Raw genomic sequence first — 461,373 nt, 5'->3', positions numbered from 1 at the left:
GACAGCTCCGCCAACGCTTCGCCGTAGCTTTCTCTTGTTGCCTTTTTTACCATTTCAGCCATTTATTCCGCCTCCAATCCGGACAGTACCCTGTTCAGGTCCTGCATTGCCGTTTCATACTGTTCCGCGTTCGGGGCGGTGCCGTGCCAGCCCACCTGATTTTCCATAAAGGACACGTCTTTTCCTTTGACGGTCTTCGCAATAATCGCGCTCGGCCTGCCTTTTACGGTCCTTGCGTGATGGAACGCGGCTTCTATTTCGTCAAAATCGTGTCCGTTGATGACCTGAACGTCAAAGCCAAAGGAACGGAATTTTTCATCGATCGGCTCCGGTCCGCCAACTTCGGCGACGGAACCGTCGATCTGCAGTCCGTTGTTGTCCACAATCAGGCAGAGGTTGTCCAGCTTGTGGTGGGCCGCAAACATGGCCGCTTCCCAGACCTGGCCCTCTTCGATTTCGCCGTCTCCCAGAATGGAGTACACGCGGTAGTCCTTATGATCCATTTTCCCGGCGGCGGCCATGCCGCAGGCGGCGGAAACGCCCTGCCCGAGCGATCCGGTGCTCATGTCGACACCGGGGGTCCCCTTCATATCCGGATGTCCCTGAAGCATGGCGCCGATATGGCGCAGCTTCTTCATTTCCTCCATCGGGAAATAGCCTTTCAGAGCCAGGGTCGCGTACAGTCCCGGGGCACAGTGTCCCTTGGAAAGCACAAAGCGGTCCCTGTTTTCCTCTTTCGGATTTTTAGGGTCGATTTTCATCTCCCTAAAATACAGATAGGTGAAAAGGTCGGCCGCCGAAAGGCTTCCGCCCGGATGCCCCGATTTCGCGTTGTATACGCCCTCGATCGCTCCCATTCTCACTTTGCACGCCAGTTTCTGCAATTGATTTTTTTCCGTTTTGTTCATATATATTCCTCCCTTAGGTAGTCTTGCCGAGTGTCCCGATTCAGCGGTTTGCCATTTTGTAAATCCGGAAAACGTCGTCGCGGTCCAGGGCCCTGAACCCTCCGACCTTGCGCTTGCCAAAGAACACGCAGCTGTCCGCCATCTGCCCCAGAACCTCGTCGCTCTGCACGCCGATTCCAAGCTCCGTAAAGCAGGTGGGCATCTGCAGCGAGGCAAAGAAGGCGACCGTTCTGTCAATCGCAGCGTTGGCCGTTTCTTCGGCGCTGTTCCCATGGATCCCCCATACCTTTTCTGCAAAACGCACAAAGCGCCCGGGCTTTGTCCGATAGCAGTATTTTGCCCAGGAACCCCAGACCGCGGAAAGGCTGGCGCCGTGCGCCACGTCGAATCTTCCGCTCAGCTCATGCCCAAGCTGATGCGGGGCAAAATCGATCACCGCGCCAAGGCCGGTCAATCCGTTGTGGGAAAGGCTGCCGCACCACATCAGCTCGCTCATCGCGCCGTAGTCGCGGGGATTTTCCTTCGCGGCGGTTCCGTTTCTGATCACTACGCGCAGAAGGGCTTCCGCGATCTCATCCGTGAGCTCGTTTCCCTCCGTCAGCGTAAAATAGCGGTCCATCGTATGCATCATGATATCCACGATTCCGCAGGAAAGCTGGAACGGCGGAAGCGTGTAGGTCAGCTCCGGATTCATAATGGCGAATTTGGGCCGGTTAAACGGCGTATTCAATCCGCGTTTTTCCCCCGCTTCCCAATTGGTAAGCACCGCCGAATCGCTGGTTTCGCTCCCCGCGGCGGAAATGGTCAGAATCGCGCCGACGGGGCTGCTTTTGGTAAGCACGGCCTGCTTTGTCCAGAAAAGCCAGAGATCGGTATCCGGATTTGCTACGCCGTGGGCGATCGCCTTCGCCGTATCGATCACGCTGCCGCCGCCGATACCCAAAATAAAGTCCACGCCGAACTCCTTCGCCTTCCTGACGCCGTCCCTGGCAAAAGAAAGCCGGGGATTCGGAACGACCCCTCCGACAGAAAGGAACGGCAGGCCCCCTTCTTTTAGCGTTTTCTCCACGCGCTCCAAAAGGCCGCTTTTTACCACGCTGTTTCCGCCGTAAACAACAAGGACGCGCGTGCCGCCGTGCTTTTTGATTTCATCGGAGGCCTGCAGCTCGGTATCTTTGCCGAAAATTACTTCTGTAGGAGAATAAAATGTGAAATTTTTCATTGCTACATCCTTTCTCAGCAATTTAAAAAGGAAGTAATGCCAAACGCATTTTCAGCGTTACTTACCCATTTTGATCTATCCTATATTTTACACGATTTCCCCGTTCTGTCAAATGCTTTTCCCGCCGGAGCGGCGCGGCTTCCCGGAAGCGGACGGACCCGGAGCCGCGTAAAAATAAAAAAACAGTCACCCAGTAAACTTTCGTTTAAAGGGCGGCTGTTTTACTGTTTAGTATTTCCACTTGACCTTACTTTCCGCCGCGATACGTTTCCGGCAGCACCGTGGGCGGCCGGTCACTCCGGCCACCACTGCACGGCTGAGCGCGGTCAACCGCAAAACCGACTGAAAGTTAATCCGCTACCGCAAGGACGCTGAGCACCGCGTTGCCAACCGTCGCGCCCGGCGTTACATCAATAATGGAATTGGTCGACAGTTCAACGGAATAGGTGTAGAAGCCAGGCTCCACCGCTTCATCCAGGAACTGGAAGCTGAAAGCCTCCGCCTCAAGAACATCGACAATCGTCGAGAAGGTGTACGTGGAGCCTACGCCGACAGAACCATCCCTGCCGGAACGGCGGATCTGGAAGTTCAGCGTTACGGAAATTCCGAGAGGCAAATTGATGATGCTGCTGAAATGGAGCAGATTGTTTGTAGGACCCATGCCGCTTGTGTCTATGGTGGTGGACACCACGTTAAGCGGCTCGGCAAATAATGTGGTGATAATCGGCAGTGGACCGACCCCGCCGCTTGATGCGTTTAAGGCAACTTGTCTTCTTTCTGCGGAACAGGAATTCAAGGAACCACAAGCACCACTCTGAAAGTTATACATATAATCCACCTAACATATAGTTTTGGGGAACGTTCTCCGCTTTATACTATGCTACTTTCAGGCAGTATGTACATCCCCGGGCATACATTTTTGCGGGAAACCCACGCTTTCCCGCCCCACTCAGGCGGCGCGTCCGCTTTGGCCGGAGGCGTAGCCCCGCAGGAATTTCAGCCCCGCGACCCAGTCGCACAGCTTCTGAAAGGCCGCGCTCCCTGTAAATGGCTGCAGCAAAAGCGCCCGGACCCGCTCCAGCAGCATGCCGGCGGCAAAAATCGCCAGAACAGAGGCCGGAATGATATAAAGGATCTTTGCCGAATCAAAATAGAGAGAGGTGTGCAGGATTCTGGTGTAAAGGACCCCGCGCACCCAGATGTTGTCGCTGATCAGATAGACCCCGAACGTAAGCGGCGACACAAAAGAAATCATCCGGCTCACAGTCCGGTTTTCGATCGTAACCCCCCGGAAGAAAAGGAACAGAAGAATGGAGGCAAGCGTGATTGGTACGGAAACATAGGACAGAAAAGCGTCGCTGCCCGTACATTTTTTCCATGCGACAAACACGCAGCACAGAACAGCCCCCGCAAGATACCAATACGGGCCGGTCCGACGGTTCCAGTAAAGCCGCAGATACGCCGCGAAGAAGTACAGGCACACCATCCATACCACATTGTAGCCGCCGTTGGTGCTCATAATGGTCAGCGGCGGAAAAAAGGCGTTCCACGAACAGAACATGGCGCTCAGCAGAGCCACCAGGATCTGCATCTGCTGTTTTGTCGCCGTTTTTACAACCATATTCAGAAAAGGAACCAGGCAGTAAAGCGCGATATAGCTGGTCGCAAACCAGTATTTTCCCGTGATGACGGGGAAGAAGGCGCCGAACAGATGCCCCTTCGTAAGGGGCGCCAGGCCCATGGCCACAAAAATCAGATAGATGACAGCCGATGTGGAAACGATCTGTACCAGCAAAGCGATCAGCTTTTTGATTTTAAAATCCGAACCGGCAAGATAATAGCCGCTGATCAGGACAAAGCCGTTTACCCCTATGTAAGAAAATGTTTCCAGCGTCCAGACGAAAACATATCTTCCGCCGCCCGCGGGAACCGCGTCCAGCATGCCCCCGTGTCCCAGATAATGCAGGGTCACGATCATCAGCATCAACAGAATCCGCAGCAGCTCAATGCTCATATTCCGATTTTTTCTTGTATTCCCTGAGACTTGACTCAATACGGCACCCTCTTGTTTTTTACAGTCCTGCAGATGTTAACGCAGCCAGATGATCGAAGCCACGGCGACGCAGACACCCAGAACAACGCCCGCGAAAACCTCCAGCGGAGTATGGCCGAGCGATTCGTTCAGCCGGCTGGCGGTATCCTTAAGGTATTTTCCCCCGTCCGGCAGATTGCATTTGTTTTCTTTCAGATATTCCGCAATGTCATTGATGGCCTTCGCCTGCTGTCCCGCCGCGCGCCGCACGCCCATGGCGTCATACATAACGATCACGGCAAGGGTAAAAGCAAGGGAAAAGTACGGGGAGCCAAATCCGTATTCGTGCGCCGTACCGACGGCAACGGAACATACCAGCGCGGAATGGGCGCTCGGCATTCCGCCGGAGCCGGAAAGCGTTTTAAAGTCGAGCCGTTTGTTTCTGCAAAGAAAAATCATCGATTTGATCAGCTGTGCCAGCATCCACGATACAATGCCGATCATAATTAAATAATTATAGGTCAAGAACCTTAATACCATCTGAAATCCCCGTCTTTCAAAATATTCGCATATCCAAAACGCCGCTCCCGGCGCCGGATATTTCCGCTCTTTACAGTGATTATTTAATTATACCATCTACCGCATTATAAAGCAAAAGCTTTTCACAAAAAAGAGCATCCGGCGGACGCTGCCGCGGGATGCTCCCCTTGCTGCCGTATCGATCCGATTTACTCCACAGGGTCCGCCGGGGCAATCCCCCTGTGAGGAACCGGGGTGGAAAAAACGATCTGGGTCTGCGTATGCCCGAACTGCTGAATCTGGCCGATAAAGGTATCCAGTTCAATGGTGCTTGGAAACGCGACTTTTATCAGCATGGAATAATTTCCTGTAATACAGTTGCATTCGATCACGTTGGGACATTGCCGGATAAACGGATAAAAGACGGGTTTTTCGCTCGGAGCCACCTCCAGATTGATAAACGCGAGGATGTGATAGCCGAGCTTCACATAGTCGACCGTAGCCGTATAGCCCGCGACCACGCCGAGCTTTTCCAGCCGTTCCAGCCGGGCCGACACCGCCGGGGCGGACAGAAAAACCTCCTGCGCCAGCCGCTTCACCGACATCCTTGCATTGGACTGCAAGAGCATGACGAGCTTTCTGTCAATTTTGTCCAACATTCCACGTCCCCCCACAGCAAAAGCACAGGCATACCGGTTCGGAATCCGGCCGCCCTACAGGCGCTGTAAAATATCCCTCACCTTTGCGATTTCGCCCGCATCCGTGCGGTAGATGATGAATTCGCTCATCAGCGGCAGGCCCATGCTGACGTCTTCCTTACGATAGGTCATTGCACTCTCCACGTTTCCCTTGCCGGAAAGATGGAACGATTTCGCCCTGGTTACGGCGGCCAGCTCCGGAAGCTGCGCGCTGTTCACCCCGCTGCCGACCAGAATATCGATCTGCCCGGCCGCCTTTTCCACCAGCTGCGCAAGCAGATGCCGGCCCTCATAACAGGTATTCTTCTGGCCGGAAGTCAGAATCGTACCGATGTGAAGGTCCTTCGCGTCCTGCAGCGTCCGGAAAGGGTCCCTGCTGACGTCGAACGCGCGGTGCAGCGTGACGCTCATGCCCCCCGCGGCTTCCATCAGTTCTTTCATCCTCGGAAGGTCGAGGCTGCCGTCCGCTTTCAGCACCCCGATGACGACGCCGTCCGCGCCGTGCTTCCGGAACATTTCAACATCCTTTCTGACGATGCCGAATTCGTCGTCCGTATAGCAAAAATCGCCGAAGCGGGGCCGGATCAGCACATTGATTTTAATGGAAACCTTTTCCCGCACCGCAAGAAACAGATTGATGTCCGGCGTGGTGCCGCCGATAATCAGGTTGGCGCACAGCTCCAGACGGTTCGCGCCGCCCGCCTGCGCGGCCACGGCGGATTCCACCGAATCGACGCAGCCCTCTAAAATATAGTCCTTCATCCCGGGTCCTCCATCCATTTTATGATACGAAATCTCTTTTCTCATTCTAACCCGGGGCGGATGCCGCGTCAACCTTTTCCTTTACATTCTGGGCTGCGTCATCGTGTTCGGATTGGGGATGCTGTCCAGACTCTGCTTTGTGAGGAGTCCGTCCTCGAGCGCGATCTCCTCCACCTGCCTGCCGGTGCGCAGCGCCCGCTTGGCGATTTCCGCGGATTTTTTGTAGCCGATATAGGGGCAAAGCGCCGTCGCGATCCCTACGCTCTGCCCCAGCAGCTCCCGGCAGCGGTTTTCATTGGCGGTGATCCCCGAAACGCAGTTGTCCACAAAGGTGCCGACCGCGTTTTCCAGGGTCGTGAGCGACTCGAACAGGTTGTAGAACAAAACGGGCTCGAACGCGTTGAGCTCCATCTGCCCGGCTTCGGCGGCCATGGTAATGGCCATGTCGTTCCCGATGATATTGAACGCCACCTGAGTAACCACCACCTCGGGGATGACCGGGTTGACCTTTCCCGGCATAATGGAGGAACCGTTCTGCTTGGCGGGCAGGTTGATCTCCGCGATCCCCGCCTTCGGCCCGCTGGAAAGCAGGCGCAGGTCGTTCGCCATTTTGGAAAGGTCGACCGCGCAGGTTTTCAGGGCGTTGGAAACCGAGACGAATCCGTCCAGATTCTGGGTGGCGTCGATCAGGTCGCGCGCCTGTTCCACTTTGATTCCGCTCAGTCTGCGGATATTTTCCGTAATGCTTTTCAGGTAACCGGGGCTGACATTGATGGCGGTTCCGACCGCCGTTCCGCCCATGTTGACGGTCTGCATTTCCTTTTCCGCTTTTTCCAGCCGCCTGATGTCGCGGTCCACCACCGACGCGTACGCGTGGAAAGACTGGCCGAGACGGATGGGAACCGCGTCCTGCAGCTGTGTGCGTCCCATTTTGACAATGCCGTCGAACTCGGCCCCTTTCCTGTTCAGCGCTTTTCTCAGTCTGTCCAGCTGGGCCGTGATTTTCGGCATCAGCTTCAGCACCGTCAGCTTTGCCGCCGTGGGAAACACGTCGTTTGTCGACTGGGACATGTTGACATGGTCGTTGGGATGAACCAGCGAATAGTCTCCCCTGGCCCCGTGCAGCAGCTCGATGGCACGGTTCGCGACGACCTCGTTGGCGTTCATATTGGCCGACGTGCCCGCGCCGCCCTGAATCGGGTCGACGATAAACTGATCGTGCCATTTTCCCGTGATGATTTCATCGCACGCGCGGACGATCGCTTCCGCGATTTTCCGGTCCAGATTTCCCGCGTCGCGGTTGGTGACCGCCGCCGCCTTTTTTATTTCCGCCAGGCTGTTGATGAATTCGCCGTTCATCCGGAGGCCGGTAATATGAAAATTCTGTTTCGCGCGCAGGGTCTGTACGCCGTAATAGGCGTCCGAAGGGATTTCCATGCTGCCTATGGAATCGCTTTCCACTCTTGTGTCCATCCTGATTTCCTCCTGTTTCCCTCTTGCATGATGAGATGTATTCTTTACAGCATTTCCGGTTGCTTCTGCAACAAGCTTGCGTTTCTCCCCGCCGAAGGCGGGGAGAAACGTGTTTTGTCTCGCAAACGGAAATGGAATGGCTGTAGGTCTTGTATGAGAATAGCACCGAGCGGGCATTGAGTAAACCGGGAAAGGCAAAAGAAAAATTAAATGTCAAATGAGCGGTGCGCCGGTTTATTTAACAAGTTTGTCGGTCGGGTTCCCTTAGGAATAAAAGGCAGGTCCAAAACAAACCGTTCCGGACCCGCGGTGCAGAAGCACGGACGGATTATCCCGCCGTACCCTCTGATTTATCCTGATATTCCTGCTCGCAGTAAACGCACCGGTACCGCTGGTTGCTGTCGTCGGTAAGCCGGAAAATATGGTCGATTTCTTCCTCCACGCTTGTAATGCACCTTGGATTTTTGCATTTGATCACATTCTTAAGGATTTTGGGAAGTACCAGCTGCTTCTTTTCTATGATTTTACCGTCGTCAATAATGTTGACGGTAATGTTATGGTCGATGTACCCCAAAACATCCAGATCGATATCAGCCGTACCCTCGATTTTGATAATGTCCTTTTTTCCGAACTTGCTGCTCTTTGCGTTTTTAATCACGGCGACGCAGCAGTCCAGATTGGCCAGGTGCAGCAAATCATAGATTTTCATGCTGCTGCCCGCGCGGATATGGTCCAGAACGATCCCTTTTTCCAGGCTGTCAATATTAAGCATGTTCCACCTCCAGAAGCGTCATCATCAGCGCCATCCTCACGTACACCCCGTTTTGAACCTGGTCGAAATACGCGGCCCGCGGGTCACCGTCCACTTCCAGCGCAATTTCATTCACGCGCGGCAGCGGATGCAGAACGGCCATGTCGGGCTTCGCGTTTTTCATTTTCGCCGCAGTCAGAATATAGCTGTCCTTTAACCGGATGTAATCCTCTTCGTTGAAAAAGCGTTCCTTCTGCACCCTTGTCATATAGAGAATGTCGAGCCCGGAAATCACGTCCTCTATATTTTCCACTTCCCGGTAAGGGATATTCTGCGCCTTCAGAACATTGTCGATGATGTAATCCGGCACCCGAAGCTCTTCAGGGGAAATCAGGATAAAGCGGATATCCTCGTATCTGGAAAGCGCCTTAATTAAAGAATGAACCGTACGGCCAAATTTCAAATCGCCGCACAGTCCAATTGTTAAATGATTCAATCTGTGTTTTTTCGCCCGGATGGTCATTAAATCGGTCAGCGTCTGCGTCGGATGCTGGTGCCCGCCGTCGCCCGCGTTGATGACCGGGATCCCGGAATAGCCGGAAGCCCTTAACGGGGCGCCTTCCTTTGGGTGGCGGATCGCACAGATATCGGCATAACAGGATACCGCGCGGATGGTGTCGGCCACGCTTTCGCCTTTCGAGGCGGAGCTGCTGTCCGCAGAAGAAAAGCCTAATACACTGCCCCCCATATTAAGCATTGCAGCTTCAAAGCTTAACCGGGTGCGCGTACTAGGCTCATAAAATAAAGTCGCTAATTTTTTTCCCGAACAGACCTGAGAATATTTCTTGGGATTTTCAGCGATTCTGTCCGCCAAATCCAAAAGCCGGCCGATTTCCGCGACCGACAGATCCAGAGGGTCGATCAAATGTCTCATAAATACCTCCATGCTTCCAATTTACCCGGATTTCCCAAAAGAAGCACACCTTGAAGCAAATTCAAAGTGTGCCCTGACAAAGCATACGGATAAATTTTATTTTTTAGTATACACTACCGTTTTGCCCCTGTCTATAGAGACAATCCATAAACATATTTCTTTCAAAAATCAATTTATTATAAAATGTATCCAATCGGCGGAAGAACGGAAATCGTCCCGCCGCATTTCGGCGGGATATTTCGCAAAAACAGGGCGCTTTCCGGCCGATCCTCTGGACAAACGGGTGGTGATCGAATAAAATAAAGTCACGCACGGCGTCAAAAAACACCCCGCGTGACTTTTGAAAAGCTGAAACGGCTGGAAATTACTTTTTGTTCTGCCTTGATTTCTGATTCAGCTGTTTTGCTTCTTCCGTGCCGCTTGTTCCGGAGTTGCCGGAGCCGGAGCCGGAATTTGCAGACTGCGAATTCAGCTGTCTGGCTTCCTCAAGGTTCGGGTCAATCGAATTGGAATAGCTTGACGTACTGCCCTGCTTCGCTTTCTGATTGGCCTTTTTGGCGTCCTGTAATTCTTTATTATCGTTATACATTTTTTTGCATCTCCTGTTTGATTGAACTTTTTAATGGAAAGTCAGAATCATATTGACTTCCGAAAGTATTTTGTCCATTGAACGGCTTTTTACAACAGGAAATGGGAAAATTATTAAATATTGAAATCTGAAATAAAACAGAATCCTTAGGATCCCATGAGCTTTTTCAGCCTGTGGGAAACCGGAAATTTCAAAAAAATCCATAACTTGGAAAATAAAAAACGGAGGGTATCATTATGAGAAGAAAAGACAGGGAAATCACGGATTTGCGGAAGATCGACGGGATCATCGCGGCCTGCGACTGCTGCCGGCTGGGTTTTGCCGATGAAAACGGGGTTTACATTGTTCCCCTCAATTTTGGATACGAGGTCAAAGGAGAAAAAAGGTGCTTCTATTTCCATGGGGCAAAGGAAGGCAGAAAAATCGATTTGATCAACCGGACCGGCCGCGCCGGCTTTGAACTGGACACCGGCCACGAGGTGACCGGCGCAGAAACGGCCTGTAATTATTCCTTCCGCTACCAAAGCGTGATCGGCGACGGAACAGTCGGCCTTGTCACGGACGACACGGAAAAAAGGGCCGCCCTGCAGCTGATTATGTCGCATTATTCCGAAAAAAACGACTGGGCTTTTCCGGACGCCGCCGTCAGGGCCGTCGCCGTCTTTAAGCTGGAGGTCAGGGAGCTGGCCTGCAAGGAGCATTTATAACGATACGCCGCCGAGCTTTTCTGCGGCATCCTCTTCGGTCGGTACAAAGAAAATATCTCTCCCCTGATTGCTTTCATAAATAAAGTCCCTGAGCGGTTTGCTGGTGTATTTTGAAAAATCGCCGTAGACCGCAAATTTGATATGATAATTGATGAATTTCTGCAGAATTTCTCCCGCCACACCGGAACTCAAAATAAAGAAATCGTCGGCAATCGCTTCTTTGTTGAGCGCAATGCGGCTGCATCCCGTTTCATACTGAACAGACATCATCCAGTCCAAAGCGGACTGGCCGTCGGAAATCAGCGTTTCCCCGCTGTTCACCACCGCTATTTTAACACCGTTTTTTTCTTTGATTTGGGTATTCATATACTTTCTCCTTTAAAATGCCTGTTTTGGCGATCTCTTTCCCAGGTCAGTATACATTCGTCCTTTCCGCTGTCGGGGGCAGTGTTCGCTTTGGCTTTTCCTTTACGATGACAATCGTCAGATAGCCGCTTTCCGGGTCGAGATTTTCCGCCCCGGCGCGGACGGACTCGTTTTCCATTCCGCAGTTGGAAACGGAGTAAACCTCCATCTGATCGGCTTTTGGGAATTCCACCAGCATTTTCTTCAGCTCCGCCAGCTTTTTCCCCGATTTCATGTAAATTTTCGTCCCCTGAAGGCTCAGGGTATGCCCGATACCGTAGGAAGCGGGGATAATATGGATTTCATCCCGGCTGCCGCCCAGAGCGATGCCGAGCGCGGCCGCGGCCGCGCAGAAGGAGGGCACGCCGTTGATGAGGACGGCCCTGCCTCCGCTTTCCAGAACCCTGCTGTGGACATAGCTGTAGGTGGAGTACACGCAGGGGTCGCCGATGGTGAGAAAAGCCACCGTTTTGTCCGCCCGCAGAAAGCCCTCGATTTTTTCATAAACCTCGTCGTGCGCCTTCTTCAACCCTGCTTTTTCCCTGATCATTGGAAAGGGCAGGCAGGCAATTTCCTTTTCTTCTATCTTCGGGCAAGCCTGTTTGACGATCTGATAGGCGTAGCATTCTTCCCGCGTTCGAGCCGGAAGAACGACGACGTCGCTTTCCCCAATACACCGCAGCGCCTTGATTGTCAGCAGTTCCGGGTCGCCCGGGCCTACTCCGATCCCGTATAAAATTTTACTCATTGCTCCCTTTGCCTTTCCTGCCGCTCAAAATAAAAATGCTTTTTCCCCGCTTCATCCACGAAGCTTTGCGCCGTGATCTGAAAAACCTTTTCGATCATCCCGCTCGACTGGATTTCCTCCGGAGTCCCCGTTTGGACGATTTTCCCGTCCTGCATGACAATGACGGAATCCGAAACCCGCATGGCGATATCCAGATCGTGCAAAACCGTCACCACCGCTTTTCCCTGCTCTTTCAGCTGTTCCATCAGCTGCAGCAGCTCCAGCTGATAGCGAATATCCAGATAAGTGGTCGGTTCGTCGAATAAAAACACGTCCGTTTCCCCCGAAAGCGCCATTGCCAGATAGACCTTCTGCCTCTGGCCGCCGGAAAGCTCGTCCACCTTCTTGTCCCGCAGCGGCAGGATGCCGGTTTTTTCCATCGCCTTGCGGCAGAACTCATAATCCTCTTTGCCGTAACGCCTGGGATAGGAAAGGTAGGGAAACCTGCCGTGCAGCACCATTCTGCCGACGGTGATCGCCCCGGCGGCGTGGCTTTGCGGAAGATAGGAAACCTGCTGCGCGAATTTCCTGTTTCCGATTTCCTCCCTTTTTTTCCCTTTCAGGTACACGGTCCCCTCCTGCACCTCGCAGAGGTTGACCGCCGCCTTCAGCAGGGTGCTTTTCCCGCTTCCGTTCGGCCCTACGATCGTGGTGATCCGGCCTTCTTCAAACTCCGCGTTAATTCCTCTGATCACCGGCGTCTTTCCGTAGCCCGCGGAGACGTTCTCCAGCTTAAGCATTGCGGTTCCCCCTTTTCCGGCGGAACAGCAGCCAGACAAAGAACGGCGCTCCCACAAAGGATAAGATGATCCCCACCGGCAGCTCGAACGGGGCGAAGCAGGTCCGGGCTATAAAATCGCAGATCAGCAGAAACAGCGCGCCCAGAATGGCGGAGGAGAGAATCAAGTATTTCGATTCCTCCCCTACCAAAAGCCTTGCGATGTGGGGAACAATCAGCCCCACAAATCCCAGAAGCCCGGCAAAGCTGACCGCCGCGCCGCACAGGACGGCCGCCAGCATCAGGAACAGAAAGCGGTAAAAGGAAACCGGCAGTCCCAGCGTCTTTGCCGTTTCTTCCCCCAGCGACAGCACCTCCAGCTCGTTGTGGAGCAGCAGCACCGCCAGAACGGCGGCGACGACAAGGACGGACGCGTATTTCAGAACCTGGGCGTTGACCCCGTTCAATCCCCCGATTTTAAACATGTTGGCCGAAATCAGCGATTCTTCGCTGAGCGTATTGACCGCGTCCGTCGCCCCGTTCAGAAAGCTGTTGATCGCGACGCCCGCAAGGACCAGCGTGATTTTGGAGGAACCGGTCTTTTTCCCGAGATAAAAGACAAACAGAACGGTAACGAAAGCCCCTGCGAACGCGGCCGCCGGCAGAGCGGCATATGATTTCGGCAGCAGGATGCCGCACAGGACCACCGCGAATCCTGCCCCGGAATTTACGCCGATAATATTCGGCCCGGCGAGCGGATTGTTCAAAACGGTCTGGATCACGGCCCCCGCCACAGCCAAAGCCGTTCCCGCAACGACGGCGCCCGCCACGCGGGGCAGACGGACGTAAAGGAGAATCCGCCCGGCGGCCGTCGCCTCCCGCCCGGAAAACAGCTCCCGGAAATCCGCAAGGGATATTTTTGCCGACCCGCCCAGAATGCCGATTCCCGTCATCAGCAGAAGCAGAAGCAGCATGATCGCTATTCTTTTTTGCGCCCTGACCGATTGTCTACTTTTTTCCATATAAATCGTCCGCCAATATCTGATAGCTTTCTCCCCAGCGCTTATTCGGCTTCAAATGAAACAGCTCCTTCGGAAGAACATAATAATGCTTTTCCTTTACCGCCGTCAGCCCGCTCCACGCGGGATTGGAAATCAGGAGCTGATCGACCATACCGAGCGCGGCTTCCCGGGATTCCCCCATGGTCGTCACAAAAATAAAATCCGGGTCCGCGGCGACGATCGCTTCCATGCTCAGATTATCCAGCAGGCTGCCCTTTTGGTCGGCGATATTCACACAGCCGAGGTCCTTCAGCATTTTCCCCGTCATGCTGTCGCTGCCTTTGGCCTTTACCCCGGTGGAATACGCCCGCAGGAACAGCACCGTGGGACGGCTTCCATCCGCTCTGGCGATCTGTTTCTGAATTTCCGCCTGCAGATCCGACACGTTTTTTTTGTACAGGTCCGCCCTGCCGGTGATATCGGTCAGCGTTTTCATCATTTTTGCATAATCCTCAAAGGTTTCCACTTTGAAATAAGCGGTTTTGATCCCCGCGCTTTCCAGCGTATTTCTCAGCTTTACATGCTCCGAAATCGCGCCGGACAAAATCACGAAATCGATTTTATCCGCAATCATGCTCTCCACATTCGGGGTGTTGAGTTTCCCAAGGTTGAGCATGTCCTCTTTGATTGGAATCGTACCCTTCGCGTCGTCCGTATAGGCCGCGACGGTTCCGCCGGCCAGCTGCCAGGCGTCCGCATAGCTCGCGGACAGCACCGCCGTCTTTTTCGGGCGGTCCACCGTCACCCGGACCCCCAGATCGTCGGTGAACGTAACGGCGCTCGCCGCCGAAGACGGGGACTGGGAGGAGCTTGCCGTATTGGGTTCTGTTTTTCCGCATCCGTAAAGAAGGCATAAGCCCAACACGAACGCCATGATTTTCCCTGCTGTTTTCATACTTTTTACCCGATTACCTCTCTTAAATGGTTGATATAAAGCTCGCGGATGCCTTCGTATTCGCCGATTCCCTTCCGGATACATTCCGGCTCGCAGCCTGCCGCTCTCAGATTTGACGCAAAGGAGTCCTGTTCCCCCGCCATATCGTTGACCGCATGGTCGCCCGCCACCAGCATCAGCGGCAGCACCAGCACGCGCTTTCTTTTTCGCGCGGAGGCGTTCAGCTTTTGAATCACATCCGCAACGGCAACGGAGCCATCCACCGTGGCAATGTGGATTTCTTTGCCGGAACAGGCCCGCAGCTGCTTTTCCAGCTTTGCATAGCTGCCGTCCGCCTCATGCGGGGAGCCGTGCCCCATCAGGACAACGGGGTCGTCTCCCGCCGCTTCCCCGATTTCCTGCCACAGCGCTTTGGCGGCGGCGGCGTAATCGGCTTCGCTGCCCAGGAGCACGCGGGCTGTTTTTATTTCGGAAAACAGTTCCCTGCATTCTTCTATTGTACACTTCATTTTACCGTTTTCAATACCGTCTATCAAATGAGTCGGCAAAACAGCGGCGCGGGTGATTCCGTCCCGCTTCATCTGCCGCAATGTCTCCCTGACGTCGCGGATGATAATACGGTCCCTTTTTTCCAGGATACTTCTCACAATATTGCTGGAATACGCCTGATAAACGCTCCAGTCCGGGAAAGCTTCCCGGACTGTCCGAGCGATTTTTTCAATGTTTTTCTCTCTGGTTTCCCGATAGGTGGTCCCAAAGCTGACGATCAGAATTCCCTGCTTCATTCGTTCTCCTTACCGTTCGTCCATTTTTTACGTTCGACCAGGCGCCCCATCAGGAAAGCGATGATTCCGACGCCGACGCCCGTCTGCAGGCAGAACAGAAGGCTTTCCACTTCGCCCGGCAGCTCCCCGTGAATCGCGGTCTCCAATACCGGCGTGAACCAGGGCTCATAGTTCCCCGCGATTTGCTCCACCATGCCGCTGCCCGCGTCGTCGGAGCCGCCGAATTCCGCGCCCTTTAAAGCGAACAGCGGGACAAAAGCGATGAAAACCGCTGCAAGGATCAACGCGACAACCGTTTTTTTCGTCTTACTCATCTTATTTCTCCTCCATGTTCAATTTCAGCATTTTCAGCTCCGGGGTAGCGTATGTTTTCAGCGCGATCATGATCAGGACGGTCAGAATGCCCTCCAGAACGGCAAGGGGCAGCTGCGTCGGCGCAAAAACGCCGAGGAACTTCCCGGCCGACGCCATAGCACCTCCCTCCGCGGAAGGATAGGCGACCGCGAGCTGAAAGCTTGTGACGCAGTAAGTAAAGAGGTCGCCCAGAAACGCCGCCAGAAAAATGCCGATATAACGGTTCACTTTCAGCTTTCTGCACAGCAGGAAAATTCCGTAGCTGAGCAGCGGGCCGGCAATGGCCATGGAAAAGGTGTTGGCCCCCAGCGTGGTCAGCCCGCCGTGCGCAAGCAGAATCGCCTGAAAGATCAGGACGATGATGCCTAAAATGCCGACGGCCGTGGGCCCGAACAGAATCGCGCCCAGCCCCGTACCCGTCATATGGGAACAGCTTCCCGTTACGGACGGAATTTTCAGGGAGGAAATCACGAAGATAAACGCCCCCGCCATGGCGAGCAGTGTGATGTTCTTCCTGTTTTCTTTCAGCTTTTTGTTGATGGACAGGTATCCGGTCACTAAGAAGGGAATGCACAGCACTCCCCAGGCAATACAGTACTGAGGCGCAAGGTAGCCCTCCATAATGTGCATCGCGTAGGCATTCGGAGTAATTCCCACGATACCCGACAGGACCGCCAGCGAAGCAATCCATTTTTTCTGTTTCGTTGTCATTGTTATTACCCTCTCTTTTCGTTTTATCTGGAACAAATATCAATTTGTTTACCATTCTTTACAGCAGCGCGGCAAAATCGGAAATCCTTTTGGGGCAAGCTCCCGCTTTCCCGATTTTCCCCTTTTCTTTCAGCAGATCGTAAAGCTGCATCAGGACCGGCTTTTTCAGGTTTGCTTTTCCGAGCAGGGACTCGTCGCGGAAGATTTCTTCCGCGGTTCCGTCGCCGATCAGCTCCCCGCCGCAGAAAACCAGGACCCGCTGCGCAAAGCGATAGGCAAAATCCACGTCGTGCGTGGAAAGCAGGACGGTTTTTCCCTTTTGTCCGATCTGATCCAGAACCTCTTCCAGCACCTGCGCGTTGACCGGGTCCAGGGAAGCGGTCGGCTCGTCAAAAATCATGACTTCGGAATCCATGGCCAGGATGTCCGCGATGCTGACCCTTTTCTTTTCCCCGCCGCTCAGGGAATGGGGCGGCCGCAGGAGGTGATCCTCCAGCTTCATTTCCCGGACGGCGCGAAGGGTCCTTTCCTCCACCTCTTCCCGGGGAAGCTTCATATTCAGCGGCCCGAAGGCTACCTCCGCCTTTACCGTGGAAGCGATGATCTGACTGTCCGCGTCCTGAAAGACGATTCCCACATTCCGCCGCAGCCGGTTGATGTTTTTCCTGCCGATCGTTTCCCCGCGGTAGCGGATTTCCCCGCCCGTGGGCTCCCTCACACCGTTCAGATTCAGAAAAAAAGTGGTTTTTCCGGCCCCGTTTGCCCCAAGGACGGCGATTTTTTCCCGCTGATAGATCGCAAGGCAGATGTCCTTCAGCGCATCGCAGTCCCTGTCATAGGCAAACGAAAGATGGTCCGCCTCCAGAATTTTTTCTTTCATTCAGCCCCTCCTCCCTATCAAACAAAAGGTTCCCAAAAGCAGCGCGAGATACAGGCCGGCGTATCGTAGCTGCCCCGCCGTCAGCGGCCTTTTTTCCTCCCAGAACAGGGCGTTTCCCTCATAGCCCCGCGCTTCCATCGCGTCGTAATACGTTTCCGCCTTCTTCATGGACAGGATCAAAAGATTCGCCAGCTCCCCGCTGAAGGTGCGCAGGGAGGTTTTCAGGTCGCAGTACCCCAGCCTTGACCCCGCGGCGTCCTTCTGCCGCTGATTGGTTTCCGACAAAATGAAGATATACCGGTAAATCAGGTGCATCAGTTCCAGAATCAGAACCGGCACACGGATTTTTCTGAAAACGGAAATGATTTCCCCCATCGGGGTGGAAAGCGTCATCAGGTACAGCGCGCTGACCGCCGAGAACGCTTTGAGGGTCACATGTATCCCCAGTGTCAGGCTGCTTTGGGTCACGTACAGATTCGTCAGAAAAAACCGGGTGCGAAAGAGGCTGTCCGCGCCGCTGCCGAACTGGGCCGTAATCGCCGCGCCCCCCAGCAGAATAAAGGCCAAAGGGATTTTCATCAGGCGGAAATAGTCTCCTACAGGGATTTTCCCCACCCCCACGCTGAGGAACAGCATAAAAAGGAGGGTCACGACGGAAACCCCGACGGAATCGGCGGCGACGACCGTCACCAGCGCCCCCACCGAGAAAGCGACCTTATAGGTCGTATTCCACTCCCTTAAAGCGGAAAGATATGAATAGGTATCGGCGGATATCTCATGACCCCTGTGCATAGCTTTCAGCCCTCCCTAAAAAACGGTCCGCGTAGGCCGGGTTCGCGTAATAATACAGATGCGGAAAGCCCCACCAGTGATTTTTTCCGGCGTGGACACAGCGCCACTGCCGCCCCGACACCGGTTTTCGCGCCAGACAGGCGCTTCCGTTGTCCGTGCTGTCAAAATAGTGGAACTCGTGTCCCCGGATTTCCGTCCCCTTCGGCAGGAAGGTTTCCGTTTCCGCGCGGACGCCGATATACCCGAAGCGGACCAGCTTTCCCCTATAGCGGCAGCTTCCCTTTACCGCGCCAGCCATCGGGAAGGCCTGCCCCTCCTGATTTTCCATCGTCTCATGCAGGTACAGAAAACCTCCGCATTCCGCAATGGAGGGCATCCCGCTTTCGATTGCCTCTTTCACGCTTTGCCGCATTCCTTCGTTTCGGGAAAGCCCCTCCGCGTATAGCTCCGGGTACCCGCCGCCCAGAATCAGCCCGTGCAGGCGCGCCGGGAGCTTTTCTTCGCGCAGCGGTGAAAAGGGGATTAGCTCCGCCCCGGCTTTTTGCAGCAGCCGCAGATTGTCCTCATAGTAAAAGCAGAACGCTTCATCCATGGCGACGCCGATCCGCACGCCGTCCGCTTTCGCGGGAACCGTTACCGGGGCTGCTTCGAGTTCTTCCGCCCGCGACGCGATCATCATGAGCTTTTCCAGATCAACGGCAGTCCTGAAGACCTCCGCGGATTTTTTCAGCTGCTCCCGGAGCCCCCCGATTTCCTCCGGCAGCCGCAGACCGAGGTGGCGGCTTTCCAGTCTGATTTCCGTCTGAACGGGAAAATACCCCAGCACCGGAATTCCTGTCTCCGCTTCTATTTCCGGTTTGATCACGTCATAAAACATCTTTCCGGTTCTGTTCAGAATCACGCCCTGGATCAGGCGCGCGGTGTCATACTGCAAAAAGCCGGCAATCAGCGGGATGACCGACCGGCCCATCCCGCGGGCGTCCACTACCAGAATCACCGGCGTTTTCGTGACCTTTGCCAGATGGTAGGAGGACGCTTCCTCTTTGACGCCGCCCAGGCCGTCGTAAAGCCCCATGACGCCCTCGATTACGGAAAGATCCTTCCCTTCGGCATCCTCCAGAAACAGAAATTTCGTCGTGTTTTCATCCGTAAAATAGGAATCCAGATTTTTGGAGGGCACGCCGAGCACCTTGCGGTGGAACATAGGATCGATAAAGTCCGGCCCGCATTTAAACGCGGCCGCCCTTTTCCCGCTGTCCAGCAGGGCCTGTAAAAGCGAACAGGTCAGCAAGGTCTTTCCGCTGCCGCTGCCGGCAGCCGCGATCATGATTCTGGGTGCTTTCATTCGTCTTTCTCCCCATTTTCCCGAAAAGTAAAGGAAACGATAAAAACCGGATTCTCCGCGCGCATCAGGCGGTACCTTCCTACCGGCTCGGCCCTGCTGACCTGTACCTGAACAATCTCTTCTTCCTCCACCGGCAAGGTTTTCAGCAAGCCGCTGATTTCACCAAGGGTTTCCAGCGTGACGGCGTTCACGACCACACGGAGCCGCGGGTTTTTCCGGTAAAGCGCCGCGAGGATTTCCTTCAGATTGCCGCCGCTCCCGCCAAGAAACGCATGGGTCGGGGCAGGAAGTCCCTCAAACGCCTGCGGCGCTTCGCCCTCGACCACGCTCAGGTTGGCAAGGCCGAATTTCGCCCGGTTTTTTTCCGTCAAAAGCGCGGCTTCCCGCTTCTTTTCAACGGCATACACCCGTACGCGGTCGGACAGCGCCGCGCACTCGACCGCGACGGAGCCTGTGCCGCTCCCGATATCGTAGAGGACGGCGTCCCGGCAGAGCCGGAGCTTGCAGACGGACACCGCGCGGACCTCTTCCTTGGTCATCGGCACCCGGCCCCGAAGAAAAGCGCTGTCCGGCAGCCCGTGCGTCAGCCGCTTCTTTTCGGCTTCCGGGTTTTCGATCAGGCAGACATAAAGCCCTTCCTGTTTGAGCGCGGCGCAGCCCGCCGGATCCAGATTCAGGATCCGTTCCTCCGGATAGGAGAGCTGATAGCCCGCCGTGATTCGGATATTCTCCGTTCCGTGCTCTAAAAACAGCGCGCCGAGCGCTTTCATATCCGCGAGGCCGGACACGAGCAGGAACGTTTTTTCATTCGTACGCACCGTATCGAGGACATTGGCGCTTTTCCCGTGGATGCTGACGATCGCCGCGTCGTGCCAGCTTTTCCCGAGCTTTGCCGCAAGGCAGGAAACGCTGGAAATCCCCGGCAGGATTTCCACCCGCGCTTGCAGGGTACCCGCTTCTGTTTCTTTTTGCAGGGCGGCGTACAGCTTTTGCGCCCCGCTGTAAAATCCGGTGTCCCCCGAAAAAAGGACGGCCGCGTTTTGAACCGCTTTTCCCTTCAGATACGGGAGGATGTCCTCCGCCAGATAGCAGGGGACTTTTTCGGCCGGGCCCGGGATCCCCGCCAGGAGTCGCCGGGCCCCAAAGAGAAGTTCCGCTTCCCGTATCCGGCGCTCCGCCTCCCTTGTCAGTAACGTTTTGCCGCCCATTCCCATCCCAATCAGGGAAATCCACGTCCGGCTGTCCCGCCGCAGCTTTTTCCCGGTCAGGTCTTCCAGTTTTTCGCATACTTCCTCAAAGGAATCCCCTTCCGCCCGTTCCGGGTTCCCGATCATTAGCACTTTCGTCCCGGTGTTGCGGGCGGCCTGTATTTTTTCCGGAAAGCCGCCGTTTTTACCGCTTTCCTTCGTCACCAAAATGCGGATATCGTACTGCCGGAGCATCGCCTCGTTCATTTCCACCGAAAAGGGGCCCTGCATGGCGAGGATATGTTTTCCTTCGATCCCGTTTTCATAACAGAGGGAGAGGCTTTCCAGCGCGGGCAGGACCCTTGCGTACAGGCGGGGAAGCAGCTCCTTCCGCCCGCTGTAAAGGGACAGGTCCTTACTTCCCGTCGTCAAAAGGATGTTGCCCGGCATTTCTTTCAGCGCCTCGGCACAGGCTTCATGAGTGGGATAGCGGAAGCCGTCTTTTTGCCCCGGCGGCAGAATATCCGTATCCCGCTGCATGCGCAGGCAAGGGAACCCGCTTTCCGACGTGCTGTTTCTGATATTCTCCGAAACGGCGGTCGCAAAGGGATGGGTGGCGTCCACCACCGCGAGGAAATTCCCCGAACGGAGAAAGCGCTTCATTTCCTCCGGGGTCATCCTGCCCTGATGGACGGTCAGCCCCGGCCTTTTTTCCATGACCAGCTCCCCGTATTCCGTCGCCACGCAGACCGTGCATTCCAGTCCGTTTGCGCACAACAGCTCCGCCAGCCGGCGGCCCTCCGTTGTCCCTGAAAAAATCAGTATCTGTTTCATAAACGGTATCCTCTTTCAGTGATCAGCTTCCCGTCCCGAAGCCGCGTTTGGGAATTCCCGATAAAGACGGTGGTAAACATATTGACCCGCCGCTCCCTCAGTTCCTTTAAGGTGCAGGTAAAGGTCCAGGTGCCCTCTCTGCCGATATTTTCCACATAGCCGCAGGCCCTGCTTTCCTCCAGCTGTTCCAGCAGAATGTCGCACGCCTTTTGCAGGTAATCCGCGCGCCTGTGGCTGGAAGGGTTGTAGAGCGCAATACAGAAGTCGCCCCGCGCCGCAAACCGCAGCCTTTTTTCAATCAGCTCCCACGGCGTCAGAAGGTCGCTCAGGCTGATAACGCAGTAATCGTGGTTCAGCGGGGCCCCAAGGCATGCGGCGCCGCTGTTGGCGGCGGTGACGCCCGGAACCACAGAAAGCTCGCAGTCCGGGTAATCCTTCCCGATCTCGTACATCAGCGACGCCAGCCCGTACACTCCGGCGTCCCCGCTGCAGACCAGCGCCACCGTTTTCCCCTTCAGGGCTTCTTCAAAGCACATTTCGCACCGTTTCGCTTCCTGCGTCATCGGCGTGGACAGCAGCTCTTTTTTCAGAAAGCGCTTTTCCAGCAGATTCAGATAGACCGGGTACCCGACGATCACGTCGCTTTCCTCCAGCGCCCGCACCGCCTGAAAGGTCATCATTTCTTCCGCTCCCGGTCCCATTCCCACAATATAAATCTTATGTTTCATCAAAGCTTACACTCCATTTTTTCCGCGCGATCGCCACGGTGATTCCGTTTTCGGCGTATTTTTCGGCAACGAGCCTTCCGTCTTCCCCGCAGGCCGCCATCGCCGCGCGTTCACAGACGTTGTCCACGCCCACCTGCTCCTCCACAAACGCGGAGGAGGCAAAATCGCCGCCAACCGTTTTCAGTGTGTCCGCGGAAAAAGTCAGGAAAGGAAGGCCATGCTTCTCCGCAAATTTCAGCAGCCCCGGCTCGTCCTTTTTCCGGTCGACCGACGCGGCGGCGGCCAGCGACTCCCATCGCAGCCCGGCCTTCTTCATCTGCTTTTCCGCCGCTTCCTCTATTTCCGGAAAGGATTTCCCGCGCCTGCACCCGATTCCGAGCACAAAGGCCCTTGGGCAAAGCTGTAAATCCGCCTTTTCCGCATCCGCCGCAAAGGGGGAAACGATCACCGACGCCCTGCCGTCCACAGGGTAAGGTACCGGGGTCAGCTCCTTCGGCCAGCTTCCCGTACAGGAACCCGCGACCGCCATTGTGACAGGCTTCCCGGCAAGAACCGCGGACGAAACAGCTGCAATCCCGCCCCGGTTACAGACAGCCAGCCGGTTCCCGCGGGCAAAGACGTCCGCCGCAAACAATCCGTTTACGTCGGTGGCGGTCGTGACGACCGGAACCGCGCCGGTCTTTTCCGCGATCCGTTCGGCCAGCTCGTTGGCTCCCCCGAAATGCCCGGACAGCAGCGGGATCACAAAGCGTCCCGCTTCATCCATGACCAGCACCGGGGAATCCTTTAGCTTATCCCTTACAGAAGGCGCGATCGCGCGCACGGCAATGCCGCAGGCCCCGATAAAGAGCACCGCGCCGTGCTCCCGGAACTGCTCCCCCGCCCACCGGGAAAGGCTTTCTTCCACATATACGGCTTTTAGATCGTCCGGCAGATTCCTGTGTTTGGTAAAAAGAACCGTTTCCATCTCCCGCGCAAGGCTGCTTTGGACTGTCCACGCAAGAGCCGCCCCTCTCTCAGTAAAGCTGATGATACTGATTTTCATTCCCGTTTCCCTCGAAATTCCGTCTCAAAATCCGGCGCGTACAATCTGGAGCGCTGGTAATTCCGATGCGCAACGGCGTCCCCGACCAGAATCAGCGCCGTTTTGGTGATTTGGTTCGCTTTCGCCATTTCTTCCAGAGTTCCTACGGTACAGACACAGGCTTTTTCCTCCGGCCAGGAGGCCTTGTAAACAATGGCCGCGGGCGTTTCGGGCCGGTAACCGCCCTTTTGCAGTTTTTCGCTTAATTCACGCAGCATCCCGGCGCTCAGATAAATCGCCATGGAAGCCCCATGCGCCGCTAAGCTTTCAATGCTTTCCCTTTCCGGCACCGGGGTTCTCCCCTCCATGCGGGTAATGATCAGGCTTTGGGAAACACCCGGCAGGGTGTATTCCAGATTTAACGACGCGGCGGCGCCGAAGCACGCGCTGACCCCCGGACAGCTTTCATAGGGGATGCCGAGCGAATCCAGAACATCCATCTGTTCCCGCACGGCCCCGTATACGCTGGGGTCCCCCGTGTGGAGACGCACCGTGGTTTTCCCGCTTTGTTCCGCCCGGCGCATGACCGCAGCGACCTCCTCCAGCGTCATTTCCGCGCTGTTATAGACGGCGCAGCCGTCCTTTGTATCCTGTAAAAGCTCCGGATTGACCAGCGAACCCGCGTAGATGACGACGTCCGCCGTCTGAAGCAGCCGTTTGCCCCTCACGGTGATCAAATCGACCGCCCCGGTTCCGGCCCCCACAAAATAGATCATAGTTTCCCTCCCGTTTCCATGATTGTCTGAAGCAGTTCCTGTGCCCCTTCGCTTTTCGCCAGCTCTCCGAATTCGTTTGCGTAAAGAATGCATTCTGTCCGGATTCTTCCCGCCGCGCGTTTATTCAGGTAAAAACAGATTTTTCCCAGAAGGATTTCCATCGTCCTTTCCCGTTTCCCGGCGGTTTCCAGTATCCGTAACGCCTCCTCCGTGGTGACGCAACCGAGGATTTCCCCGGCGGTCTTTGCGGAAATGCCCGCCCGGATTCCTGCCACCGCCATCAGCTCCATCCGGCAGTCCCCTTCCTTGGAGTGGGTGTTCATCATTCCGCCGGAAAGCTTCACCAGCTTCCCGATATGCCCGGTCAGGAGCATCGCGGTAAATCCCGCTTCCACCGCCATATCGATGGTATTCCCGATAAAATTACTGCACTTGACGCTTTGGTCAAGATCATACCCGTAAGCGGTTTTCATAAAAGCCTGGCCGTAATTCCCCGGCGTCACCGCCACCGCCCGGCAGCCCTCTTCCTTTTTTACATTCAGCTCCACCCGGATGGTGTCGAGCAGCGCCTGGCTGCTCATCGGCTCCACAATCCCGGTGGTGCCGAGGATGGAAATGCCCCCGGTGATCCCCAGCCTGGGGTTGAACGTCTTTTCCGCCAGCTTTTCCCCGCCGGGAACGGAGATTTCCACCCGGAGCCCGCCCCGGTAATCGGTCAGGCGGCAGATTTCCGCCACTTCCTTCGCGATCATTTCCCTCGGCACATGGTTGATGGCCGCGCTGCCGACCGGCTGGTCCAGTCCGCGTTTGGTGACCCTGCCGACCCCTTCGCCTCCGTCGATCACGATTTGGCTTTCTTCTTCCGGCGACCGTTCCCGCCCGTTTAAGACGACACGGGCGAAAACCAGCGCTCCGGTGGTAACGTCCGGGTCGTCCCCGCCGTCCTTTCTGACCGCGCAGGTGACCGCGGATTCCCCGCGGGTGATCTCCTCCACCGCCACCTTATAGGGAATCCCCTTGGGCGTGTCGATGGTGATGGTCCTTTTTTCTTTCCCGGTCAACAGCATGTAAGCCGCCGCCTTCGCCGCGGCAGCCGCGCAGCTTCCGGTCGTAAATCCGTACCGCATTCCTATCTCCCCAGCTCGTAAAGAATCGCGTTGCAGACAGCCGCCGCCACATTGCTGCCGCCCTTCCTGCCGCGGTTTACGATAAAAGGCACATCCGTCCCTAAAATCAGCTCCTTTGCCGCCTCCACATTGACGAAACCGACGGGAACCCCGATGACAAACGCCGGGCAAAAGGAACCGTCCGTAATCATCTCATAGAGCCGGATCAGCGCCGTCGGCGCGTTGCCGATGGCAAAAATCACCGGCTTTTCGATTTTGGCCGCCATTTCCATGCTGACCGCGGCCCGGGTCATCCCGCGCCGCTTCGCCAGCTCGGCGACCTCTTTTTCCGCCATAAAGCAATGGACGCTGCCGCCGTAACGGGCCAGTACGGTTTTGTTGATTCCGGCCAGCCCCATATTGGTGTCCGTTACAATATCCGCGCCGTTTTGAATCAGCTCCTTCGCTTTTTCCACCGCCCCCGGCGAAAAAGCGAGCGTGTCTGCATACTCAAAGTCCGCGCTGGTGTGGATGACGCGTTTGATCACCATTTCCTGCTCCGGCCTTAATTCGATCTTTCGCTCGCGCAGTTCCCTTGAAATGATTGCGAAGCTGCGTTTTTCAATTTCCTCCGGCAATACAAATTCGATCTCATCCATCCTGTTTCACCAGCCTTTCGATCTCCCGGATCAGCGTTTCATTTTCCCCGTGCCGTTTTACCGCAATACGATAGTAGCCCTTTTTCAGGCCCCTGTAGCTGCCGCAGTCGCGGATCAAAATTTTCTTTTCCAAAAGCAGATCATAGAGCGGCACAGGGGTATAAAACAATAGATAATCCGCCGCCGACGGATACACCCGGAACCCCAGCCGTTTGAGCTCTCCGCTGAGAGATTCCCTTTCCGTTTTTACAAACCGGACGGTCTTTTCCAGATATTCCTTTTCCCGGCACGCCGCCGCGCCCGCGGCCTGTGCGAAAACGGACAGGTTCCATTCCGGCAGCTGATTTCTGATTCTTTCCGTTAATTCCCGGTCTCCGCAAAAGAGGTAGCCCAGCCGGACGCCCGGAATGGCGAAGATTTTGGTGAACGCGCGGACCACCAGTACATTCGGGTACTCTTGCAGCCGGTTCTTGAACGAAAGCCGCTCTTCCCCGCCGGTAAATTCCAGAAAGCATTCGTCCAGCACGACGGTAATCCGCTTCTCCCGGCAGACAGCCGCGATTTTTTCCAGCAGCGCGCCGTCAAGCAGATTGCCCACCGGATTGTTGGGATTGGCGAGAAACAGCAAATCCGTATCCCCGGTCAGCTCCGTCAGAAGCCCTTCGTCCAGCGTAAACCCCGCGCTTTCCTTCATTTCGTAATAACCGATTTCCGCGTCCGACGCCAGAGCCGCTTTTTCGTACCCGAAGAAGGACGGAACCGGGATGACGATCCGTTTTGGCCTGACGGCGTGAATGATGGCAAGGAACAATTCCGACGCGCCGTTTCCGAAAAGGATGCGCTCCGTACCGACTCCCGTCATTTTGGAAACGCTTTCCGCCAGCTTTTCCGCCCGGATGTCCGGATACTGTTCGCAGTGCCCGACCGCTTCGTGCAGCGCGTTTTTTACAGAATCGGGAATTCCAAGGGGATTGCTGTTGACCGAAAAATCGATACGGACCTGATTCCGATAAATATCACCGCCGTGAATCATAAAATCCTCCTAATTAAAAAACAAAATCGGCAAGGAACAGAAGCGCCAGACAGACGCTTTCGCAAAGGCCCGCCGTAAGATAGAGCAGGCGGTTGGCCCGGACGATGTCCTCGTACTCCACCGCCCTGAGCGCGTCCCCGAGAAACGGCTTTTTGACCAGCTTGCCGAAATAGCTGGCGTCCCCCGCAAGGCGGATGCCCAGCGCCCCGGCGCAGACGGCCTCCGTATGGGCGGCGTTGGGGCTTTTGTGTTTCCTTCTGTCCCGTTTGTAAATTCTCCACGCGTCTTTTACGCGATACTCCTTTCCGGCAAGGGTACAGGCGGCTGTCATCAGCAGCGCGCTGATTCTTGCGGGCAGGAAGTTCACCGCGTCGTCCAGCTTGGCGGCGGCCCTGCCGAAAAACAAATACCGGTCGTTTTGATATCCCACCATGGAATCCATGGTATTGACCGCCTTATAAAAAAAGCCGAGGACCGGCCCGCCGAGGGCAAGAAAAAGCATCGGCGCGATCACGCCGTCGGAGGTGTTTTCCGCCACCGTTTCAATGGCGGCTTTGGCGACCCCGGTTTCGTCCAGCGCCGCCGTGTCGCGCCCCACGATCATGGACACCGCACGCCGCGCGCCCGGCAGATCGTTTTCCTTCAGCCTTTCATAAACCTTCATGCTCTCCTGCTTCAGGCATTTGGTCGCAAGCACCTGACAGGTCATGACGCTTTCCACCGCGATTCCAAAAACGGTGGAAAACCGGTAGGCAAGATACAGAATCAGAGCCGACGCCGTGACGGCCGCGGTCAGGACCAGAAACACCAGCAGGATTCCCCGGCGAAATTCCCTTTTCCCGTCTCTTTCCCGCCCGTCAGGCTTTCCCAGCAGCAAGCCGTCCAGTTTGGCGATCAGCTTTCCGATCAGCCGGACGGGGTGGGGAAGCCAGTGCGGGTCGCCCAGCAGCAGGTCCAATAAAAACCCGGCAAAAAAAGCAGTGATATGATTGATCATGGTTCCATCCTCTACAATTTCCTTATCCATTCCAATGAAAAACAACCGGTACCGGAGAAGGACAGACGGCAAAGATAGCCTTCTCCGTTTTTGCATTGATAATCAAAATAATTCCCCCCGCAAAAAGTGCTCAGCAGCGCCATGATGGTTCCGCCATGCACCATGGCGGCAGCGGAGGCTGAAATGCTTTCTGCCTTTCCAAGTTCCCTTACCGCTTGTTCCAGTCCCCGGCGGCACCTTGCAAGGAAGTCCCGCCTGCTCTCCCCGCCGGGAAAAGGCAGTTCCCCGCCGCTGTCTATCCACGCCTGATATTCCGCGTTTCCGCTCAGCTCCCGGTAATTTTTGCCTTCAAAGCGCCCGAAATCCATTTCCCGCCATTCTTCCATCACAACCGGGTTCGTACAGCCGTAAAGAAGCTCCGCGGTCTGGATACACCGTTTCATCGGGCTGGAAAAAATGACGTCGGCCTGCGGGTATTTCCCGGATTGCCTGTTTTGCAGCAGATTTTCCTTTCCCGTATCGGATAAGTCCTCTTCGGTTCGGCCAAGGTACCGGCCCAGCGCGTTGGACGGGGTCTCCCCGTGGCGGATCAGCGCCAGGGTTATTTGATTTTCTGTCCGATTCCGCATACAATCCGTTCCACCTTATCCGCTTTTTCCGCCAGCCCGCAGAGGATTCTCCCCAGACGCTCCCGGTATTCCCTTTCCCCGGCGTCCGCGGGGACGATTCCGTTCCCGACTTCGTCGCTGATCACAATCACTCTGGGGTTCCGCGCCAGGATTTCCCGAATCCGGTCCTCCGGGTCTTTGCCCTCCTCTAAAAGGGTTTTGACCAGAATATGAAAATGGTTGATGACCGCGGCCTTTGTTTCGGCGCAGTCCGTCGCAGCCGCCGCGGCGTCATATACCCTTTCGGGCGGGATGCCCGTCTTTTTCAGCACGTAAGTCAGTTTTCCCTGTGCGTATCCTCCAATATAAAGCTCCATGCCCTTCCCTCTTTTCGGTATTGATTCATAAATTCTAAACCAGCCCCGCGATACAGCAGACCGCCGCGGCCGCCGCGTTGACCCCCTCGCAGACCGTCACAAAATAGCCGCAGGTGTCCCCGGTGATGCCCCCGAGTTCCCGAAAGCAGCGGTGACGCCAGTAAAAGAAGGTCAGCAGCGCTCCCGCCGCAACGGCGATCCCCGTCCACAGGGACAGCCACAGCATTGCCGCCAAACAGAGCAGAAGCTGGAGGTACAGGGAAACTTTCACCGCTTTTTCATGAGCCTTGCTGGAAAACAGGTATAAAAGCCCTTCGTTTTTTGCGTTCGGAAAGGTCACCACTCCGATTCCGCTCAGGGTTCGGGAAAGAAAAAATCCAGCGCCCGCCACCGCCAGAGCCCTTGGCTGATCGATTTCGGAATACGCCCCGAAATAAAGCAGGGTATAAACAGCCAGCTGTATCACGGAAAACGCGCCGATGTGGGAATCCTTGAGGATTTCCAACTTTTTTTCGCGGCTTTGATAGGAATGGAACGCGTCCATCGTATCCATAAAGCCGTCCACATGAAACCCGCCGGATATCAGAATCGGGATCGCCGTCCCGACAGCCGCGTACAGCACCGTACCCAGCCCCAGAGAGTGGCAGATCGTCCCCCACAAAACCGTGAGAACACCGATCACGGCCCCGACCCAAGGAAAAAAGCAGAGGACATATTTCATATCCCGGTCCTCCCACTTTAGCTGCGGGACCGGGATCTTGGAATAAATGGAAAAGGAAATCATCAGTGATCTTAAAACAGGCATCTTTTTTCTCCCATCCTACACCAGTTTCCCTTTTATCGAAACCGGAATCCCAACCACCACTTCCGTCACCGTGTCCGCCCGGGCGGCAAGAAACGCATTGACCCTGCCGAGCGCTTCCATATAAGCCCGCGTTGTTTCTTCATAGGAAATGCCGTCCTCAAAGACGTTGTTGGTGACGATCATTAGGTGCTCCATATGCTCCGCGAGGAAACAAAGCTCCGCGCAGAGCCGGTCCGCGACCTCTTGCTCCCGCCGGACTTCTTTTGAATCAAACATTTCATTGGCCGCAAGATTGGACAGGCATTCGAGCAGCACCGTTCCTTTTCCCCGGTTCATACGGGGTACGGCCTGAAGGATGCCGGCCGGCTGCTCAATGGTCAGGAATCCTTTTCCCGCCCGCAGGCCGCGGTGCCTGTCCACCCTTTTTCTGCCCTCGCCGTCGGAAACCTTCATAGTCGCCAGATAATACAGCGGCCCTTTTCCGGCAAGCGAAACCGCCGCTTTTTCCGCGTACGCGGATTTGCCGCTGCCGCTGCCGCCCGTAATCAGTACAATCATTTTCTCCCCCTGCCGTCATGCCGTATATTTCTCAGTTTGCAGACAAATTGCACCGCAATTTTACGGTTGCGCGACTTTGCCGTCAGTCTGATGACTACTCATACCGGACATACTGCTCCGTGCTGATATCATGAAAAGTGGTCTGGTCCTCATATACGGCAAGCGCGACGTCCAAAAGGGCAAACATCATCACCGCGCCCGTTCCTTCCCCCAGAGCCAGCCCGGCGTCTATGACCGGATGGACCCCGAGCTCCTCAAAAATCCTCTTTGCCGCGGGTTCCCTGCTGATGTGGGACGGGATGATATACTCCCTTACCCCGGGAACAAGGCGTTCCGCCGTCAGCGCCGCCACCGCGCTGATGACTCCGTCGACGACGACGGGGATATGACGGAGAGCCCCCCCGATAAAAACGCCGGCGAGCCCGGCGATGTCGTATCCCCCGACGCTTGCCAGAATCCGCAGTGCTTCGTCTTTTTTTAACCGGTATTTTTCCAGCGCCCGCCTGACCACTTCCTGTTTATGCTTTAGCTTTTCCCTGCTCAGGCCCGCGCCCTTTCCCGTGACCTCTTCAGCGCGGCACTGCAGCAGCGCCGCGGCCATCGCGCTGCTGGTCGTGGTATTGCCGATTCCCATTTCGCCGGTCGCCAGAATCCGGTACCCCTGCCCGACGCATTTTGCCGCGATCTCCATTCCCGCCGCGACCGCCCGGAGGGCCTCCTCTTCCGACATGGCCGGTTCCTTCAGAAAATTTTTCGTTCCGCGGGCAACTTTGCGCTGGATCAGCCCCGGGATTTCTTTTTCGCAGTTGATTCCCACGTCCACCGGGAGCACGTCCGCCCCTACCCTTTTCGCCATCTTACAGACGGAGGTGGTTCCTAAAACCATGCTGGAAGCGACGGCGGCCGTCACCTCCTGCCCGCACTGGCTCACCTGCTCTTCTATGATGCCGTTGTCCGCGCACAGGACGACCACGGCTTTTTTGGAAAGGTCGATCTGTACGGTTCCGGTGATCGCCCCGATCTGCGCAAGGATCGCTTCAAACTGACCCAGCCCGTCCAGCGGCTTTGCAATCCCGTCCCAGATTTGCTTTACCTTCTGCCGGATTCTTTCGTCCGGCCGGTCGATTTTCAATTCAGCCAATGCTTCTTTTGTCATAAGTTCCCTCCGTTTAAAATCCGGTAAATCCCGTCCAGGTCAAGATGCCTTCTCAGGGTATCCGCAAGCTTGTCGTACTGGGATTCCTTAAAGGCCCCGTAGTCCATCGTCAGGCCGCTTTCCATGGAGAGGCCCTTCCTGCGGGCAAGCGCCCTTACGACAACGGACGCGATTTCCCCTTCGTCAAAGATTCCGTGCACATAGGTTCCGTAAATATCCTCGCCGGAGCTTCCGTCCTTCTTTTCCCCGCCGTCCAGCACATTGGTCAGGGAACACAGCGGCGGGCAGTCCGGTTCCGCGCTGCTGACGCCCATATGGATTTCGTATCCCTTTATTTCTCTGCCCGACAGCCCGGAGAAAATCCCGGGTACTTGTTCAAAGGCCCCCTCCACACGGGTACGAACCTTTCGGGTCTCCAGCTCGGTGTTCACGGGGAGCAGCTCCATCCCTCGGACCGCGCCGCCCTCTTCCACTTCGTAAGGGTCCGAAACAGTGCGGCCAAGCATCTGATAGCCGCCGCAGACGCCAAAGATCACGCTTTCGCCCGCTCTCTTTTTGACCGCCGCTTCCAGCCCGTTCTGCCGCATCCATTTCAAGTCGCCCATCGTATTCTTACTGCCCGGCAGAATAATCATATCCGGACGGTGCAGCTGCGCGGCGGAACCCACATAGCGGACGGAAACGCCCTCGATCTGCTCAAAGACGGAAAAGTCGGTAAAATTGGAGATCCGGGGAAAACGGATGATGGCAATGTCGATCTGCGCCTCTTCTTTTTGATCGAACCGGCCGGTCAGGCTGTCCTCATCCTCCACGGAAATGTCCATATAGGGAATTACCCCGACGACCGGCACGCCGCTTTTTTCCTCCAGCATACGGATTCCCGGATCGAGGATCGAAGGGTCGCCCCGGAATTTATTGATGATCAGGCCCTTTACCCTTGCCTTTTCGTGATCTTCCAGAAGCATCAGGGTGCCGAGCAGCTGGGCAAAGACGCCGCCCCGGTCGATATCCCCGGCCAGAAGCACCGGGGCGTCCAGTATTTCCGCCAGCCCCATGTTGACGATATCATTTTCTTTCAGGTTGATTTCCGCCGGACTGCCCGCGCCCTCTACAAGAATGATATCCGCCCGCTTTTCCAGCTCGTGAAACGCCCTTCTGATATCCGGAAGCAGCTCTCTTTTATAGGCGAAGTACTCTTTCGCGCTCATATTGCCGACGACTTCCCCGTTGACGATCACCTGGGAGCCGATGTCGTTGGTGGGCTTTAACAGAATGGGGTTCATCAGAACGGACGGCCTGATTCCCGCCGCTTCCGCCTGCATGACCTGCGCCCTGCCCATTTCCAGCCCTTCCTCCGTAATATAGGAGTTCAGCGCCATATTCTGGGATTTAAAGGGAGCGACGCGGTACCCGTCCTGCTTCAGGATTCTGCACAGGCCGGCCGTAAGCAGGCTTTTCCCCGCGTTCGACATGGTCCCCTGAATCATCAATACCTTCGCCACAATCAAAATACCTCCATTGCCACAAGGGCATGGAGGTATCAAAAGGCATGGTCAGACCTGCCTTATCCATTCCAAACCAGTTACTCGTGGCTGTAGTTGCTGCGTTTAAGGCAGGTCTCCTGGCTGAAAGATCATCGTTTACGGCCGCCTTCCCAATTCCTGATCAGTGGCTTTTTGCCGCAGCTCCCTTATCACAGTGACGAGTTCGTACAGGATTTGCACCTGTTTCCCTTTTCATCGGAACCAAGCTTTCGCTTTTCCGACACCTTAAACCTATTTCATTTTTTATAGACTTTATTATAATATAATTCCGATCGTTTTACCAGTGTTTTTTACGAATTCCCCGGGTCGACATCACGGAAACATCCGGGGGGTTATTCCTGCGCGCCTGTTTCAGCCCGGCCGACCGCTTCTTTCATATCCCGCACATAATCCGCGACAAAGGGGAGGGCTTCCCTGCCGTGCTGCCCGATCAGCTTCACAATGGCGGAGCCGACAATGACGCCGTCGGCTGTTTTCGCCATCCGCGCCGCCTGCTCCGGCGTTGAGATTCCGAAGCCGACCGCCGCCGGGACGCCGCCGGATTCATGGACCAGCCTTACCATGGAACCCACATCCGAGGTAATCTCGCTTCTCATGCCCGTGACCCCGAGAGAGGACACGCAGTAAACAAAGCCGGAAGCTTCTTTTGCGATCTTTTTGATGCGGTCGTTCGAGGTCGGGGCAACGAGGGAAATAAAATCAAGGCCGTGCTTTTGGCACACCGGGGCAAATTCCTCCTTTTCCTCAAAGGGCACGTCCGGAAGGATCACCCCATCCATGCCGATTTCGGCGGCGGTTTTCAAAAAGCGCTCGGTTCCGTAGGAAAACACCACATTGGCATAGGTCATGAAAATCATGGGAACGCCGACGGTTTGCCTGACCCTGCGCACCATGTCGAAGATTTTGTCCGTCGTTGCGCCCGCGGTAAGCGCGCGCAGGTTCGCCTCCTGAATAACGGGGCCTTCCGCCGTAGGGTCGGAGAAGGGAATTCCCAGTTCGATAAGGTCCGCGCCGGCATCGGCGATTCCTTTGACGAGCTGTTCGGTGGTTTCAAGATCGGGGTCTCCGCAGGTCAGAAAGGCGATGAAAGCCTTCCCCTGTTCAAACGCTTTTTTGATACGGCTCATTCAAAAATCTCCTCCCCTCTGTACCGCGCGATGGCCGCGCAGTCTTTGTCGCCCCGCCCCGAAAGGTTGATCACGACGATTTTGTCCCGGCCCATTTGGGGCGCCAGCTTTTTGGCGTAAGCCACGGCGTGGGCGCTTTCAATAGCGGGGATGATGCCCTCCGTACGGGAAAGGTACTCAAAGGCGTCCACGGCCTCGTCATCGGTGACGGCCACATACTCCGCCCGCCCGATATCGTGAAGCCAGGCGTGCTCCGGACCGACGCCCGGGTAGTCGAGCCCGGCGGAAATGGAGTAGACCGGCGCGATCTGGCCGTATTCGTCCTGACAGAAATAGGATTTCATCCCGTGAAAAATCCCCAGCTTTCCGGTCGTCATGGTCGCCGCCGTTTCCAAGGTATCGACGCCCCTTCCGGCCGCCTCGCATCCGATCAGACGCACCGACGGGTCTTCAATGAAATGATAAAAAGCGCCGATGGCGTTGGAACCGCCGCCCACGCAGGCAAGCACCGCGTCGGGAAGGCGGCCTTCCTTTTCCATGAGCTGTTCCCTGATCTCCCTGGAGATCACCGACTGAAAATCCCTCACGATGGTGGGAAACGGGTGCGGCCCCATCACCGACCCGAGGACATAATGGGTGTCGGCAATCCGGCTCGTCCATTCCCGCATGGTTTCGGATACCGCGTCCTTCAGGGTGCCCGTGCCGGAGGTGACCGGATGGACCCGCGCCCCCAAAAGCCGCATCTTGTAGACGTTCAGCGCCTGCCTTTCGGTGTCCTCCTTCCCCATGAAAATTTCGCATTCCATGTCCATCAGCGCCGCCGCCGTCGCGGTCGCCACGCCGTGCTGGCCGGCCCCGGTTTCGGCGATCACGCGGGTCTTGCCCATTTTCCTGGCCAGAAGCACCTGACCGAGCACGTTGTTGATTTTGTGCGCGCCGGTGTGATTCAGGTCCTCCCGTTTCAGGTAAATCCTGGCCCCGCCCAGTTCCCTTGTCATTTTTTCGGCGAAATAAAGGCGCGACGGCCTTCCCGCGTAATTGTTCAGAAGATCGGCAAGCTCCTCCTGAAACTGCGGGTCGCATTTGTAGTGACGATAGGCTTCTTCCAATTCCATTACGGCGTTCATCAGCGTCTCCGGTATATACTGGCCGCCATGAATGCCAAATCTGCCTTTTGACATAGGTACCTCCTTGAAAGAAGGGTGCAATCCCTTCTGTTTTCAGTATTCTTCCATCGACCTTATTGCGTCCACCGCCGCCGCGATTTTATCGCGGTCTTTCAGGCCGTCTTTTTCCACGCCCGAGCTCACATCGACCGCGTAAGGGTGAAACCGGGACACCGCTTCGGGGATGTTCCGGGGCGTCAGGCCCCCCGCCAGGATAAACGGGCGGGAAAGGCTTCTGATCAGCGACCAGTCGAAGCATTTCCCGGTCCCGTAACCGTTGTCCAGAAGCACCCTGTCGGCACAGCTCCGTTCGGCGGACAGAAGGTCCTTTGCCGAACGGATTTTGAACGCTTTCCAGATTTCGGCCCGCGGAAGTGTTTGCCTGAGCCTTTCGATAAAGAAGTCGTCCTCGCCTCCGTGCAGCTGGACAATTCCGATGGTTCTTTCACGGTAAAGCGCCGCGATCCGCTCCAAAGGAGCGTCCACAAACACCCCGACGGTCCTGATTTCCGGGCGAATCGCCTCTCTCAGCTTCCGCGCCTCTTGGGGCGTTACGTTCCGGCGGCTTTTCTCATAGAACACAAAGCCCGCGAAGTCCGGCTGGGCGCTGTTGACAAATTCGGCGTCGCAGGGCCTGAAAAGGCCGCATATCTTGATCTTTGTCCTGTTCATCCCGCCGCCCCCCGAAAGGCCGAGAGAAGGGCCTTCTTATCCTCCGCCCGCATCAGGGCCTCGCCGACCAGAACGGCGTCGGCCCCGATTTCTTTGAGGGCCGCCACATCGCCGGGCGAGCTTACGCCCGATTCCGCGATAAACAGGGCGGAGGAAGGGACCTGATTTCTCAGCTTCGCCGCGTTTGAAAAATCCACGGTAAAATCCTTCAGATTGCGGTTGTTGACCCCGATCAGGCGGGCGCCCGCCGACACCGCGGACTTTACTTCCTCTTCGTCGTGGGTCTCCACCAAAGCCGATATCCCCATCCCGTCACAGACGGCAAGATACCGCGCCAGCGTTCGGGTATCGAGCAGGGAGCAGATCAGAAGCACCGCGTCGGCGCCCATGCACCTTGCCTCATAGAGCTGATATTCGTCGACGGTAAAGTCCTTTCGGAGCATCGGAAGGGAAATGCCGTCTCGAATCTCACGGAATATCTGACCGGAGCCTAAGAACCACTTCGGCTCGGTAAGGCAGGAAACGCAGTCCGCGCCCGCCCTTTCGTATTCCTGCGCGATTTCAAGATAAGGAAAATTCCGGGAAAGAACTCCTTTGGAGGGGGACGCCTTCTTGATCTCGCAGATAAAAGACAGCTTTGGACCCTTCAAAGCGCTTTCAAACCGGAAGCCGCCCCTCGGAAGGCGGAGAGCCCGTTCCTTGATTTCTTCCGTACCGATTTTTTCTTTGGCCCCTTGCACCCGCTGTTTCGCGTAGGCCGCAAGCTCGTCTAAAATCAACTCACCTTCGCCTCCCTGTTGGATTCCCGGATGAATTCGTCCAGCTTTTTCTTCGCTTTCTTGCTGTCGATCAGCTCGGCGGCCAGCCGGGCGCCCTCCTGCAGCGTTTCCGCCTTTCCGGCAAGGTACAGCCCGGCCCCGGCGTTCAAAAGGACCGCCTCCCGCTTCGCGCCCTTTGCTCCATTTAAAATATCGAGGGTAATGCGCGCGTTTTCTTCCGGCGTTCCCCCCGTCAGGTCCGCTTTTAAGCAGGATTTGAAGCCGAAGTCTTCCGGCGTGATCGTGTATTTTCTGAACCGGCCGTCCTGAAATTCACAGATATCCGTGGGAGAGGACATGGAGATTTCATCCAGCTTATCCCGCCCGTAAACCACCATGCCCCGCCTGACCCCGAGATTCGAGAGCACCCGGGCGAGCGGCTCGACCAGCGCCCCGGAATAAACGCCCAGCAGCTGCAGGTTGGCCGAGGCCGGATTGGTCAGCGGGCCGAGAATATTGAAAATGGTGCGCACGCCCATCTCTTTCCGGACCGGGCCGACGTATTTCATGGACGCGTGATAGCTCTGTGCGAAGAAAAAGCAGATTCCGATCGTATCGAGCAGCTGTGCGCATTTTTCCGGGGTAAGGCTAATTTTCACGCCCAAAGCCTCCAGACAGTCGGCGGCTCCGCTTTGGGAGGAGGCCGCGCGGTTGCCGTGTTTGGCCACCTTCACCCCCGAGGAGGCGACGACGATGGAGGCGGTGGTCGATATATTGAAGGAGTTTGCGCCGTCCCCTCCCGTCCCGACGATTTCCAAAAGGTCGGAAGCGCAAACGACGGGCGTGGCGTGGGCGCGCATTCCGGCGGCGCAGGCGGTAATTTCCTCGATGGTCTCCCCCTTTGCGGACAGGGACGCGAGAAAAGCCGCCGTCTGTACCTGGGACGTATTTCCCCCCATGATTTCATCCATCACGGCAATGGCTTCGTCATAGGTCAGATTTTCTCTTTCAATCAGTTTTGCGGTTGCTTCCTTAATCATTGGTCAGACTCCTTTCACAAGCAAAGAAAATTTTGGATGATTTGAACGCCGTCCGGCGTCAGAATGGACTCGGGGTGAAACTGTACGCCGAATACGGGATATTCCCGGTGCATGACCCCCATCACCTCGCCGTCGTCCGTTTCAGCCGTAATCCGCAGGCACTCCGGAAGAGTGTCACGGACCGCCGCGAGGGAGTGGTACCGCGCCGCCTGAATCCGATCGGGAAGCCCCCTGAAAACAGGACAGCCGCCGTCAAGGGTCACCTCGGACGCCTTGCCGTGCATCAGCCGCTTTGCGTGGGAAACGGCCGCTCCGAACGCCTCGCAGATGGCCTGATGGCCGAGGCATACGCCCAAAAGCGGAATTTCTTTCCCGAGCTCCGCGGCGGCGGCGGTGCAGATGCCCGCGTCTTTGGGATAGCCGGGTCCCGGCGACAAAATCATATGGGAGGGACATAAATCCCTTACTTCTTCAATGGTCATTTCGTCGTTCCGGATCACCCGGATCTCCGGATTGACCGTCCCGACAAGCTGATAAAGGTTATAGGTAAAGCTGTCGTAGTTATCGATCAGCAGGATCATCCGTCATCCCTCCCTGTGCGATTTCCAGCGCCTTTACGACGGCTCCGGCTTTATTGATGCATTCCTGATACTCGTTTTCCGGCACGCTGTCGGCCACAATCCCCGCGCCCGAGCGGACAAACACCCTGCCGTTTTTCTGAAAGGCGAGCCGGATCGCGATGCAGGTGTCCAGGTTCCCGGAAAAATCGATATAGCCGATGGCTCCGCCGTAAATGCCCCGCTTGTTGTTTTCAAGCTCATGGATGATCTGACAGGCGCGGATTTTGGGAGCCCCGGAAAGGGTCCCGGCCGGGAGCACGGCCTCCACCGCGTCCACGGCGTCCCGGTCGGGCCGGATTTTTCCGGACACGGCGGACCCGATATGCATCACGTGCGAGAAGCGTTCAATACTCTTATATTTTTCCACCCGCACGCTGCCGAAGCTGCTGATTTTCCCAATGTCGTTGCGCCCCAGATCGACCAGCATATTGTGCTCGGCGCATTCCTTCTCGTCGGCCAGAAGCTCCTCTTCCAGCCGTTTGTTTTCCTCCTCCGTTGCGCCGCGCGGCCGGGTCCCGGCCAGAGGAAAGGTTTTCAGCACACCGTTTTCCAGCTTCACAAGGGTTTCGGGAGAAGCCCCGGCAATCTCGATATCGTCGCTCGAAAAATAAAACATATAGGGGGAGGGATTGATGGTCCGCAAAACGCGGTAGGTATTCAGAAGGCTTCCTTCAAAATCCGCGTCCAGCCGGTTGGACAGTACGACCTGAAACAGTTCCCCCTCACGGATATAGTCCTTCGCCTTTTCAACCATTGCGCAGTATTCCTCCCGGCTGAACAGCTCCCGGACCGGCGACGTCATCCTGCCCGGGATTTCGTTTCGGCAGGCGCCGTGAAGAATGAGCTCCCTTAAATTTTTAAGCTCCATCCCGGCCCGCTCGTATTCCCTGTCCATATCGTCACACCGGGCATTGACGATCAAAATGATCTTCTGCCGGAAATTATCGAAGGCGATCACTTTGTCGAAAAGCATAAGGTCGACGTCCCTGAAGCCTTCCTCGTCCTTTGCGTCCAGCCAGAGGGAGGGCTCCGCATATTTGATGTAATCGTAAGAAAAGTAGCCGACCAGCCCGCCGGTGAAGGGCGGAAGATTTTCAAAGCGCGGGCTTTTGTTGTCCGTAAGCACCTGCCGGATCATTTCTTTGGGGTGTTTTACATCCATCGTCACGGAGGAACCGGCCCGGATGACGAGCTTTCCGCCGGTGCAGGAAAGCTCCATGACCGGGTCAAACCCCAGGAACGTATACCTGCCCCATTTCCGGCTCTTCTCCACCGACTCGAGCAGATAGCAGTGACTGCTGACATTCTTGAGCTTTCGCAGAACCTCGATCGGGGTGATAACGTCGCTGTAAATTTCACAGCTGACGGGGAGAATTTTGTATTCTCCCGTTTTTGCGATTGTTTTTGCCTGTGTAAGGCTGGGTACCGCCATTTTCTGATCACGCCTTTCTTCTTGAAATCGGAAATTCTGATCAGAGACGACAAAAAAGCCCGTCCCTGACAATTTTTGTCAAGGACGAGCTTAAAACTCGCGGTGCCACCCTGATTCACGGTATCACAAACCGTGCGCTTAGCGGGATACCAACATATCCCCGGCAACTGACGTATGCCAACACGTCGCAGAATACTCGGCTTCCGCCTTTGACTGCGCCCTCTGCGGTCCATTTGATAATCTGTTTTCTGCCCGATTCTCAGCATCGCGGGCTCTCTGTAAGAGCATGACTACCGTTATCTCCGCATCAACGGTTTTTCATTTAATTTTATTGAGAGTACCACAAATTCTGGTTCCTGTCAACCCCTTTTTACAGGAAATCGGATGCCGGAAGCAATTTCATGATTCCGCGTGCTTTCCCGGCGCCAGGTTTTCGTTGTCGGCGTCAATGACCACCGCGTCGCCCGCGGAAAGGCCCTTCTCAATGATACAGCCGTCGCTGGTCTCCACCCCCTTGGTCACCTTCTGCACCGCCAGAACCCCGTTTTTCACAATCCAGACACAGTCGCCCTCATCTTTTTCAAACATGGCTGTTTTTGGCACGACCAAAGCGTTCTGCCGGGTGTACACGGTAAACCGGACGTCGATATCGTAGCCGATTTCCAGCGCGTTTTCCTTCGGCTGGATCAAAGCCCGGATCTTGCGCTCTTCCACGCCGAGGGAGGACGTCTTGACCTGCGCTTCCCCCTCTATTTCCAGTACCTGCCCTTTGATCGTTTTCTCTCCCATGCGTTTATCCAGCAGCAAATCCACCTGATCGCCCACCTTTACCCCGTCGATTTCCCTGACCGGAATAAAAGTCTCCACCACTTCTCCGAAGGAGATTTTGGCGACGGGCACCTGCTGCTCCGCGATGTTCTTGTTCAGGACTGGCAGGTCGGTGATGACGCCGCCTACCGGCGCGTAGATGGTCGCCCTGCCCTTTTTTTCCGTCATCTGCGCGATGCTCAGCTTTGCCGCTTCGATCTGCGACTGATAATACTGCTGCATGCCGGAGGAATATCCTTTTTCCAGCAGCGCCGACGTGGATTCGATCTGGGTTTCCAGCGCGCTCTCCTGCGCCTGATACAGTTCCTCGGAAGGCTTCCCGCCCCGGAGCTGCTCCAAAACAAGCTGGCTCTGGTACAGGACGCTCCTGGCCTGATTATATGCCTCTTTTGCCGTACGGATCGTCTCGTCATCGAGATCCCGGACGTCCCTGTAATATTCGTGAGCCAGATCGGCGTTGCGCTGATTCATGTCCACAACGTTTGCCTGTATCTGAATCTGCTTTTCAATGGAGTGAGTGGTATCCCCGCTTTTGGCCATTTCCGCCCGCAGGGCGGCCAGCTGGCCCTTCAGCGTTTCCACCGTTACGGCGGCGTTGTCATGCTCCTTCTGCTCCTGAAGCCCCAGGTTCGCGATCTGCGCATTGTAGCCGCCGATGCTGCTCCGAAGCTGTTTAATCTGATAGGGATAGTCGGGGTCGTACACCTCGGCGATCACGTCGCCTTTTTTCACCGTCTGGCCTTTTTTCACATGTACGCCGAGGATTTCCCCGGACACCAGAGGATACAGGTCGTATTGATTGTCGTAAGCATAATCTCCCTGCTCGGTAAAAGTCAGCGTCGCCGTTTCCGGGCGGAGCGCCTCCGTTTCCACCTTCAGCGGAGCCGTTTTATACAGGTAGGCGCCCGCGCCCGCAGCAAGGACGACAAGCAGCAGAAGCACCAGTTTTACAATTTTTTTCAAAAGGCTCACTCCCTTTCCTTGAGAATTTCGACCATGTCGAATTTGGATATTCTCCTTCTTGCGAGACGGTTGGACAGCGCCACCGTCGCCGCGCAGAGGACCGCCGCCGAAAGATAGCTTCCCAGCGGGGTGTTGAGGGGCATGGTAAACAGATCGCTGTCAATCGTAGCCGCCATGGCCTGCTTGATCATGCGCGTAAGCAGGATGCCCAGGGGCAGCGCGCCAAGCGACAGCACCCAGTATTCAAAGCTGACCACTTTCCCTATTTCCTTCGGATGCATCCCGAGGACCCGCATGGTGGCGTATTCCCTCTTCCGCTCGGAAAGGGAGATCGAAGCCGTGTTGGTAATAATGGCGAAAGCGATGATCATCCCGATCCCCTGCATCATTTCCATCAGTGAGGAATAAGTACGGAACATATCCATATAGCTTGCCTTGGCCTCCTCTTGATCGGTCATGGCGGCCACGTTTTTCGCGTCCGTCAGCTCCGCCTTGATCGCCTGCGGGTCCTTTGCGGACAGCAGGATGCTGTTGACCGTCGGCGGAATGTCCAGCGCGTTCCAGATGCCTTTCAGGCTGACGAACGCGGAGGAACCGGAGTTCGTGTGGACCACGCCCATTACCGGAAGCGGAATGTCCCTGTCGCCGGTATAAGGCGTGCGCACGGTAAGAATGTCCCCCCGCTTCGCCTGAAGCTTTTTGGCCAGCGTGCTGCTGAGCAGAATTCCCTCCTTCGGCGGGCTGTGATTCTGTTTGCTGTCGATGTCATAAATCCGGTAAAGCCCGGCGTCATCGGGAAGCGCTGTCAGCGAAACGGCTTCCTGCAGATGCTCCCGGTGGAGCTCAGCCGGAAGCTCCAGAATCGCTTCGGCGCTGTCGACCCCTTTCAGGGCGTCCGCCGTCTCCATGGCATCGGCCGCGCCGGCGGGAGTTTTGAGGGTGATTTTCAGGTCGTAGACCTCCACCTTCGTGAACTGGTCCAGCATCATTGTTTTGAACATGTCGCCGTAAGAGGCCATAAACGCGGTGATGGCAAACGCAAAGGCCATGCCGATCAGCACGAACGTGCTGCGGAATTTATTGCGGGTGATATTGCGCGATGCCATGAACCCGTAGGAGGTAAGAAGCTTCCGGATCAGCGGGAGCCGCGCGAAAAGATCGCTTTTCACCACCGGGGGCGACGGCGGCCGCATGGCTTCCCCGGGCTCCAGCCTGAGCACGCCCCTGACCCCCATAAACGCGCCGAAAAGCCCTGACAGGACGGCGATCAGCAGTCCCATCAGGATGTAAAACGGGTCTGGCGGGACCTGAATGGCGGGCAAACTGAAATAATCCAGATACAGCTCCGTCATTCCCCCGGTCATCACAAGCCCCAGCAGCACGCCTGCAGCGCCGCCGACGGCCCCGGTAACCACGCCGTAGGACAGGTAGTGCAGGACGATAGTCCAGTTGGAAAACCCAAAGGCTTTCAGGGTCCCGATCTGCATCCGCTCCTGCTCGATCATGCGCTTGAGCATGATGTACAGGATCAGGACGGCCATCACGATGAAAACCGTCGGGATGCTGGTGCTCATATTTCCAAGCTGGTCGATTTCCTGCTGCAGCATCGCGTGGCTGGGCTGGTCCTTCCTCGCGGCCAGAGATCGCAGGCCGTACGGCTCCAGCGCTTCGCGCAGCGGAGCCTCCACCTGCCGGAAGGTCGCCCCCTTCTCCAGAAGGAAGGACAGGCGGTTGGCGATCCCCCTGCCGCTGCCCAGCGTTTCCAGATCGGCTGCCGGGACAAAGGCGAACCCAAACGCACTGTCGTCGGGAAGGAGCTGGCCCGTGTCCGGGATGACGTAAACGTATTCCGGGCTTTGGGCGATGCCCGTAATCTGACGCTCGATTTCCTGACCGTTCACGATCAGGCGGACGGTATCCCCGACCGCGAGCTTGTTTGCGGCGGCAAAGGTCTGCCCGATCAGAAGGCCCCCGCTTTCCGGAACCGTTCCCTTTTCCAAAACAAAATTGTTCAGCCGTTCGGGAGCTTCGGGGTCAAAGGAATTCAGCCTGAGCGTGACGATTTTGGTGTCGCTCAGCCCCACCACCCTGGCGTCCAGCGTAATGGAGGAGTCCATGCGGGAAATCCCTTTGATATCGGACAGGTTCTTTACGGCACCGGCAGGGATGGCATCCACCGAGGCGAACCCGTCCGCAAACCGCTGCGACGCATAAAACTGTTTCTGTGCGGAGGAAAGATTGACATAAAGCAGCTGATAGGAAACATAAACCATAATCCCCATCGCCAGAAGCACGATACAGGCAAGATAGGATTTTCGGCCGCGCCACACGCCCCGGACGGCCTGCTTCCAAAGTGTCACCATGCCACCTCCTCGGGCGCAATCGGGTTGGAATTGCTCCGGTCGCCGGCGATCCGGCCGTCCTTTACAGTCAGGACCCGGTCGGCGACTTCGGCGATTCCGGCGTTGTGCGTAATGATGACCACCGTCTTGCGGTAGCTTTCGTTGAAATCCTTCAGCAGGTGAAGCACCTGAATTCCGGTGGATACGTCCAGCGCGCCGGTCGGCTCATCGCAAAGCAAAATATCGGGATTTTTGGCGATCGCGCGGGCAATCGCCACGCGCTGCTGCTGCCCGCCGGAAAGCTGCGACGGAAAATGCCCGCCGCGCTCCGCCATATCGATCTGGGCGAGCAGCTTGCGCGGGTCGATCGGATGCGCCGCCATTTCCGAAGCCAGGGTGATATTTTCCAGCGCGGTAAGATTCTGCATGAGATTATAGAACTGGAATACGAACCCAACGGCGTTCCGGCGGTAATTCGTAAGCTTTTTCTGGTTATAGCCGCTGATGTCCTGCCCGCGGTAAAGCACCTGCCCCGCCGTGGGGACGTCGATTCCACCCACAATGTTTAAAATCGTACTTTTCCCGGAACCGGAAGGCCCGAGAATGACGACAAACTCCCCTTCGCCCACGGTGAAATCCACACCCTGCAGCGCATGTACCGTCACTTCGCCCATATGGTATTCCTTTGTCAGGCCCTTGACCTGTAAAATTGTGTCCAAGCTCAGGATTCCCCCTCCAAATCAAAGCGTCTGCTCACATTGATTTCCCCTTACCGGTATAAATGCCGTTCTTCAGGATATATTCCATATCGTCAAGAATCTGATCGACAAGTTCCTCCTGGATCGTTTCGGCGTTCGTCGTTTTCAAGTCATAAGAGAGATACAGTCCCAGGCTGACCAGAATAAAATTGAGCAGGCGCGGATTTACCTTCCCCGAAATCTCGCCCTGCCCGATCTCATGTTCAATAAAGGGAACAAAAAACGAACTGGTCATGTCGGGATAGAGTTTCATGATTTTCTGATACACCGGTTCTCCCTCAAGTTGTACGAAATCCGCCCCGATGCGCAGCAGCTCGGGGTTCTCCATAAAGTCCCGAAACATCTGATGGGAAACCACCCTCAGAAATCCGGTGAGGGATAAATCCTCCAGCCGCCCTTTTTCCCTCTCATAGATCGCAAGCTTCTTCCCGGCGATGATGGTGACGATATAAAGATAAAGATCGTCCTTATCCTCGAAATACTGGTAGAAGCTGCCTTTCGCAATCCCGGCCTCCTGCACCATTCTGGAGATATTGGCGCCTTTATAGCCCTGCTCCGCAAACTCCTTTACGGCGACGTTCAGAATCCACTTGCGTTTCTCCGCAGGAAGATTGAAGAAAGTCTGTTTCGGCATCAAACCCCTCCCTTTTTATTTCTTAGCCGTGGTGACTGTTCAGTCACATGACTGACAAGTCACTTTTCCCCATCATTATATGACTTTCCCATTCTCTTTTCAAGAGGGAAAATAAAAAAACGAACCGGTTACGGAAAATCCGCCCTGGAAGAGGCGGGTCCGTATAAGGTCCGTTTATCGTACTGTAAGCAGAAGCAGAATCTGTCAGGCCTCATGGAATGTATGGAAATCCGGCGCTGTTTTTCGGGGATCGACCGGCAGATAAAGCACGCGGCCCGTTTGATCCGCCCAGTTTTCCGGCAGAACGCGGGGCCTGCCGACAGAGTCATAGACGATGCCCGCACCCTGAACGGCAGCCGGGCTGTAGCAGTTGCGCCCGTCGATCACAACCGGCCTTTTCATGTGCTGTGCATATCCGGCGGGGTCAAAGTTCCGGATCTGCTCCCACTCCGTCAGGATCAGGCAGAGATGAGCATCCTGAATCGCTTCCCCGATCGTGCCGCAGCAGGTGATCTGATGAGGATACAGCCTTTTGATGCGTTCATACCCAGAAGGGTCCCACACGCGGACGTCCGCCCCCTCCTGCAGCAAAACGGCAATATTCTGCAGGGACGGCGCGTCTCTCAGGTCGTCCGTATCCGGCTTGAAGGTGAGCCCCAAAACGGCGACTGACAATCCTTCCAGGTTCTGATAATACCGGCGGGCCTTTTTGATCAGCCGGATCTTCTGGTTCTCGTTCACTTCGATTGCGGCCTTGATCGTCTTGATCTCATAATCGTAGTATTTGGCCAGCCAGTGGAGCGCCTTGGTATCCTTTGGGAAACAGGACCCTCCGTAGCCGATGCCCGCGCGCAGAAAATTCTTTCCGATGCGGCTGTCCGCCCCCATCCCGCGCGCGACCGTTTCCACATCCGCCCCCACGATTTCACACAGATTGGCGATTTCGTTGATATAGGAGATTTTCAGGGCCAGAAAGTCATTGGACGCATACTTGATCATTTCGGCCGTCTGCCGGTCGGTTACGATGACCTGTCCCTGATAACCGGCGTAAATGCTCCTGAGGATTTCCCCGCAATGCGCGCTTTCCACGCCGATGACGACCCGTGGACCAAACAGAAAATCGCGGACGGCGGTGCCCTGCGATAAAAATTCCGGGTTGGAGGCGACTTCGATCGTAACGCCCTTTCCGGCCTCCGAAAAAAACAGCCGCTCCAATTTGCGGTTGGTACCGATCGGCACGGTGGATTTGACAACGCAGACGCAGTCCCCGCGCGCGGAGGCGGCGATCTGTTTGGCGACCGCAAAAACCTGCTTCAAATTTGCAAATCCGTCCTCGCGTTCGGGCGTTCCGACACAGATAAAGGCGGCCTGCGCGCCGCGGCACGCTTCGCCGCAGTCGTCCGTGTAAGCCAGCTTTTCGGCACAGCTTTGCATCAATTCCTCCACCCCTTTTTCAAAAATAGGGGAACGTCCCGCCCTCAGGATGGAAAGCTTTTCCGTATCCGTCTCGACGCAGGTCACCTCATGCCCCCAATGCGCCAGGCAAACGGCCGTGACCAGCCCCACATAGCCCGTTCCTATCACCGCTATTTTCATGCTGTCTCCTTCTCCCTGTACGGCTCGGCGTACAGGGCGTATAAAATCAATCTTTTTCCATATATCGATCAGGATTTATGGATATCGGCCTGCCGTCGGGCGGGAAGAGAAAGCGTCGCCGATCCGTAGTGCAGCATCAGGGAATCGAATATGGAATCCCAGCTTCTGCTTTTTGCCGTCTGAAGGGCCTTCTGGCGGATCCGGCTGCGCAGCTGGGGGTCCAGCAGGTCGAGGATGGCCCGCGAAAGGCTGTCGGAATCCCCATACCGGCATACGAGCGCATTTTCATCGTGAACCGTATAGTCCGTCACCCCTCCGGAGTCCGTGCAGATGGGCGCAAGCCCGCTGGCCATGGCTTCCAGCAATACGTTTCCGAAGGTTTCGGTTCCGGATGGAAACACAAACGCGTCCGCGCTGGCATAGACCTGCGCCAGCTCCGCACCCCGCTTCTCGCCGGTAAAAACGACGTTCGGCAGTTTTAAGGATGCGATCTCCCTTAAAAAGGGACCGTCTCCGGTAATCCAGAACTGCACCCGGTCACCGTGGGTTTCATTGACGGCGCGGATGCTTTGCATCAGGACGTCGAGGCCCTTTTCCACCGAAACCCGGCCGACGTACAAAAATACGGTTTTGTCCCGGGCCCCAAGCCGCTCTCTCAGCTCCGGCGAAAAATGGGAGGGACCGAAACGGTCCAGGTCGATTCCGCGCGACCAGATGCCCAGATTTTGAAACCCCCGCCGCTTCATGGATTCCAGCGTATCGCGGGAGGGGCACAGATTCACCAGCGCAAAGCTGTGGAACCATTTCATATAATGCCACAGAGCCTGACTGAAATAGGTCAGGTGGTAAAAATGAAGATATTTGTCAAAATTGGTATGGTAAGACATCACGACCGGAATCCCCAGCGCCTCTGCCGCGCGCAGCCCGACCAGACCCATACTCAGCTCGGTTACGATATGTACCACATCCGGGGCGAATTCCGCAAGAAGGCCGGTTATCTTTTCCAGCGGCGCAAACGCGATCCGGCACTCCGGATAGATGATCGGGCAAAAGCCTTTGAACCTCGTCACAGGCAGACCCGCGCACTCGTCGGAATCGAAGCCGTAATCGGGAGCAAAAAAGACGTGCTCGATATTTCTGGCCTTCAGATACCGGCTCAAATAGGACAATGTGTTGGAAACCCCGTTGACCTGCGGGTAAAAAGTATCCGTAAAAAATGCAATCCGCAACTTTTCCGCCCCTTTCCCGGCTATACCGCTTTCAGATTGTCAAAATGGCAGGGATCGGCCTGCCCTTCTTCCGCCGCCGCACATCCGTAAGTAAGGACGATCAGATCGATGCAGGCCATCATGGCGTACAGCAGATCGTTCCCAAAGGACAGATGCGACACAAGGTACCCGGAATGCAGCGTCTCAAACTGCCGGTAGATGCCGTCCGCACTCTCCGCAGGCACCGCCTGCGCCGTAAAGCGGAGGAAGGAAAGCTGTTCCAGATTTTCCGTAAAATAGCGGTGAAGCCTGTTTTCATAGGCAATATGCTCCGACAGGCCCCCCGGGAAGCAGTCGCTGTGCGCGTAACAAAAAAAATCCGCATAGAAATGACAGAGGATTCCCAAAAGGCGGGAAGAGCGTTTGTCATTACATACAGAAGAGTGGCGCGACAGAAGAAGCCGGAGGATATGCCGCACGTGCACGGCATTGTTTTTCAGGTAATGCGGCCGAATCAGGAAGGACGGACAGTAATCCGGCAGAACATTGCCCAGAATAAAGCTCTTCCGTTCCAGATGAATCCTGTAATGTGTTTCTACATATTGGGACAGAAATTTGCCCATCAGAATGTGCGAAGACGTGTTCATACCATTCACCCTCTCGATTACAGTATATTAGCGCTAAGGTATCGGTAGCGTTAGAAAAAGGTAAAATTCCTGTGAAATAGAGACCTGACATCTTGCGGACCGGAACTTTTTCCCAATTTCCAAGCCCTTGCGAGCCGCCGCCTGAACGGCGATGGAAACGGCTGGTAAAAACACAGCGCAAAAAGGCGGGCACCCGAAAATGGTGCCCGCCTTTTTGACCAGTGATCCGCGTGAGGGAATCCCTAATGGATGAGCAGATAACCCGCTTTAGTGATCGCCTGCCGGATTTCCGACAAATGGCCGCTGTCCTTTGTCTCCATTCTGATGCTCAAAGTACAGGCGTCCACGCTGATATCCTCCCGGCTCCGGTCGTGATGGATGCTGACCACGTTTGCGCCCAGGTCGGCAATAATGGCGGTCACCTCCTTGATCTGTCCGGGTCTGTCCGCCGTTTTCAGGACCAGCTCGCCCAAGCGTCCCGCTTTCTGAAGCCCGCGGTTGATGACTTTGGAAAGGATGGTAACATCGATATTTCCTCCCGAAAGCAGGCAAACCGCCTTTTTCCCTTTGATATCAATCTTGTTGAACATAGCCGCCGCAATGGAAACCGCGCCGGCTCCTTCGGCAATCAGTTTATACCGCTCAATCAGCGCAAGAATGGCCATTGCCGTTTCGTCATCCGTTACCGTCACAATTTTGTCCACATATTTGCGGCAGAACTCATAAGTCAGGTCTCCCGGACATTTGACAGCAATCCCGTCCGCGAAGGTGGAGACGCCGGCGAGCGGCTCCACCTTCCTGTTCTCAACGGATTTCAGCATTCCGGGCGCGCCGCTGGCCTGCACCCCGTATACCTTGCAGTCCGGTTTTAATGTTTTAACGGCAAAAGCGATCCCGGAGATCAGTCCGCCGCCGCCCACCGGAACAATCACCGCGTCGGTATCGGGCAGCTCATTTAATATTTCCAGCCCGATGGTTCCCTGTCCCGCGATGACATCCGGGTCGTTAAACGGATGGATCAGGACTGCCCCGCTCTCTTTTTGCAGTTCGCACGCTTTCTGAAAGGCGTCGTCGTACACGCCTTTTACAAGGCACACCTGCGCGCCGTAGCTTTTGGTCGCTTCGATCTTTGAAATCGGCGCCCCCTCCGGAATGCAGATCAGGGACGGAATTCCTCTTTTTGCCGCGGCAAAGGCCACGCCCTGCGCGTGATTCCCCGCGGAGCAGGCAATGACGCCTTTTGCCTGCTCTGCTGAGGACAGCCGTGAAATTTTATAATACGCGCCGCGGACTTTAAAGGAGCCCGTTCTCTGCAGGTTTTCCGGCTTCAGGTAAACTTCGCTTTCCGGATTGATGTGCGGCGCGTATATTAATTCCGTTCTGTGGGCGACGTCCTTCAGAACAGTCTCGGCGTGATAAATTTTATCCATTGTGAACATACATTTTCTCTTTTCGTTTGCTCATTTCCGGGCCGGCATGTGCGGCGGAGCGCTATAAAATTTATTCGGTAAAGGCAAATTTCTGCCAGGGCTTTATGCAGTCGATTAAAAACAGCTCTTCCTCGTCTATCCGCCCGACGACATTGGTACTTCCGGAGTTTTTCATATCTCTGAGGGCAATCTGCAATTCCCCGGTATAGTTTTTATAGAGCATATTATCGATGGTGATGTCGCCCCGCCGGATGTCCCTTGTGTTATGGGGCTTGAACCCGCTTCCGTCCTTTGCCCTGCTTTTGCTTGACCGGATCATATATTCCGATATGTCGCCCCTGTTAAAATGAGGCTTGTTAAAAATGATATCCCTTTCAAGGTCGGAGATCCCGTCCGCAGGCCGAATTTTCAAAGTCAGCTGATAGGGGTCGACCCGGCCAACGGCTTCCAGCTCTTCGTCGGACGCAAAGGCATTGGCTATGATGACGTCGTCGATCAAATCGGTGGAAAACAGATGCTTTGCCTGCGCCTGGATGGGAAAGCTTCTGTGTTCCTCCAGCGTGCACAGGCCCTCGTTTACAGGCCACGGGCCAAAGCTTGCGCTCTGTGAGGAAACAAACGCCGCAGTGCGGATACGGAAGCTCTTAAACTGCTCGTTGCAGTTCATAAAATGCCGGTATCCAAGCCCGGAATACCTGTGAGGATAGAAATTATGGCAGCCTAAAAGATTATCGGCGTTCGGTTGATAGCTGAAGATATTGTCGATATATTTCGTCCCCGCGCTCATATTCAGTTCAATTTTCAATCCAAAATCATTATAGGACATCACCGATTCCTCATAACCCGTAAATCCGTTGTCCAGGCGGATTCCATAAAGCCCCATGTCTTTAAAAATCCGCAGATCGTTATAATCCACTTCAAGGTACTGAAAAACGGAGGGGTTGATGTCCGCAATGACCTTCATTCCGTACTGATTTGCGCGGGCAATTGTTTTTTTGAACTCGTCAATGATTTTTTCCTTATCCCCTTCTACGGAGAGCAGGCAGGTGAATACCCTTTTAAATCCATACCGGTTCGCCTTGTCAATATAAGCTAAATTTTCTTCCAGCCTTGCGTGGGCCGGATAGACCGAAAATCCGATCGTTCTCATGATGATTCTCCTTTACAGCAGGGCTTGCGGCACCGTTCCCTTATCCGGCAGCCGAATCGTCGCCCTTGCTCTCATATAATTTTTCCTGCTCACAGTATTCCTTGTCCTGCGCTTTGATAAACGGCAGATAAATGAGGAATGAGACCGCTACTTCAACAATCTGAAGGATTGCCCCCCTGATTCCGGAAATAAGGAATCCCCCGATGATCGGCGGGGTAGTCCATGGAATGACCACGCCGTTGGGATACGGAACCAGCCCGACCGCCATGGTAAAGTAGGTCAATACCGCCAATATCAGCGGAGTGCAGATAAAAGGAATCACCATAATGGGGTTGAGGACCACGGGAAGCCCGAATATGATCGGTTCGTTGATGTTGAAAAGTCCCGGAAGAATCGCAAGCCTGCCGATTTTTTTGCATTGCTGGGATTTGCAGACCAGCAAAAGGGCAAGGCACAGTCCCAGGGTGGCCCCGCCGCCGCCCAGCCACAGATAAATGGAATTGAACTGCTGGGTAATAATGTGGGGCAAAGCCTCCCCTTTTCCAAACGCCGCGAGGTTATCCGCCGACAGGGCCAGCCAGATCGGGGTCATGATCGATTGCACGACGTCCGCGCCGGCGATGCCGAACATCCAGAACAGCCCGATAAAAAAGTTTGCAATTAATACGGCGCCGAGGCTGTCGCCCAGGGAAACCAGCGGAAGCTGTAAAATCGTATAGATAAAGTTATGGATGGTGCCGAAGGATGTATATGCGAAAATCAGCCGGATGATTCCAAAGGCATAAATGGTAATCGCGCCGGGAATCAGCGCTGAAAAGGCTCTTGAAACAGTCGGGGGAACCCCTTCCGGCATTTTAATGACCCATCCCTTGCCCGTTATGTACCGCATAAGCTCCGTGGCGAGTATCGCCGAAAGCATGCCCACGAACAGACCCTTCGAGCCAATCCACTCCATCGGAATCACGCTGCCGACCTCATAGGCGGTCTGTGACCCCTCGGGCGTAAAGCTAACTACGAACGGAGTCAGCACAAAGAAAGAGACAAGCGAGATAACCGCGCAGCTGAGGCCGTCCTGCTGATAGTGCTTTGCCAGGCTGTTGGAAATACCGACGATCACAAAGATCGTCATAATCGCCATGGACGCATGATAGGGAACCAGGAAAAAGTCCCCCCACTGCTTGCCGAAAATTCCGGCCATAAAATCCCCGTATCCCGTGATCGGAAATTCCTCGATCAGCAGGGACATCGCCCCGATGATCAGCAGGGGCATTGCCAGCATAAATCCGTCACGAATCGCGATCAGGTAGCGGTTGTTGGCAATCTTATCCGCTACCGGCATGATCTTTTCTTCCAGAACATTTTCTTTTTTACTCATTTCAATACACCTCCGTTTGAATTCTCACACATTTTAAGGGCTTTTTGCAGCACCTTTTCGCCGTCCATCATTCCGTAGTCCATGCTGTTGACCACGTCGACCGGTATCCCTTTTTCGCTGCATAATTTTTTAGCCCTGGCCAGCGCAAACCGGATTTGCGGGCCCAGCAGAACGACGTCCGCGCCGTCCAGATGCTTTGCCATTTCCGCTTCGGGGAAAGCGTCTATCACCACATCTTCCCCTTTTTCCTGTGCCGCTTTCTGCATCTTTGTGACCAGCAGGCTGGTAGACATTCCGGCGGAACAAAATAAAAGAATGCGCTTCATTCGGATCCCTCCTCCTCTGTTATTATATTTAAGTATCAAACCGCCGTAAGGACAGCAGCCTGACAGACTTATCAGTCTCTTTTAAAATATCCCTCCTCCTCAGGGGAACCGATCGGCTCGCCTTTGCTCTTTTTCACCGCAAAATCGGCAATTCTTCTCAGGGAAGCATTCAGGCCGGTGCCGCCTACCTTCGGCGTCTCAATAATATAAACCCGGTTTCTGAAAAGCTCCGTTCCCGAGCTCTCTTTTGCCATGGCGGCGAAAGCGGGGATTTTTTCCCGGTTTTCCAGAACCTCCGCAAGATATCCGCAGCATTCCCCGAACCGCTTATGATTCAGGGCGGGCCCGCAGATCACCACGTCCGCCCGGAATGTGCGGATCAGCTCCGTCAATTTTACGGCGGCCTCTTCCCTGTTTTCCAAAAAATAATGGTCGCCGCAGATGACCGTTCCGACGATATCCGCGCCTTTTCTCATGAGCATGGTCCGCAAAAGCATTCCCATGCCCACCGCGCCCTGTTCCGCCCGGGGTTCGATGTCCATCCTTTCCTCTCCGCCAAGGCCCGCCTGTATCTGGTTTAAAAACTGAACCACCCTGATCATTTCAGCCGCTCTCCTTTCTCCGCCCAATCGGTCAGCCCTGCTTTGAGTAAACAAGCTGATATAAATCGATAAATTCTTTCGCCATGTCGATCACGGTAATGGCGCTCATCAAATGATCCTGCGCATGGGCCAGGAGCACCGTCACTTTTTCAATTTCTCCCGCCGCCTCTTTCTGTATGATCTCCGTTTGAAAACGGTGCGCTTCCGTAAGGCAATGGCCCGCCTTTTCAATTGACTCCCGCGCTTTTGCGATCTCGCCCCCTTTTGCGCTTGCGATTGCTTCCATCGCCAGACTTTTGGCATCGCCGCTGTTTACCAGCAGCTGCATGGAAATTGATTCTAAGTCCATTTCAAAATCACCTTTACATCTGTATTTTTCTCTTCCTTACTATTTTAAATAAGCATAAATTGTGCCAAAACACAAATACCCATAAAAACGACGGAGAAACAGCATCGTCGTTTTCACACGGAAGGAAACCGCGGACATGTGTATTAAATAAAACAGATTATATCTGATTATAAAACACATTGTACGATATAGCAAACATCACATTTGACTTTATTGTGCATAAGCACTATACTTTTATGAATGAGAAAGATAGGGTGGTAAGTTTGAAGCGGATTGAGATCGTAAGAAAAAAATTGACCGAACTGTCCGGCGAACGGGGCGTGACTGCCGGGGACCTGGCGGAAAGCCTGGGGCTGTCCCGCGCCAACGTGAGCAGCGACCTGAACAGGCTCTGTGAAGAGGAAAAAGCGGAAAAATCCGGCTCGAAGCCCGTTTATTACAGGCCCGCCGGCGTTCTTCCCCCTCAAAGCGCCGAATCCGCACTTGACGCCTTTGTCCGCGAGAACAGGAGCCTTTACCATTGTGTGGAGCAGGCAAAGGCCGCCGTGCTGTATCCGCCGAATGGAATGCATCTTCTGATTTTCGGAGAAACCGGCGTGGGAAAATCCATGTTTGCGGAACTGATTTATCAATACGCACGCGAAAAAGAGTGTGTCGGCAGGGACGCCCCTTTTATTGTCTTCAACTGTGCGGACTATGCAAACAATCCTCAGCTTCTGGTCAGCCAGCTGATGGGAACGAAAAAAGGAGCGTATACGGGCGCGGATACGGACAGGCCCGGCCTGCTTGAAAAAGCCGACGGCGGGTTTCTGTTTTTGGATGAAGTTCACCGTCTGCCCCCGCAGGGACAGGAAATGCTGTTCACCTTCATCGACCGCGGTGTCTACCGCCGTCTGGGAGAGGCGGACCTGGAAAGGAGGGCGAAGGTTCTGCTCCTCTGCGCCACTACAGAGGACCCGGATTCCACCCTGCTGAAGACCTTTGTACGCAGAATCCCCATGATCATCAAGATCCCGAGTTTAAGTGAAAGAAGCATGGAAGAGCGGCTGAATCTGATCAGCGGCTTTTTCCGAAAGGAATCCATGAGGCTGAACAAGCCGATTTCCGTTTCCGTCAATTCCATGCGGTCGCTCCTGAGCTACCATTGCCCCAATAATGTAGGCCAGCTAAGAAACGACATTCAGATCATTTGCGCCAAAGCCTATTCCGACCTTGTATCCGGCAAAAAGGAGGACCTTCGCATTGTCAGCTTTGACCTGCCCTCCTATATCAAGGAAGGGCTGTACCTTGAAACCACGCACCGCCAGATCTGGAACCGCTTTATTGGAATCAACAAACGCTACTGCGTGTTTGACAGCGGTTCCAAAGAGCTTTTGTTCCGGAATAATGAAGACGCGGAAAACATCTATGAAATGATCGATACCCGGATGCAGGAGCTAAAGGGAATCGGCGCGGACGAAGAGGAAATCAGCCGTCAGATCGACAAGGAAATTCATCTTTACTTTGAGAAGTACACGGAGCTTTCCAGTCATCCGCAGGATTTTTCAAGCATCACCAATCTGGTGGGCGCGGAAATTGTACAGACCGTCGACAGGATTCTGGCTCATGCGGAAGAAAAGCTGGAGCGCAGTTTTGGAAACAATATCCGTTACGGAATGGCAGTACATATTTACAACTCCGTAAACCGCGTAAAAAGAGGACGCAGAATTGTGAATCCGCAGCTGAACGTGATTCGCAAGGAGCATGATGCGGAATTTACCGTCGCACTGGAAAGCCTGAAGCTGGTCGATCGGGAATTTGACATCACCATGCCGATCGATGAAGCCGGTTTTCTGGCTGTATTTCTCTGTCTGGACCATCCGATGGCCGGGGAAAGGAATGAACGGATACAGGTGATCGTGATCGCGCACGGCGTGTCAACCGCGACTTCCATGGCGGGCGCGGCGAACCGGCTGCTTGGGATGGACTGTGTGGCGGGAATAGACGCCTCCCTTGACGAAAACCCGCAGAAGGTCTATACCGGCCTGAAAGAATACCTGCTTGGAAGGCCCCGGAAGTCGGACCTTCTTTTGCTGGTGGATATGGGCTCCCTGACCGATTTTTCCACGGCGCTGGAAAACGAGCTCGGCATCCATGTAAAAACCATCCCTCTGGTCAGCACACTGCACGTGATTGAGGCCGGCCGCAAAGCCGCTTTGGGATATCCGCTGGACTATGTGTATCATGAAACGCTGTCCGTCAACGATCTGCTCAGCGAGACCGACCCGCTGGCTCCCAATAAGGGGCAATTGCCGAAACTGTTTATCCTTACCGTCTGTACGACCGGGGAGGGCAGCGCGCAGGTCATCAAAAACATCCTGGACAGCCAGCTGGACTACCACAATTCCCTTTGTGAAACGGTGGCCCTGAAGCTTGTGGAAGAAGAAAGCATTTCCTCCCGGCTGGACTCCATCAGCCGTATCGGGAAAATCCTCTGTGTTGTCAGCAGCTTTTCAATTGACCTCGCGGTGCCGCATTTCGACCTGGCGGATGTCTTCGACAGAAAGGCCGTACCGGAAATCCAGTCGCTCATCGATACGGAAAACACGTTTGAGGAAATCGGCCGCACACTTTCCAATATGCTGAAAAATCTCAACAGCAAAAACATTTTCAATGATATCCGGGAAGTGATTCAGGAAATAGAGTCCCGGACACAGCGCCGGCTGCTGACGGACTCGCTGATCGGGGTGCTGTGCCATGTCGGGTGCCTGATCGACCGTCTGATCGGGAATATCACCATCGAGGAATTTCCCGACAGGGATGCTTATATCAAAAACAACAGGGAAATTTTTGAGATCATAAAAGCCTCGTGCGGCAGGCTGGAGCAAAAATTCAAAGTCCTGATTCCCGACGACGAAATCTGTTATATCGCTTCCTTTTTCGCGGCGGAAAACTGTGTTTCACCGGCATAGGAAAAGCGGCCGCACTGTTGGCACGAAAATTGCTTAATAATCAGTGAAACACATTTTAAGGAGGATGCCATTATGACGTCACAGACAGTACAGATATCCAACAAGGTCGGATTGCATGCCCGTCCGGCCTCCATGCTGGTTACGGCCGCCGGAAGATATGATTCCGAGATCATCATCAAAAACGGGTCCCGCTCGGCAGTCGCGAAATCCATGATCAGCCTGCTCGCCCTGCAGGCAAAGATGAATGATATCGTTACGATCCAGGCGGACGGAAAAGATGAAAAAAAAGCGGTCGCGGAGCTGACTCAACTGATTCAATCAAAATTCGGAGAAGACTAATCCCTTATTAGGAGGCCATTATGAAAAAAGGCATTGGAGTTTCCAAAGGCTACGCGGTGGGAAAAGCCTATGTCATCGACACGGACGCAGCTTTGCGCTTTCAGAAAACCGCGGAGAACCCCGCCGCGGAAGCAGACAGGCTGACAAAAGCAATGGAACTGTCCAAAAAACAGATTGAGGAGATTGTAAAAAAGGCCCGCGAAAAGCTGGACGCCAAAAACGCGGAAATTATCGAAAGCCATCTGAATTTTATAGACGACCCCGCGTTGACCGGGGAAGCTTTCCATAGAATAAAACAGGAATCCGTAACCGCCGAACAAGCCCTCTCCGACGTGACCCGGACTCTGTACGACACCTTTTCCGCATTTGAGGACGGCTATATGAAAGAGCGCGCCGCGGATATTAAAGACGTAGGTTCCAGAATTCTGCGCAATCTCACCGGGCAAAGCGGAGAAATCAATTTTGCGGGTCTGCCCGCCGGAACCGTTCTTTTCGCGCACGATCTGAAGCCCTCGGACACCGCGCAGATCGACAGGGAGAAAGTATCGGCACTGGTGACCGAAACGGGCGGGGAAACCTCCCACACAGCCATTCTCGCAAAAGCGCTGGATATTCCGGCGGTAGTCGGCTGCAGGGATATCCTCGCGGACGTCCGCGGCGGCGATACGGTCATTGTGGACGGCGTGTCGGGAGAAGTCCTGGTCCGCCCTGATACCGCATTAATCAAAAAGTACCGTGCGCTTGAAAAGCGGTTCAGCCAGAAAAAAGAGGACGGGAAACGCACGGTTGGAGCAAAAATCCGTTCCGGAGACGGAAGGCAGATTCTGGTCGCCGCAAATATCGGGGGAATCAAGGATATTGAGGCCGCGCTGAAAAACGGCGCGGAAGGCGTCGGGCTTTTCCGGACGGAATTTTTATACATGAACAGGACATCCATGCCCACCGAGGAAGAGCAGTTCCGGATTTACAGGCAAGCGGCCGAGCTGCTGGACGGCAGGCCCCTTACGATCCGCACGCTTGATATCGGAGGGGACAAAAGCCTCCCGTATCTTCCGATGGACAAGGAAAGCAATCCTTTTCTCGGACTGAGGGCAATCCGGCTCTGCCTTCGAAATCCGGGGCTGTTTCAGACACAGCTCAGGGCAATTTTAAGGGCGTCCGCATTCGGCAATATTCAAATCATGTTCCCTATGATCAGCTGCATGGAAGAGCTGGGCCGCGCGAAAGGCGCCCTGAACACCTGCAAATTACAGCTGGAGCAGGAGGGCGTCCGTTTTTGTCCTTCCATTCCGACCGGAATGATGATAGAGATTCCGTCCGCCGCGCTGACTGCGGAGGAATTTGCAAAACAGGTCGACTTTTTCAGCATCGGGACCAATGATCTTACGCAGTATACGCTGGCGGCGGACAGGATGAACGAAAGTATTTCCGATTTATACAATCCGCTGCATCCGGCTGTTTTGCGCCTGATCCGGATGACGATTTCCGCCGCGCATCAATCCGGGATTCCCTGCTGCCTGTGCGGCGAGCTGGCATCCAACGAGCGGGCGGTCCCCCTGCTGCTGGAATACGGGCTGGATGAATTTTCCGTAAGTCCGGGAATGATCGCCGAAACCAGAAGCACGCTGCTTCGATGCATCGGTACATAAGGGGGAACCGTCTCTTTGGCCGGAAGGTGATTTTGTGGAGCTTTTATACGTAAAAAATCAGACGCAGAGGCAGAGCCAAAGCCAGAAGCTGAAATTGACGGCGGAAATGAGAGAATCCCTTGCTCTGCTGCAGATGCCCCTTGTGGAATTGCAGCAGCGGGTGGAAGAAGCCGTCATGGAAAATCCGGTGCTGGAGTATGACGGCGATGACTCGCAGGAAGACCCCATGTTTTCCGACTGTGCGCTGGGTGACGACGGCGAATCCTATCAGGATACGGAAACTGCCCTGGAAATTGTCAAAATGTTTTCTCTGGACAGCTGCGCCCCCGGCGCCCGTCAACCCTTTTACGGCGACCAAGAGAATTTTAATCCGTACGCTACGCTTTCAGCGGAAGATACCTTTACAGACTGTCTTCTGCGCCAGCTTGGAGAAAGGAAAGTCGATCGGACTATCGGGCGTATTTGCAGCTACATCATTCAGGACCTTACTGAAAAAGGGTATCTCGGCAGCAGCGTGGAAGAGCTTTCCCGGCACTTTGGGCTGCCCGTCGAAAAAATAAAGGAAGCTGTAAAAATCATTCAGACGATGCAGCCGCCGGGGGTCGGCGCCGCAAATATAACGGAATGCCTGCTGCTTCAACTGGGACGGTGTACGGAATGCGACGCGGCGATGGTCAAAGAAATCATTGAAAAATATCTCGGGCTTCTGAGCGAAAATAAAATACAGGTTATTGCGAACCGGCTTGGTATTTCCCTTCAGGCCGCGGAAAAAATGTGCGATTTTATCCGCGGCCTGAACCCGATCCCCTCCCGGGGTTTTCAGACGGACCGCAGCGGCGGCTACGTCATCCCCGAGGCGGCCATTTGTAAAGACGGGCAGGGAGGCTTTTTCATTCGGAACAATGAGAAGGCTTTTCCCCATCTGCGTATCAGCGAATTTTATCAAAAATTACTTCTCGAAGAAAATGACCGCGAAACCCTCCTGTATCTCAAAGACAAAACAAAACAGGCGTCGTTCCTCATAAAGCAACTGTCCAGCCGGAAAAGCACCGTGCTGCGCGTACTGGAGAAAATCGTCGAGCTTCAGAAGGATTATTTCGAGCACGGCGTATCCTGCCTGAAGCCGATGTCCATCGCAGAGGTCGCGGACCGGCTTCATCTGCACCAGTCGACCGTCAGCCGCGCAATTTCCGGAAAGTACGTTGTGTGTTCCTCGGGAACAGTCAGCATCAAATCCCTTTTTACTTCAAAAATACGGTCACGGGGAAAAGAAGATTGTTTTTCTTCTCTGCAAATCAAAGAGACCATCCGCAGCCTGATTGAACACGAAAACAAGTCCGCGCCGCTCTCGGATCAGAAGATTACCCGGAGCCTTCAGGAAAAGGGCATTGACATTTCCCGGCGTACCGTGGCAAAATATCGGTATGAGATGGAAATCCCCGCAGCGGAAAAACGTAAGATGTACCAATGAAGGCCATGGCGTTTTCTGAAACAGCCTTGGCCCTGTGCTGCCGGGCACGATGGAGACGGGGATGGTGGAGGCTGCATGAAAAGGGAAGAATTTTATAGTCTGGTTTACCGTGTGGTCGCCGCCATCCCGTATGGCAGGGTCACAACATACGGACAGATTGCTTTGATGCTGGGGATGCCGCAATACGCAAGACTGGTCGGCCACGCCCTGCACAGCGCGCCCGGATACCTGGAGCTGCCCTGCCACAGGGTGGTAAACAGCACGGGGCGGCTGGTTCCCGGCTGGAACGAACAGCGGACGCTTCTGTCAAACGAAGGCGTATATTTTAAAGACAACGGCAATGTGGATTTAAAACGAAGCATCTGGAGACGGGACGTGGCGGACATGCGGAAGAATATACCAAAGGACCTATAGAGAAAGAAGCCGGGCGTCAATGCCCGGCTTCTTTCTTATTACTCTTCTGTTTTATCGGCCCCTGCTCTGCGGCAGCCCTCAGGGGATGACCTCCAGCGTCTGCGGCGTAACCATGCCGTCCGCGATCCCGAACGCTTTCAGGACCGGCGCTTCCTTTGCCAATGAAAGAATCAGGTAGCTGGCCTTTGAATCATAGGCCAGCCGGATATCTTCCCCGGACGGCCGCGCGGGAGTGGAGGGATGGGAGTGAAAGTTTCCAAGCGGCGAAAGGCCCAGCGCGCGCATATCCCGGACGGCCGCAAGCTGCTCCCCGGGGTCAATGGAAAAATGCTCCGGGCTTTGGTCGGGGTTTGATAAAAGGTACACCTTTTCCACGGTTTTAAGGCCGCCCTCCGCCGTTCCCGCAATCAGCCCGCAGGATTCATTGGGCAATCCCGCTTTCGCGTGGGCGACAATGGCGTCGTAATCCGCTTGTTTGAGCCTGACAATCATTTTAAATCACACACCGCCTGTTCGTAATCAAACGGCTTCAAAATGGTGGGATGCTCCCCGCAGACGGCGCAGTCCTTCGCCGGCGGCAGCTTGATTTTGCGAAACTCCATTTTGAGGGCGTCATAAGTCAGCAGGTACCCGGTCAGGAGCTCCCCTTTGCCGATGATGTATTTGACCGCTTCCATAGCCTGCAGGGAGCCGATCACGCCCCCCATGGCCCCGATGACCCCGGCCTGCCTGCAGGTGGGCACCGCGTCCGGCGGGGGCGGCTCTTTGAAAACGCAGCGGTAGCACGGGCCCTGCCCCGGCACATAGGTCATAAGCTGGCCCCGGAAGCGGATGATCCCCGCGTGGGAAAAAGGCTTTCCGGCCAGCACACAGGCGTCGTTGATAAGGAATTTCGCGGGGAAATTGTCGGTGCCGTCGATGATGAAATCATAATCCGCGATCAGCTTCATGATGTTGTCCGCCGACACAAAGGTACGGTAAGTGTTGACCGTAATGTCCGGATTGATGGCCTCCATGGTCTCTCTGGCAGACTGCACCTTTGCCTTGCCCAAGTCCGGGGTGGTATGAATGACCTGCCGCTGAAGGTTGGACAAGTCCACCTCGTCGGCGTCGGCGACGCCGATGGTCCCCACTCCGGCGGCGGCCAGGTAGAGAGCGGCGGGCGCGCCCAGGCCCCCCGCCCCGATGATCAGCACCTTGGCGTTCAGCAGCTTCTTCTGCCCCTTCACGCCCACTTCGGACAGGATAATATGGCGGGAGTAGCGTTCCAGCTGTTCGTTGGTAAAAGCCATCAGGATTGCCCTCCTCCCATAAAGTACAGGAACTCCACGATATCGCCGTCCTTTAAAACGGTTTCGGAAAAAGTGTCCTTCTTAATAAATTCATCGTTGACCGACACGGTAACATACTCCGGTGTTTCCACCTGCTCCCGTTCGATCAGCTGGGCTACAGTCAAGCCCTCGGCGTATTCTTTCGGGGCTCCGGCAACGGTAAGTTTCATTTTGACTCCTCCAAAATTCAATTGATCGTTTCACGTATTGCTTTTTTGCCTGCAAACTTTTATGGAGCTGGCGTATCCGGGTTCTGCTGATTGTCTGACCGGCGCTTAACCGGCCGTCTTCCGGACAATGAGGTTATAGGTGCCGTCGCCGTTGTCGGTGAGCTTCAGAATCTGATGCCCCTCCTCTTTGACGCTGCGGGGCACGTTCTGCACCGGTTCGCCGTCATTCATTCGAATAGAGAGGATCTGTCCCTCGTCCAGTTCCTCCAGCGCGACCTTTGCCTTGACAAAGGTCACCGGGCAAACCACATCCGTGATATCCACCGTTTCATCAATGAGGTATTCACCCACGGTACGCCGCCTCCATTTCCGCTTGGAATACGTCCCAGCCGGCCCGGTCGACGGCCACCCGGAAACGTTCGCTGGGCTTTGCGTGTTGATCGAAAAACGCCAAGGCCGCGTCGGCCACCCGGAACAGCGTCTCCTTGTCATGGATAATGGGTAAAAACTGCTCTCCCTTGGCAATCAGGTTTCCGAAGGTGCCGCCGAAAGAAAGAAGATATCCCGGTTCGCCCTTCCACGCGTCAAAGGGACAGGATTTCACGCACCGGCCGCAATGGTTGCATTTGCTTTCGTCCAGCAAAATCTCGCTGTCGGTTTGGGTGATGGCCCCTTCCCGGCAGGCTTTCGAGCACACGCCGCAGAGGGTGCAGGCATCCGGAATCCACTCGACCGCGTAGCCGCCCTTGATGCCCAGATCGTTTTCCTCGGCCTTGAGGCAGTTGTTCATGCAGCCGGTGATCCCGAATTTGAACTTATGGGGCAGCGCCCGGCCAAAATAACGGTCGGAAATTTCCACCGCCAGCGAGTAGGTGTCGATGCAGCCGGAGGAGCAGATTTTGCTGCCCTGACAGGCTGTGACCGTGCGTACGCGGGGCCCGCACACGCCGGTGTCGACGCCCCCCGCTTTCAGTTCCGCCTTGACCGGCTCCACATCGTCCAGCTTGATGAAGGGAATCTCCACTCCCTGCCGGGAGGTAAGGTGCACGTATCCGTCGCCGTATTTTTTGCTGATCTCAGCGACAGTCAAAAGCTGGTCGGCAGTGAGGTTGCCGCCCACCACCTTCAGCCGGAGGGAAAAATTGTTTTTCTGCACCTGCCTCATGAATCCGCCGTTTTTTAATGCTTTGTAATCCGTCGCCATTCAAAATCACCGCTTTCTTGTATTTTGGGAATCGCTCCACCAAATCCGCCGTACGGCGGATTTGTGTCAAATCTCATAATCTTTCTCCCAAACCATCACCCTGCGGTACTTTCCAAAGTCCCGCGGCGGGTTGGTTTCCAATTCAATGCCGTTTGCGTCCAGCAGGGGGTATCGGCGTTCACGCGGACCAAACCCGGCAAAAACGCCGCCCCGGATGTTGGCAAAGCCAAAGTCGGACGCCAGGTCGAAATCGGGAGGATATGCGAAGGCTCCGCTCTGCAGGGGCAGCGCGTCCCCCTTTGCATAGGTGACCGGAGAAGGGCTGTGCCGCAGAACGGTATGGACGTCCGCATGATAGTAAAAACGGTCGAAAAGGTTGATTTTCAGCTTGTCGGAACCGTCGCGCAGGAAAACGCCGTCCCGCTTTCCGTCCCCCGCAGCCTCGATGACGCCGCAGGCGGCTGTGGCGTGGGTGATCCGGTCGATTAAAATCAGCTCGCCCAGCGTTTTGTGCAGACGGAATTCATCCAGCACCGCCGGTTCGGAAAGCACAATCTCGCACCGGACGATTTCATTTTTGGTAACCGAGCTGGCGGAAAGCAGCGCGCCGCTGTTTACGTCCACCTTATGGCGGATTCCGGTCACAATGGCGGGGAGCAGCTTTGTCCCCAGCTTGATCCAGTAATCCTTTCCGGGAACCAGCTTTTGGTCATCCATCCAAAGCAGGGTGGCCGAGAAGGATTTCGCCGTTTTCAGTTCGGCGTTCCTGGCCAGCACACAGCCGCGCGAAACATCCACCTCTCGGTCCATCTGAATGGTGACGGGCTGGCCCAGAACCGCTTCCTCCGCCTGTTTATCCGCGATATGAATCGACTTGACCAGCGCGGTTTCGCCGCTGGGCAGGGCGGTCAGCAGATCGCCGACCGCGACTTTTCCGGCTTCAATCTGCCCCTGAAAACCGCGGAAGCTGTGGTCCGGGCGGCAGACCCGCTGCACCGGCATATAGAACCCGGCTTCCGGCGCGCCGCCCGAAATGTCCACCGTTTCCAGATGCTCCAAAAGGGTCTCGCCCCGATACCACGCCATTGTATCGGAAGGTTGGGTAACATTGTCGCCCTCAGTGGCCGAAACGGGGATGATAACCGCGTTTTCCAGCCCCAGCTCCGCCTCGAGCTTTCCGATCTCCCCGGAAATTTCAGTAAAACGTTTTGCATCATATCCGATCAAATCCATTTTGTTCACTGCGAACACAAAATACCGGATGCCCATCAGGGCGCAGATCCGGGCGTGACGGCGGGTCTGTACCAGCACGCCCTGAGAGGCGTCCACCAAAATTACCGCCAGGTCGGCAAAGGACGCCCCCACCGCCATATTCCGGGTGTATTCCTCATGGCCGGGGGTGTCCGCCACAATGAAGCTGCGCCGGTCCGTGGTAAAGTAGCGGTAGGCCACGTCAATGGTGATTCCCTGCTCGCGCTCGGCCATCAGGCCGTCCAGCAGGAGGGAGTAGTCGATTTTCCCTCCCCGGCTGCCCACCTGGCTGTCCAGGATCAGCGCCTGCTCCTGGTCGGTATACAACAGCTTGGAATCGTAGAGAATATGCCCGATCAGAGTGGATTTTCCGTCGTCCACACTGCCGCAGGTAATAAATTTCAAAAGTCCGTTTTCCGCGTTGCTCATTAGAAATACCCCTCCCGTTTGCGCCGTTCCATGCTTCCCGCCTCTTCGTTGTCAATGACCCGGCTGGTACGCTCGGAGGTCACGGCGGCGAGCGTTTCGGCAATCACCGCGTCCAGCGTGTCGGCCTCGGATTCCACCCCGCCGGTGAGGGGGTAACAGCCCAAAGTGCGGAAGCGCACTTTTTTCATCTGCGGCTTTTCGCCCGGAAACAGGCGCATCCGGTCGTCGTCCACCATGATGATATTGCCGTCCCGGTACACCACCGGGCGCTCGGCGGCAAAATACAGCGGCACAATCTCAATATTTTCGCGGCGGATGTATTGCCAGATATCTTTTTCCGTCCAGTTGGAAATGGGGAATACCCGCATGCTCTCGCCTTTGTTGATCCGGGTATTGTAAAGCTTCCACATTTCGGGCCGCTGGTTTTTGGGGTCCCAGGCATGATGTTCGTTGTGGAAAGAAAAAATCCGTTCCTTGGCGCGCGACTTCTCCTCGTCGCGCCGCCCGCCGCCAAAAGCCGCCGTAAACTGATACTTGGTCAGCGCGTCTTTGAGCGCCTGTGTTTTCATAATGTCGGTATAGGCCGCGCCGTGGTCGAACGGGTTGATTCCCTGAGCGATCGCGGCCTCATTGCGGTAGACCAGCATGTTGATCCCCAGTTCCTTTGCCCGTCTGTCACGGAATTCAATCATTTCGTGAAATTTCCAGCTGGTGTCGATGTGCAGAAAGGGAAAGGGCGGTTTTTCGGGGTAGAAGGCTTTCAGGGCCAGATGGAGCATGACCGACGAGTCCTTGCCGATGGAATAGAGCATGACCGGCCGCTCGCATTCCGCGGCTACCTCCCGGAAAATATAGATGGCCTCGGCCTCCAGTTTATCTAAGTGCGTCAGTGGCATGGAGTTCACTCCTAATAATTATTTGAATCGCGGCTGTCCACCGTGAGGGTTTTGGCGCTGCCGTCCGGGTTCGTGACGGTCCAGTGCAGCAGGGTGTTTTCCCGCCGGACGGTAAGCCGTCCGCCAAGGCCGCCCATATCTTCTCCCAGAAACATGGCGATCGCCTGCACCGGGCATTCCTTGACGCAGGAGGCGCACCCCCAGCATCTTTCGGGGCGCGGGATCGCCGCTTTCCCCGTTCCGTCCAGGCGGATCAGGCTGCCGGGGCAAACTTTGCGGCACCGCCCGCAGCCGATGCATCTTTCCGCGGTAATTTCAATGCTCATACGCGTCCTCCTCCCGCACAAGCGGCCGGAAGATCATGTTCAGCCGCCCGTTTTCCAGCCGGGAATTGACATAGCAATTCCATTCGGCGCCGCTTTCCGGGTAATCGGTATTCTCGGCAAAGCTGTGCCAGCGGGTTTCCCTGCGCGCCCCCAAGTGGGTGATCACCGATTTGCAGAGCGTAAGGCGCTCGCGCAGTTCCAGTATGTAAACCAGCTCCTGCATCTCCGGAGCGGCCAGCAGTTCGGTTTTCCGTTCCAGCCCACGGATTTTGTCAGCGGCTATGCGCAGGGATTTCTCTGAATAGCGGTAATGGGAACCGATCCCGCCCGCGTATTCGTCCATCGCGGACTGCATGGCCTCTTCCAGCCCGTCTGTGCCGTACGGCGCCGCGGAGCGGTTCAGGAAGCCCTCCAGCCAGCGCTTTTTTTCTTCGGCCCCGCCCCGGTCGGGAGGGGCCGTTTGATCGCCCATATAGGCTGCCGCCGCTCTCGCCGCGATCTCCCCCTCCACAAACGCGCCCGTAACGTATTTCTGCGGGCAGCCTCCGGCCACGTCCCCCGCCGCGAACAGGCCTTTGATCGTGGTTTCGCGGCTGGTGTCCACCCAATATCCGCTGGCGGTGTGCCCGCCGACGATATACGGCTCGGTGCCCTCGATCTCCACATTCTGCACGCCCGGCGTCCGGCCGCTTTCCAGCCACCGCAGGGTTTGGCTGGGGGCCATATTGAGATAGGCCTTTTGCAGATCCTCATCCTGCTCCTTGGTGATTCCCACGGTCCGCAGATAGCAGGGGCCGCGCCCCTCCAGATTTTCCATCACCGTGCCATGCACCCGCTGGGAGGTGGTAACGCCGTATTTCTGCTCGTATCCCTCGCCCAGCGCGTTGATCTGTTTCGCGCCCACTCCCTGCGCCAGCGTCCCGGTCGGGGCAATGGTGTCCTTGCAGCGCAGAGCGATGAAGCGCATTTCAAAGGTGGTCATTTCCGCCCCGGAAAGAATGCCCATGGCGTAACCCGCGCCCGTGTTGAAAGGCGGATACCACATTTTATGGCGGGAAAACCCAGGGTGGTTGGGCCGGTACAGCCCCGCCGCGCCGCCGGTGGCGCAAAGCACGGCTTTGGCCGAAATCACATAGAGCACCGGTTCGTCGACGCCGATTGCATAAGCTCCGAGAATCCGGCCGTCCCTGACGATGTACTCAAACACATTCACCCGGTTCAGCACGGTGATCCGCGGCTGAGCGGCAACGGCTGCGGCTAAAATCGGCTTGATATTCTCGCCGTTGATTTTGATATTGCGGCTGCCGCGGGCCGCATACCGTCCCTGCTGATCCTTCAGGATCGTCAGCCCCAGGGACTCCATTTTAGCAGCCGTGCGATTCAGCCCTTCGGCCATGGTCAGCAGAAGATCTCCCCGGACGATCCCCTGTGCGTCCGCACGGGCATAATCCACATAATCCCGGGGCGTTTTCCCCGGTACGATATAGGCGTTGATGGCATTGACTCCGGCAGCCAGACAGCCGCTGCGTTCGATGTCCGCCTTCTCAGCGATCAGTACGCTGCCGCCGGACGCTTCGCAGAAGGTCAGCGCCGCGTAACAGCCCGCCGTGCCGCCGCCGATAATCAGAAAATCCGTGGCCAGCGTTCTGATTTCCAAATCCATCCTATCACCTACTTTACATACATATTTAATATGGTATTATTTATTATACGCGGGGCCCGCGGAAAAAACCAGCGCTAATTCCGCAAACGTTACACAAAAAAATTGTACAATTCAAAGCGCAAATCAGCGCAAACGTTTTCCGGTTTTCCGCTTGCAATTCTGATGGAAAACAGGTATTATATTAAACATATAATTTTAATATGTATTTATAGAAAGGAGGAATCCAGTTGACATTAAAAGAAATCGCGGCAAAAGCCGGGGTGTCTGTTTCAACCGTATCGCGGATTATCAACTCCCCGGACGACAGCTTCGCCCGCAAGGAAGTACGGGACCGGGTCTGGTCGATTATCAGGGAAACGGGCTACACGCCCAATCAGAGCGCCCGGGAGCTGAAGCAGGGAAGAACGAGGGCGCAAAAAGCGCCTGCCGGCGCGGTAGCCTGCATTTTGGGCAGAACGAAAACAATCGACGACGATCCTTTTTTTGCGCAGCTCGCAAGGGTCATCGAACAACAGGCGATGGAGTGGGGCTACCCCGTGCGGCTCTCCTATTCGGTTTTCGATATCAAAACGACCGTGCCGGAAAAAATCGAGCTGTTCAAAGCGGACGGAGCCATTGTGCTGGGACGGTTCGGCAGCGACTATATCGGCTTTCTGGAAAAGCACTATCGGAACCTTGTCTATGTGGGCCGCAACATCATCGCCGCCGGCTGCGACCAGGTCATCTGCGACGGGTACGAGGCGACGCAGATTGCGATGAAGCACCTGATTTCCTGCGGTCACCGGCGAATCGGCTATATTGGCGAGATTGCAAACGAGGTCCGGTACCGGGCGTATCTCGATACGCTCCGCGAACATGGGCTGGATTGCTCCGCAGGCCTGATCAGCAACTGTCCGCAAAACGGAGCCGGAGGATATCAGGGGGCGGAACATCTGCTCAGAACAGCCAGTCCGCTTCCCACCGCCGTTTTCTGCGCAACCGACATGGTCGCAGTCGCCGCCCTGCGCCGCTTTACCGAGGCAAAAATCAAGGTTCCGGAACAGCTTTCCGTCATCAGCATGGATAATATTGAACTGTCCGGATACGTTTCCCCCATGCTGACTACCGTGGGGATGCCCATCGTCGAAATGGGAAATGTGGCGGTGCAGATTCTCATCAACAGAATCCAGAAACGGCACAAGCTGCCCTTGAAAATCTTTTTGCCGAACAAACTGGCGATCCGGGAGAGCGTTGCAAATTTAAACACGGGAATCTGCATCTGACTCTTTCCCCGCGTACAACAGCGCCGAAATGTAACATCGATTCCGAAAGAAACCGCCTGAAAATCAGGAATGCACCTTGGAACGGCTGATGATAAGCCAAATCAAGGTGCATTTTTGTACAGTTTCGTTGCGACAGAATCTTTTGGCCAACCGGCTCAACCGTGCCGGTCTGGTCATCGGGCCGGACTTTTGCTGCTGCCGGGAGTCCTCCGGCTCGCGGGGAAAAGCGGCTTTAAATGTAAAATGTCTGTTCGTTATTTAAGGATGCGTTTTCCACCAGCTGGACCTGCCGGTCGTTATAGAGATACAGCCGGTAAATCAATACGCTGACCTCCTCGCCCACGGTGAACGGGTCGTCCTCCAGAGAACGGTAGGCAATCAGCTTTATGCCGCCGACGTTCACCCGCAGCTCCAGCACATTGCCGCGAAAGAAAATGTCCTCCACCGTCCCGTGCTCCGAGGCGTGGGGATAAAGCTCCTTATCCACCTTCGTGACCTGCACAAATTCGGGCCGGAGCACGGCCGTGGCATAGCCTTCATTGGTTTCAAACCCGTGGAGCCTGCCGTAATCTTCTACGACGATCGATTCCCCAATGAATTTTGAGGCAAAGGGGGTGGCGGGATTCTTGTAAATGTCTGCCGGCGTTCCGATCTGCTCGATCCGCCCTTTGTTGGTGATGATGATTTCATCCGCAACCTCCACCGCCTCCTCCTGGTCGTGGGTGACGAAGATGCTGGTGATGCCCACCTTGTTGATGGTCTCTCTCAGCCAGGTGCGCAGTTCCTTGCGGACCTTGGCGTCAATGGCGGCAAAAGGTTCGTCGAGCAGCAGCAGGTGGGGCATTGGCGCCAGCGCGCGGGCAAAGGCCACCCGCTGCTTCTGTCCGCCGGAAAGCTGGTGCGGGCGGCGCTTTTCCAGGCCCTCCAGCCCAATCAGCCGGATCAGTTCCCCGACCCTCTCTTTGATGTACGCTTTATCTTTCTTTTGCACCTCAAGCCCAAAGGCAATGTTGTCGAACACCGTCATGTAGCGAAAAAGCGCATAATTCTGAAACACAAAGCCGATCCCCCGTTCGCTGGCGGGCAGGTCGTTTACCCGCTGGCCATCGATGATGATGGTCCCGCTGTCCGGCGTTTCCAGCCCGGCGATGATGCGCAGAAGGGTGGTTTTTCCGCTGCCGGAAGGACCGAGCAGCCCGATCAGTTTGCCCTGTTCAATGGAAAAGCTGACATTGTCCGCCGCCTGAAACCCGCCGAATTTTTTATTGATATTCTGAAGCTCCACATACATATTGCTTACCTCTTTTCTCTCTTGATGCGGTGTTCTACGATGTTGCGCAGAATGAGGATGATTACCGCGATCAGGACCAAAATGGAGGAAACGGCAAAGGCGGCCGTCAGCTGGAATTCATTGAACAGAATCTCCACATGAAGCGGGAGGGTGTTGGTCTTGCCCCGCAGATGTCCGGATACCACCGATACTGCGCCGAATTCGCCCAGGCTCCGGGCGGTACAGAGAATCACGCCGTATAACAGCGCCCATTTGATATGGGGAAAAGTGACCCTGCGGAAAATGGAGAAGCCTTTGGCCCCCATCAGCGCGGCGGCCTCCTCCTCGTCATTGCCCTGAGCCTGCATCAAAGGGATCAGCTCGCGGGAAACAAAGGGGAAGGTAACAAAGATCGTGGCCAGCACAATGCCGGGCACGGCAAACACAATTTTAAGATTCATCGCTTCCAAAAACGGGTAGGCCCATCCGATCCGCCCGAACACGAGAATGAATACCAGCCCCGCGATGACGGGCGAGATGGAGAAGGGAATGTCGATCAGGGTGGTGAGCGTCTGCTTTCCCCGAAAGCGGAATTTGGTGATCGTCCAGGCCGCGAAGATGCCGAACACCGTGTTGACAACGACCGTAATCCCGGTCGTCAGCAGAGTCAGCTGCAGCGCCTTGACCGCGTACTCGTCGGTGATGGACCTGGAAAAGGTCTCCCAGCCCTGCCGCAGGGCATAGACCAGCACGGTGGCGAGGGGCAGGACCAGCATAACGGCCAGAAACGTCCCTCCCAGCAGGATAAGCGTTCCTTTGACAATTTTCTGTTTCAACCGTCCTACCCCCTTGCGATTTTATTGATTCTGGCCTGGAGCAGATTGATGCCGAACAGCAGAATAAAGGCGAATACAACCATGACCAGCGCGATGGAGGTGGCGGCGGCGTAGTTGAACTGCTCCAGCTTATTCATGATAATCAGCGGTGTGATCTGCGTTTTATAGGGGATGTTCCCCGCGATAAACACCACGCTGCCGTATTCCCCGATACAGCGGGCAAAGGCCAGCCCGAACCCGGTCAGTGTGGCGGGCAGAATTTCCGGGAACACCACCTTGAAAAAGATGCGGGAGCGGCTGGCACCCAGCACCAAGGCCGCTTCCTCGTACTGCGGGTTCAGCTTTTCCAGCACCGGCTGGATCGAGCGCACCACAAAGGGGATGCCGATAAAAATCATGGCAATCACAATGCCGGCGGTCGTGTAAGAAATTTTGACGCCGATCCGGTCAAACAGCCGGCCGATCCACCCTTTGTCGGAATACAGGGTGGTCAGCGAGATGCCGGCCACCGCGGTGGGCAGGGCGAAGGGCAGTTCGATCAGGCCGTCCAGCACCCGCCGGAACGGGAATTCATAACGGGTCAGAATCCACGCGAGAAGAATTCCAAAGACTGCGTTGACCACGGCGGCAATGGCCGCGCAGGACAGGCTCACCCGATAGGTGGCCACCGTCTGCTTGTCGGTGACCACCCGCCAGAAATCAGCGAAGGTCGTACCCGAAAGGGTTAAAAAACCGAGCACAGGGGGATCAGCACAATCAGGCTGAGCATGGTAACGGTGATCCCCATGGAAAGCCGAAAACCCGGTATGATATTATTTTGTCGCTTTCTGGAGCGCTTTTTCAGAGGAAACATGTGCAGGCCCCCTATGATCGGTAATAAATGAAACACTATTTTTTATAAATCTGGTCGAAGATCGCACCGTCCGCAAAGAATTTCTCGGTTGCTTTTGCCCAGCCCCCAAAATCGTCGTCGATGTTGACCATCTCAATATTCAGATTAAAAATGTCGCTGAATTCCTTCAGGATGTCGGGGTTGGAGGGGCGGTAATAATTTTTCCCCTCCAGACGCTGTGCATCGTCCGAATAAAGGTATTCCAGATACGCTTTGGAAACTTCCTCGGTACCGTGCTTTTTGGCGTTGGCGTCCACTACCGCGACCGACGGCTGGGCAAGGATGCTCAGGGACGGGGTGATAATCTCAAAATCATCCGGATGCTCTTTCTGGGAAAGGAAGGCTTCATTCTCCCAGGCCAGCAGCACATCTCCCTGCCCGTTTTCCACAAAGGTAGTGGTGGCGCCGCGGGCGCCGGAATCCAGCACGGTCACGTTGGCGTACAGCGATTTCAAAAATTCTTGGTCTTTGGCTTCATCTCCGCCGAATTTCTTATCCGCATATGCCCAGGCCGCCAAAAAATTCCAGCGCGCGCCGCCGGAGCTTTTGGGATCGGGGGTGATGACTTCCACGCCGGATTTCACAAGATCGTCCCAATCCTTCAGATTTTTGGGGTTGCCCTTGCGGACCAAAAAGACGATGGTGGAGGTGTAGGGTGCGCTGTTCTTCGGGAACTCATTCACCCAGCCGTCCTCGATCAGGCCGCCTTTGCGCAATTCGTCCACATCGCCCTCAAGCGCCAGCGTAACCACGTCGGCCTCGTTGCCTTCCAGCACCGAACGGGCCTGTTTTCCGGAACCGCCGTGGGACTGGGTGATTTCCACCTTCTGCCCTTTCTCTTTTTCCCAGTATTCCTGGAAAAGCTTATTGTACTGCTCGTAAAGCTCGCGGGTAGGGTCGTAGGAAACATTGGAGATAGCCACCGGCTTGGCGGAAGACGCGGCGGACACGGAAGAATTCACGGAAGAAGCCGCGGGAGAATTATTCCCGGCGCAGCCGGCGAGAGTTCCCGCAATCGTGGCCAGGGCGATTGCCAGAGCCAGTGTTTTTCTGAAAGAAAATGTATGTTTCATAAAAATATCCCTCATTTCATCGTTTTTAGATTGTTTGCAAACCGGGTTTGGAAGCGATTGCCGCATCACATTTGATCTATGACTTCCAAATCCGTGCAACATCGAAAGCGCACCGGGATACGCAGGTTGTTTCTGTTCAGCATGAGTACCACCTTCACCTTTTAATACATATATAATTGATATGTATAGTATTGTTTTATAATACCCTAATGCTTCCGGTTCTGCAACGGGAAATTAAGCAATCGTTTGCGCGATACTGTCACGAAGTGCCTGATTCTATCCGGTTTTTCCTTATATGAAATTGTACTCTCAGAAGTTACATTCCTGCGACTGTTGTCATCTAAGAAAACACTTAATAAAAGTCGGGCAGGAATTGCCGTATGCCGTATCAGGATATCTCAGATATTTGTTCTGAAAGCTTATGTGGATATTTGTTTTCGAGAGCGATAAATAAAAACAGACATACGGCACGCATAAGCATCAGACAGTAAATATTCCATCCCCCATGAAAGAATAACAGGTCAAATTCCATTAAAAGAGCATCGCATGTGAAATAGAGGATGAAGGAAGCGAGCTTCCAATACCATTTTTTCAATACACATAGGAACAATGCGCAAATAAAAGATACGGCGGCATTATAAAAAACTGAAAAGGCCCCAGAATCCCGGTAGATGTTTTCGAACCAGCCGACATAAGTGTACTGAAGACCGGTTAGCAACAGGATACTTACCGGCAGCTTCATTATAATCAATAATGCGAACCAGAGGGTTATAAATCGCAGGAAAGTACGCCGCCTATTTTTCAACTGCAAATACCATGACTTCATAAAAATACAATAAAAGAAAATCGCGGCGCTTGTCATCCAGGTCCTCCACCAGTTATGCTGATAAATTCCAAGCCTGACAAAAAGAACATCCAATAACGTATAGATAACCGTTATCAGAAGGATCCGCCGGTAACGCGAAGGGAAGGCGGAAACAAGCAGGGCGGTGGCGGGCCACAGGGTGGCATTGGGGATAATATGGCCAAAAATGTTCTCCGCATAGTGGTCCTTGAAAACGCCGGGATAATATGAATAGCTGTTTAAAAAAAGCAGTCCGATCATTTCGGCAATAAAAGCGGTCATCATGGCAAACAGAAAAAAAATCAGCAATTCATGATTGTCTTTTTTCTTAACCATAATGAAAACAGTCAATACTGCGCCGATTATCGCAAGTATGCCATACCAATAAATGGCTGCCATATCATCTACCTCAAAATACAAAGCTTAAACGGCTAACGCGTTCAAACTTAGTATGTCTTTAAATGGCATAGATGATACCGCCAGAATCCCTTATTCCCTTTATAGCCCCTGCATAATAGCGGGCGGTACGCCTTATTCTCCCTTTGCATGAATCCAGGCGCCCCCGTCAACAGGGAATTCCGCTCATTTCCTGCTTCCGGACCGGTTTAGGACCATGGCCGCACGGAACCTGAAAAGAAAAGGCCATGGCGAATTCGCCATGGCCAGGGAGGAAAGTATTGAAAAAGGTTCTTGTTAGTGATTTTGTCCGTAATACGCGTGTGCCCCATGCTTACGCAAAAAATGCTTGTCAAGCAGTTCCTGCTGCATCGGTCCATCCTGGACCTCAGCCATCTCCTGGGTGTGCCAGGCCATCATGGCCAATTCTTCCAGCACTACGGAATTGTGCACCGCCTCAAAGCAGTCCCTGCCCCAGGTAAAAGGTCCATGGGAGTGCACCAGGACGGCGGGGATATCAGCGGGATTCGCCTTGTTAAACGTTTCCACAATCACATTGCCGGTTTCCGCTTCATAGGCGCCCGCAATTTCTTCCGGGGTCATTTTTCTGGTACAGGGGATCGGCCCGTAAAAATAGTCGCCGTGCGTGGTGCCGTAAGCCGGAATGGACTGCCCCGCCTGCGCCCAGATGGTCGCCCATCGGGAGTGGGTATGGACAATTCCGCCGATCGCGGGGAAATTCCGATACAGGACACAGTGTGTCGGCGTGTCGGAGGACGGATTCAGGTCACCCTCCACCTTTTCCCCGTCCAGACCCACCACAACCATATTCTTCGGTTTGAGTCTGTCGTATTCCACGCCGGAGGGTTTAATGACAAACAGCCCCGATTCCCGGTCGATTCCGGAAACATTTCCCCATGTGAACACCACCAGATTGTGGGCGGGAAGCTGACGGTTCGCCTCGCAAACCTGTTCCTTCAATTCTTCCAGCATTCGTCTTCATCCCTTCCGGATTACTTTTTGAGCTTCCAGATCAGATCGTTCCAGGTAAGTTCCTTGCGAAGCTCGTTGATCTCGGTTTCCCTGCCGATGTGAACAAACTCGATCTCCATGATTTCAGCGAAATCGCGCAGCTCTTCCGCCGTAAGCGAATAGCTGATGACGGAATGGTGCGCGCCGCCCGCGTAAATCCATGCTTCCGCGGAGGTCTCGAGGCTTGGGAGCGGCTTCCAGAGGACGGCGGCCACCGGGAGGTTCGGCATTTCGTGAATCTGCTCCTGGCATTCCACATCATTGACAATCATGCGGAACCGGTCGCCCATATCGATGATCGTCGCAAGCACCGCCGGGCCTGACTTCGCTTTGAAGGTCAGGCGCGCCGGATCCTCGCGGTCGCCGATTCCAAGCGGAACCACCTTGATCTTCGGGCGTTCCGCGGCGACGCTCGGGCACACCTCAAGCATATGGGCGCCCATGTTCATGCCGCACTCCGGATCAAAGTTGTAAGTGTAATCCTCCATAAACGCCGTACCGCCCGTGCAGTCGGCCGTCATGAGCTTCATAATGCGGCAGAGCGCCGCGGTTTTCCAGTCGCCTTCCCCGGCGAACCCGTAGCCCAGGCGCATCAAGTCCTGCGCGGCAAGACCGGGCAGCTGGCGGAGCTCCTGCAAATCCTGAAAATTGGTGTGGAAGGCACCGAACTTTTCTTCTTCCATGAACTTCCGAAGCGCAACTTCTTCCCGCGCCTGATAGCGCACGGCCTCGAGATCATCCGTTGCCATATCGTAAACTTCGGCGTATTGCTCCATCTGGGCGTCGATTTCCTTCTCGGTGACGGCTTCCACCATGCGGATGATATCGCCGACGCCGTAATGGTCGACCTGCCAGCCGAATTTGATGTGCGCCTCCACCTTGTCGCCGTCCGTCACGGCCACTTCGCGCATATTGTCGCTGATGCGGAGCACGCGGAGCCTGCGGCTTTCAAACGCGCCGGCCGCCGCACGCATCCAGCGGCCCATGTGGTCACGCATCCCGGCGTCCTTCCAGTAGCCGGAAATGACCTTCTGCGGAATACGCATGCGCGCAAGAATAAAACCATGCTCCCTGTCGCCGTGGGCGGACTGGTTCAGATTCATGAAATCCATGTCGATGCTTTCCCACGGGATGTCGCGGTTGAACTGGGTATTGATGTGAAGCAGCGGTTTCTGCAGGACGGAAAAGCCGCGAATCCACATCTTTGACGGAGAAAAGGTATGCATCCAGGTAATAATGCCCGCACACCGGGGAGCGTTGTTTGCCTCTGTGATCACCTTATAGATTTCGTCGGAATTGCGCACCACGGGCTTAAAAACCAGGGTGCAGGGAATGGACGGGTCCGCGTTCCATCCGTCTACCATGATTTTGGAATGCTGATCGACAGTTTTCAGCACATCTTCCCCGTAAAGGTCCTGGCTTCCAACCACAAACCAGAATTCGTATTTTTTTAAAGCTGACATATGTATCCTCCGATTATTCCTAATTTTAAAGATTATTTTTGCTTCATTGTTTTCAGGTGCTTCATCACATCATTTTCACCGCGCCCGAAATAGTCGTGCAGGGTGCGGTATTCCCGGAACAGCGCATCGTACCGCTCCGAATTTTCGGGGATCGGATTATAGACGGTGTCTTTGATTTTTCCCATTGCGCGGGCCGCTTCAAACACGCTGTCGTAGCCGCCGGCTTTCTTCCCCGCCGCGACGGAAGCGAAAATGGCGGAACCGAGCGCGGGTCCCTGAAGAGAACCCGCAATCTTCACGGGCATTTTAATCACATCCGCGTAAATCTGCATGGTCATCGGGTCCTTTTGTGAAATCCCTCCGGAAGCGAAAAATTCTTCGACCGGAACGCCATGCTCACGGTAATTTTCAATAATCATGCGCGTACCGTAGGCGGTCGCCTCAATCAGCGCGCGGTAAATTTCCTCCGGTTTGGTCCGGAGCGTCATTCCAACCATCATGCCGCTCAGGTCGACGTCGACCAGAACCGAACGGTTTCCGTTCCACCAGTCCAGCGCAAGCAGGCCGCTTTGCCCGGGGCGCAGCTTTTCCGCCTTTTCCCGCAGGTACTGATGAATGTTTTTGTTCTGCCGTTTTGCCTCCCCGCAGTAGGAAGCCGGCAGGCAGTTGTCGATAAACCATGCGAAATGGTCCCCGACACAGGACTGGCCGGCCTCATAGCCGAAATAGCCCGGCATGACGCCGTCTTCCACCACGCCGCACATTCCCGGCACCTGGTGTTCCTCTTCGCCCATCATAATGTGGCAGGTGGAGGTGCCCATAATGGCCAGCATTTTGGACGGCCCGTCGATTCCGACCGCGGGCACGCACACATGCGCGTCCACATTGCCGACGGCGACCGCGGTGCCCTCCCTTAAGCCGGTAAGCTTTGCCGCCGCCGGGGTCAGCGTACCCGCCCTGTCCCCGAGCGGAAGAATGTCGCGGGAGAGCTTTTCCTCCACCACATGCTCCAGCTTTGGATGGAGGGCCTTGAAAAAGTCATCGGAGGGGAAGCCCGTGCGCTTGTTCCAGATTTCCTTGTAGCCCGCGGTGCAGGAATTACGGGTCTCTTTTCCGCAGAGCTGCCAGATAATCCAGTCGGCCGCTTCGATGAAACGGTCCATCGCGTCATAGATTTCGGGGTCCTCTTCAACGATCTGCCAGATTTTTGGGATCGCCCATTCCGAAGAAATTTTTCCGCCGTAGTTCTTCAGCCACGGCTCGTTTCTTGCCGCCGCAATTTCATTCAGGCGGTTTGCCTTATCCTGCGCGGCGTGGTGCTTCCAGAGCTTTACATAGGCGTGCGGGCGGCTTTTGTACGCCGGAAGAAAGCTTAACGGCGTTCCGTCCGCCTTGACCGGCAGAACGGTGCAGGCCGTAAAATCCGTTCCGATTCCGATCACATCGTCCGGGGACACGCCGGATTCCTTCAGGATGGCCGGAATCGTATCAGCCAGCACGTCAAGGTAATCCTGCGGGTCCTGCAGCGCCCAGTCATGGCCGAGCGGCGTTCCGTCCGGCAAATTTTTATCCATTACCCCATGGGGATACTCGTAAACGGAAGAAGCAAGTTCTTTCCCGGTCTGAACATCTACCAGAACCGCCCGGCCGGAAAGTGTGCCATAGTCAACTCCTACTGTATATTTTGACATAACAACATCCTCCATCGTAAAAAAATGTACGTACAACTTTGTCGAAAACAGAAAGGCTTCTCAGCCCCTTCCGTTTTCCGTCTTATTCGAGCACTCTGACGGACTTGCGTTCTACGATCGTCGGTTCAAAATCGACCGTGGCCTTAAATGCATGGTCCTGAATCAGGTGCAGCAGGTTTCGCGCCGCGGTGTCCCCCAACACATTCATGGGGTGTGCGACCGAGGTAAGCGGAACCTCACAAAGATCCGCAAGATCGGAATTATCAATACTGACCAGAGAAAGGTCCTCCGGAACCGCAATGCCGTTTTTCTTCATAATGTCCACCATCTGCATCGCGATCTCGTCGTTGTAACAGATCAGAGCGGTGCAGTCTTTTACACGCCGCAGGACAATCTCCGCAAACTGCGTAAGGTCGGGAATATCCTCCGTAGAGTACCAGAGCACGTTTTCATCATGAATTTCATATCCCGCTTTCAGCAGGGCGTCCAAATATCCGGCATAGCGCAGATGACCCTGGTGGTCATCCGACTTAAAAATTCCCGCAATCCGCTTGTGGCCCGCATTGATCAGGTACTGCGCGGCAATCAGCCCGGCCGTGCGGTCGTTCATGGACACATGCGGTATCTTAATGCCCGGATAGCTGCTGTTGATAAACAGCACCGGAATCCTTTGCCGCTGGATTTCCTCATAAATCTCAAAATTCGGGTTCGGCAGGCCGCTCTGGGTCGGCTCAATAATCATCCCGTCCACGCCTTTTTCCAGCATGGAGCGCAGGACTCTGTTTTCGTTCTGGACCTTATTGTGCGTAAACGCAAGCTGCATGGAGTACCCGGCTGTTGTCAGCACGTTTTCAATTCCGCGGATAATCTGCGGAAAAATATACGCGCCCACATAGGTGGTGACCACACCGATGGTCATAGTGGGTTCCCGTTTGGCCGATGCGTTGAAAATGATATAGGTACCGCTGCCCTGCCTGCTTTCAAGATATTTGTCCTGTACCAGAATATTGATTGCCTGACGGACCGTCTGCCGGCTGATACCGAACATTGTGCCCAGCTCGTTTTCGGAATACAGCTTTTCCCCGTATTTGAGCTCTCCCGTTTCGATTTTATTTTTGATCCAGGTGACCAGAGTCATATATTTTGGCATTTCCATCACAGTGCTGCCTTCCTTTTTTCGTTATCTTTAAAATCATGATACATGAACTTTGTATAAATTGTCAATACATCTGAACAGCACTGGCAGACAAATCAGGAAGCCTTCTTTTTTGAAATCAGGTCGATTGTGACAGCACCCAGAAGGACAAGTCCCTTCACGACTCTCTGAATATCGACGGACCAGCCGATCAGCGACATCCCGTTGTTCAGCACGCCCATGATCAGCGCGCCGACGACCGCACCGATAATGGTGCCGCTTCCGCCAAGTGCGGCTGCGCCGCCTATGTAACAGGATGCGATGGCGTCAAGCTCAAAACCGTCGCCCGCTTTCGGCGTGGCAGACGCATTTCTGGCGGAGAGGACGATGCCGGCCAAAGCGCTCATCAGGCCCATGCTCACGTAAATCCAGAACATCACGCGCTGGGTTTTGATACCGGAAAGCTTTGCCGCTTTCGCATTGCCGCCCACCGCGTAAATCTGGCGGCCGGGGACCGTGTTGTTGGTAATGAAGGTGTAGATGATGATCAGTACCAGCATCAGCGCAAGAACAACCGGAAGCCCGTTGTAATAGGCAAGCTTGACGGTAAAGAAGTTAATAATCGAAATGATGACGGCAAGCTTCACAATCTCCTGCCATACGGCGGGCACTTCAAATCCGTAGGATTTTTTCTTATTGATGGAACGGATCTCCAGGTAAACGACGATCAGCGAGGCAATAACACCAGCCAGAATGGAAAGCAGTTCAATCTTCTGTCCGCCGATATAGGTATAGATTTCGGGAAGATAGCCCGCGCCGATCTGTACGTAATCCGTAGGCAGCGGGCCCTTTGTCTGACCGCCGAGGATCACCATGGTAAGTCCGCGGAAAATCAGCATGTTTGCAAGGGTCACGACGAATGCAGGAACATTCAGATACGCGATAAAGAACCCCTGCCACGCGCCTGCCAGAAGGCCGCACAGCAGAATCACCACAAACGCAACGGCAATCGGAAGATGAAGGTCCAGGACCATAATGGCGCACGCGGCGCCGGTAAAGGCAACCACGGAGCCGACGGAAAGGTCGACGTTGCCGGTCAATACGCAGAGCAGCATGCCGACCGCAAGGATGACAACGTAGCTGTTCTGCATAATCAGATTGTTAACGTTCATCGGGCTGACATTTTTACCGCCCGAAAGCAGATTAAAGATAAAATAAATCAAAATGAGGGCAATCAGCATTCCGTATTGCTTCGCATTTGTACTGCCGGATTTTTTCTTTGCAAGACTTGAAGTACTCATATCGCCTGCTTCTCCCTTCTGGTATGTGACATAATGATTTTCATAATCATTTCCTGAGAAAAATCTCCCCTATCCAATTCCCCGGCTATTTCGCCCTGGTTCAGAACATAAATCCGGTCGCAGACGCCGAGAAGCTCCGGCATCTCGGAGGAAATAAAGACAACCGCCTTCCCCGCCTTTGCAAGGTCGTTGATAATCTCATAAATCTCATATTTCGCCCCTACATCGATTCCGCGCGTCGGTTCATCCAGAATCAGGACGTCGGGATTGGCGAGAATCCATTTGGAAAGAACGACCTTCTGCTGGTTTCCGCCGGAGAGCGAACCCGTGATCTGCCTGATGGAATTCGTTTTGATATTAAGCTTTCCGCGGTATTCTTCGGCAGCCACGATTTCTTCGTTCTGGTCAATGACCCAATGCTTGGAAAAACGGTCGCGCAGGCTCGAAAGCGTCATGTTCCAGCGAACGTCGTTGATCAGAACCAGCCCGTAGCTCTTCCGGTCCTCCGAAGCGTAGGCAATCCCGTTGCGGATCGCATCCTGGACATCGCGCAGGACAAGCTTCTTTCCGTCCTTGTAGAGATCGCCGGAAATTTTGCTTCCGTAGGATCTTCCGAAAATGCTCATCGCAAGCTCCGTGCGCCCGGCGCCCATCAGCCCCGCAAAACCGACCACTTCGCCCTTCCTGACATTGAAATTGACGTCCTTGAGCATGACGCGTCCGGGGTCGTCCGGATGGTGCACCGTCCAGTTTTTGACCTCGAACGCAACCTCGCCCGGCTTGCTTTCGCGGGGCGGATAGCGGTTCGTCAGCTCACGGCCGACCATTCCTTTAATGATCCGGTCCTCGTTCAGGTCGTCCTGTCCTTTCTTCAGCGTTTCAATTGTTTTGCCGTCGCGGATGACGGTAATGCTGTCCGCCACCTGGCTGAGCTCGTTCAGCTTATGAGAAATCATGATGCAGGTAATTCCGCGTTCTTTCAGCCCCAGGATAATGTTGAGCAGCTTTTTACTGTCCTCATCATTCAGGGAAGCGGTGGGTTCGTCCAGAATCAGCAGTTCCACCTTTTTGGCCAGCGCTTTCGCAATTTCGACCAGCTGCTGCTTGCCGACGCTCAGCTTATTGACCTGCAGGTTTACGTTTTCGTCGGAAAGGCCGACTTTTTCCAGAATTTCCTTTGCCTTCTGCCTTGTCTGGCTCCAATCAATCACATTTTTTACATTCGTAATTTCGTTGCCCAGAAATACGTTTTCCGCGATGGAAAGATAAGGGCTTAAAGCAAGCTCCTGATGGATAATCACAATCCCCTTCCGCTCGCTGTCCCGAATGTCGCGGAATTTGCATTCCTCGCCGTTATAAATAATTTCACCGGAATAATCGCCGTAGGGGTAAACCGCGGACAATATGTTCATCAGGGTGGATTTCCCGGCTCCGTTTTCCCCGCAAAGGGCATGAACCTCGCCTCGCTCCACCGTAAGGTTTACATCGTCCAAGGCCTTTACCCCGGAAAATTCCTTCGTGATATGCTTCATTTCCAGGATGATATCAGCCATGCTACGCACCTCGCTCCTGTGGTATTAATAGGTTGAGCGACAGCTGTAAAACTGCCGCCCAAATTTTCAAGCTTGAACGAATCAGGAAATATCGGATTCCTTATAATACTCGGAATCGATCAGCTCTTTCTGGATATTGTCCTTGGTAATTGCAACAGGTGTGCACAGATAGGAGGGAACGACCAGCTTGCCGTTGTTGTAGGATTTGGTGTCGTTGATTTCCGGCTGCTTGCCTTCCATCACGGCCTGAACCATGGTAACGCACTTTGACGCAAGCAGGCGGGTATCCTTAAAGACCGTCATGGTCTGTTTGCCGGACTTGATGTTCTTAATGGCCATTGTCTCAGCGTCCTGACCGGTGATGACGGGCCACTTTGTGCCGACCTTGTAGCCAGCGCCTTCCAAAGCAGCCGCAATTCCGTAGGAAATGCCGTCGAACGGGCTCAGAACAACGTCAACATTTTTGCCGGTGCTGTAATAGCCGGACAAAATATCTTCCATTCTTTTCTGAGCGGTTTCCTGCGACCAGCGGAGAGTACAGATTTTGTCAAAATCGGTCTGGCCGGAAACAACGTTCAGCTTGCCGCTGTCAATATAAGGCTGAAGGACTTCCATGGCGCCGGTGTTGAGGAAGTGCGCGTTATTGTCGTCGGGAGAACCCGCGAACAGTTCAATGTTGAAAGGACCCTTGCCTTCTTTCAGGCCCATTTTTTCTTCTATGTATTTGCCGATCAGTGTGCCTACGCCCTTGTTGTCAAAGGTTGCATAATAAGAAACCGCGTCGGTGTCCATCAGCAGACGGTCATATGCGATGACCGGAATATTATTCTTCTTTGCTTCCGCAAGGACATTTACCAGAGCGCTGGAATCGATGGAGGCGATTACCAGACACTTCGCGCCGCCCGTAATCATATTTTCGATCTGAGAAACCTGTGCCTGAACATCATCTTCCGCATACTGCAGGTCAACTGTGTAGCCCAGCTTTTCGAGCTGCTCTTTCATGTTGTTCCCGTCGCGGATCCAACGTTCGGAGGATTTGGTCGGCATTGCCACACCGACTTTCTGTCCGTTTGCCGCATCGGAAGGCTGCGCTTCCTGAGAAGCGGCCGACTGAGCATTTGCCGCCTGCGACGTGCTCGGCCCCGAGCCGCATGCTGTGGTTGCCATAAGCATACACGCCGTAAGAACAATCGCCATCAATCTTTTGATCCTTTTCATTCTTCTCTCGCTCCTTACATGTTATTAATACAACTTTTTATAAAACCGCCATTTTTAGCGGAAATATAACAAATACACAGTTTCTATTCCTAATACGGGCTGTTTACATCTACAATATATACCAAAGATTTAAACTTGTCAATATAAATTTAATTATTTTTGAACATTACTTTGTTTATTTGTATGTACAAGTTGTACTATTACAAGTTAAACTTGGTTGTTCTTTATTAAAATCGTGCCCTAATAAAAGCAAAGGCTCCGGATGGGTGGTTTTCCCTACGGCCGATTCTGAACCGCACCAGAACCAATAAAGAAAGCTTGTCCCGGGTGCCGGCAATGACAGCCCGGAACAAGCTCCACGGGACATATTCAAATGGATCAAACCGCCGTCATATCCTTATTTACATACAACGTTGCGGTATTCGTTGGGTGACATTTGCCTGATTTTTTTAAAGACCCGCGAAAAATGATTGACATCGTTGAATCCCAGTACATCTGAAATTTCGTAAATCTTCAAAGAAGGGTTCCGCAGCAGTTCTTCCGCTTTTTTAATCCGGGTTTCGTTCAGCAGGTCGCAGAAGCTCTTATTCGTATATTTGTTCAGCAGCTTGCTGAGATACCACTGGCTCACGTACGCTTTTTCCGCGAGCTCCGTAAGCGTCAGCTTCTCCGCATAATGAAGTTCTATGTAGTTTAAAGCTCCCCGTACGATAAAATTGTTTGCCGCGTTTGTTTCCTGTAATTCCGCCGGTTTCTCTTTTGATTCCGGCGTCCCTTTCCGCTGCTTTCTCAAATTTTCCGTCATAACCTGAAGCGCTTCCTCCAGCTCATTCATTTTAGAAGGCTTCAGCAAAAACCTCGTTACGCCGATATGAATCGCCCGCGTCGCATATTCAAAGTCCCGGTATCCCGTGAGCACGGCAATCTGCATGTCGGGAAACTCCCCTTTCAGCCCGGCCAGCATGGTGAGCCCGTCCATATTGGGCATTTTGATATCTGTAAACAGAATATCCGGATCGTTTTCCCGGATCGCTCTTGCACCGGACTTTGCATCCGATGCGGCGGCGACTACCCCGCAGTCATATTTCGCCCAATTGACCACCTTTTTAAGGCCTTCCACAATAATATCTTCATCATCAATAATAATTACTTTATACATATTGAATGCCTCCGAATCATCATACTGAAATTATAGCACAGAACACAGAAAAATCGGGTATATTTTCTGGTGTTTACAAAAAACATACCCGTTCTGTACAAAGCACAAGATTCTACAGCATTTTCAGTTGATTCTGCAGCAAGGCTACGTTCCTCCCCGCCTTCGGCGGGGAGGAACGTGTTTTGTCTCGCAAACGGAAATTGAATTGCCGTAATATAAAATTTTTACCCTTTGATCGCCCCGGCGGTCATCCCTTTGATGATATTTTTTTGCAGGAATACATAAACGACAAGTACGGGTACAACGACCAAAACAACCGCAGCCGCCATCAAACCGTAATTCACGCCGGCAATCGAAGTGATTTCATTGAGCAGCCGTGTGATCGTAAAGGCATCCTTGTACCGTAAAAAGAACATCTGTGTGAAAAGATCATTATATGACCAAAGAAAGGTGAAAATGGCAACGGTGGCAAAAGACGGCTTCGCAATCGGAACGATCACTTTAAAAAATATCTGATAAATATTATATCCTTCCAAATAGGCCGCTTCCTCCAGATCAATCGGCAGCCCCCGGATAAACCCCATGAGAACGACGATTGCAAAAGAAAGATTCCCCGCGATCTGCGGTAAAATGACGCTCAGCTGAGAAAGCGCCACGCTGTTGGTGTTGACGATGTGCCAGCCGAACATCATGCGAAAAACCGGGATAATGGTGGAGAAAACCGGGAACATCATACTCGCGATGATCAGGGAATGCAGGGCGTTTCTTCCCCGGAATTGATAGCGCGCCATGCCATACGCCGCAAATCCGGCCAGCAGTACGACAACGACGGTAACCGCAGCCGAAATGACAAGGCTGTTTTTATATGCTCCGGAAATATCCACACGGTCGAAGGCCGTCTTATAATTATCCAAGGTAAAGCTATCCCCCGTCGGAACAGAAAAAGAGTCGGACCGGATCAGCCCTTTTACCTTAAACGAGTTCATAATGACCCAAAGAAACGGGTAAACGGTGGTGACCGCCCAAAAGGAAAGGACAAGGTAAATGAGAACTTTCCCCGGCTGTACCCTGCGCCGGACACCGTGTGGCCGTGCGGGCTCCCGTGTATCTGCTGTTCGCATCTTTTCCCCTCCCCTAATAATCCTTCTCTTTGAAGATTCGGTTTGCAGCCTGAGAAACAACTACGCCGATCACAACAATCACAATCGCGATGGTGGAACCGTAGTCCACATCGCCCATGGTAAAGGTCTGGTTATACATATAAGTTCCGGTCAGCCACGATTGATCCATCGGCATCCCCGCGCCCATCATCACCCAGGGCAGGTCAAACACCTTCAGCGCGCCGGTGACTGCCAAGATCAGACAGGTAATCAGAACATTGTGCAAAAGCGGCAGCGAGATGTAGCGGACACGGTTGAACCCGCTTGCGCCGTCAATCTCCGCGGCTTCGTAAATGTCGGGTGAAATATTATTCAGGCCGGTTACGATGATGACGAAATAAAATCCGACATACTGCCACATAACCGGAGTCATCATCGTAAACAGGAAATGCGCCTCGTCCTTCCAATCGATCATATCGGTCACGCCGAACTTCAGCAGCAGCTGGTTTACCATGCCGCCATCATATAAAAAAATCAGGTTGAATAAAAGTCCCAGAGCCGTTGCGGAGATGACAATCGGAAAAAAGTACACTGTTCTGAAAAACTGGGTGCCCTTTTTAATGTTATCAATCAATAAAGCAAGTAATAAAGCGATCCCAACCTGAAAAATGATTGTCAAAATCATGAGCAGCATGGTATTGAACAGCGCCGTATTCATAATCGGATCCTGAAAAAGCTTTCCGTAATTCAGATACCAGGGGGAATTAAACCCCTCCGCCGCCGTGCCGAGCCCGGTGATGTTGCAAAAGCTGTTGTAAATATTCATGGCAAAAGGATAATACAGGAACAAAGCCATAAATAAAAATGCGGGAATCAGGAATACCGCCAACGGTGATTTTTTTTTGTAGATCGTAGAATTCATTGATCATCGCCCTCTTTAAAAAAACCGGAGAGCTGATACACCACTCTCCGGTTTTTGACATTGAACAGGAAAATATGTGAGAAGAAGAATTAGCTCTTAATTGCCAGGCAGGCGTCGATTGCCTTTTCGGCCGTTGTTTTTCCGGTTGCGATATTCTTAATATCCGCAAACAGTGCGGTACGTGCCGTTTGTATCAAACCGTCCTGCGTGGCGGGAGTAATTCCCGTCGCGCCCTTGGTCATCGCCATAGCCGCCTGTTCCAGGGAATCCGTATCGCTTTTCGCGATTGTGCCGTTCTTCAATGCGGTGACTGCCGTCGCGCCGAAGGTGGAAACCACTTCATCCGTCGTCATTGCTTTTACAAAGTCGACGCACGCCTTCTGCTTGGCGGGGTCGCTCCACGCTTTTTGGGTAATATAATAGCCCATGGACAGGCCGCCGATGATATCCGTGGATTTTCTTCCGTTTTCACCCGGCACGTAGGTAACGGTAAAGTCGTCAATGCTCTTTGCGTTTTCCTGGAACCAGCCGATCTTCCAGGAACCGTCGATCGCGAAAGCGGCTTTGTCGTCAGCCATCAGCTGGAAGGTTTCCGCATCGGTTGCCGTTGTGGTATTCTTTGGGAAGTAACCTTTTGTATACAGCGTTTTGATATCATTAAGACCTTCCGCCCAGGCTTTGCCGACCTCATCGGTGGAAGAAGCGGGAAGCTTCGGATGGGTCGCCGGCGTACCGTGGTTGAAGATGCAGTACTCAAACCAGTAATGAGGGACCTCCTGCAAAGAACAGGCGATCGGGGTGATTCCCTTCGATTTGATCGTCTCGCAGTCCTTCAGGAACTGGTCCCAGGTGTAATCCGCGCCGGGAACTTCAACGCCGCAGTCTTTGAGGACCTTCTTGTTGATGAACAGTCCTTCCCAGTAGCCGTTTACCGGGACGGAATAGTTTTTGCCGTCCGCGGGGGACGCCCCGAGACGGTCGTCCGTCATATTGCTTGCGTAGTCGGGATACGTCTTCCGGATCTCATCGATGCTGACTACTTTGCCGCCCTGAACAAGCTTGTTCGCATCAACGCCGTTAAAGTAAAAAAGTACGTCCGGCTCAGCGCCCGTTTCAAAGTCGGCCATGATTTTGGCTTTCCACTCTTCGTTGGAAGTGCCGGAGGCATCCTTTACCGTATTGCCGGTAGCGGTTTCATAGGCCTTGTAAGCGGCTTCATAATTCGCCCTGTTGCCGTCGTCGCCGCCGTAGGATGTCACGACTGTAATTTCCACCGGCTTTGCCGCCTCGGAAGACGGAGCCTGGGAAGCGGCCTGCGACGCCGCGGGCGTGCTTTGACATCCGGCAAGCATTGCGCTGCCAAGCGCCATTGTAAGGATGAATGCAGTTATCCTTTTCATAAAACAACCTCCATATTATTTGAAATATGCCGTATCTTTTCCAGTGAATACTATATTACACTTTCAGCATTAAAAACATAATAGATAATCTTGCCATTTGTTGCATATTATTGTTTGCTTTGTTCAATAGCAATAACGATTCTGGAAATTGTATGGCCATAACTGTTCATTTTAATTGAAAGGCCGCTGCTCTCCCCGTAAATAATCTTCAGGCGCTGGTTTACATTGCGGATTCCCAGATTGTTCGCGCTTTCCTTCGCGGTATCGTATTCATCCGACAGCAGGCGCTCCACACGCCTTTCGTCCTCCGGCGTCATCGCGCCGTCGTTCTCCACCTCAAGGATCAGGTTGTCCCCCTCGCGGAAAATACGGATGACGATCACCCCTCTCTGCTGCGGCTGGATTCCATGCTCGACAGCGTTCTCGATAATCGGCTGCATAATCAAACGCGGCGCGTACAGGTCCAAAAGAGAAGGATCGATTTCTTTTCTTACGGTCAGCCGTTTCCCGAGCCGTTCCGAAATGATGTACAGATACGCGTCCACATACATCATTTCTTCGGAAACATGGACAACCGGCCTGCCTTTGCGGTCTATCGCGGCGTCAAGCATGGTGGAGAGCGCTTCGATCATACGGGAAACCTTAACATTGTCGGAGAGCCTTGCCTCCCAATTGATAATTTCCAGCGTGTTGTTCAGGAAATGCGGATTGATCTGGGATTGAAGCGCCATGATGCGGGCGTCGCGCAGAGCCAGCTCTTCCCTGTAAATCCGGTCGAACTGATACTTCAGCTTGGACGACATGCTGTTGAACGCATCCGTCAGGTACTGAAATTCGATACTGCGGGAGCCGCCCGAAACCTGAACGCCGAAATTGCCTTCTTCAATATTTCCCGCCTCCACGATCAGCCGGTCGATCGGGCGCGACACGTTCCGGGTAAAAAACCAGATTACAAGAGCAAGCAGCGGAACGATCAGAATGCCCATCCACACGAGGACGATCTTAAATCGGTTCAGCTCCGCCGCAAGGGGAGAAATGTCCACCGCGATTACATAAGAAATCCGGTACACTCCGGTCCGGTTCATTCCATAAAGGTAGGTACGGTCTCCAATGCTCCGGAACGTCTGGCTGTTTGCCTTAAACGCAATCCCCAGCCGCCGGGGTGCGAGCTGTTCTCCGTTCAGTACGACCGGCGTGTCGTTGAGCCAGATCGTCGTGTCCTTTCCCCAGACAATATTCTTGATACCGGCAAACATGCCCGCGGTATCCAGCTGCATCGTCAGCACCGCGTAAGGTTTATAATCCCCGTCAAGGATATTTCTGACCATATAAATCCGTCCGCCGGCGTTGATAAAACCAATATCGCTTCCCAGCGTTTCCGACAATTCGCGCACCTGCTGATGCGCGTGATTTCTGTATTCCTGCACGGCGGAGGTCGCGTTGTAGGTTGCGTTAAACGTATAATAAACGTTGTCGGGCTGCCTGCAGAAATACAGCGCCGTAATTAAAAATTTATCGTCGTATTTGTACTGCTGCGACAAAAACGCCGTGACCCGGTCGTACAGCTCATTGGCGTCTCCTGTTCGGCTGAAGCCGCCGTACGCGTTTTTAATCGCCGGATTGTAGGAAGCGTACCTTGAGGAAGAAATAGCGGAATCGAGCTGATTGACCGCGATTTTCAGGGAATTATTGGCGGAAGTCGTAATGGTTTCCGTGATCTGGTCGTTGATATTGTGCGTAATATAGTACCCGGTCGCGCCGCTGATCAGAGCGATCGGTAAAATCCAGCACGCGATAATGATACAGACCAGTCCCCACTTGAGAGAGAATTGTTGGGGATTCCTTTCCGTCTTCCTTTTCATAGCCGTTCTCCGCTTCCATAAACTCAAAATACAGCATTTCCAGTTGATTCTGCAACAAGGTTGTGTCACTCCCCCGTCTTCGGCGGGGGAGTGACGTGTTTTGTCTCGCAAGCTGAAATGGAATTGCTGTAGATTTCCTTGTACGAATATCATTCTATATGTCCAATTATAACATAGTCTTTTCAAGAAGGCAGCCGGAATTTGCGGCTGCCTTCTTCAGGAGTAGTTATGAAAGAGAAAGGAATTGTTTGAAAACATCGCTAATTTCCCGCGCGGCCTGGAGGGTAGGCATCTCGCAAAAAATCCGCAGCAGCGGCTCCGTACCGGAAAAGCGTGCAATAATCCAGCCCTGATTTTTAAAATAAACCTTACAGCCGTCCATGTAAGATACCTTTTCGATCTCGTACGGAAATTCCGGCAGCAGCTTATCCTGAAGCAGGATTTCCGTTATTTTCTCTTTTTCTTCCTGTGAAAACCGAAAATCGCACTCCTCCATTTCGCAGCTCCCGTATTGATCGGTAATCTCATTGTATATTTCCGACAGCCTGCGGCCCGTGGCCGCGATCATTTCCACCAGCAGCGAAGCCGCGTAAATGCCGTCCTTGCCCTGAATATGTCCGCGAACGGTAAGCCCGCCGGAGGATTCTCCCCCGATAATCGCGTTTGTTTCCGCCATTTTTGAGGAAACATATTTAAATCCCACCGGAACCTCATAACAGGTTTCCCCAAAATCCTCGGCAATGCGGTCAAGCAGATGGGTGGTGGCAATGTTCCGCACCGCCGCCCCGTGCCATCCCTTGAACTTCATCAGGTAATAATAGAGCATGGCCAGAATTTTGTTCGGATGGAGGAACTCGGCCCTGTCGTTGATCACACCGAGCCTGTCCGCGTCGCCGTCGGTTGCAATTCCGATGTCGCAGTGATTTTCCTCGACATAATTCATCAGCCCGGCAAGTGTTTTGCTGTTCGGCGCGGGCAGTCTGCCCCCGAACAGCGCATCGTGCCGCTCATGGATGACGTCCACATTGCACCGCGCCGTGAGCAGAATGGTTTGCAGCGCCGTTTTACTGACCCCGTACATCGGGTCCAGTACGATTTTGAGGCCGCGGCTCCGGATCGCGTCCATGTTAATGGAACGGATGATGCTGTCAATGTATTGATTCATGGGATCGATCAGCTCGATTCTGCCGTTTCTTACCCCGTCTTCAAACGGAATCCGCCCGATCTGAGCCGGGTCGATGTCCCTCATGTACTGTTCCAGTTCCCCTGTCAGAATTTCATCGGCGTCGCGTCCGCCCTTCATGAAAACTTTGATCCCGTTATAAATGGCAGGATTATGGCTGGCGGTGACCGCCATGCCGTAAGGCAGCCCATAATACTGCACCGCAAACATAATCAGCGGAGTGGGCGATTCCCTGTCGATCAGCCGGCAGGGGATTTCCTCCCCCGCCATTACCTCCGCAGCCCATTTGGCCGCCTCTTCCGACAGGAACCTCCGGTCATACCCGATTACGAATCCATTTGCTGTTTTCTCCTGAGCTTTCAGCTTTTGGGCGATCGCGGCCGTTAACAGCTGGACGTTCGCTTTGGTAAATTCCTCGCCGATGACTGCGCGCCAGCCGCCTGTTCCAAATTTTATCATATCTTCACCGCACTTTTCTCCGTACACAAAACCGCTCTGCACGGCGAGCGCCGACTCCTTTTATCCCATCACGACATGTACCCGGTGCCGTGTTCCCGCTTTCTGCACCAGAATCCCGCCGGAAACGCTTTTTCCGTCCAGCTCCGTTGTTTTCACTCCCTTGCTGACGCCGCGCGGGTTCTCTACATGGATTTCATAGACAGCGCCGCGCCAGACGCGGGTAACGTCGAAGCCGCCCCAATCCTTTGGAATGCATGGGTCGACAATCAGACGGTCAAAATCCGGTCTGATGCCAAGAAGGTACCGGGTTGCGGCAAAATACGCCCAGCCGCCCGAGCCCGTCATGAACGGGTGCCTTGCCCGTCCGAAAGCGGTATGGTCTTTTCCCATTACAAACTGGCAGTAAACATAGGGTTCCGACTGCCGGACTTCTATTTCATCATTCTGGTTATAGGGCAGCAGGGCATTGTAAAATTTCATTGCCCGGTCGCCCCGCCCAAGGGTCGCCTCGGCGCACCATGCCCACGGATTCGGATGGCTGAAAATCGAACCGTTTTCCTTAACGCCGGGATACACCCGCGTGACAAACCCGATTTCGTCGTCGCTCTTTGTATAGGACGGCGCATTGAGCATCAATCCATATTGCGTATAGAGGTATTTGTCAACGGAATCCATCGCCGTGACCGCGCGGTCACGGTCGGCCACGCCGGAGAAAACCGCCCAGGTGTTGGACTCGATATGCACCTTGCCTTCCCGGTCGTTATGGGTCCCGATTTTCCTGCCGCCGGCGGTAATCCCGCGGATATACCACTCCCCGTCCCACAGGTGATCGTTACATGCCTTTTTCACCTTTGCAGCCATCTTTTCATATTTTTCCGCCTCCTCCATTTTTCCGATGAACCGGGACAAATGAAGAAAATGCCGGATTGCCCAGTAGTGCAGGAACGAGACCATCGCGCTTTCCCCGCCGCCTAAATTCAGGCAGTCGTTCCAGTCAGCGCGAAGCCCCTTGCAGATGCCGGTGGCGCCAACCTGTTGATCGGAAAAGTCAAGGATCCGCATCATGTGCTGATAGACCGTATCTTCCCCGCCGTCGGCGTAGGTAACCGTTTCCTCCAGGAGGGAAACTTCCCCTGTTTCCTTAATGTATTCGCTGATTGCGGCAACCAGCCACAGCGCGTCGTCCGAGCAGGCGTCCTTGATTCCGTGAATTATTTCCTCCCTGCCGGGGGTGGGAACCACCGTCGGGGATTGGAAGCTTTGCTGTTTTCCCCGGAGTTCGGGGTCGAACCACTTCGGCTGAAACAGGTGCAGCCCGTAGCCCTGCCGTGTGAGGCCGCGGCAAAGCTCGATGATGCGCTTCCTGCACTTTTCCGGATCGGAGGAGGCGATGGTCATCGCGTCCTGGGAAGTATCACGGAAGCCCAGGCCGGTTCTGCCGCCCACTTCAATAAACGAGGCAAACCGTGAAAACAGAATGTTGATTTCGGACTGATACAGGTTCCAGATGTTTAACGAGGTGTTCATTCCCTGATTTGGAGTGCTGACCTGCAGCCTGCCGAGCTTTTCCTGCCAGAAAGCCGCGAGGTCGGCAAACGCTTTGTCCACATTGACCGGATCGGAGTATTTTCTCCTCACAGGGACGGCTGCCTCCCGTTTTCCGTCCCCCAACAGAAAAGTGAGCCGCACCTCCTGCCCCGGCTGCAAAACAAGTTTCTTCTGCAGGACGGCACAGTGGTTGCCTGTTTTTTCAAAACTGTCGGAGCATTCCCCTTTTTCGACCGCGATCGGGTTGCTTTCGTCGCGGTAGGCGCCCAAAAAGCGGTCGCGCAGGCAGTCGAACCCGTCGGGTTCAAAGCTGGAGGTAAACCACTGATACCCCGATTCTTCATAATAGAGGTCATATTCAATGATGCCGTCGGCATAACTGGAGCCCGAGGCATACAGGCTCATCTGAAAATTCTGATTGTCCATATCGATCTGGTGGAACGAAAACTCAAGGTAAGAATAAACGCTGAGACGGCGCGGCCGTGTCCCGTCGTTTTTCAATGCCACATCCCACAATTCGACCGGCTCGTTCAGAGGAATAAACACCGTCTGGCAAGCGGAAATGTCCCGATAATCACAGCGGTATTTCGAGTAGGAAAGCCCATGCCTGCATTCATATTTCGCTTTGGTCAGGTCCTTCGCGACAGGCTGCCACGAAATGCTCCAATACTCGCCGGTGTCGTCGTCGCGGAGATACACATAATGGCCGGGGCGGCTGACCGGCGCATTCGGGCGGAAACGCGTAATGCGGTGGTACTGCGGAGATTGATAAAAAACATAACCGTCCGCGGTTTGGCTGAGAACAGCGCACATATCGTTTACACCGATATAATTCGTCCAGGGAACCGGTGTGTTTACGCGATCAATGACATATTCTTTCTTTTTATCATCAAAATAGCCGTACCTCATTCTCTCCAATTCTCCTTCAGTTTCTATTCTGAATCAATTATAGAGCAGATCCGAGGCTGAATAAATAACAGATATTGTACTTAATTGTATATTCTTGTGTAGCTTCACAGAGAGCGGAGCAAGCGCCCCTATGCATGCCCAATCATCCGACAAAGCATAGTAATATGAAAAGACGCCGGCTGGGCCGGCGTCTTTTCATGATTCAGTTATTCTCTAAGAAAAAGAGCGTAAAAGCAAAATTGCTTTTACGCTCCGGGTTTATTCACCGGCATTTTCTTTTCGGTGAGAAAATCCCTGACCATGTCGATTGTGGGCATCGCCGGTATCCCTCCGCGCTTTTGAACGCACAGCGAGGCGACCGCGTTGGCAAATCCGGTAAAATCCCGGAGCTGTGCTTCGCCAAGCTCACCGGGGCGAAGCCCGCTCAAAGCCAGCTTATAAAGGAAGCCGCCCCAGAATGCGTCCCCGGCGCCTGTGGTGTCAACCACCGGAACATCGGGAACGGGAACGAGCACAGACGCGCCTTTCACTGCGGCATAGGCGCCATTGCTGCCAAGCGTGACCACCGCGCAGGAAATTCCCTTTTGAAAAAGATACCCGGCGGCAGCCTCGGGAGAAGATTCACCTGTAATCAGCCCGACTTCCTCGTCGCTGATTTTTACAATGTCCGCAAAAGGAAGGACGCTCTGCATGATCCCGGCGGCTTCGTCCTCGCTTTTCCAGAGCGGCGCACGGTAATTCGGATCGTAAGAGAGGATGGCTCCCGCCTTTTTCGCGGCTTTAACCGCTTCTACTGTCGCGGAACGCGACGGCTCATCGGTCAGCGAGAGGGAGCCAAAGTGGAAGATCCTGCATCCCTCTGTCAGCTCACGCTTAACCTCGCACGCTGAAAGGCAAGTGTCCGCACCGGGCCTGCGTGCAAACGAGAATTTGCGCTCTCCTGTTTCCGACAGCTCAACAAATGCAAGCGTCGTAAACACATCCTCCGCACTGATCAGCCCGCCGGTGTCGACGCCCTTTTCTTCAAGCACCCTGCGCAGATAATCTCCGTGCATATCCTTGCCCACCTTGCCGATAAACGAAGTGCTTAAGCCTAAGTTCGAAGCGGCACAGAGTACGTTTGCGGGCGCACCGCCGGGGTTTTGCTCAAACAGACGCATCCCATTTTCGCTTCTGCCGTGGTATGTAAAGTCAATCAGCAGCTCACCCAACGCGACTAAATCGAACATTCAATCACTCCCGAAAAAATTTATACTCGAGCAGCTTCAAAATGACAGCAGTCCTTTGAAGTCTGCGGCGGTTCTGCCACAGAAGCCCGCAAGCAGCGGCCGTTGCTCCGATTCACAGTCAAATGCACGCTTTGCGTACCCGCGGATAAAACCCGGTAAATTTTCCGCCGATCTTCATGAAATACGAATCAGCAATGAAAACTTTTAACTTTATATTAGCACAAAAGGAGTGCCGATTTCAATTCTGTTTCTATTGTCCGGAACTTTCTCAGGCAGTTCAATCGCTGCGCCCAAAGCAATGTCATCTGGCAGTTGCAATTTCATATGAATGCTCAATTCAGCAAAAATTTTCGCGTCTGCGAATCGGACGGCAAAGGAATCTCCTTTGCCGTCCCTTTATAAGAGCCAGAACCTGTATTCATAGCTTGAAAGGACCCTCTTGTCGGCATTTCTCACTTACGCATACAGCTTCTCAGGATTCCTATTTCAACAGTGCCAAACGGCCGGCGTCATTCGCGAATACCTCTTTTGCATTTTCCTTTGTGACGACGAGCGGAGCGAGCTCATAGACACCGACGTCCTTTTTGCCGTTGTTCACGGTTGCAGTGGGTGCGGGCATCCCTGTGCCTGTCTGCAGCGACTTGATGATTTCCATCGTTTTGCCTACCAGAAGGTCGGTCGGCTTGGCTACGGTGGAATACTGTCTGCCAGACCAGATCCACTCAACAGACTCGTTCTCGGCGTCAAGACCCGAAACAACGGGGATCTTCTGTCCGGCCTGCTCGGATGCGGTGATGATCGCGCGGGCGATGCCATCATTGGGAGAGAGAACGCCGTCGATTTCCTTCTTCGAGTAGAAGCCGGAGAGAAGGGAATCCATACGGGCCTGAGCTTTGGAGTTATCCCAGTCCATAGTGGCACACTGGGTGAAATCGGTCTGGCCGGATACGACAACCAGCGTACCGTCGTCAATCTTGGGCTGGAGCACTTCCATGGCACCCTTAAAGAAGTTTGGAGCGTTGGGGTCGGCAGGTCCGCCGCCGAACAGCTCGATGTTGTAAGGACCCTTGCCCTTCTGGGCAGCCAGCCCGTCAAGCAGCGCCTGCCCCTGCAGTTCGCCGGTCTTGACGCTGCCAAACTGCACGACGCCGTCAATACCGGTGGTGTTCTCAATGAGACGGTCATAGCCGATGACGCTGATGCCGGCCGCCTTCGCTTCTTCCAGAACCGCTCCAAGCTGTGAGCCGTCGACAGGGCCGACGACGATCACTTTGGCGCCGTTCTGAATCATAGACTCGATCTGCTGCTGCTGCTGGGTAACCTTGTTGTCAGCGTGCTGGACGATTGCCTTAAAGCCCGCAGCTTCCAACTGGGTTCTGAACATCTCATCGGCTTCTTTCCAGTTCTGGGTGCCGAGCCAGGGCAGCGCAACGCCGATGGTTGCGTCTGCGGCAAATCCGGCACCGCCTGAGGCAGCGGGGGCTGAAGCAACAGATTCAGCCGGAGGGGCTGAGCTTGCGGCTTGCTGTGCGCAGCCGGTCAGTGCCATTGCCATGACGAGCGATGCTGCGAGAATCAGAGACAGACACTTTTTCTTTTTCATATTAACCTCCTGTTTTAAGTCCTTCGACTAATATGCAAGGCCCGGCCATCAGTCTTTCAGGAATTGCTGCTGGCAGGGTTAGCTTCCTGAGGTTTGCCTTCCTTTGTGGGAAATAATCTTCCTATGATGGATGGACGGCCCTGCTGCTTGTTGAAAACATCGAAAGCAACCGCGGCAAGCAGCACCAGGCCTTTAATAACCTGAGTGCGGTCAGCACCGACACCCATGAGCATCAGTCCGGAGTTGAGAACGGCCATTACCAGTCCGCCGACCATTGTGGCAAAAATGGTTCCGACACCACCAGAAACGGCCGCGCCGCCGATAAAGACCGACGCAATGGCGTCCATTTCCCATCCGATGCCATCCGACGGGCCGGCCGCGGTTGACCGGCCTACAAACATGATTCCAGCCAAAGCCGCAAGCAGGGACATATTCAGCATAGTGAAGAAATAGGTTTTCTGGACATTGACGCCGGACAGTGCAGCCGAAGTTTTGTTGCCTCCGACAGCGTAGACATGGCGGCCCAATCTGGTTCGCTGGGTGATGGTGTGGTAGACGATGACCAAAATTACGAGGATCAGGCCTGGGACGGGGAATGATGTGCCGGGACGCCCTGTGCCGAAAATCCATGTTAAGTAACCAAGGACGACACCGACCAGAATAATCCGGGCCACCACCGGCCAAAGCTCCTCTGTTGTCCCGGTCAGGTTTGCCGAACGCTTGCGACGGCGCAGTTGTGTAAAGGCGAAAGCGGCGATCGCGATGATCCCCAGCAGCAATGTCGAGTTATTCATTCCTGTAAAAGCAGGGCCCCAGTCGGGCAAATATCCCGAGCCGAACACTTTGAGTTCCGCCGGTGCCGGCACCGAGATGGACTTTGAAATCCAGATGACGCCGCCGCGGAAAATCATCATGCCGCCCAATGTTGTAATAAAGCCGGGAATACCGAGCCTGGAAAGCCAGAACCCCTGCCACGCTCCGGCAACGGCGCCGATTGCGAGGCTGAGAAGCACCGCGAGCCACCACGGCCATCCAAGATCCCGTGCCGAAAGAGCCATCACCATTCCCGAGAAACCGGCTACCGAGCCGACGGACAGATCGATCTGTCCGATCACAATCACCATCAGCATCCCGATTGCCAGCACCAGCACATACGCATTACCGGATATCAGGTTCTGAAAGTTGGAGGAGGTAATCATTCTCCCTCCCGAAGCAATATTAAAGATGAAGGTAAGTGCCACTAAGGCAATCACCATGCTGTACTGCCGCATTCCACCGCCAAGTACTTTTTTAAGATATCTCATAAAGCATTTCCGTCCTTTCCGGGTTGGAATCCAATTTGGAGGTATTTGTCATCATTCTCATGAGTTTTTCCTGGTTGGCCTCTTGACGGTCTAACACGCCCGTTATGCCGCCCTCAAAAACGGTGTAGATTCTATCCGATATACCAAGCAGCTCGGGCAGTTCGGAGGAAATGATGATAACCGCTTTCCCCTGATCCGCAAGCTTCTGAATCAGACGATAGATTTCGTACTTGGCGCCCACATCAATTCCGCGGGTCGGCTCGTCAAGAATCAGAACATCCGGTTCTGTGAACATCCACTTTCCCAGAACAACCTTTTGCTGGTTTCCTCCGGACAAGGTGGACACACCGCTGTTCACACTGTTCGTTTTGACGTTTAAAGAGGAGCGTTGCTGCTCGGCAACCTGAAATTCCTTATCCAGATCAAGCAGCCTTCCGCGCAAAATCGCCTTTAGGTTTGCCGAAACAGTGGTTATGCGGATGCTGTCCAACAGATTAAGTCCCAAATTCTTGCGGTCCTCGGGTACATAGGCGATACCCTGACGGATGGCGGAGGAAACCGAGGTAACGCGGACCTCCCTGCCCTTGATTTTGATAGACCCGCCGAGGTAGACACCATAGTTTCGCCCAAAGACAGACCGCATAAGCTCTGTTCTCCCCGCGCCCATAAGGCCGGCGAAGCCCACGATCTCTCCGGCTCTGACAAAGAAGCTGGAGTTCTTACAAACCAGCCGGCCCGGGATATCGGGGTCTTCCACACGCCAGTCGGACACTTCGAAAATCACCTCGCCGGGATTCGATTCATGGGCGGGAAAGCGGTTTTCAATAGAGCGCCCTACCATAGCGCGGATAATGCGGTCCTCGTCAATCTGTCCCTCTTTGACGTGGAAAGTTTCCACGGTACGGCCATCGCGGATGACCGTGACCGCGTCGGCTATCGCCGCGATCTCGTTGAGCTTGTGCGAAATCATGATACAGGTGATATCCCTGCTTTTCAGGCCCCGCATGAGATCGAACAAGTTGGCGGAGTCGGTCTCGTTGAGCGCGGAGGTCGGCTCATCGAGAATCAGCAGCCTGACGTTTTTGGAAAGCGCCTTCGCGATTTCTACCAATTGCTGCTGGCCTACGCCCAAGTGCTTAATCAAAGTGCCGGGATCAACGGTCAGTCCTACCTTCTCGAGCAGTTCTACCGTATATCGCCTTTCAGCGTCCCAGTCAATCAACCCGTGATTGACTGTCTCGTTTCCCAGAAATATGTTTTCGGTAATGGACAGCTCCGGAATCATGGTCAGCTCCTGGTGAATAATCGCGATACCGGCTCTCTCCGACTCTTTGATATCCTTGAAAGCAATTTCATTACCCATGTAGATAATCCTGCCTTCATAAGAACCGTGAGGATAAACACCGGAAAGGACTTTCATCAAGGTGGATTTTCCCGCACCATTCTCACCGCAAACTGCGTGAATGTCACCCTGGCGTACTTCAAGCGTCACATCGTCGAGTGCACGCACACCCGGAAAGAGCTTGGTAATACCCTGCATCTGCAGGATGAAGGGACGTTCCATAACTACACTCCCCCATACGCTTGCATTTTCGCAAGCAAAATTCATCTGCGGTTTTCTGCAAAATTTAACCGTTCAAGTCCCGCGAGCACCCCTTCGTGGTCGTTGTCCGCCGTCACATTCCGCACCTGCCTTTTTACCTCTGCAGGCGCGTTTCCCATCGCAAAGCAGGTACCTGTAACGAGCAGCATATCCATGTCGTTGAAATTGTCACCGAAGGATACGGTAGCTTCCATGGGAATATCATAGGCCTTGCAAAGATATTTGACCGCACCGGATTTTGAGACAGCTCCGTCCATAATTTCAAGATAGGTGTCTTTGGAACGGTAAACGGAAAGACCCGCGAAATTCTCCTTAAGTGCATTGTTGAGGTCCGCGATCGCCCCGGCTTCCCCCATACACAAAAGCTTATGTATATGCCCATTTTGTGGGATAAAGTCAGAAATCCTGCCTTCTTTGGGCACTGATGCCGTGATGCTTTGTTCCTGCAGAATCCATTTGTCATGAATATTGTCTGAAATCCAGTCATGGTGACAATAAGCGCTGCAGCAAACATGCTTCCAATTTCTTTTGACAAAATCATCAATAAGAATCGCTTTTTCACGGTCGATACCAACCGTTCTCACCGGGTCCGCGCGTTCATTGAGGATCAGTGCGCCGCTGTAGCAAACAATGGGCGCTTTTATTCCCAATTCGCGCTGCAGAGGTAAAATTCCCGAGGGCATACGCGCCGAAACAAGTATAAAAGGGATCCCGATACGATAGAGTTCCTGTATTTTTTGCCTGGTCCCCGGGGAAATACGGTTTGTTGAGTCTATGAGCGTCCCGTCAATATCGCAAAAGACCATTTTATATTGCATTGTTTCGGGAGCAGTCATTTATCTTACCCCCTTTTGCCGGCCGCCGAAAACTTACTGGGCAGTTGTAATACCTTGTCCGTTGCTGTGGCGGCTGCGCCATAAAGGGTGGGATCCACCTTGAGGTCAGATATTCTGATCCGCACCTTGGTGTGCAGCTCGGGAATAACGCGCTGCCTTACCACTTCCTGAATAACAGGCAGCAGCAAATCCCCTCCCTGAGATACGACGTCGCCAATGATAATAATGTCGGGGTTATAGGCGTTTATCAGGGTAACACAGCCGTAACCGATATATTCCGCTGTCTCCCGCACCACATCCAGCGCTTTTTGACTGCCGGCACGGGCCGCTTCAAAAAGGGCGGCGCAGGCGTCGCTGCTCTGCGGGTTTCCTCCGGGAAGGCATTCCGGCACACGCTCCTTCACTTTCTTCAATATGGCCGGAGCCGAACAATACATTTCCAGGCAGCCATAGTTCCCGCATTCACAGCGCGGGCCGTGGACGTCCACGCTAATATGCCCGGTTTCACATGCGGTGCCCTGCACCCCCAGAAAAAGGCGGCCACGTTCAATAATACCGGCACCCACGCCGTCACCTACCAAAAAATAGGCCAGCGTGTGCAGCGGTTGGGGATGCCCCCCAAATAACCATTCAGCCAACGCGCCCGCGTTTGCGTCGTGCTCTATAAAAACAGGCTTATTAAATTCTTCCTTGAATTCCTCAATAAAATTGACCGTGTGCCAGGCGGACATCTGGGTTACTACCGCTATGCGGCCTTCATCCCTCAGATAAGGCCCCGGAACGGCAAGGCCGATGGAAACTACATTTTCATATTTATCCAGCATTTCGTGAATCTGCTTTTTCATAGCGGAAAGCACCTTTCGGGGATCTTCCTCAAACGGATACTTCGTTTCGGTGTGGACGTATATTTTACCTGAAATATCGAACACGCCTACTGCGAACATCTGTCTTGCAAACTTTACCCCAATGATTTGATGCTTATCAGCGTTCAGCCTAAGCCCTATAGAACGGCGGTTGTCGCCGCTGCCCGTTATAATTCCCGCCTCGGATACAATGCCCATTTCCATCATCGACGCTACTATTTTTGTAATAGCCGCTTGGGTAAGACCCGTTTGTCTGGCAATGTCCGCCCGGGAACACACCTCTTGCTGCTGTAATATTCTTACAACAGCGGAACGATTCATTTCAGTCAAATCACTATTATTTTTGCCTATAGCACCTGTCATTTTCGTTAGCCGTCCTTTTCTCGCTTTAGGTTGTATACACGATGTTAATTCATTCACTCTGTTAATATATTAATTGATGAACATCAATATGTCAAGTATTTTTTATTAAAGTTAATAATTTTTGTATTTATATTCCAAATCATCCGCTTGTGAGGCCAATACGCCAACTTGCTGCTACAGGGAGAGCAAATCAAACAAATTGCTAAAGGGAGTAAAAAAGAAGCAGGTGGCTTGAAACCACCTGCTTCTTTTTCGCTCATAAGAGCTGTTCAACAGATTATGAATGTGCAAGAATTATGATTGTAATGCCTGATGAAAAACGGTACAATATGGATATGAGGAATTAAAAAAATCAAATATTATATAAAGGGGAAATCATTATGAACGACAGAACCGTGGTATTGAACGCCAGCCTGGTAAATTATGACGGGAACATCGACTACTCACAAATTGCATCTGAAGTGGTAATCTATGATGAAACGCCCGAAGATAAAATTTTGGAACGGGTTGACGGTTTTACAATCGTTGTAACGAAAGAAATGAAAGTCAGCGGTGACATCATCAGAAAATTTTCTGACAGTGTGAAAATGATCTGCGAAGCCGGAACGGGATACAACAATATCGATTTGGACGCAGTCCGAGAAAAAGGAATCGTATTATGCAACATTCCTGCGTATAGCAGTGAAAGGGTGGCGCATACGGCAATCCTTTTGATTTTAAATTTAGCAAGCTCCCTGCAGAAACAGATTCGTATGCTTTCGCAGGGAAATCATGATAATTTCCATAAACACTTAATGGTAGACCATGTAGAAGTAAACGGTAAAACACTGGGAGTGATCGGCTACGGTCATATTGCAGAAGAAATCATCAAAGTTGCGCAAGCACTCGGAATGAAAATTTTAGTATCTACCAGAACCCCCAGAGCGGATACAGAGAAAATTCACTTTACAACAAAGGAAGAAGTTTTTAAGCAAAGCGATTTTATTTCCCTTAACTGCCCCTTGAACGAATCAACAAGACATATGATCAATAAGGAAACATTGGCTATGATGAAACCGGCCGCATATTTGATCAATACCGCGCGAGGAGCGCTGATTGACGAAAAAGCATTGATCGACGTACTGCGGAAGCATGGAATTGCAGGTGCAGGACTGGATGTGCAGGAAGTCGAGCCATTAGATGATGCGAGCCCGCTGTATACAATGGATAATGTTATCATCACTCCGCACATGGGGTGGCGGGGATTAGAAACAAGACAACGTTTAATATCATTGATCAAAGGCAATATCAGTGCTTTTTCTAAAGGACAGCCAATTAACAGAGTGGACTAAACGGTCCTCTCCGCGGTCATGGAGACTATACTACTCAACTTCTCAAAACCTTTTCCATCGGTTTTCCTTTTGCCAGTTCATCCACCAGTTTATCTAACCAGCGTATTTTCTGCATAAGCGGGTCTTCGATTTTCTCTACGCGAACGCCGCAGACTACGCCCGTGATTTTAGAAGCGTTCGGATTGATTTGAGGGGCTTCGGTAAAGAATGTTTCGTAATTGATGTTTTTCACAATCTGCGCTTGCAGGCCGGAATCATCGTATCCCGTCAGCCAACAAATCACAGCGTCAACCTCGTATTTCGTGCGTCCTTTGCGCTCCGCCTTTTGGACAAGCAGCGGGTAGACGCTCGAAAACGCCATCTTGAACACGCGCCCGTTTGTCATAAAGTGTCACTCCCTTTTGCCTCCCGCTTTACTCGCCACCGCACGATGTCGGTAATGAGTTCATAATCGACCGGCTTGTCGAGCGGAAGCTGAATTGTCCCCTTACTGGTCTTATAACCCGCGAGCCGCTCCGCGAACTCAGCAGTAGCCTCGCCGCCGGGGTATAGCCCAATGTGCTGAACGCCGCAAAGTGGATCAGGTTCTCACCCTGCCAGAACGTCGGCATCTGCCACGAGATTTTCTCTGTGGCCTTTGGCGCGGCGGCGCGGATGGTTTCGCGGATGCTTTGCAGCAGGGGCCGCACATCTTCCGGCTGTGCGGCAATGTATTCGTCAATACTGTTCGGTTTCACGCAAAAGTGGTCTTGTTCCGTGTTTTTGAACTCACGGCCGCATTTCGGGCATTTCCACATTTTATCCACACTCCTTTTCATTGTGTCGCTGAGCACATCGGTGATGTCGGCCCTGCCGATTGCGAAAGTGCATAGCCGACAAGGACAGATTTCTGCGGGAACAGCCTGCCGAGCTGGATGCCTATGACGAATCCCTTGTCCGCCGGCTGATTGAGAAAGCCACCGTCTATGAGAATAAATTTACCGTGGAATTCAAGTCCGGCGGGACGGTAGATGCTACTTTATAAAAAAACGCACGATATTATAAAGCATATAGTTGATATTATAAAATAAATAGTTTATAATATGTTCAAATACGGATGAAAGGAAGTTGTTCTATGACAACATCAGAGCAAATTAAGGTACTATGTTTAAGGTTAGGCATAAGTGTGTCTGAGCTTGCTCGACAAATAGGGCAAACGCCACAGAATTTTAATACCAAATTAAAAAGGAACACCATATCTCAAAAAGAAATTGATTCAATTTGTAAAATATTTAATATTACACATAGGCAATTCTTCCAGCTATCAACTGGCGAAATAATTGAATAGGGGTTAATCATGACTACTCATAAGATAATCGATGGCAATAGCAACGATATGAAATGTATAGATAGCAAATCAATTGATCTAATTGTTACATCTCCCCCATATCCGATGATTGCGATGTGGGATAATCTATTTTCAGAACAAGACCAATCAATCGTAGAAGATCTGTCTAAAGGTAATGCATTCAATGCCTTTAACAAAATGCATTCAATGCTAAACAAGACTTGGGAAGAGTGTGATAGAGTTCTAATTGATAATGGTTTTGTTTGTATAAATATAGGTGACGCAACACGTACTATAAATGGGGAATTTCATTTATTTACCAACCATACTGCGATAATAAACTATTTCATTTCAAAGGGATATTCTCTTTTGCCAGATATTATTTGGCGGAAGCAATCAAATTCACCTAATAAATTCATGGGATCTGGAATGTATCCGGCTGGAGCGTATGTAACTTATGAACATGAGTATATTTTGATATTTAGAAAAGGGGGCAAAAGAATTTTTAAAGGTAAAGAAAAAGAACTTCGACAATCCAGCGCCTATTTCTGGGAAGAGAGAAACTCATGGTTTTCAGATTTATGGGAAATTAAAGGAACTTCTCAGATGATACCTTCTGCACAAAAAAACAGAGAACGCAGTGCAGCCTTTCCATTTGAAATTCCATATAGGTTGACTAATATGTACTCTGTTGAGGGCGATACTGTTCTTGACCCATTTGCAGGACTTGGCACAACTAATCTGGCATGTATGGCCTCAAATAGAAATAGCATAGGTGTAGAAATAGACCCTGAAATCGCTGCTCTTGCTTTGCAAAATATCACTGTTTCCGCTGATAGTTTAAATACTATTATTGATTCCCGCATTAAGCGTCATCTTGACTTTATTGAAACACTACCAGATGACAAGCGAGAACGCTGTTATAAAAACGGTCCTCATGGATTTTATGTTAAGACAAAGCAGGAAACCGCCATCAAAATTGATCGTGTGGCATGTGTCACTCAAAATGGCAGTGTCATTACATGCTCTTATGAATAAAAAAGCGGTCTGAAATCGCTTGATTGCTGTTTGAATAGCTGACTATTTCTTTGGAGGAAGTTTTAGAAGTAGATTTCGCTCTGCAACGATCTTTTTTTCTATTTCTTTTGAAACTACTCCATTAACCGGCATAACGATAAAAACTTTTCCACCAAAGTCACGAAGGAATTTTTTGTATCCCTTTTCTTCTGAAGAACGGGCCTTCCCCATGTAGATAGATATGCTGGCGGATTTATATGTGGAAGGCTTGACCTGAAGCCCGATTTTATAACCATTAATATCGGTCCACAGATCAACCCAATATGGGGAACCTTCTATCTCACTCGGCGCATCATAAAACGGTATTCCTGAAATTGTCAAAGAAGGAGTCATAGTAAGCCTCGCTCCTTCATGAAACCAGTAAAAACGCGGTTGATGACAACCATATGCATATAATCTATGCAATCTTGCTCGGTGATTGATTGAATCAGATTTGGGTGAAATCTATCTTCTGTGGGCAATTCAGAAGCAATATGTCCATATAATGCATGTCCAAGATTGTTGATGTGTTCCTCAGAACGTACATTTTGATAGTAATATTTCCTCCATTCTTCAAGCGAAGACGGATTACAGGTTCGAATAGAATCCGATGTTGGGCCAACATTTTTTTTGAAATTTAATTGCCATCTATTCATCGCGTAGTTCAGTATGAACTCTTTTTCTGCTTTTGGCATAATCGTCCCTCCTGCCATTATTCTTCTATTTCAATTTTCAACCCGGTTTTTGTTTTTACATAGTAAATTATCTTGACATCAATCATTTCAGAAAGGCGTCTCATGGTTTTATATGTATCTGGCTTAATAGAGTAAGGAGTTACCCCTACAAAGCCATCGATACCTTTTGATTCTTCCTCAGGGGCAGCCATTCTATATGTTTTGTTGGTTTTTTCAGCAAGAATAGCTTGCTGAACATATAATCCATTATAAGTTTTATAAATAACAAGATCACGAACCCATTTTTCCACCAGATTTCTGTCAATTAATTTTATAGCTTCTTTTAAATTCTCAATTTGCTCATGGATTTATTCGTTGCTTTTTCGATTGCGTCTGGATATTTTTTCAGATACCACTCCTCCCAATTTTCTACAGAAATATCTTCTGATGAACTCATCTTTATCCCTTTCCATCTCCTCTCGCAAGATGGTCTGCCGTTTACGCATCGTATGTTTTGAGGGCTTCTTTCAGCTTGACAAAACAGTCCACAAACCAGCGAAAGCACTCATTTTGCTCTTCAGCGGAGTAATAGTCAATGTCACGGCTATAAATAATGCGCTTCTGTACACTGGTACTCCGGCTTGAATACCAATCAAACTGGAATCCACACAGGGACTCCATATTGTCCTTTTGCTTTTCGAGCCGCTGAAACGCCTCAATGTTATATGTGTATATCAAAATGCGGGCGATGTGTCCGCGCGTAATCGTAAAAGAAATGTGGTAGTCAGGCGCATCGACCGGAACATCGTACCAATTCTGACCGGCGGGCTTTCTTGTTACGATATCCTCATGACCTGTAGATTTACAATATTCAGCGAAGCGAATCCAAAAGGCAAGTTGCTTCTCGGAAAGATCAGAACCATCGGTAAAGAACTCGGAATTATTTGCAGTGGAGACCCGCTCCGTTTTCTGTGCTACTACAGGTTCAGGAATCTCAGCCGGAATTTCGCGGCCGTCATCAAGGAAGCCAAGATGCAGAATATCCTTTTTCTGTTCGTCGCCCTCAAAAGACACACTCCACCGGCTCTCTATGAAAGATAACAGCTTTATGCCACGGTCGTAAATGTGCTGTGCATCCCAATCGGTTTCTTTGGACACTTCGATCTCCGAGTGAGATCCGTTTTCATAGCCACGGCGTCCGGGCTTCGAGTGTTTTTTATCGTTGAAGCAGTCGTTCTGCAACGAGGAGTTGATGCTCTGCGACAACGGCAGAAGATTACCCAGAGAACCGGCAAGGGCTTTCTTTTCAGCGTCGTTAAACTGCCTGAACTGATTTCGCCAATACCAAACGGTAGGTGTCTGTGGAAAAATATGCTCAATCGAAAACTTATCTTTCTCCACAGTGCTGAACAGCCGCCAATCGATTTTCTGTAAATTGTTTTGCTTTCCCAGCGAATATTCATATTCATAGAGCATATATTTCAAGTCGCGCCATGCGTAGAAACCGTCGCCCGAATTGAAGCGTCGGTTATTGCGACCGATAAAGTTGAGCAAAGCCGCGTGGTTATCCTCATCGGCACGGGCGTTTATTTCGTCTGTCACCGACTTGAGCGTGATTTCACCGTCATATATGCTTTTAGCTTTGCGGCTGTAAACGCTGCTCATGTAGCTGGACTGGAAAGATGCCAAGCGGAAGCACAGGAAAATAAAGCGTTCCACTGCGGCAAAGAACGCTATCCTGTCCTCGGCGGTAACTTTGGCATTTGGCATAATTGCCGCCGTAACAAGCGGCCGGAAGTAACCAATGCCTATCCGGTTCAGTCTGCCTATCCAAGTTTTCTCATCGGGAGTCAGCGTATCGCTCTCTTCAGGAAAGAATGTGTAATACCAATATTCGGCGGTTTCTTTCAGGCTGTTGACATACTTGCTGATTTCAGAAGGCTGCAGTTTCGATCTTACGACGGTCTCCTGCTCGTCATCGTTTGCCTCGTCTTCATCGTCAAAGGCGTCGTCATCCGCCGTCGGCAGATCTGGCTCATCCGTTGACTGAAGGGCTTCCTTTTCAAAAATATTCTTTGCCGAGTATTTGGATAGCAAAAATTTTATGTAGTCGTCGCCTTTTTTACGGGAGTAAGTGAAGTACATGATCCAGTGGTGCCGGAGAAACTCATCGTCCGACAATGGTGCTGCCTGATTTCGGCCAAGCTGATAATAAACCTCTTTCCACGCTTCGTTTATATCCTTACGCAGTTCTTCTTTGTCGCAGCTATCCAGCTGGGCATCATCAAAAAGCGTCGTCAGGTATATCAGACGGTTTTTCAACAGTTCAAGATTTGTGAGGCGCTTACCGCGATTGTTCATTGTTTCAAATGCAACGAACACATCGTAGTCGTCTTCTATCTCATGCAAATTAAACATGAGGTGGAGTGTCAGTTTACGATACAGGCACTCGATACCGGCAATGCCTTCGCTCTGATATAGCGAGGCGATGTTCTCGGCAAAGAAGTCCTTTGCAAATTTCAGGTTTTTCGTGTAATACGTTTCAAATACGGTTCCGCCAAACGGCTCCTCAAATATCTTATATTTCAAATAATCAGCGCTGGGATTGTCGGTCTCATAGCCAAAGAGATATGTTGTAATGAGGTTTTGAGGCGGTCGTTTCCGCATAATGTATTTGGCTTTGATGTCGCGGAGCGATTCAAAGCCGATAAAAATATCCTCATCGGATTTTCCGTCGTTTTCCGGCAGACCGCGAACAAAGGAAACAAGCTCGAACATAAGTATGGAAAAGGTCGTCAAACGCTGCTGCCCATCGACCACATGAAAAGGCTTATAGCCGCTGTCGAGCAGCCATTCGTCGCTCTGCCATGTCTTTACATCTTTTCTCGACAACGGCTTCAGCGAGAGCAGCCCCGTGTAATGATATCTGTCCTCTTGCAGATTCATAAGGTCATCCCAGAAATCAGCAAGCTGCTCACGCTTCCATGCGTAACCGCGCTGATAGTCAGGGATTCTGAAAAGCCTGTTCTGAAACAGGACAGATAATGAATGCAATTCGTTAGCCATGTTCGTGGTTTCCTTTCAGCGCATGATTGCGGCCTGTAATGCTTGTGCTGCCTCAAGTAACAAGCATATGTTTATGTGGTTATCCCTTTATGCCCGCAAACAGCTTCTCAATGTAATCGCTGTCGTCCATAAATAACACATGGTTTGTGTTCCACTCTTCGGCGGTTGCACTCTTATCCGACAGATCCGAATATTTCGTCGGAGAAAGAATAAACGAAGTTAATGACACAGACGACACCGTCAGCGAACTCTCGATGTCTGTTTTTAAGTGATTATACAATCCAACCTTGCTGGAGGATATTCCTTCTCTGGCCATACCGTGCGGGTCAATGAACGTGATAAATTGTTTGCCTCCGTCAATCAACCATAGAATGAAATCGGGATAAAATCCCGCATCATCGAAAAATCCAATACCTTTTTTGCTGCGGTTGCGAATGAGATAGATTTCTTTATTCGCAAAATCCGCAGTATGAACGTTAATGTATTGCTGAAGCGCTTTTACGAATTTCGACTCGGATTCGTTTAGTGCAACAGGAGAAATGCCAATTCCCACATTGCCGTCCGCCAAATATAAAAGCGGATTATAAAGATGCGCCGGTATGCTGATGACCTCCATGTCGCCTTGACGAGGATTTGCAAAATTGGGCATCCGTTTTTCTTTTTTCGCTTTTTCAACTTCCTCGATGACCTTGCGAATCCACAATATTGCAGTCTCATTTTCGGCCGTTTCATCTATACTGATGCTGTATTCGTCTTTTTCTTCATTCAAGAAGTTCTCGTTGTCGTCGTCCATTGGCACAAGGTCATATCCAACGACCTGCGATTCCCAACGATTTTGCTCGGCATAGTAAAACCTGTCGAAATACTTTGCAAGAAGGGTTACTGCAAGTTTATCAAATCGCTTGTAATCCTCAAAGCTTCGCACGATAAGTTCGTCTTCGGGGATGAGTAACCTGTACCACTGGTTGTTTTGAAGAAGCGTTCTCACATCTTGACGTGTGATGTTGACATTATACCGAGCTTTTTCCCTTTTATATCTTTGCAATTCAGAGTAAATCGCTTCATAGTCTAAAAAGGCAAAATGCTCCGGGTGAAGTACGGCCACATTTTTCGTAACCTCTCCGGTGCTCCGCTTTTGCGAGGATTCAAACTGAACTTTGGAATAACAGTCAAGCGTGATAACGGGCAAACCTGCTTCAAAGTGCAAGAACGGCTTTGCTGCAGACTTCTTGAAATCCGCATTGCCTTTTACGCGCAGAGAATAAAGCCCGCTTTTTTTATATGCCTTGTTCCTTATTACTGGCATTTTAAGAACAAGCGGCTGACCTTTTTCACTGGGGACACCCTCGTTTTCGAGGAATTCCTTAAACTGCTTCATGTAATCTGCGCGGACGCCGTATATGTTGAGAGTTTCCAAAATGCCGATGTGCTTCGGTACTGCGGTTTCTGGGAAATCCTTTTTATAGAAGCTGCTCCGCTTGAGCGATATTTTGCAGCCTTTCAAACGAACACCACGCCCGAACAGCTGGATGATTTCACTTCCTTCGCTGCGCCCGACATTCATAAGACCCATTGTAGACACACGCCAGCAGTTCCAGCCCTCGGTAAATTTCTTTGAACCGATGAGCAGATTGATGGTCGAATTAGGCTTTGTGATACCCTGGAACAACGAATCAGAAAAATCGATGGAGTCTGTATCGAAGCCATTATCCGCGCACAAGTTAAGAAGCGCCGAATCGTCGCCGACGTTGATAACGCCGAACGGCTCGTTTTCACCGAGGCGCAGACGGATTTCGCCGCTGATGCCACGGAGGTTTTCAATATGAAAGATACTGCCGGGAGAGCCGCAATTAAACACGGTTTTCAAAATATCCGCGTACATAGCCGCCGGTGCCATCCCGACCGCCGTCAGATACGGAAAGCTGTTTCTGAAAATGTCCCTGTTCCTGCTGTCGAGCAAACCTGTGTTGCCGGAAATAATGCGTTCAATATTCGCTGTGGAAACCGCTGTGTTCGCAACGAAGTCCCGGAAGAACAAGAGAATATCCACCACATCGGAAACCTTGCGTCCGCGCTCGGTGCGCACAGCATTGACGCTCGCGCCGACGAAGACAAACAGCGGGTTTTCTATATTGAACGGAACATATTCACTTTCTTGTGCAAGATAAAGCTTCTTCTGCTGGTAATATGACATAAGGCAAGCAGTCAGATATATATTGCGCTTCATCTCGTCGCTGTCATCCGGCAGGTTGATGATGTTGTAATCCTTGCCGTAGCCATCGCCGTAGAAATATTTGTAGGAGTAATCGAAGATAATGCACTTGGCGTACCGCTCCGACAATGATTTATCATTGGACGATGCAATCGCCTGGCCGAAGGTCGCCGAATACTCAAAGGAAAAACCGTCGGAACATTGATATGCTACCCCCAGATAGGACAGTGAAATAAAAAAGCACTGTTCTTCAGTCTGGGGGTAAAATTATGCCGAATAGGAAGAAGACAACAGCCGAAGAAAAGATCCGTATTGTAGAATTGTATTTGTCAGGCAAAATTGGATACAGCGAAGCAGGAAAACAGGCGGGAGTAGATTGCAAGACGATTGCGCGTTGGGTCAGTCGGTACAAGACGGAAGGGCCTGCGGGGTTTCTGACCCACGGACACGACCGGGCATACGGCAAGGAAACGAAACTATCGGCAGTTTTGGATTATCTTGCTGGGAAAGGTTCTCTTCAGGAAATCTGCGAAAAGTACGGAATCCGTGATACCCGGCAGCTCAGGGATTGGCTGAGGGTATATAATTGTCATGAAGACTTCAGGATACATACGGGAGGGAGTCGCATGACGAAGGGCCGGGATACAACCGCGAAAGAACGGATGGAGATCGTAAAAGCGTGTATCGTCAACGGGAATGATTACGGCGGTACAGCGCTTAAGTATCGAGTTTCTTACCAGCAGGTTTACACCTGGACGAGGAAATACCGAAATATGGGCAGGGCGGGGCTGGAGGACCGGCGGGGACACCGGGCCGGGACGCTTCCGAGCCGGACGCCGGAAGAAGAACTCAGAGACAAGGTTGCTCAGCTTGAACGGAAAAACTATGATCTGGAAATGGAGAACGCTCTGTTAAAAAAAGTGAAGGAATTGGAGAGGAGGCGACGTTGAGCTTCATCAGGCATCCGGCGGCTTACGGCGCGGTAAGCACGCTGTCTGCGGAACGGGTATTCCCTGTTTGGAAACTCTGCGGCTTTCTGCACATCACGCGCTCGGCGTATTACAGATGGCTGAAGCACCCGAAAAGCAGCCGCGAGTTGGAAAACGAACTCATCGCAGGCGAGGTCGAGAAAATCCATAGCCTGCATACGGATATGGGATACCGCAGAATACGGGATGAGTTGGACAGGCATCATGGCATTCATGTCAACGACAAGCGAGTACTCCGCATCGACCGTGCACTTCATATTCAGTCCAGCGTCAAATACCGTCGGCACGGGTGCACAAAAAGTGCGGCATCGCCGGAATACATTGCCAAAAACTATTTGAACCGCAAATTTTATGCGGACGCTCCGAACCGAAAATGGTTGACCGATGTAACGGAATTCAAGTATTTCATCGGCCCGGAAATCCGCAAGGTTTATCTGAGCGCTATTCTGGACTTGTACGACCGGCGCATCGTTGCCTATGCCGTAGGCGATCATAATGACAACAGGTTGGTATTCAATACGCTGGATGCTGCCGTGGCCGCTAATCCGGACGCACACCCGCTATTTCACAGTGACCGGGGGTACCAGTATACCAGCCGTTCTTTTCACTCGAAATTGCATGCCGCCAAGATGAAGCAAAGCATGTCCAGAGTGGCGCACTGTATTGACAATGGGCCGATGGAAGGCTTTTGGGGTATCCTCAAACGGGAAATGTACTATGGACGCAAATTCACCGACCGGAAACAGATCACGCAAGCCATTTCAGAGTATATTTACTTTTACAACTACCGGCGACTGCAGCGCCGATTGTCTGTTATGACACCCATGGAGTTCCATGCACAGTACGCAAAAGCTGCGTAAAAATTGCTGCCCGCCGGTTCCGGCGGACAGCAGTCCTAAAAATCTTTTTATTTTTTCATTGTCCTCTTGACGGGGTGCACACCACATAACTCGTCGCGGTATTTCTGCCATTTGCCATCCTTGCCGGAGGATGAGCCGCGATGCCCTTCATCTACAAATACGACATTCCGGCTGCCAAAGCGCTTAACGGATACGACTGTGTCCTGGTCTTTGTCGCCCAGTTTCGTATTCTCAAGCACACTGATTTCATTGGCACTTTGCGTCCAGCGGCTGGTAGCTTTATCATAAATTCTTGCGGTAATGCCCGAATCAGCATAATCCTCGATATGCTGAAGAGAAAGCCCTTCTTTCGGCGTCAGCAAAATGTATGTGGCGTCATCCGGCAGTTTCCCACCGGAGTAGTGCATATACTGATAATAATTGACATGCATGATGAGCGTCTTGCCGCTGCCTGTGGCATTCCATATGGCGATTTTATTGAGGTCTTTTGTCTCATATGGCTTATAGCTGTCATTGGGAAATTGCGCGTTAAAATTGGCAATATAGGCATTCAACCTGTCAATCAAACCCTGGCGGTCGTTGAAATACTCATCGAGATAGTATTCGACAAACAGCAGTGAAAGGTACTGGAAGTATTTCAGCACCATCGGCTCGGTACGCTTATCGTTGATCTTCCGCATATGGGAAACGATATTCAGGTCATAGCGCGCGAGCGCTTCCTCGCTTATCATACATTTGCCGCCGAACTGTGCTGTCAGTTGCTTATAAAACCCCGTGACGCCCTCGCCGTCGATTTCTTCCAGCGACGGCCTTTTCATATTCGCAGAAAGCTCGCGCAAATCGGAAACACCGAATTGCGCCAGCAGATAGCGGTTTAATATGAGCTTTTGATAGAATTTCAGCTGCGGCGCATTAGCCGTCGTTCTTCGTGCCATTGTGTCGCCCCCTTAGTCTGCGTCCTCAAACATACGCTTTTTCATTTCCTCATCGATGAGGATTACCTGCCAGCTTTCGCCGTTCCCGCGCAGGTTCAAAAGGTTGTTGTCGCAATTGACGTAAATTCGCTTGAAGCTTCGACCATTTGGAAACGAGAGGAAATATGCGTCGAGCGCGGCATTGTCTTTTACAATGTCGCCGGTCATCTCTCGCCATAACACGAGCGTTTTATCTCCACTTGGCACCGTCCCCTCGACTGCCTTGAATTTGTAAGTATTCCCTTCTTTGAGCGCAGCGGAAACGGCGCCGTATTCGCCTGTGGCAAAATCAGCGTCAAAGGATACTAACGCATGGCTTTTTTCAATAGTAAGCCCGATAAGATAATTGAATGTCTCCACAAGATCGATGGTGCGCTCTGCGCTTTCGAGATGGCGTGTTATGTTCATTTTATAACTGAACGGCTTATCGAGCTTTTCGACGTTCAATAAACTGTCGCTGCCCTCCGCCTCAGTATCGAGCATATATGAGAGCATATAGCCTTCCCGCGCCGTACCAAGCAAATCATAATTGCCGCTGCGAAGAACGATATTGTTCAGCGTGTCCTCATAGCTTTCCAGGCGCAGATATTTGAACGCGTGGCTGGAGCCTTTGCGTGAAACTGGCTTTCCGTCTTTCCAGTCCTCGCTGTAAATTACTTTTTCAACGCGCGGACGCGTCACCGTGTCAAAATACTCTCCCATTTCGACAAGAATGTACTTGCGGCGGCCGCCGTCTGCGCGGTTTAAATTGATTACGGCATGAGCTGTCGTGCCGGAACCGGCAAAATAATCTATAATGATTCCGGTTTTATAATTTAGACCGGAAATACTCAGAATATCTTGAACGGTGTATATGGATTTCGGATAATCAAAATTATTGCCGGGCAAAATATCTTTCAATGGTTTGGTTCCCTGTTCCACCGCTGAGTATTTTGCGTCCGCCCAAAATGTCAAGGGCGCGGATCCTTCCGATTCCGGACGAAATTTATAGTAAATTTGAATTCCGCTCTTCTGAACTTTAGCGTAAAACTGTGAATAATCTTTTTTTACATTGTCCCAGCTCCAGCGCCAATTTTTCTCGACTCCGTCGTCTGTAACGGGATATACGATCGCTTCGTTTTGCAAAGCCGGTTCTTTGATTTCCCATAATTCCGTACTTTCATTCCACGTCATATCCGGAACTCTTAATTTTAACGTTTGCTTGTCAACATAGATCGGATACCATTGCCGTTTCCCATCCGCTCTATTTGAATTTGAACCTTCCCGCCTGAAGTTTCTTTGTTCAAATGCGCCTCTTCCGTCGGCTCTATTATATCTCTCCGCCTGTTTTCCCGTCCTTTTCTGTTGTCCTATCATTGACGCTTCGCTCATTTTAAAGATCAAACAATAATCATGCGCCAAAGCCAATCCGCCGTCTCTTGGCCGTCCGGATGGATTGCTCCTGATTGCGATGATACCGGCGTTATTTTTTCTTCCGAAAATAGATTGCAGTAAAGAATATAATTCCTTTAGTTCATATTCATCGATGGCAGTGGCCTGTATGCCGTCATACTTTAACAGTGATTTCCCCGCTTTTATTCGATCATTCATCAATGCAAGCCATGATGAATGTTCATAATTATTTTTATATAGGATTTTACTCGCGTCTGTATTATATGGAGGATCGATGTAGCAGCAGTCTATTTTTTCATGATACTTAAGACGCAGTAGATTTAACGCCTGAAAATTCTCGCTGTGTATCATCAGCCCATCCAGATTTTCATCAAGACCGTCCGTGCCGTCGATCAGCTTTTCCTTGAAAGCGGCGCCGAAGAACGCCGTGTCCAGGACAAGATACGGATTCTCTTTCAGAAATTCCATGGTGAGCGGCTCGGAATAGCCGACCGTCGTCAGATTCTGTTCGATTTCATCGATGGCGAACAGGCGCACCCATTCTTTGCGCTGCGCGTCGTTTTCCGCGATTTCCGGGTAGAATTTTTCCGGAATGCGGTCGAGCGTGATGCAGTAATTCGTCTCGACGACGAATTTTTTCTTCAGATACAGCTTTTTCTCGAAGTCCTCGATCTGGGTGAGAAAATCGATGATTTTCCGCGCGATCTTCCGGATGACTTTCGCTTTGGTCAAGTATTCCTTCGCCTTGGCCTCGTCCTGCTCTTCGATGTCGTCAAGGAACATCACGTCGTTTTTGATATAGAAATCCAGTTCCCGGTCCAGAAATTTTTTCAGGTCCTTATGGATGAAATAGTCGAAAGTGTTGCGCGCCGTATAGCGCGTGAGCTGGCGTTCCAGTTCCGTTTTTCCGTCGCGGATTCCCAGAATCCGTGCAAAGTCGGGATACTGCGTACCGACGGCGCTGAAGGCTTTCACAATGTCGGCGGTATAGTCGGCCTGTTTTCTGTCTCCAGCCTTATATTCCATATAAATGAACAGTTCTCTGCCTGCCGCTTCAAAAGGATTTTCCCGATGAAGTTGAAAAAAACGTTTGTCTTTTGCCTTGTTGTTGTCTTTATCGGTTTCCGCCTCCACCAGCTTGAAATGGATGGTTTCTCCGGTGGCGGTTTTGAATTCGTAGTCTTTAAAATACTCGCTCGTCTTAACGTAATACTGGTCGGCATTCGCCCAGTACAGCTTAACCTCCTCGCCCTCATAGGGAATGGCATACACGCCATCCTTGTAACGGCGCTGTGAAATAAAATCGCCCTCATCATAATAGCGGGAGAAGAAATTTGTCAGGTGGTTATAAACATCCGCTTCAACTGCGCTTATGTCGACGCTTCCGGCAAGAGACTTTTTCTTTTCCTCAAGCTCCGCAACAGCGGCGGCTTTTATTGCGTCGGAAAGAGGCGCGGCTTTTGTGTCCGCAATTTGCTTATCAATGGCGGTGATGTCGGCGGCTGTGTCCAGCCTGGCAAGCTCGCTCAAGCCCGCTGTGATTTGCGCGGGCAGCTCTTCTTCAATAAATCTATTGACCTCGTCACGCTTCATCCGCATAATTCGGTAAATTCCAAAATCAAGGTCTGACTGGTCAAATTGAAACATCTCACGAAGGATGTTCATTAATTTTTTCTGGTTATCGGTCATTTCGCGGTACCTTCCTCTCGGTTAGCTTCGTCAGGGACGAATTCCATAATATCGGATATATCACATTCTAACGCCTTACATATCCGTAGGAGAACTTCAGTATTCACATTCTCGCCCTTGCCGAGCTTGGCAATCGAAGCGGAACTGATGCCCGTCATTTTGCGTAAATCCTGCTTGTTCATTTTCTTGTCGATTAACAACTTCCATAAGTTATTATAATTAAAACGCATGATATCACCTCATATCACTATTCTTGGGATTGCGGCATATCAAATTTACAATCATGTAAAAGCCACACTGTTCTTCGCCGACAACACCTGTGAAGATGATTCGTTTTTTAAGCCTTTATCAATTCCGTGCAGCGGCGTGTCGATGATGCATAATCCGGGATTGTAAACAGCGTTCTCCAACATGAATTTCCGATATGCCAAAACAACAATCGTGTTCAAAATAGAGCAGTAGCCTTTACCCTGTGTAACTGCCTTTGACTGCCTGTTGATTTCCAAATCAAAGGAGCTTTTTGCAAAACATCAGGCGGCGTTATCTTTTCATGCAGACTGAATACTTGACCGCCAATTAAAATTTCCCCATCCTTTACATAAACAGTTGCAATCGGCACTCCCGCCACTTTCTGCTTCTGATCTGATATAAAGGCGGTTTCTGTAGTCTGGAGTTTTATCAACAAGAGGACTTACCAGAGAGGTCTGCGTTGTCCGCGACGAAATTACAAAGCAGGTCATCAATGAATTCCGATGATTGCCTTGCCTGTCCAATATAGGGATACATCATCCTGAAATATTCATCCGGCTTCAAAGGCGACACTCCCTTCTCTGTCAAAAGTCCGAACCAGTCCGTAGCGTTTCGTGGCGAAAACGGTAAATCAGATAGAATTAAATCATCAACGGAGGAGGTCCTTCCCTTGTGTGAAGATGCGGTAAGGACGATTGCGAAATAGCGATACCGTAAATTAAAGATATTATATCACATGATTTCGCAAACATCAATATGTTGTATGCTTTCGCAAACGCATTGAACGCAAAATTGAACCCGTTTCTGTTGAAAAATTAATCTCACAGCCTGAGATGCGCATTAAGGCGGCGGGATACACGGGAAGTTTCAAGCTCTGCTTCTATTTGCTAATCCTTTGTTAAGCACGTCTACCTATCAAAAAACTATTACTCTTTTCAAAATTTGTTCGGTTAACCTGCTGCTATAATAGCTCAAACATACCTTTTTGTCGCTATAAATATTGAAAAGGTTAAATAAATGTTCTTATGATGCAATTTTTATTCTTAGCATTCAAATAAATTATGTAACTCGGATGAAATACGATGATTGGAATATGCTTATAGCGTTTTCTCTCTTAGGGAAAGACTCAAAATATAGGCGCGCAGTATAACCAAAAAACAAATAGAAGTACTATATATAGCTGAAGAAATGGCTCATGATCAAAGATATAAAGCTACGCATAATATATTTTAATTCAACCCTGATAGTAAGAGTCTTTTACGGATATTGAAATTATAGCCATTTACATAGTCTGCTATTAATTCATAATGCCCGTCTCCATTGGTGTCAATAATAATTGCACCTCTCAAATCCAAACCCGACAGAACAATTTTACCGTCTTCCTCGGCAATAAAATAGTTAACAAGATCATTTCCGTCTCCCGCTTCTCCTGTAACGTCGCTAGGGGCCTGCCTATTTTTAGGTAAAGTTGCGGCAAACTTTTTTAGCAACGAAATCTCATTTTCAGAAATTACTGCTTTTTGCTTTGCAGCAATAGCCGAATTTTCTGTAGCAGTATAGCCGTCAGACAATATTTTTTCTGCACTTGTATAATCTTGTTGGGCAATATAGCAATTCGCCAACCCAAGATAATCCGCTTCCTTGCTACCGTCCGTACTTATAGCTTCATTGTAGAAAGCAATTGCATTACTATAATCTTTACTGTTCAGGCTTTTATCGCCTTGTGCCAACTGAGTTGTATACTGCCGCTCCTTAGTCCTTTGGGCGGCTTCATCCCCCGCTTTTTTTTATTATCAATAAGCGCAGTGACCTCTTCCATTTTTGCGTTGAAGGCGGTGTTTTGGGTCTTAGCAAAGCCGGTTTGTAAACATTTCACCGCGCTGTCATAATCTTGTTTGCCGATATAAGCTTCCGCAAGGCCAAGATATGGCGTTGTATCTGTACCTTTCATTTCGATCGCACGGCTAAAAGCAGCAATCGCTGTATCGTATTTCTTATTAGATATGTCATTATTTCCTATACCAATCTGCTCCGTATATGCCTGCTCTTTTTGACAGACCACTATGTAGTTGTAACCATAAATACCTACGGCCACAGCAGATATCCCCGCAACAGTCACCAATACAATTGCAGCTATGCGCAACGTACGGTTTGAACTAAATAAATGTTTCATGCAAAAGTCCCCCTCAATTTGTTCTCTAACACTTTTAAATTCCGTTTTGCTTTCAGTACTTATTAGACGAAGCAGAAAATCATTTGGTTCAATAAAATTAAAAATAAAAGCTTTAATAAATTTTGATGAAGTACAATAAAGTTCACAATTGCTACTGAAATGTATGGCAGAGCCCGATCTCATGCTCAGCATGCTGGAATGGCCGCAAGCAACTGATGGAGGCGGAAGTATCTGGCCTCGTCGGAGCAGTGAAAAACGCACACAATCCAGCCGCAGCGAAGCGGCGTCGATTCATGTAGTGCAGGAGGCTTTCGTTCAAGGCGTATCCACCCGAAAATGGAGAAGCTGGCCCGAAGTCTGGGGATTGAAAACCTCTCCTGCAGTCAGGTCAGTGAGATGGTAAAAGGTCTGAACGAGCACGTACAGGAGTTCCACAGCCATTCTCTTGCGGATTCCCGTTATCCGGTGCTCTGGATAAGACGCCCTGCATGGAAAAAGTCCGTGTGAATGGGCGTGTAGCCAGCATGGCAATTCTAATCGTTTGAGGCATCACCGGGAGGTTCTGGCTGCGGAACCGATACTGGAAGAGTCCAAGGAAAGCTATTCCCAGTCGTTTGAGAGTTTATAACAACGGGGATTGAAGCCGCCGTCTCTGATCATTTCAGATGCCACCAGAGGGCTGATTGCCGAGCATATTTAAAAGTCCTACAATAAAGGAGTAGGCGAATGCACTGAATGAATAAAAAATAAGCAATATACCTGATAAAGTAAGAATAGTTCGTTTTAATGTGCTTTTTAATTTTCCAAACATAATTTTACACCCCATAATAAATTTGAATAGAGTTCCAAATAATTGTATATTAACGGGCTCTTACAATATTTAGACGAGTTGTAACGGTTCATTTTTTTGCATTTCAATATAAGAAAGTCTTTGAATCGGCATGAAATTACCAATTCAAAGACATAATTAACACTATTTAAAATACTGCGATCTGATGTGTCGAATCTCCGTGTGATTTCGCACCGTTTTGAACTGTTATCCTAACTGATGCATGCGAAACCTTACTTCCAACTGAATTATACACGTCAAACATAATGTATGTGGTACCAGATTTTAATCCTGTTACCTTGTAGTTGCCATTTTCCAACTTTTCTACTTTAGCGATGTCGCTGCTTGAAGAATAAACCTTAACTGATTTACTAAAGCCTGTTAACTTAGCACCAATTTCATAGGTTGCTCTCGGCGCAACTACATAACTTGTTGTATCCAGTGTAAGCGTACTTTTAGGCAATGTCGGCGCAACCCCAAGTGATATAAATGGAATATTATACTTAGCTGCATAGGTTTGTGCAGCTGTATTTTCATAGCCACTTATTGTAACGCCGTCGCAGTCTTTAAATACATCATCATCTATAGATGTTACACTGTTTGGAATCATAACACCAGATAGACCCGTACAACCAGAAAACGCCATATAGCCGATGGATGTCACTGTGTTTGGAATCGTAACGGTAGTTAAGCCTGTGCAGCCATAAAACGCTACATTATCAATTTGCTCAACACCACTTGAAATTATGATATTGGTTAAGCCGGAACACCCTTCAAATGCTGCAACGCCAATAGACGTGGTGTTGCCCGGAATTGTAATATTGTTCAAACCTATACATTCAGAAAATGCATTATATCCAAGAGTTGTAACGCTGCTGGGTATATTGATATTGGCTAAATTTGTACACCCTTCAAATGCCCTGCTACCTATGTATGTAACACCGTTGCCAATAGTAGCGCTTTTTAGGCCTTTACAGTCCTCAAAAGCCCAGTCCCCTATTACCTTAACACTATTCGGAATAGTAAGTCCGACTAAACCGTTACTACCGGCAGCAGCCTGACCATCGATTATTGTAACAGTACTAGGTATGTTGAATATCCCCCCCTTTTTGCAAGGATAGCATAACAACATGTTTCTATTTTTAGTATATAAAACGCCATCAACGCTACAATATTCTGTGTTCTTAGAATCCACGCTGATGCTTATTAGGTTGTCACAAGCAGCAAACGAACTATTGTCAATATATTTGACACTACTTGGAATTGAAACGCTGATCAAGCTCCTATTTCCCCCAAAAGCGTTCTGACTGATGAAAAGTACTCCTTGAGGAATCGCAATGTTTCCACCTTTGCCTTTGTATCCTATTACATCATGGTCATTATTAATAGTGAAATCGTTGATTCCTGTCGCAAAAGCACTTGTGCTAAATATAACCCCCATAAGAACAGCTAATATCAGAAAAAGCGAAAGGACTTTATACGTCCTTTTCATAAACCTATCCTCCTAATTATTTATTAATTTGATATACTGTAGTAATATTTTTATCATCGGTTACCGCTATTAAGCCATTCCCAAAGCATTTTACCATTTTATACTCGAACGGGATTAATACTTCATTTTTCATATTGATAATTCCGTAACTATTATGTTCATTTTTTTTAATTACAGCGGTAACTAAATCATAATTACTGTCGAAAGACATAATTCCTGTATAGCCGGCTGGGAATACCGTTTCAAATTTTGTGTTAATCAAGTTTGCAGTTTTATCTGTAGGTGCCCAAGCGATTGCATAACCATCTTTAAAGTCACTAATCATAAGATATTTGCAAGGGACAACTATTTTTCCATTAGAATCCATAATTCCTGTTTTCATTGAGGAATCGTCTCTATATGTGAAATAAGCCTTTGTGCCATCATAGTATATGCAGTTTTCTAAATTCCCCTTCCCTTTTACACTAGGCACCGTACAAACTGTTTTTCCTGAAGAATCCAAAAGAACTTTTCCAGAAATATGATATCCTACAGGGTTGGTTTTGTCCTCCAAATCGGTTAACTTTGTGTACTTACATTGATTTACGTATGTACCGGTACCATTAACACTGCCATATAGTTTTGTTTGTGTGTTGTACACATAAATCTGATCATTCGTATCATTAGTCCCCTGAATGACTATATTCTGCGGCAGAGTGAAGACTTCCTTTCCGGTTTGGTCAAAAACCTTTCCTCCAGAGGTGTAGTCCGGCATTTTTTCATATGCCTCTATATCTGCATCTGTTCCATTATCACCGTATGCTACATCCGAAGCCTTTTCTTTGTCATCATTAAAAACTCCAAGTTGTACAAAAACATTACTACTGTAAAAGTTCAATTGGCCCGAAAGTTCAAACAGTTTAGTTCCCTTCAATTTCCAACTGCTGTCAAGGCCATCATTATTCACTGTGCTATCAGAATGAGTATTGCTTGTAGATGAGGCGTTGGCCGTTGGTGTTGAGAAACTTGCGGCGCTATTAACCTTACCGGAGGTTTCAGTTGGTTTAGAACATGCTGATAAGGTTAACACCATGGCCAAAATAATAATAGCCGATGCAAATTTTTTCATTTTTATACTTCCTCTTATAATTTTAATTCAGAACTTTTGCTCTGATATTACTTAGACGACTCATAAAGTTCACTGGTTCATTTTTATATTAATAAATTTGTTTCCATTAAGGTACATCCCAAACCTTGTTGATAGAAATATTGGTAGAATAAAGTTAGCGTTTCAAAACCGTGTTTCCATTATGATCGTAACACATCGTTCCTCCTGCAGCATCACCCTTTTCTACTGGAACAGTGTATGTTCTTGTTAATGAAGAATTATCTGATAGGGTAATTTTTGCAGTTATAACTATAGTTAAATCTTTTTCAAGCCTTTCTTTTGGCTCATAGCAGACGATATACCCGGATATGAGCTTATCATGCTCCTGATCCATCATGACATGCTCTGCTACATCTTTTTTTAAATTAATCCAATTTTCTTCGCTTAGCTTTTCAAATTTTCCGGCTTTTCCGTTTATTGTTACATTTATAATTTCTGCGCTTATAACCTTTTGTTTTGCATCACTTGTTTGCGCAAAATAATATCCCGAATAACTTGCATATGTAGATCCCCACAGTAGTTGGAGATTAAGAGTATCTTCTTCATCCTTTGAAGAATTCACACTATCTATGATTTCATCACCATCATCGTCAAAAATCTGACTATCACTTTGAATATCGGATATAGAATCCGATGTTCTTGTATCTGCAATTGCATTTACATTGCTCTGCAAACGGTCTGTTAAAATAGTTACAGCTATACAACCAGTAAAAAGAATAGCTACAAGAATTCCAGCAATAATTTTTATTTTCATGCTGACTTGTGAAAGCAGGGAAATATTTGCACTCGTTACGTTAGTCGGTGAATTTGAAAAACTGATAGAGGACTTATTACTGTTTTCAAAAGAATGGTCTTTGCTAATTTTCTTAGTTGAACCTTCAGATATCGTTTCACTATTCGATGAAACTTTTGCATCCGGATTAGTTTTATTATTGGAAATAGCATTTGTATTCGAATCCGTTGCACCCTTTGATGAAACTTTTGTCGATGATGCGCTGCTATCGGAACCGCCGTTTGATGTGTTGCCAATAGAGCCCGGATTTATCTGCTGCATAATATTCTGAATAACCATTCCAGAGGCAGCAGGAGACATGTCGGTTTCGGACGCAATACCTCTGAGAAGTAAGGTAAGCAGTGGAATAGCCGCAGCACTGTACAGTTTAACGCCCTTCTTTTCGTGCTCGTCCACGCCTATTTTAATGAGCTTCCGGGCGGAGAAAAGTCTGGATTTTACCGTACCTTCTGAACACTCCAAAACTTCTGCAATTTTGCTTACCGACATTTCTTCATAATAGAAAAGCATAATAGCAGTGCGCTGGGAATCCGAAAGTGAATTATCAATAATGTCCATTATTAAATGACGAGTTTCCGCTTTATCTAATGAGTTCTGGGGGATAAAGTCATCATCTTTATCTTCAATATTCCCCACAAAAACTTCTTCCTGCTCATCATCCGCAAAAAGAACAGGTTTATTTTTCTTGAGATAGTCCTTACATTTATTGGTGGCTATTTGATGCAGCCATGTTGAAAAAAACTCTGAATTTTCTATTTTGGCAAGATTGTTAAACGCTGAAATATATGTATCTTGCACTACATCAAGGGCATCTTCTTCATTTTTTAACATTTTCAAAGCTAAGAAATAAATACTGTTGTGTGTTTCCTCATAGAGTACGGTAAATGCATTCTGAGTACCTTGCTGCGCCTTGTTTACTAATTCCGCTATTTGCCGCTTTTCCATATCCAGGCCTCTTTTTACAAAATTCCGGTTTCTCCTCCGGTACTTATTAGACGAATTGAAAAAACATTGGGTTCAATATTATTTTAATTTATAATTATTTATCGGTAACTTTGAATGTTAATTAATATTTAGATAATATTTTTAAATTTCCGAACCATACCGGTTGTAGAACCGTCTAACTATCAGGGTCGGAAAGATGGAGGAGGATGCTATGAATGAGAGTGAAACCCATCCTTTAACAAAACTTTTAAAAGAGGTTGAAAAAAAATATCAAATCCCCTCGGAAAAGGCAAAAAAAATTCTAATCGCTATTCTAAGCAAACTAAAAATAAAGGTTTAAGGAGATTTATTATGCTGGCTTTCATTATTTATCCACTATCTATAATATGCTTGATAGAGCAATTACTTTGAAGATGCGTAAATTACACATGTGGTTTGTCGATTCCGACATAATTTCGTTTGACGGCAGGGCGTATCAAGGAAAATAGTTTGGTCAGACCTGACCTTAGGCCGCATTATCATGTTTTTGATTTATGGCCACGACCAATTCTCATTGTAATTAAGGTGGATAACGTATTGCCATTGATTAAAATCTAAAATTTAAATCGAGACGTCTTATATAACAAAGCAGATGCTGTTATGTTATACGAAGACGTTTTTTGCTTATCAAAGGCTATCTGTGAGGAAAACTTTCTCACAGCCTCGCCAGTGTGATAAGGCAACAAAAAAGAGCGCTGTTACGGAATTTCATCCCATAACACAGCGCCCCGACAGACAAGTGCAAGAAAGCACTACCCCTGTACAAAATCTGTTTCAGGAAGTATAATATAGTTGCATTGCACGGATATTCCGTTGCGTATGGAGGGCCAATCTGCTTATTGCAGCATTTGCAGCCATCCTCTGAAAACAGCATATGCTGAAAAAAGCTAGTAAAATTCAGGATTTCTACGAATCCACCCTCGACATCAATACCACGCACTCCACATGCAACGAGGTCATGAGCTTAATGTCCTATATGTATTTTACCAAATTTTAGGACAAGAAAATAAGTCGCCGCTGTATTTTACGTTTTGTGTATACACGGGAATAAGTCCATGGTCAGAAGTTGAGTGAACGAGATTGATGTTTTTCCGTGTATAAAATGCAACGAGGTCATGAGTTTAATGTCTTATATATATTTTACCAAATTTTAGGAAAAGAAAATAAGTCATCGCTGTATTTTTTCTTTTGTATATACACGGGAATAAGTCCATGGTCAGAGGTCGAGTAAACGAGATTGATGTCATTTCCGGCATAAAATGCAACGAGGTCATGGGGTTAATGTCGGGGGTGTGCTTAACAATTTTTCCGTGCAAGGGAATAGAACAATGATATTTTTAAAGCGTTGTCTGTTCGTTGAAATATGTCCACAGAAATCATGTTTGCCTTTTCTCGGAAAGCAGTTTTCTGATCAGCATATACATTAGTAATCACCAAAATAGCGTTTATAGCCTTGAAATTCAGCAGCATTCAATATGTCAAGTTTACCATCTGTTTCTTTGGAAATTAATGACCTACATTTACCGATTCGCGCCAACATAGGTGAAACGACGGTATCTGTTTGAGCTATGTAAGTACGTATATCTTCTGTGCAGGTTGGTATTTTATATCCATGTGAACTACTTGCAATAAGGACGTCTTCATCGCGCAACTTTGCCACTATCCTCCGATATAGAAAGTCTCTCGTTACTTTTGTTTCCGAAAGATCAGATAATTCTTGTACTATTTTCCCTGCATAAATGTATTGAGATTCACCGAAGTTTTCTGCACTGAAGAGCAATAACCGCAAAAATAATGAGCGAAGACGCACTTCCTCAGAAAGATCATTCCTATTTTGTTCAATATAATTTATAGCGCGTTTATGTGCGAGATTGTATATCTGTGCGTCATAATATGAATCATCCCCCATTTTCTCGGATTTCGGGGTAAAAACTTTTGGAAAGCGGATAACGTCTCTTATACGGCTCTGAAAAAGCTTGAGCGCATCAGGTGCGTTAGTATCAATAATATGTTGCATTACTGATCCTGCTATTATATCAGCGATCTGAACTATATTGCTATTCTTGCTATCTACATAATCAAAATCATAGTCATCAAAAAGATTAAGAGCCGGTCGATTGGTACGAATGTATTGTCTATACCCTTTCTGAAATTCAGATGTTCCATACTCGTCTTCTACAATTTTTAGCTTTGGATAAGCACAGTACATGGAATCATATAGCAGCCGATGCAAATATTTCACAAAGGTCCCTTTGTATTTGGTAAGCGGAGAGTTTTCATGAAATGCTTGTTTGTCTGCAATAAGTATAATTAATGAAAAATCCAACATTAAAAGCTCTGTTAATATATTGATTCGTCGGTGATGATTATTACTTATAGAGCTGGATTTCATTTCGCTGCCGCCAAATTTATTTCTTTGTATTTCTTCAATCTTTTGTTCTATCCCACCGATATCTTTATTATTTACAATTACAGCACAAACAACATAGTGCGTTGATACACCCTCTTTGCAAAAATCGAATCCAAAGCTGCCACACTCATCAATGAACGCTGACCGTCCAGGGAGTTTAGAAATATTCTCCAAATACGATAGGTCATCGAAACTTATTTGATAAGAATCCAAACCACATCACCCCCGTATCATAAATAGACAGCCATGAATTGTAGCCGGTAATCGATAATGTTATGTCAGATCATTGTTTGGATTCTCGGCTGCTTCTATCTCTTTGAATGTTCTACCGTCCTTGGTTTTCCATTCAACGTTTCCATTGGTTGGTGCACCAAGGACAAAAGCCGAAGCGCCCGATGGCGTTCTAAAGAGAATATCCTTTTGTAAAACGCCGTTCTCGTCTATATACCCCTTATTGTCCTCGCGGGCGGATTTAACATAGTCCGGGCAACTCGGCACGGTATCTTTGCGGATAGAGCTTCCAATAAGCACCACTAACCCCTCGCTCGTGAGTTTTGCCTGCGCATTTGCGCCGCTACGCTTGATATAGAATACTTGATCTGCTGGTGTATCCATTAAAGTCGATGAGGCGGATTGGGAGAGAGGCTCAAAGACCTTATGGCCAAGAGTCCCCATGACAATTTTGGCATAGTCTATAAATTCCTCCAACTCACTTTCTTTTTCCTCAGTGATATTTCCCGGCGTCGGGTCGTTTCCGTTTTTTTACCTGATATCGCCTTGCAGCAATCGCCATATTAGTAAAGCGGTTTTCAAGGTAGCTGATCTCCGTGGGACCAAAAGAGTTATTAGAGGTGGTAAAAACAACCGCCTCCGTCCAGTAATCTTTATCAGGGTTACGCTTATGCTCTTGAAGACGATATAGAAGACCTTCACCATTTTTCCGAACTCCAGCTTGACCTATATAGACCACGGCTTCGCCAGTTTGGTCAGACATTCCAAAAAGGAAGTACACGCCACTTTGAGAAAGGTCATCACGCCCTTTGCATTTATCTAAATCCGTGCGTGGAATTCTATATGATATACCGGTCCAGTTGGCAAGAGTACATTTGATGCGGCCCGTTGCTTCGCCATCCATTAAAAACAGATTAATGCTTTTCCCTCTTTTTCCCATGCTTTTATCCCCTCACTGATTTGCTTAACATCAACTGCTATTTTATCCTTGTACAAGTTCCCATAGCTTATCGTAGCTGTCGACCACGTCATAAACCACTTTATCTCCACTGATAGCACGGAAATGTTCTCGGGCGCAGTGGGCCTTAGCTTTTTCAATGTCGCGCAGTTCCAAAGAGGACATATCGCCTTTCGTTTCGGCAACAAAATAGATGTGTTTTACCTTGCCCTCGTAGAACGCAATCGCCCAGTCGGGGTTGTACTTGCCAACGGGAGTGCTGATATAAAAGCCCCGTGGCAGTTTCACATAGACCTCAACCTCTTGGCTGTGGGCTTCAAGTTCAGTAGCAAAATTTCGCTCGTTGGCAGAGTCATAAATGACGTAGTCATACAGATTCCGCTTGGTTTCAATAGCGTTTATTCCTAAAGCACCCTTATTCAGATCCGGCTCTGTAAAAATATCTGTGCTGAAAGCTTCGGTCAGCTTATTATAGGTAATGTGTTCAATAATGGCCGTAGCTTTCTGCTCGTTTATAAGGTTTGCAGCGCGTATAATAAATTCTTCGGGGTTGTTGCCAAACTGGTCAAAAACCATTTTGTCAATGCCGGTTAGGATTGCGACTACGGCTTGCCGTGTCAGACCTGTTTCACCCACGATTTTACCAACGAGGTCGTAGCGAACCGAACGACTCGCTTTCATTGTTGTGTAGGGTGACGCCTCTTCACGAACTGTATCGGCGCGGACAAAGCCTTCTCCTGAAAGAAGCTGATCTTTGGATTCAATGGTCTTCACCTGTTCGCCTTGCTCGACCTTAAAATAAATTTTCGGTATACGCAGCCGCTTGTTTAGCTCAACAATCGATTTCTTTACCAGTTCCGCTTCATCGAAACTGACAATGTAGTAGCTTCTACCGTTGATACGCGACCATAATTTTTGAAAAGCCTTGCTGTTTAGCTTTTCCTTATCGAGGGTAATTTCTACATTATTTTTGCGGGCGTTTTCCGGCTTGTTGGCATTCGGATCATAAACGGAATCCAACACTGCGATAATATCAGCTGCTTTGCCCTCCGCTTCTTCCGGCACTTTAAGAGTGCCGCTTTTCTTTGCTTCATAATACTTTTCAGTGAGTTCGCCACGCTTCACATAGCCGTTTTCAATCAAGCTCTCGTGAATTACCGTAGCGATGTCCTCACCAAATTTCTCGACGAACAGCTTCGCTTCGACCTTGTGCGGGCGGTCGGCGACCGCCTCGGCAATTTCGCTTTGCAGTCCTCGAGCGAAGCTCTCGTAACTTTCGTTTGCGATCACCGTCAACACATTAATTTTCTGGACTTCATCGGGTGCGAGGACGTTTTCGTCCATACGCTCACCATTCTGGTTGACGGCCAATCGCAGGCCACGCCCAACTTCCTGACGTTTGCGTACATCGCTGCTGCTTTGTTTCAATGTGCAAATCTGAAAAACATTTGGGTTGTCCCAGCCCTCGCGAAGTGCGGAATGGCTGAAGATAAAGCGTACCGGTTCATGAAAATCCAGAAGGCGCTCTTTATCTTTCATGATCAAATCATAGGCATCCGCATCGTCAGAGGTGCGCTCTTTTCTGTCTCCCAGTTTGCTGTCAATTATGCGGCCGCTCTTTCTATCAATAGAAAAATAGCCCGCGTGTGTGTTTTCGGCGGGAATGTTGTCAAGATATTTGAGATACTCCGGTGAATCCCCAAGCTGGAGCTGCATGCTGCCAACAATATTCCGATATTCTTCCTCGAACACTTGCGCGTAAACACCGCCCACGGCGTTGCCGTGCGCGTCATACTGCTTGTACTTCGCCACTTCGTCGATGAAGAACAGCGAAAGGACTTTTATGCCTTTGGAGAACAACTGCCTCTCCCGCTCAATGTGGGAGAGGATGGTTTCCCTTATCTGAATGCGGCGCAGCTGCTCCTCGCTGACAGAACCAATGACATCGCCGGCAAACAGTTTGATACCGTTCGTAAATTCAACGGAGGAATCCCGCCCGTCAATCCGCAAAACTGTGTATCCATTTTTATATTCGGCCAGTTCACCGGAGTTGTCATATAAATTATAGCCTTCTCCAACCGTGCGCGTCGCCTTGCGGACGCCGGATTTCCCCGCAATATCAAACTCAAGCGTCGCTGTAGGGTTGCCTTTGGAGAGGTTAATGCTCTGAATATAGACATACCCTTCCGTAGCGGTGCTGCCTGAAACAGAGATGCCCTTGACGGCAATCTTTTTTACCAGCCGCTTGTTGTAAGCCTCCAGCGCATCCAGTCGGTAAATCATATTGTAAATACTGTCCGCACGATGGGTCGCAGAATAGCGGAGCGTCATCAGCGGAGTGAATTCTTTCAATCGCTCTTTTGTAACTTTTCCCTCTACCGACTGCGGTTCGTCGATAATCATGATCGGGTTTGTCTTTGCCAAAATATCAATTGGGCGGCGGGAACGGAATTCGTCCAGCTTCATATAAATGCGCCGCGCGTCCTTACCCCGGGCATTGAATGCCTGGCTGTTGATAATCATCACATTAAGTGCGCTGTCGGAGGCGAAGCGGTCAATCTCGGTCAGCTGCGCCGAATTGTAGACGAAGTAACGGATTTTCTTTCCGTAGTCCTCGGCGAAATGCTCCTCGGTCACTTGAAAGGATTTATACACGCCTTCACGGATGGCGACGCTTGGTACCACCACGATAAACTTGCTCCAACCATAACGCTTGTTGAGTTCGTACATGGTTTTGATGTAGGTATAGGTTTTGCCCACGCCGGTTTCCATTTCAATGGTCAGATTATATCGCCCCTCCAGCTTGTCGGACGGCTTGATCTGCCCGGTGCGTTGAATGGCTCGGATGTTCTCCAAAATTTTATCATCGCTGACTGTTACCGGTGCGTTGTTGAAGCCGGTAAATTTTTGCGTATCCTCAAAGCTTTGTTGCCCTAACCCTGGATCTATCATATAGGTCGGCGCGTGGAACAGCTGCCCTGCAAACACATCGCAAACCGCTTTTGCCGCGTCCGCCTGAAATTTCTGGTGTCGGAACTGGAGTTTCATGATTGATTACTCCTCCCATTCCACTTGAACGATAAATTGGATACCCCTATTTCATCATCGAGTATGCTCAGGATACGGCTGGAGAAATTATGATCCGGTTCTCCACCGTTCGGATCATACATATCCGTCTTGCCTTGTTCCCACTTTTGGCATACATATTGAGTTGCTTGTCGATACCATATATTTCCGTTCTCGTTAAGCTTTAAAGCACCGCTTTTTATGTCCGCATTCACAGTTTTTTCGTCAATTCCGCTTGCGTTAACAAGCACTCGTTTGGGAATGTATAAGCTATTACTTTCAGACATTTTTTCACCCCCTATATCACTTTGACGGTGGTATTCGGCGCGAGAAGCTTGAAAATCTCGAACACGTTGATTTTTTCGGGCGAACTCGTGAAGCCGCTATCGCGGAAGACGGCGCGCAGGGGCTTGCGGCTCGCAATTTCGCGCACGGCTTTTTCACTGATATGCTCGTCAAAGCAGGCGATCAGATCGCCGCCGTTGTAGGTATGAACGGTGAAACCGTCAATCTTCTCGTGGGTGTGCGGCATGGAAAGCGGCAGACCCCAGTCGAGCAGGCAGCCGAACAGCAGATCCATATCGGTGCGTTCGGGTTTGATATTGCTTTCCATCATAGAAAGCATATCCTGCGTATAGTCGCCGGCGGCATAGTACACGTCGTTCATGTTCGTGTCGTCGAGTTTCAGCACGCGAAAGCCGATGTCGGGCACTTGCTTTGGTTCTTCGCCAATTTTTTGCTGTGCATTCGCATTTTCAATCTCCGCCTTAATTTTGTCCCCGGCGCGGCGGATGCGCTCCTTGCCGATTTCGCAGATATTTTTGTAACCCGCTTTGGCGGCTTCCGAACCCTCGGCGCAAACTTCCGGCAGCTGCACCATAATAAACTTGCGCTTTCCGCCATCCTCAGCGTTCAACTTCATAACGGCATCGGCTGTTGATGAAGAGCCTGAAAAATAGTCAATAACTATAGCGTCAGGATTGTTGGCCATCACAAGCATACGTTTAATGAGTTTTGTTGGTTTCGGAGTATCGAAAGGCGCAGTCCCAAATAACTTTTTAAGTTCGCCTATCGCATCGCGTGTACTTCCAACATCTTTTGCGAACCATATGCTTTCGGGAGTTCTTCCCTCTAAGTTTTTTAGGTAGATTTTTCTGATGATTCTCGTTTCATCTGCACTAAAAATAATTTCTCCGGTTGCTATTTTCTCATCAACAGTTTTCTTGCTCCATCTCCATCCGTTTTCGCAGGGCTTAATCACTTTGCCCGAAGGGGAGATGATATCATATATCAAGTTCGGACGATAGAGTGCATTGCGAACATCACCACTGCGCCATACGCCATTTGGGTCATTGTCAGGGTTACTATACGCTTTATTATCTTCATCGGTGCGTTCAAATGAGCCAAGCTCATAATTCGCAGATTTTTGATAACATAATATATGGTTATGGTGAATTGACATAGTACCTGTATAACCTTTCGGCTGAATGCTATGTTGCCAAACGATCCACCCAACGAAGTTAGAAGCGCCGAAAACTTCATCACACATATGGCGAAGATTAGCTATCTCTGTGTCATCAAGAGATATGAAAATAATCCCATCGTCTTTGAGCAAATTTCTAGAAAGAACTAAACGCGGGTACAACATAGAACACCAGTCACTATGGAAGCGCCCATTAGTTTCTGTGTTGCGGAACAGACGGTCGCCGTCCTCGTCATAAACGCCCGCCTCCTCATCATATTCCTCGCGGTTCTGCGCGAAGTCATCACGGTAAATAAAGTCGCTGCCCGTGTTATACGGCGGGTCTATGAAAATCATTCCGGCCTTGCCCAAATAGCTCTCCTGCAAAAGTTTCAGCACATCAAGGTTATCGCCCTCTATGTAAAGGTTTTCGGTTGTATCCCAATCACGACTGCCGCTGCTGCAGTAGGGTTTTCCCGTACTGTCCGCACCCGTGGGGGTGGTTTCATCCTTCACAACCGGACGCAGCGTCTTGCGGATAGGCCGTCCCGCCTCGGCAATGGCGGCGCGCTTGCCTACCCAGGTGAATTCATAGGCTTCATCTTTGAATATTTCCTCGCCCACATACGAGCGCAGGAGGTCTACATTTACCTTGCCCTCTGCCACTACGCCGGGGAACAGCTCGGAGAGCTTTTTAAGATTTTCGGCGGTGAGGTTTGGAGTTTGAAATTTCATTTTGTCGGGCATAAATTTTTTCCTCCTTATAGTGGAAGTTTGTCAATTATCGGCTGCGCTAACTGCCATACAGTCGTGGCGTAACCGGCTAACTTCGCAAGGGTTTCTGCGTCCTTGATTGTTTGCGTTATCCTGCTCATTACCCTGGTATAGACAGACTTAGCCTCGCCCTTACTCTTGGCTTTGGCTATAGTTAAAACTTCAGCGATAATTGAGATAATCTCATCTTGCTGTTCATTGCTCTTACTGATAAGGTCAACAAGCGTATAAAGATTCGCCGTATTTTGTTCGATGGCGCGAAGGCTCCGGATAGTTTCTTGCCGATAAGCCTCCTCGTTAGCTTCCTTGCGTTCACGTTCCGCTTGGACAGCATCCATTGCACTCTGAATAGCTTGCGTTTGTTGCTGCGCAAAACTTAAATCAAGCTGTGGTTTTGCCAATTTAGAAAAATCAATGTTTGGCACATTTATAGGTTTAAAATTATCGCTCATGCCAGTACCTCCAATTCTGCCTACAACTGTTTCATCTCGCCGTACAGTTCGATTTGGAGATTAAATTGCTTCTTGTTCACAACTTGTCCTCCAAAACGGCAATATTCGTTGTTTTCCCCGCGATAAAACCAGAAGTTTCAAATTTTATTTTATCAGGATTATTCATTGAATTTGCCCTCCTTGTTGGCTCTTTCGAAATGTTCCGATTTGACTTATGGCTGCTTTTAATACTTGAAAACAAATTAGCGCCGTTTGTTTGTCTGGGAAAAACCGTGAACTCATCTGCTCATACGGATGAATGTAATTTCTGAAATCACGGACAACGTGGCTAAACTTCTTAACGTCCTGTTTCAGAAGGCCCACCTCAGAAGCGACATCTATGAAGTTATTAAGCGTCCAGTCCGGGAACTTTCTTACTTTGCCCGTATCCTTATCTTTTGGAGCGGAAGGTGCCTGATTGAATTGTTGAGGATACATTAAAGCAGTGCCCAGCAACATCCCCTCCATAATGCTTCCAATCAATAAGATCGAAGCCAACGATGCTTCATTTCCAATACACGCTTCGACCTCCTTAAGCCTCAGCTTTATGATTTCACTTACATTCGGATCTAAGCCAATCAAATCGACATTGACGTTGAATGTCATCTTTAAGAACTCGTCTTCTTTTATCTCGGCAGAGTCACTTTTACCGCTGTCGACGACTACCTTGTCGAGTCTCTTAAAAGTAATTGTGTCATTGTCACGAACTACTTGCCATTTATCAAAAGCCATATACTGGTTGAAATCTGTGATGAGCGCATCAAGTTCGGATACCCGGCCGATGTAATTGACAACAGCAAAAGTATTGCGAATACACTTATCCAATTCTGGAGTTCCATTAATCTTTTGTAATTTCTCGTCTGTATATACCCATCTTGACGGAAACCCTTGCGCATATACATCGTTGAAGCCTAAATCGTTAAAAAATTTGACAAGTTGATGGCCTTTACGATAATCTGCCGTTCCATCACCATTTATGATATCTCTGAGTTTTTCAAGAGTCTTTCTGTTTAGTATCATTACTCCGCTTCCTCCAATTCCGCCCTTAACCGCTTCAATTCGCCGTTCAGTTCGACTTGGCGGTTAAACTGTTTCTCGCGAAGGACTTTCTTTTCCAGTGCGGCAATCTCGCGTTCAAGCTTTTGGCGCTGCCTGTCACGCTCGACCGCCTCGGCGATAGCACCAGCCGCTCCGAGCCGGCCGCCCGCTATCTGCCGCACCAAACTCTCGTACACGGCGTCCAGATTCAGCCCCTCGAACTTCAGCGTGAACCCATCAGGCGAAAACCAGTCCGTGTTGTAAAACGTGCCGGCGGCTTCCATCCACGCCTGCGCCTCGCCGCCATATGTAAGAACAAACAGGATTTTGTACGGGATCGCCCTGGCGACGGCGGGCAGGACGCCTTTGTCAAGTCCGCGCTGCCTTAGAGCAATCTCGAACACCTGAATTTCTTTTACGGTTTCTCCGGCGGCGACGCCCACCGTGCCGTCGGCCAGCTTGTTGCGCCAGACGACCGATTCTATCTGGTCTTTTATCGCATCCCGCGCCGAAGGGGCGAGAGGGGCGTTGGCATATAGTTTCTCTTTCGCCACACGGCGGTTCACCTCGGTGGAACGGGGCAATCCTAACATTATCTCACCACCAAAAAGCAAATTAACTCGAAGTCTTCCAGCCCATCTATGCGGGTATCGAGAGCGGTTGTACCGCCCGGACTGAACAGGCTGTCAATGTCGCTTTCCGCTTTCACTTCAACAATAGAGTGAATCGCGTCCGTCAAAAGGGCGGATACCGACCGCATGTCCTTGCCGTCCTTTGTTTCGATGTTAAACTCCCGGCACACATCCATAACCGGCGCGTCCCTGCCCTTGCACAGGGAGCGGGTTTTGTCGAGCAGCTCCTTGGGCGAGAGATGATCGCATACCACCGAGCCGTCCGAACCGATATATACCATATAAAACGGGTGGAGACGGTTCTGCCTGTCGATGTTTACGCTGTTATTACGGTTCTTGAGGATAAACACCACGCCCGGCGTGCAACCCTCAGAAGCGGGAACGACGGCGTGAAGCCCGAACGGGACGGTGTCCATATCTCCGTGGCTCTTTACATATTCAAGCAGGTCGAGACGGAACTCGTTCAGCCCCAAATCCATAATGGAAATGCCCGACTGCATATCCTCAATGTCCACGACTTCCTCCTGAAGCCGTTTCAGCTGTGCCTTCCGGTATTCGAGGTCGCCCTTTTCCTCGGCGTTGATCAGGTCGTCGTCGCCTGTGGCGGTCATGACAGAGATCCGCATCCTCGTTTCGACCCGCCCTTTGAGGGAGAGGTACTCGTCCAAATCCACGTCCGGCCAGAAGTTCACAAGCTGAATGACGGCGTTCCTGCTGCCGATACGGTCGATACGCCCGAACCGCTGAATGATGCGGACGGGATTCCAGTGGATGTCGTAGTTGACGCAGTAGTCGCAGTCCTGCAGGTTCTGCCCCTCCGAAATGCAGTCCGTGGCAATTAGGACGGAGATGTCGTTCCGATTGCCCGGCATTAACAAGTTCTTATCCTTTGAAATCGGCGAGAACAAGGTCAGCACTTCGTTCATCGAAGTCCGCTGGCCCTTGATCGTCGTCTTGCCGTCCACGCTGCCTGTGACCATCGCGGAATCGAGTCCGAAACGCGATTTCACGAATGCGCTCACGTGGTCGTAGAGGTACTCCGCCGTATCTGAAAACGCGGAGAAGATGAGAATTTTGCGGTTGCCCGGATTGATCGGGTTTTTCAGCTTTTCCCCAATCAAACCAAGAAGGGTTTGAAGTTTGGTGTCGTGTTCCGGCGTGATGTCGTCTATGAGCATTTTCAGCAGTCCGAGCGTCTCGGCGTCTTCCGAGAGCCTGTCCCGCCAAGTTTTATAGTCCATATCCGCAAGGTCAATCTTGATGCTGTGTTCAGCGACGAAATAGTCCGTGTTGCGGTCGTCGTCGTCAAAATCCGCGTCGTCTCCCGCCAGCTCGCGTCCATCGATCACCGAGCCGCCGCCGACAGCATATGCATCGATGTCAGCAATGGTATCGTCAATCAGCTTCTTGACCCGGCCGACCGTGAGCCGGAAGGACTCCACGGAGCTTTCGAGCCGTTTCAAAAGGTTGATGCTCATCAAGCGACGTATGCCCATCTCACGCCCGGCGCGGTTGATGTTCCGCGACGTATCCACATACTTGGCCAGCTGGCTTGGGAAGATGAAATCGGTCGGTATGTAAACCGCGAGATTCAGATTCATCAGTTGGTCGTAGATGTCCGCATAGTTTATGGCGCTCTCCAAATCGGTCATGCGCGGGCGCAGAGAGATGGGTTTCAGCCGTTCCGGAAATGAGCCAATTTCACTCATATTATAGTATTTTTCAATATGCTTGCGGGAGCGGGCTATCGTCACGCTGTCGAGCACCTCAAAGAAGTCAAAGTCAAGGGACTTCAGCAGCGAGTCCGTCGTCCGCTCGCCGTCCTCCTGCTTATTCCACTGGTTGAACGATTTCTGGGCGTTCCGAAAAATCTCGTCTATCGGCCGCTTTGTACCCAATCTTTCATTGATAAGAGTCGGGTTGCCCTCGTAGGCGAGTTCAAGCTGATTCCGCAGATCAATAAAGCGATTGTTGACCGGGGTCGCCGAAAGCATCAATACCTTCGTCTTCACGCCCGCGCGAATCACGCGGTTCATCAAACGAAGGTAACGGTTCTCGCGGCGGTCTTCTCCGTAGACCTCTCCGCCGTTTCTGAAGTTGTGGCTTTCGTCGATGACCACAAGGTCGTAGTTGCCCCAGTTGAGCCTGTCCAAATCAAGCCCGTTGGACTTCCCGTGTTCTCTCGAAAGGTCGGTGTGAAACAGCACGTCATAGCGTAAGCGGTCGGAGGCTATGGGGTTATTCACATAGTTGTCTTTAAAGGTATTCCAGTTATCCGCCAGCTTCTTGGGGCAGAGGACAAGCACGGAGCGATTGCGGTTCTCGTAATACTTCATGACCGCAAGGGCGGTGAAAGTCTTACCGAGGCCGACGCTGTCCGCAAGGATACATCCGTTGAACGTTTCGAGCTTGTTGATGATGGCGAGGGCGGCGTCTTTCTGAAAGGTGTACAGCATGTTCCATATTTTGCTTTCCTTGAAGCCTGTGGCTTCATTGGGAAGCACGTCTTCCGAAACGTCCTCTAAGAACTCGTTAAATATGTTATAAATCGCCACGAAGTAGATAAACTCCGGGGCGTTTTCGTTGTAGGCCGCCGTGATGCCGTCGATAACCTGCCCGGTCACGTCCTGCATCAGGTTCCTGTCATTCCATATCTGGTCGAACATCCGTATGTAGTCCGCGGAGAGCGGAGCGAACAGCTTGTTGACCGGGTTGATGATATTGTTGCCCCGCTCACAGCCGATGTCGGAAGTCGTGAAGCCGTGAAGCGGCATATAAGTTGCGGCGCCTTCCGCGCCGACAACATTCATAAACCCGCTGATATTACCGCCCGTCAGGTTGGAACGGAACCGCACCTTTTTGCGAATCCAGTCGGCGCACTCGCGGGCGATTGCTTTCTGGGTCAGCTCATTACGAAGTTTTACCTCAAATTCCGTGCCGTAGAGCGCGCGTTCGCGGCCGAGGCGGGGAATGTAGAACTCGCGTTTTTCTTTCGGGGCTTTCTCCTGAAGGAAGGTCGGCGAGGTGAAAATAAAGCGCAACTCAGCAATGCCGTCAAGCTGCTTCTTGAGAGCTTGGTATGCGTATATGGAAAAACACGCCGCCGCGACGGACAGCCTGTCACCTTTTTGTATGGTGACCGCCAAATCGTCCTTGACGGTTTTGCTCACATTGTCGAGCATTTCTGGCATTTGCATATTGTTTAGCCCCCCCGTATTCGCATGCGCGCGGTAAATCATAATTGCATGGTTTACTTATCATCCGGAACCATCTCCATAATATCGCTAATATCGCATTCCAGCGCCAAACAAATTTTCTCTAATATCTCCGTGTTAACATTTTCGTTCTTGCCAAGTTTTGTTATAGAAGCGGAACTAATGCCAGAGGCTCTTTGCAGATCTTTTTTCTTCATATCTTTGTCAATTAGAAGTTTCCATAGTTTCTTATAGCTAATGGCCACTCTCATCACTCCTGAAAGCATAAAGTCGTTTCGCATAACAGTATACCATGATTATATGCCAAAATTCAACCTTTTTCTTCACGTACACATGATTTTTTGACGAGAAATCTTGAACTTGTCACACAGTCTATGATATAATTTCATTGGGTATATTTTCCGAGCGTGCAAAGTCATTTCAGAAGGGAACATCATATGCATCAATCATAAAAGAATACGGAGGGATCGGGCATGGCGCAGGATCGTTCGTTTAAAGAGTACGTTGCGGACCGTTTCTATAACGAGCTGTACGGTTCTGTGTCCAATTGGTTGGAACAGAACTGTCAGAGCCTCGATGTCTCCTCCAGACTGGTGCATACGATCGACCGTGCGGAGCTGTCAGATATCAACGTCAAATGCGTTTATGTGGAAAATCTGCCTGACATGAAGATTGCCTTCGACGTTATTCTGGAAGCGGAGTTCGAAATATCCGAAACGGACAGGCACACCGACCGATACGACGACAAAACGCAGTGGTTCAAAATTTCCTGCTTCGGCGATCTGGCGGACAGCCTCGATGATTTTTCAATCTCTTCCATCGAGCCATACGACAGCCGCAGAAAATACTGCAATCCGATGTCCGATTCTCTGGTTCCCCTTATCAGAAGCGACCAGCTCGAAAATGTCGCCCGGGATTTCCTGGAAAGGAATTATAAAGAAGCCCTGTCCCGGCCTATGTTTGTGGATCCCGGCATATTGGCGGAGCGCATGGGCCTTTCCATCCAGATGAAAAGCGCTTCCGCGGACTGCTCCACCTTCGGTCAGATCTTTTTTGCGGACTGCGACGCCGAGTATTACGATAAATCCGACTCGTCGTTTAAAAGGATTCATGTGAACAAAGGTACGATCTTCGTCGATCCCGAGTCCTTCTTCCTGCGGAATGTCGGCTCGGTCAACAATACCATCGTGCACGAGTGCGTCCATTGGGATAAACACCGGAAAGCCTTCGAACTGGAGCGGCTTTACAACGAGAATGCGGCTCAGATAAAATGCCAGGTGGTCGGCGGAATCAAGGACGGCAAAACCGGGACGGCCACCGACTGGATGGAGTGGCAGGCAAACGCCCTCGCCCCGCGGATCCAGATGCCGTACAGGCAGGCCAAAATCAAAGCGGCTGAGCTGATCCGCAAATATAAGAATATTCTCAGGACGGACGAGCTCGTCGATATTATTCAGCCGGTTATCGACGAGATGGCGACGTTTTTCTGCGTTTCGCGTCTGGCCGCCAAAATCAGGATGGCAGACCTCGGTTATGAAGAGGCTCTTGGAGCTTTCACTTACATTGACGGGCACTATGTGAAACCACACGCTTTCAAGCGGGGCGCTTTGAAACGCAACCAGACCTTTTCCATCGGCGAGCGTGATGCCATTGTCGAAAGCACGATGAATCCAGCCCTGCGCGAAAAGTTACAAAGCGGCCGCTATATTTTTGCCGATTCCCACTTCTGCATCAACCATCCCAAATACATAGAATACGATGAGGACGGCACGGCAGACCTTACCGACTACGCCAGACACCACGCCGACGAGTGCTGCCTTGTCTTTGACCTAACCATCCAGAAATCCTCCAACAGCTACGGAAAGCAGTATTTTACCGAGTGTGTCCTGTACCGGGACTCCACGTCTGATATCGTCTTCGAAGCCCATTATAACACTTCGCCGGAAAATGACACGGTAGACGGCCGCGCAAAAATGCTTCAGGCTTACGCAAAAGAACTTTCGGATGTTTTGAAAAATCTGCCGGGCAGTTTTTCAGGTGCGCTGACAGCTCTTATGAAATGGCGCGGCAAAACAGTCGAAGCGCTTGCCGAAGCTTGTTCTCTGGATCCAAAGACCATAAGCCGAATGCGGAACAACGAGGAATATGAAACCACTATAGAAACCATCGTGGCAATCTGCATCGCCCTGCAGCTTCCTCCTGTCATCAGCCAAGAGTTGATCAGCCGCTCGGCCTATTCGTTGGGCAGTGGTCCCAAATTTATGACCTATCACTTTTTGCTGGAAGCCTGCTATACAAAAACGATATTCGAATGCAATGACATCCTACGAGGGGTAAATCTTGCTCCGCTGACAAAAGAAAAATAAAAATTATCAACCAGCCCGGACATTTTGTGTCCGGGTATTTTTATGTCTGTTTTCAATAACCGGCGTGCCTGTCCGTGCGAACATCTTGTTTCGCACGGGCTTTTTTTGTACCTGCAGGGTATCTGAACGGACATTCCATGTCCGTGTTCAATGCTGCGTGCCCCGGTAAAATGGAATCATGCCAAACGGGATCACTCCCGCGGCAAAACGGACGAGCCGTCTTAGGCTCCCGGTCAAATAAATTCAAAGCCTGATTTGCAATAAGGGCCGAGGATACAAATATTGTCCTGTTCACCGCTTACGGCGGTGAATGGCAATGTCGGTACCCTTTCCTTGTTGCACCTTTTTCAGGCAAAGGGTCTGTGTGCCGACAGTGCACAGGCTCTGTTTTGTCCTCCGCCCACCGCTCATCAGGCGGAAAGGACAAACAATGATAAACCAAGCAAACCAAAGTCAACTCCGCGTCTTCAAAATCTACCTGCCCCGTGAAAAGCAGTGGACCGAAGTCACCAAAGCGCAGTACTATGCCTACTACCGTGGCATCTGGGCCACCAGAAAACGCGCACAAGTACATCATCAGTGCATGTGCCCCAAAAGCAAGCACTGGATGTGCGACGGCGACTGCCTCGACTGCGAGTTCCACGCCCCGGGCGACACCCTTTCCATTGACCGTACCTATCAAAACAGCGACGGCGATGAGCTCTCCATGCTGGACAAGCTTGCCGATTCAGCCGCCGGCATCGAAGACGTCGTGACTGACCAAATCATGCTGGACATGCTCTTTCAGCGTCTCGCTGAAATTATGCCGGAGGCCCGCCGCATCGGCAACCTGCGCATGGCGGGGCTGTCCGACACAGAGATTGCCAATAAAATCGGCATCCCGCGCACCACATTTCTCTCCCGCCTCAAAAAGGCAAAGGAGCTTCTGCAGTGCGAATACCCTGACCTGTTTTAGCCCTGTATCTCCGGCCGCCCTCAAAAGCGGTCGGAGATTTTTTAAATTGTTTTTCCCTGCTTCGTCAAAACGCCCTTCCCACCTCCAGTGGGTAGTGGAAAGAGCAAAAATGACAACCGCTCCTTCCGGGGAGGTGAACAAAGGTGTACGAAACCGACATCCGAGCCCGCGCTGCGGACAGAGAACTCATTGAAGTCCTGACCGCAATCAGCGCCGTGTCCAAACGCATGGCAAGGAAACTCACGATACTTGCCGATCAGAGTCAATCCGCGGAAGGAGGAAAAGCAGATGAGCAAAATGGGCGAACTGGCTGCAACTATCGAAGAGCTACACAATGCCGCTGCCGCTATTAACGACGCAGCGAACTGGCTGGCCGAGGCGTTCGGCGCAAAAGAGCCGGCCGAAAAAGCGCCCCCGGCAGAACCGGCACTGACGCTGGAGGAAGTAAGAGCCGTGCTCGCGGACAAATCCCGTGCGGGCCACACCGCCGAGATTCGCTCACTGCTTTTGAAGCACGGCGCCGCAAAGTTGTCGGAGGTAAGTCCTGCGGAATATCCCGGGCTTCTCAAGGAAGCGGAGGCCCTGACATGAGGGCGCACGCACTTCTCTCCGCATCCAGCGCCGACCGCTGGCTCCACTGCCCGCCGTCTGCCCGGCTTTGTGAAAGTTATGCGGACAAAGGCAGCGACTACGCCGCCGAAGGCACCGACGCCCACGCGCTGTGCGAATACAAGCTCCGCAGGGCGCTGGGGCTTCCCGCCGAGAACCCGACCGACAACCTGACCTGGTACAACGAGGAAATGAACGACTGCGCCGCCGGCTACGCCGCTTATGTGCTCGAACAGGCGGAAGCCGCCAAACAGAACTGCGCCGATCCGGTGGTGCTCATTGAACAGCGTGTCGATTTCTCCCGCTGGGTGGAAGGCGGCTTCGGAACGGCCGACTGCATTATTATCGCGGATGGCACCCTGCGGGTCATCGACTATAAGCACGGCCTCGGCGTTCTGGTCAGCGCTGAGGAAAATCCGCAGATGCAGTGCTACGCGCTCGGCGCGCTGGAGCTTTTCGACGGCATCTACGACATCGAAACGGTCGGCATGACCATTTACCAGCCGCGCCGGGACAACGTCAGCACCTGGGAAATCTCCAAAGACGCCCTGTACCAATGGGCCGACGAAGTCCTGAAGCCCACCGCCGAGCTTGCCTTTGCCGGCGACGGCAATTTTCTCTGCGGAGAATGGTGCGGCTTTTGTAAAGCAAAGGCCGACTGCCGCGCCCGGGCCGAGGCCAATCTTGCGCTGGCGCGGTACGAGTTCAAGCTGCCGCCTCTCCTCACGGACGAGGACATCGAGGACATTCTTTCCAAAGCGGACGAGCTCGTTTCGTGGGCGTCGGACATCAGGGAATACGCCCTGCGGCAGGCCGTCAGCGGCAGGAAGTGGGCCGGCTGGAAACTGGTCGAAGGCCGCTCCAATCGGAGGTATATCAACGATGCAGTGGTCGCCGATGTGGTCGAGCGCGCGGGCTTCGACCCCTATGAGCGCAGGGTGCTCGGCGTCACCGCCATGCAGAAGCTGCTCGGAAAATCCCGCTTTGGCGAACTTTTGAGCCCTTACATCGAAAAGCCCCAGGGCAAACCCACGCTCGTGCCGGAGAGCGACAAACGCCCGGCCATGTCAACGGCGGAAGCCGATTTTAACGAAAATGAAGGAGGACAATCCTATGTCTAACAAAGTCAGCAATCCCATGAAAGTGATCACCGGCCCCGATACCCGCTGGAGCTACGCCAACGTCTGGGAGCCCAAGTCCATTAACGGCGGCACGCCGAAATACAGCGTCAGCCTGATCATCCCCAAGTCCGACACCAGAACCGTCGCCAAGCTTAAGGCGGCCATCGAAGCGGCCTACCGCGAGGGCGAGTCCAAGCTCAGAGGAAACGGCAAGACCGTACCGCCGCTGGCCGCCATCAAGAACCCGCTTCGCGACGGCGACGCGGAACGCCCCGACGACCCCGCCTATGCCAACGCCTACTTCATCAACGCCAACTCCACGACGGCTCCCGGCATCGTGGACGCCGACCTGAATCCGGTGCTCACCCGCTCCGAGGTGTACTCCGGTGTGTACGGCCGCGCCAGCATCAACCTGTATGCTTTCTCTGCAAATGGTAATAAGGGTATAGCCTGTGGTTTGAACAATCTACAGAAAATACGTAACGGCGAACCTCTCGGCGGCAAGACCAGCGCCGAAAACGACTTCGCGTCCGACGACGATGAAGATTTTCTGAATTAAGGAGGAGGCGGACATGTCTGATATTCAAAGCATGATGCTTTCCGTGTGCTTCGGCGCCACCGTCGGCTACTTAATCGGAAATCTTGTGGGGATTATCATCTGCGCCGTGAGAGAATTCAAGGAAAAGCGCCGCAAACGCAAGAAAGCCGAGGGAACTTCCACAAAAACGGAGTAAGCACAGGGCGGCGGGGACTCGTTCTCTGCCGCCCTTTCTCCATGAAAGGACAATTCCATGAAAACTCTTTCGATTGATATTGAAACCTACAGCAGCGCGCCGCTTTCCAAATGCGGCGTTTACAAATACGCGGAATCCCCCGACTTTGAGATTCTCCTGTTCGGCTGCAGTGCGGACGGCGGCCCGGTTCGGGTTGTCGACCTCGCCTGCGGGGAGAAACTCCCGCCTGAAATTGCCGCGGCTCTTACCGACGAGGCCGTTGTCAAATGGGCATTCAACGCAAATTTCGAGCGCGTCTGCCTCTCCCGGTTCCTCGGGCTGCCCGCCGGCGCCTATCTCGACCCCGCCCAGTGGCGCTGTTCCATGGTTTGGGCGGCGGCCATGGGCCTGCCGCTGTCGCTGGAGGGTGTTGGCACGGTGCTGGGGCTGGGAAAGCAGAAACTTACCGAGGGTAAGGAACTCATCAAATATTTCTGCCGCCCCTGCGCACCGACAAAAACCAATGCCGGCCGCACCCGCAACCGTCCCGTGCATGCGCCGGACAAGTGGGCCGCCTTCAAGCGGTACAACGCCCGCGATGTGGAAACGGAGATGTCCGTTCAGGAGCGGCTTTCCAAGTTCCCGGTGCCCGAAAGCGTCTGGGAGGAGTATCATCTGGATCAGGAAATCAACGACCGGGGCGCCGCGCTGGATCTGGCGCTGGTCAGACAGGCCATCGCGATGGACGCACGCTCCCGCCGGCAGCTTACCGCGGCCATGAAGGAGCTGACGGAGCTGGACAATCCGAATTCGGTTCAGCAGATGAAGCGGTGGCTTGCGGAAAACGGTCTGGAAACGGACACCCTCGGCAAAAAGGTCGTCGCGGCGCTGATAAAAACCGCACCGGAACCCCTCGGCGACGCGCTCTCCCTCCGGCAGCAGCTTGCCAAATCCTCGGTGCGGAAATATCAGGCGATGGAGACCGCCGTCTGCGCCGACGGACGCGCCCGCGGCATGTTCCAGTTTTACGGCGCCAGCCGAACCGGGCGCTGGGCCGGCCGGCTCATTCAAATGCAAAACCTGCCGCAGAATCATCTTCCCGATCTGGAGCAGGCACGCGCGCTGGTGCGCCGCGGAGATTATGACGGCGTCGAAATGCTCTATGAAGATGTCCCGGATACGCTCTCCCAGCTGATCCGCACGGCATTCGTGCCGCGTGCGGGTGCAAAATTCATCGTCGCGGACTTCAGCGCCATCGAAGCCCGCGTGATCGCGTGGCTTGCCGGCGAGCAGTGGCGGCAGGCGGTTTTTGCAAAGGGCGGCGACATCTACTGCGCCTCCGCCTCTCAGATGTTTAAGGTGCCGGTCGAAAAGCACGGCGTCAACGGGCATCTGCGGCAAAAAGGAAAAATCGCAGAGCTGGCGCTCGGGTACGGCGGCTCGGTCGGCGCGCTCAAAGCCATGGGCGCTCTCGAAATGGGCCTTGCCGAAGACGAGCTTCCTTTGCTGGTCGACGCGTGGCGGCAGTCCAATCCGAATATCGTAAAGCTCTGGTGGGATGTGGATCGTGCGGCGATTGAGGCCGTCCGCAATAAACATGCCAACAGCACCCACGGCATTGTGTTCTCCTGCCGGAGCGGAATGCTTTTTGTCACGCTGCCTTCCGGCCGGCGGCTTGCCTATGTAAAGCCGCGCATCGGTCAAAACCGGTTCGGCGGACAGTGCGTCACCTACGAAGGCGTCGGCGGCACGAAGAAATGGGAGCGCCTCGATTCCTACGGCCCTAAATTTGTGGAAAACATTGTGCAGGCCACCGCGCGCGACATTCTCTGCTATGCCATGCGGACGCTCCGAAACTACGCCATCGTCATGCACATTCACGATGAAGTGGTCATCGAAGCCGAACCGGGCATGTCTCTGCAGGCCGTCTGCGAGCAGATGGGCAGAACGCCGCCCTGGGCAAAGGGTCTGCTGCTCCGCGCCGACGGATATGAATGTGATTTTTATAAAAAAGACTGAAGCGTGTTCGTCAAAAGCGGGCCGCCGCCTCCAGTGGGTAATAGAGACGGGCGGCAGCATCCCGTCCGGGAAGGAGGTCTGCCATGAGCATCGGCAAACGCAACAGCGAAGGCTACCCGGATCCCACCGCCTGCGAAGCTCTGTCACTGATTGAGCAGGAGGAGCGCGCGCTCCGGGCTTTTCGGCCCATCGTCTATATCTGCTCCCCCTATGCGGGAGACATTGAAAGAAACGTCCGGGCCGCGCGGAATTACTGCCGTTTCGCTGTGGACAAGGGGTTTATCCCCATCGCGCCTCACCTGCTGTTCCCGCAGTTTTTGAACGACGCCGACCCGCGGGAGCGGGAGCTTGGATTGTTCTTCGGAAACGCCCTGATGAGCAAATGCTCCGAGGTGTGGGTGTTCGGCGGCAATATCACAGCCGGCATGCAGGCGGAAATCAAACGCGCCAGGCGGAAGAATTACCGCCTGCGCTGCTTCACGGAAGATTTGGAGGAGGTACAGGATGTTTGCAGTCACTGAAGGCACGCGCCGCATCGGCGGCACAGAGATTTCTACTTATACGCGCGAAATTGTCAGCGCCAACGTTCTCGAGGCTGAGGCCGGCACCAACGGCTATCAGGGCGGAGACACCGGGCACGGCAGCCGCACCTATTTCCGCATTTCGGACGAGGGCGGCACGGATATTCGGGTGCGCCCGCTGGGCCGCTGCGGAGACGAGGGCTTCGAAGTCACGCTCGGCGGCGACTGTGAGCTGGAAACCATCATCACGGCACTGAAGTTCATCACCAGGGTATTGGAGGACGGCGCGAAGGAGGTGCGCGACTGATGTTTACACTGTACAGCGCCGACATTGTCGGCAACCCCGGCAACTGCTCCTATCCCCACAAAACCGAAGTAGCGGACGAGGAAAGCCTGCGGGCGGCGGTCTGCCGCGACTACGTCTGCGCCGAGTACAAAAACAGCTACCGAAGCGGCGACAATTTCCTCGGCGCGGACTGCCTGCCCGTGGACTGCGACAACGACCACTCCGAAAACCCGGCCGATTGGGTTCGCCCGGCCGATGTCGCCGCCGCGTTTCCGCACGTCGGCTTTGCGGTCCATTACAGCCGCTGCCACATGCGCGAGAAAAACGGGAAGCCCGCCCGGCCGAAGTTTCATATTCTTTTCCCGATTGCGCGCATCACCGACGCGGCCGCTTACAGCGACATGAAGAAGCTGGTAAGCGCCGTCTTTCCGTATTTTGACACCAGGGCGCTGGACGCGGCGCGCTTCTTCTTCGGCACATCCCGCGCCGAGGTGGAACTCTTCCCCGGCAGGATGAATCTGACCGAATTTCTGGAGGACGACGACTTTGACGCGGATCTGCCCGGCGGCAGCGGAACCGGCCCGGTTATTCCGGAGGGCAGCCGCAACGCCACCCTGTCCAGATTTGCCGGCAGGGTTATCAAGAAATACGGCGACGGCGATGAGGCGTATCAATGCTTTCTGGAGGAAGCCGCAAAATGTGCGCCGCCGCTTCCGGACGCCGAGCTTTCGACCATCTGGCACAGCGCCCAGCGGTTTTACGCCAAAATTCAGCGTCAGGACAGTTATGTGCCGCCCGAGGTGTATAACAGCGATGTCTCCTACAAGCCCGGTGATTTTTCCGACGTCGGGCAGGCCGAGGTGCTGGCAAAGCACTTTTCCGGTGAGCTGCGCTACTCGCCGGCGACACACTTTATCCGGTACACGGAGCACTACTGGAAGGAAACCGAGCCGGGCGCGCAGGCGGTGGCCCATGAGCTGACCCGCCGCCAGCTGGAGGAGGCGACACGGAATCTGCTGGCCGCCGCCAAAAAGCTGACCGGATGCGGGGCGCAGGGCATTCTCGACACGACCTCCAAAGCCAAGGCGGAAGCGCTGTTCAACGACGCGCAGTCCGAGGCCTACGACGAATATCTCGCGGCGAAAGCCTACCAGTCCTATGCGATCCGCCGCCGCGATTCCAAGAATATTACCGCGGCGCTCAAAGAGGCGCGCCCGATGCTGGAGATTTCCCCGCGGGATCTGGACGCGGACTGCTTTCTTCTCTGCACGCCCGAAGCCACCTACGATCTGCGCAAAGGTCTCGACGGCGCGCGGGAGCACGCGCCTTCGGACTTTATCACCAAAATCACCGCCGTTTCGCCCGGCGGGAAGGGCGGGCAGCTCTGGCAGGACAGCCTCGACCTTATCTTCTGCAAAGACCGCGAACTCATCGACTATGTGCAGATGATCTGCGGCCTTGCCGCCGTCGGCAAGGTCTATGTGGAGGCGCTCATCATCGCCTACGGCTGCGGGCGCAACGGCAAGTCCACCTTCTGGAACGCGGTTTCCCGCGTGCTGGGCCTGTACAGCGGCAACATCTCCGCCGACACGCTGACGGTGGGCTGCCGCCGCAACATCAAGCCGGAGCTGGCCGAGGTCAAGGGCAAGCGCCTGCTCATCGCCGCCGAAATGCAGGAGGGCGCCCGGCTCAACGATTCCACCGTCAAGCAGCTCTGCTCCACCGACGATGTGTTCGCCGAGAAAAAGTACAAGGACCCGTTCAGCTTCACGCCCTGCCATACGCTGGTTCTCTACACCAACCACCTGCCGAAGGTCAGCGCCTCCGACGACGGAATCTGGCGCAGGCTGATTGTGATTCCGTTTGGCGCAAAGATAGAAGGAAAAAACGACATCAAGAACTACGGCGAATATCTCTACAACAATGCCGGCGAGAGCATTCTGGCGTGGATCATCGAGGGTGCCCGAAAGGTGATCGCGCTGGATTACAAGCTCCCCGTGCCGGCATGCGTGCAAAAAGCCATTGACGAGTACCGGGCGCAGAACGACTGGTTCGGTCATTTTCTGGAGGACCGGTGCGAGCTTGCCGACGGTTTCCGCGAAAGCTCCGGCGCTTTGTATCAGGCGTACCGCAATTACAGCATCGACACAAACGAATATGTCCGCAGCACCGCGGATTTTTATTTCGCACTGGAAAAGGCCGGCTTTGAGCGGATTGTCCGGGACGGCCGGCGCTTTTTTACCGGGCTCCGTCTCAAAACGGACGACGGAGATTTCGAGCGCTTTTTGCAGTAAACAAGATAATTAAGTGACCTCGACGAAGGTCTATTCCAAAACTTTTCTTAGGCACATAAAAAATCTCATAAGAAAAAGTTCGGTAAATGACATGCGCCGAGGTCACTTGAAAGGGGGAAACGGCCGTGAGAGAAAAGGAAATCGAGCAAAAATTCACCCTGACGGCAAGGCAGGCGGGCGGTCTGGCCTTGAAGTTCGTATCCCCCGGCATGAGCGGCATGCCCGACCGCCTTGTGCTGCTGCCGGGCGGACGCATGGCCTTTGTGGAGGTCAAGGCTCCGGGCAGGGCGCCGCGCCCCCTGCAGGAAGCCAGGCACCGGACGCTGCGGCGGCTGGGCTTTCGGGTTTTCGTGCTGGACCGGCCAGAGCAGATTGGAGGAATTCTGGATGAAATACGAACCCCATAGCTACCAGACCTATGCCGTCCGTTACATCGAGGATCACCCCGTCGCGGCGGTCCTGCTGGATATGGGCCTCGGCAAAACGAGCATCACGCTGACCGCCCTGAATAACCTGCTGTTTGACAGCTTCGAGGCTCACCGTATTCTGGTAGTCGCGCCTCTCCGCGTGGCACGCGACACATGGCCCGCCGAGATTCAGAAATGGGATCACCTGTCGCTTTTGACCTGCTCCGTGGCGGTGGGCACCGAGGCCGAGCGCAGGGCGGCGCTTTTGCGGCGGGCGGACATCTGCATCATCAACCGGGAAAATGTGCAGTGGCTCATTGAGGAGAGCGGCGTCCCCCTTGACTTCGACACCGTGGTGGTCGACGAGCTGTCGTCCTTCAAAAGCCACCGGACAAAACGCTTCCGCGCGCTGATGAAGATCCGCCCGCGCGTCCGCCGCATCATCGGCCTGACCGGCACTCCGTCGGCGAACGGACTGATGGATTTGTGGGCCGAATACCGGCTGTTGGATATGGGACAGCGCCTCGGCCGCTTCATCGGGCAGTACCGAACGGACTATTTTCTTCCTGACAAGCGCAGCGGGCAGGTGGTGTTCACCTACAAGCCGCTGCCCGGCGCGGAGGAAGCAATCTACCGCAGAATCGCGGACATCACCATCAGCATGAAGTCCGCCGACCATCTGCGGATGCCGAAGCTTATCAGCAGCGAATACGAGGTGCGGCTTTCCGAGGAAGAATGGGCGCGGTACAACGATCTGAAAAAAGATCTGGTGCTGCGGCTCCCGGACGGTGAGATCACCGCCGCCACCGCCGCGGCGCTGTCAAACAAGCTCTCGCAGATGGCGAACGGCGCGGTCTATGACGACGCCGGCGGCACGATTCACATCCACGGCCGCAAGCTGGACGCGCTGGAGGATTTAATCGAGGCGGCGAACGGCAAACCGGTGCTGGTGGCCTACTGGTTTAAACACGACTTTGCCGGGATCTCCGAGCGCCTGCGAAAGCTTCACATCCCGTTTTCGCCTCTCGACACCCCGGAGAGCATCCGCAGATGGAACGCCGGCGAGCTTCCCGTGGCGCTGGTGCACCCCGCGTCCGCCGGGCATGGGCTGAACCTGCAGTCAGGCGGCTCCACCATCATCTGGTTTGGGCTGACGTGGAGTCTGGAGCTTTACCAGCAGACCAACGCCCGGCTCTGGCGGCAGGGGCAGACGGCGGACACCGTTGTGGTGCAGCACATCGTCACCAAGGGCACCATCGACGGCCGCATACGCAGGGCGCTTTCCGCCAAGGACCGCACGCAGTCCGCCCTGATTGAGGCGGTCAAAGCCGATCTGAAAATCTGATGACAATATGGGACTTCGTCCCTGAGACAATTTGTGCCAATCCGAGGGATTCAGAAACCGGAGGTACAGATTATGAACACGCAGGAAATGACGGCGAAGGAGTACCTTTCCCAAGCCTATCGAATCGACCAGCGCATCAACTCAAAACTGGAGCAGGTCCAGTCGCTCCGGAATTTGGCGGAGAAAGCCTCCGCCGCTCTGGGCGAGACGCCGAACAGCGGCACAAGGAATTTCCACCGCATGGAGGACGTGATCTGCAAAATGATCGACCTGGAGGACGAAATCAACGCCGACCTGAACGCCCTGATCGACCTGAAGCATGAAATTGTCACGATCATCCGGTGTGTGGAAGCGCCCGACCTCCAGACGATTCTGGAGCTCCGCTACCTGTGCTTCAACACATGGGCGGAAATCTCCGTGACGCTGCATCTCGACATCCGCTGGGTGCACCGCCTTCACAACAAGGCGTTAAACGAGGTGGATGCGATTCGCCACCCGAGGCCATAGAAAGCCACGCGGCTCTTATGATATTGTTAGAGTGGCGAAAAAATCAGAAAGCCTTCACGGGAGCAAAACCCGCGGAGGCTTTTTCCATGCGCCGGAACGGAGGAAATCACGGTGCCGTACAAAGCGAAAAAGCCCTGCGCCTACCCGGGCTGTCCCAAGCTGACCGCCGGGCGCTACTGCGAGGAGCACGCGAAGCTGGAAGCCAAGCGCTACAACCGGTACGGCCGCGACCCGGAGAGCAACAAACGCTACGGCAGGTCGTGGGCGAAGATCCGGGCGGCATACCTTTCGGCGCATCCGCTGTGCGAGGTTTGCAAGGCAGAAGGCAGGCTGACCCCCGCCGAGCTGGTTCACCACAGGCGCAGGCTGACCGACGGCGGCACCAACGACTGGAGCAATCTGCAGGCGCTGTGTCAGGAGTGCCACTCAAGGCTTCATGCCGAACGCGGCGATTATTTCTGATTCTATGAAATAAATCAAAGGCTGTGAATTCAACGGGAGGGGCGGTCCGAATCTCTGCGGCTTTCGGGCAGGACAGCGCGCCCGGCCCTTCGTATGAATTTTCGCAGAATCAAAAACTTTTTCAAAAAGCGCGGCAAAGGAGGCGATGCCCGTGCCGAGAGGAGGAGCAAGGCCGGGCGCGGGCCGCCCAAAGAAACCGCTCGCGGACAAGATCATCGAAGGCAACCCCGGAAAACGGGAACTGACCAAGCTGAAATTTCCCGCGGGTGAAAAATCAAACACAGGTTTTGAAAAAAAATCAAACTCGCAGAAATCAAAAACCAAAAACAGCCGCCGTATGCCGTCCTTCCTTGACATGGCTGCCAAGGAGGGCGGCGACGTCCTGCCGCCGGCAAGCGGGATTTATAAAATGCTCGCAGAGTGGGTCGATGGTTCCGGGTGCGGAGAACTGGTCGCGCCGAACCTGATCGAGGACTTCGCGTTCCTGCGCAGGGCCTATCTGGAATGCGAATACATGAACCGCCGGCTGGGGCGCATCGCGTCCGGCAAGCGGTCGCCTTACGTCAACATGGCGCTGGATTATCAGAAAGCCATGATGGCGGTCTACAACCAAATCTGGCTGATCGTTTCGCAGAACTGCGAAACCAAATACGAGGGCAAGAACGAATTCCTCGAGATGCTCAGGAACAGGGGGTTTTAGCCAATGCAGCCGACGGAAAGGTTTCCTGCCGGGACTTCCCGGTTCGAAAAAGTGAATATCGACAAACTGGTGCCATACGCCCGCAACGCACGGACGCACTCCAAGGAACAGATTCTGCAGCTTCGCGCCTCCCTGCGGGAATTCGGGTTTGTCAATCCCGTCATTGTGGATAAGGACTGCAACATCATCGCGGGGCACGGGCGCGTGCTGGCGGCGAAAGCCGAGGGCATGACCGAAATCCCCTGCGTGTTTGCGGAACATTTGACCGAAGCGCAGAAGCGCGCCTATATTCTTGCGGACAACCGCCTTGCGCTGAATGCCGGATGGGACGAGGAACTGCTGGCGCTGGAATTCGGCGAGCTGAAGGACCTCGGCTTTGATGTGGAGCTGACCGGCTTCGGGGCAGATGAGATTGAAAAGCTCTTTGCCGCCGACACCGGCGAGGTGCAGGATGATGACTTTGACCTCACGGCCGCTTTGGAAGAGGCGGCTTTTGTTCTGCCCGGCGATGTGTGGACGCTGGGACGGCACCGGCTGATCTGCGGCGACGCCACCGACGCGGAAACGGTGAAAAAGCTGATGGGCGCCGGGAGCCCCGGTGGAAACCGCAAGGCAAACCTTGTTCTGACCGACCCGCCGTACAACGTGAATTTCGAGGGTTCCAGCGGACTGAAAATCAGGAATGACAGCCAGAAATCAGACCAGTTCTATGCTTTTCTGCTTTCGGCATTCCGGAATCTGGCGGACAATCTGGAAAGCGGCGGCTCCGCCTACATCTTCCACGCGGACACCGAGGGCGAAAACTTCCGCCGGGCGTTCCGGGAAGCCGGCTTTCACCTCTCCGGAACCTGCATCTGGGTAAAAGACAGCTTTGTCATGGGACGTTCGCCCTACCAGTGGCAGCACGAGCCGATTCTCTACGGCTGGCTCAAAACCGGTACGCACAAGTGGTACGCCGGCCGCTCGGAAGCCACGGTCTGGAATTTTGACAAGCCGAAAAAGAACAGCGACCACCCGACGTCAAAACCCCTCGACCTGCTGGCCTATCCCATCCGCAACTCCAGCCAGGCAAATGCCATTGTGCTGGACACTTTCGGCGGTTCCGGTTCCACACTCATTGCCTGCGAGCAGACCGACCGCATCTGCTTCATGATGGAGCTGGATGAAAAGTACGCAAGCGTGATTTTGCGCCGCTATGCCAAGTTCAAACAGAACGGCGGCGCGGACGTCACCTGCGAGAGGGACGGCAGGACCTATGCCTACGCCGACCTTGTCAAAGACATTTCAAGGGAAGCTTAATTACACAAATCCCTGCGCACATCTTTGTCGGCATTACGGCGCCGAAAGGACTTGCTATTCTCACGCTTTGGAGTGATATATGTAGTCACCGGAGGACGGAAGCCCGCCGGAATCAAAGCAAAACGGAGGATTCCATCATGAAGCTCAACTACAACCTTGTCGGAGAGAAACGCAAGTCGCTGGCCGGCGCCGCCGGTGAAATTCTGAATCAGCCGGTTCATTACCTCGGCGCGCCCTCGTTCGAATACGAGGTCGGCGCCTACCGCGTCGGCAAAACCGGGCTGGTCGCCGGCCCGGACAGCCGGGAGCTTGAGGAGGCCCTGAAAGAACGCGGCTTTTCCGCCGAGGTTCGCGCTTACGATGAACCGGAAGCGGAAAAAGCGAGCGCCGCCCCGGACATTCTGACCATCGAGATGCCGATGGACGGCTTTTCCCCCAGAAAGGTCGACAACCTCTGCAAAATGGTGAACGCCAAGGCCGCGCTTCTGAAAGCGGCGCTGGGAACGGAGGATCTGCCCATCCGGCAGACGAACGAGGACGGCGGCAGGCTGTGCTTCCCCTGGTTCCGGTTTACGGACGATGCCGACACCGTCGCCGCCTACACTGCCCTGATTGCCAAGCTCTGCGAAGCGGCCAAAAAGAAAAAGCGCGTCACCGCCCGGGAGCACGAGGCGGATAACCCCAAATACGCCATGCGGTGCTGGCTTCTTTCGCTGGGCTTCATCGGGGAGGAATACAAGCAGGCGCGGAAAATCCTGCTGGCGAGCCTCAAGGGCAACGGCTCCTACAAATCCAGAGTACGGTAAGGCGGTGAACACAATGAATTTTCCAAGCAGAGAAACGGTGGAGCGGCTCCGCCGGCAGTATCCCACGGGTTCCCGCGTGGAGCTGGTGCGGATGAACGACCCGCAGGCCCCGCCCATAGGAACCCGCGGCACGGTGCGTGGCGTGGACGACGCCGGCAGCATCATGGTCGCGTGGGACAACGGGAGCGGCCTTTCGGTCGCCTACGGCGCGGATATTTGCAGGGTGGTGAGCGGGCATGACTGAAAAAGTGAAGAAGCAGATTCTGGCCGTGCGGGACACCGGGCAGACCAACATGTTTGATACGAACGCCGTTCAGCGCATCGCGCTGGAACTGGGCTTTTATGAACTGGCGGACTTCCTCGAAACCGAGCGCAAAGCCTATTCCCGGTTCATCCTCACGGGCGAGGGCTGAAGCACACAATCGCCCGCCCTTTCCTAAAAAATTCTTTGTGCACAATATATCGGCGAAATGACTTGCTGTTCCGGGCGTTCAGAGTGATATATGTACATGCCGAAAGGCACACAACACTTTTTCAGGGAGGAACCCACGATGGATTACAGGCAGATAATCAAGGAACAGCTCGGCGAAGGCTGGCGCTTTATCAAGGCATACAACGCCTTTGAAAACGGCGAACTGCGCATTATCGCGGCGGACAAAACCGGGCGGGAGCACCGCTGCATTCTGGTCGGCGGGAAGCTGACCGAGAAACCGTAAGGAGGAAACCGCCATGTGGAGCGAAGGCATTCTCACCGGCCCGGAAACGGGCGTTCCGTACAAATACTGGGTCAAGCACTACGAGGAAGGCTCCGAATTCGGCATTGACGGCGGCCGCATTTCCAAGCTGACCATCCGCAGGCTGAACGACCACCGAGACCTTTGCAACTACGACCGCGGCTGGGACGTAAAGCCCGCCGGCGAGGTCAGAGCGGTTTACGCCATGATTCTCGAAAAGTACAATTAACCGCGACAGCAATCGGGAGCGCCCCGCGAGGGGCTGGCTCTCGTTCCATATATTTTCAAAAAGGTGTTGACATTGACGTTGCGTCATGGTTTACACTGATACTCACAGGAGGAAACGTCAATGGAATACACCATCAACCAGCTTGCAAAACTGGCGGGCGTCAGCACCCGGACGCTTCGCTATTATGACCAGTGCGGCCTGCTCCCGCCCAAAACCGTGCGCTCCAACGGGTACCGGATTTACGGAGAAACGGAAGTAAACCGGCTCCAGCAGATTTTATTCTACCGGGAACTGGGCGTGGAACTGTCGGAAATCGGGCGCATTTTGGCGGAGAAGGACTTTGACGGACTGTCCGCTCTGCAGAATCATCTCACCGCTCTGCGGGAGAAGCGTGCCCGGCTGGACCGCCTGATCGGCAATGTACAGAAAAGCATTTCGGCAATGAAGGGGGAAGCGGAAATGACAGATGAGGAAAAATTCGAGGGCTTCAAGGAAAAGCTGATTTTGGACAACGAGCAAAAATACGGAGGGGAAATCCGGGAAAAATACGGGGACGAAGCCGTCGGCCGTTCGAACACCAAGCTCAAAAACATGACCAAAGAGCAGTACGGCGAGCTGGAAGCCCTGACGCAAGAACTGAACAACACCCTGAAGGCAGCCTTCGAGCAGGGCGACCCCGGCGGCGAACTGGCGCAAAAAGCCTGCGCGCTCCACAAGAGGTGGCTTTGCTTTTACTGGGATCATTACAGCAAAGAAGCGCACAGGGGCGTTGCGCAGATGTATGTGGACGACCCGCGATTTACCGCGTATTATGACGCCATCGTGCCCGGATGCGCCGTGTTCTTAAAGGACGCGGTACAGATTTTCTGCGCGTAGCATCAACGAAATCATTCAGGCAAAAGGTGACGGACAAAAACAGTCCGCCGCCTTTTTTGCGCGCATTTTTATAAAAAGGAGGTTCCGCCGATGGGCGCTTTTCAATATACACCGACCCCGCTGATGCTGCCGACCAGCCATTATGACACCCGGCGGGCCGACTTCGCGGTGAATTTTATTCAGATGCTCAGGCACACCACCGGCGAATGGTACGGCAGGCCGTTTTGCCTGATGCCGTGGCAGGAGCAGATTGTCCGGGATCTTTTTGGGATTGTGGACGCGGACGGGTACCGGCAGTTCCGCACCGCTTATGTGGAGGTGGGCAAGAAAAACGGCAAGTCGGAGCTGGCCGCCGCCGTAGCCCTTTATCTGCTGTTCGCCGACGGCGAAGCGGGCGCGGAGGTCTACTCCTGCGCCGCCGACATCAATCAGGCGTCCATCGTGTTCAACACCGCCCGCGCCATGGTGGAGCAGTGCCCCGACCTGCGGGCGCTTTCCAAGCTGGTTCCTTCCACCAAGCGGATCATCTTTCCCTACACCAACAGCTTCTACCGGGTGCTCTCCTCCGAAACCAAATCCAAGCAGGGCTTCAACGTGTCGGGGCTGATTTTCGACGAACTGTTCGCCCAGCAGACCCGGGAACTGTTCGACACCATGACCAAGTACACCGGCGACGCCCGTCGCCAGCCGCTGTATTTTCTTATCACCACCGCCGGTCGGGATAAGACTTCCATCTGCTATGAAATCCACTGCAAAGCAAAAGCTGTGATGGACGGCACTAAAATCGACCCGTCGTTTTATCCCGCCGTGTTCGGCATTGAGGAGGGCGACGACTGGAAGGACGAGGCTGTTTGGCGGCGGGTGAACCCCTCCATCGGCGTGACGATTCCTTTTGAAACCGTCAGGGCCGCGTATGAGCAGGCAAAACAGAACCCCGCCGAGGAGATGCACTTTCGGCAGTTCCGCCTGAACGAATGGTGCAACGCCGACATCCGCTGGATGCCGATGGACAAATGGGATGCTTTGGGTGAGGACATCGACTGGGAGGAATACGAAGGCCGGGACTGCTGCTGCGGATTGGATTTGTCCTCCACCGGCGACCTGACCGCTCTGGTTCTTGTTTTTCCTCCGGGCGGCGGGGATATGAAATATACCGTCCTGCCGTTTTTCTGGCTGCCGGAGGACGTGATCGATCTGCGGACGCGCCGCGACCACGTTCCCTACGCCGTGTGGAAAAAGCAGGGTGTGTTCAACACCACCGAGGGAAACGTGGTGGACTACGACTACATCGTGGCGTTCATCGGGAAACTGGCGGAGAAATACCGAATCCGCGAAATCGCCTACGACAGGTGGGGCGCGGAGAAAGTACGCCGCGACCTTGAGGAATTGGGCGAGGAAAAGGGCTTCACGGTTTTCCCTTTCGGGCAGGGCTTCGGCTCCATGTCACCGGCCAGCAAGGACTTCTATCAGTTCGTGATGGAGGGCAGAATCCGCCACGGCCGGCACCCCGTCCTCGACTGGAACATGGCAAACGTCATCATCGATCAGGACGCGGCGGGCAACATCAAGCCCAACAAGAAAAAGTCCACCGAGAAAATCGACGGCGTGGTGGCGATGATCATGGGGTTTGCCCGGGCGGCGCTGGGAGCCGGCGGAACAGCGGAGAGCGTGTATGACGAAAGGGGGATTCTGATTCTGTAACATTTTTGCGAAGAGATTGCATATCGCAATACAATCGGGTATAATAGCGGTATGGGAGGTGTTCGCAATGGCAAGAACATCAAATATTTTCGCGCGTGTCGAACCCGAAATTAAGGAACAGGCCGAACAGGTGCTGGAACAGCTCGGCATCCCCATGTCCAACGCGATCGGTCTTTTTCTGAGGCAGGTCGTGCTGCAGCGCGGGATTCCTTTCGATATGAAACTGCCGCGGAGCAAACCGCTGCCCGTCGGCACGCTCAGCGAGGAGCAGTTCAACGCCGAAATTGAAAAGGGGCTGGCGGATCTGGCCTCGGGTAAGGTTGTTTCAGCGGACGGCGTTGCCGACAGGATGCGCCGGGATTACGGAGTATGAGCGTCTGGAACGTGGCCTACACCGAGCAGGCGGAGCGCGACCTGCGCGATATTTACGAATATATCGCTTTCTCGCTGCTGGAGCCGGAAATCGCAAAGAAGCAGGCCCGGCGTATTCTGGACGCGGCGGCAAGATTGAACGAGATGCCGCTTCGCTTCCTGCTCTATGAAAAAGAGCCGTGGCATGGCAAAGGGCTGCGGGTTTTGCCGGTTGATCACTATCTGGTGTTTTATCTGCCGATAGAAACCCAGAAAACGGCCGTCGTCATCCGCATCATGTACGGCGGGCGCGATCTTGACGCGCAGCTGCGGCAGACGGAAGAGAACACCTGAGAAACGGGGGAAAACGCGTGGATAATTTTGACGCGATCAAACGCATGAGCCGCGAGCAGATGGAGTCCTTCCTGGATAACGTGTATGTGACCGGCCTCAACAACGGTACTTACGCCGCGTCCCTTGAAAACGACACGGAGGAACAGCGGGCCATGCTGGACGACAATCCATACGACGGAAAATGGCTGGCGGAGGAATCCGAAGACGCCACGCGCCTTGTTTTCGCGGAAGACGGGGACAATTATCTTACGAACGCTCTCTGTGAAGCAATTTTCAGAGCCACGGGGATTGACCCGGAAAAGCAGCGGGATTAAAAAAGCCGTTTACATTATACAGCGCTCGAAAGGACGACCGATCGGCCGTCCTTTTCTTATGCCCATTTTTAGGAGGTGACGCCATTTGAGCATATTTTCAGGCCTGTTCCGTTCCCGTGACAAGCCGCAGAACAGTCTTCCCGGCCGCCTGAGCTTCCTGTTCGGCGGCACGGCCAGCGGCAAAGCGGTCAACGAGCGGACGGCCATGCAGACCACGGCGGTGTACGCCTGCGTGCGCATCCTGTCCGAGGCCGTCGCCGGGCTTCCCGTGCATATTTACCGTTACAGGGCGGACGGCGGAAAGGAACGCGTTCCCCTGCACCCGCTTTACCGCCTGCTTCATGACGAGCCGAACCCGGAAATGACCTCGTTCGTGTTCCGGGAAACGCTGATGAGCCACCTTCTCATTTGGGGAAACGCCTACGCGCAGGTCATCCGCAACGGGCGCGGGCAGGCAGTAGCGCTGTATCCGCTCCTGCCGAACAAAATGGACGTCGGCCGCGGCCGGTCTGGAGAGCTTCTCTATACCTATTACCGCGATGCGGACGAAAGCGGTTTCAGCCCAAAGGGCGGATATGTCACGCTTCGCCGGGACGAAATCCTGCACATTCCCGGGCTTGGGTTCGACGGCCTGATCGGCTACAGCCCCATCGCCATGGCGAAAAACGCCATCGGGATGTCGCTTGCCACCGAAGAGTACGGCGCCAGCTTTTTTGCCAACGGGGCGAACCCCGGCGGCGTGCTGGAGCATCCCGGTGTCATTAAAGACATCCAGAGGGTCAAGGACAGCTGGAACTCCGCCTATCAGGGCAGCGGCAATGCCCATCGTGTGGCCGTGCTGGAAGAGGGCATGAAGTTTCAAGCCATCGGCATTCCGCCGGAGGAAGCGCAGTTTCTGGAAACGCGCAAGTTTCAGGTCAACGAAATCGCCCGCATCTTCCGCGTGCCGCCCCACATGGTGGGAGACCTTGAGAAATCCAGCTTCTCCAACATCGAACAGCAGAGCCTGGAATTCGTGAAGTACACCCTCGACCCGTGGGTGATCCGCTGGGAACAGAGCCTTCAGCAGTCCCTGCTCCTTCCCTCCGAAAAAGCATCGCTGTTCATCCGGTTTAATCTGGACGGCCTTCTGCGCGGCGACTACCAGAGCCGCATGAACGGGTACGCCGTCGGGCGGCAGAACGGCTGGCTCTCCGCCAACGACATCCGCGAGCTGGAGGACATGAACCGCATTCCCGCCGAGGAAGGCGGCGATCTCTATCTGGTCAACGGAAACATGCTCCCGCTTTCTCAGGCGGGAAATTTTTATGAAGAGGAGGCTTCTGAGAATGCAGGTACAAACGCGGGCAGGTAGCCCTCAAAAAGATCAAAGCCGGGGGCGCGAATCGCCGCCGGCGGCTCGCCGCTTCTGGAACTGGGTGCGGGATGAGGATTCCCATGAGCGCACGCTCTATCTCAACGGCGTCATCTCGGACGAAACCTGGTGGGGCGACGAAGTCACCCCCAAGATGTTCAAGGACGAACTTTTTGCCGGCGACGGCAGCGTCACCGTGTGGATCAATTCCCCCGGCGGCGACGTGTTCGCGGCGGCGCAGATTTACAACATGCTGATGGACTACGCCGGGCGCGTCACCGTAAAGATTGACGGGCTGGCGGCGTCCGCGGCCTCGGTCATCGCCATGGCGGGAGGCGATGTATATATGTCCCCCGTGTCCATGCTGATGATCCATAACCCCTCGACCATCGCCGTCGGCGACAGCGAGGAGATGCTCCGGGCCAAGGCCCTTCTGGACGAGGTAAAGGAAAGCATCATCAACGCCTACGAGCTGAAATCCGGGCTGTCCCGGACAAAGCTCTCTCACCTGATGGACGCCGAAACCTGGATGAACGCCAACAAGGCGGTTGAACTGGGGTTCGCGGACAAAATCCTGTTTGCCGAAAGCGAACCGGCGCCCGCCGACGCCATGATCTTTTCCCGCACGGCGGTTACGGCGTCGCTGATCAGCAGACTTCCCAAAACGCCGAAACCCAAGACAGGAACCCCGATTGCGGCGTTGGAACAGCGTCTTTTTTTGATTACTCACTGATTTTAAGGAGGAAAACAGCATGAACAAGATTCTCGAACTGCGCGAAAAGCGCGCCAAAGCGTGGGACGCGGCCAAGGCGTTTCTGGATTCCAAGCGGAGCGGCGACGGCCTGCTTTCCGCCGAGGACACGGCGGTCTACGACAAGATGGAAGCCGACGTCATGGCGCTGGGAAAGGAAATCGAGCGTTTGGAACGCCAGTCGGCTATCGACGCGGAGCTTTCAAAGGCGACCAGCGCTCCCATTACCAACATCCCGGAAAAGACCGGCGGAGCGCCGAAAAACATCCGCGCCGCCGCCGAATACCGCGCCGACTTTCTGAACATCCTGCGCGGCAGAGCGCCCGTCAACAACGTTCTGAGCACGTCCCCCGACACGGACGGCGGCTATCTGGTTCCCGCGGAGTTTGAAAACCGGATTGTCGCGGGGCTGGAGGAAACCAACGTCGTCCGCTCGATCGCCAAGGTGATCACGACCTCGGCGGAGCGCAAGATTCCCGTTGCCGCCACCCATTCCACCGCCCAGTGGACGGCGGAAAACGCCGCCTACACTGAGAGCAATCCGACCTTTGCCCAGAAAACCATCGACGCCTTCAAGCTGACCGACCTTGTGAAGGTTTCCGTGGAGCTTCTGCAGGACAGCATGTTCGATCTGGAAAGCTACATTGCCCTCGAATTTGCACGCGCCTTCGGCGTTGCGGAAGAAGAAGCCTTCTGCGTCGGCACCGGAACCGGCCAGCCCACGGGCATCTTTGCCGAAAACGGCGGCACGGTGGGCGTAACCGCGGGTTCCGCCACGGCGATCACCGTCGATAACCTGGTCGACCTGATCTATGCGCTGAAATCCCCTTACCGCAGGAACGCAGTGTTCCTGATGAAGGATGTGACGGTCTCCGCCCTGCGCAAACTGAAGGATGTCAACGGCGCGTACCTCTGGCAGCCTTCCATTCAGGCGGGACAGCCGGACAGACTGCTGGGATACCCGATTTACACCAGCCCCTATGCCCCCGCCGCGGAAGCCGGCTCTCTCCCCATTGCCTTCGGGGACTTCTCCAACTACTGGATCGCCGACCGCATGGGCCGCACGGTGCAGAGGCTGAACGAGCTTTACGCCGGAAACGGGCAGGTGGGCTTCATCGCCGCCGAGCGCGTGGACGGCAAGGTCATCCTTGCGGAAGGCATCCAGCTGCTCAAAATGGCGGCGGGTTCGTAATATGATTTTCACGCTCGCGTGGAAGCGAAAGCTGTGAAGCTCGTAACGACGAAAGGAGGCGCGGCGGCATGACGCCCGCGGATTTACTGGCTCAAGTTAAGGAAAACCTGATCCTCACACACGATCAGGACGATGATTTGCTTCTGCGGTTGATTGCCGCCGCCATCTCCTACGCCGAAAGCTACCAGCACGTTTCGGCGGGATATTATGGCGAAAACGCCATGTCTCCCACCACCGAGCAGGCCGTGATTATGCTCGTTTCCAACTGGTACGAGTCCCGCGACGGCTCCACGGGCGGCTTTTTCGCCGATTCCGTGCAGGCGGGCCGGCAGGTGTGGGATACGGTCAATCTGCTGCTGCGGCTGGATCGGGATTGGAAGGTATAGCTATGAGTTTTGGAAAAATGAACAGCTTCATTGACATCATCTCCAACGCGCCGGTCAAGGATGCGGACGGCTTTGTTACGCAGGGCGACACGGTTCTCGCCTCGGTTCGCGCCTACAAAGAGGAGCGCAACGGCTCGGAGCGCTGGGCAAACAGGGCGGTCTTTTCCGAAGCGTCCGTGCTGTTCCGCTTCCGTAAAATCCCCGGCGTCGAGGTCAGTCCGTCTCTCTTCATCATCTGCGAGGAGAAGCGCTACCGCATCACCAGCGCGGAGGACGTGCGCGGGCGCGGAATGTATGTGGAATGCCTGTGCGAGCTGGTGGAAGGGAGCGTGAATTGATGGCAAAAGCAGAAATGAAAATGCCGGAGGACTTTCTCCTGAAGGTTTCCCGGCTGAATGAAAAGACAGATGAAATTCTGCCGAAGGTTCTCGAAGCCGGCGGGCAGGTCGTACTGGAGCGGGTAAAATCCAACCTCTCCGCCGTCGTCGGGAAAGGCACAAAAATTCCGAGCCGCTCCACCGGCGAACTGGAAAGCGCGCTGGGGCTTTCGCCCGCCAAACCCAAGCGGGACGGCTCGGGCTGGGATATCAAGGTCGGCTTTGCCGAGCCGCGCTCGGGCGGCGGCAGTAACGCGAAAATCGCCAATATTCTCGAATACGGCAAACACGGACAGCCGCCCAAGCCCTTTCTCAAGCCGGCGAAAACCCAGAGCCGCAAAACCTGCGTCGAAACGATGAAATCAAAGCTGGATGAGGAGGTACGGAAAATATGAGCGTGCTTTCAGAACTCAATACGCTTCTCACGCCCATTCTCCCGGTGGAGACGGGCGTTTTTTCCAGCGTGCCGCCCGACGAATATCTGGTGCTGACGCCGCTGACGGACGATTTCGCCCTGTTTGGCGACAACGCACCGCTGACGGATGTGTCCGAAGTGCGCATTTCGCTCTTTTCCAAGGGCAATTACCTGCAGCGCAAACGGCAGATTACGCAGGCGCTTTTGAACGCCGGCTTCACCGTCACCGGACGCACCTATATCGGGCATGAGGACGACACCGGCTATCACCACTACGCCATTGATGTGGCGCAGTCTTATGAAACGGAGGAATAATTTATGGCGACCATCGGGCTGGATAAGCTCTATTACGCAAAAATCACCGAAGCCGAGGATGGAGAGGAAACCTATGATACGCCCGTCATCCTCGCGAAGGCCATCTCGGCGGAATTGTCCGTAGAGCTTGCCGAAGCGACGCTTTACGCGGACGACGGCGCATCGGAGGTCGTGAAGGACTTCAAGTCCGGCAAGCTGACGCTGGGCGTGGACGATATTGGCATCACTGCCGCGCAGGATCTCACAGGCGCGGCGGCGGACGACAACGGCGTGCTCATTTCCGCCGGCGAAAACATCGCCCCGCCGGCGGCGATCGGCTTCCGCGCTCTGCGGGCAAATGGCAAGTACCGGTACTTCTGGCTCTACCGCGTTATTTTCGGCATCCCTGCGACTAACCTGCAGACAAAGGGCGACTCCATCACCTTTTCCACGCCGAGCATTGAGGGCACGGTCATGCGCCGCAGCAAGCCGGACACCAAGGGAACGCATCCGTGGAAGGCGGAGGTTTCCGAGGGTGCCGCGGGCGTTACGTCCGAAACCATCACCGGCTGGTTCGGGCAGGTGTACGAGCCGACCTACACCGAAGCACCGGCCGGTGAATAAGGAGGGCTGACGCATGGAAAACGAACGAACCGCCGTGATTACAATCGGCGGTAAGCAATATGAATTGATTCTCACCACCCGCGCCACCAAGGAAATCGCCCGGCGCTACGGCGGGCTGGAGAACCTCGGCGAAAAGCTGATGAAGTCCGAGAACTTCGAGATGGCGCTGGATGAGATTGTCTGGCTGCTTACCCTGCTGGCAAATCAGTCCATCCTGATCCACAACCTGAAAAACAAGGACGCACCGCAGGAACTGCTCACCGAGGAGGACGTGGAGCTGCTGACCTCGCCGCTGGATCTGGCGGCGTACAAGAACGCCATCACTGAGGCGATGTTCAAGGGTACGGCGCGGAATGTGGAAAGTGAGGAGGAAACCTCCTCAAAAAACGTGGAAGTCGGGTAAACACGGAAGAGCTGTTTACCCGGCTTTTGTATTACGGAACGGTGCAGATGGGCATGGGTGCAGAGGACTTCTGGCTGATGCCCATCGGACTGTTTCTGGATTTATGGACCTGTCACAAGCAGTTCCTCGGCATGGAAAAGCCAAAGCAAACCTTTTCCATTGACGATATCATCCCGCCGGGGATTTAAACGTCAGAAAATTGCCGGTATCGGCAAATATCCGGATTATGTCGTGCACACTTTATTGATTTTTTGCCGATAATATGCTATCATAGAGACAGAAATACAAAGGGGGCGCGGTATGAATTATCTGTCGGTGGCACAAACGGCGAAGAAATGGAAGATGTCCGAGCGGACGGTCCGCAATTACTGCGCCCAGAACAAAATTCCCGGTGCGTTTCTGACGGGCAAGACATGGAACATCCCCGAAAACGCAGAAAAACCGGGGCGTGTCAACAAGCATTCCGACGCGCCGAAAACGCTTTTGGATATTCTGCGGGCGGAGCAGGCGGCGAAAACCTCCGGCGGGATTTATCACAAGGTGCAGATCGAGCTGACCTACAACTCCAACCATATCGAGGGCAGCCGCCTGACCCATGACCAGACGCGCTACATTTTTGAGACCAACACCATCGGCCCGGCCGGCGAAGCGATGAACGTGGACGATATCGTCGAGACGGCAAATCATTTCAAGTGCATAGACCTGATCATCACACAGGCAAAATACGCGCTGACGGAAAAATTCATCAAGGAACTGCACCTCACGCTGAAAAACGGCACCAGCGATTCGCGGCTGGACTGGTTCGCCGTGGGCGATTACAAGCGGATGCCCAACGAGGTCGGCGGCAGGGAGACCACGCCGCCCGAACAGGTCAACTCGGCCATGAAGAAGCTGCTGACCGACTACAACGCGGGAAAGGAAAAGACCTTTGAGGAGCTTCTCGATTTTCATGTGCGATTTGAGAGCATTCATCCGTTTCAGGACGGCAACGGCCGTGTGGGGCGGCTGATTCTGTTCAAGGAGTGCCTGCGGAACAACATCGTGCCCTTTATCGTCGGCGACGACATGAAGATGTTTTACTATCGCGGGCTGCATGAGTGGGACCGGGAAAAGGGCTATCTGACCGACACCTGCCTTGCGGCGCAGGATCAGTTTAAGAAGTATCTGGATTATTTCAGAATCAAATATTAGGAGGAAAAGATGGCGCAGTTATCCCGTAATGAACCGAAAAGCTGCGAAAAAATGAGGCAGGCAGAGAGTGCTTCACGCGAGGAATATCTGAAAAAAGTGACAATCGGTGATTTAAAGCCGCTTCATTCCACCATCACGCTTGTGGAGTTTGACCCTCTCTGGCCAAAACTGTTTGATCGGGAAGCGGACAGAATCCGCTCTCTGATCGGCAGCCGCGTCCTGCGGCTGGAGCACGTCGGTTCAACCTCGGTGCCGGGGCTGTGCGCCAAGCCGATTATCGACATTCTTTTGACGGTGGCAGATTCGTCTGATGAGGCATCCTATGCCCCTGCACTGGAAGCGGCTGGGTATGTGCTCCGTATACGGGAACCCGACTGGTTTGAACACCGTGTGTTCAAAGGCCCCGATACGGATATCAATCTTCATGTATTCAGTGAGGGAACATCCGAAGCGGAGCGCATGCTTCGTTTTCGGGACTGGCTTCGCACGAATGAAGCCGACCGCGAGAAATATGCGCAAGTCAAGCGTGAACTGGCCCGGCAGGTGTGGGATAACGTGCAAAACTATGCCGATGCGAAAACCGCCGTGGTCAGCGAAATTATGGAACGGGCCGCGGCTGAGAAATAATCAGCACGTTAAAATATCTTTTCAGGAGCAACCTTCGGGCTGCTCCTTTTTCATGTCCTTTGTGAGGAGGTGAGCGGCAGATGGCGGATAATTTCGGCCTGAAAATCGGTGTGGAGGGCGAAAAGGAATTCAAAAAGGCGCTCTCGGACATCAATCAGTCCTTCAAAGTGCTCGGCTCTGAAATGACGCTGGTCACCAGCCAGTTTAACAAGCAGGACAAATCCGTGCAGGCGGCCGCCGCCCGGAACGAAGTCCTCAATAAGCAGATCGACGCCCAGAAGGCGAAAATCGAAACCCTGCGCGCCGCCTTGAAAAATGCCTCCGATTCCTTCGGCGAAAACGACCGCCGCACCCAGAACTGGCAGATTCAGCTCAACAAAGCACAGGCGGAGCTTAACGGCATGGAGCGCGAGCTTTCGCAGTCCACCGAGGGCGCGGACAATTTGGGAAATGAACTGAAGGAAAGCGGCGACGAAGCGGAAAAGTCCGGTTCCAAGTTTGAAAAGCTGGACGGCGTTTTAAAGGGTGTCGGTGTGGCGATGGGCGCGGTCGTAGTCGCCGCCGGTGCCGCTGCCGTCAAGCTCGGCAAGGAAGTGGTCGCCGCTTATGCCGATTACGAGCAGCTGGTGGGCGGCGTGGACACGCTGTTCAAGGATTCCAGCGCGGCCGTCCAGAGCTATGCCGCCAACGCCTTCCAAACTGCGGGCATGTCCGCCAACGAGTACATGGAGACGGTCACGAGCTTTTCGGCCAGTCTTATCCAGTCCCTCGGCGGCGACACCGCCAAAGCAGCCAAGGCCGCGGATACGGCGATTACCGATATGTCCGACAACGCCAACAAAATGGGCACGGACATTTCCGCCATCCAGGACGCCTATCAGGGCTTTGCCAAACAGAACTACACCATGCTCGACAACCTGAAGCTCGGCTACGGCGGCACGAAAACCGAGATGGAGCGGCTTCTTTCCGACGCCGAAAAGCTGTCCGGGCAGAAATACGACATCAGCAATCTGAATGATGTGTACGCGGCCATCCACGTCATTCAGACGGAAATGGGCATCACGGGCACCACCGCCAAGGAAGCGACGGAGACCATCAGCGGCTCCATCGCCGGGATGCAGTCTGCCGTCGGCAACCTGACGGCGGGGCTGGGCGACGCGGACGCGGATATTCAGCTGCTGATCGGCAACGTGGTGGAAGCGTTTCAGAATGTGGTCAAAAACATCACGCCGGTGATTGAGAACATCGTCGCCGCCCTGCCCGCCGCTCTGGACGGAATTCTGCAGGCGGTGGGAGAACTGCTCCCCACGCTGCTGTCCACGGTGGTCAGCCTGTTCACGCAGGTGCTCGACACGCTTCTGACGCTTCTGCCACAGTTAATTCCGGCGGCGGTGGACGCGGTCATGACCATTGTTTCCGCTCTCATCGACAGCCTGCCGCTCCTCATCGACGCGGCGGTGCAGCTGGTGACGGCGCTGGTGGAGGGCATCGGAAATGCGCTCCCACAACTGATTCCCGTGGCGGTAAACGCCGTGACCACCATTGTGCAGGGACTGATTGACAACCTGCCGATGCTGCTCGAAGCGGCGCTGCAGCTCATTCTCGGTCTGACGCAGGGACTGCTCGACGCCATCCCGCAGCTGGTGGCGGCATTGCCCGCCATTATTACCGCGCTGGTGAATTTCCTCATTGGCTCGATTCCGCAGATCGTCGAAGCCGGCATTCAGCTTCTGACCTCGCTGGTGGCCGCTTTGCCGCAGATCATCGAAGCGGTGACGGCGGCAATTCCCCAGATTGTGGACGGCCTTGTAAACGCGCTGATCATTTCCATTCCCCTCATTGTGGAAGCGGGCGTGAAACTGCTCATCGCGCTGATCCAGAATCTGCCGCTCATCATCACGACCGTTGTGTCCGCTATCCCGCAGATTGTCGCCGCGCTGTCAAACGCCTTCGCCGGCAACACCGGGAAAATCATCACGGCCGGCGTCAGGCTGCTGGTGTCGCTGATTGCCAATCTGCCCTCCATTATTGTGGAAGTCGTCAAGGCGGTGCCGCAGATTGTGGCGGGCCTTGTCCGGGCGTTCACCGGGTACATCGGGCAGATGGCGCAGGTGGGCGGAAATCTCATCAAGGGCTTGTGGCAGGGCATTTCGGACGCCGGCGCGTGGCTGTGGAACAAAATCAGCGGCTTTTTCGGCGGCATCGTGGACCGCATCAAGGACTTCTTCGGCATTCATTCGCCCTCGGCGTTGTTCGCCGGTCTTGGCCGAAACATGGGCGAAGGCATCGGCGTGGGGTTCGAGGACGCGATGGCTTCCGTCTCTCGTGAAATGCGGAACGCCATCCCCACCAGCTTTTCCGTAAACGCCGGCGCGTCCGGACGGAGCATCTCCGCGGGCACAAGCATCACGCAGAACATCTCGGTGGTCAGCCCTAAGGCATTGTCCGAAAAGGAGCTTGCCCGGGAATTCAAGAACCTCTCGCGCAAGCTGGCACTGGAGTACTAAAGGAGGGACGGCATGGAACTGACCTATACCAACGAATCGGGAGAGAAACTGACGCTGCGGCAGGCAAAGCCGTTCTTCCTGACGAAGCTCGACGGCGCGGGGAGCGTCCGCCAGACCGTCAATACCTTTCAAGCGCCCCAGCAGGACGGCGCTTTTTTCATTTCCTCCGCTCTGGATATGCGCAACATCACGCTGGAAGGAACGATTGTGGCGTCCTCGCCCGATGCGGCGTATGAACGAAGAAAGCAGTTTCTGCGGATTTTCACGCCCAAACAGCAGGGCACGCTGACCTACCGGAACCGGCAGATTGCCTGCGTGGTGGAGGAAGCCGGGTTCACTGCCTCGTGCAGGGAGCGCGCGCCGGGCTTTTTTGTCAGCCTGCTGTGCCCCTCGCCCTTCTTTGAGGCGCTTTCGGAAGTCCGCGCGGAGCTGGCCCGCTGGACGCCGCTCTTTCATTTTGTGCTGGAAATTCCCGACGGCGGCATCGAATTCGGCTCCCGCCAGCCCAGCCAGATTATCACGGTGGAAAATCCCGGGGATGTGTCCTGTGGCTGCCGGATCGTGTTCCGCGCGCTGGGTGAAGTAACAAATCCCGAATTGATGGACGTCGCCACCGGCGAATATGTCCGCCTGAACACCGTCATGACCGCCGGCGAGGAAATCCGCGTTTACACCCATTTCGCGGGAAAGCGGGTGGTGCATGTACAAAGCGGCGAAGAAGTCAGCGTGTTCAGCCTGCTGGACACCGGCTCGACCTTCCTGCAGCTTCCGCCGGGGAAAACCACCCTCCGCTATGATGCGGCGGCGGGCAAAGAACTGCTGGAGGTCAGCCTGTACTACCGCCCGCAGTATTTAGGGGTGTGATTTTATGGAACTGTATGTTTTTGACGCAGACCGCCGCCCTGCCGGCGTGGTGGAGTCTTTTGAATATCTGCGCTGGACAAGACGGTATTCCCAATGCGGGAGCTTTGCGCTCAAGGCAGTCGCCACGGCGGAAAACCTCGCTCTGCTGACACTGGGGAACATCCTTTGGAAAAGCGGCGGCGAGGAAGTCGGCGTGATTGAGTATGCGGAAATCTCGCAGGACGAAAAAGAGATTATCACCGTCAGCGGGCGGTTCGCCGTTTCCTACCTTGCCCGGCGCATCGTATGGGACACGGAAATTCTAAACGGCACGCTTGCCGACTGCGTGAGGCAGCTGGTGAACAACCACCTCATCAGCCCGGGCAATACCGACCGGCGGATGGACTTCATCGCCTACGACGGCGGCGGGCTTTCGGACCCGGTCAGCACGCAGATTTCCTACAAAAATCTCATGGACGCGGCGACGGGCCTGTGCGAAGCGGCGGATGCGGGCATCAAGGCGGTGTTCAGTCCAGAATCCCGCATGTTTACGATTCAGCTGTACAAGGGTGCAGCATCGCAGGCGGTGTTCTCGTGGGAGTATGAGAACCTCACTTCCCAGACGTTCACCAAAAGCGCCTCGGACTATGCCAACGTGGCGCTGATCGGCGGCGAGGGCGAAGGTGTGGAGCGCATCTTTGCCGTGTACGGGGAGAGCGAAGGCGCCGAACGCCGGGAGGTGTTTGTGGACGCCAAAGCTCTGCGCTCCGAGGATTTCGGGGACGAATACACCGCCGCCCTGCTCTTTCAGGGGCAGAGCAGGCTGAGCGAGCTTGCGATGGCGCAGTCCTTCGACGCTTCGGTCAACCCTCACGGCAATCTGACCTACGGCACGGATTTCGACCTCGGGCAGACCGTGAAGGTGATTTCAAAGAAATGGGGCGTGACGCTTACCACCCGCATTACGGAGATTGAGGAAAGCTATGACGCCGCCGGGCAGAGTCTGGACATCACGTTTGGCAAGGGCGTGCTCACGCTGGCACAGAAACTGAAATTGGAAGGGTGATACGATGGAAAAAAGCGGATTTTTCAACAGCACAAGCGGCGACCGGATGTACGACGCCGCCGACTTCGCGGGATATTTTGCAAAGCTGGTGTCAAACGGCATCTTCTACACAAACGCCGACAATCTGCGCGTGACGCCGGGTGACGGGCTGTCGGTGAACGTCCTCGCCGGCAGTGCGTGGATTAATGGTTATGCCTATGAAAATACAGGGGAACTGAACCTGACGCTTGCGGCGGCGGACGGTGTAAATCCCCGCGTCGACCGAATCGTTGTCCGCTGGGACGCGGTGGAGCGCAAGATTTCCGCGGCGGTGCTGACGGGAACGGCAGTGGCTTCTCCCACCGCACCGGACATCACCCGAAGCGACAACATCTACGAGTTGGTGCTGGCGGATATTGCCGTTGCGGCGGGCGCGGTCAGCCTTGCCGACGGGGACATTACCGACCGGCGGCTGGACACATCCTTGTGCGGCACGGTCAATTCGCTGATTACGGCGGTGTATGAATGAAGGCGGGTGATTTACAGTGGCGGATATCAACGGCGTAACCCTGAACGCAGGCAGCGGCCCCACGGTTCACTACACCATCACCTATACGAAAAGCCGGCCGAACAACAGCCAGATGATCTACCATTTTACGATTGCGGCGGCGCTGGACTCCTCCGGTTCCTACATTCACAGCGGCTATGCCCTGCTCTGCACGATTACCGTCAACGGCTCGTCCGGGCAGGTGCGCATCAAGGCCCCTGACAACGACAACTGGGACGGCACCGCGCCCCGCTACCGTTCTGTGACGGTGACCTGCACCTCGACAAGCGGAAACGCGGTGCAGGGCGTGCGCTTCCGTGTGGTGTCGGACGGGCGGCTTACCTTGAATTCCGGCGTGATCGACAATTCCGGCTATACCGTAACCAGTTCCGCACTGTTAACCACCGCCTGCGGCGCACCGTCCGCCTGTTCCGTTTTCCCGACGGTGGCGGAAGGCAGTGCCGCGCTCTCGTGGAGCGGCGCATCGGGAGGAACGAACAACGCCGTCACGGGCTTCGAAATCCAGTACAGCGATTCTTCCAACAACGCTGACTGGGGAAACTGGACGGCGCTGAGCACGGTTTCTTCCTCTTCCGGATCTGGAACTTTATCCGTTGCTCCGCCCGCCGCGCGGGGCAGTTACCGCCGGTTCCGGGTGCGCACGCAGGGCTCCGCCGGCTCCGGCTATTATTCGGGCTGGAAGGTGTCCTCGAATTCCGTAAGGAAGAATACCCCGCCCCAGCCCGCGGCGAGCTTGGCCGCTTCGCCTTCCGTTTACAGCACAGGTTCCGTGATGATTTCATGGAGCGGCGCGTCGGGCGGCACCAGCCCCATCAAGGGCTACATGCTGGCAAGCAAAACCTCGACCGACGGTTCGACCTGGACTTCATGGAACGTGCTGGAAAACTTTGATCTCTCCGCGTCCTCCGGGACCCGCACGGCAGCGGCTTCCACGACGCCCGGCACCTACACGAAATACGGCCTGTGGACCATCGACACGCTGGATGTCTATTCCGCCGAGCAGGTGTCAAACGCCATCCTGTGTGTGGCGGCCGCCTGCGACGAACCGGCGATTGCGGCACCGAAAAACGGCGCTTCCACCTACAACCCGAATCCCCGCGTACTGCTGACTACCGGCGCACAGCCGGACGAACAGGTGGCGCAGGTGAAAATCGGCACGGGCAGCTGGCAGGACGGTGTGAACAATCCGTCTCTGTTCTCTCCCAGCGGCGCGGTCGGCGGCAGTGCGGCGGTGATGTTCAAGGCTGAAACGCAGACGGCGGGAGCAAAAACGCTTACGGTGCGATGTGTCAATCCCGACTTTGAAGCGCCCAGCGCCGAGATTTCCCGTTCGTTTACGGTGCTGGCGTCTCCGTTTGAGGAAATCACGGCCAATGAGACCAAGTTGAAAGCAAGCCATATCACGGCGCTCCGCACCGCCGCCAACACCGTCCGCGTGTATTACGGCCTTGCGCCGGTTTCATGGAGCGAGGAGATCACGGCGGGCAGAACGGAAGTGAAAAACTGGCCGCTTCACATTCTGGAAATCCGCACCGCCGTGGAGCCGGTGATTGCGGTCATCAATCAATACAGCACCGGCTCCGGCTTTGCCGTACCGGAACCGGACTGGGATGAGCTCGGCACCGGCAGGCCCCGTGCGGCGGTGATGAAACAGCTTTCCGAACTGATTCTGTCGCTGTAACAAATTCAAGCGTTTCCGCTTTGTGCGGGAGCGCTTTTTTCATACATACCAAACAATGAAACGGAGGTTTTATGATGAAGGAAATCTGGGTCTGGATTCAGGCCGCGTTGGCCGCAGTCGGCGGCGCGCTCGGCTGGTTCCTCGGCGGGTGGGACGGCTTTCTCTACGCGCTGGTGGCGTTTGTCGTCCTCGACTATCTGACGGGCGTGCTTTGCGCGGTTGCCGACAAACAGCTCTCCAGCGAAATCGGCTTCAGGGGCATCTCCCGTAAGGTGCTGATCTTTGCGCTGGTGGGCGTGGGAAATATCATCGACAGCCAGGTGCTGGGCGACGGCGGCGCGGTGCGCACGGCGGTCATCTTTTTCTATCTGTCCAACGAGGGTGTGTCCATTCTGGAAAACGCGGGGCATCTGGGACTTCCCATCCCCGAAAAACTGAAGGCGGTTCTGGAACAGCTCCACGACCGCGGCAACGAGGAGGACAAATAATATGAACCTGCACAAACTGCTTCTGACCAACAACGCCTGCTACAAGGCGGGCAGAACCATCACGCCCCGGGGCATTATGGTGCATTCCACCGGGGCGGACAACCCCAATCTCAAGCGCTATGTAGGCCCGGACGACGGCCTGCTCGGCAAGAACCAGTACAACAACCACTGGAACACCGACAAACCGGGCGGACGGCAGGTCTGCGTTCATGCTTTTATTGGTAAGCTGGCGAACGGGATGATTGCAACGTACCAGACGCTGCCGTGGAACATGCGCGGCTGGCACTGCGGGAGCGGCTCCCAAGGCTCCGGCAACGACACGCACATCAGTTTCGAGATTTGCGAGGACAATCTCTCCGATGCCGCGTATTTCAATGCGGTTTACAAGGAGGCAGCCGAGCTGTGCGCTTACCTTTGCAAACAGTACGGCATCCGCCCGGAGCGGCCGTACCTCATCTGCCACAGCGAGGGGCATGAGTTGGGCATCGCCAGCAACCACGGCGATGTGATGCACTGGTTCCCCAAGCACGGGAAGTCTATGGACACTTTCCGCGCAGAGGTCAAGCGTCTGCTGGAAAACGGCGGCTCGGGAACATCTTCTTCATCCACAGCCAAATCGGTGGACGAGCCAGCGCGGGAGGTCATCCGCGGGGACTGGGGCAACGGCGCGGATCGAAAAAATCGCCTGACCGCCGCCGGGTATGACTATGCCGCCGTGCAGGCAAGAGTCAACGAGATTCTTGCTGGCAAGAGCGCTTCAACCACGGCAACCTATGAGATCTACACCGTGGTCAAGGGAGATACCCTCTGGGGCATCGCCGCCAAGAAGCTCGGCAGCGGCACGAGGTACAAGGAAATTAAGACGCTGAACGGGCTGAGCTCGGATACCATCTGTGCCGGGCAGAAGCTGAAATTGCCGAAATAAGTGTAAAACCCACTGAGGATTCGTTCCTCGGTGGGTTTATTTTTTTGCCTGTTTTCGTCAAAGCGGCGCCTTCACCTCCAGTGGGTAGTGAAGAAAGCTGCTTTGGAGGTAATGTCATGGACAGACTGCAGACAGACGGAACAGTTCCAACTACGCCGCGCATGACGCAGGAGGCGCTTCAGCGGGAAGCGGACTACGCGCGGGCGCAGAAAATACTCGAATCCATGCGCGGCCGAGAGCTGATTTCATTGTCCGAATTCGACCAAATCACCGCCTTAAACCGCGAATCTTTCTCTCCCGCGCTGGCGGAGATTATGCCCTGAATCCGTTGCTATCACAGTCCGTCGGAGGTAACATGACACACTGACCGAGGGGGTGAAAATGTGAAGAAGGTCACGAAAATAGATTCCCGTGCTGTCATCCCGATTGGGGAAAATGAAAAGCCGAAACTGCGTGTCGCGGCCTACTGCCGGGTTTCCACCGACAGCGACGAGCAGAAGGAAAGCCTGGAAACGCAGATTCGGCATTATGAATCCTACATCAAGGCCAATCCCGCGTGGGAATTTGCCGGCGTGTATTCCGACGAAGGCATCACGGGTACGAAAAAAGAAAAGCGTCCGGAACTGCTCCGGATGATTGCCGACTGCGAGGACGGGCGGATTGATTATATCGTCACCAAGTCCATCAGCCGGTTTACGAGAAACACTGCCGACTGTCTGGAACTGGTGCGCAAGCTGCAGAAGCGCGGCATTTTTATCTGTTTTGAGAAGGAAAATTTGGATACCGGCACCATGGAAAGCGAATTCATGCTGTCCATCCTGAGCGGACTTGCCGCGGAGGAATCGGCTTCCATCTCTCAGAACAACAAATGGTCGATTCAGAGCCGGTTCCAAAACGGCACGTATAAAATCACCTGCCCGCCCTATGGATACGATTCCGTTGACGGAATGCTCGTCATTAACGAACGGCAGGCAAAAGTCGTTCGCTTTATCTTTTCGGAAATGCTGACCGGAAAGGGAACGCCCCAAATAGCCAAAGAATTAAACCGCCGCGGACGAAAGGGAAAGACGGGCGGTCAGTGGACAGCGACGACCATTCGCGGAATGGTGATCAACGAAAAGTATACCGGCGACGCTGTTTTTCAGAAAACCTATACCGACTCGAATTTCAACCACCGCCGCAACGACGGAGAAAAAGAGAAATATCTGCTTCGGGGCCATCACGAACCGATTGTCAGCCGCGAGGACTTTGAAGCCGTACAGGCCGTTATCGCCCAGCACCGCAGGGAAAAAGGCATAAAACCGAAGCAGACAAAGTATCTGAACCGATACCCGTTTTCGGGGAAAATTGTGTGCGGACACTGCGGCGGCACGTTCAAGCGCCGTACCCACGCGTACGGGCGGCATAAAATCGCGTGGTGCTGCGGTACGCACATTGCGGATATCGCCAAATGCCCGGTGAAATACATCCCCCAGTCCGCTCTTGAATGTGCCTTTGTCACGATGATGAACAAGCTCATCTTTGCCAATCAGGCCGTTCTCAAGCCCCTGCTGTTCAGTCTGCGCGGGGTAAACGCCGGCGACGGCATGGCGCGCATCGGACAGCTCGAAAAAAGTCTGGAGGAAAACCGGCGTCAGCAGGAAATGCTGGTCAGTCTGCTGAGCAAGGGGTATCTGGAACCTGCCGTCTACAAGAAAAGCAACAACGAACTGCTTCGGGAAGCCGAGCGGATTCAGCATCAAAAAGATTCCATTTCCCGTCTTTTGAACTGTGACAGTCAATATCTGACGGATGTCAGCGAGCTTCTGCAGTACTGCACCAAGGCAAAAATGCTGCGGGAGTTTGACGGAAAACTGTTCTCCCGTTTTGTGGAGCGGATTCACGTGTATGAGCGCGAAAGAATCGGCTTCGAAATGAAATGCGGCGTAACGCTGAAAGAAAGGCTGGTGATTTGAATGAGCCACATCCCCTACGGCTACCGGGTTGAAAACGGGCGTGCCGTGATTGACGAAGACGCCGCCGGGCGGGTGCGAACGCTGTTTGACGCCTATCTGTCCGGTGATTCCATGAATATCGCCGCCGGCAAAGCGGGGATTAAAAGTTTCCACGCCGGAATCGGCAGGATGCTTACAAACACCTGCTACCTGGGCGACGGATTTTATCCCGCCATTATCGACGAGGAGACTTTTGAGGCCGCAGAAGCGGAGCGCGCGAGTCGGGCGGAAAAGCTGGGCCGTATTCAGAAACCAAAAGAACCGAAAAAGGCGGTCTTTCCAACGTCTTTTCGTATGCGCGAAGGGACGGAGAAGTTTGACGACCCGTTCGAGCAGGCGGAATACGCCTACAGTCTGATAAAAACGGAGGTGAGAACAGATGGAGGTCAGTAAAAACATCACGGTCATCCCGGCGAGGAAACACAGGCGTACCGAACCGGGCGAGGAAAAGCCGAAGCTGCGGGTCGCCGCCTACTGCCGGGTTTCCACTGACACGGAGGAGCAGGCCACCAGCTATGAAACGCAGATTGACCATTACACCGCCTACATTAACGGTCATCCGGACTGGACGCTGGCGGGTGTTTTCGCGGACGACGGAATCAGCGGAACCAATACCAAGAAGCGCGACGAGTTCAACCGCATGATCGACGAGTGCATGGCGGGCAAAATCGACATGATTGTCACCAAATCCATCAGCCGGTTTGCCCGCAACACGCTGGACTGCCTGAAATACATCCGTCAGCTGAAAGAGAAAAATATTCCCGTTTATTTTGAAAAAGAAAACATTAACACCATGGATTCCAAGGGTGAAGTGCTCTTAACGATTATGGCGTCACTTGCCCAGCAGGAAAGTCAAAGCCTTTCTCAGAACGTGAAACTGGGCCTGCAGTACCGCTACCAGCAGGGACAAATCCAAGTCAACTGCACCCGCTTCCTCGGCTATACCAAGGACGAAAACAAGCATCTGGTGGTCGTTCCGGAGGAGGCAAAAATCGTTCGGCGCATCTACCGGGAATACCTTGAGGGCGCCAGTATGCTCAAAATTGCCCGCGGTCTGGAAGCGGACGGCATTTTAAACGGCGCGGGCAATGCGCACTGGCACACCAGCAACATCAGCCAGATTCTGCGAAACGAAAAATACATCGGGGACGCCCTTCTGCAGAAAACCTACACCACCGATTTCCTCACAAAAACGCGCGTCAAAAACCAAGGAATCGTCCCGCAATATTACGTGGAAAACAGCCACGAAGCCATTATCCCGCATGAGATTTTCATGCAGGTGCAGGAGGAGCTGGTGCGCCGTCGGCTGGTTCATAAAAGCCCGAACGGGAAAAACCGGGTGTTCAGCAGCTGTCACTGCCTGTCTAACATCGTTTACTGCGGCGGCTGCGGGGAGTTTTACCGCCGGATTCACTGGTACAACCGAGGCAAAAAGTCCATCGTTTGGCGGTGCATCAGCCGGCTGGAGAACACCGGCCTGTACTGCGACGCCCGCACCGTGCCGGAGAGCCGGCTTGAGCAGGTGCTGGTCAAAGCCATCAACCGAACGCTCTGCGACAAGGACGATTTTCTCAACGTTTTGCAGAAAAACATTGAAACCGTTCTCAGCCACGGGAACGACCGGGCGCTCGCCGACATTGAAAAACGCTTGAAGGAACTGCAGGCGGAGCTTTTGAAACTGGCCGTGTCCAATTCGGATTACGAGAAAGTCGGCAATGAGATTTACCGTCTGCGGGACGAGAAGCAGAAGGCCCTGATGGAAAGTGCCAACCGCGATGAGGCTAAGAAGCGTATTGCCGACATGAGTGCTTTCCTGCGGGAACAACCCGCCGCCCTGACCCAATACGACGAACCGCTTGTCCGGAGGCTGATTGAAAAGGTCACCGTCTACGAGGACAAATTCACTGTGGAATTCAAGTCTGGCGTGATGGTGGATGTGGAGGAATAGGATGGGAAAATGGGCGAACGTTTCCTCTTGCGGTTCGCTGAAAAACCTGCTTTTCGCTTGTTGCCTTTGAGTTCAGAGACTTTCCGCAAACTGTTTGCCATACTCTCTGCAGGTAGCGAGCTCCGCTTCATCCGGAATCCACAAAGCCCGGTGCCCCTCGTTCACAATTTGAAAACCGGCTTTATTCAGTTCCTCCGTAAGCTGTTTTACGACTTCTCCGCTCCAGCCGTAGCTTCCGAATGCTGCGGCACGCTTATTTTTAAATTTGAGCCCTTTGATCATCTCCATCATGCCGCCAATTGAAAACAGGTACCCGTTGTTGATGGTCGGAGAACCGACCAGAATGGCCCTGGACCGGAACACCTCGGAGATGATATCGTTCTTGTCTTCTTTCGCGGAATTCATCAATTTAACGGCGATGGAAGGATCGGCGTCGCGAATGCCTGCCGCGATGGCCTCTGCCATTTTGCGGGTGGAATTCCACATGGTATCGTAAACCAGCGTAACCTGATTCTCCTGATAATCATCCGCCCATTTCAGGTACTGCTCGATGATCTGGGCGTAGTGGGACCGCCAGATCACACCATGGCTGGGGCAGACAAGATTCAGCGGCAACTTCAGGTCGAGAACCTCGTGGATTTTCCTGGTCACGAATTTGCTGAACGGGGTCAGAATGTTGGCGTAATACTTCAGGGCCTCGGTAAAAAGCTCCGCCTGATCGACTGTATCGTCATACAGGGACTCGGTTGCATAGTGCTGGCCGAAGGCATCGTTGCTGAACAGAATGTTCTCGCCTGTCAGATAGGTGAACATGGTGTCCGGCCAGTGGAGCATCGGCGCCTCCACGAAAATCAGCTTGCTGTCACCAAGATCCAGCGTATCCCCGGTCTTGACGGTGACAAAGTTCCATTCCGGGCGATGATAATGCCCCTGAATGATCTTTTGGCCGTTCGCTGTGCAGTAGATGGGGGTGTCCGGAATCTCCCGCATCAGCTCCGGAAGGGATCCGCTGTGGTCGATTTCATTATGGTTCATAACGATATAGTCGATGCTTTTCAAGTCGACGTCCTGCTTCAGGCGGGCAACAAACTCCTTATCAAAAGGCTGCCACACCGTATCGATCAGGGCGGTCTTTTTGTCGCGCACCAGATAGGAATTATATGAGGAGCCCTTGTGCGTGGAATATTCGTCCCCGTGGAACCGGGTGAGCTCCCAGTCGACCTTGCCAACCCAGCTTACCTTATCCGTCAATTTTTTTGCCATCTTTTTTACCTCCGTCATTTTTATACGATAGGACTTATACCTGCAATCGCCTATGCGAATGCACAGACACGCGCGATTATTCGATGTCATTTAACGTGTCGGGCTGCAAAATGCGAATTCGTTTACCATTGCGCTCCAAAAGGCCTTCTTCCTCGAATTTCCCTATTTTTCGGGACAATGTCTCAGGGGCCGTCCCTAAAAATGCGGCCAGCTCCTTCATGGGCAGTGGAAGTGTCACTTCGTTTGATTCGGCTACCTTCATCAAATCCAGCAGATATCCGGCCAGACGGGACGCCACGGATTCGGTTGCCGTACTGGTAATAAGGCGGTCCGCCGCAACCAGGCGCCGGTTGTATTCCTCCAGCAGCTTGATACTGATCGACGGATACTGCGCCAGCAGATTCATGAAATCTTCCCGACCGATCGTACAGACTTCCAGCGCCGACAGCGCTTCGCCGAAGCCGGCCGGATTTTCGGATCCGAACAGGCTTTCCGCCCCAAAGAAATCACCAGACTCCAACACGCGCAGAAGCTGCTCTTTCCCCGATCCGGAAAGCTGATAGACCTTGACACGGCCGCGGGAAATAATGATAAGTCCGCTCTGCCGGTCGGGAGAAAACACCGTTTCCCCCCGGCGGAAGTTCCGGTGCCGCGTTATACCGCTGATTTTTACCAGGCTCTCATGATCCAGATGGTTAAAAATAGGCACCAGTTCCGCACACACATGGTTTGGCACGATCCTCCCCCCTCCTAACAATATAGAATCAAGCAGCCGACCAGCAGAACGGCGTCCGTTGGCTGCTTATTTCATTACTTTACTTCCGTTCGGATACCGGCGTCAATCTGTGAAAGCAGCTGGTATTCCTTTTGGAACCCCTCACAGGCGTCGGAAGGGGCGGTATATCCGCCAGTTACCTCACGTAGCTGATCCAGAATCCTGTTCAGTTCGCTGCGATCGGTTCCTTCGGACAGCCTCGCATGGAGATTGCCGACAAGCCAACCGACCTTTTCAAGCTCGGGATGAGCGCCGCCATGTACACGCCGTACCACCGGCAAGACTGCGTCCAGCTCTTTGAAAGCAGCAAGGACAGATTTCGGGCAGTTTTCCAAAGCACCTCTTTTGACAGACATGATTTTCCCTCCTTTTTTCTTTATGACAGTTTCAGCACATCATAACCAAGATCGCGTACCACCGCGGCAAGCGCTTCCGGTTCCGTCTTTTCTTCATCGTACTGAACCTTTGCCTTACTGGAGTTGAACAGAACCGTGACCGATTCCACACCGGATGCATTTTTCAATGCGGTTTCAATCTTCTGGGCACAGGTGGGGCAAACAAGCTGTTCTAATTGCATCGTCACTTTTTTCATTATGATTCCCTTCTTTCTGTTAGATTGTGATTTTATTTTATCACCATTCCAAGTAATTTCCTTGACCTATGTCAAGTTTTCCAGTTCTATTTTATTTTTTCGTGCGGGACGCAGCAGGCGCATTGCGTTGAGGATCACCACAAGAACGCTGGCTTCATGGACGAACATGCCGCTGGCCATATGGATATAGCCTGCAAAAAGTCCCGCGAGCAGCAGAAACACCGTACTGACCGCGATAACAATATTCTGGCGTGTCAATCCAACGGTGCGTTTTGCAAGTCGTAAAGCAATCGGAATACTTTCCAGATTTGACCGGATCAGAACCACGTCAGAGGTTTCCACGGCCACATCGGTGCCACCGCCCATGGCGATGCCAGTATCCGCGGCGGCCAACGCGGGACTGTCGTTCACGCCGTCGCCCACAAAAGCCACAACATGCCCTTCCCGCTGCATAGCCTTTACCGCGGCCAGCTTATCCTGGGGCAAAAGCTCTGCCCGCGCTTCACTGAGCCCGATTTTCGTCGCTACCGCCTCGGCGGTTTTACGATTGTCTCCAGTGAGCATCACCGTACGCTTGACGCCGAGTTTGTACAAATCAGAGATCATTTGCGCAGCGCCCGGTTTTACCGCGTCGGAAATCGCGAACAGCAGAAGAATTTTCCCGCCTACAGCCAGCAAAACAGTGGTAGCGCCGCGGTTCTGCGCTTCCGCCAGATCGTGACGCTGACTTTCCGTCAAGGGAATCCCGTTTGCCTCCATCATACGGGCGCTGCCTGCCAGAACCGATCTGCCATTGATCTCGGCGCGCAGTCCAAGGCCCTTTTCCGCTTCGCTGTGTATCGTCTCCGAAGATTCCGCTCCCCGATCCTTCGCGTAGTTTACAATGGCAGCAGCCAGCGGATGATCGCTGGCACTTTCCACGGCCGCCGCAAGCTCCAGCGCCTTCGGGATATTGTCCGTATATGGATACAGCGCTGTCACACTGGGATGTCCCACCGTCAGTGTCCCGGTCTTATCGAAGACCATCGTGTCCGTTTTGGCGAACGTGTGAACGCTGTCGCCGCCTTTAAGCAGCGTCCCGTTCCGGGCGCCGCGCCCAATCCCCGCCACGTTGGCCACCGGGGCGCCAATCACCAGCGCGCCTGGGCAAGCCAGCACCAGAACCGTAATCGCGGTGTCAAGGTTCCGGGTAATCAGCCACGCGGTGACAGCCAGAACGACTACCACAGGCGTGTACCATTTTGCAAATCGGTCGATAAACCGTTCCGCAGGAGATTTCGCATCCTGTGCTTCCTCCACCAGCGCGATAATCTTGGCGAACGTGGTGTCCTCTCCGACCTTGGTTGCCCGCATCTCCAGCGTCCCGCTATCCAAAATAGTGCCTGCAAAAATCTGATCGCCGGGGCCTTTGTGTGCAGGGGTTGATTCCCCGTTAATGCTGGCCTCATCAAGATAGCCTTCTCCCGATTCAACCATACCGTCTACCGCGACCTTGCCTCCCGTCTTTACCAGCAGCCGATTGCCTTCTTCCACTTCATCTGCGGAAATCTCCACAGCGCCGGAAGAATCAAGCCGCCAAGCTGTGGCCGGAGCCATTTCGGTAAGCGTTCGGATGGCGCTTTTCGTCTTGTTCAGGGTTCGCTGCTCAAGATAGGTACCGAACTGGAACAGGAACGTCACGATTGCCGCCTCGCTGTATTCCCCAATGTACAATGCGCCGATTACCGCTATGCTCAGTAGAAGCTCAATGCCTACCGTTTTCATCCGGAACCCCGTCAGCGCTTTGAACAAGATTGGCAGCCCCGCCAGAACCGTAGCGACAAGATACGCTGCAATGATGAGAGCTTTCCAACCGGTAAGCCTTTCAGCAGTATATCCTATTACGGTCAGCGCCCCAGCGGCAAAGGTAAGCGGCGCGGCGTACCGTTTCGTCAGGCCGAGAAGCTTTCTCTCAAATTTTTTCATCTTAATCACCTCAATCCTTTCTTTGACCCTATTATGGTCTAAGGGGGCCGAAAGGAAATTGATGTAGGTCAAGAATCTGAAATTCTCTTAATTTTTTCAAACCATGATAAACCAATATACAAGTATGCCGCGAACTCGAATATGTTTTCGCGGCGTTTCCCAACTACCAACTGAGAAAGCAAACGCTCCGTCTGCCGGGCTTTCGGGTTCATTCGGACAAAGCTTTCGATCCCAGATATTCCTTCAGGACAATCGCATGATTGATTTTCGGGTCTTTTGCCCCATACAACAGGGTAACCGTATTTTCCCTGCTTTGAAGAATGATCTGCCGGGCGGCCGCCTGCGCTCCGGCATCCGCATCCAGTTCCTTTCGATAAAGCATGCCGAATTCCTCCAAACGATCCGCTTTATGCCCAAACCACATCCGAAGTTCGCGGCTGGGGGCGAGTTCTTTTACCCAGCCATCCAGATGCGCTTTTTCTTTGGATATGCCTCGCGGCCACAGACGATCCACCAGCAAGCGTATCCCGTCACTTGTTTGAAAAGGATCATAAACCCGTTTTATTTGCAGCGCCATATCAAAGGTCTCCTCTCTCTGTTTTCTGCTGAAAATCCGCTATACTAATGGCAAGATGCCACCGAAATGTTTTATCAAATTTAGAGTCTGTTAACATATTATTAAATCGGCTTATTATCATATCAAAATCCAGACCTGTTCCCGCGCACATGCTAAAACTCAAAAAACATCAATCCTGTTCTCTCACCAAGCCCCAAAAACGAAAAACATCTATCCTGTCCTGTCGTGAAATCTCGTTATCAATCCTGTTCTCTCGCGAACGGAATCCGACCCGATAGACTGGTTCCCATGCACGGGTAAAAACCCGTTCTGAGTGTACAGTTTGAAAATTCAAAAACCACAGAAATGGCTTATTTACTGGGGTTTCCGTACACTCAGTCTTTTACCCTTGACATCAATACGACCGTCTCGACGTGCGCCGTCCTCGGGAACATGTCCACGGGGGTAACGACCTTGGGCTCGTAGCCTTTCTGTACGAAGAGCTTCAGGTCGCGCGCAAGGGTAGCCGGGTCGCAGGAAACATAGACGACGCGCTGCGGCGCCATGGCGGCGACGGTATCGATCAGGGAAGCGTCACAGCCCTTGCGCGGGGGATCGAGGACCACCACGTCGGGGCGGGTCCCGCGGTTTTTCAGCATGGACGCGGCTTTCGCGGCGTCCGCGCAAAGGAACTCCGCGTTGGTGATTCCGTTCAGCTCCGCGTTTTTTTTCGCGTCCTCCACCGCCTGCTCAATGATCTCCACACCGATGACATGCGCGGCGTTTTTCGCCATGGAAAGGCCAATGGTGCCAGTCCCGCAGTAAAGGTCCAGCAGGGTCTCTTTTCCGGTCAGGCCGGCATATTCGCCCGCAAGCGTATAAAGCCGCTCCGCCTGGTCGCGGTTGACCTGATAAAACGACATGGGAGAAATATGGAAATTCAGGCCGCAGAGCGTATCCGTAATAAAATCGCTGCCCCAAACGGTACGGCATTTCTGTCCAAGAACCACATTCGTGCGTTCCCGGTTCACATTGATGATGACGCTTTTCAAGCCCGGCACCTTTTTCTTCAGCATTTCCACCAGTTCCGGTTCAAAATGCACCCCGTTGCCGTTGACGACCACACAGACCATCACTTCGCCGGTCGCGCCCGCGCGGCGCAGGTACAGGTGCCTCAGCCTTCCCTTGCCGGTTTCCTCGTCGTAGATATCCTCTCCGCTCTGGCGCGCCCACTCCTGGAAAGCCTCCATGGCGGCGGTAAACTCATCCGGCTGCAAAAGGCACTCCGAACAATGGATGATGCGGTGGCTGTGGCTGGCGAAAAAGCCCATCCGCACCTCGTTCCCCGGGCCGCGCCCGATAGGAAGCTGCGTTTTGTTGCGGTAACGGTCGGGATTTTCCGCGCCGACAATCGGCCGGATTTTTAGCTCATGAAAGCCGCCGATGCGCTCGAGGGCGTCCCGCACGCGCTGCTGCTTCGCCTTTAGCTCCGCCTGATAGCTGATATGGCGGTACACGCAGCCCCCGCACTGCGCAAACTGGGCACAGTCGAGCGGAACGCGGTCCTTTGAGGCGGTCACGATTTTATCGATACGGCCAAACGCATAGGTTTTGGCCGTTTTCAGTATCTTTACGCGAAGCCTGTCCCCCGCCGCCGCGAGCGGCACAAACACCGCGATGTCCCGATAGCGGCCGACGCCGTTTCCCTCCGCGGTATAGCCGGTTATTTCCATATCCACAAGTTCGTTCTTTTTAATTTCCATGTTCTCCCCCGTAAAATCGAATGGATTCCGCCACCCTTATTGTCTTATTATTTTAGCATTATACCCCCACAAATACAATACCGGCGAAAATCCGCGGAATTTTGAAACAATGCTTGACAAGGCGCGGATACCCGAATATAATAGTGCAAAAGACAGCAAACCGATGAGTAAGAGTAGTAAACAGGCAAAGCGCCGGAAAAGAGAGCCGCAGGCGGTGTGATGCGGTACGGCGGGGCCTGCCGAATGGACTTACGAGGGCAGCGCGAAAGGAAACAAGTAGCCGCTGACGGGAACTCCGCCCGTTACCAAGGGAGCGCGCATGCTGGTGCGCGGAAAAAGAGGCGCTTTCGCGCAATCCGGGTGGTACCGCAGGAGCAATCGCTCTTGTCCCTGAGTTTTAGGGGCAAGGGCGTTTTTTATACTCTTTTTGTCCATACTATTTTTGATCTGAAAGGAGAATCATCATGAAAAACATCCCGCACAGAATGATCTTATCCGAGGAGCAGATGCCCACGCAATGGTACAATCTCCGCGCGGACATGAAATCCCTGCCGGACCCGATGCTGAACCCCGGCACTTTAAAGCCTATCCGCACCGAGGAGCTTTATCCCATTTTCTGCGAGGAGCTGGCAAAGCAGGAGATGGACAGCACCACCCCTTATATCGATATTCCGGAAGAGATTCTGGATGTTTACAAGGCATACCGTCCCTCCCCGCTCAACAGGGCCTATGCGCTTGAAAAATATCTGGATACGCCGGCGAAGATCTATTACAAATTTGAGGGCGGCAACACCTCCGGCAGCCACAAGCTCAATTCCGCCGTCGCCCAGGTTTACTACGCGAAGAAACAGGGCCTGACCGGCCTGACGACCGAAACGGGCGCCGGCCAGTGGGGCACCGCGCTGGCGGAAGCGTGCGCCTATTTTGGAATCGGTCTGGACGTCTTCATGGTCAAGGCCTCCTTTCAGCAGAAGCCCTACCGCAAGGCGATCATCCAGACCTTCGGCGCCAATGTGGTCGCCAGCCCCAGCTCCACCACGCAGGTCGGCCGCGCCATCCTTGAAATGGACCCCGATACGACCGGCAGTCTCGGCTGCGCGATCTCGGAGGCGATCGAAAAGGCTACGACGACCCCCAACTGCCGCTATGTCCTGGGCTCGGTGCTGAACCAGGTGCTGCTGCACCAGTCGATCATCGGCCTGGAATCCAAAAAGGCAATGGAGCTGCTCGGCGAATACCCGGATATCGTCATCGGCTGCGCGGGCGGCGGTTCCAACCTCGGCGGGCTGATCGCGCCTTTCATGCAGGATAAGCTGCTCGGCAGAAAGAACCCGTATTTTATCGCCGTGGAGCCCGCCTCCTGCCCCTCCCTGACCCGGGGCCGCTATGCCTACGATTTCTGTGACACCGGCAAGGTCACCCCGCTGGCGAAAATGTATACGCTGGGCAGCGGCTTCATCCCCTCGCCGAACCATGCGGGCGGCCTGCGCTACCACGGCATGTCCCCGATTATCTCCAAGCTGTACCATGACGGATACCTTGACGAGGCGCGCTCCGCGGAACAGACCAAGGTATTTGACGCCGCCGTACAGTTCGCCAAGCTGGAAACCATTCTGCCCGCCCCGGAAAGCGCGCACGCCATCCGCTGCGCGATGGACGAGGCCGTCAAATGCAAAGAAACCGGCGAGGAAAAAACCATCCTGTTCGGACTGACCGGAACCGGCTATTTCGACATGGCCGCGTACACCGCTTATCTGGAGCACACCATGACGGACTACATTCCAACGGACGCGGATCTGCAGCCCGGATTTGATTCTCTGCCGAAGATTCCCGGCGCCCAGGATTAGTCAAATAACGGTCTTAAAAATTCCGTATGATACCTTTTCGATAATTAACGAAAATTTATCGTCAATAATAACTAAATTGCACCAACAAAAAACTACGTTTTATACAATAAAGAGATTCTTGACAAATCGATTGTGAAGTGATTGACACTGGGAAACACGGGTACTATAATAAAATCACGGAACCAAGAAATGGGACCGTATCCGATCTGATTACAAGACTGTGGCAAGGACTTGTCACGACCTTTTCAATACAACTCCTCCCCAAAAACAGGAACCGGTGCATACCGGTTCCTGTTTTATTATATGTCGATTTTTTTGAAATAATTTCACATTATTCCTCCCCTCCGTCCACATTTTGTATAATGCTGTTAAGAAATTAAATGTCGAGGGATGTGGAAATATGAGAGACCGCCGAAAAAAACGTCTGATGCTCTGCATCATATGTGTGTGCGCCGCGGCCCTGATGCCGATGATCGCGGCCCTGTCCTGCTACGCGGAGGATTATCCCGATATCAGTAAAATAGACTCCAACCTGTATTATCCGGACAACCAGCAGTTTTTCCGCAGGCCGGGAACAGGTTTCGTACTGATCAGCTCCAACGCCTCCTCCACCCGTACCGCGCTCCTTGACAGCGACGGGAACCTTGATTACGGTTCCGTCCGGGGACCGACCGTCATTAAATTCGTATATGAAGCCGCCTGCCTGTCCGGAAATTACCTGTATCTTGCCGGAATGTCCCCCAGCGCCGCGAACTGCGCGGTAATCGGGCGTCTTGATTTAAGCGACGGCAAGTGTATCGTCAACAATATTCTGAGTGTCAGCTGTGACTTTTCACGGAATTTCAGCGCGGACGCACAGGGAAGGGTGACGCTTGTCACCGTCCCCTACGGCGAGCAGCTGGACGCAGGCACGCCGGCGTCCAGCTTTCTGTTTGACGGCGCAAATAACAACGGGAACATCTCCCCGGAACCCCCCGGCCCGGACTCCAGCTCTCCTTCTTCCGAAGCGCCGGACTCTTCGGCGCCGGAATCCGGTGTCCCGGACCCCGGCAGCTCTTCGTCATCCCCCTCCGATCAAATTCCCGCCGACCTTCCGTCCGTGATGGAAAATTATGATTTTCCCGGCCCGGTAACGCTGGAGGCCCTTCAGGGCGAAATGGCCGAAGTCAATCCGGACCAGAGTCTTCGCGTTTTTACGGCGGACAAAAAGGAAATAAAAGGCGGAAATATCGGTACGGGCCAGACCATTGTCACCATGCAGGGCGGCAAAACGGCCGGCGCCTACATTGCGGTCATCCCCGGCGATCTGGACGGTTCCGGGACCGTGACGGATTACGACTGCCGCCTGCTGTACGAGTACTTTATCCAAACGGGCGCGGGGGATACGCCGTCCCTCTCCGGGCCGTATCTGGAAGCGGCAAAAATCAGCGACGAAAGCGGCGCGGACAGAAGCGGGCGCAGCCTGCAGACCGGCGACCTGCTGAAAATAAAAAAGCTCATAAAATGACCTTGTATGATTGACCTGGCGGTGAAATGAAAATATAATGGATTTATTAAACAGAAACGAAGGAGCATTTTAGAATGACTGATAAAGTATCCATTCATTGTCTGTATGATCTGACCCACACCGCCGCGGCCCCTCTTCTTGACAAACTGATTTACCCCTGGGAAGCGCTTCCGAAAATCAGCGAGTTCATCTTAAAGCTGGGACCGACGCTTCTGGCCGAGGAATACGACCGGCGCGGCGAGAACGTATGGATTGCGAAAACCGCAAGGGTATTTGATTCCGCCTATATCAACGGACCCGCGATTATCGGGCCGAACACCGAGGTCCGGCAGTGTGCGTTTATCCGCGGCAGCGCCCTTGTGGGCGCCGGATGCGTCGTGGGCAATTCCACGGAGCTGAAAAACGTCATCCTGTTCGACAGCGTTCAGGTTCCCCACTACAACTATGTGGGCGACTCCATTCTCGGCTACAAATCCCACATGGGCGCGGGCTCCATTACCTCCAACGTCAAATCGGATAAAACGCTCGTGGTCATCAGCGCGGACGGCGACCGCATTGAAACGGGCCTGAAAAAAATCGGAGCGATGCTGGGCGACCGCGTGGAGGTCGGCTGCAACTCCGTCCTGAACCCCGGCACCGTCGTGGGCAAGGACAGCACCGTCTACCCGCTTTCCATGGTGCGCGGCTTTATTCCCGCAAGGAGTATTTACAAGCATGCGGGCGAGGTTGCCAACAAAATTTAATGCTGTGATTTTTTGCGGCTTTACATTTTTCACCCCGGAATCCCATATGATTAATGTAATACTTGTGAGGTGATTGAATGAACAAACAAAAAAGGATCGCAGCGATTCACGATATCTCCGGATTCGGGAAATGTTCCCTTACGGTTGCGCTTCCTATTCTTTCCGCCGCGGGAATCGAAGTCTGCCCCGTCCCGACCGCCGTGCTTTCCTCCCATACGGGGGATTTAGATGGCTTTACCTACCGCGACCTGACGGACGATATGCCCGGGTTCCAAAAGCAGTGGAAACAGCTTGGCCTGAGTTTTGAGGCGCTTTACAGCGGTTTTTTGGGATCGTATGAACAGATTTCGATCGTATCGGACTTTTTTGATACCTTCAAAACGGAGAACACCCTTGTTATGGTTGACCCCGTGATGGCGGACAGCGGCGAGCTGTACCGGACCATTACCCCTCAAATGGCCGAGGGAATGGTGAACCTGTGCGGAAAAGCCGACCTGATCGTACCGAATTTCACGGAAGCGGCGTTTCTGCTGGGCGAAAAGTACCGCGAAGGCCCCTACACCCGCGATTACGTCGAAAATCTGCTGCGGCGTCTGAGCGGGCTGGGCCCGCGTCAGGTTGTCATCACCGGGGTCTGGTTCAGCCCGGACCTTCTGGGCGCGGCGGGATACAACCGGAACACGGACGCGGTCAGCTACGCGTTCTCGCAGAAGATCAGGGGACGTTACTACGGTACGGGGGATATCTTTGCCAGCGCGCTTCTGTCGGGGCTTTTGAACGGAATGGAGCTGGACATCGCCATGCAGACCGCGGTCGACTTTACCGCCGGATGTATCCGGCGCACAAGGGAGGCCGGGACCGACCCGCGGTACGGCGTCCACTTTGAAGCGGGGCTTCTGAAATTCATGCACGAGCTGGGGATAACGGAATAATACTGCGGAGGGAACGGTGCGTTCCCTCCGTTTACTTTGCCGGTAAATAATTGTATAATAGAAAAGGAAATACTATCCACAGGCGGGTATTTTCCCGCCAGCCGGAAGGAGGCGTTTTCTTGACGCTGAACAATCCTGTTATTCAAAACATCATCAATTTGGTGCTATATATTTTCAGAATCATGGTACCGCTGATTTCCATACTCGTCATCAGCAAATGCTTTACGTCCATGAAACGCGGGCGCAGGAAGGAAGACCCCGTTGTGATTCTGGAGGACATGGTATCCCACGAAGTCATCCCCGTGCTGTACTGGGAAAATTCGCTCGGGCGCAGCAGAAGCTGCGACATTGTTCTGCACGACCCCACCGTCAGCCGCGACCATGCGGTGCTGATGCGCCGGGAAAGCGGCTGGATCGTCACCGACACCGGCTCGAAATCCGGCACCTTTGTCAACGGCACAAAGGTGAAAGACCGGATGCAGATCCTGCCGGGCGATTCCATCGCCATGGGTTCCACCGCGCTGATGCTGAAGCGGACAAGCGATATCAAAAACGGCAAGCAGCCGAAGCGTAAGGTACGGCACGCCGCGTCACCCGCAGGGCTGCTGGCCGCCACGACCCTGATCCAGCTGCTCCTGTGCGTGCAGGCATGCTTCGGAGGCGGGAAATTCAGCTACCTGCCCGCTGTGCCGTTCGGAGCGATCTTCGCAATGGAATGGCTGCTGTACCTGTTTTCCATGAAGGGGCTGGGGCACGTCAGCTTCGAGCTGGAAACCATCGCGTTCCTGCTGAGCGGAGTCGGCATCCTTCTGATTTCCGGCACCGGCGTGAAAAACACCTATGTGCAGCTCGGCGCGCTCTTCGGGGGCGTCCTTCTGTTCTGCATCATGATCTGGTTCCTCAGCGACCTTGACCGGGTGATGCGCTGGCGCCTGGCAATCGGAATCTTTGCCGTCCTGCTCTTTGCCGCCAACCTTGTGCTGGCCCGCGAACACAACGGCGCCCGCAACTGGATCAGCCTGGGCCCCGTCAGCGTACAGCCGTCGGAGTTTATTAAAATCGCCTTTATCTTTGTCGGCACCTCCACACTGGACAGGCTGCAGACGGCAAAGAACCTGACGGGATTTATCGGGTTTTCCGCCGTATGCATGGGCGCGCTGTTCCTGATGCGCGATTTCGGTACCGCCTGTGTCTTTTTCGTGACCTTTCTCATTATCGCCTTCATGCGTTCCGGAAGCGTGCGCACCATCGCGCTGATCTGCGCGGTCGCGGTGTTCGGCGCTTTCCTGATCTTAAAATTCAAGCCCTATGTCGCGCAGCGGTTCGAGGCATGGCGGCACGTCTGGGAGCATGTGAACGAATCCGGTTACCAGCAGACGCGCGTGCTGAGCTACTCCGCGAGCGGCGGCCTGTTCGGGCTGGGGATCGGGAACGGCTCGCTGAAGGGCGTGTTCGCTTCCACCAGCGACCTGGTGTTCGGCATGGTCTGTGAGGAGCTGGGCCTGCTGCTGGCGGTCGTCATTGTGCTGACGCTTGCGTTTCTGATGTTCTACGCCCGTTCGGACGTTACGCGCAGCCGCTCCACCTTCTATTCCATATCGTCGTGCGCCGCGGGCGGCATGCTTCTGTTCCAGACCTGCCTGAACGTCTTCGGCGCGACGGACGTACTTCCCATGACCGGCGTCACCCTGCCCTTTATCAGCCTGGGCGGCTCCAGCATGGTGGCGGTCTGGGGACTGCTCGCCTTCATCAAGGCGAGCGACGAGCGCACCTACGCGGCAAGGAGGAAAAGCTGATGAAAACGACAGGCTCCCGTTCCTTAATCCTGTATATTCTGGGCATGGCGTTCCTTTTCGGCCTCGGCGTATTCCTGTACGGGTTCGCCATGGAAGGCGGCAGCTGGGCCATGCAGCCGTTCAACAAGCATCTGACGACCGGTGGCCAGCTCGCCAACAGCGGAAAAATCCTTGACCGGAACAATGTCGTGCTTGCCAAAAGCGAAAACGGCAAGCGGGTGTACAACAGCGACGAAGCCGTCCGCCGCGCGATGCTCCACACCGTAGGCGACAGCAACGGCTATATTTCCACCGGAATCCAGTACAACTACCGTTCCGAGCTTTCGGGGTACAATCCCGTCACCGGCCTGGCCGCCCCCACCGGGAAAAGCGGGGGCAGCGACATTAAGCTGACGCTTGACAGCGCGCTGTGCAAGCTCGCGCTTCAGAAGCTGGGCGGCAGCAGCGGCGCGGCCGTCCTTTACAACTACAAGACCGGCGAGATGCTCTGCTCGGTCAGCACGCCGAATTTCGATCCCTCCAATCCCCCGAAGGACCTGAACACGGACAAAACGGGGAAATACAACGGGGTCTATCTTGACCGCGTGCTCTCCTCCACCTATACCCCCGGCTCGATCTTCAAGGTGGTGACTTCCGCGGCGGCGATCGAAAACATTCCCGATCTGGACAGCCGCACCTGGGAATGCAACGGCAGCATTACCATTAACGGCAATAAAATCACCGACGTCGCTTCCTACGGCACCCTCAGCTTTAAAAACGCGCTGGCGAGGTCCTCCAACGTAGCGTTCGCACAGATCGCCATTGAGCTCGGCGCGGACAAAATGACCGAGACGGCAAATTCCATGGGCTTTAACCGCAGCTTCGACCTGGACGGCATCTCCACCAGCAAAAGCATCTATCAGGTGGACGGCGCCGCCGCCAACGAGCTGGGCTGGTCGGGCGTGGGGCAATACACCGACCTGACCAATCCTTTCCACATGATGGTGATGATGGGCGCGATCGCCAACGACGGCGTACCGGTCAAACCCTATCTGATCAGCGGTATCACGGCTCCGTTCGGTCTGACCGTCCGCAGCGGGCATACCCAGACGGGAGACCGGCTTCTGAAAGCCGCCACCGCGGAAAAGCTGAAGGAATATATGCGCTACAACGTTTCGAGCTATTACGGCGACGGCCTGTTCCCCGGCCTTGCCGTCTGCGCCAAAACCGGCACGGCGGAGGTGGGCGGCGGGAAAAAACCGAACGGCTGGATGGTCGGCTTTTCCTCCAATGAGAAAACGCCGCTTGCGTTCGCGGTTGTAGTGGAAAATTCCAGAAGCGGCATCAGTTCCGCCGGGCAGATCGCTTCCGCCCTGATGACCGCCGCGGCCAAAACAATCAAATAGGCAAATAAAAAATGACCTTCACAGGTCATTTTTTATTTGCCTTCTTTTGTTTCGGAAAGCGCGTGCTCGTAAAGCTTGTGCATCCTGTCCATATGGTAGCGGTAAACAATCTCCGTTTCGCCGCCGGGTTTTACGGAATCTTCCGTCAGCTCCATCACTTCCAGCGCCTTCAGCTCGTCCAGTATCATCTCATAAGTGGAGATTTTACAGGAAATGCCGAAAACCTCGTCATCGTTCCAGCGCAGGAATTTTGCCTGAGCAATATACATTTTGACATTGTAGCTCAGCTTCTGGATCGCGCTGTCCACCGCGAAGGTATCGATCTGCCAGAACGAGGCGGCGCTCTCCATCGCCTGGTCCACCTGGCTGCGCAGATGGACAAAGGATTTCTTGATTTCTTCGGCGTAGTTGGGCGGCATAATCACCAGATTGACAAGAATGGCGATCACAATGCCGATCGCGCTGCCCGCAATACAGGAAAGGGCGGTGCCGACGCGGAACATCATGGCCGCGAACACAAAGCAGGACAGGGTGGCCGCGCCATAAAGCTTAAACAGATGGCAGAGATACAGCGTAAGGATAATCCCCACTCCGCAGAGCCCGGCGTTCCCGGGCGAGACCATGACAAGGCCATAGCCGACCGCAGCGCCGATCAGCACGCCGATCAGCTTGTTCTTCCCCATTTTGATGGAGGCGTCTATGGATTTCCCCATCGTCATGACGGCGGCAATGACCGCGAAAAACGGCTCGTCCAGCTTTAAAAGGGCGGAAATCACCACACAAAGGGTAACGGCGATCCCCGTTTTTACCACCCGGAAGCCAAGCCGGTTCTCGGTCTTAAGAAGGTTTAACAGCCACTTCATCAATCACCTCATGAGGCCAGCAACAATCTCATAAATTTGTTCCGGTCTCTCGACGATATATTTCGCATTGTTTTCTCTCAGTTCCTTCTCGGTCCGGAATCCCCAAAGGACACCCGCCGTATCCATTCCCGCGGCAGCGCCGGTTTTCATATCCGTGTTTGTGTCCCCGATATAGAGGATGTTTTCCGGGCTGACGGCAAACTCGTCCGCGATCAGCAGCGCGCCCTCCGGGGAAGGCTTTCGGGCCACCTCCTGCCGCTGCCCGTAGCACAGGTCAAAGGTTCCTCTCGGGAACAGCGCGTCGATAATCGCAGTGGTGCAGTTGTGCGGCTTATTGGAAAGCACCGCCATACGGATTCCCTTTGCTTTCAGTTTTTTCAGCGTATCCTGCACCCCGCTGTAATTCGTGACAAGACAAGTGGGATCGCTTTCATACAGTTCGTCGTAAATCCGCCTCATTTTGCGGACGTCGTCCTCCGTGTACCCCTGCGCGCCCAGCGCGGTGTCAAGCATGGCGTGCATCAGCCTGTCCGTCCCGTTCCCGACGAGATACCTGTATTTTTCCACCTCAATCGGCTCGTATCCGCACCGCTTCATTGCGGTGTTGGCAAAATTGGCGATGGAAGCGAGCGTGTTGGCCAGCGTTCCGTCCAAATCAAAAATACATGCCTTATACAAACAATCACCCTGCAATTCAAAATAACAAATGTATTTATAATAATAAACATTTTTGTAACGATTTGCAAGTCCCTTATGTCCCACACGGCCGTTCAGAACCGAAACAAGGGCAAAAAACATAGAAAAAAGGGGCGCCGGAGTGTGATCCCCGGCGCCCGGCTATGTACTAATTTTGGACTGCCAGTTTAACAGTCTGCTGTTTTTTTCCTGATGGACAAATATTATAAATCGTTCCGTCTTTTGCCACCATTGAGATCGGAATTTTGGGCAAAAGCTTGTGGATCATTTCTACAAATCCGTTCACCGGCGCCTCCGCCATTCCCGTTACAATATGGACCGCACCGATTTGTTTTACAAACCCTACAGCGATCAATGCCGCTTCGTCGTTAAAGTAAACGGTCATTTCCGCCTGCGCGTCACGTGCCGTCTGACGCAGATATTCGAGCTCTTCACAGCTGGTTTCAAATCCCGCAGAGGTTGGCTGCACGCAGAGTACCTGTAAAGAAGTGGAACTCTCTTCGGCAATTTTTTTGCCGGCCCGAATCAGTCTGTCACAGTCACGCTGACCCGTAACGCATACGAGGGTTGTGTTCCTGTCTTTCAATACTGTGCCTCCCTTCCGAATACCGTATTTTCCAACCATACTCAGTATAGTTTGATTTCCTTGCCGTTGTGGTAACAGAAAGTGTATAAATCATTAACAAAGTGTTAAATAAAAATTCGACATTTTTTGTAGGATCCATCACTTTCGGTTTCATTATAGCACAGAAAGCCGGATTTCACAAATGAAAAAATGGAGATCATAAAAAAGCTGCAGAACCATTCATTCTGCAGCTGTGATTTTGCCCCTAATCGTTTACAGTGTCGGGGGCGAGTTATTTAATAATGGAAAGCGGGTCGATATATTTTCCGCCCTTTTTCATTGATAAATGCAGATGGGATGCGTCGGCGCTTTCACACGGGACCGTTCCGACCGTTCCGACCTGCTGACCCTGTTTGACGGCCGCTCCCTTTTTGACGCTCGCCGCTGCCAAACCGCAGTAATAGGTTTCGTAATCTCCGTGCTGAATCACAGCCGTCAGGCCGTAAAGGTCGTCCGTATAGACATTTTTCACCGTGCCGTTCGCGACCGCTTTGACGGCGGTTCCTTCCTTAGCGGCAAAGTCGGTGCCGTTGTGCACACGCCAGTCCTTCATCGTATTTGAGAAAACGGGATTTTCCCCGCTGAATTTCAGCGTGACGTTTTTCTCGACCGGGCTGGCAAAGGTCAGAACGCTGGCCACGGTCTGCTTGGCCGGCACGGCAGACGACGGCGGAGCAGACGGCGCCTGGGACGGGGCCTCAGACGGCTCTTCCTTTGCCGGCTCCGACTCTGCGGGCTCCGCTGCGGAAGAAGTTCCGTCTCCCGTATAGACCTTGATTCCGCTCACCGTTTCATTCGTATGCTGTACCTGTGCGCTGCTTGTCGTCCCTTCCTCGGGAGAAGCATAGTTGACCACGCTGTCATAAGTGGTCCAGGCCGCAACACCAACCGCAATCAGACACACGCCAAGCGCAATATAAAATCCCCTGGAGTTCTTTTGTGATTTGTTATTTAACAGATGTAAATTACTCATTCGTGCCACCTCCGAATATATTTTGGCCATAAATGAAACGTTATATTCGGCGGATAACATTTTTATCATAAAAATAAAAAAAGAAAAAAGACCTAATCCATTTCGACCAGGTCCTTTTTCATTAGCTTGAGGGGTATATTGAGGAGGGTAGAACATGTATCAAGTAATGGTGCGGCTCCATATCCTTGATTACGTCTTTATTATATCGCATAGCGGGATTCAGTTGTTACATAGCTATGAATATCTTATGAATTTTTAATATTCCAAACATTTGTTTGATTTTTTTCAAAAATATGCTATAATATCTGCAGAAGCCAAATACACGGGAGGGCTGCGGAATGTTAACCAAAAGCCAGCAAAAAGTATACGACTATTTAAAAAGCCGGGCCGAAAACGGGCTTCCGCCCACTGTGCGCGAAATCTGCAGCGCAACCGGGCTGAAGTCAACCTCCAGCGTACACGCTCACCTGAAAACGTTGGAACGCGCCGGGTATATCAGCCGTGACGCGGGCCTGAACCGCGCGATCCACCTTGCGGGGGAACAGAGCACCATACAGGTCCCCATCGTGGGAAAGGTCGCCGCCGGCCAGCCGATTCTTGCCGTCGAGGAGGTGGAGGGCTACGTCCCCTTCTCACCCGCCCGTTACAGCGGTGAAGAATATTTTGCGCTGAATGTCCGAGGGGAAAGCATGAAGGACGCCGGGATTCTGAACGGCGATATCGTCGTCGCTCTGAAAACGCCGACCGCGCTCGACGGGGAAATCGTGGTTGCCCTGATCGAAGACGAGGCGACGGTAAAGCGTCTGTTCCGCGAAAAGGACAGGATCCGCCTTCAGCCGGAAAATCCGGATTATCAGCCGATCTACACCAAGGATGTTTTGATCCTCGGGAAAGTCGTCGCGGTGTTCCGGTATTATTAAACAGAAAAATAACGGGAGGGAATCGAAATCGGTTCCCTCCCTGTTTCATGGTGCCTCGATGTCCTGCCCATCCTCTCTGATCAGGACGGCCCTTACCGGGGAAGCCTCCGCTCCGCCCAGGCGGAGCGGCAGGGCGATCAGCCGGTAGCCGCCGGGTTCCGCCATGGAGAGGTCCAGCCCCTCCAGAATCAGTACGCCTGCTCCCAGCAGCTCTTTGTGTGCGGGAAAGGAGCCGTCGTCTTCCGTTTCAATACTGAGCGCATCCGTTCCCACCAGGGTAACGCCCGCGGCCGTCAGCGCGAAGGCGCCGCTTTGGGACAGGGATGCCTGCCCCTTGAACAAAATCATTTTCTGAGCATACGGCACGATGTTGTCAATATCGGAGCCGGTAATAATACCGTTTGCCTCCACGACGGTGCAGGGACCTGTCAGCCGCGCCAAATCGAGCTGGTCGACCGTCTCGCCGTCTTCAATGAAATGGCGCGGTGCGTCAACGTGGGTGGCGCTGTGGCATCCCGTGTAAAAACCTGAAAGATTGCAGACGTCCCCCAGCTCCATCCGGCGCACGGGGTCCCGGTAAGGCTCCGGGTCCCCCGGATAAACCGGTGCGGAAAAAAGCTCACGTGACACGTCGATGATCTTCATGTCTTACACCTCTTTTTCAGATGGAGGGTAATATTTTTGTGATAAGCTCCGCGGTCTTATGCGCGGAGGAAATAGCAAAAGCGGCGAAATCGATATTGGCCGCCTCATTGGCATTATCCGAGATGGCGCGGATGACCACGAAATCCACATGGTTTATGTAGCATACCTGCGCGATGCTCCCGCCTTCCATTTCGCACGCCGAAGCCTGAAAATCCCGGGCGATTTCCTTCAGCTTTTCCCCGCTGCTGATGAACTGGTCACCCGTGGCGATCACCCCGACATGCACGCCCTGGCCATAAATCTGCTTCGCGGTGGAAACCACCAGATCAACCAACCTTGTGCTGGCGGGAATGGTGACGATATTCAGTCCACTGATCAGGCCCTTTTCATCCCCAATAGCGGTGGTATCCATGTCGTGCTGCACCAGCCCGCTTGATACGACGATATCGCCGATATGAATATTTTCGCCGATACCGCCCGCAACGCCGACATTGATGACCGCACTGGGATGATAATTCAAAATCATAGTCTGCGTGCAGACCGCCGCCGCGACTTTTCCAACGCCGCATTTCGCGACAACACAGTCGATGTTCTCTATTCTCCCAGTATAGTAAACCACCGAACTGACTGTCTGCGTACTTTTATCCGTCATGACCGCGATTAAATTTTCCACTTCTACCGACATTGCCCCGATAATTCCAATCATACCCGTACCTCAACGCTTTCCTTAAACTTTAAGCCATACTGCATAGGGAATCTGTTCCCCTCATTTTTTCTTATAAAGATAATACATCTTCCGGCTTCTCCAGGGCATATTCCGGAGAAATGCCCTCCGGAGCGCGGCAGCCCCACAAAGCCAAAGCGAAGTCCACACCCGCCCCGTGCGCGCATCTGCAGTCGTAAGCGGAGTCCCCGATATACAGCACGTTTTCCTTACCCGCACCGGACAGCTCCATATATCTAAGCATCGGCGCCGGATCGGGCTTGTGTCCGGGTGAATCCTCCGCGCAGAGAATATGTTCAAAATAATGATCCAGCCCGAAAGGGGGGACCACCGCCGCATACTCTTCCCTCGTCCGGGAGGTAATAACGCCCATTTGGATTCCATTCCTTTTCAGCTGTGAAAGCGTAGAGGGGATTTCCTTAAATGGTTTTATGGAATAGGAAAATTCCTTTTCATATTCTCCCCAGATGCGGAAAGCGTCTTCGAGCGGCTCAACCTTCATCCTGGCCAACGCGTCATGCCCGGGGATTCCAAGGGAAAACCGAAGTTCTTCCAGCGGATACATTTTTTCCTGTATGGTAAAAAGCATCTTCTGAAAGGATAAAAGAACCGCATCCTCACTGTCAAGCAGCGTTCCGTCAACATCAAAAACGATATGAGTGTATTTCATCAACTGTAATACCTTTCTAAGAATCATTTGATAGGTTCTAATCGCTTCCATGATTGTCATCACAGCAGAAATGTTCTCTCTGTTCTTTTTATCCTCATTATAGGGAAGCAGACCAGGTCTGTCAAGTTTTGCGAAGGCAACTTCCCTCTTGTTTGCATTGTTATCAGTTATATAACAAAAAATCACCCATCTCAGGTGATTCCTTCGTCTCTTCAGGTTAGCCCCGTCTCTTGATCCAAGGCCCAAACAAATCTAAGGGGGGGGGTGTTTCCTTAACGCCCTGAATCTCCTTCAGGATATGCGGATAAAACACAAAGACCACCAATCATTCGACTGGTGATCTTCTCTGGCTCCCCAAGTTGGACTCGAACCAACGACCCTGCGGTTAACAGCCGCATGCTCTACCGGCTGAGCTATTGAGGATTATTTGTGTTGGCACCTTCCTATTGTCCCGGGCCGTTGCCAGCCAAGTATCTTCGGCACCAGTGAGCTTAACTTCCGTGTTCGGGATGGGAACGGGTGGACCCTCACCGTCATCAGCACCAACTAACTTAAATTAAATTGTAATTCTCCGACTCGACGGAAACAAAAATCTTACCATAGCAAATGAAATTTGGTGACCCGTGGGAGGACTTTGCAGTCGGCATGCGCCTACGGCGATGACCTCAGACAGCCACTTGGAATCTCTGTCTTTGCTTTCCTGTGGAAGACCGGAGTTCGATTCTCCGGCTCGGCCGAAACAAAAATCTTACCATAGCAAATGAAATTTGGTGACCCGTGGGAGGACTTTGCAGTCGGCATGCGCCTACGGCGATGACCTCAGACAGCCACTTGGAATCTCTGTCTTTGCTTTCCTGTGGAAGACCGGAGTTCGATTCTCCGGCTCGGCCGAAACAAAAATCTTACCATAGCAAATGAAATTTGGTGACCCGTGGGAGAATCGAACTCCCGTTATCGGCGTGAGAGGCCGGTGTCTTAACCGCTTGACCAACGGGCCATATCTTTCATACAGTCAGATGCAGAGGCCAGAGGCTCCAGCCCCCGTTCCGACTTCTTAATGGTGCACCATCAGGGACTCGAACCCGGGACACCCTGATTAAGAGTCAGGTGCTCTACCAACTGAGCTAATGGTGCATATGGCAGGTTGAGCCTGCACGCTCCGGATTTTCATCCGCTGCTCTTTGCTTTTCAGACATATTTGTACACTGAAAACTGAATAAAGGGAGGGAAGCAGAGAGAGAAATAGAGGGTTGCCAAGAAAAATATGGTCAAGCCCTCGGCCTATTAGTACTGCCAAGCTGAATACGTTACCGTACTTACACACGCAGCCTATCAACCTTGTAGTCTTCAAGGGGCCTTACTAGCTTACGCTATGGGATATCTCATCTTGGAGCCGGCTTCACGCTTAGATGCTTTCAGCGTTTATCCGATCCGCACATAGTTGCCCAGCTGTGCCATTGGCATGACAACTGGTGCGCCAGCGGTGCGTCCATCCCGGTCCTCTCGTACTAAGGACAGCTCTCCTCAAATATCCTGCGCCCACGACAGATAGGGACCGAACTGTCTCACGACGTTCTGAACCCAGCTCGCGTACCACTTTAATCGGCGAACAGCCGAACCCTTGGGACCGAATACAGCCCCAGGATGTGATGAGCCGACATCGAGGTGCCAAACCTCCCCGTCGATGTGGACTCTTGGGGGAGATCAGCCTGTTATCCCCAGGGTAGCTTTTATCCGTTGAGCGACGGCAATTCCACTCTCATACCGCCGGATCACTAACTCCAACTTTCGTTACTGCTCGGGCCGTCACCCTCGCAGTTAGGCCAGCTTACGCGTTTACACTCAAAAGCACGGTTTCCGTCCGTGCTGAGCTGACCTTTGAGCGCCTCCGTTACTCTTTTGGAGGCGACCGCCCCAGTCAAACTGCCCGTCTAACAATGTCCCCCGGCCGGATTCACGGCCGCAGGTTAGAATTTCAGCAACTTAAGAGTGGTATCCCAACAGCGACTCCGCAAAGGCTGGCGCCCTTGCTTCTCAGTCTCCCACCTATCCTGTACATAAATTACCGAAACCCAATATTAAACTGCAGTAAAGCTCCATGGGGTCTTTCCGTCTTGTCGCGGGTAACCGGCATCTTCACCGGTACTACAATTTCGCCGGGCGGGTAATTGAGACAGTGCCCAGATCGTTACACCATTCGTGCGGGTCGGAACTTACCCGACAAGGAATTTCGCTACCTTAGGACCGTTATAGTTACGGCCGCCGTTTACTGGGGCTTCAATTCAATGCTTGCACATCTCCTCTTAACCTTCCAGCACCGGGCAGGTGTCAGCCCCTATACTTCATCTTGCGATTTGGCAGAGACCTGTGTTTTTGCTAAACAGTCGCCTGGGCCTATTCTCTGCGGCCACATTGCTGCGGCACCCCTTTTCCCTAAGTTACGGGGTCAATTTGCCGAGTTCCTTAACTACCCTTCTCCCGTTGGCCTTGGAATTCTCTTCCTATCTACCTGTGTCGGTTTGCGGTACGGGCGCCTCAGATATCCATAAGACTTTTCTCGCCCTGCTCTAAGCATACTTCCCTACTCTGATTTCGGTCCCTTACGCCCGGGTCAACCATCGCCCGGGTTATGCCCTTTGCAGGTGTCCTCTTACTTAAATCTTTTGGCGGCTACGGAATTTCCACCGTATGTGCATCGGCTACGCCTCTCGGCCTCACCTTAGCTCCCGGCTTACTTGGAGCGGACGAACCTTCCTCCAAAAACCTTAGACTTTCGGCCAATATGATTCTCACACATTTCTCGCTACTCATTCCGGCATTCTCACTTGAATAAAGTCCACCAGCGCTTCCGCTCTGACTTCACCCCTTATTCAACGCTCTCCTACCATTCCTTGCGGAATCCCAAGCTTCGGTATATGATTTAGCCCCGTTAAATTTTCGGCGCAGGGTCACTCGACCAGTGAGCTATTACGCACTCTTTTAATGAGTGGCTGCTTCTAAGCCAACATCCTGGTTGTCTGTGCAACCCCACATCCTTTTCCACTTAACCATATTTTGGGACCTTAGCTGTGGGTCTGGGCTGTTTCCCTTTTGACAACGAAACTTATCTCACGCTGTCTGACTCCCGTACATCAATTATCCGGCATTCTGAGTTTGATAGGTTTCAGTAGCCTTTCGGCCCCTAGACCATTCAGTGCTTTACCTCCGGTAATCTAATACGAGGCTAGCCCTAAAGCTATTTCGGAGAGAACCAGCTATCTCCGGGTTCGATTGGAATTTCTCCGCTACCCACACCTCATCCGCTACTATTTCAACAGGAGTCGGTTCGGTCCTCCATGGGGTTTTACCCCCACTTCAACCTGGACATGGGTAGGTCACCCGGTTTCGGGTCGAATACAACTGACTTCTTACGCCCTGTTCAGACTCGGTTTCCCTGCGGCTCCATCCCTTAAGGACTTAACCTTGCCAGTTACATTCACTCGCCGGACCATTCTACAAAAGGTACCCGATCACCCTTTGACGGGCTCTCGGTGCTTGTAAGCACAAGGTTTCAGGTTCTTTTTCACTCCCCTTCCGGGGTCCTTTTCACCTTTCCTTCACAGTACTCTTCACTATCGGTCACTGGGTAGTATTTAGGCTTGGAGGGTGGTCCCCCCATATTCCCACCGGGTTTCTCGTGTCCGGCGGTACTCTGGATACAGCTAAGCGCTTTCCTTTTTCGCATACGTGACTCTCACACTGTTTCGTTGGCCTTCCCATGCCATTCTGCTAAATTCCGGCGTCCATGTTGCTGTCCGAACCCCGGGAGTATTGCTACTCCCGGTTTGGCCTCTTCCGCGTTCGCTCGCCACTACTGGCGGAATCTCATTTGATGTCTTTTCCTCGCCCTACTTAGATGTTTCAGTTCAGGCGGTTCCCCTCATACACCTATGAATTCAGTGTATGATAACTGGACATGACTCCAGTTGGATTGCTCCATTCGGATATCTATGGATCAATGCCCACTTACGGCTCCCCATAGCTTTTCGCAGTTAGTCGCGTCCTTCTTCGGCTCCCAGTGCCAAGGCATTCCCCTTGCGCTCTTTGTAGCTTGACCATGTGTTTTTTCTTGGTTCTTCTTTAAAATTTGAAATTGTAGATTTTAAATCTAAAAATAACAAGTTATTTCTCGCTTAATATCTGCTTCTTCTTTATTCAGTTTTCAATGTACACGGCACACACGGTGTGTTTCTGTCACGCTTTACCCTTCAGCGATCTCTCGCTTACAGCACGCGTTCCTTCACACGCTCCCGTATGTATTTCCAGGTTCTTCGGAAGTATCTTCCGACCGTCCCGGGCACACAGTGCCTTTCGCCGCGGGCAAACCTGTTTTTTCAAACAGCTTTTCTCTCGCGGATTTGACTCTGTATGAATTGTGAATCCTTTGGGAGTATCTTTCGACTGTCCCGCCCGATTCCGCTTTTTTCCCGCTCTTTTCTTCACGGCGGGCCGTGCGTGCAGACTCAGTCTGCTGGTGGGCTTAAGTGGACTCGAACCACCGACCTCACGCTTATCAGGCGTGCGCTCTAACCGGCTGAGCTATAAGCCCATATTTCTGGCCAGAGGCTATCCGGTTATTCTTGTGCCCATATAGCCGCACACGCAGTGTGTTTCGTCACGCTTCAGCTTTCGGCAATCCCTTGCTTTCCGCACGCGTTCCTTGACACGCTTCCGTGATTTTTTGGCAAATCCTGATCCGCAGTTCTTTCCGCGTGCACCTATCTGACGTTTCCATCAAATCTTACCCGCGAATTGTCCGCGGCGACTCGCCGCTGGTGGAGATTAACGGGATCGAACCGTTGACCTCCTGCTTGCAAAGCAGGCGCTCTCCCAGCTGAGCTAAACCCCCATATACAGGTAGCTTCACTCAGGTGTTCTACCCTTGTTTCCACTTTTTTCTGAAAGCTCTCTTGCAGTTCCGCGCCGGGAGCCGGTTGTTACCGTCCCGCCACACCGGGGGCAATTTCCTGCTGCATTCCTGCGGCGGGCCATTGTCACCGGGCACTGCCCGGGGCCTTCAAAATTAAACAACGATTCGAATTATCTCTTCCGTAACTGACCTTGGATGTCTGACCAGCTTGTTTCAGCTGCCCATGTCTCCATAGAAAGGAGGTGATCCAGCCGCACCTTCCGATACGGCTACCTTGTTACGACTTCACCCCAGTCGCCAATCCTACCTTCGGCAGCGCCCCCCTTGCGGTTGGGCTACTGACTTCGGGTATTACCGGCTCCCATGGTGTGACGGGCGGTGTGTACAAGGCCCGGGAACGTATTCACCGCGGCATGATGATCCGCGATTACTAGCAATTCCAACTTCACGCAGGCGGGTTGCAGCCTGCGATCCGAACTGAGACTGTTTTTCAGGTTTTGCTCCACCTCGCGGTCTTGCTTCCCTTTGTTAACAGCCATTGTAGTACGTGTGTAGCCCAGGTCATAAAGGGCATGATGATTTGACGTCGTCCCCACCTTCCTCCGTTTTGTCAACGGCAGTCTGATTAGAGTGCTCTTGCGTAGCAACTAATCACAGGGGTTGCGCTCGTTGCGGGACTTAACCCAACATCTCACGACACGAGCTGACGACAACCATGCACCACCTGTCTCAACTTTCCCCGAAGGGCACCTGACGCATCTCTGCCTCGTTAGTTGGATGTCAAGACCTGGTAAGGTTCTTCGCGTTGCTTCGAATTAAACCACATACTCCACTGCTTGTGCGGGCCCCCGTCAATTCCTTTGAGTTTCAACCTTGCGGCCGTACTCCCCAGGTGGATTACTTATTGTGTTAACTCCGGCACGGAAGGGGTCAGACCCCCCACACCTAGTAATCATCGTTTACGGCATGGACTACCAGGGTATCTAATCCTGTTTGCTACCCATGCTTTCGTGCCTCAGCGTCAGTTAAAGCCCAGTAAGCCGCCTTCGCCACTGGTGTTCCTCCCGATCTCTACGCATTTCACCGCTACACCGGGAATTCCGCCTACCTCTACTTCACTCAAGCCCCACAGTTTCAAACGCAGTCTATGGGTTAAGCCCATATATTTCACGCCTGACTTGCAGAGCCGCCTACGCACCCTTTACACCCAGTAAATCCGGACAACGCTTGCTCCCTACGTATTACCGCGGCTGCTGGCACGTAGTTAGCCGGAGCTTCCTCCTTGGCTACCGTCATTTCTTTCGTCACCAAGGACAGAGGTTTACAATCCGAAAACCGTCTTCCCTCACGCGGCGTTGCTGCATCAGAGTTTCCTCCATTGTGCAATATCCCCCACTGCTGCCTCCCGTAGGAGTCTGGGCCGTGTCTCAGTCCCAATGTGGCCGTTCAACCTCTCAGTCCGGCTACCGATCGTCGCCTTGGTGGGCCTTTACCCCGCCAACAAGCTAATCGGACGCGAGTCCATCTTCCAGCGGATTGCTCCTTTGATATCCGGACCATGCGGCCCAAATATGTCATGCGGTATTAGCGTCCGTTTCCAGACGTTATCCCCCTCTGAAAGGCAGGTTACTCACGCGTTACTCACCCGTCCGCCACTAAATTAAGCTCAACACCCACCGTTCGGTAAGGCGTCTCCACCAAACAAAACGTTCGGTGTTAAACTTAATTCCGTTCGACTTGCATGTGTTAGGCACGCCGCCAGCGTTCGTCCTGAGCCAGGATCAAACTCTCTAAAATATTGTATATAATCGCCATTTTGGCGTTTATATCTTCTATCCAGAGTTTTTGATGAGCTCTAAATACGATACACTAAGCGTGTATTCTTGTTGTCTTTTTAAGTGTCAACCAACTTCGTCCGAAAGTACTTCCATACTCTCAATTTCATTACGGGTTCCTTAATTCTCTTCGTTGTTTAATTTTCAAGGTCCTGGTCGAAAACTCCGCTTCCGCTCTGTGTTTCTGCCGCTTCGGCTTTGCTTTCGCGCTTTGCGTCTTTCGTAAGGCGCTTGACTATAATACCAAATACATCCCCGTAAGTCAACCCTTTTTCTGAAGTTTTTTTAACTTTTTTTAAAAAGGCTTGTCCCCGGCCCATTTTGCCTTATAATCCGACGCCTTTCAGCCGCGGGCCCGCCGAATCGCGAACGCGATTTTCGCGGCCTGCACCGCCTGCGCGACATCGTGGGCGCGAACCATATCCGCGCCGTCCGCCACGGCGATGCTGTGGGCGGCCAGCGTTCCGGCAAGGCGCTGCTCGTAGGGCGGGCTGCCGCACTCGGCGCCGATCACCCGCTTGCGCGAAGCCGCAATCAGCAGGGCGCAGCCGTCCACATGGAGCCGGCCCGCGTTTCCCAGCAGCCGCAGATCCTGCTCCTGGGTTTTTCCGAAGCCGATACCGGGGTCAAAACAGACGCGCTCTTTGCAAATGCCGGCATTTGTTAGGATATCCAGTTTCTCCATAAAATATTGATTGACATCCTGAATAATCTCTTCTTTTGTTTCGCGGTGATGCATGACAATACAGCCGCAGTCGGAGCGCGCCGCCGCCGCGACCATTTCCGCGTTGTCGAAGCCGTTCAGGTCCCTGAGAACGGACACCCCGTATTTCAGCACCTCCGCCGCCACCTGCGGATAGAACGTATCCACGGAAAGGGGCACGGCAAGACGGCCGTTCAGCTGCATCAGCACCGGCAGAAGCCTTTCCAGCTCTTCCTCCAGAGAAAGCACCGTGCTGCCCGCGCGCGCGGACTGCGCCCCGATATCAATGATATCGGCGCCCTGCTCCTGCATTTCCAGCGCCCGGCCCGCCGCTTTTTCGGGTGTGAGGAAGCGGCTCCGGTCGGACAGGGAATCCGGCGTAACATTCAATATTCCGATTACATAAGCTTTTTCGCCCAGAGAAAAACGATATTTTCCCGCACAAAACAGATTCATCCGCATATTCCTCCTTTTCCCGCATACCGTAATTCACAGCTCCATTTTTCCTACGTTTTTCTTTTCCTTATTAATGATATTCCAGAATGACCGTCAGCCCGCGGCATTTGTCCGCCTGGACATACTGGATTTTATCCTCGTTGATCCGGCTCCCTGCTTTCAGGGAACGGTTCGCCGTCTGAATATAATGAAAAAGCTGATACTTCGGCGCGCCGATCATCTGCGCCACCGTATCCTCATAATTTAATTTCTCATCAATGTAAAATTCGACCGTTCGGCTTTTGGATTTGGCCGCCGCGGCGACCGCAGCCGCGGCCTTTTTATTGTTTTCGGAAGTAAACCCGCTGACAGGGATTCCCCTGGCCCGGAAATAGTTCGCCTTCATGGAGGTGCAGGCGGGCAGGGGCAGGTTATAATCTGCGGAAGAATCGTCCTCGTCCTTTACTTTTTCCCCTTTTAACAGAAGAATATTCTCGCTGATGCTGTGGTCCGCGCGGATGATACTGTCCGATACATTAAAGTAATGATAATTCAGAAGGTCGCTGTCGCCCCAGGTGGGATCGAGATGGTACCAGTTTCCGTCAATGCTGATGATGTTCCACATGTGCGGCTCGCCGTTGCCTTCGCCGCTGACGGTACGGCAGTCAAGCCCGCAGTAAGAGGCCAGCAGCTGCATGGCCCGCGCATAACCCTCGCAGACCGCCGTGCCGTCGACCAGCGCGCCGGTCACCTCGTGGGCGGCCAGGCGGGTCTGATCGGTCACCGCGGCGTTGTCGTAAGTACACCTTTTTGCAATCGCCCGAAAAAGACAGAGCTCCCGGTCCAGCTCGCTCAGCCCCTTTGGTATCCCGGCGATGACCGAAGCAACCTCCGCGTTCAGCTTTTTGACCAGCTCGCTGCACTTTGAGGGCGGCAGATACCCATACAGCTGCACCGAGGTGTTCCCCGCCTGGCAGGTATAAGAATACTGGTTGGAAAGCCAGAAGATCTGCGGATTGTCGCACCGCAGGGCAAGCACCGCCGCGCGGATCTGCTTTTCGGAAAGCTCCGCATGTTTCACCGTCGCCTCGTCTGCGGGATAATAACCGTCCTTGTTTGCCTTCTGCGCGATGGCATACGCCGATTTCAGAAGTCCCTGATAAAGCACGCGGCTGCCGCTGTCCGTCAGGCTGTCCAGCCCCGCCGTCCGGTGGAAAACCGGATAATTCGCGGATGCGGACGCAGCGTCCTGTAAAACGGAAGAAGCGTTTTTATCCGAATTTTCCGTATCCGGGGTGCCCCCGGCGCTCCCGTCCGGCTCTCTGGAAACGGAAGCCTCCAGCGCGTTCTGTAAAAAGCCCGTAAACGGATCGTCCCATGCAAGCCCCAGCCTGTCGTGATACAGGACCAAAAACCCGAACATACCGATCAAGCCGGTCAAAAGCAGCGTCATGACTGCGGTCAGAAATTTTTTCATGGGCTCCTCCGGACGTTGGTAGAATTAGTATGATTATTATAGCACGCCCAAAAATAAAATCAATTGACAAATAAAGGGCCCGCAAGACAATTTTGCGGACCCTCGACCTTTGCGCTTTCTTATTTATATTTCAGGAAAAGGGTGATGCCCCGGTTCACCTTATCGCCGAGATACTGCAGATTATCCGTGTCAATCCGGCTTCCGGCCGCCTGTTTGCTGTTCACCGCGTTGACGCACTTCAGAAGCTGGTACGGCGGACTCGTCGTCATCCCGGCCATTATGGTTTCAAAGTCCACGCTTTCATCAATATAGAAGGAAACGGACGAATTTTTCGACTGTACGGCAGTGATCAGCGCAGCTGTCACGGTGCTGTCCTCCAAGCTGCTGCTCACCTTTGCGGCCTTCGCCCTGAAATAGTTGGCGGCGGTGGCGGTACAGACCGGAACCGTCAGGTTGCATTTTGCGGCTTCACCGCCCACCGTACCGTCGATCTGATCGTCCGTCAGGGTGGAAGCGCTTGGGAAAATGGTACGGCTCTGGGCGATCGCCGCATCGTTCAGATTGAAATAGTTATATACCTCCGTATTGCTGTCGCCCCACGTCGTGTCCAGATGATACCAGCTGCCGTCTATCTTGATGACGTTCCACATGTGGTTGACCCCGCTGCTCTGTCCGCTCAGCAGCATGCACTGCAGTCCGGCATAGCTGGAGAGGAGCTGCATGGCTCTGGAGTATCCTTCACAGACCGCGGTTCCGTCAATCAGCACGCCGTAGGAGGAAAACGCCTGCCAGATGCTGGCGTCGGAGACTGCGGCATTATTATAGGTACAGTTCTGCGCTATATAATGAAAAAGGTACAATTCACGGTCAAGCTCGCTTAACCCCGCCGGCATCGCGCTGATGACCGCGCTCACCTTCTGGTTCATCTTCTGGATCATCGCGGTGCAGTTGGGCTGTGACACGACGGAATAAAGCTGGATATAGGTGCTGTCATTGGAGTACGCATAGGAATACGCGTTCGCAAGCCAAAAGACCTGGGGATTGTCGTTGAGGAACGCAAGCAGGATCACGCGGAGCTGCGCCTCGGAAAGACGGCTGCCGGATACGACGATCTTCTGGGTAGGATAGTGGCCCTCGGAAGTGGTTGCGGCCGATATCTTGTAGGCGCTTTCAAAAATCTGTTTATATACGGCGCGGCTGGCGAGGTCGGGCAGGAAATTGTAGCCCTCCCGCTGATCCACGTAGGTATAGCCCGATTGAGCGGCAAAGCTTTTGGGCACGCTGAACTGTACGCCGTTGTCCGCCAGCGCGTCGCCGGAAGTCTTTTTGAGCGTCTGCCCGTCCGGCGCTGTCTGCGTTTTCGGCGCCGTTGTTGTTTTCCCGCTTTGCTTTGTTTCAGCGGAAGCCTTCGCCCCCGAGGCGGCGGAATCCGTTGTTTTCGCGCTCTTCCCGGAAGTCTCCGCTGAACCCGGCGGATTGATCTTCGGAGCGGGATTGTTCGTTACCGCTGAAGATTCCGTCCGTAAGGACGAATCGGGAACGGCAGCTGTTTGTGCACACCCGGCGAGAGGCAGCGCCAAAATGACCGCGGCCAGAAACCCTGCGAGGACTGTATGTAAGCGGCTGTGTTTCATAAAATTCATATTTCCAATCCCTTCCAAATAAATCTTTGTACTTATTATAGCATGTCTTTGTGATATTTTTGTGAAAATATTTAGAAAAAACTGGAAGAATTTTTTATTTATGAAAATACGGAGGTGATCGCCGACCAAAGTTTTGTAAATACGTTGCGGATTCTGTCAAGAATACTCGAACCGTTTTCCTGCTGCTCCAGGTCCTTTTCCCCCTGATTTCCCTCGTCCTTGCTGATTTCCTGTGTCCGCAGAACAATCTGGATGCTGGACGGGGACGCGTTTTTCAAAGACGTAAATGAAATCGGCTTCGCCTTCGCGTCAAGATTCAGAAAATTGTTTTCATCCTCAAACTTGTCGAGCTCCTTGTCGACGGCGCTCTGAATCGTATGATTCGCGTTTTTGACAGTGGAGGTATCGTCGATCTGGCTCAAAGCCTTCTGCAATACTGAAATCAGTCCGTTCAGGGTCTGGCGGGTACCGTCGTCCAGCTTGTCGCCGCTGGTTTTCGCGACGGTTTCCAGAGAGGTCAGGAAGGCCTGGGCGCTGGTGAGCGAGCGGGCCAGGCTGCTGACCAGATTTTCCATATCCTTCAGCGCGCCGACCGTATCGTCCTTGTACTGGTTCATGGTCCCGTTCAGCGCCGCAATATTGTCGGTGACGCTCTGCGAAATATTGAGGAGATCTTTCAGATTGCCGCCGGCCTGATTCGCGTGGCGCAGCAGATCGTCCGCCGAATCCGTTCCCTCATCCAGCACGTCCAGATAGGAGTCCAGCACGCTGACGGTCTCCGTTCCGGTATCAAAAAAGGAATCCGACTGTCCGAGCACCGCTTTCAGCGCCGTTTCCAGCGTGGCGGAGGATTTCTGAACGGTCTGCAGGCTGGTCAGCACCGTGCTGATGCTCTGCAACAGCTGTTGGGTAGATGTATCGGGATTCTGTATCTGATGCATAGTCGCCATCAGCGACTGTACATCCGCAGCCAGCTGTGCGGAACCGTCATCCATCTGGGAAAGCAGCGCGGCAAGCTGCTTCGCAGTCGTCTTGGCCGTGCCGAGCTGCGTATTCAGGTCCTTGGCCAGTGCGGCGCGCTTTCCGGACGCGTCGTCCGCGTCGTCAAGGACGTCCCGCAGGTCGTTCACGTCGCTGCGCACCTTGCTGATGGTAGCGGACAGCGAAGCCATTGTGGAACCGACGACGGTCACGTTCTGCGACATAGTGTTCAGCGTGGTGCTCACGTCCTCCACCAGCTGCTGGCTTTTCTGCAGATGGGGAACCAGCGCCGAGGTCTGGGATGCCGTTTGGGACAGATCCGCAAGCGCTTTGTCCGCGCTGCTATACACGCCGCCCTTGGAGGAGCTGACGGTCCGGCGGGCGCCGTCCAGCGCGGCAAGGCCGGACTGGGTCTGCTTGAGTCCGCCGGACATACTTTCCAGCGTGCCCAGAATTTCATTGACACTGTCATTGACGGCGTCAAGAGAGCCCTTGATGGTATCCTTATCCTCTTTCAGGTCCTTGATATCCTGCATCTGCTCCAGCGTACCGGGCACCATCATCATGACAATCCCGATCGATTCAAAGCTGTTGGTACCGATACGGATGACGTCCGTCGTCTCTTCTCCCGGCAGCCCGGCGAACAAAATTGCCTTATAATCGCCCAGGGACTGGACCTGCGCCCCGGGGGCCTCCACGCTCAGCGTGTCCTTCATTTTTACGACCGTCCCGACCTGCAGCAGAAGATTGTTGCGGTAATACTCCGGCGCGCTTTTGTCGGGCGTCGTTTTAATATCGATCTCCACCAGCCCGGAAGCCCCGGCCAGTTTGTCCGCCGCTGTGGGAACGCCGTTCAGCTTGTAGGAAACGTCGAAATTCCACGGAAGCGCGACTGTTCCGTTCTTCGGCGTACATTCATAATAGAAACGGCCCGTGCTCTGGGGGAGCTTCCAGCTGACCGAATCCCCGGAGACGGCAGGCTGCACCTCATTGGTCATATTGGTGACCTTTTCGTAAGAACCGTAGTCCGTAAACCGGTCGGCGCCGTTCAGGTCGCAGCCCTTGACAATGTTGACCTTTTGCGGCTTGCCGTAATAATCCAGATTGACGTAGACCGCCTCGTCCGTAGAAACGGACGGCGCCGCGGCCCGCGCGGTGGCCGACAGCGACGGGACCAGCACCGCCGCCGCGAGGATTCCGGCTAAAGCCCTGTGTATTTTTTTCATGGAAAGATTCCTCCTTGATCGCTTGTTTTTGTCCGTCAGGCCGCGGGGTGCGCGCGGCCCCTGCGAAACGCGGGCATCCTTTCCCGTGCCTTTTCGCGCAGGTCCCGCATCCGCTGGGTATGGCGTGTAATGGGTTTGTCAAAGAAGTACAGCAGCGCCGGCAGCGCGAAAATCACCATCGAAAGGCTGAGCAGAGCGCCCCTGCCGATCAGATGACCCATATCCGCTATGGCGCTGATGGAGGAGGTGAAGTACAGGATGTAACCGACGCCCGCCAGAATGGTGGCGGAAGTAAGGAGCGGCGGAGTCGTCACGGCGACCGCCTCGACCGCCGCGGCCCTGCTGTCCAGATGTTCCCGGCTTTCCAGATAGTTGTTCGTCATCAGGATAGCGTAATCCACCGTGGCGCCCAGCTGGATACAGCTTACAATAATATAGCCCATGAAAATCAGCTGGTTGCCCACAAGATATGGGAAAAGCATATTGATAAAAATGGCGACTTCAATCGGTATCAGGATCAGAACCGGAATCAGCAGGGATTGGAAAGTAATCATAACCACCAGGGCCACACTGAGCAGCGACAGCATATCGACAAAGTCGTAATCGCTGGTGATCGTCGTCTTGATATCCTGCGTGAACGGGGTAGTCCCGACCACATAGGAGCTCTGCGGATAATATTTTTTCACAATGGACTGAATTTCGTCCGAGCACTGGAAGGCGAGCTTGCTTTCATCCTTCGTTTTTATGTAGATCAGAATGCGCGAATATTTGTCCGTGTGAAGCTTTCCCGTCACGCTCTCGGGAAGGATGCTTTCCGGGATGCCCTCGGGCAGGGTGTTCGCAAGGGAAGTCACGCTCTTGGTGTAGCTGAGGTCCTCCAGCTCCTGCGAAAGCTCCCGTTCCTTTGCCACGCTGGTGTTGGGAACAATGGCGAGCAGCATATTGCTACGGCCGAACTTCGCGTCGATCGCCTGTTCATCCTCGTACACCTTCGTCCCCTCGCCGGCGCCGACGGCCTGACTGCCGTACACAAAATCCGTCATTCCTTTTCCTATATAAGCGGGGGCGGCGATAATCAGCACCGCGGCCAGCACCGCGTACCGGCTTTTAAACACGCCGCGGGCGAATTTATCAAAGGAAGGCAAAAACGGCCGGTGGGCGGTTTTTTCGATCAGGCCGGCCCAGCGGATAATCAGGGACGGCATTAAAAACAGCACGGTCAGCACGCTGATGAGAATTCCCTTTGCCAGAACGATCCCCATGTCAAACCCGATGGAGAACTTCATTAAAGCCAGCGCGATAAAGCCGAAGAAGGTCGCGACGCCGCAGGCCAGAATGGATTTGGCGGAGTGCCGGATCGCGTTGGCAATAGCGGTCGTCAGGTCCAGCCCCTTTTCCCGTTCCGCCGTAAACGAATGGATCAGGAAGATGGAATAGTCCATGGCCACCGCCAGCTGCAGGACGGAGGAAACGCTGGAGGTCAGGAACGAGACCTCGCCTAAGAAGATATTCGTCCCCTGATTGATGATGATCGCGATTCCCATAATCAGAAGGAACAGCACGGGCTCAAACCACGACGTGGTGGTAAGGCAGAGAAACAGGATGATCATGGCGACGCAGATGACCGTCGCCCTCGCCATTTCCTTTTTCAGGTTCTCGCTCAAAGACTTGTTCTGAACGGCCGCCCCGATGAAATGCCCCTTGTCGCCCGTGATTTCCTGAATGCGGTCGATGGCCTGCGAGGTGCGCACGCTGGTATCGCTTTCGTCAAAGGTAATGTCCATCACGGAATAGCCGTCTTTATAATAGTCCTCAATATCTTTGTATCTGATAAACTGGTCGGCCTGATAAACGTCGGTCGCCGTGTCCGTCCACATCACCATGTCGACGCCGTCCACGGCTTCGATTTTATCCTTGTATGCCTTGGCCTGATACAGCGAAACATCGTCGATCATCACCCGCGCCGTGCCGGGGTAACCGAATTCCTTTTTCATGACGCTGATCCCCTGCTTGGAGGGAGTGGTCTCCGGCAGATATTTCGTCAGGTCGTAATTGATGCTGACAAGCGAGTTTAAAAAAATGCTGGCCACAACCAGGACGATAAAGGCGATTTCGATTTGTTTTCTGCGGTTGATAATCAGGTCCACTACAGAGTGTGAGCCCTCCCGGGTTCCTGGCAATTTCATTCCCGATGCTCCCTTATTTGTTGTATTTTTATAAAAAGCGCTTTCAATAGGTTTATTTCGTCCGCGGGGGGTCAGGCCAGTATTTCCCTGATCGACCGGTACAGTTCGCCTTTCACACTGTCGATCGGATAGGGCATTTCCAGAACAATGGAGTTGTAGCAGACGGCCCCGACCATGGAAACAACAATATACAGCCGCTGTCTGGCGATCTCGCTGTCGCCCCCCGCGGTGATAAAGTGCTGAATAAAGATCCGCTTCGCCCCTTCCATTTCGTCATAGGTCAAAGCCTTTTCATACAAATCCCAGGACAGATTTTTATAGATCAGGGACAGCAGCTTTTTGTTTTTCTTGAAAAACTCAATTAAATAATCCACGAAAAAGATCACGCTCTGAAGAAAATCCATTTCTTTGATCTTCTGACGCTCCGCAACCGCTTTCATCGCCTCGTCAAACACAGCCGCGCTTTTCTTTAAAATGATTTTATCGACCAGATCATATTTATCCTTGCAGTACAGATAAAACGTTCCTTTCGCAACGCCCGCTTTTTTCACAATATCGTCGATAATCGTGTTGTGTACGCCGTTTGAAGTAAACAGCTCGTAGGCGGCGTCATAGAGCTTTGTCATTTTCAGCTTTTTGTTTTCCAGAATCTTTGTCGTCTTCAATTTTCGTCATCCCCTCGCCCTTTTTCTGCCAAATTACGGAAAATGACTATTAGTCAATATCCGTATTATAAGCTCGCCCCTTTCGTCTGTCAAGAAAGGAAGTATACAAATACGGTATAGATTCCCGCGCTGAAATTGTGTAAATTGAGCCTGCCGGAGGGCAAAAAAATACCCAGGCAATCCGCCTGAGCATTTTAGCCGCAATAGCATTTATAAGACTGTAAAACCGAACTGTTCGCTGAAAACCTTTCTCAACTGCCGGACGAAGTCCCCTTTGCCCATCACGCCAGTCGCCTGATAGCCCTGATCCCGGAATTTCCGGGTCAACTGCTCCGGGTGCTCCGTATACAGGGGCTGGCGCAGCATACTCTTTGACGCCGCGCAATCGACGCCGCTGTAGAAAAACCGTTCCACGCTGCAGAAAACCCGTCCTTCCCGCATTTTACAGGCGATCAGCGTTACCGGGACCAAGTCGCCGCTTTCCGGGCCGCCGCATCCCTGCAGCCGATCAAAAATCAGATCGACCGGCACGCTGTAGGAGGAGCTTCCGTTCGCGGCGGACAGGAAATTCTTCATCATGCCGTTCAAATGCTGCGCGTCACACGGAAAATTCCCCCGCATGCGCTCTCTGGCCTTGAGGATTCGGTACTCCGGATTGAAAACGCGCAGTGCCGCAAGCTCCGGAACAAGATCGGCGGAAGCACTCCCGTCGTAGGTGCAGTCCGTAAACAGCCTGCACAGCGAACGCCCCCTCGCCGCGCGTCTGCTGTAGTCTCCGCAACAGGAATCACAGACGGATTCTGTCGTGCTCATCGTTTCCCTCCCCTTTCCTTCCACAGCTGTCAGAAAATTCTTGATCCTTCTTCTGATAACCAGTATAATGATAGTATCATTGATTATCTATCGGAATTTTGCCTATTTTTATAACAATATTACAATCATGGAGGACAGCGCCATGAAAAAACTAATCCTTCGGAAAAACCTTTCCGAGGAGTCGCCGCACGGAGATTACGGGTTCCCGTTTTTCCTCAGCCACGAGATTCTCTCCGAATATGAGCACGCGAGCTTTGAGGTCCACTGGCACCCCGATCTGGAATTTACCGTTGTTCTGGAAGGGGCGATGGAATATCAAGCAAACGATACCGTCTACATCCTTACGGAAGGCTGCGGGATGTTTGTCAACGCGAACGTCCTGCACACCGCAAAATCGTACGAAGGGCAGGATTGCTCATATCTGGTCATTACATTTAACCCCGTACTGGTCTTCGGACATGAAAACAGCACGATTGAAAACGTCTATGTGCTGCCGGTCATCCAGTCGCAGAACTGCCCCTCCCTTTACCTGAGTCCGAAAATCCCCCCGCAGAGGCGGATGATGCAGCTCATCAGGGAAATCAACCGGGCGTACACGGAAAACGGCCTCTGCCGGGAGCTGCAGATCAAGGGCAGGCTGTGCGATCTGTGGACTCTGCTTTTCCGGGAGCTGCAGGGCGTGCTTGCCGAAAAAGACAGCGCCGGCTCCAAAGACATCCTTTATTTAAAGCAGGCGTTAAACTATATTCACAGCCATTACTCCGAAAGGCTTACGCTGGAAGGGCTGGCCGCCTCCTGCAATATCAGCAAGAGCGGATACTGCCGCTTTTTCAAAAAGACCATGCGCCAGACCCCTTTTGAATACCTGTTGAAATACCGGATTGAAAAAAGCATCCCGCTTCTTTTGAGCGGGGAGTATAATGTCACCGAAATCTCCGAAAAGGTCGGCTTCTCCGGCGCAAGCTACTATTCGGAAAATTTCAGGAAATACATGAACTGTTCCCCGACGGAATACCGGAAAATGCACGTATCTCCATAAAAGCCACGCATTGGCAGCCCATTCACAGCTATATCAGCGGACGCGAATATCCAAAATGAGAAGGAAGGAAAATACAATGAGTATGGGCATGGTTAAAAAACCGCAGGGCCTCAGCGGCCTCATCACGGTGTTTATCATCATCGGCATCGCGGGGGTATTTCTCACCTACAGGGCGGGAGGCCAAAACACGCAGCAGACCATTGACAACATTGCCCTTTTGCAGACGAACGGCTCCTATACGCTGAAAGACGGAAAATTCGTCATCCGGGACGGCAAGGGGGCGGCCTGCACCGTACCGCTTGATCCCGGCACGGGCGATCCGGCTTCCTACTTCAGCGATAAGGCGGTCTACATATCCGACGAAGTGACCGCCGTTGCGTATGGCGGAACCGAAGCGGACAGCAGCATAACGGTCCTCGTCAGCGGCGACAAGGGAAAAAACTGGAGCAGTACCCGGGTGGCGGAAGCCGGGGCGGATCACGCCGAAACCAAATTTCTCGGATTCCTTTCGAAAAAGGACGGGTGGCTGGTCACCGCGGGCGATGTCGCGTCGGGATCCCAGAAAAACCGCGTTTTTCTGACGGCGGACGGCGGAAAAAGCTGGTCTGAAATCGGCAATACAAGCGAAGCTTACCCTCATGTTGTGACCGGAGCGGGCTTCGCAAGTCCGACGACGGGTTTTCTGTCCTTCCGTTATGACAGCGATCGGAACCCGGTCGTGTACCGAACGCAGGACAAGGGGAAAACCTGGGTGAAATGCGCCATCGAGCTGCCGCCGGAGCTGAAAAATGTCAATTCCTATCCCACGGCTCTGTCCCCCGCTTTCCACGGCGCGTCCGGCGTTTTGCCCGTTGCCATGACGGACAATGGCACCGGAGTGCAGACGCAGATTCGTTATATCACGGATGATTACGGCAAAACATGGACGTTTGACAAAAAGAGTCTCCCGCAATAAATGCGAGTGCAGAAAATCATGGCCTGAAACGTGCCGACGGCACGTTTCCTGACGGCCTTCCAAATCCTGGCAGTAAAAAGCAGGCAAGACTTAAAGGCTTGTCTGCTTGTCTGTTTTTTGGGGTGGGAGAGGACGGATATGGCTGAGAAGTTTGCTGAAGTGAGCAAATATCGATAAACGAAAAGGCGGGGCAGCGATAAGCTGCCCCGCCTTCTTTATGAAATGGAATTGATTTAATGTCAATCAGCAAAAGCGGTGAGATATATTATACCCAAGAAAAAATATATAAAGCCCGGCATTTTTACGTTACTGCCAACTCGTTAAATCAGGAAATGAATATTGTCTAAAAGAATATGACATTATTTATTTTTTTTCTTTTTTAAGATATCAATATATACTGCCGCTAAAATAACGATACCCTTAATGACAAGCTGCCAGTAAAACGATACCTTAAGCAGATTTAAACCGTTATTTAAAACGCCAATAATAAGCGCACCAATCAGTGTCCCGCCGATGGTACCGATACCGCCGTTAAAGCTGGTTCCGCCAAGAACGGCCGCGGCAATCGCATCTCCCTCATATGCATTTCCTGCGGTCGGCTGGCCGGAATACATTCTGGATGCCAGTACAATACCGCCTATGGATGCCAAAATGCCGCAGATGGTATAAACCCATATCTGAACTGTTTTCACTTTAATTCCAGAATAGACGGCAGCTTCCACATTTCCGCCGGTAGCATACATCCTTCTTCCAAACCGTGTTTTATTCAGAATAATGGAGGAAAGAACGATGAGGATCGCAACCATCAAAACCGGAATCGGCACAGGGCCTATATATCCGTTCCCTATCGCATTAAACTGGGGATCCGTGCTGGCGACCGATCTTCCCGAAGTGATTATGTAGGATATGCCCCTGATTCCCATCTGTGTTGCAAGGGTAACAATAAACGGCGGCATGTTTGTGTAAGCAATAATCAATCCATTAATCAGTCCGAACACGGCGCCCATTAAAACGCCGATTAAAATTGCGGGGATACACGGCATCCCCCGTTCAAGAAGAATTACAACGGTAACGCCGCTCGCCGCTAAAACAGAACCGACGGATAAATCGATTCCTCCGATAATTAATACGAATGTCATGCCAAAAGCAAGCGTAGCATTCGTACATACCTGCCGCAAAATATTGAATAGATTATCCGGGGCCAGAAACATTGTGGTTGTAACAGAAAGCACCAGCGTTAACCCTGCCAATCCGATTAACGTTCCCGCGTTATCTTTCAGGTAGTTGATAACTGGATTCGAGGACTTATCAGACAGGGCCAATTTATTTGCTATTTTCATTATTCCATCCTCCTGCGGCGTAATACATAATTTTTTCCTGAGAAATTTCTTCAGTTTCCACATCAATGATTTTGACTAATTCACCCTCATGCATGACGGCGACACGGCTGCTCAAATTGATAATTTCCGGCAGTTCCGAAGATATTAAAATAATGGATACCCCGTACTGTGCAATCTGATACATCATCTGATAAATTTCCGCTTTGGCCCCTACATCGATTCCTCTGGTAGGTTCATCAAGAATTAAGATTTTAGGCTCCGTGGCAAGCCACTTGGAGATAACAATTTTTTGCTGGTTTCCGCCGCTTAATTCCAGAGCCAGCTGATTCCTGCTTGACATCTTTATCGAAAAAGTATTGATATAATTATCAAGAATTTCATTTTCCTTTTTATGATCCGTATGGATAAACCGGATAAACTTCTCTAAAATTGATATTGTCGTGTTAAATGATATCGTCTGATTTAAAAACAGGCCGTCTTCTTTTCTGCTTTCAGGAACAAGCGCAATCCCGTGCTGAATCGCATCCTGCGGACATCTAATTTTTACTTCTTTGCCGTCGATGAAGATTTTTCCTGAATCCAGCGGGTCAATCCCAAAAATGGCACGGGCGAGCTCTGTTCTTCCCGCTCCGACCAATCCCGAAATTCCGAGGATTTCACCTTTTCTCAAGTTCAAATGAACATTTTTTAAATACTGATTGTTGAACCCTTCAACCCTCAACAGATCCTCACCAATATTAAGCTTGACTTTTTGGAACACCTCTTTCAGTCCTCTGCCAACCATCATTTTAATCAGCGTATCGGGACTCAGCTCTTGCGTAGTCATACTGCCTACACGCTCACCGTCCCTTAAAACGGTAATGGTGTCTGCAATCTTAAATATTTCATCCATTCGGTGAGAAATATATATAATTGCAACATTTGCTGCTTTTAATTTCTGAATTTGTAGAAATAGATTTTCAATCTCCGTATTACTCAGAGATGCGGTAGGCTCATCCATAACAATGATTCTTGCATTTGTGGAAAGCGCTCTGCAAATCTCGACCATTTGCTGCTGAGCAATGCTCAGTCTTCCGACATGTGTTCTTGCATCAATTTTCATATTCAGAGAATCCAAAATTTTCTGCGCTTCTAAAACCATCGTTTTAAAGTCCAAGAAGCCTTTTACTTTTCCCGTAATTTCTCTGCCCATAAAAATATTTTCCGCGATAGAGAGGTTGTTAGCTAAGCAAATCTCCTGATGTATTAAACTGACGCCGTATTTTTGTGCATCCGCCACGCAGCTGATCAGGGCATCTTCCCCGTTCACTTTGATTTTTCCGGAATCCATGCTGTAAATTCCGCCCAGTATTTTCATCAGCGTTGATTTTCCCGCGCCGTTCTCTCCCATAAGGGCATGCACTTCTCCCTGTTTTACGGAAAAACTCACATCATGCAAAACTCTTACTCCAGGAAAAGCTTTATTGATATTTTCCATTTGAAGAATATACTCATCCATCATTTACGCCCCTTTGTGAGTCAGAAATTGAAATTTTAAAAGTAAAACGGGCAGATAATCATCTTGCGTTATTTACCTGCCCGTTTTGAATCGTTTTTAATTAGCTTGCGGCATTCGATTTATCAACCAGCTCAACCGGGATTTTTATATCGGCTTCCACCTTTTCACCGGCCAAAATCTTATATGCGGTTTCGATGCTGACAGAACCGATCTGCTTGGGGAACTGCGCTGCGGAAGCAAGCATTTTACCATTAGTGATCATACTTCTGCCGTCCTTGGAACCGTCAACACCAACGACTTTAATCTGATTAATTTTTCCGGCGCTTTCAATGGCGGCAATGCAGCCAATTGCGGCAGGATCGTTTAATGCGAACACTCCGACGATGTCGGGGTTGGCCTGCAGAATATTTTCCATAACGGGGAGAGATGCATCTGTTGCCGGTTTGCCTTCCTGCTTGTTTACAATCTTTATGTTCGGATATTTGGCAATTCCGGCTTCAAATCCGTCTCCTCTGTCTTTGCAAACCTTAACCACACTGTAGTTATACATGGCAATATTGCCTTTTTCATTGATGGCTTTTGCAAGTGCCTCCGCTATCAGCTCGCCCGCCATGTAGTTATCGGAAGCAACCGTAGATTTCACTAAGTCAACATCGTCTACTGGAGAATTGAAAGCGATAACCGGAATATTCGCTTTTGCGCAGGAATCCAAAGCGGATTTAATTCCCTTTGAATCAACAGGGTCGACTAAGATGATGTCCATCTTTTGCTGTACCATGTCTTCAATGTCATTAATCTGCTTCGCGCTGTCCAAATTTGCATCGGTGATACTCAGCTGATCGCCTTTATTAAGCGAACTTTCAAGGCCTTCTTTAATTTCCAGATAGAAGGAATTAGCCAAATTTGCAACAGAAACACCGATCTTAACTGTTTTAGCCGCTTCACTTCCTGCTTCAGCCTGTGATGTCGCTTCTGAACCTGCTGCAGCTGACGGGGAATCGGTCGCTGAGCAGCCAGCAAAAAGAGCTGCTGTCATTGCTAATGCCAAAACAATCGATAGAAACTTTCTCATTTTAAAACTCCTCCAAATAATAAATAATTATATAGTCAATATATAATTCTCAGTTTACGCTTTGTCCCCGGAACCAACCAGGTCAATTTTTTGCCTGACCAAGTCCTCCGCGCTTTTCATTGCAACAGCAAACACGCTTCTCGGATCAAATTCATCCGGGCTTTCTTTGATAGACTTTAAAATACCGAGGTAATACGCATACTTTAGTTCTGTAGCAATATTCAGTTTACTGATGCCGTGTTTCACACAATCACGGATAATTTTGTCCGGAATGCCGGAGCCTCCGTGCAAAACCAGCGGGATGGAAACCCTGCTGCGGATCTGGGAAAGCCTTCCAACATCGATCTGCGGAACTCCTTTATAAAATCCATGTGCCGAACCAATTGCTACCGCAAGAGAATCGACATTGGTTTTCAAAACAAAATCCGCTGCCTGTTCCGGGTTCGTCAGGTTATCCCTGCTGAGTCCCCCCGCTTTGTTGAAAGCATCTCCTTCATTTCCCCCGATCAGTCCCAGCTCCGCTTCCACGCTGATATTCTGTGCATGCGCCGTTTTCACAACCTGCTGCGTCCGCTTTATATTTTCCTCATATGGAAGCCCAGAGCCGTCAAACATAACAGAGGTGTACCCATGTTCAATGCAGTCTACCGTTCTTTCGTACGTATCTCCATGGTCCAGATGGAGTACAACCGGGATATGTGCTTTTTTGGCAAAAGACTGAACCAAGGAGCTAATTCTTTCTATGCCCGCATACTCAATCTCTACGGGATGTGTTGCTACAATAACAGGAGAATTCATTTTTTCAGCTGTTTCAATAACGGTTTTTATAAATTCAAGATTACAAACATTGAAGGCAGGAACGGCATAATTCCCTTTTTTTGCTTTTTCCAGTACTGCATTCATTATAACTAAGCCCAATGATTTTATCCTCCTTTCTTTAATATCTTATCTAATTCTGACGTAATTTGTATATTTGTAGCATAGAGTTGCTTATACACTTTTTGATAGATCTTTTCATAAACCGCGTGAGCTTCTGGATCGGGGTAAAAAGTCTTCTCCGTTTTCACTTGAATGTTTTGATTTTCAGAGTAAATACCGGCAGCATGTCCTGCTAAAAGTGCGGCACCGAAAGTAACCGCTTCTTTTACCTCCACTGTTCTTATCGGAATATTTAGAACATCGGCTTTGCACTGCAGCCAAAAATGGTTTGCTGTTCCTCCGCCGATTGCCAGAATATCATCAATCCCGCTTTTTTTGCCCTGCTCCAAAACTACTCTGAATTCATAGCAAAGTCCCTCGATCACAGCTCTGAGCAAATCCGCCGTTGAGGTATTCAGTGTAATTCCTGTAAACATTGCTTTGGCATCGCTGTTCATTTCAGGCGTATAACAGCCGTTAAGGTGAGGCAGAAAGACAACTCCTCCGCTGCCGGTAGAGCTCTCCCTGCACTTTTTTGAATATAAACGATAAGTATCCTCACAGACATCCGCGTTTAATATATTCTCAATCGCCCAGTCAATCGTACGGCCGCCGCATGGAATTCCGCCTATTTTATAGAACTTGTCTTTAATTACATTATCACCCCACAGGTACCCATTAAAAGACTGACCAAGCTCTACAGATCCCTCTATCATGCAGACAGATTCCGTCGTTCCCATTGAAGCCACCACTGTGCCCGGACATCTTGCTCCCACCCCAAAACAGCCTACCATATGGTCAAAACCCGCAAGAGTAACAACCGCTTCCGAATTAATATTCAGCTCCCGAGCTACTGACGAAGTGATTTTTCCCAATACGGAACCTGATTCAATTAAATCCGGCATAAGTGATTTTTTGATGCCCGTAAGCTCAAATATTCTGTCGGACCACCGACGCCCTGCAATGTCTAACGCCATGGTACGTGACGCCGACGAATATTCCATCCGATCCTGTCCTGTGAGCATGAGCCCTATGTAGTCATTCAGGCAATGCCACTGAAATGCATTTTTATATTCAGAAAAATGGTGTTCCTTCAGCCATCTGATTTTTTGTAGACTGAAAATATAATAGGGATCCAGTCCTGTAATTTGGTAAATTTCAGTACTGTCGAGTTTTTCCTTGTCTTTTTCTACAATTTCCTGTGCACCCGTGTGATACCAAGGGATTACATGGGTTAAAGGAACATGATTTTTGTCTATCAGTAATCCGGACTCGCCCTGGCTGCTGATACCGATCCCAGCAATTTGCTGTCCCAGGTTCCTATTTGTCGCAAGTTTTTTAATGCAATCCTTCAGATTATTCCATACAAAATCCGAATCATAATCTTCTGCATTGCTAACCATACTGAATTTTGCCCCGTCAACATAATCTCCATTTTGGTCATAAATGTGTAATTTGCAATTCGTGGTTCCAATGTCTATGCCCATCAGCAACATTACTATGGTCCTCCCTGCAACGAAAGTTGAAAATAAATTACCAGGCTGTATAACCGCCATCCACCAGATAGGTGGAACCCGTAGCATAACTGGAGGCGTCTGAAGCAAGGTATACCGCAATACCGCGCAGCTCAGACGGCACACCGGATCTGCCCATCGGCGTCATGCTGAACCATCTGTCAATCATAGGATCTTTGCTCCGATAATGTTCCTCACTCATTTCTGTACGCATATAACCCGGGCAAAGCGCATTGACCCGAACGCCCCTTTGCGCCCATTCTGTTGCCATGCTCTTGGTCAGCATAATAATACCGCCCTTAGAGGCATTGTAAGAACATTGATTTTGCGGTGTGTTGACAATCATGCCGGACATAGAGGCAACATTGATAATGTTTCCTTTACCCTGCTTCAGCATGACTTTTCCTACCGCCTGAGAAACAATAAAACAGCCATTCAAATTCGTATTGATAACCGTATTCCAATCATCCAACGGCATGCTTTCCGCATCACCCAGAATACAGACACCTGAATTATTGAAAAGCACATCAATTTTTCCAAATTCCTTCAAAACTGCATCGACCATGGCGTTAACCTCGTCCGGTTTTGTAACGTCCATTTTAATCGTTAGGCATTTTACTCCCAGCGCCTCAATTTCAGCTTTGGCCTGCTCCGCCGTTTTCATGTTCCTTTGTGCAATAACAATATTGGACCCTGCGTCTGCAAGCGCCAGAGCCATCTCTTTGCCAAGGCCCTGCCCTCCGCCTGTAATGATTGTTACTCTATCTTTTAAACTAAAAAGTTCCTGAATACTCATTTTTACTCTCCTATACAATGATATTAAAATGATTGACTAGACCTCAATTTCAATCCAATCCGCCTCGTCGTACTGTACTTCATGGCAGTCGTTCGCATATGTTCTTTCCGGCAAAACGATCAGATGATTTACAAATTCCTTATGTACAGGAACAGGTGCATAGTGCCAAACACCGGTATTCATTTTCACCAGTGTTCCCTGAGGGACATAAAAAGCAACTGTTTCCTCCGGAACCGGTTTGAGGTTACTTGCGGGAGCAACATAAAGAATTGCATCGTCGTTTACCGGCATCCAGGCCTCTGCGGTAAAATTGTGATATTCACTTGCCTTAACAATAATTTTTTCTGGCTTTTGTACTTTAAGAATGGAAAAAGTCAGTTCCATGCTCGGAGAAACATGCATGGAAACCGGGTCACGGTAAAATGTACACGGTCCTTCCCCTAAATTGTTTGTCTTTGGATCCGTAACACTCACATAGGATCCAAATGGAGCAAAGGCTGCCACACTTAACTCCTGTGCCTTGATTTTTCTCATCTTCTCTTCCTTTCTTGCATTAAAAACATATTAAAATTGCTGGGACCGGATCAATTTGGAAATATTGTGATGATATTCCAATGCATAGTCCCAGTTTTTAACCGCTACTCCGGTACAGAGAGCATCTAAAATTGCGAGCTGCGCGATTCTGGACGCAGTTGCCAAATCGTGTGTCTGATAATTTTTGCTGTATGTCAATAGAACACAATCGCTGAAAAGTGTAATTTCAGATTTTGAGTTCTGGGTTAAACTGATAACCGGTACGCCGTTGGAATGTGCAATCTTCACATTTAAATTGGTAATCTTTGACTCTCCCGATAGGGAAATGGCAACCGCCAAATCGTTTTTTCCCAGCGACTGTGCCAATAACATCTGAGCACCCTGATCCTGCTCCACCTGAGCCTTTTTTCCGATATTGGAAAAGTGCCAAAAAGCATCATAAGCGACCACATACGAACTTCCTATCCCGAAAAAGGCGATCTTTTCCGCTTTATTGATCATGTCCACCGCTTTAATGAAGTCATCCTTATTCAGCATTTCAGTAGTGTACTTCAAATCCTCCTGTTCAGAAGCCATAATTTTTTGAAACACATCCATAGAACTGTCCGTCCTCAAAATGCTTTCAGGAACCGGCTGTTCATTATCCGCGCCAAGATCTTTTGCCAGATGGATCTTAAACTCATAGTATCCTTTAAAGCCAATTTCTTTTGAAAAACGAACAACACTTGCTTCGCTGACCGAGATTTCCTCTGCCAGCTGCGCCGCCGTCAAATCCAGCGTTTTTGCAGGATTTGCAATTACATACATCGCCACTTTTTTCTGCTGAGATGTTAGTTTATGCTGCATGTTTTTTACCAATACCAAAGTTCCGGTATTTTCGACGCTAATATTATCTATGCCGATCGCCCCCTTATCAAACTTATTCGGAGTCTGATTGCAAATCTTTCTCTGAAATTCGTCGTGAATGAATATTTCATTCGTATGCAGTTATAATATCTTTATTTGCTAAGAATGTCAATAGTTTTTAAAAAATTAATATTTTTCTATTCTTTTTAGTTGATTTTTTGAGATTATCGTGAATATTTAATTCATAATTTGCTTGACAAGCTCCTTTCTGTAGATTATATTTAATGTGAAAAGTGAGTTTTTAGCCAGACATCATATTGGTTGAATTATTATTTCAAATATTCAACCGTATAATATAAGGAGGACTTTTTCATGGAGACCAAATTGGTGATTGGTGCAGATTTTGGAAGTGACTCTGTTCGCGCAATAGTCGTAAACGCTATAACGGGTGAAACTAAAGGGGAAGCTGTATGCGCATATCCAAGGTGGGCGGAAGGGAAATATTGCGAACCGGAAAATTATCAATTCAGGCAACACCCGCTGGATTATCTGGAATCTTTTGAAAAATGCGTTAAACAGGCCGTTCTTGAATGTGGACCAAACGCAGGCGAACACGTCTACGCCATCTCCGTTGATACAACGGGGTCAACTCCCTGTCCGGTAAACAGAGAGGGGATTCCCTTAGCCCTTTTGGATGAATTCCATGAAAACCCCAACGCAATGTTTCATTTATGGAAGGACCATACCGCTATAAAAGAAGCTCAGGAAATTAATGATAGATTGTCCAATTTCAACGGAATCGATTATCTCAAATTTCAAGGCACCTACAGTTCCGAATGGTGGTGGGCCAAAATACTTCACACTTCGCGTGTTGATTCGCGTGTGAAAGAAGCAGCTTGGTCCTGGGTGGAGCACAGCGACTGGATTCCGGCCGTTCTTACCCATCACACAGACCCTCTGACGATGTACCGCTGTTCCTGCGCTGCCGGTCACAAAGCACTTTGGAACAGCGAATTTAACGGGCTGCCCTCGACAGATTGCCTGAGCAGCATCGATCCTTATCTGGGAGTTGTTGCAAGGCGTTACGGCAGCGGCCCGCAAAATGCGGGAACCTGTCTCGGGCCAATATCAAAAGAATGGGCCGACAAGTTGGGAATCAGTGAAAAAGCTGTTGTCGGCGGAAGTTCCTTTGACGCGCATGCCGGTGCGGTTGGCGCAGGGATCAAACCAACTACCCTTGTAAAAGTTGTGGGTACCTCCACAGTCGATATGCTGATTGAAAAATACGATAATTTAAAAGGCAAAAATTTAAAGCAGCTTTGCGGACAGGCAGAAGACTCCATCATACCGGGCTATGTAGGGATTGAGGCCAGTCAAGCGGCATTCGGCGACATTTTTGCGTGGCTTCGCAAAACGTTGATGTGGCCAACACATAATATTTTAAACCATACTTCCCTTATCACGGACGAACAAAAAGAAAAATTAACAGAAGAACTTCAGGAAAAAATGATTTCCACGCTTGAGAAAAATATACATTCCGTCCCTAAAGTATCCAATATCGTAGCTTTGGACTGGTTCAACGGAAGAAGATATCCAAATATTAATGAAACACTGCAAAGTGGTATATACGGGTTGAAGCTTGGTACGGAAGCTCCCGATATTTTTGAAGCTTTATCAATGGCGGCATGTTTTGGTTCCAAAACTATTTTCGACAGCTTGGTATCGGCAGGAATAGAAATTAAAGAAATCATTGCGGTCGGCGGCATTGCCCGCAAATCTTCTTATTCCATGCAGTTGATGGCAGATGTTCTTAACCGTCCGATTCACATTTCCGCAGCAACTCAGGCCTGCGCACGTGGCGCAGCCATCTATGCATCGGTTGCCGCCGGAATTTATTCCTCAATTCCGGAAGCACAGGTCCATATTTGCGAAGACTACATAACGGACTATTACCCCCGTGAAGAATATGTTGCCGCCTATGCAAAAACTTATGAAAAGTTTTTGAAATTTGGAAATTTTGTAGAATTCAGCGGTCAACAGTGATAGGAGTGCCAAGTATGAACAAAACGGAAAAAAATCAATTGCAGAAACTGGCGTGCAAAGTGAGAATGGGAGCGATCGAGGGCGTATACAACGCGAAATCGGGGCATCCGGGCGGAAGCCTTTCGGCGGCCGACCTTTTCACCTATCTGTATTTTAGGGAGATGAAAATCGACCCTAAAAATCCGAAAGAGGAAAACAGGGACCGCTTTGTGCTTTCCAAGGGACACTGTGCCCCGGGACTGTACGCGACCCTGGCTCTGAAAGGCTATTTCCCGATGGAGGAAATGAAGAAGCTGCGCCATATCGGCGCCATGCTTCAGGGACATCCGGATATGAAGGGGACCCCCGGTGTCGACATGAGCACCGGATCGCTCGGGCAGGGCGTTTCCGCCGCCTGCGGCATGGCCGCCGCCGGGAAAATGGATCATAAGGACTACCGCGTGTACTCCATTCTGGGAGACGGCGAAATCGAAGAGGGCCAGGTCTGGGAAGCGGCCATGTTTGCGGCCCACCACAAGCTGGACAACCTCTGCCTGATTGTGGACAACAACGGACTGCAGATCGACGGTTCCGTCGCCGAAGTTGGCGGACCGGAGCCGATCGATGAAAAATTCCGTTCCTTTGGCTTTGACGTTCAGGTCATCAACGGACACGATTTTGACGAAATAGAAGCCGCGTTCCATCACGCAAGGACCGTAAAAGGCAGGCCGAGCGCGATTATTGCGAAGACCGTCAAAGGAAAAGACGTGTCCTTTATGGAAAATCAGGTGGGCTGGCACGGCACCGCCCCGAACGCGGAACAGTATGAAACGGCAATGCAGGACCTGAACAGGGTACTGTCCGGATTGGAGGCGGAATAAATGGCTGAAATGGTAAAAAAGGCAACAAGAGAAAGCTACGGCGAAGCGTTGGCGGAGCTGTCTGAAAAATATCCGCAGGTGGTTGTGCTGGACGCCGACCTTGCCGCGGCAACGAAGACGGGTGTATTCAAGAAAGCCTGTCCGGACCGCTTTATCGACTGCGGCATCTCGGAGTGCAACATGGTGGGCGTGGCCGCGGGCCTCGCGACCTGCGGAAAGATCCCGTTCGCCACTTCCTTTGCCATGTTTTCGGCGGGCCGCGCCTTTGAGCAGGTGCGCAATTCCGTCGGCTATCCGAAGCTGAATGTCAAAATCGTCGGTTCGCACGCGGGCATTTCCGTCGGCGAGGACGGCGCGACCCATCAGTGCAACGAGGATATCGCGCTGATGCGGACGATCCCCGGTATGGTCGTGCTCAATCCGGCCGATCACTATGAAATGAAGGCCGCCGTCAAAGCGGCGATCGAGCATCACGGCCCGGTCTATCTCCGCCTCGGCAGGCTGGCGGTGGAGAGCTTCAACAACGCCGACGACTATCGGTTTGAGCTGGGCAAGGGCGTCACCCTGCGCGACGGCAGGAATATCACCATCGTGGCCACCGGCCTCATGGTTTCCCGTGCGCTGAAAGCGGTCAAAACACTGGAGGAGCAGGGCATCGACGCACGGCTCATCAATATCCATACGATCAAGCCGCTTGACCGCGAGCTGATCATCAAGGCCGCGAAGGAAACCGGAAAAATCATCACCGTCGAGGAGCACAACGTCATTGGCGGACTGGGCGACGCGGTGTGCGGCGCTGTCTGCGAAGCGTTCCCCGTTCCGGTGATCAAGGTCGGCGTGAACGACGTCTACGGCCATTCCGGCCCGGCGGTCGACCTGCTGGACGAGTTCGGCCTGAACGCCGGCCATATTGTCGAGGTGACAAAGAAAGCCATTACAAAGCAATCATTATAATTAAGGTGAAAAAGACTTCATTTTGACAAAGCACTGCTTGGGATTTAAGCCCAAGCAGTGCTTTTAAATACCGGAGTAAGAAATTTATATCGTTAAAATAATCTATTATTCTTCAGAACATCTATTGATATAGATGTATAGCTTTGCTATACTTATTTTAAATCGCTGATAACATCACATATAAAATTGGAAAAAGTCAAAGGGTGCACCTTGCTTTCGCCGGTTATCGCTCTTGGTTTGTACGATGTCGTGATTGTATGTATGATGGATTTCGATTAGGAGCACAATGTGTCTCCCTTCCTTTTAAGTTGCCCTAATGTTTATGAAATACAATGCGAGTGTAACCCTTTTATTTAGTGGAGGATAATTATGCTAAAAAAAGTGAATCTCAAATCAGCGGTAGATGCTGTTGATAAATTGTATGTATACGAAAAAATAGGGCGGTTAAACGGTCACAATCTAAGCGTTGTAAATGTAGAAAACCGCACTTTGGATTTTCATATTCATGAAAATTCTGATGAATTATTTTATGTTATCAAAGGGAGTTTTCACCTGGAAGTTGATGAAGGTGAATTGATCATTGTTCCAAAAGGGACGAGACATAGGCCTGTTGTTAAATCTTTGACGAAATTTTTGATGATTGAACTCGACGGTACACTAAATAAGGAAAACAGTGGAGATTTGTACGAGAGCTGACCCCGTACACACGGTATAAGCATACTCTGCAGTGCATAAAGTGCCATGAACTTTGTATAAAACCCAGTTGCAAAAATTATAATGACATTTTACATCCGTCTAGCGCCTCTTCGGAGGTGCTTTTCTTATATCATTTTTAAGAAGAAAAAACTTGCTAAGTATAATTTGCAAGCACAAAAAAGACAAAAGCATATACTTTTGTCTTTTTTGGTTTTGGTGGGAGAGGATGGATTCGGACCATCGAAGCTATAAAGCAACAGATTTACAGTCTGCCCCCTTTGGCCACTCGGGAACTCTCCCATATTCTATTGATAAGTTTGCACTTATTTGCAAATGGAGCTGGCAAACGGACAAAACCGCCACGCTTCGCTCGCGCTTTTACGGCTTGCACCATAGGTGCTACACCACATTTTGCTAAAAACCTGCCACCGGCAGCTTTTCTTAACGCAAAATGCCCTCTTAGGCTTCAAGCCCGGTTAAGACCTGAGTAAAAATTGGAGCTGGCAGACGGACTTGAACCCCCGACCTGCTGATTACAAATCAGCTGCTCTACCAACTGAGCTACGCCAGCATTTTCAGCACTCGACTAATATATCATCTTACGGTTTATTTGTCAAGCAATTTGATGAAATTTCTGTCTCTCCCGGCTGTACCGGCAGATTCCGCCAATCAACCACTTACGACGAAAAAATGGCGCCCAACACCATGAGCTGGGTCCCATTTCTGGCCGAGGTGACAGGGTTCGGGTATTGGCACGCTCAACCCGCGTACCGCGAATCCCTCCGGCTTTCCCGGGGCGCAGGCTGCCGTCCTTTTTCTCCTAACCTGCACCGGCTGTTTCTGCTTACCAATCGCTTTACCATAGAAAAAGGCCCGCACCTGCGGACCTTTTTCTATGGTCGAGGTGACTGGACTCGAACCAGCGGCATCTTGGTCCCAAACCAAGCACTCTACCAAGCTGAGTTACACCTCGCCGCTGACGATATGCACGGTGAAATCCCCCGCACCATGCGGCTAAAAGCTTTCACTGTCAATGGCAGTCAATCTGCGCCCGCATCATCGGGCAGCCCTATCATTATATGTAATATGCGGGTCATTGTCAAGCGGATTTATAAAATTAGCAGTTTTTTGGCAGACTATAACCGGACGATTTTCCCTTTCAATTTTCGCCTTCCACCGGCTTCGCGCACAGCAAAGCCAGCCGTACCCGCCGAAAAGACGAAAGTTACTTCCGGTTATTCAGCTCAATTTTAAAAACGTATTTGTCCCCCCGCACCACGGAGGAAGTATATTCCACCAGGCAATCCCCTTCATAGCTGAAGCGCTCCAGCAGAATGCAGGGGATTCTGGGGGAAATCTTCAGCAGCTCGCACTGTTCGGAGTCCGGGAGGATGGGAATAAAGGTTTCGGTCGCGCGGTCCACCTTCAGCCCATACTTGGTGCTGAGGTAATCATAAAGCGACCGGCTTTCCACCGCGTCCACATCGATATGCACGAACCGGTTTTTCGGCAGATAGGTGGTTTCAATGACCAGAGGATAGTCGCGGGCCGAGCAAAGCCGCACCAGCTTGTGGTAAGCTTCCCTTCTCTCCGCCCTGAGCTTCAGGGCAAGGCTTCGGCCGAGGGTAATCGTTTCATAGCTTAAGACATGGCTGTGAAAGGAGATATTCTTATTTTTCAGGTCATCGGTAAAGGTATAAAACTGGGAGAGGCTTTGTTCAAACACCTTTGGCTTTACAAAAGTACCGATGCCGTGGATGGTATAGACCATGTGCTCCTCTTCCAGTAAAGCCAGCGCCTGCCTTACGGTCGACCGGCTGACTTTATACATCTGGCACATGTCGCGCTCCGACGGAAGCAGGCCGTTTTCGGGGTATTCGTGGCTGTTGATGTACTGCAGGATATGGTCGTGCAGTTCCTGATACAACGGCAGATTCGGCATTGCATATACTCCTTTCCCGTCTTTTTCGACAGCAAATAAACCATCGTCAATTTAAATAAAAACCATGGTTCTATTCTATCATAAAAAGACCTATTGTACCAGTGGTATCGATTGAAATTTGAGACCTGTTTTTGAACTGGTTGAAAAAAAGTCATAATTGTTGTATTTCTGTTCATGATATGTTAAAACTTATCTAACAAATCTGAAACAACTGAACGAGGGGTGATTTTAAGTGGGAAATCCAAACATACTGTTGACGAGAATCGACAACCGCCTGGTCCACGGCCAAGTGGGGGTCACCTGGACGGCGACGCTGGGTGCAAATCTGCTTTTAGTCGCAGATGACGACGTGGCTCACGATGAAATACAGCAGCAGCTTATGGCAATGACTGCTGAATCTTCCAGTGCGGGGATCCGTTTCTTCACTTTGCAAAAGACCATCGACATCATCGGCAAAGCGGCTCCCAGCCAGAAAATCTTCATTATTTGCAGAACGCCGGCGGCTGTGCGTACTCTGCTGGAAGGCGGCGTGCCCATTAAGGAAGTCAATGTGGGAAACATGCATTTTACCAGCGGCAAGCGTCAGCTGAGCAAAAAAGTCTATGTCAATGACAAAGACATGGAGGATTTGCAGGCGATTCAGGCGATGAATGTAGATCTCTATATTCAGGATGTCCCGGGCGACATCAAAGAGCACATACCCAAGAAATAAATCCATTGGAGAGGAAAGGGGGAACATCACCGGCATTATCGGCAGCTTTTACCGTATGGCGAAACTTCTGGAACAAAAATAAAGGGGGAAAAACTAATGGCAATTACTTTAGCTCAAGGCATTGCGCTCGCTATTATGGCAATTATAGTCGGCGTTGACTTCTGGCTTGAGGCTTTGTTTATTTTCCGGCCAATCATCGTCTGTACTCTGACGGGTATCATTTTAGGCAACATTCCGCTGGGCCTTATGGCGGGCGGACTGACGGAGCTGGCCTTCGCGGGTCTTACGCCCGCCGGCGGCACACAGCCGCCGAACCCTGTTCTGGCCGGCGTTATGACCACGGTCATCGCCTACACCACCGGGAAGGATCCCGCAACGGCAATCGGGCTTGCCCTTCCGTTCAGCTTCCTGATGCAGTATATCATTCTGTTCTACTACTCCAGCTTCTCACTGTTCATGAAGAGAGCCGACAAATACGCGGAAGAAGCGGACGGCAGGAGCCTTACCCGCCTGAACATGCTCACAACGGGAATCGTGGCCGTTACCTACGGCGTTGTCGTCTTCCTCTGCGCCTATGTCGCACAGGACGCGATGCAGGCCCTCGTAAAGGCAATGCCCGAATGGCTGACCCACGGCTTTGAGATCGCGGGCGGCATCCTTCCGGCGGTCGGCTTCGGTATGCTGCTGAAGGTCATGCTGAAGGGCGAATTCGTTCCATACCTTATTTTAGGCTTTGTCATCGCAAGCTTTATTCCTTTTTCCAATCTGCTGCCGGTCGCCGTCGTCGGCGTGGCCATGGCGCTGATTGTGTTTAACAATGAAAGAAACAACAGAAAAACCGCGATTGCAACCGGTGTTGCATCTGAAGGAGAGGGAGATGACGGCAATGAAGGAATCTGAGAAAAACACGGCTCCTGAGAAAGTACTGACCAGAAAAGACATTACCAAGCTCGGCTGGCGCTCTTCCCTGCTGCAGGCCAGCTTCAACTATGAAAGAATGCAGAGCGGCGGCTTTTTGCTGGCGCAGATGGAATGTCTGAAGAAAATCTACAAGAACGACAAGCAGGGCCTGTCCGAAGCAATGACGGATAACCTTGAGTTCATCAACACGCACCCGAACCTTGTCGGTTTCCTGATGGGCCTGTTGATTTCCCTGGAAGAAGCCAAAGAAAACAGAAACACCATCAAAGGTCTGAAGGTCGCCCTGTTCGCACCGCTTGCCGGTATCGGCGACGCGATCTTCTGGTTTACCCTTCTGCCCATCATCGCGGGCATTACCGCTTCCATGGCAATGAGCGGAAGCATCGTCGGCCCGCTGCTGTTTTTCGCGGTTTACCTGACCATCTTTATTCTCCGTCTTGCGTGGACACACGCCGGCTACAACCTGGGTCTGAAGGCTGTCGACACGCTGAGGGAATATTCGGGAATCATCTCCAAGGTCGCCACCATTCTGGGCGTCACCGTGATCGGCGGACTGATTGCATCCTATGTGCATATTTCCCTTCTGCCGGAGATTGTGGTCAACGCCTCAAAAACAGTATCCGTTCAAAAGGATTTTCTTGACAAGATCTTCCCGAACATACTGCCCTTTGCCTATACCCTGCTGATGTATTTCTTCCTGAAGAAGAAGAAAATGAGCCCGGTTGTGCTGATTGCGGCTACCTTCGGTCTTGCGATTCTTCTTTCCTTCCTGGGTATCCTTTAATTTCTAAGAAGTGTTGGGGGTACAGTTCTCTGTACCCCATTTCACTATCATGGTTTGTCGAAGCTGTTACCGGAGCCGCCTGACCCCTGCTCACGGGCAGAGCCAATGACTTTCTATCGGAGGATTCAGCAATGAATTTACAGGAAAACAGGGAAGGGACTTCTTCCCTTCATAACGAAAATACGGGCAACCCTCCAAAAACAATCATTTGTGATGACTTTGAGGCGATGTCGCAGCGCTGCGCGGACTTTCTTTGTGAGGCCGTGAAAGCGAAGCCGGATTTGCTGCTGTGCCTGGCTGCGGGAAACACCGCGGTCCGGACCTATCAGATTCTGAAGGAGCGCTCGGATTCCGGCGAAGCGGACTTCAGCAGGGCGGAATTTGTGGAGTTGGACGAGTGGCTGGATTTGGAAGACGAATCGGAAAACTGCACCTCGTTTCTGTTCCGGAATTTTTACGGGCCGCTTCATATTGAAAAGTCGAAGATTCGTTTATTTGATATTCACGCAAAAGACATGGAAGAAGAATGTAAAAAAATCGATCGGTTTATTTTTGAACGCAGCGGAATTGATTTTATGCTTTTGGGATTGGGAATGAACGGCCATCTGGCCCTGAACGAACCGGGTTCTTCCTTTGAGAGCTACGCCAAAGTCGTCGTCCTCGACCCCGTCACCCAAAAGGTAGGGCAAAAATATTTTTCAAAGCCTGTCCCGCTGTCCAGAGGGGTTACTCTGGGAATCCGCCACATTCTGGACGCAAAGCAGGTCGTTTTGCAGGCGGGCGGAAAAGCCAAGGCGGAAATCGTAAAAAAGGTTTGCCTCTCCAAACCGACGCCCATGCTGCCGGGCACGGTCCTGCAGCTTACGAAAAACGGGGTCGTGGTTCTGGACCGGGACGCCGCTTCGGAAATCCTGTAGGCGGGCTTTCCTTACACATAGAAGAAACCAGGCAGTTTTTGGGAAATTCCATTGCGGCCCCGTTCCAGCCGGGAACGCCGCGCCGTACGAAACTGCCTGCAGTATAGATTGCTTATAAAAGGAGTAATATAGAACGATGATCGGAGTATTGATAACCGGACACGGCAGCTTTGCCACCGGAATGATGAGCGCGTCCAGGCTGATTGTTGGACCGAGGGATAAATATCTGGGCGTGGATTTTGTGGAATCGGACAATGTCGACACGCTCTCCGATAAGCTCAGGCAGGCGATGAAAGCGCTCGGCGACCAGATTCTGGTTCTGGTGGACCTGGCCGGCGGATCTCCCTTCAAAACCGCCGTTACCCTCAAAAGCGAATTCCCGGACAAAGAAATCGAAGTCATTTCCGGTCTGAATATGCCCATGCTGACTTCCGTCCTGCTGGAAGAGAAAGAAACGATGGAAGAAACCGTTCAGGGCGCAATGGAAATGGGTGCGGTCGGCATCAGGCAGTTCAAAAGAAAACCAAAGCTGCAGCAAACCCCTGCGGGAGACGGGATATAGCCGAACCTTTCCGGCATGTTTTTAAGGAGGCACAAACCATATGATTTATCACGGCAATCCCGTTTCAAGAGGAATTGCGGCAGGTCCCGTTTTTCTTTACCAGCCCTTTACCACCGCCGTCAGCGAAGCGCCGCTCGAAGAAGGCGCGGCCGCGGAGGCGTTAAACAAATATGAGGCCGCGCGGAAAAACGCGGAAACGGAGCTCAAAGCCATCCGTACCCGCCTGCGGACCGCCGACCCCGAAAAAGCGAAAATTTTCACCGCGCATATCGATATTCTGTTCGACGAGGCCATGGACGGCGATATCCGCGAGCTGATCGAAAACGGCCGTTACTCGCCGGACAGGGCGATTGCCGAAGTCTTTGAAAAATACGCGCAGATTCTCGGGAAATCCCCCGATCCGCTCATCAAGGAGCGCGCGTCGGACATCCGGGACGTAAAAACGCGCCTGATCCGCGTCTGGAACGGCGTACCGGAGAAGAACCTGTCCTCTCTCCCCGCTCCCGCGGTCATCGTCGTTCACGACCTGCTCCCGTCCGACACGGCTACCCTGGACCGGAAAAACGTGCTGGCCATTGTCACGGAAATCGGCGGAAGCACGTCCCATTCGGCCATTATTGCCAGAAGCTACGGAATCCCCGCCATTCTGGGCGTGGAGAACGCGACGGAGCGCTTTTCCCAGGGGGAACCCGTGATTGCCGACGCGCTGGCCGGTCAGGTCATCAGCGAACCGACGGCGGAGCAGCTTGCCGACTGCGCTGAAAAACGCCGCCGCTTTCTCGCGCAGCAGGCCCGGATCAACGCGTATATGGAGAAAGAAGCCGTCACTCCGGACGGGGTGCGGGTGGATATTGAACTGAATCTGGCCTCCGTCAGCGAACAGTCGCTGGAAGGAGCCAAATGCACCGACGGCGTCGGCCTGTTCCGCACGGAATTCCTGTACCTGGGCAGGGACAGCCTGCCCACCGAAGAAGAGCAGTTTTCCATTTACCGCGAGGTTCTCACTAAATTCGGCGACCGCCCCGTAACGCTGCGCACGCTGGATGTCGGCGGCGACAAAAAGCTCGACTGCCTGAACCTTCCGCACGAGGAAAACCCGTTTCTGGGCAACCGCGCCCTGCGGCTCTGCTTTGACAGGCCCGATATTTTCCGCACGCAGCTGCGCGCCGCCTTCCGCGCTTCCGTTTACGGCAACCTGTGGATCATGTTCCCCATGGTCGCCAGCATGGACGACATCCGCCGCGCGAAGCAGGCCGTTTCCGAAGTAAAAGAGGAACTGACCGGCGAAGGAACCGCGTTTTCCCCCGAAGTAAAGCTGGGGATTATGATTGAAATTCCCTCCATTGCGCTTCTGGCGGATTTTGCGGCGAAGGAAGTCGACTTCGCCAGCGTCGGAACCAACGACCTGTGCCAGTACACCATGGCCGTCGACCGGCTGAACCCCGCCGTCAGCCAGTATTATCAGAGCTACAACCCGGCTCTTTTCCGCCTGATCCACACCGCCGCGAAAAGCTTCCTTGAAAACGGCAAGCCCGTCTGCGTCTGCGGCGAGCTGGGAGGCGACCGCTTAGGCGCCGCGGTGCTGATGGGGCTGGGCGTGCGCAAGCTGAGCATGAGCATTTCCTCCGTCGCGCAGACCAGAAAGCTGGTCAACGAGCTGCCGATGAAAAAAGCGGAAGAAATCGCGGCAAAAGTGCTCTCCCTTTCCACCGCAAAGGAAGTGGAACAGTACCTGAACGGCGCTTTGAAGGACATCCTTTCCTAAGCCTTGTTTGTAAAATCAAGAGCCTGGTCTTATTGATGAAAATCCGTCGGTTTTTCAAGGCCTGAGCACTGTTCCATCTATCACTGAAACAAACCATAATTTTCGTAAGTAACAAGGAGGCATCCGCCATGTATTCCAAAAAAACAACCATTCACAATCGGACCGGCCTGCACGCCCGCCCCGCTTCCGACTTTGTGAAGTGCGCTTCCCAATTCAAATCGAAGATCACGATCAAAAGTCTGGAAGACGGTGAATCTGCAAGCGCGAAATCCATTATCCTGATTCTGGCGCTCAGCCTGAGCCAGGGCTCGAAGGTCGAAATTACCGCGGAAGGCGAAGACGAAGGCAAAGCCGTCGATACCCTGGTCGCGCTGATCGATTCCAAATTCGGCGAATAATTTCCGCCTTAAAGCCGGTTTACCACCGTGCCGGACAAAAGCCGTTTCAGGTCGTCCTCACGGAAGCAGCCGGTTTTTTCATGCAGCGCATTGGCCGAGGCGACGGACAGCGCAAAGCGGATGGTCTCCTCGAGAGGAGCATTCCGCACCATCCCGACGGCAAAGCCCGCGACCATGCTGTCGCCGCAGCCCACGGTGTTGACCACCTCGATTTTGGGGCATACGCCCTGAAAAACGCCCTCGTCCGACACGACCAGCACCCCGTCCCCGCCCAGGGAGATCACAATTAGCTCGATTCCGCCGTCATGGAGCTTTTTCGCCGCTTCGATCAGTTCTCCGCGCGCGGCAGCGGCGATTCCCGTCAACTGGCGGATTTCGTCCGCGTTGGGCTTGATCATCGTCGGTTTTGCCGCGATGCTTTCCCGGAGCGCGGCCCCGCTGGTGTCCAGAATCACGCGCTTCCCCGCGCTCTTCGCGGCCGCGATCAGCTTGCCGTAGTAACCGGCGGGGGTCCCGGCCGGAACGCTGCCGGAAATCGTGATCACATCGCTTGTTTCCACGCACTGCAAATAGGCCCGGTAAAAATCTTCCAGCGCGCTTTCCGTAAGCCGCGCGCCGGGCTCCAGAAATTCCGTATGCTCGCCCGTGGATTCGTCCCTGACATTGATGCAGCAGCGGGTTTCGGCCCCGGAATCGGTAAAACAGCCCTCTATTCCGTCCTGTGCAAGCAGGGACCTGAAATAAGCGCCGTGAAAGCCGCCGACAATGCCCGCGGCCAACACCTTTTCCCCCGCGAGGGAAGCGACCCTCGCCACATTGACGCCCTTGCCCCCGGCTGTTTTGATGCAGCTTTTTACCCGGTTGACGTTTCCGGTACGGCAGGAGTCCATTTTGTATAACTGGTCGATTGCTGTGTTGAGTGTAACGGTAGTAATCATGCTGTTCTCTCCTGTTACTTTATCGCAGAACGATATTGTATTTCAGCCGGTCGCCGCGGACGATGCTGTCGCAGTATTCCACAAGGACGCCGCCGGCGCTGGTAACGCGTTCCAGATGAAGCGCGGGCTGGTTTGCGGTTGTTTTCAGCGCTTCCGCCTGGCTTTTGTTCACCAGCACCGCTTCAAAGGATTCCTTTGCGGTATTCGGCGTAATCCCCGCCAGAAGATGCAGCGAATTGTACAGACCCTTTTCAATGACAATGCCGCCGGTAAGATCCGGGCAGATTTTGCAGGGGATGTACGATTTCTCCAGTGCAAACGGCGTATTGTCCGCACAGCGCAGCCGCTGTACGCAGAAAAGCGCTTCCTTTTCCGGCAGGCGGAGCGCTTCCGCCGCGACGGCATAGGAAAGCCTTTCAAAAGAAATCAGCTGATTGGTAATGGTATGGCCGTGATCGGGCATATTATTTCCGAAGCTGTAGAAGGACGACAGCTCCTGCTCCACCTTTGGCTGAAGGATATAGGAGCCCTTTCCCTGCTTGCGGTAAATCAGCCCCTGCGTTTTCAGCCCCTCCAGCGCCAGCCTGACCGTCATGCGGCTGACCCCGTACTGCCGGCAAAGCTCGGATTCGGTGGGAAGCTTTTCCTCCGCCGGCCACACGCCGCTTTCAATATTGTTCTGAAAAATATTCTGAAGCTGGCGGTAAAGAGGAATCGCGCTGCTTTCATCCAACATGTTCTCACATTCCTTTATTTATCTATTTTGTATCTTGACAATCCCCTTCGATAATCTTATTATAATGTTATAACAAGTTTTTGTAAAGAGGGTGCATTCATGAAATATTATATTGGCGTCGACGGCGGCGGAACCAAAACCGCGTTTTCCCTCCGCAGCGGGGACGGGGAACCGATCGCGGAGCATCTTACCGCCGGCTCCTCCTACCTGATGTATGGAATCGACCTTGTTGTGGAAAGGATAAAGACAGGCGTGGAACAATGCCTTCAGAAGGGAAACGTTTCGCTCGGCGACGTGGCGGCCATCAGCATGGGGCTGCCGTGCGTGGGGGAAAACGCCGTGATGGACCCGCAGCTGAAGGAACGGATTAGCGCGTGCTTCCCCGGCGTGCAGATCTACGTGACAAATGACGTGGAGGTCGGCTGGGCCGGTTCGCTCGCGTGTGAAGAGGGGATCAACGTCGTGGCGGGAACGGGCTCCATCGCGTTCGGCGAGGACGGCAGCGGAAAAACCGCGCGTTCCGGCGGATGGGCGGAGTTTTTTTCCGACGAGGGCTCCTGCTACTGGACCGGAAGAAAGACGCTGGAGCTTTTCTCCAAGGAAGCCGACCACCGGCTGCCCAGAGGGCCGCTGTACGACATTATCCGCGAAGAGTTCCGCCTTTCCGACGATTTCGAGCTGATCGAACTGATGGTAAAAGAGTATTTTCCGTACCGGGAAAAGGTGGCCGGCCTGCAGATCCTTTTGGAAAAGGCGGCCGCCAGGGGCGACCCGCAGGCAATCGAAGCCTACCGCGCCGCCGCCGCGGAGCTGGGCCTGATTGTCAAAGGCGTGCTGAACCAGCTGCATTTTGAGCCCGGGTTCCCCGTTTCCTACTCCGGCGGGCTGTTCAAGGCCGGGGACCTGATTTTAAAACCCTTCGGGGAGCAGATTCACGCGCTCGGCGGCCGGCTGGTCAAACCGCAGCTTTCCCCGGTCACGGGAGCGGTGCTCCTGTGCTTCTTCAAGTTCAACCCGGCGGATTTTCCGTCGGTTGCCCAAAAAATAAAAAACAGACAGTGAGGTAAAAAAGATGTATTTAACAGAACAGGAAATCATGGCGACCAAGGACGCCCTTGATAAAACCTATGCGCAGGTACTCAGGCAGGAAGACGAAATCCGGAATTTTTTCCGTAAAAACGCGCGGCGCAAATTCGTATTTCTCGGCTGCGGCTCCAGCTACATGCTGTCCAAGAGCAACGAGCGCCTGTTTGTGACCCGTCCGGACACCTCCGCCGTCGCGCTTGCGGGCGGCGATTACCTGGTCAATCCCGACACCTACCTTCACACCATCGAAAACAGCATCGTGCTGGTCCTGTCCCGCTCCGGCACGACCACGGAGATCGTCCGTGCGGTCGAGCACATGAAAAAGGCCGCCAATGTCAAAATCGTATCGATTACCATGAAGGAAAAGAGCGCCCTGGAGGAGCTTTCCGACTTGACCGTCGTGCTTCCGTGGGCTTACGACAACAGCGTCTGCCAGACCCGTTCCGTCACCAACCTGTACGCCGCCAGCCTGCTGATCAACGCGATCTGCTACGGCGACGGGGAACTGCAAGCCGCCGTCAAAACCGCGATCGACCAGAACAAAGACCATATGGAAAAATACCGCGCCGACCTGGAAGCCATTGGAAAGAAGGATTTCACCGACGTGATCGTCCTTGCCGACGGCGTACTCTGCGGCCTTGCGGAGGAAGGCGCGCTCGCCTTTACCGAAATCGCGCTCATCAGCGGAAAATACTTCAATATGCTCGATTACCGCCACGGCCCCAAGGTGCTCAACGGTCCCAAAACCCTCACCATTTTCGCCGTACAGCCCAACGAAAGCGCCTATCAGCGCGACATGATCGACGACGTGAAAAAGCACAACGGCACCGTGGTCACCTTCGGTTCCGAGCAGACCAACGTTTACGGCTCCGACCTTCATATCTCCGTCAGCGGCATCAGCCGCTTTGAAGCATACGGCATTCCGTTCATCTACACCATGCAGATGATCGCCCTGACCAAAGCCCTTGCCGCCGGAGGAAACCCCGACGCACCGACCGGGCTGAACGCCTATATCACACTGAAATAACAGGAGGCAAGCGAACTATGCTGGTAACTACCAAAAAAATGCTCAACGACGCCAGAGACGGCGGATACGCGGTGGGCGCTTTCAACGCGGAAAACGCCGAAATGGTCTGGGCCATTGTCAACGCCGCGGAAGAACTGAAAGCCCCCGTCATCATTCAGACCACATCCTCGACCTTAAAATATTTTCCGCCCGCCTATTTCGCACAGCTGGCGAAGGCGGCCGCCGAGTCCGTCGGCGTGCCGGTGGCCATCCATCTCGACCATGGCGCGAGCTTCGAGCTGGCGAAGGAATGCATCGACAGCGGCTACACCTCCGTCATGATCGACGGCTCCGCCCTTCCCTACGGGGAAAATGTCCGCGTTACGCAGAAGGTGCGCGATTACGCGGATAATTTCGGCATTCCGGTCGAATCCGAGCTGGGAAAAATCGGCGGCAAGGAAGACGACACCGAGAGCGACGAGGACCAGTACACCGACCCCGGCCAGGCCGCGGATTTCGTGAACCGCACCGGGATTTCCTCTCTGGCCGTCGCCATCGGAACCGCTCACGGCATCTACGCCAAAAAGCCGGTGCTCGACTTCAACCGCGCCGCCCTGATCCGGAAAGTGGTCTCCATCCCGCTGGTCATGCACGGCGCTTCCGGCCTTTCCGACGACGCGCTGCGCGAGGGCGTGGAAAAGGGCATGTCCAAGATCAACTTCGCCACCGAGCTGCGCATCGCGTTTACCGACGCGGTCAAAGCGCACATGGCGGAGCACCCGAACGACTTTGACCCGAAAAAATACATGGGCCCCGCCCGTATTGCCGTAAAGGAACTGGTAAAAGCGAAAATCCGGGTTTGCGGCAGCGCGGGAAAAGCATAATCCCCTGCCTCCCTCACGGAGGGAGGCAGCGTGCCCGGCGCGTCGGAGGGAGTGAAAACTCCTTCAGTCAGGCTTCGCCTGCCAGCTCCCTCAAAGAGGGAGCCAAGTCCTTGCAAAATTGCGGGGCAAGTGATACTCCCGAATCATCATTTCCCGTCGCAGTAAAAAGCTGTGACGGGAAATTTTTTTGTTGCAAACGAAGAAGAACCGTGATATTATAATCATATGCTTATAATATAAACAATTGATTATATGATTTTACAGTATCCTTAACAGCAATTCCATTTCAGTTTGCGAAACAAAACACGTGCAAAATCAACGGGAAACGCTATAGCCTGTGATAAGGCGGCTGTAAAAAGGAGGGGGCCTTTTGACAAACAGGGAACAGGAAATTATTGATCTGATCCGGAAAAATCCGATGATTACGCAGAACGAGCTGTCGGAAAAGCTTTCCATTACGCGTTCTTCCGTCGCGGTGCACATCACCAACCTGATGAAAAAGGGCGTGATCAAAGGGAAATGCTATCTTTTGGACGACGAACCGTATGTCTGCGTGGTCGGCGGGGCAAATATCGACATTCAGGGCTTCCCCGGCGAACAGCTGATCATGAACGACTCCAATCCCGGCAAGGTGAAGATTTCGCACGGGGGCGTCGGCCGGAATATCGCCGAGAACATCAGCAGGCTGGGCGTCGCCGCCCGGCTGATCACCGCGGTCGGCAACGACGACTACGGCCGGGGGCTGCTGGAAGCCGCCGGGAGCTGCGGAATGGATATGAAGCATTCGCTGATATCGGACGAATCCCCCACTTCCATTTACCTTTCCATTCTCGACGAGGAGGGCGACATGAAGGTCGCGATCGCCCAGATGCACGTGCTGGAAAAGATCACCCCCGAATTTATTGAAAACCGCAGGCAGCTGATCAAGCGTGCGCGGCTTTGCGTCATTGACACGAACCTGCCGGAAAAGACCCTCGTTTTCCTGACACAGGAGTTCCCGGAAATGGATTTTTACCTGGACACGGTTTCCACCGCGAAGGCGGTCAAGGTGAAAAACATTCTGGGCCGCCTGCACACGATTAAGCCGAACCGGCTGGAATCGGAAAAGCTGACGGGAATCAAAATCACGGACGAGGGCAGCCTGCGCCGGTCGGGAGAGTTCTTTCTGAAACAGGGCGTCCGGCGCGCAGTGATTTCGCTCGGCGGCAGGGGGACCTATTACCGCGACGAAAAAAACGAATTCATTCTGGAAACGGAAAAGGCGAAGGTGGTAAACGCCACCGGCGCGGGGGACGCATTTATGGCCGGGCTGGTCTACGGAAGCCTGAACAAAATGAGCCCGGAGGAAACCATCCGCTTTTCGGCGGCGGCTTCCAAGCTCGCGCTTCGCCACGAAAACACGATCAACCCGGATATGTCCGTCAAAAATATTCAAAAGCTTATGGAGGAAACGTACCATGTTAAAAGACTATCTTGAAATCAATCCCGGCGTACAGAAGGCTCTGGATGCCGGAAAGCCCGTCGTCGCTCTGGAATCCACCATCATTTCCCACGGCATGCCCTACCCGCAGAATGTGGAAACAGCGCGCAACGTGGAAAAAATCGTCCGTGAGCACGGCGCGGAGCCCGCCACCATCGCGATCATCGGCGGAAAGATCAAAATCGGCCTGACCGACGGCGAACTGGAACACCTGGGCACGGCGAAAAACGTCATCAAGACCAGCAGAAGGGATATCCCCTTCGTCATCGCCAAAAAAGCGGACGGCGCCGCCACGGTGGCGACCACCATGATTCTGGCGGCGCTGGCGGGCATCAGGGTCTTTGTCACCGGCGGCATCGGCGGCGTACACCGCGGCGCACCGGAAAGCTTCGACATTTCCGCCGACCTTGAGGAGCTTGCAAGAACCAACGTCGCGGTCGTCTGCGCGGGCGCAAAGTCCATTCTCGACCTGAAGCTGACGCTGGAATATCTGGAAACCCGCGGCGTGCCGGTCGTCGGCTTCGGCACGGACGAGCTGCCCGCTTTCTACACCAGAAAGAGCGGATTTCAGGTAGACTACCGCGTCGACTCCGCAAAAGAGCTGGCACAGGCGGTCAAGGTCAAATGGGAAATGGGCATCAACGGCGGTCTGGTGATCGCGAACCCGATTCCCGAGCAGTACCAGATGGACAAAGCGGTCATCGACAGGGCCATCGACGAAGCTTTGGCGGACGCCGCGCGCGAAGGCGTCAAGGGCAAGGAAACCACTCCTTACCTGCTGGCCAAGATCAAGGAAATCACCGGCGGCGACAGTCTGGATTCCAACATCCAGCTAATTTACAACAACGCCGTCGTCGGCGCGAACCTCGCGGTGGAGCTCGCGAAGCTGCAGTAATTCCTTCATTTGTCAGGCGCGGCTTTATCGACAGCCTGCAGACCCCCTGCGGAAGCCTGTGTTCCGCAGGGGGTCTTTTTGCCTGTTTTTTCCATGGATAATCTTTCTGCCCCGGCGGGGATTTGTTTACGCAAATTGCCTTGACAGCCCGCTTTCCGCCCGTTATAGTGGATATCACAGAGATTACTGAAACGTCCGGTACCACCGTCCCGAAAGCCGCAAAAGGAGATTTCTTATGAAAATCACAGTCATACACGGCAGCCCCAGAAAAGGCAACAGCTACACGGCGACGCAGAAATTTTTACAGGCAATGAGGGAGCATGGAGAAATCGACGTGCGGGAATTTTTTCTGCCGAAGGATCTGCCCGATTTCTGCAGGGGCTGCTACAACTGCTTTCTGAGGGATGAACTGACCTGTCCGCACGCCGGATACGTGCAGCCGATCCTTCAGGCGATGCTGGAAGCCGACGGCCTGGTTTTCAATTCGCCTGTCTACGTGCTCTCCCTGAGCGGCGCCATGAAGTCCTTTCTCGACCATTTCGGCTTTCTCTTCCTGCCGCACCGTCCCCGTCCGGAGATGTTCCATAAGAAGGCGTTTATTCTGTCCACGACCGCGGGCGCCGGAACGCGTTCCGCGATGGGCGTGATCGCGAAAAGCCTGAAATACTGGGGCGTTAACCGGGTATATCAAAGGGGCTTCGCCATGTACAGCCTGAGCTGGGACGAAATGCCGGCGAAAAGACGGCAAAAATTTGAAAACCGGCTTCAAGCGGACGCGGACGGCTTCTACAGGGCCGTCGCCGGAAAAAAGGACAGACCGCCCTATCTGCAGACCCGGTTGATGTATTTTATCAGCAAACAGCTGCAGAAGGGCCGCGAGGGTAACCAGCTGGACAAACGCTACTGGAAGGAACACGGATGGCTGGACGGCGCTTCCCCGTTCCATTTCGATAAAACGGCCGATTAGTACTTGAAAGCCGGGCCGTTCAATGGTAAACTATAGTAATACTCAGTAATGGCGGTGATAACTTTGGATAAGCTGAAAAAGCTGCGGCGCTTTCTGACGACGCCCGAAATGATCTCCTACCTTATTTTCGGCGTTCTTACCACGGCCGTCAACGTAGTGAGCTACGGCCTTCTGCGCCCGGTCATTCACTGGAACGCGCAGTGGGACGTGCTGACGGCAAACACGATCGCCTGGATTCTTTCCGTGGCTTTTGCGTTTGTCACCAACAAGCTCTTTGTATTCCGCAGCAAAAGCTTCGCGGCAAAGCTGTTCTGGAGGGAGCTTTCCACCTTCGTAGGCGCCCGCCTTCTGTCGCTCGGCGTGGATTCGCTGGGGATGCTGCTCATGGTGAACGTGCTGGCCTGGAACGACTGGCTGGCAAAGATCATTATGAACGTCATCGTGGTGATCATGAATTATGTGCTGAGCAAGACGATTATCTTTAAAAAATAATGGAGCGCAGCCAGCGCCCCTGATTATGGAGGAAGTTAAACATGTTGGCAACTGAAAAAACAATGGACAAAATTGTCGCTCTGTGCAAAAACCGGGGGTTTGTTTACTCCGGCAGCGAAATCTACGGCGGCCTGTCGAACACTTGGGACTACGGCCCGCTGGGCGTTGAATTCAAGAACAACGTCAAACGCGCGTGGCTGAAAAAATTCGTGCAGGAAAGCCGGTACAACGTAGGGCTGGACACCGCGATCCTGATGAATCCGCAGGTCTGGGTGGCCTCCGGCCACGTGGGCGGCTTTTCCGACCCGCTGATGGACTGCCGCGACTGCAAAACCCGCCACCGCGCGGACAAACTGATTGAGGACGCGGGCGGCGACCCCAACGGCATGACCTTTGACCAGATGAGCGACTATATCAAAAACAACAATATCAAATGCCCGGAATGCGGCTCTTCCAACTTCACCGACATCCGCAAGTTCAACCTGATGTTCAAAACCTTTCAGGGGGTAACGGAGGACGCCAAAAACGAAATCTTCCTCCGGCCGGAAACCGCGCAGGGCATTTTTGTCAACTTTGCCAACATTCAGCGCACCACCCGCCGCAAGGTCCCCTTCGGCGTCGCACAGATCGGCAAAAGCTTCCGCAACGAAATCACGCCGGGCAACTTTACGTTCCGCACGCGTGAATTTGAGCAGATGGAGCTTGAATTCTTCTGCAAGCCGGACACCGACCTCGACTGGTTCTACTACTGGAAGGATTACTGCAAAAAGTGGCTGCTCAATCTGGGCATGACGGAAAGAAACATGCGCCTGCGCGACCACGAGCAGGAGGAGCTGTCCTTCTACTCCAAGGCGACCACCGACATTGAATACCTGTTCCCGTTCGGCTGGGGCGAGCTCTGGGGCATTGCCGACCGCACCAATTACGACCTGACGCAGCATCAGAACCATTCCGGCAAGAGCCTTGAGTACTTTGACCCGGAGACAAACGAGCGGTATGTCCCGTACGTTGTCGAGCCTTCCCTCGGCGCCGACCGCGTTGCGCTCGCCTTCCTGTGCGACGCCTACGACGAGGAAAAGCTGGATGAAAAGGACACCAGAGTCGTCATGCGGCTGCATCCCGCGCTGGCTCCCTATAAGGCCGCCATTCTTCCGCTTTCCAAAAAGCTGAACGAGAAGGCGCAGGAAATCAGCGCAGACCTTTCCAAGCACTTCATGGTGGACTACGACGACGCCGGTTCCATCGGCAAGCGTTACCGCCGTCAGGACGAAATCGGCACCCCGTTCTGCATTACCTACGACTTCGACAGCGAAACGGACGGCTGCGTGACCGTGCGCGACCGCGACACCATGCAGCAGGAGCGCATCGCCATTTCCGAGCTGGTAAACTATATCAGCAGAAAAATTGAATTCTGATCTCCAATAGAAAAGCGATCATTATTTTTTTCCGCTCTCTGATGGAAGATGGGTATTACGCATACAAAAGCGGGCCGTTTCCCCAAGCTGGGAAACGGCCCGCTTTCGGCTATACGAACTATTTATCTCCGGAACTCTCTTCTTTCTGTTCCTGTGTAAACGTTGCTTCGGCCTTTTTCGCCGCCTTCCCAGACCTTCTTCTCCTTTTGCGCAGGACAAGCACCACCGCCGCAGCGATCACCGCCAGAAGCAGGATCACGGGCGCGCCGCCGAGCACAAAGACCAGCAGCCCTTCGCCGAACCCGCCGAGCGCGCGCAGGGAATCCCTGAACTGCCTTGAAATTTTTTCGCCGAGGGTCACCGGCGTCTTTTCAAGCTCCGTGGGCTTCACGACCTCATTGAGCTGAATGGAAACGGTACTGTAGTTAATCAGGGAATCGTACTGACGCAAAGTGCCGGTATACTGCTCGATCTGGTAATTGACGTCCGCAAGCGCCTTTTCCAGCGCGATGATATCGGTCAGGGAACCGGATTTCTGCAGCAGGGCCATCAGCCTTTCCTGCTGGGTACGCAGGCTTTTCAGCCGTGCTTCGGTATCATAATAGCTTTCGCTGATATTTTCGCTCGAGCTGGTCAGATTCAGGATGCTCCCGATGGAGCCCGCGCCGCTTTTGAACTGGCTGAGCTTTTCCTGTGGAATCCGCAGGACAAAGCTCGCGGAGCGCAGGTCCTGCTTCTCTATCCCGCTGCCCGTGACGCTGGAATCCTGCACATAGCCGTTCAGCTCCGTACAGAGGCTCTGGACCTTCCGGACGGAATCGTCGAATTTCAGTGTTTCTATCTGATACGACAGGCGCTCTATGATCTTCTGGCTGGAAGAAGCGGCCGCGATTTCACCCGCGGTCGGATTACTGCCCGCCGTACTCGCGGTACCGTTCGCGGCCACTGATTTCTGCTGTCCGCCGTCGATTCCCGCCGCTTCGTTCGCTGCCCGCGCGTCCTGCATGGCGACGGACCGCTGTTCCGTCGCGGGCGCTGCGGCGGAGCCCCTCCCCTGTGAAGCGCAGCCGCCAAGGATGTACGCCGTCATCAGCAATGCGGCGGAAAGCGCCAAAAATCCCCTGTTTCTCATCGTTTTCCCTCCCTGTATCCAATCCTATAGCATTTCCGGTTGATTCTGCAACAAGTTTGCGTTTCTCCCCCGCCTCCGGCGGGGGAGAAACGTGTTTTGTCTCACAAGTTGAAATGGAATTGCTGTTAATCAAATTACGGTACGTACTGCTCCCGCAGCGCGATAATTTTTCCGTCGCTTACGGTGTATTCATAGGGAAAGCTCAGAGCGCCGTCCTCAGCAAGGCGCTTCCCCAGTCCCGCGGCGTCTGTCTGTACGTCGGATTCCGCCACGTTTTGCGCATTCCACTGAATGAGACTGATTTTCGCGTTTTCAGAAAGTTTTATTTTCTCCGTTTCCACGGTAGGATTGTAAATGTAATAACCGTCCGGAAAATCACCGTCGAGTTTCAGCTCCCGAATCCGGCTCTTATCTTCACTGGTGATCCATTCGATCGGGTCCAGTGTAACGGTTCCGGTTTTTTCATCGTAGCTTTTGATATAGCACATCCTTTTCTTCCACGAAACCTCGGAGGAGGTGCCGCCCGGAGCGCTGTTCAGATAAATCTCGCTTCCGCCGCTGTCCATGCTGCTGCTCATCAGCTTTTTTTCTTCCTCACTTTGCGCGGTCTGGGTGAAAATCCAGAGCGTTTTTCGGTCATAGAAGACGAAGCCGGGAATCGGACCGTTTTCCCCCAGCGTATTGAAAGTTTCGACCGGCATATACGCCGCGCCGTCGATCATAGTCGGTTTCACGCTTTTCCCGTCCACCTTGTAACCCGCGTCCGTTTTTTCCACAGTATGATTCAGCGTGTCGGCGGTTTCTTCCAGCGGCAAAAGCACGCCGCCGTCGTTCACAACGACCGGATTCTGAAACTCCATATCCATCCCGTTGTGCCGTACGTTCAGCCGGTCCGGGTTATTGCCCATGCGGAATTTCAGGTCGAGGTCATCCAGCGAAAAGCGGAACTCCGGCATTCCTCCCGCGTAAGGCATCAGCTCATACAGGTCGAAATAGACGACAAGATCCTGCCCGTCCAGATAATAAGAATACGCGCCGTGCTTTTCCTCCACCGTTTTTGCCGCTTCGGGAAAATAAAAATCGGGACGTTTTTTGATATCCGTCAGAATGGCATCCGTGATTTTCTTTGTTCCCGCCTGTGCGTCCTTAAACAAAGCGCCCGGCATTTCATAGAATTCACCCGTCTGAATATTTACATTGAAAGATTTTACCCACCGGTAGCCGTGTGCGCCGCCCGTGTAATTTTCATTCATAATCCACACGGAAAGGATATCACTATCCCAAAAGAGATCGTAACAGCTTTGGAAAAAAAGATTCCCCTTCGCCGCCGAATTGCCAAGCTCCTTTTCCGCCCGCTTTACCTCGGCAAGTCCGTTATCGGAAATCTCCCTGATTTTTTCGTTCAGCTCCTGCGCCGCGGAAAAGCCGACGAATGTCGGAACCGCGGTCTGAATCCGCACCCCGTCTTCTTTGGCGTTGACCACATTGCTGCCTTGTGAAAAACCGTTTACCCTGCTGGAATTTGTCTCCGCTTCCGCTTTCCCGGCGCAACCCGCCTGCAAAAAGACGCAAACCGCCAGCAGCAGAAGCGCCGCGCGCTTTGCCCGGTAGATCATCCCGATTCCCCTTTTCATACTTCTCTATTGTCAACGATTTGAAATTCTTTATCACTATAGTATCATGGAAAATCATGGAATGTCTATATTTCTGACAGCTTTGTAACGGTTATGAAAAAATTGTATTGGTGCAGCCGGCGGCCCGTATTTCTTTCAGATAATCATTCCGCCGTTGACACCCAGTACCTGACCGGTGATAAAGCGCGAATTTTCCCCCGCAAGGAAGCTGACGGCGGCGGCAATATCCTCCGCCGCGCCAAGCATGCCGAGCGGGGTCTCTTCTTTCAGCCCGCAAAGGGTGCTTTCGTCAAGCTGCGCGTTCATTTCGGTCGCTATGACGCCCGGCGCCACGCAGTTGACCTGGATTCCCGACGGGCCGACTTCCTTCGCCAACGCTTTGGTCAGCCCGATCACCGCCGCCTTTGCCGCGGAATAATGCACCTCACAGGAAGCGCCGACCTGTCCCCACATGGAGGAGATATTGACGATTTTTCCCTGCTTGCGGTGAATCATATACGGAAGCGCGCACTGGCAGCAGTGGAAAATCCCCTTGACGTCCACGTCGAACATTCTGTCCCAGTCCTGTTCCGTAAGGTCCGTAAAGAGCTTCTGCTGCGCGATGCCCGCATTGTTGACCAGCACATCCACGCCGCCGGCCAGAGCAAACATCTTTTCCACCTGCGCCCTGTCGGAAACATCGGCCTGTACCGCGGCGCAGCCGGGAAAATCCCGCGCGCTCAGCTCGTTCAGAAGGGATTCCGCTTCCCCTTTGGAAGTATGATAATTGATGACGACACGGAAGCCGTCCTCGGCAAGGCGGAGGGCGGCCGCCCTTCCGATTCCGCGGGAAGCCCCGGTAATCAAAGCCGTTTTCATTTTCCCCGATTCCCTTCTTCCAGTTCCCGGCGCACTTTTCCGCTCAGAGAGGCGAATACAACCGCGTACGCGTTGTCCAGCATTTCCCTGACCGTCTCGTCCGGAACCGTTCCCTCCAGATAGAGGGAGTTCCAGTGCTCTTTATTCATATAATAGCCCGGCACAATGTCGGAATACCGGGAACGCAGCAAAGCGCCCAGCGCGGGTTCCAGCTTGATGGTAATAATGGGGCGGCCTTCCTTGTCCCCTCCCTGCATGGCGAACATTTTCTCCCCCACGCGGTAACGCACGGCGTCCCATTCCGGTTTATAGTCCTTCCCTACGCCTTTCTTAGCAAGGCAGTACCCGTCGATCCAGTCGTATTGGCCCAAAATGCATTCTCCTCTCTCACATTGTCCGGCTACATATTCCCCGTTGCGAGCATAATCGCCGAAAGCGCCGCAATAGGGGCGGTCTCCGCGCGGAGGATCCGCGCGCCGAGCGTGCCGACGGCCGCGCCGTTTTCCGCCGCGAAATCGACCTCCGACTGTTCAAAGCCGCCCTCCGGCCCGATAAAAATCGCCAGTTCCCGGGTTTCGCCGTCCACCAGCTTAGCAATGCTCCGCCCGCCGCCCTCAAAGAAGAGAATGATCTCCCCGGCTCGGGCCGCCTGTTTCACCGCCTGACGGAAATCCGTGAGCGGGGCGACCCTCGGGATGATTCCCCTGCCGCTCTGCTTGGCCGCTTCCTGTGCGATCTTCTGCCAGCGGATGATTTTTTTGGCCGCCGTTTTTTCGTCCGGCCTTGAGACACAGCGCGCGGTCATGACGGGCACAATCCCCACCGCGCCCGTTTCCACCGATTTCTGCACAATGCAGTCCATCTTATCCGCCTTGGGCAGGCCCTGGTACACCGTGACACGGACGCCCGGCTCCGCCACGCTTTTGCAGAAATTCAGGACGCGCACAACGACCCGGTCGTCCGCCACGCTCTCGATTCTGCCGTTGTAGTCCGTCCCGATGCTGTCGCAGAGAATCAGGCTTTCGCCGGACTGCATACGCAGGGACCGCGAAATGTGGCGGGCGTCCTCCCCGGCGATCACCACCTGCTCCTCCGGAACATAGTTGATAAAAAATCTGGGCATAATCCACCTCAGGTTTCAATAATAAAATACAAACTTCCTGCGGCTATTATACCACAGGAAACCGCAGGAATAAAGAAAAAAGGCCCCGCACGGTACCGTGCGGGGCCCCTATGAAAAATAGGATGAACAAATCAGGAAATAACCGCCAGAATCGCGAAGTTCAGAACGAACAGGCCGGTGGCAACCCAGAGAATCGGGTGAATCTCTTTGGCCTTGCCGCGGAAAATTTTGATGAGGCAGTAGAAAATGAAGCCTGCCGCGATCCCGTAGGAAATGCTGTAGCAGAACGCCATGAAGATACCGGCGAAGAAAGCGGGAATCGCCTCTTCCAGGCTGGTCCACTCAATCTCCTTGAAGGCGCTGAGCATCATAATACCGACGACGATCAGGGCGGGCGCCGTAGCGGCGGAAGGAACCGCGCTGATCAGCGGGGCGAAAAACGCGCTGATGATAAACATGGCCGCGGTCACGACGCTGGTCAGACCGGTACGGCCGCCCGCGCCGATGCCCGCCGCGCTTTCCACATAGGTTGTGGTGTTGGAGGTACCGAAGATCGCGCCGATGGAGGTCGCCGTCGCGTCCGCAAACAGGGCCTTGTCCATCTTGGACTTAAAGCCGTTGCCGGTTTCCAGCGCCAGCTGATCCTCTGCGGTGAAGATGCCGGTCTTGCGGCCGGTGCCGATAAAGGTACCGATGGTGTCGAAGGTATCGGAAAGGCTGAAAGCGAAAATGGTCATCAATACGAGCGGGATTTTCGCCGGGTCTGCAAAGAGCGAAACCAGGCCGGGGTCACCGAAAGCGGCGCCGAAGGTTTCCGGCAGCTGGGAGCAGGCTTCCCCAAAGCCCATGCTCTGGCCGACGGTGGTGATCCCCATCGGGATACCGATAATCGTGGTTGCCGCGATGCTGATCAAAATAGCTCCCTTGACGTTTTTGACCAGAAGAACGACGGTCAGCGCAAGTCCGAACAGTGCGAGCAGCACGACGGGTGCGTTCAGCTTTACAATAGCCGGGACCGCGGCGCTGGAGGCGATGACCGTTTTGCTGTCCAGAAGGACATAAGTACCCGGGTCGGAGGTAAACTGGATCAGGCCCGCGTTTTTAATGCCGATGTAGGCGATGAAAATGCCGATACCACCGCCGATGGCATTCTGAAGGCTTTCCGGAATGGATTTGATGATGAGCTTGCGGATTTTGGTTACCGTAATGAAAATGTTGACAAGGCCGCAGATGAAAACCATTGCGAGCGCTTCCTGCCATTTGAACTGTAAGCCGAAGCATACGGTAAACACAAAGAAGGCGTTAAGCCCCATGCCCGGAGCCTGCGCGTACGGAACATTTGCGAACAGGCCCATAATAAGAGTGCCGATTACGGAAGCAATGATGGTCGCAAGGAATACGGCGCCCCACTTCATGCCTGTCTGGGACAGCATGGTCGGGTTCACGACGATGATGTACGCCATTGCGAAGAAAGTGGTCAGACCTGCTCCGACTTCTGTACGGACATTCGTATGATTGCCCTTTAAATTAAAGAAGTCTCCCTTCGGATGGTATGCTGTTTCTGAACTGCCTGCCATAATTTTTCCTCCTGATAAATAAAAGTGCCCGACAAAGCGTTGCCGGGTAATCAACATGATTTATTTATAGTATAGAGCTTCCGGCAGGATATGACAATGTGATATTTACACAAACTTTTTGAATTAGAAACAATTTATTCATACTTTTTGAGACAATTTCGTCTGCAAAATGCAAAAAAATGGGCTTCTGTGCCAAATTTATAGTGCTCTATCCCAAAAGATGCATGAAACCGCTTTCGAGTTGCAAAAGGCATAAAACAAGCGGCGGCTTCCCAACAAAGCCGCCGCCGAAAATCAATAGAATTATTTCAGGTTGTTCTTCAGGATATCGAGCTGACTCCTCAGCTCCTTCGGAAGCTTATCGCCGAACTTCTTGTAGAATTCCTCAATGCCCTCGGCCTCTTTGACCCACTGATCGTTCCTGACCTCAAGAATGCTCTTCAGGGTGTCTACGCTGAAGTCAAGTCCTTCCAGGTTGATATCCTCCGCCTTCGGAACAAAGCCGATCGGGGTCTTAACGGCGTCGGCCTTTCCGTCGCAGCGGTTGATGATCCACTCCAGCACGCGCAGGTTGTCGCCGAAGCCCGGCCAAATGAAGTGGCCTTCCTCGTCGAGGCGGAACCAGTTGACGTTGAAAATCTTCGGAGCCTTATCGCCGAGCTTTTCGCCCATTTCGATCCAGTGCTTGAAGTAGTCGCCCATATGGTAACCGCAGAAGGGCAGCATCGCCATCGGGTCGCGGCGGACTACGCCGACTGCGCCGGTCGCGGCGGCGGTTGTTTCAGAGGCCATGATGGAGCCGACGAACACGCCGTTGTTCCAGTCGCGGGACTGATAGACCAGCGGAGTGGTCTGTGCGCGGCGGCCGCCGAAGATGATGGCGGAAATCGGAACGCCCGCGCCCTTGTCAAACTCGGGGCTGACGCAGGGGCAGTTCTTTGCGGGAGCGGTGAAGCGGCTGTTCGGATGAGCGCCCTTCTGGTCGGAAGTGGTGCCGTCCCAGGGCTCGCCTTTCCAGTTGACCGCGTTCTTCGGGGGATTCTTGTCAAGGCCTTCCCACCAGACGGTGTTGTCGTCAAGATTCTGGACGACATTGGTGAAGATGGTGCCGGACTGTGTGGAAGCAAGCGCGTTCGGGTTTGACTTTGCGTTTGTGCCGGGAGCGACGCCGAAGAATCCGTTTTCAGGATTGATCGCGTACAGCCTGCCGTCCGGGCCCTGACGCATCCAGGCGATATCGTCGCCGACCGTCCAAACCTTGTAGCCCTTCCTGCGGTAGCCTTCCGGCGGAATCAGCATCGCCAGGTTGGTCTTGCCGCAGGCGGACGGGAACGCGGCGGCGACGTATTTGATTTCGCCCTTCGGGTTTTCAATGCCGAGAATCAGCATATGCTCCGCCATCCAGCCCTCTGTCTTTCCAAGGTAGGAAGCGATGCGCAGCGCAAAGCACTTTTTGCCCAGCAGAACGTTTCCGCCGTAGCCGGAGTTGACGGAGATAATGGTATTGTCCTCCGGAAAGTGGCAGATGTATCTCTTCTCCGCGTCGATGTCGCACTTGCAGTGCAGGCCCTTTACCCAGTCGGCGCTGTCGCCCAGCGTATCCCAGACCTTCTGGCCCACACGGGTCATAATCGCCATATTTAATACAACATAAATGGAATCTGTGAGCTCTACGCCAATTTTTGCGAGCGGCGAGCCGATCGGACCCATGGAATAGGGGATCACATACATGGTGCGGCCCCTGTAGCTGCCCCTGGCAATGTCGTAAAGCATTTTATAGGCTTCCTGAGGGTCTTTCCAGTGGTTGGTCGGGCCCGCGTCCTCTTCTTTGCGGGAGCAGATAAAGGTCCTGTCCTCAACGCGGGCAACGTCGTTTACCGCGGTGCGGTGCAGGTAGCAGCCAGGGAGTTTTTCCTGATTCAGCTTGATGAGTTCCCCCGAAGCACAGGCTTGGGCGCGCAATGCCTCAAGCTGAGCCTCTGACCCGTCAATCCAGACTAATTTATCCGGACCGACAAGCGCTTTCATTTCCTCAATCCAGTTCAAAACAGACTTGTTGCTTGTCATAACTCATTTCTCCTTCCGGTCCAATGACCTTCCAAAATTGATGATATTGGTTCTCATTATAATACATTAAGGCGTTTTAATCAATCTTGAAATATTGAATTCGTTAAAAATTTACCATAGTAAAATGCACAAAGCTTTTGCTCCACTTTTGGAGGATTTTCATCAGCTTCCTTCAATCGGCATCGCCGCGTGGGCATTCAGGTCCATTTTTGCGATGTTTCCTGCAAGAAACTCATAGTATCCCTGCGCGCCGACCATGGCGGCGTTGTCCCCGCAAAGCTTCAGCTCCGGCATATAGAATTTCCAGCCGCGGTCCCCGCATTCCTTCCGCAGGCGGCTGCGCAGAAGGGAATTGGCGGAAACGCCGCCCGCGATCACCAGTTTGGTGCTGCCGGTATCCTGCGCGGCCTTTACAAAATTTTTGACCAGACAGTCGACCACCGCCTTGCGGAACGAGGCCGCCAGGTCCTCCACCGGCAAAGCCTGTCCCTTCTGCCGCGCGTTGTGGATCAGGTTGATCACCGCCGTTTTCAGCCCGGAAAAGCTGTAATCGTACGGAGAGCCGTCCACCGTCGGGTGCGGCAGCGGAAAGGCTTTGGGGTTCCCGCCCTCGGCGCGCCTGTCCATCTCCACCCCGCCGGGGTAAGGCATCCCCATGGCCCGTGCGGCCTTATCAAAGGCTTCGCCGGCCGCGTCGTCGCGCGTGCGGCCCAGAACATGAAGGTCCGTGTAATCCTTCACCTCCACAATATGGCTGTGGCCGCCGGAGACGATCAGGCACAGAAACGGCGGCTTCAGCTCCGGTGAGGTGATGTAGTTCGCGGCGATGTGCGAGCGGAGGTGGTGCACCGGCACGATCGGCTTTCCGGAGGACAGGGCCAGCCCCTTCGCAAAATTCACGCCCACCAGCAGCGCGCCGATCAGTCCGGGCGCGTAGGTGACGGCGACGGCGTCGGCCTCGCCCAGCGTCATTCCCGCGTCGTCAAGGGCCTGCTGCGTAACGCCCACAATCGCCTCGCAGTGACGGCGCGACGCGATTTCCGGCACGACGCCGCCGTACAGCTTATGTTCCTCCACCTGTGAGGCAACCACCGAAGACAGAACTTTTCTTCCGTCCTCCACCACCGCGGCGGCGGTCTCGTCGCAGGAGCTTTCCAGTGCTAAAATCCGCATTCTCTATTTTCCCCTTATTCTTTAAAATAAAACCGTCCGGCCCGCTGTCCGACGGAAAACCGGAGCGTTCATCCTTTATTCTGAAAAAATCTCGTCATCAGCAGCGCGTCCTCTTTCGGTGACGTGTAAAAATCCTTCCTGACCCCGACCGGCTCAAAGCCGAGCCCGGCGTAAAGCGCGACGGCGGCATCGTTGCTCCGCCGCACCTCCAGCGTGATGAATTCCGCATGGTTCCTGACCGCGTCCTCTATTAAATACCGCACCAGCGCCCGCGCGATCCCCCTCCGGCGAAAGCCGGGGTGGACGCAGACCTTGTCGATATAGCATTCCCCGCAGACGCAGTGCATGCCCGCGCAGCCCACGGTTTCCCCCCCGCACTCCGCCGCGGCAAACCGGGCCGTATCGCTGGAGAGCTCCGCGCGGAGCCCTTCGCGCGTCCAGGGGTCCGAAAAGCAGAGGGCGTCGATCTTCTCCAGCGCGCCAAGGTGCTTCTCGCCCATCGGCACGATCCGCGCCCCGCTCACCCCGGCACCTGCCCCGGCTGCTCCGACTGCAGGTCAATCTGACGCACCGCGTGCCTTGCGACCTGTATCAGAATAAATAGCATCATGACCGCCAGCAGCTGCACGCTGAAAAAGTCCGTGTTGAACAGGTTGTGGCAGACGGCGTAGGTGGAGCTCAGCACCGTGACCACCGGCACATAGAGCATCTTCGGAAAATAAAACGCGAAGACGACCGACAGGATATCCGCCAGATAGAAATACCGCTCGTGCATATGCGGGAGGATGAACGGTAAAAACAGCGCGAAAAAGAGCGCCAGCGAAACAAACAATTCGTCCGTAAAAACAAACTTCCTCTTATACAGATAGAAAAGCGCGGCAATGGTCAGCGCGCCGGCCAGGATCACCGCGGCGGCGCTGATGTACTCCGGCGTGTCCTCCGGCAGCCAGGTGTACAGGTTCGGCAGGAACATGGCAATCATCTTATACTGCCCCGCCTGGGAAAAATACACCGTCAGAAGTTCCCGCATGCTGCGCCCCAGAAACATGGCGGGAAGGATGGCCAGCAGGTACACGAACGGAATCATCAGAAAAGTGCTGAGGCGCACCCTGCGCTTGATGAGCAGGAGCAGCAAAAACGGCGCCAGAAACACCGCCTGCAATTTAAAGATAAACGCGACGGCAAAGGCGGCGACCGCCTGATATTCCTTATCCAGCATGAAATAGTATACACAGGCGACGAGTGCGGCGGTAAAAATTGCGTCGCACTGTCCCCAGACGGCCGAATTCAGCACCACGCTCGGCAGGAACAGGACAGCCGCGTAAGCCATTCCTCCGTACAGGGGGTCTTCATACTTCAGCCGGACCGTTTTCATCACGTAAACGGCCAGAACAATGTCCGCCAGGCTGGAAACCAGCTTAATGGCGGTCAGCCCGGAAACGGGAAGATAGGTAAACCCGGCAAGCAGATAAAGATAGGTCGGCATATAGTCGCCGATATCCATCCCCACCGCCGCAAAGCCGCCGTTTCCCTTCAGCGAGGTATACCATCCCTGCAAAAACTGGTGGTAATCCCCCGATTCAAACGGGAAAAGCAGAAAACGGCACAGCAGGGCCAGCACCGTGATCAGAACAAGGAAGCCCATGTTTTCAAACTGTTCGTTTGTCAGCTCTTTGCGCCTGCGCAATTTTCTCCCACCTTTTCATAGATTAGAAAATCAAATTCGAGATGCGTTTTTAGCGTCTGCACCTGTTTCAGCCGCCGTACGCCCTCCGCCCCGGTTTTATAGAAATAGGGCGTCATGGCGAACAGGTCCTGAATCAACGCTCCGGAAATCGCGGCGTCGGTCTGTGCCGGCACGCGGCCGATAAAGGCAAATCCGCCGTAATCCGCCTCAAAGGACTCGTTCTCATAGGGCTCGTCGTACAGGATTTCCTTTAACCCGTACAGATGGCGGGGACCCGGCACGGCTAAAATCAGAGTTCCGCCCGGTTTGAGCACACGGTTCAGCTCGCTTTCCACCACCGGCGCGAACACGTCCAGAGCAAAATCCGCCGCGCCGTCCGAAACCGGGATGGCGAAGCTGCTGGCGACGGCGAAGGAAATCGATTTATATTTTTTCGCCGCGGCCTTTACCGCAAACTTGGAAATATCAAACCCGAAGACCCGCGGGGCAAACCCGTGGGAAAGCAGGTCGTCGCACAGCCGCCCGGTATAGTAGCCCTCCCCGCAGCCCGCGTCAAGGAGGATTGGACTTTTTGTCCGGGAATATGCGCGCACCAGCTCGTTGAGCTTATCGCTGAAAAGCCGGTAGGCGCCGGATTCCAGAAAGCGGCGGCGCGACGCGGTCATTTCCTGATTGTCGCCGGGTACTTTGGCGTGCATTTTGTTCGGCGGCAGGAGGTGGACATAGCCCTCCCCCGCAATATCGTAGCTGTGCCCGTTTTTGCAGACGTAGGCTTTCGCAAGCCTGTCCAGCTTTTCCCGGCAGACGGGGCAGGTGAAAATAGTCATGCCTTCGCCTCGTACCACGTTTTTCCGATTTTCGCCTCGGCCACCATCGGCACGGAGAGCGAAACGGCGTTCTCCATTTCCTCCGTCAGAATCCGCGCGGCCTTTTCCGCCTCATCCTTCGGGGACTCCACAATCAGTTCGTCGTGTACCTGCAAAATCAGCTGCGACCGCATGCCCTCTTTCTCCAGCCGCTTTTCCACCTTCACCATCGCGATTTTGATGATATCGGCGGCGGCGCCCTGGATCGGCATATTGCGCGCCACCCGCTCGCCGAACGAGCGCATGTTGAAATTGCTGGAGGTCAGCTCCGGCAGGTAGCGCCGGCGGCCGAACATGGTCTCGGCGTAGCCGGTTTCCTTCGCCAGCGCCACGACCTCTTTCATATACCGGTCGATCCCGGAATAGTGGGCAAGGTAATCCTTGATATAGGTGTCGGCCTCCTTGCGCGTAACATGGATGTTCTTCGCAAGGGAAAACGCGCCGATCCCGTACACAATGCCGAAATTGACCGCCTTGGCGCGGCTGCGCATCACCGGGGTAACCATCTGCTCCGGCATATGGAACACCTGTGCCGCCGTGCTGCGGTGGATATCGTCGTTATTCAAAAACGCCTGTATCATATTTTTGTCATTGGCAACGTGCGCCAGAACGCGCAGCTCAATCTGGGAGTAATCCGCGTCCACCAGCACCCAGTCCTCGCGCGCGACAAAGAAACGGCGCATTTCCCGGCCGAGGTCGGTGCGCACGGGGATGTTCTGCAGATTCGGCTCCGTGGAACTGATGCGGCCCGTGCGCGTTTCCGTCTGGTTGAAATTGGAATGGATTCTCCCGTCGGGCGCGATCACCTTTAAAAGGCCCTCGCAGTAGGTGGATTTCAGCTTTGCCAAGCTGCGGTAATTCAGCACCAGCTCCACCGCCGGGTGCTCATAGCGCAGGTTTTCCAGAATTTCCACCGCTGTGGAATAGCCGGTTTTCGTCTTTTTCCCGTGGTTCAGCCCCAGCTTTTCAAACAGCGCCTCGCCCAGCTGTTTGGGGGAATTGATATTGAATTCATAGCCGACCGTTTCATAAATCTGCGTCTGGATCGTGTCGATCTGTGCCTGTAAAACCTCTCCGTACGAGCGGATGCCGTCCTTGTCCACGGCAAAGCCGACGGTTTCCATGCGGGCCAGCACTTCCGCCAGGGGCATTTCGATGTTATTTAACAGCTCCGTCTGGTTTTTCTTCCCGATTTCACCGGCCAGCACGTCCGCAAGCGCGGGCATCACACAAGCGTCCGTCAGCAGGGCGTCCTCCTGCCGGGTCAGGGCAACGCCGTACTCCTGCGCCAGCCGGGACGGCTCGTAGCCGGACGCCGACGGATTGAGCAGGTAAGCCGCCAGCATCGTGTCGATCCCGGGGTTTTTCAGCACGATGTCCCGCGCCAGCAGCGCGGCGTAAAGCGGTTTGATGTCATGCGTATTCTTGCGGATGGTTTCGTCCTCACAGAGCCGTTTGATCCATCCGGCGTCGTCGATCACATGAATCCGGCTGCCGCTGTTGAGATACAGTTTCAGGTTCCCACCGTCATCCTCCGCGATAAAGTCGGCGCGGCCCGCCTTTTGCAGTCCCTTCAAAAGCGCGGCCGGGTCGGTGTTTTCCGCAACGCCCGGCGCGGCTTCCTCCGCTTTCTCCGCCTCCGGAGAAGCAGCGGGTTCGCGCAGGCCCATTTTGTCGATCAGCGAGAAAAATTCGAGCTTTGCCATCAGGCGCGCGGCGGCGTCATTGTCGCAGGGCTGCGGAATATAGTGGGAAATTTCCGTATCGACCGGCGCGTCCGTGCGGATGGTCCCGAGGTAGCGGCTCAGATAGGCGGTCTCCTTGTCCCTGATCAGCTTCTGGCGCATTCCCTCCTTGATATCGAGCGTATCGATCTCCTGATAAATGGAATCCAGATCGTGATATCTCTGAATCAGGTCGCCCGCGCCCTTCGGGCCGATGCCCGCGACGCCCGGAATATTGTCCGACGAATCCCCCTGAATCGCCTTGATGTCGATCAGCTGCTTCGGGGTCACGCCGTAGTCCTCCATAATTTTGGCCTCGTCGTAAACCGTGACCTGCGGCTGGCCGAATTTGGTCGCGGCAAGCCGGACGCTGACACGCGGCCCGACCAGCTGAAGGCTGTCGCGGTCGCCGGTGGCGAGAATGCACTCGTCCCCGGTTTCGCTGCAACGGTGCGCCAGCGTGCCCAGAATATCGTCGGCCTCAAAGCCCTCGCACTCCACCAGACGGTAGCCTAAAAGCCGCAGCAATTCCTTGAGATTGGGAAGCTGCTGGGCCAGCTCTTCGGGCATCCCCTTGCGCTGCGCCTTGTAACCCGCGTATTCCTTGTGGCGGAAGGTCGGCGCGCGCATATCGAACGCGATGGCCACCGCGTCGGGGTCGGTTTCGTTTTTCAGTTTCTGCAGCATGGTCAGAAAGCCGTAAATTCCGTTGGTAAAAATGCCTTCCTTCGTGGTCAGAAGGCGGATGCCGTAGAACGCGCGGTTCAATATGCTGTTTCCGTCAAGTACAAGCAGCTTCATGTTGTTCTCCTTTTTCAGCGGTATCGTCTGCGGGCGGACCGGAAAGCAGCATCGCCGGCCGGAAAGCCCCGCCTCTTTTCAAACATATACATTGGTATTATAGCACTTTCCAAAGAAAAAAATAAGTGTTATAATGAACGCGGATTTTAAAACGGAAAGGAATTTTGCATGAAAATCGGCAATTTACAGATAGATGGCTTCGCCGTGCTCGCGCCGATGGCCGGCGTGGCCGACCGGGCTTTCCGCGAGACCTGCGTGCGGTTCGGGGCCTCCTATGCGGTCAGCGAAATGGTCAGCTCGAAGGGGCTTCAGTTCAACGACAAAAAGACCGGCGAACTGATGGAGCTGAGCGGCGCAGAGCGCCCGGCGGGCATCCAGCTTTTCGGGAGCGAGCCCGCCGTGATGGCACAGGCGGCAAAAAAGGCGATGGAGTACCGCCCGGATGTGATCGACATCAACATGGGATGCCCCGCGCCGAAGGTGAGCTGCAGCGGCTCCGGCAGCGCGCTGATGAAAAACCCCGGACTCTGCGGGGAAATCGTCGCGGCGGTCAAAAGCGCCGTCCCCGTACCGGTCACGGTGAAAATACGCAAGGGCTGGGACAGCGGCAGCGTCAACGCGGTGGAAGTCGCTAAAATCTGCGAGGCCGCGGGTGCGGACGCCGTCACCGTCCACGGCCGCACGCGCGAGCAGATGTACGCCCCCGGCGCGGACTGGGAAATCATCCGCCGGGTCAAGCAGGCGGTCGGCATCCCCGTGATCGGAAACGGCGACGTTGTTTCCGCGAAGGCCGCCGCGCAGATGCTGGAGCAGACCGGCTGCGACGCGGTGATGGTCGGGCGCGGGGCGCTGGGCAACCCGTGGATTTTTTCACAGATCAACGCCTACCTGACCGATTCGTGCCGGATCGTCCCTCCGCCGGATATCCATGAGCGCATCCTGGTCATGCTGCGGCATATCCGGCTGATGTGCGGATACAAGGGCGAGCGCCGCGCCATGAACGAGGCGCGCAAGCATGTGGGCTGGTACCTGAAAGGGATGAAAAACGCCGCGTCGTTCCGCCGCCGGGCGGGAGTTCTGGAAAGCTGGGAGCAGCTGGAGGAGCTGGCCCGGGATATCCTTCTGGCGAACAGCGAACCCACACAGCCTCTATAACGGAAAAACCGCCGGAGGTTTTGATATGCTACCCCCAGATAGGACAGTGAAATAAAAAAGCACTGTTCTTCAGTCTGGGGGTAAAATTATGCCGAATAGGAAGAAGACAACAGCCGAAGAAAAGATCCGTATTGTAGAATTGTATTTGTCAGGCAAAATTGGATACAGCGAAGCAGGAAAACAGGCGGGAGTAGATTGCAAGACGATTGCGCGTTGGGTCAGTCGGTACAAGACGGAAGGGCCTGCGGGGTTTCTGACCCACGGACACGACCGGGCATACGGCAAGGAAACGAAACTATCGGCAGTTTTGGATTATCTTGCTGGGAAAGGTTCTCTTCAGGAAATCTGCGAAAAGTACGGAATCCGTGATACCCGGCAGCTCAGGGATTGGCTGAGGGTATATAATTGTCATGAAGACTTCAGGATACATACGGGAGGGAGTCGCATGACGAAGGGCCGGGATACAACCGCGAAAGAACGGATGGAGATCGTAAAAGCGTGTATCGTCAACGGGAATGATTACGGCGGTACAGCGCTTAAGTATCGAGTTTCTTACCAGCAGGTTTACACCTGGACGAGGAAATACCGAAATATGGGCAGGGCGGGGCTGGAGGACCGGCGGGGACACCGGGCCGGGACGCTTCCGAGCCGGACGCCGGAAGAAGAACTCAGAGACAAGGTTGCTCAGCTTGAACGGAAAAACTATGATCTGGAAATGGAGAACGCTCTGTTAAAAAAAGTGAAGGAATTGGAGAGGAGGCGACGTTGAGCTTCATCAGGCATCCGGCGGCTTACGGCGCGGTAAGCACGCTGTCTGCGGAACGGGTATTCCCTGTTTGGAAACTCTGCGGCTTTCTGCACATCACGCGCTCGGCGTATTACAGATGGCTGAAGCACCCGAAAAGCAGCCGCGAGTTGGAAAACGAACTCATCGCAGGCGAGGTCGAGAAAATCCATAGCCTGCATACGGATATGGGATACCGCAGAATACGGGATGAGTTGGACAGGCATCATGGCATTCATGTCAACGACAAGCGAGTACTCCGCATCGACCGTGCACTTCATATTCAGTCCAGCGTCAAATACCGTCGGCACGGGTGCACAAAAAGTGCGGCATCGCCGGAATACATTGCCAAAAACTATTTGAACCGCAAATTTTATGCGGACGCTCCGAACCGAAAATGGTTGACCGATGTAACGGAATTCAAGTATTTCATCGGCCCGGAAATCCGCAAGGTTTATCTGAGCGCTATTCTGGACTTGTACGACCGGCGCATCGTTGCCTATGCCGTAGGCGATCATAATGACAACAGGTTGGTATTCAATACGCTGGATGCTGCCGTGGCCGCTAATCCGGACGCACACCCGCTATTTCACAGTGACCGGGGGTACCAGTATACCAGCCGTTCTTTTCACTCGAAATTGCATGCCGCCAAGATGAAGCAAAGCATGTCCAGAGTGGCGCACTGTATTGACAATGGGCCGATGGAAGGCTTTTGGGGTATCCTCAAACGGGAAATGTACTATGGACGCAAATTCACCGACCGGAAACAGATCACGCAAGCCATTTCAGAGTATATTTACTTTTACAACTACCGGCGACTGCAGCGCCGATTGTCTGTTATGACACCCATGGAGTTCCATGCACAGTACGCAAAAGCTGCGTAAAAATTGCTGCCCGCCGGTTCCGGCGGACAGCAGTCCTAAAAATCTTTTTATTTTTTCATTGTCCTCTTGACGGGGTGCACACCATTTCTCCGGCGGTCATTTTTTCACTTACTTTTCCATATAAACAATGGCGAAGGTCCCCGGCCCGCAGTGAACCGAAACGGAACAGCCGCAGTCCCCGACCACGATTTCCTCAAAATTCTGGTATTCCATGATCTTCTGTCTGACCGCTTCAATGGTTTCATTGTCCACGTCGTAGTGGGCGATGATCAGACGGGAAAGATCGATGTTTTCCGCGCCCTTCAGCCTGTCCTCCGCCAGCTTGCAGACTGCCGATTTCAGGCTTCCGCGGTACTTTTTGGCGACGCCCATCTTGCCGTCCTTCACGTCGATGCAGGGCTTCAGGTTCAGCAGGTTCGCGCCCAGCGCCTGCACCCCGGTGCAGCGCCCGCCCTTATACATATAAAGCAGCGTGCTGATCACGCAGGTGGTGCGGACCTTCCCGGTCATCGCCCCGATCCGCTGTGCGATCTCCGCCGCGGAATATCCCTGATCGCGCAGTTCGGCCGCCTTCACGGCAAGGATGCCCATGCCGCTGGACACGTTGCGGGAGTCCACGGGATAAACGCCGTCAAACTTTTCGGCGGCCATCTTCGCGATATTCGGCGTCACGGTCAGCTCCGCGCTGATACTGAAATGCACGACCTCCCAGCCTTCATCCGTCCACCTGCGGTAGAACTCCTCGTAATACGCGGGAGTCGGCGCGGAGGTGGTGGGAAGCTGTCCGGTCTTTTTATAATATTCGAACAGGTCCGGCGTATGGATGGTTACCCCGTCCAGATAGGACTTGTCGCCCAGATTCACGTTGAGCGGAATGACTTCAATCCGGTAGCGCTCCAGCATCTGTGCGTTCAGGTCGCAGGTGCTGTCGGCTACAATTTTTACCTTTCGCTGCATAGCTCCTCCTATTTTTCCTTGTAAAACAAAACAAGCGTGTTGGGGCCCGTGTGGACCGTCATGCTGCATCCCGCGCGCGAGGTGAGGACCTGCCGGAACTTCCCGCTTTCCTTCACCATCCTGACAACGCTGTCAAAAAGCGACCGGTCCATCCCCGTGGTGGAAACAAACGCGCGCTCGTCGTCCATATTCGGCTGCTCCAGTACAAAACGGATATATTCCTTGCAGACCTGCGCGAAATTTCCGCGGAATTTCCGCCGCACGGAAAGCACGCCGTGGGTGTCCAGCAGAAGGCATGGGCGCAGCTTCAGCAGGTTTGCCCCGAACATCTGCAGCATGGTGGCCCGTCCGCCCCGGTAGGCAAATTCCAGCGTATCCAGAAGCACGTTGGTTCGCATTTTGGTTTTGTCTGTTTCGATCCTGTCAAAAATCTCTTTCGCCGACATCCCCGCGTCGCGCATGTCGGCGGCCCGGAGCACCAAAAGGCCCTGAGCGGAGCTCAGCGTAAAGGTGTCCACCACATAAACGTTGTCGAATTCCTGCGCGGCGATCACGGCGTTCTGATAGGACGAGGAAAATTTGGAATTCATCGCGATATGGACCACATCGTTTCCGTTCTCCACCTGCTTTTTGAACAGTTCAAAAAAATCGGCGGGCGGAGGAGCCGACGTTTTCGGCAGCCGGTGCGTTTTCTCGTAATCCACAAAAAGGTCGTCCGGCCCGATTTCAAAAACATCCCGGCGGGTGCGGCCTTCCACCGTAATATAAAGCGGGACAATCTCTACCCGATACTGCTTATATAAATCGGGAAACAAGTCGCAGGCACTGTCGGTGCTGATAATTACGCCCATAATCGCACTCCCAAAATCATTTTGCATACTAATTTTTTAATTATATCATCCTGAAACCGTTTTTTCAATCTTCCTCTGCCGCAAATGTATTTCTATGGAAATTTTACAGAAAATTCACAGTTGTATGGGAACCATATTATATGATATGATATGTTTATGTCAGCTTATCAGCATTGAGAGGATTTGTGATAATGAATATAAAATCGAAGAAATTTCTGACAGTGTTTCTGACACTGATTTTTGCGGTCACGGTGTTTACGCTGACTGCTTTTGCAGAGAGCAATGCTACCGTTCCGGTCGACCCGCCCGGGCAGGAGACCACAAGCTCCGTTTCCACGGGCGGCGGTTCTTCCCATCCCGGAGGTGCTTCGCAGGGGGACGTTTCTTCCCAGCCGGGAGAGACGTCCCAGCCCGACGGTAATTCACAGGGGGAATCTTCTCAGCCCGATCAAAACAGCCAGGCCGAGTCCGTCGTGAGTAATCCGGAAAGTTCCGAGCCGGCCGCGGTTTCCAGCAAGGAGCCGGTGGTAAACCACTATGTCGATACCCACGCCAACGAGGTGGAAAAAAGAGCTTCTCAGGCGGCGCAGACCATCAGCGACCCGGACGTGCTTTCTTCCCAGGATTGGGGCGAGCTTCTTTCCAGCGGAGATTCTTCTTCCAGCGAGACGGTGGCGGCCGCCGGTACCGTCAGCAGTGAAGCCGAACCCCCGTCGGGGATCGGCGGCGTATCCTGGCTTCTGATTTTGGGTGTTGTGCTGATTGTTCTTGCATTGTGCGGGATCGGCCTGTTCATCTACCTTCAGTTTTTTTTTCAGGGACGCCGTCAAAACCTGAAATTCGCCCCCGCGGGCGGCGTTCAGGAAGCCGATGAGCCCGTAGCTTTTGAGGACATCAGCTCCTACAGCGACGAGGCGCAGCATCAAACCGATACCGTTTCCGACGATACGCAGTCCTTTACCGACATTCAGTCCAGCTCGGCCGAAGCCGCAGCCCCCGCCGCCGCAGAGCCGGCGCCCGCTGCGAAATCCTGGGCCATCGCAAAACACCGGCCCGCCGCGAAGCCGCAGCCGGATAAAAGGCCGGTGAAGCCCGATCGGGAAGAAACCGCGCCCATTCCGCAGGATCTTTTAAACCGGAGCAATCCGTCCGTTTCTTCCCCCGACCGCGATTCTCTCCCGAAATCACAGGCGCAGCCGGTACAGGACAGCAACTTTGACTGGGAGAAGTTTTTCAACGAAGAAAAGTAAGCGAATGCTCTTTTAAAAACAGAAAAAATAAAAGCGCTTTGAACCGGGTTTTTTCCGTTCAAGGCGCTTTTTTATGATCCTTTGAAATGATTGATTCCGCTTTATTCGGCGGCGACCGATTTCAGCCCCGTGGTAAACCGGATCGTCTTCCCGTCACATTGCGCCAGAATGGTTTTCTGCCGGTCGGTGCGGTAAATAGTTACTCCGGCTTTCTTCAGCCGGTCCACCACTTCCTTATGCGGGTGGCCGTAATCGTTGTTCAGGCCGCAGGAGATCACCGCCGCGCTCGGGTCCGCCGCCTTTAAGAAGGCGGCGCTGGTGGAGGTGGAACTTCCGTGATGCCCGCATTTCAGAACGTCGCACCGCAGGTCGTACCCCTTTTCCACCATCTCCTTTTCGCTGTCCGATTCCGCGTCCCCGGTAAACAGAAAGCGCTTTTCGCCGCTTGTAAGCATCGTCACGATGGAATAGCTGTTCAGATCGCCGTATTTTTCGGAATTCGGAGCCAGTATTTCCAGTTTTTCCTCCCCGGTGTCAAAAATCACCGTGCCCGCTTTCGCGGCGGTGATTTTCAGCCCCTTCCGGTCGATGGCGGTCAGCAGCTTTTCATAGGTTGCCGTGGTGGGAATCTGGCTGTCGGGGATTCTGGGCATATAGACCTTCCCGATGGAAAAGCGGTCGACGATCTGCTCCATCCCGCCGATGTGGTCGGCGTGGGGGTGCGTCGCAATCAGGCAGTCGATTTTTGAAACCCCCAGATCTGTCAGGTAATCGGCAAGCTCCTGCGCCGTTTCCGGGGTGCCCGTGTCGATCAGGATATTTTCGCCTGTTTTCAGGCGGATCAGCTCGCTGTCCCCCTGCCCTACGTCAAGAAAGTAGACGCTTGTGGCGTCCTGCTCCGCCCCGGACGGCTGTGCACCACCCGAGGAGCTCTGCGGCGCCGGACCGGCGACCATCCCCGTCCCGCCGCGGGACCCGAACGCCATAGCCGCCGAAATTGCGGCAAAAATCAACAGAGAGACCCAGAAAGGTGTTCTCTGATTTTTTCTGTGTGCCAATAATGTTCCTCCTTATGTTCCCGTGTACTAAAAAAACCGCCCTCACGGGCGGCGAGAGTGTCGAAAAACTTGCCAGGTGGAATCGTGCCAAGGCGGTAGATTCGTTCCTGCCGATTACGCTTTTTCCGTTCCGAAAAGATTGAAGCGGAAAAGCTTGGATTCGTCCTCCGGCTTTTCACAGACAATACTAATTGGCTGAGCTTGCTCTTTAAATTGAGATGGTCGCCCTCGCGCGTTACCAGAAAGACGTTTCCCTCGCACTGGTCAAGCACCTTTAAAAACGCGGGAACATCCACATCATGCAGTTGAAGCGTAGATGACGTCATAATAAACCTCCTTCGGCGGTGAATTTCACCGGTCAGTGATACGAATATCTTCCAAGGCCATTATAACATTTTCTTCCTGATTGTCAATGAGCGGGCATGCCTTCCGTCTGCCGGGACGGCTTGCAGTTTTCCGGCCAGATGTGCTATAATGCCTATTGATTACTTTAGCAGAGTCCGCATCCGGAACTTTGCTATCAAGACAGGAGATTGTTAAAATGGCTTTCGCACCCGGGTCCGCCATCGTATTGGGTGACAAAACGGACCTGCCCATGATTTACGAGGACATGAAGCAGCAGTTCCCGCCCTGCGAGCTGTATCCGTATCCAAGGTTTTTGCAGCTTCTGAACGGCGACCGGTATAAAATCCTGCTGTTCCGGCGGCTTTCCGACAACGAGCTGATCGGCTACGCTTTGGTGTATGCGATGGAGGACAGCAATATTCTCTGGCTGGATTACCTGGCCGTCCTGAAAAAATACCATGCCTGCGGATACGGCAGCGCGCTGTTTCGCGCACTCTGGCAGAAATACTGCGGCCCGTTCGACGGCATCCTGTTTTCCGTGGAGTATGTCTCCGAAACCGACACGGAGCTTGCCGAGCGGCAGAAGCGGCGCATCCGGTTCTACGAAAAGCTGGGCGCGCGCCGCCTCCACGCGAAATTTCTTCAGCCCTGCGAGGACGGGGGCTTTCCGATGCACCTGTATTTCAAACCGCGCTGCGGATATATTACCATCAGCCGCTCCGTGCAGATGCAGGCGGTCAGCCAGATGTACGACTACTGCTTCTTTTACCTGAAGCATATCCGGGAGCTGCTTCCCAAATTCAGGGACACCATTGTCGATGAAAAATTTACTGACTGACGATCCGGCCGTCCTGTATTTGTACCACGCGGCCCGCAGAAGCGGCAATTTTTTCGTCGTGCGTAATCAAAACAACCGTTTTCCCTTCTTCATTTAAAGAATTCAATATCCGCATGACCGCCGCGCCGGACTTTGAGTCCAGGTTTCCGGTCGGTTCATCGGCCAGAATAATGGGTGGCTTTGCCGCGATCGCGCGCGCAATGGCCACCCTTTGCTGCTGCCCGCCGCTCATCTGGTCGGGCCTGTGGTGCTCGCGGTTCGTCAGCCCGACCTTCGAAAGGGCCTCCTGCGCAAGGGCGCGGCGCCCGGATTTTGGAATCCCGCGGTAAAGCAGGGGGAGCTCCACGTTTTCAAGCGCGTCCAGCCCGCCGATCAGATTGAACCCCTGAAAGACAAACCCGAGCTCGCAGTTGCGGATCTGCGTCAGCCGCTTTTCGCTCAGACCCGCCACGTTTTCCCCGTCCAGATAATACTCGCCCATGGTCGGCGTGTCCAGACAGCCCAGAATATTCATCAGGGTCGACTTTCCCGAGCCGGACTGGCCGACGATGGCGACGAATTCACCCTCGTCGATGGACAGGGAAACGCCGTTCAGCGCGCGCACTTCGTTCTCCCCTTTGTTGTATATCTTATAAATATTACTGATTGTAATCAAATTTCCGATCGTGAACACCTCGTTTACAAATATCCCTGAATCGCTTATAATAAGACCAAATAACAGCATAAAGGGGACAGATTGATGCTTACAAAGTATTGGAAACAATTTAAGAGCGGCACCGATATCCGCGGAGTGGCCAGCGAAGGAGTACCGGGGCAGGAAATCAGCCTTACCGATGAAAATATTGAAAAAATGGCGGCGGGCTTCGTCCTGTGGCTTGAAGCCTTTACCCAAAAGGACGCTTCCGCGCTGACCGTCGCCGTGGGGCACGATTCCCGCATTTCCGCCGATCGGATTCAGGCGGCGGTGACCCGCTCGCTTACCGGCGCGGGCGTGCGGGTGCTGGACTGCGGGCTGGCCTCCACCCCCTCCATGTTTATGACCACAGTCGACCTCGGCTGCGACGGCTCCATACAGATCACGGCGAGCCATCATCCCTTCAACCGCAACGGGCTGAAATTTTTCACCAGAAGCGGCGGCCTGGACGCACCGGATATCGAGCAGATTCTGCTGCACGCGCAGGAGGGAGGAAGGCCCCTGCCCGGCTCCGGAACAGTGGAAAAAGTCGATTATATGGCGCGGTACTGCGCGAACCTGAGAGAAAAAATCAAATCCGGCGTGAACGCCGCGGACTACGAGCATCCGCTCGCGGGATTTAAAATCGTGGTGGACGCGGGCAACGGCGCGGGCGGCTTCTACGCATGGGACGTGCTGGCCCCGCTCGGCGCGGATACTGACGGCAGCCAGTTTCTGGAGCCGGACGGCACCTTCCCGAACCATATCCCAAACCCGGAAAACGAGGCCGCCATGCAGTCCGTGTGCGCGGCGACCGTTGCCGCGAAAGCGGACATGGGTGTCATTTTCGACACCGACGTGGACCGCGGCGGCGCGGTGGACGCAAAGGGGGATGAAATCAACCGCAACCGGCTGGTGGCCATCGCCTCCGCGATTGCGCTCGAGGGCAACCCGGGCGGCACCATCGTAACGGATTCCATCACTTCCAGCGGACTGAAAACCTATATTGAAAAAACGCTGGGCGGGAAGCACCACCGTTTCAAAAGAGGATATAAAAACGTCATCAACGAGGCGATCCGTCTGAACGAAACGGGCGTCAACTGCCCGCTGGCCATTGAGACCTCCGGCCACGCCGCCCTGCGCGAAAATTATTTTCTGGACGACGGCGCGTATCTTGTGACAAAGATCATTATCAAAATGGCCCGGCTGCGCGCACAGGGAAAGACGCTGGAAAGCCTGCTCCTGCCGCTGGCGGAACCGGCGGAGGCCGCCGAGCTGCGCTTCCCGATTCTGGAGGAAAATTTCCGGGAATGCGGCAACCGGATCATTTCCGATCTGGAGGCTTACGCCAAACAGCAAACGGGCTGGCAGATCGCGCCCGACAACCGCGAGGGCATCCGCATTTCCTTCGGCAAAGAGAACGGAAACGGCTGGTTCCTGCTTCGCCTGAGCGTGCACGACCCCCTGATGCCGCTGAACGTGGAAAGCGACACCCCGGGCGGGAACAGGCTGATCGCGGAACAGCTCTACGGCTTCCTGCGCACCTGTTCCGGTCTGGATATCTCCCCTCTGAAAAAATTCATCGGTTAAATAACACAGGGGCGGCCATGAGCCGCCCTTGTTTTTGCGTCACGCTTTCAAAAGGACCAGATGCGCCACGCCCGGGATGCTTTCCCCCTGCTGCGACGAGGTGGGCGACATCAGCGCGCCCGTCCCCAGAAACAGCACCTTGTGCAGCTTTCCGGCCAGCATCTGCTGCATGATATAGGAGCACAGCACCGCGCCGGAGCATCCGCAGCCGGAACCGCCCGCGTGGACGTCCTGCTTTTCAATGTCGTAGATCATCAGCCCGCAGTCATTGTGTACGGCGCTGATATCGATTCCGTCCTTCATCAGCAGCTTTTCCATCAGGTCGCTGCCGATGCTTCCGAGGTCCCCCGTCAGGATCAGGTCAAAATCCTTCGGCGAAGCGCCGGTGTCCGATAAATAATCGATCAGCGTCTGCGCCGCGGCCGGGGCCATGGCGGCCCCCATGTTTGCCGCGTCCTTGATGCCGAAGTCGGTGATCCGTCCAAAGGTGACGGAGTCCACGACAACCTGGCCCTCCTGTTTCTGCTGCGGGGAACCCATCACAATCGCCCCGGCCGCCGTAGCCGTCCACTGGGCCGTGGGCGTCCGCTGCCCGCCATATTCCAGCGGGAACCGGAACTGGCGCTCCGCGGAACAGAAATGGGACGAGGTCACCGCGACCGCCCGCCGCGCCGCGCCGGATTCCGTGAATAAAGAAGCGATCGCCAGCGTCTGCGCCATGGTGGAACAGGCGCCGAACTGCCCGAGAAACGGGATGTTCAGGCTGCGCAGGCCGAAGGTGGAGGAAATGCACTGATTCAGCAGGTCCCCCGCCAGAATGCAGTCGATATCCGAATTTTTCAGGTTTGCCTTTTCCACCGCAAGAACGACCGCCTCATTCTGCAGGCGGCTTTCCGCTTTTTCCCAGCTTGACTCCCCCAGCGTCGTGTCGTTGTGGCACTGGTCGTAATACTGTCCGAGCGGCCCTTCGCCCTCTTTTTTGCCGACAACCGAGGCGGAACCGAGAATCACGGGCTTACTGGTCAGTTCAACCGTATATTTGCCGATTCGGGTAGGCATAGCCATTCCTCCTCATCCTTAGTATAAATGGAAAAACCATACAATCAGGCCGTATAAGATCGAGGCCGCGATTCCGTAAACCAGCACCGGACCCGCGATGACGAACATTTTTCCGCCCATTCCAATGACATAGCCCTCGCTTTTAAACTCCATGGCGGGGGCGACGATCGAGTTGGCGAACCCCGTAATCGGCACCAGCGTACCGGCCCCGGCGTGCTTTGCGATATTGTCGTAGATTTTCAGCGCGGTCAGCAGTGCGCTGAGCGCGATTAAGCTGATGGAAACCCACGCGCGCGCGTCCTTGAGCTCCAGCCCGTAGTTCCTATACAGGTTAACCAGCGCCTGTCCGAGTGTGCAGATACCGCCGCCGACCACAAACGCGAGAATGGTATTTTTCACGTATGTCGTACCGGGCGAAGCTTTATCCGCCATCTTTTTGTATTCCCCTTTTGATATTGTCATTTCGGCACCTCCTTCAAAAATATTCTGCCAATCCAGCCCGCAAAATATACGAATCCGGCCCGATTTTTCGGCGTCTGTTTTGCGCCCGGAAAGGGTTTTTTTCCCGCACGGGAACCGCTTTATCAGAAAAAAATTATTTTTTTGTTAAAAAGGTTGGATTTTTCGACAAAATACGTTATGATAAATAAAGATTCCAATATCAGGAAAATAAACTGTGGAGCATGATCATGGACAATCGTATTCTTTCCGGTTACTATCATCAAATATCCGCTCTGAACCGCACAAACACAGCGGTTAACAAAAGTGCGCCGGCCTCCGTATTTTCCAATCTGCTGCAAAACGCGATCGGCGCAGAGGACAGCCAACAGAAAAAGGGCAGCATGGAGGATATCTTCCAGACCGCCGCCCAAAAATATAATCTCCCGGTGAACCTGCTCAAAGCGGTCGCCAAGGTGGAATCCGGATTTGACGCGGACGCCGTTTCAAGCTGCGGCGCGCAGGGCGTAATGCAGCTGATGCCGGGAACCGCCGCCTCGCTGGGGGTGGAAAATCCCCTTGACGCGGAGCAGAACATCATGGGCGGGGCAAAATACCTGAGCCAGATGCTCGGCCGGTACGACGGCGACACCAAGCTGGCGCTCGCGGCCTACAATGCGGGCAGCGGCAACGTCGCCAAGTACGGCGGAATTCCTCCGTTCAAAGAGACGCAGGCTTATATTTCCAAAGTGCTGAACGAAGCGGGCGGGGATGTTTCCGCGCCGGCCGACGCGCTTTCCGAACTGAGCTCGCTTCTGAACGCTTCCGTTAACGGGACGGGATTGACGGGCCTTTCGGCGCTGACCGGCTCCCCGTCGTCCGGTTCCCCGTCGGCGGTTTCCCCCGGAATCGATGCTTCCGGCGCCGCTTTCACCTATGACGATTACCTCGCGTTTCTGCAGCTTTTTATCGCCCAGATGCAGATGAACACCACCCAGATGATGTCCTCCGACCTTTCGGGCTTCCCATCCTCCGATACGGACAGCTCGATGTCCCTAATATAAATTACAGCCGCCATACGGTATGGCGGCTGTTTTGATTTAAGATTTTAGTTTCTAAAAAGAAAGCCCTGTTTTACATCTGAGTTATTCCGGTACCCCTGTCATCGTAATTCTTTTATTTTTGGCAAAGGTAAGAGGAAATGCTACATTGTACGTACCAAGCACATCATAATTCGCTGTAAAAGTAATGCTGTATTTGCTTGAAGGAATCTTTGCACTCGTAGAAACATTATCAGGAGATACATTCAGAGAACTTGTATCATCGAAATTCAGAGGTTCGTAGTCAAAAGAAAGAGTCGGCCCTGAATATCCTGTGATTATTCCTGTATTTGCATTATAAATGAACGATCCACTTAGCGTTGCTGTACAATTAATCCCAATTGTCCCATAAGCAGAAGAATTAGCATATGCTACATAATTATCTTCTTTTGATATATATTGTCTCTCAAACGCATAAGGAGTCATCTCTCCGTTTAAACCAGAACCGGACATATTTAAAGGTTCTTTTGTCACTGTAAATTTAGATAAGCAGGAAATTTTCTTATTTGAAATATATTTTTCGATTGCAGCAAAATCGGAGGAATTATAGTTTTCAATATTATCTTTATAGAACGCATTACTTATTTCATTCCCCGTTTCATCTAAGACAGTATAGGCAGTCTGATTTTTAAAATAGTCCTCAATTACGCTTGTGAATTTTTTAGATATGCGATAAGAGTTTTCGCTGTTGTTTGCTGCATCAACAGTTTTCTTTGTTGTTGCATAAACAGGCGTTACTGACATTGTTGTAAATAACATAACTCCACATATGAATATAGATAATATTTTTTTCATGTTAATGTCTCCTTATTTTTTTAATTGCATTTTTTGTGCTGCCACATGATAGATTTTCATAATTCCAATCCATGCAGCAGAAAAAATCAGATTTTGGGCAAGATCACGCCATATCGCCCAGGCATCCGGTCGAAAAAGATAACTGAGTAGCGCTGAAAAAACAAATACACCTATTGTCCAGATGATGACATATCGGAGGTCAAGAAATCCATATGCAACTTTCCAGCCAACGTATAAAAGAAAAAAAACAGTTAAAATACGGAACGTGACTCCTGCTATATTTCCATATTTGAGAAAAACATGTATTTGTTGAGATATATTCTCCGGAATGCTGTGATTTCCGAAAGGTTTTGCCAGAACGGAAACTTTCATTTGAAAATAATGCTCAACGAGTTGTGAAAAGGTAAATAGAAATCCAAAAACTGAAAATGCCATTATTTCTTTTCTTTGCATATAAATTCCCTCCAAAAGTCTACACTGAAAATTAGGATTGCTAATTAATCGCCAGATCCTTCCAACTCATCATAAATATGACCGAAATCCTTTATTTTTCAATTTTTAATTTATCTAAAAAATAACAAAAATTTTACCCTACTGATATGTCCAATGGAATTATCTTCTTTCTATAATTACTATTATGAATTTTTGCTTCTATAAATACAACGATAAAGAGGGCCCTTTTGTTACACTTTTATGAGAAAAAATTGAAATATTTTTAATTAAGTAAGCAAGAATCCCCTTTCCAACCGGCTAACGGCATTGGAAAGGGGATTTGTTTTGTGTTGAGGAACTCCCTCAGTCAGGACCTCGCCGGTCCGGGCTCCGCCTGCCAGCTCCCTCAAAGAGGGAGGCAGGGGTCTGATCACAGCGATTCGATTTCTTTGAGCCAGAGAGCCGAAGAGGCGTCGCTGGGCATCCGCCAGTCCCCGCGGGGGGACAGCGTGACACTGCCGACCTTCGGGCCGTCCGGCAGGCAGGAACGCTTGAACTGGTGCGTGAAAAATCGCTGGTAAAAGGTCGTCAGCCATTTTTTGATCGTCGCGCCGTCGTAGATTCCGGCAAACGCGCTCTGCGCCATATGGTAAATCTTCGCGGGCGTGAACCCGAAGCGGAGCATGTAGTACAGGAAGAAATCATGCAGCTCGTAAGGGCCGACGATATTTTCCGTCTTCTGGGCGATGACCCCGTTTTCCGGCGGCAGAAGCTCCGGGCTGACCGGAGTGTCCAGCACGTCCTTCAGCAGCGCGCACAGCTCTTCGCCGCTGTTGACGGCGGCGTGATGCACAAGATGCCGCACCAGCGTTTTGGGGATGGAGCAGTTCACGCTGTACATGGACATAATGTCGCCGTTATAGGTGGCCCAGCCGAGCGCGACCTCCGAAAGGTCGCCCGTGCCGATGACCAGCCCGCCACACTGGTTCGCCAGGTCCATCAGGACCTGCGTGCGTTCGCGCGCCTGCGCGTTCTCATAGGTGACGTCGCGCACATTCGGGTCGTGGCCGATATCCTCGAAATGCCGGGACACCGACTCCCCAATGGGAATCTCCCTCAGGGTGACCCCCAGCATTTCGGAAAGGCGCTGGGCGTTGCTTTTGGTACGCTTCGTCGTGCCGAAGCCCGGCATCGTGACCGCCAGAATCCCCTTGCGGTCCAGCTTCAGAAGGTCGAACGCGCGCACAATGACGAGCAGGGCAAGCGTGGAATCCAGCCCGCCCGAAACGCCGATCACCGCGCATTTGGAGCCGGTGTGCTTCAGCCTTGTTTTGAGGCCCGCGGCCTGCATGTTCAGGATCATTTCACAGCGCTCGCTCAAATCTCTGGTATCGTCCGGCACAAAGGGAAGCGCCGGGAATTTCCGCTCCAGTATGGGATCGGGCATGTCCATGTCAAAGCCGACCTCACAGGCCTCTCCCATGTTTGACCATGTGGTGGTGCGCAGGCGTTCCTGCATCATGCGCTGCAGGTCGACATCCGCCACGGTCAGCCCCGTCGTAAACAGCTTCGATTCGGCAAGGACCGTCCCGTTTTCGGCAATCACGTTGTGCCCCGAGTACACCAGGTCGGTGGAGGACTCCCCTTCCCCGGCGTCGGCGTAAGCGTAGGCCGCGAGCAGCCGCGCGGACTGCCCGTTGACCAGATTGCGGCGGTAGGGCGCCTTGCCGATGATCTCGTCGCTCGCGGACGGGTTGAGCAGCAGGGTGGCCCCGCACTGCGCCAGCCGCGCGGACGGCGGGCAGCAGGTCCACAGGTCCTCGCAGATTTCCACGCCGACCACCAGCTCCGGCGCGCTTTCGCACCGGAAGATCAGGCTGTTTCCCAGCGGAACGGTCTCGCCGCAGAAGCGGGTTTCCGCGTACGCGGGCGCGGGCGTGAAATGCCTCGCTTCATAAAATTCGCTGTAATTCGGAATGCTGCTCTTGGCTGGCAGCCCCAGCAGCTTTCCGCGGCAGATGACCGCCGCGCAGTTGTAAAGGTCCGCCCCGACCGGAACGGGAAGCCCGATCACCGCGAGCAGGTTCATCCCGCGGGTCTGCTCCAGAAGATCGCCGAGCGCCTTCTGCGCGGCGGAAATCAGCGTGCGGTCGCGGAACAGGTCGCCGCAGGTGTACCCGGTCAGGCAAAGCTCCGGGAAAACCACCGCGGTCACCCCGCGCTCTTCGCATTCGCGCATCTGATCGAGAATCTGGTTTTTATTATATTCACAGTCGGCAACCTTAATCGACGGCGTTGCCGCCGCCACCCTGAAAAAGCCGTCCTTCATTCAACACGGCACCGGACCTGTCCCGTTTCCTGCGCCGCAGCGTACGGGAAACTCCGATGCCTGCCCCCTCCCACGATAAAATTGATATTATGAAGATTTTCCATGCGGGCTTTGCCGACCGCTTTTCCGGTCCATCCCGGCAAAAAACGCCCCGACGATGATACAGGAATAATAAGCGGTAAACCGCCAAAGCAGCATGGCCTGATGAAGAATGTCCTGCCCGAAAAAGATCTGAAAAATAACCAGAAAACTGCCTTCCGCCGCCCCCGCGGCACCCGGCAGCGGCGTATAGGTGGAAATCATGGTGACAAAGCTCTGCGCCGCCACCATATCCACAAACGGTGCGCCGGGGCTGTGAAAAGCCTTATAGATAAAAAAAGGCACCGCGAAAACGGCAGTAAGCTGAACCGCGGTGTACGCGTACACTTTTCCTTTCATCCGCCGGTTCCCCAGCATGGCCCTGTTGTTTTTCATGTAAAATTCCAGCTGGCTTTTTACCTTCTCGTCGGCCTGCTTCGGATTTTTCACAATATGGAGCTTTGTCAGAACCCACACGCAGCTATGGATCAGCCTTGTGGTAAAAGCCGGGCTGTGGGTAAATAAAAGAAGCAGGATCACCACCGCGGACTGACAGAGAAAGCCGACGACCGCCAGCGCCATAAAGCTCTGAAATTTACTGCGGAAAAACGAATATTTGATCAGGATGACCGCCATGGAATAAACGGTGATGGAAATCTGATAAACCAAAAATTTGCGCACCAAAGCGGACAGAGCGATCCCGGAGGCAACGCCCTGCCTTGTCAGAGCAAGCACCTGCATCGGCTGGCCGGCCGCCGCGAACGGCGACACGGAGTTGAAATACTGTCCGACCATCGTCACCTTAAAAGCGTGCCGGAAGCCGTACTCCCCGTGACAGGAAGCGGCGACCAGGTTTTGGGTGACAAGGCCTTCCATCATCCAGCTGAGCACCACACAGCCAAAAGCACCTAAAAGCCAGTACGGGTCAAGCGTGTGAAAGCTGTACAGCAGAGTAAGCAGATGATTGTCCGTAAGACAGAAATAGGCCAGCATTCCCAAAGTCAGCGCAAAAAGCGCAATCCGAAATATTTTAGACGGCCTGTTCCTGCTCTCGCTCATATTCTCCGTTTACTCCCACTTTTTTCAGCGGGTGGAGTAGTCCTTTTCCAGCTTTTCGGGAGCATCCACCACATCCGGCAGCTCGCTGAACATGGTCGTAGGACTGAACTCATCCGCGGAATAATGCCTGATGGCACGCGATATCCGGCGCATGTTGGCCATGCACCCACGCATACATTTTTTCTCATTATGCAGCTTTAATACATACAAATAACAGCAGGCGCACGTTTTTCTGGTGAGCGCCAGATAGCTCTTCTTATATTTTTCGTAAAGCCCGTTTTTTTCCAGCGAAATACGGACCATGGCGATCGCGCGGATGAAGTCGTTGATCTTGTCCGCATTCATGGTCGCCAGGGTGCTGGCCGGATGCTGATTGTAGTAGTAGAGCGGGCGGTCGATGACGACCACCTGGTTTGCATGCACAAAAATTTTGTTCGCGACGGCCATATCCTCAAAGCACATGGTCGGGAACTTGATATCATAATCTGTAAAAAGAGCGCGTTTATACATCTTGTTCCAGACAAGGCTCTGAATTTCCACATCGCGCAGAAGCTTTTTCATCGCCTCGGCGGGTTTCAGAATCCCGCGGCAGCGGAACGGATATTCAAACAGGAAATCATTTTCTACAAAATGGAAATAGTAATAGCAGCAGGCGATATCGCTGCCCGTGTCCACACAGGCGTTGTACAGTTCTTCCAGATAGGTGGGGGAAACATAGTCGTCGCTGTCCACAAAACAGACGTATTCGCCGCGCGCGGCCGCAAGGCCGTTGTTGCGCGCATTGGCGATGCCGCCGTTTTTCTGGTCGATCACCTTCACAAAATCGTATCTCTCCTCAAAGCGGCGGAGGATATCGAGGGAATCGTCTTTGGAACCGTCATTGACGGTGATAATTTCAAAATCGCTAAATGTCTGGCTGACCAAAGAAGACAGGCATTTGCCGATATATTTTTCAACGTTGTAGACCGGTATGATAATGCTAATCTTCGGTGCAGCTACCTTTTCAGACAACATCAGCTCATCCTTTCTTGGCCTGCGGCAGAACAGCCGCCCTTTTGGAATTGTATCGTTTTAAACAGTATGTTGTTTATTTTGTTTGCGTAATGAAAAAATATCCTGTTCGTCTTTCTCATTTTTGCAGAAATGAGACAAAAAGTCAAGTCCAATTTAAAACCAGGGTGCAGCCTGAGCCACACCCTGAAAAGCCGGTTATTCGGGAATGATGATGTTCGCCGGAACCGTGTCGGACTCGGTATCACCGGACTGCCCGCCGTTGTTCTGATCCGCCTGTGAGGACGCGGGGGATGAACTGCCCGCACCCGGCGAAGAGGAAGAAACTGCCGGTTTAGAGGAACTGGCGGGCGGTTTGGAAGAACTCGCCGGTTTGGAGGAAGCGGTGGATGCGGGATTGCCGCTCACCGTTGTTCCGGGACCCATGGAATAATACGCGGGCTGCGCACGATAATAGGAGGAGGACAGGTTTTCCGTTTTTACCACGACACCGTTTTTATAAAAAACACGCTGCGCGGTCGCCCTTGCCCCCGTTCGCGCTTTGGAGTCCAGCTTGACGACCCCTTTCGCCAGCGTTTTGTCAACAATGTATTTCGGGGTGGTCGGCGCGGGGATCATCTCCGTCTTCTGCGAGGTGACGGTAATGCTGTCATAATCCGGCGACTGGTACCCGTAAAAAGTTACGGTAAGCACCTTTCCCTTGATGCCGGAGACAATGTAGAGGGGATATTCCGTGGGATTCTGGAATTTGAAGTCCAGATCCGGGTAACTGACCGCGGCGTCCTGGCCGATCGGGCAGTAGGTGGACTGAAGCGTATGGTTGGAGCGCTGTGTGATCTTCATGCTGGAACGGAGCGCCGCGCCGTAAACGGTGGTGGACGCCTGGCAGATTCCGCCGCCGTAGGACTGGATCAGCCTGCCGTTCAGAATCGCTCCCGCCTCGCGGAAGCCGCTCGCCTTGCTGGTGGAGTCGCCGACGATCCCGTTGAAGGAAAACGTGCCGCCCGCCGGGATACAGGTCCCGTTGATTTTGGAGAGGGCCAGCGCCATGTTATGAGTGCCGTTCGCGTTGTTGGTGGACGTGGTGCTGTAGGTCCCCAGCTTCTGCAGGTGGCTTTTTACCTCAGCAATGGTTTTGCTGAACGGGACCACCGTCGTCGGTACTTCCACCGTTCCGGTGCGGGGTCCGTTGATCAGCGCTTCCACCTGTGCGTAAAGCCTGTTCCCATCGACCGCGAGGCCGTTCTTCCCGTCGGCATAGCGAAAAGTCGCGGTTTTCGTGTCAAAGGAGGCCACCGTCGCGTCGACCGGGTCATAGGCAATTTCCTTGACCGTCTCTTTCAGCTTGGCATCCAGATCATCGTAATTCATCGTATTGGTGACATTGTATGTTTTAGGAGCAGTCTGCAGCGCCAGCACCTGCTGATAGCGCTCCTCCCTGTCCCCCGTGCGCGCATAGGCATACGCCTCTTTCAGCACGTCGTCCGTATTGAACTGGAAGTTGAGGTCATCCTCGGTCAGCTGCCATGTTTTATCCTGATAAACGATCCTGATATCGTATTTGTCGCGCAGGCCCGGTTCGACCGCGGCAACGGCAGCTTTGGCCTGCTCCATGGTCTTTCCGCCCAGATCGACGCCGGCAACGACGATTCCCTTATAAAAAGTATCCACGTCAATTACCGAAGCAACCTCCTGGCGGTGCCGATAAGCCTCATACAGCTGTTTGCCAAACAGGCCGCCGACCGCAGCAAGCAAAACCACCCCGGCAATGACAGCCGCAATCCTTGCACGCTTTTTTCCGCCGGAGCTCGGCGCCCCGGAAGAAATGTCAATCATGTTTGCATCGATCATATCGGGCCTCCCAAATAACAGTAGATTCTCAAGTTTCTGATATCTCCTCAAAAGCTGGTATCATTATATAACGCAGCCCGGTAAAAGTAAAGTTACAGCTTTATAACCGGCCGCGGGCCGCGGGCGGGACTTTGAGGGAATTTCATTGGCAACTTTTATAAATATATGATATAATTACCAAAGATATGGCAATCCGGAAAAAACGGTTACAGGTTTCCCGTTTCTTTTCAGATCAGCCGCAGTATGATGGGATATACGGTCCCTGACTAAAGGAGGATTGGTGTGAAGATCTTAATTCTTTCGGCTGCAACGGGCGGAGGACATCTGAGGGCCTCCCATGCCATTGAAAAATATATTGCAGAAAATTCCACGGGCAACGAGGTGACCGTGGTCGACGCGCTGAAGAGCATCAACGCCATATTGGACAAGACGGTCTGCGAGGGGTACCATTTTCTGGCAACCAAAACGCCGAAGGTGTTTGGGCAGCTTTACCGGAAAACCAATCAGGAAAGCCTGCTCGCCAATCTGGTGACCCGTTTTTCCAGCGCGTTCAGCCAGAAGCTGATTCCGCTGATGGAGGAGCAGAAGCCCGACGTGATTATCTCCACTCATCCGTTTGCAACGGAAATGGTTTCCCACTTAAAGGGCAGGGGGGTCGTAAAGGCCCCGCTGATCTGCCTGATGACGGACTACGGCCCGCACCGGGCGTGGATTGCGGAGCATGTGGACGCGTATATCGTTTCCACAAAGGATATGATTCCGGAAATGAACGCGATGGGCGTCCCCACCGAAAAGATTTATCCGTTCGGCATTCCCGTGGGGGATGTTTTCTACAGCAAGGGCGACAGGCCCGCCCTGCTGAAAAAATTCGGTCTGGACGAGGACCTGCCGACCATCCTGATTATGGCGGGCAGCTTCGGCGTCACCAACATCATGAAAATCTATAAGCACCTGACGCAGCTTCCCATCGAGTTTCAGGCGATCGTCATCACAGGCCGCAACCAGAAGCTGTACGAGGCTTTCGCCCCGGTGATCGCGCAGAGCCCCAAAAAGACCAAGCTGGTCTTTTTCACCGACGAAGTGGAAAACTATATGCACGCGTCCGACCTGATTATCACAAAGCCCGGCGGGCTGACCGTTTCGGAAGCGCTTGCGTGCAACATCCCTCTGGCAGTGTTTGACGCGATTCCCGGCCAGGAGGAGGACAACGCAAACTTCCTGCTTTCCCACAACATGGCGGTCAAGCTGGAAAAGGGCGTCGATCCGGGCGAAACCATCCTTTCTCTGCTGGCTGACAACAGGCGGCTGGAGGAGATGCGGGCGTCTCTGAAGACTTTCGACACGTCCCAGTCAGGGAAAAATATTTTTTCCCTGATCAACGAGCTGTCGGAGCGCAATTCATAAAAGGCGAAAAATCGCAGGGTTTTCTTAACAGTAAAAAAGGAAGCGGACAAATTGTCCGCTTCCTTTTTTACCTGTCCTGCGCATCCCGTGCTTTTTCGCGCCGGACGCATTTGGGGCATTTCCCGTAAATGGTCAGCGTGTGCCCCTCTATTTCATAGCCCGTGTCGCGGGCCAGCCCCTGCTCGATTCCGGTCAGGGGACAGTCCTCTATCCTGATTTTGGCGCTGCATTCGGTGCAGATCAGATAATGCCCGTGATGCTCCTGCGCAACGGAGTACCGCACGATCCCGTCTCTCCACACGTCTTTTTTAATCAGCCCGTCCCCGGCGAAGCGCTCCAGATTGCGGTAAACGGTGGAGAGGGCCAGGCTTGGATATTCGGCCTTCAGCGCCGCAAAAATATCCTCTGCGCTCACAGGGTCGCTGCTCTGCTTTAAAATCTGCATAATGGCGCACCGCTGTTTTGTGTTTTTCAACGTTTTTCCCTTTCCTCTCTGTACCAGATACGGGTTCCGTGCCGGCATTCCGTTTTCGTTTATTATAATACAAATTCATAAAAATGCAAATCGCTACCGGGGTGTTTTCATTGCTCAAAATACACGTAAGGTGTATAATATAGTAGTATCAATTAATGACTTGGAGGTATCCCCATTGGGTGAAATATATCTTGACAATTCCTCCACCACCATGGTTTGCAGAGAGGCCGCCGACAAAGTGATGGAGATGATGACGGACAATTACGGAAACCCCTCCAGCCTTCACACGAAAGGCTTTTACGCCGAACAGGAGCTTTCCGCGGCAAGACAGGAAATCGCCGATCTTCTCGGTGTTTTACAGGAAGAAATCTACTTTACCTCCGGCGGGACGGAGAGCAACAACCTTGCGGTTTTCGGCGCGGCACACGCGATGCGCCGCCGCGGAAACCACATTGTAACCACGATGATAGAGCATCCGTCGGTGCTCAACACGATGAAGCAGCTTGAAAAAGAGGGGTTTGCCGTCACCTATCTGAAACCGGACGGCAGCGGAAAAATCAGGCCGGAGCAGGTGTTCCGCGCGGTGACGCCGCATACCGTCCTGGTCAGCATGATGTGCGTGAACAACGAGGTCGGCACCTTTCTTCCGCTGGAAGCGGTCCCCGCTGCGATTGCCGCCGCGAAGGCCCCGGCGCTTTTTCACGTCGACGCGGTACAGGCATTTGGCAAAATCCCTTTAAAACCGGGCAGACTAAAAATCGACCTGATGAGCGTGAGCGCGCATAAAATCCACGGGCCGAAGGGCGTGGGCGCGCTGTACCTGCGAAAGGGCGTGCACATCGTTCCGCGCGCCTACGGCGGCGGGCAGGAAAAAAATATCCGCCCCGGAACGGAAAGCGCCCCGCTGATCGCTGGTTTCGGCGCGGCGGTCCGGGCGCTGCCGGAACCCGGCGCCCAGCTGGAAGCCATGGCGAGGCTCAGCTCGTACTGCCGGCGAAGGCTGCTGGAAATCGACGGCGTCACGCTGAATTCCCCCGAAGACGCCCTGCCCTATATTGTGAACCTCTCCGCCGGCGGCGTGCGCGCGGAAACCATGCTGCACTATCTCTCCGCCAAAGAAATTTACGTTTCCTCCGGCTCCGCCTGCTCCAAGGGAAAGGCGAGCCATGTGCTGACCGCCATGGGGCTGCCCCGCGACCGGATCGCCTCCTCCCTGCGGCTCAGCTTTTCCCGCTACAACACCCGCGAGGACGTTGACGAACTGGCGGACGCTTTGAGAGAGGGACTTTCCTCACTGACGAAAAAACCGTAACAGGAGAATATAAATGGAAGAAATCATCTTAATCAAACTGGGAGAAATGGTTCTCAAGGGGCTGAACCGGAATGTGTTCGAGGCCGCCCTGATCCGGAATATCAAGCGCCGGTTGAATCCTCTGGGCGGTTTTGACGTAAAAGCCGCCCAGTCGGCCGTTTACGTCACCCCCCGCGAGGGGGCCGATTTAGACGCGGCTGTGGCGCGGGTTTCCAAAATATTCGGGATTGCCGCGTTTTCACGCGCCTGTGTGGTAAAAAAAGAGATGAGCGCCATTCTGGAAGCGTCCGCCCAATACCTGAAGCCGGAGCTGCTGGCCGCGAAAAGCTTCAAGGTGGAGACGAAGCGCGCCGATAAGATTTTCCCGCTGAAATCGCCGGAGATTTCCGCGCAGGTGGGCGAATACCTGCTGGAGCGGTACCCGCACCTGTGCGTCGACGTACACGATCCCGACATCACCGTGCGGGTGGAGGTACGCGATTTCGGGGCCTACGTTCACGGACAGGCGCTGAAGGGCGCGGGCGGAATCCCGGTGGGCACCGGCGGAAACGCCGCCGTCCTGATCAGCGGCGGAATCGACAGCCCCGTCGCCGCGTGGACGATGGCAAAGCGCGGCCTGGAGCTGACCGCCGTCCACTTTGCCAGCCCGCCGTACACCAGCGAGCGCGCGGAGCAGAAGGTGCACCGGCTGCTGGCCCGCGTCGGCGAATACTCCGGCAGGATGAACCTGTTTACCGTTCCGTTCGCAAAGGTGCAGGAGGAAATCATGGCCAAATGCCCGGAGGACCTGTTCACCCTGATCATGCGGCGGTTTATGATGCGGGTCGGCGAAAAAATCGCCCGCAGGGAAAGCTGTTCCGCGCTGATTACCGGCGAAAGCCTGGGCCAGGTGGCGAGCCAGACCCTGCAGGCCATTGTCTGTACCGATCAGGCCGCCGAAATGCCGGTCCTGCGTCCGCTGATCGGAATGGACAAGTTGGAAATCATTGAAATTTCGCGCAGGATCAACACCTTTGACATCTCCATAGAACCGTTTGAGGACTGCTGCACCGTGTTCACGCCGAAGCATCCGCGCACACAGCCCAGGCTTCCGGAGCTTTTAGAGGCGGAACGGGCGCTGGACTGCGAAAACCTGACCGGGGAATGCGTCCGGAACGCCGTACTTACAAAAATCTATCCAAATCAATAGCGGGGGAAAAAGAATGAACGCTGAAATTATTTCCGTAGGAACCGAGCTTCTGCTCGGCCATACGATCAACACCGACGCCTCCTTTGTCGCGAGGGAGCTTTCCACCATCGGCGTCAACCTTCTGTTCGCGGGAACCGTGGGCGACAATGTCCCAAGGCTGAAGGAAGCGCTGAAAAGCGCGCTTCGCCGCAGCGACCTTGTCATCACCACCGGGGGCCTGGGGCCCACCGGCGACGACCTGACCAAAGAAACCATCGCGGAAACCGCGGGCAAAAAGCTGGTGCTGCATCAGGAAAGCCTGGACAGGATCGTCCGCTATTTCAAAGGAAGGGTGCTGGGCGAGACACAGAAGAAGCAGGCGCTGCTTCCCGAGGGCTGCACCGTGTTCCCCAACGACCACGGCACCGCGCCGGGCTGCGGGTTTGAAACCGACGCGGGCAAAATCATCATCATGCTGCCCGGGCCGCCGTCCGAGCTGATCCCCATGCTGAAAAACTACGCGATCCCCTACCTGGCAAAGAACGGACGGGCGGTGATCGTTTCCAGAATCGTCCGCGTGTTCGGACTGGGGGAAGGGTTTGTCGCGGAAAAAATCCCCGACCTGACGGACTGCGCCAATCCGACGGCGGCAACCTACGCCAAGGACGGCGAAATGTTCGTGCGCGTCACCGCCCGTGCGGAAAATCAGGAAACAGCACAGGCCATGTGCGCCCCCGTTGTGGAAGAACTGAAAAGGCGTTTTCACGAGTTTATTTACGGAATCGACGTGGAAAGCCTGGAAGAAGTCGTCGTCACGGAGCTCGGCAAGCGCGGCCTTCACCTTACCACCGCGGAGTCCTGCACCGGCGGCCTGCTCTCCAAGCGGATCACCGATATCGCGGGCGCGAGCAAAGTCTTTCAGATGGGCGCCGTCACTTACGCGAACGAAATCAAGACGCTCCTGCTCGGCGTACCGGAGTCCACCCTGAAGCAGTACGGCGCCGTCAGCGAGCAGACCGCGCGCGCGATGGCCGAGGGGGTCCGGGCGAAATCCGGCAGCGAGCTGGGCATTGGCATCACCGGGATCGCGGGGCCGGACGGCGGAACGCCGGAAAAGCCCGTCGGCCTGATTTACATTGCTTTCTGCGACGGGGAACATACCTGGGTGCGCAAAATGCAGCACGGCGCTTCCAAAGGGCGCGAATACCTTCGCTGGCTCGCCGCTTCCAACGCGCTGGACATGGTGCGCCGCTATCTGACGGGCTGCGGAGGGCTGGAAGAAGCCGCCTACGCGAAAAAGGTATAACGATATCGACAAGGGGGTGCGCCATGAAACCGCAAAACGGAAAACGCGCGAAAAAAAGGTTTTCTTTTTACCGCGTTCTGCTGCCCCAAAAGGGTGACGGCAAAAAGCTGATTCTTTACAAGACCGTCAGCCTGATCGCCGTCTGCGTTTTCTTCGGCTGCGCCCTCTATCTGGTCTGGGACCTTGTCGTTCTGCCCGCCGCCGCGGACACGGAGCAGCAGGATATCAAAAGCGTCTATTACGCCGAAAGCTCCGAAACGCCGGACGCGGGGGACGATTCGCCCGCATCCGGCACCCCGGAACGCGACGAACAGGGGCGGCTGGTCCGGTTCCTTGAGCTGCAGAAAATCAACCCGTCCATTGTGGGCTGGATCAAGGTCCCCGACACCGTCATCGACCTGCCGGTTTTGCAGGCCGACGCAAAGGACCCGGAGTTTTACCTGACCCACGACTACCGCGGCCGGTACTCCGGATACGGAAGCGTCTTTGTGGACGCGCGCTGCTCCGTAGAAAAGGGGAAATCCCGCAGCATCGTCCTTTACGGGCACTCGCTCAATTCGGGACGGATGTTCACGCAGCTGGACCGGTACAAATCGCTGGATTTTTACAAAAAGAACCCGGTATTTACCTTTGATACGGTCGACAGCCAGTCGCAGTGGAAGGTCATTTCCGTCTTCCTGACCAACACCCTGCCGGAACAGGGAAAGCCGTTCAATTACATGAAAACGGATTTTCAGGACGACAGCGATTTTCTGAATTTCGTTTATCAGATGCGGATACGGTCCCTTTACAACACCGGCGTCGGCTTCAACAAGGACGACAGCATCGTTCTGCTTTCCACCTGCTCCTATGAGTTCAAGGATTTCAGGGAAGTCGTGGTCGCCCGCAAAGTCCGCGGCGGCGAAAGCGGCGAGGTGGACGTTTCCGGGGCGGCGTACAACGGCAGGGCCGTGTACCCGGACTGCTGGTACGCAAAGCACGGCGGGAAAAAGCCGGTTTGGCCGGAAACCTATGAAGAGGCCGTCAAAAAGAATCTTTTATCGTGGGGGGAAGGAATATGAACGCGGGACTGATCTTTTATTTCGCGCACAGGACCCTGCGCTGTCAGAATAAAATAGGGGAAGCGCTCCGTTTTTACGGTTCGGGTATCGCTGAGGTGAAGATCTGCGCCAAGAAGACGGACCTCAGCTCCACTATGGCGCGCCTTCTGCGGACGCTTCCCGCTGTCTTTGTGGTCGGCGACTCGCCCGAAAGCATGCCGGACTGCGCGCCGCCGCTTTTCAAAATCCTGCATATTCCCGTCGGCAGGTCCGGGGAGCCGAAAGGCGTTCTGCGCCTGAACGGTACGGATAAAACCGGCTACCTGATCGAAAGCCTCAATCAGGCGATCGTCGTACTGCCGGACGTGCCGGAGGAGCTTTCGCAAATGCTTCCGGCCGCCTGTGAACGGCTTGCGCTGAAATTCGGGCTGACGGGGGAGTTTCCTTCCGATGAACGGGAGCCGTTTGAAGAAATGATCGAGAATTCCATGAAGACTTTTAAGCCGGGGGTTTAAATCCATGTTGGATCTGCTGTCCCAGATGAAAACCGTTGATCTGGTCATCAAATTTGTCCGCGGCGATATGCGGCGCATCACGCCGTATCCGTTTCAGCCGCAGAAGAAAAAGAATATCCCGAAAACCGATCTCGGCGGGATTCCCGCCTCCACACCGGAGGACGAGGGGATTCCCAGCGAATATATCGAGCGGTTTTTTGAGGAGCTTGCCGCTTCCCCCGCCGTCCGTCCGCACAGCGTGATGCTTCTGCGGCACGGAAAGCTGATTGCGCAGGGCAGCTTCAAGCCCTATTCCCCCGCGTATCCGCACATGATGTTTTCCCTTTCCAAAAGCGTTACCGGCATGGCGGTGGGGATCGCCATGGAGGAGGGCCTGCTCTCCTTTGACGAAAAGGTCATCGACATCTTCCCCGAAAAGGGCGTCATGTTCCGCAGCCCCAGAATCAACAGCATCACCGTTCGGCACCTGCTGAACATGACCAGCGGCATCAAATTCAACGAGGCCGGTTCCTTTATGGAAAGGGACTGGGTGAGGGCTTTCCTGACATCGGACTGCATTTTCGAGCCCGGAAGCGAATTCAGCTACAACAGCATGAATTCCTACCTGCTCAGCGCCATCGTGCGCAAAAAAACCGGCATGGGGCTGGTGGAGTACCTGACCCCGCGGCTTTTCGCTCCGCTGGGGATTGAGGATGCGGACTGGGAAACCTGCCCGCTGGGAATCGAAAAGGGCGGCTGGGGGCTTTCCCTGCATATCGCGGATATGGCAAAGCTCGGCCAGCTTTATCTGCAGGGCGGCCGCTGGGACGTCGGCGGCGAAACACGGCAGCTGATCCCGGAGGAATGGATTCGGGAATCGACCAAAGTGCAGGCCCCGCCCCGCGAAAACGGCCATCCGGTCGGCTACGGGTATCAGGTATGGGATTTCCGCGCGGCGGACGCGTACCAGTACAACGGCGTATTCGGCCAGTACGTCATCGTCCTTCCGAAACGCGACATGGTGGTGGCTATCACAAGCGGAAGCCAGAACCTGTTTTCCGACGTTTCCATCGAGCTGGTGGAAACCTATTTCGGCGACGGCGCGGAAAAGATCTTCGACCATCCTTTGCCCCGGAACATCCGCGCGCTCCGCTCGCTGAAAAGCAGACTGGACAGCCTGTACGCAGTCCCCGAAACAGCGCCCCGGCCCCGGAAATCCAATCCGCTCCACACGTTTCTGCAGCGATTTTTCCCCCCGAAAGCCGAAGAACCGCCCTTGCTCGCCGCGGGAATCGACAAGCAGGAGTACCGGCTGGGCAGCAGCTACGGAACGCTGCTCCCGCTCATTCTGCAGTGCGTGACCAACAATTTTTCCGGGGGGATCACCCGCGTTTCCTTTTCCTTTGAGCCCGGCCTGTGCAGGATCACGATGTACGACGGGACCGACGAAAACGTAATTACGGCCGGGCTGGACGGCGTTCCCCGCCGCAGCGACGTAACGCTGAACGGCGACGTTTACACGGTGGGGGCGACGGCAAAACTGACGACGGACGAAGAGGACCGCACCGTCATGATCCTTTACCTCTCCTATATTGAAACGCCTTGTCTGCGCGTGATGAAATTCATTTTCTACGGAGAAAAGCTGCTCATCCGCTTTTACGAGCACCCCACCGTGGAGGCCGCGACAAAAATGCTGTTCGGTCTGGTCGGGGGAAGCGGAAATTCCATCGATAAGATGCTGATCGACGCCATTTCGCAGGAACGCATGGCCGCCCGGGTGGACAATATCATGATGCCCCGCGCGAAGGGCACTCTATTCGATAAAACATAAAAGCGGCGGGACCGGTTCGGTTCCGCCGCTTTTATGAAAGAAGGGAGTATTATGAAAAAGTTTTGCAGGAAACTTATTTTCCTGTTGACTGGGCCAGCTTCACTTTGGCGGTGAAGCTTTCCCCCGTCAGGGAACTGGTAACGCTCAGCGTGACCGTGTCCCCCGGTTTCTTCCCCGTAATCACCCCGGTAATCACATTCTGGCCGGTCACATCCTTGCCGTCGATTTTGGTGATCACGTCGCCCTTTTTAATCCCGGCGGAGGTAACCTCCGGATTCGTGACGGAGCCGACGTACATGCCGACGGGCAGGTTGTAGAAACGGGAAGTCATGGTATCGATAAATTGGCCGGAGATGCCGAGCACCGCCCTGTCCTTGACGTAGCCGTACTGCTTCAGGTCGCTGATGATCGGCTGCGCCACATTGATGGGGATGGAGAAGCCGAGGCCTTCATAGCCGGTGGCTACGATTTTGGAGGAGTTGATGCCCACGACCTGGCCGTACATGTTGACCAGCGCGCCGCCGGAGTTGCCCGGATTGATCGCGGCGTCGGTCTGGATGCATTTCATGGTATAGCCGGTATCGGAATTGGTGATTTCGCGGTTCAGCGCGGAAACATAACCGATGGTGACGCTGGAGTTGAACTCCATGCCGCCCGGGTTGCCGATCGCCATGACGGTATCCGCGACTTTAAGGTCGTCGGAGGAGCCGAATTCCGCCGCGGTCAGGCCCTTTGCGTCGATTTTAATAACGGCCAGATCGGTGACGCTGTCGCTGCCGATCAGCTTCGCTTCATATTTTGTTCCGTTGGACAAGATGACTTTGAGCGAAGACGCGCCCTCGACCACGTGCGCGTTGGTAATGATGTACCCGTCGCTGGTCGCGATAATGCCGGAGCCCTCGCTGGTCGGGGTGACGGAACTGTCCTCGTCGCTGTTTCCCGCGTTGCCCGCGCCGTTCCCGCCCATGGTATAGCGGGCGCTCTGGCCGATCTGGTAGTTTTGGATACAGACGACCGACGGGACCACCTTTTCGGCGATCTGCTGCTTGGTCAGCTCCCCGGTCACCGCGGCGGTATTGGTGGTGCCGCTGTTGACCAGCTTCGTCACGGTAAACGCCGGATCGCTGGTGCTTGCGTTTCCCAGCTTGACATACCCGTTGTTGACCAGCGCCGCGAACCCTGCGATGGAACCGGCCGAAATCATCAGGCAGCACAGGACCCCCGCCAGCGCCTTGACGAAAGTTCTTTTGCCGCCGCGCTTCTTTTTAAGCGGCTCCTGAAAATCGAAAACAGGCTGCCGGGGAACGGAAGGCCGCTCCCAGCTGTAAACCGGGGGTTCGGCCGGCTTGCTGTAATGGTAAAAATCCCCCTGCCACTCCGTCTGTCCCGTGCTTCTGTGTTCCGTATCGTTACTGTTTAAACCACGATTTGCCAGGTTCCTTTTTTTGTCATCGTCTGCAAATGGATTAAACATCGAAATCATTCCTTTCTGCGGTGATTTGCTTTCTGTGATTATGATTATGCCTGTGTTATGTGAAAAGGATGTGATGATTGGTTTATATTTTTATGATATTTTTTAGAAAAATATGTAACCTGAATTTAACGAAATTATGAACACAAAAAGGGAAGATTCCTCTGTTCTTTCCATTCCGCCGCAAAACCCTCCTGAAAGTCTTTCTTTTCCCGGCGGATTTGCGCCAAAATGTGCTATGATAGGATTGGAAATAAATTTTATACGGATGGAGAATGTGCGATGAACGGACTGACTCATGTTTACTGCGGGGACGGAAAAGGCAAAACCACCGCCGCCGTCGGGCTGGGGGTGCGCGCCTGCGGAAGCGGGAAGCGGGTGCTGATGGCGCAGTTCCTCAAGGGAAACGGCTCCGGCGAGCTGGCCGCCCTGAAACGGCTGGAAAATTTCCGCGTGCTCCCCACGGTACCGACCGTAAAGTTCACCTTTCAGATGACCAAAAAGGAGCTGGAGGAAACCGCCGTCCTGTGCGCCAACCTGTTCTGCAAGGCGGTTGCCGCCGCCAAAGCGGACGAGTGCGACCTGCTGATTCTGGACGAGGTATTTGCCGCGGTCAACCGCGGCCTGCTCGAGGGCGGAATGCTGACCAACTTTATAAAAAACAAGCCCCGGAAGCTGGAGCTTGTTCTGACGGGGCGCGGCCCAAAACCGGAGGTTCTGGAGCTCGCCGATTATGTTTCCGAAATCAGGAAGGGAAAGCACCCCTACGACAGGAACATCCCCGCCCGGAAGGGAATTGAATTCTAAACCGCATTAGCCGCAGCGGGAGTACCCGCACTGGCGGCACGTCACGCATCCGCCCTCATGCTCCAGCTTTGCCCCGCACTCCGGGCAGAAACGCATCTTGCCCGGGGCGGAATCCGCGGCTTCCCTCTCCGGTTTGGAGGTTTGCGGTGCGGGAGCGGGCCACTTTCCCCGCTGGACCTGCTCTTTGTAAACGCGTTCAATCGTCTTTGCAATCGCGTCCGGGCAGGAGGTGCATTTCAGCCCCGGCTGACGGATGGTCGACGGGCAACGGATTCCCCTGAGCTGGTCGACAATGCTTTCGACCTCCATCCCGCTGCGCAGGGCGATGGACGCAAGGCGCGCGGTCGCCTCCGACTGGGACGGGCATCCCCCGGCCTTGCCGGTATTGGTAAACACCTCGCAGATTCCCTGGTCGTCGTAGTTGACGGTAATATACAGGTTGCCGCAGCCGATTTTCACCCGCTCCGTCACTCCGGTTACCGTGTCGGGACGCGGGCGCGGCACAATCCGGCCATGCTCCGGCGTCCCAGCCGCGGGCAGGCCTTCTTTTTTTACCTGCCCGATGTTGAGCACCTGTTCCGCGCGGCTGCCGTCGCGGTAAATGGTCACGCCCTTGCAGCCGAGACGGAACGCGAGCGTATACACGCTGGCCACATCCTCCCTTGCGGCGCCGTTGGAGAAGTTCACCGTCTTGGAAACCGCGTTGTCCGTTCCCTTCTGGAACGCCGCCTGCATCCGGATATGGTACTCCGGGCTGATGTCGTGCGCGGAAACGAACACCCGGCGCAAATCCTCCGGCAGCTCCTCAATGTGGGCGACCGTCCCCTCTTTGGCAATGCGCTTCATCAGCTCGTCCGAGTAAAGCCCGCGCTTTTCCAGCTCCGCCTTCAGAATCGGGTTGACCTCGATCATTTCCGTGCCGTCCATGATGTTGCGGATGTAAACATAGCCGAAAACCGGTTCTACGCCGCTGGAGCAGTTCGCGATGATGGACAGGGTCCCGGTCGGCGCAATGGTCGTGATGGTCCCGTTGCGCATCGGTCTGTCCTGCGGCAGGATGCTTTCGCCGAAGAGCGGAAACGCGCCGCGTTTTTCGGCAAGGACCGCGCTTTCCTCACGCCCGCGTCCGGTAATGAATTTCATGACCTTTTCTCCGAGCGCGATCGCTTCGTCGGAATTGTACGGAATTCCCATCCGCAGCAGGCTGTCGGCCCAGCCCATGACGCCCAGGCCGATTTTCCGCGTCTGTTTGGTCACCCGGTCGATATTTTCCAGCGGATACCGGTTGGCGTCAATGACGTTGTCCAGAAAATGCACGGCGTTTTTTACCGTCAGCCCAAGCTTGTCCCAGTCGAACTCCGTTTTTCCGTCCGCCGTCTTCAGCATCTTTACCAGATTGACGGAACCGAGGTTGCAGGACTCATACGGGAGCAAAGGCTGCTCTCCGCACGGATTGGTGGACTCGATTTCGCCCTGCGAGGGCACGATGTTGTCCCGGTTCAGGCGGTCGAGGAAAATAATGCCCGGCTCGCCGTTGCGCCACGCGGCGTCCACGATCCGGTCAAACACCGTGCGGGCGCGCAGAGCGGAAACGGCTTTCTTCGTGTGGGGGTCGATCAGCTCATAATCGGTATCCTTCTCCACCGCTTCCATGAATTTTTCCGTCAGGCCCACAGAGATATTGAAATTGTTGATTTCGTTGTTGTTGGCCTTGCAGTCGATAAAATCGAGGATGTCCGGGTGATCAATGCGCAGGATGCCCATGTTTGCGCCGCGGCGGGTTCCGCCCTGCTTGACGGCCTCCGTCGCCATATTGAACACCTTCATGAAACTGATCGGGCCGGAGGCGACCCCGCCGGTCGAGTTGACGGTGCTGCCCTGCGGGCGCAGGCGCGAAAAAGAAAAGCCCGTTCCGCCGCCCGATTTGTGGATCAGCGCCGCCTGCTTGATCGCTTCAAAAATATCCTCCATGCTGTCCGCGACCGGCAGCACAAAGCACGCCGAAAGCTGCCCGAGCGGGCGCCCGGCGTTCATCAGCGTGGGAGAATTCGGCAGGAACTCCAGCTCCCGCATCATATGGAAAAAGGTTTCCTCCGTTTCTTTAACGTCCGCTTTCCCGTCGTGCAGCCTGTCCGGCGCAGCAATGGCGGCGGCTACGCGGCGGAACAGGCCCTCCACGGTTTCCGTGGTTTCTCCCTTTTCGTTTTTGATCAGGTACCGCTTTTGCAATACCGTCAGCGCGTTCTGTGATATGGTCATGGCCACAATTCCTTCCCTATTCATTTAAGATACCATATATTGTATCACTTCATATATATAAGTCAATATATTGTGAATATTTTATCCAATGTTATTCATAGAACTTTTATTTTTGTTCCGGAACCCATTTTCCTCTACCAGCAGACTGCCTTTTTATTTATACGTATAATAAAACATTCAGAACCATACAATATATAGGTTTTCGGAAACATACTAAGCATTGTTATTGTATATTATATCTATAATTTATCTTTATATTTATTTAAATATTACACAATATAAATAAATATTCGGTTATAATACCAATATTAATTATACGTATAATAATATATAATTTACTTACAGCTGAAAGCTTTCAGGGCAAAAAGGAGGCAAACGTAAAAAATGATTATTTGATCAGGATACGGAGGAAAGAGGAGTTAAAAACAGGAGGTCATTATTATGAACAAACAAGTTGCAATTATAGGCAGCAGTGGAGGGAATCTGTACAATCAGGGCGGAAACAATCCCAGGCTCATGATAAAGGAAATCTTCACGCAGGCCCAGTCAGCGGGAATTGACATTTCCTACATTCAGTTTATTGGCGCAACCAGTTCCATGGACAATATCAATAAGGGTACAAACGCCAAACTGTACACCTTGGAAAACGGTGAAATAACAGAAAGCAGCGAAGCCCCTCTTGATAAAATAAACGAAACAGCAAAAGCGTCTGATAAACAGCTCGCAGATAAAATAATGGACGGCGAGATCGATGCAATGATGCTTCTCAGTTGTGACCCGAAAGGCGTAAACAATCTGGCGATTACGGCAGCAGCCGAGAAAAAAATCCCACTGGTGGGAACAGGGGGCACATCCATTGCCAACACCCAGTCTCTCGGAGGAAAAGTCATCTCCGCCTCCGGCACAACCGGAACGACAAACCGTACAAGAGCGGTAGCCTTTGTCTCCGCTCTGGCCAAAGAGTGGAAGCTGAAATATATGCCGGTTCTTGCGTCCTCTTCGAGCGGTTCCGTGCAGGACGGAAGCGTCTGGAAGCGCATCAACTTCAGAGGAATCATGATGGCGGCAATGCCGGGCTTTATTTCCATGGCGCTTGTGCTGGCGCTGAGCAAAATTCCTGCTTTTGCCGGACTGAGCACCGTATTTGACACCCTGATTGGAATCTTACCCGTCGTTCTGGCGGCTATCGCCGCAAAGCAGGTTTCCGGGATGGACGAAGTTGGCCTGGTTGCCGGTATCATTGCGGGAATCCTCGCAAAAGACGGAGGGATCATCGGCGGAATGATCGCCGGTATTCTCGCTGGCATTCTCACGTATTACATAAGCAGCTTCTGCTTTAAGCATAAGGTTCCGGGGACAACGGCCAATATCGCCTCCGGGGGCATATCCGGTTTAACAGCCGGGCTGACGGGTATGTACCTTATTGCACCGGCTGCTCTCTGGTTTGGCAACACGGTTCGCTGGCTGATCGACCTTGCGCTGAACTACAGTCCCATTCTCGCGGGAGCGGTCGCCGGTCTGCTTATCTGGCCGGCTATTATCGGAGGCGTCTACCATGCCGCAATTCTTCCGATTATTCTACTGGAAATGGAGAAGGATGGCTTCAGCTTCCTGGGCGCGATCGACATGACCTGTCTGGTAATGGTTTCTGCCGGTATTACGTTGGCAAATGTCCTTTTCCCGAAACAAAAAAGCGAAAGTGCGGTCGCGCTCCCCGGGTTCATTATCAATATAGCCTTCGGCACTTTTGTGGAAGCGTCCTATCCGTTTATGTTCTCAAGCAAAAAAGTCTTTGGGGGTGCTTTGGCCGCCTCGACCATTGCCGGAGCCGTGGTCGGCTGGCTGGGGGTAAAAGGAACCGCATATGTTCCAGCCGTCATCGCCCCTATGCTCGCAAATCCAAACAAAGGCATTTTCTTTCTTGTCTGCATGCTGTCGGCAGCCGGACTTGCATTCCTTCTGACTACGATTGCCAATCAGCAGGACAAGCACAAGTTAACAAAGTAATGAATCCCGATAATGAAACAGAGGTATGAATATGTTTAAAAATGATATGGACAAAAGAATGAAGCAGGGAATGGAAAAGGTCTACAATGCGATTAAATTGGGCGGAGGCCACACGATCCTCAGCACCGGCATCACCGGCGATGACGCCCGTATTGCCAAAGCAGTGGCCGACGTAGGAATCAAAATGCTGGAGCCGAACCATCCCGCGGTAGCGCTTGCGCGTGGTCATAACGGCGTTGTTACCATGCACGCCGCGGAACAGATTCGTCATGAGATCACGGTGGCGCAGATGGCCGAGGTCACAAAGGGCGTGCGAAGCGTCGTACCAAAGGATGTTTACATCACCGTTGGAATTCCCGGCGGATTTACGGAAATCGTTCCAAAAATTCTGACTGACGACGATTTCATCATGATGGCGCTTAGCGGTGCGGACGGGCTGCATACCCACAAGTCTTCTTTAAAAGATCTTGAAGAGCTGATTCAAAAAGCACACAAATACGGGCTGCTGGTAGATGCTTATATTGGCAAAGAAAGTGACCTGCACACCTTCGGCCTTCCGGCGGAAACCCCGGAAGAGGTCTACAAGGTAGCAAAACAAATGGAAAGCGTTGGGACCGATATGATCGGAATGATGTCGGGCATGAGCTATGAAGGGGTCGCAGCCGATCAGATCCATCCGGAAATGCAGGAGCGTTTAACGGCAATGGTTGAGGCTGTTAAAGTACCAACGCTTGCTGAAGGCGGGATTAACCTGCACAACTTCGAAGCATTTAAGAAGACAAAAGTAAACATTCTGGTGATCGGAACTTCTTTCGACAACATGGTGGAAAAAGCGGCTCAAGACGCTGTCAAAGCATTTCTTAAATAAGCTGTTCACTGTTTACGCAAAAAGGCAAAGTATGGCATACTTTGCCTTTTTGTATTTTTTAAAATATGCTATAATAACAATAAATCAAGGAAGGGCGGCGGACCAATGGTAGAGAAAAAGAATTTTATATACATGAAACTGTATCTCGATATTAAACACAAGATCGACAGCGGTGAATTGAAGGCCGGAGAGCACCTTCCTACCGAACAGGAGTACCAGAAGCAATATCAGGTCAGCAGGGATACGCTCCGCAAGGCGCTTGCGAAGCTGGAGCAGGAGGGCTATATCACTCGCAAAGCGGCAACAGGAACCTATGTCAAATTTAAAAAAGCGGATTACGCCCTTTCCAGAATGGAAAGTTTTTCAGAGCTGATGCATAAAAGAGGATTGGCCCCTTCTTCAGAGATTCTCTCCATCGAAATGCTTGAGGACGCCGACAAGGATGTTCTGGCCCGGCTTTCCCTTTCCCAAGGGGAAAAAGTATATAAAATTTGCCGAATCCGTAAGGCGAATGGGGAACCGATGGCATACGAAATCGCTTATATCCCGCAAACGGTATGTCCGAACCTGCACACTCATCTGCTGGAAACCACTTCCCTTTACGATGTGTATGAGCACGTTTACGGGCTCCACCTGAATCACGGAGAGATTCAGCTGGAAGCTGAACTTCCCTCCCCTTATGTTCAGAAGGTCCTGAAACTAAGAAGCAATTCACCCCTTCTGAAAATGAGCTGTACGGTAATGCTGGAAAGCGGAACTCCGCTATATTATGTCCTGAGTTATTATATCGGGGAAAAATATGTCTTTTCCGCCAATCTGCCCCGATAAACAGCTATTTCCCAGTACGGAAAACACACAAAGAAGGCCCCGCGCGGAAACCCGCGCGGGGCCAACTGATTCAAGAAAGATTATTCCATTTTGGAGAGTTTCACAAGGTGCTCGTAGTTTTCAGCAGCAACCTTTTCGGCCTTCTGGAACAGAACCTCTGCGCGCTCCGGGAACGCACGGGTCAGGGAGTTGTAACGAACCTCGCCCATAATAAAGTCACGATAGCTGGTTGTAGGAGCCTTGCTGTCGAGGTGGAACGGATTCTTGCCCTGCTCCGCAAGACGCGGGTCGTACCGGAAGTTGGTCCAGTAGCCGGCTTCAACCGCCTTCTTCTCTTCCAGCTGGGAGATGCTCATGCCGCCCTTGATACCATGGTTGATACAGGGAGCGTAAGCAATGACGATGGAAGGTCCGTTGTAGCTTTCGGCTTCCGAAATCGCCTTGATGGTCTGGTTGTAGTCTGCGCCCATTGCGACGCGGGCCACGTAAACATAACCATAGGTCATTGCGATCGCGGCAAGGTCCTTCTTCTTTGTCGATTTACCGGTTGCCGCGAACTGAGCGACGGAACCGATCGGGGTGGACTTGGAAGCCTGGCCGCCCGTATTGGAGTAAACCTCGGTGTCGAATACGAGAATGTTGACATTCTCACCGGAGGCGAGAACATGGTCAACGCCGCCGAAGCCGATATCATAAGCCCAGCCGTCGCCGCCGAAGATCCACATGGATTTCTTGGCGAGGTAGTCTTTGTCAACAAGCGTTTTCTTCGCAAGCTTTGCAACATCGTCGCTGCCGTTTGCAGCTTTCCCGAGCTCCGCAATCAGAGCGTCTGCTGCTGCGCGGTTCAGGTTGCTGTCTTCCTTGGTCGCAAGGTAGTTCTTGCAGGCTTCCTTCAGGGAAGCGGAAGCCGCTTCGGAAGCTTCGATATTTTCAACATACTCGGCGAGTCTGCCGCGGATCGCGTTCTGGGCAAGAGTCATGCCGAAGCCGAACTCCGCGTTGTCCTCGAACAGGGAGTTGTTCCACGCGGGGCCGTATCCCTTCTTGTTGACGGTGTACGGTGTGGCCGGTGCGGAACCGCCCCAGATGGAGGAGCAGCCTGTCGCGTTGGCAATATACATTCTGTCGCCGAAGAGCTGTGTGACGAGCTTTGCATACGGTGTTTCACCGCAGCCCGCGCACGCGCCGGAGAACTCAAGCAGCGGCTGCTTGAACTGGCTGCCCTTGATGGAGGTAGGCTTGAATTTCTCGATGACTTCCGGCTTCTCGCCAAGGGTAAGGCCGTAATCAAAGCCCTTCTGGCTTTCAAGCTGTGTTTCCATCGGCTTCATGACCAGCGCCTTTTCACCCTTCATACCCGGGCAGACGGATGCGCAGGAACCGCAGCCGGTGCAGTCGTAGGAAGAAATGGTGATCGCGTATTTCATGCCGGGCATACCGGTCATATCCTTGGTCTTCTGGCTTGCAGGCGCCGCGGCGGCCTCCTGCGCGGTCATAGCGACCGGGCGGATAACGCCGTGCGGGCAGACATAGGAGCAGAAGGTACACTGGATACAGTTTTCCGGATGCCACTCGGGAATATCAATCGCGATGCCGCGCTTCTCGTAAGCGGCGGAGCCTGCCGGCACAGTGCCGTCGGCCATTTTGACAAAGGCGGATACGGGAAGCTGATTGCCCTTGTATTTGTTTGCGGGAACCATGACGTTGTTGACATACTCCAGCGTTTCCGGTCTGCCGTCTGTAAAGACATGCACCTGGGTATCGTCCTTGCAGTTCTTCCAGGATTCCGGAACTTCGACCTTGACAAAATCGGTCGCGCCGCGCTCAATAGCGGCATAGTTCATATCGACGATCTTCTGGCCCTTCTTCGCGTAGGAATGCAGGGCGGCGTCCTTCATATACTGAATCGCCTTTTCGGAAGGAATGATATTTGCGATCTTGAAGAATGCGGACTGGAGGATGGTGTTGATGCGGCCGCCGAGGCCGATCTCTTTACCGAGCCTGATACCGTCGATAGTGTAGAAGTTGATGTTGTTGTCGGCGATATATTTCTTCATTTTGCCCGGCAGTCTCTTGTCAAGCTCTTCCAGATCCCACTGGCAGTTCAGAAGGAAGCTTCCGCCCGGCTTCAGGTCCTGCACCATGTCGTACTCGTCGACATAGGAGGGCTTATGGCAGGCGACGAAGTCGGCCTGGCTGATATAGTAGGTGGACTTGATCGGCTTGCTGCCGAAACGCAGGTGGGAAACGGTCAGGCCGCCGGACTTCTTGGAGTCGTAGGCGAAGTAGCCCTGAGCGTACATGTCGGTGTGGTCACCGATAATCTTAATGGAGTTCTTGTTCGCGCCGACGGTGCCGTCCGCGCCAAGGCCCCAGAATTTGCAGGAATGCGTGCCCTTCGGGGTTGTGTCCGGATTTTCCTTAATATCGAGGGAAAGATGGGTGACATCATCGATAATGCCGATGGTGAAACGCTTCTTCGGGGTGTCGGTTTCCATGTTGCGGTATACGGCGACGATCTGGCCCGGGGTGGTGTCCTTGGAGCCGAGGCCGTAGCGGCCGGTGTAAACCGGAACAGCGCCGAATTCCGTGCCGTTGATCGCGGCGAGAACATCCAGGAACAGCGGCTCGCCGATGGAGCCCGGCTCTCTTGTTCTGTCGAGTACGGAAATCTTCCTGACCGTCTTCGGCAGGACGTCGAGCAGATATTTCGCAACAAACGGCCTGTACAGTCTGACCTTGACCAGACCGACCTTGTCGCCGGCTGCGTTCAGGTAATCCACAACTTCCTCCGCCGCTTCGCAGACGGAACCCATTGCAATGATGACCCTTTCGGCATCCGGTGCGCCGTAGTAGTTGAACGGCTTGTAATCGGTGCCGATTTTCGCGTTGACTTTATTCATATAGTCGACAACAACATCCGGAAGATCATCATAGAATTTGTTGCCGGCTTCACTTGCCTGGAAGAAGAAGTCGTCGTTCTGAGCCGTGCCGCGCGTGACCGGATGCTCCGGATTCATCGCGTTGCGGCGGAAGGACTCCACAGAGTCCCAGTCGAGCATCTCGCCCAGATCGGCGTAATCCCACATGTGGATCTTCTGTACTTCATGGGAAGTACGGAAGCCGTCGAAGAAATGCAGAAACGGTACGCGGCCCTTAATGGCGGAAAGATGGGCGACTGCGCCCAGATCCATAACCTCCTGCGGGCTGTTGGAGCAGAGCATTGCGTAACCGGTCTGACGGCATGCATAAATGTCGGAATGATCGCCAAAAATGCAGAGTGCGTGGGTCGACAGGGAACGCGCCGAACAATGGATGACGCTCGGAAGGAATTCGCCGGCCATCTTGTACATGTTCGGGATCATCAGGAGAAGGCCCTGAGAAGCAGTGTAGGTAGTGGTCAGCGCGCCTGCCGCCAGCGAACCGTGCACTGCGCCCGCGGCGCCCGCTTCGGACTGCATCTCGGTAACCCTGACTTCCCTGCCGAAAAGATTTTTTCTGCCGGCCGCGGCATATTTGTCTGTTTCATCTGCCATAACGGACGACGGGGTGATGGGGTAGATGGCGGCAACGTCTGTAAACGCATAAGACACATGTGCGGCAGCGTTATTGCCATCCATAGTTTTCATCTTTCTTGAATCCATTATTATTATTTTCCTCCTTTTAAGGATAATCTATTTGCTATAGGCGCCAACATACTGCACCTTGTCTAAATTTTATCATCTTTTATAAGATATGTAAAGAAATTTTGCAGGATTGGCCATAGAATTTACATCTCTAATAAAAATCGAAAAAATTTATCCTGAATTCGTTCATTTTGGCGGCGATTCCACCCTGTTAAGCGGCTTTGCCAAGCCACACCGCCGCCTCTCTGCTTTGCTCGCGCGCATAGATGCGCAGATACTCCATAAACTGTTTGACATTAGTATGAATAATAATATACAATAATATTATTATATTTTATTTCCGAAAGGGGAAAAACAATTCATGTCACCCGAACCTGACGGCTCATTTTTTCATTTGCTGAGCGTGCTGCCCGCCGCCGCTGAACAGGAGCCAAATGAATTTTTATCCATTCTGCTTCTGTTTGCCCTGATTTTGGTAAATGCTTTCTTTGCCGCGAGTGAAATCGCAGTGATTACCCTCAACGACAACAAGCTGAAAAAAATGGCGGAGGACGGCAATAAAAAAGCCGCCAAGGTACTGAAGCTGACGGAGAATTCCAGCCGCTTTCTCGCGACCATCCAGGTCGGCGTAACGCTGAGCGGATTTCTGACCTCCGCCTCGGCTTCCCAAAGCTTTGCCGGCAAGCTTGCAAAACAGCTTGCCTTTTTGCCCGTGCCCACCAGCGTCGTCCACGGCGTATCCACGGTATTGATTACCGTGCTGCTGTCCTATTTTTCGCTTGTGCTGGGCGAGCTGGTTCCGAAAAAAATCGCCATGCAGCGCGCGGAAGAGCTGTCTTTCAAATTCATCGGCATTCTGAATGGCACTTCCGCCGTTTTCCGGCCGTTTATTTCCTTCCTGTCCTTTTCCACCAACGTCGTCCTGAAGATGCTGGGCTTTGATCCCAACGCCTCGGAGGAAACCGTCACGGAGGAGGAAATTCTGATGATGGTCGACGCCGGCGAGGAAAAGGGCGTCATCGGCGAAACCGCCAAGGATATGATTTCCAATATTTTCGACTTCAGCGATATCACCGCAAGCGAGGTCATGACCCACCGCACCGAGGTGGACGCCGTGGAGGACACCGCCGCCATACAGGACGTCGTGAACCTTTCCATTTCGGACGGGCACTCCCGCATCCCCGTTTACCACGAGGACCTGGACAATGTGCTCGGCGTGATCTATGTCAAGGACCTGCTCCAGTATGTCGGCAGCGAGCTGGATAAAAATATCAAAATTACCGATCTGATGCGCCCCGCGTACTTTGTACCGGAGAGCAAACGCTGCAGCGAGCTGTTTACGGAGATGGCCGAGCGCAGGACCCAGATCGCGATTATTGTCGACGAATACGGCGGGACCGAGGGGATTATCACCATGGAGGACCTGCTGGAATCCATTGTCGGCGACATTCAGGACGAATACGACCACGAGGAAGAGGAAATACATAGGGTGGACGATCACAAGTTTACCGTGGACGGCGGGACCGACATCGATGAAATTTCCGATCTGGTGGGGATTGAGCTTCCAGAGGGGGACTACGACACCATTGCCGGCCTGGTGGTGGAGATGCTGGGAAGGATTCCGAAGCCGGGCGAACACCCTGTCGTACAGGTCCAAAACCTGACGCTGACCGTTCAGGAGGTTGAGGACCGCCGCATTTCCAAAATCCTGATCGAGGTGCTGCCGGAGCCGGACGACGGCGACAGTCCGGCGAAAGACGAATAACAGAAAAAACAGAGGGTCTGCTGCTTCGGCATCAGGCTCTCTTCCATTGCGTCGTTTTATGCCGGATATTTATGGAAATGAGTTGCTTTTACCGCAATTTTGTAGTATGGTATTGTAATTACCGGACACAGCCTGTCCGGTATGGTCAGTCGCAAAATCCTGACCTTAAATAAAACTACGGAGGAATCTAAGAAATGAAAAATCAGTCTCAGCGCGCGCAGTATCTTGCGCAGGGCGCCATGATCGGCGCCATCTACATGGTTCTGACCCTTCTTGCGGCCCTGGCGAACTTAGCTTACGGCCCGGTGCAGTTCCGCTTTTCGGAAGCGCTCACCATTCTGCCGGCCTTTACCCCGGCGGCCGTTCCGGGACTTGCGGTCGGCTGCCTGCTTGCCAATATATGGAGCGGTTACGGCGCGGCGGATATGGTGTTTGGAACCCTGGCGACTCTTTTGGCGGCGGTCTGCACCAGGATGGTCCGAAACATCCGGATTAAAAACCTTCCGGTTCTGGCCCCGCTTCCGCCGGTTTTGTTCAACGCGGTGATTATCGGGCTTGAAATAGCCGTTCTGTCCACGGAAGGCTTTTCGTGGGTCGGATTCTGGGCCGCGGCCCTTTCGGTAGGCGCCGGGGAACTGGTGATCTGCTACGGTCTGGGACTGCCCTTGGCTGCAGCCTTGCAGAAGGTAGGGAAAAGGAGAAAAATATTCTGATTTTGGGGTGTAATTGTAATGGGGGAAGAACAGTTCTGTGTGAAAAAGCGGTTGAGGAGCGTGCCGCCGGTCAGGCTGATTGTGGTAAGCTTCGCGGTTGTCATTCTTGTGGGCGCGGTTCTGCTCACGCTGCCGATCGTTTCACGCAGCGGGCTGCCGACCGGATTTATCGACTCGCTGTTTACCGCGACCTCGGCGACCTGTGTCACCGGTCTGGTCGTATTTGACACATGGACACACTGGAATCTGCTTGGCCAGATCATCATCATCCTGCTAATTCAGATCGGCGGGCTGGGCGTTATCACCTTCACCACCGGCTTTTCCATGCTGGTCCGCCGAAAAATCGGGCTGCGGGACCTGCAGCTGGCAACAGAAAATACGAGCGGCGACACGATTAACATAAAATATCTGATCAAGATCATTCTTTTCTTTACATTTTTCTGCGAGATGACCGGAACGGTGCTGCTGACGTTCCGTTTCGTTCCCCAGTTCGGGGCAAAAGGGATCTGGATTGCGGCGTTTACGGCGATTTCCGCCTACTGCAACGCCGGATTCGATATTCTGGGCTTTTTGATGAAGGACGGCAACCTGATTCCCTATGTCGGGGACCCTCTGGTCTGCCTGACAGTCGGCGGGCTGATCGTGATCGGCGGGCTGGGCTTTGTGGTGATCAGCGATATCTACAACGCGCAGCTTCTTCCGCGGATTCATAAGGAAAAACCGGTCCATCTGCATTTCCATTCCATTCTGGTACTGATCATGACGGCGATTCTGATCGTATCCGGTACCGTGCTCTTTCTGGTCTGCGAATACAACAACACGCTTGCAGGCATGGATTTCGGAACAAAGCTGAACGCTTCCCTCTTTCAGTCCATCAGCGCGCGCACCGCGGGCTTCTGTACGGTTGACATTGCAAAGGAACACGATTTTACAAAAATCATTACGGTTATCCTGATGTTTATCGGCGCCTCGCCGGCAGGGACCGGCGGCGGTATCAAGACAACCACCTTTATCGTGCTGCTGGCTACGGTGGTCAGTGTCATGCGCGGAAATGAAGAAACCACCCTGCTCAAACGCCGGATAGACCAGTTTACGGTTTACCGCGCGCTGTCGATTCTTTCCGGCGCAGCTGTAGTCCTGTTTGTAGCCACGGGCGTTATTTTGACCGCGGACCCGGATGTCAACGGCGTCGACGCTCTTTTTGAGGCAACCTCCGGTTTTGGCACCGTGGGGCTTACCGCGGGTGTCACACAGACTTTAAGCTGGATTTCCAAGCTGACGGTCAGTCTGACCATGTATATCGGCCGTGTCGGCCCCGTTTCCCTTGGGCTTGCGCTGACTCTTCACAGAGGACACCGCAGCGCAGGCGCGATTTTGCCGGAAGGGAAAGTCATTGTGGGCTGATGCTTTAGCGACAGCAGCGGCCCCGGCAGAGCCGGGGCCGGGAATAATAAAATCCCACCGCGTTTCCCGCGGTGGGATTTTTGTGTTTATTCTCTTTGGGCGCCCAGAATTTCCATCAGTTCCTTCTGGCTTTTATTTTCACAGACGGCAACGATCTCATCGTTGGCACGAATGACCGTAAACCCGTTTGGAATCATCATGGTGTCGCCGCGCACTACGGAGATAATCAGCGAACCCTGCGGGAGGGTGATGTCCTTCAGCTGCACGCCGTCCAGCGCGGTGTCGCGCGGAAGGGTAATGGCACAGATTCCGGCCTTTCCCTTATTCAGCGTTGCAAGCAGATGCATCTTTGAGACGTCCACTTCCTGCTCAATCAGGTTGGTGATAATTTCCGTGCTGCTGACGGCAATATCCGCGCCCAGTTTGCGCAGGGCCGCCAGATTGCGGGGGTCGTTCGCCCGTGCAATGACTTTTGCCGCCTTAAACTCTTTTCTTGCCAGCTGGGAGGCAACGAGATTGTCCTGATCGCTGCCTGTAACCGCGATCACGCAGTCAGCGTTTTTTGTGCCGGCTTCGTCCAGCACCTCAATTTCCGTGCCGTCGCCGCAAATCACTTCCACATCCAGCTCATTGGCGAGGCGCATACATTTGAGCTTATCTTTTTCAATCAGCTTCACGCTGTATTTTCTTTCGAGCATATTTCTGGCAATCTGATGCCCCAGCTTGCCGCCGCCCACAATTACAATCCTCATATCTTCCCAATATCCTCCAAATTCGGCACGACCGAAATCAATCAGTCGATCACCTTTGCAAAAATGACCTTGTCCCCTTCGGTAAGAATGATTCTGCGGTCAGAAGAATACAGCTCCAGCGTACCGTTACGATGAAGAACCCCGAAAACGGTCTCTCCAATATCCTTTGGAGCCGCGGCAACGGAAATGCCTTCATGCGCCTTATCCACGGCGCGGCAGTGAAAAGTCGCCGTCGCACTCTCGAAGGACATATTTTTGGAAGCGAGCGGCTGCGTCAGCGCGGTGAAAATAGAATCGCCCGCCAGATTGGTCGGGCAGACGGTTTTCAGACCGAACCGTTCAAATACATTTTCACGGGCCGGGTCGGAAATACGCGCAACCACGTTCTGTACGCCGAAAAATTCACGCACAATCTGTGACACCGTAATGTTCAGATTATCGTCGGGAGTGACTACGGCAACTGCGTCGCAGCTTTCCACTCCGGCGTTTTGCAGCACCGTCATATCCATCGGCATGCCGGTGACCGTGATCCCGCTGAAGTTCTCGCTCAAATTCCGGAACGTATCCGGATTGGAATCAATCACGGCGACGTCATGGCCGTGCTCATCGAGCAGTCCCGCCAGACGGGTTCCCAGCCTGCCGCAACCCACTACAAGAACATTCACAATAACCTCTCCTCTGCATAACACCGTATACAACATGATAAAATTTCACTGATGAAAGGAACCGGTGCTGCTCCCCTGCCTGCGCCGGGGGGGGCCTCACCCTCCGGGCCGGGAACACCACCAGATTTACTCTGCCCTGTTTGATTTTGGCCCGCCCGGAGGGATTCGAAGGTGGTACATGTTCAGCCCGCGTTCCGCGAGTCCCTTCGTTTTCCTTCGGGATAAAGATTTCCGGTGCTGCTCCCCTGCCTGCGCCGGGGGGTTCTCACCCTCCGGGCCGGGAACACCACCAGATTTACTCTGCCCTGTTTGATTTTGGCCCGCCCGGAGGGATTCGAACCCCCGGCCTTCAGAATCGGAATCTGCTGCGATATCCAGCTTCGCTACGGGCGGATGTTTAGCCAAAGGTTATTATAACATAATTCGTGCCAAAGTCAATGGAAACAGTCAGAAATTGCACGGGTCATGCCTCGCAGATTTTTCGGATCGAGGCCACCGCGAGCTCGATATATTTGGACATGGGCTTTTCTTCCACCCCCGCCACGTACACATGGCAGGCGGACACGGGTATCAGCACCTTTTCCGCTCTGCTGCCGGAAACAGCCTGTGCGATTGCGGGCGAAATTTCCCCCAGCATCGCGTTCGCGAGAATAATCCCCATCGGCCCGGCGATAATATCCGCGTGCGCGCAGTTGTATACGGCCGCATTCTCTCCGGTAGCGCCGGCGTCGGCTCCCGCTTTCAGCATCGCCGAGGTTGCAAGGGCGTTGGTCCCCACCGCGACGAGTTCGGCGCCCGGAAGCTCCGCTTTCAGCCTTTCCACGATGCTGCGGCCGATCCCGCCGCCCTGGCCGTCAATCACGATAATCTTCATCGAAATCCTCCATCCCCAGGTCTTATTTAAATGTTATAAAATCAACAATACCTTTCCATAACGAAGATGATAACACAAGTATCTTTTCCCGTCAATCAGTCCCGGAAACAGGTATCCTCCCTCATTAAAAATTTTTCTGGGAAAGAAGGAATCGTAAAGGCTTCAGAGAGGGATCGGGCATTGACAAAAGCCTGTTCCTATTGTAAAATATTTATTAATACCGATATGCAGAAGCATGTCGTACGGATGAACGAAAACAGGATCAGGATCATGAAATACCAGCGCGCGGCAGCAGCTGTGCGCTTTGCCAGAAGGCTCACAGTACTGTGAGCCTTTATTCTTTATGATCGGGAGTTATGATCGATGGACTTAAAAACATTCTTTACACAGAATCCGCGCGCCGCGCTCGCTTTTTCCGGAGGGGTGGATTCCTCTTATCTGCTGTACGCGGCAAAACAGTATGGCTGCGACGTCCACGCCTATTTTATCAAATCGGCCTTTCAGCCCCAGTTTGAGCTGGATGACGCGCGCCGTCTGGCGGAGCAGTTAAACGTCCCTTTTACCGTGGCGGAATTCGACGCTCTTGAAAATCCGCAGGTGGCCGCCAACGACGCCCTGCGCTGCTATTACTGCAAGACCACCCTGTTCACGCAGCTCAGGAAGCTGGCGGCGCGGGACGGCTGCACCCTTCTGATGGACGGCACCAATGCCTCCGACAGCTTTGAAGGGCGGCCGGGCATGCGCGCCCTGCAGGAGCTGGGCGTACGCTCGCCCCTGCGCGAATGCGGTCTGACCAAGGACGATATCCGCCGCCTTTCCCGGGAAGCGGGGCTGTTCACTTCCGAAAAACCCTCTTACGCCTGCCTTGCCACCAGAATCCCCACCGGCACGGCCATTACGGAGGACATGCTGAAAAAAGTGGAGCAGGGAGAAAACGCCATGTTCGCCATGGGCTTTACCGATTTCAGAATCCGGCTTTTCCACGGCGCGGCAAAAATCCAGCTTCCGGAAAACCAGTTTTCATTGGCAATTGAAAAGAAAAACGAACTGAATCAGGCTCTTTCCCCGTATTTTGACGGGGTATTGCTCGACCTGACGCCCAGAGTATAAAGGAGAGTCACATATGGAACAGCAAAAAACGCTGGAACTGCTGCAAAAAGTAAAGGATGGGGAGCTTTCCCCACAGGAGGCCGTTCTAAAGCTGAAAATGAGTCCCTACGAGGATTTGGGATACGCCAAAATCGACCTGCACCGGGGGCTGCGCCAGGGCATCCCGGAAGTGATCTACGGCAGCGGGAAAACGCCGGAGCAGATTCTCGGCATCGCCTCGGCCATGCGGAAGCGCGGCGGGGAAAACATTCTGATTACCCGTCTTTCCCCCGAATCCGCGGAAAAGGTGGGTAAAAAAATCACCCTCACCTACGACCCCATGTCTAAAATCGGAATTGTGGGACGAAAAAGCGAAATCACCGCTTCCGGCACGATCGCGGTGGCGACCGGCGGCACCAGCGACATGCCCGTCGCCGAAGAAGCGGCCCTGACCGCGGAGGTGCTGGGCAACAAGGTCGCCCGTCTGTACGACGTGGGCGTGGCGGGCCTGCACCGCCTGCTTTCCAAGCTGGATATCCTGATGGACGCGAACGTCGTTGTTGCCATCGCCGGAATGGAAGGGGCGCTCGCAAGCGTAATCGGCGGGCTTGTGGACTGCCCGGTCATCGCCGTACCGACCAGCATCGGTTACGGGGCAAACTTCAACGGCCTTTCCGCCCTGCTTTCCATGCTGAACTCCTGTGCCAGCGGCGTAAGCGTGGTAAATATCGACAACGGCTTCGGCGCGGGGTACCTCGCCAGCATGATCAACCATATGGGAGGGACTGCCCAATGAAAAAGCTGTATCTCGAATGCAATATGGGCGCCGCCGGAGATATGCTGACGGCGGCCCTGCTGGAGCTTTATCCGGATAAGGAAGGCTTCCTCAGGCAGATGAACTCACTCGGGCTGGACGGCGTTTCGGTCCGGTGCGTCCCTTCGCAGAAATGCGGCATCCATGGAAGCCACATCGACGTAATCATCCGCGGTGAAGAAGAAACCGCACAGGACGTAAGTCCCGATGAGCTGCGTTCCCACAGCGGCGGGGACGGCCACCATAACCATGACGGCCATGAGCATGATCACGGACACAGCCACACGCACGATCATGATGAGCACAGCCATGAGGACGCGCAGGCGCACACCCACGGCCATATCAGCTATGAAACGCTGAAAAGCATGATTTCTAAGATGCCGGTTCCGGAACCGGTCAAAAAGGATGCCCTCGCCGTTTATTCCCTGCTCGGAGAGGCGGAGTCCAGCGTACACGGCGTTCCGGTTGAGCAGATCCATTTCCACGAGGTCGGCTCTCTGGACGCTGTTGTGGATGTCGTCGGCTGCTGTCTGCTGTTCCATCTGCTGGGGCCGGATTCGGTTACGGCGTCGCCGGTTCACGTCGGCAGCGGCTTTGTGCGCTGCGCGCACGGGATTCTGCCCGTTCCCGCGCCGGCCACCGCGGCGATTTTACGCGGGGTTCCCATTTACAGCGGAGAAATCCGCGGGGAGCTCTGCACCCCGACCGGCGCCGCGCTGCTGAAGCATTTTGTTTCCCGGTTCGGCCCGATGCCGCCGATGGCGGCGGACAGAATCGGCTGCGGGATGGGCGTTAAGGACTTTGCGGCGGCAAACTGCGTGCGCGCCTTCTGGGCCGAAAGCGAAGCTAACCGCGACGAAATCGCACAGCTGAGCTGCAATCTGGACGATATGACGCCGGAGGCAGTCGGGTTCGCGACGGAGCTGCTGCTTTCCGCGGGCGCTCTGGACGTTTTTACCGCGCCGGTCTTCATGAAGAAAAACCGCCCGTCCACCCTGCTGACCTGCCTGTGCAGGCCGGACGACAGGGAAAGAATGACGCGCCTGATGCTTTTGCACACCACCACGCTGGGGGTCCGCGAAACCGGCTGCGCGCGCACCGTCCTGACCTCCTCCTTCCGTACGGCGGAGACCGCCTGCGGCCCCGTACGAATCAAGGTGAGCGTCGGCGGAGACATCGTCAAATACAAGCCCGAATACGCCGACGTACGCGCCGCCGCGGAAAAGCACGGCGTTCCCTATGACACGGTTTACAAACAGGCGGTCGCACAAGCGGAAAAAAGGAAATAAAATTTTAAAATAATTTTGCGGTTGCGCGACTTTACAGACTGTCTGAAAAAATATCTTTGCTTTTATGAATCAATGCGATATACTGTAGTCATAAAATATTGATTTCGCCTGTATTGGAGGCTGCCATGAAAGAGGACATTTTGAATCTGCTCAGCGACAACCCGATCATCGCGGCGATCAACAGCGACGAGGGGCTGGAAAACGTTCTTCATTCCCGGTGTAAAGTTGTGTTTATTCTGTACGGAAGCCTGTGCAGCATTGCGAATATTGTCCACCGGGTCAAGCAGGAGGGCAAATACGCCTTTGTCCACGTCGATCTGATCGAAGGCACGTCGACCAAAGACGTCGTGATCGATTTTATCAAGGAAACGACGGGCGCCGACGGCATTATCAGCACCCGGGCGTCTATGATAAAGGCGGGGAACTCAAGGGGCCTGTACACCATCCATCGCTTTTTCCTGATCGATTCCATGTCCTTTCACAATGTTTCCAAGCAGGTGAGCCTGTGCAGCCCGGACTGCATTGAAATTATGCCGGGGTGCATTCCGAAGGTGCTTCGCTCCATTCAGAAAATCGTAAACGTCCCGATCATTGCCGGAGGTCTGGTGGTGGACAAGGAGGACGTGGTTGCCGCCCTCGGGGCCGGCGCGGACGCGATCTCTTCCACCAGCACAAGGGTCTGGGACCAGATATAAAAATGCATAAAAATACGCCCTGAAACGGCCTGTTGGTCCGTTTCAGGGCGTATTTTCTGTTTTCTTTTACATATCTCTTGTGGCGACAAAATCGATTCCCGTTCCTAAAATATCCTTATAAACCACATCGCCGCGCTTGACGGGAGCGGTCACCTCTACGGTGTCCAGCAGCTTCACCGCGTCGAAGATCATCGCCTTGGGAATCGGCTCGCTGGTCTTTACAGGCAGGCGGCGGTGGGAACCGCCGCTGATCTTCACCGTGGAAGGAACCACCCTTGTCGGATTGGTCAGTTCTTTTTTGCCGTAGACCTCGCCCCTTTTGCAGCCGTTGCCGGTCACCGCGTAGCCGTTCTGCTCATCCACCTTCAAATGGCAGCCCTTGGGGCATACGATACAAATCAGTTCAGTCATGCTGTTTCCTCCTTCCCGACCGCTACGGTCAGCACACCCGCGGCATTTTCCAGGAGCGCCTTCGGAACCGTGATTTTTTCCATTTCGCCCGGCGCCATGTGCTCCCTTTTAAACCGCGCGATTTCCTTTTCGCCGTCGGTCACCTGAATCACTACGTCCTTATAAACATTGTTGACGCGGAAGAAAATTTCCGCCGCCTTGTCCAGATTTTCCGTGCGGATTTTCTGCGGGACCGTGTAGTTGACACAGCTGCCGTTCTGCACCTCGAGGAAGCTTTCGGACTTCGGCTCCCCGTTTGCGATATATTTTCCCGCGGCGCGGCCAGCCCGCTGGCTTTCCGCCGTTACGAAGTCCACCAGGTCATGCACGTGCACGACGTTGCCGCAGGCGAAAATCCCCTGCATGGAGGTTTCCATGTTTTCAAACACCACCGGGCCGCTGGTGCGCCGGTCCATGGCCAGCCCCGCCGACTTGGACAGTTCGTTTTCCGGGATCAGTCCGACGGAAAGCAGGACCGTGTCGCAGTCGAAGGTCATTTCCGTTCCCGGAATCGGCTTTCTGTTTTCGTCCACCTTGGACACGACGACCTTTTCCACTCTTCCGTCCCCCTGAATATCCGTAATGGTATGGGAGAGGTAAAGCGGAATGTCGTAATCCTTCAGGCACTGCACAATGTTGCGGTTCAGCCCGTTGGAGTAGGGCATCAGTTCCACACACGCAAGCACCTTCGCGCCCTCCAGCGTCATGCGGCGCGCCATAATCAGGCCGATGTCGCCGGAGCCGAGGATGATCACCCTTTTGCCGACCATATAGCCTTCCATATTGACGTAGCGCTGCGCGGTCCCGGCGGTGAAAATACCCGCCGGGCGGTCGCCCGGAATCGCAATGGCTCCGCGAGTCCTTTCCCTGCAGCCCATCGCCAGCACGATCGCCTTCGCCTGAATAATCATGTAGCCGTCTTTGCTGTTCACACAGTGAATCTGCTTGCCGCGCGTAATTTCCAGCACCATCGTGTCCAGCTTGACCTGTACGTTGGTGTCCCGCAGCATTTCAACAAACCGCTGGGCGTATTCGGGACCCGTCAGCTCCTCTTTAAAGTAATGGAGCCCGAACCCGTTGTGGATACACTGGTTGAGAATCCCACCCAGCTCCTTGTCGCGCTCCAGGATCAGGACGCTTTCCGCGCCGTTGTGGTAGCCCTCCAGAGCAGCCGCGAGCCCCGCGGGGCCTCCGCCGACGACAACCAAATCATAAGCTTCCGTTATCATTGCTGTACTCCTCCCTTTTTGGTCTCTCCGGTCAGAATATAAGTACCCTTTTTATTCAGAAGCACCTCTTCCAGCGGAAGGCCCAGCTCCCTTGCGAGAATCTCCTGCACGCGCGGGCCACAGAAGCCGCCCTGACAGCGCCCCATGCCGGCGTTGCATCTCTTTTTGACCGCGTCGACGGTGCGCGGGGTGATCGGGCTGTGGATGGCGTCCACAATCTCGCCCTCCGTGATCGTCTCGCAGCGGCAGATCACCCGGCCGTAAAGCGGATTTTTCTCAATCAGCGCCGCTTTCTCCTCCGGGGACAGGGACTTGAAGCTCACCTTCCGCCTTTCGTCTATAAAGTCTTCCTTTTCCTTCAGAAAAACGCCCGTTCTTTCCAAAAGCTTGATACAGTCGAGCGCAATGGCGGGGGCGCTGGTCAGACCCGGCGATTTGATTCCGGCCAGGTTGATGAAGCCTCTGGCGGATTTGGATTCCTCAATGATAAAGTCCGAACGTTCGCTCTGTGCGCGGACGCCCGCAAAATTGCGGATGGACTCCCTGAAATTGATGCCCGGCACGGACCTGACCGCCGTTTCACGGACAAAATCAAGCCCGCTCTGGGTGGTGGAAACATCGTCGTCGTTCTCAACGCCGACCGCGTCCGGCCCGACAATCAGATTGCCGTGCACCGTCGGGGAAACCAGAACGCCTTTTCCCACCTTGCTGGGGCACTGGAAAATCACCTTACTGACCAGATTTCCCTGACTTTTATCCAGCAGATAATACTGGCCCTTGCTCGGGATAATTCTGAATTCCGGCTTCTCCGCCACCAGATTGTGGACGTCGTCGGAATGGAGGCCCGCCGCGTTGACCACGCGGGCCGCTTCAACCACCTGGTCGCCGCAGAACAGGCGGTACGCCGTCCCCGTGCGTTCGATCCGGTCGACCTTGCTGTTGAGGAAGAAATCCGCGCCGTTGCGCTTCGCGGTGTCCGCCATGGCGATGCACAGCTCCCACGGGCTGACGATCGCGCCGGACGGCGCGTACAGGGCGCCTTTGATCTCCTTGCTTAAATTCGGTTCCATTTCAAGGGTCTCCCTTGCGTTCAGGACCCGGATGCCCGGCACGCCGTTTACCATGCCCTGCCTGTACAGCCGGTAAATCACATGCAGGTCGTCCTCGTTGAATCCCAGCACCAGCGACCCGCATTTCTGATAGGGAACCTTCAGTTTTTTCGCAATCTCTTCAATCATGGCGTTGCCCAGAACATTGAGCCGGGCCATCGCCGTGCCGGGCTCCGGATCATACCCCGCGTGGACAATGGCGCTGTTCGCCTTGGTTGTGCCGTCGGCAACGTCGTTTTCCTTTTCCAGAACAGCGATTTTCAGGTCGTAGCGCGAAAGCTCGTACGCTGTTGCCGCTCCGATGACACCGCAGCCGATAATTGCTACATCATACATAAGAGACACCCTTTCCATACCTTCATTTTTCCATAAAAGCAATAAAAAAGAGCAATGTGAATCAACGGTATCGTTAATTCAGCATTACTCAAAAATCTCCATGCTTTTGTATTCAATTTTCTGTGTATATTTTACACCGTTCGACCGGCTTTGTCAATGGATAAAGCCTGAAACGGAATGCCACTTTTTGTAAAGCGGATTTCAGCAATCTGCATAAAATGCGCTTTGAATCAGGCTGATTAGCCCAACTCAAAGCGCCGTTTCCTGTGCAATATGACCGAACCGCCGGAAAAACTGCTCCGAAGCCCGGATTTTTGTCAGATAAACAGATTGGTGTCCGACTGCTCGGCGGAGCCGAGGAAGGTGGCGACGCCCGCGATTTCCACCCCGTCGATCAGCTCTTCCGGCTTGATCCCCATAATGTCCATGGACATCTGGCAGGCCACGATCCTCACCCCGCCGTCCATGGCGGAGCGAAGAAGCTCCTCCGGCGAAGAAACGTTTTTGCTCTTCATGACCCCGCGGATCATTTTGGAGCCCATGCCCATCATGTTCATTTTGGAAAGGCCCAGCTTTTTGCTTCCGCGCGGCATCATCCTGCCGAACATGCTCTCTATGAAATTCTTCTTCACAGGTACCTTTTCGCTTCTACGCAGGATATTCAATCCCCAGAAGGTGAAGAACATCGTGACCTTCCGGCCCATGGAGGCCGCGCCGTTGGCGATGATCAGCGCCGCCAGGGCCTTGTCGAGGTCGCCGCTGAACACCACCATGCTCTTGTCGTTCCCGCTCCGGGCCGGGACGGCGGGGGCCTGCGCGCCCTTCTGGATTCTGACGGTGTAGGCCGCACCCTCGCGCTGCACGCCGAGCAGCAGGTTCCCCGTCCTTTCGCACCAGACGCTGATGTCCGAGGCAAACGCCGGGTCGGTCGCGCGGATGGTCAGGCAATCCCCGTCCTGAATCCTTTTGATTCCTTCCGAGGCTTTCATGATCGGGCCGGGGCACTGCAGGCCGCTGGCGTCCACCTCCAGCATTTCCGCGTCCCGGCAGCACGCCGATTTTATCTCTTCCCCGCCGTTACTGTTTTTTTTTTACGCCGACACAGTCGGTTCCCGTCGGACTTTCCCTGTCCCCTTTGGCGGTGACGTAGGTCTTGTATCCGCCGCTGAGGTTGTAGACGTCGTAGCCGTTCTGCGCCAGAATCCTTGCGGCAAGGTATCCGCGCAGGCCCACCTGACAGAACGCGTACACCGGTTTGTCTTTCGGCAGCTCGCCCATCCGCCCGCGCAGGCTGTCCAGAGGAATTCCGATTGCGCCGTCGAGCGTACCCATTTTCATTTCGTCGGGCGTCCTGACGTCCAGCAAAGTGATCTTTTCACGGTCCAGCGAATCCACCTCGTCATAGTGGAACACTTTTACGTCGCCGCGCAGGATATTGGCCGCCGTAAAGCCCAGCATGTTCACCGGGTCCTTCGCGGAGGAATAAGGCGGCGCGTAGCAGAGCTCCAGCTTTTCAAGGTCGTAGACCGTTCCGCCCAGCCGAAGCGCGGTGGCAATCACGTCGATGCGTTTATCCACTCCCTCATAGCCGACCGCCTGCGCGCCGAGGATTTTGCCGTCCGGCGCGAACAGCAGCTTCATGCTGATCTGTGAGGATCCGGGGTAGTAGCCCGCGTGGCTCGACGGATGGATATAAGTCTTCTGATACGGAATCCCCTGTGCTTTCAGCTGTTTCTCGTTCAGCCCGGTGGAAGCGGCGGTCATGTCGAACACCTTCAGCACCGCGCTGCCCTGTACGCCGCTGTCCCTCGTGATCCTCCGCCCCAGAACATTGTCCCCGGCGAGCCGCCCCTGCTTGTTGGCGGGCCCGGCAAGGGGAACCAGCGTCCTGTCCCCGGTCACGATCTGGCGGACGGAAACGGCGTCGCCGACCGCGAAAATATCCGGGTCGGAGGTGGCGAAGGTATCGTCGGTCAGGATGCTTCCGCCGACGCCCAGCTCCAGTCCGGCCTTTTTGGCAAGGCGGCTGTCCGGCGCGACGCCGACGCTCAGGATGACCAGATCGGCCTCCATTTCCCTGTCTCCGGTCAGCTTCACTTTCAGGCCGTCGGATTTTTCAAAGCCCTGCACCCCTGTGCCGAATAGTAATTTGACTCCGTTTTCTCTCATATGGCGGTGCAGGATTGCCGCCATTTCCGGGTCAAGGGAGGCAACGGCCTGATCCAGAAATTCGACAATCGTGACGTCAAGGCCGCGTTCCTTCAGATTTTCCGCCATTTCCACCCCGATAAAGCCCGCGCCGACCACAACGGCCGACTTCGCGTGCTTTTCCTTAATATAGGCGTCGATCTGAAGCGTATCCGGCACCGTGCGCAGCGTAAAGATCCCCTCGCTGTCGATTCCGGGCAGATTGGGGCGCTTCGGCACCGCGCCGGGCGAAAGGATCAGTTTATCATAGCTTTCCTCGTAAGTGCTGCCGTCCGCGTGATTTTGTACGGTCACCGTCTTTTTTTCACGGTCAATTTTCACGACCTCGCTCTTCGTACGCACATCGATGCCAAAGCGCCTGCGAAGCAGCTCCGGCTGCGTGACGATCAGCTTTTCCCTGTCCCGGATCGTTCCCCCGATATAGTAGGGAAGACCGCAGTTTGCGTAGGAAATGTACTCTCCCTTTTCAAACAGGATGATTTTGGCTTCCTCGCTCTGCCTGCGCAGCCTGGTAGCCGCGCCCGCGCCGCCCGCAACACCGCCGACAATCAGTACCTTCATTGTATTTCCACCTTTCCAATCATATAAAGCTTATGGATGCAAGTTTTCAAAAATGAATTTTTTTCGTGCGCCGCCCCTGTCCGGCTTCCATAAAACCCTTCAGTCGGGCTTTGCCTTCCGGCTCCCTCAAAGAGGAAACTTACAGCATTTCCAGTTAATTCTGCAACAAGGTTGCGTTCCTCTCCCGCCTTCGGCGGGGGAGGAACGTGTTTTGTCTCGCAAGCTGAAATGGAATTGCTATAAAATCGGAATTCAATTTGAAAAATTGCAAATATTGTAGTGTAATCTTTTACGGTTTTATGATATCATGAGGGAAGATAGGATTCCGTGACTAAATCACACAGCGGAAGAAGGCCCGGATGTGACCATGTCACAGAATAAATCTCCTTTACGGCATATAATAAAACAATCAACCAGAGAGGGTGAAACGATGGCCGATATAATCATCTTGGGAAACGGTCCCGCCGGAATCTCTTCAGCAGCCTATACGGCACGCGCCGGGCTGGACACCATGGTAATCGGGCGCGACAGCGGAGCTTTATCAAAAGCGGGGGAAATCGAAAATTATTACGGCTTTCCCACCCCTATTTCCGGAGAACAGCTGGTCCGCAACGGAATCGACCAGGCCGAAAGGCTCGGCGTTTCCATCGTCAGCGACGAGGTTCTGGGCATCAGCTACGACGGCGAGTTTACCGTCCAGTCAAAACAGGGCGCCTACAAAGCCCCTGTGGTCATCCTCGCGACCGGCGCTTCCAGAAAATCGCCCGGGATCGAGGGCCTGAGCAGATTTGAGGGAAAAGGCGTCAGCTACTGCGCCGTCTGCGACGCGTTTTTCTACCGCGGAAAAGCCGTTGCCGTTCTGGGGGACGGCGACTACGCCCTGCACGAGGCGGCCGAGCTTCTGCCGGTCGTCGGTTCGGTCACGGTACTGACCAACGGACGTGAACCCTCCGCGGAATTTCCCGAACAGATTGCCGTGAATAAAAAGGAAATAGAGGCTCTCAGAGGCGACAGCGTTTTGGAATCCATCGCTTTCCGCGACGGCTCCACCCAGCCGCTCAGCGGGCTGTTCATCGCTCTGGGCGTGGCGTCCAGCGCGGATTTCGCCCGCACCATGGGCGCCGAAACCGAAAACGGCCGCATCGTGGTAAACGACCGCATGCAGACGAGTATTCCCGGCCTTTACGCGGCGGGCGACTGCACCGGCGGGATGTACCAGATTTCCAAAGCGGTCTACGACGGCGCCAGAGCCGCGACCAGCGCCATTCAATATCTGCGCAGCCGCAAAAAATAACTTTTTTCGTCAAAACGTGATGTAGTCACGGAAAAATTTCGATTTCCGGTATATAATAGGGGTACAAACGGAGAAAACTATTCTTAAACATGGACAAAGGAGAATGAATAATGGCAGTGGTAACTTTGACAAAAGACAATTTTACGCAGGAGGCGGTCAACGCCGACAAGACCGTACTTATTGATTTCTGGGCCCCGTGGTGCGGCCCCTGCCGCATGGTGTCGCCCATCGTGGATGAGATTGCCGAAGAGGCTTCCGCCACCTTAAAGGTAGGCAAGGTAAATGTGGACGAGGAGCCTGAGCTTGCCTCTCAGTTCGGCGTCATGAGCATCCCCACTCTGGTGGTGATGAAGGACGGAAAAGTCGTGACTTCCTCCGTCGGCACCAAAAGCAAGGAATCCATCCTGAGCATGGTCCAATAAAACACATTTTAAAAACTTGTCAGGCGTCGAAAAATCGTGCAAGCCAAGGCGGCAAGCGCCGCAAATGAAGGAGCATACTTGTTGTATGTAACCGGAATTTGCAAGTGCAGCCAACGCAGTAAGCAAAATTGTAAAACAATTTTGCGGTTGCGCGACTTTATCGACAGCCTGAGCCCCGCATCACGGATGCGGGGCTTTTTTCTTTTGTTTTTCTGTAGTATAATAAACCCAAAAAGAAATATCGGCCGCCCGGTGCGGCTGATTCGGGGAGGCAGCCGGGATGGCCGTTACACAGAAAGAGCTTGTATTTATGAGGGAGGCGCTTCCCTTTTGGCATCAGCTGACGCAAAGGCAGCAAACCCTTCTGGAGCAGTCGGTTTCCGGTTCTTCCTACGGGAAGGGCCGGCGGCTGCACGACGGCGCACAGGACTGCATGGGGCTGATTCTGGTGCTCAGCGGGCATCTGCGCGCTTTTATCCTTTCCGACGCGGGAAAGGAAATCACCATTTACCGTCTTTTTGAACGGGACATCTGTATTTTTTCGGCCTCCTGCATGCTGAAAAACATCAGCTTCGACATCTATATTGAGGCGGCGGAGGACTCCCGGATCCTGCTGATTCCCACGGCGGTATACAACGAACTGAATCAGACCTGTCTGGCGGTTTCGAACTTTACGAGCCAGCTGATTTCCTCCCGCTTTTCCGACGTGATGTGGGTGATGGAGCAGGTGCTTTTCATGAGCTTTGACCGCCGCCTGGCCAACTTCCTGCTGGAGCAGTCCGCGATTGCCGGCAGCAGCACGTTCAGCATCACGCACGAGGCCATTGCGAAAAACATGGGCTCCGCGCGCGAGGTCGTGACCCGCATGCTGAAATATTTCCAGAGCGAGGGAATGGTTTCCCTCTCCCGCGGCGGCATCACCATTACCGACCCGAAAAAACTGGAAAGGCTTCTCCAGTTTGACAAATGACCCTCCCGATTGCAATTGCCGGCGATCTGTAGTAAAATCAAATGGAAAACAATGTCATAAACAGACGAATTTCTGCGAAGCGGAGGCCATACCTATGCAAACTAAAAAACAGCCCGATTCTCTGAAAAAGCCCGCGGACGACGCGGCGGCGGAAGATTATGTGTTCGCGCTCGACATCGGGACAAGGAGCGTGATCGGCATTGTAGGGACCTTGGAGAAGGAAAAGCTGCGCATCTCCGCCGTGGAGCAGGTCGAACATCCGAAACGCGCCATGATCGACGGCCAGATCGAAGATATCGAACAGGTAAGCCGGGTGGCAAAGCAGGTCAAGGACCGGCTGGAAAAGCGGATCGGCTATCCGCTGCGGCACGTCTGTGTCGCGGCGGCCGGACGCGCGCTGAAAACGCAGAAAGCCTCCTATGAGCTGGCGCTCAAGCAGTCGCAGGTGATCGACGAGGAGCTGATCTGCCGTCTGGAGGCGGGGGCGATCGAAGCGGCCGAGCGGCAGTTCAACCCCGAAACCGCCGACGAAAACCAGCCCGTCTTTTACCTTGTCGGCTATTCCGTGATTCAGTACACGCTGGACCGCTACCCTATTTCCAACCTTCTGGAGCACCGCGGGCAGAGCATCGGCGTGGAAGTCATCGCCACCTTCCTGCCCCGCGAGGTAGTGGACAGCCTGTATACCACCATGCACAAAACCGGGCTGGAGGTTTCGAGCCTGACGCTGGAGCCGATCGCGGCCATGAACGCGGCCATCCCGCAGAAGCTGCGCCTGCTGAACCTTGCGCTGGTGGACATCGGCGCGGGCACCTCGGACATCGCCGTGTCCCGCGACGGCGGCGTCGTGGGCTACACCATGGCGACCGTGGCGGGCGACGAGGTCACCGAGGCGATCATGAAGATGTATCTGGTGGACTTTAACGCCGCGGAAGAAATCAAGCTGAAAATGAACGGGGAACGGAATATCGTCTTTACGGATATTCTTGGATTTGAGCATACGGTCACGCCGGAGGAAATCCGCAAGAAAACCGAACCGGTCAAGCGCGCGCTCTGCGAGGAAATCTCCCAGCGGATCGTACAGGCCAACGGCGGCCCCCCGTCGGCGGTCTTTCTGGTGGGCGGCGGCAGCAAGCTGCCCGGCATGTGCGAATGCGTGGCGGAATACCTCGACCTGCCCCTGACCCGCGTGGCCATCGGCGGAAGCAACTTTATGGTGCATGTGGCCGCTTCGGAAGAGGACGTAACCGGGCCGGAATACGCGACCCCGCTGGGCATCGCCGTTTCCGCGGCGCTCAACCTCATCAACGACAGCTTTTCCATCACCCTGAACGGCAGCCGCGCAAAGCTCTTCCGCAGCGGCAGGCTTTCCGTCCTGGACGTGCTTCTGATGAACGGGTTCAGCTACAATCAGCTCATCAGCCGTTCCGGGCAGAGCATGATCGTGGAGCTGAACGGGGAAAAGAAAGTCGTCTACGGCGGGCATCCGACCGCGGCGCGCATCCTTCTGAACGGCGCGGAAAGCAACATCGCCGCCATGATCAAAGCCGGGGACAGCATCGGCTTCGAGCCCGCCGTGGCGGGTGAAGACGCGCACCCGCTGCTCGGCGAGGTGGCCGGTCCGCAGGAAACGCGCAGGGTATTTTTCAATGGCTCGGAAATGACCGTGGGGACCCGCGCCATGGTCAACGGGCAGCCCGCCGGTCCGGACTATCCGCTCAGCATGCGGGACCGGATCCAGACCTTCCCGATCAACACGCTGCGGGAGCTTCTCGTCTTTGCGGGGGAGGACGAAACCCGCCCGTACCTGATCAACGGACAGCCCGCCGATCCCGACAGCCCGCTTTCCGCGGAGGACCGGATCGAATACGCTCCCGTCGCCGCGCGCGCCGGCACGCCACCGCCCGACGCCGAACCGCCGCAAAGCGGTGAACCGCGGGAAGACGAAGAGCAGCCGGTCCAAACGGTCACTCATATTACCCTGAACGGCGCGCCCCTTGCCCTGAAAACAAAGCAGGACAAAACGCCCTACCGCCTGATTGACATGCTCAATCTGGTGGATTTCGATCTGTCCAAGCCGCAGGGGAACATTATTCTGCACGTCAACGGGCAGGACGCGGCCTATTTGCAGGTGCTCGCGGACGGGGACTGTGTGGATATCTACTGGGATCAAAGCCAAAGGCCGTAATATGATACAGAAAAAGCATCGGAACGGAAATTCCCGCCCCGATGCTTTCTTTATGGGTTCCTATTGATTGTTTTTCGGCAGGCTGTCTTCCAGCAGCTTTAAAATCCGCTGCGGCTGCAGGTTTGCCTGCGCCAGCATCGCCATGCCCGCCTGCACCAGAATATTGTGCCGCGCCAGCTCCATCATTTCCCGCGCCATATCCACGTCGCGGATACGGCTTTCCGCCGCCGTCAGATTGTCCTCCATGGTGGAAAGGCAGCTCAGATGACGCTCCAGCCCGTTCTGGGCGGCGCCCAGACTGCCGCGCGCTCCGGCGACCGTGTCGGCCGCCTTTTTGATCAGGCCGATGGCTTTCCGCGCGTCCTCCTGCGTGGCAATGGAGGCCCCGTCCAGCCCCAGCCCTTTTGCCCCCATATTGGGGATATGGACGGTGTAATGGCTGTCCTCTGAACTGTCCGCCCCGATCTGCAGCGTGACGCCGTCCTTCCCGAACCCGGGGTCGGAGGGGTCCGTTATTTCGGCCAGGTCGCCGTTAAGCAGCTTGGTCCCGTTAAAATCGGTGGTATTTGCGATCCGGTCAATTTCTTTTTTCAGCGCCTCAAATTCCTTACTGGAATTTTTTCTGTCCATGTCGTTCTGATAGGTCCCGTTGGAGGACTGCACCGCAAGCTCCATCATCCTGTTCAGGATGGACTGGGTCTCGTTCAGGTTTCCTTCCGCGGTCTGAATCATGCTGACACCGTCCTGCGTGTTCTGCTGCGCGGCCTGCAGACCGCGGATCTGCGCCCGCATTTTTTCAGACACAGCAAGGCCCGCCGGGTCATCCGCAGCGGAATTGATGCGGTATCCGGACGAAAGTCTCATGATACTTTTATCGCACAGCGCCTGATTGATGGAAAGCTGGCGCAGCACGAAAAGCGCGCTGAGATTATGCTGAATCACCATTTTGATTACTCCCTGAAATCCGAAAGCGGCGAGTCCTTTCGCCGCCGTTTTTAAGTTCTATTTTATATATCGTTTCCTCCGGCGGAAAATTTACATAATTCCTCGATTCGTTCCGCTACCGCTTCCCCAACGGTCATAATAATCCTCTCAGCGTTCATTTCATCTCCTGCTCTAAATTACGAAACTCGGGCGTGTCGAAAAATTGGACGATACTGATGTTAAGGCCGTCACAAATTTTTTTAATGGTGGAGATCGTCGGATTCTTGCTCACCCCGCTGACGATATTGTTTAAAGTCGATTGGGTGACTCCGGAAATCGTTCCCAATTTGTTAAGGGTAATTTCTTTTTCCCTGCATAATTGCTCGATTCGTTCCGCTACCGCTTCCCCGATTCTCATATCATCATCCTAACTATAAATAGTTAGTTTTAGTTTACTCAATCTTTCTCTAAAAGATTACCCATTTATAGTTGACTTTTTGAAGTGCTGTGCTATATTAACTATATATAGTTAATATAGGGGAGGTTACAATGCCGGACTATCGAAAAATGTATTTTGAACTCGCGGCGAAGGTGGAGGATGCTGTCGAACTGCTTGTAAAGGCGCAGCAAAAAGGGGAGGAGGATTATATGGAAGGGAAACCAACGATAACGGAATTTAAAATCCGTGAAGCTTCGGAAAAAACCGATCTGCATCAATAAAAGAGGGACGGCGGCTTTGAACAGCCGTCGCCCCTTCTGGTTTTGCCAGTATCCAGTATATTATTCTTTCGGATTGCTGACCGTGCCGATAAAGACGGGCAGCTTTGCCTGCGTATCCACAATCGCATAGAGGAACGGGCGGTCGAACACGACCTCCTTCCTGTCCTGCGCAGGGGCCGCGCTTCCCGCAGCCATGGAAATCGAAGTGGCGGCGCCGGCCTTCGCTCCCAGCTCATCCACCTCTATAAAGGTCTTGTGCAGCACCTCGCTGATAAACAGCGGCCCTTCCGGGGAACTGCCCATGGAGCGGAAATCGGCCCGGTCGGCGTCAAAGGCGTCCGTCAGCCCCAGCGCTTTCAGCGGGTCGTTCAGGCCGATGGAAAATTCATATTTGAATTTCGGCAGGAAGGAGTCCGCCCATTCTTCTCCGGCGGAATCGAGCAGGGCAGCGAACGATTCCCCCGTCATCTGCGCGATATATTCGTCCAGCCCGACGCCTTCCTTCGGCAGAACCGCCATGAGGGCAAAGCGGTCGTCCTGAAAGGGTTTCAGAATCCCGTCGGATTTGCCGTCGTGCAGATAAACTTCCTGGGAATTCATGAACGGTACGGTTACTTTCCCGCCCGGGGCCTGGAATTCCCTGTCTTTGACCTGATAGTCTTTGTAGGCTATCCGCCAGTCCGACTCGAAATAAAGCGCGTTGATCAGATACATCATGGTCGTATCGTCGATTTGGCTCACCATTTTATCGATTTTTCCGCCGGTGTTTTCCTTCACCCAGCCGTTGATTTTATTGACGGTCGACTGCTTTCCAAAATCAAGCTGAAACGCGCCCGCACCGAAATAATCGGCGTTTTTCTGAAGGAAGCCCTTTTCCACTTTTAGGTTTTTGTCGCGGTACCAGATGGAATTGGCAATCTGCAGCTTGCCGTCCGTAATGGATTTCAGCTGGTTTGCGAGAAGGTATTCGTTCCGGTTGAGCTCCGTGACGTCCATCCCCCCGCCCAGCAGCTTTTCGAACTGGGTCAGCGTTTCGCCGCCCGCGCCGTTGGCCGTCATGCCGAGCGCAAGGGAGACCGAAACCGGCGACACGAGGGAATTCTGATCCTTTCTCAGAGATTTCTGGAACAGGCGCACGGAAAAATCCTGCTGGCCGCGGATAAAGTCTTCGCTCATATTGCCCTGCACATCGATCTTATTCGCCGAAACACCGTTCATCAGGTTTTCGGAAGCGCTGACCATGCTGAGCGGAAACAGCACGCCGCTCAGCAGCAGCCCGCAGACCAGCACCACCGCAAGCGCGGGAACCAGCACCAGCCGCAGCGGCTTTCTTTTCTTTTCCGGCTCTCTGTCTGTCGGAAGATTTTTCAACAGCTCCGTCGTTTTTTGTTGAAAATCTTTTGACGCCTTGATTTCATTCAGTTCGGAAATATATTTGTCTCTATTCATTGTCAAAACCTCCCGTCAGCGATTTTTTCAGTTGCTTTCTTGCCCGGTGCAGCCAAGAGGAAACCGTATTTTCCTTCTGCTGCAAAGCGGACGCGATTTCAGTCACGCTCATGTCCTCGTAATAATGCAGATAAATCACATTCCTGAACTTCGGCTCCAGCCGCATGACCGCATCCAGGACCTCCCCGTTCCCGTCGCGGGACGGGAGGTTATCCTCCAGAACGGCCCTTTTCCGGAACCACGAGGATTTCAGATAATCCTTGCACAGGTTGATTGTCACCCGGATGATCCACGCCTTTTCATGCTCGTCGCTTGTAAAGTCCGGGCCGAGCGTAAAGAGCCGCAGAAAGACCTCCTGCGCGATATCCTCCGCTTCCGCCCTGCTTTTGACATTCTGGAACGCGATGCGCACGACCATGTCGGAATAGCGGGCAAGGCACGACTGAATCCTGCTGTCCGCGTCGATTACTGTTTTCACCTTTTCGCCTCCTTCAAATATAATACGATTCAAAAAACTCCCGGCTTGCACATTGCCGGGACATCAAAAAAATATTTTTCAGCGCCGGCTCAGGCGCTTGGAAGCAAGCCCCGTCCATGCAACATAAATCTATAAAATTGAGTATATTGTCCTTGCAAACAGGCGATGATTGGAATAGAATATAGTCGGATATTGCATAATAATCATTTTCGTCCTCATCAAAAAGATACAGGGGGTAACAAAATGCTGTCTGCAAAAGTAAAAGAATGGATTACTCAGGGAAAACTGGATGAAAACCTGTCCTATTTATATGTCTGCGGTTACGAAAAAGTGGCGGATTATCGGAAAAGGCTGCTGCTTGCGGTCGAAAATTTTGAAAAGCTGTTCGGCGAGGGGCGGGATATCCATATTTTCAGCGCGCCCGGCAGAACGGAGGTGGGCGGCAACCACACCGACCATCAAGGGGGCCGCGTGCTTGCCGCAAGCGTAAACCTCGACGTGATCGCGGTGGCTGCCGCCGGCAGCAGCGGCCGGGTGCGGGTAAAATCCGAAGGTTATCCCATGGATGATTTAAGCGCAAAAGAACCGGAGATCAAAGAAAGCGAGCGCAACCAGTCCGTTTCCCTCATCCGCGGAATTTTGAGCCGCTTCTCCCAGCTCGGCCACACCGTCGGCGGATTCGACGCCTACACCACCTCCAACGTGCTCGCCGGTTCCGGGCTTTCTTCCTCGGCGGCTTTTGAGGTGCTGATCGGCACCGTCGTCAACGACCTTTTCTGCGGCGGCAGGGAAAGCGCGCTGAAAATCGCGCAGATCGGCCAGTACGCGGAAAACAGATATTTCGGAAAGCCCTGCGGGCTGATGGACCAGGCGGCCAGCTCGGTCGGCGGGTTCGTCACCATCGATTTCAGGGACGCTGAGGCGCCCAGGGTCGAACAGGTCCATTTTGACTTTGCAAAATGCGGCTACACCCTGTGCATCATCGACACCAAAGGCAGCCACTCCGACCTGACGCCGGACTACGCGGCCGTTCCCGCCGAAATGCGGAAGGTGGCGGCGTTTTTCGGCAAAGAAGTGCTGTCCGAGGTGGACGAAGAAATGTTTTATCAGAACATTCCCGCGCTGCGGGAAAAGACAGGCGACCGGGCCGTGCTGCGCGCCATCCATTTCTTTGCGGACAACGCGAGGGTTTTGAAAGAGGTCGCGGCTTTGAAGGACAACGACTTTGAAACGTTCAAGCGGCAGATCATTGAAAGCGGCTATTCTTCCTATATGTACCTGCAGAACGTCTTTTCCCCGGCGCACGTGCAGGAACAGGGCATGTCCCTGACGCTGGCGCTCTGCCAGAAGTTTTTAGCCGGAAAAGGCGGCGCGTACCGCGTGCACGGCGGCGGCTTCGCGGGAACGGTGCAGACGTTTGTCCCGCAGGATTTCCTCGGTGAATTCGTGGAGAAAATGGAAGCGGTGCTCGGGAAAGGCAGCTGCCACACCCTGTCCATCCGCCCGGTCGGCGGCACGAAGATGATATAAAAATTTCAGGAGGACTTTTTCATGGCTGAGTTAAGATGGCATCCTTTGATCAAGGACTGGATTATGATCGCTTCCAACAGGCAGGGCCGCCCGCAGATGCCCAGGGATTACTGCCCGTTCTGCCCGAGCTTCGGCAATGTGCCGGACTACGAAGTAATGAAATACGACAACGATTTCCCCGCTCTTTCGCAGAACCCGCCGGAGCCGGACGACGTTGCGACCGGTTTCTTTAAAGTCCGGCCAAGCTACGGCAAATGCGAAGTGATCTTATACTCTCCCAACCATACGGCAACCCTGCCGGAGCTTTCCGACAGCCATATGAAGAAGCTGGTGGATTTGTGGTGCGAGCGCTTCAACGCGCTGCGCGCCGACGAAAAAATCAAATATGTGTTCCCGTTTGAAAACCGCGGGGAAGTGGTGGGCGTAACCATGCCGCATCCCCACGGCCAGATTTACGGCTACCCGTTCCTGCCAAAAAAGCTGGAACTTGAAACCAACGCGGCAAAAGAGTATTATGAAGAAAGGCACGAGTGTCTGTTCTGCGACATGCTCAAAAACGAGCGGAAAGAGGACCGGCGGATCATTTTCCACAACGAGCATTTTACGGTTTTCCTTCCGTTCTACAGCGAGTATCCCTACGGCGTATACATTATATCGAACCGTCATACGGAATATATGACGAATTTTACCGAAGAAGAAAAAGCGTCCCTCGGCCTGACCATCCGCGACACCGTCGGGATGCTGGACGCCCTGTTCCATTACCGGTTCCCGTATATGATGTGTATGCACAACGCTCCCGTCAACATGGGCGATTATTCAAAGGACTTCCATTTCCACATTGAGTTCTTCCCGCCGATGAGGAGCGCGGAAAAGCAGAAATTCAACGCCTCCAGCGAAACAGGCGCCTGGGCCTGCTGCAACCCGACCTGCCCCGAGGAGACCGCACAGGAGCTCCGCGAGGCATACAAACGTTATAAGGAGAATCAAAAATGAGAGTATTGGTTACCGGCGGCGCAGGGTACATCGGTTCCCACACCTGCATTGAGCTTTTAAACAGCGGATATGAAATCGTGGTAATGGATAATTACTGCAACTCCTCCCCCGACGTTTTAAAGATCGTGGAAAAGCTTACCAGCAAGACCTTTCCCATCTACGAATGCGACATGCTCGACTATGACGGGTTTGAAAAAATCTTTCAGGAAAACAAAATAGACGCGGTCATCCATTTTGCCGGACTCAAGGCGGTCGGCGAATCGGTCGGCAAGCCGCTGGAATATTACCACAACAATCTGGTGGGCACCATCAACCTGCTCCGCCTGATGAAGCGGTACGGGGTTTATCATCTGGTGTTCAGCTCTTCCGCCACGGTATACGGTATGAACAACACCGCGCCGTTCAAGGAGGATATGCCGCTTTCCACCACCAACCCCTACGGCACGACCAAGCTGATGATCGAAACCATGCTGAGGGATCTCTGCGCGGCGGAGCAGAACTGGAAGGTCGCGCTTCTGCGCTACTTCAACCCGATCGGCGCGCACCAAAGCGGCCTGATCGGCGAAAACCCGAACGGAATCCCGAACAACCTGATGCCATACATCATGAAGGTGGCGGTCGGCCAGCTTCCCTGCCTGAGCGTTTACGGCGACGACTACCCGACGCCGGACGGCACCGGCGTGCGCGACTACATCCACGTCTGCGACCTTGCCGTCGGACATCTGAAGGCGCTGGAGAAGCTGCCGCAGATCGACGGGGCGCAGGCTTACAACCTCGGCACCGGCAAGGGCAGCAGCGTACTCGACGTGGTCCACGCGTTTGAAAAGGCAAGCGGCAAAAAGGTCGCTTATAAAATTGCCCCGCGCAGAGCGGGAGATATCGCCGAGTGCTACGCAGACGTGTCCAAAGCGAAAAACGAGCTTGGCTGGGAAGCCCAATACGGCCTTGACGAGATGTGCCGCGACAGCTGGAACTTCATCAAAAACAAATAGGTACCGAATTCAACAGCGCCGGGGGAAGAAACCTCTCCGGCGCTGTTTTTTTATAAAACTCCCTCAGTCAGGCTGCGCCTGCCAGCTCCCTCACAGAGGGAGCCTTAAACCGATCCCCAGCCTCCCTCTTTGAGGGAGGTGGCGCGCCCGGCGCGACGGAGGGAGTCAATCACGCGTAACTGCTGAGAACATCGCCGTAGGCGCATGCCGACCGCATGGTCCGCTTCCCGACCGGCAGGGCCTACTCCTTCAGAATGCTCAGAATTTCGTCGGCGTTGCTCATTGTGACCGCGCGGTAGGGGATGCGGATATAATGCTCGTTCTGGATATTCAGCTTCGTGGACGGGCTTTCTCCGGTGGCCAGGGCGTAGGACAGATCGAAGATCGCTTTGGCCTGCCCCTGTGCGTCGTTGAAGACCGTGCCGAACATGCTGCCGTCCTTAATGGCGTTCAGGCCGCTTTCCGTCGCGTCGACCCCCACGATCACAGGATGCACCTTCGATTTGCTGTCCCTGATCGTGTCGATCGCGCCGAGCGCCATATCGTCGTTGTTGCAGAAAACGACTTCGATCCGGTCGCCGAATTTCGCGAGCCACTGGGTCATTTTCGCCGACCCCTGCGCACGCTGCCAGTTGGCGGTGTCGTTCGCCAGCTTCTCCACCTGAATTCCCGCGCTGGTAACGGCCTTAATGGAATATTCCGTTCTCAAAAGCGCGTCCTGATGCCCCTGCTCGCCCTCCAGCATGACATACTGAATCTTCCCGTCGCCGTTTTTGTCGATCCCGGCGCGGTTTTTCTGAAAGGCTTCCGCAATGATTTCTCCCTGCAGCCGCCCGGACTGGGCCGCGTCCGCTCCCACGTAATACGCCCGCTCCCACAGGCGGATATCCTCTTCCACCGGCTCCCTGTTGAAAAAGATCACCGGGATGTTGGCGGCCTTTGCCTTGTCCACGATCACCGCAGCCGCGGTACGGTCGACCATATTGACACAGATCACGTCGTAATTCTGGGAAATAAAGCTGTCCACCTGATCGTTCTGCAGCGCCTGGCTGGACTGTCCGTCCACCATATTGACCACGATTTTCTTGCCCGACTCGGTCTCCTTCTGCTTCGCCACCCTTTCCAGGCAGGTGCAAAGGCTCGCGACAAAAGTGTCGTCCTTGCGGTAAAGGGAAATCCCGATTTTCACCGTTTCCACCTTTCCCCCGCCCCTGCCCGAATCACAGGCGGCCAGAGGAAGCAGCATCGCGGCCGCCAGCGTAAAAGCCATGATTCTGATAAAGCTTTTCATATTTCTCCCCCATCATCTTACAAACGGAAAAAGCAGCCTTTGGTTGTCGGAATTATACATATTCTCGTGATTCACGATCGCGAAATTAATGCCGGCCTGACCGGCCGCCTGCTTGTTGCCGATTTTTTCCACCGCCGTACGGATGCTGATGTACCCTAAATTGTACTCGTTTTCCACCCCGAGGGAATTGATAATCTTTTCCTCCAGAAGGGAAACCACCGTATTCGTCCGGCCTATCCCATAAATCTGCACCTGGGCGCTCCCCGTCTTCAGAAGGTCCTTTTCCGCTTTCGCGGCTGCTTCCAGCGCGGACGCGTCCAGCGCGACCAGCGTATCGGCGCTGCTGGTCTGCAGCATTCCTTTGACCGTATCGTACGCTTCCTGGGAATCGTTGGGGATTTCCCAGTATTCCATATTGTCTTTGGAGGATTTGAGCGTCTGCAGCACGCCGAGGTAGCGCTGCTGGATATTGCTGGAATCCATGCTGTTGCGCAGAATGGCGATACGGCCGTGTCCACCCCCGTTTTTCAGGATCGCCTCCGCCAGAGCGCTGCCCAGCTTCTGATTGTCGCACGAAATGGTGGGCAGATCCTTGATGGTCGTCACCGTGGACTGCATGGCGACCACCGGAATGCCTTTCTGGGCCTTTTCAATCGGCTCCTTCAGATCCGTGGAATTGACGGGAGCGATCACAATGGCGTCCGCACCGTTCTTGATTTCGCGCTGGAGCAGGGAAATCTGTTCCCCCGCGTTGTTTTCCCCCGACAGGGTGATAAAGCTGACCTCCGCGTTAAAATCCCTTGCCGCCTGATCGATCCCCTGCTTGATGGTGGTGCTGCTCTCCGTGCTTTTGCTGCGCCAGATGACGGATATCTCGTAAGGGTCGCTGCTTTTCTTTTCAAAAAACCGATCCCGGTTCAAAATCAGAAAGGAACCCGCAAACGCGAGCAGAATCAGGATAAACACCTTTATTTTGTTTCTGGTCATTTGCTCCCGCCCCCTTCGTTTTCTTCGGCTTCCTCCATCGTTTTCAGCGGCAGATGGATTCTGGCGGTGGTTCCCTCGTCCGGTTCGCTGTAAATGGCAAGCCCGTATTCGCTGCCGAAATAGAGCTGAATGCGTTCCTTCACGTTTTTCAGCCCGATGCCCGAACCCTTCCCGCGCACCTTTGTGGTTTCCTGCGTCAGCAGCGCGTCCGCCTGTTCCTGCGGCATGCCGAGGCCGTTGTCGATAATATCGATATAGAGATCATTTCCCTCCCGGTAAGCTTTAATGCGGATTTCGCCGTCACCGCTCATAAATTCCATGCCGTGATAGATGGCGTTTTCCACCAGAGGCTGGACGATCAGCTTGATGGTGGCGCATTTCAGCGTTTCCGGCTCGGCTGAAATCTCGTAGCTGAATTTGTTTTTATACCGCATTTTCTGAATGGTCAGGTAGTTGCGCACGTGTTCCAGCTCGTCCGAAACGGTGATGATATTCTTCCCCTTGGAAAGGCTGATACGGAAAAGCCTTGCCAGCGCGGTTACCATGGTGACCGCGCCGTCGTACCGCTCGTTTTCAATCATCCAGATGATGGAATCCAGCGTATTGTAGAGGAAGTGGGGGTTGATCTGGGACTGCAGCGCGTCCAGCTCGCTCCTTCGCTTGGATTCCTGCTCCGCCACAATGTCGTCCATCAGCCGGCGCATCTGATCGACCATGGAGCGGATCGTCTTGCCCAGATGCTGCACCTCGTAGGAGCCGGAGACGGAGATATCCACCCCGCTCAGATTTCCCCGGTCAAGCTCCTTGACGGAAAGCTCCAGCTCCTTGAGCGGGTTGGCGATGCGGGACGACAGGAACATGTTGACGAAGATCATCAGAAAGATCGCAAAGAAGATAAAGAAGAGCGTAAAGAGCCGGAACTGCTGATAATCGGAGGTAATGTCCTGGGTGGGGGTGACGGCAATGATTTTCCAGCCGGTATACCCCGCGGTTTTGACCGTGACCAGCCGCTGCTGCCCCTCAAAGGTCTCGTTATGGTTTCCGTCGTCGTACCTGGCGGCGGCGTAGTTGTTTTCATGAATCAGATTGGAATAGATCAGCTGCTGGCGGGGGTGGTAGATGATCTCCCCGTTCCCGTCAATCAGATAGATATAGCCCGATTCGCCCAGATCGACATTTTTGCAGATCTGTTCGATCCCGCTGAAGTTCATGTCGACCAGCAGAACGCCGTGGGTGATCGAACCGGCGCTGGTCAGCTCCACCGAACGGCTGAGCGAAACGACCCACCGGTACTTGTTGTCCGGGTCCACAAACAGGTTCTGCACATGCGGCGTGGAAAAATGGCAGTTTTCAATCTTGCGCGCGGCGTTTTTAAACCAGTTTTCCCCGCTCACGTTGGCGGAGGGCTTCAGCTGCGTCAGCGGCTCGGCGGCAATGACCTCGCCGGAATTGGAGAACACGCCGATGCTGATGAGCAGGTCCCGGTTTGTCTCATAGAGCAGGCTCATATCGTTGCTGATATTGTCCGTAGCCAGATCGGCATTTTTGATCACGCGGTAATACATGGAGTCGGAAATGCGCATCATGTTGCGCAGATAGTTGTCCAGATTCAGGTTGACCTGGTCGACCATACGCGTGCTGTCGTCCGAGACCATTTCTTCGCTGGAGCTGATAAAACGCATGGAGAGGGAACCGCCGACAATCAGCATCCCCACCACCGAAACAGCGGTAAAAGTGATGGAAATAGTAAACTGCAGACTTTTTTTCTGCAGAAGCTGGGTTATTTTATCGATAAAGTCCCTTGCTTTTTTCCGCATCGTATCAACTCCAGGCCCGCCGCCGTAAAACGGCGCGGCATTTCGCCTACGCTTCAGTTGCTTCTGTATTTTGATGGCGACACACCAAATTTCTTTTTAAAGACATAGCTGAAATAGTTCGGCTCGGTATAACCCACCTTGCCCGCAATGACATAAGTTTTGTCTCCGGTGGTATTCAGAAGGTTGACCGCCTCCTGCAGGCGCACCTCCGTCAGATAAGCGACAAAGCTCATGCCGGTCTCCCGCTTAAAGACCGTCGAAAAGTAGGCGGGGCTGACGTGCAGAAACGAGCAGAGGCTTTCCACGGAAAGATCGCTGTTCTGATAATGCCCCGCAATATACTGCTTTGCGTTCTGCGCAAGCAGCTTGGTGGAATCCACGCGCTCGCGCTTGATCAGCGTGCTGATTTTGGTACAGGAATCCGTGCACCACTGCTTCATCTCAGCCGGCGAATGCAGGGACGCGATGGTGTTGACGTAATTGAAATCCACGCCGAAAATTTCTTCCGTGCTCAGTTCGTACGCGTGCATGACCTTCAGCAGGGAGGTCATCATCTCCATGACATAGATCTGATACTGGCTGAGCGGAAGCAGCAGCGTTTCAAAGCGCGTGAAAAGCGCGTTGATCCGGTCGGCGATTTCCTGCTCGGAGCCCATCTTGATCGCGTTGGTGATTTCCCGCTCGTCGTGCTCGTCGAACTGGAGCCGGACGGAGGTTTCCGGCTCGACATCCGCAATATAAATGGCCTTTCCGGAGCCCATGGCCGCGCTGTAGTCCAGCGCGTTCTGCGCTTCCCGGTAGGAATGGCGGATTTCCGTCAAAGTGGAACACACCGTGCCCACCCCGGCCATGACCTTCACGCCGAGAACCCGCTCAGCGGACTTGCACACCTGGTTCATTCCGTTAATCAGGGAATCGATGCCGCTTTCCGGCTTCAGCTCCGCAATGACCGCAACGCAGTCGGAGTAAAGAAAGCCCGTAAATCCACAGTAATTCCCCAGAATTTCATCCACGGTGCATTTCAGGGAGATCGGGATCAGCTCCTCTTCCCCGTGAAGGGCCGCGTCGGCCTTCGGCGCGGAATCCGCCCGGACAAGCGCAACCGCCCACTGGTCGGCCACCGTCAGGTCGATCTGCAGAAGCGGTACCTGCGCGCGCAGCCGCTCCTCGGAAATCCGGCCCTCGATCAGGCCGACCAAAAACTGCTCCCGCATGACGGGGAGGCTGTCCATATAATTTCTGCGCAGCGTTTCCACGTCGCGCTTTTCCGCGAACTCCCGGTCAAGCTGCTGCTTCAGCTTTTTCAGCGTTTCCGTCAGCTCATTGGAATTGATCGGTTTGAGGACGTATTCCGCCACATTGATCTTGATCGCCTTCTGGGCGTATTCGAAATCGTCGAACCCGGAAAAGATGATCAGCTTTGCCGACGGCAGGACCACCCGCAGGCGTTCCCCCAGCTCAAGCCCGTCCATAAACGGCATTTTAATGTCCGTCATGACGACGTCCGGGTGAAGATGCTCCGCCTTCTCCAGGGCTTCCAGGCCGTTTTCCGCGTCGCCGACAATGGTGTACCCCAAGCGGGCCCAATCTATCTTGCGAATAATGCCTTCTCGTATTTCTTCTTCGTCATCCACAAGAAGAACACGGTAAAGTGCCATAAAATTTTCACTCCAATCGGTACTGTAACTGTGACTATTGTACCATTTTTTTGCCGGATGTGCAATCGATAACTGAGCGCGAACGGCCCGCGCAGTTTTTCTGCACGGGCCGTTCGCGGGAATAGTATGAGACGTAAAAACGGAGAAATCATTTCTTTCTGTACTTGGAAAGATCGATTGCGACAGCGACGGCAATAATGATGCCCTTGATGATCTGCTGCCACATCGGGCTTACGTTGATGAACTGAAGGCCATACTGAATAACGGTAAAGATCAAAACGCCGGTTACAATCCCGCGGATCTTGCCGACACCGCCGTTGAGCGAAACGCCGCCGACCACACAGGCCGCGATGGCGTCCAGCTCATAGCCGTTGCCGTAGTTATTCGTAGCTCCCGCGGTTCTCGCCGCTTCCAGTACGCCGCCAACGCCGTAAAGGCCGCTGGCAAGAATAAAGATACACATGATGGTGGCAAATACGTTGACGCCCGAAACGATGGCCGCCTCGCGGTTGCCGCCGATGGCATAGACATTTTTGCCGAACACCGTTTTATTGAGTACGAACCAGATAATACAGGTGGTCAAAAGCGCAATCGGAATCAGCACGGAGAACCCGCCGAAAAAGGATTTGAACAGCTTTGTCTGGCCAAGCGCCGCAAAATCCGGGCGGATGCCGCCGATCGGCTGGGAATTGTTCGGGGGCAAATCGAAGTACAGGGAACACGCGCCGTAAATGATAACCTGTACGGCCAGGGTCGCGATAAACGGATGCATGTCGAACCGGGCGACCAGATAGCCGTTTAAAACGCCGAACAGCAGACACGCCACCACTGCCGCGACAATGGAAACGATCACCGGGATCTGCGGAAGATTGGGATAAAACCGGTTCGCGTAGGTTTCCGTCTGCATCAGCGATGTGGAAATGACCGCCGCAAGCCCGACCATACGGCCTGCGGAAAGGTCGGTGCCCGCAATCAGCAGGGTAAAGCAGATGCCCAGGGCGATAATCAGCCTTGTGGACGACTGCGTCATGATATCGAGCAGAACCTTGATCTGCATGAAACGGGGCTCAATAAAGATGATGACGACCACCAGCGCCAGCAGCGCGAGGATAATCGCGTTGTTTGTCAGGAAGGTCTTTGCCGCTTTTCCCGAAAGCACGACCTCTCCCAGACGCTCTGAGCTGAGCATCTGCATTCCCGCGTAAATACACAGGATGACGCCGATGCCGATCAGGATCAGAGGCATATCATACATTTTCTTGTTATAGACCGCAAGCTTCAGGACGGCGCCGATAGCCGCAACCACAAGGCCGACAACTATGTAAATGATGGCAAATTTTTGCCGGGGGATGACTTTCTCTCCTTGCATCATACGCAACCTCACTTTCAATTTTAACACTACTGGACGAATTTTGTCGCCAGGCGCATAACCTCGATCTGATTGGCTTCGTCACGGTTCAGCATTCCTGAAACCCTGCCTTCGCACATGACCATAACCCTGTCAGACATGCCCAACAGCTCGGGCATTTCGGAAGAAATCATGATGATTGATTTTCCCTGCCGGATCAAATCCAGCATAATCGTATAGATTTCATATTTTGCGCCGACGTCGATCCCGCGGGTCGGTTCGTCCAGAATCAGGATATCCGGATGCGTGAGCAGCCAGCGCGCGATCAGAACCTTTTGCTGATTGCCGCCCGACAGGTTCTGCATCAGGGTTTCCAGCGTGGGGGTCTTGACGTTCAGCTGCTGGTTGGCTTCCTTCGCCGCTTTCTGCCGCCGGCCCTGCTGGAGCACGCCGCTTTTCGCGTAATCCTTCTGGCTGGCGATGACCGTATTGTCCAGAACGGAAAGGATTCCAAACACGCCCGTTGCGCGGCGTTCCTCCGTTAAAAGTGCGATTCCGTGTTTTTTCGCGTCCGCCACGGATTTTACTTTGAATCCCTGGCCGTCCTTTTCCACCGTACCGGATTCAATGGCTCTCAGCCCGAACAGCGCCTCCACCAGCTCGGTGCGCTGCGCGCCGACCAGACCGCCGATTCCGAGGATTTCGCCCCTGTGCAGCTCAAAGCTGACATGCTGGAACGATTTGGGAAGAGGGGAGCACAGATCGCTGACCTTGAATACGACCTCGGATCCCGGGGTATGGGTCCTGGGGGGGAAGCGGTTTGTCATATCCCGGCCGACCATTCTGCTGATGATCAGGTCGGTGGTCAGCTCGCTGGAGGGCCATGTGCCGACACCCTGTCCGTCACGCATGATGGTGACCTCGTCCGCAATTTTCAGGATTTCCTCCATCTTATGCGATATGTAGATGATGGCGCAGCCCTTGGCCTTCAGCTGACGTATAATTTTAAAAAGATGTTCCGTTTCATTATCCGTCAAGGATGATGTCGGTTCATCCATGATAATTATCTTCGAATTGTAGCTGACAGCTTTCGCAATCTCAACCAGCTGCAGGTTGGAAGCGGAAAGGCTGCCGGCGAGTACCTCCGGATTGACGTCCAGGTCAATCTCCTTAAAAAGATCCCTGGTTTTGCGGATCATGGCCCTGCGGTCGACCGCAATTCCTCTCATCGGGAAACGCCCCAGCCAGATGTTTTCCATAACCGGCCTGAAACGAATGGGGTGCAGCTCCTGGTGAATCATGGATACGCCCAGATCGAGCGCCTGCTTTGAGCTTGTAATATTTTCCCTTTTCCCGTCCAAAACGATCTCTCCGTCGTCTTCCTGGTAGATTCCGAAAAGGCATTTCATCAGGGTGGACTTCCCGGCACCGTTTTCGCCCATCAGCGCGTGCACGCTGCCCGGCCGCACGTTCAGACTGACGTTGTCCAGCGCCTTTACGCCGGGAAACACTTTGGTAATGTTCTTCATCTCCAACACATATTCGCCCATACACCATTCCTCCTTTTTGCTAAAATCAACGGGGAACGCAAAGCGTCCGCTTCGTCATTCCCCGTTGAACAGTAACCCCTGAAACTACTAATTCAGCCGAGAATTAGTTGAAATTATTTCTGGAAATCTTTGTAGTTCTCAGCCGTTACCTTAACATAAGGAATCCATACATATTTGCCGTCCGTTACTTCGTAGCCGGCTGTTTCTTTGTTGATCTCTTTGCCCTGAGCGGCTGCAACTGCGATGTTCACGGTCGCTTTGCCCTGGTTCTCGCCGTCGTTCAGCACGGTGCCGAGCAGAGAGCCGTCCGCCATTGCTTCCAGTGCGGGAGCGGTAGCGTCAACACCGACGACCGGAATATACTTGGATTTGTCGCCCTTGTTGTAGCCCTGTGCTTTCAGAGCTTCGATTGCGCCGAGAGCCATGTCGTCGTTGTTGGCGAGAACGGCTTCGATCTTGTCAAGGCCCTGGGAGGAAATGAAGGTGTTCATCAGATCGGTCGCTTTTACTTTATCCCACATTGCGGTATCGGCAGCCAGTTTTACCGGCTCGAAGCCCGCGTCTTTAATCGCCTGTACGGAATACTGTGTGCGCAGCGTGGCGTCCTGATGGCCCGGCTCGCCCTGCAGCATCACATACTGGACTTTGCCGTCGCCGTTCTTGTCGGCGTCTTTATTCGCCTTGAAGTAATCGGCGATCAGTTCGCCGGACATTGTGCCGGACTGCTCCGCCTTTGCGCCTACGTACCAAACCTTGTCGTAGCTCTTCATGACGTCCGCTTCCGGCTCACGATTCAGGAACACGATCGGAAGGCTTGCCGCTTTTGCTTTTTCTACCAGCGGGGCGGCCGCGGTGCGGTCAACCGGGTTGACGGCGAGCGCCGTAACGCCCTTGGTGATAAAGGTATCGACCTGCTCGTTCTGGGTCGGCTGTTTGTTCTGGGAATCCACGATGTCGAGCTTCGCACCTAACGAATCTGACTGAGCAGTCATGTTATTGCGGACGCCCGTCATGAAAGTATCGTCGAATTTGTAGATGCAGACGCCGACGTTCACATCGGACGCATCCGCTTTGCTTTCCGCCGCGCTCTCCGCTGCTTTGCTCTCCGCCGCTTTGCTTTCCGCCGGTGCATTTGCGCAGCCTGCTGCTGCTGAGGCCATCATCAATGTGGCCAGAATCAATGCAACAATTTTCTTCATTGAAAAATCCCCTACTTTCTTTTTGATTGTTCTGTTCGCAAAGTCTTTATTTCTTGTGCTATTGCACAAATTTCAAGACGTTTGCATCGTTCTATTGGATAGTATAACTGCCGTAACCGAAAAAATCCATATGATTTTCTTTTCTCTTCTATTAAATTTCTTCACAGATTTCTCCAAACCGCAGGCGATTCCCTAAAATATATTGGTTATTTTTTATAAAAACTGGAAGAAAATTCAAAGAAAGCGACGGTTTTTGTGACCTGAACAGGAACGCGTCTCCTTTCCGCGGCCCAAGCATACCTCCCGACGAAATTTTTGTTGTGCCGGGCGGAGAAAACAGCTATAATAGGGAGGAAAAAATACGGGTTGGGAAGCGGAAAACATGAACGGACAGATCCTTGAAATTCTGAACGGGATCCCGGGCAAAACCGGATTCTATTATAAAAATCTGACGACCGGCGTGGAATGGGAGGTTCGCTCCGAAGAGCCGATGATCGCCGCGAGCGTCATCAAAATCCCCGTGCTGGCGGAGGTCTTCGCGCGGCTGGAAGCCGGCGCGGCCGACAAAAACGAGCTTTACCGGATTCGGGAGGAAGACAAGCTGCCCTCCTGCGGCGCGCTGAACTACATGCACACCGGCCTGGAAGTGACGCTGGAGGACCTATATACCTTAATGATCATTCTGAGCGACAACACCGCCACCAACCTGCTGATCAAAAAATTCGGCATGAAAAACATCAACCGGCGCATGCGGGGCCTCGGCCTGAACGTCACCACCGTCAACCGCCTGCTTTTTGACGCCGAAGCATCCGCGGCGGGCAGGGAAAACAGGATCTGCGCAAAGGAAATCGGCCTTTTGCTCGAGAAGATGTTCCGCGGGGAGCTGATTTCGCCGAAGGCCTCTCAGGAAATGATTTCCATATTGACGAACCAGCGCTTAAATGGAAAAATGCCGTTTCATTTCAAGGGAAAAGTCAAAATTGCGCACAAGACCGGCGAGGACGGCGGCATTACCCACGACGTCGGAATCGTGTTCGCGCCCCAGCCCTTTGTGGCGTGCTTCTGTTCGAACGAAACGGACGTTCCGCTCTTTGAAAGGGCAATCCAGGACATCACCAAGCTGCTGTACGACCTGCAGCCGGAATGCTGATCTTCAGGCCGGAAACGGGTTTTCGGGCGGATTTGATAACAAAGCTGTAATGAATTTCCTCCCGTTACAGGCGTCATTTTTTCCCTTTCTCACCTTTACAAAAATGCCTTACAGTGATATAATTACCGATGTATGAATTTTCATAATTGAAAAATTGCATTATTCAGAATAAATGATGGAATGCCGGAGGAGGCCCTTTCTTGAAAATAAAGGAAATAGAGATCGGCGAGATTTTTATCCCGCTGGCAACTCCCTTCAAAACCGCTCTTCGCACAGTGGAAAACGTGGAGGACATCGTGGTCAGAATTACCGCCGACACCGGGGAAGTCGGATACGGCGAAGCGCCGCCGACCGCGGTGATTACCGGCGACACGAAGGGCTCCGTCGTCTGCGCCGTCCGCGATTTTATCCGCCCGGCCATTCTGGGCATGGAAATCGAAAATATGGACGGAATCATGGAGAAGCTGCACTCCTGCATCCAGAAGAACACCAGCGCCAAGGCCTGTGTGGACATGGCGCTTTACGACCTGTACGGAAAACGCTACAAAGCGCCGCTCTACCGGCTTCTGGGCGGGTACCGCAAAGAGCTGGAGACCGATCTGACCATCAGCGTCAACCCGGTCGGCGAGATGGTGCGCGACAGCGTGGACGCGGTGAAGCGCGGCTACCGCATTTTAAAGACGAAGGTCGGCAAGGAAGGCGTAAAGGATATTGAACGCATCGCTGCCATCCGCGAAGCGGTGGGCAAGGACGTGAAAATCCGCGTGGACGCAAACCAGGGCTGGACCGCCAAGGAAGCCGTCCGCATCCTGACCGCGATGGAGGACCGCGGGCTGGACATCGAGCTGTGCGAGCAGCCGGTGAAGGCGCACGACCTCAACGGAATGCGCGCCGTGACGCAGGCTGTTTCCACCCCCATTCTGGCGGACGAAAGCGTGTTTTCCGCCGAGGACGCGGTGGAGATCATCCGCACGGGCGCGGCGGACCTGATCAATATCAAGCTGATGAAAACCGGGGGCATTTACGGCGCTCTGAAAATCTGCGCGATCGCGGAGACCTACGGCGTGGAGTGCATGATCGGCTGCATGCTGGAAAGCAAGCTGGCTGTCAGCGCGGCGGCGCACCTTGCCGCGGCGAAGGGCATTATCACCCGCGCCGACCTGGACGGACCGTCCCTGTGCAGAACCGACCCGTTTGAGGGCGGCCCGGATTTTCTGGAAAACCGGATCGTCATGAATGACCTTCCCGGTATTGGGATTCAGACCGTTCCCGCATTTAAAGAGGACGGTAAATAAGGCACCGGCCGTCCTTTTATCATAACAGGCAGCCTACAGCAATTCCATTTCAATCTGTGAAACGCAAGCTTGTTGCAGAATCAACCGGAAGTACTGTAGGGTCTATCATTAAGAGAGAAAAGAGGATAAACGATGAAAAAGCTGTTATCAATGCTGCTGTGCGCGGCCATGCTGCTCGGCACGCTGGCGGGATGCGGCCAGAAAGCCGGGGACTCGTCCGAAAACTACCGCAAGCTTTATTCCGAGGAATTCACGACCATGAATTATCTGATTTCCGGCAGCCAGACCGAACAGGCGGTCGCGGCCAACTGTGTGGACGGCCTGATCGAGTACGACAAGTACGGCGTCGTACAGCCCGGCCTTGCGGAAACATGGGAAACCAGCGATGACCAGCTCACCTGGACCTTCCACCTGCGCAAGGGCGTAAAATGGGTGGACAGCACCGGCAAGGAGGTCGCCGACGTGAAGGCGCAGGACTTCGTGGACGCCGCCCAGTATCTTCTGACGGACACCTATCAATCGGAAACCGCGAATATTTTTTACAGCGTGGTCAAAAACGCGGAGGACTACTATAATAAGAAGATCACGGACTTTTCACAGGTCGGCGTCAAGGCTGCCGACGACAGCACGCTGGTTTACACGCTGAAAAAGCCGACCCCGTATTTCCTTTCCATGCTTGTTTACGTCTGCTTTTTGCCGGCGAACGGCGATTTTCTGAAGGAAAAAGGCGCCAGTTTCGGAGTCGACAATACCAGCCTTCTGTACAACGGCGCGTATCTTCTGACCACCTATGAGCCCCAGGTCTCCCACGTCTATACCAAGAACGACAAATACTGGGATAAAGACAAGGTCTACATCGGCACCATTACCGAAACCTATAACAAGGAAAAGAACACCCTCGCGCCGGAGATGTATAAGCGCGGGGAAATCGATCAGGCCTATATTTCCTCCGATATTCTCGACCAGTGGATGAAAGACGATTCCACCAAGAATCTGGTCAGCCCGAGCCGCAGCCAGTGCTACTCCTACTTCTACGCCTTCAACTTCAATCCGAAGTTCGACGCGCAGTACGAGCCGGACAACTGGACCAAGGCCGTCAACAACGAGGATTTCCGCAAATCCATCTTCTACGGCCTTGACCGCATCAAGGCGCTTGCCGTCGCGGAACCGTACAATCCGGATAAACAGCTTCTGAACACGGTCACCCCGCCCGCTCTGGTCGATCTGGACGGTACGGACTACACCAATATCGGCGACCTGAAAGCGATCACCGCCCGCGATTCCTTCCAGGCGGACGAAGCCAAAAAATACGCCGAAAAGGCAAAAACGGAGCTGAAGGCCGCGGGCGCGACCCTGCCGGTCAAGATTCTGATGCCGTACAATCCGACCACCGCCAACTGGGATAAAGAGTGCCAGGTGGTCGAGCAGCAGCTCGAGGGCCTGCTCGGCAAGGATTACATCGATATTATCCCCGAGGCCGGCCCGTCGACCGGGTTCCTTTCCGCTACGCGCCGCGCCGGAAAATACGCGCTGATGAAGGTCAACTTCGGCCCCGACTACGCCGACCCGCAGACCTTTACCGACCCGTTCCAGCCGAACGACGCGAACGGCGAGGGCGGCGGCAACTACAACTGGCCCGAAAAGGCGCAGGGTTACACCGACGCCGACGGCAATAAGACCTACACCAACCTGTATAACGCCGCGATTGCGGAATCCACCGACCTCGACAAGCGCTACAACGCGTTTGCCAAGGCGGAAGCCTTCCTTATCAACAACGCGTTCGTCATTCCCTACGGCCTGAACACCGACGGATACCAGGTCACCAAGAGGAATGAATTCGATTACCAGTACGCTCCGTTCGGTGTTTCCATCCTTCGCTACAAGGGACAGCATCTGCTTGAAAAGCCCATGAGCATGGATGAATTCTACGCCGCGGAAAAGAAATGGGACGAAGAGCGCGCGGCCGCGCTTGCCAAAGCAAAGAAATAATGCATTCCTAAAAGGATAAACGAAAGAATAATGGCTCCGTTGAAGCGCGGCGGAGCCATTATTCCTATTTTTGATCGATAGGATATGAGAATGGGCATTCCGGGGAACGGCCATTCTCATATCCTGCCGCAAAGGAGCATTGCCATGTTAAAATACACAGCCAAACGGCTGGCACAGTCCCTGATCACCCTGTTTATCATCATCACCATTGTGTTTTCCCTGATGAGGCTGATGCCGATCGAGGGCTACTTCCAGAATTTCGACAAGCTGGATAAAAACCAGATTCACACCGCCCTGCAGAGCATGGGGCTTCTCGACCCGCTGCCGATCCAGCTCAAGAACTTCTACATCCGGCTTTTCCACGGCAGCCTGGGCAATTCGCTGATCTACCGCCCCAACGTGCCGGTCATGGAGATCATTGCGTCGAAAGCGCCGGTATCCGTCTATATGGGTCTCGCCTCCATGGCGATCGCCCTTTTGCTGGGCCTTCCGCTCGGCACCGCCATGGCGCGCAGCAAAAGCGGCTTCTGGGATAAATTCGGCACCGCGTTCATCGTATTCATCACCGCCGTACCCGCCGCCGTTTACTACCTTCTGGTACAGCTCTACTTTACCGACTGGCTCGGCCTGCCGATCCTGTTCAGCGCCGCGAACCCGGTCAGCTGGATCCTTCCGACCGTGTCGCTGTCGCTCGGCAACATCGCCTATTACGCTATGTGGCTCAGGCGGTACATGGTCGACGAGCTGAACAAGGATTACATACGGCTTGCGCGCGCGAAGGGCGTGGACAGCAAATCCATCATGAAGAATCACGTGTTCCGCAATGCGTTCGTGCCGATGGTGCAGTATCTTCCCACCTCCCTGCTGTACACCATCGCCGGTTCCATCTATATTGAATCGCTGTATTCGGTCCCCGGCATGGGCGGCCTTCTGGTCAACGTCATCCAGCGCCAGGACAACAACATGGTGCAGGCGCTGGTGCTGATCTACTCCGCGGTGGGCATTGTGGGCCTGCTGCTCGGCGATATCCTGATGAACCTGATGGACCCGCGCATCAGCTTTGTGAAAAAGGGAGGTGCACGGTAATGGCCCTGAGACACAGAAAATCCGCCGCTGTGGAAGACAGCATCAACCGGTCCCTCAAAGAGCTGAGCGACGACGAGCTGTTCACCTTTGCGGGCTTTGACGAGGCCGCCGCGGAGCGCTCCGGTTACTCGGACTACTCCTACTGGCGCTCCACCTTTCAGGTCTTTCTGAAAAACAGGGTCGCTCTGTCCCTGCTGATTTTAATAGGAGCCATCCTCCTGTTCACCTTTATCCAGCCGATGATCCCCGGCCAGCGCTCCGCGACGGAAATTTTCAACGGCGCAGACGGTTTGCAGCTGAGGAACCTGCAGCCCGGCGGGGAATTCTGGTTCGGCACCAACTCCATCGGGCAGGATCTGTGGAGCCGCGTCTGGAGCGGCACGCGCACTTCGCTGCTGATCGGTTTCGCCGTCGCGCTCAGCGAGGCGGTGCTCGGCATCCTGATGGGCGTTCTCTGGGGCTACGTCCGTAAGCTTGACCGGTTATTCACCGAAATTTACAATGTGCTGGACAATATTCCCCAGACCGTCGTCCTGATCTTGTTCTCCTACATTATGCGGCCCAGCATCCCGACGCTGGTGTTCGCCATGTGCCTGACCGGGTGGCTCGACATGGCGCGGTTTATCCGCAACCAGATCCTGATCATCCGCGACCGGGACTACAATCTGGCCTCCCGCTGCCTCGGCACGCCGACGCGCCGCATTATCCTGAAAAACCTGCTGCCGTATCTCGTATCCGTCATTATGCTGCGCATGGCGCTGGCGATTCCCGCCGCCATCGGCAACGAGGTGTTCCTCACCTATATCGGGCTGGGGCTTCCGGTCAGCATCCCGTCGCTCGGCAACCTCATCAACGAGGGCCGCGTGCTGATGACCTCCCCCGCGCTGCGGTACCAGCTGTTTTTCCCGGCAATCGCGCTTTCCGTCGTCACGATTTCGTTTTATATCATCGGCAATGCGTTCGCGGACGCGTCCGACCCGAAAAACCATGTTTAAGGAGGCTGAAGAATGGAACAGGAAGTCATTCTTTCCGTAAAAGACCTGGAAGTAAAATTCAATCTTCGCGGGCGCATTCTTCACGCAATCCGCGGAATATCGCTCGATCTTTATAAAAGGGAAAGCCTTGCGATCGTCGGGGAATCCGGCTCCGGCAAGTCCGTCCTGGTCAAAACCTTTATGGGCCTTCTGGATGCGAACGGCACGATTACAAACGGAGAAATCCTTTATGACGGCAAGGACCTGAGCAAGCTGAAAACCGAAAAGGAGTGGCTCGCGGTGCGCGGCAAAGAGATCGCCATGGTGCTGCAGGACCCGATGACCAGCCTGAACCCGCTCAAGACCATCGGCTACCAGGTCTGCGAGGCGGTCGAGCTGCATCAGGGGCTGAAAGGGGCCGAAGCGAAAGCGGCGGCGGTTTCCATTCTGGAGGACGTCGGCATTTCCGACGCCCAAAACCGGATGCACCAGTATCCCCATGAATTTTCCGGCGGCATGCGCCAGCGCGTGGTCATCGCCAGCGCCGTCGCGTGCAAGCCGAAAATCCTGATCTGCGACGAGCCGACCACCGCGCTGGACGTGACCATTCAGGCGCAGATTCTGAAGCTGCTCAAGGATTTAAAGGATAAATACGATCTGACGACGATTTATATTACCCATGACCTGGGCGTGGTCGCCAACGTGGCCGACCGCATCGCGGTCATGTACGCGGGCGACATCGTGGAAATCGGGAAATGCGAGGAAGTGTTCTACAATCCCCGCCACCCGTACACCTGGGCGCTGCTCTCCTCCCTGCCGCAGCTCGGCGTCAAGGGTGAAAACCTGTACTCCATCAAGGGCGCCCCGCCGAACCTGTTCACGCACATCGAGGGCGACGCGTTCGCGCCGCGCAACCCGCGCGCGCTGAAAATCGACTTTGTCAAGCGTCCGCCGTATTTTGACGTAAGCCCCACCCACAAGGCGCGCACCTGGCTGCTGGACCCGCGGGCGCCCAAGGTAGACCCGCCGGAAATCGTCCGGAATCTGCACCGGGAGGTGAGCGGCCATGCCTGAGAAAAAAACGCCGCTGCTGGAAGTAAAGGACCTTACCGTCACTTTTGGCACCAGAAAACAGAAATTTGTCGCCGTGGACGGCGTGAGCTTTTCGATTCAGGAAGGAGAAACCTTCGGGCTGGTCGGGGAATCCGGTTCCGGAAAAACGACCATCGGCCGCTCGATCATCCGGATCAACCCCACCTCCGGCGGGGAAATCCTGTATAAAGGCCAAAAAATAAACGGCCCGATTTCACGTGAGCTCGACCGCGAGCTGACGCGCCGCATCCAGATGATTTTTCAGGACCCGATGGCGAGCCTGAACGAGCGCGCCAAGGTGGACTATATCGTCTCGGAGGGCCTTTACAACTGCGGAAGGCACCTGAGCGAAAAGGAGCGGCGGGAGGAGGTCGACCGTGCGCTGACCGACGTGGGCCTGCTGCCCGAATTCGCCAGCCGGTTCCCGCACGAATTTTCCGGCGGGCAGCGGCAGCGCATCGGCATTGCGCGCGCGCTGATCATGCAGCCGGATTTTATCATTGCCGACGAACCCATCAGCGCGCTCGACGTTTCCATCCGCGCGCAGGTGCTGAACCTGCTTGCCGAGCTGCGGAAAAAGCGCGGGCTGACCTATCTGTTTATCGCGCACGACCTTTCCGTCGTCCGCTTTATTTCCGACCGCGTCGCGGTCATCCGCAAGGGCGTGCTGGTGGAGCTGGCCGAAACGGAGCAGCTGTTCGCCCGCCCGCTGCACCCCTACACCCGCGCGCTGCTTTCCGCGATTCCGCTGCCCGACCCGGCCGCGGAAAAGAACAAGCAGCTTCTGGTGTACGACCCCGAAATGCACGATTACTCGGTCGACAAACCGGTTTGGTGCGAAATTGAGCCCGGCCATTTTGTACTGGCAAACGAGCCCGAGCTGCAAGAGTACCGGAAACTATTGGAGGGATAACATGTTTACGCCGAAACCACTGTTCCCGGGCGCGCGCGTCGCGCTGATCGCCCCGGCCGGCCCGGTTCCCCCGGAGCGCTTCGGCCCGGCGGTCCGGGCGGTGGAAGAGCTCTCCTTAAAGCCCGTCATCTTTGAAAGCTGCCGCAGGGCGCACGGCTACCTGGCCGGGGACGACCTGCTTCGCGCCAACGACGTCAACGCGGCGTTCGCGGACGGGGAAATCGACGGCATCCTCTGCATCCGCGGCGGCTACGGCGCACAGCGCCTGATGAACCGGATCGACTGGAACAGCATCCGCAGGCATCCCAAATTCTTCTGCGGCTACAGCGACGTCACTTCGCTTCATATCGTTTTGAACCAGCAGTGCCGCATGGTCACCTACCACACCCCCATGCCCGCCACGGAATGGTACCGGGGCATGGACGAGTACACGGCGGACAGCCTGAAAAAGGTGCTGTTCGGCGGAAAAACCGGCGAGCTGCGCAATCCGGACAATATGCCGGTTCAAACGCTGGTCGGCGGATGCGCAAGGGGAATCCTGACCGGCGGCAACCTGTCGCTTGTGTCGTCGTCGCTCGGGACCTGCTATGAAATCGACACCAAAGATAAAATCCTGTTCCTTGAGGACGTGGACGAAGAGCCGTACCGGATAGACGGGATGCTGAACCACCTGAAAATGGCCGGTAAATTCCGCGACTGTGCCGGGATCCTTCTCGGCTCCTTCACCGGCTGCGCGGCGGAGGACCCGCAGAAATCGCTGACGCTGCAGCAGGTTTTTGAAGAACTGCTCGTGCCGGAGCACAAGCCCGCTCTGATGGATCTGGCCTGCGGGCACAGCCTTCCCAGCATGAGCCTGCCGCTGGGAAAGGAAATCGAAATGAATTCCATCTCCGGAAAAATCACGGTATTGGAGGGATGATATGAAACGGGATGCACTGCGTGATTACGCGGAAAACGAAATTCAGGACATCAACGCGAAGGTTTCGCTTCTGGTATACGACTTCGATCAGGACGAAACGCTGCTCTCCTTTCATGAGAAAGACCGGGTGGTCTCGGCCAGCACCATCAAAACGCCCATCCTCCTGACGGCGCTGGACATGGTACAAAGCGGAAAACTGTCCGTCGGGCAGATGCTCCGCCTGCCCGGGGAAGAAATTCTGGACGACACCGAAGTGTTCGACCGCGGCGTGCGGGAATACCCGCTGGAAGAGCTTCTCACCTGGATGATCATCAACAGCGACAATACCGCCACCAACGTGCTGATCGAATTTCTGGGTATGGACGCCGTAAACGCCTACTGCCGGAAGCTGGGGCTGGAAGCCACCGTTCTCGAGCGGAAAATGCTCGACTGGGAGGCGATCAGACAGGGCCACAACAATTACACCAGCGCGCAGGACCAGCTGACCGTGTTTCAGAGCCTGCGCCGCGCTTCGATCCTGACGCCGGAGCTTTGCCGCCGCGCGCTGGGGATTCTGGAACGCCAGCGCGATTTCAGCATGGCGCTGCGGTACATCGCCGACCGGGACTTCTCCGCCGCGCACAAAACCGGCGGGCTGAATTATCTGAATCACGACACAGGCATCTTTTCCTTGCCCGGCCACGAATATTATTTCGGATGCTTTGTCACCGACTCCACGGACGATACGGAAGAAAACCCGCTGTCCAAAAAGCTGATCGGCAGGCTTTCCCGCAAAGTCTACGACTATTATAAAGAGGGATGACATGGAATACGCACTGATAAAAGAGGCGATTGCGCCGCTCATGGCGCTGCCGGACCGCAGCAGCGAGCTGACCGACGAGGCGCTCTGCGGCATGACGGTGGAAATTTTAGAACGGCGGGACGGATGGGCGCGCGTGCGCACGCACTACCGCTACGAGGGCTGGGTGATTGACGCGTCGCTTTGCTTTGGGGAAGGCCTTGTCCGGGACTGGAACGCCGCCCCGAAAAAAACGGTCCTGCAGGCTTACGCCGACGTGCTCGACGAGCCGAAGGTGCAGGGGCGTTTGGTGGGCTCAGTGACCCGCGGCGGCCTGCTGAGCCCCGTGGGACAGCCGGAGGACGGCTGGCAGCGCGTCCGCTTCTGCGACGGGCGGGAGGGCTTTACCTGGGGCGCGTTCCTTGGGGAACATCTCACGTCATGGGACAAGAAAGATGAGCCCGCTCTGCGGAAGGCGCTGGTAAACACCGCGCTCGGCTATTTCGGCACACAGTACCGCTGGGGCGGGAAAACGCCGCTCGGCATCGACTGCAGCGGCCTGTGCTCCATGGCGTATCTGATGAACGGGGTGCTGATCTGCCGCGACGCGCACATTCTGCCGGAATTTCCAATGCATGAAATCCCCTTCCAGGAGATCAAAGAAGGCGACCTGCTGTTTTTCCCCGGGCACGTTGCCATGTACCTCGGCGACAGCCGGTACATCCACGCGACCGCGGGCAACAACTGCCACGGGGTCGTCGTCAACAGCCTTGACCCCAAGGCCCCGGATTACCGGGCCGACCTGCCCGGAAGGCTGCTCTGCGCGGGCAGCATCTTCTGAAAAAATATCCGCCCCGCTGTGTTGTGCAGCGGGGCGGTTTTCCGTATCTCGGAAGAAACGGTCCTATTCGTGAATAAAGGCCCTGTACCATTCATTGATATGCTCCCTTTATGAGAGACAGTGAAAAAGAAAAACACTGTTGATCATGAAGGGAGCATTTTGATGTCAAGTAAGTCAAAAATAGCAATTGCGAAAAAGGTAAGAATCACCCGGGAATATATAACTGGAAATATCTCAAGGGAAGAAGCCGCGAAACGGGCGGAAGTCGCACCTGATGTCATAACAGATTGGGCACGGATTTATCGCCAAGAGGGAGTTCTGGGCTTTGCGTCAGGAAAAAAGAATCACGTCTACAGCCAAGAGCTCAAAAAGCAAGCGGTGCTGGAATATTTATCAGGCGGATGTAGTCAGCACGCCATATGCGAGAAATACAAAATCCGGTCAAGAAAACAACTTCGATGTTGGATAAAGAAGTATAATAATCATGGAGAATTCAACTCCGTCAAGCATTCCGGAGGAGGAAGCTACATGAGAAAAGCACGCAGCACAACGCCAGATGAACGTATTCGAATCGTGAAAGATTGTATTGCATCCGGTAAAAATTACGGCGAGATGGCGCTTAAATATAATGTAAGCTACCAGCAGGCACGCACCTGGACGCTGAACTTTGAGAAAATGGGTGAAGCTGGTCTGCAGGATAGGCGTGGGCAGCGAAAAAAAGATCAGGCACCACGCACAGAGTTGGAGCAGGCACAAATTGAGATCGAACAACTTAAACACAAGCTGTATCTGGCGGAAATGGAGAATGCCCTGCTAAAAAAATTGGACGAGGTGGAGAGGAGGGATGCCTCTCGCAAGTAAGGCAAGGCCATATTTACACATCCATAAAAGAATGCCGTGCGGAAGCGGGATATCCCATCGAGACTGCCTGTAAGCTACTTCATGTCGCCCGTTCCGCCTACAATAAATGGGCGTCGGGGAACCAAAGCCGCAGGATTGCCGAAAACGAGTGGCTTGCGGAAAAGATCGAGAAAATCCATATGGAAAGCCCAGACAAAGGCTACCGCCGTATCAACGATGATTTGCGACACGACCACGATATCCACATCAATGACAAGAGGGTACTTCGCATCTGTCGGGCAAAGAACATAAAATCCACCATCAAGTACAACAACCACGGTTGCACAAGGCAGGCAAAGAATCCGCAGTATCTTGCCGAAAACCTTCTTGACCGCCAGTTTTTCGCCTCTCAGCCGAATGAGAAGTGGCTCACCGACGTTACTGAATTTAAGTGGTACGAAGGTCTTGAAGTACACAAGGTTTACCTCAGTGCTGTTTTAGATCTCTATGACAGGCGCATCGTAGCTTTCGTAATTAGTGAGCGTAATGACAATCCTCTCGTATTCAAGACCTTTGACAAAGCTGTCGGGAAAAATCCGGACGCACATCCCCTGTTTCACAGTGACCGGGGATACCAGTACACGAACCGTACTTTTCATCACAAAATTGACAAAGCCGGTATGACACAAAGCATGTCCCGCGTGGCACACTGCATTGACAACGGTCCAATGGAAGGCTTCTGGGGCATTCTGAAGCGTGAACGCTATTACGGCAAACGGTTCACCAGCAAACAGGCTCTTATCCAGATGATTGAGGATTATATCCGCTATTACAATACCCGGCGTGTTCAACGTAATCTGGGTGTCCTCACACCGATGGAGAAATACGAACGTTATCTTGCTGCATAAAAAGTGGACAGCAGCTTACGCCACTGTCCAGAAAATTTTTATAGTTTTTCATTGTCCTCTTGACGGGATGCGGTTCACATATAGAATGTACAAGGCCTTTTATGTTTTTCCTCAATCCTTACGCGGAACCGGGTTTGCCGAATACAGCAGCTTCAGCATCTCCGGGTCGGCAACGCCGGTGACCACAAGTCCGTTCAGCAGCTGGAAATCCTTCACGCTCTGCTCGGTGCCCTCGGCGAATTCGCCGGTCGGGGTCACAAACATATAGCCGAGCTCTTTCAGCCGGTTCTGCATCTTCAGGACCTCGTCGTTCTTATCGCCTTTTTTCAGCGTAAGATTGGTATTTCCCGCCGCCGTGGAAGAAGCGGAGGAAGAGGAACTGCTCTGATTGCCTGTAGAGGCAGAAGGCTGGGATTCCGTACCGGAGGAAGACGGGCTGGACGAAACGGACGGCGCGCTGGAAGCCTCCGTGCCTTCGAGAAGCTCCGGATAAACGGTTCCGGCCATGAAGCTGACCGCCTCGATCATCCCCCTGCCCTGCAGGAGCATCCGGTTCGGGTCCATTTCGTAAACCCGGCCCTCCCTGACCGCGCCGAGCTTTTTGTACTCCTCGGACGCCGCCAGCTTTGCCTTTAAGCCGGTCGGGCAGAATATGTATTTCGGATCCGCCAGCAGCAGGGCGCCGGCGGAAAGCTGATTTCCCGTACCGTCGGAAGCGGCGTTGACCAGCCCCGCGGATTCAATCAGCTTGCCCTCCAGAGTGTCGCCGGTAACGGCCCCGCCCTGTGTATCGTAAAGATACGCGACGGTGGTCGGCGTGTCGCTGGAGGGGATAATGCGGCTGATATCGTCAATGGTAAGGAAAATCCCCTGAGAAACTTTCCTGCCCTTTTCATAACCGGTTTTCGCGCCCTTCATGGCCGCGCCGACCTGGGAATAAAGCCTGTCCAGGTCCTCCCTGCCGGTCGCTTTCGCGACGGTGAGCACCGCGATCCCTTCTTTGTTCAGCGCGGACAGCTGTTCGTCGGTGGGCTTGGCGTCGGTAAATACCAGCTGCGCCCCGAGGGCCTTGATTTTCTGCGCGTCGTCCAAAGTCACGTCCGGCAAAACGGAAAGGTCGCTCTGGGTGCACTGCGCGCTCTTCGCCTTCAGCTGGGCTTCGTACCCGATCGCGAGAATCACGTCGGCAATGTTCGGAGAAAGCACCGCGACCCCCGCCGGTTCCTCACTGATGGTGACGTTCCCGATGGTTACCGGGAAATCCTTGGTCCCGGCGCCGGAAGAGATATCGTTTTTCGGCCCGCAGGCCGCAAGGGCCCCCGCGGCAATGGCGATACACAGAAATACCGCCGTTATTTTTTTCAGCATGGTATGCTCCTTTCCGTCTCTTATGAAATCTTCTGTCCGCGCCTGATACGCGCTTCCGCGTCGTCGATATACTGCCTGGCGCAGCGCGGGGAACGCCCGCCGCGCGCGGTGGCCCAGCGCTCCGCCCCTTTTTCCAGCTCGCTCATGTGCGCTTCCAGCCGCCGCTGTCTTGCCAGCAGCCGGATAATCTCCAGATAGCGCTCCCTGTCCGGCAGGGTAAAGCTGATGGAAAGTCCGAAGCGGTCCGCCAGCGAAAGGCTTTCCTGCATGGTGTCGCCGCGGTGGACTTCGTCGCCCTCCCGGTCGGAAAAGGTCTCCCGCACCAGATGGCGGCGGTTGGAGGTGGCGTAAATGAGCGTGTTTTCCGGCCTTGCCGCCAGACCGCCCTCCAGCACCGCCTTCAGCGCGGCATAAGTATCGTTCTGCTTCGAAAAAGAGAGATCGTCGATAAAAATAATGAATTTCATCGGGATTGCGGCGATCTGATCGACCAGAAGCGGAAAATCCATCAGGGATTCCTTCGGCATTTCAATCATCCGCAGGCCCCTTGTGTAATAGGCATTCAGCAGCGCCTTGACCGTGGAGGATTTTCCCGTCCCGCGGTCGCCGTACAGCAGGCAGTTGTTGGCGGGGAGCCCCTGTAAAAAGGAAAGGGTGTTGTCCGTCGCCAGCCCGCGCTGCAGCTCGTACCCTTTCAGGTCGGCAAGCGACGTTTTGTCGGGATACGCGACCGGCTGGATTTTTTTATCCCGCCAGATAAACGCGCGGTAGCGGGCATACATCCCGCAGCCGTTTTCGCGGTAATATTCCGTCATCTTCCGGATGCTGTCCTTCAGGTCGCCCTGAAGCGCGCTCACCGGTTCGCCGGTTTTCCACCCGGGCAGACGCAGCGGGGAAATGTCCTGTTCAAACCCGCAGCCGTTCAGAAGCTGCTCCGGGGTGATCGAAGAAATATCCAGAATAATCCGCAGGTCGCGTTCCACCGCGTTCATCAGCGGCTGCGGAAAGCCGGTGGTTCCGGCCGCCGCGGCAAGGGAATACGCGTTTTCGTCATACAGCGCCGTGCCGGTCATGCACCCGGCAAAGTTTTCGCTGTACCCGCGCTCGCAAAGCACGGCGAAAAAATCCCCCCAGGCGTTCAGAAATTCCTCCTCGGACCGGTCCGCCGACCAGAGAAGCCGATAAAATGCTTTGGGGACCGTGCGGTTCAGAATGCCCTTATAAACGGAAAGGGACGCCATTTTCGCTGCGGCCAGCTTCCTTTCATTCATGCAAAACTCCCTTTCAATCTTTATAAACTTAATATCTGTTATTTTACCCTTGTTGCGGGTATTATGTCAAGTTATGGGATGCAATTGGGTTGCGATTCCAGTAAAAATTTGATATGATATTCATAATATATTAGTTTTATTTCAGTTTACGAGACAAAATGTGTTCCTCCCCCGCCGAAGGCGGGGGAGGAACACAATCTTGTCGTAAAATCGACTGAAAATGCTGTAGGGAAAGAGAAATAAAGAGGTAAAGGATGAAGATTTCAAAATTTGTAAGCTTCCTTCTGGCAGCGGCGCTTTTGCCGGGGCTGTCCGCCTGCGGCACAAAAGCGGACGCCGGCGTGCTGATGCGCGAAGCGAAAACCAACGCCAACGCCATTCAGAACTGTACCGCTGCCATTGACAATACGCTGGAATTCACCGCGGACAGCAAACCGTACACCTATCAAACCGGCAGCACCAGCGTTTACTGGGCGAAGCCGTTCGCACTGAAATCCACCCAGACCTCGCTTCTGGGCGGCGTAACGGGCAGCAGCGTGTCTTACACCGTCACCGAAAGCGACGGCGTATGGTTCTATTCAAACGCGGGCAGCGGCTGGCAGAAGACCTCCGCAGAGGGCGTCGCCTCCACCCCGCTGGAACAAATCGACATTCTGCGGCTTCTCGGCAATGTTTCCGGTCAGAAATATGTACGGGAAACGGTATTGGATTCGCAGAAGGTACATAAAATAGAACTAACCTTCCAGAAGGAAGTGCTGCGCAGTACGATTGAAAATATCGTCACCGCCACGGGCATGTCCCAGGGCTCCCAGACGGTGGTGCAGACCCTGCTGGACAGCGCGCCCCCCATTTACGGCTACTGCTACGTTGACGAGGCTTCCAGCCAGATTGTGAGGGTGGAGCTTGACGCGACCGAAGCGGTCAACAAGATTTTTCAGAATATAGACGGAAGCGGTACCGCGGTGACCGTCTCCAAATGTGAGATCAGCGGAAATATCGAAGGAATCGGCAAGGCGCCCGCTGTGGAGCTGCCCGCCGACGCCTCGGCCGCCCGAACGGTGCAAGCCGCCGGTTAGAGCAATCGCCGGTTTCACTCCCTTTTACGGGCCCTGCGGCTTGCACGGGCCCGTGAAGGGAGACAAAACACTTCCGAATTAATAGTAGAACCTGATAAATTTGATATTGTAGAAATCGCACGCAAGAATGTCGTCGGTCCGGGTCTCCCGGATCAGAATATAGTTGATACCGACACCCAGCAGGGTACCGGTCCGGTCTGTCAGCGTATTGGTTCCCACCAAAAAAGTAACGAGTACCGGCCGGCCGATCTGCGTTCTTAAAAAACCGTTCAGATATTGCAGGCTGTCCGGCGTAACCACGCTCGGCGGCATTCCGGTCTGAACCTGTGTCGCCGACGTTGTCGCCTGCTGACCGCCTACCGTTTGCGGTACCCCGTCTCCGGACTGCCGCATGATCCCTATGCCCGATTGCGGCGACGGCATCTGCGGCATAGCGGCGCCGGTTTGCTGCCCGGTCCCTGTGCCTGTCACGGATTGCAGCATTCCCGTCTGCGGAAGGGAAGCCACGGGAAATTGCTGGGCTGATTGCGCAGGCTGCTTCTGCTGTTGGATAGGATTCATATAATTGTAGCTCGCAACGGCTTCCATGACAGACGGCGTATTTTTCATGGTTTCCGCCGTGGGATAAAGAGCGGCCTGGCATGGGGGCATTTTGTATTCGCCGACCGCATTATTATTGTCCATCATTTTGATTCCTCCTTAGAATCATGTAGTCGCGTATACTGAGGTAGGAGAATAGTAACAGTGCTGATTAATTCTGTTGAAAATCACGCCGGCCCCTCCCGGCGGGAAGTAAGGCGGGCATTGGGGATTAAACGGGTTGAAGTAGAAGAGGGAGTTTCCGACACCGGAAAAAATGTTCCCCGCGATCGCCCAGTCCGCTATTGCATAGTGGACTTCCTCAGGGTCCATATTCCATACGTTCTGAGCATTGTAAGCGCCGGCGACTACCTCTTTCATGCAGGTAAACTGGCCCTGCTGTTCAATAATGGCGCGGATATCGCCGCCGTTGCTTACGCGGGCAAATTCCCCGTTAGGGACCTGTGCGCGGTTGACAATCACGGAGGCGACTGCGCGCATCCCGTTGTCTCCTTCTCCGCCCGCTTCGCATTTGATTAGTTTCGCTAAAAGTTCTCTTGTTGTTAATGGCATATTATCACCTGATTTTAGAAGTTGTCTAATGGCATAATATGTTCTTTACTGCTCTTCCGGCACAACATCCTATGCTGTGCCGGAATTTTTTACAGTCTTATGAAACTTGAAAAACACTTGACTTTTACGTCCCGAATCGATAAAATGTATAAGTGGCTCTACAGTAGCCACCGGAATTCTTATCATCAGCGTTCATATGGAAGCGTATCGAAGTGGTCGTAACGAGCCGCACTCGAAATCAAAACCGTTTTTCGTAAGCCTCTGCTCGGAAAGCCTTGATATGACTGGGTTTTTCGGGGTTTTATAATTTCATATTTTACTCGTTCTCCCCATCTGTTCTCCCCAATTTCTGAGGTGAGCTGATGTGAGAAATATACGGAGCGGTATCGAAGTGGTCATAACGGGACTGACTCGAAATGAAGGAGGTCGAGTGGAAGTATCACAGCCCGAAAGCCGCATGAAATCAGCGTTTTTCCCGCTTTCGGAGTTCGAATAACCTCAAGTTTTGGGGCTGTTCTATCTGAGTTCTATCCGAGAGCGTTTGAAAATTTTATACATGGAGAGGTATCGAAGTGGTCATAACGGGGCTGACTCGAAATCAGTTTGACGGCAACGTCACATGGGTTCGAATCCCATCCTCTCCGCCATTTGAAAGCCTGCAATCTCAAGGGATTGTGGGCTTTCTCCCTTTTTGTGCAGTGTTATTTTTCTTCTTGCTCCGTTCATGGTTCTATCCACCACTTTCAAAAAACCGTCTGTTTACGGGCTTTTTGAGCTGTCAGTTCTATCCGTTTGTCAATGCGGTTTCTCTTGCCAAAAGTTTTCCCGTCAATGAGTTGCCAATAATCTCGGCGGTCTGTTTCTTGGAGTGATACTCCAAGTGGCCATAGGTGTTGACGGTGGTGCGGATGTCGCTATGACCTACCCAATCCCTGATCCGCTCCATCGGGACTTCATTCGCCATCATCAGCCCGACACAGGAGTGGCGGAGGTCGTGAAACCTCACATGTGGCAATCCGGCATTCTTCAGCAAGATGTTGTGTCTGCTTGTGATATAGTCCGGGTCGATGATTTCCCCTAACTGGTGAACGCAGAGATAGCCAAGCCATTCCCGGTTATAGGAGTTCCCGCAAAGTTCTCTCAGTTCTTTGTTCTCCGCGATTTTCGCCTTCACTCGTTCTTCAACATACGGGATAAGGGGATAGGTACGGTTACTCAAATCGGTTTTTAACTTGTCAGACTGGATATACAGCTTCTTGCCGTCGATGACTGCTTTCGTAACCGTATGGTTTGCCCGAAAAAATCCGTGCTGAAAATCAAACTGTGATTCCCGCGTTCCCAAACACTCGCTGCGACGCATACCGTAAAACCCGCCGAGCAGAATTGCTATTTCAATGATGTCGCCCTGAATAAACTCAAGGTAATGCTGCATTTGCTCAGCGTTCAGCGTGGCTGCGTTATACTTCTCAATCTTGTGCAGGGTAATTGCGCTGTTAGGGTTTACATCAATCATCTTCCGGCTGATAGCGTAGTTTAGCGCCTGATTAATGAGCGTGTAGTCCTTTGCGACAGAGGCTTTCTTCAAGCCGTTTTTAAGACGGTTGGAGTAAAACCCTTTCAGCAAATCTACCGTGACTTCCTGCACTGTGCAGCCGTAGGCCATAAAGGTCGGGTACAGGTTGTGCTTGATATTGTCCGCATAGCCAGCCCATGTGTTGAGCTTGATTTGCTTATCAAAGTTAAAATCCTCGCCAATCACAATATTGCTTGGATGGCGAAAGGCAAGCCATTCATTTAGCAAATCCGCAAACAACGGACTTCGGGGCTGTTCCACAGGGGTGTTGTCCTCCGCTTTTTTTGCGGTGGCTTTTTGGGAGTTGGCGGTGGGCATTTCAGCCACGCCATTCTTTAAGTCCACCGAATATCGGATTCTTTCCGACAGGCATTTGCTTTCCGCTTCCTCCTTATTTTCCTCGGTGGCTTCAAGCTCGGTAGAAATCCAAAGCGGTCTGCGCTTGCCGTCCTCATCCTTGCGGTTAAGGACAATGTAATAGAGGTTCTTTTTGACGGTCACAAAGCCGCCGATCAATTCATCCTCGGTCAATCTGACCATTTTAAGCATTTTGGTGAGTTCCATTATGCTCCTCCTTTCAAGGATACTCACCGCTTGCCGTTGACAACATAATTTTAGCACAGCGATGAGCATCCTCAAAATGTACGATTTTTCTTTTTGGCTTTAATCTGCGCCAATCCGCAAATAGCTCAATAAAAAAGGCTTGGGGATTCGATACGCCCTCCCAACCTTCAAACTTTCGATTTTATTCTCTTGTATCAAAGCGTAGCCTGTTTTTGTGCTGATACCGAGTATTTCGCACATCTGCTTGATGTCCAAAACATCGGGATAGCGTCTAAGCATAATGCGATAGGCTTTCTCCTGGGATAATCGTTCACCCATCGTCACACCCTCCCCGCAAGCCCAACGCTGACCGCTAAGGCCCGGTCAATCTTGAGCATATCCTCCTGCCTGAGTGCGCCGATGTAATCTTTGATCCGCCTCTTGTCAATCGTGCGGATTTGTTCAAGCAGGATGAGGGAATCACGGTCAAGCCCGTTTCCTGTTGGAAGCGGGCAATGGGTGGGCAACATAGCCTTGCCGGGTTTGCTGGTGATTGCCGCCACAATCGTAGTGGGACTGTGCTTGTTTCCGACATCGTTCTGAATAATAAGAACAGGGCGGATACCGCCCTGTTCGCTACCGACAACGGGGTTTAAGTCGGCATAGTATAAATCACCCCGCAATATGAATTTGTTCATGTAGAGTAACCTCCCTTGAAAATTCACACCGAAATCGGTATGTAGGGAGGCCGGACAGCGCAGCTTTTAAGAGATGGGAAGCATAGAATAAGCTTTAATCCCTGCCGATCTGCTTGCTGTCCGGCTCCTGTATTTTCAAAGCGTGATATTTGTCCTCGACACCCCTCACGCCTGTGGGAAGTCATCAAACGGCGGCTTGCTATACCGCTCCACGGGAGTTCCACCCTTGCATGGGTTTCATGCAACCGCTCTCATTGCCTGCGACGGCTCACGGCCTCACGGCCGCTTCAACGCTCGGGCTGTGACTGAACGGGAGTACCTTTAATTCCATTGCCTGTCGTCGCCGTACCGGGGGCAACCCGGTATTGATAGCCGGAAGTTCTCGCTCACCGTTACGGAAGAAAGGACAAGCAGGCAAAAAATAAATGTATGGCCCTGTTTCCTGCCTTTCCATAACGGCATCATGGCGCAACCGCTAATGTGGCTTATGCTTTTGGCGAAAGCAATGGGGATGTGCTTGATGAATGGGTATTCAGTTTTCAAGCTGCAACCCGTTCACCGTCCATTGAACGGGAAACAGGTGAGAAGGAAATTACCCTCTCACCTGTTTCCACACTCAGAAGCGATTTTTCAACCCTGATTATTTGAAAAGTATCTTGATTACGCTTTCCGCGGCTTTCACCGATTTCGCAACTGCTTGGAATGTGCAATCTTCCATTTTGGCGATCTGCTCGTGTGTCAGCCCAAATTCATGGTACAGAACAAACCGCCGCCGTTGGACCTCGGACAACTCTGCGATGGCCTTTCGCAAACGCTCGTTTTGCAGGCTGTCAAAAGCCGTTTCTTCAACGCTCTTTGGCGGGTGCGTCGCCCGGTTATAGAGCGTTTCGTCTGTCAACTCGGACTGCTCAATGTGACGCTCATCAGAGCGGCGAAAATTGCGTTCCACCTTGACAAAGCGCAGAAACTCCAGGTAAACTGGACGGGGCACCTCCGTTTCTCTTAGAACAGCTTGTCCGTCCATGAAGGCCACATAGTAACGTGTAATACCCCCGACAACCTCCGTGCGCAGGGTATAGGGATTTGTATTATCAAACATTGTCCTTTCTCCAATCTGAATTTTTTTGGAAATTCAGATTGGAGGGGTGGACTGCGGCAACCCACGGCAAAAGCGGGCTTATTCCACAAAAGAGAAAAAATCGACAATAAAAAACCCGATTGGAAGAAATCCAATAGGGCTTGTGTTTTTATAACTCTTATCGATAGATATGTGTGTATACCATGATGGCTGAAATATCCCATTGGTGGATAAAGACTTTATTTAACAAGCTACCGATTAAGATGATATGTAGATAGATGTCCGCTTCATCACGCTTGACCGCTTTCTAACAGCGGTCGCCAAATCGGAACTTGCATATTGAACAGACATAAAAACGCCCTCCAAACCTCGCAAGTCTGGAGGGATAAATGCAATATTTGAACATAGGGAAAGGCCCGCCAAACTTACGTTTTTTTGTTGGGCAGGTGATCCAAAATGTTTAAACAGAAATCGAAATTCCGCTATTTCCATTTGTACTCGTAACCATACGGAATTTCCAGCCTGCTGCAAAGTGTCACTTTTCGACAAAGGAAACGGCGGCTTTGAGCTGTGAACCGCCGTTTAGTTATCTTAATTTATACCTATAATTATTACCTAAATAACGGTTTAATTTTAGTTTTCAAATAGTAAATCAATGTGTTGCCAGTATAAGAATGAGAAACCTCCATACTATATTCCTGTATTTGGTGCAATAGGTGCAATATATGTTTTCATATAGCAGCCTTCCGTACATTTTCGGTTAGTGAAACGGCATAAGAGCAGAGCGATTGGAGCTTTCCAAAATAGGGTGCCACATAAGTCACTCTATAACGCAACCGATGGAATAAGAAAAAATATCCGACACGGCAAGGGCATCATTGTCTTTATAAGAACACCGATGTTAACCCATCTTTTCCTGCCGAGTTCATTTTAATTGAGCAGTTAATGGAGACAGAGTTAATCACATAAAAGACGAGGAAAAAGGCAGAAAGCGCAGCGCCATAAGGGCAGTGGGAGATTTTTGCAAAACCCCTTCCTAAAATAAATTTTGTCTCCGGTTATTGCCTTGGGTCAACTATAGCCTTTTCCTCCTTTTTATATAAAAAACAAGGTATAAAACAACCACAATTAAAGCGGCCGTTTTATACCTTACTCTAAAATGGACCCGCGTTAAAGCTACATAATTTTATCTGATTATAAAGAATTTTTGTTATTATTCCCTACTTGTTGTGCCTTGCCAATACGGTTTAATCCGGAGAAGAATTGAATAAAAATAATTTTGTGCTGCTAGTAAGTATCTTTAAGTTTTCACAATCTCCCAAATCGACTAGCACCCTGAAGCGGTGAAGTGCATATGAACATATTACCTTTTTATTATGTTGAAACGCGTAAATTCCCGGATGACATTGCGGATGCACTCGGTCTTTCACTTGTCGTCTTTTGTGGCGGCTCAATGTGAATTTTTTCAGGGGGAACATCGTCGTATTTCTCGCAGAAAACATGGAATTTGCCCCTTTGGGGAGAAGAAGTCGTGCAATTATTCGCCAAATTTGGAATTGATCAAAGCCACCAAGGCCTCCACGGCTTCTGTCTCATCTTCACCCTCGGCATGAATTTCCACTTTCTCCCCTTGGGCAAGGCTGAGGGAAAGAAGCATAACGATGGATTTGGCGTTAGCCTCTTTTTTATCTGAAAGCTTTTTTATAACAATCTCGGATTTAAATTTACTAGCACAGTTAATAAATTGGGAAGCGGGGCGTGCATGGAGACCAGTTTTGTTTTGGATAGTGATTTTTTTATAATACATTTTATTTACCTCCTGCTCGGGTCTGCAATAAAAAAATAGTCAATGCTGAAAACTTATAGGATATCTTTCAATTGTTCTTGCAAATAAAATTTCACCGCTTCAGAGTTGGGTAACATACGTCCGGCTTCCGCCAGAATATGAGCCTTTTCCAATGTCAAATGACAGATCAGCTTTTTGGTTTGAGCAATAGAGGCAGATCCCATAGAGAGACGACGTATTCCCAAGCCGATAAGTACAGATGCTCCTAGCTTATCGCCTGCCAATTCGCCGCAGACACCCACGGGTTTGTTATACTTTTCAAACTGCTCCGCCACATACCCGATCAAGCGGAAAAGTGCCGGGTGGTAAGGCTGATAATATTCATGGACAGCTGGATTCATCCGATCCACGGCGGTGGCATACTGAGTTAAATCGTTGGTGCCAATACTGGCGAAATCGACCTCCTTAGCTGCCATATCTGCTATCAAAGCAATAGAAGGGATTTCCACCATAATTCCGATTTTAATATCTGGGCTGTAGGCAAATCCCTGCTTATCCAGCCGGGCCTTAGCGCTTTCCAACATATCCTTAGCTCTGTGGATGTCATCCATGCTGCTTATCATAGGAAACATCAGCCATAGGTTACCATAGACGCTGGCCCGTAAGCAAGCCCGCAGTTGGGTCAAAAAAATTTCAGGCTTTTGCAGACATAGACGCAAAGCGCGATTGCCTAAAGATGGGTTCTCTTCCTGCGGCAAATTTAAACATTCAAGCTTTTTATCGCCACCGATATCCAAAGTGCGGATGACCACGGGACGCCTGCCAAATTCGGTAAGCACCTTCTTATAGACAGCCAATTGCTCTTCTTCGGTTGGCAGTCGATCCTTCCCCATATAAAGAAACTCGGTTCGGAACAGACCGACACCATCAGTATAGCGGCCACCCTCCAATTCCTGAGCATCGGCGGATTCGATGTTCAGCTCAACTTTCACGGCAATCCCATCGGCAGTAACAGGCTGTGCGGTCAAATAAGTCCTTACCTTCTCAATTTTAACTGCAAATTCTGTCTTTTCCCTTTCGTAGAAGGCAATCTCTTCTGCTGATGGCGAGGTTATAACCTGTCCTTCCACGGCGTCAACAATAATGGTTTTCCCCGAAGGCAGCAGAGCCATGGCGTTTTCCATTCCCAACAACGCAGGGATTTTGTAGCTGCGAGCTATAATGGCACTATGGGAGGTGGAGCCCCCTACTTCGGTTACAATGGCGAGTACCCTTTCGCGGTCTAGCGTCGCAGTGTCGGAAGGTAGCAGATCGTGTGTTACCAAAATAATCGGGCGCTCCAAGGTTGAAAGATTTTGTTCCGGCAATCCCTGCATACAGCGCAGGAGGCGGTTTTTTACGTCCCGCAGATCCGCCGTCCGTTCTCGAATCAGCTGATCCCCAGATTGACCAATACAGCAGATGTATTTTTCGTAGGTTTTTTCAATCGCCCAATCGGGGGCGCTGTGCTGAGTGCAAATTTCGTCCCGGATTTCTCCGCCCATCACGGCGTCAAACAATATATCCAGATGGGCCTGAAAAATCTTGGCTTTCTGCGAGTCGTTTCTGGAAAGATTGCCTACAACCGTTTCCAGTTCAGCTTTGGCTGCCGCCCGGGCGGTTTCGTATTTTTGCAGAGCGGTATCCGTCTTACCATGAACGAGTTTTCCTGGAACGATTGTAGGAACGAAAGGAATATAGTGGAAAGTTTCTCCCACAGCAATGCCTTCCGAAACGGGATTTCCTTTATACATCATTTTTTTACAAATTCTCCTTATCTTTAGAATTTCGCCATAGCAGCGATTTTTCAAAAAACACGGTCCTATCCACATTCGTGGGCCTTTTCATTTTGAAACGACATTATAGAACAAAATAGAAAAGCCAAAAACACAAGATAATAGAACCGAAGAACAGGATGGTGTGTTATGCGGAAATATGATAAGGGACTTAATAAGGTAAGCCGGTGCGATAAGAATATGCCGGCCGATATCCCGGCGACAGTTTGGATGAAGGCTCCAAGAAATGACGCCTTTGACGGTGCTATTTTATATCCAAAATGAATTTATCCAATTTTCAGATCATTCAAAGCTTTTGTAATGAGTTCAATGTCTCCGTTTTCAAGCTGCCAATCAAAAGCAGCGCAATTTTCCTGTGCTTCTTTTGGATTCCTTACACCAACAAGTGCCGTCCCAACAAAAGGCTGTTGTGTAGTCCAGTTGATGACAATCTGGGAAAGAGGTCGCTTATATTTGTAAGAAATTTTATCCAGCAATTTTAATAGTTCCATAACTTTAGAGAATTTTGGCTCTCGATAAAAATCGTAAAAGCGTACACGAGTATCATTGGGATCAAAGTGGGGAAGAGAACGAATCGTGCCTGTCAAAATACCGGCGCCCAGCGATCCATAGGTCATGGTGGAGATACCACGCTCATAGGCCCAATTGATAACTTCACGCGCTGATTGATTGACCATTGAAAAGGGCGGCTGTATTACATCAAGATCAATATATTTCTGGACTTCCTCCATCTGCTCAATGGTGTGGTTCGAAACTCCGATAAAACGGATCTTTCCTTGTTCCTTCAGCTTCTTCATCGCGGCCATAGTCTCTTCTACCGATGTTTGGGGATCTGGCCAATGGAGAAAATAGAAATCGATGTAGTCGAGGCCAAGACGCTCGAGAGATTTCTCACAAAATGCCAGTACACTATCATAGTGAGCATCTCGAATAACTTCTCCGGTGTAACCGCTGTGGTATGTACCAAACTTTGCGGTGACATAAACCTTATCACGTATCCCTTTAAGGGCTTCACCGACCAACCGTTCAGACGCTCCGTCGCCGTAAATAGGGGCGGTATCAATATGATTGACCCCGGCATCAATCATTGCATGAATAGCGGCGATAGAGTCATTGCGATCCACCGGGCCATAATTTTTACCGCCGATTGCCCAAGTACCTACAGAAATGACTGAAATGTCTACATTTGCTTTTTGAAATTTCTTATAGCGCATTTTTGAAACCTCCACTTATTTGCTCAATTTAGCATGTATAAGGGCAAGATAATGTCCCTTTATCAATCCGGCCAAAACATAATCATCTTCTGTTAGTTCACAATACTTTTCAATCGCCGCATCGATTCCGTTTTTCGAAAGAAAAGCATTCATTTCCGCACTGTCGGCCTTCTCTTCATGGGCACATAGGAATATATATGCAATTCCACGGGCTATCTCGAACGGCAAGATATGATGTTTGAGACATAGCAGCGCCGGGCCCACGAAACGATTTTGGTGAGAAACTTTCTCCACTGCATTCGCAGCCACACGGGAAATCGGATCATGCGTCAATACCTGGGCTCGTTTAAGTGCATTCAATCGCCAAGTGTCCTCTTCCTCCGAATTGAATCCATACTCTAGTGACACAGCGCGTTCTGCTTCAGAGAAAGCTGCTTCAGATGCCCAGGAGATTTCAGATATCTTTGAACATTCGTCCAGATAGTCACATCCGCAGGCTGCTCCCATATAGGCGGTCATGCAGTGTTTCATATTAGCGACAAATAGCTTCCGCACAAGATATGTCTCTGCTTTAGGCAGGAGAGATACCTTCGGTACATCAATATTCCCAATGAATGTGTCCTGATTGATTTCTAGGCGCCCTCCTATAAAATTTGCAGCTACGGCAAACGGATCCCTTTCTAAAATTTCCGATGAAGAAGGCATCCCGCCTATGGATACGAGCACCTGGGAAAGTCCGGTCTGTTTCCGAAGATAGTCAAGCGCCGACCCGTTTCCGTCAAGAGATCGTTCCAGATACTGATGGAATATTTTTGGAGTGTGGAGGGTATTTGTGCATAGAAGAACATTAAATGCCGAAGTGCTTTTGCTGGCTGCTTTCATACAGATTGCCGACGCAATATGCCGACATACAGATTCAAATGCGCCGGGATAAACACAGCATGCAATCAAATCAGTCTCGGCTATCGATTTTTCAAGTGTTTGATGGTCTTCTGTATCAATCACACTGAAATGATTGATCTCCATCTGTTCTTGACCGTTATCGGTATATTTTACAACAAGGTAGTGTCCGCGTTTTGAAAGGTTCCGCATCCGTTCCGCTGCAGCGTCATAAAATGTGATACTATACCCGGCTTCATAGAAAAGGCTCGCAACAACACCTCGGCCAATATTTCCCGCACCTATAATTAAAATTTTTTTCATAATAAGCCTCGTTTATCTAAATTTTTTGTTAAGAGTCGCCTATATTATATAGGCGACTCTTTATGCCTTCAGATAATGCCAAACGCACCAAGCGCCGTACCACAGATTAAAATTCCAATGATAACTGCAAGAACACTAACTTTTTTCTGTAAAAGCCAGTAGACAAAACCCGTAAGTCCCAACGGAAGAAGTTTAGGCATAACGCTGTCAATGAAACTCTGGATGGTTGTCTGTGTTTTGCCTATTGTAATCGACATCGCCAAGTTCAAATTAACATTGGAAGCAATCATTCCTCCGACTACCATCAAGCCCACAATAGTGCATGCATATGTAATTTTCTCCATGATTTTCGAACTTTCTACATCGTTCAAGACCTTTGTGCCCATCCTATAGCTTCCGTAGAAGCCATAATACCGCACCAGAAAGTTAGGAATATTAAGAATGAGAAATATTAATATTGGACCAAGAATGCTACCGGACATGCAAAGTCCAGCTGCCATACCGGTGCCAATGATCCTCAGGGTGCCCATAAACATAGAGTCGCCAATACCAGCAAGAGGCCCCATCAGTGCAAGCTTTAGGGCTCCGATGGAGGAGACATCAAAGTTGGGATTGTTAACATTTTCCTCTTCCATAGCTACTGTACTTCCAAAAATGAATCCGCTCATATAGGGGGCAGTGAGAAAGTATTCTAAATGCCGCTTCATTGCGGAAACTCGATCTTCTTTTTTGCTATAAAGCTTTTTGATTGCCGGCAATATGGCATAGCAAAAGCCCACGTTTTGCTGCTTAGGATAGTTATAAAAAGCGCTGAAGGAAATACTGCGTAGAAAGATCTTTCTCAGATCTTTTTTATCCAGCTTCTTCTCCCCATTGCTATTAGAAATCATCATCTTTCCCTCCTGCCTGTGTCGATACAACTGTGTTATTAGTAGTTGAATAGCCACGCAATGTGAGCATAATAAGCGCGAGCATGACGCCAATTAGAGCAATGCCCATTGTCGGAATCTTAAGATAGGCCACCAATAAGAATCCCAGGAAGAAAAACGGCATAACCGCCTTATTTCGAAGCATACGAATCAGAAGTGCAAATCCAAGGGCAGGCAACATTCCCGTAGCCTTAGGAAGAGCCTCGGTAATAATTGCCGGAATGGCACCGACAATTGCCTTAACTGCACCCTGGCCTGCAAAGAACACCAGAGCCGTAATGATCGCAAACCCGCCGGCATAGAGGCCAACTGCCCAGAGATTAAAAATAATTTCGATTCCTCGCATATCATCATGCTCGGCACGTTTCACACACAGGTTTTCCAACAGAGGAGTGATCACACCCCAAGACACCGTTTTCATAGCGCCACCAAGCAGTGCTAGCGGCACTGCCAGCGCAATCGCGGCTTCTGTACTTAGTCCTGTTGTGATAGCGAAACCGGTACAAAGCACCGCGGCAGTGGACATATCAGGCGAAGTCGCAGACCCCACAGAGAAAGAGCCAATAAATATTAATTCCAATGCAAAGCCTAGTATAACACCTGTCTGGATATCACCTAAAAAAACGCCCACCAACGCTCCGGCAAAAATAGGCCGTCCCAAGTTCACCTGACCAAAATAAAACTCCAATTTGGTAATAAACGCCGCTAGTGCAACACCTATAATCTGAGCAATCATCTTTTTTCCCCTTTCTCAGCTAAAATTTTGGCGGTCAATACAACGGTGGGGTCCGTCGGTACCTGTCTACACTCAAGCGTAACTCCCCTGGACAGCATTACCTTGAGACATTCCATGTCTTCCGGTCCGCAAAAAATGACACGCTCCATGGTTACCGCATTTTCTTTGGGTTTTGTTCCCCCCAGGTTAACGGATTGAATTTGCGGGCATCCTCTTGTAAGACGTTCCGCATCTGGTATGCTTTCCAGCAGAATGAATAAATTGTATTTATCAGTAACGCCACTGTTGATCGCTTCGATTGAATCGTCAATGCTCTTGAATACCAACTTGGTCCCGGCGGGATTAGTTAGCTTGAGCATTGTCTTTCGCATATCGTTGTTTACTACATCATCATTCGCAATCAGAATACAGTCTGCATTGACAGAGCGCATCCAAGTAAACACTACCTGCCCATGAAGCAGCCTATGATCTACGCGAACACACCGTATCATTTGACAACCCTCCCTAAAAAAGAATCAGAAATTATTTAAGAACCCTCTTCATGAACGTTTTGGCTGACAGCAGCTCAGAACTATTTATGCCGGCAACCATTGCGATATTTATCGCAGAAATGACATCCGCATCGAATGAGGATACCGATTTTACACCATGGCCCAATGCAACAAGTCCTCCCTACAACAGGACGCTGACGCGATAAGCGCCCTGGGTTGCCGCCGCTTCATAAGCCTGCTGCAGATCGTCGAGGGGAAAACGGGCTTCAATCAAATGAGATACATCCACTTCACGCTCATTGAGCAGACGCGCCGCCTCAACAAAGCTTACTCGATCTGCGCTATATGTACCAATCAATTCCAGCTTTCGATAGTGAATAAGATTAGAGTCAACATGCAGTTCTGGTGCAGGATAACCCGCAGCGAAAAACAGGGCCCTGCCTCTCAATTTTTTCAGCATACGGATGGCCTGTTCATTGGCCGATGTGGCACCTACAGCGACTATTACTGCGTCAACACCTTCACCGTCAGTCTGTGCGAGAATTTGTTCCACCGGATCAGCCGCCCGAACATCAATTACGTCAAACCCCATGTCAGCAGCGGTATTCAGTTTCTTATCCATCATCTCTGTAATGAAAACCCTGCAGCCATAGGTTCGGGCGACCTGCGCATTAAGTAATCCCATAGTACCGGCGCCAATCACGGCGATTCGTTCTTTCGGCTGAATTCGAAGCCTGTTACAGCCTTCCGCAACGGTAGCTAGAGGTTCAAGAAAAGCAGCCTCAGAGGGGTCGATGGACGGCTCCATCTTATACAGTGCACGCGCCCGCTTTACGAGGTAATCCGAACATCCAAAAATTCCATAATAGCCATCTTCGCTTGGAACCGCTCCGGAAAAGTTTCCCCCAGTGCATTCGCTGGTACGTCCTGTTTTGCAGGCGCGGCATTCGCCACAACTCTCGTTACCGATGGCCACGTGGTCACCTACTTGGAATTCCTCACCTACGTCAGGTCCCTTAGCGATAATGACGCCACTGGTCTCATGGCCAACGGCTTTTGGAAAGGGTTGATGCTGGCGGAGGCCAAGCCACTGGCCATAGTCCGTCGTGCAAATGTTGCAAGCGCTGTTTTTTAAAAGGACTTCTCCCGCGCCTGGTTTGGGTAGTCGTCGGGTATGTACAGTTGCCTTCTTCACCCCCTCCAATACAGCAAATCGCATCGTTTCAGTCTGATCCATAGTTATCCACTCCTTTTTTATTTTCTTGAAATTCTCTGAGGTATTGTGTACGGCTTCGGTTACCAGCGGCCTTCTGCGCCGAAAAGCTTCATATAATGCATTAGCTTTTCGCGATACCCAATCATCCCGGCATTGATGGCGTCACTCAGATTTTTGCATGCAAATTCCCCGTCACCAACATTGCTGGTGGCACCGTGAAGCCCCTGGTCCATGGCCCGCATTCCGGCCATACTCAGATCTGTGAAGAGATTTACTTTTTGAATACCACTGTGGATACTTTTCGCAAGATTCTCGTCACCCGTCCCAGAGCCGCCATGGAGAACTAGCGGCAACGAAACCCGTTTGGCAATTTGACTGAGTCTGTCAAAATCAATATGGGGAGTCCCCTTGTATTGGCCATGGGAGGTGCCGACCGCTACCGCTAAGCAATCGATCTCGGTTTCCTCCACAAACCCCGCCGCTTCGTCGGGGTGCGTCAGTCCGGCGTCCCTGGTCTGTTCATATTCGTAACCTTGCCCGACATGTCCGAGTTCAGCCTCAACTGATACGCCAAGTGTATGTGCAATTTTTACAATTTCCTTGACTTCAGACACGTTTTCAGCATATGGCTTTTCAGAGCGATCTACCATAACTGAACTAAAGCCGGAACGAATTGCAAGAATCGCACTTTTGAAATCACGTCCATGGTCGAGGTTGAGTGCGACGGGGATTTCAGGATACTTATGCTCATAAAAACGGGCGATGGCACCGCATTCCTCTAGGCCGTGGACATAAGCCACGTCTAAAATAACCGGCGCATGCAGTTCCTTCGCTGCCAAAAAACATGCTTCAATAGACTCGCGGTTGAAACAATTTGGGGCCGGGACACCATACCCTTCTTTTTTTGCCTTAGCCAGCAGATCTCCCATGGGAATAATCATATTAGCTGCCTCCTAATTTATTTTGGATATCCCGATGCTTGTTCGGGATTAGATCCTGCGTGTATCATTTTACGGATATTCTTTTCATAAAGCTGACTTTTTCCGTTACAGGGAACGCTTTTTCTTTTTAAAACTTATCGTTTTCGACCGTAGCGGAAATAAGAGGATTGCAATAGCGCATATTTGTTGTGGAAAGCGTGATTGCCTGTCCGATTGCCTGCTCGACGCCTTCCTTACTGCAGAAAAGTTCGAGCAACATACATAGATTCATGCCAGCCACAAGATATATGTGGCCTCCCGAAAGGTGCCGCATCCATTCATTGTTTACACTTCCCCCGAAAAAATCGGTGATAACGATCAGTTCGTCCCCATCATCCAAACTGGAAATCACGGATTCTATTTCCTTTGTCAGATCGTAACCCTGCTGGGAATAAGCGCACATGACGCCTACATTTGGAAGCTTGCCAAGGATCAGTGTTACCGCGTCCAGCATACCCTGCGCAAGTGTGCCATGGCTTGCTAGTAAAAATTTTCTCATTTTTTTCCACCTTTACATATTATTGCAGGAATGGTTCCAGAGCCTTCATGGAACTCAAATCAGCGTCTATCGGTTGCTGAAGATACTGCGGACCCTCAATCTCAAGGGACAAATATCCGGTGTAATGGTATTTGTCCAAAAGAGCAATCAGCTTACTGGCGTCTCTTGTGCCATCACCCCAGGCGAGATGTCCGTCGGGATTGCCATCCACAAAATGGATATGATCCAGTCGCTCTCCTAAGGCTTCATAGTATTTCTGCAAGGAATCGCCTCCCATTTCCAAGTTCGTCGTGTCCGCTACAACGTGCAAGCAGGGGTTGTTCACTTCCTTTAATATTCTCTGTACCGCCGTCAATCTCTTTATGAGCTGTGGGCCGGCCGTACTGACTGGCTCAAGATCCAGAACGACACCGTTTCGCTGCGCAAATTCCACCACTTGGCGCAACAGTTCCACAGAACGCTTCCAGCCGTCCTCAAAGGACTCAGAATAGAAATGCCATCCGCCGTTTATCACCAGACGTTTGCATTCCAATTCACAGGAAACCTTTATTGCATTTTTATAGTAATTCAGGGTTTTTTCTCGAAGCTCCGGTTCCCTAGAAGCCAGATTGTAAGGGCGCGGATTACTCTGTTCCGGCGTAAAGCATATAATCTTAATCCCATAGCTGCTGGCTTTCCGCAGCAATGGCTTAGGATCCTGAAATTCTCTGTAATCGAAAAAATAATGAGCAGCACAGCTCCACAATTCCACATTATGTATTCCAATTTTTTGGAGAGATAAAAAGAAATCCTCTATTGTATAAAATCGATAATGTTTATTCATACCTGCGATTTGACACCTTTTCAAAGCAGATACCTCCTTCATGAAGTACAACCATACTCTTCATGCCATTCGCATTTTGTATTCCTTTGATTGCGTTTTGGGCCAGTAATCTTCGCTTGGGGGAATCGAGGAGCAAGCTTCATATACTTAACGTTTTGAAATGGTATTTTGTTCTTCCAGTACTGGCGTATTTGAAAAGGTTTATGAACTCAAAAAAATGATTCTCATTATGAAATCGGGTTTCCTTGTTTAGCTCTCTTTAAATCTTCGGCTACATAATTGTAGATATACTTTATTTCGCTTGTTGGTATTGAAATATTGTAGTTATCTAAAATGTCCGAAAAACTGATATTTACAACAGCAATAAAATCACTCTTTTCTTTAATGAACTCATCGATATCCTCAGATGCTCCGATAGCTTCTTTTCTTACCAGCCTTTCAATCATGCAACAGAGGTGAACGGTAAGCCCCAGTATAGAGGCGCCATTGAATGGAACTGCCAAATGTTCTTGCATCTGTCCCAATGCATCCAAAACAGAATCCAAAACTTTTTTCGGATCTAAGATGGTTAAATAATTAATAACATTGTTTAAAGTAAAATTCTTCAATAGATTCTGCTTTAATTCGTCCAACTGATTCGGTTCTAAATATCCCCCCAGCAAACGACTGATCTTTCCGATATTACCGACTTCGACCATATCGTCCAGGGTCAAAAATTTTTCTTCTGGAAGATTTGGATTAGAAGTTCCTGCCACGAATAGAACATGATATTGTTCAAATATTTTATCTTTTGTGCTGCTTTTCATAAAAGAGGAGAAATCGTGAACAGTAAATATTACGTCTATCTCTCTTGGAAGACTTTCACGAAACAGCTTCATCATTCGCTCTGCCATAACTGTTCCATTTTCTGATGTGAATACAACGGCATCTTGGACGCTCTGCTTTTTGAACAATTTAAACTCGGGAGTCAAATCCTTTGCGTCTTTTTCAATAATTTCCGGAATATCTTTTCCATTCAGAATGGATGTTCCTATGTCAATAGCCAGTTTTGCCGAAAGATTATTTATAACAACCAAGTTCCGATTAAGACGATTTGACAATTCTTCTCCGATTTTCTCCAGTGATCCCATATCAACAATCAGCAATACATCGCTTTTCATTGAAAATCTTTGAATATACCCTTCAATTTGATTGATGGTTTCATCTACAGGAGTTCCGTATTCCACATCAACAGCTTCGAAAAAATATTCCCCTAATAAGCTGTTTGCCAATTTAGCAATACTGCTTGCCGTTGCATATCCATGTGCCACAATAATGCTCAAATACTTTCTTTCTTCACTGCTTTTTTCATATTTCATTAATACGATATTTAATATAATCTTTGATCCATTATCTAATTTGATCTCTAAATTATTCCTCAGATATCTGTCAATTTTATCTATAATAAAGGTTGAGTTAACATAATTCGATTCAAAATAAGTAAGAATTTCCTCTAATATTCCGCGTTTTTCTTGCTCCCATTTTGTATAATCATGATCACTTTTATATCTGGAGAAGATAATATTCGAAACCAATAAAGATATATTGGCTGGTAAACTCACATGATATATTTGAAGTACGCGGTTGATGACGATAACAATGCGTTGATCATTAAAATATTTGTCAACCCCGAGATAGGAGCAATTCGAATATGGAATACAGTTTTCAAAATCTTTGATGATTGGAATCAATTTATGAATAAAATCCTTATCTGAATAAACGCCTATTTTTAATTTTTCAAACACTTCAAAAACTAATCCAAAGGCCCAAAATAAACGCTTCGTATCCTTGCCATTCTGATAATTGTCAACGGCAATTAGGGAATCATTTACTTTGCCGCTGTTTTCAGTTATATTCGACTGCAATTGTAATTCCTCGGGAATATTATAAGTATATATTTCAATATGATCCTGGCCTTTAATCACATTAGCCATCATACATATTTTTCTGATCGTACTTTGGATACTAATAATATTTTGAGGATATTCCAATAGGTTTAGTACTTGCAATGCTTTACTGCTAATAAAGATCTTTCTTTCGGAAAGAATCTCCTGTTCAAGTAAAGCATGAATAATTAGCTCCTCTTTTTCATCTGGATATCTCCCTTTTAGATTTGGTATTTTACAAATTGATGGAATGTATTGCAATAATTCCTCTATCTTTCTGGCATCAGTTTCTTTTTCTGTGAAAAAAACAAGTCTTGCATGTGATTTAAATGAAGTATTTCGTTCTCCATACGGATAAAATACATTATCAGTCAAGAGCAGTTTAAATTTGGATATCAATTCGGGTGGAAGAAATTTAATATCACCTATACATAAGACGCCGTCCTTAATACGCGATAAAGCCCCCGGTAAATATTTCTTCTTACCTTCTGTTTCAGAAATAGATCCGAATATATTTTTTTCTGTATCTTTCCAATTCCCATTTTCAAAAAAGATATATTCCTCAAATAACGCTTCTTCACTTGTGAGATGCTTATTTTTTAGATACTCGTAAAAACATCTGCCAAGAAACTTTTTTCCTACTCCGGGTTCACCGTATAAGATAACAGGTAATCCTTTGCTGGAATATTCAGCACATGCTTTACATTGGTTGATTACAGAAAATAAAGATCCTTGAGAACCAATGGCATTTTCAAAATCCTTTTTACTTCGGCTGTTTTCTTGAAGATATCGATTAAAATTATCGAGACTTAAAAACTCATTTTCATTAAAAGATATTTTAAAATTTTCTTCCAACATCTTCTTGAATAAAAACAGTACAGGCCTGGAACTGATTTTAATTAATATCCCTTCTTTAAAAAAATCATTCAGATATTTGCTAACCAAGCTCCTACTGATCAACAGTATTTTACTGATTGCATCAGCCGAATAATTCGACATGCAAAAATTATTTTCATTATATTTCATGGTTATTTTCGCCACATAATCCAGTATGTTTTTTTGCGTCTCATTCATATCTTTCACCCTTTACATTTATTATAGAGATTTATTAAGCTGATACTTTAGTTTATCAAAATTTTAACACTATTCAACAATAATTAAACAATATTCTCAATTATTTTACTTACTTTAACCTATTTATTCCTTGATCCTGAGATTTTGTTATAGTAATGTTACAATAATATTTTTAGTGTTAACTAAACACAGTGGATTCATATCAGCTGACAGATGGCAACTTCAGTAAAAGAATACATGAGATATCAGCTTTTCAGGAAGGGCCAAGACAAGGGCATGAGACGGCATCTTGCTGACGATGGTGGACAGCCGAACCACTCATGCCAAAGAAATCAGCGCCCTGCTACGGGGAACCTACGACTCATCGACTAGGTGAACGCCATTAAGGCGGTGAATCGGAAAATCATGGACCTGAATTCCATGAAGATTTGGAAACAGAAAAAGGCCATTCGCTCTAGTTACGACATGCCGTCATCCTATGTAACTCATTCCGGTGAGGGCGAAGCTGTTCTAAGCCGATGAAACGGCTCTGGATTTTCTTCATGGAGGATGAAGCCATCCGGCAAGGCTTTGCCGATCTGAAATCGGGATACGACTCGACAGGTTGCATCAGTCCGCACTTTGCCGCTCCAAGGCCGACTGGCTGGTGGGGATCAACGCGACGCGCCTATTTTCCCTCATTTACCACCGTACTCTAAACAGATGTACCAACCGGTATCCGTTAAAATGCGGTTACGTTCCCTGTTAAAAGTATAAGCCATAAATAAACAGTGGTTTTCCTGTCTACTTACAGGTTATTACTTCACAGAGCGGGTGGTTTTTTGTTTCAACCGGCAAGGCGCTTGAAACATGCTAAAGCACAGTAACGGCAGCGGAAGAAGTTTTTCATTATTTCTTCCGCTGTTTTCTTGCATCTATCTTAATACATAGGAGTTCCGTAGCCGCAAATATCACTGTTATCGAGTCTGTAACTGCGGCGGGCAACAGAGTTATTCGTATTGCCCTCAACGGTGTGGACGATCTCGCCATCAACATACTCGACGATCCCCACATGGTCGGAGATGCCGTCCTGTTCCCAATCAAAGAATATGATGTCACCGGGAGCAGGTATATAACCCGGCTCCTGCCACAGTCCCCGTTCTTGGAACCACGGGATACCCTGCGACTGGCAGCCTGCAAACCTTGGAATAAGCCCCGCGTCGATATAGCCGCACTCATTGACGCACCACGAAACAAAAGCTGCGCACCATTCCACACGGTCATCGAATCCATACCAACTCCAATAGGGTTCTCCGTTCACATTCCCTATCTGCGACACGGCAACCGCCACAATATCATCGCTGCCGTTGTGGATTCCATAGAGAACGGCGCTCCACAGGTCGGCGTATTCATCGGAGAGCAATTCGGCAAGCTGCGCTTTTTGCTGTACCGAAAATCCGTATTGCTCCGCCATTTCCGCTGCGTTCTTGGAGGAAACGGTAATATATAAAATGGTTTTGGTGACGGTATGCTCGGTGGAAATCAAGTCCTCGCCGTCGCCCTCAACTATTACTTCCGTAACTTCTTCTGTTTCGGTGCAGTAGTCAAGGATATTCATATCCCAAAAGACAGAACGCAAAAGCTCCTTTTTCTCATCATCCATCGTAGCGACATCCTGGGCGCTTTCGAGGTCGGTGTTCACCTTGACGGCGTAAACCGACAAGATTCCTTTCCACTCGGCACGGGAATCGGATAATTTCACATCGTCATGGGGATTGCTGTTTCGGATTTCCTCCATCCTGTCGGCATACTCTTGATTGATTTCCTGTATCGCCATCGGCATGGTAAAGCCGTTGCCGGAGTCTTCGCCGGAGAAGAAAACCCCAAAAACGGAGCCGAAAAGCAAGCCGATCATGCAAATTACCAGGATAATCACCACGGCAATCCAACCGCCCGCCGCAATCGCGGAGATGAGCGCCTTTGTAGCGGCAATAATCGCCTTGACGGTGGAAATTGTGACCTTAACGGCGACTTTGGCTGTTTGAACTGCGGCTTTTGCCGCCGCTCTGGAGGCTTGTGACGCCGCCTTTGCCGCTTTTGCTGCGGTTTGAGATGCTCTCTGCGTAACTTTTGCGGTCTGCTGTGCGGTTTTTACGGTAACTTTTGCGGTGCGCTCGGTGGTCTTGATGCCTTTCTGTACCGAGTTCGTTGCTTTTTTGATGGTTTTGGAAGCTGTTTTTATAGTCTTCTCCGTATCGTGGGCCGCCTGCTTGATAGTCTTACCCGATGACCCTACCGCCTTGATGGAAGTATCAGCCGCCTGCCGGGTACGGAAAATGGTACGCTGCGTGGTGGCCTGCGTCCGCTTCACCATTTCTTTCTTCGGCAAATCCGCAGGAGATTTCTTAACGGCATTTTTGATATTCTGAACCTGCCGCTTGGCCCCCCCAAAGTTTTCCTGTGTTTTATGCATATTCTCGGAAGCCCTTTTAACGGGGTTTTTCCATAATCCCCGCACCGTCCGCTCCGCAACATTTCTCGCCCCGGAGGTCATATTGTCAGAAGCGTACTCAGAGGGGGTGTGCTGTTCTGTGTCCTGTGTCTGCTCGGATTGCCTGTCTGCGGATTCCACCGCATTTTTGGATCCGACAAAAGCATTTTTCATGTGCTTGCCCATATTGGCGGAGCGGTCAAACACCTTGATATCTTTCATCGTATCGCGGGTTTTGATTTTAGCCACTTGATTCACCTCCAAACTTTTTCTTCATTTGAATCCCAGATAAAAAAGATGCAGGCAGACCGTTTGCGGCGGTCTGCCTACTTTGAAAATCAGCCGATTTGAGTTTCCCTCGGTTTTGTCGTCATCAGCTTGTAGAGTTCCGTATCTTTGGGAAATCTGTTGACGAACGGGACAATCGCATTGCCGATACGGATTAAGCCCTCGCCCTCCCGGGCGTTGGTGATATAGCTCATCTGCTCGCTTGAAATATTGAGAAGCTGCGCCAGCTTGTCGCGGTCGCTGGCAGCCTGATTGTGCATGACGATAAACTCGCTGTTGGACAGCATGGTGCTTGCCAAAACGGAATCAAGCAGGTACTCGACGTTCTGTGTGATGCCCGTAGGATAAGCGTTGCGCTTTCTGAATCTGCGCCAAGCGGAATTGAAAAAAGTTCCGCTGTACTCATTTTCAAAAACGACATGAAACTCATCCAGAAAGATATGCGTCCGCTTGCTGTGCCGCCAGTTGTCGGTCACCCGGTTAATCATGGCGTCGGTGATAACCAGTAAACCCATCGTTTTGAGCTGGCTCCCCAAGTCCATGATGTTGTAGTCAATCAGGCGGTTACGCACATCCACGTTGGTTTTGTGGGCAAAGGCATTGAGCGATCCACTTGTGAAAAGCTCCATTTTTAGAGCAAGGCGTTTTGCCTCCGCTTCCGGCTGTTCCAGTAAATCCTCCCGCAAAACCGCAAGGGTCGGCAGCTTGCCGCCTGATTGATAATTCTCGTACACATTGCGGACGCAGCGGTCAATGATGGATTTTTCCTCCGGCAGCAGGCCGTTCTTATCAAGCTGTTCAAAGAGGGAGCAGACAAATTCGCTCTTGTCGATTACCGGGTCGCTGCCCTCGCCGTAGCCTTCCACCATATCCATTGCATTGATATGGTCGTCGCTTCCCGCCGCAATTCGGATGACCTCGCCGCCGAGGGCTTTTATGAGCGCCGCATACTCATTCTCAGGATCGCACACCAAAATATCATCGTCGGGGAACAGCAGCGCAATCATTACAAGCTCCATCTTTGCTCCAAAGGATTTGCCGCTTCCGGGAACACCCAAACGAAAAGCGTTTGGGTTCAACAGATATTCCTTTAAGCACATAATAAGGTTGTGGGAAATGGCGTTTTGCCCGTAGTAAATCCCGCCCCTGTCCATAACCTCCTGCACCTTGAATGGCATAAGCACGGCGAGGCTTTCTGTGGTGAGCGTGCGGACGGCTTGGATTTTCGTGTGTCCGAAGGGCAGGACGGTGTTCAATCCGTCAAGCTGCTGGAAGGTAAGCGGCGCAATCTGGCACAGGTTTTTTCGGGCCGTGGACAGCAGGGATTCGGTGTCCGCGTCAAGCTGTTCCTTTGTGACGGCGGTATGCACGATTGTCACCGTGGCAAACATCATGCGCTGATCCCGGCTCGTGATATCGTCGAGAAATTCCCGGCTTTCTTTCCGCTGCTGTTCCATGTCATAGGGAATGATGGCGGAAAAGTTGTTGTTGCTGTTTTGCCTGCGCTGCCAGTTGGTAATATTGGTTTCCACGCCGAGGACGCGCCGCTCCACCTCACGGACGGCTTCTTCCATCGTAACCGGGCGAATGTCGATGGAAAGGGTCATGTTCTGGTTGAGTTCGGTCAGCTCCGCTATCATAGTGTCTTTGATATAGGAAGCGTACTCCTTGAGGAACAGGGTGCGCCCGTAGCGTTCGCCCACCTTGAAAAACCCTTTGTCAAACTCCATGCTGTCGGGGCAGATATAGTCCTTAAAACTATGGCCGCGCCGCATAGCCGCGCTCATATCAAAATGAAAGGACGATTCCTCACCGGGGCGGTAGAAGTCGTGGAAGATTTTTAGCCGCTCGTTCACATCCAGTTCTGCACATTTTGAGCCGAGATGGGAGAAGTGAGAAGCCAAATCCGCACCGATGCGGATAAAGTACGCCCGCGCTTCCTCAATGTTTTTCTTGCACACCGAAATGGTAATCATTTTATCGAGGACAATGGCGTTGCTTTCCGTGACCTTTTCCAGCAGCATGGCATTGAGTTCCTTGCGGTATTTATCCAGATTATCGTCCGCCATAGGGATAAGGATATTGGCCTCATAATCCGCTTTGGAAAGCCTGCGGGCGCGGATGGTCAGCTTTGCCGTTGCGCCGGAATCAAGGGAGTTCAGCAGTTCGGAGTAGTCGAGAAACATCTTCTCTTTATCCGACCGGGAAGCCACGGCATAGTTAATATCCGTAAACTGGAATGTCTTGCTGTACTTGTTTTCACCGAACAGACCGCCCCTGCGGACAAGAAAAATCCCGTCCTCGTAAATCGAATGGACGGGAATAGCCTCCTGTACGCCTTTCGGCACTTTGAACCGTTCACGGTTTTCATTAAACCATATCTTGAGTGTTTTAAGCACGTTTCATCGCCTCCTTTTTGGGGTTTTCAAAAAGCGGGCGCACCGCTTCGTGATAGATGTTTGTGGGCCTAAATGTCAAATGCTTCGGCATAAGGATTTCAGACTTAATCCATGCCCACACAAACTGTTCCGCCGTCATGCCGTGGTAGGTGACGAAGCCCATCATCGCAAAAGGAGCCGCACCGAGGACACATACCCACGACACGGTTTCCGTTCCGAGGTGGCTGCGCAGCCCGAAAAAAATACCCACGGCAACACCGAGGGCAAGAACGGAAAAGATACATTGCCGCAAACTCAAACCGAAAAACATACTCTCGGTGTAGTTGCGGATTTCTTTATTGATTTTTACTTCCATATACCGCTCCTTTCTACCTCGCCCCGTCATCACGGGCAGGGGCTTTGGGCTGATGGTCACGAACGCTCCGGCCATCGGACGGCTCGATGAAGTCAATACGTCCAGCCGAATAGATTGCGTTGTCGGTGAGCTGCCGCTGCCACGCATCCTGTGACGGTGCCCATTTGAAACCGTTCGCTTTCAGAACAGCACGCTGCTTTTCGCCAGGGCGTTCGTCGAAAAATAGCTGAAGCCTGTTGATCTCAGTGTTCGCTTCGGCGCGGCCGCCGTGAAACTCCCATCCCTCAAAGCCCTTACCGGCTTCCTTAACCTTGCTCTCCAGACTCTTGATTTTGCTGTTGTTGTTTGTGAGGTCATAGGTGGAAAAGGGTTGTTTTTCCCATGAATATCTGGTCGTGGCGATTTTTTCGTCCAGCCTCTTTGCCTGCGCTTCCGTAATTCCCGGCGCTCCCACACAGGTTCCTGCTTTGCGCCAATAGGCATTGACGGCTTTCATGGTTTCCTGCAATTCCACGCATTTATTCAGTTCCCCGGCCAGTGCTTCCGCAGACTGCGGCGCTCCGGACGGCTTTGAGTTGTAATATGACATTGTAATTTCCTCCAATCGTTCTATCGTTACAGTCCAAGCATTTCACGGACTAATCTGTCCGCCATTTTTACCGCGCCCACCAACACAAGCATATTGAAGATGAGTTCGCCCGTGTAGCTCCAAACCTGTGTTACCGCCGCCGCATTAGGGTCAACTACTGGGGGCGACGAAGCAAACTGGCTGAAAATAACGCAGGCCAGCACAATAATCGCACCTTCTAAGCAGACGGCGGCATAAGATTTGATAAAAGCCTTGCCCATGCTTTGCGTGGGTTCGCCCGCGAAAGCCGCAAGAGGAATGGGAGCGAGGGCAGTATACATATAGAGTTTCAGAAAACGCCCGTACACGCTCATTATCATAATGAATGACAGTACCGTGATGAACAAGCCACCCAGGAGCGTTACTGCCCATAACGGAATGCTGTCGAAAAAGCCTGTATTTTCAATGGCCGTTTTAATGCTGTCAGGCAGAATGGTGTCCTCTGCGCCGGAGAAACCCGACGCCGCCATGATCCGGGCAATCAAGCCCTGCACAATGCGGAACAACGCCATCATCAGTTCTAAGCCGTAAGTGACTGCCGCTTTTGCCAAAGCAAAGCGCACGAACATTTTGACTGCCACTTCGGGGCGTTTTAGCTCGGCAAAACTGCCGCAGGTTTTCATAACGCCAATCACGAAAAACAGCACAAGCAAGCCTAAACCGATAGCCTGTACCGCGCTGTGAATGTTCAGGATAACCGACCATATCCCGCCGCCCTTGAAAGTTTCGGGGCTTTGGGTGAGAAGCTGAAAGATTTCAGCCATTTTCTGATTCCAAGTGTTTAAGGCGTTTTCCAAGTTTTCAATAATCCAGTTCAAGTGACCACCACCTTTCCAAAAAAATTGCGGGGCAAGCCTTTTTTGACTTGCCCCGCTTTGCTCTGTGGTTATCGGGCTTGTTCCCGCGCTGCCGGTTCCCGGATGACACCATATTTGTCGTCCACATAGTAGCGCCCGACAAAGGGATTGAATATGGCGTGGCACTTCACGCCGTTGTAGTCGGAAAGATAGTCGTTGTCGCCCAGGCGTTTGATGATGGTGGCTTCGGCCAGCACATTTTTCTCACCCTGTTTGAGCGAATGAATGAAGCACTCGCATTTTTCGATATACTCCTGCATGGCGCTCACGCTCCCGTAATGAGATTCAAAATCTCTTTGGCAAAAGTTATAATTACGCCCCCTGCCAACGTCATAAAGCCGTTCGCCCTCTGGCTCGGGTCGTGGCTTTTGAGCGACAGGCCCACCTGCACGATACCAAAGCCGAGCAGGATTAAGCCGATCGCCCTTATCAAGCCGAAAATGAAATCGGATAGGTTGTTGACCACTTGAATCGGGTCGTCGCTTGCCGCAAATGCGGGAACGGCAAAACTCATCATGACCGCAAGGGCAAGCACAGCGCAGGCATAGGCACGAAAGCCTTTCTTAACACCGCCCGTCATGGGCAGCTTATAGGTGGATTTATTGTATTTGTTGTTTTTCTTCATGGAATACATCCTCCTTATTAGTTAAACAGATTTTCTACATCTTCTTCGGACAGAAGCTCATATGCTTCGTTGTCCGTAATTTGGATTTCCGACAGCCTCACCGGGTCAATGTCCTCGTCAAAAACAAGGGTAGCAACCGATTCCGTAACTTCGCCGTGACGGAATGCCTCGGCCTTGCCGTCCGTCGTACCGCCTACGTTCGGATGACGCAGGATGTCAAACTTGTCATCCAAAATCGGGCGTTCGCCGCGTATGAATAGCAGGGCGTAGCGGTTATCGAGCATCCGCACCTCGTCAGGGGTCAGGAGTTCCCGTCCGCTGATTTGGTAGTTTGTGCTGTAATTTCCGTTACGCCCTGTGGATTTTCCATAAGTGTTTGTGTCCAAAGTTTCTTTTCCAAGAAGCTCGGAAACATATTTGTGCGTCGATTGTTCATTTCCGCCCAGGTAGAGAAATTCGTCGCAGTTACCCACGATGGACTCCCATTGTTTCTCGAACAAAGCCTTTAGCTGAGCCATATTTTGCAGGACAATGGATACCGAAACCGAACGTGACCTCATGACGGACAAAATTTTGTCGAAATCGTCTGGTAAGCTCACGTTGGCAAATTCGTCCATCAGAAAATGGACGTGAACGGGCAATGAGCCGCCGTGCTTGTGGTCGGCGGAATAAAAGAGCTGCTGAAAGAGTTGCGTGTAGAGAATGGAAACGAGAAAGTTAAAGCTGCTGTCGTTATCGGGAATGATGATGAACAACGCCGTCTTTTTCTCGCCAATGCTCCCTAAATCCAGTTCGTCGGTTGCGGTGAGGGCGGCAAGGCTTTCAAGATTAAACTTTTCAAGACGCGCCGCCAGAGTGATTTGAATGGATTTAAGGGTTTTGGCACTGCCGGAACGATAGTCGCGGTAATACTTGACTGCGATGTGGTCTGGGCTTCGCATTTCCAGGCGGTCAAAGAGTTCGTCAAGAGGCGATTGATAGCTGTCGTCATCTTCCCGCACCTCACCCGCCCGGAGCATTTCCATCACCATCGGAAAATTCTGCTCATCGGGCGGGGCCTCGTATTTCAGATAGAAGACGAGGGCAAGCAGAAGCATGGATGCCGCCGTATCCCAAAACGGGTCTTGGGTCTGCGCCCCTTTGGGCGTGGTGCTTTTGAACAGGTTGGTGACAAGCCTTTGCGCATCGTTGTCCTCTTTGAGATAGACAAAGGGGTTGTAGCAATGGGAACGCCACATATTGATAAGGTCAAGCACCTTGACCTCCATGCCTTTCGCCTTGAGCAAATGCCCCGTATCGCGGGTGATTTCCCCCTTGGGGTCTAAAATCACCATGCTGCTGTTGCAGTTCATGGCGTTGGGCTTGCAGTAGAAACGGGTCTTGCCTGCGCCGGAACCGCCGCACACAAGGACATTGAGATTGCGGCGGTGCTTCCGTGTATCAAAGCCGATTCGGACATTTTGGGTTAAAATCTTATTTTCGCAAAATCGCTTGTCGGCATATTTGCGGTTTATGACGGCAGCCTCGCCCCATTTGGCGCTGCCGTGTTCCTCCCGTGGGCGGGTATTGCGCCGGGTGGAAAGGTAAATGCCGATTGCCATACCATAGGCGGCAATAAAAAAGAGGACAGCTTTTATGCTGTCCCCGCACCACTGTATTTTGAATGGATTGTTTAACGCCGCCGTCAGGTTTTGCAAAATTTCGGGCAGACCTCCCGCCACGGAGGGGGCGGTAAGGAGAGCCGCCCATACCACTGGGACTAAGCCGAACGCCGCCAGGATAAGGGTTTGTTTTGGACTATCTCGCCTCATCACGCCCCCTCGCTTTCTTCAGAGGAGCGTGCAGGATTTTGAGCATGAGCTCATCCACGAAATCGGTAGGATTTTCTTCCGCAATTTCCTTGTTACGCATATCGTTCAAAGCAGTAATGACCGCACCCTCCTCGTAATCGTCGAGAGCAACAATACGCTTTTCCTCTTTCATAGGTCATTACCTCACATTCTGATTTTTCGCCGTCCTTTGCTGCGCTTCAAGTTGCCGTTCCATGCGCCCGGAGATATTCTCGGCGGCGTCGCGGATTTGTGCAAGCTCGCCTTTGATTTCCTGTGCGTCCATGCCGTCGAATACGCCGCCCACCTTGTCAAAATTGAACTCTCGTGTTTCTACGCCGTATTTCCTGCAAAGCAGATAGGTTGCGGAATAGGCGCAAAATTCTTGTTCCGGCGACAATTGGGGATCGGTAGCCAACTCAGCGCCAGCCATCTCATATGCCACGGCGCGGAAAGTATCGGAAAACTCCATGCCTTTGCGAACGAGAATATCACCATCGGGGCTGGTCATTGCTCCAAGGTTGTCGGGCAAGTCGTCCACTCCGATAATTTTCATCGGATACTTGGAAATGAGCGCCCCCAAAATCTGACGTTCGGTATAGTGGTGAGGCGGGGCGTTTCTCAGTTTGCGGGTGTCCACCTGTGAGATGTCGAACACCTTGCGCACAGCGTATCCCATTCCCGGCGTTCCGTCATCTTTGGTGTACTCTTGCGGCTCTAAAATGGCGATGGCCGTCTGTCCCGGCTTGACGGAGCAATTCTGCCGTTTCCAGTAGTCGAAGCTCCCAAGCCGTGAAGCGCCCGGATCTTTTGCAAAGGTCAGCAGGGCGTTGACTGCGCTGTAACGGTCAAGGCGGGCCTGAAGGTCAAGAAACTGCGCAAATTTACCGCCGTCGCCCGCCACCTCAAGGGCGGTCTGGTCGGACTGCGCAAACACTTCCTCCCGTTCGGCCTTTTTCTTCGCCGCATATTCCTCTTTAGAAAGCTGCGGCGCAGGTTCCTCGGTGGGGATGCTGGTCAATAAATCATCAAAATTTGCCATAATTAAGCCCTCTCTTTCGGTTTTTTCGATTTGGATTTACCGCCGGGCTGCGGCTGCTTGTGGGTGGTCGTCTGCGATTTCGGCCTGTCCGCAGCCGCCTTTTCATCCCGCTTCGGTGCATCCGCCTCCTGCTTCGCCCTCGCCGCCCTGATTTCCCGGATTTCCTCTTTCACAGACGGCTTACTCAAAGTACCCTTTGCGGAGTTTCTTCTGCTCTCGGAGGTAGGCTCGGACGGAAGGGGTTTCTCCGCCTTTGCCGCATCGGGGTTTTGCTTTGCCGGAGCCTCCTGTGCGGCGGTTTTATCCGGCTCCGCTTTGACGGTTTCCGGTGTGTCGGGCGCAGGCTTGCCCTCCGGGGTTCCGAGTAAATCGTCCAGCAATTTCTCGGTGTCGTTTTTGTCCAGCGTGGGCTGTCCTGCGGCCTGCGCTTTTTCAGCTTGAGATTTGACAAGTGTGCTTTCGATTTTCGCCTTGTCTACCGTGGCAAATTTGAAGCGTTCCACCAAACGGCTGATTCTCGGCGCATCATCGGCTTTCACCATGATGTCGCACAAGCCGTCCGGCGAGTTTTTCCTGTTCCGCAAAACACAGTAGACAATGCCGTACTGCTTTGCGCCCTGGGCAAATTTCTGTAAATCGCTGTCCTTGACCGAAAAAATCTCCAAAGCCTTGCCGGATTTCAGCATGGAGGTCATACGCGCCTTGCCCTTTAGCTTCAGCTTGCTGTCTTTGCTTTTCAATGCCGCCACAAGGAAAGTGGCGATTTCCTTTGCCGCCGAGCCTGTAATTTTGGCGGCAACCTCAACGCCCTCCAAACTCATGCGCACAATCTGTTCAGCGGCGTCCCCTGACTGATTCATGTTGTTTGCTCTCCTTTCCGTTGGATTTTTCTTCTTCTGCGGCAATGCGGATTTTTTCTTTCATATCCACAGACCGCCTATCTATATCCTCACATAGCCTCACCTCCTTTCGTAACCCTGCAATCTGCTGTGACAGGCTGGCAATCTCGGTTTTGACCTCCGCCAGTTTACCCTCATCTCCGATGCTACGAGTCTGATAGCGCAGATGCTTTCGGGCAGAGGATAGAGAAATGACCTGCTGCGTCAGACTGTCCTTATGGGCGGCCAGTTGCTCGGCGGTGTCAATGCCGTGCTTCACCAACAGCCGTGTTTCCCGTGAGATGTTTTGGATGAAGCGGATGTCCTCCCGGAAGAGGAAATATACCCGCTTGGGGTTCGGTTCTCTGTGCTTAGGCAGAACGCCCATTTTATACAGGTAAGAAAAATACAGGGCGCGAAGCCCTGTAATCCGTCTTGCCTTGTTCAATTTTCCGACAAAACGAAGCTGTTTCGGCGGCGGATCTGCCGGAACAATTCGCCGCTGCGGGCGGGTGTTTGCCAATATCCGCTTGCGGATTCCGCCGATGGAGTAATCCTCGCCAAAGTTCCGCAGCAGCTTCAAGCCCCGATCCTTCCCCTCCGGGCGCAGGGTGATGTCCTGCCCGTATTTCACATGGTAGCCCATCTTTTTGATGGCGTCCCAAAACTGCCGTTCGGTCATGGACTGCGCAATCGCCAGGTCAACATCCGCTTTAAGCAAAGAGCGGTAGGTCGGCTTATTGTTCTTTTCGGCCTGCCATTCGCCGTAATGCTTGGATTTGCCGCGCTTTGGTTCTTCAATCACCGAAAGGCCGTATTCCCGGCAGAGCTTGTCGGATTCGATTTGCATATTGTAGTAATCCCGTTCGGTGCGGTGATAGCGGATGCCGTCCACCCACGAAACGGTGTTGACTACAAAATGGGAGTGGAGGTGGCTGGCCTTATCCAAATGGGTGGTAACGAGAACCTGATATTTGTCGCCCCAAAGCTGCCGTGCCAGCTTTACGCCGATTTCATGGGCGGTATCCGGGTCAATCTCGCCGGGAGCGAAGGACTGTATGCCGTGATAGGCGACAACGCCGTCCTCCTTGCCGAATTTCTTTTTTGCCGCCATCATCTCATCGCGGGCGGTTTCGGGGGAACAGTTAATCCCTGTGACATAGTGCCGGAGGATTTCGGCGCTCTCGTCGGTCAGCTCCGTTTTTCGGCTCTGCGCGGCATAGTCGATCACATCCGAAAGCCCCTGTGCCTGCTCCGCCGTCATGCCCTGTTTTTCAAAGTAGGCGGGGTTTTCGGTCTTATCGGGATTTTCAGCGTAAATCACCACCTTGCCAAGCCAGCCTTTAACGCTCCAGATAGAGGTGTAGGCCATTATTCCATTCGCCGGGGAAGCATGACGGCGTTTGTGATTTCAACCACGGTTTTGTGCAGCAGGTCGGCGTTCTCGTCATACCGCCTTGTGTCAATCGCACCTAACGCATGGGCTTTCTGCGCTATCTGATTGAGGTTTGTACCGATGGCGTGCAGCTCTCTCATCATGGAGTAATAATCGGGGGGAGGCGCGTCGGTGGGGACGAGGCCGTTAATCAAATGACGGACATACGCCTCCTGCGACAAGCCTGATTTTTTAACCCGCTTTTGGAATTGCTGGTGTTCGTCTTTATTAAGGCGCGTGATAATCTGAATGTTTCGTTTTCTCATAAACTCATCCTTTCACAGAGGGGTATTAGGGGCGGCCGCCCCTAACAAGTGCGTTTGGCAGCCGAATGGCTATCCAAAGGCGATGCTTGCTGGTATAGTGCATTTCCGAAAGCTCGATCTTCCAAAGGCTCACCAGCCGGAAAAGGGAGCGGTCAACGTTCACGGCTGCGCCTTGCTGGAACAGTAAAAGCCACGCCTTGAAAATGATCGGCGTCTAAAACATATTCGCCGTTTTTCCATTGGCGCTCTACAAGCTCCCGCGCCTGTAATGCACTTTCGGCTTCAACCGTCACGGTCATGGAAAGGGATTCTCTAATCTGAACTTCATACTCTTTCATCGTGCATAGTTCCTTTCTTTGACATGTGTTCGGGGCAAATTCAAGCAGTCACACAGGTAGTCGTTATAGTCCTTGCCGGAGGGGGGCGGCTCGTCCGTCACAGCGTACCGATTTGGCAGAACGGCCACAATCGCTTTGGTGGCAAGCCGTCCCGCAAGGTCGTTATCCAGATGCAAATGAATGTGGGATATTTCCGGGTGGCCTTTGAGGTACTGCGTGAGTGCAGGCGGCAGGGCGCTGTCCTCAATATTCTGCTTCGGCTTATATACGCCGGAAAGGGAAAGCAAATCGCCGTCATAACCATGCTGAGGCTGAATTGCTTTAAGTGTTGCAAATGAAAGCAAATCAATGGCCGATTCAAACAGGTGCAGGTTCTTACCACCGTTTGGCAGGGCGAAAGAATACCGTTTGTCGCTTCCGGTTACATCACCCTTGAAGTCGCCGCTAATTCCACGAATACTGGCATAGCGCGGGATTCTGTCTTTATCGCAGCCCACAAAGACGGCATTACAATATTCGCCCTTACGGGTTTGGTACAAAATCTGCGAGTCGACGCAATAGCGGATAAGCTCCCGGCTGATCCCGCGCTGCATTAGATACCGTTCGACCTCCGTAATGCTTTTGTCCATCGGGGGGAGGGCAAAGGGGGTTGATAGCTTTTGTGCCTTGGGCATGAAAACAGGCGGCTTGATTGCCGCCTGCCCCATGATCTGCTCCACTGCTTCTGTGAAGCTCATACCGTTTACCTTGATGAGATAGTCGAGCGCGGAGCGCCCGCCGATTCCCCGGCTGTGCCAGCACCACTTGCCGTTGGATATTTTCAAGCTGTCGTGTGTGCGGGTGCAATAGACGTTGCCGGAAAAGTGAACAAGCTCCTTCGGCTCGTAGTTTTGGAGATAAGTCAGCAAGTCCATTTGCTTGGCTTCCAAAATCACCTCAGGATCGATATATGGCATGAAAACACCTCCCGATATGAAATTAGCCGATTGGCTTTTACACCAATCGGCTATGTAGAAGGATTTTCAAAATTTGATGCGATAATGGGGAGGAAACTCCAAATTGTACCGCATAAACATAATGCAGAACTCAATGTTATGTCCTGCAATCATCGCTACAAATCGGAATTGTGATATTGCCATAAGATAGCATGTAATGCAGATAGCAACTTACTTTTTAAATCTTCGAGAGATATTCTCCCCGCCTTCAGAAATCAACTCCATAGTATGTTCAGATACATAATCGGTTGCTCTATGCCACTCATTTTTAAACTTAAAGAATAAATTACCATTTATTTCTTTGGTGGGGCAAGTGTAACTTCTTCCACCAGTGGTAATCTGAAGCCAATTCAAGATTCGATTAATTCCAAGTATCAACATAAAATATTTCCTCCAAAATTCCGCTATGTTGCCGGTAATAATAGTTTTAACACAAACACAATGAGATTTATTATAAATCTCCGATTTTGAAAATATGAATCGTTGTTGTCATTCAATATACCATTTTTCGGATATTTTCGCATTATCACTATCCGGTTTTGGAGATGCCTGCTCGAACTTAGTAAGCGTGGGAAGATTTATTGCGGTTCCAAATACAAGCGCGTGTCCAGTTTGCAAGTAGGTAAGTCTATCAATCATCCCTTGATTAACATAGGGAACCATTTTTGCAATATATTGAAGATCGTCGGGATTTTGGACACGGTGGATTATGAAATTGCTGCACTGAGAAACAACAGTTTTTGACAACTCGCTTGGACGTTGAGATGAGATGCCCATAAGCAGACCAAATTTCCGTCCTTCCTTTGCAATACGTTCAAAAATGTTGTACCCTAGAACCCCATAATTACTTTCATTTCTAACAAACCTATGAGCTTCTTCTATTATGAAGTTTATTGGCATATCAGCTTTGCTATCCATTCGCTTGAGATGATCAAGCAGAAGCTTCGCAAGAACCTTAGTAACCACTTCTGCAGACGAATCATCAAGCAAGCTGATGTCAATGTTCACTATCTGATGTTCGCCAAGAAGATCATTTACATACGCTTCAATCGACTCAAATTCTGTTTTCGTCAATATCTTCCCTTGTATGCCGTCATTCAATGCTTGAAGCCTTGTGATAAGCGTTGATGTATACTCTTGAATCCGTTGAGAACTTATGCTTCCCTCATAGAAAGTAGCAAATTGAACAGCTTCAAGGAATTGCTGCATTGTATATGTAACTTGTTTTGCCACGACAAGAGAATCGGCAAGATCATTTTTTATGAAGGCCTGCACAAAATTAATAGCAGCCTCTTCATTTATGAAAGCTCCATAATGCATTGTAATTGCATTTCTGAGGGTTGTTGCTTCATCAATCATGACATCCAAGTTTATTGCCTCAGTTTTGAATGTGGTCAATACCCCTTTCACTTTATCAGACTTAGATGCAGAAGTGTCCGAACTATTGATAATCCCAAGTACAGTGCTTGCCAAAATATGATTCTTTACATCGTCATCGTGATTATCCGGGTCGAAGAAACTCCTTGCAAGATCAATAGCACGTTTCAAAATGGGAACTTGTGTTTTTTCTGTTGCATGTAGCAGAATTGCCCAGTCGTCAGCAGTCAATGCCCATACAGGAATCTCCAAGCGATTTTCTTGCTCAGTGCTTTCCGAAGCGACAAGACATTTTACTTTTATTTGCGGATTAACAGCAGTGATTGAAGAAAATGCCTGAGCGTATTCGCCGTTTGAGTCTATGATAACTAACTTCGCCCCACGTGCAGAGTAGTTCGTTTTCAAGAAAATATTTTGTATAATTGTAGCTATGGTATTTGATTTTCCGGCACCTGTGTTGCCAAAGACAGCAAAATGGAAGCCAAAGAATTTATCTATGTTTAGCTTGACTGAATAATCTGGAAAAATCACAGACGAACCAATGGGTAGCAGTTTAGCTCTTGTCGAACCTTCTGTCTCCTTTATAGTTTCTTCCTCGTCTGAGACTTCAAGCATCGTAATCAGGTCATTTTCGGAGATGATATTAACCTCTGAGAAAATAAGCGGCATTTTTGAAACGCCAAAGAAGAACTTATTCGATATAATTTCTCCGATCAGGTTAATGTTAAGTTGACGGCTACTATTGGGTTTGCTCATTGGCTTACTGGTTAGCACGGGTTTTTCTTCAACACCAGTGATTTCTCCAATAATTGTTCGTCCAATGTCATAGATAGAAACATATGATCCCACTTCACCAACAAAGCGGATTCCATCCATTGTATTTACATAGTTTCCGAGAGACTCATACATCTCAGCAACGATACCGCGTTGACTTATGGAGACTAATTTTCCAATGCTGCGACTATTCATTTTTTGCCTCCGCTTCGAATTCCTTGATCAATTCGTTTGCCGGTTGCATTTGAAATTCTTCAACCACATCAGGGTGTATTGTTGGAAGCACGGATTCTACAACATTCTTAAAATAATGCACTTTATCCTCTGAATTGATTACTGTAATACGCGAATCGTTTAGTGCAATCAACTTGTCTATATTTGCGCCCTGCCCGAATACTACCAGCCGGAAAGAAGGGACTGCCAGAGCGTTCAAAATGATTCGATTAATATGATCGTCGCCAAAACTATATCCCATGACAATGAGAACTCCGTTCTTTTGAACCAGCCGATTTTCCATTGCTCTAAACAAGTCAGAGTACGGTGTCATTAGCGTAGTACGGTCTTTGAGCGGTGTTGGATAGATCATTACGGTATCATCATCTGATATAGATTCATAGTCCTGTTCCCATACTTGCTCATCTTTTCGCACCCAAGAAATCGAACCGTGTATTTTCATAAGATTGAAAAAAGATGATACTCGTTCCCATACATCGCGGCTGAGATTCATGTTATCTACATACATGTAGTTATAACTTGCAGGTGAAAATTTGCGCTTGTATGTTCCTGCAAAACCGTTATTGTATGGGAAACCAAGTTCATCGAGAGCCATTTCGTTGAAAAGGTCGTAGTTTGTGGTAAATATGCTGATAGGATTTTTCCTTGTACGCTGGGTAATCTTAGCGTAGAAATCCTTATATATAGCTTTCACTTCTACGCTGGTCAACCCCGAAATAATACTCTTTCGAAGATAATTACGCACATCTTTAGTTTTCTCCGTGGCTTGTGCATCCATTTCAACGATCTGATTTGCTATTTGGACTGCGCCTAACGCCTCAATCAGTTTTTCGAGATTCTTATCAAAGCGTCCGTTCATTTTTTCTCCTGCAATATCAAAGGCTGGCTTTTCAGAAAAGAAGCCATCATATATTGCAGCCATGCCTGGTATTCCGGTTTCCCGTCCGTCAATTACATTGCTCGAACATCCTGCACCAATTAAGAAGCTTAGATTATCAATTTGAAGGAACTGAGCTACCTCGTTACGCAGTGCTTCAATAGATATGTCTTGCTTCTCTTTTCCCCGGTAATAGCAAATGCTTTTGTCAGCCACATTAATCCCTCCATTTAACGAAATAATGATTGATAGTGTCAAGTTTGTATATTGAAATGCTCATTGCTATAATTAGCAACTGGTATCCTAGCCTCAACTTCAACTAGCTATCAGGAAGGTTACTATTATCTTTATAATATCATCAGCCCCTTAGAAAGTCCATAAAAATGCAAAAGCGGCGTTGGTTTTAAGCCAACGCCGCTTTTACGATACTGATATATTCGGTTAAAGTGCGCCTATCTTCTTGAGGTAGGCAAAATTGTCCGTGTGTCCCCGGAAGTAGATTTGCCGCCGTTCCATATCCTCAAGCTGCCTTGTCAGACTGAGATACCGCAGCAGGATTTCATGCTCAGCGGCAGAAAGCGTAATCGCACCCGCGCCCTCCAAAATCTGCTCGATGAAAGGGTGCGCCTGTTGCAGTTGGTCAACCTGTTTCCGAAAATCAGCATACTCGCCGTCGATCTGAGAAAGGTCGGTGGCGATGTCGCTGTCGATTTCGGGAAAAGCGTTTGCGATTCGCTCGGCCAGGTTATAGAAAGAATCTTTTGGGTTCAAAACATCATCCCCTTGGTTTTTATTTTACTATACTCACCTCCGAAAGTAGCCGCAAATGTGTGATTTATCTTTCCCGGCCTGCGAGTTGCAGGACAGGCGCCATGTCCGCCTCATCAGGGGAAGCATCCAGAACGGTGTGGTCTTTCTCATCCATGTTCAGCAAAGAATTAACCTCTTTCAGCCGCAGGGATTTGGTTTGATATTCCTGCTCCTGCGGGAACGGACGGCTGACCTCTCCCTGCGCCGCTTCCACTTGCTTTCTGGTGTCGGCAAGGCTTTCCTCGCAGTTATGAAGCGAAGCGGCAAAGCCCTCAAAGGCGTTGTCCAGACGGGTGATGTTGCCGTGGATGTCCGTCCCCAATTTGACCGTATGGGAGAGTGCGCCGGAAAGGGTAACGCGGTATTCCTTTGCGTAGCTGTCAAAGGACAGTATCATTTGGAAGCCCCGATATTCGCCCAACGCCACGGGGTCGGGGGAAGTCATGACTTTACAGGCTTCGATGATGGCCTTGCCCGCCTCGGCTTTTTCGGCATAAATTTTCCCGCCTACGGTCATAGGCGGGAAGCGGTCTTTGTCGGCAGGGTATTTCGCCACATTTGCGATGTCGGCCTTATAGCCCTTAATCCGTTCGGTGAGCCTTTTTATCGCCTGCGGATACTCCTTCAAAATCTTATCCTCCAGAGCGTATCGCTGGCTCAAATGGCTTGCTTGCAGGATTTTGAGCTTGTTTACATCCATTTCAAGCTGACATTTTTCAATGATAAGCGGATTGCCCGTCGCCAACGCCTTAATCTCAGCATAGGAAAGGGCGGTTTCGTCCACATCCTCGGCAATGCGGACGGGGGTTTTAGAGGTCATAATCTGAGCGATAAACTTCTGCTTGTTTTCCACAAGCTGATAGAGATAGCTGTCGAAGGTTCCCTCGGTGACATAGCGGAAAATCTCAACTTCGGGATTTTTGTTGCCCTGCCGGACGATTCGCCCAAGGCGCTGAGCAAGGTCGCTGGGCCTCCACGATAGCGATAGGTAAGGCCTGAGCGGCGCGACAGCGCCGCTTTCCACCTTTTCCCCCGCTTCACACCGTGCATGCGAGTTTTCCCGCACACGGCGTTCCATCATTATGAAAACATCGTTAGATTGATACGAAATTCAAAGCTAAGAAACTGTTTGTGGTTCAGATGCCCGCGTTGCCTGCCAACAAACGCAAGCTGTTGATTTTTTCGAGTGCTTTTTTGTCCGGTTGAATCAGATTCAGATATGCAGTTATCGTTTCGGGGTTAGTAGCGTGTATCAACAAATGAACATTACGGTGGAGTATCACCAGATTCTCGTATTTGTCCATGCCACCCTTACAGAGCGGCACCTTGTGGTGGCAGTGGATTTCATCAACCCACAGCTCCTTGCCCGTGACTGCACACTTGCCGTACTGCGCCGCATAGAGGGAGATTCGGTTATCCATATATTCAACACTTCGGCGCGGCTCCTTGATTCGCATCAGCATAAGCATGACCGTCGTATTGATTTTCAGGTTTTTATGGATTTCCTCTCTGCCTTCCGGCGTGTAATTGCATATCTTCTTCTTTTTGAACATGGGAGTCTGCGTTTTGATATATCCGACAGGAACAACGGTTTTGCTGCTTACAAAGCGGATTTGTCTGCTGTCCCCATAATGCTTGCGGATATACACTTCGTTGATTTGCCCCTTTTTGGAGAACCTGCCATAGAGCCGATTTTTCATCACCGTGGACACATTCCTGTGGATTTGTGCACAATCGGACGCTATCATTGTTGCAAAGCGATAGTAGTTATGGATGCCGATTGCCATTGAGTTGTACAAGGCGATTTCTTTTGCTTCATCATCCCTGTCCTGTGCGTGGGCAATCCATTTCACATGAGCAATGAGCTTGTCTGTTTCTTTGAAGATTGCTTTGGGCGTCATATGCGACTTAACAACATAGCCATTTCGTTTTCTGACCGCTTTTAGCTCAAACCCAAGAAATTCGGAATAGTGCCTTTTGAGATTGATGATTTTCGACTTTTCTTCACTGATGTCAAGCCGTAGCCGTTCTTTCAGCCAATGCTTTGTGGCGATAAACACCTTTTCGGCATCACTTCTTTTCCGGCAAAACAACTTGAAATCGTCAGCATAGCGGACGATATACACTTCCTTGAGCTTTGTAGTATTGCGAAAAGCACCGTAAATAGAGGATTTGTTCTTTGTGCCATTTGGTCTGATTTCGCACTTATACTCGTGCCGGGTCGGCATATTCTCCCACTGGGAAGCAATCCACCAGTCCAGTTCATTGAGCACAATATTGGAAAGCAGCGGCGAGAGGATACCACCCTGCGGCGTTCCCTCTATTGGATATACCGTATCACCATTTGGCATGACGATTGGCGCTTTCAGCATCTCGCGGATAATGCACACCAGCTTTTTATCCCTGATACCCATATGCCAGATTTGCTGTATCAGCTTCGTATGGTTTACATGGTCGAAGAAGCCCTTGATATCCACATCTACAACAAAGTGCAGATTTTGAAGCTGTATCATTTTATAGCACTGGGCGATTGCGTTCTCAGCGGAGCGATTTGGACGGAAGCCGTTGCTGCGTTCAAAGAATTTCGCTTCACATATCGGCTCCATGACCTGCATGATACATTGCTGTACCAACCGGTCAACCATCGTTGGAATTCCAAGAGGACGCATTTTCCCGTTGGGTTTCGGGATTTCGACCCGCCTGACAGGCTTTGGCTTGTAGTAGGACAATTTTCTACGCACAAGACAGACATAGTCATCCACAGACATCTTTTCAATGTCCACGATGGTTTTTCCGTCTGTGCCGGCAGTATTGCTGCCTCCGTTTTTCTTGATGTTTCGGTATGCGAGCCGGATATTTTCTTCACTGCTGATAATATCCATCAGCCTTGTAAAGATTTTTCCCTGCCCACTGTCCGCATACAGCTTGTCAAACGTTAGCTGCAAATCATAATATTCGCTGTGTCTCAGTTTCTTTTGCTTTGTCATAGGCAACACCCCTTTCGGGCTGTTTTTCTTTGTCTTACTCGAAGCTATGAAGTTTCGTTACCTATAACTATTTTTCATAATGACTTGTGGCTGTTGCTCTGCCCACATTACAAGGGCTTCATAGCTCATGCCACTACTTTCGCAGCAATTAAAGGTGCTTATTGTTCTTCGCACCACCGCATAAAATGCGTTATGCTGTTTCCCACGTTCCAATAATTCTATCTGTACATATATACTTAGGTGCTTGCTCTGAGCCTGTCAGCTTGACAGCGCCTGTAACGCTGTAAGGTGGTTCGTAACTGCCATTTCTACTAAACCTCACTGACTGCCATTTTTCAGACCGGCGCACATTTTTATGCGCTCCGCGGTTTAGACCCGTACATTCGCAAGTTCGTCAGGCGTTTCCACCATTCTCACCATATATATTTTGTAGACCCCCGGCGTATAGGCTGCGGCGTCCACCTCTGGACACCTTTCGTTTGCGTTGTATCACAGCCGCACTTACGGCAGCTTTCCGCCGACTTTACCGAGCTTCAGACCGCATTTCTGCCGCCTGTCGGAGTATCAGGGAAGGCATTTCAGGGCGTTACCCCTTCATTCTACCTATTGAATTATCAGTTCTATGAAGCATTTTTCTGCGGCTCCTTTCAATCCGTTATATAGTTTCAGCTTCACGCCTAACCTTTTCAGTTAGGAACGTGTCGCACGACAATCAAGGTCATGCAAAGCGATCAGCCTGTCCTGCACGTTCGTACCCGCACCCATTTTCTGCGTACTGCCCATCAGGACACGAATTTGCCCCTTGCGTACCTTTGCGAAAAGCTCCTTTTTCTTGACTTCGGTATTGGCGTCATGGATAAAAGCGATTTCTTCCTCGGGTATGCCTTTGGCGATGAGTTTCTGTTTCAAATCGTCATAGACATTAAATTTGCCGTCGCCGTGGGGCGTGGAAAGGTCGCAGAAAACAAGCTGTGCTGACCGCTTTTCCCGTGTGTCCTCCCAAATGCGGAACACATTGTCCGCACAAACGGCAACCTTACCGTCCGGGTCGTCGGGCAGCATTTCATTGATGAGCCTTTGGTCGAGTGCCAGCTTGCGCCCGTCGTTCGTCACCTTGAGCATATTGTCAACAGTGGGGTCAACATCGCCTTTGCGGATGGCTTCGGCGCGCTCGGCCAGTTCCGCCACCATGTCCTGCTGCCATGTGCTCGGCTTGATGACCTCGGTGTGGAAATTCGCCTTTGGCACAGGCAGCCTGAGCATATCGGCGGTCTGAATGTCGGCAGTCACCTTGAACATGGACATGAGTTCCGGGAGATTGAAAAATTTGGCGAACCGGGTCTTGGCACGGTATCCGGTTCCCTCCGGCGCAAGCTCGATGGCTGTCACCGTTTCGCCAAAGGTGGAGGCCCATGCGTCAAAATGTTGTAAGCCGTTCTGCACAAGGGCTTTGTACTGGAGATACCGCTGCATGGTGTAGAGTTCAACCATCGAATTGCTGATAGGTGTACCTGTGGCAAACACCGTGCCGCGCCCGCCGGTGAGTTCATCCAGATATTGCGTTTTCATAAACAGGTCGGAGGATTTCTGAGCTTCCACCTGTGCGATGCCGCCCACATTCCGCATTTTTGTAATCAGGAAAAGATTTTTGAAATAGTGGGCTTCGTCGATGAACAGGCGGTCAACGCCGAGTTCCTCGAAGGTAACGACATCATCCTTGCGGCTTTGGTCGGTGAGCTTCTGCAAGCGGACTTCAAGATTTTTCTTCATCTTTTCCATCTGTTTGATGGTGAATTTTTCGCCCCGGTTCCGCTTGACCTCATCAATACCCTCAACCAGTTCATCAATCTGCCGCTCCAGCATGGCTTCCTGCCGTTCCACCGACATGGGGATTTTCTCAAACTGACTATGGCTGATAATTACTGCGTCGTAGTCGCCGGTGGCAATTCGGGCGCAAAACTTCTTGCGGTTCTTGGTTTCAAAGTCCTTCTTCGTGGCGACAAGGATATTCGCAGAAGGATAAAGCTGTAAAAACTCAGCCGCCCACTGCTCGGTGATGTGATTGGGGACGACGATAAGGCTTTTGTGAGCCAGTCCAAGCCGCTTGCTTTCCATAGCGGCCGCAACCATCTCAAAGGTCTTGCCCGCACCGACCTCATGCGCCAATAAGGTGTTCCCGCCGTAGAGGATATGGGCAATGGCGTCAATCTGGTGTTTCCTCAAAATGATTTCGGGGTTCATACCGGGGAATGTGAGGTGCGAACCGTCATATTCCCGTGGACGAATGGCGTTGAAGCGGTCATTGTAAATCCAGCAGAGCCGTTCACGTCGGGCGGGGTCTTTCCATATCCATTCCTCAAACTTGGAGCGGATAAGCTCCTGTTTGGCCTGCGCTATGGCCGTTTCTTTTTTATTGAGAACACGCTTCTCGGTTCCGTCCGGCTCATATACCTTGTCAAAAACCCGCACATCCCGCAGGTTCAAGCTGTCCTCGATGATTTTATAGGCGTTGATCCGCTGTGTGCCGTAGGTGTTGAAGGAATGGATATTGGAGCGGTCATAGCTTTTTTCGGTGATATTCCACTCGCCCGTGTGCTGGGTATAGAGTACCCGCACCCGTTCCTGCGCATAGCGGGGCGTTTGCAGAAGCTCCACCATAAACTGCTGAACCACATCGGGCGGTATCCACGTTGCGCCTAAACGGACGGAGATTTCGGCGGCAGTGAGGTCTTTCGGCATGGCCGCCTCAAGGGAGCGGACATTTACATCCAAAGAGCCGTCGCCCACAACCGTCTGCGCCGCCTTTGCCTGCGTCAGCTTTTCACGGATATTGCCGGAAAGATACTCGTCGGCGGTCACATAGGTTTTATCCTGCGATTCGGCCTGCCCGATATTAAGGAAGATAACCCCCTCAAGCTCCTTAACGACAGCTTCCTCGCTCATGCCCGTAAGCTGCGCCATGAAAGGAATGTCTACCCTTGCTTTTTCGGCAAGTGAAACAGCCAGCACCTCGTTTGCCGTGTCCACATGGGTAATCGGGATATGGGGCCTGATGGTGCGCTTTTGGAACATATCGGCTTTGCGCTCAAGCTCGCCGTTCTCGTCAAGGACTTCCAGAGAACAAAGCAGGCAGTAGGCGCTGTCCTGTGCGAACGCCATACTGTTGCCCCTTGAATTGATGAGGCCGTATTTTCGGGTAAAGCTGTCGTACAGGCGGTTCAGCTTCGCCTGCTCCGCTTCGATGGCGCGGTCGGGATAATCGCTGGTCTGATAGAAAATGAGGGTGCGAACACATTCCCGCAGTTCAATCAAGCCCTTAATGCGGTTTTGCGCCGTGACGGGCATTTCCACGGGAACCATGATACTGTCTTGGCGGTAGTAGATTTGGCCATCCACTACGGTGTAGGAATAATTGCGCACATTCGGGTCGGCGGGGATGGTGTTTTCTTCCTCTGGCTCGTCCTCATCACGCTCATACTCGGTGATTTCCGCATGGATATTGGCGATGGCTTCGGCAAGCTGCTCCCCAAGGTCACAGTCAGGAAAGGGGATGCAGGATGTGCTGTTTTCGCTTCCATACATCCGTGTGCCGCTGTCGTTGCTCATGGTCCCCAGTATCATATCGGGGTGTTCCACGAAATACGAGTTGACGGGGATTCCGTCCTCGGTCTGCCCCAAATGCACCCAATCCGGCTCAATGTCGATGATTCGGTCACGCTTTTGCAGGAAGATGATGTCCGTCGTAACTTCCGTGCCAGCATTGGCTTTAAACGCCGTCATGGGGAGCCTGATCGCCCCTAAAAGGTCGGCCCTCTGCGCAATATATTTCCTCACAGAGGGATTTTGCTTATCGAGGGTTCCCTTGGAGGTTACAAAGGCGATGATTCCGCCGGGGCGCACCTTATCGAGTGTGCGGGCAAAGAAATAGTCGTGAATGTGGAATTTGTGCTTGTCATACCGCTTATCCGTAACACCGTAACTGCCGAACGGCACGTTGCCGATTGCCAAATCAAAAAAGCTGTCGGGCAGCTCGGTTTTCTCAAAGCCCTGCACGGCGATGTTGTTCCGTTGGTAGAGCTGCCGGGCAATGCGCCCGGTCAGGCTGTCGATTTCCACGCCGAACATTTTACTGCCCGCCATGCTCTCCGGCACAAGGCCGAAGAAATTGCCGATACCGCAGGACGGCTCCAACACATTGCCCGTCTTGAAGCCCATATTCTCCACGGCCTTGTAAATCACTTTGATAACGATGGGAGAGGTATAGTGGGCGTTGAGGGTGGTTGAGCGGGCCGAGTCGTATTCTTCGGGTGAAAGCAGGTCTTTCAGTTCGCGGTATTCATTTTCCCATTGCTTGTTGTCGGGGTCAAACGCCTGCTGTAAGCCGCCCCATCCCACATACTGCGCCAAAATCTCCTGTTCCTCGGGCGTGGCAAAGCGGTTTTCAAGCTCAATATTTTGCAGGGTTTTAATGGCTTCCACATTATTCTTGAATTTGGCCTTTGCTCCGCCTACGCCGAGGTTATCATCCGTAATGCGGTAATTGTGCCGCTCTGCCTGCGGGATTTCGGGATGGGGATCGAATACCTGTGTGCGGCTTCGAGGTGCTGGTTTTTCCCACGCGGGGGTAAAGCGTTCTTCTTCGGGCTGGGAAATACGGTTTTGCACTAACTCACGGTCACGCGGCGCAAGCTCAATCACAATTTCCCTTAGACCGCTGATGGGCTCTTTGCTCTTCTTGGGCGTAATCGGTTCAGGCTCCGGCTGGAGAGGGTCGTACATACGGATAAAGTCAAGGGGTTCGCTGCGGAATATGGGAAAGCCCGCGCTGTTTTGAAAAGTAACATCCCGTAGCTCAATTTTTTCGGCATCCTCGTCCACGCTTTCAACGACAAACTGCCTGCCGTCGATTTCATACCGCTTGCCCACAAGGGATTCGGGCGTTTCTTCTTCTGTAAGGTAGGCGCGTTCGATAAAGTCTGCAACCTCTTTGTAGTCGCCTGTGCCGCCCCGATTTCCGTATTCCTCCAGACCGGCTTCAATCAGTTCGTCGGATACGATATACCCGCGCCAGTCCAGAGCGTCGCGGATTTGGTCTTTCAGTTCCGCATTCGCGTCAATATCCGGCTCCTGCTGCGGTTCCTGTACACCCGCAGCGGTCTTGATAAGGCCGTCGCTTAAGCGGTTTTCCCGCAGTTTGCGGTCAAATTCCTCCCTCGGCATATCCCTTGTGAACAGCGGAAACTTCATGTCCCGCAGCACCACGGCGGCATCGTCAAAGGAGAAAATCTCGTACTCGTCAAGCCCAAGCCAGACAGCTGCTCCAAGCTGAAGGTCATACTCGGCGGCTTCATCGGCAGGGACGGCGGGAGGCTCTTTCGGGATAGACGCAGGGGTGGGCTTTGCCGTTTCTTTTGCGGCTGGTTTATCCTTTGGGAACAGCGTAAATGTGCCGTTTTGGTAGGCGGTCAAATCCCCAAAGGCTTTTTGCATGGACGGATAGCGGCGGTCAAAATCTGCGGTGTTGTCCAGTATCACCGCCATCTGGGAGAGGATTTCCGCAACACGCTCCGGCTCGTCAAGCTGAGGGCGGACGATTTTTACGGCTTCCGCAAAATCCGTGCCGTGAGGAAACGGGCGGGGCAGATCCTCCGGCTGATAGGGATAGAAGCCGACAATACCCCTGGCCAATTCCTGTTTCTCGTATTCGGGCAGATAAGCAAGCTCACGCTCGGTCATATACCGCCCGTCTGCGATAAGCTCATCAATGCGCCTTGCCACCTTCGGCCACGGCAAAATCACCTTGTCGTAGGGCATATGGTTGTTTTCACGGCTGTACGCAATGCCCTTGCTGTCGTACCACTCGTTAAAGCCTGTGCGACCAAAACCACCCGTGCCAAATTCATTTTTTAGAAAATCAGCTTTTTCTTTGGCGGTATGGCTGTACAGGAAATAGGAATAAATTCGGAATTTACCGTGCTGTACGTTCCCGCCGCCGCAAAGCACCCGGTCAATCTCGTCCTGAGTGATAAAGCCCGGACGTGCCGTGGAAACGGATTCATCGGCAGTAAAGACGAGGGGTTCCCGCTGCAAATCCTCAAGATAGCCTAAAATCCTTTGCGGATGATGAGCGGAAAGATGAAAGCGGAGCAGGGAGCGGTCTTGTTCATAGGCGGCGGCAAACTCGGCCAGTCCGTCGATAATATCCTGCCGTTCTGTCGGCTGCGCCAAAATCTCCGCAATGCGCACCGTGCTGTCTGGAAAACCGCATTTGAAGATTTCCTTGTCCATAAAGGAAAATTCAAGCCCGTCGGCAAGGTCTTGGTGCAGATACCACAGGTGGTCGGCTATCGCCTTGATTTCGATACCGTCCGCTTTATCAAGTTCGCTTTGGGACATATACCGCCCCATGTCCAAAAGCTCGCGGATTCGGGCTACGGCCTGCTCCCATGTGATAAGGGAAGTGTCTGCGGTGTTCAGCGCTGTATCGCCCACGGCAATGCGGATGCCGTTTTCACGCCACCAAACGGACACATGATTCCCGCCGAAAATGAAGCCCTTGCCGCCCTTGCCGTATTCGCTCCGCAAAAAAGCGGCGTTTTCGGCTGTGCTGTGGTCTTTCTTGAAATAGGACACAATACGGAGAGGGCTATTTTCCTCGTTGCCGCCGCTGGTCAGCACCTCGTCGATCATCTGCTGGGAAATAGAAAAAGCGGAGGGGGCTTTCGCCGTTTCCTCCGCTTCTCCAAACATAAGGGTAAGCTGCTGATATTCATCTGGCAGGGGCTTTATGCGTATATCAGGTCGTTCAGTATCGTTTCCTCCGCTGCCTGCCGGATGTTGTTCATCAAGCCGACCCATTTCATCTGGTCGCTGGCTTTCAGTTCCTCCGTCACGCCCTCGGTCTGCGCCATCTGCCGGGTCAGAAGCTCCATGCGCTCGTTGGCCGTCTGCTCGATCTCCATCAAATGCTGATTGAGCGTTCCCGCCGTCAGCAGGTTCGTGAACAGGATTCTGCGGTTCTGTTTGAGAAATTTCTTTCTTGCCAATGCGTACTTGCCAAGGACTATCGGAGTGTCTTCCTCCGGGGGCAGAAGATTGGGTACTTGATAATCTCCTTCCATCCGATATGTCAGTTCTTCCATCTTCAAAACTCCTTTCCGTGGTTGATTTTTCAATTCTATTTTCGCCGGATTGCCTTTCGTTTGCAACTGTGCGATTTTGGCGGGCAGCGCCCGCTGGCAATTCGCGCTCCACATCCTGCAAATTTTCAGACTGTAAAGCCCGTGTCCGGGTGTTATTCTGACGTTCAATCCGTTGCAGACTGATTACGGTAGCCGAAATCTCCCGCAGGCAGGTTTCCGAAATATCGCTCGCCGCCGTGCCGAGGGCATTGACGGCACTACGGGTATTGAAGTCGGAGATATATCGGAAATCCTCAAAATCAAGGTATTCTTCCGCGTCGATTCCGCAGCGGGTAAGAAGCATATATGCCACGCTGTTTTGCAGGGCGGTTCGGTATTCCACCTCGACATTCAGCTCGTCCAGTTCTTCCAGAAAGCTGTCCTCCCGGCAATCCATGAGTTCATTCAGATAGTCGGAAAGGTTGTCGTCCACGGCGTTGTGCGCCGCCGAAATGAGGGCGTTGGCAAGGGTGGATTTGTCCGCCAACTCGCCGAAGGAGTTTTCCAAGCCCTCAATGACCTCTGCTTCATACCGTGATTCCATACGCCAAATGGGAACGGGGCGGGCAAAGCGGCTTTCGTGGGTATCGGCAATATCAAAGTAGTGCTTGAGTCTGTAACTGCCGTTGTGTTCGTCATCGAAAACCGCAATGCCTTTTGCCCCTTTGTTCACCCATCTGCCAAACTGCTTGTTCCACTTTTCAATTTCAAGGACGGCGGTGGCGTCGGGGCGCTGGGCGTAAATCAGGATTTGCTCGTCAAAGCGGCATTTGTAGTTCCGGCAGGACGAATGCAGGAACGCCGTCCACGCGGCGGGGGTATTCGTTACGGCTTGTACGGTAGATTCATATAGGCCGGTGATTAACTGATATTTAGACGCCATCGGTCACGCCTCCTTTCGATTGTTTTACCGCTCGTAGCTTTTGGACGGCCTTGCCTTCGGCGGGGCGGTTCTGCCCTGTGCTATATCCGCAGCAACAGCGTGTTCCATCTGCTCAAACTGCTGATAGACACGTCTGCTCTCCTGATAATGGCGGTCATCCAGCGTGATTTCCGCCTTTCCTGGCTCAACCACCACCCGATATTCCCCGGCTGCAATATAGCAGGCATTGCAGACCAGCTCCATATAGGGATAGCCAAGCCGCGAGATATGAAAGGGTGTGACCTTGCACGGACTTTGCCACGAAAAGAGGTTGTGGGCAATGTCCACAACCTGACGGGTGCGATCATCAAAATCACGAATCGCCCGCTTCATCCCGATGAAGTTGATACCGTCCACCGAGATATACCGGCAGGCTGTCGCATACAGCTCCGGGTCATGGGAGAGCAAATAAAAGGCCGCATGATAAGACGCGGGATCATTGTTGTGCGATCCCTTGGTCAATGCGGCCAGCTTCGTAAATCTGTCTGCCTGTGTCATTGAATTTCCCTCACTTTCTAAGGTTGAATAAAATAGCCGGTATTCCGGCAAATCGTTTTTTCTCATCGCTCCGGCTCATTTTTCTTTGGCGGCAGAGGCCGGGGGTTGCCGTCCTTGTCGTATTTCCACGGCTTTGCGGCGGGAACGTCCCAACCGAACATACTCCCGGCAAGCATGGCTGCCTCCTGCGCCCGCGTAACGCCAAAGATTTTATTGGATGTGTCCGCGAACAGGCGGTTTTCCTCCGGGTTGGGCTTTGATCCGTCGCAGCGGGCATATCCCTTTTTATATCGGGATATGGAAATCAGTTCCCCGGTGGAGGGCAGGACGCTGTAACAGGCATCGGGTAAATCATGCTTGCCCGCCAGCTCGGGCAGGAGGTAGCGATTGTCGAAGACAAAAGCGTATATATCATAATCGCCGGGGCGGGGCAGGCAGCGGACATAATAGGAAAAGTCTAGCGTTCGTACCATGTAGCCGCTGCCGCGCGTGGTCAATTCCTTGCCGGGGGTGGCGGCACAGAACGCCGTCAAATTGTCCCGGCTGGCAAAGGGCGGTTTTTGCCCATCATCGCGCAGAGAATTGATAATCTCATCAAACTCGTTCTTGAACGCAGGCGTTTTCAAATGGGGCTGCTGGTCAAACCATGTCGTCCAAAACTCACGCCCATTCCTGCCGAAATCTGCCCGGAGATAGCCGACAGAGCCGTAACGCTCGGCGGCCTCGCCCTCCAGATGGAAAAACAGCAGATTATCCTCTTGTGAGGGTAATAACTCGTATGGCATTTCATTCTCCCCCTTATCTCGCGTCATCCCGATTTTTCGGATTTCGGGCTTTGACAGGCGATGTGGCCTCTCGCTCGCTGTCAGCGCGGGTGTGCAAATCGGCCAGCGCCCTGTCGCGGTCAGAAAAATAATGCCCTAAGTCGTACCCGGAGCGCCCCTCAAGCTGCTGCCAGGTGACAAAGGGCGAAACAGCTTTAGGATTATGGCCCAGCACAAAAGTCTTTTTGCCGACATTTACGCGCTCGGTAATCGTATATCCGGCGACCGTTTCCTGCGGCGCGGATTTGGGAATAGGGTGCCTCGCTGCCTCACGCTCAGCGTTGATGGCATCCAGACGCGCCGCCGCCCATGCGGGCAGCTCCTTCATTTCGCCCTGCACATCATAGCGTTCAAAGCGAGTGCGGCTGCCATCGTTCAGATGGGTGCAGAAAACGGCGTTTCCGCGCGCATTTGCGTTCGCGCCGTTGCCGCCGTCCACCAAAATAAGCTGCCTATCCCCGCGTCTGTATTCCGGGCGCAGAGCCTCGGCTTTGATTGCCACCACCTTGCCGACAATGCTCTGGCTGTAATCGTTGGGGTGGCACTCTTTGGCGGTAATCGGCTCGGACTGATACGCCGCTTTGCCGATTTCGGAAGCGACCTTTTCGATCTGCCCGTGCAGGCTCTTGGTAAACTCCCGCATAATTTCAAGGTAGTCGGAGTCAACGGCGACCTGAGAATACTCGCCAATCAAGCCATTTTCGGTGTATTCGGCTTTCATATAGAAATTGCCGTCCTCCGCTTTGAGGTTCTCAGCCATCAGAATCTCCTGATTCCCGATTTGGATTGACTGCTTGACCTCATAGCCGGTATCGGCCACCATGCGCTTGCTTTGTTCAGCCTCCAGCTTCTCCTGCACCGTTCGCAGCCCTTTCAGAAGCGGCTTGACCTCGGTAACGTAAACATCATGATCGTCAAAGGAGTCTGCGATTTCCTCAATATCCTTGATGGTTTCTTTAACCATATCAAGGTCGGACAGGTATTCCTCCAACTCCGAAATACCGTCCTCCGCCGGGATGTCCCCAAAATGGCCGAGAGAATCATTGTCCTTTAGGAATTTGTACAGATCCTTCGCAAATGTTCTGTTATCCATAAAAATACACTCCTTTATTTGATTCGATATTTGTTACCAGCCGAAAAAGAAAAAGGGGCGTGGCCTGCTCACCAACACCCATTCCCTCATTTTTCTGTAAACAGCCAGTCGGCAAACAGCCATGTCGTGATTCGCAAAAGCACTTGCTTTTTTCATGCTCCATCCCTGTACTTTTCAGCTCCTGTGGACAGTATCTTTCTTTTTCGGCTGGTACAGCAGGTTTTAAGGGGGAGAGTGTGAGAGGGGGAACAGCGCAAAACCCGCAGATGGCATGGGAAAAGGGCAGACTGCCCCCTTGACAACAGCAGCCTATCGTGTGTCGCGGTTGCGTTCACGCTGTTTCCAAAGCTCCAGAGCCTTGATGATGGTATCCTCAATTTTCTGCGTGGGCGTCCCCGGTGCAAAGAATCGGCTGATTTTTTCTCGTGGTATCTTGAATTGTTCCTTTTGGTTGGGTTTTTCCTCCTGCATGATGGAAAGAACAACATTTTCATCGAGCCGCCCCTCCTGCGAAAACTGCCGCAGCTTTATTGATTGAGCGTGGGAAGGGGTGCAGTCCTCAGCTTCCATAGTGTCAAGCAGGGATTTTTGTTGTTCGGCGGGTAAATAGGATAGCTCCACGGCAGGGCGCATAGCGATTTTGCCAGTATCCACCATCTTGAGAATTTCAGGAATTAGCTCCGTTAGGCGAATATAACGGCGTACTTGTTCACGGCTATCGCCACTTTTTTCACCAACAATCTCAACAGAATACTTCCTATCCAACTTCTGCTCCAGTGGTGTAGAAGTTAAATCTGTGCGCTGTCCCTGCCGTTTCATGGCTTCCAGCTTCATTTTATACGCCTTTGCTTTTGAGCTTGGCGGTATTTTTTCACGCTGCAAATTGCTGTCTACCATGATGATGGTAGCTTCATCATGGCTCATCTGACGCACAATACAGGGCATAGTGTCAAGTCCTGCAAGCGTACTTGCCATTTTACGGCGGTGTCCGCTGACCATCTCATACCGCCCGTCCTCTTTTGGCCGGACAAGCGCCGGGGTGTGAACGCCATAGGCTTTCACGCTCTCAACGGTATTCTGCATTTCCTCGTCCATTTCAACGGGATATGGGTGGTCGGGGAAATCGTCGATTTCAGAAATGGGCAGGTCTACCACTTTTTCTCTCTGTGCGTCCTCCCGTTCCTCTTGGGAAGAAAAGAGGTCGTCAGCGGACGGCAGATTTAGACTTAGTTTTTGCGCCATCTGCAAGCACCTCCTTTGTGAAATCGGCATACGCCTGTGCCACCTTGCTCCCTTTGTCATAGGCGAAAATGCTCTTTCCCGTGGTGCTTGTTTCGGCGGCCTTTACAGCGATGGGAATCTGCGTTTTATAGATTTTCAGAACGCCTCCATACTGTCGCTGTATGGTTTCAGCCGTCAGCCGTGCAAGGTTGGTGCGCATATCGGCAAGGGTGAGCAAAATCCCGTCTACTTTTAGTGCGGGATTTAACTTTTTCACCTTGCCGATGGTTTTCATAAGCTGCGTCATGCCCTTGGCGGGGAGATACTGCGCCTGCACTGGAACAATTACACTGTTAGCGGCGGCTAAGGCATTGATCGTAATCATACCCAGGCTCGGCATACAGTCGATAATCACATAGTCGTACTGGTGCCTGACACGGTTCAGATACTCTCGCAAAGTGATTTCGCGGCTCATGGCGGTTACAAGGGTCATTTCCATGCCGGAAAGTTCGATATTGGACGGCAGCAGGTCAACGCCCTCATCATGGTGCAGAATCCCCTCAAAAGGGTCAAAATCCCTTTCATGGATAATGTTATCCATGACTGTGGTGAGCGTAACAGGCAGGCTGTCGTTGTCGGGCCAGCCGAGGGCGGTAGTTAAATCGCCCTGTGGGTCTGCGTCCACAAGAAGCACCTTTTTCCCTTGCATGGCAAGCCCAATGCCGAGGTTTGCCGTGGTCGTGGTCTTGGTGACGCCGCCTTTCTGGTTGCATATCGCTATGACTTTGCCGTTTGACATTGCGGTTTTCCTCCTTTCATGGGATTTAGCCGCCTCGCCCTGAAGCGGGCGAAAACGGCTATGTACGCATTTCCGGGAGGAAATACAAAAAGCCGATTGCTTTGAACAGCGTCAAAAGCAATCGGCTCCCTGCGGATATGTACTATTCAGCTTTATCTGCGGCTTCCGTATCGGTGTCCGTATGAAAGTCTTCCCATGCGGCAGCAATGTCCGCGTCCTTTGCGTTGATGACGAGGGTAATGAGCGTTTCAAGCTCATCGTGATACGCTCCCGCCTCTTTGTCACCGTTTTGAATGGCATTCAAAGCCGTCAACAGTTTCTCTTTGTCCATGCTATGCACCTCCTTCGGTTTAAGATATTACAATTTTACTTTGGGAGGCAGAAAGCCGCAAAGGTGCGAATGATAGGTGAAGAAAAAAGCCGCCTGCCTTTTATGTGGCAAACGGCTATATCCTCAATTCTGCAATTCACGCTCATACAAATAATCAATGGCACTTTTTTTCTGTATGAGATATGTACTGCGGTGATAGATGTGCTTTACCTTTTCATCCTTACACCATGAAAGGATTACGGCAATAGAATGTCCTGTAATCTGCCGTAGCTGTTGCGCAGTCATCATATCGGGATACTCAGCGAATTGTTGTCCAAGATAGCGTTGATAATCCTTAACCTCAGCAAGTCTCTTTAGTTTATAGCAATCTTGATAGCGCCCATTGCGCGGCATTTTCTTATGTTGCCGTTGCTCCCCCGGCAAAAACGGATTGTCAAAATGCTTTGGCAAATAATATTTTGAGGGGTTAGCATCCCTGTTTTCCAAAAACGAAACGATGTCTTGGGTTCTGATTTTATAGCGGCGTGTCTTTTTCTTTGAAGAGATGCATGGGATAAATCCGTTATCAAGATAATACTTTGCCGTCTTTTTGCTGATGTGGCATATCCGATAAAATTGGTCTTTGGTTACAGTTTCGGGGTAGTTGTTCAACAGAAAACTATAATCAGCCATTGGGAACACCCCGCTTTTCCAAGAAGGACATAAAGAGCTTTTGGTAGTCCTGTGCTTGCCCTTTATGTAAGGTGGATTTTCGGGAAATGTTCCGATAATATGGGCTTGTGAGAAAATCAATAAACGCCTCTTTGGTGATTAAAGTTCCTTTGCCAAGCTGCGGCGACTTAATTCGCTGATTTTGGTAGCAAAGGGCTTTGAGCAAATTACGTTCTATCCAGTTGTTGACCGTGGTTTTTACATAACCCGTAAACCGCTGAATATCGGCTGTTATTAACAGTTTCGGGTATTCTTTTAATCGCTTTTCAAAGTAGCTGCGTAACATATCGGTAAAGTCACTGTCGATTTCATTGAAGCATATCAGCTCATATTGATAGCGCAGAATGTCGGTGGTTTTGATTTGCTGTTGCCGCCCCTTGGCTGTGATGTCATATTCAAAAGGGATTTGCCCACATCTTTGAAGGTCATAGACTTTAGATTTGCAGATAGTCAGCATTGCCGCCATCTCTTTTTGGGTCATATACTCCGGGTAGCGTTCACTTTCGGAACGGATAAATTCGTTGTAGTTCATTTGCCTCACTCGCTTTCTTAGATTTGTCAACAGGCAAGCGGCGAAACAAATTTTGTGTTCGTGGAGGATAGAATTTCAGTAGTTCTATCCGAGTTCTATCCAAAATGGGTCAAAAACCCGTTTTTTGAGCCTTATTCGAATTATGCCCGCGTGGTGCGGAAAGTCCGTGTTTTTGTCTAAAAATTCTTGATTCCATGTGGGTTTTATGGTACAATAACTTCTAATAACTGTGGGCAATTTCGGAGGTGGCAGGTTCACTCGAAATCAGTTGAACCGCAAGGTTCCGTGGGTTCGAATCCCACCCGCTCCGCCATCGAAAAGCCAGTAACCATGCGGGGTTGCTGGCTTTTTCTTTATGCCGGAATGGTGTTCTGAGCGGACTTTTTCGCTGTTCTCTCCATTTTTCTGGAGAGAACGGCTACTGCACTGCAAGTCCCAAGCCATTAAGCATTGCGTCAGCCGAAGAAATCTTTGAATTGTAATCGAGATGCGCATAGATGTTTGCCGTGGTCGAGAAATCGCTGTGTCCGAGCCAGTCCTGAATCTGCTTCATGGGAACGCCGTTTGCAAGCATGAGCGAGGCGCAGCTATGTCTCAAATCGTGAAATCTGATCTCTCGAAGCTCATTTGCCCGAAGCAGCTTGCGGAAGCTCTCTGTAACATAATGGGGCTTGATCAGATCGCCAATCTCGTTGATACAGACATATTCCTGATATTCCCTGATGTAGGACCGCCCACAAAGTCTGCGGTTTTCCGCCTGCTCTTCCTTGAGTGCCAGCAACCGCGTTTTCACAAACGGAACAAGCGGCAGCGTTCTCATGCTGGACTTTGTCTTCGTCGTATCGGAGGCAACCAGCGTAAGCTTTCCGTCAATATCGCATGAAGTAACGGTAGCGGAACCATATCGCAGAGGCGAGAACGATCTGCCTGAAATCGACCCGGAGGAAGCGGAAATCGTCCGCAGGATTTTTTCACGGTATCTGATTGGGCACAGCGTAGCCAAAATCATCGCAGACCTTGAGGCGGACGGCATCAAAACGGCGCGGGGGCATAAAAAGTGGAATGACGGCGTGATACGGGGGATGCTTCGAAACGAAAAATATATGGGGGACGCTCTGCTCCAGAAAACCTACATCGCAGACCTTTTCACCCGACAGACCAAGAAAAACACCGGCGAACTCCCCCAATATTATGTGGAGAACAGCCATCCTGCCATCATCGACCGGCTGACCTTTCAGCGGGTGCAGGAAGAAATGGCACGGCGCTCCAGCCTGAAAAAGGTCAGCGCCGCCGCCAAAACCGAGCTTGCCAAATACAGCGGCAAATATGTGCTGACGGAGCTGTTATCCTGCGGGAACTGCGGCAGCCCCTACCGCAGGGTGACATGGACCAGACCGGAAGGCAGGAAAATCGTCTGGCGGTGCATCAACCGTCTGGAGAACGGCAAAAAGTTCTGCAAGGATGCCCCTACGCTGGAGGAAAGCCGGATTCACACTGCGGTGATCAGTGCCATGAACGAAATGTTCAGCCAAAAGAGCTTGAAAGCGATTCTGCAGGACAGCATCCGAACAGCCCTTTTGCCGGAAAACGGCGAAACCAGCCTCGCAGCCATCGACAGCAGGCTGTCCCAACTGCGGGAACAGCAGTACCGGATTCTCCAGCTTGCTGCCGCCGTGGGAGCGGATTCCACCCAATACGATGAAGAACTGAAAAAGGTCAGTATGGAATTCTCCGCACTGGTGGCCAAACGGAGCGAGCTGGAGAAAAACCGGCAGGATACCGAACAGGCGGATGAACGGGCGGAGCAGCTGGCCGCCGAGCTGGAAGCAGTGGACACCGGCATCACCACATTCGATGAGGTCACGGTGCGGCAGCTGATCAGTGCCATCACGGTACTCGGCGAAGAAAAACTGCTTATCCGTTTCAAGGATGGAACAGAGCTTGAGCAGATCATATAAGGGCCACGGCAATCAGGTGCGGGGAAATATCCTGCGCCTGATTTTCTATATTGCATGGAACTGGCAGAAAATTTGAATCAGGAGGAATGAAAATGTTTTTTGATTACCAAAAAGCACAGCGGATGAAGGAGCGGTATCCCAGCGGAACCCGTATCCGCCTGAACAGCATGGAGGACCCATACGCCCCCATTGCGCCGGGTACGGAAGGGACGGTAAATTTTGTGGATGACATCGGCACGCTTCACTGCACCTTTGACAACGGACGCACCCTCGGTGTCGTTCCCGGCGAGGACGGCTTCTCAGTGCTTTCACGTCCGGCACCGTCTGAGCCGGAGGAAAGTCCTACTCAGCAGTTCGGCATGAAAATGGAATGAAGGGAGGCCATACCGTGAAACGAATTACGACAGATGAGCTTCGCGCCATGACAGACCGTGAAGGATTGATTCTTCAAGGCTGCGGCGGGGAGCTTTCAGAATGGGTAAACGGCATCAACGAGCTGCTGACACAGGAAGGTATCCTGCTAAACGGCGATACCTTCAAGGAGGTTTTCGCTTTTGAGCATGACGGCTGCACCAATCTGCTGTTTTCCGTGGAAAATGTGGATTTGCATATGGGAAAGCTCGCCATATGGCGTTTGCAGTCACACAGTGCCTTCGGCGGCACTTGGCTGAGTGATTATCTTCCCAACCGGCTGGGCGTTCATATGGATGAAGCAACTGCACAACAGGACGGCGGCCTTGAAATGAAACAAAGCTACTAACAATTCCAAGCATTTCACCGGCGGAGCTTGCTCTGCCGGGTACATAAAAAAACAGGCTCCCACGGAGCCGGAAAGGAGAAGTCTATGAAAGCATTGAAAAAGAACAGTGCCCTGTATCTGGAACAGGTTGCCTCTGCGGTAGCTGAATGCTATAAAAAAGACGAGAAGCCCTGCAATCGGGCACTGCTGGAGCTTTATACACGGATCGGTCAATGTATCTGCCGTCAGGGAGAAAAAGCATTTATCCCACATTTGGCTGAAATGCTTGCTGACCAATTTCCATCGCTGAAAGGCTTCTCTCTTCGTAATCTCCGCAGGATGCGTGATTTTTACCGCACTTATGAAAACAACCCGGTTCTTATGGAAAGGGCACAGTCCCTTGGCTGGACACAGAACGCCGTGATACTGGAATGCTGTGAAACCGATGAGCAGCGTTCGTTTTATATTGACCTTGCGGCAGAACGGAACCTTTCCAAGCTGGCGCTCATGAAAGCCATTCAGGAGGATGCCCTTGCTGAAGCTATGCATACAGAAAATTACGCCACGAATATGGAACCCAGCTTTGCCCCTGTAAGCGATAGCCGCATCGATGAAGCAGTAGACACTACTGCGTCCGTTGGAACGGTGTGTGAGCCGTTTGTGACAGCGTGTGAGCCTCCCCGCCAAGGGAATGCTCTGCACCGAAACAATGATAGCGGCTATAGCAAAATCCTCGCAATGCTTCCAACCGGCAGAAGAATGAAAAATATGCGAAAACAGTCCATTTCATGCTGGCAGGATTATTCGTTTCCGAAACGTCCCATTTCATCAAAAACATCAGCGCAGGAACAAATCATTTATTTGAAGCCGCCGCCCGATATGGTTCAACCGAAGAAGCTCCCGCCGCCTTTCATCAGAAAGCAGGGCAGGAATTATCAATGGAAAGTATACCAAACCAAAACAGCCGCATAATTATTTGAACACGGCCATGAAAAGGTTGAGGATTTGTGGCATCATAAAATTGGTCATTGCCTGCGGAGAATCCGATTTATTTTGAGAATTTGGCGCTCTCTTTGGAGAAAGATAAGAAATCTTTTTTCCACGGTGTCCACACCAGACTGAGTCTGGACGCAAATCGCGTTCGGACTCTTTTCCTTTATACGACTTATAGCTCGCGTTTAACCCTGCATTTAAATTGATCAACACACTATTATGAATGACCCTCGGGTGGTCATAACGATAAAAAACAGACTGGCATAGCCAGTCTGTTTTTTATTTGCAATATGGCGCTCAAATTTTTCGTATCGGGTGACGGATGACGGTTTTCAGTTTGGACGCTTCCGTCCTGCGGGGATCACTCAAATAAATCTCGTGGTGATACCGTTTATCGGTAATGTCGACAGCATACCCGTTTTGTTTCACGTACTGCTCCATTGCAAGGACAGTTGCGGGTTCGTCATTATAAGGGCCCAGATGTATGCACTGCACGCACAGCCCCTCGTCATAGGAAAAGAATTCCACCGCAGAAAAGTCCGTCTTCTTTTTCCTCGCTGCCTCTTCCTGTGCCCATTTAAAATCAGGCTCCTTCACGAAATCCGGCAGACGAATCAGGGAAATCCACTGAAAACGGTCCTTGCGGGAGTAATCAACGCCACGGATGCCCTCCTGCCACCAGAGCCCTTCCAGCGGCGGCACGACATATTCAAAGAAGCCTTCGATTTGACGGGTGCCCTTGTAGCTCATCTTGATGGTGTAGGCCATACCATAGAGCAGTTCCATGGCCTTTTTGTATTCCCCGTCCTCTTCATTGGGGTCGCCTTTTCCCCGTACGGCGAGGAAATTCATTGCCGGAATTTCCACAATACCGGGATGCTCCGGCGGCAAATAAAATTCCCTGTACTCTTTACTTATAATCGAACGCCATGATTTTCCCTCCTTAATATGGATATTAACAGGCCAATTCCATGGCACATCCTCCTTTACGGGCGCACTCACCTCATTAAGAATATCTTTCTTTCACTCAAATGAAACGGCAAAATAATTCTATAGAAAGACATTTCAGTATTATTGTACTGAATCAATATGCAATTGTAAAGTTATTCCTCATCCGTGCACTTTTTGTCTTCCCGCGATAACGAAATCGTTCGCACTTCCGATTCCGGCAATGATATGTATAGCGCCTGAAAAGATTGACAAAGCAGCCGGGCGGGTGTATTATATGATTATCGTTATCAAGAGGATGGCCTTTGTGGAGCGGGATGTTTCTTATCTCCTGTACAAGGTGCCGGAGGAATATGAAAAAAGGCACTATTACAGCGGTGAAGTGCGTGTCCGGGAGCTGTTCTGAAAAGTTGTCCCGCAAGGACGGCTTTTTTAACCGGCTTGAGTTAGCGGTAGCTAACCATTGGTGGGCGACCAGGAGGCCGCCCGTCTCCCTCACCGCCATGGCGGAGGGGCACACGAAAACGCCAGCGGAAAGAAAATCAGAAGGAGTGACGACAGGCATGGCACATGAAGAAATCCGGCAGGCTTATCAGATGCTGGGACAGGAGGCTACCGCCTACGACGGTATGATCACCTGCTCCACTCTTTTTGGCAGAACCATCTGTAAACTGGTGTGGGATATGGACAAGGCGGATAATGACCGGTATCTGCAGCTGGCGCTTGCCGGAATCCGGGAGGACTTTGCCGGAAAGCTTCTGGAAGTTCCCGTGGGTACGGGCGTACTTACCATGCCGGTATACCAAAAGCTGAAAAATTCGGACGTGACCTGTCTGGACTACTCGACGGAAATGATGGCCACCGCGCAAAAAAGGGCGGAAAAGTTCGGATTGCGGCAGGTCCGCTTTGTACAGGGCGACGTGGGGGGCCTGCCCTTTGAAAACGGCAGCTTCGACGTCGTATTGTCCCTGAACGGCTTTCACGCCTTTCCGGACAAGGGCGCGGCCTATCGCGAGACCTTCCGGGTGCTGAAACCCGGCGGCATTTTCTGCGGCTGCTTTTATATCCGGGGCGAAACCCGGCGCACCGATTGGTTTATCCGGCATTTTTACGAACCCAAGGGCTTTTTTACCCCACCGTTTGAAACGGCGGCAAGCCTGAAAAAGCGGCTGGAAAATTTCTATGCAAACGTGACCCTGGATACGGTAAAATCCATGGCCTGCTTTTGCTGCCGCAAGGGGGAATCAAGAAAATGATAAAACGCTTTTTCCAAAACACGCGAAAGCCGGAAGGCTTTCTGGGGCGCATGATGCTCCGCGGCATGAACGGAGGGCATACGCCGCTGTCCACCTGGGGGCTTTCCCTGATTTATCCCGCGCCAGATGCCCGCGTGCTGGACATCGGCTGCGGCGGGGGCGCAAACATCGCAAGGCTGATGAATCTCTGCCCCCTGGGGTCTGTGGACGGTATCGACTATTCTGCGGAAAGCGTCGCCTTCAGCCGGAAGAAAAACGCCGCGGACCTTGGCAAACGGTGTGAGATCCGGCAGGGGGACGTAGGGGCACTGCCCTATGCCGACGCATCGTTCGATCTGGTGACCGCTTTTGAAACGGTCTATTTCTGGCATGATCTCGAAAAAGCTTTTGCCGAGGTCCTGCGCGTGCTCAAACCCGGAGGGCAGTTTCTCCTCGTATGCGAAATGGATGATCCGGCAAACACCACCTGGACCGGGCTCATTGACGGGATGACGGTCTATGCCGGCGAGGACCTGAAGGGTCAGCTGGAACAGACGGGTTTTGCACCCGTCCGCCTGTTACGGAACAAAAAGGGCTGGATCGGTCTGCTGGCCGAAAAAGCGGAAAAGGGACTTTTATGAAAAAGCAGACAAAAATCGACTATGCAAATTGGATACCGGCAAAGCTGCCGACCACCTTAGGCGTGACCGGCCTCCTGCTGGCCCTGCTGTTTGCCGCCAGTTTTCTGCCGGCAGCAAGCGTTCCCGTTATCATCCTTCGGATTTTTTTCGCTGCCGCCGCGCTTCTGACGCTGGCCTTTTTCGGATACATGGCCCGCGCCCGCCGTCTGCTCTCTTATGAGGGCGGCGGCGTGCAGGGCAAAATTCTGGACAATGTACTGCGCTATCTCGATTGGGATGGGCACGGTACGCTTCTGGACATCGGCTGCGGCAGCGGCGCGCTGACCATCAAGGCCGCAAAAAAACATCCGGATGCACGCTGCGTCGGCATGGACTACTGGGGCGCAATGTGGGACTACGCGAAGAATCAGTGCGAAACCAACGCGGAGCTGGAAGGGGTTGCAAAACGCACGTCCTTTCAAAAGGGCGATGCAGCGCATCTGGATTTTCCCGACGGGCACTTCGATGCCGCGGTAAGTAATTTTGTCTTTCACGAGGTACGCACCCAGCCGGATAAGCTGGCGCTGATCCGGGAGGCCCTGCGGGTGCTGAAGCCCGGCGCGCCCTTCGCGTTTGAGGATGTCTTTTTCTCTCAGAAGAATTATCCGGATTTGAATCTGCTGTTAGAAACGCTGTCCAAGGAGGTAACGGAAATCCGCTTCGTGGACACCCGGAAGAACAGCTTTGTTCCGAAGTTGTTGAAGACACCTTTGGTCGCCGGGGAAATGGGATTGATCTGTGGGAGGAAATGAGGCGGCAGGCTTGCATTCTTATTGGACGGATACCGCCTATATTAAAAAGAGAGGTTGCTGACGAAAAAATACCGTCTGCTTTTTTTGCAGACGGTATTTTGTGCTGACGACGCTTATTTCTTTCTTACGGGATAACAGACCTCGGTTACCCACTCTTCGGGATTTTGCGTTTCATGGGGACTGACATGATAGATATTGAAGGAAAGGCCGTTAAAGTCATAGCCGTTATCCTGAACCCAGTTTGCCACGGCCTCGTTGACCTCATCCACCTTTTCATAGCTGCCCTGGTAGGTGGCGGAAGCAATTAAAACAGGGGGCTCGGTTTTGAACACGACATGCCCGGTGTCCGGGTAGCTGCCCCGCACGGATTTCTGTACCTCCACATCCACATTGGATTCCTTGTACTCGCCGTCGTGGAAAATCGCCAGCGTATAGCAGGGATCGCCGTCCTGAATGTTCAGGGGTGCGGTTTCCTTCATCAGAATGTGCCAGAGCATGCCCTCCTGATCGTAAGCGGGAATGATCTGCCGAACGCTGGCAACGTAGCGTTCGGGCAGCGTTTTTAAGATTACATTGTAACTCATCGCGGTTCCATCCTTTCTCAGCCTTTTGATGGCTGTTTCAAGGAGCAGTAAACGGCGGCCGGTTTCCTCGGCTTCCGCTTTCACCTCGGCCCGCTTTACCGTCAGAAACTCTGCCAGCTTTTGCGGATCATCGTAGATTTTCAGGATTTCCCCGACAGCGGACAGGCCGAAGCCCATATCCTTGAGGGCGGCAATCTGGCCTGCCACCGGAAGCTGATCCTCACCGTAATAGCGGTAGCCTGTAAAAGGATCGGTGCTTTTGGGCACCAGCAGACCGATTTCGTCGTAATGCCGCAGCATCCGGATACTGATCCTTGACAGTTTTGAAAAATCACCTATTTTCAGCATGGCTGACACCTCACGCGCGTGTGCTTTTTTGAGCTCAGTTACAGTATAAAGTATCCCATAATGGGAGAGTCAAGAGGTATTTTACAATTTATCCCGCCGCGGCTTAAAATTTATCTTTCCGTTCTTTTATGGCGTTTTTTCGCCTCATACATTTTTTTATCGGCCAGCTTGATGATCTCCTCCGCCGTTAAGCCGGAGTCCGGCATTGTTACTACTCCCTGAGATACCGTAATGCCAATATCGCTGCCCTGTATGGGGAACGCCGCTTTATCAAAATCCTGATAAATCCGCTGTGAAACGCGGTGCGCCTCTTCGCTGCCGGTATTGTTCAGGCAGATCACGAACTCGTCGCCGCCGTAGCGGGCCGCCCAGTCCGTCTCGTTTCTGATGCATTTCCGGATCGTCCCCGCCGCGAATTTCAGAACCTGGTCCCCGGCCGCATGACCGAAGGTGTCGTTGACCGTCTTCATATTGTCAATATCGATGAAAATAACCGACAGCGGCTTCTGGCCCACCATCGCACCGACAATATCGGTGGGCAGACGGTCATCCAGAAACCGGCGGTTATACAAAGACGTCAGCTCGTCCCGGATGACCATATCGTTGATATCCCTGACCGCGTTAAACAGCACCTGACCCTTATTGTATTCGCCCGTGCCGATCATCATGGTATCCGTCGCGTTTTTCAGAATCTCCAATACCACGGGGCGCTCCTCGGAGTCGATCGGCAGGGCCGTGACCAGCATAATCGCATCGGGGCTGTGCTCCAGCTTCATAAAGCTCTTCTGCTCCCGGTGTGCCCGGATCGACACGCAGTTTTCGCAGATGCGCCCGCTGCTCCAATAGGCGTAACACGCCTCGCACGTTTCGGCCGTACCGTTATTGCGGTATTCCATAACCCTTTTCCGCACGGGGTCCACAAGACGGACCGCATCATACATTTTGTGAAAAAAGTCTAAGTTCGCCTGCAATTTGTCCAGCGTAATTTTTTCGGTCATACATACTCTCCTTAAGATGATAAAACGGAAACAACGGGATGCGCTCAAGAGCAGAAAAACAAAGTAAATTCTGCACAGTCGGGTAATAATGTTTTTTATTATACAATGAGAATGCAAATATGGCAAACTACAGACAGGAGATCATAAAGCATCCCAAATTTCCAGCTCAGATCGGATGGGCAGGCTCTATCGCCGCTGCCGGGGTCGCGCTCTCTTTTCTGGTGATCGACGACGGGCGTGTGGCCCAGCGCGGAACACACGACGAGCTGATGGCTCAGGACGGGATTTACCGGAACTTTGTCTCCATCCGTCAGTCGGCGGAAGGGTGGAAAATCACCTGAACCGGGCAGAAACACAGCCGGTTGTAAGAACGTCTTATCTTGCATTCTTCCGGATTTTTTGATATCATTATTTTCAAATATGAAAACCACCGTGCCCCACTCCAAAGACAAGGTTGGAATCCTATGCGAATCATCATCTCTCCCGCAAAGAAAATGAATGTGGACACCGACAGCCTGCCCTGTGAAAGCCTGCCGCAGTTTTTACCGGAGGCGGAAGCACTGCTTTCCGCCCTGCGGGGCATGGACCGCGCCGAGTTAAGGCGTCTGTGGCGCTGCAACGATTCGATCGCCGCGCTCAACTACAGTCATGTGCGGACGATGGACCTGTATGAAAACCTGACTCCCGCTATTCTGTCTTACGAGGGCATCCAGTACCAGTACATGGCCCCCGGCGTGTTTGAGGACAAACAGTTTGCATACATCGATGAGCATCTGCGCATCCTGTCGGGATTCTATGGTCTCCTGCGCCCTTTCGACGGGGTAACGCCCTACCGTCTGGAAATGCAGGCGAAGCTGTCGGTAGACGGAAAGAAAGACCTCTATGCCTTCTGGGGAGAAAAACCGGCGCGCCGGCTTTGTTCGGAGACCGGCTTTATCCTGAATCTGGCCTCCCGGGAATACAGCAAGGCGGTTTCGAGCCATCTGCCGAAATCGGTCCGCTTTCTCACCTGTACCTTTGGGGAATTCATTGATGGCAAGGTCGTCGAAAAGGGTACCCTGTGCAAGATGGCCCGCGGGGAGATGGTCCGCTGGCTTGCGGAAAATGCGGTAACGGACCCCGGCGGGGTCAAGGATTTTGACCGTCTGGGATATACTTATCATAACAATCTTTCCACGGACGATCATTTCGTATTTATCAAAAAGAAAACCCAACGGAGTTCAATATGATAAAACCAATTTGTAAAGATCCTGTTTTTCTGAGCCGGAAGTCGGTTCCGGCGACGAAAGCCGACCTGCCGGTCGTCAACGATCTGCTGGACACCCTGAGGGCCAACGCGGCGGAGTGCGTCGGCATGGCGGCAAATATGATCGGCGTCAACAAACGCATCCTCGCGTTCAGCCTTGGCCCCGTGAACATTCCGATGATCAATCCGGTCATTGCAAAGCGCGCCGGACCGTATGAAACGGAAGAGGGCTGCCTGTCGCTGACCGGCGTGCGGAAAACCACCCGGTACCGGTCCATTGAAGTGGAGTTCCTTGACCGGAGCTTCCGGCCCCAAAAGCAGACCTTCACCGGATGGACGGCACAGATCATTCAGCATGAAATCGACCACTGCGAAGGAATCCTGATCTAAAATACTACAGGGATATGGAGTGACTCCATATCCCTGTTCTCATGAATAACGCCCAAAGAATCCGTGACTCCGTCAGGCCAGCTTCCAGCCGATCGCCTCTCTGCGGGCATTGAGGAATTCGGAATAGATGCCGGGCTGCCCCGCCAGTTCCTGATGGGTACCCCTCTGCACGATTTTCCCGCCGTCCAGAACCAGAATCTGTTCGGCCTTTTCCACCGTTTTCAGGCGGTGCGCAATCATGATAATCGTTTTGTTGTGCGTCAGCGCGTCGATCGCTTTCTGCAGCTCGGCCTCGTTTTCCGGGTCCACATTCGCGGTCGCCTCGTCCAGAATGACGATCGGCGCGTTCTTCAGCATGGCCCTGGCGATGGAAATCCGCTGCTTCTCCCCGCCCGAAAGGGAGCAGCCGCCCTCGCCGACCATGGAACCGTAGCCCTGCGGGAGAGCGGAAATGAACTCGTCGCAGCAGGCCGCTTTCGCCGCGGCGGCCACCTGTTCATGCGTCGCGTCCGGCTTTCCGAATTTGATATTATTTTCAATCGTATCGTTAAAAAGGTAGACGTCCTGAAAAACCATGGCGATATTTTTCATCAGGCTGTCCAGCTTATATTCCCGCACATCGTGTCCGCCGACGGTGATGGAGCCGCTGTCCACATCCCAGAAACGGGCGATCAGGCTGCACAGCGTGGTTTTTCCGCCGCCGGACGGGCCGACGACCGCCGTCGTGGTTTTTTCCGGAATGGTCAGGCTGACGCCGTCCAGAACCTTCCGGTCCCCATAGGAAAAGCCAACGTCCCGGAATACAATGCCGGAGGCTTTGGGGGCCAGCTCCCTGCCCTCGGTATCCATCGTCGGCGTATCGTCGACGGAATTGGCCTTTTCCATGGAGGCGTCCATCATCTGCAGCACGGAAGCCATATTCCCGGCGGATTCCAGCTCGCCGTAAACCATAAAGGAGGCGATGAGCAGCAGCAGGCAGTTTACCAGCGGCAGCTCCCCGTTCAGATAGAAAGCCAGCGTAGCGGTCAGGATGGCGACGCTCGCGACGCGGATCACAGCCCCTTTCAGGATATCCCATGGAATGACGTTCCGGGTAACCGCCAGATTCCGGGCGCAGCTTTCATCAATGGATTTTCGGATTTCCTGATCGCCATCGTTTTCCAGCCCAAAGGCTTTGACCACGCTCATGCCCTGCAGGTATTCCATCACGGCGGAAACCAGGCTTTCCTGCGCCCTCTGGCGTTTCGGAAAGCTTTTTGAAACGCCGCGCTGCGCCGCCTCGGTCGCCAGCAGATAGACGGCCATACCCGCTAAAACAATCAGCCCGATGCGCCAGTCGATCACGCATACGCCGAGGCCCAGCGCGGCGGAAGTGAGAAGCCCGCCCAGAACGCTCACCATGCACCGGGCGGCGGAGTTTTCCACATCCCCCAGCGTTGTGGTGACCACCCCGGTAATATTGCCAAGGCTGTTTTGATTGAAATACCCCATGGGGATATAGCGCAGGCGGTCCCCGATATGGATGCGTTTATCCGATACCATAAAATACCCGATCTGCGTCTGCTGCATATTGGAGAAGAAGGAAGCGGCGGCTTTTCCGGCGATCGAGACCAGCATGACGATCAGCGCGGTCCAAGCGGTTTTGGCGTCGCGATTTCCCGTTGTCAGCGCCTGCAGCACCAAAAGCAGCGCATAAAACTGCAGCGCGGAGAATGCCGAGCCGACAAAGGAAACCGCGATGGATCTCCACATCTGCCCCCGGCGTTCGCCGGAAAAAGCGGCTATTTTTTGAAATACATGAAACATTTTTTATCTCCTCCCTCAGCCCTGATCCCGGGCGCCTATATGCGCCGCCCACATTCCGGCGTATAGGGGACAGTCCCGGAGCAGCTCTTCCTGTGTGCCCTGCGCCGCGATCCGTCCCTTCTGAACCACGACGATGTTGTCGGCGTCGGTGATGGTAGACAGCCGGTGCGCAATGACGATCAGCGTTTTTCCCTTTGTCAGGGCGGAAATCGCCTTCTGGATAGCGGCTTCGTTCTCGGGGTCGATCGAGGAAGTGGCTTCGTCCAGAATCACGACCGGAGCGTCCTTGAGCATTGCGCGGGCAATCGCGACGCGCTGGCGTTCCCCGCCCGAAAGGCGGCTGCCGCCGCTGCCGACGACCGTGTCAAAGCCGTTTTCCAGCCGGCGGATAAATTCCCCGCAGCCGGCCGCCGCTGCCACGGCTTCCACCTCCGCGTCCGTCGCGCCTTTGTGCCCCGTGCGGATATTCTCGCGCACCGACCGGTCGAAAAGATAGTTATCCTGTGAAACATAGGCGATCTGCTCCGTCCACTGCCGCAGGGGAATTTTTCGCAAATCCACCCCGTTGGCGCTGATCCCGCCGCCCGTCACGTCCCAGAAGCCCGCGATCAGCTTGGCAATGGTGGACTTTCCCGAACCGGAGGGCCCGACCAGCGCCGTCACCGTGCCGGGACGGATTTTGAGATTGACTTCGTGAAGCACCTCTTCGTTGTCCTTGCCGTAGGAGAACGAAACGTCCCGCAGGGCAATCTCAGGATTTTTCAGCCTGACCGGCGTCTGCGGCCGCTCCAGCTCGGGGGACTCCAGGATCGCGGAGATTTCCGCCACATTGGAGGAGACGACCGCTAAATCGTCTATAAAGGTCATCGCAGCCATGATCGGCCCGGTCAGGCCCAAAGACAGCACGATGATGGTCAGAAAGCTTTCGGCGGAAAGGCTGCCGCCCGCCCAGAAGGCAAAGCCCGCCGGCAGCACGGACGTTAGCACGGCCGGAATCACGGCTCCCCACGCGCACATGTACTTCAGGTTGTCGCCGAACCAGTCGACATAATACTGCCCGTTCGCCCTGACTGCGTCGGCATATTTCCGGTAGGAACCGGCGGACTGGCTGAACGCCTTGACCACCTGAATCCCGCCGACATATTCCACAATGGCGTTGTTCATCCGCCGCCCGGTTTCCACCGCCCCGGCCCAGCGCTTGGCATAGGTTTTTCCGCTCTGCGACACAAGGAAAAGGCCGATCACCAGCGTGATCAGGGAAATCAGCGCCATGCGCCAGTCAAGGACCAGCAGGTAAACAAAGATGGCGGCGGGCACCAGCGCGTTGGAGGTCAGCTCCGGAATCAGATGGGCAAGGGTGGGCTCCATCCCTTCCACACGGTCCACAATGGTGGTTTTGTACTGGCCGGAGGGGGTGTCCAGCACCGTTCCCATCGGAACCCTTGCCAGCTTCGCGGTCAGCGCCTTGCGCAGGTCGCGCAGGGTGTGATAGGTCGCGGTATGGGAAATCAGGGTGGACAGGCTGCCGAAAACCACCTTGCCGAGATACCCGGCGAGGGCGACCCCGCACCACGTCAGGCAGGAATTCCAATCCGCGCGCCCCGACAGCAGCAGCCGGATCACGGCAGCCGCGCAAAAATAGGGGACCATCCCGCCGGCTACCCCCAGAACCGCCAGAACCACGGAGCCGACGAAGCTTCCGCGATAGGGCGCGGCCCAGCCCCACAGTCTGGCGGCGGCACCGGGTCCTTTTTTCTCTTTTTCTTCTTTCATAACAAACATCTCCTTTAGTTAGCTATAGCTAACTAAATAGCAAAAAATCAGGGGCTTACGATTTCGGCAGCCCCAGAATTTTGAACCAGCCGGCGGAATAGAATTCCCGCAGACTGTTCATGTAGACGACGGCCTTTTCAAAAGGCATGTCGTGGCGCACCGTTTCAAACATCCCCGAAAACAGGGCGCTGGCAAGAATGTGGATCAGCCCGTCGTCAAGGGGATAGACCGGAAGCCCCGCCGCTGTCATCCGGTCGATCAGGGTACGGCTCGCGTTGACTTCGATTTCGATCAGCGTGTCGATATAATGCTCGTATTTTGTCCCCGCGGCACAGGAACCGATCAGCTTGAACGCGTCGAAATGGCTGTAGATATGCCGGATCATCCACATCTGCCCGTCGTCCGAAACCTCCGGCAGACCGGCAAGCTGACGTTCGAGCGGCAGCTCTGAAAAGGACTGCTGAATCTCGCGGTAGCGGGCCACCAGCTGACGGGCCGGTTCCTCCACCAGGGCTTCAAACAGGGCTTCCTTGTCCAAATAGTAGCGGTAGATCGCCCCGGTGGTAACGCCCAGGGAAGCGGAAATATCGCGCAGCGAAGCGCCCTGAAAGCCTTTGGAAAGAAATTCCTTCTTCCCGGCCTCAAGCAGATCGTCCGCGAGCTTTTGATTCATCCGTTTCATGACAGGCTCCCATAAGATAACTTCGTTATTCAATAACGCTGTTATCATAAAGCTAAAAAAATTTTTTGTCAAGGCCCCGCATGGCCAGCTTACGAAAAAAACGGCCGCTCCGCTGTTCAGCAGAGCAGCCGCCCAAGCTATAAAATTATTTCAGGCCGTCCAGACCAACGGTATTTTTGTCGCCCCCAACCAGAGGAGCGCCCTTTTTGCCGCCGACCGTCATGTCGCTGGTGCAGCTGTCCTCTACCTTGGAATTGCTGTAACCGTACCCGGCGACGGTACCGGTCAGAGAACCCGCGCTGATACTTCCCGTGCTTGTGCAGTCGCTGACCACAAACGCGTTCGGCTCGGGGCGCTGTTCCTTGTACGCCTGCATGAAGAACCCGCTTTCGACGATGCCGCCGATTCTTTCTGTGCTGGCCGGCGCGGTGATGTCCTCTTTTACCGTACATCCGCTGATCGCCGTCGGCGTCTTGGCATCATTTCCCGCGTGACCGAACCTGTCGCGGAGCAGGAGACGATGGAGCTCTCCTCCATCCCGCCGGCAAGCACGCCGATTCCCTGCGCGTTGTCCCCGTTCAGCGTGACATCGGCGTTTGCCTTACAGTTTTTGATATCGCAGAAGCCGCCCCCCACGATCCCGCCGACCAGAAAGTTGCCGGCCACGCTGTTTGTGCCCTGAAGCGTAATGTTTTCCACCGGTTTCTTGGAAACTCCGTAGCCGATGACGCCGCCGACCAGCATATTGCCGGAGACTTTGACGTTTTCGGCCACCAGATCGGTCACGGACCCGTTTTCACCGGCCACGCATCCGAACAAGCCGACGCGGCGCTGCTTCCCTCCGGGCTGCCGCAGCCGGAAAAGCAAAGGGCAAACAGCATAACCATGCTTAAAACTAACTACAGCAATTCCATTTCAGTTCGCGAGACAAAACACGTTCCTCCCCCGCCTTGGGCGGGGGAGGAACGTAACCTTGCTGCAGAATCAACTGGGAATGCTAAGAAAGAAGGAACCCGATGCGTATCGAAACCTATGGAAAGGCAGGGCGGCCCTGCATCTCTGGCCGGGCGGACAGACGTGTCGCTGGCGGTAGAAGCAGGCTTCGGACACTGCGGTTTCCTGATGCGGGAACCGCAGAAATTTGCAAAACTGTTAATGGAGGAATGAACGATGACACCCGTACTGTCTGCGCTTTTGGAAGGACTGGTCTGGTCCGCCCTGTGGGTTGCCATGCTGATGCCCATGTTTTTCCGCTTTCCTTGGCTGCTGGTCCACGACTTCCCGAACCCACCCCCGTGCAGCGCCGGAACGGAATTCTTTTTACCGTGTTCTGGTATGTGATTCTGCTTGGCACGCTGACGGCGGCGGGGCTTGTTCCCTACGGTTCCGGTCCGGTCCCGTTCGGCGCCGTCTTTCTGCATCTGTGGATTATCTGCATGACCTGGAATGTGGTGGACCTGCTGGTTCTGGACTGGCTGGTATTCTGCACGATCACGCCCAAAAGCTTTATCCTGCCCGGCACCGAAAGCTGCAAAGGCTATAAGGACTACCGCTTCCACTTCATCGGTTTTCTAAAGGGCTGTGTTTACATGACGCTGTTCGCCCTGATTTTTTCCGGGATCGATTTTGCTGTTCTGAAATTATTGATCTGGTAAATTCAAATACTGTTAAAGATTCCCCACACCGCTCGATTTGCGCAATCCCTTTTGAAGCCTCTTGCCATTCCGGTTTATTTCGTGTTACACTGTAATCAGAAATAAGGTGCTGCATTCACGCAGCAGTACATCGGCCGGAAAAACGGGACGTATCAACAAGTCCGGACAGGTAGGGGCATTATGACCACAAACAAAGAAGATTATCTGAAAGCAATTTATCACAGCGGCGGGCTGAACGAACGCGCTACAACAAAGGCAATCGCGGAACAGCTGGGAATCGCCTCCGCTTCCGTAACGGAAATGCTGGCGCGGCTGGCGCGGGAAGGGCTGATCCTTTATGAACCGTATAAGGGTTCTCAGCTGACGGAAAAGGGGCTGAGGGCCTGTATCGGCATTGTCCGCAGTCATGAGCTGTGGGAGGTGTTTCTCGTCCGCTATCTGGATTACAGCTGGAGCGAAGCGCACGAGGACGCGGAATTTCTTGAGCACGCGACAACGGAACGGCTGGCGGAGCGGCTGGACCACTTTCTGCAGCACCCCGAGGTCTGTCCCCACGGCGCGGTCATTCCGCGCCCGGAAAGTATCCCGGAGGAGCGGAAATTGAGCCCGCTTGCCTTCCAGCCGGTCGGAAAGGCCGCCGTAATCCGTCAGGTTGAGGAAGAAAAGGAGCTGCTGGATTATCTGGAGGGGCTGGGCATGAAAATCGGCTCATACGCAACCGTCCTTTCGTTCGGAGCGTACGACGGCCCGCTGGAAATCCTTCTGGACGGGCATCCGGTGCAAATCAGCCGAAAGGCCGCCGAAAAAATCCGGGTCGAACCGGAAGCATGACCCGCTGAAAACGGCCTGAACGGTCCCGCAGTTAGGGGATATCTGCGGACAGACTTTCGATTATAACATAACAGCCCTCCTTCCAACAAAAAGGAGGGCCGTTTTTATGCGCATATTCCATGCTTTTGCGAAGTTTTTCATTTTCTTCCGCTGAAGTACGGAGGAATCCCCGCGCAGGCGCCGGGCCGATTCATACAGGGATGTGAATTGACTTGGGAGCGATGCTCCGTTTTTTATTCAGCCGAGGAGCCATCCGTACAGCAGAATCAGCGCTGTGACCGCCAGCGCCGGGAGCTTGCGGAGGAGAATTTGTTTTGCGTATTCATCCATATCGGTTGCGCCTTCTTTCTGTGTCAGATAAACAAACGGACAATGGTGCTGAATAAAAAGCAGACGGCGATGCCGCATGCGGTGGGAACCAGAAAAGACACGGCGGTCCACCGGAGGCTTTGGGTTTCCTTGCGGATGGTGAGGCATGTAGTGGCACAGGGCCAGTGCATCAGGGAAAACAGGATGGTGCTGACGGCGGTCACCCACGTCCAGCCGTTTTGAACGAAGAGCTGCATCAGCGCGGGCCCTTCCAGTTCCAGCAGGCTTCCCTGCGCCATGTATGTCATGATAATGATGGGTACCACGATTTCATTGGCAGGCAGCCCCAGCAGAAAGCCGGTCAGAATCACGCCGTCCATGCCCAGCGCGCGGCCGAGGGGATCCAGAAACCCCGTCAGGCGCGCCAGCAGGGTCGCGCCGCCGACCGTAACATTGGCGAGCGCCCAGATCAGCACCCCGGCCGGGGCGGCGGCTGTGACCGCTCGGCCCAGTACCTTGAGGGTGCGGTCCACAATGCTGCGGACGATGACCTTGCCGATCTGCGGCCACCGGTAGGGCGGAAGCTCCAGCGTAAAGGAGGACGGGACTCCCTTCAAAATCGTCCTGGAAAGCAGCCTGGAAACCAGCAGGGTCATTCCCATCCCGAACAAGATAACCCCGACCAGAATCAGCGCCCCCAAGAACGAACCAAGCAGCCCGGTCGCCCCGCCGATCAGGAACATGGTAATAATGGAAATAATCGTGGGGAAACGCCCGTTGCAGGGAACAAAATTGTTGGTAATGATGGCGATGAGCCGCTCCCGGGGGGAATCGATGATGCGGCAGCCGGTAACGCCCGCCGCGTTGCACCCGAACCCCATGCACATGGTGAGCGCCTGTTTGCCGCAGGCGGCGCAGCCTTTGAAGCAGCGGTCCAGATTAAACGCTACGCGGGGCAGATATCCGAAGTCCTCCAGCAGAGTAAACAACGGAAAGAAAATAGCCATCGGCGGAAGCATGACGCTGATGACCCAAGCCATGACCTTGTAAACCCCGTGAATCAGCAGATCGGTCAATAATGCCGGCACACCGGCGGAAAATGCCGCGGCCGCCAGCCGCTCCTCCACCCGGAACAGTCCGTCGGCCAGCAGAGCCGAGGGAACGTTCGCGCCGGATATGGTGATCCAGAACACCGCCAGCAGGAGAAGCAGCATGATGGGAAAACCGGTAAGCCTGCTGGTAAACAGCTTATCCAGACGGCGGTCCCGCCGGCTGCTTCCGTTTGCGGTCACTGAAACAACCCCCCGGCTGATTTCCGCCGCGCACCGCACGAAGGCACCCGCCATATCGTCCCGAAGCCGCGTCCGGGAAACGCCCGCTTCCTCCATGCCGGCCCGCACATCCGCCAGTGTTTCCGAAAGCTCAGGAGCCTGCTCCGGGTCAAAGCCGAGACAATCCGCCAGTGAGGAACGAAGGCTTTCGTCCCCGTCCAGCAGCCGGGCGGCAAACCACCGGGCATCGGCTTTGCCGTGAGCGGCCTTTTCCGCCTGAGGCAGCAGCGCCTGAATGCCCTGCTCCACATAGCCGGGATAGGGAACAAGCGCCTGCTTTTCCTCCGGAGGCTCGCCGAGCAATTGCTCCACAGCGTTCATGACGTCCTCCAGCCCTTCTCCGGAACGGGCGGCCGTACCGATTACGGGGACTCCCAGCCGCCGGGAAAGCAGGGGAAGGTCGATATCGATCTGTTTCTTCTTCGCCTCATCCAGAAGGTTGACGCAGACCACGGTCCGCGGACAAGCCTCCATCACCTGCATCACCAGATTGAGGTTGCGCTCCAGACAGGTGGCGTCACAGACCACCACGACGGCGTCCGGCGAACCGAAACAGATAAAATCGCGGGCCACTTCCTCCTCGGTCGAGCGGGCCATCAGCGAATAGCTGCCCGGAATATCGACAAGAACGTACCCGTGTCCGTTCCGGGAACAGTACCCCTGGGCATTTGCCACGGTCTTTCCGGGCCAGTTGCCCGTGTGCTGGCGCATACCGGTCAGCGCGTTGAACACGGTGGATTTCCCCACATTGGGATTCCCGGCCAGCGCAACGACCCGGTCGCCGGCCTCTTTTTTATGAATTACAAGCCCCGCGCAGGAGGAGTTGAGCTCAGCGGCGGCTTTAAGCGCTGGCATCGGCGGCCTCCTCCAAAACAAGGACCGTATCGGAATCCTCACGGCGCAGGGCAATGACCGCCCCGCAGATTTCATAGGCGGTCGGGTCCCCCAGAGGGCTCAATTCCACACAGGTCACTTCCCGGCCTTCCACCAGACCCAGATCCTGCAGCCGCCTGCGCAGCCCCCCTTCGGCCGAAAGGCCCGAGACGATCGCCCGCCGGCCCGGGCGTATCTGTGTTAACGGTATCGTTTGCTTCACTTCCTATCCCTCCAATCCTTTCACTTTATCGTCAGTTAAAACCTTGAATGTGATATTTAGGTTATCCTATATTTTATATTATAATATACCTAATAATATGTCAACCCCCTGTATCAGGTTTTTTATTGTTTTCCGACACCAGCATATGTATTGCGCAAGGGCTTTGGAACACAGAAACGCGTTCTTCTGTTTTTATTCCGCCCAACGTCTTGACAAATAAAAACGGTTATGATAATTTAAAGAAAATAGGAAAAGGGGTGTCTGTTTGGAGACTGTTCTGTAAGGAACACGAATTGCGCAAAGGCTGAAAAGGCGATATCATCAATCGCTTTGTTTGCTGTGCAATCAGGTTTTATGCAGAACTGTGACAAACGGGCTTTTTTATTTGATAAAGCACTGCTTGGGCATAGTTTTGAAACTATGCCCTTTTGTTTTGCCGCAATTCGTGTTCCATCTTGTCTAAAAAAAGAAAAAATTTGAATGACGAGGTGCAATCCATTGAATCAGCTGATCCGTTACGGCGCGAAGGAGCGCCGGTTTGCAGAGGCGGCTCTCTATCCCGGCCTGCATCTGGCGAGAGTCGTATCCCAATATAAAGACCGATATAAAATCATCACGGAGGACGGCGAATGCTTTGCCGGGGTTTCCGGCAGGTTCCGTTATGAGGCGGCCGAACCGTCCCGGTATCCGGCGGTAGGCGACTTTGTCATGGCGGACCGCACCGGCGGCGGCTCCGGCGACGCGGTCGTCCATCGGGTGCTGCCGCGCAGCAGCGTTTTTGAACGGAAGGCCGCGGGCGGCGGGCAGCAAGCGCAGGTGGTGGCCGCCAACATCGACACCGTATTGATCTGCATGTCTCTGAACCACGACTGCAACCCGAGCCGCCTGGAACGCTATTTGTCCGTGGCATGGAGCGGCGGGGCGGTTCCCGTCGTCGTGCTGACGAAAGCCGACCTTTGCGCGGATTTACAAAGCGCAGTGGCTGAAATCACGTCGGCCGCTCCGGGTACCGACGTGGTCGTCACCTCCCGCTGCGATCAGAGCTCCTGCGACAGGCTGCTGCCCTATCTGCAGCCGGGCATGACGGCGTCCTTCATCGGGTCGTCCGGCGTCGGCAAATCCACCCTGATCAACCGGCTCGCCGGGGAAGATCTGCTCCGTACCTCCGGTATCCGTCAGGACGACAAGGGGCGGCACACCACCACCCGAAGGGACCTTCTGGTTCTGCCGCAGGGCGGTATTGTCATCGACACCCCCGGCATGCGCGAGCTTGGGGTGGAAACCGTCGACCTGTCCCGGTCCTTTTCCGACATCGACGACTTATCTTCCCAATGCCGTTTCCGGGACTGCACCCACACCGCGGAACCCGGCTGCGCGGTTTTGAAGGCGCTGGAGGCGGGAACGCTGGACGCCAGGCGGCTGGAAAGCTACCGGAAGCTGAAGCGGGAAGCCCGTTACGACGGACTTTCCTCAAGGCAGATTGAAAATGAAAAGTTAAACGGCATGTTTGAGGACGTGGGCGGGATGAAAAAAGCAAGAAAGTTCATCCGTCAGAATGACAAACGAAGAGGAGGATACTAAGTGATATCCATCAAAAGTAAAAAATATGATTTTCTGTCACCGCCGGTTGAATTTTTTAACCGCCGGTTAAAAATCAGAGAAAAAATTCAACTGCGATTCCATTGCGGCTTTCCCGACAGGCGGTTATACTGATAACAGGAAGAACCCGTTCCGGAAAGCGAGGAAAACGATATGGAATTATCCATCGGAAAGAACATTCAGGACAAACGAAAGTCCCTGGGTCTGACCCAGGAACAGCTGGCGTCCGCCCTTGGGGTCTCCATCGCGGCGGTTTCCAAATGGGAAACCGGCGGCGCCTATCCGGATATCACGCTGCTCGCTCCCCTTGCCCGCCTGCTGGACGTCACGGTGGACGGCCTGCTCGGGTTTGAGCCGCAGCTGTCGGAGGAGCAGGTCATGGACCTCTGCGGGCAGTGCTCCCGGGAATTTGAACGGGGTTCCTTTGAGCACGCGGTGGCATTGGCTGAAAAATACCGAAAGGAATATCCCAACAGTGCGCTTTTGAAGCTGCGCCTGGGCAGCGTCTGCATGATGCACACCCCCTGCGCCCGGACGGAAGAAGAAGCCGAAGGTCTGCTGAAACAGGCGGAGGCACTGATGCGGGACGCGGCAAAAAGCGAGGACGTTTCCACCCGGGAGGCAGCCTGGCAAAGTCTGTGCGCCCTGCTGATGCAGAAGGAACGCTACGGGGATGCGCTGAAGGCGCTGGAGCAGATCCACCAGCCGGTCACGGACCCCGCGGCGATGAAGGTTTCCGTGTATTACGCGATGGGCGATCTAAAAAAATCCAAACAGACGGCGCAATATTTACTGGCAAACCACCTGACCGCCTGCGACATTGCGCTGGGGACCCTTTCAAACCTTGCGAAAAAAGAGAAGGACTATCCTCTTGCCCTGAAAATGGAGGACCTGAGCCTTCGGCTTTTCCGGATGTTTGACCGGGATAAGCTTTACGGACAGAACCTGAACCATTATCTGATGATCGCACAGTGCTGTGCGGAGGAGGGGAAAGTACGGGAAACACTGGACGCGCTGCATGACTTTGTGACGTGCGCACGCACGCCGCTCGATTTGGAAGCGGTGAAAGCAAGTCCCTTTTTCGACAGCATCGAGATGCGTGAAACGCCCTATTCCGAAAGCTATCTGAACCGCTGTGCCTGCCGGATGGTGAAGGAAAACCCCGCGTTTGATTTTCTGAAGGGGAAACCGGAATTTATGGGGATTCTGGAGGAGCTTGCACGGCTTTCCGAAAAATGATTTCAATTGTACAAAGCCCTTCAAACATGCTAAACTAAGGAATACCTGATTGATTTGCCGGAGGACTGATTATGAGATACAATTGTGCGCTCATTGCCGTGCGCGATATGGCGCGTTCCAAACAATTTTACTGCGGACTGCTGGAAATGGAAGTAACCGCCGACTTCGGCGCGAACGTTACGCTGTCCGACTGCGTCGCTTTACAGACGCTGGATACCTGGAAGACGTTCCTGCACAGGGAGGAAACGGAAATCACCCTGGGGCACAACGCCGCCGAGCTGTACTTTGAGGAATCCGACATGGACCGTTTTCTGGAGAAGCTCGCGTCCCACCCGGGAATCGAATACGTTCACCCGCCGAAAGAACACGCCTGGGGGCAGCGGGTGGTACGCTTTTATGACCCCGACCGCAACATTATCGAAGTGGGAGAGGAAATGACGACGGTGGCGCGCCGCTTTGCCGCGAGCGGTATGACTCCGGAACAGGTGGCCGCACGGATGGATGTCCCCGTCGGAGCCGTCCGGCACTGGCTGGCCGAATAGGGACTGCGAGTACGGATTTAAGAATGTGGAAGGAAAGCGCAGCGCGTGATCGGATTCAGGGGCCGTCCTCCGGAGGACGGCCCCTGTTATAAAAGAGGCCGCCAAAGCATGGCGGCCTCAAACTGTTTTCAGGATCTTATTCCTGTTCTTCAATTTCTTCAATATTGACATACTCCAGAATTTTTTCCGTAAAGACAATCCCGTTCAGATGGTCGATTTCGTGACAGAGGCATTTTGCCATCTCTCCCGTGACATCCAAAACGATTGGCTTTCCGTTTTCATCCAAAGCCTTTACCACGACATGGGACGGTCTTTTCAACCGGCCCCAGATACCGGGGAAGCTCAGGCATCCCTCGATCACCGTCTGCTCGCCGCTTTCTTCCACGATTTCAGGATTCACCAGCTTAAAGAGCCCTTCCCCCATATCGGCGACGACTAAACGCCTTAGGATCCCGACCTGATTTGCGGCCAGACCGCCGCCGTTCGGGGCATGGTACATTGTCTCCGCCATATCGTCGAGAAGCTGGCGGATATGGCCGTCCACCTCGGCAACGGGTTTGCAGACCTTACGAAGAATTTCATCATCAAACGTTCTGATTTGCCGCAACGCCATCTGTCACCCTCCTGCTCGATTCCGCCCTCGATTTCCTCTCACTGTCTTCAAACAAAAACACGCTCTCAATCGGCTCACCGAATACCCTTGCGATATCGTACGCAAGCCAGACGGAAGGCTCATTCTTTCCGGTTTCAACCGCATTGATCGCCTGTCTGGACGCGCCCACCAGCTCGCCCAGCTGCTCCTGGGTCAGCCCAAACAGCTCCCGAAGCTCTTTGACTCTGTTTCTCACATTCAGCCCTCCAAAGTAAAGTTTACCTTACATATATAGTAGCATAGGAATGCATTTATGTCAACTTGACCTTACATTCTTTTGAAAGGATTCCCTTCACCGGAATTTATGGTATAATTTGCAAAGAAAGTGGAGGCGCGCAGACAAATGGAAAAATCGAGAATGTATCAAATACTGTCCGATCTGAACAGACTGAAATGGAGCGTTACCTATAAGGGAATCATTGCCGGAATGATCGCGGGGCTTCTGGTGACGCTTTACCGCCTGGGGATTGAATTCGGCACCGAAAAATCGCTGGAGGCGTATCAGTTTTTACGGCTGCATCCGATCTATATCGTTCCGTGGATGCTCTTTATCGCGATTGCAGGATACCTTACCTACCGGCTGGTAAAGCTGGAGCCGTACGCGAAGGGGAGCGGAATTCCGCAGGTTGCGGGAATCGTCCTGTTCGGAATGAAAATCAAATGGCACACCGTACTGCTTGTGCGTTATCTGGCGGGAATCCTGACGTCTTTTTTCGGCGTTTCTCTGGGCAGGGAAGGTCCGTCCATCCAGATCGGGGCCGCCGGCAGCCAGGCGTTCGCAAAGAAGGCCGGAAAAAACAAGCTGGAGGAAAACTGTCTGATTACCGCGGGCGCTTCGGCCGGTCTTTCGGCAGCGTTTAACGCGCCGCTGTCCGGGATTATGTTTGCGCTGGAGGAAATTCACCGGACTTTTTCCCCCAATATCCTGATTGGCGCAACCACGGCCGCGCTGACGGCCGATCTGGTATCAAAATATTTTTTCGGGCTGAAGCCGGTGCTGAATTATACAGACATCCCACAGTTGCCCATCCGATATTACGGCCTGCTGCTGCCTCTTGGGATTCTCTCCGGAATTGTGGGGGCCGCTGCCAACAAGGGCCTGCTGGACATTAGCCTGCTCTACGCGAAGCTGCCCGCTTTTCTGCGTCCCGGCGCCGCGCTGCTTCTTGCCCTGCCCTGCGGGCTGCTGATTCCCCAGGTGCTGGGCGGCGGCCAGAATCTGATCAAGCTGTCCGAAAGCGCCCAGATCAGCATTTCCCTGCTGGGGATCTATCTGGTTATGAAGCTCGCCTTTACCTGTGTCTGTTTCGGAAGCGGGATTCCCGGCGGTATTTTTATGCCCATCCTCTCCCTGGGGGCCATGACCGGGTGTATTTTCGGGAAAATGATTACCGTATGGGGCCTGTCGGCGGACTATATTCCCGCGTTCTGCGTCTGCGCAATGGCGGGAGCCATGTCCGGCTCCGTAAAAGCGCCCGTCACCAGCATCCTGCTGATGGCGGAAATGACGGGTTCGCTGGTACACCTGCTGCCGGTCGCGGCAGTCGCTTTTATTGCGCTGCTTACCTCCGATGTGCTGAAAATCTCCCCGGTTTACGAGGTGCTGCTGGAACGGCTGACCGATGAGGAAAAGGATAGCGCCGGCGGGAAAAAGGCGGGCGCCATCATTGAAATTCCGGTGGAGCTTGGCTCTAAGGTTGCCAGAAAAAAGGTGAAAGACGTCGGCTGGCCGGAGGGCGCGCTGATCGTATCCCTGCACAGGGGAAAAAAGGAGCTGGTCCCCAACGGGGAAACACAGATTCTGCCCGGCGACTATCTGGTGGTCCTTTCCTCCGAGCAGGGATTTGATGAAATGAACCGGTCGCTCATGGAGCTTTGCCGTTCCGATTTATAAATGACCCGCGACGGCGCGCTGCGCCTGTGGTATAATACTGTTATTCTATCGAATGCGGGTGAAACGAATGGACGATAAAATCGAACAGACCCTCCGTCAGCTGCAAAGAAACCGAATGACGGGTTATTTCGCGGAAAGCCGCGAGGAGGTAACCGGACTGCTTTCAAAGCTCCTCCGTCCCGGAGAAACGGTCGGATGCGGGGATTCCGTCACGCTGGAGCAGCTCGGCGTGTATGATTTTCTGCGGAACGGGGATTTTGTTTTCCTCGACAAATACCGCGAAGGGCTCTCCCCGGAAGAAAAGCGGGAGCTCTACATTAAAAACTTTTCCGCGGACACGTTCCTTACCGGCACAAACGCGGTGACCCGGGACGGCAGGCTGTTCAACATCGACGGAAACGGCAGCCGGGTGGCCCCTATGGTGTACGGCCCGAAACAGGTGATCGTTGTCATCGGGGTAAATAAAATCGTCGGCTCCGTGCAGGAAGCGGTGGAGCGCGCCCGACAGGTCGCGGCGCCCCTGGACGCGAAAAGGCTTGGCAAAAACACCCCCTGCGCAAAGCTCGGCCGGTGTGTCGACTGCCGCCACGAGCAGCGGATCTGCAACGATTTTGTCCTTATTACCGGCAACTTTGACAAAAACCGATTCAAAATCATCCTTGTAAATGAAACCCTCGGCTATTGAAACGACAATTGTTTCTGTTTCGGCAATTTCACGGCGGACACAGCATAAACGTTGAATAAGCGGGTCCTATCCTGCAATGATCGGATTTTGCGGTACGCCGTTAAAAAATACATTATGTACGTTCGTGGCCCTGGTTGCACAGCCTGTCGAAGATCACCTCTTTGGACAGCGCAAAAAGGCCGTATATTCCCGAATTCTTTTCCAGCAGGGCGGGAACCACCTGTACCGGGGCAAACGCGTTTTCCCGCACGATCCGGTTGATGATCGGAAGCATCTGCGCGTGAAAAACGGTATATTCCCCGCCGAATATCACCAGATCGCAGTTCAGCAGACAGACAATGTTGGAAATGCTTCCGCCGATAATGACCGCAATGTCGTCCACACATGCTTTCAGGAACGGGTCGCCGTCCCGCCACACCCGGATAATATCCTTGAATCCGATCTTTTCGGGGCTTTTCCCGAGGGCGGCAAAAGCGTCCCGCGTGCTCTGCGGCGCTTCCCTGCGGATTTTGTCCGTCAGTCCGTGGATGTTGGCCGAGCCGCCCAGATTGTTGAAGGACATCCCGCGCGCGCGGGCCGTCTCGTTTTGAATGGTGATCTCGTTCGCGATCTCACCGGCGCAGTTGGCGCTCCCCCCGTAAAGCTCTCCGTTCAGGATAATGCCCGCGCCCAGCCCGAGGCCGCCGCTGACGTATACGAGGTCCCTGGAATTTTTTCCCGCGCCGCTGGTGAACTCTCCCACCGCCGCCGCGTTCACGTCGTTGACCACCAGCACCGAGGTGCCGAAGCACTCCTCCATCTGCCGCGAAAAATCGCCCATGTTCCAGTTGGCAAAATTGGAGTTGGCAAAAAAGGTCCTGTTGACCGGGTCATAGATGCCGGGGCACGAAATGGCGATGATGGCCAGGTCCCCGCTGGTCAGGTTGTTGGAGGAAAGCAGAAGCCTGACCGCATTCAGCACCAGCTCCAGTCTGGTGGCGTAAGGGGAATCATTGGAAATGTTTACCGTAAATTTATTGATGATCTCCCCACCCAGATTGGCAAGCACGAAAATCGGGTCCTCGAAATTCAGCTCAATCGCAATCATATACTGGTATGTTTTGTTAAATTTCAACAAAATCGGTTTTCTGCCTCCGGAGGACATGGAAACCCCCTCGCCGAACTCCTGTATGATGCCCATGTTCAGCAAAGCTGCAATATTTTCCGTCATAGCGGACTTGCTGATGAACAGCTCACGCGCCAGTTCGGCCCTGGAAATCGGCTCGTCGCTATAGATTTTGTCCAGAATCACCCTTTGGTTGATTGACCTGATATGTGTTTGGTCCACAGTCTGTTTGATGTTCATCACGATCCGTTCAAAAAGGTTATAGTTCGTACTCTATACGAACTTTTTCATTAATCATATCACGGGAGAATATTAATTACAATACCTGGATTTTAAATAAAAAACAGTTATTTCGATTGACATTTTACTGAGTTGGTGGTAATATCAAATCTGTTAATAGTTCGGAAACAAAACAAACTAATGATTTTGCATCTTTCACACGGCGATCATTCACCTGCCGTGTTCCCCATCAGCGGTATTCTGTAGAAAGAAACTGTTTACTTTGTACAGAATTCAACAATATCAACTACATAAAGAAAGAAGTGATTCCTTTTATGAAAAAGAGCAAACTGCTTGCGCTGATTCTTGCGGCTTCCATGGTACTGGCAACCAGCGGCTGCGGCTTTACCGGCACAGCGAGCAGCGCCGCGGCATCCGGCCCGGCCCAGTCCGAAGGTACCGCAAAAACCTCGGACGGCACCATCACCGTCTACGACACCAATGAAATCAGGACCATGGTGCAGTGGGCCGCGTCCGACAACAACTCGTTTACCATCCTGAACAACGTATCCGAGGGTCTTTACCGCCTGAACGAAAAGCATGAGCCGGAACCGGCGCTGGCGGAAAGCTACAAGGTATCCGACGACAAGCTGACCTACACCTTTACCCTGAGGGACGGCCTGAAATGGAGCAACGGCACCGCGCTCACCGCAAAGGACTTTGTGTTCTCCTGGCTCAAGCAGATGAGCACGGACGCCACCAACGGCTATTCCTTCATTATGACGGATTACATAGTAAACGGCGCCGAGTACCTTGACAACAAGGCCAAGGCGGAGGACGTCGGAGTAAAGGCGCTCGACGACAAGACTTTAGAAGTAAAGCTCAAGCAGCCCACCCCTTATTTTGTCAGACTGACCGTTCTGCCCATGTTCTTCCCGCTCAACGAGGAATATGTCAAGTCACAGGGCGCAAACTATGGCTTGAAAGCGGAAAATATGATTTACTGCGGCCCGTACACCCTTGCCACCTATGACCCGGCAAGCGGCAGCACCCTCAAGAAGAACGACAGCTACTGGGATGCGGCAAACGTCAAGGTTTCCAACGTCAATGTCCGCATTATCAAGGAGCAGGCCACCGCGCTCAACGCTTACAAGTCCGGCGAGCTCTCCCGGGTAACGCTTTCCTCTTCCGATGTGCCGGCAATGAAGTCCAGCGCCGAATTCAGCTCCACCAGCGAATTCAGGACCAACTACCTCCAGTTCAACCTTGCCAATAAAGCGGTTTCCAACAAGAACATCCGCCTTGCCCTCGGCTACGCCGTGGACCGCGCGACCCTGGCGGACGTTGTTCTGGCGGACGGCTCCGCTCCGGCTACCGGCCTGATCGCCAACGGCATGTACGGCGACGGCACCAAATCCTTCCGTGGGCTGAACGGCGACATCACCACCTTTGACGCCGCAAAAGCCAAGGAATACTGGGAGAAGGGCGTAAAGGAGCTGGGCAGCGCGCCTTCCCTGACCCTTCTGACGGAAGACGATTCCGTGACAAAGACAGTCGCCACCTATATTCAGGGCGAATTCAAGAAGAATCTGGGAATCGACGTCAAGATCGACTCCAAAACAAAGAAAGCAAAGAATCAGCTGATGGACGACAACAACTACCAGATGGCCGTCACCGCGTGGGGCGCCGACTATGACGACGCCATGACCTATATGGACCTGTGGACCAACGGCACGCCGTACCGCGGAAACTACAAGAGCGACACCTACAACTCCCTGATTGCCGACGCGAAGAAACAGACCGACGACGCGAAACGCCTGCAGGATATGCTCTCCGCCGAAAAGACGCTGGTTTCCGAAGACGCGGTTGTTTCCCCGCTGTTCTACAGAGGCTTTGCCTACCTGACAAAACCGAGCGTAGAGAATCTGGTCACCCATCCGTTTGGGCCGCCGATCGAATTCAAATATGCTTCCTTAAAATAAATTTACCTTATATTCTATAAAGACAAAGAGGAGGATCGTCAATGACCTCCTCTTTGTCATCACTGCAGTAATTCCATTTCAGTCTGCGGGACAAAACACCTTTCTCCCCGCCAAAGGCGGGGAGAAACGCAAACTTGTTGCAGAATCAACTGGAAATGCTGATAAGATAAAGGAGGGCATACGGAATGTTCAAATATATCTGTAAACGGATTGTGTATCTGCTGATTACGCTGCTGATCATCGTCACCACGACCTTCTTTCTGATGAAGAAGCTGCCGGGCACCCCGTTCGACGCGGAGCGATTCTCTTTGCTGTCGGCGGCGCAGCAGGCACAGTTCCTTGAAAAATACGGCCTGAACGATCCGGTAATCGTGCAGTACGGGAAATATATCGGCAATGTGTTCAGGGGGGATTTCGGGACCTCCTTTTTCTACACGGGCCAGCCGGTTTCCGGGGTCATTCTGGGGCGTATCGGCCCGTCCGCGCTGATCGGCGTCCAGGCGATCCTGATCGGCCTTTCCATCGGGCTGATCCTGGGGATCATCGCCGCGTGGCGGCACAACAGCGGCATCGACTACTTTACCATGGTGGTGGCCGTGCTGGGCGTTTCCGTGCCGAACTTCGTCGCCGCGGCGCTTCTGCAATACTATGTGGGCTTAAAATGGGGCGTGCTGCCCGTCGCCTTCTGGCAAAGCTGGAAAAGCTCCGTTCTGCCGTCCATCGCACTGTCGTTCGGCGTGACGGCGATGATCGCGCGGTTTATGCGGACCGAAATGCTGGACGTACTGGAGCAGGACTATATTATCACCGCGAAAGCGAAGGGGCTGAACCAGTTCAAGGTGCTGATGCGCCACGCGGTGCGCAACTCCATCATCCCCGTCGTCACCATCCTGGGGCCGATCGTGGTCAATCTGCTGACCGGCTCGCTGGCGGTGGAAAACATCTACAGCATTCCGGGCATCGGCAGCCTGTTTGTCGATTCCATCAAGACGAACGACTATTCCACCATTATGGGCATCACCATTTTCTACAGCGCGTTCTACATCTTTGTGGTGATGGTGGTCGATATCCTTTATTCGGTAATCGACCCGAGAATCCGCCTGGCCTCCGGCGGGAAAGGGGAGTGACGGTATGGCGCAGAAAATGGAGATTCCGCAGGAGCTTTTCGCAAAAGCCGTGGTGGACAAGGACGAAAGAGAACATATTGCCCGCCCCAACCTGACCGCGTTTCAGGACGGCTGGCTGCGGCTGAGGAAGAACAAGGCGGCTGTCGTCAGTCTGGCGATTCTGGTTGTGATTATTCTTCTGGCCGTATTCGGGCCGGTTTTCTCAAAATACACCTTTTATGACACCGATTATCTGCACACCTACAACGGGCCCGGCGCGGCGCACCTGTTCGGCACCGACCAGTTCGGGCGCGACCAGTGGGCGCGCATCTGGCAGGGCACGCGCATTTCCCTGCTGATCGCGGTCGCCGCGGCGTTTATCGACCTGTTCATCGGCGTTACCTTCGGCGCGGTTTCCGCGCTGTTCGGCGGCAGGGTGGACGCGGTGATGCAGAGAATCATTGAAATTCTGGTCGGAATCCCGCAGCTGATTATCGTCATCCTGTTGATGATGGTCATGCCCGCCGGCATCTGGACCATTGTCGTAGCCCTTTCCATCACCGGATGGGTCAACATGGCGCGATTGGTGCGCGCGCAGATTTTAAAGCTGAAAAATCAGGAATTTGTTCTGGCCGCCCGCGTTCTGGGCACCGGCAACAGAGAAATTATTACCAAGCATTTGATTCCGAATACCGTGGGCGTCATCGTCATCAACGCCATGTTCACCATTCCATCGGCGATTTTCACCGAAGCGTTTCTGAGCTTTATCGGAATCGGGCTGGCGGAACCGCAGGCCTCGCTCGGTGTTCTGATCAACAACGGGTACCAGGTGCTTCAGAATTTCCCGTTCCTGCTGATTTTCCCGGCCGTGGTCATCGTTTTAATCATGGTCTGCTTCAGCATTTTGGGCGACGGGCTGCGCGACGCGCTTGACCCGAGAATGAGACAGTGAGGAGGGCGCGCTATGAGTAAGCTTCTGGAAGTTGAAAATCTGAACGTTCATATTCATACACAGCACGGGACTGTGCAGGCGGTGCGCGGCGTGAGCTTTTCGCTGGAAAAAGGAGAGACCCTCGCCATCGTGGGGGAGTCCGGCTCCGGAAAATCCATCACGGTCAAGGGCGTGATGGGCCTGCTGCCCACAAACGGCAGAATCGCGGAGGGCTCCGTCCATCTGGAGGGCAGGGACCTTGCCGCGCTGAGCGAGCATGAGATGCAGAAAATCAGGGGCTGCGACATCTCGATGATCTTTCAGGACCCGATGACCTCCCTGAACCCGACCATGACGGTGGGCAAACAGATCATGGAGGTCCTGCACGAGCACCGCCGCGACCTGACAAAGGAACAGCTGAGGGAAAAGGCGCTCGAGCAGATCCGGCTGGTCGGCCTGTCCAACCCGGAAACGCGCTTTTCCCAGTACCCCCACCAGCTCTCCGGCGGCATGCGCCAGCGCGTGGTCATTGCGATTGCGCTCGCGTGCAGCCCGAAGGTGCTGATCGCGGATGAACCCACCACCGCGCTGGACGTTACCATTCAGGCGCAGATTCTGGACCTGATGAAGGATCTGCAGGGAAAAATCGATACCTCGATTATCCTTATCACCCACAACCTGGGCGTGGTCGCCAACATCGCGAACCGCGTAGCCGTCATGTACGGCGGCAAGCTGGTCGAAACCGGCAGCGTGCGCGACCTGTTCTACCGCACCGCCCATCCCTATACGAAGGGGCTTCTGGCCTCCATCCCCAAGCTGCACGAGGACGACCAGCAGCTTTTCTCCATCCCCGGCACGCCGCCCGACCTGATGGACCCGCCGAAGGGCTGTCCGTTCGCCGCGCGCTGCCCGCACACCATGAAGGTGTGCCAGGAATTCATGCCGGAATACACCCGACTTTCCGACACGCACCGCGCCGCCTGCTGGCTGCTGGACAGCCGGGCGCAGCAGGATGACGCAAAGGACGGTGAAGATCATGACTGATAACAAAGTGATTTTGCAGGTGAAAAACCTGAAAAGATATTTTAACGTAGGAAAAAACCAGACCCTGAAAGCGGTGGACAACGTCAGCTTTACGGTCTACAAAGGGGAAACCTTCGGCCTGGTCGGCGAGTCCGGCTGCGGAAAATCCACGCTGGGCCGCACCATCATCCGGCTTTACGGCGCGACCGGGGGCGAAGTCCTGTTCGACGGGGTCAACGTCCACGGAAAGCTGAGCGGCGCGCAGAGCCATGAGCTTTCGCGCCGGATGCAGATGATTTTTCAGGACCCGTACGCCTCCCTGAACCCGCGCATGAAGGTCATGGACATCGTCGCGGAAGGAATCGACGCGCACGGGCTGGCGAAGTCCGCGCAGGAGCGCGCCCAGATGGTCGTCGACCTTCTGGAGGTCGTCGGCCTGCAGGAGGAGCACGCCAACCGCTTCCCGCACGAATTTTCCGGCGGCCAGCGCCAGCGCATCGGCATTGCCCGCGCGCTGGCGGTCAACCCGGACTTCATCATCGCGGACGAACCGATTTCCGCGCTGGACGTCTCCATCCAGGCGCAGGTCATCAACCTGCTGAAAAAACTGCAGGAGCAGCGCCGGCTGACTTATCTGTTCATTGCGCACGACCTTTCCATGGTCAAGCACATCAGCGACCGCGTGGGCGTGATGTACCTTGGCAGCATGGCGGAGCTGGCTTCCAGCCGGGAGCTGTTTGAAAATCCCCTGCATCCCTACACGCAGGCGCTTCTGTCCGCCATCCCCCTGCCCGACCCGGACCTGGAGCAGTCCCGCAGCCGCGTCGTGCTGCAGGGGAGCATCCCCAGTCCGATCAATCTGCCGGAGTGCTGTCACTTCTGTTCCCGCTGTCCGAAAGCCACGGAGCTCTGCAAAAAGCGGGCTCCGGAAATGGTGGAGGCGGAACCGGGCCACTGGGTGGCCTGCCATCTGATTCAGGCCCCCGGCGAATGAGCGGTCCGGGCGTATGTTAGGAGGATCATGTAAATGATATTTTCACAGGAGTTACAGGACTCCGTTCACCGGCAGTTCCTCAAAACGCAGTCCACTTTAGGGCTGCGCGGCGGGGAAATCCTTTCGCGGCTGGACGGCTGCGAGGGCGGCCGGCGGACCGCCATGGAGTTTTTTTACAGCACCATGCCGTCCGCCGACCTGGGGGACTACGATTTTTCCCTTTACCTGAGCTATGTGGATTTCGGCCTGTTCCTGAGGGAGCACTCCCCGTGGGGCGGCCGGATTCCTGAGAATATTTTTCTGAATTACGTTTTATACTACCGGATCAACAATGAGAAGATAGAAGACTGCCGCAATTTCTTTTATGACGCCCTGAACAAAAGAATCCGGGGCATGGGTATGAAGGAGGCCGCGCTGGAGATAAACGTCTGGTGCGCCGAGCACGTCACCTATCAGGCCACCGACGAAAGGACCGTGTCCCCCCTTACCGCGCTGAGGTCCTCTTACGGCCGCTGCGGCGAGGAATCCACCTTTGCCGTCACCGCCCTGCGCAGCGTGGGCATCCCCGCACGGCAGGTCTATACGCCCCGCTGGGCGCACTGCGACGACAATCACGCGTGGGTGGAGGTCTGGTGCGACGGGGAATGGTATTTCCTCGGCGCGTGCGAACCGGAGCCGGTGCTCAACCGCGGCTGGTTCACGGAGGCCGCCGCGCGCTCCATGCTGATGGACAGCAAATCCTTCCTGCCGATCGAGGGGGAGGAAGCCATCTGCACGGACGGACAGACCATCGTTCTGAACGAAATCCGGAGATACGCGGACGCGCGCCGCTTCACCGTCACGGTTACGGACGCTTCGGGGCCGGTTTCCGGCGTGACCGTGGGGTTCGAGCTGCTCAACGGCGCCGAGTTTTTCCCGGTGGCCGCCGTCGTCACCGACGAAGCGGGACGGGCCGGGGTTACGCTTGGCTTCGGCAGCGTTCACATTCACGCGGAAAAGGGCGGAAGATTTACGGAAGCCTTTGCCGATACGGAGGAAACCGACGGCATCACCGTCGACTTTTCCGGCGCGGTGCGGGCCGAACCGGACGCGCGGGAGGATTTCTGCTTCCGCGCACCGAAGGACAGCACCCGGAATCTTTCGCTGCTTTCCCCGGAACAGAAGGAACGGCGAAAGCAGATTGTCGACGGCGCCGAACGGAAACGCCAGCAGTACGCCAAAAGCTTCTATCAGAAGGAAAAAGCCGAGAAGCTCGCCGCGAATTTTGCCCGCCCGCGGGAGGTTCTGGCCGTCCTGAAAGCCGCCGAAGGCAATTTTGAGGAGCTGTACCGCTTCCTTTCCATGGATTTCGGCGGAGAAAACCGGGAGCTTCAGCTGAAAATGCTCCAGTCCCTTCCGAAAAAGGACTGGCGGGATGTCGGAGCCGCCCTTTTGGCGGAGCACTTCACGCATTCGCTCCAGTATCAGGCGGATTATCCCGAGGAAATCTTTGTTCCCTACATCCTTTGCCCCCGGGCGCATTTTGAGCAGCTGACGCCTTACAGCAGGCTGCTTTCCAACCTGCTGGACGAACAGGATGCGGCGGCGTTCCGCAAACAGCCCGGGCGGGTGTGGGAATCCATTTCCCGCTTTGAGGGCCCGGCGGAGCGCGACAGCGAACGGCTGCCCGGCACCCCGGCGGGGATCCTTTCCAGCGGACAGGCAAACGAAATGGGTCGCGGCGTGCTGTTTACCGCTGTCTGCCGCGCGCTGGGAATTCCAGCGCGTATCAATTCTGTTAATTTATACCCGCAGTATTACCAAAACGGCGGGTTCAAAAACGTGGAAGAGGCTTCCGGGGAGTCCCGCGGCAAGGCCGTGCTGACCCTTTTGGGCGGCGAGGAAAACTGGTCGTATCTGCACAACTGGACCATCGCCATGCTGAAGGACGGCGCGTACCGGACTCTGGAGCTGACGGACTCCGTCTGGACGGACGGAATGCTGACGCTTTCCCTGCTTCCGGGCCACTACCGGCTGATTACCTCCAGCCGCACGCCCAACGGCAACCAGTTTGCCAAAAAGTACTGCTTCCGCCTTGCAGACGGGGAGTCGAAGGAGCTTGCCGTTTCCCTGTTCCAAACGCAGATTTCCGACCTGTTCGTGGATATCCCGCTGCCGCCCTTCCAGCTTACCGGCGACGCGGGCGAGCCCGTTTTGTCCGCCGCCGTCACGGACGGAAAAACCGCCGTGATGATCTGGCTGGAAGAGGGCCGCGAGCCTACGGAGCATATCCTCAATGAATTGATCGGGGCGCGGGAAAAGCTGAACGCCCTCGGCTGTGAACTGATTTTCATCCTCCGCGGCCGCTCCGCGTGGGAAAACGAAACCTTTGCGAAAGCGTGCAAAGCCATTCCCGGCGCACGCGCCTATTATTCGGACTTTGCGGAGACCGCCGCCCCGCTGGCGCGCAGAACCTTTGTGGACCCGGAAAAGCTGCCGCTCACCATTGTCGCGCGGGACGGACGGGGCATTTACGCCTGCAGCGGCTACAACGTGGGCGTTGCCGACCTGCTGATCAAAATCATTACGGCCGCCGGCGAAAAGCATTGATTGGGGACAAATCAGAAGACATCAGAACACCGCATGCTCACGGGTTCGCCGTGAGCATGCGGTGTTTATATTTCACATAAATAATACTATATGTATATTATTCCTTTCTGAACCACTGCGACATCCCGGCGCCCACTTCGTCATTGGGGCGCTCCGCGAAGCCGAGCTGTTTATAAAACGACTCCCTGCCCTTGGCGGCCATCAGATTAAAGAGGATCGCCTGGCCGCTCTTCAGCCGGGAGGTAAAATAGTCCATCAATTCCTGTACCATCGTCTTTGCAATGCCGTTTTTCTGATAGTCCGGACGGACGATCACATCTGAAATCAGCACGACGTACCCGCCGTCGCTGACGGCGCGGGCATGTCCGACGATTTTATCCCCGTCCGCCGCGCAGATGATGTACGCGGAATTGCGCAGTCCTTCCTTTGCCTGAGCGGGTTCGATCGGGTCCCACCCCACCGCCCTGCGCAGCGCGTTGTAATCCTCCACCGTAATTTCATGCCGGTACTCTATTGACACATAGCCTCATTCCCTTCGTTTTTTTAACATTATAACATGGGAATGTTAATTTTTCTGCTGTTTTCCATAGCGGCAGCGATCCTCTTCGCGGAGAAAATTGACGGGTGTTTCATCCGTATGTACATAAAGCTCTTCGGTTTTTTGCTGAGCTGCCTGCAGCTGTCTGATTACCTGTGTAACATCATTAAATAGAGAACAGTACATTTTCTTATAATCCGGCATATTCTTTTCACCTCAATGTACATTATAGTCAATATTTTGAGTATAGTCAATACTTTAAGTATGTTACTCTACTGTTGAGGTGATAGTAATGATCAGTTATCAACCATTTTACAGAACCCTGTTTCAAAAAAACATGACGGAATATCAACTGATTTTCAAATATGGCTTTTCCTCCAACATCCTGCACAGAATGAAGCATGGAAAAGCCATTACCATGAAAACACTTGACACGCTGTGTTTTGTTTTAGACTGTGAAGTCTCCGATATCATCGAACACGTAAAGGAATAGAGCGCAAAGCGGGGACCGTCCCGGCCGATTGCCGAAACGGTCCCCTTCTGAGAAACAGGGATTTTATTGAAAGAAAAAGATTGGAAACTTAATTCTGAATTTGTTTTAGCGCTTTCTCTATGACCTCCGCATTGCCCAGAGAATCCCCGAAAGAGATCAGCCCGGGTTCCTGCCCCAGCACCGCCCTGCCGAACTGCTCGATTTCGAGCCGGTAGTTGTCCGGGCAGTCTATGGTGAGCTCTTCGGTTTTCCCTTCCGAAGCCAGAAGGATTTTGCCCTCGCCCTCGGTATTGAACTCGGTCGGCACGGTCAGCGACCCTTTATCGCCGATGACCAGATACCGGTGAGAACGGAAAATCGTCAGGCTGCAGTAAGAAACGGCGCGGATGCCGTTGGGGAATTCCATCATGATGCAGCTTTCCGTATCCACCGCGTGTTTTTCGGAAATTTTTCCAAACGCGCTGACCCGGAGGGGCTCGGCGCCGGCAAGGTAACGGATCAGGTTCAGGTTGTAGCAGCCGACGTCGTAGGTCGCCCCTCCGTGCAGCGCCGCGGACAGGCGGACGTCCGCCTCGTTTTCCAGATTGTAGCCGTAACAGGACTCGATATATTTTACCGTACCCAAAGCGCCCGACTCCACAATGCTTTTCGCCTTTATGGTCAGGGGGCTTTGCCGGTAAGCGAACGCCTCCATCAGGAGCACGCCGTTTTCGTCGCACGCCGCCTTCATCCGCCTGACCTCTTCGACGGACACGCCGAGAGGCTTTTCACAGAGCACATGCTTTTTCTTCTCCGCGGCGCGCAGCACCCATTCGCAGTGCAGCCCGTTCGGAAGGGGAATATAAACCGCGTCCACGTCGGGGTCGTCCAGCAGCGCTTCGTAGCTTTCATAGGTCTTTTGCGGGTGGAACTTTTCCGCGAACCGCTTCAGCTTCTCGCTGCTTCCCCTGCTGGAAAGCGCCTGCAGGACCGCGTTTTCCGCCTGCAGCATTCCCGGGAGCACTTTCCGCTGTGCGATTCCCGCACAGCCGAGGACTCCCCATCGAACTGTTTTTTCCGCCATTGCAGCAACATCCTTTCCTGACCGGTTTCCGTATGAATCTCAGCGGAGCGCAGGGGCCCCGCCTGTTTTACAGGTCTTTTTTATTCTGATCGAAAATAACCGCGATCAGGATAATCGCGCCCATGGCAATGGTCTGCCAGTAGGAGGAAACGCCCAGAAGGCTGAGCGCGTTGTTGATGATCCCGATGACGCACAGGCCGAGGACGGTCTGGCTGATGCCGCCGCGCCCGCCGCTCATGCTGGTGCCGCCCATGGCGACCGCCGCGATCGCGTTCAGCTCGTAGCCGTTGGCCGCCGCGGGCTGGCCCGCCTGCAGCCGGGAGGAAAGCACCGCGCCGGCAAGGGCCGCCAGAACGGCGCAGATGATGTATACGTAAAATTTGACCCGTTTTACATTGATGCCGCTCAGCTGGGAAACGTCCTCGCTGCTGCCTACGGCAAAGACATAGCGGCCGAAGCAGGTCCTGCGCAGGACCAGGAAAGCGACCGCGAGGATGATGATCATAATGATGACCATGACCGGGATCGGCCCGATATAGCCGAGGCCGAGCCACGCGTAAGCGTCCGGAAGCCCGAAAACCGGCTTCGCGTTGGTATAGACATAGGCAAGGCCCCTCGCGATGCTCATCATGGCCAGCGTGGCCACAAAGGGCGGCACGCGCAGCTTCGCGATGTTAAACGCCGTGATCGTGCCGCAGACGCCCCCGACCACAAGGGAGGTTCCGAAGATCACCAGCAGGCTCATCGGGATTCCGGCGTTTGGCACAAGCTGGATCAGGGAAGTGGACACAATGCCGGAAAGCGCCGCGACCGAGCCGACGGAAAGGTCGATGCCGCCGGTCAGGATGACAAAGGTCATGCCCGTCGCGATCAGCGCGTTGATGGTGATCTGCATCAGTACGTTAATCAGGTTGCCCACTTCGGAGAAACGCGGTACAAAGATCAGGGAAACAAGAAACAGCGCCGCCAAAAAGAGCACCATGGTGTAATCCTGGGTAATATGCCTGAGCTTTTTCATAGCAATTTCATTTTTCATTTTTATGCCTCCCGGCTCAGCCAGCGTTCAGGCTGGCAAGCTTCATGATATCTTTTTCAGCGACATCGGTATTGTCGAGCGTGCCCGAGACGCGCCCCTCGCGCATGATCATGATGCGGGTGGAAACGCCGATGACCTCCGGCATTTCGGACGATACCATGATGATGCTTCCGCCGTTTTCCACAAATTCCTTCATCAAAGCGTAGATTTCGGCTTTCGCGTTGACGTCGATGCCTCTGGTCGGCTCATCCATAATCAGGATTTTCGATTTCGCGACCAGCCATTTGGCGATAACCACCTTTTGCTGGTTTCCGCCGGAAAGGTTCTTGGTCCGAGCGTTTTCGTCCGGGGTTTTGGTGTGGAGCCGCTGAATGTAGTCGCGGGCGACGTCCGTTTCCCATTTCCGGTCGATCACGCCGCGGGTGGAGTTTGCGTAAAGGCTGGCGAGCGAGGTGTTTTCCTTCACGGATTTCTGCAGCAGCAGGCCCTGGCCCCTTCTGTCCTCGGGAATCAGCCCGATTCCCGCCTTGATCGCCTGGCGCGGGGACTCAAACCGGACCTCTTTTCCGAAAACATAGCATTTTCCGCCGTCCAGCTTATCCGCCCCGAAAATCGCGCGCATCACTTCGGTTCTGCCCGCGCCGATCAGCCCGGCGACGCCCAGGATCTCGCCCTTTCTGAGCTCGAAGGACACGTCCTCAAATACGCCGCTGCGCGTCAGGTGCTCCGCCTTCAGCACGACTTCGCCCTTGACCGCGTCTTTTTCCGGCCGGTAGTAAAACTGGGTCATCTGCCGTCCGACCATCAGGGTGATCATGTCGTCCTCCGAAATTTCGGATAACAGGGCCGTCTTAATCAGCTGCCCGTCGCGCAGGATGCTGATGCGGTCGCCGATGGCCGTAATTTCTTTCAGTCTGTGCGATATATAAATAACTGCGACATTGTTTGTTTTCAATTTATTGATGACGGTGAACAGCGCGTCCACCTCTTTGTTGGAAAGAGAGGAGGTCGGTTCGTCCATAATGACCAGCGAACTGTCCTGTGAGACCGCCCTGGCGATTTCCACCATCTGCCTGTCGGCGTTGTTCAGGCGGCGTATCATGGCCTTTGCGTTGATTTTAACTCCGATGGAATCCAGAATTTCCTGTGTTTTCTGATTCATGGTCTTTTTGTCGATCAGATTGGTCCCCCTGATCTTCGGCTCGCGCCCGAGAAATATGTTTTCCGCTACGGTTAAATCGGGAATTACGCTCAATTCCTGATGGATTACGCTGATCCCGTGCGCCAGCCCCTCGCGGGTGTTCATAAAGCGCACCTCTTCACCATTGACTTTCAGGCTTCCGCTGTCGGTCTGGTATACTCCGGAGATGATCTTGATCAGCGTGGATTTCCCGGCTCCGTTCTCGCCCAAAAGGACATGGACTTCGCCCGGATAAAAATCCACCGAAATATCGGACAGCGCTTTAACCCCGGGAAAGGACTTATTGATATTGGACAACTCTACAATCGGTTTCTGCCCCATTTGTATGCTTCCTTTCCATACAAAATGAAATGGCGGGGACAGGCAATGGCTCACCCATCCCCGCGGAAAAATCAGGTAGGCTTATTTGGCGTTGGATTTATCAATGATATACGGAGAAATCGCGATCAGTTTTTCGACAGTTTTTCCGTTGATGGTGTCAACAGCGGACTGAAGAGCGGTTTCGCCGATCTTCGCGGGGTCCTGCGCAACGTCTGCTACCCAGAGGCTGCCGTCCTTTTTGATTTCGGCAATGCCTTCCGGATTTCCGTCAAAGCCGATGATTTTGACCTGCTTGTTGGCCGATTTGATGGAGGAAAGAGCGCCCATCGCGGCCGGGTCGCCCACACAGAAGACCGCGTCGAGGTCGGCGTGCTTCTGGAGCATGTTCTGCATCACGTCGGCGGCCTTCGCCTGGTCGCCGGAGTAGTTCTGGACGTCTACGACCTTCACGTCCGGAGCATTCTTTGCGATCCACTCGGTAAAGCCCTTTTCACGGTTTACGCAGCCTTCGATTTCAGAGTAGGTAATGACCGCTGCGTTGCCCTTTTTGTCGGCAAGCACGTTGTTTACCAGATATTCGGCAGCCAGCTCGCCGCCCTTGTAGTTATCGGTGGAAACGTGGCACACGGTGTTGCCGTCGGACGGAACGTCCATCGTCAGAACCGGGATGTTTGCTTTTTCCGCAAGCTCAACCATGGATTTGCTGCCGGCGGAGTTGGTTGGGCAGAGGATGATCGCGTCGACCTTCTGCGTGATGAAGTCCTGAACCTGGCTGAGCTGTTTGCTGGCGTCCTGATTGGCGTCCTGAACAACGAGCTTTACGCCGAGTTCCTTTGCCTTGCTGTTTAACGCTGTCTCAATGTTGTTGTAGAAAACGTGCTCTCTGGTCAGAAGGCTGACACCGACGGTGATCTCCTTCTTGGCGCCGTCCGCCGTGGAAGCGGGCGCGCTCGCGGCCGCGCTGCTGGCGGCGGTACCCGGGCCGGAACAGGCCGCAAGAGTGGAAATAAGGGCTGTCGCTGCTAAAACGATACTTAATAATTTGCCAAACCTTTTCATTCTTAATCCTCCTAAAAATTTATGAAAATGGATTTACTCCAAATTCGTCTTTTTTAAATATTTTTCAGGCTCTGTTGTCGCACCCGCACACCTGGATTTTGTGCCTTACGATTTCCTCGACCTGTTTTTTGCCCAGCTTCATAAACACCTTCGGGTCATAGACGGCTTCGTCCCTGAGGGCCTCGCGCACGCCTTTGGTCAGTGCGGCGCGCAGCTCCGTCGCGAAATTCACCTTGCAGATGCCCAGCCCGACCGCACGGCGGACCGCTTCGTCCGGCACGCCGGAAGCGCCGTGGAGCACGATCGGAATATTGACGAGCCCGATGATTTTTTCCAGGCGGCCGAAGTCGAGCTTCGGCTCCCCTTTATAGAAGCCGTGCGCGGTGCCGATGGCGACCGCCAGCGAACGGACGCCCGTCCTTTCGGCGAAGTCCTTCGCCTGCTGCGGATCGGTGTAGATATCCTCTCCGGCTTTTACCTCGTGGGTATCCTCCTTGCCGCCGACCCTGCCGAGCTCGCCTTCCACATCGATGTTCTTTTTCGCCGCGAGGTCGACGACCGCTTTGGTGACGGCGATATTTTCCTCATAGGGAAGCTTGGAACCGTCGATCATGACGGAGGTGTAGCCGGAATCGATCGCCGCGGCGCACCGCTCGTAGCTGTCGCCGTGGTCAAGATGAATAGCCACCGGCATATCCGTCTTTGCCGCTTCGACGGCGACCATTGCGCGCAGCATGTCAAAGCCCGCGTAGTTCACCGTTCCCGGCGTGGTCTGTATGATCACGGGGCTCCTCATTTCGTCGGCCGTCCGGATGACGGACTGAGCCATTTCCATGTTTTCGATATTGAACGCGGCAACCGCGTAGCCGCCGCGCCTTGCGTCCAGCAAAAGGTCCCGGGTTGTTACTAATGGCATAATCAAGACTCCTATCTTATCCTATTTCCTCGGTATGAATCAGCGGAAGCATCTTTTGGAAGCTTTCCAGCGTACACATCTGGGTGCCCTCCAGCGTCAGGGAGCCGTGCGCCACGGCTACGCCGTAACGGAGCATCTCCGCGCAGGAAAGCCCATGCACAATCGCGCAGCACATGCCGGCCACCAGAGAATCCCCGGCGCCCTGCACGCCCTTTACCTCGATATCCGTCCCCGCGCAGAAGTAAGCTTTCTCTTCGGTAATCAGCATCGCGCCGCCCTTGCCCATGGATACGCAGACCATGGCGACGCCCTGGCCGATGATTTTCCGGGCAACACGGATGGCGTCTTCCTTTGACGAAAGCTTTTCGCCGAACGCTTCCTCAAGCTCATCCTTGTTGGGCTTGATCAGGTACGGGCCGGCTTTGATCCCTTCCAGAAGCAGCTCACCGTAGGCGTCGATCACGGTTCTCACGCCGTATTCCCTCGCCTTGTCCGTCAGGGTTTTATAGATATCCTTGGAAACGCCCGGCGGGACGCTGCCGTCCAGCACGAGCAGCGAGGTTTTGGGAAGGTATCCTTCCACTTTCTTCACAAGGTCCGCGACGCAGTCCCCGTTTACGAAACTGCCGCTTTCGTTCAGCTCGCTCATCACACTGGCTTTTCTGTCAAAAATCTTAATATTGGTGCGGAGCTGTCCTTTTACATTTAAAAAATCGCTGCTGATTTTTTCGCTGTTTAAAAAATCTGTCAGAAGCGATCCGCCGTCCATATAATTGAAGCCCAGGCAGCGGGTTTCTTCCCCTATATTGTTCAGCGCGATGCTGACATTGATTCCCTTGCCGG

General features: G+C 53.1%; 429 protein-coding genes, 10 tRNA genes, 3 rRNA genes, 9 pseudogenes and 1 riboswitch (2 of these 452 only partly in view). Of the genes and pseudogenes, 168 read left to right on the top strand and 283 right to left on the bottom strand.

From position 1 onward, the window contains the following. The 12 genes from VXK30_RS02795 to VXK30_RS02740 form a co-directional block, all read right to left on the bottom strand. On the bottom strand, positions 1 to 62 hold the beginning of the coding sequence (locus tag VXK30_RS02795; protein WP_329494053.1) for a transketolase family protein. 883 nt of this gene lie to the left of the window's left edge; 62 of the gene's 945 nt are visible here — the first part of the coding sequence; it begins with the start codon at positions 60 to 62; its stop codon lies off the left edge, out of view. Continuing rightward, on the bottom strand, positions 63 to 908 hold the full coding sequence (locus VXK30_RS02790; protein ID WP_275718014.1) for a transketolase: 846 nt from the start codon (positions 906 to 908) through the stop codon (positions 63 to 65). A 40-nt stretch (positions 909 to 948) separates the two neighbouring features. After that, positions 949 to 2,130, bottom strand: coding sequence for an iron-containing alcohol dehydrogenase (locus VXK30_RS02785; protein WP_275716889.1), 1,182 nt, complete (start codon positions 2,128 to 2,130; stop codon positions 949 to 951). Positions 2,131 to 2,479: 349 nt separating this feature from the next. Then, the gene (locus tag VXK30_RS02780; protein WP_275716891.1) at positions 2,480 to 2,926 is read right to left on the bottom strand and encodes a DUF4489 domain-containing protein; all 447 of its coding nucleotides are present in this window, start codon (positions 2,924 to 2,926) and stop codon (positions 2,480 to 2,482) included. Between the two features lie 153 nt (positions 2,927 to 3,079). Continuing rightward, positions 3,080 to 4,144: an acyltransferase family protein gene (locus VXK30_RS02775; protein ID WP_275716893.1), complete on the bottom strand. Its 1,065-nt coding sequence runs from the start codon at positions 4,142 to 4,144 to the stop codon at positions 3,080 to 3,082. Positions 4,145 to 4,219: 75 nt separating this feature from the next. Continuing rightward, the gene (locus VXK30_RS02770; RefSeq protein WP_275716895.1) at positions 4,220 to 4,702 is read right to left on the bottom strand and encodes a divergent PAP2 family protein; all 483 of its coding nucleotides are present in this window, start codon (positions 4,700 to 4,702) and stop codon (positions 4,220 to 4,222) included. Between the two features lie 188 nt (positions 4,703 to 4,890). Next, entirely contained in the window at positions 4,891 to 5,337 is a 447-nt protein-coding gene (locus VXK30_RS02765; protein WP_275717085.1) for an Lrp/AsnC family transcriptional regulator, read from the bottom strand. A gap of 57 nt (positions 5,338 to 5,394) precedes the next feature. After that, positions 5,395 to 6,141: a copper homeostasis protein CutC gene (locus VXK30_RS02760; protein WP_275716897.1), complete on the bottom strand. Its 747-nt coding sequence runs from the start codon at positions 6,139 to 6,141 to the stop codon at positions 5,395 to 5,397. 81 nt (positions 6,142 to 6,222) lie between these two features. After that, positions 6,223 to 7,614 carry an aspartate ammonia-lyase gene (locus tag VXK30_RS02755; RefSeq protein ID WP_275716899.1) on the bottom strand — a complete coding sequence of 464 codons (1,392 nt, stop codon included), beginning with the start codon at positions 7,612 to 7,614 and terminating at the stop codon, positions 6,223 to 6,225. A gap of 328 nt (positions 7,615 to 7,942) precedes the next feature. Continuing rightward, positions 7,943 to 8,386, bottom strand: coding sequence for an aspartate carbamoyltransferase regulatory subunit (locus tag VXK30_RS02750; protein WP_275716900.1), 444 nt, complete (start codon positions 8,384 to 8,386; stop codon positions 7,943 to 7,945). Next, positions 8,379 to 9,299, bottom strand: coding sequence for an aspartate carbamoyltransferase (gene pyrB / locus VXK30_RS02745; RefSeq protein ID WP_275716902.1), 921 nt, complete (start codon positions 9,297 to 9,299; stop codon positions 8,379 to 8,381). The genes VXK30_RS02750 and pyrB overlap by 8 nt, the downstream gene beginning before the upstream one ends. 364 nt (positions 9,300 to 9,663) lie before the next feature. Beyond that, positions 9,664 to 9,888 (bottom strand): hypothetical protein, encoded by a 225-nt coding sequence (locus VXK30_RS02740; RefSeq protein WP_275716904.1) that lies wholly within the window; start codon positions 9,886 to 9,888, stop codon positions 9,664 to 9,666. A gap of 236 nt (positions 9,889 to 10,124) precedes the next feature. Between VXK30_RS02740 and VXK30_RS02735 the strand changes: the two genes are divergently transcribed. Beyond that, a complete protein-coding gene (locus VXK30_RS02735) occupies positions 10,125 to 10,595 on the top strand; it encodes a pyridoxamine 5'-phosphate oxidase family protein (protein WP_275716906.1) in 471 nt (156 codons plus the stop codon). Here VXK30_RS02735 and VXK30_RS02730 read toward each other — a convergent pair. From VXK30_RS02730 to VXK30_RS02510, 45 genes are all read right to left on the bottom strand, one after another. Continuing rightward, positions 10,590 to 10,961, bottom strand: coding sequence for a DUF4180 domain-containing protein (locus VXK30_RS02730; RefSeq protein WP_275716908.1), 372 nt, complete (start codon positions 10,959 to 10,961; stop codon positions 10,590 to 10,592). The genes VXK30_RS02735 and VXK30_RS02730 overlap by 6 nt on opposite strands. 46 nt (positions 10,962 to 11,007) lie before the next feature. Next, complete coding sequence (gene cobI / locus VXK30_RS02725) at positions 11,008 to 11,748, bottom strand: precorrin-2 C(20)-methyltransferase (RefSeq protein ID WP_275716910.1); 741 nt, start codon at positions 11,746 to 11,748, stop codon at positions 11,008 to 11,010. After that, positions 11,745 to 12,527, bottom strand: a complete 783-nt coding sequence (locus VXK30_RS02720) for an ABC transporter ATP-binding protein (protein WP_275716912.1) — start codon at positions 12,525 to 12,527, stop codon at positions 11,745 to 11,747. Before VXK30_RS02720 ends, cobI begins: the two co-directional genes overlap by 4 nt. Continuing rightward, positions 12,520 to 13,527, bottom strand: coding sequence for a FecCD family ABC transporter permease (locus VXK30_RS02715; protein ID WP_275716914.1), 1,008 nt, complete (start codon positions 13,525 to 13,527; stop codon positions 12,520 to 12,522). Before VXK30_RS02715 ends, VXK30_RS02720 begins: the two co-directional genes overlap by 8 nt. Beyond that, positions 13,514 to 14,440 carry an ABC transporter substrate-binding protein gene (locus VXK30_RS02710; protein WP_275716916.1) on the bottom strand — a complete coding sequence of 309 codons (927 nt, stop codon included), beginning with the start codon at positions 14,438 to 14,440 and terminating at the stop codon, positions 13,514 to 13,516. Before VXK30_RS02710 ends, VXK30_RS02715 begins: the two co-directional genes overlap by 14 nt. Before the next feature lie 26 nt (positions 14,441 to 14,466). After that, positions 14,467 to 15,246 carry a sirohydrochlorin cobaltochelatase gene (locus VXK30_RS02705; RefSeq protein WP_275716918.1) on the bottom strand — a complete coding sequence of 260 codons (780 nt, stop codon included), beginning with the start codon at positions 15,244 to 15,246 and terminating at the stop codon, positions 14,467 to 14,469. After that, positions 15,243 to 15,560: an energy-coupling factor ABC transporter substrate-binding protein gene (locus VXK30_RS02700; protein ID WP_275716920.1), complete on the bottom strand. Its 318-nt coding sequence runs from the start codon at positions 15,558 to 15,560 to the stop codon at positions 15,243 to 15,245. The genes VXK30_RS02705 and VXK30_RS02700 overlap by 4 nt, the downstream gene beginning before the upstream one ends. 1 nt (position 15,561) lies before the next feature. After that, entirely contained in the window at positions 15,562 to 16,311 is a 750-nt protein-coding gene (locus tag VXK30_RS02695; RefSeq protein ID WP_275716922.1) for an energy-coupling factor ABC transporter permease, read from the bottom strand. Between the two features lie 58 nt (positions 16,312 to 16,369). Continuing rightward, complete coding sequence (locus VXK30_RS02690) at positions 16,370 to 17,191, bottom strand: energy-coupling factor ABC transporter ATP-binding protein (RefSeq protein ID WP_275716924.1); 822 nt, start codon at positions 17,189 to 17,191, stop codon at positions 16,370 to 16,372. Next, the gene (gene cbiQ, locus VXK30_RS02685; RefSeq protein WP_275716926.1) at positions 17,192 to 17,983 is read right to left on the bottom strand and encodes a cobalt ECF transporter T component CbiQ; all 792 of its coding nucleotides are present in this window, start codon (positions 17,981 to 17,983) and stop codon (positions 17,192 to 17,194) included. It abuts the gene before it with no gap. After that, positions 17,967 to 19,328, bottom strand: a complete 1,362-nt coding sequence (locus tag VXK30_RS02680; RefSeq protein ID WP_275716928.1) for a cobyrinate a,c-diamide synthase — start codon at positions 19,326 to 19,328, stop codon at positions 17,967 to 17,969. The genes cbiQ and VXK30_RS02680 overlap by 17 nt, the downstream gene beginning before the upstream one ends. Further along, complete coding sequence (gene cobK, locus VXK30_RS02675; RefSeq protein WP_275716930.1) at positions 19,325 to 21,349, bottom strand: precorrin-6A reductase; 2,025 nt, start codon at positions 21,347 to 21,349, stop codon at positions 19,325 to 19,327. The genes VXK30_RS02680 and cobK overlap by 4 nt, the downstream gene beginning before the upstream one ends. After that, entirely contained in the window at positions 21,346 to 22,077 is a 732-nt protein-coding gene (cobJ, locus tag VXK30_RS02670; protein WP_275716932.1) for a precorrin-3B C(17)-methyltransferase, read from the bottom strand. The genes cobK and cobJ overlap by 4 nt, the downstream gene beginning before the upstream one ends. Next, the gene (locus VXK30_RS02665; protein WP_275716934.1) at positions 22,067 to 23,122 is read right to left on the bottom strand and encodes a cobalt-precorrin 5A hydrolase; all 1,056 of its coding nucleotides are present in this window, start codon (positions 23,120 to 23,122) and stop codon (positions 22,067 to 22,069) included. The genes cobJ and VXK30_RS02665 overlap by 11 nt, the downstream gene beginning before the upstream one ends. After that, positions 23,119 to 23,877 carry a precorrin-4 C(11)-methyltransferase gene (gene cobM / locus VXK30_RS02660; protein ID WP_275716936.1) on the bottom strand — a complete coding sequence of 253 codons (759 nt, stop codon included), beginning with the start codon at positions 23,875 to 23,877 and terminating at the stop codon, positions 23,119 to 23,121. The genes VXK30_RS02665 and cobM overlap by 4 nt, the downstream gene beginning before the upstream one ends. Next, positions 23,874 to 25,004, bottom strand: a complete 1,131-nt coding sequence (gene cbiD / locus VXK30_RS02655; protein ID WP_275716938.1) for a cobalt-precorrin-5B (C(1))-methyltransferase CbiD — start codon at positions 25,002 to 25,004, stop codon at positions 23,874 to 23,876. The genes cobM and cbiD overlap by 4 nt, the downstream gene beginning before the upstream one ends. A 2-nt stretch (positions 25,005 to 25,006) precedes the next feature. Continuing rightward, positions 25,007 to 25,642 carry a precorrin-8X methylmutase gene (locus VXK30_RS02650; protein ID WP_275716940.1) on the bottom strand — a complete coding sequence of 212 codons (636 nt, stop codon included), beginning with the start codon at positions 25,640 to 25,642 and terminating at the stop codon, positions 25,007 to 25,009. Continuing rightward, complete coding sequence (locus VXK30_RS02645) at positions 25,635 to 26,675, bottom strand: pyridoxal phosphate-dependent aminotransferase (RefSeq protein WP_275716942.1); 1,041 nt, start codon at positions 26,673 to 26,675, stop codon at positions 25,635 to 25,637. Before VXK30_RS02645 ends, VXK30_RS02650 begins: the two co-directional genes overlap by 8 nt. 13 nt (positions 26,676 to 26,688) lie before the next feature. Continuing rightward, positions 26,689 to 27,672, bottom strand: a complete 984-nt coding sequence (gene cbiB / locus VXK30_RS02640) for an adenosylcobinamide-phosphate synthase CbiB (RefSeq protein WP_275717087.1) — start codon at positions 27,670 to 27,672, stop codon at positions 26,689 to 26,691. 11 nt (positions 27,673 to 27,683) lie between these two features. Beyond that, positions 27,684 to 28,301, bottom strand: coding sequence for a histidine phosphatase family protein (locus VXK30_RS02635; RefSeq protein WP_275716944.1), 618 nt, complete (start codon positions 28,299 to 28,301; stop codon positions 27,684 to 27,686). After that, positions 28,274 to 28,657, bottom strand: a complete 384-nt coding sequence (locus VXK30_RS02630; protein ID WP_275716946.1) for a bifunctional adenosylcobinamide kinase/adenosylcobinamide-phosphate guanylyltransferase — start codon at positions 28,655 to 28,657, stop codon at positions 28,274 to 28,276. Before VXK30_RS02630 ends, VXK30_RS02635 begins: the two co-directional genes overlap by 28 nt. A 34-nt stretch (positions 28,658 to 28,691) precedes the next feature. Beyond that, positions 28,692 to 29,462, bottom strand: a complete 771-nt coding sequence (locus VXK30_RS02625; protein ID WP_275716948.1) for an adenosylcobinamide-GDP ribazoletransferase — start codon at positions 29,460 to 29,462, stop codon at positions 28,692 to 28,694. A 15-nt stretch (positions 29,463 to 29,477) separates the two neighbouring features. Continuing rightward, positions 29,478 to 30,020: a bifunctional adenosylcobinamide kinase/adenosylcobinamide-phosphate guanylyltransferase gene (locus tag VXK30_RS02620; RefSeq protein WP_275716950.1), complete on the bottom strand. Its 543-nt coding sequence runs from the start codon at positions 30,018 to 30,020 to the stop codon at positions 29,478 to 29,480. A 94-nt stretch (positions 30,021 to 30,114) separates the two neighbouring features. After that, positions 30,115 to 31,176 (bottom strand): nicotinate-nucleotide--dimethylbenzimidazole phosphoribosyltransferase, encoded by a 1,062-nt coding sequence (cobT, locus tag VXK30_RS02615; RefSeq protein ID WP_275716952.1) that lies wholly within the window; start codon positions 31,174 to 31,176, stop codon positions 30,115 to 30,117. Further along, positions 31,173 to 32,678: a cobyric acid synthase gene (locus tag VXK30_RS02610; protein WP_275716954.1), complete on the bottom strand. Its 1,506-nt coding sequence runs from the start codon at positions 32,676 to 32,678 to the stop codon at positions 31,173 to 31,175. Before VXK30_RS02610 ends, cobT begins: the two co-directional genes overlap by 4 nt. Positions 32,679 to 32,770: 92 nt before the next feature. After that, positions 32,771 to 32,963, bottom strand: a riboswitch (cobalamin riboswitch). An 89-nt stretch (positions 32,964 to 33,052) separates the two neighbouring features. Further along, on the bottom strand, positions 33,053 to 33,847 hold the full coding sequence (gene trpA, locus VXK30_RS02605; protein WP_275716956.1) for a tryptophan synthase subunit alpha: 795 nt from the start codon (positions 33,845 to 33,847) through the stop codon (positions 33,053 to 33,055). Next, positions 33,844 to 35,028, bottom strand: coding sequence for a tryptophan synthase subunit beta (trpB, locus tag VXK30_RS02600; protein WP_275716958.1), 1,185 nt, complete (start codon positions 35,026 to 35,028; stop codon positions 33,844 to 33,846). The genes trpA and trpB overlap by 4 nt, the downstream gene beginning before the upstream one ends. 39 nt (positions 35,029 to 35,067) lie before the next feature. Beyond that, complete coding sequence (locus tag VXK30_RS02595; RefSeq protein ID WP_275716959.1) at positions 35,068 to 35,685, bottom strand: phosphoribosylanthranilate isomerase; 618 nt, start codon at positions 35,683 to 35,685, stop codon at positions 35,068 to 35,070. After that, the gene (gene trpC / locus VXK30_RS02590; protein WP_275716961.1) at positions 35,682 to 36,464 is read right to left on the bottom strand and encodes an indole-3-glycerol phosphate synthase TrpC; all 783 of its coding nucleotides are present in this window, start codon (positions 36,462 to 36,464) and stop codon (positions 35,682 to 35,684) included. The genes VXK30_RS02595 and trpC overlap by 4 nt, the downstream gene beginning before the upstream one ends. Further along, on the bottom strand, positions 36,461 to 37,483 hold the full coding sequence (trpD, locus tag VXK30_RS02585; RefSeq protein WP_275716963.1) for an anthranilate phosphoribosyltransferase: 1,023 nt from the start codon (positions 37,481 to 37,483) through the stop codon (positions 36,461 to 36,463). Before trpD ends, trpC begins: the two co-directional genes overlap by 4 nt. Before the next feature lie 14 nt (positions 37,484 to 37,497). Continuing rightward, entirely contained in the window at positions 37,498 to 38,064 is a 567-nt protein-coding gene (locus tag VXK30_RS02580; RefSeq protein WP_275716965.1) for an anthranilate synthase component II, read from the bottom strand. After that, a complete protein-coding gene (gene trpE / locus VXK30_RS02575; RefSeq protein WP_275716967.1) occupies positions 38,045 to 39,535 on the bottom strand; it encodes an anthranilate synthase component I in 1,491 nt (496 codons plus the stop codon). Before trpE ends, VXK30_RS02580 begins: the two co-directional genes overlap by 20 nt. A 399-nt stretch (positions 39,536 to 39,934) precedes the next feature. Beyond that, the gene (locus tag VXK30_RS02570; protein ID WP_275716969.1) at positions 39,935 to 41,326 is read right to left on the bottom strand and encodes an efflux RND transporter periplasmic adaptor subunit; all 1,392 of its coding nucleotides are present in this window, start codon (positions 41,324 to 41,326) and stop codon (positions 39,935 to 39,937) included. A gap of 5 nt (positions 41,327 to 41,331) precedes the next feature. Then, on the bottom strand, positions 41,332 to 43,689 hold the full coding sequence (locus VXK30_RS02565; protein ID WP_275716971.1) for an ABC transporter permease: 2,358 nt from the start codon (positions 43,687 to 43,689) through the stop codon (positions 41,332 to 41,334). Then, positions 43,683 to 44,387 (bottom strand): ABC transporter ATP-binding protein, encoded by a 705-nt coding sequence (locus VXK30_RS02560; protein WP_275716973.1) that lies wholly within the window; start codon positions 44,385 to 44,387, stop codon positions 43,683 to 43,685. The genes VXK30_RS02565 and VXK30_RS02560 overlap by 7 nt, the downstream gene beginning before the upstream one ends. 34 nt (positions 44,388 to 44,421) lie before the next feature. Next, positions 44,422 to 45,060, bottom strand: coding sequence for a TetR/AcrR family transcriptional regulator (locus tag VXK30_RS02555; RefSeq protein ID WP_275716975.1), 639 nt, complete (start codon positions 45,058 to 45,060; stop codon positions 44,422 to 44,424). 204 nt (positions 45,061 to 45,264) lie between these two features. Further along, positions 45,265 to 46,656, bottom strand: a complete 1,392-nt coding sequence (locus tag VXK30_RS02550) for a UDP-glucose dehydrogenase family protein (RefSeq protein WP_275716977.1) — start codon at positions 46,654 to 46,656, stop codon at positions 45,265 to 45,267. 68 nt (positions 46,657 to 46,724) lie between these two features. Next, entirely contained in the window at positions 46,725 to 47,885 is a 1,161-nt protein-coding gene (locus VXK30_RS02545; protein WP_275716979.1) for a glycosyltransferase family 4 protein, read from the bottom strand. A 20-nt stretch (positions 47,886 to 47,905) separates the two neighbouring features. Beyond that, positions 47,906 to 48,511, bottom strand: a complete 606-nt coding sequence (locus VXK30_RS02540) for a zinc dependent phospholipase C family protein (RefSeq protein ID WP_275716981.1) — start codon at positions 48,509 to 48,511, stop codon at positions 47,906 to 47,908. 242 nt (positions 48,512 to 48,753) lie between these two features. Next, entirely contained in the window at positions 48,754 to 49,950 is a 1,197-nt protein-coding gene (ilvA, locus tag VXK30_RS02535) for a threonine ammonia-lyase (protein ID WP_275716983.1), read from the bottom strand. A 61-nt stretch (positions 49,951 to 50,011) separates the two neighbouring features. Beyond that, positions 50,012 to 51,091, bottom strand: coding sequence for a DUF871 domain-containing protein (locus VXK30_RS02530; protein WP_275716985.1), 1,080 nt, complete (start codon positions 51,089 to 51,091; stop codon positions 50,012 to 50,014). Positions 51,092 to 51,131: 40 nt separating this feature from the next. Then, positions 51,132 to 52,466: a PTS cellobiose transporter subunit IIC gene (gene celB / locus VXK30_RS02525; RefSeq protein ID WP_275716987.1), complete on the bottom strand. Its 1,335-nt coding sequence runs from the start codon at positions 52,464 to 52,466 to the stop codon at positions 51,132 to 51,134. After that, a complete protein-coding gene (locus VXK30_RS02520; RefSeq protein ID WP_275716989.1) occupies positions 52,463 to 52,792 on the bottom strand; it encodes a PTS sugar transporter subunit IIB in 330 nt (109 codons plus the stop codon). Before VXK30_RS02520 ends, celB begins: the two co-directional genes overlap by 4 nt. A gap of 71 nt (positions 52,793 to 52,863) precedes the next feature. Next, a complete protein-coding gene (locus VXK30_RS02515; RefSeq protein ID WP_275716991.1) occupies positions 52,864 to 53,394 on the bottom strand; it encodes a glycine/betaine/sarcosine/D-proline family reductase selenoprotein B in 531 nt (176 codons plus the stop codon). Positions 53,395 to 53,425: 31 nt separating this feature from the next. Continuing rightward, positions 53,426 to 53,743, bottom strand: a complete 318-nt coding sequence (locus VXK30_RS02510; protein WP_275716993.1) for a PTS lactose/cellobiose transporter subunit IIA — start codon at positions 53,741 to 53,743, stop codon at positions 53,426 to 53,428. A 263-nt stretch (positions 53,744 to 54,006) separates the two neighbouring features. Here VXK30_RS02510 and VXK30_RS02505 point away from each other — a divergent pair, with 263 nt between their 5' ends. From VXK30_RS02505 to VXK30_RS02485, 5 genes are all read left to right on the top strand, one after another. Then, positions 54,007 to 56,694 (top strand): sigma 54-interacting transcriptional regulator, encoded by a 2,688-nt coding sequence (locus VXK30_RS02505; protein WP_275716995.1) that lies wholly within the window; start codon positions 54,007 to 54,009, stop codon positions 56,692 to 56,694. Positions 56,695 to 56,766: 72 nt separating this feature from the next. Further along, positions 56,767 to 57,033: an HPr family phosphocarrier protein gene (locus tag VXK30_RS02500; protein WP_141827115.1), complete on the top strand. Its 267-nt coding sequence runs from the start codon at positions 56,767 to 56,769 to the stop codon at positions 57,031 to 57,033. 20 nt (positions 57,034 to 57,053) lie between these two features. Next, positions 57,054 to 58,682, top strand: a complete 1,629-nt coding sequence (gene ptsP / locus VXK30_RS02495) for a phosphoenolpyruvate--protein phosphotransferase (protein ID WP_275716998.1) — start codon at positions 57,054 to 57,056, stop codon at positions 58,680 to 58,682. 34 nt (positions 58,683 to 58,716) lie between these two features. Further along, positions 58,717 to 60,153: an RNA polymerase factor sigma-54 gene (gene rpoN / locus VXK30_RS02490; RefSeq protein WP_275717000.1), complete on the top strand. Its 1,437-nt coding sequence runs from the start codon at positions 58,717 to 58,719 to the stop codon at positions 60,151 to 60,153. 75 nt (positions 60,154 to 60,228) lie between these two features. After that, positions 60,229 to 60,567: an MGMT family protein gene (locus VXK30_RS02485; protein ID WP_275717002.1), complete on the top strand. Its 339-nt coding sequence runs from the start codon at positions 60,229 to 60,231 to the stop codon at positions 60,565 to 60,567. Positions 60,568 to 60,645: 78 nt separating this feature from the next. Here the strand turns inward: VXK30_RS02485 and VXK30_RS02480 are convergent, their stop codons facing one another. From VXK30_RS02480 to VXK30_RS02440, 9 genes are all read right to left on the bottom strand, one after another. Then, positions 60,646 to 61,059, bottom strand: a complete 414-nt coding sequence (locus VXK30_RS02480; RefSeq protein WP_275717004.1) for a M67 family metallopeptidase — start codon at positions 61,057 to 61,059, stop codon at positions 60,646 to 60,648. After that, positions 61,056 to 61,859, bottom strand: coding sequence for a HesA/MoeB/ThiF family protein (locus VXK30_RS02475; RefSeq protein WP_275717006.1), 804 nt, complete (start codon positions 61,857 to 61,859; stop codon positions 61,056 to 61,058). Before VXK30_RS02475 ends, VXK30_RS02480 begins: the two co-directional genes overlap by 4 nt. Continuing rightward, positions 61,859 to 62,068 (bottom strand): sulfur carrier protein ThiS, encoded by a 210-nt coding sequence (gene thiS, locus VXK30_RS02470; protein ID WP_275717008.1) that lies wholly within the window; start codon positions 62,066 to 62,068, stop codon positions 61,859 to 61,861. The genes VXK30_RS02475 and thiS overlap by 1 nt, the downstream gene beginning before the upstream one ends. 105 nt (positions 62,069 to 62,173) lie before the next feature. Further along, positions 62,174 to 62,419 (bottom strand): sulfurtransferase TusA family protein, encoded by a 246-nt coding sequence (locus VXK30_RS02465; RefSeq protein ID WP_275717010.1) that lies wholly within the window; start codon positions 62,417 to 62,419, stop codon positions 62,174 to 62,176. Then, complete coding sequence (locus VXK30_RS02460; protein WP_275717012.1) at positions 62,412 to 63,272, bottom strand: 4Fe-4S binding protein; 861 nt, start codon at positions 63,270 to 63,272, stop codon at positions 62,412 to 62,414. The genes VXK30_RS02465 and VXK30_RS02460 overlap by 8 nt, the downstream gene beginning before the upstream one ends. A 66-nt stretch (positions 63,273 to 63,338) precedes the next feature. After that, positions 63,339 to 64,952, bottom strand: a complete 1,614-nt coding sequence (locus VXK30_RS02455) for a sulfate adenylyltransferase subunit 1 (protein ID WP_275717014.1) — start codon at positions 64,950 to 64,952, stop codon at positions 63,339 to 63,341. After that, positions 64,952 to 65,848, bottom strand: a complete 897-nt coding sequence (cysD, locus tag VXK30_RS02450; protein WP_275717016.1) for a sulfate adenylyltransferase subunit CysD — start codon at positions 65,846 to 65,848, stop codon at positions 64,952 to 64,954. Before cysD ends, VXK30_RS02455 begins: the two co-directional genes overlap by 1 nt. An 11-nt stretch (positions 65,849 to 65,859) precedes the next feature. Further along, positions 65,860 to 66,174, bottom strand: a complete 315-nt coding sequence (locus VXK30_RS02445; RefSeq protein WP_275717018.1) for a 4Fe-4S dicluster domain-containing protein — start codon at positions 66,172 to 66,174, stop codon at positions 65,860 to 65,862. Further along, a complete protein-coding gene (locus VXK30_RS02440; RefSeq protein WP_275717020.1) occupies positions 66,164 to 67,837 on the bottom strand; it encodes an adenylyl-sulfate reductase subunit alpha in 1,674 nt (557 codons plus the stop codon). The genes VXK30_RS02445 and VXK30_RS02440 overlap by 11 nt, the downstream gene beginning before the upstream one ends. A gap of 227 nt (positions 67,838 to 68,064) precedes the next feature. Here VXK30_RS02440 and VXK30_RS02435 point away from each other — a divergent pair, with 227 nt between their 5' ends. Continuing rightward, entirely contained in the window at positions 68,065 to 69,099 is a 1,035-nt protein-coding gene (locus tag VXK30_RS02435; RefSeq protein WP_275717022.1) for a LacI family DNA-binding transcriptional regulator, read from the top strand. A 232-nt stretch (positions 69,100 to 69,331) separates the two neighbouring features. Here the strand turns inward: VXK30_RS02435 and VXK30_RS02430 are convergent, their stop codons facing one another. The 25 genes and pseudogenes from VXK30_RS02430 to VXK30_RS02310 all read right to left on the bottom strand — a co-directional run bounded on the left by VXK30_RS02430 (position 69,332) and on the right by VXK30_RS02310 (position 102,203). Continuing rightward, positions 69,332 to 70,390, bottom strand: a complete 1,059-nt coding sequence (locus tag VXK30_RS02430; RefSeq protein ID WP_275717024.1) for a sulfate/molybdate ABC transporter ATP-binding protein — start codon at positions 70,388 to 70,390, stop codon at positions 69,332 to 69,334. A gap of 5 nt (positions 70,391 to 70,395) precedes the next feature. After that, the gene (gene cysW, locus VXK30_RS02425) at positions 70,396 to 71,205 is read right to left on the bottom strand and encodes a sulfate ABC transporter permease subunit CysW (protein ID WP_275717026.1); all 810 of its coding nucleotides are present in this window, start codon (positions 71,203 to 71,205) and stop codon (positions 70,396 to 70,398) included. A gap of 5 nt (positions 71,206 to 71,210) precedes the next feature. Then, positions 71,211 to 72,058 (bottom strand): annotated as a pseudogene (cysT, locus tag VXK30_RS02420) (sulfate ABC transporter permease subunit CysT). Between the two features lie 35 nt (positions 72,059 to 72,093). Continuing rightward, on the bottom strand, positions 72,094 to 73,170 hold the full coding sequence (locus VXK30_RS02415; protein ID WP_275717028.1) for a sulfate ABC transporter substrate-binding protein: 1,077 nt from the start codon (positions 73,168 to 73,170) through the stop codon (positions 72,094 to 72,096). Between the two features lie 388 nt (positions 73,171 to 73,558). Then, entirely contained in the window at positions 73,559 to 74,413 is an 855-nt protein-coding gene (locus tag VXK30_RS02410; RefSeq protein ID WP_275717031.1) for a hypothetical protein, read from the bottom strand. Between the two features lie 294 nt (positions 74,414 to 74,707). After that, positions 74,708 to 75,403 carry an L-ribulose-5-phosphate 4-epimerase gene (gene araD / locus VXK30_RS02405; RefSeq protein WP_275717033.1) on the bottom strand — a complete coding sequence of 232 codons (696 nt, stop codon included), beginning with the start codon at positions 75,401 to 75,403 and terminating at the stop codon, positions 74,708 to 74,710. A gap of 20 nt (positions 75,404 to 75,423) precedes the next feature. Next, the gene (araA, locus tag VXK30_RS02400; RefSeq protein WP_275717035.1) at positions 75,424 to 76,905 is read right to left on the bottom strand and encodes an L-arabinose isomerase; all 1,482 of its coding nucleotides are present in this window, start codon (positions 76,903 to 76,905) and stop codon (positions 75,424 to 75,426) included. Between the two features lie 32 nt (positions 76,906 to 76,937). Continuing rightward, positions 76,938 to 78,596, bottom strand: a complete 1,659-nt coding sequence (gene araB / locus VXK30_RS02395) for a ribulokinase (protein ID WP_275717037.1) — start codon at positions 78,594 to 78,596, stop codon at positions 76,938 to 76,940. An 82-nt stretch (positions 78,597 to 78,678) separates the two neighbouring features. Next, positions 78,679 to 79,752 (bottom strand): GntR family transcriptional regulator, encoded by a 1,074-nt coding sequence (locus VXK30_RS02390; protein ID WP_275717089.1) that lies wholly within the window; start codon positions 79,750 to 79,752, stop codon positions 78,679 to 78,681. 95 nt (positions 79,753 to 79,847) lie between these two features. After that, the gene (gene mmsB, locus VXK30_RS02385; RefSeq protein WP_275717039.1) at positions 79,848 to 81,032 is read right to left on the bottom strand and encodes a multiple monosaccharide ABC transporter permease; all 1,185 of its coding nucleotides are present in this window, start codon (positions 81,030 to 81,032) and stop codon (positions 79,848 to 79,850) included. Then, complete coding sequence (gene mmsA / locus VXK30_RS02380; RefSeq protein ID WP_275717041.1) at positions 81,029 to 82,585, bottom strand: multiple monosaccharide ABC transporter ATP-binding protein; 1,557 nt, start codon at positions 82,583 to 82,585, stop codon at positions 81,029 to 81,031. Before mmsA ends, mmsB begins: the two co-directional genes overlap by 4 nt. An 81-nt stretch (positions 82,586 to 82,666) precedes the next feature. Further along, a complete protein-coding gene (gene chvE, locus VXK30_RS02375; RefSeq protein ID WP_275717043.1) occupies positions 82,667 to 83,803 on the bottom strand; it encodes a multiple monosaccharide ABC transporter substrate-binding protein in 1,137 nt (378 codons plus the stop codon). Positions 83,804 to 84,200: 397 nt separating this feature from the next. Then, positions 84,201 to 84,962: a response regulator transcription factor gene (locus VXK30_RS02370; RefSeq protein WP_275717045.1), complete on the bottom strand. Its 762-nt coding sequence runs from the start codon at positions 84,960 to 84,962 to the stop codon at positions 84,201 to 84,203. A 224-nt stretch (positions 84,963 to 85,186) separates the two neighbouring features. Beyond that, complete coding sequence (locus VXK30_RS02365) at positions 85,187 to 86,083, bottom strand: carbohydrate ABC transporter permease (protein WP_275717047.1); 897 nt, start codon at positions 86,081 to 86,083, stop codon at positions 85,187 to 85,189. A gap of 13 nt (positions 86,084 to 86,096) precedes the next feature. Further along, complete coding sequence (locus VXK30_RS02360) at positions 86,097 to 86,984, bottom strand: carbohydrate ABC transporter permease (protein WP_275717049.1); 888 nt, start codon at positions 86,982 to 86,984, stop codon at positions 86,097 to 86,099. A gap of 89 nt (positions 86,985 to 87,073) precedes the next feature. Then, a complete protein-coding gene (locus VXK30_RS02355; RefSeq protein ID WP_275717051.1) occupies positions 87,074 to 88,384 on the bottom strand; it encodes an ABC transporter substrate-binding protein in 1,311 nt (436 codons plus the stop codon). 107 nt (positions 88,385 to 88,491) lie between these two features. Beyond that, positions 88,492 to 90,246: a sensor histidine kinase gene (locus tag VXK30_RS02350; RefSeq protein WP_275717052.1), complete on the bottom strand. Its 1,755-nt coding sequence runs from the start codon at positions 90,244 to 90,246 to the stop codon at positions 88,492 to 88,494. A 226-nt stretch (positions 90,247 to 90,472) separates the two neighbouring features. Next, on the bottom strand, positions 90,473 to 91,888 hold the full coding sequence (locus tag VXK30_RS02345) for a phosphoglucomutase/phosphomannomutase family protein (RefSeq protein WP_275717054.1): 1,416 nt from the start codon (positions 91,886 to 91,888) through the stop codon (positions 90,473 to 90,475). Positions 91,889 to 91,948: 60 nt separating this feature from the next. Continuing rightward, complete coding sequence (locus VXK30_RS02340; RefSeq protein ID WP_275717055.1) at positions 91,949 to 94,345, bottom strand: GH36-type glycosyl hydrolase domain-containing protein; 2,397 nt, start codon at positions 94,343 to 94,345, stop codon at positions 91,949 to 91,951. Positions 94,346 to 94,590: 245 nt separating this feature from the next. Then, positions 94,591 to 95,574, bottom strand: coding sequence for a carbohydrate kinase family protein (locus VXK30_RS02335; protein WP_275717057.1), 984 nt, complete (start codon positions 95,572 to 95,574; stop codon positions 94,591 to 94,593). 481 nt (positions 95,575 to 96,055) lie between these two features. Then, on the bottom strand, positions 96,056 to 97,123 hold the full coding sequence (locus VXK30_RS02330) for a substrate-binding domain-containing protein (RefSeq protein ID WP_329494535.1): 1,068 nt from the start codon (positions 97,121 to 97,123) through the stop codon (positions 96,056 to 96,058). Between the two features lie 110 nt (positions 97,124 to 97,233). Beyond that, positions 97,234 to 98,481: a sugar ABC transporter permease gene (locus VXK30_RS02325; protein WP_275717060.1), complete on the bottom strand. Its 1,248-nt coding sequence runs from the start codon at positions 98,479 to 98,481 to the stop codon at positions 97,234 to 97,236. Beyond that, positions 98,468 to 100,045 carry a sugar ABC transporter ATP-binding protein gene (locus tag VXK30_RS02320; protein ID WP_275717062.1) on the bottom strand — a complete coding sequence of 526 codons (1,578 nt, stop codon included), beginning with the start codon at positions 100,043 to 100,045 and terminating at the stop codon, positions 98,468 to 98,470. The genes VXK30_RS02325 and VXK30_RS02320 overlap by 14 nt, the downstream gene beginning before the upstream one ends. 41 nt (positions 100,046 to 100,086) lie before the next feature. Beyond that, positions 100,087 to 100,890: a Cof-type HAD-IIB family hydrolase gene (locus tag VXK30_RS02315; RefSeq protein ID WP_275717091.1), complete on the bottom strand. Its 804-nt coding sequence runs from the start codon at positions 100,888 to 100,890 to the stop codon at positions 100,087 to 100,089. A 35-nt stretch (positions 100,891 to 100,925) separates the two neighbouring features. After that, positions 100,926 to 102,203 (bottom strand): ROK family transcriptional regulator, encoded by a 1,278-nt coding sequence (locus tag VXK30_RS02310; protein WP_275717064.1) that lies wholly within the window; start codon positions 102,201 to 102,203, stop codon positions 100,926 to 100,928. Positions 102,204 to 102,526: 323 nt separating this feature from the next. Here VXK30_RS02310 and VXK30_RS02305 point away from each other — a divergent pair, with 323 nt between their 5' ends. Continuing rightward, positions 102,527 to 103,477, top strand: a complete 951-nt coding sequence (locus VXK30_RS02305) for a 2-hydroxyacid dehydrogenase (protein WP_275717066.1) — start codon at positions 102,527 to 102,529, stop codon at positions 103,475 to 103,477. A 34-nt stretch (positions 103,478 to 103,511) separates the two neighbouring features. Here VXK30_RS02305 and VXK30_RS02300 read toward each other — a convergent pair whose 3' ends face one another. Both VXK30_RS02300 and VXK30_RS02295 read right to left on the bottom strand, forming a co-directional pair. Continuing rightward, positions 103,512 to 103,862 (bottom strand): DUF2200 domain-containing protein, encoded by a 351-nt coding sequence (locus VXK30_RS02300; protein WP_275717068.1) that lies wholly within the window; start codon positions 103,860 to 103,862, stop codon positions 103,512 to 103,514. Beyond that, positions 103,859 to 104,274, bottom strand: a pseudogene (locus tag VXK30_RS02295) (iron chaperone). The gene VXK30_RS02300 and the pseudogene VXK30_RS02295 overlap by 4 nt, the downstream one beginning before the upstream one ends. Before the next feature lie 59 nt (positions 104,275 to 104,333). On the opposite strand from VXK30_RS02295, the gene VXK30_RS02290 reads away from it, so the two are divergent. The 3 genes from VXK30_RS02290 to VXK30_RS02280 all read left to right on the top strand — a co-directional run bounded on the left by VXK30_RS02290 (position 104,334) and on the right by VXK30_RS02280 (position 105,842). Continuing rightward, on the top strand, positions 104,334 to 104,501 hold the full coding sequence (locus VXK30_RS02290; protein ID WP_275717070.1) for a hypothetical protein: 168 nt from the start codon (positions 104,334 to 104,336) through the stop codon (positions 104,499 to 104,501). 72 nt (positions 104,502 to 104,573) lie between these two features. Then, positions 104,574 to 104,804, top strand: coding sequence for a helix-turn-helix domain-containing protein (locus VXK30_RS02285; protein WP_329494022.1), 231 nt, complete (start codon positions 104,574 to 104,576; stop codon positions 104,802 to 104,804). Positions 104,805 to 104,813: 9 nt separating this feature from the next. Then, a complete protein-coding gene (locus VXK30_RS02280; protein WP_275717074.1) occupies positions 104,814 to 105,842 on the top strand; it encodes a DNA-methyltransferase in 1,029 nt (342 codons plus the stop codon). 42 nt (positions 105,843 to 105,884) lie between these two features. Here VXK30_RS02280 and VXK30_RS02275 read toward each other — a convergent pair whose 3' ends face one another. From VXK30_RS02275 to VXK30_RS02255, 5 genes and pseudogenes are all read right to left on the bottom strand, one after another. Further along, a complete protein-coding gene (locus VXK30_RS02275) occupies positions 105,885 to 106,214 on the bottom strand; it encodes a hypothetical protein (protein WP_275717076.1) in 330 nt (109 codons plus the stop codon). After that, positions 106,211 to 106,555, bottom strand: a complete 345-nt coding sequence (locus VXK30_RS02270; RefSeq protein WP_275717078.1) for an MjaI family restriction endonuclease — start codon at positions 106,553 to 106,555, stop codon at positions 106,211 to 106,213. The genes VXK30_RS02275 and VXK30_RS02270 overlap by 4 nt, the downstream gene beginning before the upstream one ends. Before the next feature lie 17 nt (positions 106,556 to 106,572). After that, a pseudogene (locus VXK30_RS02265) lies at positions 106,573 to 106,991 on the bottom strand (MjaI family restriction endonuclease). Positions 106,992 to 107,032: 41 nt separating this feature from the next. Next, on the bottom strand, positions 107,033 to 109,600 hold the full coding sequence (locus VXK30_RS02260) for a DUF4268 domain-containing protein (protein ID WP_275717080.1): 2,568 nt from the start codon (positions 109,598 to 109,600) through the stop codon (positions 107,033 to 107,035). 79 nt (positions 109,601 to 109,679) lie between these two features. Next, on the bottom strand, positions 109,680 to 111,941 hold the full coding sequence (locus VXK30_RS02255; protein ID WP_329494019.1) for a hypothetical protein: 2,262 nt from the start codon (positions 111,939 to 111,941) through the stop codon (positions 109,680 to 109,682). Positions 111,942 to 112,081: 140 nt separating this feature from the next. On the opposite strand from VXK30_RS02255, the gene VXK30_RS02250 reads away from it, so the two are divergent. Together VXK30_RS02250 and VXK30_RS02245 are read left to right on the top strand one after the other, a co-directional pair. After that, positions 112,082 to 112,762 (top strand): helix-turn-helix domain-containing protein, encoded by a 681-nt coding sequence (locus VXK30_RS02250; protein ID WP_329493119.1) that lies wholly within the window; start codon positions 112,082 to 112,084, stop codon positions 112,760 to 112,762. After that, positions 112,759 to 113,661 carry an IS3 family transposase gene (locus tag VXK30_RS02245; RefSeq protein WP_329493117.1) on the top strand — a complete coding sequence of 301 codons (903 nt, stop codon included), beginning with the start codon at positions 112,759 to 112,761 and terminating at the stop codon, positions 113,659 to 113,661. The genes VXK30_RS02250 and VXK30_RS02245 overlap by 4 nt, the downstream gene beginning before the upstream one ends. A gap of 47 nt (positions 113,662 to 113,708) precedes the next feature. Here VXK30_RS02245 and VXK30_RS02240 read toward each other — a convergent pair whose 3' ends face one another. From VXK30_RS02240 to VXK30_RS02215, 6 genes are all read right to left on the bottom strand, one after another. Further along, entirely contained in the window at positions 113,709 to 114,596 is an 888-nt protein-coding gene (locus tag VXK30_RS02240) for a DEAD/DEAH box helicase family protein (RefSeq protein ID WP_329494018.1), read from the bottom strand. Positions 114,597 to 114,608: 12 nt separating this feature from the next. Continuing rightward, a complete protein-coding gene (locus tag VXK30_RS02235; protein WP_275717294.1) occupies positions 114,609 to 117,716 on the bottom strand; it encodes a site-specific DNA-methyltransferase in 3,108 nt (1,035 codons plus the stop codon). Beyond that, positions 117,713 to 117,946, bottom strand: coding sequence for a helix-turn-helix domain-containing protein (locus tag VXK30_RS02230; RefSeq protein ID WP_275717296.1), 234 nt, complete (start codon positions 117,944 to 117,946; stop codon positions 117,713 to 117,715). Before VXK30_RS02230 ends, VXK30_RS02235 begins: the two co-directional genes overlap by 4 nt. A 215-nt stretch (positions 117,947 to 118,161) precedes the next feature. Beyond that, positions 118,162 to 118,401, bottom strand: coding sequence for a hypothetical protein (locus VXK30_RS02225; RefSeq protein WP_275717298.1), 240 nt, complete (start codon positions 118,399 to 118,401; stop codon positions 118,162 to 118,164). A gap of 793 nt (positions 118,402 to 119,194) precedes the next feature. Further along, the gene (locus tag VXK30_RS02220; protein WP_275717300.1) at positions 119,195 to 119,695 is read right to left on the bottom strand and encodes a tetratricopeptide repeat protein; all 501 of its coding nucleotides are present in this window, start codon (positions 119,693 to 119,695) and stop codon (positions 119,195 to 119,197) included. After that, a complete protein-coding gene (locus VXK30_RS02215; RefSeq protein WP_275717302.1) occupies positions 119,671 to 120,138 on the bottom strand; it encodes a tetratricopeptide repeat protein in 468 nt (155 codons plus the stop codon). Before VXK30_RS02215 ends, VXK30_RS02220 begins: the two co-directional genes overlap by 25 nt. A gap of 336 nt (positions 120,139 to 120,474) precedes the next feature. Between VXK30_RS02215 and VXK30_RS02210 the strand changes: the two genes are divergently transcribed. After that, the gene (locus VXK30_RS02210; protein ID WP_442868013.1) at positions 120,475 to 120,645 is read left to right on the top strand and encodes a transposase; all 171 of its coding nucleotides are present in this window, start codon (positions 120,475 to 120,477) and stop codon (positions 120,643 to 120,645) included. Positions 120,646 to 121,115: 470 nt separating this feature from the next. Here the strand turns inward: VXK30_RS02210 and VXK30_RS02205 are convergent, their stop codons facing one another. The 3 genes from VXK30_RS02205 to VXK30_RS02195 all read right to left on the bottom strand — a co-directional run bounded on the left by VXK30_RS02205 (position 121,116) and on the right by VXK30_RS02195 (position 125,344). Further along, positions 121,116 to 122,459 (bottom strand): leucine-rich repeat domain-containing protein, encoded by a 1,344-nt coding sequence (locus tag VXK30_RS02205; RefSeq protein WP_275717304.1) that lies wholly within the window; start codon positions 122,457 to 122,459, stop codon positions 121,116 to 121,118. Positions 122,460 to 122,475: 16 nt separating this feature from the next. Then, positions 122,476 to 123,567 (bottom strand): WG repeat-containing protein, encoded by a 1,092-nt coding sequence (locus VXK30_RS02200; protein WP_275717306.1) that lies wholly within the window; start codon positions 123,565 to 123,567, stop codon positions 122,476 to 122,478. A gap of 154 nt (positions 123,568 to 123,721) precedes the next feature. Further along, positions 123,722 to 125,344 (bottom strand): RNA polymerase sigma factor, encoded by a 1,623-nt coding sequence (locus VXK30_RS02195; RefSeq protein WP_275717308.1) that lies wholly within the window; start codon positions 125,342 to 125,344, stop codon positions 123,722 to 123,724. A 211-nt stretch (positions 125,345 to 125,555) separates the two neighbouring features. On the opposite strand from VXK30_RS02195, the gene VXK30_RS02190 reads away from it, so the two are divergent. After that, the gene (locus tag VXK30_RS02190; RefSeq protein ID WP_275717310.1) at positions 125,556 to 125,684 is read left to right on the top strand and encodes a hypothetical protein; all 129 of its coding nucleotides are present in this window, start codon (positions 125,556 to 125,558) and stop codon (positions 125,682 to 125,684) included. 1,122 nt (positions 125,685 to 126,806) lie between these two features. Here the strand turns inward: VXK30_RS02190 and VXK30_RS02185 are convergent. The 11 genes from VXK30_RS02185 to VXK30_RS02140 form a co-directional block, all read right to left on the bottom strand. Further along, positions 126,807 to 128,006, bottom strand: a complete 1,200-nt coding sequence (locus VXK30_RS02185; RefSeq protein ID WP_275717313.1) for a DUF3800 domain-containing protein — start codon at positions 128,004 to 128,006, stop codon at positions 126,807 to 126,809. Positions 128,007 to 128,066: 60 nt separating this feature from the next. Next, a complete protein-coding gene (locus VXK30_RS17160; RefSeq protein ID WP_442868014.1) occupies positions 128,067 to 128,501 on the bottom strand; it encodes a DUF4357 domain-containing protein in 435 nt (144 codons plus the stop codon). Positions 128,502 to 128,517: 16 nt separating this feature from the next. Continuing rightward, positions 128,518 to 128,964 (bottom strand): GIY-YIG nuclease family protein, encoded by a 447-nt coding sequence (locus VXK30_RS17155; RefSeq protein ID WP_442868015.1) that lies wholly within the window; start codon positions 128,962 to 128,964, stop codon positions 128,518 to 128,520. Positions 128,965 to 129,006: 42 nt separating this feature from the next. After that, complete coding sequence (locus VXK30_RS02175; protein WP_275717315.1) at positions 129,007 to 132,030, bottom strand: type III restriction-modification system endonuclease; 3,024 nt, start codon at positions 132,028 to 132,030, stop codon at positions 129,007 to 129,009. Next, positions 132,027 to 132,335, bottom strand: a complete 309-nt coding sequence (locus tag VXK30_RS02170) for a hypothetical protein (RefSeq protein WP_275717317.1) — start codon at positions 132,333 to 132,335, stop codon at positions 132,027 to 132,029. The genes VXK30_RS02175 and VXK30_RS02170 overlap by 4 nt, the downstream gene beginning before the upstream one ends. Positions 132,336 to 132,346: 11 nt before the next feature. Then, positions 132,347 to 134,257 carry a site-specific DNA-methyltransferase gene (locus VXK30_RS02165; RefSeq protein WP_275717319.1) on the bottom strand — a complete coding sequence of 637 codons (1,911 nt, stop codon included), beginning with the start codon at positions 134,255 to 134,257 and terminating at the stop codon, positions 132,347 to 132,349. Positions 134,258 to 134,271: 14 nt separating this feature from the next. Further along, on the bottom strand, positions 134,272 to 134,736 hold the full coding sequence (locus VXK30_RS02160) for a hypothetical protein (protein ID WP_275717321.1): 465 nt from the start codon (positions 134,734 to 134,736) through the stop codon (positions 134,272 to 134,274). 162 nt (positions 134,737 to 134,898) lie between these two features. Beyond that, entirely contained in the window at positions 134,899 to 135,795 is an 897-nt protein-coding gene (locus VXK30_RS02155) for a hypothetical protein (protein WP_275717323.1), read from the bottom strand. After that, positions 135,795 to 136,406, bottom strand: coding sequence for a DUF4391 domain-containing protein (locus VXK30_RS02150; protein ID WP_275717325.1), 612 nt, complete (start codon positions 136,404 to 136,406; stop codon positions 135,795 to 135,797). Before VXK30_RS02150 ends, VXK30_RS02155 begins: the two co-directional genes overlap by 1 nt. Then, entirely contained in the window at positions 136,406 to 139,642 is a 3,237-nt protein-coding gene (locus VXK30_RS02145) for a helicase-related protein (RefSeq protein ID WP_275717327.1), read from the bottom strand. Before VXK30_RS02145 ends, VXK30_RS02150 begins: the two co-directional genes overlap by 1 nt. 53 nt (positions 139,643 to 139,695) lie before the next feature. Further along, entirely contained in the window at positions 139,696 to 139,905 is a 210-nt protein-coding gene (locus VXK30_RS02140) for a helix-turn-helix domain-containing protein (RefSeq protein WP_275717329.1), read from the bottom strand. A gap of 228 nt (positions 139,906 to 140,133) precedes the next feature. Between VXK30_RS02140 and VXK30_RS02135 the strand changes: the two genes are divergently transcribed. The 49 genes from VXK30_RS02135 (at position 140,134) to VXK30_RS01895 (ending at position 180,242) form a co-directional block, all read left to right on the top strand. Next, positions 140,134 to 142,026 (top strand): helix-turn-helix domain-containing protein, encoded by a 1,893-nt coding sequence (locus tag VXK30_RS02135; RefSeq protein ID WP_275717331.1) that lies wholly within the window; start codon positions 140,134 to 140,136, stop codon positions 142,024 to 142,026. Positions 142,027 to 142,456: 430 nt separating this feature from the next. Then, a complete protein-coding gene (locus tag VXK30_RS02130) occupies positions 142,457 to 142,981 on the top strand; it encodes an RNA polymerase sigma factor (protein WP_275717333.1) in 525 nt (174 codons plus the stop codon). Positions 142,982 to 143,269: 288 nt separating this feature from the next. Continuing rightward, positions 143,270 to 143,572, top strand: a complete 303-nt coding sequence (locus VXK30_RS02125; RefSeq protein ID WP_275717465.1) for a DNA ligase — start codon at positions 143,270 to 143,272, stop codon at positions 143,570 to 143,572. Further along, positions 143,569 to 144,711: a DUF2800 domain-containing protein gene (locus VXK30_RS02120; protein WP_275717335.1), complete on the top strand. Its 1,143-nt coding sequence runs from the start codon at positions 143,569 to 143,571 to the stop codon at positions 144,709 to 144,711. Before VXK30_RS02125 ends, VXK30_RS02120 begins: the two co-directional genes overlap by 4 nt. Then, positions 144,704 to 145,270 carry a DUF2815 family protein gene (locus VXK30_RS02115; protein WP_275717337.1) on the top strand — a complete coding sequence of 189 codons (567 nt, stop codon included), beginning with the start codon at positions 144,704 to 144,706 and terminating at the stop codon, positions 145,268 to 145,270. Before VXK30_RS02120 ends, VXK30_RS02115 begins: the two co-directional genes overlap by 8 nt. A 13-nt stretch (positions 145,271 to 145,283) precedes the next feature. Next, positions 145,284 to 145,445, top strand: coding sequence for a hypothetical protein (locus tag VXK30_RS02110; protein WP_164919108.1), 162 nt, complete (start codon positions 145,284 to 145,286; stop codon positions 145,443 to 145,445). 57 nt (positions 145,446 to 145,502) lie between these two features. Continuing rightward, the gene (locus VXK30_RS02105; protein WP_275717340.1) at positions 145,503 to 147,443 is read left to right on the top strand and encodes a DNA polymerase; all 1,941 of its coding nucleotides are present in this window, start codon (positions 145,503 to 145,505) and stop codon (positions 147,441 to 147,443) included. Positions 147,444 to 147,526: 83 nt separating this feature from the next. Beyond that, complete coding sequence (locus VXK30_RS02100) at positions 147,527 to 147,964, top strand: DUF7768 domain-containing protein (RefSeq protein ID WP_275717342.1); 438 nt, start codon at positions 147,527 to 147,529, stop codon at positions 147,962 to 147,964. Further along, a complete protein-coding gene (locus VXK30_RS02095; protein WP_275717344.1) occupies positions 147,948 to 148,271 on the top strand; it encodes a hypothetical protein in 324 nt (107 codons plus the stop codon). The genes VXK30_RS02100 and VXK30_RS02095 overlap by 17 nt, the downstream gene beginning before the upstream one ends. After that, positions 148,271 to 150,544, top strand: coding sequence for a phage/plasmid primase, P4 family (locus VXK30_RS02090; RefSeq protein WP_275717346.1), 2,274 nt, complete (start codon positions 148,271 to 148,273; stop codon positions 150,542 to 150,544). Before VXK30_RS02095 ends, VXK30_RS02090 begins: the two co-directional genes overlap by 1 nt. 125 nt (positions 150,545 to 150,669) lie before the next feature. Further along, positions 150,670 to 150,951, top strand: a complete 282-nt coding sequence (locus tag VXK30_RS02085; protein ID WP_275717348.1) for a VRR-NUC domain-containing protein — start codon at positions 150,670 to 150,672, stop codon at positions 150,949 to 150,951. After that, the gene (locus tag VXK30_RS02080; protein ID WP_275717350.1) at positions 150,932 to 152,296 is read left to right on the top strand and encodes a DEAD/DEAH box helicase; all 1,365 of its coding nucleotides are present in this window, start codon (positions 150,932 to 150,934) and stop codon (positions 152,294 to 152,296) included. Before VXK30_RS02085 ends, VXK30_RS02080 begins: the two co-directional genes overlap by 20 nt. Before the next feature lie 72 nt (positions 152,297 to 152,368). Further along, positions 152,369 to 152,803, top strand: a complete 435-nt coding sequence (locus VXK30_RS02075; RefSeq protein WP_275717352.1) for a DUF1492 domain-containing protein — start codon at positions 152,369 to 152,371, stop codon at positions 152,801 to 152,803. 111 nt (positions 152,804 to 152,914) lie between these two features. Then, positions 152,915 to 153,265, top strand: a complete 351-nt coding sequence (locus VXK30_RS02070; RefSeq protein ID WP_128743946.1) for an HNH endonuclease — start codon at positions 152,915 to 152,917, stop codon at positions 153,263 to 153,265. A gap of 151 nt (positions 153,266 to 153,416) precedes the next feature. Further along, positions 153,417 to 153,965 (top strand): hypothetical protein, encoded by a 549-nt coding sequence (locus VXK30_RS02065; RefSeq protein WP_128743945.1) that lies wholly within the window; start codon positions 153,417 to 153,419, stop codon positions 153,963 to 153,965. Positions 153,966 to 153,968: 3 nt separating this feature from the next. Beyond that, positions 153,969 to 155,264 (top strand): site-specific DNA-methyltransferase, encoded by a 1,296-nt coding sequence (locus VXK30_RS02060; RefSeq protein WP_275717357.1) that lies wholly within the window; start codon positions 153,969 to 153,971, stop codon positions 155,262 to 155,264. A gap of 137 nt (positions 155,265 to 155,401) precedes the next feature. Next, complete coding sequence (locus tag VXK30_RS02055; RefSeq protein ID WP_275717359.1) at positions 155,402 to 156,070, top strand: virulence protein; 669 nt, start codon at positions 155,402 to 155,404, stop codon at positions 156,068 to 156,070. A gap of 13 nt (positions 156,071 to 156,083) precedes the next feature. Next, positions 156,084 to 156,314: a DUF4314 domain-containing protein gene (locus tag VXK30_RS02050; protein ID WP_275717361.1), complete on the top strand. Its 231-nt coding sequence runs from the start codon at positions 156,084 to 156,086 to the stop codon at positions 156,312 to 156,314. Then, positions 156,307 to 156,483, top strand: a complete 177-nt coding sequence (locus VXK30_RS02045) for a DUF5049 domain-containing protein (protein ID WP_275717363.1) — start codon at positions 156,307 to 156,309, stop codon at positions 156,481 to 156,483. Before VXK30_RS02050 ends, VXK30_RS02045 begins: the two co-directional genes overlap by 8 nt. 138 nt (positions 156,484 to 156,621) lie before the next feature. Further along, entirely contained in the window at positions 156,622 to 156,786 is a 165-nt protein-coding gene (locus tag VXK30_RS02040; RefSeq protein ID WP_275717365.1) for a hypothetical protein, read from the top strand. Between the two features lie 13 nt (positions 156,787 to 156,799). Further along, positions 156,800 to 157,033, top strand: a complete 234-nt coding sequence (locus VXK30_RS02035; protein WP_275717367.1) for a DUF7678 domain-containing protein — start codon at positions 156,800 to 156,802, stop codon at positions 157,031 to 157,033. Between the two features lie 120 nt (positions 157,034 to 157,153). Beyond that, positions 157,154 to 157,909 (top strand): MerR family transcriptional regulator, encoded by a 756-nt coding sequence (locus tag VXK30_RS02030; protein ID WP_275717369.1) that lies wholly within the window; start codon positions 157,154 to 157,156, stop codon positions 157,907 to 157,909. A gap of 90 nt (positions 157,910 to 157,999) precedes the next feature. Beyond that, positions 158,000 to 159,610, top strand: a complete 1,611-nt coding sequence (locus VXK30_RS02025) for a terminase large subunit (protein WP_275717371.1) — start codon at positions 158,000 to 158,002, stop codon at positions 159,608 to 159,610. A 67-nt stretch (positions 159,611 to 159,677) separates the two neighbouring features. Then, positions 159,678 to 159,983: a type II toxin-antitoxin system RelB/DinJ family antitoxin gene (locus VXK30_RS02020; protein WP_275717373.1), complete on the top strand. Its 306-nt coding sequence runs from the start codon at positions 159,678 to 159,680 to the stop codon at positions 159,981 to 159,983. After that, positions 159,980 to 160,315: a type II toxin-antitoxin system RelE/ParE family toxin gene (locus VXK30_RS02015; protein ID WP_275717375.1), complete on the top strand. Its 336-nt coding sequence runs from the start codon at positions 159,980 to 159,982 to the stop codon at positions 160,313 to 160,315. The genes VXK30_RS02020 and VXK30_RS02015 overlap by 4 nt, the downstream gene beginning before the upstream one ends. A gap of 17 nt (positions 160,316 to 160,332) precedes the next feature. Beyond that, positions 160,333 to 160,629 carry a hypothetical protein gene (locus VXK30_RS02010; protein WP_275717377.1) on the top strand — a complete coding sequence of 99 codons (297 nt, stop codon included), beginning with the start codon at positions 160,333 to 160,335 and terminating at the stop codon, positions 160,627 to 160,629. A gap of 85 nt (positions 160,630 to 160,714) precedes the next feature. Further along, a complete protein-coding gene (locus VXK30_RS02005; protein ID WP_275717379.1) occupies positions 160,715 to 161,983 on the top strand; it encodes a phage portal protein in 1,269 nt (422 codons plus the stop codon). Continuing rightward, a complete protein-coding gene (locus VXK30_RS02000) occupies positions 161,958 to 162,716 on the top strand; it encodes a head maturation protease, ClpP-related (protein ID WP_275717381.1) in 759 nt (252 codons plus the stop codon). Before VXK30_RS02005 ends, VXK30_RS02000 begins: the two co-directional genes overlap by 26 nt. 19 nt (positions 162,717 to 162,735) lie before the next feature. Further along, positions 162,736 to 163,926 carry a phage major capsid protein gene (locus VXK30_RS01995; RefSeq protein ID WP_275717383.1) on the top strand — a complete coding sequence of 397 codons (1,191 nt, stop codon included), beginning with the start codon at positions 162,736 to 162,738 and terminating at the stop codon, positions 163,924 to 163,926. Between the two features lie 68 nt (positions 163,927 to 163,994). After that, entirely contained in the window at positions 163,995 to 164,312 is a 318-nt protein-coding gene (locus tag VXK30_RS01990; protein ID WP_275717385.1) for a head-tail connector protein, read from the top strand. A 2-nt stretch (positions 164,313 to 164,314) separates the two neighbouring features. Continuing rightward, complete coding sequence (locus VXK30_RS01985) at positions 164,315 to 164,650, top strand: head-tail adaptor protein (RefSeq protein ID WP_275717387.1); 336 nt, start codon at positions 164,315 to 164,317, stop codon at positions 164,648 to 164,650. Further along, positions 164,650 to 165,084, top strand: coding sequence for an HK97-gp10 family putative phage morphogenesis protein (locus VXK30_RS01980; RefSeq protein WP_275717389.1), 435 nt, complete (start codon positions 164,650 to 164,652; stop codon positions 165,082 to 165,084). Before VXK30_RS01985 ends, VXK30_RS01980 begins: the two co-directional genes overlap by 1 nt. Continuing rightward, positions 165,081 to 165,419: a hypothetical protein gene (locus VXK30_RS01975; protein WP_275717391.1), complete on the top strand. Its 339-nt coding sequence runs from the start codon at positions 165,081 to 165,083 to the stop codon at positions 165,417 to 165,419. The genes VXK30_RS01980 and VXK30_RS01975 overlap by 4 nt, the downstream gene beginning before the upstream one ends. 3 nt (positions 165,420 to 165,422) lie before the next feature. Beyond that, positions 165,423 to 166,022, top strand: a complete 600-nt coding sequence (locus VXK30_RS01970; RefSeq protein ID WP_275717393.1) for a major tail protein — start codon at positions 165,423 to 165,425, stop codon at positions 166,020 to 166,022. A 13-nt stretch (positions 166,023 to 166,035) separates the two neighbouring features. After that, positions 166,036 to 166,425, top strand: coding sequence for a hypothetical protein (locus tag VXK30_RS01965; protein ID WP_275717395.1), 390 nt, complete (start codon positions 166,036 to 166,038; stop codon positions 166,423 to 166,425). A 26-nt stretch (positions 166,426 to 166,451) separates the two neighbouring features. Then, positions 166,452 to 166,613: a hypothetical protein gene (locus VXK30_RS01960; protein WP_275717397.1), complete on the top strand. Its 162-nt coding sequence runs from the start codon at positions 166,452 to 166,454 to the stop codon at positions 166,611 to 166,613. A 112-nt stretch (positions 166,614 to 166,725) separates the two neighbouring features. Next, on the top strand, positions 166,726 to 167,616 hold the full coding sequence (locus VXK30_RS01955) for a Fic family protein (protein WP_275717399.1): 891 nt from the start codon (positions 166,726 to 166,728) through the stop codon (positions 167,614 to 167,616). Between the two features lie 9 nt (positions 167,617 to 167,625). Beyond that, the gene (locus tag VXK30_RS01950; RefSeq protein WP_275717401.1) at positions 167,626 to 168,243 is read left to right on the top strand and encodes a GrpB family protein; all 618 of its coding nucleotides are present in this window, start codon (positions 167,626 to 167,628) and stop codon (positions 168,241 to 168,243) included. An 80-nt stretch (positions 168,244 to 168,323) separates the two neighbouring features. After that, positions 168,324 to 170,750 (top strand): phage tail protein, encoded by a 2,427-nt coding sequence (locus VXK30_RS01945; protein ID WP_275717403.1) that lies wholly within the window; start codon positions 168,324 to 168,326, stop codon positions 170,748 to 170,750. Positions 170,751 to 170,762: 12 nt separating this feature from the next. After that, entirely contained in the window at positions 170,763 to 171,614 is an 852-nt protein-coding gene (locus VXK30_RS01940; protein WP_275717405.1) for a phage tail family protein, read from the top strand. A 4-nt stretch (positions 171,615 to 171,618) separates the two neighbouring features. Beyond that, positions 171,619 to 172,659 (top strand): siphovirus ReqiPepy6 Gp37-like family protein, encoded by a 1,041-nt coding sequence (locus VXK30_RS01935; RefSeq protein ID WP_275717407.1) that lies wholly within the window; start codon positions 171,619 to 171,621, stop codon positions 172,657 to 172,659. Between the two features lie 4 nt (positions 172,660 to 172,663). Beyond that, entirely contained in the window at positions 172,664 to 173,167 is a 504-nt protein-coding gene (locus tag VXK30_RS01930; protein ID WP_275717409.1) for a hypothetical protein, read from the top strand. Positions 173,168 to 173,183: 16 nt separating this feature from the next. Continuing rightward, complete coding sequence (locus VXK30_RS01925; RefSeq protein ID WP_275717411.1) at positions 173,184 to 174,887, top strand: hypothetical protein; 1,704 nt, start codon at positions 173,184 to 173,186, stop codon at positions 174,885 to 174,887. A 74-nt stretch (positions 174,888 to 174,961) separates the two neighbouring features. After that, the gene (locus VXK30_RS01920) at positions 174,962 to 175,375 is read left to right on the top strand and encodes a phage holin family protein (protein WP_275717413.1); all 414 of its coding nucleotides are present in this window, start codon (positions 174,962 to 174,964) and stop codon (positions 175,373 to 175,375) included. A 1-nt stretch (position 175,376) separates the two neighbouring features. Beyond that, positions 175,377 to 176,300 carry an N-acetylmuramoyl-L-alanine amidase gene (locus VXK30_RS01915; RefSeq protein ID WP_275717415.1) on the top strand — a complete coding sequence of 308 codons (924 nt, stop codon included), beginning with the start codon at positions 175,377 to 175,379 and terminating at the stop codon, positions 176,298 to 176,300. A gap of 116 nt (positions 176,301 to 176,416) precedes the next feature. Further along, entirely contained in the window at positions 176,417 to 176,623 is a 207-nt protein-coding gene (locus VXK30_RS01910; RefSeq protein WP_275717417.1) for an SHOCT domain-containing protein, read from the top strand. Positions 176,624 to 176,683: 60 nt separating this feature from the next. Continuing rightward, a complete protein-coding gene (locus tag VXK30_RS01905; RefSeq protein WP_275717419.1) occupies positions 176,684 to 178,255 on the top strand; it encodes a recombinase family protein in 1,572 nt (523 codons plus the stop codon). Continuing rightward, positions 178,256 to 178,687 carry a recombinase gene (locus VXK30_RS01900; protein ID WP_275717421.1) on the top strand — a complete coding sequence of 144 codons (432 nt, stop codon included), beginning with the start codon at positions 178,256 to 178,258 and terminating at the stop codon, positions 178,685 to 178,687. Next, positions 178,674 to 180,242 carry a recombinase family protein gene (locus VXK30_RS01895; RefSeq protein ID WP_275717423.1) on the top strand — a complete coding sequence of 523 codons (1,569 nt, stop codon included), beginning with the start codon at positions 178,674 to 178,676 and terminating at the stop codon, positions 180,240 to 180,242. The genes VXK30_RS01900 and VXK30_RS01895 overlap by 14 nt, the downstream gene beginning before the upstream one ends. A 72-nt stretch (positions 180,243 to 180,314) precedes the next feature. Here the strand turns inward: VXK30_RS01895 and VXK30_RS01890 are convergent, their stop codons facing one another. From VXK30_RS01890 to rlmD, 7 genes are all read right to left on the bottom strand, one after another. Next, positions 180,315 to 181,505, bottom strand: coding sequence for an anaerobic nitric oxide reductase flavorubredoxin (locus VXK30_RS01890; RefSeq protein ID WP_275717425.1), 1,191 nt, complete (start codon positions 181,503 to 181,505; stop codon positions 180,315 to 180,317). 76 nt (positions 181,506 to 181,581) lie between these two features. Then, positions 181,582 to 182,241, bottom strand: a complete 660-nt coding sequence (locus VXK30_RS01885; protein WP_205703177.1) for a Crp/Fnr family transcriptional regulator — start codon at positions 182,239 to 182,241, stop codon at positions 181,582 to 181,584. A 74-nt stretch (positions 182,242 to 182,315) separates the two neighbouring features. Next, on the bottom strand, positions 182,316 to 182,636 hold the full coding sequence (locus tag VXK30_RS01880) for an iron-sulfur cluster repair di-iron protein, ric (protein WP_128743915.1): 321 nt from the start codon (positions 182,634 to 182,636) through the stop codon (positions 182,316 to 182,318). 20 nt (positions 182,637 to 182,656) lie between these two features. Beyond that, positions 182,657 to 182,872: a heavy-metal-associated domain-containing protein gene (locus tag VXK30_RS01875; RefSeq protein ID WP_128743914.1), complete on the bottom strand. Its 216-nt coding sequence runs from the start codon at positions 182,870 to 182,872 to the stop codon at positions 182,657 to 182,659. A 66-nt stretch (positions 182,873 to 182,938) separates the two neighbouring features. Further along, positions 182,939 to 184,837, bottom strand: a complete 1,899-nt coding sequence (locus tag VXK30_RS01870) for a heavy metal translocating P-type ATPase (protein WP_275717430.1) — start codon at positions 184,835 to 184,837, stop codon at positions 182,939 to 182,941. Positions 184,838 to 185,045: 208 nt separating this feature from the next. Beyond that, positions 185,046 to 185,414 carry a DUF488 domain-containing protein gene (locus VXK30_RS01865; RefSeq protein ID WP_128743912.1) on the bottom strand — a complete coding sequence of 123 codons (369 nt, stop codon included), beginning with the start codon at positions 185,412 to 185,414 and terminating at the stop codon, positions 185,046 to 185,048. 374 nt (positions 185,415 to 185,788) lie between these two features. Beyond that, positions 185,789 to 187,156, bottom strand: a complete 1,368-nt coding sequence (rlmD, locus tag VXK30_RS01860; RefSeq protein ID WP_275717433.1) for a 23S rRNA (uracil(1939)-C(5))-methyltransferase RlmD — start codon at positions 187,154 to 187,156, stop codon at positions 185,789 to 185,791. Between the two features lie 464 nt (positions 187,157 to 187,620). Between rlmD and VXK30_RS01855 the strand changes: the two genes are divergently transcribed. The 6 genes from VXK30_RS01855 (at position 187,621) to VXK30_RS01830 (ending at position 195,366) form a co-directional block, all read left to right on the top strand. After that, complete coding sequence (locus VXK30_RS01855; RefSeq protein ID WP_275717435.1) at positions 187,621 to 189,003, top strand: TrpB-like pyridoxal phosphate-dependent enzyme; 1,383 nt, start codon at positions 187,621 to 187,623, stop codon at positions 189,001 to 189,003. Positions 189,004 to 189,403: 400 nt separating this feature from the next. Beyond that, positions 189,404 to 190,510, top strand: coding sequence for a hypothetical protein (locus VXK30_RS01850; protein WP_275717437.1), 1,107 nt, complete (start codon positions 189,404 to 189,406; stop codon positions 190,508 to 190,510). Positions 190,511 to 190,584: 74 nt separating this feature from the next. After that, positions 190,585 to 191,253, top strand: coding sequence for an acyltransferase (locus VXK30_RS01845; RefSeq protein WP_275717439.1), 669 nt, complete (start codon positions 190,585 to 190,587; stop codon positions 191,251 to 191,253). 77 nt (positions 191,254 to 191,330) lie between these two features. Then, positions 191,331 to 192,185 carry a pyridoxamine kinase gene (locus tag VXK30_RS01840; protein WP_275717441.1) on the top strand — a complete coding sequence of 285 codons (855 nt, stop codon included), beginning with the start codon at positions 191,331 to 191,333 and terminating at the stop codon, positions 192,183 to 192,185. Between the two features lie 119 nt (positions 192,186 to 192,304). Then, positions 192,305 to 193,981, top strand: a complete 1,677-nt coding sequence (locus VXK30_RS01835; protein WP_275717443.1) for an FtsW/RodA/SpoVE family cell cycle protein — start codon at positions 192,305 to 192,307, stop codon at positions 193,979 to 193,981. Then, complete coding sequence (locus tag VXK30_RS01830) at positions 193,981 to 195,366, top strand: penicillin-binding transpeptidase domain-containing protein (RefSeq protein ID WP_275717445.1); 1,386 nt, start codon at positions 193,981 to 193,983, stop codon at positions 195,364 to 195,366. Before VXK30_RS01835 ends, VXK30_RS01830 begins: the two co-directional genes overlap by 1 nt. A 32-nt stretch (positions 195,367 to 195,398) precedes the next feature. Here VXK30_RS01830 and VXK30_RS01825 read toward each other — a convergent pair whose 3' ends face one another. The 4 genes from VXK30_RS01825 to VXK30_RS01810 form a co-directional block, all read right to left on the bottom strand. Further along, on the bottom strand, positions 195,399 to 196,229 hold the full coding sequence (locus VXK30_RS01825) for an FUSC family protein (RefSeq protein ID WP_275717447.1): 831 nt from the start codon (positions 196,227 to 196,229) through the stop codon (positions 195,399 to 195,401). Positions 196,230 to 196,232: 3 nt separating this feature from the next. Next, complete coding sequence (locus VXK30_RS01820; RefSeq protein WP_275717449.1) at positions 196,233 to 196,907, bottom strand: HAD family hydrolase; 675 nt, start codon at positions 196,905 to 196,907, stop codon at positions 196,233 to 196,235. A 166-nt stretch (positions 196,908 to 197,073) separates the two neighbouring features. Then, the gene (locus VXK30_RS01815; protein ID WP_275717451.1) at positions 197,074 to 197,511 is read right to left on the bottom strand and encodes a hypothetical protein; all 438 of its coding nucleotides are present in this window, start codon (positions 197,509 to 197,511) and stop codon (positions 197,074 to 197,076) included. 271 nt (positions 197,512 to 197,782) lie between these two features. Then, on the bottom strand, positions 197,783 to 198,523 hold the full coding sequence (locus VXK30_RS01810) for a M23 family metallopeptidase (RefSeq protein ID WP_275717453.1): 741 nt from the start codon (positions 198,521 to 198,523) through the stop codon (positions 197,783 to 197,785). A gap of 338 nt (positions 198,524 to 198,861) precedes the next feature. Here VXK30_RS01810 and lexA point away from each other — a divergent pair, with 338 nt between their 5' ends. Beyond that, entirely contained in the window at positions 198,862 to 199,443 is a 582-nt protein-coding gene (lexA, locus tag VXK30_RS01805; protein ID WP_275717455.1) for a transcriptional repressor LexA, read from the top strand. 45 nt (positions 199,444 to 199,488) lie between these two features. On the opposite strand, the gene VXK30_RS01800 is transcribed toward lexA, so the two are convergent. The 19 genes from VXK30_RS01800 to VXK30_RS01710 all read right to left on the bottom strand — a co-directional run bounded on the left by VXK30_RS01800 (position 199,489) and on the right by VXK30_RS01710 (position 218,355). Further along, positions 199,489 to 200,088, bottom strand: coding sequence for a cyclase family protein (locus tag VXK30_RS01800; protein WP_275717457.1), 600 nt, complete (start codon positions 200,086 to 200,088; stop codon positions 199,489 to 199,491). A 16-nt stretch (positions 200,089 to 200,104) separates the two neighbouring features. After that, positions 200,105 to 200,794, bottom strand: coding sequence for a 5'-methylthioadenosine/adenosylhomocysteine nucleosidase (locus VXK30_RS01795; RefSeq protein WP_275717459.1), 690 nt, complete (start codon positions 200,792 to 200,794; stop codon positions 200,105 to 200,107). 70 nt (positions 200,795 to 200,864) lie between these two features. Further along, on the bottom strand, positions 200,865 to 201,482 hold the full coding sequence (locus tag VXK30_RS01790; RefSeq protein WP_329494531.1) for an HAD family hydrolase: 618 nt from the start codon (positions 201,480 to 201,482) through the stop codon (positions 200,865 to 200,867). Positions 201,483 to 201,829: 347 nt separating this feature from the next. Next, positions 201,830 to 201,905: transfer RNA gene (locus tag VXK30_RS01785), tRNA-Asn, on the bottom strand. 7 nt (positions 201,906 to 201,912) lie between these two features. Next, positions 201,913 to 202,029 (bottom strand): 5S ribosomal RNA (gene rrf / locus VXK30_RS01780). Between the two features lie 375 nt (positions 202,030 to 202,404). Next, positions 202,405 to 202,479 (bottom strand) — tRNA-Glu (locus VXK30_RS01775). Positions 202,480 to 202,540: 61 nt separating this feature from the next. Next, positions 202,541 to 202,616: transfer RNA gene (locus tag VXK30_RS01770), tRNA-Lys, on the bottom strand. A 130-nt stretch (positions 202,617 to 202,746) separates the two neighbouring features. After that, a 23S ribosomal RNA gene (locus tag VXK30_RS01765) occupies positions 202,747 to 205,578 on the bottom strand. A gap of 415 nt (positions 205,579 to 205,993) precedes the next feature. Then, a tRNA-Ile gene (locus tag VXK30_RS01760) sits at positions 205,994 to 206,070 on the bottom strand. Positions 206,071 to 206,294: 224 nt separating this feature from the next. Beyond that, positions 206,295 to 206,370 (bottom strand) — tRNA-Ala (locus VXK30_RS01755). Positions 206,371 to 206,626: 256 nt separating this feature from the next. Continuing rightward, a 16S ribosomal RNA gene (locus VXK30_RS01750) occupies positions 206,627 to 208,188 on the bottom strand. Together the 16S, 23S and 5S rRNA genes with 5 tRNA genes alongside form the textbook arrangement of a ribosomal RNA operon. A gap of 175 nt (positions 208,189 to 208,363) precedes the next feature. Beyond that, positions 208,364 to 208,546: a hypothetical protein gene (locus VXK30_RS01745; RefSeq protein WP_329493981.1), complete on the bottom strand. Its 183-nt coding sequence runs from the start codon at positions 208,544 to 208,546 to the stop codon at positions 208,364 to 208,366. Between the two features lie 23 nt (positions 208,547 to 208,569). Next, positions 208,570 to 209,385 carry a dihydropteroate synthase gene (gene folP, locus VXK30_RS01740; RefSeq protein WP_275717989.1) on the bottom strand — a complete coding sequence of 272 codons (816 nt, stop codon included), beginning with the start codon at positions 209,383 to 209,385 and terminating at the stop codon, positions 208,570 to 208,572. Positions 209,386 to 209,455: 70 nt separating this feature from the next. Next, the gene (locus tag VXK30_RS01735) at positions 209,456 to 210,841 is read right to left on the bottom strand and encodes a transglutaminase domain-containing protein (RefSeq protein WP_275717990.1); all 1,386 of its coding nucleotides are present in this window, start codon (positions 210,839 to 210,841) and stop codon (positions 209,456 to 209,458) included. 119 nt (positions 210,842 to 210,960) lie between these two features. Then, positions 210,961 to 212,484 carry a transglutaminase domain-containing protein gene (locus VXK30_RS01730; protein ID WP_275717991.1) on the bottom strand — a complete coding sequence of 508 codons (1,524 nt, stop codon included), beginning with the start codon at positions 212,482 to 212,484 and terminating at the stop codon, positions 210,961 to 210,963. Positions 212,485 to 212,582: 98 nt separating this feature from the next. Next, the gene (locus VXK30_RS01725; RefSeq protein ID WP_275717992.1) at positions 212,583 to 214,691 is read right to left on the bottom strand and encodes a hypothetical protein; all 2,109 of its coding nucleotides are present in this window, start codon (positions 214,689 to 214,691) and stop codon (positions 212,583 to 212,585) included. 35 nt (positions 214,692 to 214,726) lie between these two features. Further along, the gene (locus tag VXK30_RS01720) at positions 214,727 to 216,877 is read right to left on the bottom strand and encodes an efflux RND transporter permease subunit (protein WP_275717993.1); all 2,151 of its coding nucleotides are present in this window, start codon (positions 216,875 to 216,877) and stop codon (positions 214,727 to 214,729) included. Between the two features lie 71 nt (positions 216,878 to 216,948). Beyond that, positions 216,949 to 217,542, bottom strand: a complete 594-nt coding sequence (locus VXK30_RS01715; RefSeq protein WP_275717994.1) for a TetR/AcrR family transcriptional regulator — start codon at positions 217,540 to 217,542, stop codon at positions 216,949 to 216,951. Between the two features lie 210 nt (positions 217,543 to 217,752). Beyond that, positions 217,753 to 218,355, bottom strand: coding sequence for a hypothetical protein (locus tag VXK30_RS01710; protein ID WP_275717995.1), 603 nt, complete (start codon positions 218,353 to 218,355; stop codon positions 217,753 to 217,755). Positions 218,356 to 218,497: 142 nt separating this feature from the next. Between VXK30_RS01710 and VXK30_RS01705 the strand changes: the two genes are divergently transcribed. Together VXK30_RS01705 and VXK30_RS01700 are read left to right on the top strand one after the other, a co-directional pair. Further along, the gene (locus VXK30_RS01705) at positions 218,498 to 219,394 is read left to right on the top strand and encodes an AraC family transcriptional regulator (RefSeq protein WP_275717996.1); all 897 of its coding nucleotides are present in this window, start codon (positions 218,498 to 218,500) and stop codon (positions 219,392 to 219,394) included. Positions 219,395 to 219,470: 76 nt separating this feature from the next. Further along, on the top strand, positions 219,471 to 220,349 hold the full coding sequence (locus tag VXK30_RS01700; RefSeq protein WP_275717997.1) for a WD40/YVTN/BNR-like repeat-containing protein: 879 nt from the start codon (positions 219,471 to 219,473) through the stop codon (positions 220,347 to 220,349). Between the two features lie 359 nt (positions 220,350 to 220,708). Here VXK30_RS01700 and VXK30_RS01695 read toward each other — a convergent pair whose 3' ends face one another. The 8 genes from VXK30_RS01695 to VXK30_RS01660 all read right to left on the bottom strand — a co-directional run bounded on the left by VXK30_RS01695 (position 220,709) and on the right by VXK30_RS01660 (position 228,879). Beyond that, positions 220,709 to 221,689, bottom strand: a complete 981-nt coding sequence (locus VXK30_RS01695; RefSeq protein WP_275717998.1) for an ABC transporter permease — start codon at positions 221,687 to 221,689, stop codon at positions 220,709 to 220,711. Continuing rightward, positions 221,673 to 223,190, bottom strand: a complete 1,518-nt coding sequence (locus tag VXK30_RS01690) for a sugar ABC transporter ATP-binding protein (RefSeq protein WP_275717999.1) — start codon at positions 223,188 to 223,190, stop codon at positions 221,673 to 221,675. The genes VXK30_RS01695 and VXK30_RS01690 overlap by 17 nt, the downstream gene beginning before the upstream one ends. A 97-nt stretch (positions 223,191 to 223,287) precedes the next feature. Continuing rightward, a complete protein-coding gene (locus VXK30_RS01685) occupies positions 223,288 to 224,259 on the bottom strand; it encodes a sugar ABC transporter substrate-binding protein (protein ID WP_275718000.1) in 972 nt (323 codons plus the stop codon). Between the two features lie 54 nt (positions 224,260 to 224,313). After that, complete coding sequence (locus VXK30_RS01680) at positions 224,314 to 225,177, bottom strand: class II fructose-bisphosphate aldolase (protein ID WP_275718001.1); 864 nt, start codon at positions 225,175 to 225,177, stop codon at positions 224,314 to 224,316. A gap of 5 nt (positions 225,178 to 225,182) precedes the next feature. Continuing rightward, positions 225,183 to 226,673: an FGGY-family carbohydrate kinase gene (locus tag VXK30_RS01675; protein WP_275718002.1), complete on the bottom strand. Its 1,491-nt coding sequence runs from the start codon at positions 226,671 to 226,673 to the stop codon at positions 225,183 to 225,185. A gap of 37 nt (positions 226,674 to 226,710) precedes the next feature. After that, positions 226,711 to 227,487, bottom strand: coding sequence for an SDR family NAD(P)-dependent oxidoreductase (locus VXK30_RS01670; RefSeq protein ID WP_275718003.1), 777 nt, complete (start codon positions 227,485 to 227,487; stop codon positions 226,711 to 226,713). A gap of 36 nt (positions 227,488 to 227,523) precedes the next feature. Next, entirely contained in the window at positions 227,524 to 228,021 is a 498-nt protein-coding gene (locus tag VXK30_RS01665; protein ID WP_275718004.1) for an ureidoglycolate lyase, read from the bottom strand. Positions 228,022 to 228,051: 30 nt separating this feature from the next. Beyond that, positions 228,052 to 228,879, bottom strand: a complete 828-nt coding sequence (locus VXK30_RS01660; protein WP_275718005.1) for a MurR/RpiR family transcriptional regulator — start codon at positions 228,877 to 228,879, stop codon at positions 228,052 to 228,054. A gap of 360 nt (positions 228,880 to 229,239) precedes the next feature. Between VXK30_RS01660 and VXK30_RS01655 the strand changes: the two genes are divergently transcribed. From VXK30_RS01655 to VXK30_RS01640, 4 genes are all read left to right on the top strand, one after another. Continuing rightward, positions 229,240 to 230,910 carry a ribulokinase gene (locus VXK30_RS01655; protein ID WP_275718006.1) on the top strand — a complete coding sequence of 557 codons (1,671 nt, stop codon included), beginning with the start codon at positions 229,240 to 229,242 and terminating at the stop codon, positions 230,908 to 230,910. Between the two features lie 14 nt (positions 230,911 to 230,924). Continuing rightward, complete coding sequence (locus tag VXK30_RS01650; RefSeq protein WP_275718014.1) at positions 230,925 to 231,770, top strand: transketolase; 846 nt, start codon at positions 230,925 to 230,927, stop codon at positions 231,768 to 231,770. Further along, a complete protein-coding gene (locus VXK30_RS01645) occupies positions 231,771 to 232,724 on the top strand; it encodes a transketolase family protein (protein ID WP_329493975.1) in 954 nt (317 codons plus the stop codon). It abuts the gene before it with no gap. A 369-nt stretch (positions 232,725 to 233,093) separates the two neighbouring features. Beyond that, the gene (locus VXK30_RS01640; protein ID WP_275717901.1) at positions 233,094 to 233,420 is read left to right on the top strand and encodes a cupin domain-containing protein; all 327 of its coding nucleotides are present in this window, start codon (positions 233,094 to 233,096) and stop codon (positions 233,418 to 233,420) included. A 214-nt stretch (positions 233,421 to 233,634) separates the two neighbouring features. Here VXK30_RS01640 and VXK30_RS01635 read toward each other — a convergent pair. From VXK30_RS01635 to VXK30_RS01620, 4 genes are all read right to left on the bottom strand, one after another. Beyond that, positions 233,635 to 233,720: transfer RNA gene (locus VXK30_RS01635), tRNA-Tyr, on the bottom strand. Between the two features lie 195 nt (positions 233,721 to 233,915). Further along, positions 233,916 to 233,991: transfer RNA gene (locus tag VXK30_RS01630), tRNA-Thr, on the bottom strand. Positions 233,992 to 234,316: 325 nt separating this feature from the next. After that, positions 234,317 to 234,393: transfer RNA gene (locus VXK30_RS01625), tRNA-Pro, on the bottom strand. A gap of 252 nt (positions 234,394 to 234,645) precedes the next feature. Then, positions 234,646 to 235,362 (bottom strand): GntR family transcriptional regulator, encoded by a 717-nt coding sequence (locus VXK30_RS01620; RefSeq protein ID WP_275717900.1) that lies wholly within the window; start codon positions 235,360 to 235,362, stop codon positions 234,646 to 234,648. Between the two features lie 232 nt (positions 235,363 to 235,594). Here VXK30_RS01620 and agaB point away from each other — a divergent pair, with 232 nt between their 5' ends. The 7 genes from agaB to VXK30_RS01585 all read left to right on the top strand — a co-directional run bounded on the left by agaB (position 235,595) and on the right by VXK30_RS01585 (position 241,421). Then, entirely contained in the window at positions 235,595 to 236,074 is a 480-nt protein-coding gene (agaB, locus tag VXK30_RS01615; RefSeq protein ID WP_038321955.1) for a PTS galactosamine transporter subunit IIB, read from the top strand. A gap of 96 nt (positions 236,075 to 236,170) precedes the next feature. Further along, a complete protein-coding gene (agaC, locus tag VXK30_RS01610; RefSeq protein WP_275717899.1) occupies positions 236,171 to 236,974 on the top strand; it encodes a PTS galactosamine transporter subunit IIC in 804 nt (267 codons plus the stop codon). Continuing rightward, on the top strand, positions 236,961 to 237,779 hold the full coding sequence (gene agaD, locus VXK30_RS01605; RefSeq protein ID WP_275717898.1) for a PTS galactosamine transporter subunit IID: 819 nt from the start codon (positions 236,961 to 236,963) through the stop codon (positions 237,777 to 237,779). The genes agaC and agaD overlap by 14 nt, the downstream gene beginning before the upstream one ends. 131 nt (positions 237,780 to 237,910) lie before the next feature. Continuing rightward, positions 237,911 to 238,696 carry a glucosamine-6-phosphate deaminase gene (locus VXK30_RS01600; protein WP_275717897.1) on the top strand — a complete coding sequence of 262 codons (786 nt, stop codon included), beginning with the start codon at positions 237,911 to 237,913 and terminating at the stop codon, positions 238,694 to 238,696. A 136-nt stretch (positions 238,697 to 238,832) separates the two neighbouring features. Further along, positions 238,833 to 239,258 carry a PTS sugar transporter subunit IIA gene (locus VXK30_RS01595; RefSeq protein WP_275717896.1) on the top strand — a complete coding sequence of 142 codons (426 nt, stop codon included), beginning with the start codon at positions 238,833 to 238,835 and terminating at the stop codon, positions 239,256 to 239,258. 40 nt (positions 239,259 to 239,298) lie between these two features. After that, the gene (ptsP, locus tag VXK30_RS01590) at positions 239,299 to 241,023 is read left to right on the top strand and encodes a phosphoenolpyruvate--protein phosphotransferase (RefSeq protein ID WP_275717895.1); all 1,725 of its coding nucleotides are present in this window, start codon (positions 239,299 to 239,301) and stop codon (positions 241,021 to 241,023) included. Positions 241,024 to 241,151: 128 nt separating this feature from the next. Further along, positions 241,152 to 241,421, top strand: a complete 270-nt coding sequence (locus VXK30_RS01585; protein ID WP_275717894.1) for an HPr family phosphocarrier protein — start codon at positions 241,152 to 241,154, stop codon at positions 241,419 to 241,421. A gap of 8 nt (positions 241,422 to 241,429) precedes the next feature. Here VXK30_RS01585 and pfkB (VXK30_RS01580) read toward each other — a convergent pair whose 3' ends face one another. Both pfkB (VXK30_RS01580) and VXK30_RS01575 read right to left on the bottom strand, forming a co-directional pair. Continuing rightward, positions 241,430 to 242,359, bottom strand: coding sequence for a 1-phosphofructokinase (pfkB, locus tag VXK30_RS01580; RefSeq protein ID WP_275717893.1), 930 nt, complete (start codon positions 242,357 to 242,359; stop codon positions 241,430 to 241,432). Positions 242,360 to 242,378: 19 nt separating this feature from the next. Next, on the bottom strand, positions 242,379 to 243,095 hold the full coding sequence (locus VXK30_RS01575) for a GntR family transcriptional regulator (protein WP_275717892.1): 717 nt from the start codon (positions 243,093 to 243,095) through the stop codon (positions 242,379 to 242,381). Positions 243,096 to 243,194: 99 nt separating this feature from the next. Here VXK30_RS01575 and VXK30_RS01570 point away from each other — a divergent pair, with 99 nt between their 5' ends. The 8 genes from VXK30_RS01570 (at position 243,195) to VXK30_RS01535 (ending at position 251,320) form a co-directional block, all read left to right on the top strand. Then, a complete protein-coding gene (locus VXK30_RS01570) occupies positions 243,195 to 244,157 on the top strand; it encodes an N-acetylglucosamine kinase (protein ID WP_275717891.1) in 963 nt (320 codons plus the stop codon). 10 nt (positions 244,158 to 244,167) lie between these two features. Then, entirely contained in the window at positions 244,168 to 245,208 is a 1,041-nt protein-coding gene (locus tag VXK30_RS01565) for an SIS domain-containing protein (RefSeq protein WP_275717890.1), read from the top strand. A gap of 17 nt (positions 245,209 to 245,225) precedes the next feature. After that, on the top strand, positions 245,226 to 246,071 hold the full coding sequence (locus VXK30_RS01560; protein ID WP_275717889.1) for a class II fructose-bisphosphate aldolase: 846 nt from the start codon (positions 245,226 to 245,228) through the stop codon (positions 246,069 to 246,071). Between the two features lie 370 nt (positions 246,072 to 246,441). Continuing rightward, the gene (locus VXK30_RS01555; protein WP_275717888.1) at positions 246,442 to 247,548 is read left to right on the top strand and encodes a PfkB family carbohydrate kinase; all 1,107 of its coding nucleotides are present in this window, start codon (positions 246,442 to 246,444) and stop codon (positions 247,546 to 247,548) included. Beyond that, entirely contained in the window at positions 247,529 to 248,446 is a 918-nt protein-coding gene (locus VXK30_RS01550) for a pseudouridine-5'-phosphate glycosidase (protein WP_275717887.1), read from the top strand. The genes VXK30_RS01555 and VXK30_RS01550 overlap by 20 nt, the downstream gene beginning before the upstream one ends. A gap of 235 nt (positions 248,447 to 248,681) precedes the next feature. Then, positions 248,682 to 249,413, top strand: coding sequence for a flavodoxin family protein (locus tag VXK30_RS01545; protein WP_275717886.1), 732 nt, complete (start codon positions 248,682 to 248,684; stop codon positions 249,411 to 249,413). Between the two features lie 54 nt (positions 249,414 to 249,467). Next, a complete protein-coding gene (locus VXK30_RS01540; protein ID WP_275717903.1) occupies positions 249,468 to 249,905 on the top strand; it encodes a GtrA family protein in 438 nt (145 codons plus the stop codon). Between the two features lie 44 nt (positions 249,906 to 249,949). Beyond that, positions 249,950 to 251,320, top strand: coding sequence for a glycine--tRNA ligase (locus VXK30_RS01535; RefSeq protein WP_275717902.1), 1,371 nt, complete (start codon positions 249,950 to 249,952; stop codon positions 251,318 to 251,320). A gap of 118 nt (positions 251,321 to 251,438) precedes the next feature. Here the strand turns inward: VXK30_RS01535 and VXK30_RS01530 are convergent, their stop codons facing one another. The 12 genes from VXK30_RS01530 to polA all read right to left on the bottom strand — a co-directional run bounded on the left by VXK30_RS01530 (position 251,439) and on the right by polA (position 265,962). Continuing rightward, positions 251,439 to 252,452, bottom strand: a complete 1,014-nt coding sequence (locus tag VXK30_RS01530; protein WP_275717885.1) for a DUF4349 domain-containing protein — start codon at positions 252,450 to 252,452, stop codon at positions 251,439 to 251,441. A 134-nt stretch (positions 252,453 to 252,586) separates the two neighbouring features. Further along, positions 252,587 to 254,068 (bottom strand): DUF3298 and DUF4163 domain-containing protein, encoded by a 1,482-nt coding sequence (locus VXK30_RS01525; protein ID WP_275717884.1) that lies wholly within the window; start codon positions 254,066 to 254,068, stop codon positions 252,587 to 252,589. Positions 254,069 to 254,221: 153 nt separating this feature from the next. After that, entirely contained in the window at positions 254,222 to 254,944 is a 723-nt protein-coding gene (gene ymfI / locus VXK30_RS01520; RefSeq protein ID WP_275717883.1) for an elongation factor P 5-aminopentanone reductase, read from the bottom strand. Then, positions 254,941 to 255,315, bottom strand: coding sequence for an MmcQ/YjbR family DNA-binding protein (locus VXK30_RS01515; protein ID WP_275717882.1), 375 nt, complete (start codon positions 255,313 to 255,315; stop codon positions 254,941 to 254,943). The genes ymfI and VXK30_RS01515 overlap by 4 nt, the downstream gene beginning before the upstream one ends. A gap of 29 nt (positions 255,316 to 255,344) precedes the next feature. After that, a complete protein-coding gene (locus tag VXK30_RS01510; protein WP_275717881.1) occupies positions 255,345 to 256,067 on the bottom strand; it encodes a 16S rRNA (uracil(1498)-N(3))-methyltransferase in 723 nt (240 codons plus the stop codon). A gap of 131 nt (positions 256,068 to 256,198) precedes the next feature. Continuing rightward, positions 256,199 to 257,644 (bottom strand): NCS2 family permease, encoded by a 1,446-nt coding sequence (locus tag VXK30_RS01505; RefSeq protein ID WP_275717880.1) that lies wholly within the window; start codon positions 257,642 to 257,644, stop codon positions 256,199 to 256,201. 303 nt (positions 257,645 to 257,947) lie between these two features. Further along, positions 257,948 to 259,711, bottom strand: a complete 1,764-nt coding sequence (locus VXK30_RS01500; protein ID WP_275717879.1) for a phosphoenolpyruvate carboxykinase (GTP) — start codon at positions 259,709 to 259,711, stop codon at positions 257,948 to 257,950. Between the two features lie 162 nt (positions 259,712 to 259,873). Next, a complete protein-coding gene (tsaD, locus tag VXK30_RS01495; protein ID WP_275717878.1) occupies positions 259,874 to 260,884 on the bottom strand; it encodes a tRNA (adenosine(37)-N6)-threonylcarbamoyltransferase complex transferase subunit TsaD in 1,011 nt (336 codons plus the stop codon). 68 nt (positions 260,885 to 260,952) lie between these two features. Further along, positions 260,953 to 261,408, bottom strand: a complete 456-nt coding sequence (gene rimI, locus VXK30_RS01490) for a ribosomal protein S18-alanine N-acetyltransferase (RefSeq protein WP_275717877.1) — start codon at positions 261,406 to 261,408, stop codon at positions 260,953 to 260,955. Continuing rightward, positions 261,405 to 262,571 (bottom strand): hypothetical protein, encoded by a 1,167-nt coding sequence (locus tag VXK30_RS01485; RefSeq protein ID WP_275717876.1) that lies wholly within the window; start codon positions 262,569 to 262,571, stop codon positions 261,405 to 261,407. Before VXK30_RS01485 ends, rimI begins: the two co-directional genes overlap by 4 nt. Next, positions 262,550 to 263,398 (bottom strand): putative RNA methyltransferase, encoded by an 849-nt coding sequence (locus VXK30_RS01480; protein ID WP_275717875.1) that lies wholly within the window; start codon positions 263,396 to 263,398, stop codon positions 262,550 to 262,552. The genes VXK30_RS01485 and VXK30_RS01480 overlap by 22 nt, the downstream gene beginning before the upstream one ends. Continuing rightward, positions 263,395 to 265,962 (bottom strand): DNA polymerase I, encoded by a 2,568-nt coding sequence (gene polA, locus VXK30_RS01475; RefSeq protein WP_275717874.1) that lies wholly within the window; start codon positions 265,960 to 265,962, stop codon positions 263,395 to 263,397. The genes VXK30_RS01480 and polA overlap by 4 nt, the downstream gene beginning before the upstream one ends. Positions 265,963 to 266,130: 168 nt before the next feature. On the opposite strand from polA, the gene dusB reads away from it, so the two are divergent. From dusB to VXK30_RS01460, 3 genes are all read left to right on the top strand, one after another. Next, a complete protein-coding gene (gene dusB, locus VXK30_RS01470) occupies positions 266,131 to 267,117 on the top strand; it encodes a tRNA dihydrouridine synthase DusB (protein WP_275717873.1) in 987 nt (328 codons plus the stop codon). A gap of 88 nt (positions 267,118 to 267,205) precedes the next feature. After that, on the top strand, positions 267,206 to 267,886 hold the full coding sequence (locus tag VXK30_RS01465; protein WP_329493119.1) for a helix-turn-helix domain-containing protein: 681 nt from the start codon (positions 267,206 to 267,208) through the stop codon (positions 267,884 to 267,886). Next, positions 267,883 to 268,785 (top strand): IS3 family transposase, encoded by a 903-nt coding sequence (locus tag VXK30_RS01460; RefSeq protein WP_329493117.1) that lies wholly within the window; start codon positions 267,883 to 267,885, stop codon positions 268,783 to 268,785. The genes VXK30_RS01465 and VXK30_RS01460 overlap by 4 nt, the downstream gene beginning before the upstream one ends. A 108-nt stretch (positions 268,786 to 268,893) precedes the next feature. Here the strand turns inward: VXK30_RS01460 and VXK30_RS01455 are convergent, their stop codons facing one another. After that, the gene (locus VXK30_RS01455) at positions 268,894 to 269,742 is read right to left on the bottom strand and encodes a DegV family protein (protein WP_275717686.1); all 849 of its coding nucleotides are present in this window, start codon (positions 269,740 to 269,742) and stop codon (positions 268,894 to 268,896) included. A gap of 8 nt (positions 269,743 to 269,750) precedes the next feature. Beyond that, positions 269,751 to 270,593: a DegV family protein gene (locus VXK30_RS01450; RefSeq protein ID WP_275717687.1), complete on the bottom strand. Its 843-nt coding sequence runs from the start codon at positions 270,591 to 270,593 to the stop codon at positions 269,751 to 269,753. A 191-nt stretch (positions 270,594 to 270,784) separates the two neighbouring features. Between VXK30_RS01450 and VXK30_RS01445 the strand changes: the two genes are divergently transcribed. Further along, the gene (locus VXK30_RS01445) at positions 270,785 to 271,843 is read left to right on the top strand and encodes a hypothetical protein (RefSeq protein WP_275717688.1); all 1,059 of its coding nucleotides are present in this window, start codon (positions 270,785 to 270,787) and stop codon (positions 271,841 to 271,843) included. Between the two features lie 101 nt (positions 271,844 to 271,944). Here the strand turns inward: VXK30_RS01445 and VXK30_RS01440 are convergent, their stop codons facing one another. Further along, positions 271,945 to 272,901: a ComEC/Rec2 family competence protein gene (locus VXK30_RS01440; RefSeq protein WP_275717689.1), complete on the bottom strand. Its 957-nt coding sequence runs from the start codon at positions 272,899 to 272,901 to the stop codon at positions 271,945 to 271,947. After that, on the bottom strand, positions 272,853 to 273,227 hold the full coding sequence (locus VXK30_RS01435; protein WP_275717690.1) for a hypothetical protein: 375 nt from the start codon (positions 273,225 to 273,227) through the stop codon (positions 272,853 to 272,855). Before VXK30_RS01435 ends, VXK30_RS01440 begins: the two co-directional genes overlap by 49 nt. A gap of 215 nt (positions 273,228 to 273,442) precedes the next feature. Here VXK30_RS01435 and VXK30_RS01430 point away from each other — a divergent pair, with 215 nt between their 5' ends. After that, complete coding sequence (locus VXK30_RS01430) at positions 273,443 to 274,084, top strand: GNAT family N-acetyltransferase (RefSeq protein WP_275717691.1); 642 nt, start codon at positions 273,443 to 273,445, stop codon at positions 274,082 to 274,084. Here VXK30_RS01430 and VXK30_RS01425 read toward each other — a convergent pair. Further along, positions 274,074 to 274,739 carry an ABC transporter ATP-binding protein gene (locus tag VXK30_RS01425; protein ID WP_442868022.1) on the bottom strand — a complete coding sequence of 222 codons (666 nt, stop codon included), beginning with the start codon at positions 274,737 to 274,739 and terminating at the stop codon, positions 274,074 to 274,076. The two genes, VXK30_RS01430 and VXK30_RS01425, sit on opposite strands and share 11 nt — an antisense overlap. A gap of 84 nt (positions 274,740 to 274,823) precedes the next feature. Between VXK30_RS01425 and VXK30_RS01420 the strand changes: the two genes are divergently transcribed. Beyond that, positions 274,824 to 276,347, top strand: coding sequence for a phosphomannomutase/phosphoglucomutase (locus VXK30_RS01420; RefSeq protein WP_275717692.1), 1,524 nt, complete (start codon positions 274,824 to 274,826; stop codon positions 276,345 to 276,347). A 39-nt stretch (positions 276,348 to 276,386) separates the two neighbouring features. Here VXK30_RS01420 and spoVAD read toward each other — a convergent pair whose 3' ends face one another. Both spoVAD and spoVAC read right to left on the bottom strand, forming a co-directional pair. Further along, complete coding sequence (gene spoVAD, locus VXK30_RS01415; protein ID WP_275717693.1) at positions 276,387 to 277,406, bottom strand: stage V sporulation protein AD; 1,020 nt, start codon at positions 277,404 to 277,406, stop codon at positions 276,387 to 276,389. A gap of 18 nt (positions 277,407 to 277,424) precedes the next feature. After that, positions 277,425 to 277,868 (bottom strand): stage V sporulation protein AC, encoded by a 444-nt coding sequence (gene spoVAC / locus VXK30_RS01410; protein WP_275717694.1) that lies wholly within the window; start codon positions 277,866 to 277,868, stop codon positions 277,425 to 277,427. 227 nt (positions 277,869 to 278,095) lie between these two features. Between spoVAC and VXK30_RS01405 the strand changes: the two genes are divergently transcribed. Next, positions 278,096 to 278,908, top strand: a complete 813-nt coding sequence (locus VXK30_RS01405) for a lytic transglycosylase domain-containing protein (protein WP_275717695.1) — start codon at positions 278,096 to 278,098, stop codon at positions 278,906 to 278,908. Positions 278,909 to 278,989: 81 nt separating this feature from the next. Here the strand turns inward: VXK30_RS01405 and VXK30_RS01400 are convergent, their stop codons facing one another. The 6 genes from VXK30_RS01400 to VXK30_RS01375 form a co-directional block, all read right to left on the bottom strand. Then, entirely contained in the window at positions 278,990 to 279,739 is a 750-nt protein-coding gene (locus tag VXK30_RS01400; protein WP_275717696.1) for a hypothetical protein, read from the bottom strand. A 12-nt stretch (positions 279,740 to 279,751) separates the two neighbouring features. Further along, complete coding sequence (locus VXK30_RS01395; RefSeq protein WP_275717697.1) at positions 279,752 to 280,192, bottom strand: hypothetical protein; 441 nt, start codon at positions 280,190 to 280,192, stop codon at positions 279,752 to 279,754. 409 nt (positions 280,193 to 280,601) lie between these two features. Then, positions 280,602 to 282,500: an NAD(+) synthase gene (locus tag VXK30_RS01390; protein WP_275717698.1), complete on the bottom strand. Its 1,899-nt coding sequence runs from the start codon at positions 282,498 to 282,500 to the stop codon at positions 280,602 to 280,604. A gap of 87 nt (positions 282,501 to 282,587) precedes the next feature. Beyond that, positions 282,588 to 283,637, bottom strand: a complete 1,050-nt coding sequence (locus VXK30_RS01385) for a lysylphosphatidylglycerol synthase transmembrane domain-containing protein (protein WP_275717699.1) — start codon at positions 283,635 to 283,637, stop codon at positions 282,588 to 282,590. A gap of 24 nt (positions 283,638 to 283,661) precedes the next feature. After that, entirely contained in the window at positions 283,662 to 284,651 is a 990-nt protein-coding gene (locus VXK30_RS01380) for a glycosyltransferase family 2 protein (protein WP_275717700.1), read from the bottom strand. Positions 284,652 to 284,846: 195 nt separating this feature from the next. Further along, positions 284,847 to 286,499 (bottom strand): VanW family protein, encoded by a 1,653-nt coding sequence (locus VXK30_RS01375; protein ID WP_275717701.1) that lies wholly within the window; start codon positions 286,497 to 286,499, stop codon positions 284,847 to 284,849. A 282-nt stretch (positions 286,500 to 286,781) separates the two neighbouring features. On the opposite strand from VXK30_RS01375, the gene VXK30_RS01370 reads away from it, so the two are divergent. Next, entirely contained in the window at positions 286,782 to 287,903 is a 1,122-nt protein-coding gene (locus VXK30_RS01370) for an MGDG synthase family glycosyltransferase (protein WP_275717702.1), read from the top strand. Between the two features lie 67 nt (positions 287,904 to 287,970). On the opposite strand, the gene VXK30_RS01365 is transcribed toward VXK30_RS01370, so the two are convergent. Beyond that, on the bottom strand, positions 287,971 to 288,378 hold the full coding sequence (locus VXK30_RS01365) for a Fur family transcriptional regulator (protein WP_275717703.1): 408 nt from the start codon (positions 288,376 to 288,378) through the stop codon (positions 287,971 to 287,973). 175 nt (positions 288,379 to 288,553) lie between these two features. On the opposite strand from VXK30_RS01365, the gene VXK30_RS01360 reads away from it, so the two are divergent. From VXK30_RS01360 to VXK30_RS01335, 6 genes are read left to right on the top strand one after another with little or no spacing between them, the layout of a single operon-like run. Next, positions 288,554 to 289,690 (top strand): cysteine desulfurase family protein, encoded by a 1,137-nt coding sequence (locus tag VXK30_RS01360; RefSeq protein WP_275717704.1) that lies wholly within the window; start codon positions 288,554 to 288,556, stop codon positions 289,688 to 289,690. A 13-nt stretch (positions 289,691 to 289,703) separates the two neighbouring features. After that, on the top strand, positions 289,704 to 290,879 hold the full coding sequence (gene thiI / locus VXK30_RS01355; RefSeq protein ID WP_275717705.1) for a tRNA uracil 4-sulfurtransferase ThiI: 1,176 nt from the start codon (positions 289,704 to 289,706) through the stop codon (positions 290,877 to 290,879). A gap of 13 nt (positions 290,880 to 290,892) precedes the next feature. Then, positions 290,893 to 292,164 carry a competence/damage-inducible protein A gene (locus VXK30_RS01350; protein WP_275717706.1) on the top strand — a complete coding sequence of 424 codons (1,272 nt, stop codon included), beginning with the start codon at positions 290,893 to 290,895 and terminating at the stop codon, positions 292,162 to 292,164. Between the two features lie 23 nt (positions 292,165 to 292,187). Beyond that, a complete protein-coding gene (gene srtB / locus VXK30_RS01345; RefSeq protein WP_275717707.1) occupies positions 292,188 to 293,225 on the top strand; it encodes a class B sortase in 1,038 nt (345 codons plus the stop codon). Continuing rightward, positions 293,222 to 293,719, top strand: coding sequence for a hypothetical protein (locus VXK30_RS01340; protein ID WP_275717708.1), 498 nt, complete (start codon positions 293,222 to 293,224; stop codon positions 293,717 to 293,719). Before srtB ends, VXK30_RS01340 begins: the two co-directional genes overlap by 4 nt. A 4-nt stretch (positions 293,720 to 293,723) precedes the next feature. Beyond that, positions 293,724 to 295,529 carry a serine hydrolase domain-containing protein gene (locus VXK30_RS01335; protein WP_275717709.1) on the top strand — a complete coding sequence of 602 codons (1,806 nt, stop codon included), beginning with the start codon at positions 293,724 to 293,726 and terminating at the stop codon, positions 295,527 to 295,529. Positions 295,530 to 295,602: 73 nt separating this feature from the next. On the opposite strand, the gene VXK30_RS01330 is transcribed toward VXK30_RS01335, so the two are convergent. Continuing rightward, entirely contained in the window at positions 295,603 to 297,003 is a 1,401-nt protein-coding gene (locus tag VXK30_RS01330) for a S1C family serine protease (RefSeq protein WP_275717710.1), read from the bottom strand. 279 nt (positions 297,004 to 297,282) lie between these two features. Between VXK30_RS01330 and VXK30_RS01325 the strand changes: the two genes are divergently transcribed. Beyond that, entirely contained in the window at positions 297,283 to 297,807 is a 525-nt protein-coding gene (locus VXK30_RS01325) for a cob(I)yrinic acid a,c-diamide adenosyltransferase (protein ID WP_275717711.1), read from the top strand. A 6-nt stretch (positions 297,808 to 297,813) separates the two neighbouring features. Here the strand turns inward: VXK30_RS01325 and VXK30_RS01320 are convergent, their stop codons facing one another. Then, entirely contained in the window at positions 297,814 to 300,066 is a 2,253-nt protein-coding gene (locus VXK30_RS01320) for a vitamin B12-dependent ribonucleotide reductase (RefSeq protein ID WP_275717712.1), read from the bottom strand. A gap of 441 nt (positions 300,067 to 300,507) precedes the next feature. Between VXK30_RS01320 and VXK30_RS01315 the strand changes: the two genes are divergently transcribed. The 3 genes from VXK30_RS01315 (at position 300,508) to VXK30_RS01305 (ending at position 303,769) form a co-directional block, all read left to right on the top strand. Beyond that, positions 300,508 to 302,073, top strand: a complete 1,566-nt coding sequence (locus tag VXK30_RS01315) for a PTS sugar transporter (RefSeq protein ID WP_275717713.1) — start codon at positions 300,508 to 300,510, stop codon at positions 302,071 to 302,073. 31 nt (positions 302,074 to 302,104) lie between these two features. Further along, entirely contained in the window at positions 302,105 to 302,941 is an 837-nt protein-coding gene (locus VXK30_RS01310; RefSeq protein WP_275717714.1) for a histidine biosynthesis protein, read from the top strand. A 105-nt stretch (positions 302,942 to 303,046) separates the two neighbouring features. Next, positions 303,047 to 303,769 (top strand): GntR family transcriptional regulator, encoded by a 723-nt coding sequence (locus tag VXK30_RS01305; RefSeq protein WP_275717715.1) that lies wholly within the window; start codon positions 303,047 to 303,049, stop codon positions 303,767 to 303,769. Between the two features lie 80 nt (positions 303,770 to 303,849). Here VXK30_RS01305 and nifJ read toward each other — a convergent pair whose 3' ends face one another. Next, on the bottom strand, positions 303,850 to 307,413 hold the full coding sequence (gene nifJ / locus VXK30_RS01300) for a pyruvate:ferredoxin (flavodoxin) oxidoreductase (RefSeq protein ID WP_275717716.1): 3,564 nt from the start codon (positions 307,411 to 307,413) through the stop codon (positions 303,850 to 303,852). 343 nt (positions 307,414 to 307,756) lie between these two features. On the opposite strand from nifJ, the gene VXK30_RS01295 reads away from it, so the two are divergent. The 3 genes from VXK30_RS01295 (at position 307,757) to VXK30_RS01285 (ending at position 311,277) form a co-directional block, all read left to right on the top strand. Then, positions 307,757 to 309,160 carry a hemolysin family protein gene (locus VXK30_RS01295; protein WP_275717717.1) on the top strand — a complete coding sequence of 468 codons (1,404 nt, stop codon included), beginning with the start codon at positions 307,757 to 307,759 and terminating at the stop codon, positions 309,158 to 309,160. 194 nt (positions 309,161 to 309,354) lie between these two features. Then, complete coding sequence (locus VXK30_RS01290) at positions 309,355 to 309,873, top strand: QueT transporter family protein (protein WP_275717718.1); 519 nt, start codon at positions 309,355 to 309,357, stop codon at positions 309,871 to 309,873. A gap of 18 nt (positions 309,874 to 309,891) precedes the next feature. Then, positions 309,892 to 311,277 carry a TrkH family potassium uptake protein gene (locus tag VXK30_RS01285; protein ID WP_275717719.1) on the top strand — a complete coding sequence of 462 codons (1,386 nt, stop codon included), beginning with the start codon at positions 309,892 to 309,894 and terminating at the stop codon, positions 311,275 to 311,277. A gap of 86 nt (positions 311,278 to 311,363) precedes the next feature. Here VXK30_RS01285 and VXK30_RS01280 read toward each other — a convergent pair whose 3' ends face one another. The 4 genes from VXK30_RS01280 to VXK30_RS01265 form a co-directional block, all read right to left on the bottom strand. Beyond that, the gene (locus VXK30_RS01280; protein ID WP_275717720.1) at positions 311,364 to 312,029 is read right to left on the bottom strand and encodes a potassium channel family protein; all 666 of its coding nucleotides are present in this window, start codon (positions 312,027 to 312,029) and stop codon (positions 311,364 to 311,366) included. A 41-nt stretch (positions 312,030 to 312,070) separates the two neighbouring features. Beyond that, positions 312,071 to 312,694 (bottom strand): potassium channel family protein, encoded by a 624-nt coding sequence (locus VXK30_RS01275; protein ID WP_275717721.1) that lies wholly within the window; start codon positions 312,692 to 312,694, stop codon positions 312,071 to 312,073. Between the two features lie 316 nt (positions 312,695 to 313,010). Next, positions 313,011 to 313,087, bottom strand: a tRNA-Arg gene (locus VXK30_RS01270). A gap of 70 nt (positions 313,088 to 313,157) precedes the next feature. Further along, positions 313,158 to 313,568 (bottom strand): DUF3842 family protein, encoded by a 411-nt coding sequence (locus tag VXK30_RS01265; RefSeq protein ID WP_275717723.1) that lies wholly within the window; start codon positions 313,566 to 313,568, stop codon positions 313,158 to 313,160. A 363-nt stretch (positions 313,569 to 313,931) separates the two neighbouring features. Between VXK30_RS01265 and larE the strand changes: the two genes are divergently transcribed. The 4 genes from larE (at position 313,932) to VXK30_RS01245 (ending at position 317,455) form a co-directional block, all read left to right on the top strand. Further along, complete coding sequence (larE, locus tag VXK30_RS01260) at positions 313,932 to 314,678, top strand: ATP-dependent sacrificial sulfur transferase LarE (RefSeq protein ID WP_275717724.1); 747 nt, start codon at positions 313,932 to 313,934, stop codon at positions 314,676 to 314,678. A 13-nt stretch (positions 314,679 to 314,691) separates the two neighbouring features. Next, positions 314,692 to 315,453 (top strand): nickel pincer cofactor biosynthesis protein LarB, encoded by a 762-nt coding sequence (gene larB / locus VXK30_RS01255; protein WP_275717725.1) that lies wholly within the window; start codon positions 314,692 to 314,694, stop codon positions 315,451 to 315,453. Then, complete coding sequence (gene larC / locus VXK30_RS01250) at positions 315,450 to 316,760, top strand: nickel pincer cofactor biosynthesis protein LarC (RefSeq protein ID WP_275717726.1); 1,311 nt, start codon at positions 315,450 to 315,452, stop codon at positions 316,758 to 316,760. The genes larB and larC overlap by 4 nt, the downstream gene beginning before the upstream one ends. Before the next feature lie 125 nt (positions 316,761 to 316,885). Further along, complete coding sequence (locus VXK30_RS01245; protein WP_275717727.1) at positions 316,886 to 317,455, top strand: glycerol-3-phosphate responsive antiterminator; 570 nt, start codon at positions 316,886 to 316,888, stop codon at positions 317,453 to 317,455. A 66-nt stretch (positions 317,456 to 317,521) separates the two neighbouring features. On the opposite strand, the gene VXK30_RS01240 is transcribed toward VXK30_RS01245, so the two are convergent. The 4 genes and pseudogenes from VXK30_RS01240 to VXK30_RS01225 all read right to left on the bottom strand — a co-directional run bounded on the left by VXK30_RS01240 (position 317,522) and on the right by VXK30_RS01225 (position 323,348). Further along, positions 317,522 to 317,866: a DUF1667 domain-containing protein gene (locus VXK30_RS01240; protein WP_275717728.1), complete on the bottom strand. Its 345-nt coding sequence runs from the start codon at positions 317,864 to 317,866 to the stop codon at positions 317,522 to 317,524. Further along, complete coding sequence (locus VXK30_RS01235; RefSeq protein WP_275717729.1) at positions 317,863 to 319,134, bottom strand: NAD(P)/FAD-dependent oxidoreductase; 1,272 nt, start codon at positions 319,132 to 319,134, stop codon at positions 317,863 to 317,865. Before VXK30_RS01235 ends, VXK30_RS01240 begins: the two co-directional genes overlap by 4 nt. Next, positions 319,131 to 320,579, bottom strand: a complete 1,449-nt coding sequence (locus VXK30_RS01230; protein WP_275717730.1) for an NAD(P)/FAD-dependent oxidoreductase — start codon at positions 320,577 to 320,579, stop codon at positions 319,131 to 319,133. The genes VXK30_RS01235 and VXK30_RS01230 overlap by 4 nt, the downstream gene beginning before the upstream one ends. Positions 320,580 to 320,896: 317 nt before the next feature. After that, positions 320,897 to 323,348 (bottom strand): annotated as a pseudogene (locus VXK30_RS01225) (FAD-dependent oxidoreductase). A gap of 430 nt (positions 323,349 to 323,778) precedes the next feature. Here VXK30_RS01225 and VXK30_RS01220 point away from each other — a divergent pair. From VXK30_RS01220 to VXK30_RS01205, 4 genes are all read left to right on the top strand, one after another. After that, a complete protein-coding gene (locus VXK30_RS01220) occupies positions 323,779 to 324,642 on the top strand; it encodes an NAD(P)/FAD-dependent oxidoreductase (protein ID WP_275717731.1) in 864 nt (287 codons plus the stop codon). Between the two features lie 110 nt (positions 324,643 to 324,752). Continuing rightward, positions 324,753 to 325,064 (top strand): thioredoxin, encoded by a 312-nt coding sequence (trxA, locus tag VXK30_RS01215; protein ID WP_275717732.1) that lies wholly within the window; start codon positions 324,753 to 324,755, stop codon positions 325,062 to 325,064. 280 nt (positions 325,065 to 325,344) lie between these two features. Beyond that, positions 325,345 to 326,034 carry a Crp/Fnr family transcriptional regulator gene (locus VXK30_RS01210; RefSeq protein ID WP_275717733.1) on the top strand — a complete coding sequence of 230 codons (690 nt, stop codon included), beginning with the start codon at positions 325,345 to 325,347 and terminating at the stop codon, positions 326,032 to 326,034. Between the two features lie 94 nt (positions 326,035 to 326,128). Continuing rightward, positions 326,129 to 328,222 carry a cell division protein FtsA gene (locus VXK30_RS01205; RefSeq protein WP_275717734.1) on the top strand — a complete coding sequence of 698 codons (2,094 nt, stop codon included), beginning with the start codon at positions 326,129 to 326,131 and terminating at the stop codon, positions 328,220 to 328,222. 60 nt (positions 328,223 to 328,282) lie between these two features. Here the strand turns inward: VXK30_RS01205 and VXK30_RS01200 are convergent, their stop codons facing one another. Both VXK30_RS01200 and VXK30_RS01195 read right to left on the bottom strand, forming a co-directional pair. Next, a complete protein-coding gene (locus VXK30_RS01200; RefSeq protein ID WP_275717735.1) occupies positions 328,283 to 329,167 on the bottom strand; it encodes a flagellin N-terminal helical domain-containing protein in 885 nt (294 codons plus the stop codon). 154 nt (positions 329,168 to 329,321) lie between these two features. Continuing rightward, positions 329,322 to 329,564 carry a helix-turn-helix domain-containing protein gene (locus VXK30_RS01195; protein WP_275717736.1) on the bottom strand — a complete coding sequence of 81 codons (243 nt, stop codon included), beginning with the start codon at positions 329,562 to 329,564 and terminating at the stop codon, positions 329,322 to 329,324. 131 nt (positions 329,565 to 329,695) lie between these two features. Between VXK30_RS01195 and VXK30_RS01190 the strand changes: the two genes are divergently transcribed. Next, positions 329,696 to 329,866 (top strand): hypothetical protein, encoded by a 171-nt coding sequence (locus VXK30_RS01190; protein ID WP_275717737.1) that lies wholly within the window; start codon positions 329,696 to 329,698, stop codon positions 329,864 to 329,866. Between the two features lie 60 nt (positions 329,867 to 329,926). Here the strand turns inward: VXK30_RS01190 and VXK30_RS01185 are convergent, their stop codons facing one another. Both VXK30_RS01185 and VXK30_RS01180 read right to left on the bottom strand, forming a co-directional pair. Continuing rightward, a complete protein-coding gene (locus tag VXK30_RS01185; RefSeq protein WP_275717738.1) occupies positions 329,927 to 331,315 on the bottom strand; it encodes a serpin family protein in 1,389 nt (462 codons plus the stop codon). Further along, positions 331,308 to 331,793 carry a sigma-70 family RNA polymerase sigma factor gene (locus VXK30_RS01180; RefSeq protein ID WP_275717739.1) on the bottom strand — a complete coding sequence of 162 codons (486 nt, stop codon included), beginning with the start codon at positions 331,791 to 331,793 and terminating at the stop codon, positions 331,308 to 331,310. The genes VXK30_RS01185 and VXK30_RS01180 overlap by 8 nt, the downstream gene beginning before the upstream one ends. Before the next feature lie 243 nt (positions 331,794 to 332,036). On the opposite strand from VXK30_RS01180, the gene VXK30_RS01175 reads away from it, so the two are divergent. Genes VXK30_RS01175 through galE form a run of 3 tightly spaced genes read left to right on the top strand, consistent with a single transcriptional unit; the run spans position 332,037 to position 335,308 of the window. Further along, the gene (locus tag VXK30_RS01175) at positions 332,037 to 333,323 is read left to right on the top strand and encodes a galactokinase (protein WP_275717740.1); all 1,287 of its coding nucleotides are present in this window, start codon (positions 332,037 to 332,039) and stop codon (positions 333,321 to 333,323) included. Positions 333,324 to 333,344: 21 nt separating this feature from the next. After that, positions 333,345 to 334,316, top strand: coding sequence for a galactose-1-phosphate uridylyltransferase (galT, locus tag VXK30_RS01170; RefSeq protein WP_275717741.1), 972 nt, complete (start codon positions 333,345 to 333,347; stop codon positions 334,314 to 334,316). After that, positions 334,313 to 335,308, top strand: a complete 996-nt coding sequence (gene galE, locus VXK30_RS01165; protein ID WP_275717742.1) for a UDP-glucose 4-epimerase GalE — start codon at positions 334,313 to 334,315, stop codon at positions 335,306 to 335,308. Before galT ends, galE begins: the two co-directional genes overlap by 4 nt. Positions 335,309 to 335,549: 241 nt before the next feature. Here galE and VXK30_RS01160 read toward each other — a convergent pair whose 3' ends face one another. The 7 genes from VXK30_RS01160 to VXK30_RS01130 form a co-directional block, all read right to left on the bottom strand. Beyond that, positions 335,550 to 336,599: a galactose ABC transporter substrate-binding protein gene (locus VXK30_RS01160; protein ID WP_275717743.1), complete on the bottom strand. Its 1,050-nt coding sequence runs from the start codon at positions 336,597 to 336,599 to the stop codon at positions 335,550 to 335,552. A gap of 12 nt (positions 336,600 to 336,611) precedes the next feature. Beyond that, complete coding sequence (locus VXK30_RS01155) at positions 336,612 to 337,586, bottom strand: substrate-binding domain-containing protein (protein ID WP_275717744.1); 975 nt, start codon at positions 337,584 to 337,586, stop codon at positions 336,612 to 336,614. Then, positions 337,583 to 339,403, bottom strand: coding sequence for a sensor histidine kinase (locus tag VXK30_RS01150; RefSeq protein WP_275717745.1), 1,821 nt, complete (start codon positions 339,401 to 339,403; stop codon positions 337,583 to 337,585). Before VXK30_RS01150 ends, VXK30_RS01155 begins: the two co-directional genes overlap by 4 nt. A gap of 53 nt (positions 339,404 to 339,456) precedes the next feature. After that, positions 339,457 to 341,061: a response regulator gene (locus VXK30_RS01145; RefSeq protein WP_275717746.1), complete on the bottom strand. Its 1,605-nt coding sequence runs from the start codon at positions 341,059 to 341,061 to the stop codon at positions 339,457 to 339,459. Positions 341,062 to 341,209: 148 nt separating this feature from the next. Beyond that, positions 341,210 to 342,250 (bottom strand): galactose/methyl galactoside ABC transporter permease MglC, encoded by a 1,041-nt coding sequence (gene mglC, locus VXK30_RS01140; protein ID WP_442877874.1) that lies wholly within the window; start codon positions 342,248 to 342,250, stop codon positions 341,210 to 341,212. Positions 342,251 to 342,459: 209 nt separating this feature from the next. Continuing rightward, entirely contained in the window at positions 342,460 to 343,959 is a 1,500-nt protein-coding gene (locus VXK30_RS01135) for a sugar ABC transporter ATP-binding protein (protein WP_275717747.1), read from the bottom strand. A 113-nt stretch (positions 343,960 to 344,072) separates the two neighbouring features. Beyond that, positions 344,073 to 345,158: a galactose ABC transporter substrate-binding protein gene (locus tag VXK30_RS01130; protein ID WP_275717748.1), complete on the bottom strand. Its 1,086-nt coding sequence runs from the start codon at positions 345,156 to 345,158 to the stop codon at positions 344,073 to 344,075. Between the two features lie 382 nt (positions 345,159 to 345,540). Between VXK30_RS01130 and VXK30_RS01125 the strand changes: the two genes are divergently transcribed. The 12 genes from VXK30_RS01125 to VXK30_RS01070 all read left to right on the top strand — a co-directional run bounded on the left by VXK30_RS01125 (position 345,541) and on the right by VXK30_RS01070 (position 357,943). Next, positions 345,541 to 346,308, top strand: a complete 768-nt coding sequence (locus VXK30_RS01125) for a serine hydrolase (protein ID WP_275717749.1) — start codon at positions 345,541 to 345,543, stop codon at positions 346,306 to 346,308. Positions 346,309 to 346,508: 200 nt separating this feature from the next. Then, positions 346,509 to 347,603 (top strand): dipeptide epimerase, encoded by a 1,095-nt coding sequence (locus tag VXK30_RS01120; RefSeq protein WP_275717750.1) that lies wholly within the window; start codon positions 346,509 to 346,511, stop codon positions 347,601 to 347,603. 132 nt (positions 347,604 to 347,735) lie between these two features. Next, complete coding sequence (locus VXK30_RS01115; RefSeq protein WP_275717751.1) at positions 347,736 to 349,592, top strand: peptide ABC transporter substrate-binding protein; 1,857 nt, start codon at positions 347,736 to 347,738, stop codon at positions 349,590 to 349,592. 144 nt (positions 349,593 to 349,736) lie between these two features. Then, positions 349,737 to 350,678, top strand: a complete 942-nt coding sequence (locus VXK30_RS01110; protein WP_275717752.1) for an ABC transporter permease — start codon at positions 349,737 to 349,739, stop codon at positions 350,676 to 350,678. Beyond that, the gene (locus VXK30_RS01105; RefSeq protein ID WP_275717753.1) at positions 350,678 to 351,673 is read left to right on the top strand and encodes an ABC transporter permease; all 996 of its coding nucleotides are present in this window, start codon (positions 350,678 to 350,680) and stop codon (positions 351,671 to 351,673) included. The genes VXK30_RS01110 and VXK30_RS01105 overlap by 1 nt, the downstream gene beginning before the upstream one ends. Positions 351,674 to 351,685: 12 nt before the next feature. After that, complete coding sequence (locus tag VXK30_RS01100) at positions 351,686 to 352,726, top strand: ABC transporter ATP-binding protein (RefSeq protein ID WP_329493938.1); 1,041 nt, start codon at positions 351,686 to 351,688, stop codon at positions 352,724 to 352,726. Beyond that, positions 352,719 to 353,657 carry an ATP-binding cassette domain-containing protein gene (locus VXK30_RS01095; RefSeq protein WP_275717754.1) on the top strand — a complete coding sequence of 313 codons (939 nt, stop codon included), beginning with the start codon at positions 352,719 to 352,721 and terminating at the stop codon, positions 353,655 to 353,657. Before VXK30_RS01100 ends, VXK30_RS01095 begins: the two co-directional genes overlap by 8 nt. A 1-nt stretch (position 353,658) precedes the next feature. After that, on the top strand, positions 353,659 to 354,576 hold the full coding sequence (locus VXK30_RS01090; RefSeq protein ID WP_275717755.1) for a S66 peptidase family protein: 918 nt from the start codon (positions 353,659 to 353,661) through the stop codon (positions 354,574 to 354,576). Position 354,577: 1 nt separating this feature from the next. Then, positions 354,578 to 355,378, top strand: a complete 801-nt coding sequence (locus tag VXK30_RS01085) for a serine hydrolase (RefSeq protein ID WP_275717756.1) — start codon at positions 354,578 to 354,580, stop codon at positions 355,376 to 355,378. A gap of 1 nt (position 355,379) precedes the next feature. Further along, positions 355,380 to 356,195, top strand: coding sequence for a C40 family peptidase (locus VXK30_RS01080; RefSeq protein WP_275717757.1), 816 nt, complete (start codon positions 355,380 to 355,382; stop codon positions 356,193 to 356,195). Between the two features lie 120 nt (positions 356,196 to 356,315). Next, entirely contained in the window at positions 356,316 to 357,056 is a 741-nt protein-coding gene (locus VXK30_RS01075) for a transposase (RefSeq protein ID WP_275718016.1), read from the top strand. Further along, a complete protein-coding gene (locus tag VXK30_RS01070) occupies positions 357,017 to 357,943 on the top strand; it encodes an IS3 family transposase (protein ID WP_329494549.1) in 927 nt (308 codons plus the stop codon). Before VXK30_RS01075 ends, VXK30_RS01070 begins: the two co-directional genes overlap by 40 nt. Before the next feature lie 111 nt (positions 357,944 to 358,054). Here VXK30_RS01070 and VXK30_RS01065 read toward each other — a convergent pair whose 3' ends face one another. Both VXK30_RS01065 and VXK30_RS01060 read right to left on the bottom strand, forming a co-directional pair. After that, positions 358,055 to 359,311, bottom strand: coding sequence for a peptidoglycan-binding protein (locus VXK30_RS01065; protein ID WP_275714737.1), 1,257 nt, complete (start codon positions 359,309 to 359,311; stop codon positions 358,055 to 358,057). Between the two features lie 20 nt (positions 359,312 to 359,331). Beyond that, positions 359,332 to 360,582 (bottom strand): ATP-binding protein, encoded by a 1,251-nt coding sequence (locus VXK30_RS01060; RefSeq protein WP_275714739.1) that lies wholly within the window; start codon positions 360,580 to 360,582, stop codon positions 359,332 to 359,334. A gap of 254 nt (positions 360,583 to 360,836) precedes the next feature. On the opposite strand from VXK30_RS01060, the gene VXK30_RS01055 reads away from it, so the two are divergent. Next, positions 360,837 to 361,658, top strand: coding sequence for a hypothetical protein (locus tag VXK30_RS01055; RefSeq protein WP_275714741.1), 822 nt, complete (start codon positions 360,837 to 360,839; stop codon positions 361,656 to 361,658). A gap of 78 nt (positions 361,659 to 361,736) precedes the next feature. On the opposite strand, the gene VXK30_RS01050 is transcribed toward VXK30_RS01055, so the two are convergent. Further along, positions 361,737 to 362,345, bottom strand: coding sequence for a hypothetical protein (locus tag VXK30_RS01050; protein WP_275714743.1), 609 nt, complete (start codon positions 362,343 to 362,345; stop codon positions 361,737 to 361,739). A gap of 18 nt (positions 362,346 to 362,363) precedes the next feature. Beyond that, entirely contained in the window at positions 362,364 to 362,810 is a 447-nt protein-coding gene (locus VXK30_RS01045; protein ID WP_275714745.1) for a cell wall hydrolase, read from the bottom strand. A gap of 558 nt (positions 362,811 to 363,368) precedes the next feature. On the opposite strand from VXK30_RS01045, the gene VXK30_RS01040 reads away from it, so the two are divergent. Continuing rightward, positions 363,369 to 363,457, top strand: a tRNA-Ser gene (locus VXK30_RS01040). A gap of 137 nt (positions 363,458 to 363,594) precedes the next feature. Here the strand turns inward: VXK30_RS01040 and VXK30_RS01035 are convergent. From VXK30_RS01035 to VXK30_RS00960, 16 genes are all read right to left on the bottom strand, one after another. Beyond that, positions 363,595 to 364,947, bottom strand: coding sequence for a tyrosine-type recombinase/integrase (locus tag VXK30_RS01035; RefSeq protein ID WP_275714747.1), 1,353 nt, complete (start codon positions 364,945 to 364,947; stop codon positions 363,595 to 363,597). Positions 364,948 to 365,046: 99 nt separating this feature from the next. After that, positions 365,047 to 365,265, bottom strand: coding sequence for a helix-turn-helix domain-containing protein (locus tag VXK30_RS01030; protein ID WP_275714749.1), 219 nt, complete (start codon positions 365,263 to 365,265; stop codon positions 365,047 to 365,049). A gap of 2 nt (positions 365,266 to 365,267) precedes the next feature. Beyond that, positions 365,268 to 365,624, bottom strand: a complete 357-nt coding sequence (locus VXK30_RS01025; protein ID WP_275714751.1) for a type II toxin-antitoxin system PemK/MazF family toxin — start codon at positions 365,622 to 365,624, stop codon at positions 365,268 to 365,270. Between the two features lie 640 nt (positions 365,625 to 366,264). Continuing rightward, positions 366,265 to 366,723 (bottom strand): RNA polymerase sigma factor, encoded by a 459-nt coding sequence (locus tag VXK30_RS01020; protein ID WP_275714753.1) that lies wholly within the window; start codon positions 366,721 to 366,723, stop codon positions 366,265 to 366,267. 1,516 nt (positions 366,724 to 368,239) lie between these two features. Continuing rightward, entirely contained in the window at positions 368,240 to 368,509 is a 270-nt protein-coding gene (locus tag VXK30_RS01015; RefSeq protein ID WP_275714755.1) for an HPr family phosphocarrier protein, read from the bottom strand. Positions 368,510 to 368,562: 53 nt separating this feature from the next. Then, complete coding sequence (ptsP, locus tag VXK30_RS01010; protein WP_275714757.1) at positions 368,563 to 370,284, bottom strand: phosphoenolpyruvate--protein phosphotransferase; 1,722 nt, start codon at positions 370,282 to 370,284, stop codon at positions 368,563 to 368,565. A gap of 305 nt (positions 370,285 to 370,589) precedes the next feature. Beyond that, a complete protein-coding gene (locus tag VXK30_RS01005) occupies positions 370,590 to 371,537 on the bottom strand; it encodes an aldo/keto reductase (protein WP_275714759.1) in 948 nt (315 codons plus the stop codon). Positions 371,538 to 371,552: 15 nt separating this feature from the next. Further along, positions 371,553 to 372,740 carry a 2-dehydropantoate 2-reductase N-terminal domain-containing protein gene (locus tag VXK30_RS01000; protein ID WP_275714761.1) on the bottom strand — a complete coding sequence of 396 codons (1,188 nt, stop codon included), beginning with the start codon at positions 372,738 to 372,740 and terminating at the stop codon, positions 371,553 to 371,555. A 68-nt stretch (positions 372,741 to 372,808) separates the two neighbouring features. Then, a complete protein-coding gene (locus VXK30_RS00995; RefSeq protein WP_275714763.1) occupies positions 372,809 to 373,633 on the bottom strand; it encodes a PTS system mannose/fructose/sorbose family transporter subunit IID in 825 nt (274 codons plus the stop codon). Continuing rightward, positions 373,620 to 374,405, bottom strand: coding sequence for a PTS mannose/fructose/sorbose/N-acetylgalactosamine transporter subunit IIC (locus tag VXK30_RS00990; RefSeq protein WP_275714765.1), 786 nt, complete (start codon positions 374,403 to 374,405; stop codon positions 373,620 to 373,622). Before VXK30_RS00990 ends, VXK30_RS00995 begins: the two co-directional genes overlap by 14 nt. Further along, positions 374,402 to 374,896: a PTS sugar transporter subunit IIB gene (locus VXK30_RS00985; protein WP_275714767.1), complete on the bottom strand. Its 495-nt coding sequence runs from the start codon at positions 374,894 to 374,896 to the stop codon at positions 374,402 to 374,404. The genes VXK30_RS00990 and VXK30_RS00985 overlap by 4 nt, the downstream gene beginning before the upstream one ends. A 181-nt stretch (positions 374,897 to 375,077) precedes the next feature. Beyond that, complete coding sequence (locus tag VXK30_RS00980; protein ID WP_275714769.1) at positions 375,078 to 376,133, bottom strand: zinc-dependent alcohol dehydrogenase; 1,056 nt, start codon at positions 376,131 to 376,133, stop codon at positions 375,078 to 375,080. Positions 376,134 to 376,192: 59 nt separating this feature from the next. Continuing rightward, the gene (locus tag VXK30_RS00975; protein ID WP_275714771.1) at positions 376,193 to 377,053 is read right to left on the bottom strand and encodes a class II fructose-bisphosphate aldolase; all 861 of its coding nucleotides are present in this window, start codon (positions 377,051 to 377,053) and stop codon (positions 376,193 to 376,195) included. A 127-nt stretch (positions 377,054 to 377,180) separates the two neighbouring features. Further along, positions 377,181 to 377,591, bottom strand: coding sequence for a PTS sugar transporter subunit IIA (locus tag VXK30_RS00970; protein ID WP_275714773.1), 411 nt, complete (start codon positions 377,589 to 377,591; stop codon positions 377,181 to 377,183). A 19-nt stretch (positions 377,592 to 377,610) separates the two neighbouring features. Further along, positions 377,611 to 378,438: a sugar phosphate isomerase/epimerase family protein gene (locus VXK30_RS00965; protein WP_275714775.1), complete on the bottom strand. Its 828-nt coding sequence runs from the start codon at positions 378,436 to 378,438 to the stop codon at positions 377,611 to 377,613. 203 nt (positions 378,439 to 378,641) lie between these two features. Continuing rightward, entirely contained in the window at positions 378,642 to 381,413 is a 2,772-nt protein-coding gene (locus VXK30_RS00960; protein ID WP_275714777.1) for a PRD domain-containing protein, read from the bottom strand. Between the two features lie 280 nt (positions 381,414 to 381,693). On the opposite strand from VXK30_RS00960, the pseudogene VXK30_RS00955 reads away from it, so the two are divergent. Together VXK30_RS00955 and VXK30_RS00950 are read left to right on the top strand one after the other, a co-directional pair. Further along, positions 381,694 to 381,786 (top strand): annotated as a pseudogene (locus VXK30_RS00955) (ParA family protein); the annotation flags it as partial. A 133-nt stretch (positions 381,787 to 381,919) separates the two neighbouring features. Then, a pseudogene (locus VXK30_RS00950) lies at positions 381,920 to 382,113 on the top strand (hypothetical protein); the annotation flags it as partial. 219 nt (positions 382,114 to 382,332) lie between these two features. Here VXK30_RS00950 and VXK30_RS00945 read toward each other — a convergent pair. From VXK30_RS00945 to VXK30_RS00835, 23 genes and pseudogenes are all read right to left on the bottom strand, one after another. Then, positions 382,333 to 384,132 (bottom strand): CHAP domain-containing protein, encoded by a 1,800-nt coding sequence (locus VXK30_RS00945; RefSeq protein ID WP_275714779.1) that lies wholly within the window; start codon positions 384,130 to 384,132, stop codon positions 382,333 to 382,335. An 89-nt stretch (positions 384,133 to 384,221) separates the two neighbouring features. Next, positions 384,222 to 386,570, bottom strand: a complete 2,349-nt coding sequence (locus VXK30_RS00940) for a VirB4-like conjugal transfer ATPase, CD1110 family (protein ID WP_275714781.1) — start codon at positions 386,568 to 386,570, stop codon at positions 384,222 to 384,224. Then, positions 386,563 to 386,925, bottom strand: a complete 363-nt coding sequence (locus tag VXK30_RS00935; RefSeq protein ID WP_275714783.1) for a PrgI family protein — start codon at positions 386,923 to 386,925, stop codon at positions 386,563 to 386,565. The genes VXK30_RS00940 and VXK30_RS00935 overlap by 8 nt, the downstream gene beginning before the upstream one ends. 13 nt (positions 386,926 to 386,938) lie before the next feature. Further along, positions 386,939 to 387,514, bottom strand: coding sequence for a hypothetical protein (locus VXK30_RS00930; protein ID WP_275714785.1), 576 nt, complete (start codon positions 387,512 to 387,514; stop codon positions 386,939 to 386,941). Positions 387,515 to 387,540: 26 nt separating this feature from the next. After that, the gene (locus VXK30_RS00925) at positions 387,541 to 388,317 is read right to left on the bottom strand and encodes a hypothetical protein (protein WP_275715170.1); all 777 of its coding nucleotides are present in this window, start codon (positions 388,315 to 388,317) and stop codon (positions 387,541 to 387,543) included. Positions 388,318 to 388,439: 122 nt separating this feature from the next. Next, positions 388,440 to 388,670, bottom strand: coding sequence for a hypothetical protein (locus VXK30_RS00920; RefSeq protein WP_275714787.1), 231 nt, complete (start codon positions 388,668 to 388,670; stop codon positions 388,440 to 388,442). A 5-nt stretch (positions 388,671 to 388,675) separates the two neighbouring features. Next, on the bottom strand, positions 388,676 to 389,044 hold the full coding sequence (locus VXK30_RS00915; protein ID WP_275714789.1) for a TrbC/VirB2 family protein: 369 nt from the start codon (positions 389,042 to 389,044) through the stop codon (positions 388,676 to 388,678). A gap of 8 nt (positions 389,045 to 389,052) precedes the next feature. Further along, positions 389,053 to 390,846: a VirD4-like conjugal transfer protein, CD1115 family gene (locus VXK30_RS00910; protein WP_275714791.1), complete on the bottom strand. Its 1,794-nt coding sequence runs from the start codon at positions 390,844 to 390,846 to the stop codon at positions 389,053 to 389,055. Continuing rightward, positions 390,833 to 391,018, bottom strand: coding sequence for a hypothetical protein (locus VXK30_RS00905; RefSeq protein WP_275714793.1), 186 nt, complete (start codon positions 391,016 to 391,018; stop codon positions 390,833 to 390,835). The genes VXK30_RS00910 and VXK30_RS00905 overlap by 14 nt, the downstream gene beginning before the upstream one ends. Before the next feature lie 6 nt (positions 391,019 to 391,024). Further along, a complete protein-coding gene (locus VXK30_RS00900; protein WP_275714795.1) occupies positions 391,025 to 391,906 on the bottom strand; it encodes a hypothetical protein in 882 nt (293 codons plus the stop codon). A gap of 2 nt (positions 391,907 to 391,908) precedes the next feature. Continuing rightward, complete coding sequence (locus VXK30_RS00895; RefSeq protein ID WP_275714797.1) at positions 391,909 to 392,766, bottom strand: PcfB family protein; 858 nt, start codon at positions 392,764 to 392,766, stop codon at positions 391,909 to 391,911. Further along, a complete protein-coding gene (locus VXK30_RS00890; RefSeq protein WP_275714799.1) occupies positions 392,741 to 394,156 on the bottom strand; it encodes a relaxase/mobilization nuclease domain-containing protein in 1,416 nt (471 codons plus the stop codon). Before VXK30_RS00890 ends, VXK30_RS00895 begins: the two co-directional genes overlap by 26 nt. Beyond that, positions 394,156 to 394,485 (bottom strand): plasmid mobilization protein, encoded by a 330-nt coding sequence (locus VXK30_RS00885; protein WP_275714801.1) that lies wholly within the window; start codon positions 394,483 to 394,485, stop codon positions 394,156 to 394,158. Before VXK30_RS00885 ends, VXK30_RS00890 begins: the two co-directional genes overlap by 1 nt. 152 nt (positions 394,486 to 394,637) lie before the next feature. After that, positions 394,638 to 394,823: a DpnD/PcfM family protein gene (locus VXK30_RS00880; protein WP_275714803.1), complete on the bottom strand. Its 186-nt coding sequence runs from the start codon at positions 394,821 to 394,823 to the stop codon at positions 394,638 to 394,640. Then, positions 394,820 to 395,779 (bottom strand): DUF3991 and TOPRIM domain-containing protein, encoded by a 960-nt coding sequence (locus tag VXK30_RS00875; RefSeq protein WP_275714805.1) that lies wholly within the window; start codon positions 395,777 to 395,779, stop codon positions 394,820 to 394,822. Before VXK30_RS00875 ends, VXK30_RS00880 begins: the two co-directional genes overlap by 4 nt. A 210-nt stretch (positions 395,780 to 395,989) precedes the next feature. Next, positions 395,990 to 396,199: a hypothetical protein gene (locus VXK30_RS00870; protein WP_275714807.1), complete on the bottom strand. Its 210-nt coding sequence runs from the start codon at positions 396,197 to 396,199 to the stop codon at positions 395,990 to 395,992. A 108-nt stretch (positions 396,200 to 396,307) separates the two neighbouring features. Continuing rightward, the gene (locus VXK30_RS00865; protein WP_275714809.1) at positions 396,308 to 398,164 is read right to left on the bottom strand and encodes an ATP-binding protein; all 1,857 of its coding nucleotides are present in this window, start codon (positions 398,162 to 398,164) and stop codon (positions 396,308 to 396,310) included. Continuing rightward, positions 398,157 to 399,296, bottom strand: coding sequence for an SIR2 family protein (locus VXK30_RS00860; RefSeq protein ID WP_275714811.1), 1,140 nt, complete (start codon positions 399,294 to 399,296; stop codon positions 398,157 to 398,159). The genes VXK30_RS00865 and VXK30_RS00860 overlap by 8 nt, the downstream gene beginning before the upstream one ends. A gap of 225 nt (positions 399,297 to 399,521) precedes the next feature. After that, positions 399,522 to 399,851 (bottom strand): DUF6664 family protein, encoded by a 330-nt coding sequence (locus VXK30_RS00855; protein ID WP_275714812.1) that lies wholly within the window; start codon positions 399,849 to 399,851, stop codon positions 399,522 to 399,524. A 64-nt stretch (positions 399,852 to 399,915) separates the two neighbouring features. Further along, complete coding sequence (locus tag VXK30_RS00850; protein ID WP_275714814.1) at positions 399,916 to 400,971, bottom strand: hypothetical protein; 1,056 nt, start codon at positions 400,969 to 400,971, stop codon at positions 399,916 to 399,918. 55 nt (positions 400,972 to 401,026) lie between these two features. Then, entirely contained in the window at positions 401,027 to 402,877 is a 1,851-nt protein-coding gene (gene ltrA / locus VXK30_RS00845) for a group II intron reverse transcriptase/maturase (protein WP_275714816.1), read from the bottom strand. A gap of 708 nt (positions 402,878 to 403,585) precedes the next feature. Further along, positions 403,586 to 407,443 (bottom strand): annotated as a pseudogene (locus tag VXK30_RS17150) (SNF2-related protein); the annotation flags it as partial. A gap of 2,219 nt (positions 407,444 to 409,662) precedes the next feature. Further along, the gene (locus VXK30_RS00835) at positions 409,663 to 410,019 is read right to left on the bottom strand and encodes a TnpV protein (protein WP_275714820.1); all 357 of its coding nucleotides are present in this window, start codon (positions 410,017 to 410,019) and stop codon (positions 409,663 to 409,665) included. A 172-nt stretch (positions 410,020 to 410,191) separates the two neighbouring features. On the opposite strand from VXK30_RS00835, the gene VXK30_RS00830 reads away from it, so the two are divergent. Together VXK30_RS00830 and VXK30_RS00825 are read left to right on the top strand one after the other, a co-directional pair. Continuing rightward, positions 410,192 to 410,596: a hypothetical protein gene (locus VXK30_RS00830; protein WP_275714822.1), complete on the top strand. Its 405-nt coding sequence runs from the start codon at positions 410,192 to 410,194 to the stop codon at positions 410,594 to 410,596. A 42-nt stretch (positions 410,597 to 410,638) separates the two neighbouring features. Beyond that, entirely contained in the window at positions 410,639 to 410,911 is a 273-nt protein-coding gene (locus VXK30_RS00825; RefSeq protein WP_275714824.1) for a hypothetical protein, read from the top strand. Positions 410,912 to 410,965: 54 nt separating this feature from the next. On the opposite strand, the gene VXK30_RS00820 is transcribed toward VXK30_RS00825, so the two are convergent. The 9 genes from VXK30_RS00820 to VXK30_RS00780 all read right to left on the bottom strand — a co-directional run bounded on the left by VXK30_RS00820 (position 410,966) and on the right by VXK30_RS00780 (position 417,845). Next, positions 410,966 to 411,478: a hypothetical protein gene (locus VXK30_RS00820; RefSeq protein WP_275714826.1), complete on the bottom strand. Its 513-nt coding sequence runs from the start codon at positions 411,476 to 411,478 to the stop codon at positions 410,966 to 410,968. 62 nt (positions 411,479 to 411,540) lie between these two features. After that, on the bottom strand, positions 411,541 to 412,263 hold the full coding sequence (locus VXK30_RS00815) for a hypothetical protein (RefSeq protein WP_275714828.1): 723 nt from the start codon (positions 412,261 to 412,263) through the stop codon (positions 411,541 to 411,543). A 13-nt stretch (positions 412,264 to 412,276) separates the two neighbouring features. Then, the gene (locus tag VXK30_RS00810; protein ID WP_275714829.1) at positions 412,277 to 413,395 is read right to left on the bottom strand and encodes a hypothetical protein; all 1,119 of its coding nucleotides are present in this window, start codon (positions 413,393 to 413,395) and stop codon (positions 412,277 to 412,279) included. Positions 413,396 to 413,704: 309 nt separating this feature from the next. Next, a complete protein-coding gene (locus tag VXK30_RS00805; RefSeq protein ID WP_275714831.1) occupies positions 413,705 to 414,637 on the bottom strand; it encodes a ParB/RepB/Spo0J family partition protein in 933 nt (310 codons plus the stop codon). Beyond that, entirely contained in the window at positions 414,600 to 415,415 is an 816-nt protein-coding gene (locus VXK30_RS00800; RefSeq protein WP_275714833.1) for a ParA family protein, read from the bottom strand. Before VXK30_RS00800 ends, VXK30_RS00805 begins: the two co-directional genes overlap by 38 nt. Positions 415,416 to 415,557: 142 nt before the next feature. Next, positions 415,558 to 415,746, bottom strand: coding sequence for a hypothetical protein (locus VXK30_RS00795; protein WP_275714835.1), 189 nt, complete (start codon positions 415,744 to 415,746; stop codon positions 415,558 to 415,560). Between the two features lie 123 nt (positions 415,747 to 415,869). Next, positions 415,870 to 416,418 (bottom strand): hypothetical protein, encoded by a 549-nt coding sequence (locus VXK30_RS00790; protein ID WP_275714837.1) that lies wholly within the window; start codon positions 416,416 to 416,418, stop codon positions 415,870 to 415,872. Then, on the bottom strand, positions 416,411 to 416,989 hold the full coding sequence (locus tag VXK30_RS00785; RefSeq protein WP_275714839.1) for a hypothetical protein: 579 nt from the start codon (positions 416,987 to 416,989) through the stop codon (positions 416,411 to 416,413). The genes VXK30_RS00790 and VXK30_RS00785 overlap by 8 nt, the downstream gene beginning before the upstream one ends. Before the next feature lie 418 nt (positions 416,990 to 417,407). Further along, positions 417,408 to 417,845, bottom strand: coding sequence for a site-specific integrase (locus tag VXK30_RS00780; RefSeq protein ID WP_329494581.1), 438 nt, complete (start codon positions 417,843 to 417,845; stop codon positions 417,408 to 417,410). Between VXK30_RS00780 and VXK30_RS00775 the strand changes: the two genes are divergently transcribed. From VXK30_RS00775 to VXK30_RS00760, 4 genes and pseudogenes are all read left to right on the top strand, one after another. Continuing rightward, positions 417,808 to 418,947 (top strand): recombinase family protein, encoded by a 1,140-nt coding sequence (locus tag VXK30_RS00775; RefSeq protein WP_275714841.1) that lies wholly within the window; start codon positions 417,808 to 417,810, stop codon positions 418,945 to 418,947. The two genes, VXK30_RS00780 and VXK30_RS00775, sit on opposite strands and share 38 nt — an antisense overlap. A 92-nt stretch (positions 418,948 to 419,039) precedes the next feature. Continuing rightward, positions 419,040 to 419,321 carry a DUF4314 domain-containing protein gene (locus tag VXK30_RS00770; protein ID WP_195198690.1) on the top strand — a complete coding sequence of 94 codons (282 nt, stop codon included), beginning with the start codon at positions 419,040 to 419,042 and terminating at the stop codon, positions 419,319 to 419,321. After that, positions 419,318 to 419,674, top strand: a pseudogene (locus VXK30_RS00765) (hypothetical protein); the annotation flags it as partial. The gene VXK30_RS00770 and the pseudogene VXK30_RS00765, both read left to right, overlap by 4 nt. A gap of 117 nt (positions 419,675 to 419,791) precedes the next feature. Further along, on the top strand, positions 419,792 to 420,658 hold the full coding sequence (locus VXK30_RS00760) for a DUF1016 N-terminal domain-containing protein (RefSeq protein WP_195198692.1): 867 nt from the start codon (positions 419,792 to 419,794) through the stop codon (positions 420,656 to 420,658). Positions 420,659 to 420,976: 318 nt separating this feature from the next. Here VXK30_RS00760 and VXK30_RS00755 read toward each other — a convergent pair. After that, positions 420,977 to 421,610: pseudogene (locus VXK30_RS00755) on the bottom strand (GyrI-like domain-containing protein). Positions 421,611 to 421,904: 294 nt separating this feature from the next. Between VXK30_RS00755 and VXK30_RS00750 the strand changes: the two are divergent. The 4 genes from VXK30_RS00750 (at position 421,905) to VXK30_RS00735 (ending at position 424,294) form a co-directional block, all read left to right on the top strand. After that, on the top strand, positions 421,905 to 422,033 hold the full coding sequence (locus VXK30_RS00750) for a hypothetical protein (RefSeq protein ID WP_275714848.1): 129 nt from the start codon (positions 421,905 to 421,907) through the stop codon (positions 422,031 to 422,033). 157 nt (positions 422,034 to 422,190) lie between these two features. After that, complete coding sequence (locus tag VXK30_RS00745) at positions 422,191 to 422,883, top strand: class I SAM-dependent methyltransferase (protein ID WP_275714850.1); 693 nt, start codon at positions 422,191 to 422,193, stop codon at positions 422,881 to 422,883. Then, the gene (locus VXK30_RS00740; RefSeq protein ID WP_275714852.1) at positions 422,880 to 423,503 is read left to right on the top strand and encodes a class I SAM-dependent methyltransferase; all 624 of its coding nucleotides are present in this window, start codon (positions 422,880 to 422,882) and stop codon (positions 423,501 to 423,503) included. Before VXK30_RS00745 ends, VXK30_RS00740 begins: the two co-directional genes overlap by 4 nt. Continuing rightward, a complete protein-coding gene (locus tag VXK30_RS00735) occupies positions 423,500 to 424,294 on the top strand; it encodes a class I SAM-dependent methyltransferase (RefSeq protein WP_275714854.1) in 795 nt (264 codons plus the stop codon). The genes VXK30_RS00740 and VXK30_RS00735 overlap by 4 nt, the downstream gene beginning before the upstream one ends. A 113-nt stretch (positions 424,295 to 424,407) precedes the next feature. Here the strand turns inward: VXK30_RS00735 and VXK30_RS00730 are convergent, their stop codons facing one another. Both VXK30_RS00730 and VXK30_RS00725 read right to left on the bottom strand, forming a co-directional pair. Continuing rightward, a complete protein-coding gene (locus VXK30_RS00730; protein WP_275714856.1) occupies positions 424,408 to 425,226 on the bottom strand; it encodes a MerR family transcriptional regulator in 819 nt (272 codons plus the stop codon). A gap of 110 nt (positions 425,227 to 425,336) precedes the next feature. Then, positions 425,337 to 426,224: a GGDEF domain-containing protein gene (locus tag VXK30_RS00725; protein WP_275714858.1), complete on the bottom strand. Its 888-nt coding sequence runs from the start codon at positions 426,222 to 426,224 to the stop codon at positions 425,337 to 425,339. 119 nt (positions 426,225 to 426,343) lie between these two features. Between VXK30_RS00725 and VXK30_RS00720 the strand changes: the two genes are divergently transcribed. The 3 genes from VXK30_RS00720 to VXK30_RS00710 all read left to right on the top strand — a co-directional run bounded on the left by VXK30_RS00720 (position 426,344) and on the right by VXK30_RS00710 (position 427,860). Further along, positions 426,344 to 426,565 (top strand): hypothetical protein, encoded by a 222-nt coding sequence (locus VXK30_RS00720; RefSeq protein ID WP_275715181.1) that lies wholly within the window; start codon positions 426,344 to 426,346, stop codon positions 426,563 to 426,565. Between the two features lie 123 nt (positions 426,566 to 426,688). Beyond that, positions 426,689 to 427,453, top strand: coding sequence for a peroxide stress protein YaaA (gene yaaA, locus VXK30_RS00715; RefSeq protein ID WP_275714860.1), 765 nt, complete (start codon positions 426,689 to 426,691; stop codon positions 427,451 to 427,453). Continuing rightward, positions 427,450 to 427,860 (top strand): peptide deformylase, encoded by a 411-nt coding sequence (locus VXK30_RS00710; RefSeq protein ID WP_275714862.1) that lies wholly within the window; start codon positions 427,450 to 427,452, stop codon positions 427,858 to 427,860. The genes yaaA and VXK30_RS00710 overlap by 4 nt, the downstream gene beginning before the upstream one ends. Positions 427,861 to 427,932: 72 nt before the next feature. Here the strand turns inward: VXK30_RS00710 and VXK30_RS00705 are convergent, their stop codons facing one another. The 5 genes from VXK30_RS00705 to VXK30_RS00685 all read right to left on the bottom strand — a co-directional run bounded on the left by VXK30_RS00705 (position 427,933) and on the right by VXK30_RS00685 (position 432,988). Next, positions 427,933 to 429,666 carry an ABC transporter ATP-binding protein gene (locus VXK30_RS00705; protein ID WP_275714864.1) on the bottom strand — a complete coding sequence of 578 codons (1,734 nt, stop codon included), beginning with the start codon at positions 429,664 to 429,666 and terminating at the stop codon, positions 427,933 to 427,935. 15 nt (positions 429,667 to 429,681) lie between these two features. After that, positions 429,682 to 431,439, bottom strand: coding sequence for an ABC transporter ATP-binding protein (locus VXK30_RS00700; protein ID WP_275714866.1), 1,758 nt, complete (start codon positions 431,437 to 431,439; stop codon positions 429,682 to 429,684). A gap of 55 nt (positions 431,440 to 431,494) precedes the next feature. Then, positions 431,495 to 432,121 (bottom strand): TetR/AcrR family transcriptional regulator, encoded by a 627-nt coding sequence (locus VXK30_RS00695; protein WP_275714868.1) that lies wholly within the window; start codon positions 432,119 to 432,121, stop codon positions 431,495 to 431,497. A gap of 145 nt (positions 432,122 to 432,266) precedes the next feature. Next, positions 432,267 to 432,497, bottom strand: coding sequence for a hypothetical protein (locus VXK30_RS00690; RefSeq protein ID WP_275714870.1), 231 nt, complete (start codon positions 432,495 to 432,497; stop codon positions 432,267 to 432,269). A 65-nt stretch (positions 432,498 to 432,562) separates the two neighbouring features. After that, positions 432,563 to 432,988: a GLUG motif-containing protein gene (locus VXK30_RS00685; RefSeq protein WP_275714872.1), complete on the bottom strand. Its 426-nt coding sequence runs from the start codon at positions 432,986 to 432,988 to the stop codon at positions 432,563 to 432,565. A 296-nt stretch (positions 432,989 to 433,284) separates the two neighbouring features. Between VXK30_RS00685 and VXK30_RS00680 the strand changes: the two genes are divergently transcribed. Together VXK30_RS00680 and VXK30_RS00675 are read left to right on the top strand one after the other, a co-directional pair. After that, on the top strand, positions 433,285 to 433,776 hold the full coding sequence (locus VXK30_RS00680) for a hypothetical protein (RefSeq protein WP_275714874.1): 492 nt from the start codon (positions 433,285 to 433,287) through the stop codon (positions 433,774 to 433,776). A gap of 180 nt (positions 433,777 to 433,956) precedes the next feature. Then, complete coding sequence (locus tag VXK30_RS00675) at positions 433,957 to 434,607, top strand: metal-dependent transcriptional regulator (RefSeq protein ID WP_275714876.1); 651 nt, start codon at positions 433,957 to 433,959, stop codon at positions 434,605 to 434,607. Between the two features lie 353 nt (positions 434,608 to 434,960). Here VXK30_RS00675 and feoB read toward each other — a convergent pair whose 3' ends face one another. Next, positions 434,961 to 437,102 carry a ferrous iron transport protein B gene (gene feoB / locus VXK30_RS00670; protein ID WP_275714877.1) on the bottom strand — a complete coding sequence of 714 codons (2,142 nt, stop codon included), beginning with the start codon at positions 437,100 to 437,102 and terminating at the stop codon, positions 434,961 to 434,963. Beyond that, complete coding sequence (locus tag VXK30_RS00665; protein WP_275714878.1) at positions 437,089 to 437,343, bottom strand: FeoA family protein; 255 nt, start codon at positions 437,341 to 437,343, stop codon at positions 437,089 to 437,091. Before VXK30_RS00665 ends, feoB begins: the two co-directional genes overlap by 14 nt. Before the next feature lie 498 nt (positions 437,344 to 437,841). Here VXK30_RS00665 and rsgA point away from each other — a divergent pair, with 498 nt between their 5' ends. The 3 genes from rsgA to VXK30_RS00650 all read left to right on the top strand — a co-directional run bounded on the left by rsgA (position 437,842) and on the right by VXK30_RS00650 (position 440,723). Then, positions 437,842 to 438,924 carry a ribosome small subunit-dependent GTPase A gene (gene rsgA, locus VXK30_RS00660; RefSeq protein WP_275714880.1) on the top strand — a complete coding sequence of 361 codons (1,083 nt, stop codon included), beginning with the start codon at positions 437,842 to 437,844 and terminating at the stop codon, positions 438,922 to 438,924. Between the two features lie 171 nt (positions 438,925 to 439,095). Beyond that, complete coding sequence (locus tag VXK30_RS00655) at positions 439,096 to 440,181, top strand: helix-turn-helix domain-containing protein (RefSeq protein WP_275714882.1); 1,086 nt, start codon at positions 439,096 to 439,098, stop codon at positions 440,179 to 440,181. Positions 440,182 to 440,252: 71 nt separating this feature from the next. After that, a complete protein-coding gene (locus VXK30_RS00650; protein ID WP_275714885.1) occupies positions 440,253 to 440,723 on the top strand; it encodes a VOC family protein in 471 nt (156 codons plus the stop codon). A 136-nt stretch (positions 440,724 to 440,859) separates the two neighbouring features. Here VXK30_RS00650 and def read toward each other — a convergent pair whose 3' ends face one another. After that, positions 440,860 to 441,336, bottom strand: a complete 477-nt coding sequence (gene def, locus VXK30_RS00645) for a peptide deformylase (protein WP_275714887.1) — start codon at positions 441,334 to 441,336, stop codon at positions 440,860 to 440,862. Next, on the bottom strand, positions 441,308 to 441,571 hold the full coding sequence (locus VXK30_RS00640; protein ID WP_038322224.1) for a helix-turn-helix transcriptional regulator: 264 nt from the start codon (positions 441,569 to 441,571) through the stop codon (positions 441,308 to 441,310). Before VXK30_RS00640 ends, def begins: the two co-directional genes overlap by 29 nt. A gap of 147 nt (positions 441,572 to 441,718) precedes the next feature. On the opposite strand from VXK30_RS00640, the gene VXK30_RS00635 reads away from it, so the two are divergent. Continuing rightward, the gene (locus VXK30_RS00635; RefSeq protein WP_275714890.1) at positions 441,719 to 443,269 is read left to right on the top strand and encodes a ClC family H(+)/Cl(-) exchange transporter; all 1,551 of its coding nucleotides are present in this window, start codon (positions 441,719 to 441,721) and stop codon (positions 443,267 to 443,269) included. A 67-nt stretch (positions 443,270 to 443,336) separates the two neighbouring features. Next, complete coding sequence (locus VXK30_RS00630) at positions 443,337 to 443,954, top strand: lactate utilization protein (RefSeq protein ID WP_275714892.1); 618 nt, start codon at positions 443,337 to 443,339, stop codon at positions 443,952 to 443,954. A 112-nt stretch (positions 443,955 to 444,066) separates the two neighbouring features. On the opposite strand, the gene VXK30_RS00625 is transcribed toward VXK30_RS00630, so the two are convergent. Next, positions 444,067 to 445,299 carry an ROK family transcriptional regulator gene (locus VXK30_RS00625; protein ID WP_275714894.1) on the bottom strand — a complete coding sequence of 411 codons (1,233 nt, stop codon included), beginning with the start codon at positions 445,297 to 445,299 and terminating at the stop codon, positions 444,067 to 444,069. Between the two features lie 314 nt (positions 445,300 to 445,613). On the opposite strand from VXK30_RS00625, the gene VXK30_RS00620 reads away from it, so the two are divergent. The 6 genes from VXK30_RS00620 (at position 445,614) to VXK30_RS00595 (ending at position 453,903) form a co-directional block, all read left to right on the top strand. Beyond that, positions 445,614 to 447,260: a peptide ABC transporter substrate-binding protein gene (locus VXK30_RS00620; protein WP_275714896.1), complete on the top strand. Its 1,647-nt coding sequence runs from the start codon at positions 445,614 to 445,616 to the stop codon at positions 447,258 to 447,260. Between the two features lie 185 nt (positions 447,261 to 447,445). Further along, complete coding sequence (locus VXK30_RS00615) at positions 447,446 to 448,387, top strand: ABC transporter permease (RefSeq protein WP_275714898.1); 942 nt, start codon at positions 447,446 to 447,448, stop codon at positions 448,385 to 448,387. 4 nt (positions 448,388 to 448,391) lie between these two features. Next, complete coding sequence (locus VXK30_RS00610; protein ID WP_275714900.1) at positions 448,392 to 449,318, top strand: ABC transporter permease; 927 nt, start codon at positions 448,392 to 448,394, stop codon at positions 449,316 to 449,318. 12 nt (positions 449,319 to 449,330) lie between these two features. Continuing rightward, positions 449,331 to 450,341 carry an ABC transporter ATP-binding protein gene (locus tag VXK30_RS00605; RefSeq protein WP_275714902.1) on the top strand — a complete coding sequence of 337 codons (1,011 nt, stop codon included), beginning with the start codon at positions 449,331 to 449,333 and terminating at the stop codon, positions 450,339 to 450,341. Further along, complete coding sequence (locus tag VXK30_RS00600) at positions 450,334 to 451,314, top strand: ABC transporter ATP-binding protein (protein ID WP_275714904.1); 981 nt, start codon at positions 450,334 to 450,336, stop codon at positions 451,312 to 451,314. The genes VXK30_RS00605 and VXK30_RS00600 overlap by 8 nt, the downstream gene beginning before the upstream one ends. A 33-nt stretch (positions 451,315 to 451,347) precedes the next feature. After that, complete coding sequence (locus tag VXK30_RS00595) at positions 451,348 to 453,903, top strand: transglutaminase domain-containing protein (RefSeq protein WP_275714906.1); 2,556 nt, start codon at positions 451,348 to 451,350, stop codon at positions 453,901 to 453,903. 97 nt (positions 453,904 to 454,000) lie between these two features. Here the strand turns inward: VXK30_RS00595 and VXK30_RS00590 are convergent, their stop codons facing one another. Together VXK30_RS00590 and VXK30_RS00585 are read right to left on the bottom strand one after the other, a co-directional pair. Further along, positions 454,001 to 454,423 carry a GNAT family N-acetyltransferase gene (locus VXK30_RS00590; protein ID WP_275714908.1) on the bottom strand — a complete coding sequence of 141 codons (423 nt, stop codon included), beginning with the start codon at positions 454,421 to 454,423 and terminating at the stop codon, positions 454,001 to 454,003. Between the two features lie 45 nt (positions 454,424 to 454,468). Beyond that, entirely contained in the window at positions 454,469 to 454,645 is a 177-nt protein-coding gene (locus VXK30_RS00585) for a hypothetical protein (RefSeq protein WP_275714911.1), read from the bottom strand. Between the two features lie 88 nt (positions 454,646 to 454,733). Between VXK30_RS00585 and VXK30_RS00580 the strand changes: the two genes are divergently transcribed. Then, the gene (locus VXK30_RS00580; protein ID WP_275714913.1) at positions 454,734 to 454,934 is read left to right on the top strand and encodes a helix-turn-helix domain-containing protein; all 201 of its coding nucleotides are present in this window, start codon (positions 454,734 to 454,736) and stop codon (positions 454,932 to 454,934) included. Positions 454,935 to 455,022: 88 nt separating this feature from the next. Here VXK30_RS00580 and VXK30_RS00575 read toward each other — a convergent pair whose 3' ends face one another. The 6 genes from VXK30_RS00575 to pfkB (VXK30_RS00550) all read right to left on the bottom strand — a co-directional run. Continuing rightward, a complete protein-coding gene (locus VXK30_RS00575; RefSeq protein WP_275714915.1) occupies positions 455,023 to 455,997 on the bottom strand; it encodes a Gfo/Idh/MocA family protein in 975 nt (324 codons plus the stop codon). A gap of 67 nt (positions 455,998 to 456,064) precedes the next feature. Continuing rightward, entirely contained in the window at positions 456,065 to 457,033 is a 969-nt protein-coding gene (locus tag VXK30_RS00570; RefSeq protein WP_275714917.1) for an ABC transporter permease, read from the bottom strand. A gap of 16 nt (positions 457,034 to 457,049) precedes the next feature. Then, the gene (locus tag VXK30_RS00565) at positions 457,050 to 458,555 is read right to left on the bottom strand and encodes a sugar ABC transporter ATP-binding protein (RefSeq protein WP_275714919.1); all 1,506 of its coding nucleotides are present in this window, start codon (positions 458,553 to 458,555) and stop codon (positions 457,050 to 457,052) included. An 81-nt stretch (positions 458,556 to 458,636) separates the two neighbouring features. Further along, positions 458,637 to 459,614, bottom strand: coding sequence for a substrate-binding domain-containing protein (locus VXK30_RS00560; protein WP_275714921.1), 978 nt, complete (start codon positions 459,612 to 459,614; stop codon positions 458,637 to 458,639). Positions 459,615 to 459,678: 64 nt separating this feature from the next. Continuing rightward, positions 459,679 to 460,530, bottom strand: coding sequence for a class II fructose-1,6-bisphosphate aldolase (fba, locus tag VXK30_RS00555; RefSeq protein WP_275714923.1), 852 nt, complete (start codon positions 460,528 to 460,530; stop codon positions 459,679 to 459,681). A 16-nt stretch (positions 460,531 to 460,546) separates the two neighbouring features. Further along, positions 460,547 to 461,373: the 3' portion of a 1-phosphofructokinase gene (gene pfkB / locus VXK30_RS00550; RefSeq protein WP_275714925.1), read on the bottom strand. 106 nt of this gene lie beyond the right edge of the window; the window shows 827 of its 933 coding nt (coding positions 107-933); the start codon falls outside the window, past its right edge; its stop codon occupies positions 460,547 to 460,549.

The organism is Caproiciproducens sp. CPB-2 (genome assembly GCF_036287215.1).
GTDB lineage: Bacteria > Bacillota > Clostridia > Oscillospirales > Acutalibacteraceae > Caproiciproducens.
Note: the sequence above shows the minus strand (reverse complement) of the source record. Positions and strands in the feature narration are given on the sequence as shown.

Excerpts from the sequence above, each read along its gene's own strand:
- VXK30_RS02790 (WP_275718014.1), bottom strand. The coding sequence starts at position 908 with ATGAACAAAACGGAAAAAAATCAATTGCAGAAACTGGCGTGCAAAGTG.
- VXK30_RS02785 (WP_275716889.1), bottom strand. The coding sequence starts at position 2,130 with ATGAAAAATTTCACATTTTATTCTCCTACAGAAGTAATTTTCGGCAAA.
- VXK30_RS02775 (WP_275716893.1), bottom strand. The coding sequence starts at position 4,144 with ATGAGCATTGAGCTGCTGCGGATTCTGTTGATGCTGATGATCGTGACC.
- VXK30_RS02770 (WP_275716895.1), bottom strand. The coding sequence starts at position 4,702 with ATGGTATTAAGGTTCTTGACCTATAATTATTTAATTATGATCGGCATT.
- VXK30_RS02760 (WP_275716897.1), bottom strand. The coding sequence starts at position 6,141 with ATGAAGGACTATATTTTAGAGGGCTGCGTCGATTCGGTGGAATCCGCC.
- VXK30_RS02755 (WP_275716899.1), bottom strand. The coding sequence starts at position 7,614 with ATGGACACAAGAGTGGAAAGCGATTCCATAGGCAGCATGGAAATCCCT.
- VXK30_RS02750 (WP_275716900.1), bottom strand. The coding sequence starts at position 8,386 with ATGCTTAATATTGACAGCCTGGAAAAAGGGATCGTTCTGGACCATATC.
- pyrB (WP_275716902.1), bottom strand. The coding sequence starts at position 9,299 with ATGAGACATTTGATCGACCCTCTGGATCTGTCGGTCGCGGAAATCGGC.
- VXK30_RS02740 (WP_275716904.1), bottom strand. The coding sequence starts at position 9,888 with ATGTATAACGATAATAAAGAATTACAGGACGCCAAAAAGGCCAATCAG.
- VXK30_RS02735 (WP_275716906.1), top strand. The coding sequence starts at position 10,125 with ATGAGAAGAAAAGACAGGGAAATCACGGATTTGCGGAAGATCGACGGG.
- VXK30_RS02730 (WP_275716908.1), bottom strand. The coding sequence starts at position 10,961 with ATGAATACCCAAATCAAAGAAAAAAACGGTGTTAAAATAGCGGTGGTG.
- cobI (WP_275716910.1), bottom strand. The coding sequence starts at position 11,748 with ATGAGTAAAATTTTATACGGGATCGGAGTAGGCCCGGGCGACCCGGAA.
- VXK30_RS02720 (WP_275716912.1), bottom strand. The coding sequence starts at position 12,527 with ATGCTTAAGCTGGAGAACGTCTCCGCGGGCTACGGAAAGACGCCGGTG.
- VXK30_RS02715 (WP_275716914.1), bottom strand. The coding sequence starts at position 13,527 with ATGGAAAAAAGTAGACAATCGGTCAGGGCGCAAAAAAGAATAGCGATC.
- VXK30_RS02710 (WP_275716916.1), bottom strand. The coding sequence starts at position 14,440 with ATGGCGTTCGTGTTGGGCTTATGCCTTCTTTACGGATGCGGAAAAACA.
- VXK30_RS02705 (WP_275716918.1), bottom strand. The coding sequence starts at position 15,246 with ATGAAGCAGGGAATTCTGATCGTCAGCTTTGGGACCACCTATCGGGAA.
- VXK30_RS02700 (WP_275716920.1), bottom strand. The coding sequence starts at position 15,560 with ATGAGTAAGACGAAAAAAACGGTTGTCGCGTTGATCCTTGCAGCGGTT.
- VXK30_RS02695 (WP_275716922.1), bottom strand. The coding sequence starts at position 16,311 with ATGACAACGAAACAGAAAAAATGGATTGCTTCGCTGGCGGTCCTGTCG.
- VXK30_RS02690 (WP_275716924.1), bottom strand. The coding sequence starts at position 17,191 with ATGAAAGAAAAAATTCTGGAGGCGGACCATCTTTCGTTTGCCTATGAC.
- cbiQ (WP_275716926.1), bottom strand. The coding sequence starts at position 17,983 with ATGCACAGGGGTCATGAGATATCCGCCGATACCTATTCATATCTTTCC.
- VXK30_RS02680 (WP_275716928.1), bottom strand. The coding sequence starts at position 19,328 with ATGAAAGCACCCAGAATCATGATCGCGGCTGCCGGCAGCGGCAGCGGA.
- cobK (WP_275716930.1), bottom strand. The coding sequence starts at position 21,349 with ATGAAACAGATACTGATTTTTTCAGGGACAACGGAGGGCCGCCGGCTG.
- cobJ (WP_275716932.1), bottom strand. The coding sequence starts at position 22,077 with ATGAAACATAAGATTTATATTGTGGGAATGGGACCGGGAGCGGAAGAA.
- VXK30_RS02665 (WP_275716934.1), bottom strand. The coding sequence starts at position 23,122 with ATGAAAATCAGTATCATCAGCTTTACTGAGAGAGGGGCGGCTCTTGCG.
- cobM (WP_275716936.1), bottom strand. The coding sequence starts at position 23,877 with ATGATCTATTTTGTGGGGGCCGGAACCGGGGCGGTCGATTTGATCACC.
- cbiD (WP_275716938.1), bottom strand. The coding sequence starts at position 25,004 with ATGCGGTACGGATTTACGACCGGAAGCTGCGCGGCTGCCGCGGCGAAG.
- VXK30_RS02650 (WP_275716940.1), bottom strand. The coding sequence starts at position 25,642 with ATGGATGAGATCGAATTTGTATTGCCGGAGGAAATTGAAAAACGCAGC.
- VXK30_RS02645 (WP_275716942.1), bottom strand. The coding sequence starts at position 26,675 with ATGATTCACGGCGGTGATATTTATCGGAATCAGGTCCGTATCGATTTT.
- cbiB (WP_275717087.1), bottom strand. The coding sequence starts at position 27,672 with ATGATCAATCATATCACTGCTTTTTTTGCCGGGTTTTTATTGGACCTG.
- VXK30_RS02635 (WP_275716944.1), bottom strand. The coding sequence starts at position 28,301 with ATGCGGAATCGGACAGAAAATCAAATAACCCTGGCGCTGATCCGCCAC.
- VXK30_RS02630 (WP_275716946.1), bottom strand. The coding sequence starts at position 28,657 with ATGGAGCTTTATATTGGAGGATACGCACAGGGAAAACTGACTTACGTG.
- VXK30_RS02625 (WP_275716948.1), bottom strand. The coding sequence starts at position 29,462 with ATGCCTGTTTTAAGATCACTGATGATTTCCTTTTCCATTTATTCCAAG.
- VXK30_RS02620 (WP_275716950.1), bottom strand. The coding sequence starts at position 30,020 with ATGATTGTACTGATTACGGGCGGCAGCGGCAGCGGCAAATCCGCGTAC.
- cobT (WP_275716952.1), bottom strand. The coding sequence starts at position 31,176 with ATGACAAAAGAAGCATTGGCTGAATTGAAAATCGACCGGCCGGACGAA.
- trpA (WP_275716956.1), bottom strand. The coding sequence starts at position 33,847 with ATGAGCCGTATCAAAAAAGCGTTTGAACAGGGGAAGGCTTTCATCGCC.
- trpB (WP_275716958.1), bottom strand. The coding sequence starts at position 35,028 with ATGTCAAAAGGCAGATTTGGCATTCATGGCGGCCAGTATATACCGGAG.
- VXK30_RS02595 (WP_275716959.1), bottom strand. The coding sequence starts at position 35,685 with ATGAACAGGACAAAGATCAAGATATGCGGCCTTTTCAGGCCCTGCGAC.
- trpD (WP_275716963.1), bottom strand. The coding sequence starts at position 37,483 with ATGATTAAGGAAGCAACCGCAAAACTGATTGAAAGAGAAAATCTGACC.
- VXK30_RS02580 (WP_275716965.1), bottom strand. The coding sequence starts at position 38,064 with ATGATCCTGCTGATCGATAACTACGACAGCTTTACCTATAACCTTTAT.
- trpE (WP_275716967.1), bottom strand. The coding sequence starts at position 39,535 with ATGGCGGTACCCAGCCTTACACAGGCAAAAACAATCGCAAAAACGGGA.
- VXK30_RS02565 (WP_275716971.1), bottom strand. The coding sequence starts at position 43,689 with ATGGTGACACTTTGGAAGCAGGCCGTCCGGGGCGTGTGGCGCGGCCGA.
- VXK30_RS02555 (WP_275716975.1), bottom strand. The coding sequence starts at position 45,060 with ATGCCGAAACAGACTTTCTTCAATCTTCCTGCGGAGAAACGCAAGTGG.
- VXK30_RS02550 (WP_275716977.1), bottom strand. The coding sequence starts at position 46,656 with ATGAAAATAGCGGTGATAGGAACGGGCTATGTGGGGCTGGTCACGGCC.
- VXK30_RS02540 (WP_275716981.1), bottom strand. The coding sequence starts at position 48,511 with ATGAACACGTCTTCGCACATTCTGATGGGCAAATTTCTGTCCCAATAT.
- ilvA (WP_275716983.1), bottom strand. The coding sequence starts at position 49,950 with ATGTTCACAATGGATAAAATTTATCACGCCGAGACTGTTCTGAAGGAC.
- VXK30_RS02530 (WP_275716985.1), bottom strand. The coding sequence starts at position 51,091 with ATGAGAACGATCGGATTTTCGGTCTATCCGGCCCACGCAAGGCTGGAA.
- celB (WP_275716987.1), bottom strand. The coding sequence starts at position 52,466 with ATGAGTAAAAAAGAAAATGTTCTGGAAGAAAAGATCATGCCGGTAGCG.
- VXK30_RS02520 (WP_275716989.1), bottom strand. The coding sequence starts at position 52,792 with ATGAAGCGCATTCTTTTATTTTGTTCCGCCGGAATGTCTACCAGCCTG.
- VXK30_RS02515 (WP_275716991.1), bottom strand. The coding sequence starts at position 53,394 with ATGATCAGGGTGGTTCAGTTTTTAAACCAGATACAGGCGGGCCTTGGC.
- VXK30_RS02510 (WP_275716993.1), bottom strand. The coding sequence starts at position 53,743 with ATGGACTTAGAATCAATTTCCATGCAGCTGCTGGTAAACAGCGGCGAT.
- VXK30_RS02500 (WP_141827115.1), top strand. The coding sequence starts at position 56,767 with ATGACGTCACAGACAGTACAGATATCCAACAAGGTCGGATTGCATGCC.
- ptsP (WP_275716998.1), top strand. The coding sequence starts at position 57,054 with ATGAAAAAAGGCATTGGAGTTTCCAAAGGCTACGCGGTGGGAAAAGCC.
- VXK30_RS02485 (WP_275717002.1), top strand. The coding sequence starts at position 60,229 with ATGAAAAGGGAAGAATTTTATAGTCTGGTTTACCGTGTGGTCGCCGCC.
- VXK30_RS02480 (WP_275717004.1), bottom strand. The coding sequence starts at position 61,059 with ATGATTGTCAGGCTCAAACAAGCGGATTACGACGCCATTGTCGCCCAC.
- VXK30_RS02475 (WP_275717006.1), bottom strand. The coding sequence starts at position 61,859 with ATGGCTTTTACCAACGAACAGCTGGAACGCTACTCCCGCCATATTATC.
- thiS (WP_275717008.1), bottom strand. The coding sequence starts at position 62,068 with ATGAAACTTACCGTTGCCGGAGCCCCGAAAGAATACGCCGAGGGCTTG.
- VXK30_RS02460 (WP_275717012.1), bottom strand. The coding sequence starts at position 63,272 with ATGGCGACGGATTACAAAGCATTAAAAAACGGCGGATTCATGAGGCAG.
- VXK30_RS02455 (WP_275717014.1), bottom strand. The coding sequence starts at position 64,952 with ATGAGCAACGCGGAAAACGGACTTTTGAAATTTATTACCTGCGGCAGT.
- cysD (WP_275717016.1), bottom strand. The coding sequence starts at position 65,848 with ATGCCACTGACGCACTTAGATAAACTGGAGGCCGAGGCCATCTATATT.
- VXK30_RS02445 (WP_275717018.1), bottom strand. The coding sequence starts at position 66,174 with ATGAGCATTGAAATTACCGCGGAAAGATGCATCGGCTGCGGGCGGTGC.
- VXK30_RS02440 (WP_275717020.1), bottom strand. The coding sequence starts at position 67,837 with ATGGATTTGGAAATCAGAACGCTGGCCACGGATTTTCTGATTATCGGC.
- VXK30_RS02430 (WP_275717024.1), bottom strand. The coding sequence starts at position 70,390 with ATGTATGTGGAGCTTCAGAATATCAATAAAAAATTCGGCGGGTTTCAG.
- VXK30_RS02415 (WP_275717028.1), bottom strand. The coding sequence starts at position 73,170 with ATGAAACATACATTTTCTTTCAGAAAAACACTGGCTCTGGCAATCGCC.
- VXK30_RS02410 (WP_275717031.1), bottom strand. The coding sequence starts at position 74,413 with ATGGCAGCCATTTATTGGTATGGCATACTTGCGATAATCGGCGCAGTA.
- araD (WP_275717033.1), bottom strand. The coding sequence starts at position 75,403 with ATGCTGGAAGAATTGAAGGAACAGGTTTGCGAGGCGAACCGTCAGCTT.
- araA (WP_275717035.1), bottom strand. The coding sequence starts at position 76,905 with ATGTCAGCTTTAAAAAAATACGAATTCTGGTTTGTGGTTGGAAGCCAG.
- araB (WP_275717037.1), bottom strand. The coding sequence starts at position 78,596 with ATGTCAAAATATACAGTAGGAGTTGACTATGGCACACTTTCCGGCCGG.
- VXK30_RS02390 (WP_275717089.1), bottom strand. The coding sequence starts at position 79,752 with ATGGAAATGCCAAAATATATGACTCTGGTCACCTGGATCAAAAATAAA.
- mmsB (WP_275717039.1), bottom strand. The coding sequence starts at position 81,032 with ATGAGTACTTCAAGTCTTGCAAAGAAAAAATCCGGCAGTACAAATGCG.
- mmsA (WP_275717041.1), bottom strand. The coding sequence starts at position 82,585 with ATGGCTGATATCATCCTGGAAATGAAGCATATCACGAAGGAATTTTCC.
- chvE (WP_275717043.1), bottom strand. The coding sequence starts at position 83,803 with ATGAAAAGGATCAAAAGATTGATGGCGATTGTTCTTACGGCGTGTATG.
- VXK30_RS02370 (WP_275717045.1), bottom strand. The coding sequence starts at position 84,962 with ATGTATAAAGTAATTATTATTGATGATGAAGATATTATTGTGGAAGGC.
- VXK30_RS02365 (WP_275717047.1), bottom strand. The coding sequence starts at position 86,083 with ATGCGAACAGCAGATACACGGGAGCCCGCACGGCCACACGGTGTCCGG.
- VXK30_RS02360 (WP_275717049.1), bottom strand. The coding sequence starts at position 86,984 with ATGAATTCTACGATCTACAAAAAAAAATCACCGTTGGCGGTATTCCTG.
- VXK30_RS02355 (WP_275717051.1), bottom strand. The coding sequence starts at position 88,384 with ATGAAAAGGATAACTGCATTCATCCTTACAATGGCGCTTGGCAGCGCA.
- VXK30_RS02350 (WP_275717052.1), bottom strand. The coding sequence starts at position 90,246 with ATGAAAAGGAAGACGGAAAGGAATCCCCAACAATTCTCTCTCAAGTGG.
- VXK30_RS02345 (WP_275717054.1), bottom strand. The coding sequence starts at position 91,888 with ATGATAAAATTTGGAACAGGCGGCTGGCGCGCAGTCATCGGCGAGGAA.
- VXK30_RS02340 (WP_275717055.1), bottom strand. The coding sequence starts at position 94,345 with ATGAGGTACGGCTATTTTGATGATAAAAAGAAAGAATATGTCATTGAT.
- VXK30_RS02335 (WP_275717057.1), bottom strand. The coding sequence starts at position 95,574 with ATGTTCGATTTAGTCGCGTTGGGTGAGCTGCTGATTGACTTTACATAC.
- VXK30_RS02330 (WP_329494535.1), bottom strand. The coding sequence starts at position 97,123 with ATGGCACTGACCGGCTGCGCACAGCAAGCCGCAAGCTCAGCCCCTCCG.
- VXK30_RS02325 (WP_275717060.1), bottom strand. The coding sequence starts at position 98,481 with ATGAGATATCTTAAAAAAGTACTTGGCGGTGGAATGCGGCAGTACAGC.
- VXK30_RS02320 (WP_275717062.1), bottom strand. The coding sequence starts at position 100,045 with ATGGAACGTCCCTTCATCCTGCAGATGCAGGGTATTACCAAGCTCTTT.
- VXK30_RS02315 (WP_275717091.1), bottom strand. The coding sequence starts at position 100,890 with ATGGTCTTTTGCGATATTGACGGGACGCTCATAGACTCAACAAACCGT.
- VXK30_RS02305 (WP_275717066.1), top strand. The coding sequence starts at position 102,527 with ATGAACGACAGAACCGTGGTATTGAACGCCAGCCTGGTAAATTATGAC.
- VXK30_RS02300 (WP_275717068.1), bottom strand. The coding sequence starts at position 103,862 with ATGACAAACGGGCGCGTGTTCAAGATGGCGTTTTCGAGCGTCTACCCG.
- VXK30_RS02285 (WP_329494022.1), top strand. The coding sequence starts at position 104,574 with ATGAAAGGAAGTTGTTCTATGACAACATCAGAGCAAATTAAGGTACTA.
- VXK30_RS02280 (WP_275717074.1), top strand. The coding sequence starts at position 104,814 with ATGACTACTCATAAGATAATCGATGGCAATAGCAACGATATGAAATGT.
- VXK30_RS02275 (WP_275717076.1), bottom strand. The coding sequence starts at position 106,214 with ATGACTCCTTCTTTGACAATTTCAGGAATACCGTTTTATGATGCGCCG.
- VXK30_RS02270 (WP_275717078.1), bottom strand. The coding sequence starts at position 106,555 with ATGCCAAAAGCAGAAAAAGAGTTCATACTGAACTACGCGATGAATAGA.
- VXK30_RS02260 (WP_275717080.1), bottom strand. The coding sequence starts at position 109,600 with ATGGCTAACGAATTGCATTCATTATCTGTCCTGTTTCAGAACAGGCTT.
- VXK30_RS02250 (WP_329493119.1), top strand. The coding sequence starts at position 112,082 with ATGCCGAATAGGAAGAAGACAACAGCCGAAGAAAAGATCCGTATTGTA.
- VXK30_RS02240 (WP_329494018.1), bottom strand. The coding sequence starts at position 114,596 with ATGGCACGAAGAACGACGGCTAATGCGCCGCAGCTGAAATTCTATCAA.
- VXK30_RS02235 (WP_275717294.1), bottom strand. The coding sequence starts at position 117,716 with ATGACCGATAACCAGAAAAAATTAATGAACATCCTTCGTGAGATGTTT.
- VXK30_RS02230 (WP_275717296.1), bottom strand. The coding sequence starts at position 117,946 with ATGCGTTTTAATTATAATAACTTATGGAAGTTGTTAATCGACAAGAAA.
- VXK30_RS02215 (WP_275717302.1), bottom strand. The coding sequence starts at position 120,138 with ATGAAACATTTATTTAGTTCAAACCGTACGTTGCGCATAGCTGCAATT.
- VXK30_RS02210 (WP_442868013.1), top strand. The coding sequence starts at position 120,475 with ATGGAGAAGCTGGCCCGAAGTCTGGGGATTGAAAACCTCTCCTGCAGT.
- VXK30_RS02205 (WP_275717304.1), bottom strand. The coding sequence starts at position 122,459 with ATGAAAAGGACGTATAAAGTCCTTTCGCTTTTTCTGATATTAGCTGTT.
- VXK30_RS02200 (WP_275717306.1), bottom strand. The coding sequence starts at position 123,567 with ATGAAAAAATTTGCATCGGCTATTATTATTTTGGCCATGGTGTTAACC.
- VXK30_RS02195 (WP_275717308.1), bottom strand. The coding sequence starts at position 125,344 with ATGGAAAAGCGGCAAATAGCGGAATTAGTAAACAAGGCGCAGCAAGGT.
- VXK30_RS02190 (WP_275717310.1), top strand. The coding sequence starts at position 125,556 with ATGAATGAGAGTGAAACCCATCCTTTAACAAAACTTTTAAAAGAGGTT.
- VXK30_RS17155 (WP_442868015.1), bottom strand. The coding sequence starts at position 128,964 with ATGGGAAAAAGAGGGAAAAGCATTAATCTGTTTTTAATGGATGGCGAA.
- VXK30_RS02175 (WP_275717315.1), bottom strand. The coding sequence starts at position 132,030 with ATGAAACTCCAGTTCCGACACCAGAAATTTCAGGCGGACGCGGCAAAA.
- VXK30_RS02170 (WP_275717317.1), bottom strand. The coding sequence starts at position 132,335 with ATGTCTGAAAGTAATAGCTTATACATTCCCAAACGAGTGCTTGTTAAC.
- VXK30_RS02165 (WP_275717319.1), bottom strand. The coding sequence starts at position 134,257 with ATGCCCGACAAAATGAAATTTCAAACTCCAAACCTCACCGCCGAAAAT.
- VXK30_RS02160 (WP_275717321.1), bottom strand. The coding sequence starts at position 134,736 with ATGAGCGATAATTTTAAACCTATAAATGTGCCAAACATTGATTTTTCT.
- VXK30_RS02155 (WP_275717323.1), bottom strand. The coding sequence starts at position 135,795 with ATGATACTAAACAGAAAGACTCTTGAAAAACTCAGAGATATCATAAAT.
- VXK30_RS02150 (WP_275717325.1), bottom strand. The coding sequence starts at position 136,406 with ATGTTAGGATTGCCCCGTTCCACCGAGGTGAACCGCCGTGTGGCGAAA.
- VXK30_RS02145 (WP_275717327.1), bottom strand. The coding sequence starts at position 139,642 with ATGCAAATGCCAGAAATGCTCGACAATGTGAGCAAAACCGTCAAGGAC.
- VXK30_RS02135 (WP_275717331.1), top strand. The coding sequence starts at position 140,134 with ATGGCGCAGGATCGTTCGTTTAAAGAGTACGTTGCGGACCGTTTCTAT.
- VXK30_RS02130 (WP_275717333.1), top strand. The coding sequence starts at position 142,457 with ATGATAAACCAAGCAAACCAAAGTCAACTCCGCGTCTTCAAAATCTAC.
- VXK30_RS02125 (WP_275717465.1), top strand. The coding sequence starts at position 143,270 with ATGAGCAAAATGGGCGAACTGGCTGCAACTATCGAAGAGCTACACAAT.
- VXK30_RS02120 (WP_275717335.1), top strand. The coding sequence starts at position 143,569 with ATGAGGGCGCACGCACTTCTCTCCGCATCCAGCGCCGACCGCTGGCTC.
- VXK30_RS02115 (WP_275717337.1), top strand. The coding sequence starts at position 144,704 with ATGTCTAACAAAGTCAGCAATCCCATGAAAGTGATCACCGGCCCCGAT.
- VXK30_RS02110 (WP_164919108.1), top strand. The coding sequence starts at position 145,284 with ATGTCTGATATTCAAAGCATGATGCTTTCCGTGTGCTTCGGCGCCACC.
- VXK30_RS02105 (WP_275717340.1), top strand. The coding sequence starts at position 145,503 with ATGAAAACTCTTTCGATTGATATTGAAACCTACAGCAGCGCGCCGCTT.
- VXK30_RS02100 (WP_275717342.1), top strand. The coding sequence starts at position 147,527 with ATGAGCATCGGCAAACGCAACAGCGAAGGCTACCCGGATCCCACCGCC.
- VXK30_RS02095 (WP_275717344.1), top strand. The coding sequence starts at position 147,948 with ATGTTTGCAGTCACTGAAGGCACGCGCCGCATCGGCGGCACAGAGATT.
- VXK30_RS02090 (WP_275717346.1), top strand. The coding sequence starts at position 148,271 with ATGTTTACACTGTACAGCGCCGACATTGTCGGCAACCCCGGCAACTGC.
- VXK30_RS02080 (WP_275717350.1), top strand. The coding sequence starts at position 150,932 with ATGAAATACGAACCCCATAGCTACCAGACCTATGCCGTCCGTTACATC.
- VXK30_RS02075 (WP_275717352.1), top strand. The coding sequence starts at position 152,369 with ATGAACACGCAGGAAATGACGGCGAAGGAGTACCTTTCCCAAGCCTAT.
- VXK30_RS02060 (WP_275717357.1), top strand. The coding sequence starts at position 153,969 with ATGCAGCCGACGGAAAGGTTTCCTGCCGGGACTTCCCGGTTCGAAAAA.
- VXK30_RS02055 (WP_275717359.1), top strand. The coding sequence starts at position 155,402 with ATGAAGCTCAACTACAACCTTGTCGGAGAGAAACGCAAGTCGCTGGCC.
- VXK30_RS02050 (WP_275717361.1), top strand. The coding sequence starts at position 156,084 with ATGAATTTTCCAAGCAGAGAAACGGTGGAGCGGCTCCGCCGGCAGTAT.
- VXK30_RS02045 (WP_275717363.1), top strand. The coding sequence starts at position 156,307 with ATGACTGAAAAAGTGAAGAAGCAGATTCTGGCCGTGCGGGACACCGGG.
- VXK30_RS02040 (WP_275717365.1), top strand. The coding sequence starts at position 156,622 with ATGGATTACAGGCAGATAATCAAGGAACAGCTCGGCGAAGGCTGGCGC.
- VXK30_RS02035 (WP_275717367.1), top strand. The coding sequence starts at position 156,800 with ATGTGGAGCGAAGGCATTCTCACCGGCCCGGAAACGGGCGTTCCGTAC.
- VXK30_RS02030 (WP_275717369.1), top strand. The coding sequence starts at position 157,154 with ATGGAATACACCATCAACCAGCTTGCAAAACTGGCGGGCGTCAGCACC.
- VXK30_RS02025 (WP_275717371.1), top strand. The coding sequence starts at position 158,000 with ATGGGCGCTTTTCAATATACACCGACCCCGCTGATGCTGCCGACCAGC.
- VXK30_RS02020 (WP_275717373.1), top strand. The coding sequence starts at position 159,678 with ATGGCAAGAACATCAAATATTTTCGCGCGTGTCGAACCCGAAATTAAG.
- VXK30_RS02015 (WP_275717375.1), top strand. The coding sequence starts at position 159,980 with ATGAGCGTCTGGAACGTGGCCTACACCGAGCAGGCGGAGCGCGACCTG.
- VXK30_RS02000 (WP_275717381.1), top strand. The coding sequence starts at position 161,958 with ATGCAGGTACAAACGCGGGCAGGTAGCCCTCAAAAAGATCAAAGCCGG.
- VXK30_RS01995 (WP_275717383.1), top strand. The coding sequence starts at position 162,736 with ATGAACAAGATTCTCGAACTGCGCGAAAAGCGCGCCAAAGCGTGGGAC.
- VXK30_RS01990 (WP_275717385.1), top strand. The coding sequence starts at position 163,995 with ATGACGCCCGCGGATTTACTGGCTCAAGTTAAGGAAAACCTGATCCTC.
- VXK30_RS01985 (WP_275717387.1), top strand. The coding sequence starts at position 164,315 with ATGAGTTTTGGAAAAATGAACAGCTTCATTGACATCATCTCCAACGCG.
- VXK30_RS01980 (WP_275717389.1), top strand. The coding sequence starts at position 164,650 with ATGGCAAAAGCAGAAATGAAAATGCCGGAGGACTTTCTCCTGAAGGTT.
- VXK30_RS01975 (WP_275717391.1), top strand. The coding sequence starts at position 165,081 with ATGAGCGTGCTTTCAGAACTCAATACGCTTCTCACGCCCATTCTCCCG.
- VXK30_RS01970 (WP_275717393.1), top strand. The coding sequence starts at position 165,423 with ATGGCGACCATCGGGCTGGATAAGCTCTATTACGCAAAAATCACCGAA.
- VXK30_RS01965 (WP_275717395.1), top strand. The coding sequence starts at position 166,036 with ATGGAAAACGAACGAACCGCCGTGATTACAATCGGCGGTAAGCAATAT.
- VXK30_RS01955 (WP_275717399.1), top strand. The coding sequence starts at position 166,726 with ATGAATTATCTGTCGGTGGCACAAACGGCGAAGAAATGGAAGATGTCC.
- VXK30_RS01950 (WP_275717401.1), top strand. The coding sequence starts at position 167,626 with ATGGCGCAGTTATCCCGTAATGAACCGAAAAGCTGCGAAAAAATGAGG.
- VXK30_RS01945 (WP_275717403.1), top strand. The coding sequence starts at position 168,324 with ATGGCGGATAATTTCGGCCTGAAAATCGGTGTGGAGGGCGAAAAGGAA.
- VXK30_RS01940 (WP_275717405.1), top strand. The coding sequence starts at position 170,763 with ATGGAACTGACCTATACCAACGAATCGGGAGAGAAACTGACGCTGCGG.
- VXK30_RS01935 (WP_275717407.1), top strand. The coding sequence starts at position 171,619 with ATGGAACTGTATGTTTTTGACGCAGACCGCCGCCCTGCCGGCGTGGTG.
- VXK30_RS01930 (WP_275717409.1), top strand. The coding sequence starts at position 172,664 with ATGGAAAAAAGCGGATTTTTCAACAGCACAAGCGGCGACCGGATGTAC.
- VXK30_RS01920 (WP_275717413.1), top strand. The coding sequence starts at position 174,962 with ATGAAGGAAATCTGGGTCTGGATTCAGGCCGCGTTGGCCGCAGTCGGC.
- VXK30_RS01915 (WP_275717415.1), top strand. The coding sequence starts at position 175,377 with ATGAACCTGCACAAACTGCTTCTGACCAACAACGCCTGCTACAAGGCG.
- VXK30_RS01910 (WP_275717417.1), top strand. The coding sequence starts at position 176,417 with ATGGACAGACTGCAGACAGACGGAACAGTTCCAACTACGCCGCGCATG.
- VXK30_RS01900 (WP_275717421.1), top strand. The coding sequence starts at position 178,256 with ATGAGCCACATCCCCTACGGCTACCGGGTTGAAAACGGGCGTGCCGTG.
- VXK30_RS01895 (WP_275717423.1), top strand. The coding sequence starts at position 178,674 with ATGGAGGTCAGTAAAAACATCACGGTCATCCCGGCGAGGAAACACAGG.
- VXK30_RS01890 (WP_275717425.1), bottom strand. The coding sequence starts at position 181,505 with ATGGCAAAAAAATTGACGGATAAGGTAAGCTGGGTTGGCAAGGTCGAC.
- VXK30_RS01880 (WP_128743915.1), bottom strand. The coding sequence starts at position 182,636 with ATGTCTGTCAAAAGAGGTGCTTTGGAAAACTGCCCGAAATCTGTCCTT.
- VXK30_RS01875 (WP_128743914.1), bottom strand. The coding sequence starts at position 182,872 with ATGAAAAAAGTGACGATGCAATTAGAACAGCTTGTTTGCCCCACCTGT.
- VXK30_RS01870 (WP_275717430.1), bottom strand. The coding sequence starts at position 184,837 with ATGAAAAAATTTGAGAGAAAGCTTCTCGGCCTGACGAAACGGTACGCC.
- VXK30_RS01865 (WP_128743912.1), bottom strand. The coding sequence starts at position 185,414 with ATGGCGCTGCAAATAAAACGGGTTTATGATCCTTTTCAAACAAGTGAC.
- rlmD (WP_275717433.1), bottom strand. The coding sequence starts at position 187,156 with ATGGAAATTAAAAAGAACGAACTTGTGGATATGGAAATAACCGGCTAT.
- VXK30_RS01855 (WP_275717435.1), top strand. The coding sequence starts at position 187,621 with ATGAAAAACATCCCGCACAGAATGATCTTATCCGAGGAGCAGATGCCC.
- VXK30_RS01850 (WP_275717437.1), top strand. The coding sequence starts at position 189,404 with ATGAGAGACCGCCGAAAAAAACGTCTGATGCTCTGCATCATATGTGTG.
- VXK30_RS01845 (WP_275717439.1), top strand. The coding sequence starts at position 190,585 with ATGACTGATAAAGTATCCATTCATTGTCTGTATGATCTGACCCACACC.
- VXK30_RS01840 (WP_275717441.1), top strand. The coding sequence starts at position 191,331 with ATGAACAAACAAAAAAGGATCGCAGCGATTCACGATATCTCCGGATTC.
- VXK30_RS01830 (WP_275717445.1), top strand. The coding sequence starts at position 193,981 with ATGAAAACGACAGGCTCCCGTTCCTTAATCCTGTATATTCTGGGCATG.
- VXK30_RS01825 (WP_275717447.1), bottom strand. The coding sequence starts at position 196,229 with ATGAAGTGGCTGTTAAACCTTCTTAAGACCGAGAACCGGCTTGGCTTC.
- VXK30_RS01810 (WP_275717453.1), bottom strand. The coding sequence starts at position 198,523 with ATGAGTAATTTACATCTGTTAAATAACAAATCACAAAAGAACTCCAGG.
- lexA (WP_275717455.1), top strand. The coding sequence starts at position 198,862 with ATGTTAACCAAAAGCCAGCAAAAAGTATACGACTATTTAAAAAGCCGG.
- VXK30_RS01800 (WP_275717457.1), bottom strand. The coding sequence starts at position 200,088 with ATGAAGATCATCGACGTGTCACGTGAGCTTTTTTCCGCACCGGTTTAT.
- VXK30_RS01795 (WP_275717459.1), bottom strand. The coding sequence starts at position 200,794 with ATGATTGGAATTATCGGGGCAATGTCGGTAGAAGTGGAAAATTTAATC.
- VXK30_RS01790 (WP_329494531.1), bottom strand. The coding sequence starts at position 201,482 with ATGAAATACACTCATATCGTTTTTGATGTTGACGGAACGCTGCTTGAC.
- VXK30_RS01745 (WP_329493981.1), bottom strand. The coding sequence starts at position 208,546 with ATGGGCCGGGGACAAGCCTTTTTAAAAAAAGTTAAAAAAACTTCAGAA.
- folP (WP_275717989.1), bottom strand. The coding sequence starts at position 209,385 with ATGAATCTGTTTTGTGCGGGAAAATATCGTTTTTCTCTGGGCGAAAAA.
- VXK30_RS01735 (WP_275717990.1), bottom strand. The coding sequence starts at position 210,841 with ATGAAAAAATTTCTGACCGCAGTCATGACGCTGCTTTTGACCGGCTTG.
- VXK30_RS01730 (WP_275717991.1), bottom strand. The coding sequence starts at position 212,484 with ATGAATTTTATGAAACACAGCCGCTTACATACAGTCCTCGCAGGGTTT.
- VXK30_RS01725 (WP_275717992.1), bottom strand. The coding sequence starts at position 214,691 with ATGAAAAAAATACACAGGGCTTTAGCCGGAATCCTCGCGGCGGCGGTG.
- VXK30_RS01720 (WP_275717993.1), bottom strand. The coding sequence starts at position 216,877 with ATGAAATTGCCAGGAACCCGGGAGGGCTCACACTCTGTAGTGGACCTG.
- VXK30_RS01710 (WP_275717995.1), bottom strand. The coding sequence starts at position 218,355 with ATGAGCACGACAGAATCCGTCTGTGATTCCTGTTGCGGAGACTACAGC.
- VXK30_RS01705 (WP_275717996.1), top strand. The coding sequence starts at position 218,498 with ATGAAAAAACTAATCCTTCGGAAAAACCTTTCCGAGGAGTCGCCGCAC.
- VXK30_RS01700 (WP_275717997.1), top strand. The coding sequence starts at position 219,471 with ATGAGTATGGGCATGGTTAAAAAACCGCAGGGCCTCAGCGGCCTCATC.
- VXK30_RS01695 (WP_275717998.1), bottom strand. The coding sequence starts at position 221,689 with ATGAAAATAGCAAATAAATTGGCCCTGTCTGATAAGTCCTCGAATCCA.
- VXK30_RS01690 (WP_275717999.1), bottom strand. The coding sequence starts at position 223,190 with ATGATGGATGAGTATATTCTTCAAATGGAAAATATCAATAAAGCTTTT.
- VXK30_RS01685 (WP_275718000.1), bottom strand. The coding sequence starts at position 224,259 with ATGAGAAAGTTTCTATCGATTGTTTTGGCATTAGCAATGACAGCAGCT.
- VXK30_RS01675 (WP_275718002.1), bottom strand. The coding sequence starts at position 226,673 with ATGTTGCTGATGGGCATAGACATTGGAACCACGAATTGCAAATTACAC.
- VXK30_RS01670 (WP_275718003.1), bottom strand. The coding sequence starts at position 227,487 with ATGAGTATTCAGGAACTTTTTAGTTTAAAAGATAGAGTAACAATCATT.
- VXK30_RS01665 (WP_275718004.1), bottom strand. The coding sequence starts at position 228,021 with ATGAGAAAAATCAAGGCACAGGAGTTAAGTGTGGCAGCCTTTGCTCCA.
- VXK30_RS01655 (WP_275718006.1), top strand. The coding sequence starts at position 229,240 with ATGGAGACCAAATTGGTGATTGGTGCAGATTTTGGAAGTGACTCTGTT.
- VXK30_RS01650 (WP_275718014.1), top strand. The coding sequence starts at position 230,925 with ATGAACAAAACGGAAAAAAATCAATTGCAGAAACTGGCGTGCAAAGTG.
- VXK30_RS01645 (WP_329493975.1), top strand. The coding sequence starts at position 231,771 with ATGGCTGAAATGGTAAAAAAGGCAACAAGAGAAAGCTACGGCGAAGCG.
- VXK30_RS01640 (WP_275717901.1), top strand. The coding sequence starts at position 233,094 with ATGCTAAAAAAAGTGAATCTCAAATCAGCGGTAGATGCTGTTGATAAA.
- VXK30_RS01620 (WP_275717900.1), bottom strand. The coding sequence starts at position 235,362 with ATGCCGAATCTGCCGTTGTATCAGGAACTGCACGACCATATCCTGCAG.
- agaC (WP_275717899.1), top strand. The coding sequence starts at position 236,171 with ATGGCAATTACTTTAGCTCAAGGCATTGCGCTCGCTATTATGGCAATT.
- agaD (WP_275717898.1), top strand. The coding sequence starts at position 236,961 with ATGAAGGAATCTGAGAAAAACACGGCTCCTGAGAAAGTACTGACCAGA.
- VXK30_RS01600 (WP_275717897.1), top strand. The coding sequence starts at position 237,911 with ATGAATTTACAGGAAAACAGGGAAGGGACTTCTTCCCTTCATAACGAA.
- VXK30_RS01595 (WP_275717896.1), top strand. The coding sequence starts at position 238,833 with ATGATCGGAGTATTGATAACCGGACACGGCAGCTTTGCCACCGGAATG.
- ptsP (WP_275717895.1), top strand. The coding sequence starts at position 239,299 with ATGATTTATCACGGCAATCCCGTTTCAAGAGGAATTGCGGCAGGTCCC.
- VXK30_RS01585 (WP_275717894.1), top strand. The coding sequence starts at position 241,152 with ATGTATTCCAAAAAAACAACCATTCACAATCGGACCGGCCTGCACGCC.
- pfkB (WP_275717893.1), bottom strand. The coding sequence starts at position 242,359 with ATGATTACTACCGTTACACTCAACACAGCAATCGACCAGTTATACAAA.
- VXK30_RS01575 (WP_275717892.1), bottom strand. The coding sequence starts at position 243,095 with ATGTTGGATGAAAGCAGCGCGATTCCTCTTTACCGCCAGCTTCAGAAT.
- VXK30_RS01570 (WP_275717891.1), top strand. The coding sequence starts at position 243,195 with ATGAAATATTATATTGGCGTCGACGGCGGCGGAACCAAAACCGCGTTT.
- VXK30_RS01565 (WP_275717890.1), top strand. The coding sequence starts at position 244,168 with ATGTATTTAACAGAACAGGAAATCATGGCGACCAAGGACGCCCTTGAT.
- VXK30_RS01560 (WP_275717889.1), top strand. The coding sequence starts at position 245,226 with ATGCTGGTAACTACCAAAAAAATGCTCAACGACGCCAGAGACGGCGGA.
- VXK30_RS01550 (WP_275717887.1), top strand. The coding sequence starts at position 247,529 with ATGTTAAAAGACTATCTTGAAATCAATCCCGGCGTACAGAAGGCTCTG.
- VXK30_RS01545 (WP_275717886.1), top strand. The coding sequence starts at position 248,682 with ATGAAAATCACAGTCATACACGGCAGCCCCAGAAAAGGCAACAGCTAC.
- VXK30_RS01530 (WP_275717885.1), bottom strand. The coding sequence starts at position 252,452 with ATGAGAAACAGGGGATTTTTGGCGCTTTCCGCCGCATTGCTGATGACG.
- VXK30_RS01525 (WP_275717884.1), bottom strand. The coding sequence starts at position 254,068 with ATGATCTACCGGGCAAAGCGCGCGGCGCTTCTGCTGCTGGCGGTTTGC.
- ymfI (WP_275717883.1), bottom strand. The coding sequence starts at position 254,944 with ATGAAAACGGCTTTGATTACCGGGGCTTCCCGCGGAATCGGAAGGGCG.
- VXK30_RS01510 (WP_275717881.1), bottom strand. The coding sequence starts at position 256,067 with ATGCCCAGATTTTTTATCAACTATGTTCCGGAGGAGCAGGTGGTGATC.
- VXK30_RS01505 (WP_275717880.1), bottom strand. The coding sequence starts at position 257,644 with ATGGCAGGCAGTTCAGAAACAGCATACCATCCGAAGGGAGACTTCTTT.
- VXK30_RS01500 (WP_275717879.1), bottom strand. The coding sequence starts at position 259,711 with ATGACAAGCAACAAGTCTGTTTTGAACTGGATTGAGGAAATGAAAGCG.
- tsaD (WP_275717878.1), bottom strand. The coding sequence starts at position 260,884 with ATGCGGATTTTAGCACTGGAAAGCTCCTGCGACGAGACCGCCGCCGCG.
- VXK30_RS01480 (WP_275717875.1), bottom strand. The coding sequence starts at position 263,398 with ATGACTATTTTCACCTGCCCCGTCTGCCGGGAAAAGCTGGACAGGCTT.
- polA (WP_275717874.1), bottom strand. The coding sequence starts at position 265,962 with ATGAAGCTGCTTGTACTTGACGGAAACAGCATATTGAACCGCGCGTTC.
- dusB (WP_275717873.1), top strand. The coding sequence starts at position 266,131 with ATGAAAATCGGCAATTTACAGATAGATGGCTTCGCCGTGCTCGCGCCG.
- VXK30_RS01465 (WP_329493119.1), top strand. The coding sequence starts at position 267,206 with ATGCCGAATAGGAAGAAGACAACAGCCGAAGAAAAGATCCGTATTGTA.
- VXK30_RS01455 (WP_275717686.1), bottom strand. The coding sequence starts at position 269,742 with ATGCAGCGAAAGGTAAAAATTGTAGCCGACAGCACCTGCGACCTGAAC.
- VXK30_RS01450 (WP_275717687.1), bottom strand. The coding sequence starts at position 270,593 with ATGGGCGTAATTATCAGCACCGACAGTGCCTGCGACTTGTTTCCCGAT.
- VXK30_RS01445 (WP_275717688.1), top strand. The coding sequence starts at position 270,785 with ATGAATATAAAATCGAAGAAATTTCTGACAGTGTTTCTGACACTGATT.
- VXK30_RS01435 (WP_275717690.1), bottom strand. The coding sequence starts at position 273,227 with ATGACGTCATCTACGCTTCAACTGCATGATGTGGATGTTCCCGCGTTT.
- VXK30_RS01430 (WP_275717691.1), top strand. The coding sequence starts at position 273,443 with ATGGCTTTCGCACCCGGGTCCGCCATCGTATTGGGTGACAAAACGGAC.
- VXK30_RS01420 (WP_275717692.1), top strand. The coding sequence starts at position 274,824 with ATGCTTACAAAGTATTGGAAACAATTTAAGAGCGGCACCGATATCCGC.
- spoVAD (WP_275717693.1), bottom strand. The coding sequence starts at position 277,406 with ATGCCTACCCGAATCGGCAAATATACGGTTGAACTGACCAGTAAGCCC.
- spoVAC (WP_275717694.1), bottom strand. The coding sequence starts at position 277,868 with ATGACAATATCAAAAGGGGAATACAAAAAGATGGCGGATAAAGCTTCG.
- VXK30_RS01405 (WP_275717695.1), top strand. The coding sequence starts at position 278,096 with ATGGACAATCGTATTCTTTCCGGTTACTATCATCAAATATCCGCTCTG.
- VXK30_RS01400 (WP_275717696.1), bottom strand. The coding sequence starts at position 279,739 with ATGAAAAAAATATTATCTATATTCATATGTGGAGTTATGTTATTTACA.
- VXK30_RS01395 (WP_275717697.1), bottom strand. The coding sequence starts at position 280,192 with ATGCAAAGAAAAGAAATAATGGCATTTTCAGTTTTTGGATTTCTATTT.
- VXK30_RS01390 (WP_275717698.1), bottom strand. The coding sequence starts at position 282,500 with ATGAAGGACGGCTTTTTCAGGGTGGCGGCGGCAACGCCGTCGATTAAG.
- VXK30_RS01385 (WP_275717699.1), bottom strand. The coding sequence starts at position 283,637 with ATGAGCGAGAGCAGGAACAGGCCGTCTAAAATATTTCGGATTGCGCTT.
- VXK30_RS01380 (WP_275717700.1), bottom strand. The coding sequence starts at position 284,651 with ATGTTGTCTGAAAAGGTAGCTGCACCGAAGATTAGCATTATCATACCG.
- VXK30_RS01375 (WP_275717701.1), bottom strand. The coding sequence starts at position 286,499 with ATGATCGATGCAAACATGATTGACATTTCTTCCGGGGCGCCGAGCTCC.
- thiI (WP_275717705.1), top strand. The coding sequence starts at position 289,704 with ATGGAAGAAATCATCTTAATCAAACTGGGAGAAATGGTTCTCAAGGGG.
- VXK30_RS01350 (WP_275717706.1), top strand. The coding sequence starts at position 290,893 with ATGAACGCTGAAATTATTTCCGTAGGAACCGAGCTTCTGCTCGGCCAT.
- srtB (WP_275717707.1), top strand. The coding sequence starts at position 292,188 with ATGAAACCGCAAAACGGAAAACGCGCGAAAAAAAGGTTTTCTTTTTAC.
- VXK30_RS01340 (WP_275717708.1), top strand. The coding sequence starts at position 293,222 with ATGAACGCGGGACTGATCTTTTATTTCGCGCACAGGACCCTGCGCTGT.
- VXK30_RS01335 (WP_275717709.1), top strand. The coding sequence starts at position 293,724 with ATGTTGGATCTGCTGTCCCAGATGAAAACCGTTGATCTGGTCATCAAA.
- VXK30_RS01330 (WP_275717710.1), bottom strand. The coding sequence starts at position 297,003 with ATGTTTAATCCATTTGCAGACGATGACAAAAAAAGGAACCTGGCAAAT.
- VXK30_RS01325 (WP_275717711.1), top strand. The coding sequence starts at position 297,283 with ATGAACGGACTGACTCATGTTTACTGCGGGGACGGAAAAGGCAAAACC.
- VXK30_RS01320 (WP_275717712.1), bottom strand. The coding sequence starts at position 300,066 with ATGACCATATCACAGAACGCGCTGACGGTATTGCAAAAGCGGTACCTG.
- VXK30_RS01315 (WP_275717713.1), top strand. The coding sequence starts at position 300,508 with ATGAACAAACAAGTTGCAATTATAGGCAGCAGTGGAGGGAATCTGTAC.
- VXK30_RS01310 (WP_275717714.1), top strand. The coding sequence starts at position 302,105 with ATGTTTAAAAATGATATGGACAAAAGAATGAAGCAGGGAATGGAAAAG.
- VXK30_RS01305 (WP_275717715.1), top strand. The coding sequence starts at position 303,047 with ATGGTAGAGAAAAAGAATTTTATATACATGAAACTGTATCTCGATATT.
- nifJ (WP_275717716.1), bottom strand. The coding sequence starts at position 307,413 with ATGGATTCAAGAAAGATGAAAACTATGGATGGCAATAACGCTGCCGCA.
- VXK30_RS01295 (WP_275717717.1), top strand. The coding sequence starts at position 307,757 with ATGTCACCCGAACCTGACGGCTCATTTTTTCATTTGCTGAGCGTGCTG.
- VXK30_RS01290 (WP_275717718.1), top strand. The coding sequence starts at position 309,355 with ATGAAAAATCAGTCTCAGCGCGCGCAGTATCTTGCGCAGGGCGCCATG.
- VXK30_RS01285 (WP_275717719.1), top strand. The coding sequence starts at position 309,892 with ATGGGGGAAGAACAGTTCTGTGTGAAAAAGCGGTTGAGGAGCGTGCCG.
- VXK30_RS01280 (WP_275717720.1), bottom strand. The coding sequence starts at position 312,029 with ATGAGGATTGTAATTGTGGGCGGCGGCAAGCTGGGGCATCAGATTGCC.
- VXK30_RS01265 (WP_275717723.1), bottom strand. The coding sequence starts at position 313,568 with ATGAAGATTATCGTGATTGACGGCCAGGGCGGCGGGATCGGCCGCAGC.
- larE (WP_275717724.1), top strand. The coding sequence starts at position 313,932 with ATGGACTTAAAAACATTCTTTACACAGAATCCGCGCGCCGCGCTCGCT.
- larB (WP_275717725.1), top strand. The coding sequence starts at position 314,692 with ATGGAACAGCAAAAAACGCTGGAACTGCTGCAAAAAGTAAAGGATGGG.
- larC (WP_275717726.1), top strand. The coding sequence starts at position 315,450 with ATGAAAAAGCTGTATCTCGAATGCAATATGGGCGCCGCCGGAGATATG.
- VXK30_RS01245 (WP_275717727.1), top strand. The coding sequence starts at position 316,886 with ATGAAAGAGGACATTTTGAATCTGCTCAGCGACAACCCGATCATCGCG.
- VXK30_RS01240 (WP_275717728.1), bottom strand. The coding sequence starts at position 317,866 with ATGACTGAACTGATTTGTATCGTATGCCCCAAGGGCTGCCATTTGAAG.
- VXK30_RS01235 (WP_275717729.1), bottom strand. The coding sequence starts at position 319,134 with ATGATAACGGAAGCTTATGATTTGGTTGTCGTCGGCGGAGGCCCCGCG.
- VXK30_RS01230 (WP_275717730.1), bottom strand. The coding sequence starts at position 320,579 with ATGTATGATGTAGCAATTATCGGCTGCGGTGTCATCGGAGCGGCAACA.
- VXK30_RS01220 (WP_275717731.1), top strand. The coding sequence starts at position 323,779 with ATGGCCGATATAATCATCTTGGGAAACGGTCCCGCCGGAATCTCTTCA.
- trxA (WP_275717732.1), top strand. The coding sequence starts at position 324,753 with ATGGCAGTGGTAACTTTGACAAAAGACAATTTTACGCAGGAGGCGGTC.
- VXK30_RS01210 (WP_275717733.1), top strand. The coding sequence starts at position 325,345 with ATGGCCGTTACACAGAAAGAGCTTGTATTTATGAGGGAGGCGCTTCCC.
- VXK30_RS01205 (WP_275717734.1), top strand. The coding sequence starts at position 326,129 with ATGCAAACTAAAAAACAGCCCGATTCTCTGAAAAAGCCCGCGGACGAC.
- VXK30_RS01200 (WP_275717735.1), bottom strand. The coding sequence starts at position 329,167 with ATGGTGATTCAGCATAATCTCAGCGCGCTTTTCGTGCTGCGCCAGCTT.
- VXK30_RS01195 (WP_275717736.1), bottom strand. The coding sequence starts at position 329,564 with ATGAGAATCGGGGAAGCGGTAGCGGAACGAATCGAGCAATTATGCAGG.
- VXK30_RS01190 (WP_275717737.1), top strand. The coding sequence starts at position 329,696 with ATGCCGGACTATCGAAAAATGTATTTTGAACTCGCGGCGAAGGTGGAG.
- VXK30_RS01185 (WP_275717738.1), bottom strand. The coding sequence starts at position 331,315 with ATGAATAGAGACAAATATATTTCCGAACTGAATGAAATCAAGGCGTCA.
- VXK30_RS01175 (WP_275717740.1), top strand. The coding sequence starts at position 332,037 with ATGCTGTCTGCAAAAGTAAAAGAATGGATTACTCAGGGAAAACTGGAT.
- galT (WP_275717741.1), top strand. The coding sequence starts at position 333,345 with ATGGCTGAGTTAAGATGGCATCCTTTGATCAAGGACTGGATTATGATC.
- galE (WP_275717742.1), top strand. The coding sequence starts at position 334,313 with ATGAGAGTATTGGTTACCGGCGGCGCAGGGTACATCGGTTCCCACACC.
- VXK30_RS01160 (WP_275717743.1), bottom strand. The coding sequence starts at position 336,599 with ATGAAAAGCTTTATCAGAATCATGGCTTTTACGCTGGCGGCCGCGATG.
- VXK30_RS01155 (WP_275717744.1), bottom strand. The coding sequence starts at position 337,586 with ATGACCAGAAACAAAATAAAGGTGTTTATCCTGATTCTGCTCGCGTTT.
- VXK30_RS01150 (WP_275717745.1), bottom strand. The coding sequence starts at position 339,403 with ATGCGGAAAAAAGCAAGGGACTTTATCGATAAAATAACCCAGCTTCTG.
- VXK30_RS01145 (WP_275717746.1), bottom strand. The coding sequence starts at position 341,061 with ATGGCACTTTACCGTGTTCTTCTTGTGGATGACGAAGAAGAAATACGA.
- mglC (WP_442877874.1), bottom strand. The coding sequence starts at position 342,250 with ATGCTCAGCTCAGAGCGTCTGGGAGAGGTCGTGCTTTCGGGAAAAGCG.
- VXK30_RS01135 (WP_275717747.1), bottom strand. The coding sequence starts at position 343,959 with ATGGGCGAATATGTGTTGGAGATGAAGAACATTACCAAAGTGTTTCCC.
- VXK30_RS01130 (WP_275717748.1), bottom strand. The coding sequence starts at position 345,158 with ATGAAGAAAATTGTTGCATTGATTCTGGCCACATTGATGATGGCCTCA.
- VXK30_RS01125 (WP_275717749.1), top strand. The coding sequence starts at position 345,541 with ATGAACGGACAGATCCTTGAAATTCTGAACGGGATCCCGGGCAAAACC.
- VXK30_RS01115 (WP_275717751.1), top strand. The coding sequence starts at position 347,736 with ATGAAAAAGCTGTTATCAATGCTGCTGTGCGCGGCCATGCTGCTCGGC.
- VXK30_RS01110 (WP_275717752.1), top strand. The coding sequence starts at position 349,737 with ATGTTAAAATACACAGCCAAACGGCTGGCACAGTCCCTGATCACCCTG.
- VXK30_RS01105 (WP_275717753.1), top strand. The coding sequence starts at position 350,678 with ATGGCCCTGAGACACAGAAAATCCGCCGCTGTGGAAGACAGCATCAAC.
- VXK30_RS01100 (WP_329493938.1), top strand. The coding sequence starts at position 351,686 with ATGGAACAGGAAGTCATTCTTTCCGTAAAAGACCTGGAAGTAAAATTC.
- VXK30_RS01095 (WP_275717754.1), top strand. The coding sequence starts at position 352,719 with ATGCCTGAGAAAAAAACGCCGCTGCTGGAAGTAAAGGACCTTACCGTC.
- VXK30_RS01090 (WP_275717755.1), top strand. The coding sequence starts at position 353,659 with ATGTTTACGCCGAAACCACTGTTCCCGGGCGCGCGCGTCGCGCTGATC.
- VXK30_RS01085 (WP_275717756.1), top strand. The coding sequence starts at position 354,578 with ATGAAACGGGATGCACTGCGTGATTACGCGGAAAACGAAATTCAGGAC.
- VXK30_RS01080 (WP_275717757.1), top strand. The coding sequence starts at position 355,380 with ATGGAATACGCACTGATAAAAGAGGCGATTGCGCCGCTCATGGCGCTG.
- VXK30_RS01065 (WP_275714737.1), bottom strand. The coding sequence starts at position 359,311 with ATGCTGAAAAAAATAACGGCGGTATTTCTGTGTATCGCCATTGCCGCG.
- VXK30_RS01060 (WP_275714739.1), bottom strand. The coding sequence starts at position 360,582 with ATGAATGAAAGGAAGCTGGCCGCAGCGAAAATGGCGTCCCTTTCCGTT.
- VXK30_RS01055 (WP_275714741.1), top strand. The coding sequence starts at position 360,837 with ATGAAGATTTCAAAATTTGTAAGCTTCCTTCTGGCAGCGGCGCTTTTG.
- VXK30_RS01050 (WP_275714743.1), bottom strand. The coding sequence starts at position 362,345 with ATGATGGACAATAATAATGCGGTCGGCGAATACAAAATGCCCCCATGC.
- VXK30_RS01045 (WP_275714745.1), bottom strand. The coding sequence starts at position 362,810 with ATGCCATTAACAACAAGAGAACTTTTAGCGAAACTAATCAAATGCGAA.
- VXK30_RS01035 (WP_275714747.1), bottom strand. The coding sequence starts at position 364,947 with ATGGAACTCACCAAAATGCTTAAAATGGTCAGATTGACCGAGGATGAA.
- VXK30_RS01030 (WP_275714749.1), bottom strand. The coding sequence starts at position 365,265 with ATGGGTGAACGATTATCCCAGGAGAAAGCCTATCGCATTATGCTTAGA.
- VXK30_RS01025 (WP_275714751.1), bottom strand. The coding sequence starts at position 365,624 with ATGAACAAATTCATATTGCGGGGTGATTTATACTATGCCGACTTAAAC.
- VXK30_RS01020 (WP_275714753.1), bottom strand. The coding sequence starts at position 366,723 with ATGTTTGATAATACAAATCCCTATACCCTGCGCACGGAGGTTGTCGGG.
- VXK30_RS01015 (WP_275714755.1), bottom strand. The coding sequence starts at position 368,509 with ATGTATTATAAAAAAATCACTATCCAAAACAAAACTGGTCTCCATGCA.
- ptsP (WP_275714757.1), bottom strand. The coding sequence starts at position 370,284 with ATGATGTATAAAGGAAATCCCGTTTCGGAAGGCATTGCTGTGGGAGAA.
- VXK30_RS01005 (WP_275714759.1), bottom strand. The coding sequence starts at position 371,537 with ATGCGCTATAAGAAATTTCAAAAAGCAAATGTAGACATTTCAGTCATT.
- VXK30_RS01000 (WP_275714761.1), bottom strand. The coding sequence starts at position 372,740 with ATGAAAAAAATTTTAATTATAGGTGCGGGAAATATTGGCCGAGGTGTT.
- VXK30_RS00995 (WP_275714763.1), bottom strand. The coding sequence starts at position 373,633 with ATGATGATTTCTAATAGCAATGGGGAGAAGAAGCTGGATAAAAAAGAT.
- VXK30_RS00990 (WP_275714765.1), bottom strand. The coding sequence starts at position 374,405 with ATGATTGCTCAGATTATAGGTGTTGCACTAGCGGCGTTTATTACCAAA.
- VXK30_RS00985 (WP_275714767.1), bottom strand. The coding sequence starts at position 374,896 with ATGATACGGTGTGTTCGCGTAGATCATAGGCTGCTTCATGGGCAGGTA.
- VXK30_RS00980 (WP_275714769.1), bottom strand. The coding sequence starts at position 376,133 with ATGGATCAGACTGAAACGATGCGATTTGCTGTATTGGAGGGGGTGAAG.
- VXK30_RS00975 (WP_275714771.1), bottom strand. The coding sequence starts at position 377,053 with ATGATTATTCCCATGGGAGATCTGCTGGCTAAGGCAAAAAAAGAAGGG.
- VXK30_RS00970 (WP_275714773.1), bottom strand. The coding sequence starts at position 377,591 with ATGAGAAAATTTTTACTAGCAAGCCATGGCACACTTGCGCAGGGTATG.
- VXK30_RS00960 (WP_275714777.1), bottom strand. The coding sequence starts at position 381,413 with ATGAATGAGACGCAAAAAAACATACTGGATTATGTGGCGAAAATAACC.
- VXK30_RS00935 (WP_275714783.1), bottom strand. The coding sequence starts at position 386,925 with ATGGAAGTAAAAATCAATAAAGAAATCCGCAACTACACCGAGAGTATG.
- VXK30_RS00930 (WP_275714785.1), bottom strand. The coding sequence starts at position 387,514 with ATGTCATATTACAACTCAAAGCCGTCCGGAGCGCCGCAGTCTGCGGAA.
- VXK30_RS00925 (WP_275715170.1), bottom strand. The coding sequence starts at position 388,317 with ATGGCTGAAATCTTTCAGCTTCTCACCCAAAGCCCCGAAACTTTCAAG.
- VXK30_RS00920 (WP_275714787.1), bottom strand. The coding sequence starts at position 388,670 with ATGCAGGAGTATATCGAAAAATGCGAGTGCTTCATTCATTCGCTCAAA.
- VXK30_RS00915 (WP_275714789.1), bottom strand. The coding sequence starts at position 389,044 with ATGTATTCCATGAAGAAAAACAACAAATACAATAAATCCACCTATAAG.
- VXK30_RS00910 (WP_275714791.1), bottom strand. The coding sequence starts at position 390,846 with ATGAGGCGAGATAGTCCAAAACAAACCCTTATCCTGGCGGCGTTCGGC.
- VXK30_RS00905 (WP_275714793.1), bottom strand. The coding sequence starts at position 391,018 with ATGAAAGAGGAAAAGCGTATTGTTGCTCTCGACGATTACGAGGAGGGT.
- VXK30_RS00900 (WP_275714795.1), bottom strand. The coding sequence starts at position 391,906 with ATGGCAAATTTTGATGATTTATTGACCAGCATCCCCACCGAGGAACCT.
- VXK30_RS00895 (WP_275714797.1), bottom strand. The coding sequence starts at position 392,766 with ATGAATCAGTCAGGGGACGCCGCTGAACAGATTGTGCGCATGAGTTTG.
- VXK30_RS00890 (WP_275714799.1), bottom strand. The coding sequence starts at position 394,156 with ATGGCCTACACCTCTATCTGGAGCGTTAAAGGCTGGCTTGGCAAGGTG.
- VXK30_RS00885 (WP_275714801.1), bottom strand. The coding sequence starts at position 394,485 with ATGAGAAAACGAAACATTCAGATTATCACGCGCCTTAATAAAGACGAA.
- VXK30_RS00880 (WP_275714803.1), bottom strand. The coding sequence starts at position 394,823 with ATGAAAGAGTATGAAGTTCAGATTAGAGAATCCCTTTCCATGACCGTG.
- VXK30_RS00875 (WP_275714805.1), bottom strand. The coding sequence starts at position 395,779 with ATGCCATATATCGATCCTGAGGTGATTTTGGAAGCCAAGCAAATGGAC.
- VXK30_RS00870 (WP_275714807.1), bottom strand. The coding sequence starts at position 396,199 with ATGTTGATACTTGGAATTAATCGAATCTTGAATTGGCTTCAGATTACC.
- VXK30_RS00865 (WP_275714809.1), bottom strand. The coding sequence starts at position 398,164 with ATGAATAGTCGCAGCATTGGAAAATTAGTCTCCATAAGTCAACGCGGT.
- VXK30_RS00850 (WP_275714814.1), bottom strand. The coding sequence starts at position 400,971 with ATGATGGAACGCCGTGTGCGGGAAAACTCGCATGCACGGTGTGAAGCG.
- ltrA (WP_275714816.1), bottom strand. The coding sequence starts at position 402,877 with ATGACAAAGCAAAAGAAACTGAGACACAGCGAATATTATGATTTGCAG.
- VXK30_RS00835 (WP_275714820.1), bottom strand. The coding sequence starts at position 410,019 with ATGGAAGAACTGACATATCGGATGGAAGGAGATTATCAAGTACCCAAT.
- VXK30_RS00820 (WP_275714826.1), bottom strand. The coding sequence starts at position 411,478 with ATGACACAGGCAGACAGATTTACGAAGCTGGCCGCATTGACCAAGGGA.
- VXK30_RS00815 (WP_275714828.1), bottom strand. The coding sequence starts at position 412,263 with ATGCCATACGAGTTATTACCCTCACAAGAGGATAATCTGCTGTTTTTC.
- VXK30_RS00810 (WP_275714829.1), bottom strand. The coding sequence starts at position 413,395 with ATGGATAACAGAACATTTGCGAAGGATCTGTACAAATTCCTAAAGGAC.
- VXK30_RS00805 (WP_275714831.1), bottom strand. The coding sequence starts at position 414,637 with ATGGCGCAAAAACTAAGTCTAAATCTGCCGTCCGCTGACGACCTCTTT.
- VXK30_RS00800 (WP_275714833.1), bottom strand. The coding sequence starts at position 415,415 with ATGTCAAACGGCAAAGTCATAGCGATATGCAACCAGAAAGGCGGCGTC.
- VXK30_RS00795 (WP_275714835.1), bottom strand. The coding sequence starts at position 415,746 with ATGGACAAAGAGAAACTGTTGACGGCTTTGAATGCCATTCAAAACGGT.
- VXK30_RS00790 (WP_275714837.1), bottom strand. The coding sequence starts at position 416,418 with ATGGCTGATTATAGTTTTCTGTTGAACAACTACCCCGAAACTGTAACC.
- VXK30_RS00785 (WP_275714839.1), bottom strand. The coding sequence starts at position 416,989 with ATGAACTACAACGAATTTATCCGTTCCGAAAGTGAACGCTACCCGGAG.
- VXK30_RS00775 (WP_275714841.1), top strand. The coding sequence starts at position 417,808 with ATGCTGGACTTTGTCTTCGTCGTATCGGAGGCAACCAGCGTAAGCTTT.
- VXK30_RS00770 (WP_195198690.1), top strand. The coding sequence starts at position 419,040 with ATGTTTTTTGATTACCAAAAAGCACAGCGGATGAAGGAGCGGTATCCC.
- VXK30_RS00760 (WP_195198692.1), top strand. The coding sequence starts at position 419,792 with ATGAAAGCATTGAAAAAGAACAGTGCCCTGTATCTGGAACAGGTTGCC.
- VXK30_RS00750 (WP_275714848.1), top strand. The coding sequence starts at position 421,905 with ATGATTATCGTTATCAAGAGGATGGCCTTTGTGGAGCGGGATGTTTCT.
- VXK30_RS00745 (WP_275714850.1), top strand. The coding sequence starts at position 422,191 with ATGGCACATGAAGAAATCCGGCAGGCTTATCAGATGCTGGGACAGGAG.
- VXK30_RS00740 (WP_275714852.1), top strand. The coding sequence starts at position 422,880 with ATGATAAAACGCTTTTTCCAAAACACGCGAAAGCCGGAAGGCTTTCTG.
- VXK30_RS00735 (WP_275714854.1), top strand. The coding sequence starts at position 423,500 with ATGAAAAAGCAGACAAAAATCGACTATGCAAATTGGATACCGGCAAAG.
- VXK30_RS00730 (WP_275714856.1), bottom strand. The coding sequence starts at position 425,226 with ATGCTGAAAATAGGTGATTTTTCAAAACTGTCAAGGATCAGTATCCGG.
- VXK30_RS00725 (WP_275714858.1), bottom strand. The coding sequence starts at position 426,224 with ATGACCGAAAAAATTACGCTGGACAAATTGCAGGCGAACTTAGACTTT.
- VXK30_RS00720 (WP_275715181.1), top strand. The coding sequence starts at position 426,344 with ATGGCAAACTACAGACAGGAGATCATAAAGCATCCCAAATTTCCAGCT.
- yaaA (WP_275714860.1), top strand. The coding sequence starts at position 426,689 with ATGCGAATCATCATCTCTCCCGCAAAGAAAATGAATGTGGACACCGAC.
- VXK30_RS00710 (WP_275714862.1), top strand. The coding sequence starts at position 427,450 with ATGATAAAACCAATTTGTAAAGATCCTGTTTTTCTGAGCCGGAAGTCG.
- VXK30_RS00705 (WP_275714864.1), bottom strand. The coding sequence starts at position 429,666 with ATGTTTCATGTATTTCAAAAAATAGCCGCTTTTTCCGGCGAACGCCGG.
- VXK30_RS00700 (WP_275714866.1), bottom strand. The coding sequence starts at position 431,439 with ATGAAAGAAGAAAAAGAGAAAAAAGGACCCGGTGCCGCCGCCAGACTG.
- VXK30_RS00695 (WP_275714868.1), bottom strand. The coding sequence starts at position 432,121 with ATGAAACGGATGAATCAAAAGCTCGCGGACGATCTGCTTGAGGCCGGG.
- VXK30_RS00690 (WP_275714870.1), bottom strand. The coding sequence starts at position 432,497 with ATGCAGGCGTACAAGGAACAGCGCCCCGAGCCGAACGCGTTTGTGGTC.
- VXK30_RS00680 (WP_275714874.1), top strand. The coding sequence starts at position 433,285 with ATGAACGATGACACCCGTACTGTCTGCGCTTTTGGAAGGACTGGTCTG.
- VXK30_RS00675 (WP_275714876.1), top strand. The coding sequence starts at position 433,957 with ATGACCACAAACAAAGAAGATTATCTGAAAGCAATTTATCACAGCGGC.
- feoB (WP_275714877.1), bottom strand. The coding sequence starts at position 437,102 with ATGCCAGCGCTTAAAGCCGCCGCTGAGCTCAACTCCTCCTGCGCGGGG.
- VXK30_RS00655 (WP_275714882.1), top strand. The coding sequence starts at position 439,096 with ATGGAATTATCCATCGGAAAGAACATTCAGGACAAACGAAAGTCCCTG.
- VXK30_RS00650 (WP_275714885.1), top strand. The coding sequence starts at position 440,253 with ATGAGATACAATTGTGCGCTCATTGCCGTGCGCGATATGGCGCGTTCC.
- def (WP_275714887.1), bottom strand. The coding sequence starts at position 441,336 with ATGGCGTTGCGGCAAATCAGAACGTTTGATGATGAAATTCTTCGTAAG.
- VXK30_RS00635 (WP_275714890.1), top strand. The coding sequence starts at position 441,719 with ATGGAAAAATCGAGAATGTATCAAATACTGTCCGATCTGAACAGACTG.
- VXK30_RS00630 (WP_275714892.1), top strand. The coding sequence starts at position 443,337 with ATGGACGATAAAATCGAACAGACCCTCCGTCAGCTGCAAAGAAACCGA.
- VXK30_RS00625 (WP_275714894.1), bottom strand. The coding sequence starts at position 445,299 with ATGAACATCAAACAGACTGTGGACCAAACACATATCAGGTCAATCAAC.
- VXK30_RS00620 (WP_275714896.1), top strand. The coding sequence starts at position 445,614 with ATGAAAAAGAGCAAACTGCTTGCGCTGATTCTTGCGGCTTCCATGGTA.
- VXK30_RS00615 (WP_275714898.1), top strand. The coding sequence starts at position 447,446 with ATGTTCAAATATATCTGTAAACGGATTGTGTATCTGCTGATTACGCTG.
- VXK30_RS00610 (WP_275714900.1), top strand. The coding sequence starts at position 448,392 with ATGGCGCAGAAAATGGAGATTCCGCAGGAGCTTTTCGCAAAAGCCGTG.
- VXK30_RS00605 (WP_275714902.1), top strand. The coding sequence starts at position 449,331 with ATGAGTAAGCTTCTGGAAGTTGAAAATCTGAACGTTCATATTCATACA.
- VXK30_RS00600 (WP_275714904.1), top strand. The coding sequence starts at position 450,334 with ATGACTGATAACAAAGTGATTTTGCAGGTGAAAAACCTGAAAAGATAT.
- VXK30_RS00595 (WP_275714906.1), top strand. The coding sequence starts at position 451,348 with ATGATATTTTCACAGGAGTTACAGGACTCCGTTCACCGGCAGTTCCTC.
- VXK30_RS00585 (WP_275714911.1), bottom strand. The coding sequence starts at position 454,645 with ATGCCGGATTATAAGAAAATGTACTGTTCTCTATTTAATGATGTTACA.
- VXK30_RS00580 (WP_275714913.1), top strand. The coding sequence starts at position 454,734 with ATGATCAGTTATCAACCATTTTACAGAACCCTGTTTCAAAAAAACATG.
- VXK30_RS00575 (WP_275714915.1), bottom strand. The coding sequence starts at position 455,997 with ATGGCGGAAAAAACAGTTCGATGGGGAGTCCTCGGCTGTGCGGGAATC.
- VXK30_RS00570 (WP_275714917.1), bottom strand. The coding sequence starts at position 457,033 with ATGAAAAATGAAATTGCTATGAAAAAGCTCAGGCATATTACCCAGGAT.
- VXK30_RS00565 (WP_275714919.1), bottom strand. The coding sequence starts at position 458,555 with ATGGGGCAGAAACCGATTGTAGAGTTGTCCAATATCAATAAGTCCTTT.
- VXK30_RS00560 (WP_275714921.1), bottom strand. The coding sequence starts at position 459,614 with ATGAAAAGGTTTGGCAAATTATTAAGTATCGTTTTAGCAGCGACAGCC.
- fba (WP_275714923.1), bottom strand. The coding sequence starts at position 460,530 with ATGCCATTAGTAACAACCCGGGACCTTTTGCTGGACGCAAGGCGCGGC.